This window comes from Chromobacterium sp. Beijing (assembly GCF_021496765.1).
Taxonomy (GTDB): Bacteria; Pseudomonadota; Gammaproteobacteria; order Burkholderiales; family Chromobacteriaceae; genus Chromobacterium.
In genome coordinates this window covers 3,556,955-4,014,182 of record NZ_CP053750.1, presented here as the reverse complement: position 1 = coordinate 4,014,182, position 457,228 = coordinate 3,556,955, and the positions used below count along the sequence as shown (strand labels likewise).

General features: G+C 63.8%; 398 protein-coding genes, 6 rRNA genes, 1 other RNA gene, 10 pseudogenes and 1 riboswitch (2 of these 416 cut by a window edge). Of the genes and pseudogenes, 237 read left to right on the top strand and 178 right to left on the bottom strand.

Annotated features, from left to right (window positions below; translation table 11 throughout):
* Together HQN78_RS18555 and HQN78_RS18550 are read left to right on the top strand one after the other, a co-directional pair.
* On the top strand, positions 1-675 hold the final stretch of the coding sequence (locus HQN78_RS18555) for a YadA family autotransporter adhesin (protein WP_235085468.1). The gene continues 990 nt to the left of window position 1, outside the view; the window shows 675 of its 1,665 coding nt (coding positions 991-1,665); the start codon falls outside the window, past its left edge; its stop codon occupies positions 673-675.
* A 43-nt stretch (positions 676-718) separates the two neighbouring features.
* Complete coding sequence (locus tag HQN78_RS18550) at positions 719-1,147, top strand: outer membrane protein assembly factor BamE (protein WP_235085466.1); 429 nt, start codon at positions 719-721, stop codon at positions 1,145-1,147.
* 140 nt (positions 1,148-1,287) lie between these two features.
* On the opposite strand, the gene katG is transcribed toward HQN78_RS18550, so the two are convergent.
* From katG to HQN78_RS18525, 5 genes are all read right to left on the bottom strand, one after another.
* Entirely contained in the window at positions 1,288-3,498 is a 2,211-nt protein-coding gene (gene katG, locus HQN78_RS18545; protein WP_227105989.1) for a catalase/peroxidase HPI, read from the bottom strand.
* A gap of 405 nt (positions 3,499-3,903) precedes the next feature.
* Positions 3,904-4,452, bottom strand: coding sequence for a methylated-DNA--[protein]-cysteine S-methyltransferase (locus HQN78_RS18540; protein ID WP_227105991.1), 549 nt, complete (start codon positions 4,450-4,452; stop codon positions 3,904-3,906).
* A 12-nt stretch (positions 4,453-4,464) separates the two neighbouring features.
* Complete coding sequence (locus tag HQN78_RS18535; protein ID WP_107801404.1) at positions 4,465-4,698, bottom strand: helix-turn-helix transcriptional regulator; 234 nt, start codon at positions 4,696-4,698, stop codon at positions 4,465-4,467.
* Between the two features lie 9 nt (positions 4,699-4,707).
* Positions 4,708-5,268 carry a DUF2975 domain-containing protein gene (locus HQN78_RS18530; RefSeq protein ID WP_048415378.1) on the bottom strand — a complete coding sequence of 187 codons (561 nt, stop codon included), beginning with the start codon at positions 5,266-5,268 and terminating at the stop codon, positions 4,708-4,710.
* 609 nt (positions 5,269-5,877) lie between these two features.
* Positions 5,878-6,303, bottom strand: coding sequence for an Lrp/AsnC family transcriptional regulator (locus HQN78_RS18525; RefSeq protein ID WP_107801405.1), 426 nt, complete (start codon positions 6,301-6,303; stop codon positions 5,878-5,880).
* 149 nt (positions 6,304-6,452) lie between these two features.
* Here HQN78_RS18525 and HQN78_RS18520 point away from each other — a divergent pair, with 149 nt between their 5' ends.
* Positions 6,453-8,054: an NAD(P)/FAD-dependent oxidoreductase gene (locus HQN78_RS18520; RefSeq protein WP_235085464.1), complete on the top strand. Its 1,602-nt coding sequence runs from the start codon at positions 6,453-6,455 to the stop codon at positions 8,052-8,054.
* 61 nt (positions 8,055-8,115) lie between these two features.
* On the opposite strand, the gene HQN78_RS18515 is transcribed toward HQN78_RS18520, so the two are convergent.
* Positions 8,116-10,155 carry a TonB-dependent receptor gene (locus HQN78_RS18515; RefSeq protein ID WP_235085461.1) on the bottom strand — a complete coding sequence of 680 codons (2,040 nt, stop codon included), beginning with the start codon at positions 10,153-10,155 and terminating at the stop codon, positions 8,116-8,118.
* A gap of 240 nt (positions 10,156-10,395) precedes the next feature.
* Between HQN78_RS18515 and fes the strand changes: the two genes are divergently transcribed.
* Positions 10,396-11,733 carry an enterochelin esterase gene (gene fes / locus HQN78_RS18510; protein ID WP_235085458.1) on the top strand — a complete coding sequence of 446 codons (1,338 nt, stop codon included), beginning with the start codon at positions 10,396-10,398 and terminating at the stop codon, positions 11,731-11,733.
* Positions 11,734-11,762: 29 nt separating this feature from the next.
* Here the strand turns inward: fes and HQN78_RS18505 are convergent, their stop codons facing one another.
* From HQN78_RS18505 to fepD, 3 genes and pseudogenes are all read right to left on the bottom strand, one after another.
* A complete protein-coding gene (locus HQN78_RS18505; RefSeq protein WP_227106000.1) occupies positions 11,763-12,593 on the bottom strand; it encodes an ABC transporter ATP-binding protein in 831 nt (276 codons plus the stop codon).
* Positions 12,590-13,488: pseudogene (fepG, locus tag HQN78_RS25915) on the bottom strand (iron-enterobactin ABC transporter permease). Before fepG ends, HQN78_RS18505 begins: the two are co-directional and overlap by 4 nt.
* A gap of 140 nt (positions 13,489-13,628) precedes the next feature.
* Positions 13,629-14,666, bottom strand: coding sequence for a Fe(3+)-siderophore ABC transporter permease (gene fepD / locus HQN78_RS18495; protein WP_107802099.1), 1,038 nt, complete (start codon positions 14,664-14,666; stop codon positions 13,629-13,631).
* 164 nt (positions 14,667-14,830) lie between these two features.
* On the opposite strand from fepD, the gene entS reads away from it, so the two are divergent.
* Together entS and HQN78_RS18485 are read left to right on the top strand one after the other, a co-directional pair.
* A complete protein-coding gene (entS, locus tag HQN78_RS18490; RefSeq protein WP_235085456.1) occupies positions 14,831-16,111 on the top strand; it encodes an enterobactin transporter EntS in 1,281 nt (426 codons plus the stop codon).
* Between the two features lie 1,178 nt (positions 16,112-17,289).
* A complete protein-coding gene (locus HQN78_RS18485) occupies positions 17,290-17,739 on the top strand; it encodes a hypothetical protein (protein ID WP_107801411.1) in 450 nt (149 codons plus the stop codon).
* 345 nt (positions 17,740-18,084) lie between these two features.
* Here the strand turns inward: HQN78_RS18485 and HQN78_RS25910 are convergent, their stop codons facing one another.
* The 6 genes from HQN78_RS25910 to HQN78_RS18455 form a co-directional block, all read right to left on the bottom strand.
* Positions 18,085-18,810 (bottom strand): methyl-accepting chemotaxis protein, encoded by a 726-nt coding sequence (locus HQN78_RS25910; RefSeq protein WP_370646614.1) that lies wholly within the window; start codon positions 18,808-18,810, stop codon positions 18,085-18,087.
* A gap of 704 nt (positions 18,811-19,514) precedes the next feature.
* A complete protein-coding gene (locus HQN78_RS18475) occupies positions 19,515-20,072 on the bottom strand; it encodes a PAS domain-containing protein (protein WP_107801413.1) in 558 nt (185 codons plus the stop codon).
* A 249-nt stretch (positions 20,073-20,321) separates the two neighbouring features.
* The gene (locus tag HQN78_RS18470) at positions 20,322-22,163 is read right to left on the bottom strand and encodes a DUF3857 domain-containing transglutaminase family protein (RefSeq protein WP_235085453.1); all 1,842 of its coding nucleotides are present in this window, start codon (positions 22,161-22,163) and stop codon (positions 20,322-20,324) included.
* 245 nt (positions 22,164-22,408) lie between these two features.
* Positions 22,409-22,819, bottom strand: coding sequence for a biopolymer transporter ExbD (locus tag HQN78_RS18465; protein ID WP_048415369.1), 411 nt, complete (start codon positions 22,817-22,819; stop codon positions 22,409-22,411).
* A complete protein-coding gene (locus HQN78_RS18460) occupies positions 22,806-23,483 on the bottom strand; it encodes a MotA/TolQ/ExbB proton channel family protein (protein ID WP_107801417.1) in 678 nt (225 codons plus the stop codon). Before HQN78_RS18460 ends, HQN78_RS18465 begins: the two co-directional genes overlap by 14 nt.
* Positions 23,480-24,187, bottom strand: coding sequence for an energy transducer TonB (locus HQN78_RS18455; RefSeq protein WP_107801418.1), 708 nt, complete (start codon positions 24,185-24,187; stop codon positions 23,480-23,482). Before HQN78_RS18455 ends, HQN78_RS18460 begins: the two co-directional genes overlap by 4 nt.
* Before the next feature lie 225 nt (positions 24,188-24,412).
* Here HQN78_RS18455 and hslV point away from each other — a divergent pair, with 225 nt between their 5' ends.
* The gene (gene hslV, locus HQN78_RS18450) at positions 24,413-24,988 is read left to right on the top strand and encodes an ATP-dependent protease subunit HslV (protein ID WP_107801419.1); all 576 of its coding nucleotides are present in this window, start codon (positions 24,413-24,415) and stop codon (positions 24,986-24,988) included.
* 56 nt (positions 24,989-25,044) lie between these two features.
* A complete protein-coding gene (gene hslU / locus HQN78_RS18445; RefSeq protein ID WP_107801420.1) occupies positions 25,045-26,388 on the top strand; it encodes an ATP-dependent protease ATPase subunit HslU in 1,344 nt (447 codons plus the stop codon).
* 60 nt (positions 26,389-26,448) lie between these two features.
* Here the strand turns inward: hslU and HQN78_RS18440 are convergent, their stop codons facing one another.
* Positions 26,449-27,771 carry an MFS transporter gene (locus HQN78_RS18440; RefSeq protein WP_107801421.1) on the bottom strand — a complete coding sequence of 441 codons (1,323 nt, stop codon included), beginning with the start codon at positions 27,769-27,771 and terminating at the stop codon, positions 26,449-26,451.
* A 487-nt stretch (positions 27,772-28,258) separates the two neighbouring features.
* On the opposite strand from HQN78_RS18440, the gene HQN78_RS18435 reads away from it, so the two are divergent.
* The 3 genes from HQN78_RS18435 (at position 28,259) to rrf (HQN78_RS18425) (ending at position 33,222) form a co-directional block, all read left to right on the top strand.
* Positions 28,259-29,794 (top strand): 16S ribosomal RNA (locus HQN78_RS18435).
* A 304-nt stretch (positions 29,795-30,098) separates the two neighbouring features.
* Positions 30,099-32,986, top strand: a 23S ribosomal RNA gene (locus HQN78_RS18430).
* 121 nt (positions 32,987-33,107) lie between these two features.
* A 5S ribosomal RNA gene (gene rrf / locus HQN78_RS18425) occupies positions 33,108-33,222 on the top strand.
* The 16S, 23S and 5S rRNA genes sit together here, the layout of an rRNA operon.
* A gap of 106 nt (positions 33,223-33,328) precedes the next feature.
* Here the strand turns inward: rrf (HQN78_RS18425) and HQN78_RS18420 are convergent.
* Both HQN78_RS18420 and HQN78_RS18415 read right to left on the bottom strand, forming a co-directional pair.
* Entirely contained in the window at positions 33,329-33,697 is a 369-nt protein-coding gene (locus HQN78_RS18420) for a type 1 fimbrial protein (RefSeq protein ID WP_146176776.1), read from the bottom strand.
* A gap of 257 nt (positions 33,698-33,954) precedes the next feature.
* Positions 33,955-34,302 (bottom strand): Mor transcription activator family protein, encoded by a 348-nt coding sequence (locus HQN78_RS18415; RefSeq protein WP_107801535.1) that lies wholly within the window; start codon positions 34,300-34,302, stop codon positions 33,955-33,957.
* Between the two features lie 231 nt (positions 34,303-34,533).
* Between HQN78_RS18415 and HQN78_RS18410 the strand changes: the two genes are divergently transcribed.
* The 11 genes from HQN78_RS18410 to HQN78_RS18365 all read left to right on the top strand — a co-directional run bounded on the left by HQN78_RS18410 (position 34,534) and on the right by HQN78_RS18365 (position 43,509).
* On the top strand, positions 34,534-34,995 hold the full coding sequence (locus HQN78_RS18410; RefSeq protein ID WP_158274406.1) for a Gp37 family protein: 462 nt from the start codon (positions 34,534-34,536) through the stop codon (positions 34,993-34,995).
* The gene (locus HQN78_RS18405; RefSeq protein ID WP_107801533.1) at positions 34,992-35,189 is read left to right on the top strand and encodes a hypothetical protein; all 198 of its coding nucleotides are present in this window, start codon (positions 34,992-34,994) and stop codon (positions 35,187-35,189) included. Before HQN78_RS18410 ends, HQN78_RS18405 begins: the two co-directional genes overlap by 4 nt.
* Positions 35,190-35,191: 2 nt before the next feature.
* Positions 35,192-36,628: a phage tail sheath subtilisin-like domain-containing protein gene (locus tag HQN78_RS18400; protein ID WP_235085450.1), complete on the top strand. Its 1,437-nt coding sequence runs from the start codon at positions 35,192-35,194 to the stop codon at positions 36,626-36,628.
* Between the two features lie 2 nt (positions 36,629-36,630).
* Positions 36,631-37,155, top strand: coding sequence for a phage major tail tube protein (locus HQN78_RS18395; protein ID WP_043592621.1), 525 nt, complete (start codon positions 36,631-36,633; stop codon positions 37,153-37,155).
* 199 nt (positions 37,156-37,354) lie between these two features.
* The gene (locus HQN78_RS18390; RefSeq protein ID WP_107801531.1) at positions 37,355-37,609 is read left to right on the top strand and encodes a phage tail assembly protein; all 255 of its coding nucleotides are present in this window, start codon (positions 37,355-37,357) and stop codon (positions 37,607-37,609) included.
* Positions 37,610-37,634: 25 nt separating this feature from the next.
* Positions 37,635-37,763: a GpE family phage tail protein gene (locus HQN78_RS25595; RefSeq protein ID WP_191186169.1), complete on the top strand. Its 129-nt coding sequence runs from the start codon at positions 37,635-37,637 to the stop codon at positions 37,761-37,763.
* 124 nt (positions 37,764-37,887) lie between these two features.
* A complete protein-coding gene (locus tag HQN78_RS18385; RefSeq protein WP_235085448.1) occupies positions 37,888-40,605 on the top strand; it encodes a hypothetical protein in 2,718 nt (905 codons plus the stop codon).
* 61 nt (positions 40,606-40,666) lie between these two features.
* On the top strand, positions 40,667-41,578 hold the full coding sequence (locus tag HQN78_RS18380; RefSeq protein WP_235085445.1) for a phage tail protein: 912 nt from the start codon (positions 40,667-40,669) through the stop codon (positions 41,576-41,578).
* Positions 41,579-41,582: 4 nt separating this feature from the next.
* On the top strand, positions 41,583-41,798 hold the full coding sequence (locus tag HQN78_RS18375; protein WP_107801528.1) for a tail protein X: 216 nt from the start codon (positions 41,583-41,585) through the stop codon (positions 41,796-41,798).
* Positions 41,795-42,859 carry a phage late control D family protein gene (locus HQN78_RS18370; protein ID WP_235085443.1) on the top strand — a complete coding sequence of 355 codons (1,065 nt, stop codon included), beginning with the start codon at positions 41,795-41,797 and terminating at the stop codon, positions 42,857-42,859. Before HQN78_RS18375 ends, HQN78_RS18370 begins: the two co-directional genes overlap by 4 nt.
* Positions 42,856-43,509 (top strand): phage baseplate assembly protein V, encoded by a 654-nt coding sequence (locus tag HQN78_RS18365; protein ID WP_227106023.1) that lies wholly within the window; start codon positions 42,856-42,858, stop codon positions 43,507-43,509. Before HQN78_RS18370 ends, HQN78_RS18365 begins: the two co-directional genes overlap by 4 nt.
* Positions 43,510-43,600: 91 nt before the next feature.
* Here HQN78_RS18365 and HQN78_RS18360 read toward each other — a convergent pair whose 3' ends face one another.
* The gene (locus tag HQN78_RS18360) at positions 43,601-43,939 is read right to left on the bottom strand and encodes a hypothetical protein (protein ID WP_107801526.1); all 339 of its coding nucleotides are present in this window, start codon (positions 43,937-43,939) and stop codon (positions 43,601-43,603) included.
* A gap of 433 nt (positions 43,940-44,372) precedes the next feature.
* On the opposite strand from HQN78_RS18360, the gene HQN78_RS18355 reads away from it, so the two are divergent.
* The 10 genes from HQN78_RS18355 (at position 44,373) to HQN78_RS18310 (ending at position 56,484) form a co-directional block, all read left to right on the top strand.
* On the top strand, positions 44,373-45,398 hold the full coding sequence (locus HQN78_RS18355) for a hypothetical protein (protein ID WP_107801525.1): 1,026 nt from the start codon (positions 44,373-44,375) through the stop codon (positions 45,396-45,398).
* A 10-nt stretch (positions 45,399-45,408) separates the two neighbouring features.
* On the top strand, positions 45,409-47,397 hold the full coding sequence (locus tag HQN78_RS18350; RefSeq protein ID WP_235085440.1) for a hypothetical protein: 1,989 nt from the start codon (positions 45,409-45,411) through the stop codon (positions 47,395-47,397).
* Between the two features lie 13 nt (positions 47,398-47,410).
* A complete protein-coding gene (locus HQN78_RS18345) occupies positions 47,411-48,472 on the top strand; it encodes a ferritin-like protein (protein ID WP_227106029.1) in 1,062 nt (353 codons plus the stop codon).
* Positions 48,473-48,612: 140 nt separating this feature from the next.
* The gene (locus tag HQN78_RS18340) at positions 48,613-49,845 is read left to right on the top strand and encodes a 3-dehydroquinate synthase (protein ID WP_199225977.1); all 1,233 of its coding nucleotides are present in this window, start codon (positions 48,613-48,615) and stop codon (positions 49,843-49,845) included.
* Positions 49,832-51,067 (top strand): metabolite traffic protein EboE, encoded by a 1,236-nt coding sequence (gene eboE, locus HQN78_RS18335; protein ID WP_158274405.1) that lies wholly within the window; start codon positions 49,832-49,834, stop codon positions 51,065-51,067. Before HQN78_RS18340 ends, eboE begins: the two co-directional genes overlap by 14 nt.
* The gene (locus tag HQN78_RS18330; protein ID WP_227106030.1) at positions 51,064-52,005 is read left to right on the top strand and encodes a UbiA family prenyltransferase; all 942 of its coding nucleotides are present in this window, start codon (positions 51,064-51,066) and stop codon (positions 52,003-52,005) included. Before eboE ends, HQN78_RS18330 begins: the two co-directional genes overlap by 4 nt.
* Positions 52,006-52,021: 16 nt before the next feature.
* Positions 52,022-52,720: an EboA domain-containing protein gene (locus tag HQN78_RS18325; RefSeq protein ID WP_107801522.1), complete on the top strand. Its 699-nt coding sequence runs from the start codon at positions 52,022-52,024 to the stop codon at positions 52,718-52,720.
* Positions 52,707-53,597: a TatD family hydrolase gene (locus HQN78_RS18320; protein ID WP_199225975.1), complete on the top strand. Its 891-nt coding sequence runs from the start codon at positions 52,707-52,709 to the stop codon at positions 53,595-53,597. The genes HQN78_RS18325 and HQN78_RS18320 overlap by 14 nt, the downstream gene beginning before the upstream one ends.
* A gap of 4 nt (positions 53,598-53,601) precedes the next feature.
* On the top strand, positions 53,602-55,017 hold the full coding sequence (locus HQN78_RS18315) for an alkaline phosphatase family protein (RefSeq protein ID WP_107801520.1): 1,416 nt from the start codon (positions 53,602-53,604) through the stop codon (positions 55,015-55,017).
* Between the two features lie 1,017 nt (positions 55,018-56,034).
* Positions 56,035-56,484: a hypothetical protein gene (locus HQN78_RS18310; RefSeq protein WP_235085437.1), complete on the top strand. Its 450-nt coding sequence runs from the start codon at positions 56,035-56,037 to the stop codon at positions 56,482-56,484.
* Between the two features lie 662 nt (positions 56,485-57,146).
* Here the strand turns inward: HQN78_RS18310 and HQN78_RS18305 are convergent.
* The 3 genes from HQN78_RS18305 to HQN78_RS18295 form a co-directional block, all read right to left on the bottom strand.
* A complete protein-coding gene (locus HQN78_RS18305) occupies positions 57,147-58,679 on the bottom strand; it encodes a catalase (protein WP_235085435.1) in 1,533 nt (510 codons plus the stop codon).
* A 125-nt stretch (positions 58,680-58,804) separates the two neighbouring features.
* On the bottom strand, positions 58,805-59,383 hold the full coding sequence (locus tag HQN78_RS18300) for a TMEM175 family protein (protein ID WP_081556483.1): 579 nt from the start codon (positions 59,381-59,383) through the stop codon (positions 58,805-58,807).
* 145 nt (positions 59,384-59,528) lie between these two features.
* Entirely contained in the window at positions 59,529-60,521 is a 993-nt protein-coding gene (locus HQN78_RS18295) for a sensor histidine kinase (protein ID WP_107801516.1), read from the bottom strand.
* Positions 60,522-60,680: 159 nt separating this feature from the next.
* Here HQN78_RS18295 and argH point away from each other — a divergent pair, with 159 nt between their 5' ends.
* The 3 genes from argH (at position 60,681) to HQN78_RS18280 (ending at position 65,158) form a co-directional block, all read left to right on the top strand.
* Positions 60,681-62,066 carry an argininosuccinate lyase gene (argH, locus tag HQN78_RS18290; RefSeq protein WP_235085432.1) on the top strand — a complete coding sequence of 462 codons (1,386 nt, stop codon included), beginning with the start codon at positions 60,681-60,683 and terminating at the stop codon, positions 62,064-62,066.
* A 599-nt stretch (positions 62,067-62,665) separates the two neighbouring features.
* Positions 62,666-64,270: an EAL domain-containing protein gene (locus HQN78_RS18285; protein WP_235085430.1), complete on the top strand. Its 1,605-nt coding sequence runs from the start codon at positions 62,666-62,668 to the stop codon at positions 64,268-64,270.
* A 120-nt stretch (positions 64,271-64,390) separates the two neighbouring features.
* Positions 64,391-65,158 carry a DeoR/GlpR family DNA-binding transcription regulator gene (locus HQN78_RS18280; RefSeq protein ID WP_019103455.1) on the top strand — a complete coding sequence of 256 codons (768 nt, stop codon included), beginning with the start codon at positions 64,391-64,393 and terminating at the stop codon, positions 65,156-65,158.
* A gap of 171 nt (positions 65,159-65,329) precedes the next feature.
* On the opposite strand, the gene HQN78_RS18275 is transcribed toward HQN78_RS18280, so the two are convergent.
* A complete protein-coding gene (locus HQN78_RS18275; RefSeq protein ID WP_235085427.1) occupies positions 65,330-66,130 on the bottom strand; it encodes a diguanylate cyclase in 801 nt (266 codons plus the stop codon).
* Positions 66,085-66,918 carry a hypothetical protein gene (locus tag HQN78_RS18270; protein ID WP_235085424.1) on the bottom strand — a complete coding sequence of 278 codons (834 nt, stop codon included), beginning with the start codon at positions 66,916-66,918 and terminating at the stop codon, positions 66,085-66,087. Before HQN78_RS18270 ends, HQN78_RS18275 begins: the two co-directional genes overlap by 46 nt.
* 113 nt (positions 66,919-67,031) lie before the next feature.
* Here HQN78_RS18270 and HQN78_RS18265 point away from each other — a divergent pair, with 113 nt between their 5' ends.
* Positions 67,032-68,951: a ribonuclease catalytic domain-containing protein gene (locus HQN78_RS18265; RefSeq protein ID WP_235085421.1), complete on the top strand. Its 1,920-nt coding sequence runs from the start codon at positions 67,032-67,034 to the stop codon at positions 68,949-68,951.
* Positions 68,952-69,132: 181 nt separating this feature from the next.
* On the opposite strand, the gene HQN78_RS18260 is transcribed toward HQN78_RS18265, so the two are convergent.
* The 3 genes from HQN78_RS18260 to edd all read right to left on the bottom strand — a co-directional run bounded on the left by HQN78_RS18260 (position 69,133) and on the right by edd (position 72,618).
* Complete coding sequence (locus HQN78_RS18260; protein WP_107801512.1) at positions 69,133-69,954, bottom strand: HDOD domain-containing protein; 822 nt, start codon at positions 69,952-69,954, stop codon at positions 69,133-69,135.
* 184 nt (positions 69,955-70,138) lie between these two features.
* Positions 70,139-70,765 (bottom strand): bifunctional 4-hydroxy-2-oxoglutarate aldolase/2-dehydro-3-deoxy-phosphogluconate aldolase, encoded by a 627-nt coding sequence (locus HQN78_RS18255; protein ID WP_048408066.1) that lies wholly within the window; start codon positions 70,763-70,765, stop codon positions 70,139-70,141.
* 2 nt (positions 70,766-70,767) lie between these two features.
* Complete coding sequence (gene edd / locus HQN78_RS18250; RefSeq protein ID WP_235085418.1) at positions 70,768-72,618, bottom strand: phosphogluconate dehydratase; 1,851 nt, start codon at positions 72,616-72,618, stop codon at positions 70,768-70,770.
* A 254-nt stretch (positions 72,619-72,872) separates the two neighbouring features.
* Here edd and zwf point away from each other — a divergent pair, with 254 nt between their 5' ends.
* The 5 genes from zwf to pgi all read left to right on the top strand — a co-directional run bounded on the left by zwf (position 72,873) and on the right by pgi (position 78,740).
* A complete protein-coding gene (gene zwf / locus HQN78_RS18245; protein ID WP_107801510.1) occupies positions 72,873-74,351 on the top strand; it encodes a glucose-6-phosphate dehydrogenase in 1,479 nt (492 codons plus the stop codon).
* Between the two features lie 185 nt (positions 74,352-74,536).
* Positions 74,537-75,214, top strand: a complete 678-nt coding sequence (gene pgl / locus HQN78_RS18240) for a 6-phosphogluconolactonase (RefSeq protein ID WP_107801509.1) — start codon at positions 74,537-74,539, stop codon at positions 75,212-75,214.
* Entirely contained in the window at positions 75,195-76,220 is a 1,026-nt protein-coding gene (locus tag HQN78_RS18235; protein WP_235085416.1) for a glucokinase, read from the top strand. The genes pgl and HQN78_RS18235 overlap by 20 nt, the downstream gene beginning before the upstream one ends.
* Positions 76,221-76,224: 4 nt before the next feature.
* On the top strand, positions 76,225-77,076 hold the full coding sequence (gene hexR / locus HQN78_RS18230) for a transcriptional regulator HexR (RefSeq protein ID WP_048415130.1): 852 nt from the start codon (positions 76,225-76,227) through the stop codon (positions 77,074-77,076).
* 5 nt (positions 77,077-77,081) lie between these two features.
* On the top strand, positions 77,082-78,740 hold the full coding sequence (gene pgi, locus HQN78_RS18225) for a glucose-6-phosphate isomerase (protein WP_107801507.1): 1,659 nt from the start codon (positions 77,082-77,084) through the stop codon (positions 78,738-78,740).
* Positions 78,741-78,934: 194 nt separating this feature from the next.
* Here the strand turns inward: pgi and HQN78_RS18220 are convergent, their stop codons facing one another.
* The 6 genes from HQN78_RS18220 to HQN78_RS18195 all read right to left on the bottom strand — a co-directional run bounded on the left by HQN78_RS18220 (position 78,935) and on the right by HQN78_RS18195 (position 84,530).
* Positions 78,935-79,612 carry an META and DUF4377 domain-containing protein gene (locus tag HQN78_RS18220; RefSeq protein ID WP_227106041.1) on the bottom strand — a complete coding sequence of 226 codons (678 nt, stop codon included), beginning with the start codon at positions 79,610-79,612 and terminating at the stop codon, positions 78,935-78,937.
* Positions 79,613-79,677: 65 nt separating this feature from the next.
* Complete coding sequence (locus HQN78_RS18215; protein ID WP_235085413.1) at positions 79,678-80,352, bottom strand: META and DUF4377 domain-containing protein; 675 nt, start codon at positions 80,350-80,352, stop codon at positions 79,678-79,680.
* A gap of 174 nt (positions 80,353-80,526) precedes the next feature.
* A complete protein-coding gene (locus HQN78_RS18210) occupies positions 80,527-81,903 on the bottom strand; it encodes an NAD(P)(+) transhydrogenase (Re/Si-specific) subunit beta (protein ID WP_107801504.1) in 1,377 nt (458 codons plus the stop codon).
* A 9-nt stretch (positions 81,904-81,912) separates the two neighbouring features.
* A complete protein-coding gene (locus HQN78_RS18205) occupies positions 81,913-82,209 on the bottom strand; it encodes a proton-translocating transhydrogenase family protein (protein ID WP_019101645.1) in 297 nt (98 codons plus the stop codon).
* Between the two features lie 10 nt (positions 82,210-82,219).
* A complete protein-coding gene (locus HQN78_RS18200) occupies positions 82,220-83,341 on the bottom strand; it encodes a Re/Si-specific NAD(P)(+) transhydrogenase subunit alpha (RefSeq protein WP_107801503.1) in 1,122 nt (373 codons plus the stop codon).
* Positions 83,342-83,804: 463 nt separating this feature from the next.
* Positions 83,805-84,530, bottom strand: a complete 726-nt coding sequence (locus tag HQN78_RS18195) for an ABC transporter substrate-binding protein (RefSeq protein WP_227106043.1) — start codon at positions 84,528-84,530, stop codon at positions 83,805-83,807.
* A 327-nt stretch (positions 84,531-84,857) separates the two neighbouring features.
* Between HQN78_RS18195 and HQN78_RS18190 the strand changes: the two genes are divergently transcribed.
* Complete coding sequence (locus tag HQN78_RS18190) at positions 84,858-85,793, top strand: GlxA family transcriptional regulator (protein WP_235085411.1); 936 nt, start codon at positions 84,858-84,860, stop codon at positions 85,791-85,793.
* 8 nt (positions 85,794-85,801) lie between these two features.
* Here the strand turns inward: HQN78_RS18190 and HQN78_RS18185 are convergent, their stop codons facing one another.
* From HQN78_RS18185 to HQN78_RS18155, 7 genes are all read right to left on the bottom strand, one after another.
* The gene (locus HQN78_RS18185; protein ID WP_235085409.1) at positions 85,802-86,272 is read right to left on the bottom strand and encodes a thioesterase family protein; all 471 of its coding nucleotides are present in this window, start codon (positions 86,270-86,272) and stop codon (positions 85,802-85,804) included.
* Positions 86,265-87,227 carry an L-carnitine dehydrogenase gene (locus HQN78_RS18180; protein ID WP_107801499.1) on the bottom strand — a complete coding sequence of 321 codons (963 nt, stop codon included), beginning with the start codon at positions 87,225-87,227 and terminating at the stop codon, positions 86,265-86,267. Before HQN78_RS18180 ends, HQN78_RS18185 begins: the two co-directional genes overlap by 8 nt.
* 1 nt (position 87,228) lies before the next feature.
* Positions 87,229-88,131 carry a 3-keto-5-aminohexanoate cleavage protein gene (locus tag HQN78_RS18175; RefSeq protein WP_107801498.1) on the bottom strand — a complete coding sequence of 301 codons (903 nt, stop codon included), beginning with the start codon at positions 88,129-88,131 and terminating at the stop codon, positions 87,229-87,231.
* Positions 88,128-89,084, bottom strand: a complete 957-nt coding sequence (gene choX / locus HQN78_RS18170; RefSeq protein WP_235085405.1) for a choline ABC transporter substrate-binding protein — start codon at positions 89,082-89,084, stop codon at positions 88,128-88,130. Before choX ends, HQN78_RS18175 begins: the two co-directional genes overlap by 4 nt.
* A 328-nt stretch (positions 89,085-89,412) precedes the next feature.
* Positions 89,413-91,119 (bottom strand): M60 family metallopeptidase, encoded by a 1,707-nt coding sequence (locus HQN78_RS18165; RefSeq protein ID WP_235085403.1) that lies wholly within the window; start codon positions 91,117-91,119, stop codon positions 89,413-89,415.
* On the bottom strand, positions 91,023-91,385 hold the full coding sequence (locus HQN78_RS18160) for a hypothetical protein (protein WP_235085400.1): 363 nt from the start codon (positions 91,383-91,385) through the stop codon (positions 91,023-91,025). Before HQN78_RS18160 ends, HQN78_RS18165 begins: the two co-directional genes overlap by 97 nt.
* Positions 91,386-91,777: 392 nt before the next feature.
* Positions 91,778-92,263, bottom strand: coding sequence for a hypothetical protein (locus HQN78_RS18155; RefSeq protein WP_235085398.1), 486 nt, complete (start codon positions 92,261-92,263; stop codon positions 91,778-91,780).
* A 567-nt stretch (positions 92,264-92,830) separates the two neighbouring features.
* Between HQN78_RS18155 and HQN78_RS18150 the strand changes: the two genes are divergently transcribed.
* The 8 genes from HQN78_RS18150 (at position 92,831) to HQN78_RS18115 (ending at position 102,020) form a co-directional block, all read left to right on the top strand.
* Entirely contained in the window at positions 92,831-94,021 is a 1,191-nt protein-coding gene (locus HQN78_RS18150; RefSeq protein ID WP_235085396.1) for an MFS transporter, read from the top strand.
* A gap of 29 nt (positions 94,022-94,050) precedes the next feature.
* The gene (locus HQN78_RS18145; RefSeq protein ID WP_227106058.1) at positions 94,051-95,175 is read left to right on the top strand and encodes an acyl-protein synthase; all 1,125 of its coding nucleotides are present in this window, start codon (positions 94,051-94,053) and stop codon (positions 95,173-95,175) included.
* Position 95,176: 1 nt separating this feature from the next.
* A complete protein-coding gene (locus HQN78_RS18140; protein WP_235085394.1) occupies positions 95,177-97,600 on the top strand; it encodes an acyl-CoA reductase in 2,424 nt (807 codons plus the stop codon).
* Positions 97,597-98,871: a phenylacetate--CoA ligase family protein gene (locus tag HQN78_RS18135; protein ID WP_235085391.1), complete on the top strand. Its 1,275-nt coding sequence runs from the start codon at positions 97,597-97,599 to the stop codon at positions 98,869-98,871. Before HQN78_RS18140 ends, HQN78_RS18135 begins: the two co-directional genes overlap by 4 nt.
* On the top strand, positions 98,868-99,779 hold the full coding sequence (locus HQN78_RS18130; RefSeq protein WP_235085389.1) for a GNAT family N-acetyltransferase: 912 nt from the start codon (positions 98,868-98,870) through the stop codon (positions 99,777-99,779). The genes HQN78_RS18135 and HQN78_RS18130 overlap by 4 nt, the downstream gene beginning before the upstream one ends.
* 387 nt (positions 99,780-100,166) lie before the next feature.
* Entirely contained in the window at positions 100,167-100,457 is a 291-nt protein-coding gene (locus tag HQN78_RS18125) for a hypothetical protein (RefSeq protein WP_235085387.1), read from the top strand.
* Positions 100,458-100,481: 24 nt separating this feature from the next.
* Positions 100,482-100,856: a hypothetical protein gene (locus tag HQN78_RS18120; protein ID WP_235085385.1), complete on the top strand. Its 375-nt coding sequence runs from the start codon at positions 100,482-100,484 to the stop codon at positions 100,854-100,856.
* Positions 100,857-101,096: 240 nt separating this feature from the next.
* Positions 101,097-102,020, top strand: a complete 924-nt coding sequence (locus tag HQN78_RS18115) for a LysR family transcriptional regulator (RefSeq protein ID WP_235085382.1) — start codon at positions 101,097-101,099, stop codon at positions 102,018-102,020.
* A gap of 22 nt (positions 102,021-102,042) precedes the next feature.
* Here the strand turns inward: HQN78_RS18115 and mnmE are convergent, their stop codons facing one another.
* The 5 genes from mnmE to rpmH all read right to left on the bottom strand — a co-directional run bounded on the left by mnmE (position 102,043) and on the right by rpmH (position 105,882).
* A complete protein-coding gene (gene mnmE / locus HQN78_RS18110) occupies positions 102,043-103,395 on the bottom strand; it encodes a tRNA uridine-5-carboxymethylaminomethyl(34) synthesis GTPase MnmE (RefSeq protein WP_235085379.1) in 1,353 nt (450 codons plus the stop codon).
* A gap of 123 nt (positions 103,396-103,518) precedes the next feature.
* Positions 103,519-105,171: a membrane protein insertase YidC gene (gene yidC / locus HQN78_RS18105; protein ID WP_227106074.1), complete on the bottom strand. Its 1,653-nt coding sequence runs from the start codon at positions 105,169-105,171 to the stop codon at positions 103,519-103,521.
* A 21-nt stretch (positions 105,172-105,192) separates the two neighbouring features.
* A complete protein-coding gene (yidD, locus tag HQN78_RS18100; protein ID WP_107801093.1) occupies positions 105,193-105,402 on the bottom strand; it encodes a membrane protein insertion efficiency factor YidD in 210 nt (69 codons plus the stop codon).
* Positions 105,378-105,743: a ribonuclease P protein component gene (rnpA, locus tag HQN78_RS18095; protein ID WP_039753648.1), complete on the bottom strand. Its 366-nt coding sequence runs from the start codon at positions 105,741-105,743 to the stop codon at positions 105,378-105,380. The genes yidD and rnpA overlap by 25 nt, the downstream gene beginning before the upstream one ends.
* Positions 105,744-105,747: 4 nt before the next feature.
* Positions 105,748-105,882, bottom strand: a complete 135-nt coding sequence (gene rpmH, locus HQN78_RS18090; protein WP_048408088.1) for a 50S ribosomal protein L34 — start codon at positions 105,880-105,882, stop codon at positions 105,748-105,750.
* A gap of 457 nt (positions 105,883-106,339) precedes the next feature.
* On the opposite strand from rpmH, the gene dnaA reads away from it, so the two are divergent.
* From dnaA to gyrB, 3 genes are all read left to right on the top strand, one after another.
* A complete protein-coding gene (gene dnaA, locus HQN78_RS18085) occupies positions 106,340-107,734 on the top strand; it encodes a chromosomal replication initiator protein DnaA (protein WP_107801092.1) in 1,395 nt (464 codons plus the stop codon).
* A gap of 54 nt (positions 107,735-107,788) precedes the next feature.
* The gene (gene dnaN / locus HQN78_RS18080) at positions 107,789-108,898 is read left to right on the top strand and encodes a DNA polymerase III subunit beta (protein WP_235085377.1); all 1,110 of its coding nucleotides are present in this window, start codon (positions 107,789-107,791) and stop codon (positions 108,896-108,898) included.
* Between the two features lie 148 nt (positions 108,899-109,046).
* The gene (gyrB, locus tag HQN78_RS18075) at positions 109,047-111,437 is read left to right on the top strand and encodes a DNA topoisomerase (ATP-hydrolyzing) subunit B (RefSeq protein ID WP_227106076.1); all 2,391 of its coding nucleotides are present in this window, start codon (positions 109,047-109,049) and stop codon (positions 111,435-111,437) included.
* 204 nt (positions 111,438-111,641) lie between these two features.
* Here the strand turns inward: gyrB and HQN78_RS18070 are convergent, their stop codons facing one another.
* Positions 111,642-112,415, bottom strand: a complete 774-nt coding sequence (locus HQN78_RS18070) for a hypothetical protein (RefSeq protein ID WP_227106078.1) — start codon at positions 112,413-112,415, stop codon at positions 111,642-111,644.
* Positions 112,416-112,824: 409 nt separating this feature from the next.
* Between HQN78_RS18070 and HQN78_RS18065 the strand changes: the two genes are divergently transcribed.
* Together HQN78_RS18065 and HQN78_RS18060 are read left to right on the top strand one after the other, a co-directional pair.
* On the top strand, positions 112,825-113,838 hold the full coding sequence (locus HQN78_RS18065) for an ImmA/IrrE family metallo-endopeptidase (protein WP_227106081.1): 1,014 nt from the start codon (positions 112,825-112,827) through the stop codon (positions 113,836-113,838).
* On the top strand, positions 113,819-114,475 hold the full coding sequence (locus HQN78_RS18060; protein WP_227106083.1) for a hypothetical protein: 657 nt from the start codon (positions 113,819-113,821) through the stop codon (positions 114,473-114,475). Before HQN78_RS18065 ends, HQN78_RS18060 begins: the two co-directional genes overlap by 20 nt.
* Here the strand turns inward: HQN78_RS18060 and HQN78_RS18055 are convergent.
* Together HQN78_RS18055 and HQN78_RS18050 are read right to left on the bottom strand one after the other, a co-directional pair.
* Positions 114,472-115,047 (bottom strand): hypothetical protein, encoded by a 576-nt coding sequence (locus tag HQN78_RS18055; RefSeq protein ID WP_227106085.1) that lies wholly within the window; start codon positions 115,045-115,047, stop codon positions 114,472-114,474. The two genes, HQN78_RS18060 and HQN78_RS18055, sit on opposite strands and share 4 nt — an antisense overlap.
* Positions 115,047-115,889, bottom strand: coding sequence for a bis-aminopropyl spermidine synthase family protein (locus HQN78_RS18050; RefSeq protein WP_235085375.1), 843 nt, complete (start codon positions 115,887-115,889; stop codon positions 115,047-115,049). Before HQN78_RS18050 ends, HQN78_RS18055 begins: the two co-directional genes overlap by 1 nt.
* A gap of 354 nt (positions 115,890-116,243) precedes the next feature.
* On the opposite strand from HQN78_RS18050, the gene HQN78_RS18045 reads away from it, so the two are divergent.
* Complete coding sequence (locus HQN78_RS18045; RefSeq protein WP_227106089.1) at positions 116,244-117,176, top strand: three-Cys-motif partner protein TcmP; 933 nt, start codon at positions 116,244-116,246, stop codon at positions 117,174-117,176.
* A 45-nt stretch (positions 117,177-117,221) separates the two neighbouring features.
* Here the strand turns inward: HQN78_RS18045 and HQN78_RS18040 are convergent, their stop codons facing one another.
* The 3 genes from HQN78_RS18040 to HQN78_RS18030 are packed head-to-tail and all read right to left on the bottom strand — an operon-like array spanning position 117,222 to position 119,484.
* Entirely contained in the window at positions 117,222-118,493 is a 1,272-nt protein-coding gene (locus HQN78_RS18040) for a three-Cys-motif partner protein TcmP (RefSeq protein WP_227106091.1), read from the bottom strand.
* A gap of 20 nt (positions 118,494-118,513) precedes the next feature.
* Entirely contained in the window at positions 118,514-119,260 is a 747-nt protein-coding gene (locus tag HQN78_RS18035; protein WP_227106093.1) for a DUF5131 family protein, read from the bottom strand.
* The gene (locus tag HQN78_RS18030; RefSeq protein WP_227106095.1) at positions 119,257-119,484 is read right to left on the bottom strand and encodes a hypothetical protein; all 228 of its coding nucleotides are present in this window, start codon (positions 119,482-119,484) and stop codon (positions 119,257-119,259) included. Before HQN78_RS18030 ends, HQN78_RS18035 begins: the two co-directional genes overlap by 4 nt.
* A 355-nt stretch (positions 119,485-119,839) precedes the next feature.
* Between HQN78_RS18030 and HQN78_RS18025 the strand changes: the two genes are divergently transcribed.
* On the top strand, positions 119,840-120,028 hold the full coding sequence (locus HQN78_RS18025) for a hypothetical protein (protein ID WP_227106097.1): 189 nt from the start codon (positions 119,840-119,842) through the stop codon (positions 120,026-120,028).
* 67 nt (positions 120,029-120,095) lie between these two features.
* Here HQN78_RS18025 and HQN78_RS25590 read toward each other — a convergent pair whose 3' ends face one another.
* Positions 120,096-120,224, bottom strand: a complete 129-nt coding sequence (locus HQN78_RS25590; protein WP_255701169.1) for a hypothetical protein — start codon at positions 120,222-120,224, stop codon at positions 120,096-120,098.
* A 128-nt stretch (positions 120,225-120,352) separates the two neighbouring features.
* Between HQN78_RS25590 and HQN78_RS18020 the strand changes: the two genes are divergently transcribed.
* A complete protein-coding gene (locus tag HQN78_RS18020) occupies positions 120,353-120,646 on the top strand; it encodes a transposase (RefSeq protein WP_227106099.1) in 294 nt (97 codons plus the stop codon).
* 84 nt (positions 120,647-120,730) lie between these two features.
* A pseudogene (locus tag HQN78_RS18015) lies at positions 120,731-121,510 on the top strand (IS3 family transposase).
* Positions 121,511-123,276: 1,766 nt separating this feature from the next.
* Here the strand turns inward: HQN78_RS18015 and HQN78_RS18010 are convergent.
* From HQN78_RS18010 to HQN78_RS17930, 17 genes are all read right to left on the bottom strand, one after another.
* Positions 123,277-126,117: a hypothetical protein gene (locus HQN78_RS18010; RefSeq protein WP_235085372.1), complete on the bottom strand. Its 2,841-nt coding sequence runs from the start codon at positions 126,115-126,117 to the stop codon at positions 123,277-123,279.
* A gap of 248 nt (positions 126,118-126,365) precedes the next feature.
* Positions 126,366-129,086: a hypothetical protein gene (locus HQN78_RS18005; RefSeq protein WP_235085370.1), complete on the bottom strand. Its 2,721-nt coding sequence runs from the start codon at positions 129,084-129,086 to the stop codon at positions 126,366-126,368.
* Positions 129,087-129,111: 25 nt separating this feature from the next.
* Positions 129,112-129,531, bottom strand: a complete 420-nt coding sequence (locus HQN78_RS18000) for a hypothetical protein (protein WP_235085368.1) — start codon at positions 129,529-129,531, stop codon at positions 129,112-129,114.
* Entirely contained in the window at positions 129,528-129,947 is a 420-nt protein-coding gene (locus HQN78_RS17995; protein WP_227106111.1) for a GPW/gp25 family protein, read from the bottom strand. Before HQN78_RS17995 ends, HQN78_RS18000 begins: the two co-directional genes overlap by 4 nt.
* Positions 129,948-130,071: 124 nt before the next feature.
* Positions 130,072-131,712 carry a phage baseplate assembly protein V gene (locus tag HQN78_RS17990; protein ID WP_235085366.1) on the bottom strand — a complete coding sequence of 547 codons (1,641 nt, stop codon included), beginning with the start codon at positions 131,710-131,712 and terminating at the stop codon, positions 130,072-130,074.
* Positions 131,709-132,437: a hypothetical protein gene (locus HQN78_RS17985; protein WP_227106115.1), complete on the bottom strand. Its 729-nt coding sequence runs from the start codon at positions 132,435-132,437 to the stop codon at positions 131,709-131,711. The genes HQN78_RS17990 and HQN78_RS17985 overlap by 4 nt, the downstream gene beginning before the upstream one ends.
* On the bottom strand, positions 132,434-132,607 hold the full coding sequence (locus HQN78_RS17980) for a DUF5908 family protein (RefSeq protein ID WP_227106117.1): 174 nt from the start codon (positions 132,605-132,607) through the stop codon (positions 132,434-132,436). Before HQN78_RS17980 ends, HQN78_RS17985 begins: the two co-directional genes overlap by 4 nt.
* Positions 132,604-133,074: a phage tail protein gene (locus tag HQN78_RS17975; protein ID WP_227106118.1), complete on the bottom strand. Its 471-nt coding sequence runs from the start codon at positions 133,072-133,074 to the stop codon at positions 132,604-132,606. The genes HQN78_RS17980 and HQN78_RS17975 overlap by 4 nt, the downstream gene beginning before the upstream one ends.
* Positions 133,071-133,523, bottom strand: coding sequence for a phage tail sheath C-terminal domain-containing protein (locus tag HQN78_RS17970; RefSeq protein ID WP_235085364.1), 453 nt, complete (start codon positions 133,521-133,523; stop codon positions 133,071-133,073). Before HQN78_RS17970 ends, HQN78_RS17975 begins: the two co-directional genes overlap by 4 nt.
* An 8-nt stretch (positions 133,524-133,531) precedes the next feature.
* Complete coding sequence (locus HQN78_RS17965; RefSeq protein WP_235085361.1) at positions 133,532-134,281, bottom strand: hypothetical protein; 750 nt, start codon at positions 134,279-134,281, stop codon at positions 133,532-133,534.
* Positions 134,282-134,303: 22 nt separating this feature from the next.
* Positions 134,304-135,431: a phage tail sheath C-terminal domain-containing protein gene (locus HQN78_RS17960; RefSeq protein ID WP_235085359.1), complete on the bottom strand. Its 1,128-nt coding sequence runs from the start codon at positions 135,429-135,431 to the stop codon at positions 134,304-134,306.
* 35 nt (positions 135,432-135,466) lie between these two features.
* Complete coding sequence (locus HQN78_RS17955; protein WP_227106124.1) at positions 135,467-135,916, bottom strand: phage tail protein; 450 nt, start codon at positions 135,914-135,916, stop codon at positions 135,467-135,469.
* A gap of 45 nt (positions 135,917-135,961) precedes the next feature.
* Entirely contained in the window at positions 135,962-137,014 is a 1,053-nt protein-coding gene (locus tag HQN78_RS17950; RefSeq protein WP_227106126.1) for a phage tail sheath C-terminal domain-containing protein, read from the bottom strand.
* Between the two features lie 35 nt (positions 137,015-137,049).
* Entirely contained in the window at positions 137,050-137,499 is a 450-nt protein-coding gene (locus tag HQN78_RS17945) for a phage tail protein (protein WP_227106127.1), read from the bottom strand.
* Between the two features lie 45 nt (positions 137,500-137,544).
* On the bottom strand, positions 137,545-138,891 hold the full coding sequence (locus tag HQN78_RS17940) for a phage tail sheath C-terminal domain-containing protein (RefSeq protein WP_235085357.1): 1,347 nt from the start codon (positions 138,889-138,891) through the stop codon (positions 137,545-137,547).
* A 34-nt stretch (positions 138,892-138,925) separates the two neighbouring features.
* The gene (locus tag HQN78_RS17935; RefSeq protein WP_227106129.1) at positions 138,926-139,057 is read right to left on the bottom strand and encodes a phage tail protein; all 132 of its coding nucleotides are present in this window, start codon (positions 139,055-139,057) and stop codon (positions 138,926-138,928) included.
* Complete coding sequence (locus HQN78_RS17930; RefSeq protein WP_227106130.1) at positions 139,054-139,377, bottom strand: phage tail protein; 324 nt, start codon at positions 139,375-139,377, stop codon at positions 139,054-139,056. Before HQN78_RS17930 ends, HQN78_RS17935 begins: the two co-directional genes overlap by 4 nt.
* A gap of 308 nt (positions 139,378-139,685) precedes the next feature.
* On the opposite strand from HQN78_RS17930, the gene HQN78_RS17925 reads away from it, so the two are divergent.
* The 6 genes from HQN78_RS17925 (at position 139,686) to HQN78_RS17900 (ending at position 148,103) form a co-directional block, all read left to right on the top strand.
* The gene (locus tag HQN78_RS17925) at positions 139,686-141,749 is read left to right on the top strand and encodes an ATP-binding protein (protein ID WP_235085354.1); all 2,064 of its coding nucleotides are present in this window, start codon (positions 139,686-139,688) and stop codon (positions 141,747-141,749) included.
* Positions 141,750-141,761: 12 nt separating this feature from the next.
* On the top strand, positions 141,762-142,355 hold the full coding sequence (locus tag HQN78_RS17920; RefSeq protein ID WP_227106132.1) for a Pvc16 family protein: 594 nt from the start codon (positions 141,762-141,764) through the stop codon (positions 142,353-142,355).
* Between the two features lie 156 nt (positions 142,356-142,511).
* Positions 142,512-144,572 carry a hypothetical protein gene (locus HQN78_RS17915; protein ID WP_235085352.1) on the top strand — a complete coding sequence of 687 codons (2,061 nt, stop codon included), beginning with the start codon at positions 142,512-142,514 and terminating at the stop codon, positions 144,570-144,572.
* Between the two features lie 38 nt (positions 144,573-144,610).
* The gene (locus HQN78_RS17910; protein WP_235085350.1) at positions 144,611-145,138 is read left to right on the top strand and encodes a hypothetical protein; all 528 of its coding nucleotides are present in this window, start codon (positions 144,611-144,613) and stop codon (positions 145,136-145,138) included.
* Positions 145,114-146,850 carry a hypothetical protein gene (locus HQN78_RS17905; protein ID WP_235085348.1) on the top strand — a complete coding sequence of 579 codons (1,737 nt, stop codon included), beginning with the start codon at positions 145,114-145,116 and terminating at the stop codon, positions 146,848-146,850. The genes HQN78_RS17910 and HQN78_RS17905 overlap by 25 nt, the downstream gene beginning before the upstream one ends.
* Positions 146,799-148,103 (top strand): putative adhesin, encoded by a 1,305-nt coding sequence (locus HQN78_RS17900; protein WP_235085345.1) that lies wholly within the window; start codon positions 146,799-146,801, stop codon positions 148,101-148,103. Before HQN78_RS17905 ends, HQN78_RS17900 begins: the two co-directional genes overlap by 52 nt.
* Positions 148,104-148,318: 215 nt before the next feature.
* Here HQN78_RS17900 and HQN78_RS25905 read toward each other — a convergent pair whose 3' ends face one another.
* Both HQN78_RS25905 and HQN78_RS17895 read right to left on the bottom strand, forming a co-directional pair.
* Complete coding sequence (locus HQN78_RS25905) at positions 148,319-148,891, bottom strand: contractile injection system tape measure protein (protein WP_370646566.1); 573 nt, start codon at positions 148,889-148,891, stop codon at positions 148,319-148,321.
* Positions 148,804-150,213: a contractile injection system tape measure protein gene (locus tag HQN78_RS17895; protein WP_235085343.1), complete on the bottom strand. Its 1,410-nt coding sequence runs from the start codon at positions 150,211-150,213 to the stop codon at positions 148,804-148,806. The genes HQN78_RS25905 and HQN78_RS17895 overlap by 88 nt, the downstream gene beginning before the upstream one ends.
* 125 nt (positions 150,214-150,338) lie before the next feature.
* Between HQN78_RS17895 and HQN78_RS17890 the strand changes: the two genes are divergently transcribed.
* Positions 150,339-150,533: a hypothetical protein gene (locus HQN78_RS17890; RefSeq protein ID WP_235085341.1), complete on the top strand. Its 195-nt coding sequence runs from the start codon at positions 150,339-150,341 to the stop codon at positions 150,531-150,533.
* A 26-nt stretch (positions 150,534-150,559) separates the two neighbouring features.
* On the opposite strand, the gene HQN78_RS17885 is transcribed toward HQN78_RS17890, so the two are convergent.
* Positions 150,560-151,698, bottom strand: a protein-coding gene (locus tag HQN78_RS17885; RefSeq protein WP_227106136.1) for an IS3 family transposase whose coding sequence is annotated in 2 segments (ribosomal slippage) — positions 150,560-151,452 and positions 151,452-151,698 — 1,140 coding nt in all. Because the reading frame shifts where the segments join, the coding sequence is not laid out codon by codon here.
* 281 nt (positions 151,699-151,979) lie between these two features.
* Here HQN78_RS17885 and HQN78_RS17880 point away from each other — a divergent pair.
* Both HQN78_RS17880 and HQN78_RS17875 read left to right on the top strand, forming a co-directional pair.
* Positions 151,980-152,273, top strand: a complete 294-nt coding sequence (locus HQN78_RS17880; RefSeq protein WP_227106099.1) for a transposase — start codon at positions 151,980-151,982, stop codon at positions 152,271-152,273.
* An 84-nt stretch (positions 152,274-152,357) separates the two neighbouring features.
* Positions 152,358-153,137 (top strand): annotated as a pseudogene (locus tag HQN78_RS17875) (IS3 family transposase).
* Between the two features lie 593 nt (positions 153,138-153,730).
* Here the strand turns inward: HQN78_RS17875 and HQN78_RS17870 are convergent.
* Positions 153,731-154,339, bottom strand: coding sequence for a hypothetical protein (locus tag HQN78_RS17870; RefSeq protein ID WP_235085338.1), 609 nt, complete (start codon positions 154,337-154,339; stop codon positions 153,731-153,733).
* Between the two features lie 730 nt (positions 154,340-155,069).
* On the opposite strand from HQN78_RS17870, the gene HQN78_RS17865 reads away from it, so the two are divergent.
* From HQN78_RS17865 to HQN78_RS17790, 16 genes are all read left to right on the top strand, one after another.
* Complete coding sequence (locus HQN78_RS17865) at positions 155,070-155,633, top strand: TnsA endonuclease N-terminal domain-containing protein (protein WP_227106142.1); 564 nt, start codon at positions 155,070-155,072, stop codon at positions 155,631-155,633.
* Positions 155,614-157,578, top strand: a complete 1,965-nt coding sequence (locus HQN78_RS17860) for a hypothetical protein (protein ID WP_235085336.1) — start codon at positions 155,614-155,616, stop codon at positions 157,576-157,578. The genes HQN78_RS17865 and HQN78_RS17860 overlap by 20 nt, the downstream gene beginning before the upstream one ends.
* Positions 157,578-158,624, top strand: coding sequence for a TniB family NTP-binding protein (locus HQN78_RS17855; RefSeq protein ID WP_235085333.1), 1,047 nt, complete (start codon positions 157,578-157,580; stop codon positions 158,622-158,624). The genes HQN78_RS17860 and HQN78_RS17855 overlap by 1 nt, the downstream gene beginning before the upstream one ends.
* Positions 158,617-160,581 (top strand): helix-turn-helix domain-containing protein, encoded by a 1,965-nt coding sequence (locus HQN78_RS17850; protein ID WP_235085331.1) that lies wholly within the window; start codon positions 158,617-158,619, stop codon positions 160,579-160,581. The genes HQN78_RS17855 and HQN78_RS17850 overlap by 8 nt, the downstream gene beginning before the upstream one ends.
* A gap of 297 nt (positions 160,582-160,878) precedes the next feature.
* Complete coding sequence (locus tag HQN78_RS17845) at positions 160,879-163,671, top strand: DEAD/DEAH box helicase family protein (protein ID WP_235085329.1); 2,793 nt, start codon at positions 160,879-160,881, stop codon at positions 163,669-163,671.
* Positions 163,672-163,686: 15 nt separating this feature from the next.
* On the top strand, positions 163,687-165,351 hold the full coding sequence (locus tag HQN78_RS17840; protein WP_235085326.1) for a class I SAM-dependent DNA methyltransferase: 1,665 nt from the start codon (positions 163,687-163,689) through the stop codon (positions 165,349-165,351).
* Positions 165,348-166,940, top strand: coding sequence for a restriction endonuclease subunit S (locus HQN78_RS17835; protein WP_235085323.1), 1,593 nt, complete (start codon positions 165,348-165,350; stop codon positions 166,938-166,940). Before HQN78_RS17840 ends, HQN78_RS17835 begins: the two co-directional genes overlap by 4 nt.
* Positions 166,937-168,811, top strand: a complete 1,875-nt coding sequence (locus tag HQN78_RS17830; protein ID WP_235085320.1) for a restriction system-associated AAA family ATPase — start codon at positions 166,937-166,939, stop codon at positions 168,809-168,811. The genes HQN78_RS17835 and HQN78_RS17830 overlap by 4 nt, the downstream gene beginning before the upstream one ends.
* Positions 168,811-169,899: an HNH endonuclease gene (locus HQN78_RS17825; RefSeq protein ID WP_235085318.1), complete on the top strand. Its 1,089-nt coding sequence runs from the start codon at positions 168,811-168,813 to the stop codon at positions 169,897-169,899. Before HQN78_RS17830 ends, HQN78_RS17825 begins: the two co-directional genes overlap by 1 nt.
* Positions 169,896-170,804 carry a DUF5655 domain-containing protein gene (locus tag HQN78_RS17820; RefSeq protein ID WP_235085315.1) on the top strand — a complete coding sequence of 303 codons (909 nt, stop codon included), beginning with the start codon at positions 169,896-169,898 and terminating at the stop codon, positions 170,802-170,804. Before HQN78_RS17825 ends, HQN78_RS17820 begins: the two co-directional genes overlap by 4 nt.
* A gap of 368 nt (positions 170,805-171,172) precedes the next feature.
* Positions 171,173-174,019 carry a type VI secretion system Vgr family protein gene (locus HQN78_RS17815; protein WP_235085313.1) on the top strand — a complete coding sequence of 949 codons (2,847 nt, stop codon included), beginning with the start codon at positions 171,173-171,175 and terminating at the stop codon, positions 174,017-174,019.
* Complete coding sequence (locus HQN78_RS17810; protein WP_235085310.1) at positions 174,019-174,417, top strand: hypothetical protein; 399 nt, start codon at positions 174,019-174,021, stop codon at positions 174,415-174,417. The genes HQN78_RS17815 and HQN78_RS17810 overlap by 1 nt, the downstream gene beginning before the upstream one ends.
* The gene (locus tag HQN78_RS17805) at positions 174,414-175,103 is read left to right on the top strand and encodes a hypothetical protein (protein ID WP_235085308.1); all 690 of its coding nucleotides are present in this window, start codon (positions 174,414-174,416) and stop codon (positions 175,101-175,103) included. Before HQN78_RS17810 ends, HQN78_RS17805 begins: the two co-directional genes overlap by 4 nt.
* 119 nt (positions 175,104-175,222) lie before the next feature.
* On the top strand, positions 175,223-176,416 hold the full coding sequence (locus HQN78_RS17800; RefSeq protein WP_235085306.1) for a type VI immunity family protein: 1,194 nt from the start codon (positions 175,223-175,225) through the stop codon (positions 176,414-176,416).
* A 59-nt stretch (positions 176,417-176,475) separates the two neighbouring features.
* A complete protein-coding gene (locus HQN78_RS17795; RefSeq protein ID WP_235085305.1) occupies positions 176,476-177,501 on the top strand; it encodes a type VI immunity family protein in 1,026 nt (341 codons plus the stop codon).
* Positions 177,502-177,631: 130 nt separating this feature from the next.
* Positions 177,632-178,108, top strand: coding sequence for a hypothetical protein (locus tag HQN78_RS17790; protein WP_235085302.1), 477 nt, complete (start codon positions 177,632-177,634; stop codon positions 178,106-178,108).
* Positions 178,109-178,169: 61 nt separating this feature from the next.
* Here HQN78_RS17790 and HQN78_RS17785 read toward each other — a convergent pair whose 3' ends face one another.
* The 3 genes from HQN78_RS17785 to HQN78_RS17775 all read right to left on the bottom strand — a co-directional run bounded on the left by HQN78_RS17785 (position 178,170) and on the right by HQN78_RS17775 (position 180,984).
* Complete coding sequence (locus HQN78_RS17785; RefSeq protein WP_235085300.1) at positions 178,170-178,496, bottom strand: hypothetical protein; 327 nt, start codon at positions 178,494-178,496, stop codon at positions 178,170-178,172.
* A 578-nt stretch (positions 178,497-179,074) separates the two neighbouring features.
* Positions 179,075-180,238 (bottom strand): histidine decarboxylase, encoded by a 1,164-nt coding sequence (locus HQN78_RS17780; RefSeq protein WP_235085298.1) that lies wholly within the window; start codon positions 180,236-180,238, stop codon positions 179,075-179,077.
* A 449-nt stretch (positions 180,239-180,687) separates the two neighbouring features.
* The gene (locus HQN78_RS17775; RefSeq protein WP_235085295.1) at positions 180,688-180,984 is read right to left on the bottom strand and encodes a phosphopantetheine-binding protein; all 297 of its coding nucleotides are present in this window, start codon (positions 180,982-180,984) and stop codon (positions 180,688-180,690) included.
* A gap of 124 nt (positions 180,985-181,108) precedes the next feature.
* Between HQN78_RS17775 and HQN78_RS17770 the strand changes: the two genes are divergently transcribed.
* Positions 181,109-185,491, top strand: coding sequence for an amino acid adenylation domain-containing protein (locus HQN78_RS17770; RefSeq protein WP_235085293.1), 4,383 nt, complete (start codon positions 181,109-181,111; stop codon positions 185,489-185,491).
* Positions 185,492-185,954: 463 nt separating this feature from the next.
* The gene (gene basC / locus HQN78_RS17765; RefSeq protein WP_235085290.1) at positions 185,955-187,271 is read left to right on the top strand and encodes a putative histamine N-monooxygenase; all 1,317 of its coding nucleotides are present in this window, start codon (positions 185,955-185,957) and stop codon (positions 187,269-187,271) included.
* A gap of 623 nt (positions 187,272-187,894) precedes the next feature.
* On the opposite strand, the gene HQN78_RS17760 is transcribed toward basC, so the two are convergent.
* Positions 187,895-190,051 (bottom strand): condensation domain-containing protein, encoded by a 2,157-nt coding sequence (locus tag HQN78_RS17760; RefSeq protein ID WP_235085288.1) that lies wholly within the window; start codon positions 190,049-190,051, stop codon positions 187,895-187,897.
* A 504-nt stretch (positions 190,052-190,555) separates the two neighbouring features.
* Between HQN78_RS17760 and HQN78_RS17755 the strand changes: the two genes are divergently transcribed.
* The 8 genes from HQN78_RS17755 (at position 190,556) to HQN78_RS17720 (ending at position 201,177) form a co-directional block, all read left to right on the top strand.
* Positions 190,556-191,125: a sigma factor-like helix-turn-helix DNA-binding protein gene (locus tag HQN78_RS17755; RefSeq protein WP_235085286.1), complete on the top strand. Its 570-nt coding sequence runs from the start codon at positions 190,556-190,558 to the stop codon at positions 191,123-191,125.
* Complete coding sequence (locus HQN78_RS17750) at positions 191,122-192,921, top strand: ABC transporter ATP-binding protein (RefSeq protein WP_235085284.1); 1,800 nt, start codon at positions 191,122-191,124, stop codon at positions 192,919-192,921. The genes HQN78_RS17755 and HQN78_RS17750 overlap by 4 nt, the downstream gene beginning before the upstream one ends.
* A complete protein-coding gene (locus HQN78_RS17745) occupies positions 192,915-194,684 on the top strand; it encodes an ABC transporter ATP-binding protein (RefSeq protein WP_235085282.1) in 1,770 nt (589 codons plus the stop codon). Before HQN78_RS17750 ends, HQN78_RS17745 begins: the two co-directional genes overlap by 7 nt.
* Positions 194,681-195,625, top strand: a complete 945-nt coding sequence (locus HQN78_RS17740) for an ABC transporter permease (RefSeq protein WP_304502822.1) — start codon at positions 194,681-194,683, stop codon at positions 195,623-195,625. Before HQN78_RS17745 ends, HQN78_RS17740 begins: the two co-directional genes overlap by 4 nt.
* On the top strand, positions 195,622-196,572 hold the full coding sequence (locus tag HQN78_RS17735; protein ID WP_107801073.1) for an iron chelate uptake ABC transporter family permease subunit: 951 nt from the start codon (positions 195,622-195,624) through the stop codon (positions 196,570-196,572). The genes HQN78_RS17740 and HQN78_RS17735 overlap by 4 nt, the downstream gene beginning before the upstream one ends.
* Entirely contained in the window at positions 196,569-197,351 is a 783-nt protein-coding gene (locus tag HQN78_RS17730; protein WP_227106188.1) for an ABC transporter ATP-binding protein, read from the top strand. Before HQN78_RS17735 ends, HQN78_RS17730 begins: the two co-directional genes overlap by 4 nt.
* Positions 197,348-198,340: a siderophore ABC transporter substrate-binding protein gene (locus HQN78_RS17725; RefSeq protein WP_235085279.1), complete on the top strand. Its 993-nt coding sequence runs from the start codon at positions 197,348-197,350 to the stop codon at positions 198,338-198,340. Before HQN78_RS17730 ends, HQN78_RS17725 begins: the two co-directional genes overlap by 4 nt.
* 602 nt (positions 198,341-198,942) lie before the next feature.
* The gene (locus tag HQN78_RS17720) at positions 198,943-201,177 is read left to right on the top strand and encodes a TonB-dependent siderophore receptor (RefSeq protein WP_107801070.1); all 2,235 of its coding nucleotides are present in this window, start codon (positions 198,943-198,945) and stop codon (positions 201,175-201,177) included.
* An 89-nt stretch (positions 201,178-201,266) separates the two neighbouring features.
* Here the strand turns inward: HQN78_RS17720 and HQN78_RS17715 are convergent, their stop codons facing one another.
* Positions 201,267-201,581: a hypothetical protein gene (locus HQN78_RS17715; protein WP_235085277.1), complete on the bottom strand. Its 315-nt coding sequence runs from the start codon at positions 201,579-201,581 to the stop codon at positions 201,267-201,269.
* 225 nt (positions 201,582-201,806) lie between these two features.
* Positions 201,807-202,505 (bottom strand): NUDIX domain-containing protein, encoded by a 699-nt coding sequence (locus tag HQN78_RS17710; RefSeq protein WP_235085275.1) that lies wholly within the window; start codon positions 202,503-202,505, stop codon positions 201,807-201,809.
* Positions 202,506-202,639: 134 nt separating this feature from the next.
* Between HQN78_RS17710 and prs the strand changes: the two genes are divergently transcribed.
* A complete protein-coding gene (gene prs / locus HQN78_RS17705) occupies positions 202,640-203,452 on the top strand; it encodes a ribose-phosphate diphosphokinase (protein WP_235085273.1) in 813 nt (270 codons plus the stop codon).
* A 28-nt stretch (positions 203,453-203,480) separates the two neighbouring features.
* Positions 203,481-205,199, top strand: a complete 1,719-nt coding sequence (locus HQN78_RS17700) for a nicotinate phosphoribosyltransferase (protein ID WP_235085270.1) — start codon at positions 203,481-203,483, stop codon at positions 205,197-205,199.
* 210 nt (positions 205,200-205,409) lie between these two features.
* On the opposite strand, the gene HQN78_RS17695 is transcribed toward HQN78_RS17700, so the two are convergent.
* From HQN78_RS17695 to HQN78_RS25585, 6 genes and pseudogenes are all read right to left on the bottom strand, one after another.
* On the bottom strand, positions 205,410-206,402 hold the full coding sequence (locus tag HQN78_RS17695; RefSeq protein WP_235085267.1) for a fimbrial protein: 993 nt from the start codon (positions 206,400-206,402) through the stop codon (positions 205,410-205,412).
* A 33-nt stretch (positions 206,403-206,435) separates the two neighbouring features.
* Positions 206,436-206,702, bottom strand: a complete 267-nt coding sequence (locus HQN78_RS17690; RefSeq protein ID WP_255701252.1) for a FimD/PapC C-terminal domain-containing protein — start codon at positions 206,700-206,702, stop codon at positions 206,436-206,438.
* Positions 206,703-206,756: 54 nt separating this feature from the next.
* Positions 206,757-208,849: pseudogene (locus HQN78_RS17685) on the bottom strand (fimbria/pilus outer membrane usher protein); the annotation flags it as partial.
* 23 nt (positions 208,850-208,872) lie between these two features.
* On the bottom strand, positions 208,873-209,604 hold the full coding sequence (locus tag HQN78_RS17680; RefSeq protein ID WP_235085264.1) for a molecular chaperone: 732 nt from the start codon (positions 209,602-209,604) through the stop codon (positions 208,873-208,875).
* Between the two features lie 63 nt (positions 209,605-209,667).
* Complete coding sequence (locus HQN78_RS17675; RefSeq protein WP_235089858.1) at positions 209,668-210,072, bottom strand: fimbrial protein; 405 nt, start codon at positions 210,070-210,072, stop codon at positions 209,668-209,670.
* A 35-nt stretch (positions 210,073-210,107) separates the two neighbouring features.
* The gene (locus tag HQN78_RS25585) at positions 210,108-210,242 is read right to left on the bottom strand and encodes a hypothetical protein (RefSeq protein ID WP_255701255.1); all 135 of its coding nucleotides are present in this window, start codon (positions 210,240-210,242) and stop codon (positions 210,108-210,110) included.
* A 424-nt stretch (positions 210,243-210,666) separates the two neighbouring features.
* Here HQN78_RS25585 and HQN78_RS17670 point away from each other — a divergent pair, with 424 nt between their 5' ends.
* The 7 genes from HQN78_RS17670 to HQN78_RS17640 all read left to right on the top strand — a co-directional run bounded on the left by HQN78_RS17670 (position 210,667) and on the right by HQN78_RS17640 (position 218,593).
* A complete protein-coding gene (locus HQN78_RS17670) occupies positions 210,667-213,603 on the top strand; it encodes a type VI secretion system Vgr family protein (protein WP_235085262.1) in 2,937 nt (978 codons plus the stop codon).
* 3 nt (positions 213,604-213,606) lie between these two features.
* Positions 213,607-215,223 (top strand): phosphatidylserine/phosphatidylglycerophosphate/cardiolipin synthase family protein, encoded by a 1,617-nt coding sequence (locus tag HQN78_RS17665; RefSeq protein WP_235085260.1) that lies wholly within the window; start codon positions 213,607-213,609, stop codon positions 215,221-215,223.
* Entirely contained in the window at positions 215,223-215,546 is a 324-nt protein-coding gene (locus HQN78_RS17660; RefSeq protein WP_235085257.1) for a hypothetical protein, read from the top strand. The genes HQN78_RS17665 and HQN78_RS17660 overlap by 1 nt, the downstream gene beginning before the upstream one ends.
* A complete protein-coding gene (locus tag HQN78_RS17655; RefSeq protein ID WP_235085253.1) occupies positions 215,539-216,261 on the top strand; it encodes a tetratricopeptide repeat protein in 723 nt (240 codons plus the stop codon). Before HQN78_RS17660 ends, HQN78_RS17655 begins: the two co-directional genes overlap by 8 nt.
* Positions 216,231-216,602: a DUF6396 domain-containing protein gene (locus HQN78_RS17650; protein ID WP_370646613.1), complete on the top strand. Its 372-nt coding sequence runs from the start codon at positions 216,231-216,233 to the stop codon at positions 216,600-216,602. The genes HQN78_RS17655 and HQN78_RS17650 overlap by 31 nt, the downstream gene beginning before the upstream one ends.
* On the top strand, positions 216,595-217,650 hold the full coding sequence (locus HQN78_RS17645) for a DUF6396 domain-containing protein (RefSeq protein WP_235085251.1): 1,056 nt from the start codon (positions 216,595-216,597) through the stop codon (positions 217,648-217,650). The genes HQN78_RS17650 and HQN78_RS17645 overlap by 8 nt, the downstream gene beginning before the upstream one ends.
* 148 nt (positions 217,651-217,798) lie before the next feature.
* The gene (locus HQN78_RS17640; RefSeq protein WP_235085249.1) at positions 217,799-218,593 is read left to right on the top strand and encodes an N-acetylmuramoyl-L-alanine amidase; all 795 of its coding nucleotides are present in this window, start codon (positions 217,799-217,801) and stop codon (positions 218,591-218,593) included.
* A 77-nt stretch (positions 218,594-218,670) separates the two neighbouring features.
* On the opposite strand, the gene HQN78_RS17635 is transcribed toward HQN78_RS17640, so the two are convergent.
* Positions 218,671-219,426: a glycoside hydrolase family 16 protein gene (locus HQN78_RS17635; protein WP_235085246.1), complete on the bottom strand. Its 756-nt coding sequence runs from the start codon at positions 219,424-219,426 to the stop codon at positions 218,671-218,673.
* Between the two features lie 231 nt (positions 219,427-219,657).
* Positions 219,658-219,852 carry a hypothetical protein gene (locus HQN78_RS17630; RefSeq protein WP_235085244.1) on the bottom strand — a complete coding sequence of 65 codons (195 nt, stop codon included), beginning with the start codon at positions 219,850-219,852 and terminating at the stop codon, positions 219,658-219,660.
* 109 nt (positions 219,853-219,961) lie between these two features.
* On the opposite strand from HQN78_RS17630, the gene HQN78_RS17625 reads away from it, so the two are divergent.
* The 15 genes from HQN78_RS17625 to HQN78_RS17555 all read left to right on the top strand — a co-directional run bounded on the left by HQN78_RS17625 (position 219,962) and on the right by HQN78_RS17555 (position 234,713).
* Entirely contained in the window at positions 219,962-220,402 is a 441-nt protein-coding gene (locus HQN78_RS17625) for a MauE/DoxX family redox-associated membrane protein (RefSeq protein ID WP_227106219.1), read from the top strand.
* A 64-nt stretch (positions 220,403-220,466) separates the two neighbouring features.
* Positions 220,467-220,898: a carboxymuconolactone decarboxylase family protein gene (locus HQN78_RS17620; RefSeq protein WP_019104277.1), complete on the top strand. Its 432-nt coding sequence runs from the start codon at positions 220,467-220,469 to the stop codon at positions 220,896-220,898.
* Between the two features lie 111 nt (positions 220,899-221,009).
* Complete coding sequence (locus tag HQN78_RS17615; protein WP_107801429.1) at positions 221,010-222,752, top strand: class I adenylate-forming enzyme family protein; 1,743 nt, start codon at positions 221,010-221,012, stop codon at positions 222,750-222,752.
* A 3-nt stretch (positions 222,753-222,755) separates the two neighbouring features.
* A complete protein-coding gene (gene paaA / locus HQN78_RS17610; RefSeq protein WP_235085241.1) occupies positions 222,756-223,718 on the top strand; it encodes a 1,2-phenylacetyl-CoA epoxidase subunit PaaA in 963 nt (320 codons plus the stop codon).
* The gene (paaB, locus tag HQN78_RS17605; RefSeq protein ID WP_019104274.1) at positions 223,711-223,992 is read left to right on the top strand and encodes a 1,2-phenylacetyl-CoA epoxidase subunit PaaB; all 282 of its coding nucleotides are present in this window, start codon (positions 223,711-223,713) and stop codon (positions 223,990-223,992) included. The genes paaA and paaB overlap by 8 nt, the downstream gene beginning before the upstream one ends.
* Positions 223,989-224,759: a 1,2-phenylacetyl-CoA epoxidase subunit PaaC gene (paaC, locus tag HQN78_RS17600; RefSeq protein ID WP_235085239.1), complete on the top strand. Its 771-nt coding sequence runs from the start codon at positions 223,989-223,991 to the stop codon at positions 224,757-224,759. The genes paaB and paaC overlap by 4 nt, the downstream gene beginning before the upstream one ends.
* Positions 224,756-225,277 (top strand): 1,2-phenylacetyl-CoA epoxidase subunit PaaD, encoded by a 522-nt coding sequence (paaD, locus tag HQN78_RS17595; RefSeq protein WP_235085237.1) that lies wholly within the window; start codon positions 224,756-224,758, stop codon positions 225,275-225,277. The genes paaC and paaD overlap by 4 nt, the downstream gene beginning before the upstream one ends.
* 10 nt (positions 225,278-225,287) lie before the next feature.
* A complete protein-coding gene (locus HQN78_RS17590) occupies positions 225,288-226,355 on the top strand; it encodes a 2Fe-2S iron-sulfur cluster-binding protein (RefSeq protein ID WP_107801433.1) in 1,068 nt (355 codons plus the stop codon).
* Between the two features lie 22 nt (positions 226,356-226,377).
* Positions 226,378-227,559, top strand: a complete 1,182-nt coding sequence (locus HQN78_RS17585; protein WP_235085234.1) for an MFS transporter — start codon at positions 226,378-226,380, stop codon at positions 227,557-227,559.
* Between the two features lie 76 nt (positions 227,560-227,635).
* The gene (locus tag HQN78_RS17580; protein ID WP_235085232.1) at positions 227,636-228,862 is read left to right on the top strand and encodes an iron-containing redox enzyme family protein; all 1,227 of its coding nucleotides are present in this window, start codon (positions 227,636-227,638) and stop codon (positions 228,860-228,862) included.
* Positions 228,863-228,975: 113 nt separating this feature from the next.
* Positions 228,976-231,741, top strand: coding sequence for a 3-deoxy-7-phosphoheptulonate synthase (locus tag HQN78_RS17575; RefSeq protein ID WP_235085229.1), 2,766 nt, complete (start codon positions 228,976-228,978; stop codon positions 231,739-231,741).
* Complete coding sequence (locus tag HQN78_RS17570; protein ID WP_235085227.1) at positions 231,735-233,249, top strand: anthranilate synthase component I family protein; 1,515 nt, start codon at positions 231,735-231,737, stop codon at positions 233,247-233,249. The genes HQN78_RS17575 and HQN78_RS17570 overlap by 7 nt, the downstream gene beginning before the upstream one ends.
* Positions 233,240-233,848 carry an aminodeoxychorismate/anthranilate synthase component II gene (locus HQN78_RS17565; protein ID WP_227106229.1) on the top strand — a complete coding sequence of 203 codons (609 nt, stop codon included), beginning with the start codon at positions 233,240-233,242 and terminating at the stop codon, positions 233,846-233,848. The genes HQN78_RS17570 and HQN78_RS17565 overlap by 10 nt, the downstream gene beginning before the upstream one ends.
* 47 nt (positions 233,849-233,895) lie before the next feature.
* Complete coding sequence (locus HQN78_RS17560) at positions 233,896-234,324, top strand: thioesterase family protein (RefSeq protein ID WP_235085225.1); 429 nt, start codon at positions 233,896-233,898, stop codon at positions 234,322-234,324.
* Positions 234,321-234,713 (top strand): RidA family protein, encoded by a 393-nt coding sequence (locus HQN78_RS17555; protein ID WP_081549478.1) that lies wholly within the window; start codon positions 234,321-234,323, stop codon positions 234,711-234,713. Before HQN78_RS17560 ends, HQN78_RS17555 begins: the two co-directional genes overlap by 4 nt.
* Before the next feature lie 97 nt (positions 234,714-234,810).
* Here the strand turns inward: HQN78_RS17555 and HQN78_RS17550 are convergent, their stop codons facing one another.
* Positions 234,811-236,268, bottom strand: a complete 1,458-nt coding sequence (locus HQN78_RS17550) for a PLP-dependent aminotransferase family protein (RefSeq protein WP_199225968.1) — start codon at positions 236,266-236,268, stop codon at positions 234,811-234,813.
* Between the two features lie 263 nt (positions 236,269-236,531).
* Between HQN78_RS17550 and HQN78_RS17545 the strand changes: the two genes are divergently transcribed.
* Together HQN78_RS17545 and HQN78_RS17540 are read left to right on the top strand one after the other, a co-directional pair.
* The gene (locus HQN78_RS17545; protein WP_235085223.1) at positions 236,532-236,783 is read left to right on the top strand and encodes a hypothetical protein; all 252 of its coding nucleotides are present in this window, start codon (positions 236,532-236,534) and stop codon (positions 236,781-236,783) included.
* Positions 236,777-237,160, top strand: a complete 384-nt coding sequence (locus HQN78_RS17540; RefSeq protein ID WP_235085220.1) for a DedA family protein — start codon at positions 236,777-236,779, stop codon at positions 237,158-237,160. Before HQN78_RS17545 ends, HQN78_RS17540 begins: the two co-directional genes overlap by 7 nt.
* Before the next feature lie 9 nt (positions 237,161-237,169).
* Here HQN78_RS17540 and HQN78_RS17535 read toward each other — a convergent pair whose 3' ends face one another.
* From HQN78_RS17535 to dsbD, 5 genes are all read right to left on the bottom strand, one after another.
* Positions 237,170-237,367 carry a hypothetical protein gene (locus HQN78_RS17535; RefSeq protein WP_235085217.1) on the bottom strand — a complete coding sequence of 66 codons (198 nt, stop codon included), beginning with the start codon at positions 237,365-237,367 and terminating at the stop codon, positions 237,170-237,172.
* A gap of 21 nt (positions 237,368-237,388) precedes the next feature.
* On the bottom strand, positions 237,389-240,433 hold the full coding sequence (locus HQN78_RS17530) for a hypothetical protein (protein ID WP_235085215.1): 3,045 nt from the start codon (positions 240,431-240,433) through the stop codon (positions 237,389-237,391).
* A 601-nt stretch (positions 240,434-241,034) separates the two neighbouring features.
* Complete coding sequence (gene dsbG / locus HQN78_RS17525) at positions 241,035-241,784, bottom strand: thiol:disulfide interchange protein DsbG (RefSeq protein ID WP_107801439.1); 750 nt, start codon at positions 241,782-241,784, stop codon at positions 241,035-241,037.
* Between the two features lie 2 nt (positions 241,785-241,786).
* Positions 241,787-242,608, bottom strand: a complete 822-nt coding sequence (locus tag HQN78_RS17520; RefSeq protein WP_235085212.1) for a TlpA disulfide reductase family protein — start codon at positions 242,606-242,608, stop codon at positions 241,787-241,789.
* 83 nt (positions 242,609-242,691) lie between these two features.
* A complete protein-coding gene (gene dsbD, locus HQN78_RS17515) occupies positions 242,692-244,461 on the bottom strand; it encodes a protein-disulfide reductase DsbD (protein WP_235085210.1) in 1,770 nt (589 codons plus the stop codon).
* Between the two features lie 109 nt (positions 244,462-244,570).
* Here dsbD and HQN78_RS17510 point away from each other — a divergent pair, with 109 nt between their 5' ends.
* Both HQN78_RS17510 and HQN78_RS17505 read left to right on the top strand, forming a co-directional pair.
* Positions 244,571-245,236 (top strand): response regulator, encoded by a 666-nt coding sequence (locus tag HQN78_RS17510; protein WP_235085207.1) that lies wholly within the window; start codon positions 244,571-244,573, stop codon positions 245,234-245,236.
* The gene (locus tag HQN78_RS17505) at positions 245,233-246,540 is read left to right on the top strand and encodes an ATP-binding protein (RefSeq protein ID WP_107801443.1); all 1,308 of its coding nucleotides are present in this window, start codon (positions 245,233-245,235) and stop codon (positions 246,538-246,540) included. Before HQN78_RS17510 ends, HQN78_RS17505 begins: the two co-directional genes overlap by 4 nt.
* Positions 246,541-246,658: 118 nt before the next feature.
* On the opposite strand, the gene HQN78_RS17500 is transcribed toward HQN78_RS17505, so the two are convergent.
* The 4 genes from HQN78_RS17500 to HQN78_RS17485 all read right to left on the bottom strand — a co-directional run bounded on the left by HQN78_RS17500 (position 246,659) and on the right by HQN78_RS17485 (position 251,543).
* Positions 246,659-247,756, bottom strand: coding sequence for a ferritin-like protein (locus HQN78_RS17500; RefSeq protein WP_227106244.1), 1,098 nt, complete (start codon positions 247,754-247,756; stop codon positions 246,659-246,661).
* A gap of 49 nt (positions 247,757-247,805) precedes the next feature.
* Complete coding sequence (locus tag HQN78_RS17495) at positions 247,806-249,569, bottom strand: hypothetical protein (RefSeq protein ID WP_235085205.1); 1,764 nt, start codon at positions 249,567-249,569, stop codon at positions 247,806-247,808.
* A complete protein-coding gene (locus HQN78_RS17490; protein WP_235085203.1) occupies positions 249,545-249,760 on the bottom strand; it encodes a hypothetical protein in 216 nt (71 codons plus the stop codon). The genes HQN78_RS17495 and HQN78_RS17490 overlap by 25 nt, the downstream gene beginning before the upstream one ends.
* A gap of 178 nt (positions 249,761-249,938) precedes the next feature.
* Positions 249,939-251,543 carry an FAD-binding protein gene (locus tag HQN78_RS17485; protein WP_235085201.1) on the bottom strand — a complete coding sequence of 535 codons (1,605 nt, stop codon included), beginning with the start codon at positions 251,541-251,543 and terminating at the stop codon, positions 249,939-249,941.
* Positions 251,544-251,775: 232 nt separating this feature from the next.
* Between HQN78_RS17485 and HQN78_RS17480 the strand changes: the two genes are divergently transcribed.
* The 8 genes from HQN78_RS17480 (at position 251,776) to HQN78_RS17445 (ending at position 260,919) form a co-directional block, all read left to right on the top strand.
* Entirely contained in the window at positions 251,776-254,385 is a 2,610-nt protein-coding gene (locus HQN78_RS17480) for a glycoside hydrolase family 15 protein (RefSeq protein WP_235085199.1), read from the top strand.
* Between the two features lie 247 nt (positions 254,386-254,632).
* Positions 254,633-255,643: a taurine ABC transporter substrate-binding protein gene (gene tauA, locus HQN78_RS17475; RefSeq protein WP_235085196.1), complete on the top strand. Its 1,011-nt coding sequence runs from the start codon at positions 254,633-254,635 to the stop codon at positions 255,641-255,643.
* A gap of 16 nt (positions 255,644-255,659) precedes the next feature.
* A complete protein-coding gene (locus tag HQN78_RS17470; protein ID WP_107802110.1) occupies positions 255,660-256,454 on the top strand; it encodes a taurine ABC transporter ATP-binding protein in 795 nt (264 codons plus the stop codon).
* Positions 256,441-257,313 (top strand): taurine ABC transporter permease TauC, encoded by an 873-nt coding sequence (tauC, locus tag HQN78_RS17465; protein ID WP_227106254.1) that lies wholly within the window; start codon positions 256,441-256,443, stop codon positions 257,311-257,313. The genes HQN78_RS17470 and tauC overlap by 14 nt, the downstream gene beginning before the upstream one ends.
* Before the next feature lie 55 nt (positions 257,314-257,368).
* Positions 257,369-258,199, top strand: a complete 831-nt coding sequence (tauD, locus tag HQN78_RS17460) for a taurine dioxygenase (protein ID WP_107801454.1) — start codon at positions 257,369-257,371, stop codon at positions 258,197-258,199.
* A 188-nt stretch (positions 258,200-258,387) separates the two neighbouring features.
* Positions 258,388-259,215 carry a S1/P1 nuclease gene (locus HQN78_RS17455; protein ID WP_235085194.1) on the top strand — a complete coding sequence of 276 codons (828 nt, stop codon included), beginning with the start codon at positions 258,388-258,390 and terminating at the stop codon, positions 259,213-259,215.
* Between the two features lie 49 nt (positions 259,216-259,264).
* The gene (locus HQN78_RS17450; protein WP_107801458.1) at positions 259,265-260,362 is read left to right on the top strand and encodes an AAA family ATPase; all 1,098 of its coding nucleotides are present in this window, start codon (positions 259,265-259,267) and stop codon (positions 260,360-260,362) included.
* 119 nt (positions 260,363-260,481) lie between these two features.
* Positions 260,482-260,919: a DUF2846 domain-containing protein gene (locus HQN78_RS17445; protein WP_200123092.1), complete on the top strand. Its 438-nt coding sequence runs from the start codon at positions 260,482-260,484 to the stop codon at positions 260,917-260,919.
* A gap of 90 nt (positions 260,920-261,009) precedes the next feature.
* On the opposite strand, the gene HQN78_RS17440 is transcribed toward HQN78_RS17445, so the two are convergent.
* The 3 genes from HQN78_RS17440 to HQN78_RS17430 all read right to left on the bottom strand — a co-directional run bounded on the left by HQN78_RS17440 (position 261,010) and on the right by HQN78_RS17430 (position 263,582).
* Entirely contained in the window at positions 261,010-261,444 is a 435-nt protein-coding gene (locus HQN78_RS17440) for a lysozyme (RefSeq protein ID WP_227106263.1), read from the bottom strand.
* A 306-nt stretch (positions 261,445-261,750) separates the two neighbouring features.
* Entirely contained in the window at positions 261,751-262,572 is an 822-nt protein-coding gene (locus HQN78_RS17435; RefSeq protein WP_107801461.1) for an SAM-dependent methyltransferase, read from the bottom strand.
* Between the two features lie 83 nt (positions 262,573-262,655).
* Positions 262,656-263,582 (bottom strand): alpha/beta hydrolase, encoded by a 927-nt coding sequence (locus tag HQN78_RS17430; RefSeq protein WP_235085191.1) that lies wholly within the window; start codon positions 263,580-263,582, stop codon positions 262,656-262,658.
* Between the two features lie 436 nt (positions 263,583-264,018).
* Between HQN78_RS17430 and HQN78_RS17425 the strand changes: the two genes are divergently transcribed.
* Positions 264,019-264,390 (top strand): hypothetical protein, encoded by a 372-nt coding sequence (locus HQN78_RS17425; protein WP_235085189.1) that lies wholly within the window; start codon positions 264,019-264,021, stop codon positions 264,388-264,390.
* Between the two features lie 292 nt (positions 264,391-264,682).
* Here HQN78_RS17425 and HQN78_RS17420 read toward each other — a convergent pair whose 3' ends face one another.
* From HQN78_RS17420 to HQN78_RS17335, 18 genes are all read right to left on the bottom strand, one after another.
* Entirely contained in the window at positions 264,683-264,916 is a 234-nt protein-coding gene (locus HQN78_RS17420) for a GNAT family N-acetyltransferase (protein ID WP_235085187.1), read from the bottom strand.
* Positions 264,916-265,263: a GNAT family N-acetyltransferase gene (locus HQN78_RS17415; protein WP_235085184.1), complete on the bottom strand. Its 348-nt coding sequence runs from the start codon at positions 265,261-265,263 to the stop codon at positions 264,916-264,918. The genes HQN78_RS17420 and HQN78_RS17415 overlap by 1 nt, the downstream gene beginning before the upstream one ends.
* Positions 265,264-265,272: 9 nt before the next feature.
* Positions 265,273-265,818, bottom strand: coding sequence for a cysteine hydrolase family protein (locus HQN78_RS17410; RefSeq protein WP_107801465.1), 546 nt, complete (start codon positions 265,816-265,818; stop codon positions 265,273-265,275).
* Positions 265,819-266,050: 232 nt separating this feature from the next.
* Complete coding sequence (locus HQN78_RS17405) at positions 266,051-266,929, bottom strand: phosphoribosylaminoimidazolesuccinocarboxamide synthase (protein WP_235085181.1); 879 nt, start codon at positions 266,927-266,929, stop codon at positions 266,051-266,053.
* Positions 266,926-267,612: a DNA alkylation repair protein gene (locus tag HQN78_RS17400; RefSeq protein ID WP_107801467.1), complete on the bottom strand. Its 687-nt coding sequence runs from the start codon at positions 267,610-267,612 to the stop codon at positions 266,926-266,928. Before HQN78_RS17400 ends, HQN78_RS17405 begins: the two co-directional genes overlap by 4 nt.
* Positions 267,609-268,028 carry a VOC family protein gene (locus HQN78_RS17395; protein ID WP_235085178.1) on the bottom strand — a complete coding sequence of 140 codons (420 nt, stop codon included), beginning with the start codon at positions 268,026-268,028 and terminating at the stop codon, positions 267,609-267,611. Before HQN78_RS17395 ends, HQN78_RS17400 begins: the two co-directional genes overlap by 4 nt.
* 39 nt (positions 268,029-268,067) lie before the next feature.
* Entirely contained in the window at positions 268,068-269,198 is a 1,131-nt protein-coding gene (locus HQN78_RS17390) for a 5-(carboxyamino)imidazole ribonucleotide synthase (RefSeq protein ID WP_227106279.1), read from the bottom strand.
* Positions 269,198-269,686, bottom strand: coding sequence for a 5-(carboxyamino)imidazole ribonucleotide mutase (gene purE, locus HQN78_RS17385; protein ID WP_191186231.1), 489 nt, complete (start codon positions 269,684-269,686; stop codon positions 269,198-269,200). The genes HQN78_RS17390 and purE overlap by 1 nt, the downstream gene beginning before the upstream one ends.
* Before the next feature lie 102 nt (positions 269,687-269,788).
* Positions 269,789-270,625 carry a CPBP family intramembrane glutamic endopeptidase gene (locus HQN78_RS17380; protein ID WP_146176772.1) on the bottom strand — a complete coding sequence of 279 codons (837 nt, stop codon included), beginning with the start codon at positions 270,623-270,625 and terminating at the stop codon, positions 269,789-269,791.
* A 320-nt stretch (positions 270,626-270,945) separates the two neighbouring features.
* Positions 270,946-272,424 (bottom strand): S8 family peptidase, encoded by a 1,479-nt coding sequence (locus HQN78_RS17375; protein WP_235085175.1) that lies wholly within the window; start codon positions 272,422-272,424, stop codon positions 270,946-270,948.
* Positions 272,425-272,451: 27 nt separating this feature from the next.
* Positions 272,452-274,119: a hypothetical protein gene (locus HQN78_RS17370; protein WP_146176773.1), complete on the bottom strand. Its 1,668-nt coding sequence runs from the start codon at positions 274,117-274,119 to the stop codon at positions 272,452-272,454.
* Between the two features lie 333 nt (positions 274,120-274,452).
* Positions 274,453-275,199 (bottom strand): tol-pal system protein YbgF, encoded by a 747-nt coding sequence (ybgF, locus tag HQN78_RS17365; RefSeq protein ID WP_107801474.1) that lies wholly within the window; start codon positions 275,197-275,199, stop codon positions 274,453-274,455.
* Between the two features lie 161 nt (positions 275,200-275,360).
* A complete protein-coding gene (gene pal / locus HQN78_RS17360; RefSeq protein WP_107801475.1) occupies positions 275,361-275,888 on the bottom strand; it encodes a peptidoglycan-associated lipoprotein Pal in 528 nt (175 codons plus the stop codon).
* Between the two features lie 14 nt (positions 275,889-275,902).
* Positions 275,903-277,192, bottom strand: coding sequence for a Tol-Pal system beta propeller repeat protein TolB (tolB, locus tag HQN78_RS17355; protein ID WP_235085173.1), 1,290 nt, complete (start codon positions 277,190-277,192; stop codon positions 275,903-275,905).
* 74 nt (positions 277,193-277,266) lie between these two features.
* Positions 277,267-278,136, bottom strand: coding sequence for an energy transducer TonB (locus HQN78_RS17350; protein WP_227106287.1), 870 nt, complete (start codon positions 278,134-278,136; stop codon positions 277,267-277,269).
* Positions 278,133-278,543: a biopolymer transporter ExbD gene (locus HQN78_RS17345; RefSeq protein ID WP_227106289.1), complete on the bottom strand. Its 411-nt coding sequence runs from the start codon at positions 278,541-278,543 to the stop codon at positions 278,133-278,135. The genes HQN78_RS17350 and HQN78_RS17345 overlap by 4 nt, the downstream gene beginning before the upstream one ends.
* 265 nt (positions 278,544-278,808) lie before the next feature.
* Positions 278,809-279,477: a class I SAM-dependent methyltransferase gene (locus HQN78_RS17340; protein ID WP_235085171.1), complete on the bottom strand. Its 669-nt coding sequence runs from the start codon at positions 279,475-279,477 to the stop codon at positions 278,809-278,811.
* Between the two features lie 63 nt (positions 279,478-279,540).
* Positions 279,541-279,720 (bottom strand): DUF3460 family protein, encoded by a 180-nt coding sequence (locus tag HQN78_RS17335; RefSeq protein WP_235085168.1) that lies wholly within the window; start codon positions 279,718-279,720, stop codon positions 279,541-279,543.
* Positions 279,721-279,954: 234 nt separating this feature from the next.
* Here HQN78_RS17335 and HQN78_RS17330 point away from each other — a divergent pair, with 234 nt between their 5' ends.
* Genes HQN78_RS17330 through HQN78_RS17275 form a run of 12 tightly spaced genes read left to right on the top strand, consistent with a single transcriptional unit; the run spans position 279,955 to position 295,192 of the window.
* On the top strand, positions 279,955-281,388 hold the full coding sequence (locus HQN78_RS17330; protein ID WP_235085166.1) for an undecaprenyl-phosphate glucose phosphotransferase: 1,434 nt from the start codon (positions 279,955-279,957) through the stop codon (positions 281,386-281,388).
* Positions 281,389-281,395: 7 nt separating this feature from the next.
* Positions 281,396-282,859 carry a mannose-1-phosphate guanylyltransferase/mannose-6-phosphate isomerase gene (locus HQN78_RS17325; RefSeq protein ID WP_235085163.1) on the top strand — a complete coding sequence of 488 codons (1,464 nt, stop codon included), beginning with the start codon at positions 281,396-281,398 and terminating at the stop codon, positions 282,857-282,859.
* Complete coding sequence (locus HQN78_RS17320; RefSeq protein WP_235085160.1) at positions 282,856-283,770, top strand: glycosyltransferase family 2 protein; 915 nt, start codon at positions 282,856-282,858, stop codon at positions 283,768-283,770. The genes HQN78_RS17325 and HQN78_RS17320 overlap by 4 nt, the downstream gene beginning before the upstream one ends.
* 5 nt (positions 283,771-283,775) lie before the next feature.
* Positions 283,776-284,582 (top strand): polysaccharide biosynthesis/export family protein, encoded by an 807-nt coding sequence (locus tag HQN78_RS17315; protein WP_107801483.1) that lies wholly within the window; start codon positions 283,776-283,778, stop codon positions 284,580-284,582.
* A 27-nt stretch (positions 284,583-284,609) separates the two neighbouring features.
* The gene (locus tag HQN78_RS17310) at positions 284,610-286,604 is read left to right on the top strand and encodes a hypothetical protein (RefSeq protein WP_235085158.1); all 1,995 of its coding nucleotides are present in this window, start codon (positions 284,610-284,612) and stop codon (positions 286,602-286,604) included.
* Positions 286,601-287,785, top strand: coding sequence for a glycosyltransferase (locus HQN78_RS17305; RefSeq protein ID WP_227106302.1), 1,185 nt, complete (start codon positions 286,601-286,603; stop codon positions 287,783-287,785). The genes HQN78_RS17310 and HQN78_RS17305 overlap by 4 nt, the downstream gene beginning before the upstream one ends.
* Positions 287,778-289,106, top strand: coding sequence for a cellulase family glycosylhydrolase (locus HQN78_RS17300; RefSeq protein WP_235085155.1), 1,329 nt, complete (start codon positions 287,778-287,780; stop codon positions 289,104-289,106). Before HQN78_RS17305 ends, HQN78_RS17300 begins: the two co-directional genes overlap by 8 nt.
* The gene (locus HQN78_RS17295; protein WP_235085153.1) at positions 289,103-290,344 is read left to right on the top strand and encodes a glycosyltransferase family 4 protein; all 1,242 of its coding nucleotides are present in this window, start codon (positions 289,103-289,105) and stop codon (positions 290,342-290,344) included. The genes HQN78_RS17300 and HQN78_RS17295 overlap by 4 nt, the downstream gene beginning before the upstream one ends.
* Entirely contained in the window at positions 290,328-291,431 is a 1,104-nt protein-coding gene (locus HQN78_RS17290) for a glycosyltransferase family 1 protein (RefSeq protein ID WP_227106306.1), read from the top strand. The genes HQN78_RS17295 and HQN78_RS17290 overlap by 17 nt, the downstream gene beginning before the upstream one ends.
* Entirely contained in the window at positions 291,428-292,855 is a 1,428-nt protein-coding gene (locus HQN78_RS17285; RefSeq protein WP_235085151.1) for an O-antigen ligase, read from the top strand. Before HQN78_RS17290 ends, HQN78_RS17285 begins: the two co-directional genes overlap by 4 nt.
* Positions 292,852-293,712 (top strand): acyltransferase, encoded by an 861-nt coding sequence (locus HQN78_RS17280; protein ID WP_199225973.1) that lies wholly within the window; start codon positions 292,852-292,854, stop codon positions 293,710-293,712. The genes HQN78_RS17285 and HQN78_RS17280 overlap by 4 nt, the downstream gene beginning before the upstream one ends.
* Positions 293,713-293,725: 13 nt before the next feature.
* Positions 293,726-295,192 carry a lipid II flippase MurJ gene (locus HQN78_RS17275; RefSeq protein ID WP_235085149.1) on the top strand — a complete coding sequence of 489 codons (1,467 nt, stop codon included), beginning with the start codon at positions 293,726-293,728 and terminating at the stop codon, positions 295,190-295,192.
* On the opposite strand, the gene HQN78_RS17270 is transcribed toward HQN78_RS17275, so the two are convergent.
* Both HQN78_RS17270 and HQN78_RS17265 read right to left on the bottom strand, forming a co-directional pair.
* The gene (locus tag HQN78_RS17270) at positions 295,116-295,502 is read right to left on the bottom strand and encodes a VOC family protein (protein WP_235085147.1); all 387 of its coding nucleotides are present in this window, start codon (positions 295,500-295,502) and stop codon (positions 295,116-295,118) included. The genes HQN78_RS17275 and HQN78_RS17270 overlap by 77 nt on opposite strands.
* Positions 295,503-295,523: 21 nt before the next feature.
* Entirely contained in the window at positions 295,524-296,078 is a 555-nt protein-coding gene (locus HQN78_RS17265; RefSeq protein ID WP_235085145.1) for a cysteine hydrolase family protein, read from the bottom strand.
* A gap of 1,146 nt (positions 296,079-297,224) precedes the next feature.
* Between HQN78_RS17265 and HQN78_RS17260 the strand changes: the two genes are divergently transcribed.
* A complete protein-coding gene (locus HQN78_RS17260) occupies positions 297,225-297,674 on the top strand; it encodes a hypothetical protein (protein ID WP_235085143.1) in 450 nt (149 codons plus the stop codon).
* Between the two features lie 510 nt (positions 297,675-298,184).
* On the opposite strand, the gene HQN78_RS17255 is transcribed toward HQN78_RS17260, so the two are convergent.
* Positions 298,185-298,904 carry a helix-turn-helix transcriptional regulator gene (locus HQN78_RS17255; RefSeq protein ID WP_235085140.1) on the bottom strand — a complete coding sequence of 240 codons (720 nt, stop codon included), beginning with the start codon at positions 298,902-298,904 and terminating at the stop codon, positions 298,185-298,187.
* Between the two features lie 80 nt (positions 298,905-298,984).
* Between HQN78_RS17255 and HQN78_RS17250 the strand changes: the two genes are divergently transcribed.
* The 3 genes from HQN78_RS17250 to HQN78_RS17240 are packed head-to-tail and all read left to right on the top strand — an operon-like array spanning position 298,985 to position 301,064.
* A complete protein-coding gene (locus tag HQN78_RS17250; RefSeq protein ID WP_235085138.1) occupies positions 298,985-299,611 on the top strand; it encodes a DUF6058 family natural product biosynthesis protein in 627 nt (208 codons plus the stop codon).
* The gene (locus tag HQN78_RS17245) at positions 299,608-300,714 is read left to right on the top strand and encodes a hypothetical protein (protein ID WP_235085136.1); all 1,107 of its coding nucleotides are present in this window, start codon (positions 299,608-299,610) and stop codon (positions 300,712-300,714) included. The genes HQN78_RS17250 and HQN78_RS17245 overlap by 4 nt, the downstream gene beginning before the upstream one ends.
* On the top strand, positions 300,711-301,064 hold the full coding sequence (locus tag HQN78_RS17240; RefSeq protein ID WP_235085134.1) for an antibiotic biosynthesis monooxygenase: 354 nt from the start codon (positions 300,711-300,713) through the stop codon (positions 301,062-301,064). Before HQN78_RS17245 ends, HQN78_RS17240 begins: the two co-directional genes overlap by 4 nt.
* On the opposite strand, the gene HQN78_RS17235 is transcribed toward HQN78_RS17240, so the two are convergent.
* On the bottom strand, positions 301,036-301,818 hold the full coding sequence (locus tag HQN78_RS17235; RefSeq protein WP_107801167.1) for a class I SAM-dependent methyltransferase: 783 nt from the start codon (positions 301,816-301,818) through the stop codon (positions 301,036-301,038). The genes HQN78_RS17240 and HQN78_RS17235 overlap by 29 nt on opposite strands.
* Positions 301,819-302,327: 509 nt before the next feature.
* Between HQN78_RS17235 and HQN78_RS17230 the strand changes: the two genes are divergently transcribed.
* The 6 genes from HQN78_RS17230 (at position 302,328) to HQN78_RS17205 (ending at position 315,172) form a co-directional block, all read left to right on the top strand.
* Positions 302,328-308,645 (top strand): DUF4347 domain-containing protein, encoded by a 6,318-nt coding sequence (locus tag HQN78_RS17230; RefSeq protein WP_235085132.1) that lies wholly within the window; start codon positions 302,328-302,330, stop codon positions 308,643-308,645.
* A gap of 158 nt (positions 308,646-308,803) precedes the next feature.
* Positions 308,804-310,222, top strand: coding sequence for a TolC family protein (locus tag HQN78_RS17225; RefSeq protein ID WP_235085130.1), 1,419 nt, complete (start codon positions 308,804-308,806; stop codon positions 310,220-310,222).
* On the top strand, positions 310,219-310,986 hold the full coding sequence (locus tag HQN78_RS17220) for an efflux RND transporter periplasmic adaptor subunit (protein ID WP_227106332.1): 768 nt from the start codon (positions 310,219-310,221) through the stop codon (positions 310,984-310,986). Before HQN78_RS17225 ends, HQN78_RS17220 begins: the two co-directional genes overlap by 4 nt.
* Before the next feature lie 7 nt (positions 310,987-310,993).
* Positions 310,994-312,325 carry an efflux RND transporter periplasmic adaptor subunit gene (locus HQN78_RS17215; RefSeq protein ID WP_107801164.1) on the top strand — a complete coding sequence of 444 codons (1,332 nt, stop codon included), beginning with the start codon at positions 310,994-310,996 and terminating at the stop codon, positions 312,323-312,325.
* A 2-nt stretch (positions 312,326-312,327) separates the two neighbouring features.
* Complete coding sequence (locus tag HQN78_RS17210) at positions 312,328-314,436, top strand: HlyD family efflux transporter periplasmic adaptor subunit (protein ID WP_235085127.1); 2,109 nt, start codon at positions 312,328-312,330, stop codon at positions 314,434-314,436.
* A 199-nt stretch (positions 314,437-314,635) separates the two neighbouring features.
* On the top strand, positions 314,636-315,172 hold the full coding sequence (locus HQN78_RS17205; RefSeq protein ID WP_107801162.1) for a GNAT family N-acetyltransferase: 537 nt from the start codon (positions 314,636-314,638) through the stop codon (positions 315,170-315,172).
* An 84-nt stretch (positions 315,173-315,256) separates the two neighbouring features.
* On the opposite strand, the gene HQN78_RS17200 is transcribed toward HQN78_RS17205, so the two are convergent.
* Complete coding sequence (locus HQN78_RS17200) at positions 315,257-315,589, bottom strand: hypothetical protein (protein ID WP_107801161.1); 333 nt, start codon at positions 315,587-315,589, stop codon at positions 315,257-315,259.
* A gap of 80 nt (positions 315,590-315,669) precedes the next feature.
* Complete coding sequence (locus HQN78_RS17195) at positions 315,670-316,257, bottom strand: phage tail protein (RefSeq protein ID WP_048415544.1); 588 nt, start codon at positions 316,255-316,257, stop codon at positions 315,670-315,672.
* 320 nt (positions 316,258-316,577) lie between these two features.
* On the opposite strand from HQN78_RS17195, the gene HQN78_RS17190 reads away from it, so the two are divergent.
* Complete coding sequence (locus HQN78_RS17190; protein ID WP_235085125.1) at positions 316,578-318,212, top strand: ComEC/Rec2 family competence protein; 1,635 nt, start codon at positions 316,578-316,580, stop codon at positions 318,210-318,212.
* The gene (locus tag HQN78_RS17185; protein WP_235089853.1) at positions 318,098-318,847 is read left to right on the top strand and encodes a ComEC/Rec2 family competence protein; all 750 of its coding nucleotides are present in this window, start codon (positions 318,098-318,100) and stop codon (positions 318,845-318,847) included. The genes HQN78_RS17190 and HQN78_RS17185 overlap by 115 nt, the downstream gene beginning before the upstream one ends.
* Before the next feature lie 68 nt (positions 318,848-318,915).
* Here HQN78_RS17185 and HQN78_RS17180 read toward each other — a convergent pair whose 3' ends face one another.
* The 5 genes and pseudogenes from HQN78_RS17180 to HQN78_RS17160 all read right to left on the bottom strand — a co-directional run bounded on the left by HQN78_RS17180 (position 318,916) and on the right by HQN78_RS17160 (position 323,806).
* Positions 318,916-319,809 carry a response regulator gene (locus HQN78_RS17180; protein ID WP_235085123.1) on the bottom strand — a complete coding sequence of 298 codons (894 nt, stop codon included), beginning with the start codon at positions 319,807-319,809 and terminating at the stop codon, positions 318,916-318,918.
* Positions 319,784-321,892: a PAS domain-containing sensor histidine kinase gene (locus HQN78_RS17175; RefSeq protein ID WP_235085119.1), complete on the bottom strand. Its 2,109-nt coding sequence runs from the start codon at positions 321,890-321,892 to the stop codon at positions 319,784-319,786. The genes HQN78_RS17180 and HQN78_RS17175 overlap by 26 nt, the downstream gene beginning before the upstream one ends.
* Before the next feature lie 17 nt (positions 321,893-321,909).
* Complete coding sequence (locus HQN78_RS17170) at positions 321,910-322,371, bottom strand: CHASE domain-containing protein (RefSeq protein WP_235085117.1); 462 nt, start codon at positions 322,369-322,371, stop codon at positions 321,910-321,912.
* Between the two features lie 45 nt (positions 322,372-322,416).
* Positions 322,417-323,198, bottom strand: a pseudogene (locus HQN78_RS17165) (ParA family protein).
* A 125-nt stretch (positions 323,199-323,323) separates the two neighbouring features.
* Positions 323,324-323,806 carry a surface-adhesin E family protein gene (locus HQN78_RS17160; RefSeq protein WP_235085113.1) on the bottom strand — a complete coding sequence of 161 codons (483 nt, stop codon included), beginning with the start codon at positions 323,804-323,806 and terminating at the stop codon, positions 323,324-323,326.
* A 382-nt stretch (positions 323,807-324,188) separates the two neighbouring features.
* Here HQN78_RS17160 and recQ point away from each other — a divergent pair, with 382 nt between their 5' ends.
* The 19 genes from recQ to speB all read left to right on the top strand — a co-directional run bounded on the left by recQ (position 324,189) and on the right by speB (position 345,145).
* Positions 324,189-325,994, top strand: coding sequence for a DNA helicase RecQ (gene recQ / locus HQN78_RS17155; RefSeq protein ID WP_227106342.1), 1,806 nt, complete (start codon positions 324,189-324,191; stop codon positions 325,992-325,994).
* Positions 325,995-326,078: 84 nt separating this feature from the next.
* Positions 326,079-327,296, top strand: coding sequence for a bifunctional glutamate N-acetyltransferase/amino-acid acetyltransferase ArgJ (gene argJ, locus HQN78_RS17150; protein WP_235085110.1), 1,218 nt, complete (start codon positions 326,079-326,081; stop codon positions 327,294-327,296).
* A 434-nt stretch (positions 327,297-327,730) separates the two neighbouring features.
* Positions 327,731-329,266 (top strand): 16S ribosomal RNA (locus HQN78_RS17145).
* A 304-nt stretch (positions 329,267-329,570) separates the two neighbouring features.
* Positions 329,571-332,459: ribosomal RNA gene (locus tag HQN78_RS17140) — 23S ribosomal RNA — on the top strand.
* Between the two features lie 121 nt (positions 332,460-332,580).
* Positions 332,581-332,695 (top strand): 5S ribosomal RNA (gene rrf / locus HQN78_RS17135).
* A gap of 194 nt (positions 332,696-332,889) precedes the next feature.
* Positions 332,890-333,411: a GspH/FimT family pseudopilin gene (locus tag HQN78_RS17130; protein WP_255701165.1), complete on the top strand. Its 522-nt coding sequence runs from the start codon at positions 332,890-332,892 to the stop codon at positions 333,409-333,411.
* Position 333,412: 1 nt separating this feature from the next.
* Positions 333,413-333,979 carry a type IV pilus modification protein PilV gene (gene pilV / locus HQN78_RS17125; protein ID WP_370646565.1) on the top strand — a complete coding sequence of 189 codons (567 nt, stop codon included), beginning with the start codon at positions 333,413-333,415 and terminating at the stop codon, positions 333,977-333,979.
* Complete coding sequence (locus HQN78_RS17120; RefSeq protein ID WP_235085106.1) at positions 333,976-334,737, top strand: PilW family protein; 762 nt, start codon at positions 333,976-333,978, stop codon at positions 334,735-334,737. Before pilV ends, HQN78_RS17120 begins: the two co-directional genes overlap by 4 nt.
* Entirely contained in the window at positions 334,643-335,092 is a 450-nt protein-coding gene (locus HQN78_RS17115) for a PilX N-terminal domain-containing pilus assembly protein (RefSeq protein ID WP_255701163.1), read from the top strand. The genes HQN78_RS17120 and HQN78_RS17115 overlap by 95 nt, the downstream gene beginning before the upstream one ends.
* 58 nt (positions 335,093-335,150) lie before the next feature.
* A complete protein-coding gene (locus tag HQN78_RS17110) occupies positions 335,151-335,681 on the top strand; it encodes a hypothetical protein (RefSeq protein WP_235085101.1) in 531 nt (176 codons plus the stop codon).
* Positions 335,672-336,490: a hypothetical protein gene (locus HQN78_RS17105; protein WP_235085097.1), complete on the top strand. Its 819-nt coding sequence runs from the start codon at positions 335,672-335,674 to the stop codon at positions 336,488-336,490. The genes HQN78_RS17110 and HQN78_RS17105 overlap by 10 nt, the downstream gene beginning before the upstream one ends.
* 5 nt (positions 336,491-336,495) lie before the next feature.
* Positions 336,496-339,522: a pilus assembly protein gene (locus HQN78_RS17100; protein ID WP_235085094.1), complete on the top strand. Its 3,027-nt coding sequence runs from the start codon at positions 336,496-336,498 to the stop codon at positions 339,520-339,522.
* A gap of 9 nt (positions 339,523-339,531) precedes the next feature.
* A complete protein-coding gene (locus HQN78_RS17090) occupies positions 339,532-339,981 on the top strand; it encodes a type IV pilin protein (protein ID WP_304502821.1) in 450 nt (149 codons plus the stop codon).
* Positions 339,982-340,118: 137 nt separating this feature from the next.
* Positions 340,119-340,619, top strand: a complete 501-nt coding sequence (rfaE2, locus tag HQN78_RS17085) for a D-glycero-beta-D-manno-heptose 1-phosphate adenylyltransferase (protein WP_235085091.1) — start codon at positions 340,119-340,121, stop codon at positions 340,617-340,619.
* Entirely contained in the window at positions 340,616-341,581 is a 966-nt protein-coding gene (locus HQN78_RS17080; protein WP_227106353.1) for a biotin--[acetyl-CoA-carboxylase] ligase, read from the top strand. The genes rfaE2 and HQN78_RS17080 overlap by 4 nt, the downstream gene beginning before the upstream one ends.
* Entirely contained in the window at positions 341,578-342,294 is a 717-nt protein-coding gene (locus HQN78_RS17075; RefSeq protein ID WP_235085089.1) for a type III pantothenate kinase, read from the top strand. Before HQN78_RS17080 ends, HQN78_RS17075 begins: the two co-directional genes overlap by 4 nt.
* Complete coding sequence (locus tag HQN78_RS17070; RefSeq protein ID WP_235085086.1) at positions 342,291-343,106, top strand: SPOR domain-containing protein; 816 nt, start codon at positions 342,291-342,293, stop codon at positions 343,104-343,106. Before HQN78_RS17075 ends, HQN78_RS17070 begins: the two co-directional genes overlap by 4 nt.
* Positions 343,107-343,250: 144 nt before the next feature.
* Positions 343,251-344,030 (top strand): YoaK family protein, encoded by a 780-nt coding sequence (locus HQN78_RS17065; RefSeq protein ID WP_107801143.1) that lies wholly within the window; start codon positions 343,251-343,253, stop codon positions 344,028-344,030.
* A 149-nt stretch (positions 344,031-344,179) separates the two neighbouring features.
* A complete protein-coding gene (speB, locus tag HQN78_RS17060; RefSeq protein WP_227106359.1) occupies positions 344,180-345,145 on the top strand; it encodes an agmatinase in 966 nt (321 codons plus the stop codon).
* Between the two features lie 31 nt (positions 345,146-345,176).
* Here the strand turns inward: speB and HQN78_RS17055 are convergent, their stop codons facing one another.
* The 4 genes from HQN78_RS17055 to cobT form a co-directional block, all read right to left on the bottom strand.
* Positions 345,177-345,641, bottom strand: a complete 465-nt coding sequence (locus HQN78_RS17055; protein WP_227106360.1) for a GNAT family N-acetyltransferase — start codon at positions 345,639-345,641, stop codon at positions 345,177-345,179.
* Positions 345,642-345,730: 89 nt separating this feature from the next.
* The gene (cobS, locus tag HQN78_RS17050) at positions 345,731-346,459 is read right to left on the bottom strand and encodes an adenosylcobinamide-GDP ribazoletransferase (RefSeq protein ID WP_107801140.1); all 729 of its coding nucleotides are present in this window, start codon (positions 346,457-346,459) and stop codon (positions 345,731-345,733) included.
* Positions 346,447-347,049 (bottom strand): histidine phosphatase family protein, encoded by a 603-nt coding sequence (locus HQN78_RS17045; RefSeq protein WP_107801139.1) that lies wholly within the window; start codon positions 347,047-347,049, stop codon positions 346,447-346,449. The genes cobS and HQN78_RS17045 overlap by 13 nt, the downstream gene beginning before the upstream one ends.
* Positions 347,046-348,089, bottom strand: a complete 1,044-nt coding sequence (gene cobT / locus HQN78_RS17040; protein WP_235085084.1) for a nicotinate-nucleotide--dimethylbenzimidazole phosphoribosyltransferase — start codon at positions 348,087-348,089, stop codon at positions 347,046-347,048. The genes HQN78_RS17045 and cobT overlap by 4 nt, the downstream gene beginning before the upstream one ends.
* A 149-nt stretch (positions 348,090-348,238) precedes the next feature.
* A riboswitch (cobalamin riboswitch) is annotated at positions 348,239-348,484 on the top strand.
* A 180-nt stretch (positions 348,485-348,664) separates the two neighbouring features.
* Between cobT and HQN78_RS17035 the strand changes: the two genes are divergently transcribed.
* From HQN78_RS17035 to HQN78_RS17000, 8 genes are all read left to right on the top strand, one after another.
* Positions 348,665-350,506 carry a TonB-dependent receptor domain-containing protein gene (locus HQN78_RS17035; RefSeq protein WP_235085082.1) on the top strand — a complete coding sequence of 614 codons (1,842 nt, stop codon included), beginning with the start codon at positions 348,665-348,667 and terminating at the stop codon, positions 350,504-350,506.
* Between the two features lie 18 nt (positions 350,507-350,524).
* Positions 350,525-351,058, top strand: a complete 534-nt coding sequence (gene cobU / locus HQN78_RS17030; RefSeq protein ID WP_235085079.1) for a bifunctional adenosylcobinamide kinase/adenosylcobinamide-phosphate guanylyltransferase — start codon at positions 350,525-350,527, stop codon at positions 351,056-351,058.
* Positions 351,055-351,927 carry a cobalamin-binding protein gene (locus HQN78_RS17025; protein WP_227106366.1) on the top strand — a complete coding sequence of 291 codons (873 nt, stop codon included), beginning with the start codon at positions 351,055-351,057 and terminating at the stop codon, positions 351,925-351,927. The genes cobU and HQN78_RS17025 overlap by 4 nt, the downstream gene beginning before the upstream one ends.
* 21 nt (positions 351,928-351,948) lie before the next feature.
* Positions 351,949-352,158: a hypothetical protein gene (locus tag HQN78_RS17020; protein WP_048409989.1), complete on the top strand. Its 210-nt coding sequence runs from the start codon at positions 351,949-351,951 to the stop codon at positions 352,156-352,158.
* The gene (locus HQN78_RS17015; protein ID WP_019101793.1) at positions 352,155-352,466 is read left to right on the top strand and encodes a cell division protein ZapA; all 312 of its coding nucleotides are present in this window, start codon (positions 352,155-352,157) and stop codon (positions 352,464-352,466) included. Before HQN78_RS17020 ends, HQN78_RS17015 begins: the two co-directional genes overlap by 4 nt.
* A 31-nt stretch (positions 352,467-352,497) precedes the next feature.
* A non-coding RNA gene (gene ssrS / locus HQN78_RS17010) (6S RNA) lies at positions 352,498-352,681 on the top strand.
* 10 nt (positions 352,682-352,691) lie between these two features.
* Positions 352,692-353,318, top strand: coding sequence for a 5-formyltetrahydrofolate cyclo-ligase (locus HQN78_RS17005; RefSeq protein ID WP_235085077.1), 627 nt, complete (start codon positions 352,692-352,694; stop codon positions 353,316-353,318).
* Entirely contained in the window at positions 353,309-353,641 is a 333-nt protein-coding gene (locus HQN78_RS17000; protein WP_107801133.1) for a DUF1294 domain-containing protein, read from the top strand. The genes HQN78_RS17005 and HQN78_RS17000 overlap by 10 nt, the downstream gene beginning before the upstream one ends.
* Here HQN78_RS17000 and HQN78_RS16995 read toward each other — a convergent pair.
* Positions 353,638-353,829: a hypothetical protein gene (locus HQN78_RS16995; RefSeq protein WP_235085075.1), complete on the bottom strand. Its 192-nt coding sequence runs from the start codon at positions 353,827-353,829 to the stop codon at positions 353,638-353,640. The genes HQN78_RS17000 and HQN78_RS16995 overlap by 4 nt on opposite strands.
* A gap of 126 nt (positions 353,830-353,955) precedes the next feature.
* Here HQN78_RS16995 and HQN78_RS16990 point away from each other — a divergent pair, with 126 nt between their 5' ends.
* The 8 genes from HQN78_RS16990 to HQN78_RS16955 all read left to right on the top strand — a co-directional run bounded on the left by HQN78_RS16990 (position 353,956) and on the right by HQN78_RS16955 (position 361,813).
* On the top strand, positions 353,956-354,420 hold the full coding sequence (locus HQN78_RS16990) for an EVE domain-containing protein (RefSeq protein ID WP_235085073.1): 465 nt from the start codon (positions 353,956-353,958) through the stop codon (positions 354,418-354,420).
* Positions 354,414-355,223: a sulfite exporter TauE/SafE family protein gene (locus HQN78_RS16985; protein WP_107801130.1), complete on the top strand. Its 810-nt coding sequence runs from the start codon at positions 354,414-354,416 to the stop codon at positions 355,221-355,223. The genes HQN78_RS16990 and HQN78_RS16985 overlap by 7 nt, the downstream gene beginning before the upstream one ends.
* A 169-nt stretch (positions 355,224-355,392) precedes the next feature.
* On the top strand, positions 355,393-356,346 hold the full coding sequence (pip, locus tag HQN78_RS16980) for a prolyl aminopeptidase (RefSeq protein ID WP_235085071.1): 954 nt from the start codon (positions 355,393-355,395) through the stop codon (positions 356,344-356,346).
* Between the two features lie 207 nt (positions 356,347-356,553).
* Positions 356,554-356,943, top strand: a complete 390-nt coding sequence (locus HQN78_RS16975) for a hypothetical protein (RefSeq protein WP_107801128.1) — start codon at positions 356,554-356,556, stop codon at positions 356,941-356,943.
* A 177-nt stretch (positions 356,944-357,120) separates the two neighbouring features.
* Entirely contained in the window at positions 357,121-359,739 is a 2,619-nt protein-coding gene (gene leuS / locus HQN78_RS16970; protein ID WP_235085069.1) for a leucine--tRNA ligase, read from the top strand.
* An 82-nt stretch (positions 359,740-359,821) separates the two neighbouring features.
* Positions 359,822-360,382 carry an LPS assembly lipoprotein LptE gene (lptE, locus tag HQN78_RS16965; protein WP_107801126.1) on the top strand — a complete coding sequence of 187 codons (561 nt, stop codon included), beginning with the start codon at positions 359,822-359,824 and terminating at the stop codon, positions 360,380-360,382.
* Positions 360,363-361,367, top strand: coding sequence for a DNA polymerase III subunit delta (gene holA, locus HQN78_RS16960; RefSeq protein ID WP_235085067.1), 1,005 nt, complete (start codon positions 360,363-360,365; stop codon positions 361,365-361,367). Before lptE ends, holA begins: the two co-directional genes overlap by 20 nt.
* Positions 361,368-361,423: 56 nt before the next feature.
* Positions 361,424-361,813, top strand: a complete 390-nt coding sequence (locus tag HQN78_RS16955; protein ID WP_107801124.1) for a YidB family protein — start codon at positions 361,424-361,426, stop codon at positions 361,811-361,813.
* A 258-nt stretch (positions 361,814-362,071) separates the two neighbouring features.
* On the opposite strand, the gene HQN78_RS16950 is transcribed toward HQN78_RS16955, so the two are convergent.
* On the bottom strand, positions 362,072-362,584 hold the full coding sequence (locus HQN78_RS16950; RefSeq protein WP_107801123.1) for a YcnI family protein: 513 nt from the start codon (positions 362,582-362,584) through the stop codon (positions 362,072-362,074).
* Positions 362,585-362,791: 207 nt separating this feature from the next.
* Between HQN78_RS16950 and HQN78_RS16945 the strand changes: the two genes are divergently transcribed.
* The 3 genes from HQN78_RS16945 to HQN78_RS16935 all read left to right on the top strand — a co-directional run bounded on the left by HQN78_RS16945 (position 362,792) and on the right by HQN78_RS16935 (position 366,050).
* Entirely contained in the window at positions 362,792-364,798 is a 2,007-nt protein-coding gene (locus tag HQN78_RS16945) for a prolyl oligopeptidase family serine peptidase (RefSeq protein ID WP_235085064.1), read from the top strand.
* Positions 364,779-365,240, top strand: coding sequence for a YiiD C-terminal domain-containing protein (locus tag HQN78_RS16940; RefSeq protein WP_107801122.1), 462 nt, complete (start codon positions 364,779-364,781; stop codon positions 365,238-365,240). Before HQN78_RS16945 ends, HQN78_RS16940 begins: the two co-directional genes overlap by 20 nt.
* 183 nt (positions 365,241-365,423) lie before the next feature.
* Positions 365,424-366,050, top strand: a complete 627-nt coding sequence (locus tag HQN78_RS16935) for a hypothetical protein (protein ID WP_107801121.1) — start codon at positions 365,424-365,426, stop codon at positions 366,048-366,050.
* An 867-nt stretch (positions 366,051-366,917) separates the two neighbouring features.
* Here the strand turns inward: HQN78_RS16935 and HQN78_RS16930 are convergent.
* From HQN78_RS16930 to uraH, 3 genes are all read right to left on the bottom strand, one after another.
* Positions 366,918-367,367, bottom strand: a complete 450-nt coding sequence (locus HQN78_RS16930; RefSeq protein ID WP_235085062.1) for a hypothetical protein — start codon at positions 367,365-367,367, stop codon at positions 366,918-366,920.
* A gap of 399 nt (positions 367,368-367,766) precedes the next feature.
* The gene (locus tag HQN78_RS16925) at positions 367,767-369,023 is read right to left on the bottom strand and encodes a urate hydroxylase PuuD (protein ID WP_235085060.1); all 1,257 of its coding nucleotides are present in this window, start codon (positions 369,021-369,023) and stop codon (positions 367,767-367,769) included.
* A 32-nt stretch (positions 369,024-369,055) separates the two neighbouring features.
* Complete coding sequence (gene uraH / locus HQN78_RS16920; RefSeq protein ID WP_107797751.1) at positions 369,056-369,409, bottom strand: hydroxyisourate hydrolase; 354 nt, start codon at positions 369,407-369,409, stop codon at positions 369,056-369,058.
* Positions 369,410-369,586: 177 nt separating this feature from the next.
* Between uraH and HQN78_RS16915 the strand changes: the two genes are divergently transcribed.
* The 7 genes from HQN78_RS16915 (at position 369,587) to HQN78_RS16885 (ending at position 375,528) form a co-directional block, all read left to right on the top strand.
* Positions 369,587-370,327 (top strand): GntR family transcriptional regulator, encoded by a 741-nt coding sequence (locus tag HQN78_RS16915; protein ID WP_235085058.1) that lies wholly within the window; start codon positions 369,587-369,589, stop codon positions 370,325-370,327.
* Positions 370,328-370,344: 17 nt separating this feature from the next.
* Complete coding sequence (gene puuE / locus HQN78_RS16910; protein WP_235085056.1) at positions 370,345-371,283, top strand: allantoinase PuuE; 939 nt, start codon at positions 370,345-370,347, stop codon at positions 371,281-371,283.
* Positions 371,274-371,786 (top strand): 2-oxo-4-hydroxy-4-carboxy-5-ureidoimidazoline decarboxylase, encoded by a 513-nt coding sequence (gene uraD / locus HQN78_RS16905; RefSeq protein ID WP_235085052.1) that lies wholly within the window; start codon positions 371,274-371,276, stop codon positions 371,784-371,786. The genes puuE and uraD overlap by 10 nt, the downstream gene beginning before the upstream one ends.
* A gap of 24 nt (positions 371,787-371,810) precedes the next feature.
* Entirely contained in the window at positions 371,811-372,428 is a 618-nt protein-coding gene (locus HQN78_RS16900; RefSeq protein WP_235085050.1) for a LysE family translocator, read from the top strand.
* A 47-nt stretch (positions 372,429-372,475) separates the two neighbouring features.
* Positions 372,476-373,516, top strand: coding sequence for an allantoicase (alc, locus tag HQN78_RS16895; protein ID WP_235085047.1), 1,041 nt, complete (start codon positions 372,476-372,478; stop codon positions 373,514-373,516).
* A 42-nt stretch (positions 373,517-373,558) separates the two neighbouring features.
* Complete coding sequence (locus tag HQN78_RS16890; RefSeq protein ID WP_107797757.1) at positions 373,559-374,062, top strand: ureidoglycolate lyase; 504 nt, start codon at positions 373,559-373,561, stop codon at positions 374,060-374,062.
* Between the two features lie 110 nt (positions 374,063-374,172).
* Complete coding sequence (locus HQN78_RS16885; protein ID WP_107797758.1) at positions 374,173-375,528, top strand: nucleobase:cation symporter-2 family protein; 1,356 nt, start codon at positions 374,173-374,175, stop codon at positions 375,526-375,528.
* A gap of 27 nt (positions 375,529-375,555) precedes the next feature.
* Here the strand turns inward: HQN78_RS16885 and HQN78_RS16880 are convergent, their stop codons facing one another.
* From HQN78_RS16880 to HQN78_RS16790, 20 genes are all read right to left on the bottom strand, one after another.
* Entirely contained in the window at positions 375,556-376,539 is a 984-nt protein-coding gene (locus HQN78_RS16880; RefSeq protein WP_370646564.1) for a diguanylate cyclase domain-containing protein, read from the bottom strand.
* The gene (locus tag HQN78_RS25900; RefSeq protein WP_370646563.1) at positions 376,485-377,012 is read right to left on the bottom strand and encodes a hypothetical protein; all 528 of its coding nucleotides are present in this window, start codon (positions 377,010-377,012) and stop codon (positions 376,485-376,487) included. The genes HQN78_RS16880 and HQN78_RS25900 overlap by 55 nt, the downstream gene beginning before the upstream one ends.
* Positions 377,013-377,291: 279 nt before the next feature.
* Entirely contained in the window at positions 377,292-378,992 is a 1,701-nt protein-coding gene (locus tag HQN78_RS16875) for a hydrogenase maturation protein (protein WP_235085042.1), read from the bottom strand.
* Between the two features lie 227 nt (positions 378,993-379,219).
* Entirely contained in the window at positions 379,220-379,960 is a 741-nt protein-coding gene (locus HQN78_RS16870) for a LytTR family DNA-binding domain-containing protein (protein WP_227106391.1), read from the bottom strand.
* Complete coding sequence (locus HQN78_RS16865) at positions 379,948-381,663, bottom strand: tetratricopeptide repeat-containing response regulator (protein WP_235085040.1); 1,716 nt, start codon at positions 381,661-381,663, stop codon at positions 379,948-379,950. Before HQN78_RS16865 ends, HQN78_RS16870 begins: the two co-directional genes overlap by 13 nt.
* An 85-nt stretch (positions 381,664-381,748) precedes the next feature.
* Entirely contained in the window at positions 381,749-383,905 is a 2,157-nt protein-coding gene (locus HQN78_RS16860; protein ID WP_235085037.1) for a UvrD-helicase domain-containing protein, read from the bottom strand.
* Positions 383,906-384,026: 121 nt separating this feature from the next.
* Positions 384,027-386,117 (bottom strand): acyltransferase family protein, encoded by a 2,091-nt coding sequence (locus tag HQN78_RS16855; RefSeq protein ID WP_235085035.1) that lies wholly within the window; start codon positions 386,115-386,117, stop codon positions 384,027-384,029.
* A gap of 70 nt (positions 386,118-386,187) precedes the next feature.
* Positions 386,188-386,658: a DUF2269 domain-containing protein gene (locus tag HQN78_RS16850; RefSeq protein WP_107797765.1), complete on the bottom strand. Its 471-nt coding sequence runs from the start codon at positions 386,656-386,658 to the stop codon at positions 386,188-386,190.
* Positions 386,655-387,023, bottom strand: a complete 369-nt coding sequence (locus HQN78_RS16845) for a DoxX-like family protein (RefSeq protein ID WP_235085032.1) — start codon at positions 387,021-387,023, stop codon at positions 386,655-386,657. The genes HQN78_RS16850 and HQN78_RS16845 overlap by 4 nt, the downstream gene beginning before the upstream one ends.
* Positions 387,020-387,859, bottom strand: coding sequence for an NAD-dependent epimerase/dehydratase family protein (locus HQN78_RS16840; RefSeq protein WP_235085029.1), 840 nt, complete (start codon positions 387,857-387,859; stop codon positions 387,020-387,022). The genes HQN78_RS16845 and HQN78_RS16840 overlap by 4 nt, the downstream gene beginning before the upstream one ends.
* Complete coding sequence (locus HQN78_RS16835) at positions 387,856-388,173, bottom strand: DUF1980 domain-containing protein (protein WP_235085027.1); 318 nt, start codon at positions 388,171-388,173, stop codon at positions 387,856-387,858. Before HQN78_RS16835 ends, HQN78_RS16840 begins: the two co-directional genes overlap by 4 nt.
* Positions 388,174-388,341: 168 nt before the next feature.
* Positions 388,342-388,869 carry a GbsR/MarR family transcriptional regulator gene (locus tag HQN78_RS16830; protein WP_107797769.1) on the bottom strand — a complete coding sequence of 176 codons (528 nt, stop codon included), beginning with the start codon at positions 388,867-388,869 and terminating at the stop codon, positions 388,342-388,344.
* Between the two features lie 118 nt (positions 388,870-388,987).
* Positions 388,988-389,218, bottom strand: coding sequence for a DUF2061 domain-containing protein (locus HQN78_RS16825; RefSeq protein ID WP_019102374.1), 231 nt, complete (start codon positions 389,216-389,218; stop codon positions 388,988-388,990).
* A gap of 277 nt (positions 389,219-389,495) precedes the next feature.
* The gene (locus tag HQN78_RS16820) at positions 389,496-390,338 is read right to left on the bottom strand and encodes an isopenicillin N synthase family oxygenase (protein WP_107797770.1); all 843 of its coding nucleotides are present in this window, start codon (positions 390,336-390,338) and stop codon (positions 389,496-389,498) included.
* 134 nt (positions 390,339-390,472) lie between these two features.
* On the bottom strand, positions 390,473-391,276 hold the full coding sequence (locus tag HQN78_RS16815) for a DUF3658 domain-containing protein (protein WP_235085024.1): 804 nt from the start codon (positions 391,274-391,276) through the stop codon (positions 390,473-390,475).
* Positions 391,273-392,052: a serine O-acetyltransferase gene (gene cysE / locus HQN78_RS16810; RefSeq protein WP_107797772.1), complete on the bottom strand. Its 780-nt coding sequence runs from the start codon at positions 392,050-392,052 to the stop codon at positions 391,273-391,275. Before cysE ends, HQN78_RS16815 begins: the two co-directional genes overlap by 4 nt.
* Before the next feature lie 34 nt (positions 392,053-392,086).
* Positions 392,087-392,797 (bottom strand): TIGR02117 family protein, encoded by a 711-nt coding sequence (locus tag HQN78_RS16805; RefSeq protein WP_235085022.1) that lies wholly within the window; start codon positions 392,795-392,797, stop codon positions 392,087-392,089.
* Between the two features lie 7 nt (positions 392,798-392,804).
* Positions 392,805-394,301 (bottom strand): ribonuclease G, encoded by a 1,497-nt coding sequence (gene rng / locus HQN78_RS16800; RefSeq protein ID WP_235089848.1) that lies wholly within the window; start codon positions 394,299-394,301, stop codon positions 392,805-392,807.
* A gap of 17 nt (positions 394,302-394,318) precedes the next feature.
* On the bottom strand, positions 394,319-394,915 hold the full coding sequence (locus tag HQN78_RS16795) for a nucleoside triphosphate pyrophosphatase (RefSeq protein WP_107797774.1): 597 nt from the start codon (positions 394,913-394,915) through the stop codon (positions 394,319-394,321).
* A 73-nt stretch (positions 394,916-394,988) separates the two neighbouring features.
* Entirely contained in the window at positions 394,989-395,144 is a 156-nt protein-coding gene (locus HQN78_RS16790; protein WP_158274200.1) for a hypothetical protein, read from the bottom strand.
* A 19-nt stretch (positions 395,145-395,163) separates the two neighbouring features.
* Between HQN78_RS16790 and HQN78_RS16785 the strand changes: the two genes are divergently transcribed.
* From HQN78_RS16785 to HQN78_RS16760, 6 genes are all read left to right on the top strand, one after another.
* Positions 395,164-396,342, top strand: a complete 1,179-nt coding sequence (locus HQN78_RS16785) for a Bcr/CflA family efflux MFS transporter (RefSeq protein WP_235085020.1) — start codon at positions 395,164-395,166, stop codon at positions 396,340-396,342.
* A gap of 176 nt (positions 396,343-396,518) precedes the next feature.
* Positions 396,519-397,316: a 16S rRNA (adenine(1518)-N(6)/adenine(1519)-N(6))-dimethyltransferase RsmA gene (rsmA, locus tag HQN78_RS16780; RefSeq protein WP_235085016.1), complete on the top strand. Its 798-nt coding sequence runs from the start codon at positions 396,519-396,521 to the stop codon at positions 397,314-397,316.
* 126 nt (positions 397,317-397,442) lie between these two features.
* The gene (locus HQN78_RS16775) at positions 397,443-398,348 is read left to right on the top strand and encodes a glutamate/aspartate ABC transporter substrate-binding protein (protein WP_019102383.1); all 906 of its coding nucleotides are present in this window, start codon (positions 397,443-397,445) and stop codon (positions 398,346-398,348) included.
* Positions 398,349-398,510: 162 nt separating this feature from the next.
* Positions 398,511-399,251: an amino acid ABC transporter permease gene (locus tag HQN78_RS16770; protein ID WP_235085013.1), complete on the top strand. Its 741-nt coding sequence runs from the start codon at positions 398,511-398,513 to the stop codon at positions 399,249-399,251.
* Positions 399,248-399,922: an amino acid ABC transporter permease gene (locus HQN78_RS16765; RefSeq protein ID WP_107797779.1), complete on the top strand. Its 675-nt coding sequence runs from the start codon at positions 399,248-399,250 to the stop codon at positions 399,920-399,922. Before HQN78_RS16770 ends, HQN78_RS16765 begins: the two co-directional genes overlap by 4 nt.
* 5 nt (positions 399,923-399,927) lie before the next feature.
* Complete coding sequence (locus HQN78_RS16760) at positions 399,928-400,662, top strand: amino acid ABC transporter ATP-binding protein (protein WP_235089846.1); 735 nt, start codon at positions 399,928-399,930, stop codon at positions 400,660-400,662.
* 204 nt (positions 400,663-400,866) lie between these two features.
* Here the strand turns inward: HQN78_RS16760 and HQN78_RS16755 are convergent, their stop codons facing one another.
* The 6 genes from HQN78_RS16755 to HQN78_RS16730 form a co-directional block, all read right to left on the bottom strand.
* Complete coding sequence (locus HQN78_RS16755) at positions 400,867-401,208, bottom strand: hypothetical protein (protein ID WP_199225780.1); 342 nt, start codon at positions 401,206-401,208, stop codon at positions 400,867-400,869.
* Between the two features lie 75 nt (positions 401,209-401,283).
* Entirely contained in the window at positions 401,284-401,643 is a 360-nt protein-coding gene (locus tag HQN78_RS16750) for a GIY-YIG nuclease family protein (protein WP_227106440.1), read from the bottom strand.
* Positions 401,630-403,210, bottom strand: coding sequence for a TerC family protein (locus tag HQN78_RS16745; RefSeq protein WP_227106442.1), 1,581 nt, complete (start codon positions 403,208-403,210; stop codon positions 401,630-401,632). The genes HQN78_RS16750 and HQN78_RS16745 overlap by 14 nt, the downstream gene beginning before the upstream one ends.
* Before the next feature lie 136 nt (positions 403,211-403,346).
* Positions 403,347-404,492: a c-type cytochrome biogenesis protein CcsB gene (gene ccsB, locus HQN78_RS16740; RefSeq protein ID WP_107801571.1), complete on the bottom strand. Its 1,146-nt coding sequence runs from the start codon at positions 404,490-404,492 to the stop codon at positions 403,347-403,349.
* Entirely contained in the window at positions 404,492-406,510 is a 2,019-nt protein-coding gene (locus tag HQN78_RS16735; protein ID WP_235085009.1) for a cytochrome c biogenesis protein ResB, read from the bottom strand. Before HQN78_RS16735 ends, ccsB begins: the two co-directional genes overlap by 1 nt.
* A 167-nt stretch (positions 406,511-406,677) precedes the next feature.
* Positions 406,678-407,295: a cytochrome c gene (locus HQN78_RS16730; RefSeq protein ID WP_107797784.1), complete on the bottom strand. Its 618-nt coding sequence runs from the start codon at positions 407,293-407,295 to the stop codon at positions 406,678-406,680.
* Positions 407,296-407,386: 91 nt separating this feature from the next.
* Between HQN78_RS16730 and yihA the strand changes: the two genes are divergently transcribed.
* Positions 407,387-408,019: a ribosome biogenesis GTP-binding protein YihA/YsxC gene (gene yihA / locus HQN78_RS16725; RefSeq protein WP_107797785.1), complete on the top strand. Its 633-nt coding sequence runs from the start codon at positions 407,387-407,389 to the stop codon at positions 408,017-408,019.
* A 179-nt stretch (positions 408,020-408,198) separates the two neighbouring features.
* Here the strand turns inward: yihA and HQN78_RS16720 are convergent, their stop codons facing one another.
* From HQN78_RS16720 to HQN78_RS16710, 3 genes are all read right to left on the bottom strand, one after another.
* Positions 408,199-409,071 (bottom strand): septal ring lytic transglycosylase RlpA family protein, encoded by an 873-nt coding sequence (locus HQN78_RS16720; RefSeq protein ID WP_107797786.1) that lies wholly within the window; start codon positions 409,069-409,071, stop codon positions 408,199-408,201.
* 132 nt (positions 409,072-409,203) lie between these two features.
* On the bottom strand, positions 409,204-409,668 hold the full coding sequence (locus tag HQN78_RS16715) for a tRNA (cytidine(34)-2'-O)-methyltransferase (protein WP_081555202.1): 465 nt from the start codon (positions 409,666-409,668) through the stop codon (positions 409,204-409,206).
* Positions 409,669-409,708: 40 nt separating this feature from the next.
* Positions 409,709-410,419, bottom strand: coding sequence for a ComF family protein (locus tag HQN78_RS16710; RefSeq protein WP_235085006.1), 711 nt, complete (start codon positions 410,417-410,419; stop codon positions 409,709-409,711).
* Positions 410,420-410,563: 144 nt separating this feature from the next.
* Here HQN78_RS16710 and bioB point away from each other — a divergent pair.
* The 10 genes and pseudogenes from bioB to HQN78_RS16660 all read left to right on the top strand — a co-directional run bounded on the left by bioB (position 410,564) and on the right by HQN78_RS16660 (position 421,234).
* A pseudogene (bioB, locus tag HQN78_RS16705) lies at positions 410,564-411,545 on the top strand (biotin synthase BioB).
* Positions 411,546-411,661: 116 nt separating this feature from the next.
* On the top strand, positions 411,662-412,816 hold the full coding sequence (gene bioF / locus HQN78_RS16700; protein WP_235085004.1) for an 8-amino-7-oxononanoate synthase: 1,155 nt from the start codon (positions 411,662-411,664) through the stop codon (positions 412,814-412,816).
* A gap of 72 nt (positions 412,817-412,888) precedes the next feature.
* Positions 412,889-415,738, top strand: coding sequence for an EAL domain-containing protein (locus tag HQN78_RS16695; RefSeq protein WP_107797789.1), 2,850 nt, complete (start codon positions 412,889-412,891; stop codon positions 415,736-415,738).
* Positions 415,728-416,357, top strand: coding sequence for a class I SAM-dependent methyltransferase (locus tag HQN78_RS16690; RefSeq protein WP_235085002.1), 630 nt, complete (start codon positions 415,728-415,730; stop codon positions 416,355-416,357). Before HQN78_RS16695 ends, HQN78_RS16690 begins: the two co-directional genes overlap by 11 nt.
* Before the next feature lie 24 nt (positions 416,358-416,381).
* Positions 416,382-417,146 carry a pimeloyl-ACP methyl ester esterase BioH gene (gene bioH / locus HQN78_RS16685; protein WP_107797791.1) on the top strand — a complete coding sequence of 255 codons (765 nt, stop codon included), beginning with the start codon at positions 416,382-416,384 and terminating at the stop codon, positions 417,144-417,146.
* A complete protein-coding gene (gene bioC / locus HQN78_RS16680; RefSeq protein WP_107797792.1) occupies positions 417,143-418,045 on the top strand; it encodes a malonyl-ACP O-methyltransferase BioC in 903 nt (300 codons plus the stop codon). The genes bioH and bioC overlap by 4 nt, the downstream gene beginning before the upstream one ends.
* A 4-nt stretch (positions 418,046-418,049) precedes the next feature.
* Positions 418,050-418,595 (top strand): GNAT family N-acetyltransferase, encoded by a 546-nt coding sequence (locus tag HQN78_RS16675; protein WP_235085000.1) that lies wholly within the window; start codon positions 418,050-418,052, stop codon positions 418,593-418,595.
* A 15-nt stretch (positions 418,596-418,610) separates the two neighbouring features.
* Complete coding sequence (locus HQN78_RS16670; protein ID WP_235084998.1) at positions 418,611-419,510, top strand: patatin-like phospholipase family protein; 900 nt, start codon at positions 418,611-418,613, stop codon at positions 419,508-419,510.
* A gap of 90 nt (positions 419,511-419,600) precedes the next feature.
* Positions 419,601-420,254: a glutathione S-transferase family protein gene (locus HQN78_RS16665; protein WP_107797795.1), complete on the top strand. Its 654-nt coding sequence runs from the start codon at positions 419,601-419,603 to the stop codon at positions 420,252-420,254.
* 122 nt (positions 420,255-420,376) lie between these two features.
* The gene (locus HQN78_RS16660; RefSeq protein ID WP_235084995.1) at positions 420,377-421,234 is read left to right on the top strand and encodes a sterol desaturase family protein; all 858 of its coding nucleotides are present in this window, start codon (positions 420,377-420,379) and stop codon (positions 421,232-421,234) included.
* Positions 421,235-421,353: 119 nt separating this feature from the next.
* On the opposite strand, the gene HQN78_RS16655 is transcribed toward HQN78_RS16660, so the two are convergent.
* On the bottom strand, positions 421,354-422,082 hold the full coding sequence (locus HQN78_RS16655; protein WP_227106455.1) for a glycine zipper 2TM domain-containing protein: 729 nt from the start codon (positions 422,080-422,082) through the stop codon (positions 421,354-421,356).
* Between the two features lie 513 nt (positions 422,083-422,595).
* On the opposite strand from HQN78_RS16655, the gene HQN78_RS16650 reads away from it, so the two are divergent.
* From HQN78_RS16650 to map, 4 genes are all read left to right on the top strand, one after another.
* Positions 422,596-423,978 (top strand): amino acid permease, encoded by a 1,383-nt coding sequence (locus HQN78_RS16650; protein ID WP_235084993.1) that lies wholly within the window; start codon positions 422,596-422,598, stop codon positions 423,976-423,978.
* Between the two features lie 494 nt (positions 423,979-424,472).
* Positions 424,473-425,849 (top strand): amino acid permease, encoded by a 1,377-nt coding sequence (locus HQN78_RS16645; RefSeq protein ID WP_227106458.1) that lies wholly within the window; start codon positions 424,473-424,475, stop codon positions 425,847-425,849.
* Positions 425,850-426,065: 216 nt separating this feature from the next.
* The gene (locus tag HQN78_RS16640) at positions 426,066-427,379 is read left to right on the top strand and encodes a sodium-dependent transporter (protein ID WP_235084991.1); all 1,314 of its coding nucleotides are present in this window, start codon (positions 426,066-426,068) and stop codon (positions 427,377-427,379) included.
* 37 nt (positions 427,380-427,416) lie between these two features.
* Complete coding sequence (gene map, locus HQN78_RS16635; RefSeq protein ID WP_107797799.1) at positions 427,417-428,208, top strand: type I methionyl aminopeptidase; 792 nt, start codon at positions 427,417-427,419, stop codon at positions 428,206-428,208.
* 162 nt (positions 428,209-428,370) lie between these two features.
* On the opposite strand, the gene HQN78_RS16630 is transcribed toward map, so the two are convergent.
* The 4 genes from HQN78_RS16630 to HQN78_RS16615 all read right to left on the bottom strand — a co-directional run bounded on the left by HQN78_RS16630 (position 428,371) and on the right by HQN78_RS16615 (position 431,131).
* The gene (locus tag HQN78_RS16630; RefSeq protein WP_235084989.1) at positions 428,371-428,682 is read right to left on the bottom strand and encodes an AzlD domain-containing protein; all 312 of its coding nucleotides are present in this window, start codon (positions 428,680-428,682) and stop codon (positions 428,371-428,373) included.
* Entirely contained in the window at positions 428,679-429,383 is a 705-nt protein-coding gene (locus tag HQN78_RS16625) for an AzlC family ABC transporter permease (protein ID WP_235084987.1), read from the bottom strand. Before HQN78_RS16625 ends, HQN78_RS16630 begins: the two co-directional genes overlap by 4 nt.
* A gap of 248 nt (positions 429,384-429,631) precedes the next feature.
* Complete coding sequence (locus HQN78_RS16620; RefSeq protein WP_107797802.1) at positions 429,632-430,465, bottom strand: AraC family transcriptional regulator; 834 nt, start codon at positions 430,463-430,465, stop codon at positions 429,632-429,634.
* 21 nt (positions 430,466-430,486) lie between these two features.
* On the bottom strand, positions 430,487-431,131 hold the full coding sequence (locus HQN78_RS16615; RefSeq protein WP_048408368.1) for a MarC family NAAT transporter: 645 nt from the start codon (positions 431,129-431,131) through the stop codon (positions 430,487-430,489).
* Between the two features lie 188 nt (positions 431,132-431,319).
* Between HQN78_RS16615 and HQN78_RS16610 the strand changes: the two genes are divergently transcribed.
* From HQN78_RS16610 to dinB, 3 genes and pseudogenes are all read left to right on the top strand, one after another.
* Entirely contained in the window at positions 431,320-431,793 is a 474-nt protein-coding gene (locus HQN78_RS16610) for a copper chaperone PCu(A)C (RefSeq protein WP_107797803.1), read from the top strand.
* Positions 431,794-432,067: 274 nt separating this feature from the next.
* Positions 432,068-432,418, top strand: a complete 351-nt coding sequence (locus HQN78_RS16605) for a SelT/SelW/SelH family protein (RefSeq protein ID WP_235084984.1) — start codon at positions 432,068-432,070, stop codon at positions 432,416-432,418.
* A gap of 13 nt (positions 432,419-432,431) precedes the next feature.
* A pseudogene (gene dinB / locus HQN78_RS16600) lies at positions 432,432-433,469 on the top strand (DNA polymerase IV); the annotation flags it as partial.
* A gap of 141 nt (positions 433,470-433,610) precedes the next feature.
* Here the strand turns inward: dinB and HQN78_RS16595 are convergent.
* The 6 genes from HQN78_RS16595 to HQN78_RS16570 form a co-directional block, all read right to left on the bottom strand.
* Positions 433,611-436,346: a pitrilysin family protein gene (locus tag HQN78_RS16595; protein ID WP_235084982.1), complete on the bottom strand. Its 2,736-nt coding sequence runs from the start codon at positions 436,344-436,346 to the stop codon at positions 433,611-433,613.
* 318 nt (positions 436,347-436,664) lie between these two features.
* On the bottom strand, positions 436,665-437,759 hold the full coding sequence (gene rodA / locus HQN78_RS16590; RefSeq protein WP_107797806.1) for a rod shape-determining protein RodA: 1,095 nt from the start codon (positions 437,757-437,759) through the stop codon (positions 436,665-436,667).
* Positions 437,740-439,680 (bottom strand): penicillin-binding protein 2, encoded by a 1,941-nt coding sequence (gene mrdA / locus HQN78_RS16585; RefSeq protein WP_107797807.1) that lies wholly within the window; start codon positions 439,678-439,680, stop codon positions 437,740-437,742. Before mrdA ends, rodA begins: the two co-directional genes overlap by 20 nt.
* Positions 439,681-439,695: 15 nt before the next feature.
* On the bottom strand, positions 439,696-440,199 hold the full coding sequence (gene mreD, locus HQN78_RS16580; RefSeq protein ID WP_107797808.1) for a rod shape-determining protein MreD: 504 nt from the start codon (positions 440,197-440,199) through the stop codon (positions 439,696-439,698).
* Positions 440,200-440,205: 6 nt separating this feature from the next.
* Complete coding sequence (mreC, locus tag HQN78_RS16575; protein WP_107797809.1) at positions 440,206-441,111, bottom strand: rod shape-determining protein MreC; 906 nt, start codon at positions 441,109-441,111, stop codon at positions 440,206-440,208.
* A 139-nt stretch (positions 441,112-441,250) separates the two neighbouring features.
* Positions 441,251-442,294 carry a rod shape-determining protein gene (locus HQN78_RS16570; RefSeq protein ID WP_043592385.1) on the bottom strand — a complete coding sequence of 348 codons (1,044 nt, stop codon included), beginning with the start codon at positions 442,292-442,294 and terminating at the stop codon, positions 441,251-441,253.
* A 365-nt stretch (positions 442,295-442,659) separates the two neighbouring features.
* Here HQN78_RS16570 and gatC point away from each other — a divergent pair, with 365 nt between their 5' ends.
* The 13 genes and pseudogenes from gatC to murG all read left to right on the top strand — a co-directional run.
* Positions 442,660-442,947, top strand: a complete 288-nt coding sequence (gene gatC, locus HQN78_RS16565; protein WP_043592439.1) for an Asp-tRNA(Asn)/Glu-tRNA(Gln) amidotransferase subunit GatC — start codon at positions 442,660-442,662, stop codon at positions 442,945-442,947.
* A 112-nt stretch (positions 442,948-443,059) separates the two neighbouring features.
* A complete protein-coding gene (gene gatA / locus HQN78_RS16560) occupies positions 443,060-444,511 on the top strand; it encodes an Asp-tRNA(Asn)/Glu-tRNA(Gln) amidotransferase subunit GatA (RefSeq protein WP_235084979.1) in 1,452 nt (483 codons plus the stop codon).
* Positions 444,512-444,654: 143 nt separating this feature from the next.
* Positions 444,655-446,081, top strand: a pseudogene (gatB, locus tag HQN78_RS16555) (Asp-tRNA(Asn)/Glu-tRNA(Gln) amidotransferase subunit GatB).
* 375 nt (positions 446,082-446,456) lie between these two features.
* Positions 446,457-446,903: a division/cell wall cluster transcriptional repressor MraZ gene (gene mraZ / locus HQN78_RS16550; protein ID WP_107797812.1), complete on the top strand. Its 447-nt coding sequence runs from the start codon at positions 446,457-446,459 to the stop codon at positions 446,901-446,903.
* Positions 446,900-447,861: pseudogene (gene rsmH, locus HQN78_RS16545) on the top strand (16S rRNA (cytosine(1402)-N(4))-methyltransferase RsmH). The gene mraZ and the pseudogene rsmH overlap by 4 nt, the downstream one beginning before the upstream one ends.
* Positions 447,858-448,130, top strand: a complete 273-nt coding sequence (gene ftsL / locus HQN78_RS16540; RefSeq protein ID WP_107797814.1) for a cell division protein FtsL — start codon at positions 447,858-447,860, stop codon at positions 448,128-448,130. The pseudogene rsmH and the gene ftsL overlap by 4 nt, the downstream one beginning before the upstream one ends.
* On the top strand, positions 448,130-449,878 hold the full coding sequence (locus HQN78_RS16535; RefSeq protein WP_107797815.1) for a penicillin-binding protein 2: 1,749 nt from the start codon (positions 448,130-448,132) through the stop codon (positions 449,876-449,878). Before ftsL ends, HQN78_RS16535 begins: the two co-directional genes overlap by 1 nt.
* Before the next feature lie 7 nt (positions 449,879-449,885).
* Positions 449,886-451,367 (top strand): UDP-N-acetylmuramoyl-L-alanyl-D-glutamate--2,6-diaminopimelate ligase, encoded by a 1,482-nt coding sequence (locus HQN78_RS16530; RefSeq protein WP_235084974.1) that lies wholly within the window; start codon positions 449,886-449,888, stop codon positions 451,365-451,367.
* Complete coding sequence (gene murF / locus HQN78_RS16525) at positions 451,364-452,725, top strand: UDP-N-acetylmuramoyl-tripeptide--D-alanyl-D-alanine ligase (protein ID WP_235084972.1); 1,362 nt, start codon at positions 451,364-451,366, stop codon at positions 452,723-452,725. The genes HQN78_RS16530 and murF overlap by 4 nt, the downstream gene beginning before the upstream one ends.
* Position 452,726: 1 nt before the next feature.
* Positions 452,727-453,811 (top strand): annotated as a pseudogene (mraY, locus tag HQN78_RS16520) (phospho-N-acetylmuramoyl-pentapeptide-transferase).
* A gap of 8 nt (positions 453,812-453,819) precedes the next feature.
* Positions 453,820-455,199 carry a UDP-N-acetylmuramoyl-L-alanine--D-glutamate ligase gene (gene murD, locus HQN78_RS16515; protein ID WP_227106469.1) on the top strand — a complete coding sequence of 460 codons (1,380 nt, stop codon included), beginning with the start codon at positions 453,820-453,822 and terminating at the stop codon, positions 455,197-455,199.
* Entirely contained in the window at positions 455,196-456,353 is a 1,158-nt protein-coding gene (ftsW, locus tag HQN78_RS16510) for a putative lipid II flippase FtsW (RefSeq protein ID WP_019102074.1), read from the top strand. Before murD ends, ftsW begins: the two co-directional genes overlap by 4 nt.
* A gap of 130 nt (positions 456,354-456,483) precedes the next feature.
* On the top strand, positions 456,484-457,228 hold the 5' portion of the coding sequence (murG, locus tag HQN78_RS16505) for an undecaprenyldiphospho-muramoylpentapeptide beta-N-acetylglucosaminyltransferase (protein ID WP_235084969.1). It continues 338 nt past the right edge of the window; 745 of the gene's 1,083 nt are visible here — the first part of the coding sequence; its start codon is at positions 456,484-456,486; its stop codon lies beyond the right edge, outside the window.

The window sequence follows — 457,228 nt, the reverse complement described above, 5'->3', positions numbered from 1 at the left end:
AGCACCGACGCGGTGAACGGCAGCCAGCTGAACGCGACCAACCAGGCGGTGCAGCGGGTGAGCGCCAAGGTGGACAACGCCGGCACCGGAACCGCGGCGGCCTTGGGCGGCGGCGCGTCTTACAACGCTCAGACCGGCGCGGTGAACGGTCCGAACTACACCGTTTACGGCAATACCGTGAACAATGTCGGCGATGCGATCGACCGGCTGCAGAAAAGCGGGCCGGTGCAGTATTCCGATCCCAGCGGCCGGACGACGACCACAAGCGCCGGCAACGACGTCACCCTGGTGGGCGGGGACGGCGGCAGGCCGGTGACCATCCACAATGTGGCGGCGGGCGCGCAGGGCACGGACGCGGTGAACGTGGACCAGCTGAATGCGGCCAACTTCAACAATCAGCAGCAATTCAAGCAGCTCAGGTCCGATCTGTCCGATACGCGCCGCGACGCGCTGGGCGCGGCGGCCGGCGCGATGGCGATGGCCGGCCTGCCGCAGGCATTCCTGCCCGGCAAGAGCATGTTGGCCGTGGCCACGGCCACCACCGGCGGCGAGTCCGCCATCGCGGTGGGCTTGTCCTCGCTGTCCGACAACGGCCGCTGGGTGGTGAAGTTCTCCGGCTCCACCAATACCCGCGGTCAGGGCGGCGCCAGCCTGGGCGCGGGCTTTCAGTGGTAAGCGGCAGGCAAGATCAATCAGCTGATAGTGAATGAGAGAGATGATGAAACAAGCGATATTCGGCGGCGCTTTCCGCTGCCTGCTGCTGGCGGCCGCCGGCGCGGCTTTGATGGGTTGCGGCAGCAGCCGCCTGAGCAAGATCACCGACGACGGCCATCTGGCCGAACAGGCCAGCCCGGTCTGGCCCGGCATTGAAGACAACCGCTGGCAGCCGGAAGGCAGCGTGCCCAATCCGGACAATCTGGCCAAGGTGCAGCCGGGCCTGAGCAAGGAACAGGTTTACGGCCTGATCGGCCGCCCGCATTTCGCCGAAGGGATGATCGATGTGCGGGAGTGGGATTATGTGCTGAATCTGAGCCCCAAGGACGGCGGGCAAGCCCGGGCTTGTCAGTACAAGCTGCTGTTCGACAAGCGGATGAAGCTGGCTTCGGTGATCTGGCGGCAGGAAGCCTGCGCCAAGATCGCATCCTAAAGTCGGATCCGACGCCGGAACCACGAAACGAAGCGCCTTGACCGGCGTTTCGTTTTTTTTTGCGCACAGTCCTTGCTGAGCGCGGCGCAAAAAAACGCGCGGCCCAGAGGCCGCGCGTTGCTTGCAGGGACGAACCGCGCTTATTTCAGATCGAAGCGGTCCAGATTCATCACCTTGTTCCAGGCGGCGACGAAGTCGCGGACAAACTTCTGCTGCGCATCGTTTTGAGCGTAGACCTCGGCCAGCGCCCGCAGCTGCGAGTTGGAGCCGAACACCAGGTCCACCCGGCTGCCGGTCCACTTGAGCGCGCCGGTTTTGCGGTCGCGGCCTTCGTACAGCTCATTGGCGCTGGAAGCCGGCTGCCAGGCCACGTTCATATCGAGCAGGTTGACGAAGAAGTCGTTGCTCAATACGCCCGGACGAGCGGTGAACACGCCGTGCGGCGCTTGATCCGCATTGGCGCCCAGCACGCGCAGGCCGCCCACCAGCACGGTCATTTCCGGCGCGCTCAGCGTCAGCAACTGGGCTTTGTCCACCAGCAGCGCCTCCGCGGGCAAGGAATAAGCCTGTTTCTGATAATTGCGGAAACCGTCCGCCTGCGGCTCCAGCACGCTGAAGGATTCCACGTCGGTCTGTTCCTGGCTGGCGTCGGTCCGGCCCGGCGCAAACGGCACGCTGACCTTGTGGCCGCCGGCCTGGGCGGCCGCTTCCACCGCCGCGCCGCCGGCCAGTACGATCAGGTCGGCCAGCGACACTTGCTTGCCGCCGCTCTGCGCGGCGTTGAAGTCCTGGCGGATGGCTTCCAGCGCTTTCAGCACGCGGGCCAATTGCGCCGGCTGGTTCACCGCCCAGTCTTTTTGCGGGGCCAGGCGGATGCGGGCGCCGTTGGCGCCGCCGCGCTTGTCCGATCCGCGGAAGCTGGAGGCGGAGGCCCAGGCGGTGGCCACCAGTTCGCTGACCGACAGGCCGGAGGCCAACACCTTGGCCTTGAGCGCGGCGATGTCCGCGTCGTTGATCAGCGGTTGACAGGCCGCCGGCAGCGGGTCTTGCCAGATCAGGTCTTCGGCCGGCACTTCCGGCCCCAGGTAGCGGGCCTTGGGCCCCATATCGCGGTGGGTCAGCTTGAACCAGGCGCGGGCGAAGGCGTCGGCGAAGGCGGCCGGGTTTTGATGGAAGCGGCGGGCGATGGGCTCGTAGATCGGGTCGAAGCGCAGCGACAGATCGGCGGTGGTCATCATCGGCGGGTGTTTCTTCGCCGGGTTGTGAGCGTCCGGGATCAGGTGTTCCGGTTTGACGTTCTTGGCCACCCACTGATGGGCGCCGGCCGGGCTCTTGGTCAGTTCCCAGTCGTAGCCGAACAAGGTGTCGAAATAGCCGTTGTCCCACTGCGTCGGATTGGGTTTCCACGCGCCCTCGATGCCGCTGGTGGTGGTGTATTCGCCCTTGCCGTCGCCCAAGCGGTTGATCCAGCCCAGGCCTTGCGCTTCCAGCGGCGCGGCTTCCGGTTCCGGGCCCACCAAGGCCGGATCGCCGGCGCCGTGGGCTTTGCCGAAGGTATGGCCGCCGGCCACCAGGGCCACGGTTTCTTCATCGTTCATCGCCATGCGGGCGAAGGTTTCGCGCACGTCGCGGCCGGAAGCCAGCGGATCCGGATTGCCGTCCGGGCCTTCCGGGTTCACGTAGATCAAGCCCATCTGCACTGCGGCCAGCGGGTTGTCCAGCTGGCGGTCGCCGGAGTAGCGGCTGTTGGCCTCGGCGCTGGTAGCCAGCCATTTGGTTTCCGCGCCCCAGTAAACGTCTTCTTCCGGCTGCCAGATGTCCTGACGGCCGCCGCCGAAACCAAAGGTTTTGAAGCCCATGGATTCCAGCGCCACGTTGCCGGCCAGGATCATCAGGTCGGCCCAGGAAATCTGCTTGCCGTATTTTTGCTTGATCGGCCACAGCAGACGGCGCGCCTTGTCCAGGTTGCCGTTGTCCGGCCAGCTGTTGAGCGGAGCGAAGCGCTGATTGCCGGTGCCGGCGCCGCCGCGGCCGTCGGCGGTGCGGTAGGTGCCGGCGTCGTGCCAGGCCATGCGGATGAACAGGCCGCCGTAATGGCCCCAGTCGGCCGGCCACCAGTCCTGAGAGGTGGTCATCAGCGCCTTGAGGTCGTTTTTCAGCGTGGGGTAGTCCAGCTGTTGGAAGGCGGCGGGGTAGTCGAAGTCCGGGTCCAGCGGATTGGAGGCCGGGGCGTGCTGGTGCAGGATGTTGAGGTTGAGCTGGTTGGGCCACCAGTCGCGGTTGGATTGGGCGTTGACCACGGCCGGATTGCCGGTGGCGTGATGGAACGGGCACTTGGACGCGCTGCTCATGACAGACTCCTTAGGTCAAGGTGTTCAATGACTTGCTGGGATCAGCTTAGTGAAGCTTGCCGCGGGAAGCCATTGAGCAATTTCAATCAGCTCTATGGCTTCCGTCAATCAATCATGCTTTGGCGATAGTTAGTTCATTGGGCGCGCCGCATAGTTCCTGGGCTTGGGAATTAAGACGAGGCTTCAACGCCCTTGTCTACAATCCCGCGGAAGTACAGCGGACCCTGAGCAGGCTAGAGCCTGTTCCAAAGTCCCGCGAGCAAGGGCGAGACAAGGCGAAAACAGCTGAGGAAGCGGAATGTACGCGTGGTACATGAGCATTTCGAAGGTGTTTTCAACGTCGAATCGCAGAAGCGCAGCAGACTTTGAACAGGTTCTAAGGGTGTGAAAGGCGTGGGCGGATGGCTAGAGGACGCGCTCGCGCTCGTGCGCCAGGAGCCAGGCCTTGCGCTCCAGCCCCCCGCCGTAGCCGGTGAGCGCGCCGTCTTTGCCCAGCACGCGGTGGCAGGGGACGATGATGGAGAGGCGGTTGGCGCCGTTGGCGGCGGCCACGGCGCGGACGGATTGCGGGCGGCCCAGCCTTGCGGCCTGTTCCTGATAGCTGCGGGTGCGGCCGTAGGGCACGCTCAGCAGCAATCGCCAGACCGCCTGCTGGAAGGCGGTGCCGGGCAGGTGTAGCGCCACGTCGAAGTCGCGGCGCGAGCCGGCGAAGTACTCGCCGATCTCGCGTTCGGCCTGGCGCAATAGCGGGCTGTCGCCGTCGGCGATCTCAGCGGACAGCAGGCGGCGCAGCGCCGCCAGCTCCGCGTCCACGATGGGCCGGTCGGTGAACTCCAGCAGGCACAGGCCATCCTGGCTGGCGCAGGCGATCATGGCGCCGAGCGGGGTGTCGAAGCGGCGCAAGAGCAGCGGCCCGGCCTGGCGGGCGGCATGGACGTGAATCGCTTGGGGCATGGTTAAGCCGGCTTACTCGCCGTTGCCGGCCGCGTCCGGCTCGGCCGGCACCAGCTGCAGCAAGTCGCCCGGCTGGCAGTCCAGATACAGACAGATCGCCTCCAGGGTGGAGAGCCGGAAGCCCTTGACCTTGCCTTGCTTCAGCAGCGACAGGTTTTGCTCGGTGATGCCGATGGCCTGGGCCAGGTCCTTGGATTTGACCTTGCGCTGGACGAGCAGCATGTCCAGATGGATTTTGATGGGCATGTGTCGCTTTCAGATGAATTGCTTATTTTCGCACGCCAGCGCAATGCCTTCTCGCTGAATGCGCGCAATGATCATGACCACCGCGGCAATGAACAGGCTTTCCAGGTTTTCGGTGTGGAAGCTGACGGCGATCAGCCGCTGTCCCTCCGGCCGCATCATGGTCAGCCAGGCGCTGATCATCGGTTGGGAGACGAGGTCCGCCAGCACCCAGAGCGCCACGCTGGAGCCCACCTTGGATAATAAGGACGCGGAGCGTTCCGTAAAGTATTCCCTGCGCGCATAGAGCTTGAACAAGCGGTGCAAGGCATACAGGCCTTGGGCCAGGATCAGCAGCGGGATGCAAGACAGGACCGCGCCGCCGGCGCGTTGCCACAGCGGCAAGCTAGGGAGATCGAACTCGCTTGAGCCGTAAAACCCTCTGACGGTGTCAACCGTGACGGTCAAGCCGGCGTCGATGATGGACTTGGGAAAGAGCCAGAACAGGATGTCCAGCAGCAGCATGGCGCCAATGCCCAAGACGGTGATGTAGGCCATGGCGGCGCAATAGCGGCTCAATCGCGTGGAGTTCATGAGGGTTCCTTGTGACGGGTTGGAAAGACAATGAGGTCGGGATTATGAAAGTATCGCAAAACAATTATTTTTTATTGTAAAACGATCATTTTTTGCTGTGCAAGTTTGATTTGCATGCTGTTGCGGCAAGCACACGGCTCGGGCCCGCCGCCGTGCGGCGCGCGGTGAGCCCTCAAGCCTGGCTGGGCGCGGCTTTTGGATTGTTTGGAGGCGTGTTGCGTAGAATATACATATGGAACGACAAATTATTATCGTTTAACAATAATTAGTTTGTGTAATACAGTCATCGTCTTTTGCGCGGAGGCGGACCGCCCTCGCGCGCTGTCTCAAACCCTGCCCGGCGCGTTTAGCGCCGGAGCAAAGAAAGAGCCTGGACGATGAGCGATGCAAATCAAGCGAGCGGCGCGCCGGAGCCCCCGCCTGGGCGGGCGGCCGCATGGCCGGCGCCGGCCCGTGTTTAAGACCTTGGGCCGCGGCCGGCGCGCGCGCCTGCTGTGCGTCTTGCTGGTGTGGGGGCTGGCGGCCTGCAGAGGAGAGGGCGCCGGCTTGAGAGCGGCGATGTCGCGGCCGTTTCAGGCCTTGACCGCGCTGGCGCGCGGGCCGGCGGGTTCAGCGGTCTATCCGCGTGGTCATCAGGATGGCGGTGCTGGTGCGCTCCACGCCGTCCAGCGCGCCGATGCGGTCGATCAGCCCGTCCAGCTCGGCCACGCCGGCGGCCTCCACGCCGGCGATGAAGTCGTGGACGCCGCTGACCGAGTGCAGGGTGCGGACCTGGGGCAGCCGGCGCAAGGCGCTTTCAATCGACGGGCTCAGCCGCGGCTCGGCGGCGATCATCACCAGCGCGCGCACTTGGGCGGCGTCGTGAGCGGCGCTGGTGCGCACGCTGTAGCCCAGGATCACGCCGCCGCGCTCCAGTCTTTCGATGCGGCTTTGCACCGTGGTGCGGGACAGGCCCAGCCGGCGCGCCAGTTCCGTGGTGGGCGCGCGGGCGTTTTCGCGCAGCAGCGCGAGCAATTGCTGATCGGTGGCGTCCATGGCGGCTCCGTGCGGGGTGGGCGATTTGGCGCTATGCCGGACTTTTCGTCAATCCGATCAATAATATCCGACAGTTCGTCGCTATGCGCGCTGCAATTTGCCGAACTTGATTCGAGAATGAGGCTTCCCCTGAGACGAGGAGCGAAGCGATGCGGGATGCGATCATTGTGGGCGGCGGCCACAACGGCCTGGTGTGCGCCCATTACCTGGCGCGGGCAGGGCTGAAGGTGACGGTGCTGGAACGGCGCGGCGTGGTGGGCGGCGCGGCGGTGACCGAGGAATTCCATCCCGGCTTCCGCAACTCGGTGGCCGCCTACACGGTGTCGCTGCTCAATCCCAAGGTGAGCCGCGACATGGAGCTGGCGCGTCACGGCCTGAAGGTGGTGGAGCGGCCCTTGTCCAACTTCCTGCCGCTGGACGACGGGGGCTATCTGAAAGTGGGGCCGGGCCGCACCGCGGCCGAAGTGGCGCGTTTTTCGCGCCGCGACGCCGAGCGGTTGGACGATTACGCGCGGCATCTGGACGCCGCCGCCGAGCTGCTGCGCGAGCTGGTGCTGCAAACGCCGCCCAATGCGGTGGCGGGCGGCTGGCTGAACGCCTTGCCGGAGCTGCTCAAGGCCGGCCGGCTGGGGCGGCGGCTGGGCAAGCTGGAACTGGCGCAGCAACGCGAATTGCTGGACCTGTTCACCAAGTCCGCCGGCGATTATCTGGACGGCTGGTTCGACAGCGATCCGATCAAGGCGGTTTACGGCTTCGACAGCGTGGTGGGCAACTACGCCAGCCCGTACGCGCCGGGTTCGGCCTATGTCCTGCTGCACCATGTGTTCGGCGAGGTCAACGGCCGCAAAGGCGCGTGGGGCCACGCGCTGGGCGGCATGGGCGCCATCACCCAGGCCATGGCCCGCTCGGCGCGCGAGCGCGGCGCGGAGATCCGCATCGACAGCGCGGTGCGCGAAGTGCTGCTGGACAAGGGCCGGGCGGTGGGCGTGGTGACGGACCGCGGCGAGCGGCTGGACGCGCGCGTGGTGGTGTCCAATCTCAATCCGCGGCTGCTCTACACCCAGTTGCTGGACCCGGCGGCGCTGCCGGCGGATTTCCTGCGCCGGATGCAGAGCTGGCGCTGCGGCTCCGGCACCTTCCGCATGAACGTGGCCCTGTCCGAGCTGCCGGATTTCAGCTGTCTGCCGGGCAAGGCGCAGGCGGAGCACCACGGCAGCGGCATCATCATCGCGCCCAGCCTGGCCTATATGGAGCGCGCTTATCACGACGCGCGCGAACGCGGCTGGTCCGGCCGGCCCATCGTGGAAGTGCTGATCCCGTCCACGCTGGACCCGTCCTTGGCGCCGCCGGGCCAACACGTGGCCAGCCTGTTTTGCCAGCACGTGGCGCCGCAATTGCCGGACGGCGCCAGCTGGGACGATCACCGCGAAGAAGTGGCGGACCTGATGATAGACACCGTCGCCCGCTACGCGCCCAATTTCAAGGGCGCGGTGCTGGGGCGGCAGATCATGAGCCCGCTGGATCTGGAGCGCACCTTCGGCCTGGTGGGCGGCGACATTTTCCACGGCGCGCTGGGCCTGGATCAGCTGTTCTCGGCGCGGCCCATGCTGGGCCACGCCGATTACCGCGGCCCCATTCCCGGCCTGTACACCTGCGGCGCCGGCGCTCACCCCGGCGGCGGCGTCACCGGCGCGCCCGGCCACAACGCGGCGCGCGAGGTGCTGCGCGATCTGGGGCGCCGCATGGCCTGAGCGCCAGGCAAAAAAAAGCCCGCGGCGCGAGCCGACGGGCCAAAGGGCTATCAAGAGGGAATCAGTAGAAGCGGTAATCCAGGGTGAGGCCGACGGTGCGCGGCGCGCCGACCACGCCCAGATTGTTGCCGCGCGCCGGCAGCTGCGCGTACAGCACGCCCTGGTTGCCCAGATTGTTGATGTAGCCGCGCACCGTCCAGGCGGCGCTTTCGTAGCCGGCGTTGAGGTTGGCCACGGTGTAGTCGCCGGCGGTGCGGCTGCGTTCATTGTTGATGTCGGAGTAGTAAGCCCCCACGCGGTTCAGGCTGCCGCCGACGAACAGGCCGTGATCCAGCCGCTGTTTGAAGCCCAGGTTCACCGTCAGATGGGGCGCGTAGTTGAATTGATTGCCCTGGATGCCGGGGTTGGCGGCGTCGCTCTGAGTCACCTTGGTGTTCAGCAGACCCAGGCCGGCGCTCAGCGTCAGCCGCGGCGTGGCCCGCGCCTTGGTTTCCAGCTCCAGGCCGTAGCTTTCGCCCTTGGGAATATTGGTGAAGCGCGAGCCCAGGATGGCCTGGTAGCCGGTGTACTGGTTGAAGAAGGCGTTGACGTTGAGGCTGAGACGCTGCTCCAGGAAGCTGGAGCGGCTGCTGGCCTCGTAGGCGGTGACTTCTTCCTTGTTGTAGGTGTAGTACTCGTTGTTGTTGTCCAGGCCGGAGCCGCCGGCGTTGTAGCCTTTGCGCACCGAGAAGCCCAGCGTGGTGTCCGGGCTGTATTTGTAGCTGAGGCCGGCCTTGGGCAGGAACAGCGTTTCGCCGATATCGAAGTCGGCGCGGGCCTGCTTGGGCATGCCCGGCTGCAGCGTGGTGTTGCGGCGCTGCGTCTCCCGCTCCACGCGGCTGCCCAGATTGAGGCTCCAGCGTTCGTTCAGCGCCAGCGTGGCCTCGCCGTAGACGGCCTGGGTTTTCAGCTTGTCCTTGGCCGCCACGCGCGGCGCCGCGTTCATGTCCTGATCCCTATCGTAGTAATACGCGCCCACCACGCCGCTGAGCGCGCCGTTTTGCGGCGCATAGCTCAGCCGCGCCTCGGCGGTATTGCTCTTCTCATCCAGCCGCATGCGGAAATCGCTGCTGTCCACGAAGGCGCTGACGTTGTCGGCGTGGCCCAGCAGCAACTGGGCGCTCCAGGCGTCGTTGAACTGGTATTGCAGATCGGTGCTGACGGTGTTGTTGAAGGAATCCTGATAACGCGCTTCGGTGGACAGGCGGTGGTATTGGTAATCGAAGTAATTGCCGTCCACATAGTTCAGGTATTCGCCCTTGTTCTTGCGGTGCGACACCGTCAGCTTGGCGCTGAAGCCGGGCAGGGCGCCGGGCTTCCACAGCAGTTTGCCGCGCGCGCTGCTGTGCTTGAGGTCGGACGGGTCCCACGGCGTGTTGCCGCCCGGATAATTGACGTAGCTGTGGCCGTTCAGGCCTTCGGCGGCGATGCGGAAGGCCAGCTCCTCGGTGATCGGCCCGGACACCATGCCGGCCAGCGTGGCCTTACCGTTCTTGTTTTCGTAGCCGGCGCGCAGCGCGCCCTCCCAATCGAAGCTGGGGTCCTTGGTGTTGATCACCACGGCGCCGGCCAGCGTATTGCGGCCCTGAGTGGTGGACTGCGGGCCGCGCAGCACTTCTATCTGTTCCACGTCCCAGGGGCTGGCGTCCACGTAACGCTGGCCGTTCCAGCTTTCCGGCATGCCGTCCACCGTGGTGCTGACCCGCGGGCGGGAGCCGGAAACCAGGGTGTTGTAGCCGGTGCCGGGGCCGGTGCCTTCCACGCCGCGGATATTGACGATGCCGGCGCCGTTGCTGCTGGCGTTGGGCGTGGCGGCCACGCTGTCGTACACCGATTTGTCGCCGCCGTGATCCATGTCGCGGATCACCGTCACCGCGGTGCTGGTGTCCTTCAGCGAGCGTTTGAGCTTTTCACCGGTGACGGTGACCGTGGGCAGCGCGGTTTGCTGGTCCTGAGCGTCGGGCGCCGCCAGCGCCGCGTGCGAGAGCGTCAGGCCGCCGATGCCGGCCAGCGCCAGCTGGGTGGACAGGGCAAGGGGAAGGCGTTTCAGATTGTGTTCCATCGTGCTGCGATTCCTGTTTTTTTTGTGCGTGACTCGAGATCGGCGCGCTTCTGAAGTTCGGCGGCGTCGTCTGGCTGGCGAGGAATCGTTGGCTACTGCGGCGAGGGGAACGAGGAGCGCGGACGGCCCTTGCGGGTCGTTGCGATCACCATGGTCAAATGATAGTATTTCTCATTCGCATTATGCAAATAAGGTGCGAACATTCTTGCTCAAGCACCGCGGAAAACGCCAGGAAACAAGATGCAGACAATGGAAGAAACGGCGTGGAATCAACACGCTGCGCGCAGTGCGGCTTGCTTGCAACACCCCGAGGCGGGCCAGCCGGCCTGGTGGGAGCGTCTGGCCACCGTGGGCGCGCCGCTCACCGAACGCCTGCCGGACGGCAGCGTATGCGTGACCTTCCTCTGGCGGGACCCCAACGGACCCGCCGCCCGTTCTCCGCTGGCCCGCGTCTACGTGGACGTCAATTCCGTTACCGATCACCATCGCGCCCAGCCGCAGTCGCTGGCGCGGCTGGGCGACACCGACGTCTGGTGGTGGCAGACCGAGCTGCCGGCCAACTGGCGCGGCAGCTACGCCTATATTCCGGTCACCGCCGAGCAGGCCCCGCCGGCGCCGGACGCCGACGCGCGCGCCAGCCGGCTGCGCCACCGCCAATGGTGGCTGGACATCATGAGCCGGGCGGCGGCGGACCCGCTCAACCCCCGCGCCGGCTATGTCAGCAGCTGGGGCGCGCCCTTGTCCGCGCTGCACCTGGACGCGGCGCCGGACCAGCATGCCTGGCAAGCCTGGGATCTGCGCCGCCAGGGCGCGGACCCGGCGCGGCTGAGCGTGATCCAGTGGGACAGCGCGCGGCTGGGCAAGACGCGCAGAGTCTGGCTGTACCAAACCGGCGCGCTGCCGGCCAAGGAGCGCGGCGAGCGGCCGCTGGCCATTTTGCTGGACGGCCAGCACTGGGCCGAGCGCATGCCGGTGTTCGCCGCGCTGGACGCGGACACCCGGCGCGGCCGGCTGCCGCCGGCGGTTTATCTCTTGGTGGACGTCATCGACAACCGACATCGGGAGCAGGACCTGCCCTGCAACGCCGATTTCTGGCTGGCGCTGCAACAGGAACTGCTGCCGCAGGCGGAGCGCGTCGCGCCGTTCAGCGCGCGGTCGGAACGCACGGCGGTGGCGGGGCAGAGCTACGGCGGCCTGGCGGCGATGTTCGCCGGCCTGCGCTGGCCGGAGCGCTTCGGCTGCGTGCTCAGCCAGTCCGGCTCCTTCTGGTGGCCTTACGTGGAACTGCACGAACGCGCCCGCGCCGTCAGCGAACGACGGCTGCCCGGCAGCCGCGGCCGGCTGACGGAACAACTGGAGGCCGGCGAACTGCCGCCGGGACGGCTGCGGGTATATCAGGAAGTGGGCAGCCGCGAAGAAGTGATGCTGGACGTCAACGCCAGCCAGCGCGCGGCGCTGGAGCGTGCCGGCCATTGCGTGCGCTACCAGGCGTTCGAAGGCGGCCACGACTGGCTGTGCTGGCGCGGCGGCCTGTTGGACGGACTGGCCTGGCTGTGGCGGGAGTCGGCGGAAGGTTGAGCCGGCGGGAGGGGGCTGAACTCCGGTTCTCAAGCCCCGCGCGGAATCACCATCGGCGTATGGCTGACCGGATCGTCGATGATCAGGCAGCGCAGGCCGAACACCTGTTCGATCAAATCCGCGGTGACGATGTCGCGCGGCGCGCCCTCGGCCACGATGCGGCCGTCGCGCATCGCGATCAGATGGCTGGCGTAGCGACAGGCGTGGTTGATGTCGTGCAGCACCGCCACCAGCGTGCGGCCGCCGTCGCGGTTCAAGCGGCGGAACAACTCCAACAGCTCGATCTGATGCGCGATGTCCAGATAGGTGGTCGGCTCGTCCAGCAGCAGTAGCGGCGTTTGCTGCGCCAGCGCCATTGCCACCCACACCCGCTGGCGCTGGCCGCCGGACAATTCGTCCACCAGCCGGTCCGCCAGCGCGTCGGTGCCGGTGGCCGCCAGCGCCAGGCTCACCGCCTCCTCGTCCTCCCGGCTCCATTGCCGCAACAGGCTCTGATGCGGGTAGCGCCCGCGCGCCACCAGGTCCGCCACGGCGATGCCGTCCGGCGCCACCGCGCTTTGCGGCAGCAAGCCCAGCTGCCGCGCCACCGTCTTGGCCGGGAAACTGTGGATGTCGCGGCCGTCCAGGCACACCTGGCCGGACAGCGGCTTCAACAGCCGGCTCAGGCTGCGCAGCAAGGTGGATTTGCCGCAGCCGTTGGGGCCGATGATCACGCTGAAGGAGCCGTCGGGGATCCGCACGTCCAACTGCTCGCAAATGGTGCGCTGGCGGTAGCCCAGCCGCAGGCGCTCGCCGCGCAGCCGCGGCAGGTCCGCGCCGGCCGCCGGCGCGGCGTCCAGTTTCAAATTCAGGGAAGTCACGGTTTTCGGGCTCCGGTTTGACGCAGCAACAGCCACAGCAGATACAGGCCGCCAATGCAGATGGTGACGACGCCCACCGGCAGCTGACGGGGATAGAAGAACTGCTGGGCGCCGTAATCCGCGGCCAGCAGCAAGAGCGCGCCGGTCCAGGCCGCGGTCAGCGGGCTGGTGGCCTGGGTGCGGCGCAGGCGCAGCGCGATTTGCGGCGCGGCCAGCGCGATGAAGGAAATCGGCCCGGCCGCGGCGGTGGCGGAAGCGATCAGCGCCACCCCCAGGCCCATCAGCCACAGCCGGGTGCGCTCCGCCGACACGCCCAGCGCGCTGGCGCAGTCGTCGCCCATCTCCAGCAGGCGCATGCGCCGCTGCAGCGTTAGCGCCGCCGCCATCGCCAGCAGGCAGCACAGCGCGGAGGGCAGGCCCTTGTTCCAGGTCATGCCGTTGAGCGTGCCCGCCCCCAGGTGGCCGCGCTCATCGCCGCCTCCAGGCTGGCGTTGATCAGCAGCCAGTGATTGAGCGCGCTCAGCATGGCGCTGACGGCGATGCCGACGATGATCAGGCGGAAGCCGTGCGCGCCTTGCCGCCAGGCCAGCAGATACACCAGGCCGGCGGACAGCAGGCCGCCGGCCAGCGCGCCGCCGGCGATCTGGAAATGGCCGCCGTTGAACAGGGTGATCACCACCAGCGCGCCGGTATAGGCGCCGGTGTTGAAGCCCACCACGTCCGGGCTGCCCAGCGGGTTGCGGATCAAGGACTGGAAAATCGCGCCGCTCATGCCCAGCGCCGCGCCCACCACCAAGGCCATCAACACCCGCGGCAGCCGCCATTGCTGCACCACCGCCACCTCCAGCCGGCCGCCCTGGCCTTGCAAGGCCTGCCACACCTGTTCCAGGCTCATGGGCAAGGCGCCGGCGCGCAAGCTCATCGCCGCCAGCGCCGCGCAGGCGGCGGCCAACAGCAAACAGGTCCACAGCCCGCCCAGCGCCAGCCGGCCGTTGCAGCGGCCGTCCGGGCTGCCCCAGCTCAACACCGCCGGCTTCACGAGCGGCCTCCGGGCGCGGCGTGGCGGCGCGCCAGCCAGATCAAGGCCGGCGCGCCGATGAAGGCGGTGACGATGGAGACCCGCAGCTCGCCCGGCGTCAGCAGGCGGCCGACGATGTCCGAGCTCAACAGCAGAATGGGGGCCAGCAGCAAGGTGAAGGGCAGGGTCCAGCGCAGATCGGCGCCGCCCAGCCAGCGGGCCAGATGGGGAATCATCAGGCCGATGAAGGCGATGGGGCCGGCCACGGCGGTGCTGGCGCCGCACAGCAGGGTGATGGCCAGCACCGCGCCGGCCTGGATCAGCAGCGGCCGGCCGCCCAGGCTCACCGCCAGATCGCTGCCCATGCCCAAAGTGTTCAAGGGCCGCGCCAGCAGCAGCGCTAGCAGGCCGCCGGCGGCGATGACCGGAGCCACCAGCGCCACCGGGGTCATGCTGCGCACGTCCAGCGTGCCGGCGTTCCAGTAGCGCAGCTGATTGAAGGCCAGCGGGTCCAGCAGGGTGATGGCGGTGGACAAGCCCATCAGTACCGCGCTGACGGCCACGCCGGCCAGCACGAAGCGCAGCGGGTCCATGCGGCGCCCGCGCGCGCCCACCGCGTACACCAGCAAGGTGGCGCCCAGCGCTCCGGCGGCGGCGCAGCCCAGATAGCCCAGCTGGCTGTCCACGCCCCAGGCCGCCACGCCCAGCACCATGGCGAAGCTGGCGCCGGCGTTGACGCCCAGCACGCCGGGGTCCGCCAGCGGATTGCGCGACAGCGCCTGGATCAGCGCGCCGGACAGGCCCAGCGCCGCGCCGGCCAGCAGGCCCAGCAGGGTGCGGGGCAAGCGGCCTTGCAGCACGATCACGCTGTCCGGGTCGCCGCCGCCGTGCAGCAGGCTGCGCCATACGACGGAGGCCGGAATCGATTTGGCGCCCAGCATCAGGCTTAACAGGGCAATGGCCGCCAGCGCGGCCAGGCAGCACAGCAACAGGGTCAGGCGGCGGCTTGGCGGCGCCGTGGGCGCGAGCAGGGCCGAGGCGGGACGGATTGACATGATCAAATGCAAATGATTCCTAATACAGACTGCTGATGTTACCATGCGGCATCCATAACGGAACACCATCTTGCCGGGCGCGCGCGGGAAGCAAACCACGCCGTCCGCCGGGCGCGCCGGCGCATGCCAAGCGGCCTCCACCCCTGTCGAGATAAAACTTTGTCATGAAAAAGTCGCCTATCTTCGTTGATTTCAGCCTGCTCAGGCTCAACCCGCATTTCCGCTCTATCTTCATCGCCCGCATGATCTCGGTGTTCGCCTTCGGCATCCTGATGGTGGCGGTGCCGGTGCAAATCCATCAGCTCACCGGCTCCACGCTGCAAGTGGGCGCGGCGATGGCGCTGGACGGCGTCGGCATGTTCGCCGGCCTGATGTGCGGCGGCGTGCTGGCGGACCGCATGGACCGCCGCCGGCTGATTCTGCTGGGCCGCTCGCTGTGCGGTCTGGGCTTTCTGGCGCTGGCGCTCAACGGCTTCATGACCAACCCCTCGGTGCTGGCGCTCTACGTGGTGTCGGCCTGGGACGGTTTTTTCAGCGGCATCGGCATCACCTCGCTGATGGCGTCCATCCCGGTGCTGGTCGGCCGTGAAAACCTGCCGGCCGCCGGCGCGCTGAGCATGCTGACCATGCGCATCGGCGGCGTGCTGTCGCCCTTGCTGGGCGGCCTGATCATCGCCGCCGTCGGGGTGAACTGGAACTATCTGCTGGCCGGCGTCGGCACGCTGGCCACCCTGATCCCGCTGACGCGTTTGCCGTCCTTGAAGCCGCAGGGCGGGGAGCCGGCGCACCCGCTGCGTTCCTTGCTGGAGGGTTTCCAGTTCCTGTGGCAGAACAAGGTGGTGGGCGCGGTGGTGGCGGTGGGCACGCTGCAAACCTTGCTCAGCGCGGTGCGGGTGTTGTATCCCTCGCTGGCGGAGGACGGTTACGGCGGCGGCGCTTTCGAGGTGGGCCTGATGTATTCGGCGGTGCCCTTGGGCGCGATGATAGGCGCGTTCACCAGCGGTTGGGTGGGCGGTTTGAGCCGCCCCGGCGCGGTGATGTTGAGCTGCGTGCTGGCTTCGTCGCTGAGCATCGCCTCCTTGGGTCTGGTCCATCATCTGGCTTACGGCCTGCTGGCCTTGGCTTTGCTGGGTTATTTCGGTTCCATCGCGTCCTTGTTGCAGTTCACCTTGGTGCAGGGCAATACGCCGGATCATTTGCTGGGCCGGGTGAACAGCCTGTGGAACGCGCAGGATGTGGTGGGCGATGGTCTGGGCGCTTTGGGGCTGGGCGCGTTGGCGCGGGCCTTGGCGCCGTTGACGGCGGTGGGCTGGTTCGGCGCGGCGGCCGCGGCGGCCAGCCTGGCGATGTGCGGGGCTTTTGGGTCTTTGCGGCGTTTGGCCGGCGGCGCGGTCGCCGAGGCGGAGGCGGCCGGGGAGCCGGCGCGGCAGGGCGCGGGGTCCTAGCGCCAAGGGTTTGTTAGAACGGATGTTGTCGCAGGGCGGAAACCTCGGTTGGGGTTTTCGCCTTTTTTCATCCTCTGATGATTTTGATTGCCGGGGCTGCCCGGCGAGCAGGGAGAGGATATTTTCTTGGCCAAATATTACAAATATTAAAGGCCACCTTGTCACCCGACAGCAGGCTTGAAGGAGCCTGGGGCGCGTCAGATACATGGTTTCTTTTGGGGAATAATGCTTATCCACAGGTAAGGGCAATGTAGCCTAGTTACCCACAGAGCGAGCTAGGCAGCAAATCAACACTCCCTGGTTTAGAGAATTGGCCCCCTCGTGTAGCGCCCAGGTGTCCCCTCGGGGCGCGCCGGAGAAAAAGAGGTCTGCAAGGTTTAGGCAGGCACGAAGCAGGATTGGCGTACCGGAACAAACTAACCGGCGAGTGCAGGCACTCTCCCACAACGCACCTACCAATCAGGTACTGCCTGGAGGGATGACGAATATACGCGCAGAGGCCTATATCCGAGTTTGTTAATGAGACCCCAATTCCGTGTGCCGTATGTGGGCGATAACGTGGGGATTGTTGTCGAGGGGGCGGTTGGGGGTCAAGGTGGGGTGGTTGCTGTGATTGAGCGTAGTTTACTTGTTGAGTGATCTAGTTTTGAATCCGCTTCGCGGATATTGATTTAGGTGCCGCTTTCCGCGCTGACCGAGCGAGGCAAGCGCAGCGTCGCGAGGGAATAAGACGGGGAGGGGACGGGCCGCCGCCCCCTTTCATCCCCCCTCGTCCCCCAGGACGCGAAACCCCGAAGAAAAAGGGGCCTGCAAGGCGCAGCTGAACTCTCTACGTGCAAATCTTTGATTCGCTCAGTGATAATTTGCTAGCGTCAAATTGCTCAAGCAAAGCAACCACCCTACCTTGACCCCAAGCGTCCCCTCGGCAACAATCCCCCGTTGCCGCCCACATGCGGCACACGGGATTGGCGTCCCGTTCGTGTGTACCACCAGCCTACGCAGCATACTGCGCGGGCTGTTTCACCATGGCTGTGCCGTTTGGCAGGCGCATGGTGGGAGAGTGCCATGCACTCACCGGTCTGGTACACACCCGGTACGCCAATCCTGCCACGCGCCTGCCTAATACCTCCGCTTCTCTCGGCAGGTGGTTTATCTTGTGTCACAGCAGGAGAAACACCATGCAACAGCCTCAAAACTTTCCCCCGCGCCGCCGCTACAAACTGAACGCCCTGGAACAACAGAGCGCACTGCTCCCCTTCGTCCGCTTCTGCCCCGGCCGCACCTACCCGCATTACTGGCAAATGCCTACGCCCAGCAAGGATCTCCTCGCCGACCACGCCTACGGCCGCGAATGCGCGGCTCACCTGTTGCAATGGCTGAAGGACAATCGGGAATACGTCGGTAAAGGCCTGCTCAGCCGCGTGGCGCGCGACATCGATTTTGACGACCGCGCCGGACGCGGCCAGTGGATGGGCTTTTTCAACTATCTGGAAATCATGATGCTGCTGGGCGCCGACCGGGTCCGGGTTTACCGCCATGTAGACAGCCAACACCAGATCTACCTGGCGCTGGGACAGCGTTTCAGCCTGGAAGCGCGCTTCCGCCGCATCCGCTTGCGAAACCGCTAAACGTCTTGCGGTGGGTATCGCTGCGCTCCACCCACCCTACGGTGAATGGTCTTGTAGGGTGGGTGGAGCCGTAGGCGATACCCACCAAACCCCGCCATTGAGACCCAAGCATCGATTCCATCGCGTTTCCGCGTGGGTATCGCTGCGCCCCACCCACCCTATGATGGATGGTCTTGTAGGGTGGGTGGAGCCGCTAGACGATACCCACCGACATCGTTTGCCGCCGAGCCGGCGCACGCAAAAAAAGCGGGGCAGCCCAAAGCGGCCCCGCTTGATTCCTGCTTGCTTGAATGTCAGCCGAGGCTCCAATGCCTCTTGCCGATGTGGCAGGCACTGTCGCGCGGCTTACTGGCCGTGCTTCTCCTCGCCCAGCTTGTCCAGATAGCGCAGGATGCGGCCGCTGTCCTGCTCCAGCTTCTGCATCCGCTCGACGATCTCCTGCTCGTCCAGCGGGCCTTCCTGGCCAAACACCGCCAGCGCGGCGCCGATGTGCTGGCTGGCCTGCTGCTCGGTGGCCGCCAGCTCGCTCCAGGAGCGGGTCTGGCCAAAAGACTGCTGGCCTTGCAGTTGCAGCCAGCCTTGCAGCTCGCTGCCCTGCTCCAGCGGCTTGGCCTCCTCTATCGAGTGATAGGCGGTCTGCTTGAAGATCACGTGGCCCACCTTTTGCAGGCTGAGCTGGGATTTGTCGTGCACGCGGTTCACCTGCGCCATTACCTGCTGCGACTGCTCCACCTGGCTGCTGAAGCGCTGGCGGAAGGTTTCCACCGAGTCCTTGACCTGGCTGGCCACATTGCCGGCGGCGCTGGCCTGGGTCTGCATATTGCCGATGCGCAGCGACAGGTTTTCCAGCACGTCCTGCACATTGTTGGCGGTGCTCTTGCTGCGTTCGGCCAGCTTGCGCACTTCGTCGGCCACCACGGCGAAGCCGCGGCCGGTTTCGCCGGCGCGGGCGGCTTCAATGGCGGCGTTCAGCGCCAGCAGATTGGTTTGGTCGGCGATGGCGGAGATGTCGGCCAGCGAGGTTTCTATGCCCTGCCATTCCTGGGCCAGCGCGGTGCTGGCGGTGTCCATGCTGCTGACGCTGTCGGCGATGGTGTCCAGGTGGCCGGACAGGTGTTGGGCGGTTTCCAGGCTGACGCGCGCGCCGTCCGCGGTGTCCTGGGTGATGGCGGCCACGTCGGCCATGGCCTGGCTGATGTCTTCCAGATCGCTCTGATTGCTGGCCAGATCTTTGCGCAGATGCGGGTTGTTGAGCGCGGCCAGCTGCGAGGACAGGCGGTTGCGGCGGATGTAGCCGTCGTTGTCGGCCATGGTCTGGATGGCGTGGTTGACGCTGCCCAGCGAGCTGGCCAGGATGCCCGGCAGGCCCTGGCTCAGCGGGCGGCGGCTGTAGTCGCCGGCGCTGATGGCCTTGAAGCAGGTGTTGATTTCCTTGAAATAGGTTTCGATCAGGTCGAGGAAATCGTTGAGCTGCCAGGCGAGCTTGCCCACTTCGCCCAGGTTGCGGGTGCCGGTGGCGCGGTGGTGCAGTTCGCCGGAGCTGGCGTAGCCCAGTTGTTCGTGCAGGGTGTTGAGCAGGCCGAAGATGCGGCCGCTGTGGCGCCACAGCAGCAGGGACAGGGCGATGGAGACGGCCAGCAGCAGCGCGTCCACGATGTGGCCGACGATTTCCGGGAACAGGAAGCCGTCCAGCAGCGAGAAGGCGACCAGCAGGTTGAAGCTGATGATGCACCAGCCCAGCTGGGTGCGCAGGAAGGGCGGTTTTTTGTCGTGGTTCATGCGGCGACTCCCGGCGCTTGCAGCACCTGGGCGTTGAGGGACAGGATGAAGTCCTGATAGCTGACGCCTTTTTCCGCCAGCACTTGCAGCAGCCAGGCCACGGAGGCGTCAGGCGCGGTGGCCTTGTTGTGGCTGGCTTCGATCTGGCGCATCTGGGCGTAGACGGGTTCTATGGCCTTGATGGCTTCCTGGCTGGGCGGCCGGCGCACGGAGTAATAGCCTTGCAGTTGGCCGCGCAGATCGTAGTCCGGGGTGACGTTGGCCAGCACCCAGTAGTAGTCGCCGTTTTTGCTGTGGTTTTTCACCACGGCGAAGAATTCCTGGCCCTGTTGCAGGGTTTTCCACATCAGCCGGTAGGCGCCGCGCGGCATGTCGGGATGGCGGATCAGATTATGCGGTTTGCCCAGCAGTTCGTGCTCGGCGTAGCCGGCGATGCGCATGAACACGCGGTTGGCGTAGGTGATGTGGCCGGTGGGGTCGGTCTTGGTGATGATCAGTTCATGAGGAGCGAGCCGGATTTCCTTGCTGGCCGGGCCGGCGGCGGGGTGCGTCATGGTCTGTTTCTCTCTTATTTGTCGATTGCATAACCTCTAAATGTTCATTTTCGGCCACTGGCCCAGTAGGGGCAAGCGTTTATTTATTTGTACTGCCCATGCTTGACAGGGTGCTGCTTAAATTACTTCTTAATAATCCAGTTCTTACAAAAACAAAAGGATGCCTTCGGCATCCTTTGCGGCGCGGGTGGGCAGGGCGTCAGAGCCGGTTCAATATCTTGGGGCGCGCCGCTGGCATGGAAGCGGTTTTCAGAGTTTGACGATCTGGCGGATCTGGGACACGCAGGCGCGGGCATCGTCTATCAGCTTGGCGAATTCCGGGCTGTTGATCTCGGCGTGGCTGAGCCAGCGCACCTTATTGCTGATCCGGTACTGGACGCGGATGCCGGCCGGGGTTTGCTGCTGCTTGGCGTTGACCTCGTACCAGGGAGAGCTGACCTTGCACTCGAAGGCCGGCTGGATGGCCTTGGCGCCCTTGAGCAGCACGTCGGACTGCATGGCGCTGGCGTCGCCCAGGTAGACGTCGGCCAGGTTGCCGTTGCGCTTGTAGCTGTCGAAGCTGTCCCACACGCCCTTGAAGTGGGAGTCGTAGAGAAACAGGCCGGAGATCTTCTCCAGCATGCGCGGGTCGCGCACGCTCATGCGCAACGGGTAGACGGACGGCACCATGAAGGAGGTCATGTCGCGCTGGACCTTGCAGCCTTCCGGCTGATTGCTCAGCCGGTTGCACAGGCTTTGGTCGGTGGCGCTGACGCCCTGGTAGCGGTCTTGCAGAATGGTGTCGATCAGCGTGGAGTTGCCCAGTTCGATATCGGCGCGGACGTCGGCGCTGCCGTCGGCTTGCAGCGCGTTTTCGCGCTTGATGTTCAGATCGGTGCGCGCCGGCTCCATCGGCACCTGGGTCTGGCTGACCACGCCGTCCTTGCCGATGATGAAGGCCCAGCGGTCTTGCAGGTCAGACATGATGCGGCCGGGCTGGAAAAAGGGGTTGGTCGGGTCCAGCCACCAAGTCTGGCCGGCGATGTCGGCGCGGACGATCATGTGGTTGGGCGCGCCGATGCCGGGCAGTAGCAGCGGCGGGGCGAACTTGCCGCGGTAGATCAGCGCCGGCTCGGCGGCGACGCCGGAGCGGCGCAGCATGGCGGTCAGCAGGGTGGAGAGGTCTTTGCAGTCGCCGTAGCCGTGCTTTTCGATTTCCGCCAGCGTGAACGGCACCAGGCCGCGTTCCGCCAGACGGGTGTCGTTGAGGTAGCGGTAGTTGCGGTTGATGTGCTGCATGAAGGCAGCCGCCTGCTCCGCGGCCGGCTTGCCCTGGTTGGCGGCCACCACGGCGGCGGCGGCCGGCGGCAGCGGCGCGGCCAGGATTTCGTTGTAGCGGCGGGCGTGAGCGCCGAAGTGGTCTTGCGGCTGGTCCGAGGTGGCGATCACCAGCTGAGGCCATTCGCGCAGCGCGCTGTTGTTCCACTCGTTGATGTAGTTGAGGTAGCGCGGCCGGCGCAGCGAGACCTTGATGCGTTTGCGGTCCGCGCTGGCGTCCACCGCGTAATCGTCCAGCATCATGCCGCGCCAGATCAGCGGGCGCGTGGACTGGATGTCGAAGTTGAAGCTGTCTTCGCGCGCTTTTTGCGGGCCCAGGTCCAGTTGGTAGCGCAGCTGGCGCACCAAGGGCTGCGCCACGCTGTGGGTCTTGATGCGGTAGGACACGGTGCTGCCCACCGACAATTCCGGGAAGGCCATCCAGGTTTGCATGTCGCGGCTGACGCCGGCGTCCGGATTGGGCGCGGCGCGGGTTTCGATCTGGGATTTGCCCAGTTTGATCACTTTGCCGTTGGGCTGGATCACTTCGGCCTGCTCCACCCGCAGGCGGTCTTCGGCCGGGTAGGTGAAGTCGATGCGGGACAGCTGTTCGCGGCCGGAGGGGTGCAGGATGGTGAATTGCTTGCTGGTGACGCAGTCCAGGCTGTTGTCTTTATTGTGCTGGCAGCTGACGGCGGTTTTGACCGCCAGCGGCGCTTCGCTGACCGGTTGCAGCGCGGCGGCGCTGAAGCTGCTGTAGAGGCCGGCGGCCAGCCCGAGAGTGAGTGTACGCATAGTGGAATCGAAAAGTGTGATGTTGCGGTGATGATTATACGGCGCGAGGGCGGAGAAAACGCGCATCCGGCGTCCGCGCCGCCGGATGGGGTCAAGCGTTCCATATTCGCATATTAGCGCTTGCGAATGTGTGTGCTTTTTGTGTGAACGGCGTCATAGCGCCGCAGAGTCGATAAGGGGGTAGGGCTCGTCGGCAGGCAATGCTGGGCTGACAGACGAGCGGCCGGCCTGCTCGCAGGCGGTCTTTACGGCGCTTCGGTGGCGAAGCCGATCTTGCTGATGCCGCCTTGTTGGGCGCTGGCCAGGGTTTTGGCCACGGTTTCGTAACGCACGCTCTTGTCGGCGAACAAGTGCAGCTCCACTTGCGGGTTGTCGCGGGCGGCGGCGGCGAAACGGGCGTCCAGCTCGCCTTCCGGCACTTTGACGTCGTTCCAGAACACCGCGCCGGCGGCATCTATGGCCAGGCGGATTTCCTTGGGCTGGCTCTGCTGCGCGGCGGCGCTGGCCTGCGGCAGATCCAGCTTGACGGTATTGGTCAGCAGCGGGGTGGTGATGATGAACACCACCAGCAGCACCAACATCACATCCACCAGCGGGGTGGTGTTGATGTCGGCCATCGGGGCGGAGCCGCCCTTGTCGAAACTACCGAAGGCCATCGATCTCTCCGGACTGAGTCAGCAGCTGGGCGTGCAGATCGTGGGCGAAGTAGTCCATGTCCTGAGCCATGATGCGCTGCATGCGGGTCAGGGCGTTGTAGGCCAGCACCGCGGGGATGGCGGCGGCCAGGCCGGCGGCGGTGGCCACCAGGGCCTCGCCGATGGGGCCGGCCACCGCGGCGATGGTGACCTGGCCGGCCGCGCCGATGTTCACCAGCGCGTGGTAAATGCCCCATACCGTGCCGAACAAGCCGATGAAGGGCGCGGTGGAGCCCACCGAGGCCAGCACGGTCATGCCGGTTTCCTGCTTGCCGTTTTCCTGGGCCAGGCCCTTGCGGATGGCGCGGGTCAGGAATTCGTCCAGATCGCAGCTCTGGCCCAGCGGGCGCTCAGCCTGGCTGCGGTAGTGGCGCAGCGCGGCCAGGCCCTGGCGGGTGAGGTTGGCGAAGGGCGCGCGGGAATCCTGCAGCTGGGTTTCCGCCTGTTTCCAGTTGGGGGCGTCCCACAGCGCGGCCTCGGCCTGCTTGTTGGCGCGGCGGATATGCCAGGTGCTGACGCCGCGAACCAGGATCAGGTACCAGGTCAGCACCGACATCAGGACCAGGATCATGAACACCGCGACCAGCACGGCGTCCCCTTGTTGGAATACAGTCATTAGATTCATGATTTGGCAGACTTCAAAGAAAATTCAACGGGAACGATAAAGGTGTAGGCGATGGCTTCATTGCCGCGTTTGGCCGGGGTGAAGGTCCATTTCTTCACCGCCGCCAGGGCGGCGCGGTCCAAGCGCGGGAAGCCGCTGGTGTTGGCCAGCGCCACGTCCAGCGGCTGGCCTTGGGCGGATACGTGCACCCGCAGCTGCACGGTGCCGGTTTCGCCTTCCTCGATGGACAGCGCCGGGTAGGCCGGCTTGGGATTGTTCAGATAGCCGCCCCGGTACATCGGCTCGGTGATCGAGGGCTTGGCGTCGGCGGACTGGCCGCGCGAGCTGCCGCCCTCGGCGGAGCTGGTGGCCGCGCTGGGCTTGCTTTCCGCCGCGGGGGCGGCGGTGGGCACGCTGATGGCCTTGGCGCTAGGCGCGGCCGGCGTGGGCGTGGCCATTACCTTGGGTTTGACCGGAGTCGGCTTCGGCGTCGGGGTGGGCTTGACCTGCGGCGTCGGCTTTTTCTCGGGCTTGGGCTGCTGCTTGGGCGCAGCCGGCGCGGCGGCCTTGCTGGGTGCGGCCAGGCTGATCATTTCCATGCTGGCGACGCGCGGCAGCGTGATCGGCGCCTGCATCGCCACTGCGCCGCCCATCAGCACGAAGACCAGGGCATGCAGGCCCACGGTGCTGGAGAGCGCCGAGTATTGAAGAATTCGCTGGTTCATGACGGTGATGATAATACAAACTATTCTCATTATCCAAGCTGGAAAACGCGTATATTCTCACGTCATTGATATGGGTAAATAAATGACGGGAAAAGGATTTTGCCAAGCGTCGCGTCCGCCGGCGCGCCGGAGCGGCCCGGCGCTTGCAATCCATGGTTTTGCCTGCATATTTTGCAGCATTGGCCACGGCGGAGTGCCGGTGGCGACATTATTGGAATACAAAACATGCAACAGTTCGACGGAACCACCATCGTGTCCATTCGCCGCGGCAATCGCGTGGCGCTGGGCGGGGATGGCCAGGTCACCCTGGGCAACATCGTGATCAAGGCCTCGGCGCGCAAGGTGCGCAAGCTGCATGGCGGCAAGGTGCTGGCGGGCTTTGCCGGCGGCACCGCCGACGCCTTCACCCTGATCGAGCGTTTTGAAGCCAAGCTGCAAAAACATCAGGGCAATCTGCTGGTGTCGGCGGTGGAACTGGCCAAGGACTGGCGCACCGACCGCATGCTGCGCCGGCTGGAGGCGATGCTGATCGTCGCCGACAAGAACAGCACCCTGATCATCACCGGCAACGGCGACGTGCTGGAACCGGAGCAAGGCATCGCCGCCATCGGCTCCGGCGGCGCCTACGCCCAGTCCGCGGCGCGCGCGCTGTTTGAAAACACCGATCTGGCGCCGGAAGTGGTGGTGAAGAAGTCGCTGGAGATCGCCGGCGACATCTGCATCTACACCAACCACAACCATGTGATCGAGCTGTTGGACGACGCCGAAGAGCCGGAAGGCAAAGAGCCGGCAGCCAACTGAGCCGCCCGATTCAAGAATCAAATCGCCGGGAGCGCCGCTTCCGGCTGGAGAATGTCATGACGCAAATGACCCCGCAGGAAATCGTCCACGAGCTGGACCAACACATCATCGGCCAGAACGCCGCCAAGCGCGCGGTGGCGGTGGCCTTGCGCAACCGCTGGCGCCGCCAGCAGGTGGCCGAGCCGCTGCGCAGCGAAATCACCCCCAAGAACATCCTGATGATAGGCCCCACCGGCGTGGGCAAGACCGAGATCGCCCGCCGCCTGGCCAAGCTGTCCGGCGCGCCCTTCATCAAGATAGAAGCCACCAAGTTCACCGAGGTGGGCTATGTCGGTCGCGATGTGGACACCATCATCCGCGACCTGGTGGAAGTGGCGATCAAGGACACTCGCGACGCCGCCATCAAGCGCAACCGCCCGCGCGCGGAAGACGCGGCGGAAGACCGCATCCTGGACGTGCTGCTGCCGCGTCCGCGTCAGCAGGCCGGTTTCTTCGGCGGCGAGCCGGAAGCGGAGGCCAAGCCGGAAGACGGCGCCACCCGCCAGAAATTCCGCAAGATGCTGCGCGAAGGCGCGCTGGACGATAAAGAGATCGAAATCGAAATCGCCGCGCCGGCGGCGCAGATGAATGTGATGGCCCCGCCGGGGATGGAGGATTTCGCCAGCCAGCTGCAAGGCATGTTCCAGGGCATGGGCTCCGGCAAGAAACAGACGGCCAAGATGAAGGTGACGGAGGCGCGCAAGCAGTTGATCGACGAGGAAGCCGCCAAGCTGGTCAACGACGAGGAACTGCGCGCCGAAGCGCTGAAGAACGTCGAGCAGAACGGCATCGTGTTCCTGGACGAGATCGACAAGGTCACCAGCCGCAGCGAAGGCCAGGGCGGCGCCGACGTCTCGCGCGCCGGCGTGCAGCGCGACCTGCTGCCGCTGGTGGAAGGCACCACCGTGTCCACCAAGTACGGCATGGTCAAGACCGACCACATCCTGTTCATCGCCTCCGGCGCCTTCCAGCTGTCCAAGCCGTCGGACCTGATCCCGGAACTGCAAGGCCGTCTGCCCATCCGCGTTGAACTCTCCTCGCTGACCGTGGACGACTTCAAGGCCATCCTCACCAGCACCAACGCCTGCCTGACCCGTCAGTACCAGGCGTTGATGGCCACCGAGGGCGTGGAACTGGAGTTTGCCGAATCCGGCATCCAGCGCCTGGCCGAGATCGCCTGGCGGGTCAACGAGAAAACCGAGAACATCGGCGCGCGCCGTCTCTACACCGTGATGGAAAAGCTGCTGGAAGAAGTGGCATTCGACGCCAAGGCCGGCCGCTGCGAGATCGACGCCGCCTATGTCGACAGCAAGCTGGAGCAGGTGGCCGAGCGCGAAGATCTGGCGCGTTACGTGCTCTGATCCACTCCTTATATATAGAAACGCGAACGGCGGCCGATGGCCGCCGTTTTTGCATCCGTCTCAGCGCGTCTCACAGGCCGGCTTGGCGGCGGCTGGCATGGCCGCCAAATCGCGGAACGCCTCCGGGTGATGCCGCCAATACCAATCCTTCACCTCCTCGTGGTCCAGCTCCAGGAAAGCCTTCAAGCCCGGCAACAGCAGCATGGGCAGCACGGTGGCCAAATGCAGCAACGCGAAGATCAGATAAACCCGGTCCAGCGGCAGCACATGCAGCAGCGCTCCGGCCAGCGCCGGCCCCAGCATCGAGCCTATCTTCACCAGCATCACATTGATGGCGGAAAAGCGCGCGCGGTAATTCTCCGGCACCGCCAGCGTGCGGTGGGTCTGGCCGATCAGCTGGTTCAGCGCGAACATCAGCCCCATCACCGCGAAACAGGCCAGGATCAGCCAAGGGTTGTCGCTGAGCGCCACCACCAGCATCAATACACCGCAGACCAGCATGCCGAGGGTGCGCGCCTGGTAACGGCTGAAGCGGCGCAGCAGCACATGGGTGAACCATAGCGAACCCAGCAGCATGCCGGCGCTGATCGCCGCCTCGCAACCGCCCAGCCAGGCGGCGGACAAACCCAGCGCATGCAGCTTGACCGGCAGCAAGGTGGTCACCAGCGGCATGAAGGCCACCAGGGTGATGAATACCGCCAAGGTCCAATAGCGTTCCAGCGGAATGCGCCAGCGCGCGTACAAGCCGCTGCGGATATCTTCCAGCCAGGGGCTGCGGACGGCGCCTGCCGCGCGCGGCGGCACGCGCACATATAAGGAGGCCGCGGCGGCCACCACCAGCAAGAAGGCATAGGCCAGCAGAGTCAGGGTGGGTGAGGTCGCCGCCATCAGGCCGCCGCCCAAGACCGGGCCGATCAGATTGCCGGCCGACTGCGAGCTTTTCTGCAAGGACAGCGCATCGCCCAGTCTGGCCGCCGGCACCATCTCGGCGGCGATGCTCAGCATGGACGGCAGCACGATGGACCAGGCCAGCATGGCCAGCGACTCCACCGCAATCACCCAGCCGATGCGATACCAGCCCATGGCCGCCATCAGCGCCAACAGCAGGGCGCTCAACATCGCCAACAGCATGCCGCCGCCTATCAGCCGGTTCTTGGGCAGGCGGTCGCCCAAGGGCGCGGTCAGCGGCAGCGACAGCAACATCACCAGCGCGGTGATCGAGCCGAACCACGCCATATCGCGCGCGCCGCCGGATTGCACCACCCACCAGCTGATGGCGACGTAACCGGCGCCCATCGCCAGCCCGCTCAGCACGTCGCTCAGCATCAAGGCGTAAAACGGCGCGGGCAGGCCCTCCAATCGTTGACGCAAGGTTTGCTGCATGAGGAGGGCTCCTGGGCGGTGGGGATGCGCTTAGCTTAACAATTAATGACTAAGGCATAAAGTCTGCGTCGAATAATTTGCCGGAAAGCGGGTTTTTCGGAAAAACCGGGCAAAATCTGCCCGCTTTCGCAGCTTATCTGCCGACGACAACAAGCTGGGAAGCCTTGTTTTCCGGCTTGCCCAAAAGTTCTTGTAAAATTCTTTATGGATGATATTCATTTAAATCATTGACTTAGGTGTTGATATCTTAAAAACCCTCTCTTTTTTCAAAATAGGTGTTGACGGAGCGAGGGCTGTAACGTATATTTCACCTCCTCAGCAGACAACGCAGCGACGGAAACGAAACGCAGCGACCTGCACTGATCTTTAACAGAACGAATAACCGATAGGTGTAAGTGCTCGGTCGATGACCAAACACTTGCACTGCAAGACGAGAAATGTCTCGATGTTTCTTTGATCTTGCGTGCCAGAAAATTTGCTTGGAATTGAACTGAAGAGTTTGATCCTGGCTCAGATTGAACGCTGGCGGCATGCTTTACACATGCAAGTCGAACGGTAACAGGGTGCTTGCACCGCTGACGAGTGGCGAACGGGTGAGTAATGCATCGGAATGTACCGTGTAATGGGGGATAGCTCGGCGAAAGCCGGATTAATACCGCATACGCCCTGAGGGGGAAAGTGGGGGACCGTAAGGCCTCACGTTATACGAGCAGCCGATGTCTGATTAGCTAGTTGGTGAGGTAAAGGCTCACCAAGGCGTCGATCAGTAGCGGGTCTGAGAGGATGATCCGCCACACTGGGACTGAGACACGGCCCAGACTCCTACGGGAGGCAGCAGTGGGGAATTTTGGACAATGGGCGCAAGCCTGATCCAGCCATGCCGCGTGTCTGAAGAAGGCCTTCGGGTTGTAAAGGACTTTTGTCCGGGAGCAAATCCTAGTGGTTAATAACCGCTGGGTCTGAGAGTACCGGAAGAATAAGCACCGGCTAACTACGTGCCAGCAGCCGCGGTAATACGTAGGGTGCAAGCGTTAATCGGAATTACTGGGCGTAAAGCGTGCGCAGGCGGTTGTGCAAGTCTGATGTGAAAGCCCCGGGCTTAACCTGGGAACGGCATTGGAGACTGCACGACTAGAGTGCGTCAGAGGGGGGTAGAATTCCGCGTGTAGCAGTGAAATGCGTAGAGATGCGGAGGAATACCGATGGCGAAGGCAGCCCCCTGGGATGACACTGACGCTCATGCACGAAAGCGTGGGGAGCAAACAGGATTAGATACCCTGGTAGTCCACGCCCTAAACGATGTCAACTAGCTGTTGGGGGTTTGAATCCTTGGTAGCGTAGCTAACGCGAGAAGTTGACCGCCTGGGGAGTACGGCCGCAAGGTTAAAACTCAAAGGAATTGACGGGGACCCGCACAAGCGGTGGATGATGTGGATTAATTCGATGCAACGCGAAAAACCTTACCTGGTCTTGACATGTAACGAACGCCGCAGAGATGTGGTGGTGCCCGAAAGGGAGCGTTAACACAGGTGCTGCATGGCTGTCGTCAGCTCGTGTCGTGAGATGTTGGGTTAAGTCCCGCAACGAGCGCAACCCTTGCCATTAGTTGCCATCATTAAGTTGGGCACTCTAATGGGACTGCCGGTGACAAACCGGAGGAAGGTGGGGATGACGTCAAGTCCTCATGGCCCTTATGACCAGGGCTTCACACGTCATACAATGGTCGGTACAGAGGGTCGCGAAGCCGCGAGGTGGAGCCAATCTCATAAAACCGATCGTAGTCCGGATCGCACTCTGCAACTCGAGTGCGTGAAGTCGGAATCGCTAGTAATCGCAGATCAGCATGCTGCGGTGAATACGTTCCCGGGTCTTGTACACACCGCCCGTCACACCATGGGAGTGAGTTTCACCAGAAGTGGGTAGGCTAACCGTAAGGAGGCCGCTTACCACGGTGGGATTCATGACTGGGGTGAAGTCGTAACAAGGTAGCCGTAGGGGAACCTGCGGCTGGATCACCTCCTTTCTAGAGAAGGTTGTTGATCGAGTACTTACAGCCTATCGGTTATTCGCGAGTTTGAGTCTCGCGATCAGAGTGCTTGGATGAGTACTGTGATCGCGTTGTTTGAACGCACTGATCTTTAACAAACTGAAGAAGCCGAATATATAAAGACGGCGAGAAGGAAGCGTAGAGTTAACTCTTTACGCGGACGGATCGTCATCTTGGGTATTTGATTGTATCTAGGCTACGTCGCCATATCAAAAGGGGCGGTGTAGTCGTCGCACAAACACACTTGTTGTTTTGGTGATCTAGGTTACTGAAATGATAGGGTCAAGCGACTAAGTGCATCTGGTGGATGCCTTGGCGATCATAGGCGAAGAAGGACGTGTAAGCCTGCGAAAAGCGCGGGGGAGCTGGCAATAGAGCTTTGATCCCGCGATGTCCGAATGGGGAAACCCCTCCGCAAGGAGATCCCAGACTGAATCCATAGGTCTGAGGAGGCGAACGCAGCGAACTGAAACATCTAAGTAGCTGCAGGAAAAGAAATCAACCGAGATTCCGTTAGTAGTGGCGAGCGAACGCGGAAGAGCCTGTACGTGTTATGGATTGTGTTAGTGGAAGGTTCATGGAAAGGACCGCCATAGTGGGTGATAGCCCCGTACACGAAAACGCATTCCAAGGACTAGGCGTACGATAAGTAGGGCGGGACACGAGAAATCCTGTCTGAAGATGGGGGACCATCCTCCAAGGCTAAATACTCATGATCGACCGATAGTGAACCAGTACCGTGAGGGAAAGGCGAAAAGAACCCCGGGAGGGGAGTGAAATAGAACCTGAAACCGGATGCATACAAACAGTGGGAGCGGACTTGTTCCGTGACTGCGTACCTTTTGTATAATGGGTCAGCGACTTACGTTCAGTAGCGAGCTTAACCGAATAGGGGAGGCGTAGGGAAACCGAGTCCGAATAGGGCGATTTAGTTGCTGGGCGTAGACCCGAAACCGAGTGATCTATCCATGGCCAGGATGAAGGTGCGGTAACACGCACTGGAGGTCCGAACCCACTAGTGTTGCAAAACTAGGGGATGAGCTGTGGATAGGGGTGAAAGGCTAAACAAACTCGGAGATAGCTGGTTCTCCCCGAAAACTATTTAGGTAGTGCCTCATGTATCACTTCCGGGGGTAAAGCACTGTTATGGCTAGGGGGTCATTGCGATTTACCAAACCATGGCAAACTCTGAATACCGGAAAGTGCGAGCATGGGAGACAGACGGTGGGTGCTAACGTCCATCGTCAAGAGGGAAACAACCCAGACCGCCAGCTAAGGTCCCAAATGATCAGTTAAGTGGTAAACGAGGTGGGAAGGCATAGACAGCCAGGATGTTGGCTTAGAAGCAGCCATCATTTAAAGAAAGCGTAATAGCTCACTGGTCGAGTCGTCCTGCGCGGAAGATGTAACGGGGCTCAAACTGATAACCGAAGCTGCGGATTTGCACGTAAGTGCAGATGGTAGGGGAGCGTTCTGTAGGTCTGTGAAGGTGTCTCGTAAGGGATGCTGGAGATATCAGAAGTGCGAATGCTGACATGAGTAGCGATAAAGCGGGTGAAAAGCCCGCTCGCCGAAAGCCCAAGGTTTCCTACGCAACGTTCATCGGCGTAGGGTGAGTCGGCCCCTAAGGCGAGGCTGAAAAGCGTAGTCGATGGGAAACGGGTTAAAATTCCCGTACTTTTATGCAGTGCGATGTGGGGACGGAGAAGGTTAGGTCATCAGACTGTTGGAATAGTCTGTTTAAGCCGGTAGGCTGGGGAGGTAGGCAAATCCGCCTTCCCTTAAGGCCGAGACGTGATGACGAGGGTCTACGGACCTGAAGTGACTGATACCACGCTTCCAGGAAAAGCCACTAAGCTTCAGCTGCATAAGAACCGTACCGCAAACCGACACAGGTGGGCAGGATGAGAATTCTAAGGCGCTTGAGAGAACTCAGGAGAAGGAACTCGGCAAATTGATACCGTAACTTCGGGAGAAGGTATGCCTCTTAGAGTGAATCCCCTGCGGGAGGAGCTTTGAGAGGTCGCAGAGAATCGGTGGCTGCGACTGTTTAACAAAAACACAGCACTGTGCCAACACGAAAGTGGACGTATACGGTGTGACGCCTGCCCGGTGCTGGAAGGTTAAGTGATGGGGTGCAAGCTCTTGATCGAAGCCCCAGTAAACGGCGGCCGTAACTATAACGGTCCTAAGGTAGCGAAATTCCTTGTCGGGTAAGTTCCGACCCGCACGAATGGCGTAACGATGGCCACACTGTCTCCTCCTGAGACTCAGCGAAGTTGAAGTGTTTGTGAAGATGCAATCTCCCCGCTGCTAGACGGAAAGACCCCGTGAACCTTTACTGTAGCTTTGCATTGGACTTTGAACAGACTTGTGTAGGATAGGTGGGAGGCTATGAAGTGGGAACGCTAGTTCTCATGGAGCCGTCCTTGAAATACCACCCTGGTGTGTTTGAGGTTCTAACCTTGGTCCGTGATCCGGATTGGGGACAGTGCATGGTAGGCAGTTTGACTGGGGCGGTCTCCTCCCAAAGTGTAACGGAGGAGTTCGAAGGTTACCTAGGTACGGTCGGAAATCGTGCTGATAGTGCAATGGCAAAAGGTAGCTTAACTGCGAGACCGACAAGTCGAGCAGGTGCGAAAGCAGGACATAGTGATCCGGTGGTTCTGAATGGAAGGGCCATCGCTCAACGGATAAAAGGTACTCCGGGGATAACAGGCTGATACCGCCCAAGAGTTCACATCGACGGCGGTGTTTGGCACCTCGATGTCGGCTCATCACATCCTGGGGCTGTAGCCGGTCCCAAGGGTATGGCTGTTCGCCATTTAAAGTGGTACGTGAGCTGGGTTCAAAACGTCGTGAGACAGTTTGGTCCCTATCTGCAGTGGGCGTTGGAAGTTTGACGGGGGCTGCTCCTAGTACGAGAGGACCGGAGTGGACGCACCTCTGGTGTACCGGTTGTGACGCCAGTCGCATTGCCGGGTAGCTAAGTGCGGAAGAGATAACCGCTGAAAGCATCTAAGCGGGAAACTCGCCTGAAGATGAGACTTCCCTGAGGGCTTGACCCTCCTGAAGAGTCGTTCGAGACCAGGACGTTGATAGGTCGGGTGTGGAAGCGCTGTGAGGCGTTAAGCTAACCGATACTAATTGCTCGTGAGGCTTGATCCTATCATTTGAGTGGCTTGGGAAACCGAGTGACGAGATAGTGTTGTGCGACACAATTGAATACCGAATATATGCGGGGTGGTGTAGACCATCCCAGGCTTCTTCAAGTTTGTACCAGTTTATGTCTGGTGGCCATAGCGAGGTGGTCCCACGCCTTCCCATCCCGAACAGGACCGTGAAACGCCTTAGCGCCGATGATAGTGTGGCATTCGCCATGTGAAAGTAGGACACCGCCAGACGCCCCATTGCAAAGCCCAGCTCACACGAGCTGGGCTTTATGCATTGCGCTGCCGGACGGAACTAGAAGCAAGCCTCCCCAAAGGGAGGCTTTGTTGCGTCCGGCCGTCAGTAATAGCTGACCACCAGTTGGCCGCGCTGCTTGTCTTTGGGCGTGAGGATATTGAAGCTGCGCAGCTTGTCGCTGCGATCCAGGTCGTAGCCTTTGGCGGCGACCTGGCTGCTGGCTAGGGCGTCGGCGTTGGCGCGCACCGGCAGGTTCTCGCCGTTGGCCGCGAGGGCCTGGATATGGACCGGCGCCTTGCATTTGCCGACTTCCAGCCGGCTGGGGCCGTTGACGCGGCTGGGCGCGTCGAGCGCCAACGGGCATTGGGCTTCGACGATGCGGCCGCTGAAGGTGATGACCCCGCCGTCGGCGTGAGCAAAAGACGACAGCAACAGGAAAGCCATGGCGGCGAGAGGCGCTGGATGTGTCATGTGGATACCCCGTTTGATCTAGTGACGTTGCGCTCAGCAGTCTGTGGCCGCTGTGGTGGTGTGGCCTTCTAGGTATAGGCGGTATCCGGATTGATTCCAGGAAAAAATTAATATATTAAAACTATATTTAATAGAAAATTACTATAAATGTTTTAAATCAAGCCTTTATTGGATTGAGTTTGTTTAAAGTCTGAGTCAGAAAAGCCGCTCTCCGGTTTTGGAGGAGCGGCTTTTTTCATGGGCGCGGCGGGGCGTGCTCAGCCGGTCTGCCCGGCGCGTTGCTCCAGCTCCCTTTGGCGTTCCGTCTTGATGATTTTGTAGATCCATTGCAGCGATACGCCGTAGCGACGCGCCAGTTCGGCGTGGTTGCCGCCGGTGAATTCGCCGTAGATCTGCTGGTCGCGCAGAGAGGACTGATAGGACAAGCCGATGGGGAAGTAGATGTTCTGTCCGCCCCAGTGTTTGGCCATGCGTTCGGCGATTTCCTGCCCCAGTTGCTCCGCTTGTTGTTGTTCGGTGTTGGCGAGCTGTTTCAGCGTCATGGCTACGTGCTGGGCCAGGTCGACGAGCAGTTCCGGTCCTTTGCTGCGAAAGCGTGCTTGCATGGCGTTGTCCTTTGGCGGCGGTATCGATGACGGCCATTATCGCCGTCTTCGCGCGCGCGGCCCGGATGACGGCTGTCAGCGCCGGCGCGGTCCGGCTTTCTGTAAAGAGGGTTAAAAGACCGCAATGGGGACGATGGCGCATCCTTGCCCTCGTTCGATGGCCAGGCGTCGTCGGCAACCGTCCTTGCGAGTGATCTCGCCTTTCTTCCCACGATGTCCAGGAGCCCGCCCGTGGCCAGCACTTCCCAAATCGTTGACGCGCTGTTGGCGCGTTTGCGCGGCGTTTTGCCGTCATTGAGCGTCGAGCATTGCGCCGCGCCGGCCGATTACCGGCTTGAACATCCGCAAGGCGCGCTCTTGTTGAGCTATCGAGGCAGCCAATTCGCCTTGCCGCGCGATGTGGCCGGCGTCTGCCAGCTGCGTACGCTGCAGTTGGAGCTGACGCTGCTGCTGCGGCGCGCCGGCGCGCAAGTCAACGATACGGAAGCGCTGGACGCGGCGCGGCGCGCCTGCCTGGGATTCTCCGCGCCGGATTGCCGACCCGCCTGTCTGTCGAGCGAAACCTTTTTGGGCTTCAGCGACGGCATCGCCCGTTACGCCATTTCGCTGGCCGCCGACACCTTGCAGGTGGCGGAGGCGGCCCCGGGGCATGAGCCTGTGTTAACCGCAGTCACTAAGGAGGAGCAAGCATGAAGTATTTGTATTCCGGGCCGATCAGCGGCGTCACTTTGGCCGACGGCCAGGAAATCATGTTGTTTCCCGGCGCCGAGGTGGAGATGCCGGAACAGCACGATTACACCCGCGTGCTGTTGGCCTTGCAGCATCTGAGCCCGTTGCCGCAAGCGGCGGCGGCATCGACGTCCCCTAGCGCTGAACAAGGAGCTTGAGCATGGCAGCCAATTATCTGCATGGCGTGGAAACCATTGAAGTGGAACGCGGCGCGCGCCCGGTGCGCACCGTCAAATCGGCGGTGATCGGCCTGATCGGCACCGCGCCGCTGGCGCCGGAAGCGGCCAATACCCCGGTGTTGTGCCTGTCGGAAAAAGACGGGGCGGCTTTTGGCCCGCAGCTGGCCGGCTTCACCATTCCGCAAGCGCTGAACGCGATCTACGATCACGGCGCCGGCACCGTGGTGGTGATCAATGTGCTGGACCCGGCGCTGCACAAGAGCTCGATCGCCGGCGAGGCCGTGACGCTGGACGCGGCCACCGGCCAGGGCAAGACCGCCAAGGCGGCGCTCTTGAACGTGACGGTGAAGAGCGCCGACGGCGCCACCGCCTACGTGGCCGGCACCGACTACCTGCTGGACGCGGTCAACGGCAAGATCACCCGGCTGAAGGACGGCGCCATCGCCGCCGGCGCCGGCCTGAAAGTCAGCTATGACTACGCCGACCCGGCCAAGGTCACCGCCGCCGATATCATCGGCGCGGTCAACGCCGCCGGCAACCGCACCGGCCTGAAGGCGCTGCAAGACACCTATAACCGTTTCGGCTTCTTCGCCAAGCTGTTGATCGCGCCGGGCTTCTGCACTCAGAACTCGGTGGCCAGCGCGATGGCGGCCATGGCCGACAAGCTGGACGCCATCGCCTATGTCGACGCGCCCATCGGCACCAGCTTCGCCCAGGCGCAAGCGGGCCGCGGCCCGGCCGGCGGCATCAACTTCAACACCTCCAGCGACCGCGTGCGCCTGTGCTATCCGCACGTCAAGGTGTTCGACCCGGCCACCAACGATACCCGTCTGGAGCCGCTGTCGGCCCGCGCCGCCGGCCTGCGCGCCAAGGTGGACAACGACAAGGGCTTCTGGTGGTCCAGTTCCAACCAGGAGCTGGCCGGCGTCATCGGCGTGGAGCGCCAGCTGACCGCGATGATTGACGATCCGCAGTCCGAGGTGAACCTGCTGAACGAGCAGGGCATCACCACGGTGTTCTCCAGCTTTGGTTCGGGTTTCCGCCTTTGGGGCAACCGCACCGCCGCCTGGCCCACCGTCAGCCATATGCGCAACTTCGAGAACGTGCGCCGCACCGGCGACGTGATCAATGAGTCGATCCGCTATTTCAGCCAGCAGTTCATCGACATGCCGCTGAACCAGGCCACCATCGACGCGCTGGTGGAATCGGTGAACGGCTACGGCCGCAAGCTGATCGGCGACGGCGCGCTGCTGGGCTTCAAGGCCTGGTTCGACGTGGCGCGCAATCCGGAGACCGAGCTGGCCGCCGGCCATCTGCTGATCAGCTACAAGTACACGGTGCCGCCGCCGCTGGAACGTCTGACCTTTGAGACCGAGATCACCTCGGAATACCTGTTGAGCCTGAAGGGAGGCAATTGATCATGGCAGGCAAGATTGAAATCAACCGCATCACCAACGCCAACATCTACATCAACGGCAACTCGCTGTTGGGCCGCGCCGAGGAGATCAAGCTGCCGGACGTGTCCGCCATCATGCAGGAGCACAAGGCGCTGGGCATGGTAGGCAAGATCGAGCTGCCGGCCGGCTTCGACAAGCTGGAAGGCGAGATCAAGTGGAACTCCTTGTACAAGGACGTGGCCAAGATCATCGCCAACCCGTTCCAGGCGGTGCAATTGCAGGCCCGCTCCAGCATCGAGACCTACGGCGCGCAGGGCCGCTTGCAGCAGGTCAGCCTGGTGACCTTCCTGACCGTGATGTTCAAGAAGAACCCGCTGGGCACCTACAAGCAGCATGAGAACGCCGATTTCAGCTCTTCCTTCTCCGCCACCTACATCAAGCAGGTCGTGGACGGCGAGGACGTGCTGGAGCTGGACTACCTGGCCAACATCTTCCGGGTGGGCGGCAACGACATGCTGGAACTGTACCGTCGCAATATCGGCGGTTGATGAAGGGCCGGCCGCTGGCCGGCTTGTTTCTCTCTTTCCGCGCGGACGAGGCTGGACCCGGCTTGGCCGGGTCCGCCGGAGCCGCGGGGAGGCGACCGGCGGCTTCAAGCCTTTCCCTAAAGGGCTTTAACAGACCCGACGGGCCGTAAACCGGACAATGAAGCTCATCAACCACGCAGCCCGCGACCAAGGAGCTCACATGAAGATCAAACTCAAATACCCGTTCACCAACGCCGCCGGCGAACGTCTGGACAGCCTGGACATCAGCCGTCTGAAGCGCGCGGATCTCAAAGCCGCCAGCCATCACAGCCAGGACGACGCGGACCAGGAGGATTTCCTGTTCGCGCGCATGACCGGCCTGACGCTGGAAGACATCGACCAGCTCGACATCGCCGACAGCCGCGCGCTGGCGGACTGCTTTCGCGACATGGTGGGCGTCTCCGACGACGCTTAAGGACTTCGACGAAGCGCTGCTGACCGTGCTGGGCCTGCCGCCGTCGGAAATCGACGCGCTGGCGATGGACGACTACTGGTTTTGGTGCGAGGTGGCGGAGCGAGAGATCCAGCGCCGTCACGAGCGCGAACAGCAGTGGCTGGATCGAGACTGATTTTTCCTGCGCCGCGCGTCCGCGCGGCCCGGGGCCGGCCCGTCCGTCAGGACGCCCGCCGGCCCCACCCTGAGCCGCCGGAGCTGGTTTGGCGGCCTTCCCCTCATACTCACAGGCTAACACCATGGTAAGCGAGTTTTTCATCGGTCTTAAGGTGGGAGCGACGCTGTCCGGGGTCTTCGACAACGCCTTCCGTTCCGCCCGCGCCTCCTTGGACGAACTGGGCAAGACCAGCTTGCGCCTGCGCGACCGCCAGCGCGAGCTGAGCGACAGCGTGGAGCGTTCCCGCAAGGCCTTCGCCGCGCTGGATCTGCCGCAGCTGGAACGGGATCACCGCAAGCTGGAGTTGACGCTGGAACGTTTGCGCCGGCGTCACGACGCCTGGCTGGACAGCGTCAAGCGCGGCCAGGGCGTCAAGCTCGCCCTGCCCGGCGTGTCCCAGGTCAGCGAGATGGTGGCCAAGTGCCGCGTCGAGCTGCAGGCCTCGGTGAAGGTCAAGGCGGTGGTCGAAGTGGAACAGCGGGTGCTGGAAAGCCAGGAGCGGCAAAAAGACGCCACCTGCAATCCGCGCCCGCCGACCGTGCCCAAGCGCCCGACTCCGCGCGGCGACGGCGGCGACAAGTCCAAGGACGCGCCGCCCGATCTCGAATCCACCCTTCAGCGTCTGCGCACGCCCGGCATCCAGCGATGGATAGGCGTGGCCGACGCTGTTCAGCTGTCCTCGCGCTGGCTGTCCGACGCCGCCGGCAAAACCCACGAAGTCTTGTCCAAAGGCCTGGGCAATAAGGCCTTGCGCTATGTGCACGGCAAGCTCAATCCCTTGCTGGGCGGCAAGCTGCCTAGCGTGGACGCCATGTTGGGCGCGCTGGAAAGCACCCGCGACGCCGGCGACATCGTCGCCAAGGGCGCGGCCAGAGTGGGCCAGGCGCTGCGCCGCTACGCCGACACCCCGGGCAGCGTGCTGGCCAAGATCGCCGCCGCCAGTGAGACGCTGCTGAAAGAAGACGGCGCCAAGGCGGCCCAGCCGGGCAAGGCGGGAGGCGCGGCGGCCAAAGGCAAGGCCGGCGGCGGCAAGATCCGTTCCGCCATTCGTCTATTGCAAGGCCTGCCGGCGCCGGACGCCACGCCCCTGATCGAATTCAACGACAAGGTGGGCAGCATCAGCCGCGATGTGGCCAAGGCGGCCGGCACCGTGCACAAGACCTTGTCGCAAGGCATGGGCAACAAGGCGCTGCGCTATGTGCACGGCAAGCTCAACCCGCTGCTGGGCGGCAAGCTGCCCAGCGTGGAAAGCCTGCTCGGCTCGGTGAAAGCGCTGGAGGACGGCGCGACCAAGGCCGGCGAGATCAGCGACAAGGTGGGCAAATCGCTGCGCCGTTACCAGGACACCAAGGGCGGCTTGCTGAGCAAGCTCTGGGCCGCCGGCAGCGAATGGTTCAAGGAAGACAAACCGGGCGCCACTCAGAGCGAGACGGACAAACCCGGAAGCAGCCAGAGCCAGACGGACAAGCCCGGCGGCTGCATGGAGGCCAAGCCCGAGAACTGCTGCTGTTGCTGCCAGCCGGCCACGCGCGACATCGCCAAGCCCGGCGACGGCATGGACCCGGATCGGGACCAGCGCAAGAAGGAAGAGCGGCGCGAGCGCGGCCGCAAAGAGCGGCGACCCAGGCCCAAGCCGCGTCCCAAGCCCGGCCCGAAACGGAGGCCAAGCCCGCAGCCGAGACCGAGCCCCAGACGGAGCCCGCGTCCGCGGCGCCTGCCCAAGGGCCGCGGCCTGCCAGGCGGCATCGGCGAAGCCTTCCGTCGCGGCGCGGCGCTGGCCAAGGCCGGAATCAAAGGCTTGGGCAATGCGCTGAAGCAGGTGCCCGGCATGCTGCGTAGCGGTGCGCAGAAAACCGGGGACTGGCTCAAGAGCCTGCCGGGCAAGGCCAAGGCCGGCGCGCAGAGCGCGGCCAGGGCGGCGGGTTCGGTGGCCAGCCGCGTCGGAGCGGGGCTGAAGCGCCTGCCCGGGCTGGCACGCGGCGGCATCGGCGGCGCGGCCAAGCTGGCCAAGGCGGCGGCCCAGCGCGCGGCACCCTTGTTGAAGGCCGGCGCCGGCGTGGCCAAGGCCGGGTTCGGCATCGGCAAGGAAGTGTTCAAGCGCACCGGCGGCCTGCTCAAGGCCGGCGTCGCCGGTTCGGTGATCACGGCGTTGGAGGCCGGCCAGGAGGCGTGGAACGTCAGCAAGTCCAATCGCAGCCAGACCGAGAAGAACAAGGAGTACTGGAAGATAGGCGGCAAGGCCGGCGGCTCCATCGGCGGCGCGGCGATGGGCGCGGCCATAGGCAGCATGATTCTGCCCGGCGTCGGCACCTTGGTGGGCGGCGTCATCGGCCACTTCGCCGGCAAGTACGCCGGGGAATGGGCCGGCGGCAAGGTGGGCCAGGCCATCCACGGCGCGCCCATGCCCGGCAAGGCCAAGCAGCCGCCCGCCGCGCCGCCTGCCGCCACCCAGCCGCCGTCGCGGCCGCCCAAGGTGGACTTCGGCGCGTCGGCGGGCAAGCGCGGCGGGGTCGGCGCGGAAGTGACGGCCAGCGTCTCGGTGTCCGCCCAGGCGGAAGTGCGCGCCCGGCAGCTGCAACGCCTGCAACAAGGCGGCGCGGCGGCCAAGTCGCCGGGCAAGAGCGCCGGCGGCGGCATGAACGTCACCTTCGCGCCGCACATCACCGTCACCGCCAGCGCGGCGGCCACGGTCAAGCAGCAGGTGCAGCAGGCGGTGCAGCTGTCCTACGCCGAGTTCGAACGCCTGATGCGGCGCTACGAGGCGGACAGACAACGGCGCAGTTACAGCGCTCGCGCTTGAGTCGCGGAGCCTGGCGCGCTCGCGCGCCGGGTTCTCTTTCCACCCATTCGGAGGGCAACCCATGTACGCGGTACTGGGCAATATCGAGTTTGATCTGATCAGTTATTTCGACGGCCTGGAACAGCGCAGCGGCAGCGACTTCGCCGAACACGGCCGCATCGGCGGCAAGCCGGTGCTGCAATTCGTCGGCGACAAGCTGGACGAAATCCGCATCGACCTGGTGCTGCACGCCGCCTACTGCCAGCCGGACGAGGAGCTGCAAAAGCTGCAGGCGGCGCGCCTGCAGCACCAGGCCTTGGCGTTTGTGCTGGGCAACGGCGACTACAAAGGCCGCTTCGTCATCGCCGAACTGCAAAGCACAGGCCGCCAGACCGACCGCAGCGGCAGCCTGCTGGCGGTGGAGGCCCAGCTCAGCCTGCGCGAGTACGGCGGCGACGCGCCGCCCAAGCCCAAGCCGGCGCTGGCCAAGGCCGCCGCCAGCCTGCCCGCGGGCAGGCTCAAGCTGCCGGCCGGGCTGGAGCGCTTCAAGGCCGACATCGCAGGTCTGGCCAAGACCGTGGCCCAGGTCAAAAGCGTGGTGGGCAAGGTCAAGACCGTGATCAACACCGCGCGCGAGCTGCGCCAGCTGGCCGGCCGAGACCCGGCCGCGGCGCTGGAAAAGCTGCCCGGCCTGCTCAAGGAGGTGCAGGCGCTGGCTCCCGGACTGCAAGTCAGCGGCGAGCAGATGGCCAAGTTCGAGCAATACAGCAAGCTGGCCGGCGACGCGGTGCGCGTCGGCCAGAGCCTGCAGCAGGCCAAGCTCAATATGACGGCGATGGGCCGGCTGCTGGCCGGCACCCAGGCCGGCCAGGTGCTGGACAAGCTGGCCGCCTGCGAAGAAATCAACGGCCGCTCCGAGGTGGCCTTGCGCGAACTGGCCGAGCCGCTGGCCGGCCTGGCCGCCAAGGCCGCGGTGCGGCGCATCCTGAGGTGACCCCATGTTCCTGAATCATGTGACTCAAGAAAACGAACGCTGGGACCAGATCGCCTGGCGTTATTACGGCGACGTCGGCCAGATGGCGCAGCTGATCGCCAACAACGCCCACATTCCCATAGGCGAAACCCTGCCCGCCGGCCTGATCCTGGCCGTTCCGGTGCTGGAGGCCGCGGACAGCGAGGCGCTGGAGCAGCTGCCGCCGTGGAGGCGCTCATGAGCGACAGCCGCGCGCAAGAGGTGCCGACGCCGGCCTTCGAACTCAGCTACAACGGCAAATCCATTACCGCCGACATCGCTCGCCACGCGCTCAGCGTCAGCTATACCGATCACCTGAGCGGCGAATCCGACGAGCTGGACGTGGAATTGGAAGACGTGGACGGCCGCTGGCTGGACGGCTGGTATCCGGACAAGGGCGCCACGCTGGCGCTCAAACTGGGCTATCGCGGCGCGGCGCTGGTGGCGGCGGGCAGCTTCGACATCGACGAAGTGGAATACCGCTCACCGCCGTCCACCGTGCGCATCCGCGCGCTGGCCACCGGCGTGCAGCACCCGCTGCGCACCAAGAACGGCCGCGCCTATGAGCAGATCACGCTGCAAGCGCTGGCCCAGCGCATCGCCAAGCGCCACCGGATGAAGCTGCAGGGCAAGATCGAGACGGTGAACATAGACCGGCTGACCCAGTACCACGAAACCGATCTGCAATTCCTGCAACGGGTGGCGGACCAGCACGGCTATGTCTGCAAGGTGATGGACAACAACCGCAAGCTGGTGTTTTGGAAGCGCAGCGACCTGATGCGGAGCGCCAGCGTGCGCCGCTACACCCCGGCCCAGCTGATGGGCTGGCAGGCCCAGGACCAGCTCAGCAAGGTGCCGGCCCAGGTGGACGTCAGCTATCACGACCCGGCCAAGCGCGCGCTGCGCACCGCCAGCGTGCGCGCCGACGCCAAGGCGCCGGGCGGCAAGGCCAGCAGCGCGGACACCGTCAAGCTCACCCGCAAGGCCGCCGGCAAGCGCCAGGCCGAACAGATGGCGGCGGCGGAGCTGGAGCGCCGCCAACTGGACCGCACCCGCATGTCCATCACCGTGGACGGCTCGCCGCAGCTGGCCGCCGGCAGCAATATCGATCTGGACGGCTTCGGCAAATTGTCCGGCCGCTACCAGATCCAGCGCGCCAGCCACCGCATCAGCCGCCAGGACGGCTATGTGTGCGAGCTGGAATTGAAACGGGTGAGCGCCGGCGCCGCCCAAAACCCGCAAAAAGAGAGGAGCAAGCCATGATGGACGTACCCCTGCCGGAAGCGCTGGCCACCCTCAAGTTCGGCAGCGTCTCCGCCGTGGACGCCAATACCCAGCGCGTCCGCGTGCGGCTGCCGGAGTTGGGGCGTCTGCGCACCGCCTGGCTGCCGGTGCTCAGCCGCAAGAGCGGCCGCGACAAGGACTACTGGCTGCCGGACATCGGCGAGCAGGTGGCGGTGCTGCTGGACGCGCGCGGCGAGGACGGCGTGGTGTTGGGCGCCATTTTCTCCGCCGCCGACGCGGTGCCGGTGGCCAGCGTCGATAAATGGCATCGCCGCTTCGCCGACGGCGCGACGCTGGAATACGACCGCGCCGCGCATCAGCTCACCGTCAGCGGCGGGGTGCAAAAAGTGGTGGTGGAAGCCGGGGCGGAAATCGTCCTCAAGGCGGGGGCCAAGGTCAGCATAGACGCGCCGGCCACCGAGATCAGCGGCACCCTGCTGGTCAAGGGTCTGCTCACCTATCAGGGCGGCCTGAACGGTTCCGGCGGCAGCGGCGCCAGCTTCTCCGGCAACATCAGCCAGAGCGGCGGCAGCTTCAACAACGCCGGCGGCGACGTGGTGGCCAGCGGCAAGAGCCTGGCCGGCCATGTGCATCCGGCGCCGGGCGGCATGACGGGCGGGCCGGTGTAGGCGCGGCGCTTTAGCTGGGCCGCGGCGGCGTCAACAAGCCAGCCCCGACGGATCTCTCCGTCGGGGCTGGCTTGCGTGTTGAATCAATCCCTTAGAGCAAGCGGTTCAACTCGCTGGCCGCATTCAGCTGCATCGCATGCAGCGGTTCCAGCATGAAGGCGAGGTGCTGGTCTTGCGTTCCGCCGTCTGCGCTCTGCCACAGCAGTTGCAAGGCCGCGCCCAGGCTGCTGTTGGCGGCGTCCAGTTCCAGCAGGTGGCGGCTGGCGATCTGGCGTATGGATTGGCGGCAGCGGCTCAACTCGTCTATCACCGCGTCCAGCACGCCCAATTCCGTATGTTGCTGACGCAGCGCCTGCAATTGGGCGATGGCCTGCCCCAGCTGACGCGTGGCTTGGCCTTCGGCGGCGGAGGGGAGGGAGGAGAGGGCCATGATGAGGTTTCCAATTGATGTCGGCGCAGCCTGTCCGGGACCGATCGGAAGCGGGCAAGTCCATGGCGGGGCGGCTGCCGGCCTGCGCGGGCCGCGTTCCCGGCGTCGGGAAAGCCGGCGCGTCGTGGATTGTCGTCCAGCGCCGAGCTTGGGGTCAAGGCCGGGAAGAGGACTGTCGCGCCCGCGTCGTTTTAGTCCGCATTTCACATTTTCCTTTGCGACTGATCCGCCGCCGGCTATAACCACACTTACAAGTCATGATAAAAGCATGTGTTTTTCTGTGTGTTAATACTAAGTGACTATACGTAGTGCGCTGCATCAGGGAGGGCGGGTCAGCCGCCCGTGAAGCGGCGCCGTCCGTAGCGCGTCGGGCAGGAAGCGGCGGCCAAGGGGGCGGATGGCACCGGGGGTTCCAATACAAGGAGCACGATCGATGTCATTGCAACAGTCTGTCACCGCCAGCGCGCGCTGGGGGTGGCTGCTTCTGGCCTGCGTCGCCGCCGGCGCCCAGGCCGCCGACATGCCGGAGGCCTCCGCGGCCGCCGCGCTCAAGGCCTTGAAAAGCACGCCGGCTGGGCGTCACAGCTATTACACCGGCGGCGTGCACAACACCGTAGGCTGTCTGTTGCCGGGCAGTTGCGTCTATCCGCGCAAGCCCGGCGAACCCAGCGATCCGCTGTTCCCCGAGTGGTGGGTCAGCGATTGGACCATGTATCGCATCTTCAATCAGGCGGCGATCCAGCAATACCCGCCGCCGTACGCCTCGCCGCCGGCCGGCATGAGCGAGGGCCAGGACTACGAAAAGTCCTACGGCGCCAGCTACTACGACGCCAGCTATGTGCCGGCGGACGGCGACGGCCGCGGCGCGATGATGGAACACTATGAAAAACGCTGCCTGCCCATCTTCCCCGGCAGCAACCAGTACAGCTGTTCCTTCGTGTCCTTGGGCAACAAGGCTTATTTCCTGCGCTACGCGGACCGGCCCAAGGGCACGCCGCAGTGCTGCCAGTTCTCCTTGGACAATCACCCGCCGCGCCGCGACTTCATCAAGCATCTGCCGTACAACGCCGAGCAGAGCACGCACCTGAACGGCAGCGTCCAGGCGTACTCGCGGATAGTGCAGCCGGGCAGCATCCTGTTCGGCTACGCCTTCTACAAGCAAGCGACCCGTGACGGCGGCAAGGGCGCGCCGTACCGGCACCCGCAGTCCTTCTTCTTCTCAGGCGATCCCGGCTCTCCGCCGGACGCGCCCATGGTCAGCCAGAACTACAGCAACTTCCGCGCGCAGAAGCCGGACCCGAAACGGACCTGGCTCAAAGTGGCCGAGATGTGCCCGGCCAAACCGGAATGGTGCTGCCTGTTCGCCACCGATTGCCCGGACAAGGGCAAGACCGACGCGCCGGCGGCCGACAAGGCCAACGCTCAACCCGACCCGAGTTGGGCCACTTTGCAGCCGTAAAGGAACCGCCATGAGTTATCTCGACTCTCCCCGCATTCACTTTTCCGGCTACTTCCAGTCGGACGTGTCCACCGTCAACAACAATGTCTGTTATTACGACTCCGACGCCTTCAAGGAGGAATACCAGCAGTTGTCCACGACCGGCGGCGACGGCGGTTGGAACCCGCAGGGCACCGCCATCTTCCGCTTCGTCAGTTGCAGCGTCACCGGCGCCAGCCTCAACGGCAAGCCGGTCACCAGCAGCGCGCAGGACCCCATCATCGGCATGGCGATGGAAAACGCCGATTGCCGCGCGCCGGGCAAAATGGCGGACCTGGACCCGCAGCAGCAAATGGTGTCCCAGATCTGGGCGCTGCAAGTGCGGCTGACCGACAATGTCGAGCGCGCGCTGTTCATCGGCGACATGCTGCCGGTGGGCTTCATGAATCTGTGGCAGCGCCAGCAGCAGGGCATCCGCTCGGACCAACTGCTGGCCGCCAACTACCAGTCCATCCTGGAAAACGTGCAATGGCACGGGCACAGCCACTCGCCGGTGTTGGAGGCGCTGCGCAAGGCCAGCCAGCACGGCCTGCTGGCCATCGAGTTCAATCTGTTCGGCTACGGCCGCGACCCGTCCATTCCCCGCTATACCCAGGGCCATATCGTCGGCACCATCGGTCCTTACCACGACCGCGAACCCCGGCACTTCGTCATGGGCCGGCAAATGACCGCGCAGCTGGACCCCAACCCCAATGAGTATCCGATGGTGCCCTCCGGCGGCGTCTACAGCTTCCAGTGCCAGAACCACCCGGAGCGCCAGACGCTGACCGCGGACTTCGGCAACGCCCTGCCCATCGTCGACGCCAGCGGCGCCTTCGTCGACATGGGCACCTTGACGCTTGGGGTGTTGAAACAGCCGGCGCATGCGCCGATCAGCGGCAATCTGCCCAAGGACCAGGTCATCGTGCTGGGCCAGGTGGCCTACGACCCGCCGCAGCCGGGCGCGGCGGCCAGCGACGAGCCGTCCGAGTGGTATCGCCAGACCGCGGCGATCCAGGACTTCGATTACTCGGCCATCCCCGGCGCCAGGCAGGCGCTGGAAGCTTGCCCGGTGCTGCTGCTGGCGCCGTCCGGCGGCGTGTTCCAGGTGCTGGTGCAGGAGTCCATCGACGGTCTCTATGTGCGTTCCGACGAACACGTGCTGCGGCTGAACGCCGGCCAGCAGCTGCCGGTCAGCTTCTTCGCCAGCCGCTACGGCAAGCCGCTGTCCGCGCAAGTGAACGTGGAACTGCTGCCCAACGGCGCCACCCTGATGGGCGGCGGCCAACCGTTGCCGCCGTCGCCGCCGCACAACAAACCGGTGCTGCCGCCCAGGATCAGCGTGCCGGCGGACGCGGTGCACTATCCGGCCTGTTTCCACACCAACGACAACGGCCACGGCCGCGCGGAGATAGGCGCGATCCCGGCCGGACCGGGCAATCCGCGCGGCTATATCGACGGCCAGTTGTACGGCATCGGCTACCAGCTGCAGCATCAGCCGCAGGGCTATGTCAGCAATTACTGGAACTTTGTCAGCGTACTGGCCTTCAACCGCGTGCCGGTGCCGGAACACCCCACCTGGTACGACGATATCCGGCCCATCTTCGTCCAGTACGGCAACCTCTATCCCATCATGAGCAAATACGTGGTGGACCTGGGCGATTACGACTCCGTGGTGCGCCATGTGGACATCCTCAAACTGGCGTTCGCCCTGCCGATGAGCGACCCCAATCACATGCCGGTGACGCGCGACCTGTCCGAAGACAAACGCGCCATCATCCTCAAGTGGCTGAAGCAGACCGACGCTCAGGGCAAACCGCTCAAGGGCGCGCCGCCGGCCAAGGCCGCCGTCCTGCCCGCGCCGCAAGCGGTGGACACCGACGCGGTGGCGGTGAGCCTCGACGCCTTGCAAGTTGCCGGCAAGACCGCGGTGGTGATGCAACGCCAGGCGCAGCGCAAAGCCGCGCCGTCCAAGGATTGAGGGAGAACAGGCCATGATTCGCTTGCAACGCAGCATCATCCACGGCATCCGCGCCGCCAAGACCGCGGCCGAACTGCACTACTACCTGCAAAACGCGGTGGAACTGGAGCACGCCACCATCCCGCCCTATCTGACCGCGATGTTTTCGCTGAAGCCGGGCTACAACGAGGAAATCCGCCAGCTGATCCACAGCATCGTGATGCAGGAAATGCTGCACATGTGCATCGCAGGCAATATTCTGATCTCCATCGGCGGCCACCCGCAGATCAACAAGCCGCCGTTCATCCCCAAGTATCCGGGGCCCTTGCCGATGTCCATCGGCGGCGATGACTTCATCGTGGGCATCGAGCCCTTTTCCAAGGAGCTGGTGTTCAACACCTTCATGGTGATCGAGGAGCCGGAAGACCCGGTGCCGGTGGAAACGCCCAAGCTCGCCGCCGAGGACGAGCCGGACTACGCCACCATCGGCGAGTTCTACGACGCGATCAAAAAGAAGATCAAGGAACTGGGCGACGGCATCTTCATTCCGGCCACCGTGCCCAAGCAGGTGCTGGGCTGGTTCTCGCCGGAGCGGCTGTTCCCCATCAAGGACATCGCCAGCGCCCTGCACGCCATCAACATCATCATCGTTGAAGGCGAGGGCACCAGCACCAATCCGAACCAATCGCCGGGCAACCCGGCGCACTACTACAAGTTCGGCGAAATCTACTACGGCCGCCGCATCGTCAGCACCCCGGACGGCGGCTACGCCTACGCCGGCGCGGAAGTGCCCTACGACCCGGCCGGGGTCTACCCCATGGTGTCCAATCCGCAGGATTACGACTACCAGGACAACACCCAGGCCAAGGTGAGGGTGGAAGCCTACGCCTACAGCTACAGCAGCCTGCTCAACGCCCTGCACCAGGCTTTCAACGGCGAGCCCAAGCGCATCGACACCGCCATCGGCCTGATGTACGACCTCAAAGTGCAGGCGGTCAGCCTGATGGAGACCCCGGTGGCGCCGGGCAGCGCGCAGACGGCCGGGCCCAGCTATCGCTACGTCAACACGCAAGGAGGCATGGACACCAGCGATTAAACGCGTCGGCGGAGGAGTAGCGCCCAAGCGGTCCGGTTAGCGCCGGACCGCGTTTGCCGTCTCTTCCGCCTCGTCGGCGCGCCGCGCGAGGATGTCGCGGCGCGCGGCGGATCATGAACCGGTTTTCTAGGAGCACAGCCATGCCACTGTCAGCCAGCAAGCCAGGCCTCAGCGACGCCGCGGGCGGCCGCAGCGCCGGGGCCATGACCATGCAGCGTTTCAGCGTGCCGTTCGAATACCCGGTGTATTTCGGGCGCGGCCTGCTGAGCGACCCCGGCAACCCGCTGTTGCGGCAAGCCATCTGCCGGCGGGAGCCGGAACGGCGGCACCGCTTCGTGGCGCTCATCGACCAAGAAGTGGCCGCCGCCCACCCGCAGCTGCCGGCCGCTTTCGAACGCTACGCCCGGCGTCACCGCGCCGCGCTGGAACTGGCCGCGCCGCCGCGTCTGGCCCAGGGCGGCGAGGCGTGCAAGAACGAGCCGGAGCAGCTGCTCGCGCTGCAAAGCTGGCTGCAGCAATGCCATGTGGACCGCCACAGCTGCCTGGTCATCGTCGGCGGCGGCGCGCTGCTGGACATGGCCGGTTTCGCCGCGGCCACCACACACCGCGGCGTGCGCGTGGTGCGCATGCCCACCACCGTGCTGGCGCAGAACGACTCCGGAGTCGGCGTCAAAACCGCGGTCAACGCCTTCGGCGCCAAGAACTTCCTCGGCGCCTTCGCCCCGCCGTTCGCCGTGCTCAACGATTACGACTTCATCGCCAGTCTGCCGCGCCGCGACCGCATCGCCGGCATCGCCGAGGCGGTGAAAGTGGCGGCGATACGCGACCGCGCCTTCTTCGACTGGCTGGACGCCAACGCCGAAGCGCTGGCCGCCGGCGACGACGAGGCGATGCAATGGATGATACGGCGCTGCGCCGAACTGCACCTGAACCACATCGGCCAGGGCGGCGACCCCTTCGAGTTCGGCAGCGCCCGGCCGCTGGATTTCGGCCACTGGGCCGCGCACAAGCTGGAAGCGCTGAGCGGCTACGCGCTGCGCCACGGCGAGGCGGTGGCGATAGGCCTGGCGCTGGACTGCCGCTACGCGGTGCTGACCGGCCTGTTGCGCGAAGCCGCCCAGCTCAGCCTGCACCGGCTGCTGCTGCGGCTGGGCTTTGCGCTGTGGCACCCGGCGCTGGACTGGCGCGACGGCGAGCGCCGCCAGGTGCTGGCCGGGCTGGATGAGTTCCGCGAACACCTTGGCGGCGATCTGACCATCACCCTGCTGCAGCGTCTGGGGCAGGGGGTGGAAGTGCACGCCATCGACGCGGATCGGATGAACGCGGCCATAGACTGGCTGCGCGACAGGAGCGATGACCATGTTGCTGCTTGACCCCCAACAACGGCCGGACAGCGTGTCGGCCCCCCATTTGCCCGCGGTCCACATGAGCTACTGCAGCAATATCCATCCCGGCGAAAGCTGGCAGGAATTGCGCGCTCAACTGGGCTTCCACCTGCCGCGCATCAAGGCGCGGGTGGCGCCGGACCGGCCGTTCGGCCTTGGCCTGCGGCTGTCCGCGCTGGCGGCGCGGCAACTGGAAGAGCCGCCGGCGCAGGCGGAATTCCGCGATTTTCTGGCCGAGCACCAATGCTATGTGTTCACCCTCAACGGCTTCCCCTTCGGCGCCTTCCACCGCCAGGCGGTGAAGGACGGCGTCTATCTGCCGGACTGGCGCGACCCGCAGCGGCTGATCTACAGCAACCGGCTGGCCCAACTGCTGGCGGATCTGCTGCCGGCGGAACTGGAATACGGCAGCGTCAGCACCGTGCCCGGCGGCTACCGCCAGCACCTGAGCGGCGACGGCAGCGGCGCGCTGTGGATCGCCACCCATCTGCTGGAGCACGCCGCCTTCCTGCACCGGCTGCGGCAGGACAGCGGCCGCCGCATCGTGCTGGCGCTGGAACCGGAACCGGACTGCCTGCTGGCCACCAGCGAAGACGCGGTCGCCTTCTTCGAACTGCACCTCCTGAGCCGGGCCGCGCTCAACCAGGTGGCCAAATGGTGCGGCGTCAAACGCGAGGAGGCCGAAGCCATCGTGCGCCGCCACCTGGGCGTATGCCTGGACGCCTGCCACGCCGCGGTGGAGTACGAACAGCCGGAAGACGCGGTGGCGCGGCTGGACCAGGCCGGCATTGCCATCGCCAAGCTGCAGCTCAGCGCCGGCCTGCGCGTGACCCGGCCGGACCGGATGGCGGCCGAGGCGCTGCGCGCCTTCGCCGAAGACACCTATCTGCACCAAGTGGTGGCGCGGCGCGGCAGCGAGCTGTGGCGTTATCCGGACCTGCCGGCGGCGCTGGCGGCGCTGCCGCGGCAGCCGGCCGACGAATGGCGCATCCACTTCCACGTGCCCATCTGCCACGCCGCGCTGGGGCCGTTCGCCAGCACCCAGGATTTCCTGTCGCGGCTGCTGGCGCTGCAACGCCAGCGCCCGCTGAGCGGACATCTGGAAGTGGAAACCTATAGCTGGGGCGTGTTGCCGCCGGCCCACCGCCAGGGCGACCTGGGCGAGGCGATCTGCCGGGAACTGCAATGGGCGGAGGGCCAGCTGCGATGAGCGGACAGCCCGCGCTGCCCATACCCAAGACCAGCGCCCGGCGGCGGCTGTCGCGGCGGCATGCGCGCCAGACCCGCCGGCGCGTGGCCGGGGTCTGGTCGCTGGCGCTGCGGCTGGGCCGGGTGTCCAACCTGCCCACGGTGTGGAGCAACGTCCTCGTCGGCGCCGCGCTGTCCGGCCACGTCGCGGCCGGCGGCCCGCTCGCCTTGCTGCTGTTGTCGCTGTCGCTGATCTATGTGGCCGGCATGTATCTGAACGACGTCTGCGACCGCCACATCGACGCGCGCGAACGGCCGGAACGGCCGATACCCGCCGGGCTGGCGTCGGCCCGGCTGGTGCTGCTGGCCGGCTCGGCGCAGTTGGCCGTCGGCGTCGCCCTGCTGGCGGCGCTGGGCCTGTCCGCCTTGCTGGCCGGCCTGTGCCTGGCCGCCACCGTGGTGCTTTACGACCTCTGGCACAAGGGCAACCCCTTGAGCCCGCTGCTGATGGGCCTGTGCCGGATGCAGGTCTATCTGATCAGCGGCCTGGCGCTCGGCGCCGGCGCGCTGTCCGGCCCGCTGCTGCTGGCGGCGCTGGCGCTGCTGGCTTACCTGATCGCGCTGACTTACGTGGCCAAGCAGGAAGGCCGCGCCGGCCTGGGCCGCTTGGCGCCGCTGCTGGGCCTGGCCGCGCCGCCGCTCTACCTGCTCAGCCAACCGTTCCAGCCCTGGGCGTTGCCCTTCCTGCTGCTCAGCCTGGGCTGGAGCGCGCATTGCCTGCGGCTGGCCCGGCCCGGACCCGGCCGCGACATGCCGCGCGCCGTCGGCGGCCTGATTGCCGGCATCGCCCTGGCGGACGCCTTGTTCATCGCCGCCGCGGGCCTGCCGCAGTGGGCGGCGCTGGCGGTCCTGGCCGCCTGGCTGACCCGGAGCTGGCAACGCCGGGTGCCGGGCACTTGAACGGAGAATCTGCGCGATGGAAACGCAAACCATGCTGGCGGACCAACTGCACGCCAGCCTGCTGGACGCGGCGGACCGCCACAACGCCGCCCAGGCGCTGGTGTGGCTGGAGTCCTGTCGCCGTCTGACCGCCGCCGTGCCGGAGCCCGCCGCCGCGCGCCGGCTGTTCAGCGTGGCCAACCGGCAACTGGCGGCGCTGACCCTGTTGCCCAAGGGCGCGATCAAGGCCTTGCAGGCCCAGCATGTGCTGGCCGCCGAAGCCTGGTCGCCCGGCGACGCCGGCCGTGCGCTGCTGCTGCTGCGCGCCCTGGCCGCCGGCGCCGGCGCGGCGCTGGCCTTCGATCTGTATCGCGGCGGCGACAGCCTGGAACAGCAGGCGGTGGTCAAGGCGCTGATCCTGCTGCCCAGGCCGGAAGACTGGCTGGCGCTGGCCACCGACGCCAGCCGCAGCCACGTGGCCGGCGTGTTCCAGGCGCTGGCCTGCGACAACGCCTACCCGGCGCAACAGTTTCCCGATCTCAATTTCAACCAGCTGGTGCTCAAGGCGCTGTTCACCGGCGCGCCGGCGCGGCATATCGCCGGCCTGGAGCGGCGCTGGAGCCCGGAGCTGGAACAGATGGTGGCCGCTTACGCCAGCGAGCGCCGCGCCGCCGGCCGCAGCGTGTCCGACGACGTCGTTTTCCTACTGCAAGGACTGCATCATGAAAATGTTTGATCCGCACATCCACATGACCTCCCGCACCACCGACGATTACCAGGCGATGAGCCGGGCCGGCATCAGCGTGGTGGTGGAGCCGGCGTTCTGGATGGGCCAGCCGCGGCGGCACGTCGGCAGCTTCGACGATTATTTCCTGTCGCTGCTGGGCTGGGAGCGCTTCCGCGCCGCGCAATTCGGCATCCGCCACTTCTGCACCCTGGGCCTCAACCCCAAGGAAACCAACAACCCGGACGTGGCCGACGGCGTGATGGCGCTGCTGGAGCGTTATCTGGACAAGGACGGCGTGGTGGCGGTGGGGGAAATCGGCTTCGACGACGAAACCGAGGCCGAGGAGCGCTACTTCGCCCGCCAGCTGGAACTGGCGATACAGTTCGACCTGCCGGCGCTGGTCCACACCCCGCACCGCGACAAAAAGGCCGGCACCCTGCGCAGCCTGGCCCTGGTGCGCGACAGCGGCATCGCGCCGGAACGGGTGCTGATAGACCACAACACCGAAGAAACCCTGCCGCTGGTGCTGGACTCCGGCTGCTGGGCCGGCCACTCCATCTATCCCAACACCAAGATGGACGAACCGAGGATGGTGGCGCTGGTGCGCCAGTACGGCAGCGAACGCATCATCATCAACAGCGCGGCCGACTGGGGCGTCAGCGACCCGCTGAAAGTGCCCAAGACCGTGGAGGCGATGCGCGCCGCCGGCATCGCCGAGCGCGACATCGAAACCATAGTCTGGCGCAATCCGCTGGACTTCTTCGCCCAGAGCGGCCGTCTGGACATCGAAGAAGCCAACAGCCCGCTGGCGGTGGACCAGCGCCGGCTGTACCAGGGCAACTCCGTGCTGCGCGGCCAAAATCCGCAGGTGGACATCGTGGACTGACATCATGCAACGCACCCTCGTTCTCAACGTGGTGGGCCTGACGCCGCAGCTGCTGCGGCACGCGCCGCACCTGAGCCGGCTGGCGGAGCGCGGCGCGCAGCGCCCGATCACCGCGGTGACGCCGGCGCTGACCTGCCCGGCGCAGGCCACTTATCTGACCGGTCAGCTGCCGCAGGCGCACGGTTGCGTCGCCAACGGCTGGTATTCGCGCGAACTGGCGGAGCCTTTGTTCTGGAAGCAGAACAACGCCTTGATCCAGGGCGAGAAACTCTGGCACGAGGCCCGGCGCCTGCACGCCGGCTTCAGCTGCGCGCAGTTGTTCTGGTGGTACAACATGTACGCCGACGTGGACTGGAGCGTGACCCCGCGGCCCATCTACAAGGCAGACGGCCGCAAGCTCCCGGACTTTTACTGCAACCCGCCGGAACTGCACGCGGAACTGCGCCAGAAGCTGGGCGATTTCCCGTTATTCCACTTTTGGGGGCCGGCGGCGGACATCCGCTCCAGCCGCTGGATCGCGGACTGCGCCTTGCATCTCTACCGCTCGCGCCAGCCCACGCTGACCCTGGTTTACTTGCCGCATCTGGATTACTGCCTGCAAAGGCTGGGGCCGGACCATACGGAGGTGGCGGCGGAGGTGGCGGCGGTGGACCAGTTGTGCGGCGAACTGATCGAGCAGGCGGAGCGCGACGGCAGCCGCGTCATCGCGCTGTCCGAGTACGGGGTCACGCCGGTCAGCAACGATATCGCGATCAACCGCATCTTGCGCATGGCCGGCTGGCTCAAGGTGCGGGAGGAGCAGGGCGAGGACAAGCTGGATTGCGGCGCGTCGGCGGCCTTTGCGCTGGCGGACCATCAGATCGCACATGTCTATGTGCGCCAGCCGGAGCTGGTGCCGGAGGTGAAGGCCTTGTTGCTGGAGCTGGACGGGGTGGAGATGGTGTTGGATCAGGCCGGCAAGCGTTTGCTGGGGCTGGATCATCCGCGCTCCGGCGAGCTGGTGGCGGTGAGCCGGCCGGATCGCTGGTTCAGTTATTACTATTGGCTGGACGACGCGCACGCGCCGGACTTCGCCCGCACGGTGGATATTCACCGCAAGCCGGGTTACGACCCGGTGGAGTTGTTCCTGGACCCGACCTTGAACTGGCCGAAATTGAGCATTGGCTGGACTTTGCTCAAGCGCAAGCTGGGCATGCGCAGTTTGTTGGAGGTGATTCCGCTGGACCCGTCCTTGGTGCGGGGTTCGCATGGCCGTCCCACCTTGAACCCGGAGCACGGGCCGTTGATGATCAGTTCCTTGCCGGACAGTTTGCCGCCGGGGTCGGTGCCGGCGACGGCGGTGCGGGACATCATCATGGATCATATGTTTGGGGAGGTGGAGACGCGGCTGGCGTATGGGGCGCATGGGGTGATGGAGTAGGGGTTTTGGTTTATTCCGGTGCGACGCTTATTGACTGGTTCTCCTTTGATTAGGGTTGTGATGGGTGATGGTTTTTCTGTTGAATCCGCTGCGCGGATAATGTTTTGGGTGCCGCTTTCCGCGCGGCGAACGGGGAGGGGCGGGCCGCCGCCCCTTCCAGCCCCCCTCGTCCCCCAGGACGCGAAACCCCGAAGAAAAAGGGGCCTGCAAGGCGCGGCTGAACTCGCGATTTGCTAGCGTCAAATCGCTCAAACAAAGCAGCCGCTTAAAACCTTGCAGACCCCTTTTTCTCCGGCGCGCCCCGAGGGGACACCTGGGCGCTACATGAGGTGGTCTTTTTTTGAAAAGAAAGAGTGATTTAGCTTTGCTGGCTAGTTCTGTGGATAACTATCCAGTTTGACCCTGCCTGTGGGTATCTAAGACAAATCAAGAAGAAAGCACGTTTCCGACGCACCCCAGATCCCTTCAAGCCTGCCGTCGGGTGGCGGGCCCGAGGTTTTAAGCGGCTGCTTGTTCGAGCAGCGCGACGTTAGCGCGCTGCGAGTTCAGCCGCGCCTCGGGCCTGACGGGTCCCGGCGGGAAGCCGTAGGCCAGGCTTGCAGGGTGGCCTTTAGGAGTGGAGAGGATATTTGGCCAAGCAAATATCCTCTCCCTGCTCGCCGGGCAGCCCCGGCAATGAAAATCATCATCCGCGCAGCGGATACAAAACCCACACACCGAGCCACACCAACCACCCCACCTTGACCCCAAGCGCCCCCTCGGCAACAATCCCCCCGTTGCCGCCAAAACAAGCGGCACACGGGATTGGCGTCCCGTTTCCGAAGTCGACAAGCCAACGCAGCATGCTGCGTTGGCTGCTTTATCCATGGCAAGGCCGTTTTGGCAGGCGCATGGTGGGAGAGCGCTATGCGCTCGCCGGCAAGACTTCGGACCGGTACGCCAATCCTGCCACGCGCCTGCCTCACCTCAGCCTCACCCGGCAGGTGGTTTATCTTGTGTCACAGCAGGAGAAACACCATGCAACATTCTCAAAACTTCCCCCGTCGTCGTCGCTACAAACTGCACTCGCTGGAACAACAGGAAGCCTTGCTTCCCTTTGTTCGCTTCTGCCCCGGCCGCACCTATCGGCATTACTGGCAAATGCCCACGCCCCGTAAGGATTACCCCGCCGACAGCGCCTATGGCCGCGAATGCGCGGCCCACCTGCTGCAATGGATGAAGGACAACCGCGAATATGTCGGCAAGGGCCTGCTCAGCCGCGTGGCGCGCGACATCGATTTTGACGACCGCGCCGGACGCGGTCAGTGGATGGGTTTCTTCAACTATCTGGAAATCATGATGCTGCTGGGCGCCGACCGGGTCCGGGTTTACCGCCATGTAGACAGCCAACACCAGATCTACCTGGCGCTGGGACAGCGCTTCAGCCTGGAGGCGCGCTTCCGCCGCATCCGGCTGCGAAACCGCTAAGCGCCTTGCGGTGGGTATCGCTGCGCTCCACCCACCCTACGGCGGATGGTCTTGTAGGGTGGGTGGAGCCGCAGGCGATACCCACCAAACCCCGCCGCCAAGACCCAAGCATCGGTTCCATCGCGTTTCCGTGTGGGTATCGCTACGCTCCACCCACCCTACGGCGAATGGTCTTGTAGGGTGGGTGGAGCCGTAGGCGATACCCACCAAACCCCGCCACCAAGGTTCAAGCATCGATCCCATCGCGTTTCCGCGTGGGTATCGCTGCGCTCCACCCACCCTACGGTGAACGGTCTTGTAGGGTGGGTGGAGCCGCAGGCGATACCCACCAAACCCCGCCGCCAAGACCCAAGCATCGATCCCATCGCGTTTCCGCATGGGTATCGCTGTGCTCCACCCACCCTACGGTGAACGGTCTTGTAGGGTGGGTGGAGCCGCAGGCAATACCCACCAAAGCCCGCCGCCAAGACTCAAGCATCGGTTCCATCGCGTTTCCGCGTGGGTATCGCTGCGCTCCACCCACCCTACGGCGGACGGTCTTGTAGGGTGGGTGGAGCCGTAGGCGATACCCACCAAACCCCGCCGACACTGCTGTCACGGCGCGGCGCGCACGCAAAAACGGGGCGGCCATGGGCCGCCCCGCTTCACTCAAGCGGCTACGCTTATTCCTGCAACAGCGTCGCCCTGCGCTCAATCCCCTTCACCTCCACCTTCAAGGCCTTGGCCAGGCGCTCGCCGTATTGGCGGTCCGCCTTGTAGAAGTGCGACAGCATGATGTCGCGGGTTTCGACATTGCGCACCTTGGCCAGATCCCCGGACAGATTGCGGATCAGGTCCGCCTGGTCCTGCGCGCTCAGCGAGCGGTAGAACTCGCCGGCCTGCTGGAAGTTCAGCGTCTTGGCGATGGCCTCCTGCTGGGTGTTGCCCTGCAAGGGCAGGCGGCTGTGCTTGAACTGCGGGTCCTGCGGCTTGGGAGCCAGCCGGCTGGGCTCGTAATTGATGCTGCCCTGGCGGCCGGAGGCGTTTTGTGCACCGTCCTGATTATTGTTTACCACCTCGACCCGCGGGCGGTTCACCGGCAGCGCCTGGAAATTGGTGCCGACGCGGTGCATCTGAGTGTCCAGATAGGAGAACAGCCGGCCTTGCAGCAAACGGTCTTCCGAGGCCTCGATGCCCGGCACCAGATTGGCCGGCGACATCGCCACCTGCTCGGTGGCTTCGAAGAAGTTGGCCGGCACCTGGTTCAGCGTCATGGTGCCCACCTTGCGCTCCGCCACGCCGGTCCACACCTTGGTGGGGTCCAGCGGGTTGAAGGCGAAACGGTTCATGTCCTCAGGCTGGATCAATTGCACGTACAAATCCCAGGACGGGTAGCGCTTCCGCTCAATGCTTTGCAACAGGTCCGCGGTGGCGTGGCCGACCGATTGGCCCTGCACCTTGGGCAGTTCGTCCGGGCGCAGATTGCGTTCGCCCTGATGCGATTTCCAGGTGAACTTGGCGTATTGGTAGCGGCCGTCCGCGGCCACCAGCTTCAGCGCGTGCACGCTGCTGCCGTTCATTTCGCGGTAATTGGCCGGGGTGCCGTAGTTGGAGTACACCCGGGTCAGCATATGGGTGGATTCCGGCAAATGGGAGAAGAAGTCGAAGACGCGGTTGGGGTCTTGCTCATTGCTGACCGGGTCCGGCTTCAGCGAATGCACCATGTCCGGGAATTTGATCGCGTCGCGGATGAAGAACACCGGCAGGTTGTTGCCCACCAGGTCCCAGTTGCCCTGCGCGGTATAGAACTTGGTGGCGAAGCCGCGCGGGTCGCGGTCGGTTTCCGGCGCGCCGCGGCTGCCGATCACGGTGGAGAAGCGCACGAACACCGGCGTTTTTTCGCCTTTGCGGAATACCAGGGCGCGGCTGACGTCCTGCAAGCCTTCGCTGGCGACGAAGACGCCGCCGGCGCCCACGCCGCGCGCGTGGACCACACGTTCCGGGATGCGCTCGCGGTCGAAGCGCTGCAGTTTTTGCAGCAGTTGAATGTCTTGCAGCAGGGTGGGGCCGTTGGGGCCGGCGGTCTGGCTGTTCTGGTTGTCGCCCACCGGCGCGCCGTTGTCCTGGGTCAGGTTGGCGGCTTGGCTCAGAGCGGCGCTACAAGCCAGCGCCAGGGTGAAAAGCTTGCGGTTCACGGAAAAGGTCAGAACTGACATTGGCACTCCCATAAATTATTAGAACATTTACTAAGGGAGCGGCCATTATCGGAAGTGACGATAGTTTTGTTAAATCTTAAATTACAATTTGTTTGATAGTGTTTATTAATGGAACGAAGACGGCCTCATTTCTCCGCCAGCAGTCGTTCTATGCGGCGGTCCGGCACCAGCCAGATCAGGGCCATCAGCACATACATCGCCGCGGACAGCCATTCCCAGTAAAAGGCGGCGGCGATGCCGATCAGATAGCACAGCGGGGAGATCTTGCCCTTGATGTCCTTGCCCAAGGCCTCGGACAGCCGGGTGCGGTTGCCGGGCAGGCACAGCAGCGATTGCTGCATCAGCCACCAGGCCAGCGCGCACATCAGCAACACCACGCCGTACAGGGCCAGCGGCAGCGGCGCGAAATGGTTTTCCCCCATCCAGCCGGTGACGAAGGGAATCAGCGACAGCCAGAACAGCAGGTGCAGATTGGCCCACAGCACGCGGCCGTCCACGCGCTGGATGGCGTGGTAGAAGTGGTGGTGGTTGTTCCAGTACAGGCCTACGTAGATGAAGCTGAGCACATAGCTGAGAAAGACCGGCCAACGGTCTTGCAGCGCCGTCCAGCTGGTGTCGTGCGGCACTTTCAGTTCCAGCACCATGATGGTGATGATGATGGCGAGCACGCCGTCGCTGAAGGCTTCCAGCCGGTTCTTTCCCATGATGTCCCTATCAGCTGTTTCAAGTGGATGACGGGGTCAGTATAGACGGCTTTCAGAGCGTGTTTACGATCGGGCGAGCAAGGGCGGGACAAGGCGTACTCACCGCGCAACGCTCCGCGACGCGCAGCAGATCGTCAACAGGTTCTTAGCCCGGCCGCTGGGCCGGCGCCGGGCGATAAGGCAGGCGGATGCGGGTGATGAAGCGTTCGCCGTCCAGCCGGGCGCTGAGCGAGGCCTCGGCGTCGAAATACAGCTCCAGCCGCTCGGCCAGATTGTCCAGCGCCATGTGGTGGCCGGGCGCGGCCGCCGCCGGCTCCGGATTGACCGGATTGCTCAGCGTCAGCTCCAGCTGTTGTTCTAGCTGGCGCGCCTGGATGCGGATTTCGCCGCCGTCGGCCAGCCGTTCTATGCCGTGGAACACCGCGTTTTCCGCCAGCGGCTGCAGGATCAGCGGCGGCAGCGCCGCGTCCAGCGGCGCTTGCACGTCCCAGCTCACTTGCAGGCGCGCGCCCAGCCGTTCGGCCTCGATCGCCAGATACATCGCCGCCAGTTCGATTTCGCGGCCCAGCGTGGATTGCCGCGCTGGATCGCCCAGCTGGGCGCGGAACAGATCGGCCAGGTTTTCCAGCACCATTTCCGCCTTGTCCGGCTGCTTGCCGATCAGCGCGATGGCGGCGTTGAGGCTGTTGAACAGGAAATGCGGGCGGATGCGCGCCTGCAGCGCGATCAGCCGCGCCTCCGACAGCGCCGGGGACAAGGCGCGCGCGCGCAGATTGAGGTAATGCTGCATCAGCCCGCCCACCGCGCCGGCCAGCAGCACCTGACCCCAGGGCATGGGCGCCAGCGGGTTGAGCAGACGGCCGCAGAAGGCGAAGGACAGCAGGCAGATGGCGGCGGCGCTCAGCGTCACGCGCCGGCCGCGGTAGAGGCGGCGGCCCAGCAAGGCCAGCAGGCCCAGGCTCAGCAAGGCGCCGGGCACCAGCAGGCTGGACAGGCGCAGCAGCCGCCAGGGCAGCGGCTCGCCGCCGTCGTCCAGCAACAGGCCGCCCAGCAGGAACAGGCCGAGCAGCAGCAAGGCGCGCAGCAGCACGCCCAGGTTGCGGTAGTCGGGCAGGTCGGACGGGGGCGGTAGCGGCATGAGGGCGCGGCCGGAAATAGGATAGCCGCATCATAGCAAGGAAAACCCGCACTGGCCGAAGGCGCTCGCCGCTGGCATAGTAGGGGATTCCCGGCGGCGCCGCGCGCCCCCGGAGTTTCGCCAAGTTTTTCGTCCGCAGCCATCGTAGAAAGCATCGCCATGCAAGATCAACACGCCTGGTCCGGCCGTTTCTCGGAGCCGGTATCCGAACTCGTCAAGAAATACACCGCTTCGGTGGATTTCGACCGACGACTGGCCGAATTCGACATCGAGGGCTCGCTGGCCCACGCCGCCATGTTGCAGCGCGCCGGCGTTCTGTCCGCCGAAGACCTGGCAGCGATCCGACGAGGCATGGGCGAAGTGCTGGACGATATCCGCGCCGGCCGCTTCGAGTGGAGCGTGGATCTGGAAGACGTGCACATGAACGTGGAGCGCCGGCTGACCGACAAGATCGGCGACGCCGGCAAGCGCCTGCACACCGGCCGCAGCCGCAACGACCAGGTGGCCACCGACATCCGCCTGTGGCTGCGCGCGCAGATCGACGCCATCGTCGGCCTGATCGGCGAGTTGCAGCACAGCCTGCTGGACCTGGCGGAACAGCACGCCGAAACCGTGCTGCCCGGCTTCACCCATTTGCAGGTGGCGCAGCCGGTGACCTTCGGCCACCACATGCTGGCCTATGTGGAAATGCTGGCGCGCGACGCCGAACGCATGAGCGACTGTCGCAAGCGCGTCAACCGCCTGCCCTTGGGCGCGGCGGCGCTGGCCGGCACCACCTTCCCGATCGACCGTCATTACACCGCTCAGCTGCTGGGTTTCGACGATGTCTGCCACAACTCGCTGGACGCGGTGTCCGACCGCGACTTCGCGATTGAATTCACCGCCGCCGCCAGCCTGGTGATGGTGCATCTGTCGCGGTTGTCCGAGGAGCTGATCCTGTGGATGAGCCCGCGCGTCGGCTTCATCGACATCGCCGACCGCTTCTGCACCGGCAGTTCCATCATGCCGCAGAAGAAGAACCCGGACGTGCCGGAGCTGGTGCGCGGCAAGTCCGGCCGCGTGGTCGGCCATCTGATTGCGCTGGTGACGCTGATGAAGGCGCAGCCGCTGGCTTACAACAAGGACAACCAGGAGGACAAGGAGCCGCTGTTCGACACCGCGGATACCTTGATCGACACCCTGCGCATCTACGCCGACATGATGCGCGGCGTCACCGTCAAGCCGGAGGCGATGCGCGCGGCGGTGCTGCAAGGCTTCGCCACCGCCACCGATCTGGCCGACTACCTGGTGAAGAAGGGTGTGCCCTTCCGCGACAGCCACGAGGTGGTGGCGCTGACGGTGCGCCACGCCGAGCAGCAGGGCATGGACATCGCCGACCTGTCGCTGGCCAAGCTGCGCGAGTTCTCGCCCTTGATCGACGAGGACGTGTTCGCGGTGCTGAGCCCGGAAGGCAGTCTGGCGCAGCGCGACCACGTGGGCGGCACCGCGCCGCGCCAGGTGCGCTTGCAGATCGAGCGCCATCGTCAACGCCTGCAGCCGCGCTGAGCGCCGCTTCGTCTCGCTCTTGCCCGCAAGCCTTTGAATAGGCCTTTGATGGCCGTCAGGCCGCGCCCCGCCATCCCGGCGGCGCGCGGCCTGTTCTTGTTTGGGGGCCTGCCGATTGCGGCAATTTATATCAAACAACAGTCAATCAAAGACATTTTATTAAATAAATCTTTCTAATTAGCTTTTCTGTCTCCGGCTAAACCGTTATCTTTAGCGCCAGACTTGCGGGAGCTTCGAAAAATCGCGACGGCGGCCGACACGCCGCGCGGCTGGTTTTCCAAATTTCTCCAAGAACGTGTTTACGATCCAGCGAGCCAGAGCGAGACCAGGCGTTGCGGCTGAGAAAGCGGAATGCACACGTGGTGCATGAGTGTTTCGAAGCGCAGCTCACCGTGTCGCGTCTCACGGCGCGCGGCAGATCGTAAACAGGTTCCAAGGGACGGCGCGGCAACACCCGCCTATCCCTCATCCTGGCAGTCCCCGTCTATCCATGCTGTTCTCGCCAGCGCCAGCCGTGCCGCGGATTGGCGCGCGCCGCCATGGCCGGACGCGGGGCCGCTTCTTGTCATTACAGTCACTCAGTCACGCCGGGGAACAATGTGTTTTGTCGCCATCGCTTCCGTCACCTGATCAGCCGAGGCAATCAATTCCGCGGCAGCCTCAACGCCGCGGAATGGGCCTTGGTCTTGCTGGTGGCCATGTTGCCGGCGGTGATAGGCCTGCCCCTGACCTGGAACCGCTACCAGCTGGACGTGCAGGCGCAGCTGCAAAGCGCGGCGGGGCGCGCGGTCAATTCGGTGGACCGGGTGTTCAGCCAGGTGGACCGCTCATTGCGGGAGGCCGCGCCGTTGGCCGGCCAGCCCTGCCCGCAGGCGCGCGGCAAGCTGGTGTCGCTGGCGGCCTTCGATCCCTATATCCGCTCGCTGGGGCTGATGGACGGCCGCCGCCTGTACTGCACCTCGGTGCTGGGCGCGCAGTACTCGGATCTGCCCTTCACCCCGTCGGCGCCGCAGCAACTGATCTACCGTCTGGACTCTGGCCCCTTGTACCCCAAGCGGCCCTTCCTGATGCGCACCTTGCTGGGGGAGCGGGGGCAGGCCGTCGTCGCCAGCGTGGAACTGGCCTATTTCAGCCCTCTGCTGCCCTGGCAGGCCGACGACGGCCACAGCGGTTCGCTGCTGGTGCTGAATCACAAGGAGGCGGTGCAGTCCACATTGCCGGGCGCCGCCGAGGTGCCGGCCAGCGCGGTGCTGCGGGTGATCGCGGCCTCGGAGCGCTTTCCGCTGGCGGTGCACAGCTGGGTGGACGCCGACTACCTGTGGCGCGGCGCGTCGGCGCGTCTGCTGCGCGCCCTGCTCTTGTTGTTGCCGGTGGGCGTGGTCGGCGCGGTCCTGCTGCTGGGTTATCTGCGCAAGCGCGGCTCGGTCAGCGGGGAAATCCTGCTGGCCTTGCGCAATCAGGAGTTCCTGCCTTACTACCAGCCGGTGTTCGACGCCTGCGGCCGCCGCTGCATGGGGGTGGAGGTGCTGCTGCGCTGGCAGCATCCGCGTCAGGGGCTGACGCCGCCGGATCTGTTCATCCCGGTGGCGGAGGCCTCCGGCATGATCATCCAGATCACCCGCTATCTGATGCGGCGGGTGGCCGCCGACATGGCGTCGCTGCCCTTGCCCGATCGCTTTTTCGTGGCGCTGAATCTGTCGCCCAGCCATCTGCAGCACGCGCAACTGGTGGAGGACTGTCAGGCGTTTTTGCGACACTTCCCGAAGACGCCGCCGCGGCTGGTGCTGGAAGTGACCGAGCGCGAGCCCATCCGGGTGACGCCGCAAAGCCAGCAGGTGATGGCCGCGCTGCGGCGGATGCGGGTGCAGATCGCCATCGACGACTTTGGCACCGGCCACAGCAGCCTGGCCGAGCTCAACCGCATTCACGCCGATCATCTGAAGATAGACCGGGTGTTCGTGGCGGCGATAGGCAGCGACTCCATCGCCAACCGCATCCTGGAGATGATCATCGATCTGGCCAAGCAGCTGCGTATCTCCATGGTGGCCGAGGGTGTGGAAACCGAACAGCAGCGCGCCTATCTGCAGCAAAGCGGCGTGCATTATCTGCAAGGCTATCTGCTGGCGCGTCCGATGCCGCTGGAACAGCTGCGCGATTTTTTGTGGGGGCGTCCGCCGCTGGCGGAGGGCCAGCCGGTCTCCTGAGCAAAAAATACGCAATAAACGAACACTATTGGCCGATATCAAGCCGGAATAGTGGTTCTGTTTGCCGCTGACCCGCAAAATATGTTACTAAAGTGACGTGATTTTCGATTCCGAATAGTTATGAGCCGCTCACCCCGTCACGACAAGATTCTGCAGCTGGTCCGCGAAAACGGCTTCATGCCGATCGAAGAGTTGGCCAGACTGCTCGATGTCACCCCGCAAACCATTCGCCGCGATATCAACCAGCTGTGCGAGGCCAATCTGTTGCGCCGCTACCACGGCGGCGCCGCCCTGGGCAGCAGCGTGGAGAATGAGGACTATTTCGCGCGCAAAGGAAAATTCCAGAGCGAAAAAGCGCATATCGCGGACATGATCGCCAGCAGCATTCCCGATCACGCCTCGCTGTTCATGAGCATAGGCACCACCATAGAGGCGGTGGCCCAGGCGCTGACCAGCACGCACAAGGGTTTGCGGGTGATCACCAACAACATCCATGTGGCCTCCATCATGTCCACCAATCCGGATTTCACGGTGATGATCACCTCCGGCACGGTGCGCGCGTCCGACGGCGGCATCACCGGCGTGGCCACGCTGGACTTCATCAACCAGTTCAAGGTGGACTACGCCATCATCGGCGTGTCCGGCATCGAGCCGGACGGCTCGCTGCTGGACTTCGATTACCGCGAAGTGCGGGTGGCGCAGGCGATGATGTCCAACGCCCGTCACCGCTACCTGGCGGCGGACCACAGCAAGTTCGGCCGCAACGCCCTGGTGCGCATGGGACACATCAGCGAGTTCCACACCGTGTTCACCGACGCGCTGCCGCCGGAGCCGGTGACCAAGCTGCTGGAAGAGCAGGGCGTGCGCCTGGTGCTGACCGAGGCCTGAGACGCTTTCAAAGCCTGCCGCGCTTCGGCGATACGGCGTTAACAGGCTTTGAGCACGTGGATCGTTAACAGGCGTCCTGGATGCGGCGCTGAGCGCCGCGCCCGAAAAAAAGCCCGGAACCTCTCGGTGGTCCGGGCTTTTTCGCGTCCGGGCGGGGCCCGGCGGCGGGGCTCAGTCCTGCATGATCTCCACCCGGTTGCGGCCGTTGGCCTTGGCCCGGTACAGCATTTCGTCGGCCTGACGCACCAGCTCGGTGCTGCTGGCGGCGGTGTCCAGCGAGCTGATGCCCACGCTGAAGGTCTGGCGGAAGTCGCCGTCCGGCGCGCGCTGCTCTATCTGGCTGAAGTCCTGGCGCAGCTGGTCCATCAGCTCGCGCGCCTGCGTCTGATGGGTGCCCGGCAGCACGATGGCGAACTCCTCGCCGCCGTAGCGGCCCACCAGATCGCTGCTGCGCAGCCGTTCCTTGAGGAAGCGCGCCAGATTGATCAGCAGCTCGTCGCCGGCCGGATGGCCGTGGCTGTCGTTGATGGTCTTGAAGAAGTCCAGGTCCAGCATCGCCAGCGACAGCGGTCGCTGATCGCGGCGCGCGCGCTGGATGCCGTACTCCAGCTGGCCGTGCAGATGGGAGTGGTTGAGCAGGCCGGTGAGGCTGTCGTTGATGATGTAGGAACGCAGCTTGCGGTAGCGGCGCGCGCGGTTGATCACGGTGACGATCAACTCCTCCGGCGCCACCGGCTTGGTCAGGAAGCCGTCTATGCCCAGGGTCAGCGCGTCCAGCTGCACCGCCTGGCGCTTTTCCACCGACAGGAACACCACCGGGATGCCGTCCAGCAGTCGCTGCTGGCGGATCACCTTGGCCAGCTCCATGCCGCTGCACTGCGGCATGTACATGTCCATCAGGATCAGGTCGGGGCGGAACTGCTCTATCATGTCCAGTACCCGTTCCGGCTGGGTCTCCTCGCGGGTTTCCACCCCTGGGCGTTGAGCACGCTGGAGTAGAGCCCGGCCAGCGATTCCATGTCCTCCACGATCAGCACGCGCAAGGGCTCGCGCTTCTCGCCCAGATCGCTGAAGCTCAGCTGGTCAATCAGCTGATGCGCTTGCAGCGGCCAGTCCAGCAGGCTGCCGGCGCCGGCGCGCACCGCCGCCAGCCGCGCCTGGAAATCGTGCAGCGGCGAGGTCAGGATCAGCGGACAGATGCTGCTGATGGTGGGGGCCAGCAAAAGGATGGGATCGTTGGCGGCGAACTCGGTGAAAGCCACCACCGCTTCCGGCGCCTTGTCCTGCAGCGCCTGGGCCAGTTTGGCCGCCTGCTGGATCACCTTGGCGTGGATGCCGTAGCAGGACAGCTGCTGGATCAGCGGCGTGGCGTCCACGTCTTGCGGCAGCCATAGATAGAGGGTGACCAGGCCGCCGCCCAGCAGGGCGTCGTAGTCGATCTCCGGCAGGCCGTCCTTGCGCTCCATCATGCCCAGCTGGCTGACCAGGCCCAGGTGGTGGCGCAGGCGGTTGTAGCGCTCGTTTTCCGACGGCGCGGTCTGCGGTTGCTGGATCCAGCCTTGCAGCAGCCGCGACAGGGTCTGGATTTCCCCGGTGATTTCGTTGAGGTCCTGCTCGCGCACCATGTCCTCCAGCCGCAGGATCAGCGACAGCAGGTGGGCGGCCAGCGGCCGCTCCCAGCGGGTGACGAGCAGGTGGCCGATGCGATCGATTTCCTGTGCCAGATGCACACGTTGTTTGAAAGCCTGATGTTGCGACATGATCAAGTATTCCCCGGTGGACCCGGTCGTCCAATATTCAAGTTCTGAAGCCGCGCCTGAGGCGCGCTGTTATAATCCGCCGTTGGATTGCAACGGCCTGGCAAAAATTTTTAATGAACGTTTTTTACGAAGAGAGCGGCGGCTTTAAGGTCGGCAGCATCGTTTCGCGCAATGACGCTAGTCTGCAAGTGGATACCCAGCATGGCAAGCGCGCCAAGATCAAGGCGGCGAATGTTTTTCTGGAGTTTAGCTCCGCATTGGGCGATTTTCTGCCCATGGTAGAGCAACTTGCCGCGGATATTGACCTGGATTTCCTGTGGGAATGCTGCCCGGACGACGAGTTCGGCTATGAGGCGCTGGCGGCCGATTATTGGGGCCGCGCGCCGTCGGCGGCCGAGGCCGCCGCCATCGTGTCGCGGCTGTACGGCGCGCCGATGTATTTCTACAAAAAAGGCAAGGGCCGCTACAAGAAGGCGCCGGAAGACGCGCTGAAGGCGGCGTTGGCCGGGCTGGAGCGCAAGAAGCGCGAGCAGGAGCAGATCGACCAGTGGGTGGCGGAGCTGAAAGCCGGCCAGCTGCCGGAGGCGATCCGCGGCCAGCTGATGACCTTGTTGTGGAAACCCGACAAGAACACGCTGGAGTTCAAGGCCTTCGACCAGGCCTCGCGCGAACTGAGCCTGCCGCCGCTGCGGCTGGCGGACAAGGTGGGCGGCATCTCTTCGGTGCCGGACTACCTGATGGCCGGCTTCATGCTGGAGTTCTTCCCCAAGGGCCGCGGCTTCGGCAAGTACGAACTGCCCACGCTGCCGGAAGAGCTGCCGCTGTCGCCGGTGCGCGCCTTCTCCATCGACGACGCCAACACCACCGAGATCGACGATGCCTTGTCGGTGCAGGACCTGCCCAACGGCAATAAGCGCGTCGGCATCCACATCGCCGCGCCGTCGCTGGGCATAGAGATAGGCTCGCCGCTGGAAAAGCTGCTGCTGTCCCGGCTGTCCACCGTGTATTTCCCCGGCGACAAGATCACCATGCTGCCGGACGATCTGGTGGAGATGTTCACCCTCAAGGAAGGGCACGACTGCCCGGCGCTCAGCCTCTACGTGGAGGTGACGCCTGAGTTCGAGCCGGTGGCCTACGAGAACCGCATCGAGAAGGTGCATATCGCCGCCAACCTGCGCCACGCCGCGCTGGAGCAGTTCTTCAACGAAGAGACGCTGGCTTGCGATCCGGGCGTGGACTATCCGTTCAAGCAGGAACTGATCTGGTTCTGGCAGTTCGCCGAGGCGCTGGAGAAGCGCCGCGGCAAATACGACCCGACCCGGCCGGTGCAGATGGATTACAACTTCGACGTGGTCGACGGCAAGGTGCTGATCACCTTGCGCAAGCGCGGCGCGCCGATGGACAAGCTGGTGTCCGAGCTGATGATTCTGGCCAACAGCGAGTGGGGCCGGATGCTGGCCGAGGCCGACATCCCCGGCATGTACCGCGCGCAAAGCATGGGCAAGGTGAGGATGACCACGCGGCCCGAGCCGCACACCGGCTTGGGCGTGGCCCAATACGCGTGGGCCACGTCGCCGCTGCGCCGCGCCACCGACTTCATCAACCAGCGCCAGCTGATGTCCATGATCCGCGGCGAGAAGCCGCAGTTCGAGCAGGGCGACGCGATGCTGTTCGCCATCCTGCGCGATTTCGACACCACCTACTCCGCCTACCTGGGCTTCCAGGACCGGATGGAACATTTCTGGTGCCTGCGCTGGTTCAGCCAGGAGGGGGTGTCCGATCCCACCGCCGCCTTCATCAAGGAAGACCTGGTGCGCATCGACGGCCTGCCGATGCGGGTGCGCATCCCGGGCCTGCCGGAGCTGGCGCGCGGCGACCGCATCCAGCTGTCGGTGATCCGCATCGACGAGCTGATGCAGGAGATCGAGCTGCGCTGCGTCGGGGTGCTCGGCCATGTCGACGCCGCCGAGGACGAGGCGTCGGAAGCCGAGACGGAGACGGAGACGGGCGAGGCGGACGGCCAGGCCGGTTGAGTCCGCAATGCGAAACGTGCGAAAAGGCGGCTTGGGCCGCCTTTTTTGCGTCCGGCTGGACGGTGCTCAGCGTGGCTGACACAACTCAGTTTTACGGCTGAGGCAAGGCGCGCCGACGCAGACAGTACATTGAGTACGGCAAGTCGGCGCAACGCAGCATCAGGGGTTGAGTTAGCCGTTCTTAGAACATCTCATCCAGCGCGGTGCAGGCCTCGCGCAACTCCGGCAGCGCCGCGGCCAGGTCCTCGCGCTTCAAGCCGGCGCGCTCCATCACGCTGACCGGCAGGGTGGCCAGCATGTCCTCCTCGCTCATATCGTGATTGAAGCCGGAGGTCATGAAGGACGCCAGGCCGATCAGCAGCGCGAACGGCGACACTTCCTCGTTCAGCAGATCGTGCTGGTTGAAGATGGCTTCCTGGATTTCGTCCGGAAAATTCCAACGCCGCGCCAGCTCGGCGCCCACCTCGGTCAGATCCATGCCCAGCAGCATGCGCTCGGTGGCCACCCGGTCGGCGCCGCCGGCGACGATGCGGTCTATCTGCAAAGCCTGTTCCGGCACCGCCACATAGAGCACCAGTTCGCCGATATTGGACAGCAGGCCGCAGGTATAGCCCAGCTGCGGGTCCAGCCGGGCCAGCTTGGCCAGCCGTTTGGCGGCGTTGGCCATCGCGAAGCTGCGCTGCCAGAACGCCTTCATGTCGAAGCCCTGGATGCCCAGCGTGGCGCCGGTGACGCCGGAGGCGATCACCAGCACCCTGAGGTTGTCGAAGCCGAGCAGGATGATGGCGTCGTCCAGAGAGCCCACGCGCCGGCTGCCGCCGAAGCGCGCGGTATTGGCCAGCCGCAGCACGCGCGCGGTCAGCACCTGGTCATGTCCCACCTTGTCGGTAATTTCATCGATGTTCACGTCGGTGCGGTGAAAACTGGCCACCAGCTCCTGGACCACTTTGGGCACCATGGGCAGTTTGCCCGACGCTTTTTCAAATATTTCCGCCACTTGCATAGGGGTCTCCAATAGGTGAGCCGTCGCCGGCGCGGGCGTGGGCCGGCAGGCGATGAAGTCCTGCTTCTTGAGCTTAGGCAATTGGCGGGGGAAAGGAAGGACAAAACCGGACAGGGGCGGGCCGGCGGCGGGCGGCCCGCCAAAAAAAACAGGGCCGGGAGGCCCTGTAAAGAAGCAACGTCGTTTAATTCCTGTGCAGCTGGCTCGCTTCCAAGGCCAACTGGGTGATGCGGTCCCAATCGCGGTTGGCGATGGCGTCGTCCGGAGTCAGCCAGCTGCCGCCCACGGCCAGCACATTGGGCAGCGCCAGGTATTCCGGCGCTTTCTTGATGTCGATGCCGCCGGTGGGGCAGAAGCGCAGATCGGAGAACGGGCTGGCCAGCGATTTGAGCAGCTTGACGCCGCCCACGGCCTCGGCGGGGAACAGCTTCTGGATGGTGAAGCCCTCGTCCTGGGCGCGCATCGCCTCGGACGGGGTGGCGATGCCGGGAATCAGCGTCAGATTGGCGGCGCGGGCGGCGGCGCCCAGCTCCGGGGTGAAGCCGGGGCTGACGCCGAATTGCGCGCCGGCGTCGATGGCGGCTTCCACGTGGGCGCGGGTGCGCAGCGTGCCGGCGCCGACGATGGCGCCCGGCACTTCGTCGCGCATGCGGCGCATCGCCGCCAGCGCGGCCTTGGTGCGCAGCGTCACTTCCAGCACGCGCACGCCGCCGGCCACCAGCGCCTGGGCCAGCTCGACGGCCACGGCCGCGTCGTTGACGATGATCACCGGAACAACCGGGCCTTGGCGCAGCAGGGTCAATGCGTCCATATTCATTTTCTCCAAGAAGCGGGGTGGAAGTCGGGATGGCGGAAGCTGGTGGCGCCGGCTTCGGCGTGGTCGGCCACCGAACGGAACACCGCGAACAAGTCCCGTCCCATGCCAAAATCATTATGCGTCAGGTCGGCCTGAGCCGGTTCGCGCGCGGCCCATTCGGCCTCGTCCACCAGCACGGTCAACTCGCCGCTATTGGCGTCCAGCCGCACCGGGTCGCCGTCGCGCACCTTGCTGATCGGTCCGCCGGACAGGGCTTCCGGCGAGACGTGGATGGCGGCCGGCACCTTGCCGGAGGCGCCGGACATGCGGCCGTCGGTGACCAGGGCCACCTTGAAGCCGCGCTCCTGCAAAATGCTCAGGGCGGGGGTCAGCTTGTGCAGTTCCGGCATGCCGTTGGCGCGCGGGCCCTGGAAGCGGATCACCGCGATGAAGTCTTTTTCCAGCTCGCCGCGCTTGAACGCCGCCAGCATGTCGTTCTGGTCGTGGAAGATCACCGCCGGCGCTTCCACCACCCGGTGTTCCGGCTTGACCGCGGACACCTTGATCACCGCGCGGCCCAGCTTGCCGGACAGCAGCTTGAGGCCGCCGTCGGCGGAGAAGGGGTCGGCGGCGGTGCGCAGCACGCTGTCGTCGCCGCTGTCGGCGGGCGCGTCCCGCCATTTGAGTTCGCCCTGATCCAGCCACGGTTCCTGCGCGTAGCGAGACAGGCCGCGGCCGGCCACGGTGCCCACATCCTCGTGCAGCAGGCCGGCGGACAGCAGTTCGCGGATCACGAAGCCCATGCCGCCGGCGGCGTGGAAGTGGTTCACGTCGGCCTTGCCGTTGGGGTAGGCGCGGACCAAGAGCGGCACCACGGCGGAGAGCTCGTCGAAATCGTCCCAGTTCACATCGATGCCGGCGGCGCGGGCGATGGCGACGATGTGCATGGTGTGGTTGGTGGAGCCGCCGGTGGCCAGCAGGCCGACGATGGCGTTGACGATGGACTTCTCGTCTATCATCTCGCCCACCGGGGTGAAGGCCTTGCCCTGGGCGGCGATCTTGGCCGCCTGATGGGCGGCGGCGCGGGTCAGCGCCTCGCGCAGCGGGGTGCCCGGGTTGACGAAGGCGGCACCGGGCAGGTGCAGGCCCATGATCTCCATCAGCATCTGATTGGAGTTGGCGGTGCCGTAGAAGGTACAGGTGCCGGGGCCGTGGTAGGACTGGCATTCGGATTCCAGCAGCGCGTCGCGGCCCACCTTGCCTTCGGCGTACAACTGGCGCACCTTGGCTTTTTCATCGTTGGCGATGCCGGTGGTCATCGGACCGGCGGGAACGAACACCGCCGGCAGGTGGCCGAAGGACAGCGCGCCTATCAGCAGGCCGGGCACGATCTTGTCGCACACGCCCAGATACAGCGCGGCGTCGAACATCTGGTGGGACAGCGCCACCGCGGTGCTCATCGCGATGATGTCGCGGGAGAACAGGGACAGCTCCATGCCCGGCTGGCCCTGGGTCACGCCGTCGCACATCGCCGGCACGCCGCCGGCGAACTGGGCGGTGGCGCCGGCCGCCAGCGCCGCCTCCTTCAGCTGCGCCGGATAGGTTTCCAGCGGCTGGTGGGCGGACAGCATGTCGTTATAGGAAGAGACGATGGCCAGATTGGGGCGGTGCTCTTCCTTTAGATGTATCTTGATGCCGTCGGGCATGGCGGCGAAGGCGTGAGCCAAATTGGTACACGACAATTGCGAGCGCTCCACCCTTCCCTGATGGGCTGCTGCGCGCAAGCGGTCCAGGTAGGCGGCGCGCGTTGCCCGGCTCCGGTTGACGATGCGCTCGGTAACGGCGGACAGGGTGGAATGCAAGGCCATGATGACGTTCCGTGTTGAAGTGGGTTGATAGTAGTTTTACTACACTCAAAATGCAAGACGCGCTCCAGCGCCGTCCCGCCATGATACGCCCGGCGGCGCGAGGCAACACCCGCCAGTGCTGCGATTGGGAGAATTGTTTGCTTTGGGGCAAAAGGTGTTGCAAAAGCGGCCTGCGTCAGTGAGATGACATGGACAAGGTAAAAGCTGGTGGTAATATAACTACATCTACAAACGTCTCGAGATGGAAGATCAGGATGGATACCCGTACTACGCCAACCCCGGCCTTCGATATGGTCTTGTTCGGCGGCGCCGGCGATCTGGTGATGCGCAAGCTGCTGCCCTCCTTGTATCAGGCGCACGCCGCCGGCCTGCTCAATCAGCAGGGCCGCATCCTGGCGCTGGGCCGCAAGGACTTGAGCCGCGACGACTACCTGGCCTTTGTCGAGAAGAACTCGCGCCAGCATGTCAAAGCCCATTTCGACGCCGCCGCCTGGGACAGCTTCTGTGCGCGGATCGAATACCTGAAAGTGGACGCCTCGCAGCCGCGGGATTTCCCGGCGCTGGCGGACAAGCTCAAGGGCGACGACGACCGCGTGGTGGTCTGTTATCTGGCCACCGCGCCCAATCTGTTCGCCGGCATCTGCGAGAACCTGGCGGCGGTGGGCCTCAATAGCGGCAATGTGCGCGTGGTGCTGGAAAAGCCGCTGGGCACCGACCTGGATTCCTCCAACGAGATCAACGACGACGTGGCGCGCTTCTTCAAGGAAGAGCAGCTGTACCGGATCGACCACTACCTGGGCAAGGAATCGGTGCAGAACCTGATGGCGATCCGCTTCGCCAACGCGCTGTTCGAGCCGCTGTGGCGGCGCGAATGGATACACGACGTGCAGATCACCATCTCCGAAGATCTGGGCGTGGGCAGCCGCGGCGATTTCTACGACGGCACCGGCGCGCTGCGCGACATGGTGCAGAACCACCTGTTGCAACTGCTGTGCATCGTGGCGATGGAGCCGCCGGCCAATATGGAAGCCGACGCGGTGCGCGACGAAAAGCTCAAGGTGTTGAAGGCGCTGCGCCCGTTCAGCGAACAGGACGTGGCGGCCAAGACCGTGCGCGGCCAGTACAAGGCCGGCGCCGTCGGCGGCCAGCCGGTGGTCGGCTATCTGAACGAGCAAGGCATCCCCGCCGACAGCCAGACCGAAACCTTCGTCGCGCTCAAGGCCGAGATCGACAACTGGCGCTGGGCCGGCGTGCCCTTCTTCCTGCGCACCGGCAAGCGGATGCAGGAGCGGGTCGCCGAGATCGTCATCAACTTCCGCGACGTGCCGCACCAGCTGTTCAACGGCCCGATGAGCGGCAGCCACACCGCCAACCGGCTGGTGATCCGCCTGCAGCCGGAAGAAAGCATCCGCCTGTACTTCCTGGCCAAGGAGCCGGGCGACAATATGCGCCTGCAGCCGGCCTACCTCGACCTGGACTTCTATAAAGCCTTCAAAGTGCGCCGCGCCGACGCCTACGAACGCCTGCTGCTGGACGTGATCCGCGGCAAGCTGGCGCTGTTCATGCGCCGCGACGAGCTGATCGAGGCCTGGCGCTGGGTGGAGCCCATCATGGACAGCTGGAGCCGCAGCAGCAATCTGCCGCCCAAGCAGTACACCGCCGGCACCTGGGGCCCGGCGGCGTCCAGCGCTTTGCTATCGCGCGATGGGATAGGCTGGCACGAGGAATGCTGATCCATCTGCTGCGCGTCTCGATCTCGAATGCTGCGGTGCTCGCCGTACTACCGTACGGCTGCGCGTCTCGCTTCGACCTTGGGCCGCTCGCGACGATGGCTGTCCCATGCTGACCGTTTGCCGCGCGTCTCGGTCTCGGGGCTGCGGTGCTTGACCTTAACTTTTTTACCCGCGGAGCGCCGCTGATGAACTGCGTAGAATTTTCCGATAGCGAGCAACAGTCCACCGCGCTGGCCAATAGCGTGGCCTCGCGGCTGTCCGCCGCCATCGCCAGTCAGGGCGCCGCCGTGCTGGCGGTGTCCGGCGGCAAATCGCCGATTCCCTTCTTCCACATGCTCAGCACCATGGCGATAGACTGGTCCAAGGTGACCGTCACCCTGGTGGACGAGCGTTTTGTGCCGGACAGCCATCCGGACAGCAACGCCGCGCTGGTGCGCGTCCACTTGCTGCGCGACCGCGCCGTGGAGGCGCGCTTCCTGCCCCTGGTCGGGGACGCCGCGGACATCGACGCCGACGTGGCGCGCGCCAACGCCGCTTTCGTTCCGCCCACCGTCGCCATCCTGGGCATGGGCGAGGACGGCCACACCGCTTCGCTGTTCCCCGGCGCCGACGAACTGGCGGCCGGCCTGGACCCGGCGTCCGCCGCCGCCTTTCTGGCGGTGACGCCCAAGACCGCGCCGCACCGCCGGGTGTCGATGAGTTACGCCGCGCTCTTGCGTGCCGGCTGCCTGATCCTGTCCATCCAGGGCGACAAGAAGCGCCAGGTGCTGGACGCCGCCGCCCAGGGCGTCAGCGACGCGTTGCCCATCAGCCATTTCCTGGCCCAGAACAAGGTGGAGCTGGATGTCTACTGGTCTGCCTGAGCAATGGCCGCGGCTGCTGGCCGACATCGGCGGCAGCAACGCCCGCTTCGCGCTGGAGACCGCGCCCGGCGTGATCGAGGACATCGAGGTGCTGCCCTGCGCCGGCCATCCCACGCTGCTGGACGCGGTGCGCGCCTATCTGGACCTGGCCGGCGCGCGTGCGGTCGCCCACGCGGCTTTCGGCATCGCCAACCCGGTGCTGGGCGACTGGGTGCAGATGACCAATCACCATTGGGCCTTCTCCATCGAGGCCACGCGCCAGGCGCTGGGTCTGACCACGCTGTTGGTGATTAACGATTTCACCGCGCTGGCGCTGGCCCTGCCGCATCTGCCGGCGAGCGAACTGCTGCAAATCGGCGGCGGCGAGGCGGAAGCCGGCGCGCCGCTGGCGCTGATCGGCCCCGGCACCGGCCTGGGCGTGTCGGCGCTGATTCCCTATCCGGGCGGCCATGTGCCCTTGTCCGGCGAGGGCGGCCACGTCGGCTTCGCCCCCTTCGACGAGCGAGAGGCCGACATCTGGCTTTACGCGATGCGGCGCTTCGGCCACGTGTCCGCCGAGCGTCTGTTGTCCGGCTCAGGCATCCCCTTGATTTATCAGGCCTTGTGCGAGCGGGCCGGCGAAACGGCCGCGGCGCTGGACCCGGCCGAGGTCACCGCGCGCGGTCTGTCCGGCGCCTGCCCGCGTTGCCGCGAAACCCTGGAAGTGTTCTGCGGCATGCTGGGCGGCGCGGCGGCGAATCTGGCCCTGAATCTCGGCGCCCGTGGCGGCGTGTATCTAGGTGGTGGTATCGTGCCGCGTCTACGCGGTTTTTTTGAACAATCACCATTCCGCCGCCGCTTCGAGGATAAGGGACGGATGTCCGGCTATCTGGCCGCGATTCCGGTCTATCTGATCGTCAGCTCCTACCCGGCTTTGCCGGGCGTGGCCGCCCATCTGGCGGCCGAACTGGCGAGCGCCCGCGCCCGACTCCGGGCGCATCCTGACGACGGCGCGGCAGGAGAGTAAATACATGCTTGAACGTATCAGGAGCCAATTGGAGATCCTGTCCTCGGCCGAGCGCAAAGTGGCCGAGCTGGTGCTGGAACAGCCTTACACCGTGATCCAGGCGGCGGTGGCCGACATCGCCAAGAACGCCGGCGTCAGCCAGCCCACCGTGATCCGCTTTTGCCGCACCGTGGGCTGTTCCGGCCTGCCGGACTTCAAACTGAAGCTGGCCGGCAGCCTGGTCACCGGCGTGCCCTATGTGCATTCCAGCGTGCGCCCGGAAGATCCGACTTCGGAAATCGTCGCCAAGGTGTTCGACAACACCGTGTCCGCGCTGCTCAAGTGCCGCAACGACGTCAATCCGCAATCGATAGAATCCGCGGTCCGCTTGTTGACCGACGCGCGCCGCATCGAATTCTACGGCCTGGGCAACTCCGGCATCATCGCCGCGGACGCCCAGCACAAATTCTTCCGCTTCGGCATTCCCACCGTCGCCTATTCCGACACCCACATCCAGATGATGGCGGCCTCGGTGCTGGGCCCGGGCGACGTGCTGGTGGCGATCTCCAGCTCCGGTCGCACGCTGGAGTTGCTGGAGGCCGTGGACGTGGCGCTGTCCGCCGGCGCCAGCGTGGTGGCGCTGACCACCAGCGGTTCGCCGCTGGCGCGCCGCTCCACCGTGGCCTTGATCGCAGACACGCTGGAAGACAATGAAACCTACAGCCCGATGATTTCGCGCATCGTGCACCTGGTGCAGATCGACATCCTGGCGGTGAGCGTGGCGCTCAAGCGCGGGCCGGGCCTGATCAGCCAGCTGGAAAAAACCAAGCACAGCCTGAAGAACCGAAGGCTGGACAACAAAACCGAAGAGGATTGACCATCATGAGCGAACTGACCGAACTACCGGCCTGGCAGGCACTATGGGACCATTTTGCCGAGGCCAAGCACCAGCACATGCGCGATTTGTTCGTCTCCGATCCGGAGCGGGCGGAGCGCTATGCGCTGGAGGTGGGCGGCCTGTTCCTCGATTACTCCAAAAACCGCATTACCGACGACACCCTGAAGGGCCTGATGCAGCTGGCGCGCGAAGCCGGGCTGCCGGCCAAGATCAAGGCCATGTTCAAGGGCGAGAAGCTCAATAGCACCGAAAACCGCGCGGTGCTGCACGTGGCCTTGCGCAACCGCACCAATTCGCCCATCCACGTGGACGGCGAAGACGTGATGCCCAAGGTCAATTCGGTGCTGGAGCGCATGGGCAAGTTCGCCCACGCGGTGCGCTCCGGCGAATGGCTGGGCTATACCAATCAGCCCATCACCGACATCGTCAACATCGGCATCGGCGGCTCGGACCTGGGCCCGCTGATGGTCTGTAGCGCGCTCAAACCCTTCGGCCACCCGCGGCTGAACATGCACTTCGTCTCCAATGTGGACGGCGCCCAGCTCAAGGAAACGCTGAAAAAGGTCCATTCCGAGACCACGCTGTTTGTGGTGGAGTCCAAGACCTTCACCACCCAGGAGACGCTGACCAACGCGCTGACCGCGCGCGACTGGTTCTTGCAGCGCTCGCGCGATGAAAGCGCGGTGGCCAAGCACTTCGTCGCGGTGTCCACCAACCAGAAGGCGGTGGCGGACTTCGGCATCGACCCGTCGAATATGTTCGAATTCTGGGACTGGGTGGGCGGCCGCTACAGCCTGTGGTCGGCCATCGGCCTGCCCATCATGCTCTACCTGGGCGAGGAGAACTTCACCGAACTCCTCAACGGCGCCCACATCATGGACCAGCATTTCAGAAACGCGCCGTTCGAGCAGAACATGCCGGTGCTGCTGGCCATGATCGGCGTCTGGTACATCAACTACTACGGCGGCGGCAGCCATGTGATCGCGCCCTACGATCAATACCTGCACCGTCTGCCGGCCTTCATCCAGCAGCTGGACATGGAGTCCAACGGCAAGCAGGTGATGCTGGACGGCCAGCCGGTGAATTTCGAAACCGCGCCCATCATCTGGGGCGAGACCGGCATCAACGGCCAGCACGCCTTCTTCCAGCTTTTGCACCAGGGCACCCATATCTCGCCGATCGACTTGATCGCCTCGGTGCAGAACTGCTCCAGCCTGCCCGGCCACCATGAAATCCTGCTGGCCAACGTCTTCGCCCAGGCCGAGGCCTTCATGCGCGGCAAGACCGCGGACGAGGTGCGCGCGGAGCTGGCGGAGCAGGGCCTCAAGGGCGAGGCGCTGGAAGCGCTGGTGCCGCACAAGGTGTTCGGCGGCAACCGCCCCACCAACACCCTGCTGATGAGCCGCTTGAACCCGCGCAATCTGGGCTCGCTGATCGCGCTGTACGAGCACAAGATCTTCGTTCAGGGCGTGATCTGGCACATCAACAGCTTCGACCAGTGGGGCGTGGAATTGGGCAAGCAATTGGCCAAGACCATACACGCGGAACTGACCGGCAAGCTCAAGCACGCCGAGCACGACAGCTCCACCCGCCGTTTGATCGAGCTGTACCGCCAGGTCAACGCCGACGACTGCAAGTGCTGAGCCGGACGGCGGACCAATGAAAACGCGAGGCCGAGGCCTCGCGTTTTGTTTGGATCACGCCATCGTTGTGCACGGTCTGCCGCGCGGCGGCGATACGGCGTTGAAAACAGCCTCGAAATGCTCATGCGCCCTGTGTGCGCTCCGCTTTCTCCGCCGCAACGCCCGGTCTTGCTCGCGAGCTCGTGAATGGGCTGTTATTTCTTAACGACTTCCTGCTCCACCACCATGTCCAGCACCCAGCGGAGGGACGAAGCGTCGGCCGGCGGGTTCGCCACCTTGAATTCCTTCAGGCGCAGACGGTAGGCGATGCCCGGCTCCGGCTTGAAGCCCTCGATCTCGCCGTAGTGCAGCTGCCACGGCTGATCCTTGCTTTCGCGGATCTGCAGGCATTGCATCGGCGCCACGCCGGTGCAGGGCTTGCGCTCGGCGGCGACGTAGACGAAGCGGGTGACGCCGCCTTCCAGCGAGGGCTGGCGGTCAAAGCTCAGCGTCTTGTCGCCGGCCTGCAGGGTCAGCTTGTCGCCGGCCAGCTTGACCGCGGGCTTGGCGCCCAGGAAGGCGGCCAGCGCGCGGTCGCGCTCCATCGCCTCCGGCGGACACATCATCAAGGTGCTGGCCAACTGCTTGCTGACCAGCTTGCCGCCTTCCAGCGACACCGGGCCGAACATGCCGTTGCAGCCGGCGCGGGCGGACACGCCGCCGTCCTTGAAGCTGAGAGTGATCGGGTGTTCGGCGGCGTCCTGCTTCCATTGGCCGGCCAGCGCCTCCAGTTTGATATCCGCTTGGGCGTCCATTTTGGCTCCGGTTTGCGGGGTGGCGCAGGCGCTCAGGGCGGCTGCGGTCAGTGCGGCGAGCAAAAGCGATTTTTTCATTATCGATGTTCCGTGGTTAATGGCAGGGACGGGCTGCACTTGGAGCGCCCGCCGTTCTCAAGAGTTCAGCGCAGTTTGCTGACTTCCTCGCTGTAGACGATGCGTTCCAATGTCCAGCGCGAGCCGGCGTCGGCCTGCGCCGCCGGTTTCAGCTTGATGTAGTAGCTGACGCCGGGCTTGGGGTGGAAGCCGGCGATTTCGCCTTGCAGCGGCCGCCAGCTCTGTTCCGTGCGTTCGCGCACCTGCAGGCAGTCGCGCGAGGCTTCGCCGTTGTGGCAGGCCTGGCGTTCGGGCGCCACGTACAGGTATTGCAGCTTGGCCGGCTGCGTCGCCGGATCGACGTCCGGGGTCAGGCGCACGAAGCGGTATTCGGCGCGCTCCGATTTCAGCACCAGTTTCTGCGCGCGGCCGTCCGGCAAGACGCGGAAGGGGCTGGAGAGAAAGGCGACGAAGTGCTGCTCCATCTCCATCAGCGGCGGCCGGCAGGCCATGCGGGTGGTGGCCACCTGCGGCTTGCCCTGGGCGTCCAGGGTGCGGACGAAGCGGTTGCAGCCGGCGAAGCCGGTCATCTTGCCCGGGTGGAAAGCCAGGGTGGGCGCCGTTTGGCCCACCGGCGCGGGTTCCACCATCCGCCATTCGGTTCCCTGCAGATTGGGCATGGCCAGCGCCGGCAGCGGCAAGGCCAGCGCGCCCAGCCACAGCGCCGCCAGGCGCCGGGCGGAGAAGCCAGTATTTTGCATTGCCATACTCCATGTATAAACAAAAACTAATATTTGTTTACAATACACCGGGCGAGCGCCGCTTGTGAAGCGCGGCGGGGCGGAAAAGCGGGGATAGAAATAGATGGAAACAAAAAACCGCCCAAGCTTAAAACATTGGGCGGTTTTGAAATGCCGGAGGCATGGGGCGGCGCCTTACAGCTGCTCCACTCCCCTGAGCAGCTCCTCCACCACCTTCTTGGCGTCGCCGAACACCATCATGGTCTTGTCCATATAGAACAGCTCATTGTCCAGACCGGCGTAGCCGGCGTTCATCGAGCGCTTGACCACGATCACGCTGCGCGATTTGTGCGCGTCCAGGATGGGCATGCCGTAGATCGGGCTGGTCTTGTCCTTCTGCGCGGCCGGGTTGACCACGTCGTTGGCGCCTATCACCAGCACCACGTCGGTGTTGGAGAAGTCGGAGTTGATCTCCTCCATCTCCTGCACCTGTTCGTAGGGCACTTCGGCTTCGGCCAGCAGCACATTCATATGGCCCGGCATCCGGCCCGCCACCGGGTGGATGGCGTAGCGCACGTTGACGCCTTTCTGATGCAGGATTTCGGCGAACTCCTGCAAGGCGTGCTGGGCGCGGGACACCGCCAGGCCGTAGCCGGGCACGATGATCACGCTGTCGGCGTTGGCCATCAGGAAGGCCGCGTCCTCGGCGGAGCCGGATTTGTGGTTCTTGGGCCCGCCGTCGCCGGCGCCGCCGCCCGTGCCCGCCTCGGCGCCGAAGCCGCCCAGCAGCACCGCGACGATGGAGCGGTTCATCGCCTTGCACATGATGTAGGACAGAATCGCGCCGGAGGCGCCGACGCAAGCGCCGGCGATGATCAGCACCGGATTGTTCAGCGTGAAGCCGATGCCGGCGGCCGCCCAGCCGGAGTAGGAGTTGAGCATGGACACCACCACCGGCATGTCGGCGCCGCCGATCGGAATGATCAGCGTCACGCCCAAGGCCAGCGCGATGGCGAGCATGGTCAGGAAGGCGGCCTGGCTGTCGCTGAGGAAATAGACCACGCCGAAGCCCACCATGGCGACGGCCAGCAGCAGATTAAGCAGGTGTTGGCCTTTGAAGTTCACGGCCTTGGAGCCGAAGCGGCCGGACAGCTTGCCGTAGGCGATCACCGAGGCGGTGAAGGTGATCGCGCCGATGAAGGCGCCGATGAACAGCTCCACCTTTTGCACCTGGGTGTGCTCCACGCCGCTGTGGAAGATGGCCGCCACCGCGATCAGCACCGCGGACAGGCCCACCAGCGAGTGCATCGCCGCCACCAGTTCCGGCATGCCGGTCATCTGCACGGTCTTGGCCTTCCACGCGCCGATGGCGCCGCCGGCGACGATGGCGGAGGCGATCAGCGCCAACACCGGCTTGTCCATGATCAGCAGCGTGGTGGCCACGGCGATGAGCATGCCTATCATGCCGTAGAGGTTGCCGCGCAAGGCGGAGGCGGGGCTGGACAGGCCCTTGAGCGCCAGGATGAACAGCACCGCGGCTACGAGATAAAGAATTGCGGACAGGTTTTCCATCGTGGTCCCTTATTTCTTCTTTTTCTTGAACATGTCCAGCATCCTCTGGGTGACCAGGAAGCCACCGAAGATATTGATGCTGGCGAGGAAGATGCCGATGGTGCCCAACACCGAGGTGAGGGTGATTTCGGAACCGTTGATGTCCACCACCTGCAGCATGGCGCCGACGATGATGATGCCGGAAATGGCGTTGGTCACCGCCATCAGCGGGGTGTGCAGCGCCGGGGTGACGTTCCAGACCACGTGGTAGCCGACGAAGACGGCCAGCACGAAGACGGTGAGGCTGGTGATGAAAGGATCGACCATCTTGTTCTCCTTAATCGGCGGCGGGGAAGCGGACCTGGCCGGCGTGGGTCACCAGCGTGGCGGACAGGATCTCGTCTTCCAGATTGAGGTTCAGGCCTTCCGGCGTCAGCAGCAGGCCGAGGAAGGTCAGCAAGTTCTTGGCGTACAGGCTGGAGGCGTCCGCCGCCAGCAGGCCGGGCAGATTGGTCTGGCCGACGACGGTGACGCCGTTGTCCAGGCGCACGGTCTCGCCGGGGCGGGTCAGCGCGCAGTTGCCGCCGGTTTCCGCCGCCAGGTCCACGATCACCGAACCGGGCTTCATCTCCGCCACCACATCGGCCGACAGCAGCTTGGGCGCCGGCTTGCCGGGGATCAGCGCGGTGGTGATCACGATGTCCGCCGCCTTGGCGTGCTTGGCCACCAGTTCGCCCTGGCGCTGGCGGTAGCTCTCGGACATTTCCTTGGCGTAGACGCCGCTATTGGCCATTTTTTCTTCCTCGCTCATCGGCACCTCGATGAACTTGGCGCCCAGCGACTCCACCTGCTCCTTGGTGGCCGGCCGCACATCGAAGGCCTCCACCACCGCGCCCAGGCGCTTGCCGGTGGCGATGGCCTGCAGGCCGGCCACGCCCACGCCCAGGATCAGCAGCCGCGCCGGCTTCACCGTGCCGGCCGCGGTCATCAGCATGGGCATGAAGCGCGGATAGTGCTGGGTGGCCAGCAGCACCGCGCGGTAGCCGGCGATATTGTTCTGGCTGGAGAGCACGTCCATGCTCTGCGCGCGGGTGCTGCGCGGCAAGAGCTCCAGCGCGAAGGCGGAGACGCGCTTGGCGGCCAGCGCCGGCAGGCTGTGGTTGTGATAGGGGTTGAGCTGGCCGATCAGCGCCGCGCCGTCCTTCAGCGCGGCGATGCCGTCCTCGTCCAGCGGGCGCACCGTCAGCACGATGTCGGCCTGGGCCAGCGCCGCGGCGCGGTCCGCCGCGATGGCGGCTCCGGCTTCCTGATAGGCCGCGTCCGGCTGCGCGGCCGCGAGGCCGGCGCCGCTTTCCACCGTGACGGCGTGGCCGCCGGCGACAAGCTTCTTCACCGTGTCCGGCGTAGCGGCCACGCGGTGTTCACCGGCCAGCCTCTCGGCTGGGATAGCGATATGCATGGTCTTCCTTTCCTGCGATTAGATAACAAAGTTTCCAGATAGCGAACGCCCGTGCGGCGCAAAATCGAACGAGCGTTTGAATTCAATTAAAGGCATGCGGGATTTTTCCGCGCAACACTTATATTGCCGACCGTATACCGTCGGACAATTTCGACAGTGAAAGGGCCGGATGCTAGCAAAACCCTACAGCAGCGATGTGACGTGAATCAGACAGAGGCCAGTCAGCGGCTGTTGGAGCGGGAATGCGGAAGAAAGACGGCGAAGCGGCCGTTGGCGGGCAGGCGGAACAAGGCGCGGAGGCGGGTGCGGCCGGTCGACGCGCATATGCTGCCGGCAAGGCTTATGCAGGACACTAGCGTTGATGGCGCGGCTTGTAAAGCTGCGACAAGCGCCAGTTGCCAGCCGGCGCGCGCGGCCGCGGCGGCGGGCGCCGGCTGTTGCGCGCGCGCGACGGCGGGGCCGGTTAGGAGGCCGGCCGCTGGGCTTCCGCCAGCAGCCGCGCCACGGTGCCGTCCTGCAGCATGGAGCGCATCGCCAGCGAGATGCGGCGCTTGTACGGGGAGCGCGGGGACAGGCCGATGCGGCGCGGCTCCGGCGAATACAGCAGCAGCGGCGCGCGTCTCACGTGCTGGCGGAATTCGGCTTCGGCGGCCAGCTCGGCGGTTTGGCGCTCGTCGGCGATCAAGGCGTCGATGCGGCCGGCCTTGAGCTTGCGGAAGTTGGAGTCCAGCGACGGGGCCGGCTCGCGCCGCAGGCGCAGATCGCCGTCGAACTCGTCCTGATAGCGGACGCCTTCCACCACGCCGATCAAAAAGGGATAGAGCTGGCGATAGCTGCGCAGCGGCCGCGGGTCGTCGGCGCGCTGGTACAGGGCCAGCCGGCTGCCGCTGGCGAAGGCGGGCTCGATGAAGTCGATGAATTCGCGGCGGGAGGCGGTGTTCTTCACGCCGATCACCACATCGGCCTTGCCCTGGCGCAGGTATTGCAGGCAGCGCGCCAGCGGGCAGGGCAGGAAGACCAGCCGCAGCTTGGCGCGCCTGGCCACCTCCCGCATCAGCTCGGTGTACGGACCTTGCGGCACGCCATGGGCGTCCATGGTCTTCCAGGGCGGGAACAGATTGTAGGCGAAGACCAGTGTCGGCTCCGCCGCCGCGCACTGCATGCCTGCCAGCAGGCAGACCAGAGCCAAAAGAGACTTGAGTTTCACAATGATGAACAGGTGCGAACGGGCGTCGGCGGCCCCGCGCTGCCGACTGCGGCCAGTGGGTCATTATCGGACGGCCTGGCGCGGCGCGGGCGGAAAAATTCACCGTTCCGAAAAAAACCATGGAAACAATATGGTATTGGAAATGTCCGCATCGGCAACCTGTCCCATTGGCTGGCGCGGCGCGGACCGGCGTGGATCGCCGCGCGTCGGCTTGCTGTTTTCAGTGGATGAACGGTAGGCTGTTGATTGTAAACATGTTTAACGAAGGCGCGCCATGGGTTTCATCATTGCCGCGGACAAGGGCTGAGCATGCGGGATTTCAGCTTTGTGCTGCTGCCCGAGTTTTCCATGCTGGGTTTGCTGGCGGCCACCGAGCCCTTGCGCGTGGCCAACCGCTTTCACGGCGACGCCTATCGCTGGCGGCTGCTGAGCGCCGATGGCCGGCCGGTGGTCGCCAGCAACGGCATGTCCTTGGCGGCGCATGGCGCCTGGGGCGAGTCGGAGGCGGCCGACGCGGTGCTGGTGGTGGCCGGCTTTCATCCGCTGCGCCACGGCGGTGCCGGCCTGCTGGCCTGGCTGCGCGCTCAGGACGCCGCCGGCCGGGTGCTGGGCGGCATCGACACCGGCTGTTTCGTCCTGGCCGAGGCCGGACTGTTCCGGCAGCAGCGGCTGACCCTGCACTGGGAGGCGCTGCCGGCGTTCCGCGAGCGCTATCCCTTGCTCAACGCCACGCAGGAGCTTTACGAACTGGGGCCGCGGCGCATCAGTTCCGCCGGCGGCACCGCCTCCATCGACATGATGCTGGCTCTGATGGCGCGCAGCCATGGCCATGATCTGGCGGTGCAGGTTTCGGAGCAATTCGTGCTGGGGCGCATCCGCGCCCAGAGCGATCATCAAAGGCTGGAACTGGGCGCGCGTTACGGCGTGCACAGCCGCAAGCTGATCCAGGCCCTGGCCCTGATGGAAAAACATATGGACGCGCCGCTGGACAGCGCGGCCCTGGCGGCCGGGGCGGGGGTGACGGCGCGTCAGCTGCAACGCTTGTTCCGCGCCCAGTTGGGCGCGGCGCCCAATGTCTTTTACCTGGGCCTGCGCCTGGAACACGGCCGGCGCTTGCTGCGCCAGAGCGGGCTCAACGTCACCCAGGTCAGCGCGGCGTGCGGCTTCGAGTCCGCCAGCTACTTCGCGCGCGCCTATCGCCGCCGCTTCGGCTGCGCGCCGGGGACGGAGCGGCGCGAGGCGTGAGCCGCTTCTCAGCGCATCTCGATGCGGCGGCCGCAATCCTCGGGCCAGGGCAGGCCGGCTTGCCGCCGCGACAGCGCGTCCAGGCTGTGCCGCACCGGCGCGGAGAACGGCGCGCTCCGGCCCAGCCCGGGGTCCACATTGAGCAGCATCAGCTCGCAGCCGGCCGCGGCGTCGGCCTCCTCGTCGCGATGCAGGCTCAGATAGAGCCGCAGCCGCTTGGCGTCGTGCTCCAGCAGCCGCCCCTCCACCCTCAGCTCGGCTTGTTGGCGGATTTCGCGCAGATAGCGCAGATGCAGCTCCGCCGTGTACAGGGTGTGGCCGCCGCGCTCGCGCGCCGCGGCGTCCATGCCGATGCGCTCCATCAGCGCGTCCACCGCGTGGCTGAACACCAGCAGGTAATAGGCGTCGCGGACATGGCCGTTGTAGTCCAGCCATTCCGGCCGCGTTTGCGCGCGGAGCAGGACGAGGCGCTTATTCATGCGCGGCCAGCCCATGCTTGCGCTTGGCGGCCGCCACCGCTTCCATGATTCCAATCAGGCAGTCGTCGCGATAGCGTTCCAGATCGGCGATGGAGCGTTGACCCAGCTGGCGCGCGCAACCGTCCACCACCCGGTCTATCAGCGCCTCGCTCAAGTCCGGGGCCGGCAGCCGGGTCCAGGGCAGTTGCAGCGCCGGGCCGAACTGGCTCAGAAAGTGGCGCATGCCGGCTTCGCCGCCGGCCAGGGCGTAAGTCTGGAAGGTGCCCATGAAGGCCCAGCGCAGGCCGGCGCCGAAGCGGATGGCGTCGTCGATTTCGCCGGTGGTGGCCACGCCGTCGTTGACCAGGTGCAGCGCTTCCCGCCACAGGGCCTCCAGCAGCCGGTCGGCGATGAAGCCGGGCACCTCGTGACGCACGCGCAGCGGCCGCATGCCCAGCGCCGTATAGACGCGCTCGGCGGCGTCCAGCGCCTGCGGCGCGGTGTCGCGCCCGCCCAGCACCTCGACCAGCGGCAGCAGATAGACCGGATTGAAGGGATGGCCCACCACGCAGCGCGCCGGACGGCGGACATCCTGGTAAAACTCGGAAGGCAGCAGGCCGGAGGTGGAGGAGGCGATGATGACCGTCTCCGGCGCGGCCGCGTCGGCGCGGCGATGCAGCTCCCGTTTCAGCGCCAGCGTTTCCGGCGCGCTTTCCTGGATGAAGTCGGCGGCGGCGGCGCAGTCTTCCAGCCGGGAGACGAAGCGCAGCCGCTCGGGCGCGGCGCCGGCGGCCAGGCCGCGGCGCTCCAGCGCCGGCCAGGCGCGCTCCACTTGGGCGCGCAGACGCGCTTCAGCCTGCGGCGCGGGGTCCCAGGCCAGCACGTCGCGGCCGGCCGCCAGCGCGCGGCAGGCCCAGCCGCCGCCGATGACGCCGGCGCCCAGCAGGCCCAGGGTGGCGATGTCGGTACGGTGCATCTCAATCTCCTTTTACGCCGCGCGGCGGCAGGCCCAGGCGGATCCGGCCTTCCGCCGGCGTCAGCACCCGCGCGCCCATCAGGTCCAGCAATCGCCGCGCCTGTTCCACCAGCGCGCCGTTGCTGGCGTACACCCCTTTGGCCAGATACAGATTGTCTTCCAGCCCCACCCGGACATGGCCGCCCAGCAAGGCCGCTTGCGCCACCATGGGCATTTGCAGCCGGCCGATGCCGAAGGCCGCCCACTGCGCGCCCGGCGGCAGGCTGTCCACCATGGCCTTCATCGTGGTGGTGTCGGCCGGCGCGCCCCAGGGGATGCCCAGGCAGAGCTGGAACAGCGGCGGCGCGTCCAACAGCCCCTCGCTCAATAATTGTTTGGCGAAGCGCAGGTGGCCGGTGTCGAACACTTCCAGCTCCGGCTTGACGCCCAGTTGCTGAATGCGCCGCGCGCCGTCGCGCAGCTGCCCGGGCGTGGCCACGTAGAGGAAGTCGCCGTCGCCGAAGTTGAGCGTGCCGCAGTCCAGGGTGCAGATTTCCGGGCGCAGTTCCTCCACGTGCAGCAGGCGCTCCAGGCCGCCGACCAGGTCCGTGCCCGGCCCCAGCGGCAGCGGCCGCTCGCCGGGGCCGATCTCCACGTCGCCGCCCATTCCGGCGGTCAGGTTCAGAATCATGTCCACGCCGGACGCGCGGATGCGGTCCACCAGCTCCCGATACAGCGCCGGCTCGCGGCTGCCCTTGCCGGTGAGCGGGTCGCGCACATGGCAGTGCACCACGGTGGCGCCGGCGCGGGCCGCCTCCACCGCGGCGGCGGCGATCTGCTTGGGCGTGACCGGTATCGCCGGGTGCTTGCCCACGGTGTCGCCGGCGCCGGTGACGGCGCAGCTCAGCACGATGTCCCGGTTCATGGCCCGTTCCCTTCGCCTTGGCACAGATAGGCCTGGACCGCGGGCAGGCCGGCTTTGCCGTCAAAGGAGGAGACGCCGTCCAGCCAGCGTTCCAGCGGCTGAGGGTTGGCTTGCAGCCATTGGCGCGCGGCGCGCGCGGGCGGGACCCGCTTGAGGATGGCGTTCATCACCTGGTTTTCCATGTCCAGGCTGAAGCGCAGCTGACTGATCAGCTTCCCGGCGTTGGGACAGCGCTGCATGAAGCCGTTGGCCACCACGGTATAGACCTTGGAGCCGCCGTATTCGGCGCCGAAGACCTGGTCGCCGCCGGCCAGATAGCTTAGCCGCATCAGGTAGTTCATCGGATGCGGTTCCCAGGCGAGGAACACCACCATGCGTTGTTGCCGGATGGCGCGGGATACCGCGGCCAGCATGCCGCTTTCGCTGGACTCCACCAGGGTGAAGCCTTTCAGGCCGAAATCGTTGTTGGCGATCATCCGCTTGATGATGGCGTTGCCCTGGCTGCCGGATTCTATGCCGTAGATCTTGCCGTCCAGCTGTTTGCGAAAGAGCGCGATGTCGGCGAAGGTGCGCAGGCCCTGTTCCGCAAGCTGGCTGGGCACCGCCAGCGTGTATTTGGCGCCGCTCAGATTGGGCTCGGGCAGCACTTGCAGCGCCTTGGCCTGTAGAAAGGGCGTGATGGCCGGCGTTTGCGACGGCACCCAGTAGCCCAGATACACGTCGATCTGCTGGTTCTTGAGCCCGGTGAAGGCGATGGGCTCCGAAGCGAGCTGGGTGCTGGGCTGGTAGCCCAAGCCTTGCAGCACGGCGGAGGCCAGGCCGGTGGTGGCCGCGATATCGGTCCAGCCGATGTCGGCGAAGCGTATCTTGCGACAGCTTTCCGGCTCCGCGGCCCAGGCCTGGGCGGCCAGCGCGCCGCACAGCAGCGCCAGCCAGTGGGTGGTGAGTTTCATGTCGGCTTCTCCCGCAAGCGGTTCCGTCGCCGACGGGCAGCGCCGGGCCGCTGGGTTGGAAGGCATGGCCGTGGCCATGTCGACGCCGCGGACTCGGAGGGAGCCGGAGCGCAAGGACCAATCTAGGCGGGCGGCGCCGAATAGTAGCGCACGGGAGCGACCAATGCCGTCACCCGGGCGACCGGGCCGGCCTCGACGAGGGAGGCCGGCGCCGGTTGCGGAACCCGGGTTTACGGGGTCAGGTACTGGCTGCCGTCATAGGAGCCGACGAAGGTCCAATTGCTGTTGCTGACGCCGGTGGTGGGAAAGTAGCCGTAGTTCGCGTTCTTCAGCACGAAGTAGTCGCGCGTGGAGCGATAGGGTTGTCGTAGACATAGACGTCCCCCACCGTGCCGGTTCGGCTGTCGCTCCAGCTGTTCAGGCGGCTCTTGCGCTGCGCGGTCAATATCGCCAGATCGTAGGACTGGGTGGCGGACAGCGGGGCGCCGTTATAGCTGTCCAGGAACTGCCAGCCGGCGTTGCTGCCGCCTTCGGTCGGGAAATAGCCGTAGCTGGCGGTTTTCAGCTGGAAGTAGTCGCGGGTGTTGCGGTAGGGGTTGTCGTAGACGTAGACGTCGCCCGGCGTGCCCGCGCGGCTCTCGCTCCATTTTTGCAGCGCACCCTTGTTGTAGGCGGCCAGAATCATCGCGTCGTAGCCTTGCGCGCCGGGGCGGCGCAGCTGGATGGCGCTGCCCAGCGTCATCTGGGTGACGCCGTCGCTGACGGTGACGCGTATCGGCGCGTACGCGCCTTGCAGCGCCTGAGGGGGCGCGGTCAGCGTCGCCGTCGCGCCATTGCCGGGCGATCCGCCGAAACCGGTCGGCACCTGCCATTGGTAACGCAGGGTCTTGCCGCCGGCGTTGACGACCCGCGCCTCCACGTTGAACGTGCCGCCGGCGTTGACAGCGGCCGGCAGCGACACGCGTCCGGCCAGGCCCTGCTGTTCCAGCGGATAGCGATAGAGCAGGTTTTCGTCGCGGTTCAGCCAGATCGGCTGCGACAGGACGGGCAGGCTGTTCACGGTTTGCCGGGTGCTCAAGTTGGCCTTCAAGCCCCATTTGTCGAAGAACGGGGTCAGATTCTGACCTGCGACGCGGCTGGTTTCGATGATGAAGCGCTGGCGCTTGTCCTCGTCGCTGGCGGGCAGCTCGGCGAAGGGCATGCTGCGGTAGCGCTGTCCCAGCCGGCTGTAGAAGTCCTTGCCGAAAGCCAGGTCCAGCTGCCAGAACATCGCCGCGCGCACGAACAAGTCCGTTTGCGCCTCGTAAGACGGTTGAGCCTGGTTCAGGTGCTGGCGCACCAGGTCCCATTTGCCGCCGGTTTCCAGCCGCGAACGCTGGCCCAAGGCGCGCTGCACATAGAGCGAGGTCAGGTTCACCGTCACCTCGGTCTGGTCGTTCCAAGTCATCGCCGGCATCTGGTAGTGATGACCCAGCTCATGCCAGGGGCCCCAGCCGTCCTGCTGCAGCAATTTGGAGTTGGCCACCGAGCCGGCGCCGCCGACATTGGTGCCCAGCCAGTAATTGCTGGCCGACATATAGCCGCCGCTGCTGTCCGGCTTGGTGACGAACTGGTATTGGAACGGCGTCGCCGCGTGCGGGTAGGGGTTGCCGGCGGCCAGGCCGTATTGTTCCTCGGCCAGGGTGACGATGCGGTCCCACAGCGTCATGGCGGCGGCTGGATCGTCCACTTGCTGACGCAGGATGGGCAGCGGCATGGTCACGATCATGCGCTTGCCCACCAGCTCCGCGTAGGGCTCGGCCGACAGGCGGTTCAGCATGGCGTTCCAGTCCGCGCTGCTGTGCTGACCCAGCACGAAACGCGGTATTTCGCGGCCGCCGCTTTGCAGCGTGGCCACGATCTTGCCGCTGCCGGGCTGGCTGCGCGGCGCGAAATAGATCACGCCGTCGTTCTGCGCGGTGATCTGATTGAGGCCGGGGCGCAGCTGGACCACCTGATTGGACGGCATGGCGCTGTTGGCGTTGGCGATAGGCACCAGCCACAGCTCCGGGGCAGATTGGGCGGCGTGCCCTGATAGGCGATATTGACGCTCAGCGCTTCGCCCTTGCGGGCCCAATAGCCGGTGGACTGGGTGGGATGGGTGAGGAAGCCGCGGCGGTGCGCCAGCAGCCATTCCCCCGGATCGCCGCGCTGTTCCAGCGTCAGCTGGCGCGGCGCGTCGGCGAAGGCGGACAGAGAGGGCAGGCTGGCGGCCATCGCGGCGCCAAGCCACAGACAGGAACTGAGCTTAAATGCGTGCATATTTCTCTTATTCCATCAGGCCATGCCGGACTGCTGCGGGCGCAGGGCACGGCCTGTCCAGTTGCGGGTTGCGCCCTGGCTCCCGCCGGCATGAAGGGCGGGAGCCTACCCACTGGAGTCCGCTTCTTATTCCAAAGTTCTTATTTTATTCAGGTAAATATTTACTTGGGACTAACTGGATTTATTCAGCGCATTGACATTTTTAGTCGAGAATTCGGCTAAAAGCGGCTCATAAAAACCGCTTTCGCGGCTGAGGCCAATCGGCGCAACGCGGCATCAGCGCTTGGCTAGCGGCTTAAGAGCCGCTAACAAAACTCAGTTTTACGGCTGAGGCAAGTCGGCGCAACGCAGCATCAGGAGTTTTGTTAGCGGGTCTAAGCGCTACGCCGCGCTCAACGCACCACCAGCGCCTTCACCCGCCAGGCCAGCTTGGCGTCGATGTCGGCGGTTTGCAGTTCGCGGAAGTCGTTGAGCGGATACATCATCCACTGGCTGAAGCCCATCTCCTCCAGCGGCCGGCCATTGATGCGCAGCGCCAGGATGGGCTGATAGCGGCTTTGGTCGCCGGGCGGAATCACCACCTTGTACTGGTCTTCTGTGACCACTTCCACCGGCCGCCCGGTCGCGCCCACGGCGCGCAGAATGGCGGAGAGCGTGGGGCCGGTAAAGGCCGATTTCGGCGTCCAGGTGGTCTTGGTCTGGATGGTGCGCTGCTGCAGGCGCTCCAGATCGGCCTTGCTGAAGTGGTATTCGCCGGCGCGGGTCTGATTGGACACCTTGATCTGGCCGGTGACCACCAGCGCCGGCGGCGCGCCGGCCAGCGCTAGCGCGGCGCAGAACATGGACAGGAAGGCGGCAAGGGGCAGGACGGATCTCATGGGGATGGGCTCCTGAAGGCATGGGGGATGTCAGTGGAGATGACATTTTAACCATGGGAATCCATTGTCATGCTTGTTGCAAAGCAATGAAAACGAGCTCTTTGCGGGCTGGCCGTCTACATGAAGCGACGCGGTTTAAATTCTGATTTGGAAAATCATCATTCAATCCATTGGTGGTTTTGATTGGAATCGTCCCTCCAAATATTAATTGACTTGCCATTTGCATATTATTTTATGTTATGGTTTATTTGTATAAATATCCGTCGCCAAACTTGGATATTAATATATTTACTCTAGGATAACTGTCCAATAGGGCAGTCAATTCAATTCGCAAGCCTGTCTATAATCTCGCCCCTTCTGAGTACGCCGATGTCATTCTTCGGCGCTGCTTGATCACCGAAACAAATGCCGCGCAGTTCACTTTTCCGCGTCGTTTTTTATTGTCGGTTTTAAATGGTCCGTGTTTTTTATAGGGCCGCCATTAAATTACCTAGATATTTTATGAGTCAAAACTCAATTCAATCCCTGCTGCCTATTTCCCGGGGCCGGGCGTTAGGCTTTTGCCTATTGCTGGCCGCTTTTGAACTGCTGACGTATATCGGCAGCGATATGGTGATGCCGGCCATGTTGCAAGTCGTCGCGGACTTGAACGCCGACGCCCGCCACGTGCCCACCGCGCTCAACGCCTATCTGCTGGGCGGGGTGGCCCTGCAATGGCTGATTGGCCCATTGTCAGACCGTTACGGCCGCAAACCGCTGCTGGTGGCCGGCGCCGTCGGCTTCGCCCTGGCCTGTCTCGCCGCCGTCGGCAGCCGCGACATCGAGCTGTTCAATCTGCTGCGCTTCATCCAGGGCCTGTCGCTGGGCTTCGTGATGGTGGTCAGCTATCCGGCGCTGCAAGAAGCGTTTCCGGAAAAAGACGCGGTGCGCCTGATGGCCTTGCTGGCCAATATCGCGCTGCTGTCGCCGCTGGTCGGCCCGCTGCTGGGCAGCTTGTTGCTGGGCCTGCTGCCCTGGCGCGGCCTGTTCGCGCTGATCGGCGCGCTGGCGGCGCTGGTGGCCGTCGGCCTGTGGCGCTGGATGCCGGAAACCCTGGGCGCGGAGCGTCGCGACGGCAGCCGGCTGGCGGCAAGCCCGCTGCGCCTGGGCCGCAGCGCGCGCCAGTACGCGGCGCTGCTGCGCAACGCCCCCTTCATGCAGGGCAGCGTGGCGCTGGGCCTGCTGTCCATTCCGCTGGTGGGCTGGATCGGCCTGTCGCCCTTGCTGCTGATGCGCGGCCTGGGCCTGTCCGGCATTGAATACGGCCTGTGGCAGCTGCCGGTGTTCGGCGGCCTGATCGCCGGCAATCTGACCTTGAACCGGCTGGCGGCGCGCCTGGAGCTGGAGCGGGTGCTGCGGCTGGCGTTGCTGCCCTTGTTCGGCGGCCTGGCGGCGATGTTGGCGCTGACCTGGTCCAGCGGCGCGCTGCCGGCGCTGGCGGCGGGCCTGACGCTGTACGCCTTCGGCCTGGGCCTGGGCCACGCCACCCTGTACCGCTTCACCCTCTACGCCAGCGACAGCGGCAAGGGCGCGGTGGCGGCGATGCTGGGCATGATCTCCACCGCCTTGCTCGGCCTGGGTTGCAGCGCGCTGGCCTGGCTGGGCGCAGGCGCCGGCCTGCAAGCCTTCGCCGGCTGGGCCGCGCTGGGCGCCGGCCTGGCGGCCTGGCCGCTGTGGCGCTTGCTCAAGCAGCGCGCTTACGCGCTGCAAGCGGCTTGAATCCCCTTCCTCATTCCCGGAGCTCCACCATGCTGAACCATGTCGACGCGCTGTGCGCGCTGGAACATCCTTATCGCGCCGATGCCGACGGCGACCGCCTGTTCGACGCCGCCATGCGCGAGCTGAGCCATTACCACTGCGAACACACGCCCGGCTACCGCCATTGGCTGCAGGCCAACGGCCTGGACGCCGCCGCGCTGGACGGTCTGGACGATTGGTCGCGGCTGCCGCCGCTGTTCGCCAACTACTTCAAACGCCAATTGGTGGTGAGCGCCGCCGGCCAGGACGCGCTGGAGCTGACCTCCTCCGGCACCACCGGCCAGAAAAGCCGCATGCGTTACGACGCGCGCAGCCTGGGCGCGGCGCAAAGCATGGTGGACCGCATCTTCCGGCATTACGGCTGGGACACGCCGCAACAGCCGTGCAACTACCTGCTGCTCAGCTACGAGCCGGCCGGCGCCATCACCTTGGGCACCGCCTACACCGACCAATTCCTGTGCAAATACGCGCCGGTGAACCAGGCCTGTTACGCCTTGCGCCACAACGGCCACGGCAATGAGTTCGATCCCTTCGGCGTGATCCGCGCCTTGCAGGACTTCGCCGAACAAGGCCTGCCGGTGCGCATGCTGGGCTTCCCCGCCTTCCTGTGGTTCGCGCTGGAACGGATGCGGGAACTGGGCCTGCCACCGCTGCAACTGCACCCGGAATCGCTGGTGTTCCTGGGCGGCGGCTGGAAAACCCACGCCGACCGCGCCATCCCCAAGGCCGAGCTGTACCGGCGGCTGGGCGAGCAACTGGGCATTCCGGATGCGCGCTGCCGCGACGGCTACGGCGCGGTGGAGCACCCGGTGCCTTACGTGGAGTGCGAACGCCACCGCTTCCACCTGCCCAGCTACGCCCGCGCCGTGATCCGCGACACCGCCAGCCTGCGGCCGCAGCCTTACGGCGCCGCCGGCTTCCTCAACCTGCTGTCGCCCTACATCACCTCCAGCCCGGCCCACAGCATCGTGATGGGCGATCTGGCCGTGCTGCATCCGGCCGAGAGCTGCGGCTGCGGCCTGGCCACCGACTGGTTCGAACTGCTGGGCCGCGCCGGCACCAGCAAGAGCCGCAGCTGCGCGGTGGCCGCCTCCGAATTGATCAAGGAATCCTGATATGTATCTATTGAACGGAACACTGAACGCTGCCGCGGACGCCGCCGCCGCGCTGGCGCAATTGCAAGCCGGCCTGCCGGCCGCGCTGGCCCGGCCGCCGGCCTTGGACGCGGTGCTGGATTGCGCCGAGCGCTTCGCCGCCGCGCTGCCGGCACGGGCGGAGGCTCTGGGCCTGGATGCCGCCGCCGTCGACGCGCTGCAAGGCTTTTGCCGACGCGAGGCGCTGGAAGCCAAGGTCGGCCGCGAGCTGGGCGAACAGGCCTTCTCGCTGCGCCGCTTCGACTACCGTCAGCCGCGCTTCGAAAGCTGGCGGCCGCTGGGCCTGGTGGCCCACATCACCCCGGCCAACGCGCCGCTGCTGCCCTTCATGGCGGTACTGGAAAGCCTGCTGGCCGGCAACGTCAACTGGCTGCGCCCCAGCGGCAGCGACCAAGGCCGCAGCGCGCGGCTGCTGGCCGATTTTCTGAGCCACGACGCCGCCGGCGATCTGGCCGCCCACGTGGCGGTGCTGCCGCTGGCCACCGACCAACTGGCCGGCCTGCTGGCCCGCGCCGACGCGGTGTCCGCCTGGGGCGGCGACGCCGCGCTGGAAGCGATCCGCCGCCAAGTGCCGGCCGGCTGCCGCTGGATACCCTGGGGCCACCGCATCAGCTTCGCCTACCTGGACCCGGCCGCGGCGACGGAGGCCGATTACGACGCGCTGGCCGACGACGTCTGCCGTTTCGACCAGCAAGCCTGCTCCAGCCCGCAATGCCTGCTGGTGGACAGCGAGGACGAAGCCGTCTTGCGCGGCGCGGCCCAGGCCATGGCCGCCGCGCTGGCGCGGCGTGCGCCGGCCTGGCCGGCCTTGCAGCCGGACGTGCAGGAAGCCGCGGAAATCTCCAGCCAGCTGGCCATGCTGCGGCTGGACCAGTCTTTCGCCGGCGTGGCCGGCGCGGTGGAGCAGGGCGAGGGCTGGCGCGTGGCCTGGGCGCAGCGCCAGGAACTGGCGGCCTCGCCGCTGTTCCGCACCCTGCAACTGCGGCCGGCGCCGCGCGCGCGGCTGGTGGAGCTGCTGCTGCCCTGGCGCACCCATTTGCAAAGCTGCGGGCTGATCGCCGCGCCGGAACAGCTGCCGGCGCTCAGCCGCCTGCTGCTGGACGCCGGCGTCGGCCGGCTGTGCCCGGCGGGAGCGATGCACGACGGCTACGCCGGCGAGCCGCACGACGGCGTGTACGCGCTGAGCCGGCTGACGCGGCGGGTGTCGGTCAGCCTGCGCGACGGCCAACTGCCGGGCCATGCGACGCTGGACGCCTTGCCGCCGCCGCCGGCCGGCCTGGACGCGCTGCCGGTGATGGACAAAACGGCCTTCCAGCAAGCTGAAATGGGGCCGGCCGCCCAGCTGTTCTTCCGCAGCGGCGGCAGCAGCGGCGAACCCAAACTGGCCGGCTTCAGCTACCGCGACTACCACCGCCAGATGCAGGCGGCGGCGGACGGCCTGCTCGCCGCCGGCCTGGACCCGGCGCATGACCGGGTGATGAATCTGCTCTACGGCGGCAACCTCTACGGCGGCATGCTCAGCTTCTTCACCATTCTGGACAAGCTGGGCGTGCCGCAATACCCGATGGGCGGCCCGGTGGACGACGACTTCAGCCAGATCGCCCACTTCATCGTGTCCCAAGGCGTCAACACCCTGGTGGGGATGCCGGGCACCTTGCAGCGCCTGTTCGAATGCGAGGAAACCGCGCTGCGCGCCTACGGCGGCGTGCGCAAGCTGTTCTGCGGCGGCGAACACATCAGCGACGGCCAGCGCCAGTTCCTGGCCGGCTTTGGCGTGGAGCTGATCCGCTCCGCGATGTACGGATCGGTGGACGCCGGCCCGCTGGGCCACGCCTGCGGCCACGGCCGCGACGGCGAATTCCATCTATTGGCCGATATCCAGTGGCTGGAAATCCTGGAGCAGGACAGCGACCGTCCGGCCGCGCCCGGCGCCGTCGGCCGCCTGGCCTTCACCTCGCTGGCGCGGGAAGGCCAGAACGTGCGGCGTTACGACCTGGGCGATCTGGGCCGCTGGCTGCCCGGCCGCTGCGGCTGCGGTCTGCCGTCGCCGCGCTTCCAGCTCACCGGCCGCCACGGCGCGCTGCTGCGCGCCGGCACCATCTTCGTCAACCCGGAAGCGCTGTCCGCGCCGCTGGGCCTGGCTGTGCAATGGCTGGTGGACCACGCCGCCAGCGGCGGCGACCGCATCCGGGTGCTGGCCGACGGCGACGCCGCGCAGGTGCGCGCCCGCCTGCTGCAACACCCGATGCTGAACGAGGTGGTCAGCGGCGGCCTGCTGCAACTGGACGTCATCTCCACCCCGGCCGGCCAGTTCCAGCGCCATCCGCAAAGCGGCAAGACCCCGCTGGTGTTGGACCTGCGCCGCAACACGGAGCCGGCGCGATGAAGGCCGCCACGGAGGCCGGGCTGCGCCGGCTGGTGGAACACGCCCGCGCTCACTCGCCGTTTTTCACCGCGCTGTACCGCGAGCTGCCGGCGGACTGGACGCTGAGCGATCTGCCGCTGATCGAGCCGGCGGACTACTGGCGCCAATGCCAGCCGCTGGAAAACTGGCCGGTGCTGAGCGGCCCGCTGGCGGACGGCCATGTGTTCAAGACCGGCGGCTCCACCAGCGAGGGCAAGCTGTCGGTGTTCCGCCGCGACGAATGGCAGGCCTTCGTGCGCGCCTTCGGCCAGGGCCTGGGCCGGCAACTGCTGCCCGGCGACCGCGTCGCCAACCTGTTCTTCGCCGGCGATCTCTACACCAGCCTGCTGTTCATCCACGGCGCGCTGTCGCACTCGCCGGCGCCGGTGGTGGAGTTTCCCTTCACCTGCAATGTCGAGGACGCGGCGCTGGCCGACGCCATCGCCGCGCTGGACATCAATGTGCTGGCCGGCGTGCCGGTGCAACTGGTGCGCTTCGCCAGCTGGCTGCAACAGGTCGGCCGCGCGCTGCCCGGCGTGCGCTGCCTGCTTTACGGCGGCGAAAGCCTGTTCGCCGAGCAACTGGCCCTGCTGGGCCGAGCGTTTCCCAATGCCCGCATCGGCTCCATCGGCTGCGCCAGCGTGGACGCCGGCCTGATCGGCGCCGCCGGGCCGGATTGCGCCCAGGGCGAACACCGCGTGTTCGACGCCGACACCATCGTCGAAATCATCGACGAGGCCAGCGGCCTGCCGATCACGGAGCCGGACCGCAAAGGCCTGCTGGTGGTCAGCAATCTGCAACGGCGGCTGATGCCGGTGATCCGCTATCCCACCGGCGATCTGGCCTGCTGGCGCGAGCCGGCCGGGCGGCCGGAACGCAAGTTCGCGCTGCAAGGGCGCGCCAGCCGCGGCCACCGCGTGCGCGTCTGCACGCTGTCCTTGTTCCCGGACGAGCTGGACCCGCTGCTGCGGGGGCAGGACGGCGTGCTGGCCTGGCAGCTGCTGGTGGGCCGCCGCGACGGCGTCGACACCCTCAGCCTGCGGGTGGCCAGCGAATACGCGCCGGCCCCGGCGGCGGAGCCGCTGCGCGAACGGCTGCTGGCCGCGCAACCGGCCTTGGCCGAACTCTGCCGCCAGGGCCTGCTGCGGCTGGACGTCGCTTATTGCGCGCCGGAGGCCATGCTCACCCATCCGCGTTCCGGCAAGCTGATGCGCGTGGTGGACCAGCGCGCTTACGACGAGGTGGCGGCATGAGCATCGTCATCCGCGATTTCCAGGCGGACGACGCCGCCGGCGTTAGCGCCTTGTTCCGCGCCATCTACGGCGAACACTACGTCTATCCCGACGTGTATCTGCCGTCTATGATCCGCCGCCACAACGCCGCCGGCCGCTGGCATTCCGCCGTCGCCGTGAGCGGCGGCCGCGTGCTGGGCCACGCCGCGCTGTGGCGCGACCCGCATTGTCCGGGCAGCGCCGAGCTGGCGCTCAACGTGGTGCATCCGGACGCGCGCGGCCAGGGCCTGGCCACCGCGCTGGGCCGCCATCTGCGCGCCCAAGGTATTGCCCTGGGCCTGAGCATGCTCACCATCAAGCAAGTGTCGTCCCACGGCCAGAGCCAGCGCCTGGCCAAGACCCTGGGCTTCCACACCACCGGCCTGCTGCTGGACTACGTGGCCTCGCCGTTTGGCCAGCCGCAGCCGGAAAGCATCGTGCTGGGCTGCCTGCCGCTGCAAAGCCGGCCGATCCCGGCGCTGAACTGGCCGGCGGCGTGGCGGGAATGGCTGACGCCGCTGACCCGCGCCTTCGGCAGCGCGCCGCCGCCGGCGCAGGCTCCGGCCGGAGGACTCAGCATCGCCAGCCACGGCCGGCGGCTGGACGTGGGGCTGGAGGACGTCAGCGGCGGCCGGCTGCGGGAAGTGGCGGCGCTGCCGGCCGGGCGGCTGGTCTACGTCAGGCTGGCGCTGGGGCCGGACGCCCCGCGCGCGGCGGACGCCTTGCAACAGGCCGGCTTCGTCTGCGGCGGCCTGGTGCCCGGCCCGGACGGCAGCTGGCAGGCGCTGCTGCTGCGCGGACACGGCCGGCAGGAACTGGCGCTGAGCTGCCCCTTGGCCAATCGTCTGCATCAGTTGAGCCGGCAGGTGGCGGCGGCCGTTGCCGCCTGAGGCCCGTGCCTCCCCTGCGCCTTGACGGCCTCTGCCAGCCTGTTTAGGCTTGGTCCCGCGCTGCGCTCAATCACGCCGCGTCGGGCTGGCAAGCCTATAAATTACTAGACCGCAGACAAGTCGTGTCCGCCTTTGGCACTGCTACGTCTGCTGCCACGCCGTACCCATTCGGGACGGGCCGTGGCAGGGAGTCCTCTGGACTGCCGGTCGTTGGTCTAGTAAGCCGGTCTTGCCACCTTGTCATGTGCCTGTCCCAGCCTCGCCTGGGCAGGTTTCCAAAGCTGACATGGAGACCGTGATGACCTTTTCCACCTTTCCCCCCGCAATGCCCCCTCCCGCCTGTCCCCATCGCGCAGGAGAACGCCCGAGCCCGCCGCCGCGCCGGTGATGGAGCAACTGCGTTTCTGCGCTCAGCGCTTGCCCGCCGCCGCCGGCAATGTGCTGCTGCTGGGCGATCTGGGCCGCCAATTGAACGATTGCTATATCGAGCTGGACTCCGCCCTGCTGAGCGGGGTGATGGATATGCGCGCCGCCCACACCGGGCTGTTGGCGCTGCTGACCTTGCTGGAACGCCGCGACGAGCCCTTGCTGTTCAGCAGCGAGGAGGCGCTGGCCTTGCTGGAACCGATACAGCAGCGTTTGCAACGCGGTCTGGAACACGTCAACGACGTGCTGTGACGCTTGGACAGGGAGGGCATGGCTATGATGAAGCTGCTGATCCAACACAATGAGGCGCTCAAAGGCGCGGCGCGTTTAATCGTTGATTACGAGATGCGCCTGGGAGTGATTGCGCTGAAGGACAGCAACCCGCTCCATCCGGACAACACCGCGGCCGTTCAGCGGCAGATCAAGCGGGCGCTGGCGGACTTTTATTATTGGAGCCGATGGCAGGGCAAGCACGAGCCGGCCCGCGCCGCCTTATTGGCGATGTGGGCGTCCGGGAAATGGAGCAGCCGCGATCTCTGCGCGCGGCAATGTTATCTCTTGGCGGGCTTCCGCAACGTAACTACCGCCCGTCTGGCGCTGGTGGGCGCGCCGATACCGGACCCTGACGCCGTCCAAAGGGCGGGGCCTTAGAAGCGGTTCAACCATCCCGCTGAAGCGCAGCGGACTTTGAACAGGCTCTGAGGCCTGCGCTGGGTGACGATCTGGGGGATTCGATGGCGGCCAAAGCCCGGCGTCAGCGGCTTGCGCTTGAGTTTTATCGGCAAAGCCGGGATGGCCGTTCCATGATGAAGGGCGTGAACTTCAAACGCGCAAGCGTTGAAAGTTATTGGTGTAAAATGAATTAATAAAGCCAATCAATTCCACTTCGTCATGAATATCTCCCTTCGCCACCTGCGCGCCTTTTCGGCCGTTGCCGAAGCCGAAAGCTTCACCGCCGCGGCCCGCCAGCTGTTTCTGACGCAATCCACGCTGACCAAGACCATACGCGAGCTGGAGCAGGAGATCGGGCTGACGCTGTTTGAGCGCACCACCCGCAAAGTGGCGCTCACCACGCAGGGCAACGCCTTCCTGCCGGTGGCCCGCCGGCTGCTGAACGACTTTGAACTGCTGCTGTCCGATCTGCGCGAAAAATCCGCCGGCAGCAGCGGCAGCGTCTACGTGGCCAGCGGCATGGCTTTTGCGTCCAGCGTGCTGCCGGAGGTGCTCAAACGGCTGAGAAGAGATTACCCGTGCATCCATGTGCGTCTGCTGGACGACACCAGCGGCGGCGTGGTGCGCCGCATCGAATCGGGCGAGGTGGACATCGGCATCGGCTCCTATGTGGGCGCGGCCGGGGACAAGCTGGACAAGCGCCAGCTGCTGTCCGCCCGGCTGGGGCTGATGTTTCCGCCGGGCTTCGAGCCGCCGGCTGGGCCGCTCAACTGCCAATCCCTGCGGCAATGGCCCTTGCTGCAGGACGAAAGCGACACCAGCATCATGTCCGCGCTGGAGCGCAGCCATCCCGAGCTCTGGCAGCAGGTAGCCAGCAAGATCACCGTTACCAATCTGGACATGCAGTTCTGCCTGATCCGCGCCGGGGTGGGCGCTTGCGTGCTGTCCGCGCTGGCGGCCTCCCATCCGTCGGCGCGGGATCTGCCTTACCGCTTGTTTGAGTCGGCCGAGCTACAGCGGGACGTCCACGTGTTCACCCGGCGCGGCGTGCCGCTGTCGCCGGCCGCCTTCACCTTTTTGCAGGTGCTGGACGAGGTGTTGCCGACGATAGCCTTCCACTCCGGGGTGACGCTGGCGGCCTAACGGCGGCGCGGTAGGGTAGGGCTTACTTGCCGATGCAGAAGCGGCTGAAGATCACGCCCAGCAGATCGTCGGCGCTGAATTCGCCGGTGATCTCGGACAGCGCGTTTTGCGCCATGCGCAATTCCTCGGCGAAGATTTCCACTTGCTCCCAGTCCGCGTGCGCCAGTTCCAGGTGTTCGGCGGCGCGGCGGATGGCGTCCAGGTGGCGCTGGCGCGCCAGGAACACGCCTTCGCCGCCGCCGCTGTAGCCTATCATCTCCAGCAGCTTGGCCTTGAGCAGCTCCACGCCGGCGTGGGTGCGCGCGGACAGGCGCACCAGCGGGTGGCCGTCTTCATCGGCCAGGCCCGGCGCTTCGCCGGACAGGTCCACCTTGTTGAACACGTGCACACGCGGCAGCGCCGCCGGCAGCCGTTGCAGAATGGCCTGCACCTCGCCGGTGAGGCCGTCGCGGCTGTCCGCCAGCACCAGGGCCAGGTCCGCGCGCTCCACCGCCTGCCAGGTGCGTTCTATGCCTATCTTCTCCACCACGTCGTCGGTGTCGCGCAGGCCGGCGGTGTCGATGATGTGCACCGGCACGCCGTCGATGACGATCTCCTCGCGCACGGTGTCGCGGGTGGTGCCGGCGATGTCGGTCACGATGGCGATGTCGTCGCCGGCCAGCGCGTTCATCAGGCTGGATTTGCCGACATTGGGCTGGCCCACCAGCACCACGTGCATGCCCTCGCGCAGGATGGCGCCCTGCTTGGCGGTGGCCTGCACCTGCACCAGCCGGCCGCGCAGCCGTTCAAGCTTGCCCAGCGCGTCCGCCTGTTTGAGGAAGTCGATCTCCTCCTCCGGGAAGTCCAGCGTCGCCTCCACCAGCATGCGCAGGGTGATCAGCTCGTCCACCAGCACGTGGATTTCCTTGGAGAAGGCGCCCTTCAGCGATTTGAGCGCGCTCTTGGCCGCGGTTTCGCTGCTGGCGTCGATCAAGTCCGCCACGCTTTCCGCCTGGGCCAGGTCCAGCTTGTCGTTGAGGAAGGCGCGCTTGGTGAATTCGCCCGGCTCCGCCAGCCGCGCGCCCAGCTCCACGCAGCGCGCCAGCAGCATTTTCAGCACCACCGGCCCGCCGTGGCCTTGCAGTTCGATCACGTCCTCGCCGGTGAAGCTGTTGGGGCCGGGGAAGTAGAGCAGCAGGCCGTTGTCCAGTGGCTGGCCGTGGGCGTCGACGAAGTCGGTGTACAGCGCATAGCGCGGCTTGGGCGTTTTGCCGCCGCTGACGGCGGTGGCGAAGGGCAGCAAATCCTTGCCGGACACGCGGATCACGCCAACGCCGCCGCGGCCGGGAGCGGTGGCGATGGCGCAGATGGTGGCGGGGGTGTAGCTAAGGCTCATGGGCATTCCTTGGAATCTGGGCCGCGGCCCCGCGCGGCGGGGCGTCGTGGCGAGTACGCTTCAATTATCCAGCAAAAAACCCGGCCATGCGGCCGGGTTTGGGGTTCAGAGCGCGCCGGGCAATCAGGATTGCAGCGCGGCCTTGCTTTTCTTCTCTATGCTCTTGTTGATCTGCCACTGCTGGGCCATCGACAAGATGTTGTTGACCACGTAGTACAGCACCAGGCCGGACGGGAAGAAGAAGAACATCACCGAGAAGGCCACCGGCATGATCTTCATCATCTTGGCCTGCATCGGGTCCGCCGGCGGCGGGTTCAGGAAGGTCTGCAGGAACATGGTGGCCGCCATGATCACCGGCAGCACATAGAACGGGTCCGGGCGGGCCAAGTCGGTGTACCACAGGATCCACGGCGCCTGGCGCAGCTCAACCGAAGCCAGCAGCGCCCAGTACAGGCCGATGAACACCGGGATCTGGATCAGCATGGGCAGGCAGCCGCCCAGCGGATTCACCTTCTCGGACTTGTACATCTCCATCACCGCCTGCTGGAACTTCATGCGGTCGTCGCCGTACTGCTCCTTCATGCGCTCAAGACGCGGCGCCAGCGCCTTCATCTTGGCCATGGAGCGGTAGGACGCGGCGGTCAGCGGGTAGAAGATGGCCTTGACGGTCAGGGTCAGCAGCACAATGGCCCAGCCCCAGTTCTGCACCAGCAGGTGCAGCTTGGTCAGCAGCCAGAACAGCGGGGAGGCGAAGATGTGGAAGATGCCGAAGTCCTTGGCGTATTCCATGCCGTCCGCCAGCTTGCTGATCACATCGTACTCTTCCGGGCCGGCGAACAGCGGCACGGACACGCTCAGGCTCTGGCCCGGGGCGATGGTGGCGTAATCCACCAGCGCGGCGGCGGAGTTCAGGCCGTTGCTCTGCTTCAGCTCAAAGCGGCAGGACTTGTCGTCCTTGCACACGCTGGCGCCGTCCAGCGGCTTCAGAATCCACGCGGACATGAAGTAGTGCTGGATCATCGCCACCCAGCCGTCACTGCCGGTCTTGGCGTAATCGCCCTTGCCCTTGGCCAGATCGTCGAAGCTCACCTTCTGGAATTTGTTTTCCGAGGTGTACACCGCCGGGCCGGTGAAGGTGTGGGCCAGGCGGCCTTCGCCTTCCGGCGTTTGGCTGTCGCGCAGCAGGCGGTAGTAAGCGGTGGCGGCCAGCGGGGCGGCGCCGCCGTTGGCGATGTCGTAACGCACGCCGATCTTGTAGCTGCCCTTGGTGAAGGTGTAGATCTTGCTTACCTTCACGCCATTGGCTTCCGGCGCGGTCAGCTTCACTTCCAGCTTGTCGCCGGAGAGCTCGTAGCTGGTTTTTTCCGCGGTGAACACGGTTTTGTGGGTGGGCAGCGCCGGGTTGCTGGCGGCCACCAGGCCGGTTTGCGCCACATAGACGCGGCCGTTCCGGTCCGTCAGCAGATCAAGCGGCTTTTTGCTGTCCACGGCGGAATCGTGCTTCAACAGCGTCAGCTGGCGCAGATCGCCGCCCACGGTGTCGATTTCCGCTTTCAGCACATCGGTGTTCACCGTGATGCGCTGGCCGGAAGTCAGCTTGTTGGAATCCACCGGCTGGGCGTTGTGGGACGCGCTGTTGGCGGCCTGCTGCTGCGTGGCGGCCTGTTTTTGCGCGGCCACCTGCTGCGGCGTCGGCTTGGGCGCGAAAAACTCCTGCCAACCTAGCAGGATGCCCAGGGACAGCATGATGAAGATTATGAGGCGCTTGGAATCCATCTCTCGATACCGGATTTAAGTTCAGGGAACTGGGTCGTAGCCGCTGCCGCCCCAGGGGTGGCAACGTCCGATGCGTCTGGCGGCCAGCCAGCCGCCCTTGAGTGCGCCGTGCTTTTTCATGGCCTCGATCGCGTAGCTGGAACAGGTGGGCTGGAAGCGGCAACGCGGTGCCAGCCACGGGCTGATAGCCAGCTGGTAAAAACGGATCAGGAGGATGAAGAGGCGCGACATCGTGCCAGTTTAGCAAACAGAGAAGACAAAGCCGTGATCACTTCAGTTCGCTCGGCGCGCGTAAAAGGCACCTTGGCGCGGACCACGAAGTCCATGTCCGGCAGCGTTTGCCGGTTCAGGCGGAACCACTCGCGCACCGTGCGCTTGATGTAATTGCGGCGCACGGCCCGCTTGTGGACCTTGCGGCCCACCACCAGGCCCAGCCGCGCGTGCCCCAATTCATTGGGCCGGGCCGATACCTGGAACGTGGCGTTGCTGCGCGACATCCGCAAACTAAAAACGGATGAGAACTCATCCGTTTTTAATAGCCGGTGCGCACGGCGAAAGCGGTAAGCCGACAAAGGCTTATACGGCCAGACGCTTGCGGCCTTTGGAACGACGGGCTGCGATCACTGCGCGGCCGCCGCGGGTCTTCATGCGGACCAGAAAGCCGTGGGTGCGTTTACGACGGGTATTGGAGGGCTGGTAAGTACGCTTCATGATTGGAATTCCTGTTTCGAAACGGAAATAAACGCGTGATTTGACAGGATAAACGCCGGTTTGTCAATGAGGAATTTTCTAAGCACCTGTGGATAACTTTGAGAAAAACCGTTAGAATGCCAAGGCTTACCGTTCCGAGTCCGCTGCGCAATTATTGAACGCGCGCCGGGGCGGAACGCCAACCCAGAGAAGCACTGCCAAAATTCAGCCCCACCCACTGGAGCAACGCGCGCCCGCGCAAGCGCGGCGCGTGCCGGATCCAGGAATTTTGCCAGCGGTTCTCGGGGGCCGCCCCGTCCATGCCTGGCCCGCCTTGCGGCCCGGCGATGCGCGGAACGCGGCCCTTGAATCATGCCGAACACACGTCGTCCGCCCCAAGCGCGGGGCGCGGCGGCTTCTCCCGCCGCTTGGCCTTAAAGCCGACAGCGGGTTTTTCGCTTTTACTTGCGTATATGTAATGACCGAACTGGATCAATTTTGGCCTGGCTGCCTGGCCCGCCTGGAGGCCGAACTGTCTTCGCAACAGTTCAATACCTGGATCAAGCCGCTATCGGCCGAAACCACGGAAGAGGGCATCGCGCTGTTTGCGCCCAACCGCTTCATCATGCAGTTCATCAAGGACCGCTTCCTGGCGCGCATTGAAGAACTGGCGGTGGAGCTGGTGGGCGAATGCCTGGTGGAACTGCGCCTGGGCGCGCCCGCCGGCCGTCCGGCCGCCGCGCCCGCGGTGATGCCGGCCAAAGCCAAGCCCGCGCCCAGCGTGCCGACGCCCAGCGCGCCGTCCCAGGCCAAGCAGGCCGCGGTCAAAGCCATTGGCGGCAGCCACGAAAGCACCCGGCTCAACCCCTCGTTCACCTTCGACACCCTGGTGACCGGTAAGGGCAACCAGCTGGCGCGCGCCGCGGCCATGCAGATTGCGGAAAACCCGGGCGACCAAGCCTACAACCCGCTATTTGTTTACGGCGGCGTGGGCCTGGGTAAGACCCACTTGATCCAGGCCATCGGCAACCACGTGTTCCAAAAGAACCCGCAAGCCAAGATCCGCTACATCCACGCCGAACGCTATGTGGCCGACATCATGCGCGCCTACCAGCACAAGGCCTTTGACGAATTCAAGCGCTACTACCACTCGCTGGACCTGCTGCTGATCGACGATATTCAGTTCTTCGCCGGCAAGAACCGCACCCAGGAAGAATTCTTCTACGCCTTCAACGCGCTGATCGAGGGCGGCAAGCAGGTGATCATGACCTGCGACAGCTACCCCAAGCAGATAGAAGGCATGGAAGAGCGGCTGATCTCCCGCTTCTCCTGGGGCCTGACCGTGGAAATCCAGCCGCCGGAGCTGGAAATGCGCGTGGCCATTCTGATGAAAAAGGCCGAGGCCGACAGCATCAAGCTGGACCACAACGTGGCCTTCTTCATTGCCCAGAACGTGCGCTCCAACGTGCGCGAACTGGAAGGCGCGCTCAAACGCGTGGTGGCTTACGCCCGCTTCACCAATCAGAACATCTCGCTGGAACTGGTCAAGGAAGCGCTCAAGGACATCCTGGCCGCCGGCAACCGCCAAGTGACCGTGGACGCCATCCAGAAAACCGTGGCCGAGTACTACAAGATCAAGCTGTCCGACATGCACAGCAAAAAGCGCAGCCGCGACATCGCCCGGCCGCGCCAGGTGGCGATGGCGCTGGCCAAGGAACTGACCCAGCTGTCCCTGCCCAATATCGGCGACGCCTTTGGCGGCCGCGACCACACCACCGTGCTGCACGCGTGCAAGACCATTGCCGAAATGCGCGGCAACGACGCCGATATCGCTCACGATTACGACACGCTGCTGGCCATGCTGCGTAACTAAGACCATGAAGCCTAACTTGAACCGACTCACAAACACCCAACGGGAGCCCGCCCCATGCTGATCCTGCAAGCCGAACGCGATGCCCTGCTCAAGCCACTGCTGGCAGTCACCGGCATTGTCGAGCGTCGTCACACCCTGCCCATCCTGTCCAATGTGCTGATAGAGAAAAAGGGCGGACAAGTGGGCTTCCTGGCCACGGACCTGGAAATCCAGATCACCACCGCCAGCAGCGACGAATTGCCGGGCGAAGACTTCCGCCTGACCACCTCCGCCAAAAAGCTGCAGGACATCCTGCGCGCCATCCCGGGCAACGCCACCGTGACCCTGGAACAACTGGACGGAGGCCGCCTGACCCTGAAAGCCGGCAAGAGCCGCTTCAACCTGCAAACCCTGCCGGCCGACGACTTCCCGCTCTTGTCCGTGGGCAGCGCCAGCGACTCCAGCTTCAGCCTGAGCCAGCGTGAACTCAAGCGCCTGATCTCCCAGGTGCAATACGCGATGGCAGTGCAGGACATCCGCTACTACCTGAACGGCCTGTTGATGCAGACCGACGGCAACCAGGTGCGCCTGGTGGCCACCGACGGCCACCGCCTGGCCTTTGCCAGCGCGGACGTGGAAGCCAACCTGCCCAAGTCCGAAGTGATCCTGCCGCGCAAGACCATCATCGAGCTGTACAAGCTGCTGCAGGACATCGACGACCCGATCAATATCGAAGTGCTGGCCAACCAGGTGCGTTTCAGCTTTGGCTCCACCGTTATCATCAGCAAAGTGGTGGACGGCAAGTTCCCGGACTACAACCGCGTCATCCCGCTGGACAACGACAAGATCTTTTTGATTGAACGCCTGGAATTCCTGCACGCCTTGCAGCGCGCCGCCATTCTGGCCAACGAGAAATTCCGCGGCGTGCGCCTGGTGCTCAAGGCCGGCTCCATGTCCATTCTCTGCACCAACAGCGAGCAGGAAGAAGCGGAAGAAGAACTGGAAATCGCCTACCAGGGCGGCGAGCTGGAAATCGGCTTCAACATCAACTACCTGATGGACGTGCTGACCAACCTGCCGGCGGACACCCTGCAACTGGCCTTTGGCGATTCCAACCGCAGCACCCTGGTGACCATACCGGACGTCAGCAACTTCAAATACATCGTCATGCCCATGCGGATTTGACGCCGGCCGCCACCCGGCAGCCCGCCGGCGGCGGAGGCCCCGCCCCGCCCCGGCAAACGGATTTTCAGATTGACCGGCAGAGGCCGGCCGCGCGGCGCCAGGAGTCACTCCCGGCCCGCCCGGCTCCTCTCCATACAGAAAGCAGCAGATGAGCGAACAGGAATACGGCGCGGATAGCATCAAAGTCCTCAAAGGATTGGATGCGGTACGCAAACGCCCCGGCATGTATATTGGCGACACCTCGGACGGCACCGGCTTGCACCACATGGTGTTTGAAGTGCTGGACAACGCCATTGACGAAGCGCTGGCCGGCCATGCCGACACCATCAAGGTCATCATCAACCCCGACAACTCCATCACCGTGGAAGACAACGGCCGGGGCATCCCCACCGACATCCACCCGGAAGAAGGGCGATCGGCGGCGGAAGTGATCATGACCATCCTGCACGCCGGTGGCAAATTCGACAGCAACAGCTACAAGATCTCCGGCGGCCTGCACGGCGTGGGCGTCTCCGTTGTGAATGCGCTGTCCGACTGGCTGCGTCTGAAAATCTGGCGCGACGGCAAAGTCCATGAAATGGAATTCCGCCGCGGCGACGCCGTGGCCCCGCTCACCGTCACCGGCCACACCAATCACCGCGGCACGGAAGTGACCTTCCGCGCCAGCGAAGAAACCTTCGGCCTGGTGGAGTTTCACTTCGACATCCTGGCCAAGCGCATCCGCGAACTGTCCTTCCTGAACCAGGGCGTGGGCATCAACCTGATAGACAAGCGCAGCGGCAAGGAAGAAAGCTTCGCCTTCTCCGGCGGCGTGGCGGGCTTCGTGGAATACATGAACCGCAACAAGAACGTGCTGCACCCCAAGGTGTTTTACGGCCTGGGCGAAAAAGACGGCATGACCGTGGAAGTGGCGATGCAGTGGAACGACTCCTACCAGGAAAGCGTCCAGTGCTTCACCAACAACATTCCCCAGCGCGACGGCGGCACCCATATGACCGCGCTGCGCCAGGTGATGACCCGCACGCTGAACCAGTACATTGAAGAGAGCGAAGTGGCCAAAAAGGCCAAGGTGGACACCACCGGCGACGACATGCGCGAAGGCCTGACCTGCGTGCTGTCCGTCAAACTGCCGGACCCCAAGTTCTCCAGCCAGACCAAGGACAAACTGGTCTCCAGCGAAATTGGCCCGGTGGTCAATGAAGTGATCAGCGAAGCGCTGAAAACCTATCTGCTGGAACACCCCAACGACGCCAAGATCATCTGCGGCAAGATCGTGGAAGCCGCCCGCGCCCGCGAAGCCGCGCGCAAGGCCCGCGAAATTACCCGCCGCAAAGGCATCATGGACGGCCTGGGCCTGCCCGGCAAACTGGCGGACTGCCAGGAAAAAGACCCCACCCAGTGCGAACTGTACCTGGTGGAGGGCGACTCCGCCGGCGGCTCCGCCAAACAAGGCCGCGACCGCAAATTCCAGGCCATCCTGCCGCTGAAGGGCAAGATCCTGAACGTGGAACGCGCCCGCTTCGACAAAATGCTGCAAAGCCAGGAAGTGGCCACCCTGATCACCGCCATGGGCTGCGGCATTGGCAAGGACGAATACAACCCGGACAAGCTGCGCTACCACCGCATCATCATCATGACCGATGCCGACGTGGACGGCGCGCACATCCGCACCCTGCTGCTCACCTTCTTCTATCGCCAAATGAGCGAACTGGTGGAGCGCGGCCACATCTACATCGCCCAGCCGCCGCTGTACAAGGCCAAAGTGGGCAAGCAAGAGCGCTACCTCAAGGACGACTCCGAGCTCAACCAGTTTCTGCTGCAACTGGCGCTGGAAAAGGCCGAACTGATCCCGGCGGAAGGCGCCGCCGCGCTGTCCGGCGACACCCTGGGCGAAATTGCCCGCCAGTTCCTGCTGACCCGCTCCGTGATTGATCGCGAAAGCCGCGTGATTGATCCGCTGGTGCTGGAAGCCATGCTCAAGACCGGCCCGCTGTCCCTCAGCAGCCAGCAAGAAGCGGACGCCGCGCTGGCCAAACTGAGCGCGCTGCTGCCGGCGGAAGCCATCGAACTGGAACTGCTGCGCGATGAAAAGAACGACGGCCACCTGATCAAGATCATCCGAAAACTGCACGGCAACGTGATGGTGACGGTGATGGACCAGGACTTCCTGGAATCCGGCGACTACGCGGAAATGAAGAAAACCGGCGACATGCTCAGCGGCCTGCTGCGCGAAGGCGCCCACGTCAAACGCGGCGAAACCGTGAAACCGGTGGCGGAGTTTGGCGAAGCGCTGGACTGGCTGCTGGCGGAAGTGAAGAAGGGCATGAACATCCAGCGCTATAAAGGCCTGGGCGAGATGAACCCGGAACAGCTGTGGGAAACCACCATGGACCCCACCGTGCGCCGCCTGCTGAAGGTGCGCATTGAAGACGTGATGAGCGCGGACGACGTGTTCACCACCCTGATGGGCGACGAAGTGGAACCGCGCCGGAACTTCATCGAGGGCAATGCCTTGATTGCGCGGAATATTGATGTGTGAGGTTGTAGGATCCCACGAGTATCTAGATTTTTCCCACTTTTCTAGATTTTTGGGATTTCACACGCAGCCTAGGCGGTGAGAAGGATGGCCTCCAAGATTGGAGGCCATTTTTCTTTCCTTGATACTTATAAGGCTCCAGCCCCGAGGTCGCAAGCGTCATGCTTACCCACTTTTCTGACCACTTTGTCGCCTCTCCTGGACAGACTAGGCAAATAGATCCGTTCCAGGCACTGGTATAACGAGCTCCTCAGCCATTTTGCGTACCTCCGAGGCTAAAGAGAGCCACTCCATCGCAGATGTCGCGGCACACGCCTGATGGTATAGCTTGGCAATCGCCCCCTCCAAACAAACTGGACTAACCAACTTCAAGAAACCTTGCTGGTGCAACGCTGCTCGGAAAGCGACTTTGTAAGGTGCATCATCGGGTGCAACAGCATCCAAACCGTAACGCACCACAGAGGTTACTTGCGATGAGCCGATACGGTTACTACTAGCTAGGTTACGTGCACTTGCTGCATAAATGTAATGCTCCAGCACATCATCCTCAATACTGCTTTCACTATGGCAAAGGAGCGCATAGTGCGCCTTCTTGTGCTCCCCACCCCGGCTGGTGATCAGGAGGTGCCCTGGAAGGGAGGCAATACGGCCATCGCTCTCGATGTAGTAGAGCCATAAGAAGGTTTGAGAAGGTGAGGCATCAATCTGTTTTGGAGGGCTCTTCATCGGCGTGAATAGCACGTCGACTCTGCCACTGGGGCTCATTTGCCGAGCCAAGTCAACACTTGTACCAAGGGAGTTACCGATGCCCCATGCAAACACTCCATTGCCCGCTAGGCGCTCCAGCTCTTTACGCCGAATGATGGCATCGAGTGTTTGCCCAGCTTCAGCCCCCATCTTTGTCCAGCAGAAGATATCAGGAACGGAATCTCCGGCACTATGGCTGGTTGTAGCAGGTGGCCTGGCATGGTTGTAAAACATTGAAGTCTCAAATGTGCAATTTTTTGTTATTATACAGTAATATGCACAAATCGCAAATCAAGTGGGAAGTTGCCAGAGCTAAATTAAATGCGGCGCTTGCTCAGTACACAGGCTCCCCTACTGCTCTATCGAGAGCTAGTGGAGTGAATTTCTATGCTGTGCGCCGGCTTCTGGGACAGGGAGTAAAAAGCCAGGGAACAAACGCCCTTCGTTTGTGTGCATTTTTTGGAATAGAAGTTGAAGAAAGTGCACAGATTAGCGACCTGCATAAGCTTATAGACGAGGTGTGGGATGGCAGCCCCTCACATGCAGCGCTACTAGCAAAATTGATAGAGAGCACAAGGTCATATATCGTAGAAGAGCGAAAGAGCCAAAGCTAGGACTAGCTCATCATACTTGTGGAGACATTTTGGCGAGTAAATCACAAGAGTTCAGACAGCGCCTTGCAAAGTCTACCGGGTTGACTGATTCCGCGATTAATGCCGCTTGGCCAGAATGGTGGAGCGACGCAGCAGATGCTTCGCCTTCGGCGCAAGCAGAGCTACGCTTTTCTTTGGCTAGAAATCTAGGCCTCGATCCGTTAACTGTGCTCGATGAACAGTCTCCTCAATTTATTTGGGACGACTCAGCGAAATATAAGAATTTCAGGGGTAATGACCAGCACGATAAACCTGCGATCACAGCTTTTGGCAAATCGGTTGCCAGAATGCTTGTCAAGTCAGTCAAACAGGTAGAAATTCTAGATGGCGTTACAGCCTCAAAACTACGTCATCTAATTCTTAAAAATAACCCGCACGTGGGGTTGTTGGAACTACTAGCAACAATGTGGGGCATTGGTGTACCAGTGATTCATCTGCGCGTGTATCCACTGGCGGCAAAAAAAATGAGCGCAATGGTAGCTCGCCTCAAGGATCGCTACGCCATTTTACTAGCCAAAGACTCACTGTACCCTGCTTCGATTGCGTTTTACTTGGCACATGAGATCGGCCATATTGCCTGTGGCCACGTTGAGACAGGGTCTGCACTCCTCGACATGGAAGAGGATGATAACTCACAGGAGAAGGACGATGAAGAGATTGAGGCGGATCGTTACGCTCTGGAGCTGCTCACTGGTAATCCTGATTTTGAGATAGCGAAACAAGGGCAAGGCCACAATGCACGCGAGCTTGCCAATAAGGCATTGACCTTAGGCTCCCACAACCGTATTGAGCCTGGGACGCTTGCGCTATGCTACGGTTATGCCACTGGAGAATGGGCAATTGTACAGAATGCGATGAAGCATATTTACACTGACCCCATACCCGCTTGGAAGGTCGTCAACCGCATAGCATCCCACCAGATGGATTGGCAAAATCTAAGCGATGAGAGCGTGCATTTTGTGAAAGCCGTTATGGGGGGCGCGAATGGCTTGGGCATTGATTGATACAGATGTTTTACTCAAAATTACGTCATACAAACTATTGAAACTTCTACTTGAAACTGAACCCTTCGGGAGTAAAGATTTTGGAATGATTGCTGCAGCACAATTCGTCGTGGCCAGCAAATTCAAGAAGAAACTGGAAGGTCATCAGTTAGAAGAAGTAAAAATACACTTCCTAGAAGCTATAACCTCTATTGCTGCTATTGAGCCCAATCCTGAAGAACTGGAGCTAGCCGCTCAACTTGAAAGTGCCGCTATTGCATTCGGCGTAGATTTGGACTTGGGTGAGAGTCAACTTTGCGCCTTGATGCTTGCCCGCGAAATCGAGTTGATGATGACAGGTGACAAACGTGCCATCAAAGCGATAGCAGCCCTGCGGGAGCACGAAGCATGTGAACATATTCATGGAAAGGTTGCCTCCCTTGAGCAGTTGGTGTTATGGATGATTGAAAAGTCTGGCTTAGAGTCAGTACAACCTTCCATATGCGCCCTGCCAAAAACTATCGATATAAGCCTAACGATGGCTCTGGGCTGCTACTCTGGTGGTAGTCCGCTCGAGTCATGCCAAGATGGTCTCGTTAGCTACATCCACAGTAGCCAAGCAGATGCGCCAGGAGTCTTAGTTGCCTATCCAATCTAGTTTTTGAGGAAGACAGCGTAGGGTTCACACAGTTCGGCCACTAAATCGATCTGTACAGATTTTTCGTCGGGAGCTCGCGGAATATCGGCACCTTCGCATAACTCAAGGCATGCCTTGTCAACTCGACCTCTGATATATTGCACACCCAGCATTCCCTTGCTATTTCCGATGGCGACTGCGGACTTTGCCAAGGGGAGCTCCAGATTTGTACGCCGAAGATCCTTGATCGCCAACGCATATCTGGAACCCAGGACATTGATAGCGTTAGGTACCTTTTGCCATCTGACGCCATCGGTCGAATAGAGTTCGGCCCGAACTGGGTCGGCAAAGTGCTTCGATAGTATCTCATTCATGCACAGAACTACCTTCTCTCCGCGTGCCGCATGGCCTTCAACAAAAGGCTGTACCATCGTAGTTGGATGACAAGTATTGCCTCCGTAGCCCCAAAAAGCAAAACCGGCATCTTTAATTTCCTTGGTCTTACGTTCAATTATGTCCTCAAGAGTCTCTTGAGCATGAACACCTACTTTCATGAATAGAATTCCCCGATTGGGCTGGATGATATCGGCCATTACTTTCCTTCCTCAACGAATGTTTCATAGCAATATTCATCATCGTGCGCCTTGCCATAATCAACGCGCTTTTTCTCGCGTACATACCTAATTTTGATCGGATGATCTCTACCATAGAAGTGCTCAAGGCGGGCCTGATCGGAAATCGGCTCCGAATTCTGAGGTGGAAGTATGCCCGGCAAAGATTTGATCATCAGATTGCACGAGCGTAGATCGGGGTTATCATCTAGGTGATAATGATGCACCTTGGAAGCCATGCGCTGAACGTAAAACCCAGCACTCAATACAAACTTCTGGACTGCGGCCAGAACCTGCTGTGGCCATTCAAGCTCATGATCGTCAGCGATCACAATCATGCCTTCCCCCTTGTTTCCAACTGCTTCCATCCCTCGCTGGGAAAAAACGTTGACACTGTCACCACCGTTGCTAGCCCCCCATGGGGGATTAGTATAGAAACAGTCGAATTCTCCAATGTTTGGGAAGGCTTCCAGCACATTGTAGAGGGTTGAATCAAGCATCTCGATGCCCTCGCGGTCCGCAAAGCGTTTGATGGCACCACAGATACGTTCGTCGAAATCGAATACTTGAATCTTGGCAGGTCCGTAGTTCAGTATCTCACGGCTCATCAGGTAAGCAACGCTCACACTGATTGCATCCCCGTCCCCGATAAAAGCTAACCTCTTTCCGTCGGCCCACTTAGCGACCATCTCACTTTGGAGAACCATATCCCCAGTTTTCATATAGATTTGGTCCATTTCCCTTAGTGGGCGGGGGCGGTTCTGAACCACATCCGAAATCGCATTAATTGCGGCCCGAAGATCAATTTCCTTTCGCTCTGCCATACTTAACCCCAATGAAATTGGTCAACTATATTTCAGTTAGAACTAATTGGTTTGGATAGAATAGCTTGCAACTCAACGTACAATAGATACTATAGCAATATGTCATGTGGTTTTGACAATCATTTGCTCCAACCCATGAGTACCATGTGAACCGACTCAGTAACATGAATTTGTCATTGGCTTTGAGCGGTTATAGAACGGCGCAAGAGGAAACTTACATGGATGAATAGAACAAGGTCACTATCAAGACGCCACTCGCTTTTCTGCTATCCCCCCCGAGACCATCGCCTTCCACCTTGTCATGCATAGTGATTATGAGTTACCATGACAATGGTATGGTACGGACCTTTGGCAATGAGCGATCTGCACTACCACGGCTTTGGCGGTAACTGGACGGTGATCAAGCTGGAAATGCTGCAGCGCTACCTGGAGGCGTTTAACACCGCCCTGCAGGACAAGCCACTGCCTCGCTCGCCATTTAGGCGGGTGTTCATAGACGCCTTCGCCGGCACCGGCGAGTGCGCGATCAATCTTGATGGAAAAACCGTTCGGATCAGTGGCTCTGCCGAGCGAGCTCTCGAGGTCCAACCTGGCTTTGACGATTATTACTTCATCGATATCAAAGCCAAGCATGTCAAAGCACTCAACAAGCTGGCGCAGGCCTATCCTGGTAAACGAGTCGAGGTGTTGGCCGGGGACGGCAATGCTCGAGTCAGTGAGTTACTCCGGAAGATCAGTTGGAAGGATAGTCGCGCCGTCATGTTTCTGGATCCCTATGGAATGGCGGTGCGCTGGGAGACCTTGCAACAGATCGCGGCCACCAGTGCCATTGACCTCTGGTATCTATTCCCACTCAACGCCGTGTGTCGGCAGGCAGCGAATCAGTTCGACAAGGTCGATGCCAGCAAGTCAGAAGCACTGACACGCTTGTTCGGCACGACTGATTGGATGAAGGACTTTTACCGGGATACCGATCAAACTGACTTATTCGCGGCAGAAGAGACTGCAACAAAACGGCAACGGGTGCTCAGCCAAGACGAGATTCTGGCGTACATGCAACGACAGTTACATACCATCTTTCCGGTTGTGCTGGACCCAATCAAGCTACCAGATCAAGGGTCTCCCATATTTGCCTTGTTTTTTGCATCAGCCAACTCCAGCCCGAGTGCCGTTAAGCTCACCAAACGTATTGCCGGCCATCTGTTGAACATGCAGTTGACCGGGAAGCTAAAAACAAAGTCACTGCGTACTGGGCCAGTGATTGCCTCGGAAGGTTTATTTGGCTAGTTTCTGGCACAAATTTGGCTTTGTCATCTGTGCGAAGATTTGCCTTTAGATCAGCCGTATCTGAGGGGAAAACTCAATCACATCATCCAGGTGATAATGTTTGGAATGTTGCCGCTTCCTGCCATCGGCACTGGTGATGATCACGTCGTTTGAGTGGTGTAGCAGCTTGGCCGCCTCGAGGAAATGTTGAGTTGAACCAGGTGACTGGCTAGCACAGGCATATACGAGTTGACCAAGCGGGATCGGTTGTCGCAATTCGGCCAACTGATGGCCAAAATGCTCGCGTAATCCGTCCACACATGCGTCCCTGGACGTTTTACCAAAGTCAAATGTGTCTTGCCCTGTGTATTCCTGATCCTGATTGGCATCGTAGCCCTGGATGAACACCCCAGGCTCCAGTTCATGACCAAACTCAGTTGCGTGCTGCCAATGCAGATCTTTCATCACCTCATGGGCCTTGTAGTGCTTGGAGAGGTGAATCAGCCAGTAGTCCCACTTGTTGAGGCCATGTGGCTTCACAAAAAATAGAGTCGCATAGTGGGCACCGGTTTCCTGTCGTATGCCATGCGCGATATAGCGCTGTAGTGTGCGACGCCAAGTCTGCTGATCTTCAGCCTTAATCAACTTGATATCTTTCCAGGGAATGTGCTTATCCAGACCGATATGTTCAATCGGCTTCCGATTGGCGGCCCGATCCGACAGGAAGGTGATCATCGCACCAACATTAAAAGTCAGGATCACCTCTGCGTTCTTTAGAGAGTGCAAGACTTGCTTGATATAGGGGAGCGGCAAATCGTAGTAGTTGTACTGGTCGAGCACGAAAATGGCTCGCTCCCCCATCTTGCGGCGTTGGATCGTATCAATCAGCCGTGGCAACTCTTTGAGAAAGTCACCACATTGCACCCGCACGCGCTGAGTGTCATAGGAAGAGATGGTTCCCTCTTCTGTGCGACCGTTCAGCCAATAGCGCAGGTACTCGACCGTATCGGGGCAGATGTCGATGAATTCATAGTCGGCATTGACCTCACGAGGAATAGTCCGATCAAGATTGAGAAGGGCACGTGCCTCTTGCACAGCCCTCATCATCAGCAAAGGGGAGCCGTCGACTGGCAGGCCTCCCTCGTCCAGATAGCAACCACCGCCAGAGAAGCCATCCACCAAGGTTAGTTGTAGCTTGGGGATGCTGGCGCGTTTCATCAGTGTCATGATGTAGTCGCGCACATAGGACTGAATAATTTTGTGTTTGACCGCGCTGTGTTGTTGCAACGCTGGAGGCCGGGACCCCAGCTTCCACAAATACTTGTTATTGGCTGTCATCCCGTCCTGGCTTCTCTATCTTAGATTCGTTGTTCTGTATCCGGCATCTGGTCCCAAGTGCGGCCATGCAGTTCACGACCGTTGTACTTCTTCGCACGTTTCACACCATCGGCACCCCAGCCACCCCACTGCTTGAAGAAGAATGCGACGCCTGCATCTTCACATTGGCCGCGAATCGAGTCGACCCAGTCGATTTTCATCGGCCGTGCTTTGGGTCCGGACTCCCCACCCACGATGACCCAGTGAATGTGGGTTAAGTCCAACATGCCGACATCCTCAAGCAGCGGCTCAACTGAAAGGAAACGAATCGCCGCATCGACGCGGCGCAGGTGATCAATGCGCGGCACACCGTACTTGCGATCCTCGACCGACACACCGAGCCAGGCATTGGGCGGAGCCGTTCTACCCGCAAAAAATGCCTCCAAGCGATCTGCCCGTTTGGTCAGGATCTGGAAGGTGTGCCAGTGTGCGCGCTCGATAACATCGAAAACCTTCGCCACATAGTCGAACGGTACGTCCTCATGAAACAGATCCGACATGGAATTCACGAAGTAGGTGGTCGGCGTTTTACGCTTCAGTGGGTCATCCAAACGTTGTGGCAACAGTGTCAATTCGAAACCGTTCTCGTAACCGGGTGTCTTCATCGCTTGTAATCGACCGGCCATACCCTCTGCGTAGCAGTGCTTGCACCCAGGGGAAATCTTGGTGCACCCCACTGTCGGGTTCCAAGTTCGCTCAGTCCACTCTATTTTGCTTGCCGTTGTCATAATTGCACCTCATTATCGCGATTTTGTAACTCTTTCTGCAACTTGGCAATTGCCAACTCCAGTATTTCTGCCTGGCCTAGCCCCAAGGTTTTTCTGAGTTCCGCTAGGTTCTGCATAGCTTCTCCCGGAAGCCATGTCTGTAGACATGAAAAACCTTCTTTGCGCCGGCGCTTGCGATATCCGTCCTGGGCTGTGGCCAGTTGCTGCTTTCGCGTTGTTGTCATGTGCCGCACTCATTGATTACACTGTAATCATACGCATTTTTATGCAAATTAAAATTTAAATTGCTGATATTTATGGTGTTTTTACGTGTCAGGCGGGAAATACAACAGGTAAAATGAATCGATGGCCCTCCTTCGGAGCAGGTCGCTCTTCAGGACTCACGATGCTGAGTTCTCATGCGGCTGGCTTGCAAGTAGACAAACAACCACTATCTGCGAAGATGGGCTGCCCGTTGGAATTACTGAGGACAACACCCTCGGTGCCACGCGGATCAAACAGACATCTCTACTTGATGTTCTGAAGGCTCTCGGTCTAACCAAGACCAAAGTCGTACCCCTGCCAGCAAGGATACAAACCATGCAAAAGCCCAAACCAACAGCTCCCGTGGAGACCTCCTCCTCCGAGGCCTATGACGCTTATGTACGCCAAGCAGTCCAAGCGGCCATAGATGACCCTGCTCCTGGTGTCCCACATGAGGAGGCTGAAATTTATTTCGCCAAAAAGCGCGCAGAGCTACGAAGACGCTTGGCTGAAGGAAAAAGATGAGTCGTAATCGCTCAGAGATGATTCTGGAGCAAGTGGGCTCGATATCTTTTATCTGGCAGCAATAAACTCACCAAAAACCACTTTCAGCTTCAATATCAGCTTCAAGATCCCGCCACAAATCATCGAATGGAAACTTTCCGATGGTTTGGTTTGTTAAATGGGTCCAGCCCCACAACCACTGCAGAAGCTTAAGCATGCCATCCTGCTGCTGCCCTCGTGTTGGAGGACCGACTCGCCAGTCTGGCACAATGGGGATGCCGAATGGTCTGTCCCGGGCTCAGTGGACACTAACTTAAGGTGGATAATCTCCACCAAGGAGTGTTCATGACCCAAACCCGTAGAAGCTTTCCCGAATCTTTCAAACGCGAAGCCGTCGAGCAAGTGCTGGCCGGCAGCTCGCTACGTCACGTGGCCCAGGCGCTCGACATCACTGAGGCATTACTGGGCAAATGGAAGCGCCAGTATCTAACGGCCGGCGAACAGGCCTTCCCTGGCAACGGTAAACAGCTCGGAGAAGCCGCTGAACTCAAACGGCTACGCGACGAACTCGCACGCGTCACCATGGAGCGCGACGTGTTAAAAAAGGCGCTCGCCATCTTCTCGCACCCCACGAAGTAAGGTTTCAGGTCATTGAAGCGCTAGCCGAACGGTATCCGGTGGCGCTGATGTGCCGGCTGTTGCGTGTCTCTCGCAGTGGCTACTATGCATGGCGGCAGCGTCCGCGCTTCAGCGCGAGAGATGGCCAATCGTCGCTTGTTACGGGAAATCCGTTTGGTGTTTGCCGAGGTGAGCGGCATTTATGGGCATCGGCGGATTCATGCCGAACTGCTCGCACAGGGGATGAACTGCGGACGGCATCGGATCGCTCGTCTGATGCGGGAAAGTGGCTTGCAGGTGCGCTCACGTAAACGCTGGCGGCCTGTTCTTGGTAGCAAACATGTGCTGCCGGTGGCACCGAACCGACTGGAGCGCCAGTTTGCGGCCCCCGGGATGAATCAACGCTGGGTGTCGGATATGACCTACATTCGGACCGAGCAAGGATGGCTATACCTGGCCATCGTGCTGGATTTGCACTCGCGTGCAGTGGTGGGTTGGGCGATGCATCACCGTATGCAGTAAGAGCTGGTCCATGCTGCCTTAACGATGGCCGTAGCTCGACGTCAGCCGAAAGGGGAAGTACTGCTGCATTCCGATCGGGGTAGTCAGTATTGCGCGTACGACTATCAGGTCCTGCTCAAACGGCACGGCATTTTGCCGAGCCATTCCCGTGCAGGAAACTGCTGGGACAATGCGGCAATGGAGAGCTTCTTTCGTTCACTGAAAGCGGAGCGGGTTTACCTGACTCGTTATCGGAGCTACGACGAAGCCCGGTGGGATATATTTGACTACATTCGGTTCTACAACCACCAGCGCCGCCACTCAACGCTAGGCTATCTGAGCCCGATAGAATTTGAGCAGCGCCAGGCGCTGCTCAGAGCTTAACCAACCGTCCACCGAGCTCGGGACAGACCAGTGCCGCTGTCAGCTGCGCCGCGTTGCGGCGCAGGTCAATACCGTTTTTCCGGTTTGACACTGCGCCAGTATTCGGATATGGAATTATCGTTTGCGTCAGGCGCGGCGTCTGCTTTTGGGGCTCAGCTTCGCCCCGGACTCATCTCTGCGGAGGCTTTACGGCGGCGCGATGCGGATTGCCCGGCTTTATGAGTAAAGGGCGTCGAATGAACGTATTGGAGCATATCTTCGAAAATGGAGGCATTGCATTCGCGTCTCCTCGCCTAAATTTGCTCGCGCATGCGGCTATACCGCGTTCCAGACCGGCTTCCAACCCCAATAGCTGGCGTTGGGGTTCGCTAGGACATGGCAAATCAATTTGCCTATGAAGTCAATCCAATCGCTCTCATGGCCTGTCACTGACATCACACGTGAAAACCAATTTCCGGTGCTGTCCCCGTGGATAATAATCGTCGGACCAAACGTCCCCGATTGCGGGGCGAGCTGGGATATTGGGGCCCCTACGAACTGCATCCAATACACGCTGTTGTTATTACCATAGAACGCCGTCGCCCCGTGTCCCCAGGCCACATGTGACGCTCCCATTCCTCGGGCTAAGGCCACCCTCGCATCCAGCTCTATCCCCTCAGGCCCAAGCTTCAGCTCTGAGGTAGGGGGAACCTTCACCGCCAAGCCTCCCCAGTTCAATGCGAGCCCCGAGGCTGTGCCATCTAGTTGGACAGTTAGTCCGGCTGAGCTTACTGCTAATCCCTTGGAGGGGATTGTGCTAATGCCGACCCCGTTCGTACTCACTGCTAGGCCTGCCGCTGTGTTCGCTTTAATCGCCAGGCCTCCCGAGTTCAATGCGAGTCCCGAGGCCGTGCCATCTAGTTGGACAGTTAGTCCGGCTGAGCTTACCGCTAATCCCTTGGAGGCGGCTGTGTTAATGCCGACCCCGCTCGTGCTCACTGCTAGGCCTGCCGCTGTGTTCGCTTTAATCGCCAGACCTCCCGAGTTTAATGCGAGCCCCGAGGCCGTGCCATCTAGTTGGACAGTTAGTCCGGCTGAGCTTACCGCTAATCCCTTGGAGACGGCTGTGTTAATGCCGACCCCGTTCGTGCTCATTGCTAGGCCTGCCGCTGTGTTCGCTTTAATCGCCAGGCCTCCCGAGTTCAATGCGAGTCCCGAGGCCGTGCCATCTAGTTGGACAGTTAGTCCGGCTGAGCTTACCGCTAATCCCTTGGAGGCGGCTGTGTTAATGCCGACCCCGCTCGTGCTCACTGCTAGGCCTGCCGCTGTGTTCGCTTTAATCGCCAGACCTCCCGAGTTTAATGCGAGCCCCGAGGCCGTGCCATCTAGTTGGACAGTTAGTCCGGCTGAGCTTACCGCTAATCCCTTGGAGACGGCTGTGTTAATGCCGACCCCGCTCGTGCTCACTGATAGGCCTGCCGCTGTATCCGTCTTCGCCGACAACAGCCCACTGATGGTATCCAGCTGTAAGCCCGCACCGGGCCCGGTCTGGCCCTTCCCCTGTCCCAACGCTCGGCAGCCCGCGTCCGCCATATCGATCAGATTTGCAAAATCGCCCTCCAGCGGAATCGACCGTGCCGCGAATTTGGCCTTGAGCTCATTTGAGCTCACATTGATCCTGGGTGTTATCGAGTCTGCGGTGCCTTCCAAGGGGCCTTGGTTTTGATTTTTCTTTTTCATATTCTTTCTCCGGTCTGTGAGTTGGCGGTGATAAATATGTAGCTGGACTAGTGTTGAATCGGCCCTGGCGCGGCGGCCTCTCCAACTGAGTCTAGTATGATTGAGGTGCTAGATGGCTCGGCGGGAACATAAAATAATGCATTGTCATGAATGACTTCTGCGTTCCACTCTCCTGGCGCGGCTCCCGCGAATACCTCTTTGAATTGGGCGTCGGTGGCGATGCGCATGTTGCCAATACCCTCAAGGCCGGAAGGCAGGGTACCCAGGGCGAGGTAGTCCAATAGATGGAACGATGACACTCCTAAGAGTCCGTCGTTTGTTATCCACTTGGCGTAGGTATGCGCAAAGTTGTTGAAATAGCGGCTTTCCAACCAATGCATTTCGGCGCCGACATGACATGGCAGCTCTTCGTGTACAATCTGCTCAACCCAGGCTGCGGTGACTTGAGGCTCTGTGACATGGCTCTGCGGGCCCAGTAGCAAGTCTTCGTTGAATATTGCGCTTACGATGAAAGAAAAACGGTCTGGCAGGGCGGACTCGCGATCTCGATCGAAATACCAACGGTAACGATTCTGATGCTGGTCTTCCGGCAAGGTGTTTGCGTCTGCCTCAATGAGTAACTGCCGGCGTAGCGTATCGATGCCACGCACGATCGCAACGCAATCACCATCGGCTAAGGGGGCATGTTGTAAGTTGCCCTCCGGTGAAAAATGGCGATAGAGCACGAGTTTGTCGTCTACCGCCAAGCTGGACGGAAAGTTGTCCGCCGTGATGATTTTCTGCCCTGGCTGAGGGGACAGCTGGGGTGATTGCACGTTAGCGGGTGGATAGATCAGGGGAAAGGTGGTGTCTTGCATCCAGAGGCGGCTGGTGCGCCATTGCACTGCGCTTGGGGCGGCTAGGAGTTCCTTTAGGAAGGAGCGTAGCGCTGGGTTGATCTCTAGGGCGATGGTCTTGGTGCCGCTATCCACTTTCAATACCACGCAGGCGTTTAGGATGATTGGCGTTGGGTTGGAGTCGGAAGTGTATTGCAGTTCCAGCAATTGTCCTTGGAAGACGCTGTTCACAGGAGTGACCGAGGTGAGGACCAAGGACTCGTCTTCTGTCTGGAGATGGGTGATTTTTTGCCACGAGAGATTTGCCGTTCCTGGCGGCGGGGTCAAGAGTGCAGCGTGCTCCATCAAGTAGAAAGGCAAGTGAGTCCAATCCGGCGGCTCATTAAATACGCCTTCGTCAAAACCCAAGCGCGCGGCAATGCGGCGCTGTATGCCGGACATGGCGTTGGCGGAGAACTGACCGGCCTGGTAATTCAACTGGCTGTTCAGACGAATCAGCGAGCATTGTGATGATAAGTAGTCCGGCGCGTTGAGCAAGGTGCGGTCGGCGCGCTGCTGGCCAAAATAGCCCAGCAGGTAGTTGAGCAGCGCTAATTTCTGCTCTTCGTTTTGGCTTTGCATGGTGGTTTTAGCCAACAGTGCCGGCTGATATGCCTGATGCACGGCATAGGCCACGGTGTCATTGACGAAGGGCCATTGATTGCCCCAGACCGTGGTGTCGAGCTGTTGGTTAAACGATAGCAACCTCGGTAGCAGACGCAGTTGGTCGCAACCGTTAGCCAGCCATTGTTCGAATGGCAAGAGATACTGGTGAAGATGCCGTGTGGTGTGCAACGCCAAGTCGTCTTGCAGTTGATAACATGGCGGGATTTTTGCGCTGGCTGGGTAGTAACGCTCTGGGGTGCGGTGGCGGCCGTACTCAAGGGATACCCAGGCTTCGTTGAGCACGGGGGTGGAGGGGAGGGCTTGCTTGATTTCCTCTTCACTTATGGTCACCTTCTGACCGCGCTTCATCAGTTTCACTCGCTGCCCTGCCGCCAAGACCTGAAGCGGCGTGCGGCCCCAAAGCTGCGGGTACTTTTGGGCGGGGATACTGACTTCCCAAGTCCCGTTGTCAAATCGCAAGGCCTGCAGGCTTTTGACGCCGGTCAGCATCTGGAGCGGCGAAGCCAGGGGGTTAAGGTTCAGGGTGTGCGCCGTATTATGATCCTCTACGGGCGGCAGCGTGCTAATCCAGCCATGCGCCAGATTGGGGCCTTGGTAAATTTCATCATTGGTCCAGCCCGCGGCGCGTAGCTCCGCGGCCGTCGCGCGCTGTGCCTGCGGGCTGATGTAGCTCTCCACGCATAGATACAGCTGGGCCATCAGGATGGCGTAGTTCTGGAAATCGTCTTCCAACTCCAGCGTGATTTCCACATTGACGGGTTGTGCCGCTAGCCAGACGATTCCGCGCACGCCTTCGCACACATTATGGTGGTTCTGTAAAAATTCCTGCAGGATAGGCTCGGCTATTGCTTGGGGCACGTCACGGTTCAACTCTACCTGCAAGCGGTAAAAGCCTTGTACGGTGAACTTCTGTTTGCCCTCGTCTTCGTCGCTGGTGAAATGATACTCGCGCAGTTTTGGATCGTAGTAATACGTGTATCTTTGATCGATGGTTTCCGGAAGCAGCAGGGCATTGCGGAATAAAAAGCGCGTGACGCCGTTGACCTTGCCCACGAGATCTAATAGCGCTCGGCGGTAGTCCTCCTCGGTGATGGGCGATACGGTTAGCACCTCATTTGGGCTGAACGAATGGGGAAACAAGCCATCCCCGTTTTGGAGGTCAGGCGCGGGTGTCAGTATGTCGCGCAACGGCAGGATGTGGCGGTAGGCCAGGTCGGACATGCCATAGCTCAGTGCCTGCAGCAGGGTGACGCCGGGATCGTGTTCGTCAGTGTCGGTCCACACCTGGCCGGACTGTTGCTTCAGGGTGTCTTGTGCCTGCTGCCACAGGGTGTCGAAGTGGATGGCCTGGAGGACGACGGGGTCGACCACAGTGCGTTGGGTCATGGGCGGCTTTCTTCAAAAGGTTGCCGGGTGTGGGGCGTGCGTTAGAAATCGTTGATCTTGCGGATCTGGTTGTTATACCTGTCGGCAATGATCGGATTGTCGTGGGTGTTGCTGACTTTTGCCTTGGCCACCAGACTGTTGCCGTAACTTTGGCAGGAGCAGGTTATTGTGGTCAAAGGTCCTAAAGTGGTGTCGATATTACATGTGTGATGGTTCATGTTTTCCCCAATCAAATACGTCCCATCTAATTAAAATCTGGCTGGGTTTGCCAACTGAATTTTAAGTGTTTCATGTCCTGGCTCTAGAATCAACACGACACCCCGTGCAGCCGTGATAGACTCGGTTTCTCCATTCAAAAACAGTGTGTGCACAGTTTCTACCAATGGCTGCCTCTGTATAAAAGATAATATTTCGTAGTAGTCCAGCATATTGTCTGAGATGACTGTATAGTTTTTATTCCCAGCCCAAGGGATATATTGGTGCACTAACGCCTCATCCACTTGGCGATTGCCGAAAGCCGGGCTAATACCTTCGACAAAGGTAACTGCATATGTCACTAGGACGCCGATGTAGACAGGATTGAGAATATCGATTTCCGCCCAAGGCGAGGTCAGGCGCTGCATAGCCTGGCGCATGCGATCCAGCCGGGCCGGGTTGAATGCCGGACGCTTGGGGTCGTCGTTGTCGCGCCAGTCCGGCGCCGGGATAACGGTGAGCAATTGCTTGCCAGGTGTGCCGGGACCCTCCGGCAAAATGACGGAGCCCACTTCTGGAAACAGATCCCGCAGCAGCATTTGCAGATCGTGTTGGCGCAGCGCGCGGCCGCGGTGGGACAGCCGCTGGGCGATGCGGCGGTTGAAGTCGTCTAGGGCTTCCAGCGGGCGGCCGTGTTGCGAAGGCCAGGGCTGGGTGACGCCGGCCAGGCCGAGCACCGCATTCATGGTTTTCGACACGCGGCCGGCCAGCAGAGGCTGGGCGAAATGATCAGCCGCCATGGTATCCGGGTCGGCCAGGGTGGCGGTCATGGCATTGGCCAGCAGGCCTTGCAGCTGCGGGTAGTCAGAGGTGGTTGCGCCTAGATCCGACTTCTGGGGCTGAGTGGGGGTCATTACGCCGCGCAGCCAGTAACGGCCGGCCGGCATATGGGCGGACTGGTCGCCGGCGTCGTTGGGCAAGGTGGCGGACCATAGGCCGGAGGCGAACAGGCCGTCGGTGCCGTCCAGCACGTCGGCGTTGAGCGCAATCCATTGGTTGTTTTGGTTCAGGTATTGCCAGTCCACATCCAGCGCTTGCGGGCTGCACAGTTTCCAGTACAAGGACAGCTGCTGGCCGGGCAGTATGTCGCTGAGGCCCAGATAGAGTTGCGGCTGTGCGGGTTCGTCTTCCTCTGCGCCGGCTGCTTGGTGGCCGAATGGGGTGAGCCGGTATTGTGCGTTAACTTCGATAAGCTGGGTGCTAGTGTAGGCAATGTCCAGTCCGGCCCATTGCGGGGTGTAGGGGGGGGTCAAGCCGGTTGCCCCTGCATTGACGAGTTGCCAGTATTGCTGATGTAAGAAGGTGGTCGGCTCCAGGGTCAGCCGCAGGCGACTGGCCCAGTCATCGGGGTCGGCGCTGTCGACGACGTCGCAGAGCAGTTGGGTGAAGGTGAATGTGAGCGGCCGGCCAGCGGGCGCGGTGGCGGCATTGGCATTGCTCGCGAATAAGGGCTGCCCGGCGTCGAGCGTCTTCCAACCGTTTGCGCTCAGCGCGGCCGCCGTCACTTTGAATGTGTCGTCGTTGACAGGCGCATTGGTATAGCCGGCATACCACTGCGCAAAGCTCTGCCCTTCCGGCAAGCCTTGCCATTCCGGCGTCAGCGTGACTTGGATGGCTTGGGATTTTCGGCACCAGTCCGGCGCCATCAGCCGTACCGCCGAGCCTTGTGGCACCTCGGCGCCGAAAGGCAGGCAGGGTTGATCCGGCTGCGCGACGCCGTCTTGCGTGCGAAAGGCGACATCGGCGGGGAGGGTGACAGTGACCTCAATCTGATTGACGACCGGTACTGTCAGGCCGTCATTGCGGCTGAGTTTGAGTAGCGGCGTGGTGTCGATGAATCCATCCAAACCCTGCGGCGGGCTGAGGGCGGGTTGATCGGCGGCCACGGTGAATGCCACGGTTGTGGCGCTACTGCTCACGGTGACGGGCGGCAGCGCCAGCCAGCCTTGCTTCGTGCTGACTGCGGCTTGCAATGTACAGTTGGGGGCGCTGGCAAAGGTGATGCTGAGTGTGCGCTGGCCGCTAGATAAGGCAAGGATATCAGCGGCGATCACGCGGCCATTCGCTGCTGGGTAGTCTTGCGGCTGTGGCGAGAACAGGCGTACGCCGTCGGTGGGAAATGGCGGTTCTTCGCCGGATTGCACGACATGGCACCAGGTGCCGTTTTTCGACGGGCGCGTCCAGTACACGTCGCTCAGTCGTCCGGAGTTGATTTGCAACGGTGCGTCCAACAGGTAGCGCAAGGCTTGTCCTAGGCTGTCCTGCCCCCCGTTGAGCGCGACGCCGGCGAGCAGCAGTTGCTCGTTTGCGCCCGGCATGAGGTTGAAGGAGGCGACGACTTGATCCGCCTGGGCGCCTCTTGGCGCCAAGCCCAGCAGGTCGCGGTAATACAATTGGCGATGTCGTGCCGGCAGGCTGTTAAGCAGGGTTTTAGCGGTTTCCAGTTGCCGCAGAAAGGCGAGCAGAAACGCCTGATGCGGCGGCAGTTCGCCGTCGCTCAGATCTGGTGCGCGGTAGCGCTCGGCAAGGTGGGTGATGTCCGTGTCGCCGCCGGGGAAGAAGATGCGGCCCCAGTTATTGTCGCCATCCCCTTGGGCAGTTTCATCAAAGGGAATCAGGGCCGTGTAGTCTTTGATGTCGCGCAGTGTTTCCTCAATGCCGCGCGGGTCCAGCGCGAAGGCCTCTACATGGGGAATAGGGTTCTGGCTAGACATGGTGTTGTGCTTCCGTTTTAGGGTTTTAGCTGCCCCGCACCACCGACTGGGTGGGCATGAATTGGCCTTTGCCCAGACTGGGCGTGGTCACGTCTGGTACCGGCGGCGTGCCGGGCTGTTGCGCCGGGGTGGTGGGCCGGAATTGGGCGATGAATTGTTGGCCCTTGAGCACCCAGGATGCGCCGCTTTTTACGTGTGTCGCCTGTTGGTTGGCGGTGAGGCTGATGGTGATGACGCCGTTGCCGGGAATGGTGTGAGTGGCCGTGGTGTAGATGGCGTTGACCTGCACCTGTTTCTCATCCCCGGCCACGCAGACTTTGCGTCCCTGTATCGTGGGATGGCCGCTGCCGCGGAGTTGCGCTGGGCCGCAAGGGGTGACGATGCGGTTGCCGAACATGGGTTCAAACACTAGGGCGGTGCCATCGACAATGACGATGTCCATCATAGGAGGAGCCCTCCTTCTGAGGCGACGATTTTTAATTCGCCGCGGACCCGCCCACTATCGTCTGTACCGCGAATGCGGTAATGGAGCGTAATGTCCAGTTGGGTAGGTTGGAGTTTGTTTTGCTTGATGATGATGTCGAGCGGCTCCACCCGCTGTTCGTGACGTTGTATGTTGTCTCGGATGGTACGGCGAATGTCAGCCAGCAGGTCCTCGCTGATATTTTCAAATATATAGGCATTCAGGTCGCAGCCATAGTCAGGGCGCATAATGCGTTCACCTGGCAGAGTGCTGAACAGAATTTGCAGGCTTTGACGAATGTCAAGCTGGTCTTCGACCATGTTGGGGCCATTTGCCAGAGTAAAGCTTGGAGGAAAGGCCCAGCCTCGACCAAGACGTCCCGTGGTATTGGTAGTCATAATGGTACTCTCGTTTGTGAGTGCATGAACGTTCTCGGTTTTCCCTGTTCTCTGAAATGGGCAGCTTGCTGTGCCGCTTGTGCTCTCGCCGCGCTCTGCAGCTGGATCGCGTTCTCCAACGGCTTCATGCTCCCACGTCCACCTTGTTGCCTTTTACTTTGACTTGCTGACCGCGGGCTTCCAGAGCGGTGTCGGCTTGCAGTGTCAAGTTCTTGCCTTTGATTTGTACGTCTTGCTGGCTCTGTGCCGCGAAGCCGGTTTTTGCTCCAAGCATCAGGTGTTCTTTATCCGCAGCTTGCAACTGAACCGTTTGCGCTTCTCCATCGAACAACAACTGTTGTTGTTTATCGCCTTGCTTTAGAATCAGTCCACGCTGTTGAAGGTGCTTCACGGGGTCGATGGGCGAGGGTTGCTTTGGGTTGTGCATGGCGCCCAGTATCACTGGGAATCGGGGGTCGGCCTCAAAAAAACCCAGCACGACTTCATCGCCGGGTTCGGGGTAAAAGCATGCGCCGCTATCCTTGCTGGCAAAGGGCTTGGCAAAACGTGCCCATAGCTTTGCATTGCCAAATATTGGCACTTCGACTTGCAAACGGTCCAGATTGTCGGGGTCTGATTGGTAGTGGGAGACTACGCCGATTTGCAGGCCCGGCGTGGCAGGAACCAATGACACGTTGATTGTGTCTTGTCCCAGCGTCACATCGGTGCGCCAGCGTCCAGGCGTCATGTGATGTTCAATGCCACTGATGACTCCCTGACCATCAAGTGTCTTGCCAAAGCCTTTAAGCTCCAATGTTTCACCTAATTGGTAGGCGGAGCTGCCGATTACGGTAAAAGTGCCGCGTACACTGGCGGCCTGCATGGACAGTAAGCGGCTATTGGCCCAAGCGTCCAGCTCCTCATCTTGCAGGTTTCTCGCAGCATGGAATGTTTGGCTCTTAGGCCCCAGCTGGACTAGCATTTTGGGATCAAGCGCATTACTGCCTAGCTGCTTGGGTTGAGATTGACGTGTTTCCGCTTTTTGGTTTTTAGTGTTCCAGGTAATGGTGTGGACTTCGCTTGTCAATTCACGACTGCTGAAAATCCAATCCGCTATTTCTATTAGGGGTGTGTGGCTAGATTCACCTGTCAATACTTTGGCATCTTGCGCCAACATGTGTTTGGCCGAGGAGAGTGCAGGTGGTGCGATGGAAACGCCACCACTGACATCGGGCCACAGCCAGACGCCATTGGCATGCAGTCGCGCTTTGATGAATTGCCAGTCAGAGCATTCATATTGGACCAATTGTGGATGTCGTATGGACATCATTCCACGGGAAGGACCAAGGTCGACTTTATAAAGGCGCAACAACTGTCGCAGTGCTTCCTCATCTGTCATGTTGGAGAAAACCTGACTACCATGGCTAGACAGGGCTCCCTGCAAAAGGTGGCAAAGGCGCAGAGTCAGTTCGTTGCCGTCCAGCGTCCAGTGGTTATGTTGTTCGGCTACGATGCCGGTAAACAAAACTGTACTCTTATTGTTGTCCTTAAGTTCTATTCTCACCGTTGTGCCAGGCAGGCAGCGTTGGGCATCCGCCGAAAATTTTTCGACTTCCTTTCTATCTCCACCCGGCTGTTTCAACACCAAAGTGGCATTCGGGATTTGGTTGGCTGCAAGCCGGGTATTCAGCCGAATGGGCAGCAGCGTGGTGAGCGATTGTGGGGGCATGCCAAACTGGATGCTGATCTCTGGTGGGAGCGATTGCTCAATGCGCGGTGTCATCATGCGGTTCCCTCTTCGTTTGCCATTTCAGTTGGGGGTACCAAGGTATCTCCTGGTCTGGCAGCGTCCAGACTGTCAAGATCGTTAGCGATGGCCACGTCCAGATAACTGTAAGCTTCCGCCATGCCGGCAATGGTGGCCAGCGTGGCTGCCGCCATCGGCAACCAGTATTGGTCAGGCAACGAAAGGCTGGCTTGCTTTTTGATTCGGTCGAAAATCTCTTTTGTTTGTGAAAAAGGACTGCTGACCGCGTTCAGGGTTAGCGTGGCTGTGGCGCGCTGTGGCTCGGCTTTGCGATCAAAACGGGTATAGCGAATCTCCAATGAGGCGGCGCGACCTAGGAAAAAATCCTGTCCGTGCCAGTGCATCTTGCCCCATTCTATTTTGAGATAGGGTGTCTCCCGAGAGCCGGATCGCGTTTCGCAACATAAGGCCTGAATCGCAGTTAATTGCATTTCCACTGATTGTTGGCTACCTGGCAAACTGGAGTCGAACAGCAACTCCAGCGTTAAAGCGCCTGGCCGTGCTTGTTTGAAGTGGTTGATGCTGATGGAGCCGTTGAGATAGTTGTCGGCGTCGTATTCAATGCCATAGCTCAAATTCAGCGATTCGGGGTTGTACATCACCTGCATCTCGCCTAATGGCGAACCATTAGGTTTGCCATCCTTGAGCTCTTGATAAGCTTGGATTTTTAGTTTGGATAGACCCAATTCCAGCAAGCCTTTCATGCCCAGTCCTCCTGTTTTTCGCGAAGACGTGCTAGTACTTGTTCAGTTATCAGTTCGATCAGGGCGCTTTGCTCGGCCTGATGATCCATCCATTGAGGCTTGGACGCCACTCCCACGGGTATGGTGTCATCCACCCGAACTTGAATAATCAGCTCATGAATTTCGATCATGCTTTGGCTCCTAGCCACTGGATGTCGCGGTAAACCAGTTCAATATGGTTGATTAGCGGGGTGTTGCTGTTAGCATCCAGATCGCCGGTTTGCCATTTCACTGGCAGGGCATCGGTGACAGTCCAGGTGCAGACGGGGAGCGATTGATGGTTTAGCAGCATGATCACCGCATCGACATAGGCGGTGTCAAAGCCACTCAAAACGTAGTCAAATGCCAAGGACAGCGGAGTGGGTACGACCACGCCCCGTTCCAACGTAAGCGGCGGGTGGCTGACGCGTTCTGGCAGGTAGTGATCCGTTGCATTGATGCCGCCCTGATACTGTGCGCTCACACCTAGTTCTCCTTTGCCTAGGCCAGAGACACGTTGAAAGCGAATATCCAAAGGGCTGGGCACGTTCTTGAAGAAAAAAGTGGCCAGGAAACGGTGGGAAACTTCCGGTTCGAACAGTTTTTCCAGCGTGCTCATATTAGTTCCTTGCTCATTTGTGTTTCCATCATCATGAACCGTAGGCTCAAATTGATGTACTCAGCAGGGTATAACGCTGACAACTCCACGCGGACGATTAATTGGCCTGCTAGCAGATCGTCCGTTGTCATACTTTCTGCCAGGCCCACGTATAGTCGAAAGGCCTCGTCCTCGCTGGTGCCGAACAAGGCACCCTTCAGCCATAAGGAGCGCAGCCAGGAGCGGAACAGGCTTTTTATTTTGAGCCAAGTGATTTCGTTATTTGGCTCGAATATGCAAAAGTGAGCCATGGTGTAAAGCCGAGATTCGACATAACCGAGTAGCCGCCGCACCTGCACGTAGCGGAATGCTGAGTTAGGGTTTGTGGTCAGGGTTTGGCAACCCCAAACCCGCACGCCACGGCCAGGGAAGGAGCGAATCCAGTTGAATGGCATGGCCGGATTGCGCATTGAGGCACTCAGGGTGGGGGGGACTGTGGTTTTACCACCTGTAACAAGGCATTGTTCGCAGGTGCCTTCCAGACGCCACGTGTGCGATCAGTATGCTGTATCTGGGCTGCGATGATGCCGGATGGCGGCACCAGAGCTCGCGTTTGGTCTGATAGCAGGTAAGTGCATTCAAGATGTGGCCAGTAGGTCGCGCCGTACGCCGCATTATCCAGTTCCGTGCTGTTCAACACCAGTGCCGCCTTGGTCGAACTATCTGGCAAGTCCAATATGGCGAAACAGCCTAGGCGAGCGCGACAGATGTTCAACATTGCTTGCCATACCTGCAGCCACGGACCGGCTGGAAATATATCTCCGACTAATTCTACGATATCCGGCACGCACAGCAGAGTGGGCGCTTCATGGTCTGCTAAGGCGGAGCTCTCGAGCGCGGCGATCAGTTGCTGCGCGACGCTGTCGGCATCTGTTTCAAGTTGAGTGATCTGGGCTGCGGGTAGCACGTAGCATTCTCCGCCGTTATTGTCAAAATACAAACGTAAAGACTGGTAAAGCGCCGACGACTCTTGTTCTGCCCGCTGTGCAATATTGGCCGACGGGAAAAAGGTGGATTGAAACTCCTCCCAAGATGACACCGAGACCATTTGCAAGGGTTCACCCGTTTGGGTGTAGCCGATGAATACAGGCACGGCGCTGGCATCCTGCTGTGCCGCCAGTGTCACCACTTCGTTTGAAATGTTCACGCCTGGCATGGTTTGAGACATCGTACATTCCTTATGTGTCGAACTATAGGATTCCGGGACTGTTGGGCTGGCTAGGTTTGTGTATGGTAGGGTGGCACCAAGCAATTGTGGCCTCGTGCCTTTCAGGTGGATGTCCCCCTTGAATAAATTGCAGAATGATGAATTCCGTCGGGTGCACCGCGGCCATGCCGACTTTTATGATCAACTTGCCGTTGTCGATGTCATCTGGCGTCATGGTCTCTTCGCCTACCTTAACGTAATAAGCCTCTTCTGCGGTCTGGCCTCGCAAAGCACCCTGGCGCCACAACGCGCGTAGATAGTTGTCAATGGCACCATGGGCTTTGACCCAGCTAGCTTGGTTGTTGGGCTCGGATGCCATGGAGCGCATGATATTTTTGATGTCTTTTTCGGCGCTGTTGAACAACCGGCGTACGGGAATGTAGCGCCACTCAGTGTCGGTATTGCTTGTGAGGGTGCGGGCACCCCAGATCAACGTACCGTTGTTCTGAAACTCTCGGATCATGTTCAGCGCTTTTCCCGCGTTGTATTCGCCCTGGGTGGCATCGCTGACTTTGAATTGAGGCCTGAGTCCACCATTGAGCGCGACATTGGCCGGTGCTTTCCATGCGCCGCGTTCACGGTCCACCCTGCAGTAGGCTCCGGCGACTGCGCCGCTGGGGGGGATGGAAGCCTCAGTCCAGTCGGCATCCAGCCATGGGGAGTAGGCTGCTGCATGTTCGCTAACAGGATAGGAGCTCATGTCGGTTGCTGGGCTCTGCAAAACTTTGGGGCCGTCGAGAATTGCGAACAAGCTTTTACCATCCACGCACAGCGTGGTGGCTGCCGTCTTGATATCCTCTCCGGCGGCGACCAGCAGTGTGACATCGTCCAGCTTGGGTACCTCTTGCTCTAGCTGACCGGTGGGGATGACATAACAGTAGCCGCCGCCATTTTCGAAATAGGTTTTTACGGATAAATGGAGGTTTTTGGTAGGGTCGAATGCTGACACTATGTTCATGAACTCCAGCCACGAGGCTATTCTGGTAGGCACGGAGATCATTGCGTCGCTAGAGGCAATCGCAGGTACGGCGGTGGAACTGTTGGCGATGGACAGGGATTGGCTGGGTAGCTCTTCGATATATACGCCGGGATAGCTGGTGACAGTGGTCATGGCGGGCCCCTCTCAGTATCTGTAGAGAGTTGGGGTTAGTGGAACTGAATGGTGACGGCGTCGGCCATGAGTGCCAGCTCTTCAATGGCTACTTCGTTGCTGCTGGCGTCTAGGCTGGGGGCGGTCAGCTTGGTGGGAAAGGCATTGGCGACGTTCCAGGTAATCAACAGTTCGTTGCCAGCTTCGTTGGTGAGGCTGATGAGGATATCTTTTTTCTCCACTTGGTTGAGAGAGATGGAGTGAATCCAGTCGTAAAGTTGACTTTTCCCCTTGATCACGCCGCGTCGGAGGGAGATGTTGACGGGTGCGATCTGGCCGGGCATGTAGAATAAGCCACCCAGGCCATCCTTGTAGGTGATGGTTTCGTGGGAGATTTCCATGCCGGATGCGGCGGTGAATGCCATTTCTTCGTTGCCCACAGTGACCCGGTAACGGTATGTGGGAATGGGGTAGGTATTTGCGATTTGCTCGGTGCTGGTTGCCATTGCTCTTGCCTTTCCTATTGAGGACGTCGCCGTCGTCGCGTCGGCTTAGCCTTGGTTCACATCCTGGGTGAATTGCAGAATGATGAATTCCGCCGGGCGCACTGCGGCCATGCCGATTTTGACGATTAGTTTGCCCTGAGCTATGTCGTCATCGGTCATGGTGATGTCCTTGCCCACCAGTACGAAGTAGGCTTCCTTCTCACTCTTGCCGGGCAAGGCGCCCTGGCGCCACAGCGAGCGCAGGTAGTTATCGATGGCGCAGCGGACTCGCTCCCAGGTGGCATGGTTGTTGGGTTCGAACACCATGGACCGCATAGTGGTTTTGATGTCTTTTTCGGCGCTGTTGAACAATCGGCGTACGGGAATGTAGCGCCACTCAGTGTCGGTATTGCTTGTGAGGGTGCGGGCACCCCAGATCAACGTACCGTTGTTCTGAAACTCTCGGATCATGTTCAGCGCTTTTCCCGCGTTGTATTCGCCCTGGGTGGCATCGCTGACTTTGAATTGAGGCCTGAGTCCACCATTGAGCGCGACATTGGCCGGTGCTTTCCATGCGCCGCGTTCACGGTCCACCCTGCAGTAGGCTCCGGCGACTGCGCCGCTGGGGGGGATGGAAGCCTCAGTCCAGTCGGCATCCAGCCATGGGGAGTAGGCTGCTGCATGTTCGCTAACAGGATAGGAGCTCATGTCGGTTGCTGGGCTCTGCAAAACTTTGGGGCCGTCGAGAATTGCGAACAAGCTTTTACCATCCACGCACAGCGTGGTGGCTGCCGTCTTGATATCCTCTCCGGCGGCGACCAGCAGTGTGACATCGTCCAGCTTGGGTACCTCTTGCTCTAGCTGACCGGTGGGGATGACATAACAGTAGCCGCCGCCATTTTCGAAATAGGTTTTTACGGATAAATGGAGGTTTTTGGTAGGGTCGAATGCTGACACTATGTTCATGAACTCCAGCCACGAGGCTATTCTGGTAGGCACGGAGATCATTGCGTCGCTAGAGGCAATCGCAGGTACGGCGGTGGAACTGTTGGCGATGGACAGGGATTGGCTGGGCAGCTCTTCGATATATACACCGGGATAGCTGGTGACAGTGGTCATGGCGGTTCACTTTCAGTATCTGTAGAGAGTCGGGGTTAGTGGAACTGAATGGTGACGGCGTCGGCCATGAGTGCCAGCTCTTCAATGGCTACTTCGTTGCTGCTGGCGTCTAGGCTGGGGGCGGTCAGCCTGGTGGGAAAGGCATTGGCGACGTTCCAGGTAATCAACAGTTCGTTGCCAGCTTCGTTGGTGAGGCTGATGAGGATATCTTTTTTCTCCACTTGGTTGAGAGAGATGGAGTGAATCCAGTCGTAAAGTTGACTTTTCCCTTTGATCACGCCGCGTCGGAGGGAGATGTTGACGGGTGCGATCTGGCCTGGCATGTAGAATAAGCCACCCAGGCCATCCTTGTAGGTGATGGTTTCGTGGGAGATTTCCATGCCGGATGCGGCGGTGAATGCCATTTCTTCGTTGCCCACAGTGACCCGGTAACGGTATGTGGGAATGGGGTAGGTATTTGCGATTTGCTCGGTGCTGGTTGCCATTGCTCTTGCCTTTCCTATTGAGGACGTCGCCGTCGTCGCGTCGGCTTAGCCTTGGTTCACATCCTGGGTGAATTGCAGAATGATGAATTCCGCCGGGCGCACTGCGGCCATGCCGATTTTGACGATTAGTTTGCCCTGAGCTATGTCGTCATCGGTCATGGTGATGTCCTTGCCCACCAGTACGAAGTAGGCTTCCTTCTCACTCTTGCCGGGCAAGGCGCCCTGGCGCCACAGCGAGCGCAGGTAGTTATCGATGGCGCAGCGGACTCGCTCCCAGGTGGCATGGTTGTTGGGTTCGAACACCATGGACCGCATAGTGGTTTTGATGTCTTTTTCGGCGCTGTTGAACAATCGGCGTACGGGAATGTAGCGCCACTCAGTGTCGGTATTGTTTGTGAGGGTGCGGGCACCCCAGATCAACGTGCCACGGCCTGTGAATTCGCGGATGAAATTCAGCCCTTCTGGGTTGAATTGGCCGTTTAAATCATCACTGGTTTTGAACAGAGGAACTAGGCCGCCGTTTAGCGCCACATTGGCTGGTGCCTTCCATACACCGCGCTCTCGGTCGTTTCGGCAATATGCCCCCGCCACGGCACCGCTGGGCGGGATATCGCACAAGGTGGTTTGAAACGTGGCCCAATCGGCCCGCAGATAGGGGTAGTAGCATGCGGTAAAGGCAGTCCTGCTATCCAGGGTGGTATTAGGCGTCAGTTCTTTTTGTGGACCGTCCAAAATGGCGAACAGGCTGTTGCCGGGGATGCACAGCAAATTTACAGCCGTTTCAAAAATGGTTTTGTCTTGAGCCAGGTAGTTCCCGCCAGGACCGATAGGGGAATTGGCATTTGCTGCTGGCCATGGCATCCCCACGCCAGCTTCTACCAGTAAGGTCACGTCTTCCAGTCTTTGAACACGCGAGGTAAAGTCCCCGTCTTCCAACTCAACCATAACGGCCCCTTCCACGCTATCGCTGAGTGTGCTCCTTATTGGAACCAGATAACAATAACCACCCCCATTGAGAAAATAGCTTTTCACAGATTGGTGAAGTGGATTACTGGGGTCGTACAGGGTAGCCTCTGTCGGCTTGTCGATGGTTTTAACCGCCTTATTTTGTTTTGTCTTTTGGAGGGAGGCCGCCACCTTGGGCTGATAAGCTAACGCTTTGGTAAAGTCCAACCAGGAGTTGATACGGGTGGTCTTGGGGAAGAGCAGGCGAGGTACCCCATTCGCGATATTGGCCGCGGCGTTGGGGTTTTCTTCCGCATTATGGTTATCTTTGTCATGCGCACGTGCCACGGGAAAAACCGGCACGGCGGTGGGGCTGTTGGCGATGGACAGGGATTGGCTGGGCAGCTCTTCGATATATACACCGGGATAGCTGGTGACAGTGGTCATGGCGGTTCACTTTCAGTATCTGTAGAGAGTGGGGTTAGTGGAACTGAATGGTGACGGCGTCGGCCATGAGTGCCAGCTCTTCAATGGCTACTTCGTTGCTGCTGGCGTCTAGGCTGGGGGCGGTCAGCTTGGTGGGAAAGGCATTGGCGACGTTCCAGGTAATCAACAGTTCGTTGCCAGCTTCGTTGGTGAGGCTGATGAGGATATCTTTATTTCTCCACTTGGTTGAGAGAGGTGGAGTGAATTCAGTCGTCGAGTTAACTTTTCCCCTTGATCACGCCTCGTCAGGAGGGAAATGTTAACGGGTGCGATCTGATCTGGCATGTAGAATAATCCGCTCAAGCCATCCTTGTAAGTGATGGTTTCGTGGGAGATTTCCATACCGGATACGGCGGTGAAGGCCATCTCGTCGTTACCTATGCTGATATGGTAACGGTGTGTGGGAGTGGGGTAGGCGGTTGCGATCTGCTCGGTGCTGGTTGCCATTGCTTTTAACCTTTACCTAGTTGAGAGGGATCGATACTTTATGGAAGTAAAAATAACGCATGTCAAACAGTGGTTGGATGCGGGTTTCATAATAATTATGCATACCTAATTCGCTGCACTATAGATTATAGTTTTACAAAGGCAAGTTCAGATTTTCATGTTGGATGCTCCTGACCCGCTCCCTTCCCCGTAAGTTCCTATTTTATTTTTGTAATTCCTGAACTAATAATAAACGTGGTCAATGCCATTGAGTTGGGGCGTATGCCATAGGTTCATGACCTTTCTCGTTCTCTATGAGTATTCTCCTAATGAGCAACCTCCTACCCGAATTCTATGCCTTGGATCGTCACGTCGAGCATAACTATGTTTGCCTGATGGCACAGCTGCAGCGCATCGACACGCAGCTGCAAACCCGCATACGGCAGTTACAGCAAGAATCCGATTCAGCACAGGATGAGTGGGCTTGCAATCTAAAAGACACGCCTCCTGAAGAACTGCAATCCAGACTGGCACCCCCGCCGCCAGCGTTGTTGGATGAAGAGGTAGCCCATGGCCGTTTAGGGCAGTTGGTGCAACGTTTTGGCCTGACTTCACTGGAGCGGGATGTATTGCTATTGGCATTGTTGCCACATGTGAATATGAGTTACCTAGATTGGTTTGCTCAAGCGCAGGGTAATAGCAATATGAACCATCCTACTGTACAACTCGTCTTGGATGTCCTCTGCCCGTCACGTTTGGAGCAAGTCCAACATATGGCATCGCTATTGCCGGATGGTGCGTTGGTACGGCAAGGGTTGCTACAGCTATCACATGGCAGTAACAATTCATCGCAAGTTAATTCCAATACCATGATTAGGGCCGATAAGCGAATTTATCATTATCTGATTGGCCATGACTATTTACCGATCCTTTTAAGGCAAAGTTGCCGCTGGGTCACGGCATCACATCATCTTGCGACTACGATGGCTTCTAGTTTGGCACAGCTGAAAAAGAACCTTGTTCCTGGCGCATGTTTGGTGTTGAAGGGCTTGCCTGATAGTGGGCGTGCTGTGTTGGTGGCTGCTGCGGCGCAAGTGTTGGGTATGCCAGTGTTGGAGTGGGACCTGGCTAAGTTGATGGGGAACGATAGAGTCCCTCCATCCTTGGTGACCGCGATTTTTTGTGAGGTGCAGTTGTACGCGGGTTGCCTGATTTTAAAACACTTACCAGAGCAGGCGGAGAAACGGCCAGAATTAAGCGTTTTGCTAAGCCTACAGGCAGATAATTATGCGCAACCTGTGATCATATTACAGGGTCTGTCATCACCGATGTATTGGCTGGGTGATATACCGCATAGGGTGCTCCAGTTGCCGGCTCGTGATCTATATCAGGACAGAGCATTACTGGCCCAATGCTTGGCGGATATTCCTTTGGACGATGATGTGGATTTGACCTCATTGGCTCAGCGCTTTCCTGCGGTAGTCTCCAAGATAGAACCTATTTTGCAAGAGGCCGAGCTGTATCGTAGGCAGCGCTATCCGGTCGGTGCCCTTAGTCAGGCTGATTTGCACCAAGCCTTTCGTTGGCGTAGTCAGCAAAACTTCGGTGATTTGGCGCTGCGGATCGAACCCAAGAGGAGTTTTGATGATTTGATTGTGTCGGCGGCATTGCAGCAGCATTTGGCTGAGTTACGCGCGGCTATTTTGCATCGTGAACACGTGTTGGCTTTGGGGTTTGGCGACAAGCGGCACTATGGTGTGGGCATCAGTGCACTGTTTTATGGTGCATCTGGCACGGGTAAAACCATGGCAGCTGAAGTTCTGGCTGATGCGCTGAGGGTGGATTTGATCAAAGTAGACCTCTCGACAGCAGTCAACAAATACATCGGCGAAACAGAAAAAAATCTGGCTCGTATTTTTGATATGGCAGCTCTCGACAGCGGTGTGCTGTTTTTTGATGAGGCTGACGCATTATTTGGTAAACGTAGTGAAGTCAAGGAGGCCAAGGATAGGCATGCCAATATCGAAGTGGCTTACTTATTGCAGCGCATGGAAGCACACACTGGCTTGGTAATCTTGTCCACCAATAATCGTTCGCATCTGGATCAAGCCTTTAGCCGCCGCTTCACTTTTATCCTTAAGTTTGACTATCCGGACCATGCTACTCGTGTTCGCTTATGGCAGGCCATTTGGCCTGCACAGGCTTCGTTGGACGACAATATTAATGTTGAGCAACTTGCCTCAATGGCGGAGCTTACCGGTGCGAATATCAGTAACATCGCGCTGGCCGCAGCTTGGCTGGCTGTGAGTGAAGGTGCGCCACGAATTGGCATGTCACATATTCAGCATGCGCTCAAGCGTGAGCTTGCGAAAACTGGCCAACTTGCCCGTTAATCAGGAAAAAAAATGAATACCACTCTATCTTGGCCCATGTATTCCAGTGATGAAACCTTGTTGGAGTTAAATAAGTGCGTGGAAGCTGCGATACAAGCCTACTTGCCAGATGGGGTCGAGGTCTGTTTTGATATTCCTGACCCGGAGACGCCGCCGGCAACTCCGACAGTGAGTGTGTTTATGTATGCCATTCAGGAAGATCTGGAGCTGCGTACAGGCATCGCTCGCCAGTTCATGGGCATGGCGATGTCGCCAGGCTATATTAATATTAAGTGCGAATATTTGGTGACTTATTGGGAGCAGTCCATTGGCGATAAATGCGAAGGCCCACAGGCTAGGGCTGCCAGCACAGCGATGACAGCCTTGAATTGGGTGCTAAATGCTTTGATCAATAATCGCGAGTTAAATGGCATGCCTGGTGCCTACATTCGTGTGATTACGCCGAATAAACTAAACGAATTAAGCAATTTTTGGCAAGCATTGGGCAATAAGCCAAGGCTATGTTTAAATTTCTCGGCAACGGTCGCGGTGACTTTGAGGGATGCTCAAGAGACCTATGCTCCTATCCAAAGCAATGAGTTGATGGTGGCCCCGAAGGAGCAATGAATCGTCCCAGCCTCTTTAGATGCTCTTGAGCCATTGTTGGGCTGAGCCCGCTCCTATAGAAATTCCTTCTTTATGGGCAGTTCAGTAGATGCTATCTGATATTTCTTGTATTTGTTTTATTCACAGCTTCTTCGCCTATTGCTGGAGATAATTCTTATGCCTGGTCATGACCACCTTCAAGAAACTACCCAACAAGAAACTACCCAAGAAGATGAGATAGAGAATGGCGATGAGGATTGGTATCAGGGTGAGGTGAGTGGTACGCCCTCGTGGCGGCAGGTAGAGACGTTCTTCTCGTTTATCGCCCAAGAGCATTTGAAAGAGGCCCAAGAATTTAGAGAAAAGGGCCATAATAGCCAGATACCGGAAGTTGACCCTGATTTATTACCAGAGTTAGAAGACGTCGTAGCAACTATCAAATCCCGTATATATATTTATGCCAAAAGGGAAGATCAGCTGTGGCTGCTGACGCAAATTGAACAACTCGAAAGGTTTATCTCAGTGCTTTCGGGAGGGACGCTTCAGGATTGGGTGACCAACAGCATGTGTATCCACTCGCGAGAAGGCAGGGCTGACAAACTGGAGGGCAGGGCTACGGCCCAGTCACAGGTGAGACGGCTAGAGTTAACACTGCAAGCGTTGCTTCGCACTGCCAAGGCGTTGGGTGCGGTTGTCGACTATAGCACAGCAGAAAACTTAAAGAGGGCGGTGGAAGAAGAACTGTCTACAGAGGCTACCAACGCGATAGCTTCAAACGATGAACAGGCAGTGGCGCAGGCTTTAGAGAGGATGAAGGCGGATATCGATGGCAACTCCCCCTGGTCAGAGCTAGTGAGCGGCAGAGTGGCATCTAAGGAGGCAGACAAAGCGGTATTCTTCGAGACACTGATAACGGCTACCCGTCGTGCGGCAGCAAAAGCAAACAAGAATGCTCGTGAGCTGTCGGGTAGCGCGCAGACCTTTTTTAGTAAGGTAGCTGCGTATCTTCAGTCTTTCTCTGACGTGCTATCGAAGTTGAATGGGAAGGTGTCAAAATCAAGTAAGGAGGGAGTGTTAGATTCATCCGCTGTTCCGAAAACGAAACAGGTAGGGGAGGGAAAGAGTGAAAAAGGCACCCTTAGGAAATGGGTTGGGAAGAAATTTGAAGAGGGAACGTCGCGCGCAGCCATCATAAAGACTATGGCTTTAAGGCAGCTTGACCGGGGAGAACGGCGAAGCAAGACACCCGAAGCTGTCATGGTTGATAGCATCATAAGAAGTATTTTGTGGCAATGTCAGCAGCCGGCAATAAAAATTCAGTCAGCCAGCGAGGCGATTTTATTGAAAGCTAAAGAGCTAAAAAAAATAGCGGGAATATTGGATGTGCATGGCACTAATCATGAGGCGATAGCGAGTGATCATCAGAATGACGCAGACCTTGATGCTCAGGTAATAGGGTGGGTGCAAGCATACAACGAGCAAGAGAGGCCTGAAAATAAAACATCAGCGAAACTAGTCGTACTTGGCCAGTTGTTTGATAGTGATATTGCTAGTGCGCGTAAGATAGTGAGGCGGTTTAGTCGCAATCAAAATAGTGTGGGCGATGCTGCACAAAATATTAAAGATGAAATTAACCACCAATTTTCTAATGCTATAAAGAAAATGATTAATGAGCAGTTTGATGCCTCAGGCCATTCTGAGTATATAGGGTTGGAGATGAGTAAATTTCTGCCTGAAATTACCGATGGGCTTGCACAGTCTGTGGTGGAGTTAAATAATGTCATTATATCAGCTGAACGGCAGCCGCCAGATTTTTCCGATATCAAATGTTGGGCTAAGCGGGCGTCGTTGTCTTCGACGAAAGTAAAAGAAAAGATATCAACCCAGTCCGCCTCACTGACTGGTAAGCCATTAGATGACAACTCACGGGGTGCCCGGCTTGCCAAGTACTGGGCAAGTCTTGCCCAAGAAAGGGGGAGCAAAAGTTGGCCAATGCCCGACGCGGGAATAATGTTGGCAGGACTGAGAGAGCATGGCTTGCTTAAGGGTACCGTCTCATCGGGAGATCCTAAGGGGTATTTATTGGCTACTCGACTCGCGGGAGAGGTTGAGAACGCGCATAATGATGAATTGAAGCTGCCGATGAGTGCTGATGAGTATGCCGCATTGGAAAAGAGTCTGGTTGAGTTTATTGTGCGCTGGGGCAAAGAAGGACAACGCGAGGCACGACACGCCTAGTTGTGGAGTTAGGTTTTGAACAAGCGATAGATACGGCCATGTTCAGTCTGTCTAACGTTATTAGAATGCCTTATAAAGTTCTGAAAGCATCAATAATGATTCCCTACAAAGTCAACAAGGCAAGTAATTATATCCTGCCTGGGCAGGATAAGCCATATAAAGCCATTCGTAACCTGCTGGTGAAAAAATTAAGTCAGCTGGGTTTGAAGTTGATTACTACCCCTGTGCCTGGGGTGATGAAATATGCCGTGGGTGGAGGCTTGATGGTGGGGGCGACGGCATATAACAGGTATGTAATATCGAGCGAAAATACGGTCGATGCCATATATGATAGATTGGTGAAGGGTGCAAAGAGTAGAGTAATAAAAATGGACTCAAAGACGAGTATGTTTTTTGATGTGCCACTAGACGCGATGTTTATGGTGCCTTACAAGGGCATAAGGAAGTATGGCCAAAGTATTAAAAGTAATAGTGAGGAACATGTTACACCCAATGCGTTGGTGAAGAGAGTTTACAGACGGAGTCCGCGCAGGGAGGAGGGGTGGCAGGGAGTAATGGAAAAATAGAAGATCTAAATGATAAATACGGCGTGAGAGAAAAAAATTCGCGTACGGCAACATTTAGTAGAGATATAAAAATGAAAGCAGCGAGGCTTGGTTTGAATATGGCCACAGCAAGTTTTGTAATTGTGCGAACTACTGAAGGAAATGATAGCGAACCACCAGTGGAAAAACGATATACTGTTAAAGGGTCACAGCTTATTGCTTATTATGATCCTCTGGATGAGGTTGAATATCCTAGCGAATTTTTGCCATTGAAAGATGATATCAATAAATTTTTATTTGAGAATTCACTAAAAATGGAAAGGGAAGTAAAGGATGTGGCAGATGCGGAAAAAGCTTTTACTGCGCAGCAAGAATTGTATAAAGTTGGCTATCCGAATCAGGTGAATGTTTCTAACAGAATTGATGAAGTGATTCAGAAGGATATTGATCAAGCAATGGGAGGGAAGTCAGTTAGTGAACATGGAGTAAAGCCAGACAAAAAAATTGAAGTCCGCATAACTGTGCATCTTGGCACTGGTCAAACTGTAACGACCACTAAACATTACACTATTCGTCAACTTGCTGTTGGGTTGCATTTGCGTGAGAACCCAAATTGTGCATTCGTTTTCATTTGGCCTGATGATAGAATAGCTACTCTTTTTGATAGGCCACAAGGGGCGCTGACGGCTTATCCTTATGTTGTGACTAAAAAAATAGAATCTGAGCTTGAGAGGGATAAAGAAAAACTTAATGATGATAAATCAATAGGTGCGCGTGAGAAAATTATCTCTCAGAATGTGGCGCAGGCTTTGTCAAAGGTTGCGGAGAAAGAAGGGCCTGGTTCAGAGGCATATGTTGCGGTAGATCGATTTCTTAAAGGTGAGGTTAAAGCATTATCTGTAAAATTTAAAGATTATACTCTAGATGGTGTGTTTGCCATTCCATTGAATGACCCTGAAAAAATAATATTGATAAAATCGAATCCAAGCGAGGGGGCGCAGTATCTTATTGTAGATAAGAGTCAGCTTGTTCATCCCGAAAAAGCGAAAGAAGTATTTGATTTTTTAAAGCCAACCTTCCCGAAAAAAGCGCTGCTGCATCATTGGAAAAATGAAAGTGATCTGTCCGCTTTCCAAAAGAAAGAGAGACTGGTTGGCGAGACAATGCCGCGGATAGGTCCTGCTCCAGGGCCGACCATGCGTTGGACGGTAGAGAAAACATGGGTTGAGCCCTATCAGTTTGAGCCAATTGTATCGGACGGTAAGTCCCTGAGTGTATTGGCCGGTCATTTGGAGAAAACTCAGCGCAGTACACATTATTCCAATGTGGATGCGTATGTCTATTCGAGTGGAGAGTACTATGTTCAGGCAGGGGCGAAAATTGGACAAATTGTATTGCAAGGCGTTAATTCTTTATCAATGGGTATTCCCTCGGCAGGAATGAGAGCGCTTGCTGGGCTGGGGGCTAGCGGTGCCTCGGTATTTTTGGATGTGATGGACGCAGTTCAGGAAGATGATCCTAATGCAAAGGATGAGAAGCTTAAATGGGCTGCGACAGGGGCAATGCTGTCTTTGCCAGGGGATATTTCTGATGCTAATACGCTGCTAAAAAATGTAAATAAGGCAAATGGTAAATTAAATAGAGTAGCGAATGTGTTAGGCAGTGATGCTCGCGGTAAAAAATGGGGGGGCGAAGGGCTGGTGATAACAGTTCTTCTAACAACAGTCCTATAGAGAATGGCATTATATTCAAATCTTCTGCTTCTACGAGTAGGAAAAATATTGGTATTGAAAGAATTAATGATGATATTAGTCTCATCTCTGCAGAAGGTTCGCAAGCAAAGACACTTTACCTTGATGCGCACGGTGCTTATGAACCTAACGCAACAATTCCATTTTATTACTTTGATCGTAACGGGTTTCATAAAGTTCCTCCGTCGGGAACAGTTCCAGTCCCTCAAGGGAAGACTGTTTCTTTTAAAGTACCGCATGGATATAAAATGGGAGCGGGGCGTCCTGATCAAGACTTATTGAATGCTCGAAATTATAAGCCTTTTACTTCGGTTGATGCTGAGCGCTACACGCTACACCCTATTAGAAATCCAAGTAACACTGATGCGAGCCAGCAGGTAGCTCACATGGTATCGAACAACCCTGAGAAAGCATCTAAGGGGACAGCAAAGCCCGGAGAATTACGAAACTACGATTATACCCATTTTAAAAAAAATGGAACTAGTGAGCAGGAGCATCAGGGCATTCTTGTTAACGGCGTTGATAGACTCCATTATTTAGATAGTAAAACGCCGGGGTCGGCAGGGGATGTTATAACGATCAATCCTGGATCTACTGTACCGTTAGGAAGGCTTTTAGATCAATTATCTACAAATCCAAGACTTCAACAGTATGATAAAATTGTTATTTTGGCATGCCGATCCCCATATGGCAGGCGATCGCCAACTTATTCTACGGTTGAAGGTCCGCTTTTTGCTCGTCCCCCATCATCTCCTAACGGTTATTCTGGAAATCATACTAGCGATTCAAAATCAATTGATCCTAGCGGTGGTCAAGGCGGTGAGTCTATGGATCCGGTATATTTGGTCTTTAGAAGGAGTCCGGAGACTAAACGCTTCGATTCGTATGTTGAAGTTCCCGTAGAGGTTGAAAAGGAGGGGGAGGGGTCGAATCAGAACCAGAAAATGGAAGAAACAAAGCAGGCAATAGAAAACAATAATGACTCTTCAGTGATGGTGGCCGGTGGTGATTATTTGACTAATGGGAACCAATCTTATTATGATGTTTATGGATTGTTCTTGGAAAAATTCCCCCACCGCACAAGTGATAATATTAGACAATTTTATCAATTCAATAAAGGTAATATACCAAAGAACGTAACCGATGCTGAAAACCAAAAACTTGAGGTGGGGACAAAGTTCACCATCCCTAATGTACGCCCCTGCCACAAGGTGATTGATGGCAGGTGCCGGTAATGATCTGCTCCCCTTAGGCCTTACCAATCATAAGTTGAGAGAAGTCCGTCACTGAAGGAGAATGACGGACATGAAGAAGAGCAGATTCACTCCTTCCGCAAAAACGTAGCGGCGAAAAGTAGAGATTTCTGGCAAATTCAAGCCCACCATCCATTCGTTTGACATTTATGGAAATGCTACTCAGGGGGGCGTGCACACGTTCTTAAATACCTTTATCATAGCCACTCTACTTGTAGTGGGGTCTTCAGCCAGGGCAGAGGGATTGAGGTGATCGGCCAAGGTAGATCCCGCAACAGCAGATCACATGGCTCCGGGACAACCCGCAGATGCCATATGTCATCCTCTTGCCATAACTCGCCAGACCGCAGTAAAAACCAAGCGCGAACATCTTGTGGACTGCAGCGATGCAGGCTGGGAGTTTGCCGCAGCAAGCTGGCGAGCATATCGTCCAGAGTCGCAGCAACGTCGGCGGGCAGGATTTCCTGAGGATAAAGCAAGTAGTCAATTGGCCAGTCACACAGCCATTTAGTGAAGAGTGTGCGTACATCAAGGCCTCCTTCGTCCTGCCACAGCCAGCAATCCAGCCAGCAGACGGCTTTTCTCCGTGCGTCTGGACCGACAAACCGCTTGCCTTCCAGCACCCCCCATTGCTGAAACCTACTCGGCAGCAAGGGCCAAAGCAGGATCAAACCAATATTTTCTACTGGTAGAGACGTTTTGCTTGATACCGTTGATGGTCGGGGGAGAGGACAGACAACTGGCTGGTTTCGTTCAGCGCCTGGCGCCACTCGGGCGAGCGCGCCGCCAGCGCTTGCCGGGCCGGCTCGTTTAACACCGCCCTGAGACGCGCTACGGCGGGAGCATGGTTGGCTAGCCGTTCCAGCTCCATCCGACTGTCGTCGCCCGCCTCCGCCCAGCAACGGCATAGCCAGTGTTCGGGATTTTGAGCCAAGGCTGCACTCAAGTGCGGCGCCAGCGCAGCGCCAGCAAGGTAAGCGGCCAGGTCTGTCAGCATCGCGGCAGACAACCGGCTGGTTTCGTTCAGCGCCTGGCGCCACTCGGGCGAGCGCGCCGCCAGCGCTTGCCGGGCCAGCTCGTTTAGCACCGTCCTGAGACGCGCTACGGCGGGAGCATGGTTGGCTAGCCGTTCCAGCTCCATCCGACTGTCGTCGCTCGCCTCCGCCCAGCAACTGCATAGCCAGTGTTCGGGATTTTGAGCCAAGGCTGCACTCAAGTGCGGCGCCAGCGCAGCGCCAGCAAGGTAAGCGGCCAGGTCTGTCAGCATCGCGGCAGACAACCGGCTGGTTTCGTTCAGCGCCTGGCGCCACTCGGGCGAGCGCGCCGCCAGCGCTTGCCGGGCCGGCTCGTTTAACACCGCCCTGAGACGCGCTACGGCGGGAGCATGGTTGGCTAGCCGTTCCAGCTCCATCCGACTGTCGTCGCTCGCCTCCGCCCAGCAACTGCATAGCCAGTGTTCGGGATTTTGAGCCAAGGCTGCACTCAAGTGCGGCGCCAGCGCAGCGCCAGCAAGGTAAGCGGCCAGGTCTGTCAGCATCGCGGCAGACAACCGGCTGGTTTCGTTCAGCGCCTGGCGCCACTCGGGCGAGCGCGCCGCCAGCGCTTGCCGGGCCGGCTCGTTTAACACCGCCCTGAGACGCGCTACGGCGGGAGCATGGTTGGCTAGCCGTTCCAGCTCCATCCGACTGTCGTCGCCCGCCTCCGCCCAGCAACGGCATAGCCAGTGTTCGGGATTTTGAGCCAAGGCTGCACTCAAGTGCGGCGCCAGCGCAGCGCCAGCAAGGTAAGCGGCCAGGTCTGTCAGCATCGCGGCAGACAACCGACTGTCGTCTGTTTGCATGGTCTCACACGCATGAGCATCCAGTTCTCGGCGTAAGGCAGCCAGCACTCGGTGCAACAACTCCGTCTCCCATTTCCCTGCGGTTAGCGTGCCGATGTCCAGCGTTACGACGGACAACCGTAAGCTTAGAGGTACAGGGTAACTGGACAACAGCGCATCCAAGTCGTGCATCAGCTGATAGCGCACCAAGCGGCTAACGCGGGGCGGTAAGGCGTGGATCAAGACCGACGAGGCGCTGAGTACGAGGCGCATACGTTTGATACGGGAAGGGGGGGGAGCGACACGCTGCTTCCTTGTTTTCGTGTTCACAAGTGATTCAACCCGCCTGGCGGTAAAGACCTGCCAGAGAACTGCCTTGGATAAAGCTAGGCTGTTCCATGATGTTTGGCAATCGTTTCCTGAGCGTTGCGGGAGGAGGTCACTGCCGCCGCGATTTCGTTGTTCTTGTCGCCATCGCACCAATTGATCTGCCACAACACCAGGTGATCGAGATGGCGGAAGGCAGACAGCCATTGCAGGGCCGGTGTTTGCGCAGCCTGGTCGAGGCTGCCGCGCAAGGTCTTGCGGTCTGACCTGCCCCCCGGATTAGGGCCAAGGCTTACTTAGTAAAGTCGATTAAAAATTCCTGCTTTTGCTCCAGCTCCGCTTGCTCCCCCGTGCGGAAGCCCGCCGCAAATGCGGCAGGCGTTTGATAGTTCAGCGAGCTGTGTGGTCGTGCTTCGTTGTAATCCTTCCGCCACACGGCAAGCTCGGCCCGAACATGCGAGAGACTCATGAACCAGTGCTCATTCAGGCATTCATCGCGTAAGCGCCCGTTGAAACTTTCGATATACGCATTCTGTGTGGGTTTGCCCGGCGGGGTCAGCTTCAGCGTGATTCCTCTGACACTGGCCCATTGATCCAGCGCGTTGCCGGTGAATTCCGGTCCCTGGTCGGTGCGGATTGCCGCTGGATAGCCCCGAAATCGAGCGGCCTGTTCCAACACCCGCACGACGTAATGTCCGGAGATTCCGTAATCAGCAACCAGGTCGATACATTCCTTGCTGAAATCATCCACGATGGTGAGCACTTTGATGCGACGCCCGTTGGCTAGCACATCGGAGACAAAGTCCATCGACCATACCGCATTCGGTTTCCCAGGGCGCTCCAGCGGCTCTCGCTCAACGGCTACACCATGGCGCCGCCTCCTGTGTTTCACCATCAAACCGGCTTCACGATATAGCCTGTAGACCCGCTTGTGGTTAACTCTGACACCATCTCGGCGCAGGAGAATGTGCAGGCGGCGATACCCAAAGCGGCGTCTCTCGTGGGCCAACTCAATCAGCCGGTCCTTCAAGAGCGTAATGTGGTCCGACGTCTTTGCCTGATAGGCATGGACGCTGCGTGACACCCCCACCAGCCGGCAGGCCCGTCGCTCCGAGATAGAGGTCATCTCGCGCATTCGCTGCACCGCCTCACGCTTCTGCTGCGGGGTTAACGCTTTACGCCGAGGGCCACTTTGAGTGCTTCGGCATCAAAAATCGCCTCGGCCAGTAAGCGCTTCAGTCTGGCGTTCTCAGTCTCGAGCTCCTTCAACCGCTTGGTGTCAGAGACATCGATGCCACCGAACTTGGCTCGCCAGTTGTAGAACGAGGCATCACTAAAGCCATGCTGGCGGCACAATTCCTTCACCGGAACGCCAGCCTCGGCCTGCTTCAAAAATCCAATGATTTGCTCTTCCGTGAAACCCTTCTTCAAGTTCGTTCCCCCTGTGTAAAACGAACTTTACTAAGTTTCGGGTGGCCCTGTTTAGGGGGCAGGTCAGAGTGCTCGAAGCCAGCCTAAGTACCCAATTTTGAGGCAATATATAGAATATTTAGCGATGTATGCGTGGTTTATCAAGAAAGGATAAACTTATGTAAACTTGCTACAAAACACTTTGCCTCGCGCAGAATGTTTGCACGATGACAGCCAATTTGGTCTGTCCCGGGCTCAGTGGACACTAACTTAAGGTGGATAATCTCCACCAAGGAGTGTTCATGACCCAAACCCGTAGAAGCTTTCCCGAATCTTTCAAACGCGAAGCCGTCGAGCAAGTGCTGGCCGGCAGCTCGCTACGTCACGTGGCCCAGGCGCTCGACATCACTGAGGCATTACTGGGCAAATGGAAGCGCCAGTATCTAACGGCCGGCGAACAGGCCTTCCCTGGCAACGGTAAACAGCTCGGAGAAGCCGCTGAACTCAAACGGCTACGCGACGAACTCGCACGCGTCACCATGGAGCGCGACGTGTTAAAAAAGGCGCTCGCCATCTTCTCGCACCCCACGAAGTAAGGTTTCAGGTCATTGAAGCGCTAGCCGAACGGTATCCGGTGGCGCTGATGTGCCGGCTGTTGCGTGTCTCTCGCAGTGGCTACTATGCATGGCGGCAGCGTCCGCGCTTCAGCGCGAGAGATGGCCAATCGTCGCTTGTTACGGGAAATCCGTTTGGTGTTTGCCGAGGTGAGCGGCATTTATGGGCATCGGCGGATTCATGCCGAACTGCTCGCACAGGGGATGAACTGCGGACGGCATCGGATCGCTCGTCTGATGCGGGAAAGTGGCTTGCAGGTGCGCTCACGTAAACGCTGGCGGCCTGTTCTTGGTAGCAAACATGTGCTGCCGGTGGCACCGAACCGACTGGAGCGCCAGTTTGCGGCCCCCGGGATGAATCAACGCTGGGTGTCGGATATGACCTACATTCGGACCGAGCAAGGATGGCTATACCTGGCCATCGTGCTGGATTTGCACTCGCGTGCAGTGGTGGGTTGGGCGATGCATCACCGTATGCAGTAAGAGCTGGTCCATGCTGCCTTAACGATGGCCGTAGCTCGACGTCAGCCGAAAGGGGAAGTACTGCTGCATTCCGATCGGGGTAGTCAGTATTGCGCGTACGACTATCAGGTCCTGCTCAAACGGCACGGCATTTTGCCGAGCCATTCCCGTGCAGGAAACTGCTGGGACAATGCGGCAATGGAGAGCTTCTTTCGTTCACTGAAAGCGGAGCGGGTTTACCTGACTCGTTATCGGAGCTACGACGAAGCCCGGTGGGATATATTTGACTACATTCGGTTCTACAACCACCAGCGCCGCCACTCAACGCTAGGCTATCTGAGCCCGATAGAATTTGAGCAGCGCCAGGCGCTGCTCAGAGCTTAACCAACCGTCCACCGAGCTCGGGACAGACCAGACATCGCAGGCTTACTCCCTGTATGCTTTAAATGCTCCCAGCCACTACCAATCAGAACTTAGCTCCCTACGCAAGTTAGTGAACTGTTTTATCACAAACAATAGGATATGCCACAGCTAATAATATTAATGAAAAGGCATAGAGGAGGCCTTGTGCAAGCAATGCTGAATCAAGCCTATTTCTTAGCCATTCCCATATGAATGCAAACATCCTTGAATTAATTGCAATGCAAGTGCTTTGAACATAGCGTTTGCACCCCTATGAGTTTAATCAGACCCGGCCTTCAATAACTGTTCCCGCTCTAACTCTTCTAAATGCTTCCCCAGACGATTCATCTCAACCACACTGTTAACGTAGAATATCGGACGTTCAACAACAGCAAAAGGGCAGTCATCATAGGGTGGCTTCAACTCCAGCCCATAAATATAATCATAAGTATGTGAAAAAACCAAATACCCCTCACCTATCTCCTGTAATGTATGCGCAATCGGATAAAGCCAGTCCTGGCACATATATTCGACGATTATATCGGAATAGCATTCCTTGATCTGAATGGCGACCTCTAAAGCACAAGCCAAGTAGGCCTCACGAAACAGAGCCCTAGCAGGACCAGGTGATCCAATGTCGGCGGGCTACTTTTCATTATATCCTGCAGCATTTGCCCATACGCTTTGCGGATGTAATCGCTGGGCATTGGAAAAATCGGCATCGACTTCTCATAGCTCTGATGGAAAACACTTCGGAATGCTTTTTCTCCGTAATAATCCGCTCGTGTAAACCCCAATCGACTCATTGCAGCCTGCGCAATATCGTGATAAACGACAATTTCTAAGTCGTTTCGCGTCAATAGCTGCCAATAAGGCGAGTAGAAAAGCTCCGCCGTACCAGAAAAAGTTGCCTCTTCCTCTACCAGTTGAATCAGATCGAAATCTCGTTTGGGGTGGTTGCCATTAGAAGGAAGCGTGCCATGCAAGCGTATCGTTTCGAAAATCCTACTACGCATCTGGGGGTCTTTCGGCCGACGCCCCAGTTTCTCCAGAAATAATAGGTCAAGCTGGTAGTCACTAAGCGAGGTTCTCGACTTAACCGCGTAGTACCACAGTTTGGCGCGCAACCTATCTACCGGCGACTGGCGGGGGCGCCCTGTCCGCTTTGCATCACTTGGTATCATGAAACTCCCCTTTTCATGGCCGCTTTCACGTTACCACAGAGTTTGGTATCACTCCTTTATACCTAGTCCAATCTGATTCCACCTGACCATGACTACCTCTGCCTCCCTAGACGAATTGCAGCGCAACTTGCTGGATGCCTATGGGCCCTTGATGGGCGATGCAGTGCTATGGCAAGCCTTGGGCTTCAAGACCTGGGCAGGTTTTGACAGGGCAATACGTCAAGGAAAACTAGAGGTCCGTATCTTCACTTTGCCAGGAAGAAGGGGGAGATATGCGCTGACGTGCGATGTTGCAGCTTGGCTCTGGGACGTGCGTTCGACAGCCCCGAGCCCGCACGAAGCATGCTGAGAAAGAGCCGCCATTAGACAAATGCCCTGCTGGGCACCGGAACCTCATCATGAAGGAGGGTCAGAAATGTAAAAGGGTAACCTGACGGCTACCCCTTTGATGCAAAAGACGAGTCTTTTGACTTCAGCAATCAAAGTATCGTCTCGCGCATCTTAGCGGTCAAGCCATTCCCCCCCTGTATTCGGCCAAAAACGTTCAGTTTCGAACTGAACGGCGGATTTTCACGTTCCTTTTTTGGCCAACTTTCCAACAGATGCGTGGCTGCGCAGGGAGAGGTCTTGCCGGCGCAGCCGGGAGAAGACGATGCAAGGAGTGCGACGAGTCGTTACCCGTAGGGGGCGGCACATCCGAGGTTATTTCCCCTCCAAGAAAATGAAACGGATGGTGCCATGGGAATCGCTGCAGGAACGCGATGCCCTGCTATTGCTGGAGCTATCACCAGGTGTCGTTGCTTTTAAAGCGCAACCTGAGAAGTTGCCGTATTGGGACGGGACCGCCATGCGCGTCCACGTCCCAGATCTGAGGGTACGTCTGTACGACGAGCACGTACTGTTCGTCGAGCTCAAGCCAGCATCCGAACTGGCCCGCCCCCAGGTCAAAGCGAAATACCACCAGATTGCCGAACAGCTGTTAGCACAAGGTCTGGATTATCGGCTTTTGACCGATAAGGAAATCCTGCAGGAGCCGCAGTTCAGTAATCTGAAACAGCTGCTGTACCACTACAACCATCCCGCGAGCCCCCTACCAACCCGCAGCCAGCTGGCTGTGGCCTTCTCTCAGACCGAATCCATCCCCTTGGCGCAATGCCTGGAGCGGTTCGGTTCAGACGTCACCGACACCCTGATCGCGCAAGCTCGACTCTACGTCGACCTGACTCAGCCCCTCGCGCCGGCCTCCCTCGTTCAACTACCTGTAGGAGAGCACCATGCAACGATTTACTTTTAAACGCGGCCTGGGCTTCCTTCAGGGACAGACTCGCTGGCAGCTGGACCGCCGGCTGGCCAGCGGCAAGCTGCAACTGCTCTCAGATGAAGGCGAGGTTTTGACGCTGACCAACTCAGACATTCTGCAACGCTGGCAGTCCCAGGAGTGGATCATCGACGAGGAGTCATTGGCCAACCTCGGTGAGGCGATCTATCTCGTCACGCCGCGCGACCTGTCGACCTATCCACTCAAACTTCAGGCCATTGCCAGGCGCCGCCTGCATTATCTGCAGGGCATCGACCCCGACCACACACCTTACAACAGGTCGGCTTGGGAGGCGTGCATCAGTCAACTAGCCGGCGAGATCGATGACAAGTACCCGCCTTGCGCGTCGACCGTATCGGAGTGGTGGCGGCGTTACCGGACTACCCGCTCGATTCTGAAACTGATTCCCTGGGGTCGGCCAGAATCCAACCACCAGACCAAACCGGGCTATCAGCTGTTCGAACAGGTCATCGCCGAGGTCTATCTCACCGACAACAAGCTGCCGAAGCTGGCGGTCTACCAGCGGATGAAGGCACGTACCGAGGCCATCAATCAATCGCTGTATGCGCAGGAGCAGATGAAATGCCCCGGCCGTACCACGGTATATCGCTGGCTGGAGGATTTGCAGCAGGACTTGGTCGATCTAGCCCGCGAGGGCGCCGAGGCCGTGCGCATGAAATACCGCGTCGCGATCGGCCGTGTGAAGACCCAGGCCATCCTGGAACGGATCGAGATCGACCATACCCCGCTGGATATCATCATCATCGACCTCGTGACAGGGCTAGCATTGGGCAGGCCGTGGATTACCGTGGCGATCGACCAATACTCCCGGATGATCGTCGGTTTCTATATCAGCATCGGCGCGCCTTCCGCCAACTCGCTGCTGCAGTGCCTGCGGCGGGCCATCCTGCCCAAGGAGGAGCTGCTTAGTCAGTGGACCGATATCAAGCACCCGTGGCCGGCCTACGGCATCCCGCAGTTGGTCGCCGTCGACAATGGCCCGGACCTGCACAGCACCGGCTTTGAACAGGCCTGCCTGGAGATGAGCATCGTGATGCTGTTTTGCGGATCCAAGGTGTCATGGCAAAAAGGCGCGATTGAACGGTTTATCCGGACGATGAGCGTGGACCTTATCCACACCCTGCCAGGCACCACGTTTTCTAATCCGCAGGAGCGCGGCGACTACCCGGCAGAAAAACAGGCCTGCCTGGACATGGCCACGCTGACGCATTTACTGGTGCGCTGGATTGTCGATGTCTACAACGTCACGCCTCACAGCGGCATCAAAGGCCGGCCATTGGATCGTTGGCAAGAGTCCGCCAATCGGGCCCCGATTGCGCTGCCCACCGACCCGCAACAGTTGGAGTTGATCGCCGGCATTCCGGCAAGCCGGACGTTGTTCCACTACGGCATTGAGTTCGAGGGCCTGCATTACAACGACCACCACGTGCAACTGATCCGCCGGCGCTTCGGCAAAAACATCCCTGTGGAGATCAAAACCTACGAGGATGATGTCGGCCACATTCATGTGCTGGATCCGGACAGTAAGACGTATCTGCGCGTTCCGGCGCGGGACATGGAATACGCCGAGGGTCTACCTCGGGAAATGCACCGCACCATCCGCACCCATGCCCGCAAACGCTTCGGCGAGCTATGCAACACCCCTGAATTGCTGGAGGCGAAACGCGAGATCCAGGAACTAGCGCAGGCGGCGCTGCAGCACAAGAAGATGGGCTATCGAAAGTCCGGCGCGCGCCAGTTCAACCTCAACAGCGAAGCGGTGCTGGAAAAGCAGGATCCGCTGGTCGCCGCCAGAAAACCCGTCAAAACCCGCAAAGCTCCTTTGCCGGAGTCATTGCCTGACGGATTGCAGGATGATCTGCCGGAGCTGTCGGTGTCAGCCAAGAAGGGAGGCGCGTGATGGATCCTCTCGACTTGATGCGGCAGTTCGCCCCGAACGCCGGCTACGCGTCCGACAAGGTGCTGGGCTACAAGCTGCAGTTGGAACCCATCTACCACCAACGCTTTCGCCACGCGCTGTTCCAGATCGCCGAACTGCATCACCGTCGCCGCGCGCATGGCGTGGGCGGCGGCGTGCTGTTGATCGGCCCCTCCGGCGCCGGCAAAAGCACCGTGCTTCGGGCGTATGAGGCCCAGTCACCACGCAGTTTTGAGACGCAGCGCACTCGGATTCCGGTCCTGATTGTGCGAGTGCCGTCGTCGCCGACGGTACGCAGTCTCGCCGGCGCCATCCTGGAGGCCATGGGGGACCGGAAGTCGCACCGCGGCACTGCTCCCGAGAAAACCACCCGGCTGGTCGACTTCTTCTCGCAATGCGGTGTGGAGTTGCTGCTGATCGATGAGTTCCAGCATCTGTTCTATACCCCCAGCGCGACGGCATTTCGGGATGTCACCGATTGGCTGAAGAACCTGCTGGAAAGTACCGGCGTAGGCATGGTGGCGTGCGGGCTGTCGGCAGCCGAGCTGGTGATCCGCAGTAACGAGCAGTTGTCGCGCCGCTTCTCGCAGTGCATCCCCATGGATCCGTTCCAGCTCGACGATGAGGCGGATTTCTTGGAATACCGGGGACTGCTCAAGGGCATCGCCCTCTGCCTGCCGCTGGGCTGCGAGATTCCCTTGCATGAGGCCAACCTGGCGCGGCGCATCCACACCGCCAGCTTCGGGCTGCTCGACTACACCCTCAAGCTGCTGGAGGGCGCGGTTTGCGCCGCCAACCTGGCCGGCCTCAACACGCTATCGCTGGATGTGCTGGCCGCCAGCTTTCGCGAGCGGATCTGGAAAGACGTGCCCGACACGCTGAATCCCTTCCATCCCGAGTCCTTGCTACGCCCCCTCACTCGCCCCGGCGAGATGTTCTACCCACATACCCGTAAGGACCCAGTCGGCTCGCCGGTAGCCATCAAGCTGGGCCTGCATCAGAGCAAAGGAGGCGTGATCCATGCATGACAGCACCATCCCCAGGCAAGATGCCCCCAGCTTGCTAATCCGGCCTCAGCCAACCCGAACCGAGGGGCCTATCGGCTACCTGTTCCGGTTGGCCGAGGCTAACTTCATGAGTCTGCGGGACCTGGAACAGCTCGGCATCGCCTTCTCCCCGGAGGCCTTGCGACAGCAACAGCTGCTGCCCCCTGACCCGCTTTATCCAGAGCTGCTCAACTATGTTCGCCACGTGGCTGAGTTGGCGCGATATCAGCCCAGCATCTGGAACCGACGCTTCGCCCGGCACTGCCCGTACTGCCTGGCGGAGGAGGCTAGGTGGCGGATCGGCTGGGAGCTGCTGTATTTCGACACCTGCCCCAAGCACGGCACCTGGCTGGTGGACCATTGCTCCAGTTGCGGCGAGTCGCTTACCTGGCACCGGGACAGCCTGCTCCGCTGCAACTGCGGCGCCGATCTGCGTCGGGAGGTCCCGGAAGAAGCGCCTGCGGCCGCCATCCTGCTGGCGGAAACGCTGGAGCAGATGCTGTTGCAGCAAGCGGTTCCACAAACGCATGGCTATCCCTTCCAAGGGCTCACCCTGGAGCAGGTACAGCGCCTAATCCGCTACCTGGGTACTTATCTGAATCCCGTCGCCACGCTCAAACCACTCAAAATCATGAATGCGGGCTTACTGGAAGTCTCCTGGCCCATCACCTCATTGGCGGCGGAGATGCTGGTTTTCTGGCCCGACAAATTCCACGCAGCCCTCGACGCCCTGCAAACGTCCAGCGGAGATTCGCAGATCAGCCTGAACACCGTGTTTCAGGAGGCTTATCGTTACCTTTACGACGGAGGACTGCGCGATGGCGTTTACCACCCGGTTCGCGAAGCTTTCGAGCAATGGGTGACGCAGCGCTGGAAAGGCGGCGTGGCCAGACGGAATCGCCGGTTCACCATCGAGGTCCTGGAGAACATCCAGTGGATTCCTGGCAAGGCGGCGGCCGACCGACTCGGTATCTCCATGGCGCGGCTGCGCTACCTGATCCGTTCCGGGCAACTGGAAGGGCAAGAAACCATCAGCAGCAAAGGCCGCCGCTTCCTGATGGTGCGCAAAGACCGGCTGATCCAGGTGGAGGAACAACTTGCGGGGGAAATCACCATGACCAAGGCCATGGAGGTGCTGGGTCTGGGCAAGGTGCGGATGCGACGGATCCTGAAGCTGCTGTTCCCCTCCGCCCGCCGAGTCAACGGCCAGCCTTTGCTGCCATGGTGCATTTCCAGCTCGGAGGTCTATCAGTTGGCCGAGTTCGGCGAGGCGCTGCCGCGGGTCTATTCTCTCGATGAAGACGAAACTTCGCTGGCCGACGTGCTGCACTATTGGCAGTGGAATGCCGACGAAGTCGTGTCGTTGGTTGAGGAGATCCAGGCAGGCAAGCTGGCCGTCTGCGCCACCCTCATCGGCAAGACCGGGATCACGCGCTGGGTGTTCAAGCGCAAGGCCTTGCAGCTGTGGCGAGCCAGCCTTCCCACGGATCGGGCCAACTGGGTCACCATTCCGGAGTTGGCCGAAGTGCTGGGGGTGAAGCAGCAGGTGGCGTACTGGCTGACGCAGAACGATTACATCCGCTCGCACAAGCTGGGCAACCAGAAGCACCAAGGCTCCAGAGTGCGCAAAGCAGATGTCGACCGCTTCCTGCGGCAGTACATCTTCGGTACCGAGATCGCAGACCTGACCGGCCGCTCGCCCAGGAAAGTGATGAACATGCTCAAGCACTTAGCCATCTACCCGCTGCGCGGCACCAGCATCGAAGCTTGCCGCCAACTGGTATATACTCGCACCGATACGCTTACCCGATTTATCGAGAGATATCAGGTGGGGATCCGATCAAGTGGCGGGACACGGTGCAGCGGCGGCGAAAGGCCTGGGAGAGGATCTTCCAGGAAGATGGGACGCCCGTACCGCCTCCGTCCCACTTTCGTCTAGAACCCCGTTGATCTGTCGTGGGGCTCATCTAGAGGAAGATGGGATCCTACAGAGGTGTAGGGTGATGCCTGTTCGCACAGAAAGTGAAAACGGTCGTGGATTAGTGCAAAACCCAGCGCGTAGTTAGTGCAATGACGGAGCTCCCTCGTAAAGGGAGCTCTTCTTTATTACACGAGGATCTTAACGATCCGCCATGTTTATTCCGTGGTAGCGCCAATCATACATGCTTAAAGCATTTACAATGTCCAAGCGATGAGCATCATATTGAAGGCGTAAAGGCTAACCGGGTAAATTGGGATGAATGAAGCAGAAACGCGTGCTCAACTAATTGATAAGGCGCTCGGTCTTGCAGGCTGGGATGTTAAAGACCCCACTCAGGTTGTCGAAGAATTCGACATCCTCACAGCCCTGTCAGAAGGTGTAGCAGAACCACGCACACCCTACGAAGGGCACCAATTTAGTGATTACGTTCTGCTTGGTAAAGATCGCAAGCCCTTAGCAGTGGTTGAAGCCAAAAGAAGCAGTCGCGATGCCGCCGTCGGTCGCGAACAAGCTAAGCAGTACTGTTACAACATCCAGAAGCAACCAGGCAACGAGTTGCCATTCTGCTTCTATACCAACGGCCACGAACTCTATTTCTGGGATTTGGAAAACGCGCCGCCGCGCAAGGTTGTTGGCTTTCCCTCCCGCGATGATCTGGAGCGCTTTGCCTACATCCGCCGCAATCGCAAGCCGCTGACTCAAGAGTTCATCAATACCTCGATTGCTGGCAGAGACTACCAGATCCGGGCCATTCGCTCGGTGCTCGAAGGCATCGAACAGGAAAAGCGCGATTTCCTGCTGGTGATGGCTACCGGTACCGGCAAGACCCGCATCTGCATCGCCATGGTTGATGCCTTGATGCGTGCAGGCCATGCAGAAAAGGTCTTGTTCTTGGTAGACCGCATTGCACTACGCGAGCAGGCACTGGCAGCCTTCAAGGAACACATGCCTAATGAGCCACGCTGGCCCAATGTGGGTGAAAAGCTCATTGCTACAGACCGACGTATCTATGTCGCTACTTACCCGACGATGCTCAACATCATCAGGGATGAGATGCAGTACCTGTCTCCGCACTTTTTCGATTTCATCGTCGTTGATGAGAGCCATCGCTCTATCTACAACACCTTCGGCGAAGTGCTCAACTACTTCAAGGCCATCACGCTGGGACTGACAGCAACACCGACCGACATAATCGATCACAACACATTTCAGCTTTTCCATTGTGAAGATGGCCTGCCGACCTTTGCCTATACCTACGAAGAGGCTGTAAACAACGTACCTCCCTACCTCTGCAACTTCCAGGTCATGAAGATTCAGACCAAGTTCCAGATGGAAGGCATTAGCAAGCGTACCATTTCATTGGACGACCAGAAGACGCTGATCCTGCAGGGCAAAGACGTTGAAGAATTCAACTTCGAAGGTTCGCAGCTCGAAAGACAGGTGATCAACAAGGGCACCAACACCCTGATCGTGCGCGAATTCATGGAGGAGGCCATCAAGGACGCTAACGGCGTACTGCCCGGCAAAACCATCTTCTTTTGCGCCACCAAGGCCCACGCCCGGCGTATGGAAGAAATCTTCGACAAGCTCTACCCGCAATACCACGGCGAGCTCGCCAAGGTGTTGGTATCGGAAGACTCCCGCGTTTACGGCAAAGGCGGCCTGCTCGATCAGTTCACCAACAACGACATGCCTCGAATCGCCATCAGTGTAGACATGCTCGACACCGGCATCGACGTGCGAGAGATCGTCAACCTCGTATTCGCCAAGCCGGTCTACTCGTACACCAAGTTCTGGCAGATGGTAGGTCGCGGTACGCGCTTGTTGGAAACCAGCAAGCCCAAGCCTTGGTGCCTGGAAAAAGATGTTTTCCTGATTCTCGACTGCTGGGACAACTTCGAGTACTTCAAGCTAAACCCCAAGGGCAAGGAGCTAAAAGCTCAACTACCGCTGCCTGTGCGGCTTGTTGGCTTGCGGCTAGACAAGATCGAGAAAGCAAATGACAGTGACCATGCCGATATAGCAGCGCGTGAAGTGGCCAAGCTCCGCCTACATATTGCGGCACTACCCAAAGAGTCGGTCGTAGTCAGGGAAGCCGCCGCTGCACTGGGGCGACTGGACGACGACAACTTCTGGATCAGCCTCAACCACGAGCGGATAGAATTCCTGCGCGCTGAAATCAAGCCTCTGTTCCGCTCTGTCTCCGAGGCCGACTTCAAGTCCATGCGTTTTGAGCGCGACCTTCTCGAATATTCGCTTGCAGTGCTGAACGAAGACAAGGAACAGGCGGAAACTCTCAAGGAAGGCATAGTCGAACAGCTCAGCGAGCTGTCGCTATCTGTCAGTTTCGTGAAACAGGAAGAAACCCTGGTTCGCGCTGCGCAAACCGGCCACTACTGGGCCAAGGCAAATGAGGATGCCTTCGACGAACTGGTCGCCAAACTCGGGCCGCTGATGAAATTCCGCGAACGAAGCACTAGCCAACAGCAGACCCACCTGGATCTGGCCGATGAACTACACAAGAAAGAATGGGTAGAATTCGGTCCGCAGCACGAAGCAGTCAGCATCACTCGCTATCGAGAAATGGTTGAGGCTTTGATTGCCGAACTGACTGAGTACAATCCAGTGCTACAGAAGATCAAAAACGGTGAAATGATCCGAACCGAAGAGGCTAGTGAACTGGCTGAGCTACTACATGAAGAGCACCCGCACATCACCGAAGACTTGTTGCGCCAAGTCTACAAAAACCGCAAGGCGCGCTTCATCCAGTTTATCCGCCATATCTTGGGCATTGAAGTGCTGAAGAGCTTCCCGGATGAAGTCCGCGCCGCTTTTGACCAATTCATCCATGCCCACACTACGCTTAGCAGCCGGCAGATGGAATTTCTCAACTTGCTGAAGGGCTTCATCATTGAGCGTGAAAAGGTCGAAAAGAAAGACTTGATTAACACTCCCTTCACGGTTATCCACCCACAGGGCATCCGAGGCGTGTTCAGCCCGGCTGAAATCAACGAAATCCTGCAGTTGACCGAACGGTTGGCCGCCTAAAAATCAAAGCATCCCATGCTACAGCACAACTCCGACCTCAAAAGTAAGATCGACCAGCTCTGGAATAAATTCTGGAGCGGTGGCATTAGCAACCCGCTCACCGCCATCGAGCAGATCACCTACCTGCTGTTTATGAAACGGCTGGATGAGTTGGATCTTAAGAAGCAATCCGATGCCGAATGGTGCGGGGAGAAATATACCTCTAAGTTTGCAGGACTCTGGATACCTCCCGAATATCGCAGTCAACCGGATAGCCACAGATATGCGATTAATAAGACCAGTCTGCGCTGGAGCGAATTCAAGCGCATGCAGGCCGAAGAGATGCTGCAGCATGTGCAGGGCAAGGTGTTCCCTTTTCTCAAGGACCTGAACGGCGCCGAATCCAACTTCACCCACCACATGAAGAACGCGGTCTTCATCATCCCCAAGCCCGCCCTGCTGGTGGAAGCGGTGAAGACTATCGACGACATCTTCGAGGTAATGGAGCGCGACTCGAAAGAAAAAGGCCAGGCCTTCCAGGACATCCAGGGCGATGTCTACGAGTTCCTGCTGTCCGAGATCGCCACCGCCGGTAAGAACGGCCAGTTCCGCACCCCGCGCCACATCATCAAGCTGATGGCCGATCTGGCGCAGCCGCAACTGGGCCACAAAATCGCCGACCCGGCCTGTGGTTCCGGCGGCTTCTTGCTTGGCGCTTACCAGTACATCGTGACACAACTCGCCATCAAAGCAGGCAGCAAAGACTTGCCCCTTGATGAAGATGGCTTCGTGCGCACATCGGTTGCTGCTACGCTCACCGACAAGGCCCAAGCCATTCTTTCTAGCTCTCTGTGGGGTTACGACATCGACCAGACCATGGTGCGCCTCGGCCTCATGAACCTGATGATGCACGGTATCGACGAGCCGCACATCGACTACAAAGACACCCTCAGCAAGAGCTACACCGAGGAAGCCGAGTACGACATTGTGCTGGCCAACCCGCCCTTCACCGGCAGCATCGACAAGAGCGACATCAACGAGCACCTGCAACTGGCTACCACCAAGACCGAGCTGCTGTTTGTCGAGAATATCTACCGCCTGCTCAAGAAGGGCGGCACCGCCTGCGTGATCGTGCCGCAGGGCGTGCTGTTTGGCTCCGGCGGGGCCTTCAAGACGCTGCGCCAGATGCTGGTGGAGCGTTGCGACCTCAAGGCTGTGATCACCCTGCCCAGCGGCGTGTTCAAACCCTATGCCGGGGTCAGCACCGCCATTCTGCTGTTCACCAAGGTCTGGGGGCCGAAAGACAAGGTGAGCAAAGCCGCCACCGAACACGTCTGGTTTTACGAAATGGCAGCCGACGGCTATTCACTAGACGACAAGCGCAGCAAGCAGGAAGGCTACGGCGACCTGCAAGAAATCATTACCAGATATCACACCCGCGATGCCGCCACTGATACCGACCGCACCGCTAGGTGCTTCATGGTGCCGCGCAGCGAGGTTGCCGACGAGAAGAACAACTACGACCTCTCGCTCTCACGCTACAAGCAGGATGTCTTCGAGGAGGTGCGCTACGACGCGCCGGGAGTGATTTTGGATCGTCTGATCCAGGCCGAGGTGGGGGATGTAGACGAAGCGGATCTCGCCAATGTGCGAAGCGGCATCGTGCGCGAGCTGCTGGCGTTGAAGGGGGTGGTGGGATGAGCTGGCCCCTTAAACCTCTCGGCGAGATCTTGGAACTGTCAGGCCGCAACCGTGCTGGCGATCAGGATTTGCCAGTCCTTTCGATCACCATGAAGCATGGCTTGGTCGATCAGGCAGACAAGTTCAAGAAGCGCGTTGCCAGTTCAGACACCTCGAACTATCGCGTTGCATACAAGAACGAATTGGTTGTCGGCTTCCCGATTGATGAGGGTGTCCTCGGTTTTCAGACGAAATATCCAGCAGGAATCGTTAGTCCGGCGTATGACATTTGGAGGCTGAAAAACGGATCAGATTCCCACATCCCCTACCTTGAGCGATATTTGCGGTCGGCGCAGGCAAGGGGCTTATACGCCTCGCGCATGCAAGGTGCCGTTGCACGGCGGCGCAGCCTGACGAAGATGGATTTTCTCAACCTAGAAATTCCGTTCCCGCCCCTAGACGACCAAATCCGCATTGCCCATCTGCTCGGCAAAGTTGAAGGACTGATCGCTCAGCGCAAACAACACCTGCAACAGCTCGACGACCTGCTCAAGAGCGTGTTTCTAGAGATGTTCGGTGACCCGGTGCGGAATGAGAGGGAGTGGGAAAAACCTGAGCTGAAAGCCTTCGGCAAGATTTCGACTGGCAATACGCCGCCGAGAAATGAAGCTGAAAACTACAATGGTCAATTCATCGAATGGATCAAGACGGACAACATCACGGGTGATGCCGTTTTCGTTACGCCTGCCGCCGAGCACCTTTCGGAGCTTGGAGCAAAAAAGGCCAGAACAGTTACTGCGGGCGCCTTGCTCGTTGCCTGTATCGCAGGCAGCGTCGAATCGATCGGGCGTGCAGCGCTGACGAACAGGACGGTGTCCTTCAATCAGCAGATCAATGCAATCCAGCCTGGCGAGGATGTCAACTCTCTGTATTTGTATGGTTTGCTCAAGCTGTCTCGGGCTTACATACAGAGCCATGCCACGAAGGGGATGAAGAAGATTCTGACAAAGGGGGATTTTGAGAAGATCACGATGATCAAGCCACCCTTTGAAATCCAGAATCAATTCGCTGCCATCGTAGAAAAGATCGAAGCCCTCAAGTCCCGCCTCCAGCAAAGCCTCACCGATCTCGAAGCTCTATACGGTTCCCTGAGCCAGCACGCATTCAAGGGCGAGTTGGATTTATCGCGGGTGGACTTACCTGCCGCGCCCATCGAAGGAAAAAGTCTGATGGCCGCCGCCATGCCTGCGCCCATCACCACGCCGGTGATCGAACTACCCGATACCGATTTACTGCTGCCAGCACTGGAAAACAGCACGCAGCTTCCTCCGCTGCTGCACTTCTGGCTGGAGGCTTATTGTTCGCGGTTGGGCAGTGCCGCTTTCTCCCTCGAACGCTTTATCACCGCCGCGCAAACCCGGCTGGGCGAACTGCACCCGGACAATGATTTCGAACTGGGCGCGAGCGACTACGAACAGATCAAAACTTGGGTGTTCGAGGCACTGAGCACCGGCCGTCTTGCTCAGGCGATAAACGTCAGCCACTACGACGAGGAAACTGGCGCACCAGTCTTCGGAAACATGATTGAGCTAAAGGCCAGTCAGACATGAAACTACTGCGCCTCAAGATCACCGACCCGGACGGTTTCCGCAGCCTGCCCTGCGGGTTTGAGCACCACTTCCGCACCGAGTTGAGCTTGCAGGACGAGCTGGCGCAAGCGAACGACTTTGCGCCCTTCGTTTGCGCTGGGCCCAATGGCAGCGGTAAATCCAACCTGCTCGAAGCGCTGGCGGCTATCTTCTTTCAGTTGGAAGTGCTGCGCGTGCGCCGCAGTTTTCTGCCCGAAGCCTTGCAGGACGAGGCGCCAGATGTTTCGCCCGTCGCCTATGAACTCGAATACTTGATCAAGCTGTCAGAGGAATACAGAACCTCCGGTAGTCCGAGGTTCGCCCACGTAGTCGTGATCAAGGAAGCGGGAGGGTCACCCTGGCTACGTTGGGAGAACAACGACGCATTTCCTTCCGAGGGCTTTGTTTCTAGTCGTCTGACCGATGAAGAGCGCGACCTTCTGTTGCCGCAATACGTGCAGGGTTATTCCTCGGGCGAGAACGAGATCCTCAGCCTGCCGTTCTTCAAGATGCGTTTCGTGCAGTTCGACGAGTACTGGAATGCACTGACCCGGCAACTGAGCTACCCCGGCCACCCGGAGACACGGCTGGCCTATCTGGACAGTGGATTCAGTCAAGCCATTCTGCTGTGCAACCTGCTGTTTCAGGACGAGGCCACACTGAAGCCTTTCCGCGAGGATGTGGGTATCGACGCATTGCGGGAGTTCCGCATCATCCTGCGTCGCCGAATTCCCATCGACGCAGTGCAACTGGAAGCCTTCGATCCCGCTGATGAAGATCAGAAGCGCGAACGACGAAATCGAATACAAGCGGAAGCTCGAACACGCGGACTCTCAGAGTCTGAGATTAGCCAATCGGTTGATGATTGGGTTCGCCGCGAGATCATCAAAGGCAATCCCGCGCTCTCGGAAACTGATGAGCCGGGAAGTACGCGCTATCGCCTGAACTTGCTGCAGTTGCTGGAGGGTGACGAGAGGTCCTCGCTGGTGGTGAGCGCCCTCAAGCGTTGTGCCACGCTCAATTACGTCGACGACGCCACCGATACGCTGGTGCTTGACTACTGGGTCAATGAGACGACCCGGCAGGCATTCCGCGAGAACTTCGATGGCTCGGCGCTGGCGCTGTTCCAGGCGTTTCAGGTGCTGTTGACGCTCAACCTGTATGCCGTCAGCGAGGTTCTGAAGGCCGATCTCTACACCTCGACCAGCCACTACGTCAGCGAGACGGTACCAACCCTGGCATCCGACCAGCGCATCATGCGCTTCAAGTTCGTGCGCTTCACCAAGCAGGGCGTGGCGCAACCGATAATGCTCAAGGAGTTGTCGGACGGCGAGCATCAATTGCTGCACAGCCTCGGACTTTGCCTGCTCTTTCGTGACACCAACAGCCTGTTCCTGCTCGACGAGCCAGAAACGCACTTCAACCCGGACTGGCGCGCCAATTTCATCAGCCGCTTGCGCCAGTGCCTGCTGGGAAATGGTGAATGCGCGCAGGAAATGCTGATCACCACCCACACGCCATTTCTGATCTCCGATAGCAAGCCGGAGAAGGTGTTGGTGTTTGCCAAGGACAAATCCAGTGGCAAGGTCAGCATCAGCCACCCGCCGTACAACACGCTGGGCGCGTCGATCAACAAGATCACCATGAACACCTTCGGCAAGCGCGAAACCGTTGGCGGCCATGCGCAGTCCTTGTTGGACGCCTTGCGGGCCCGCTTTGAACAGGGCACCGAAGATAAGGAAGCCCTGATCACGGAGATTTACCAGCAGCTTGGTGACTCGGTGGAGAAAGTGCTGTTGATCAAGGCCATTCTTGACGGCGCTCAGTCAGGCAATGGGGAGGAGCACGGCTGATGTTGTTCTCGTATACCTATGTGCCGCACCAGATGGAGAAAATGCAACGGTTCGTCAACTTCATTTTCTATCAAGTGTGGTGCCGAGCGCCGAAGGCAGGGTCATTTGACTTGAGCCTGTTTGATGCCAATCGGTCACTTAAAGAGGTGATGACATCTTTTGCGTATGATCATACCCAAGCAGGGGATCGCTTTTCGAGTCAAGTTCAGGCCATATACCAAAGTTTTTCTAAACTGTCTCGATCAGAAATCGCACAATTCAAACGGTGGTATAGCGGTAATAACGACCTGGAAAAGGTGTGCGCCAATGATCCGGCAACACACCTCGCCCGTTATACCGATATAGCCGCTAATCACGAAGACCTTGCCGCTCAACTCGGTATCTTCTTCAAGGGACTGTATTCGCAATCCCTTCTGGATCTCGCTGCGCTGCGCACCAAGATCGGTGATATCGACGATCACTATCAAAGATTCGTACAGACCAATAAGGCTGGGAAATGCCCGTTTTGTGGTGTCAACGATCTCCTAGGCGAATACCACAACAAGCGCGAAGCCTACGACCACTACTTGCCTAAGGTGTTGTACCCGTTTAACTCTATCAACTTCCGAAACCTTGTCCCGGCTTGTCACCACTGCAACAGCAGCTACAAGACCAGCAAGGATCCCGCCTACACCCCCAAAGACCCCGCTAGAGCAGTTCAACGTCGTGCCGTTTTCTACCCTTACAAACCAGCAGCGCAGTCCATCGAGCTACAAATCACTTTGCAGCACTCGGACATCGCTAGGCTGACCTCGGCCGATATCACCCTGCAATTTGGCCCCGCCGTTGTTGCTGAAGAGATCGACACATGGAAGGACGTGTACGGCATCGAAGAGCGCTACAAGGCCAAACTCTGTGGAGAAAATGACGGTAAGTACTGGCTAACGCAAATTCTAGATGAATGGGAAAACAAGGAACGCACACCTGAGGACTATATGCGTACACTACGCAGACAGGCAAAGACAAGGCCTTTTGCAGAATGTAACTTCCTCAAAATGCCATTCTTGGAAGCATGTGGGCAAGCAGGTTGCTTCGTAAAAAGATCATGAGTGACATTAAACTATTCCACCTGACCAATAGCCAAGCTACCGAACTACCCGGCACTGCTTCAGACCTCGAAAAGCCGCTACAAACGCTGATCGAACGCAACCTGGAGACGCTGCTTGGCATCCGCTTTGGGGCGTCGGAGTACACCACCGGTAAAACCCACGGCGGGCGCATCGATACGCTGGGGCTGGACGAAAACCACTGCCCGGTCATCATCGAATATAAACGCTCGCAGTCGGAAAACGTCATTAACCAAGGGCTGTTCTATCTGGATTGGCTGATGGACCATCGGGCCGAGTTCAAGCTACTGGTGTTGGAGCGTTTTGGTAAAGCCGCTGCTGATGCCATTGATTGGAGCGGGCCGCGCCTGATCTGTATTGCGGCCAATTTCACCAAGTATGACGCCCACGCCGTGCAGCAGATCAACCGACAGATTGAGCTAGTGCGCTACCGGCTGTTTGGCGATGACTTGTTGCTACTGGAGGCGGCTAATACGCCGAGTACTCAGCCCAGTAGCCGAGCTACTGCGCCATCCCCGCAAAGCAGCAAGCCTCGAAACGGGGACAAAAGTGTGGCAGAAATCTATGCCGAGCTTAGCCCAGGCATGCTTGAGTTATTGGCGACGGTAGAAGCACATATTTTTTCGCTAGGTGATGATGTACAGCGAAAAGAGCTGAAACTGTACTATGCCTACCGTCGCCTGAAGAATTTTGCCACGCTGGTACTACAGAAAGGCCGCCTCCTGCTGTACCTGCACTTACCGCCCAACAGCGAGACCCTTCCCGTCAATGCCCGTGATGTCTCGCAGGTTGGTCATTGGGGTACGGGGGATATCGAACTGAGTATCAGCAATCAAGCAGAGTTTGACCTAGCCAAATCGCTGATAATCAAGGCCTACGAACGCTGATATGTCATTGGCTATCCATGTTGTGGTCACCGCAAGATCTTTGGAGTGGACGGAGAGGGCTTTGGCTAGCCTCTCTCAAAACCATGAGGGTCCACCTAAATTCTGAATAAGGAAACACTGTAGCCTCCGCTGTGGCGTTTCCACATTCATATTTCCCCTCCCATAGCCAAGCGTGCCACCCCGCCACGTCCCGCCCCCAGCCCTCCAAGCTACCTAGATGTGTCCCCAACACCTACACCTGTCCTTTAGTCCAAGAGAACGCACTTCCAGACCACTCCGGCTTGTGACTGTCGTCCTAACTTCATAAAATTTCAGGCTTATTTTCAATGTCATACCGCCGCTTGGCGGTGTTTTCGTTTGGAATGCCGATGGACCTGAATGCACTGTTGGCCAGCTTTGCTTCCGCCTTTGGCCAAGACAACCGGATGTTGACCTTGCAGCTTGGAGAGGGGCAGTTTGCCGCCGAACAGCTGCTGCCGCTCAGCCTGGAGGGCGAGGAGGGGGTTTCCCAGCCTTATCACTATACGCTGACCTGCTTGTCGCCAGACGGCAATATCCCGCTGAAGACCTTGCTGGGCCAGCCAGCGCGCATAGGCATTCAGGGCGTGGAGGGTGGGGAGGCGATCCGTTGCGGCGTGGTCAGCCAGGCCAGTTTGGCGGGGTCGGACGGCGGCTTTGCCCGCTATCAACTGGTCATGGACGCGCCGTTCGCCTTGCTGCGCCATCGCAGGACTTCCCGTGTATTCCAAGACCTGTCCGTGCCGGACATCGTCAAACAAATCCTCAGTGAACATCAGCAAGCCAACCCCATCTTCGCCCGCGTGCAAACGTTGGCCTTGCAGCTCAAGCCGGCCACGCCGCGCAGCTATGCGCTGCAATACCGCGAGAGCGATTACGATTTCATCGTCCGCCTGTTGCATGAAGAGGGTTACGCCTGGCGTTTCCGCCACTTGGAGGCGGACGGGCCGCGGGTGGAGCTTGCCATCTTTGACGATGCCCACGCCTTGCCGGCCTCCCCGCTGCAGCGGGTGCGCTTCCACCGCAGAGACGCCACCGAGGAAGAGGACGGCCTGACGGGCTGGGAAGCCGCGCGCCAGATTGTGCCCGGCGCCAGCGCGCTGGCCAGTTACGATTACAAGCCGGTGCTCACCCAGCAAGGCGGGGAAGCCAGCCGGGTGGAGCAGGGCCAGTTTGGTCAGGCCTTGCAAAGCAGCCTGGGCCATTACGATGCGCCGGGCCTGTATTACGCCGGGGACGAGGAGCAGCTGGGCCGCTATGCCGTGCTGCGGCAACAGGCCAACGATTTGCAGGCCAAGACCTTCAGCGGCAGCGGCGCGGTGCGCGGCTTGCTGCCGGGTGAGTGGTTCCGTCTGGACGACCACCCCGCGCATGAGGACGACGCGGAGGAGAAACGCCAGTTTGTTGTCACCGGCCAGCGCTTTCAGGCGCGCAACAATTTGCCGCGGGATCTGGCGCAGCACTTGGGCGCGGAGGCGGATGCCGCGCCGTTCAGCGCCGCCATCCAGGCCCAGCGCCGCGGTATTCCGCTGACGCCGGCTTATGCCGGAACCGCTCACGCCAAACCCACCAGCCTGGGCGTGCAAACCGCCACCGTGGTGGGGCCGGCCAGCGGGGATGCCGGGGCGGAGAGCTCAGGAGAAGTGCATACCGACGAGCACGGTCGCATCAAGATTCAATTCCATTGGCAGCGCCCGGAAGAGCATCCCGGCATCGGCGCGGGCATGGACGACAAGTCCTCCTGCTGGGTGCGGGTGGCGATGCCGTCCGCCGGCGCCGGCTGGGGCCATCAGTTTCTGCCGCGCATCGGCCAGGAAGTGCTGGTGGACTTTATCGAAGGCGATATTGATCGCCCGGTGGTCAGGGCCGTGGTCTACAACGGCAGCCATCCCGCGCCGGACTTCAGCGGCGCCGGCAGCCTGCCGGCCAATAAGACGCTGTCCGGCATCAAGTCAAAAGAGCATCAGGGCGGTGGCTATAACGAGCTGCTGTTCGACGACACCCCCGGCGAAGTACGCGCCAAGCTGTCCAGCGAGGCGGGCAAGACCCAGCTCAACCAAGGCTTCCTCACCCACCCGCGCAGCAACGGCCAGGCCCAGCCGCGCGGCGACGGTTTTGAGCTGCGGACGGACCAGCACGGCGCCATCCGTGCCGCCCACGGTCTGCTGCTGTCCACGGAGGCGCAAGGCGGAGGCGCGGACAAGCAGCTGGTGCGGGAACAGGCCAACAGCCAGCTACAAGCGGCGGTGGCCTTGAGTCAGGCGCTGGCCGAAACCGCCGCCACGCAGCAGGCCGACACCATGGAAACCGGGCCGGACGGCATTGGCGACGACAACGCCAGCAGCGGCAAACGGGAACAAGGCCATGTGCTGCACCAGTTGCAGGCGCTGGAGGCCTGGGAGGCCGGTAGCAATACCGATCCAGACAGCAAAACCGCGAAAGAACAGGCTGGCCAGCAAGCCTTGCTGGTGCTGTCCGCGCCGGCCGGCATTGCCAGTCTGTCAGGGCAAAGCCAGACCCTGGCCGCGGAAACCCATCTCAATCTGGTGGCGCAGCGCGACGCCAATCAGAGCAGCGGCCGGCGCTGGATTCATAACGTCGGCAAGCACATCAGCCTGTTCGTGGCCGGCGTGGCGGATCAGGTGGCGATGAAGTGGATAGCCGCCAAGGGCAAGATTCAGTTGCAGGCGCAAAGCGACAGCATTGAGCTGACGGCGGACAAGGACGTCACCATCACCTCCTGCAAGGAACGCATCACCATTGCGGCCAAGGACGAGATTCTGCTGACCAGCGGCGGCGGTTATATCCGCCTCAAAGGCGGGGATATCGAAGTGCACTGCCCGGGCACGGTCAGCATCAAGGGCAGCAGTCATGTATTGAGCGGGCCGGCCAGCGTCTCCATGCCCATGCCGGCCATGCCAAAAGGCTACCAACGCAGCTATATCCTGCAGGATGAAAAGACGGGTGAGCCGCTGGTGGACAAGGCTTACCGGCTCAAGCTGCCGAATGGCCGTGTGATTCCTGGTTACACCGACTGGGAGGGCAGAACCAGCACTGCCTTCACTCCAAGTTCCCAGCCGGTCAAGCTTGAGGCGCCCAAGCCTCCCGTCGAGCAGGAGTACACCTTGTATGGCTACGGCACCGGTCAGGCAGAACGCGGGCTGCAATTGAAAGACGACAATGGAGAGAATGCTTGATGGCCAACTATCAACCCGCCGGCGGCACGATGACCATCGTGGAAGAGCGCCCCGAGTATGCAATGCTGCCTCACCCGGGCAATAAGCCCTATCTGACCGAGAAGGCCGACGTGGCGATTCTGTCGCCCAAGTCCGTAGGGGCGACCAGTAAAAAGACCGGCCGCACCTACCAGCTCAATATGCGGCAAATCACCATGTCGATCCTGATTCGTCTGGATGAAAACAGCCACGATTACAAGTGGTTTTATAAGGCGGAAGTCAACTTCGATATGACCCGCAATCCCCCAACGCCCTTTTTGAGTCCAAGTCGCCGAGAAGACGGACCAAACCGGCGACACACTATTACCCCTTCCCCAAAGGTTTGTCGAAGGGCTATTTACGACGGCCGGACCTGGTGATTGTGAAGGACAAGGAAACTCGTTGGCCGGGGCGCGCAGCCCCCGATCATGACGGCGCACCGCATGGGGACAATTTGGCTCGGGTGGCGGAGGTGAAATTTCCTGGGGATACGCTTACTCGAGACCAGCTTGATGCCTACATCAGCATCGCAGGTGAGCGTAGTCGCTTCACAGTGTTGGATGTGATCGATAAAAGGAAGAAAAAAGTCCCCGAGCCCAAAAAGGTGCCGGTCTTCAGCCCGCAACCGCAGGCCAAGCCCAAATCGCAAACCCAACGAGTACCCGCGCCGATCTACAGCCCGGTTCCGGTAAAGACTCCAGGTTACCTCCAGGATTGGGGCACGCAGTTGCAGCGTGGAGTTGCCGAAGTATGGTCGGATGCGAAGAAAGGCATGCAGGGCTTGGCTGAAGATACCCAAGCCTGGCTGGAAAAAGAGGCTGCTTGGCTGTTAGAGTCAGGTCGCTGGGTCCGGGATAAGTCCAAAAAAACTTGGACTTGGGTCAATGCGCAGGGGAAAGCGCTGGTCCGCTGGACCGAGGAGCAGTTGAAAGCCGCGTGGGCCAAAATTGAGCGTTATTGCGACATTGCCTGGAATGAGATTAGCCAGATTCAGTGGGGCAGATTCTGCTTAATGTCGGCAAGGTTGTGGTGGGCATCGTGTTGGTGGTGGCGGCCGTTGCCTTGATGGTGATGGCATTGCCTGCCGAGTTGGTCGCGGCCTTTATTGCCTGCGTCGCCATACTGGGAGGCGCCACGGTTTCAAGCAACGATACACCACTGATGGCATGAGTTAGGAATGGCGAAATGGAACAAGTAGAAATGCCGCGGCAATTACAGCGGCTACAACAATACCAAGATGAGCTTGTTTGGACCCTGGGCACGGATGATGCCATTGTGGTGCGACCAGGTCTGATTGCCACTTTTTTCTTTGAGGGCGGCAGCTCGATTGCGGTACGTGAAAAAATAGTGGAGTGTTTTGATTATTTCCATGGCCAGTTTGGTCCCCATCTAAAAGGAAAACAAATTGGTTCCGGCAACTATACCAAGATGTCCAAAAATGGTTATGCCGCCAATAGGAATGCCGCTCTTGCCAATGTTGACCCGCATAATGCGTTGGAGTGGACGTTAAGCTCAGAGTCCACTCAGGAGAGGGCTCCCGCCTATGCCATGCAGTGTCTGACACGACGAGAACTACACGAAACGTGGGGGCATAAATCCTATTTGAAGTTCACTCTGCCGCATACCTTATTGTTTGAGAAAAACGGCACCTCTATTTATCAGAATTTAGTTCAGTTTGTTTGTAATGCTCTCTCCCCCGTTCATGGCTATGGCGGCCTATCGCCAGTCCTACCTTATGACTTTGACCGCTACTTGCCCAATGAGTACGAACTGGCGCAGCGTTTCATTGGGCTGGATGTGGACAGCATGTCGTTTTCTGCCGGTGCGCACGAGTTGCAAAACCATATCAAAGGCGCCAACTGGCTCACCATTTTGGGGAGTCAGTTCATTCAGAAATTGGGAGGAGAAACATCACTCCGCGCTCAGCTAGCAAGCTGGCCGAATATCGTTCTGAGCACCTACCCTGGTGGCTTGATTATCCAAGCCGGAGAGTACCCTGACCTTGGCGCACCGGAAGACGGCGCCCCCATTTCCTATGTGGCAGTGAATCATGTAGTGAAACCAATTCGCACCACGGAACCAGGCTCCCTGCATTACCACCTGCCTCAACAGAATGGGTTCGACAAGTCTGAAACCGTGAGCTGGTATGCGCGCTTTGACGGTATCCCGTTGCCGGAGGGGCAACCGCTACCGGCACAAGCAGTACATGGGGGGCGATGCGAGGCCGGTAAGCCTTGCCCTGAGAGTGGGCATTGGTGGACGCCCGCTGTGGAGAATTCTCGGCAATATTTCACCCAAGGTGAGCTTATGCCTGATTTCTCGAGCTCAACGTATGGCAGCACGATCTGGTATCGAGAACCGGTCTCCGGCGCCAGATGAGCCATTGAAGAGGAACGCTTAAGCATCCGCAGGCATGCAGATGGGGTAGGGATGGAGCAATGGAGCAAGTAGAAACTCCACGACAATTACAGCGACTACAGCAATACCAAGATGAGCTGGTTTGGACCCTGGGCACGGATGATGCCATTGTGGTGCGCCCAGGGCTGATTGCCACTTTTTTCTTTGAGAAGGGCTGCACAGTTGAGGTCAGGGCAAAGCTCATCGAGTGCTTCGACAGCTTCTACTCCCTCTTTGGTGCGAAGCTAAAAGGGCAGAAATACATGGATGCCAAAACCAGGAAAATGGGCGCATCCGATTATCAGAAGTCCAAAGACAAGATCTTGGCCATCACTGACCCGCACGAGCGGATTGAGTGGTTTGTCAGTAGCGAAGCCGTGCCGGACTTGGCTCCGGAATACTCGGTTTCCTGCTTGACGCAGCAAAGCATTCACGAAGGCTGGGGCGATAAGTCATTTTTCAAAATCGTGCTGCCCGCGGCCACTGTGTTCGATGAAGCAAGCCTTGGTCAGTACCAACAGCTGCTAGCCTTCATCTGTGACGCCTTACAACCGGTTCATGGTTATGGTGGCCTGTCTCCCATCCTGCCATATGACTATCATCGGTACTTGCCCAATGAGTATGAGCTTGCACAACGGTTTATCGGCTTGAATATCGACACCCGCTCCTTCAGCGCCGGAGGCTTCGAGTTGAAGAGTCATATCAAGGGCGCAGACTGGTACACGATTCTGGGAAATGAGTTCGTAGAGCAGTTGGATGGCGAAGAAGTGATTCGCGCTAAGCTAGCGCCCTGGCACGATATTTCCATACGCCGATATACAAGCGGACTGATGATTCAGGCGGGCCCATACCCTGACTTGGGCGCGCCTAATGCCCGCCCTCCGGAGCCCTATGTGGTGGTCAGTCACTTGGTGAGATCGATACGCACCACGGAACCAGGCTCCCTGCATTACCACCTGCCTCAACAGAATGGGTTCGACAAGTCCGAAACCGTGAGCTGGTATGCGCGTTTTGACGATGCGACGCCGGTGCTCAGCCCACCCTCTCCCGCGCCGGCCGGTGCTTGAGCGGCGAGGCCGGGCTTCCCTAGATCAAGTTATGGCAGCACACTGTCTGGTATCGGCAGTGCGAGTAGCGGTGATCATTAGGCTTAGCTTGTAGGCGCAGTATTAATACGAAAAATGCGAAAGACAGTAAATGAATGCACGAGTGGATTTGAATAATCAGGATGTCACCTGGGAGACAAAAGAGCTTGTTGCGGACCCGGCTCGCTTGCTGGCGAGAATGCGGAGCGCGGGTTTGCCCTTGCAGGATGGCGTTGCCGGGGAGGTGGAGGGCGAGTCCGACGGCAGCAAGATTACGGCCTTGGTGGCGGTCAGCGCGGACCGTTTGGCGGCGATTGTCGCGTCGCCAAGCGGCTTGGCATACCGGCTGGAGCCGGAGATTATTGAGCAGGAGTGGTGGTCGTTTGCCGCTCGGTATTACTACATCGTGACGGGCAATCTGGCGGATCGGCAATTGCTGGCCGAGCATGCCGGCGTTGAGCTCAGCGCCGTCAAAGGTAAAACGATTTCCAGGAAGAAGCTGGCCGAGCCTTCCGGACTGACTCTGGACCAGTTGTTGGATCAGGCATGCCCGGAACTGGCGCAGCGGCAAGAATCGTTATTTGATTGATGGTTTTGGCTGTAACAGCATAGTCGGCAACGCCGCAGCGCCCGCTGCGGCGTTTTCACATCTACATCACTTCGGATATCTGCGTGAAGCCGGTCAGCAGTTCCTGGCGGATAGGTTCCAGCAGGGCGGCGATCTGTTCGCAATGAATTTGCCTGTCTTCTGGGCAGGCCAACAGCAGTGTCATGATTGCGTGCAGGCTTTGGTTGGCGGAGTGGATATGGACAATGCCCCGGATCAGGCCTTCATCGGCGAGGAGGTAGTACTTCTCCAGGTTTTGGGCGAGTGCGTAGAGGGTGTCTTGGTCGGCAGTGGCGAGACGCAGCAGTTTGATCTGCTCGTGCATGTTCTGCAGCAAGGACTGTTCCCGTTTGACGGCCGGGGCGTTCATATCCGTCCCTCCATGATGACCGGGGTGATACGGCGGTGGGGCTGACGGTAGATATTCAATATATTCACTATGGCCTCCACAAACATTTGCTTAAGGAAGCCTGCGCGGCACGCACGGAAGGCGTGGGCAGGCACATGACAAAGTGGGAGGACCGGCATATTAGCGGCAGCCCCGGAGGGCTCAATGCCATGCGCCCGCCCGGTTGTGGCTAACGCATGGACACGGCGAACCACGGCCAAGCGGTTCGTCCGAATATGCAAGTTGGGCCTCCCAGCCCATGGCTGCGTTATTTGGCGCAGCGCATGGGCAGAGTAAGGGGGCAAGGCCCAGCGTCAAGGCGGCGGCGGGCCGGGGTGGGGATTACAGCAGAAAGCCGCCCTTTACGGGCGGCTTTTGGCGTTGCAGCGCCGCGGCGCGGCGGTCATACGCCGGTTCTAAGAAGGCGTTTACGATCTTGCGAGCTAGAGCGAGACAGGGCGTTGCGGCTAAGAAAGCGGAATGTAGCTCCGGTACATGAGCATTTCGGAGCGGTGCCACCGTGTCACGTCTCACGACGCGCAGCAGATCGTCAATAGGTTCTAAGCCGCGTTCATGGCGGCGCCGGCCGGGGCCGTCACGGCGCCCAGGTCCTGGATGATGTCGTCAATCAGGCGGTCCAGCCGCTGGCTGTCGTGGTGGTGGGGCGTGGTGATCAGGTGGGCCGCGCCGCCGGATCTGGCCAGGCCGTGTTTGTTGCATACCGGTTCAGACGGGCTGGGGAAGACCACGGTGATGGAGTTCTTGCAGCGCCAGGCCTGGATGCCGGCGGACTGGAAACGGTCTATCGCGTATTGGGCCATGTCCAGGCAGTGGCGCACTTTGCGGCGCCATTCCGCCAGCGGCCGGCTCTTGATGGCCGCCCACAACATCATGGGGGTGTGACCGTTGCGGGAGCCGCTGATGGTTTGGTCGTTGGCGGAGATGTAGTCGATTTCCACGGAGATGCGCGACACATTGCTGCGTTTGGCCAGCACGATGCCGCACGGCATGGGCGAGCCTATCATCTTGTGGCCGGACACGCTGATGGAGTCGATGCCGTCGGCGAAGGAGTAAGGCTGCGGGCTGTCGACAAAGGGCAGGATCATGCCGCTGAGCGCGGCGTCCGCGTGCAGGTAGTAGTCCCGCCGCGGGATGCCGGCCTCAGCCAGCTTGTGCTGGATGACGCCGATGTCGTCCACGGCGCCTTTCATGGTGGTGCCGACGTTGACGAAGACGATGGGATGGCGCTCCTGGTCTTGCTGGATTTTGGCCACCAGGTCGTCGTAGTCGATTTCGCCGCTGGGCAGGGAATCCACCGCGCGGGATTTGATGCGCAGCAGCTTGATGATCTTGGCCACGGAGTAGTGGCTGTCCTTGGAGTAGTACAGGGTGGCGTCCGGGAACAGTTCGCGGGCGAGGTAGCAGCCGAACATATTGCCTTCGGTACCGCCGTTGGTCACGTAGCCCCAGCTTTGGTCAAAGGGGATGTGGAACAGTTCGGCGAAGAAGTGCATGACTTCGCGTTCGAAGTCGAAGGAATTCAGCAGGTAGTTGCTGCTTTCGTTCCAGTCGCCGCAGTTGTTGATGGAGAAGCGCAGGAAGCGGTGCAAGGGGGCGTAGTCGAAGTCGGCTGACTCTGGATAAGCGAGATTGAAATATTGGTGTTGCAAGCAGTACTGCCAAAAAGATTCGATACGGTTTTGGTCAAGTTGGGACAGCGACATGGGTGACTCCGTGGTTTCTCAGAACCTGTTCACGATCCGCTGCGCGGCGACGGGATAGTTTAGACAGGGCGTTGAGAACGCTTTCGAAATGCTCACGCACTCTGCGCGCATTCCGCTTTCTCGGCTGTTCTCGCCTTGTCTTGGCTTGTCTTGCAAGCAAGATCGTGAATGGGTTCTTGGTGGGTGGGTATTGCTGGTGTTCTTCCTTGTTGGCTGGGCGTGGGTTGGCGCCCGGTTTTGTCTGTTTTAGGGTTTTGTTAGTGGTTTTTAGTGCGTGTTTACGCTCTGGCGAGCAAGCGCGAGACAAGGCGAGAACAGCTGAGGAAGCGGCATGCACTCGTGGCGCATGAGCATTTCGAAGCCGTACTCACCGTGGGGCGTCTCACGACGCGCGGCAGGTCGTAAACAGGTTCTAAGGGCCGGTTCTGCGCGCCGGCCTCGGCCATGCTTCAAGCGTCCGCTTGCCGCGCGTCCAGCAGCGCTTCCCAGCCCGCCAGGGTGGGGGTGCGGCTCAGTTCTTCCGTGCGCACGGGGATGCCGCGGGCGTTGAGCTCCGCGGCCAGCGTCATCAGGCGCAGGGAATCCAGGCCGTAATACATCAGGTTTTCCGTGGGGTTCAGTTCCCCGTCTTCCGCCAGCAGCTGCCGCAGCCGGCCATGCAGCCATTGGCGCGGGTTGGCGGCTTTTGCTTGAGGCGCGCCGCCGGCTTGCGGCGGGGTGGTGCTGATTGCTTTTTCATTCGTCATGACGATTTCACCTGGATCATTGCATCACGCTAAAAATGTAAATTATAATCATTCGCATTTAGAGATGCCATATGGAGATGGAAGAAATGCAAGAAATCCATTTGTCAATTTTCATGGGTGCGCAATGAGAGAGCTGACTTCAATGCAGGCGGCCTGCTGGATGGGCCGGGGCGATCATTCCGATCTGGGTGGCGTCTCTGCGCATTTGTATGCGGAGTTCGACGGCCAGGCCATTGAGCTGCCGCGTTTGGTGGCCGCGCTGGCCCGGCTGGGCCGCGAGCACGCCATGCTGCGCGCCTGCGTAACGGCGGACGGCATGCAGGCGCTGGCGGCGGCGGACAAAGCGCCCCATCTGGAGGTGGAGGATTTCACCGCCTTGGAGGGCGAGGCGCTGGCGCAGCGCCTGGAAGCCAAGCGCCAGCAGTGGACTCATCAGCGGCTTGACCTGGCAACCGGTCAAGCCGTTCGTTTTTCCATCAGCCTGTTTGGCGCGGGCGATAGCCGGCTGCATGTGGACGCGGACATGATCGCCGTGGACCCGTCCAGCTTCCGCGTGCTGATGGAGGATTTGGCGCTGTTTTACGAATCCCCGGACGCGGAGACGCCGCCCACGCCGTCCTTCTTTGAGTGGTGCGACCGGGCGCGGGACGAGCCCTGGTTCAAGGCGGCCCGGGAGCGGGACCGCGATTGGTGGCGCGCGCAGTTGGCCGATATCGCGCCGGCGCCGTCCTTGCCGCGCCGGGAGGGGCCGGCGGGCGCGGCGTCCAGCCAGCGCTTGTGCGCCTGGCTGGCGCCGGAGCAGCGCCAGGCTTTGCGGCGGTTGGCCAAGGCGCAACGGCTGACGCTGTCCGGCCTGATGCTGGGCGTGTTCGCCCAGGCTTTAGGCGCGGCCACCGGGGACAGGCGCTTCCGGCTGAATGTGCCGGTGTTCTGGCGGCCGCCGCTGTTGGAGGGTGCGGAGCGCATCATCGGGGAGTTCGCCAATCTGGTGTTGCTGGATGTGGATTTGGACGCGGCGCCGACTTTGGGCGCGCTGTGCCGAAACCTGGCCGCGCAGTTGCTGGAGCGCGCCGGCCATTGCGCTTATCCGGGCGTCAATCTGATGCGGGATCTGTCCCGTCATCACCGCTCGCCGCAGATCGCGCCGGTGGTGTTCACCGCGGCGCTGGATATGCCGGGCGGGGAGTTGTTCTCGGAGCGGGTGCGGCGCGCCTTCGGCGCGATGAACTGGGTGATTTCGCAGGGGCCGCAGGTGGCCTTGGACGCGCAGATCGTCAGCGCGGACGGCGGGGTGTTGATCAATTGGGACATCCGCCTGGACGCCTTGCCGCAAGACTGGATCACGCAGCTGTTCAACGATTTCGTGGCCCTGGCCACCGCCGTGGCGGCGGACCCGGCCGCGCTGGAGCGCCCGCTGGCGCAGCCGGAGGCGGAAACGCCGCTGTCGGTGTTGCAGCAGGCTTACCTGTTGGGCCGCACCGCGCAGCTGCCGCTGGGCGGGGTGGCGATGCAGGAGTTCCGCGAATACCACGGGACGATGGACCCGGCGCTGCTGCGCGCCCGGCTGGGCGAGATGGCGCGGCGTCACGATTGCCTGCGCACGGTGATAGACGTTGCGCGCTTGCGGCAGCGGGTCCGCGCGCAGCCGCGGGTGAATCTGCGGGAGGTGGATTTGCGCGCCTTGTCGCCGGCGGCGGCCCTGGAGCGGGTGGCGGCGGCGCGCGAGGATTACGCCCACGCGCTGTTTGATCTGGAGCACGCGCCTTGGGAGCTGACGCTGTTCCTGCTGCCGGACGACAGCTTGACGGTGTTTGCGCGTTTTGATGCCTTGATTGTTGACGGCCGTTCCATCGCCGCGCTGATGCTGGAGCTGTTCCAGGGCGTGGCGGAGCCGAGCAGACCGGCCGCCGCCGCGGCGGCCGAGGCGTCCGCTGAAGCCCGCAAGGCGGACGCGCTGTATTGGAAAAACAAGCTGGCCGATTGCGGCGGCGCGCCGCGGCTGCCTTGGCGCAAGCCCTTGGATCAATTGGGCGTGGCGCGCTATGAGCGGCAAAGCCTGACGGTGAGCGCGGAGCGTTTCGAGCGACTGGGCAAGCTGGGCAACGGCCAACGCTTTTTCAAGAACACCACGGTGATGGCGCTGGTGTTGGAGGTGTTGTCGCACTGGCTGGACGAGGGCGGCTTGTGCGTGGCGGTGCCGGTGGCGCCGCTGCCGTCCGGCGGTTTCTCCAACCGTTCCAGCTTCATCGCGGTCACGTGGCAGGCGGGGCTGGACAGCCTGGCGGAGCGCGGCCGCCGCTTGCAGGCGGACGTGATGGAGGGCTTGCAGCACCTGGCCTTCTCCGGCGTGGACCTGGCGCGGATGTTGTTTGAAAGCCATGGCCCCGGCCCGGCGTTGCCGGTGGTGGTGACCAATGGCTTGTCGTGGCCAACAGCGGCGGACGGCGCCATGCGCCAGATCGGCGGGCTGACCCAGACGCCGCAGGTGGCGATGGATCTGCGCTTTTCCGCGCGGGCGGACGGCGCGCTGGTGTTTGACATCGATTACGCCCGTGACGCGCTGGAACCGGCGCTGGTGGGCGCGGTGCTGAGCGCGCTGGAGCGGGCCATCGAGCAGGTGACGGACAGCGGCGTGTTCGAGGCGCCGGCCGGCCGGATGCTGGATTACGGCCATTACCGGCTGAACAGAGTGGAAGCCGAGGCGCGGCGCGAGAATTTCCTCGGCCGCATCGCCGCCCATATCTTCGACCCGGACAACGCCCGGGTGGCGCTGATCAGCGGTCAGCGGCGGATACGCTACGGCGAGCTGGGCGAGGCGGTGTCCCGGGCGATGGCGGCGCTGAAGGCGCGCGGCGTCAGCGCCGGCCAGGTGGTGGCGGTGTGCCTGCCCCGCAGCCCGGAACACACCATCGTCACCCTGGCTTGCGCCTTCAGCGGCGTGATCTGGGTGCCGATAGACGCGGCGTCCCCGGAGGAGCGGCTGCGTTATTTGCTGGACAACTGCCGGCCGGACTTGGTGGTGGCGGCCCAGCCGCTGCCGACGGAGCATGCGCGGGCCACGCCGGAGCAACTGCTGGCCGAGCCCGCGCCGCTGGCCGCGCGCGGCGGCTGGCAGGCGCTGTCGCTGGGCGAGACGCCGGCGTATTACCTGTACACCTCGGGCACCACCGGCAAGCCCAAGTGCGTGGTGTTGTGCAACCGGGCCACGGCCAATGTCATTGGCTCCACGCTGGAGCATTGGCAGGTGAGCCAGCGCGACGTGTGCCTGTCGGTGACGCCGCTGCATCACGATATGTCGGTGTTCGACGTGCTGGGCAGCCTGACTGCCGGCGCCACCCTGGTGTTGCCGGAGGCGGGCGAGGAGAAGGACGCGGTGCGCTGGAACCAGCTGGTGGACGAGCACGGCGTCACGCTGTGGTGCACGGTGCCGGCCATGCTGGAAATGTTGCTGTCTTGCCGGCGGGACGGCGGGTTGCGAAGCCTGCGGCTGGTGGCCCAGGGCGGGGATTACATCAAGCCGTCCATCGTCGCGGATTTGCGCGCTGTTCTGCCGGCGGCGCGGCTGCTGTCCTTGGGCGGGCCGACGGAAACCACGATCTGGAGCATCTGGCACGACATCGTCGCGGAGGACAGCGCCAAGGTGCCCTATGGCCGGCCGCTGCCCGGCAACCGCTATTGGCTGCTGAACGAACGCGGCGAGCATTGCCCGGCCGGCGTGGCCGGACGCATTCACACCGCCGGCGTCAATCTGGCGCTGGGCTATCTGGAAAACGGCGAGCTGACCCAGCACGACTTCGTCACGGTGCGCGACGAGGCCGGCCAGCAGGCGCGCGCCTTCCGCACCAGCGACTGCGGCCGTTACCGGCCGGACGGGGTGATGATGTTCGACAGCCGGGTCAACGGCTACATCAAGGTGCGCGGGGTGCGGGTATCGCTGCCGGACATCGAGATGGAGCTGATCAAGCATCCGGCGCTGGCCCATGTGCTGGTGGTGGATGTGGGCGATGAACGGCAGGGGGAGTTGGGCATCGGCGCGCTCTACGTGGCCAAGCCCGGCGCAGAGGCGAGCGCGGCGGATCTGCGCGAGCATGCGCGCCGCGTCCTGCCGCAATCCCATGTGCCCACGCGTTTCTTACAGGTGGCGCAACTGCCTTTGTCGCAAAACGGCAAGCCGGACCGCCGCGGCGCGCGCGCCTTGTTGCAGGCGCCGGCCCATGCCCCGGCCCCGGAGCGCGTGGCGGCGCCCGCCGTTGTCGAGGCGCCGGCCGCGGCGACGCGGCACCGGCGTCCGGTGCTGGATATTTATCTGGGCGTGCTGGGGCGTTCCTATCAGGAGCTGGCCGACGAGCTGCTGGATTTCAGCAGCATGGGCTTGCTGCCCCAGCATCTGAAAGCCATTGCGGCGCGCCTGCGGGAAACCTTCGCCGTCGAGCTGTCGCCCGGCCAGCTGCTGCGTTGCCGCAATGTGGCGGATGTGGAGCGTTTGCTGGTGGCTGGCCAGTCTTAAGGGCTTGTTCACGATTTTTTAAGGGCAGGCAATGCCAAGGCATTGAATCCGCTGCGCGGATGATGGTTTGCATTGCCGGGGCTGCCCGGCGGGCAGGAAGGGGAATTTGCTCGGCCAAATTCCCCTTCACCCCAAAGGCCGCCCTGCAAGCCTGGCCTGCGGCTTCCCGCCGGATCCCGTCAGGCCCGAGGCGCGGCTGAACTCGCACCGCGCTAACGTCGCGGTGCTCGAACAAGCAGCCGCTTAAAACCTCGGGCCTGCCACCCGACGGCAGGCTTGAAGGGAGTTGGGGCGCGTCGGGCACGTGGTTTTCTTCGCGCCGAGCAAGCTGAGTCCCGTTGGACTTGGTAGTGCAAAAGATCGTGGACAAGTTCTAAACACTTTTACCCCGGGGCGGCGATCCCGCCCTGGGGACAATCGATAGAACCTTTGATAGAACCTTGGGAGTTTTTCGCATATGGAAATGGCGAACGTAGATGTTGCCGGCGTCGGCATCGGGCCGTTCAATCTGGGCTTGGCGGCTTTGTTGTCGCGTCACTCGGATATCAAAGGGGTGTTTCTGGAGCGCAAGCCGGCGTTTCGCTGGCATGAGGGTTTGCTGTTGCCGGGCACCACGCTGCAAGTGCCGTTCCTGGCCGATCTGGTCACGCTGGCGGACCCCACGCATCCGCTCAGCTATCTGAACTATCTGCACCAGCATGACCGCCTTTACCAGTTCTACTACTACGACAACACTCTGGTGCCGCGCATCGAATACGACGACTACTGCCGCTGGGCCGCGCAGCAGCTGCCGGCCTGCCGCTTTGGCGAGGAGGTGCGGGACGTGGCTTACGACGCGGACGCGGGGCGTTTCGTGGTGGACAGCGAGTCCGCGTCGGGCGGGATGCGCCGCTACGCCGGCCGCGATCTGGTGGTGGGCGTGGGCACTTCGCCGTGGCTGCCGGCGTGGGCGCGCGCCAGCCGTCACCCGCGGGTGATTCATTCCGCCCAGTTCATCCCCAATCAACAAGCGCTGTCGCAATGCCGGCGCGTCACTGTGATCGGCTCCGGCCAGAGCGCGGCGGAGTGCGTGCTGGCGCTGTTCCGCGAGCTGAGCCCGGAGCAGGTGGCGGCCGGGGCGTCCATACAGTGGATCACGCGCGCGCCGGGCTTCCACCCGATGGAGTTTTCCAAGCTGGGGCAGGAGTGTTTCACCCCGGCTTATATGCAGTACTTCCACAGCATCCCGCGCGAGAAGCGCCGCGAGGTGGTGGCCGGCCAGGGCCTGCTGTACAAGGGCATCAGCTTCTCCACCATCGGCGATATTTTCGATCTGCTCTACGAGCGTTCGATAGGCGGCCGCGATCCGGGCCTGAAGCTGTATTCCAATTGCGATGTGGAGGCGTTGGAGGAGCAGGGCGCGGACGGCGCGCTGCGCATGACTTGCCATCACCGGCAGCTGGGCCAGCGTTGCCAGCTGGAGACGGACGCCATCGTCGCGGCCACCGGTTACGCTCACGCCTGGCCGCAGTGGTTTGAGCGCTTGAAGGAGACGGTGCTGGAGGTGGACGCGCAGGGCGATTGCATCGTGGAGGAGGATTTCACCGCCCGCCGCCGCGATCAGGGGCCGGGCCGGGTGTTTGTGCAGAACGCGGAGATTTTCCAGCACGGGGTGGGCTCGCCTGACCTGGGCATAGGCCCGATCCGCAACGCGGCCATCATCAATCAGTTATTGGGTCAGCCGCGTTATCGCCTGCCGCAGCGTTCGGCGTTCCAGCATTATGGGCTGCCGCAGGGCTAGGTTCTAAACCGGCCGGTGGGTATCGCCTGCGGCTCCACCCACCCTACGAAGGTTGCTCGTCGCGGTAGGGTGGGTGGAGCGCAGCGATACCCACGCGGATCGGGGCCTGGGGAGCGTCGGGTGCGGGGTTGCCTGTGTGCTAGCGGAATTTCAAAACATTGAACAAAGATTGTGAACAGGCTGAGCTGTTGGTGGGTATCGCCTGCGGCTCCACCCACCCGACGATGGTTGCTCGTCGCGGTAGGGTGGGTGGAGCGCAGCGATACCCACGCGGATCGGGGCCGGGGCGCGTCGGGTACGCGGTTGCCTGAGCGCTAGAGTCGTTTCAAAACACGGAACAAAGATTGCGAATAGGCTGAGCTGTTGGTGGGTATCGCCTGCGGCTCCACCCACCCTACGGTGGTTGCTTGTCGCTGTAGGGTGGGTGGAGCGCAGCGATACCCACGCGGACTGGGCCTAGGGCGCGGCGGGTGCGGGGTTTCCTGGGGCCAAGCTAAGGTGAAATAGATTGCGAATAGGCTCTGAAGCCGAATGGAATTGACGCCCCCGCCCTCGTTTGAGGGCGGGGGCGTCAAGGTTTTGCGCGTCGTATCACCGACGCGCAGCGGACCGTAAACGACGGCTTAGCCCAGCAGCTCTTCCAGCCTCCGCTCGCTGGCGTCGCCCGTGCTCAACAGCGCGAACAAGCGGTGCAGCGTGGCGCAGATGGCTTCTAGCTGGGCGGCGGAGTAGCGTTCCGCGCGGTAGGTGATGACCAGGCGCAGCGAGCCGTCGTGCGCGTCTTCCATGATCTCGAACTGCAGGCCGAACATGGATTCGCTCTTGTCCGGGTCGATCTGGCGGTAGCGGATCTCGCCGCCGTCCGGGGCCGGCAGCGCGCCGTTGAGCGCGTTGTTGGCGTGGACCTGAACGTAGACGTCGAACAGCAGGCCGTCCGCCGGCGTCATGCCCAGCGCGTTTTGCACCAGTTCCAGCGGAATGTCGGCGTAGGCCATGGAGTCGTTGATGGTCAGGGTCACGTCCTTGAGCAGGCTGCCCAGCGATTGCCCGCGGTCGAAGCGCACCCGGTGCGCCACCATGGTGGTGAAGTAGCCGACGGTGTCGAAATACGCCGCGTCGGTGCGGCCGGAGGACGAGGTGCCGATCACGATTTCCGGCAGATCGCCCAGCTGATGCAGGGCCAGCGCGATGGCGGTGTAGACCACGCTGAACAGCGAGGAGTCATGACGCTTGGCGAAGGCGGTGATCGCTTCCTGCGTGCCCGGCTCGGGCTTGAACTCCAGCCATTTGGCCTTGAAGCCGGCGGCCTGGGCGGGCGCGGCGGTCGGCGCGGCCGGGTCCGGCAGGCGCAGGCCCGGCGTGGCACCGCGCAGCATGGCGGTCCAGTAGTCCATGTGGCGCGGGTTGACGCCCTGGCTCTGCTGCTCCAGTGCGAAGGCGTGGAAGGAGGGCGCCGGGGCGGCCCATTGCGGCGCCTTGCCGGCGGCGCGGGCGCGGTAGGCCAGCGCCAGCTCGTCCATCATCACATTGAGCGACCATTCGTCGATCGCCATGTGATGCACCAGGAAGGACAGGGTCTGGCGGCCGGTGGCCGGGTGGCGCAAGAAGCGTATCCGCAGCGGCAGTTCCCGGCTCAGGTCGAAGCGGTGGGCGGCTTCGTCCGCCAGCGTCAGCCCCTCGCTCTCCGCGCTGCTCCAGAACCACTTGTAGCCGCCGGTTTCCGTCAGCGGCACGATGCGCTGGAGCGCGGCGCCGTCTTCTTGATGGAAGGTGGCGCGCAGGCTGGCGTGGCGTTCCAGCAAGTCCGTGAAGGCCAGGCGGAACAGGTTTTCGTCCACCGGATCGAGGAAGTCCAGCGCGAAGGGCAGGTTGAAGATGGTGCCGAAGTCGTAGGCGGCGTAGGCGCGCCACAGCGAGGCTTGCGCCAGCGCCAGCGGCGCTTGCCGCACTTCGGCGGACGGCGCGGCCTGACGGCGTTGTTCGCTGACGGTGGCGCGCGCGGCCAGCGCGGCGGCGGTGGGCGCTTCAAAGAAGTCGTTGAAGCGGATCTGGATGCCGTGCTTGCTTTGTAGGGTGCCGATGATGCGGGTGGCCAGCAGGGAATGGCCGCCGAAATCGAAGAAGTTGTCGTCCGGCTTCATGCCGGGCTCGGCCAGCACCGCGCGCAGTTCGCTCAGGATGACGGCGGCGATCGCGTCCTGGCCGTCGGCGGCGGGCTGGGCGGCCGCCGGCGGGCGGTAGCCGGTTTCGCCGGCCTGCAAGGGCAGCGGCGTCAGCGCCAGCGGGCGGCGGGCGGCGTCCAGTTGCCGATAGCCCTGGGCCAGCGCGTCCGCCAGGGCCTTGAAGGGCTGGGCCGGCTCCAGGATGGGGTGCAGGCTCAGCGCCAGCACGGCGCTGTGTTCGGTGTGGACGATCAGGGCCTGGAACGGCGGCTGCGTCTCCGCGTCCCAGGGCGCCGCGCGCAGCGCGAGCAGGCGCTCGGCCAGCTGGGCTTCGCTCATGCGCGGGAAGGCGATGCAAGGGTGCCAGCCGGCCACATGGGATTTGCGCAGATCGCCGTCGTCGCTGAACTGGTAACGGGCGTTCAGCTCCGGCCGGGCCTGGATCAGCTGTTGCAGCGCCAGGGTCAGCAGGGCGAGGTCCGTTTGCTCGTCCAGCCGCCAGGCGTCGACAAGGCGGTTCAGGCGTTCCGGGTGTTGCTGCTGCAATAGCCAGCATTGTTCTTCGTGAAGGCTCAGGGGCAGGCGCTGCGACGGGATGTCGGGGTGGGGGTGCGACAAGAGTGGTCTCCTTCTGAAATTCAACAGCCAATAATCGTTGCGGGCGGCGACGGGAGGCCTTTGACGGTCGCCAGTCAACAGGACGCGTCGTCGGGGGATGACGGCCCTGGGAATGCGTGCGGCGGGTTCTTGCGATGAGATGTCTACGGCATGGCAGGCGCGGGATTCCGGCCGTTTTTCTTAGAACCTGTTCAAAGTCTGCTGCGCTTCGGCGATACGGCGTTGAAAACAACTTCGAAATGCTCATGTACCGCTTGACCATTCCGCTTTCTCAGCCGTTTTCGCCTTGTCTCGCTCTTGTTCGCGAGACTTTGAACAGATTCTTACGGGTCCATCAGGCTAAGAGGGCGCTTATGCGTCATGCCCGGCGGCCGTAAACTGGCTTTTCGGCATAATCCATGCAAAGGACATTGGTTGATTACGTCTTGTATGACGTATTGACAATGTCGGTGATAATAATAAAAATGATTATCATTTGCAAATACAAGTGAAAAGGAGAGGGGCGTGGACAATGGCCCGATCACTTTTCAGTCGCAATTGCGGAGCTTGTACCTGGATCACCACGGCTGGCTGTGCGGCTTGTTGCAGCGCAAGTTGGGCAATCCGAACGATGCGACGGAGCTGGCTCACGACATTTACCTGCACCTCATCCAGAAAGGCCGGCTTCCGCCGGCGGACGAATCGCGCTGCCATTTGGCGCAAATCGCCAAAGGCAAGGTGATTGATCTGCTGCGCCGCCGCCGGCTGGAGGCCCGTTATCTGGAAAGCCAGGCCTTGCAGCCGGAGCCGCGCGCGCAGTCGGAAGAGGCGCGCGCGATGGTGAAGGAGGAGATCAAGGGCGTGGACCTGGCGCTGATGGGCAAATCGTTCAAGGTGCGCCAGGCCCTGCTCTTGTCCCGGCTCAACGGCATGAGCTACGGCGATATCGCCGCGGAGCTGCAGGTGTCGGTGTCGTCGGTGGAGAAATACGTCGCGCTCGGCCTGCAGGCTTGCCGCCGCAGCGTGGAGGCCGGCCTGGGGCAGGGCGCGTGCAAGCCGCATTCATTAATTCGTGTCGTAGAGGAGTTGTCATGAGTGTTGAGGAAGAGGTTTTGGGAGAGGCGGCCGCGGCCGGGCCTATCGCCCGCGTGTTGGCGCCGATACGCGGCCGGCTGATCGCCGCCGGCTTGCTGGCGGGTTTGGGGTCCATGCTGAGCCTGGCGCCGCTGGCCGGCGTCGCCCATATCGCGCAGCTGGCGCTGGGCCAGGGCGCGGCCGCCTTGGGCGGCGATGTCTTGTGGCGGGTGGTGGGCCTGAGCCTGCTTTGTCTGTTCGCCGGCATGACGCTGATTCTGGCCGGCGACGTGGTGGCCCATCTGGCGGACAACCGCATCACCGGCCTGCTGCGTCTGGCCATCACCCGCCGGCTGGCCAAGGTGCCGCTGGGCTGGTTCACCAGCCGCGCCTCGGGCGAGGTCAAGCAGGCGATGCACGACGATATCGGCACCCTGCACAGCCTGACCGCCCATTTCTACACCACGCTGGGGCGCAGCGCGGGCGCGGTGCTGGCGTCCATTGCGTATCTGTTTGCGATGGACTGGCGCATGGCCATCGCCTCGCTGCTGCCGTTTCCGCTGTTCTTCCTGTTCTTCGCGCGGGCGCACAAGGCCAGCGCGGCCAATATGGAGAGCTTTGGCGCCGGCATGGCGCGCATCAACAACGCAGTGGTGGAGTTCGTCAACGGCATTCCGGTGGTCAAGGCCTTCGGCGCGCAGCACAAGGCGCACGGCAGCTACCGCGCGGCGATAGACGCCTTCGCCAGCGCCTTCACCGATTTCACCCGGCCGCTGGTCAGCGCGATGGCCAACGCCAACGCCATCATCGCGCCGGTGTCGGTGCTGGGCGTGGTGCTGGCTTTCGGCGCGCTGATGGTGGGCCTGGGCTGGATCGCTCCGGTGGACGTGCTGCCCTTCGCCCTGGTGGCGCCGGGCCTGAGTTCGCCGCTGTTGATGCTGAGCTACATCACTCATGATTTGAACCACGCCACCGGCGCGGCCCAGCGCGTGCACGCGCTGTTGCAGACGCCGGTGCTGGAAATCGCCGCCGGCGCGGCGCGGCCGGCCGACGCCGAAATCCGCGTGGAAGGGCTGAGCTACGGCTATGCCGAGCAGGAGCCGGTGCTGTCCGGCATCGATTTCACGCTGGCCCCGGGCACGGTGACGGCCATCGTCGGCCCCTCCGGCGCCGGCAAGTCCACGCTGGCGCGGCTGCTGCTGCGCTTCTTCGATCCCAGCGCCGGGCGCATCACCCTGGGCGGCGTGGATCTGCGGCAGCTGGACAGCGCGGAGCTGTATCGGCGCATCGGTTTTGTGTTGCAGGACGTGAGGCTGATCCACGCCAGCGTGCGCGACAACATCGCGCTGGGCCGGCCTTCCGCCAGCCAGGCGGAAATCGAGGAAGCCGCGCGCATGGCCAATATCCATGATCGTATTCTCGAGCTGCCGCGCGGCTATGACGCGGTGATCGGCGAGGACGTGCAGTTCTCCGGCGGCGAGGCTCAGCGGCTGAGCATCGCCCGCGCGGTGTTGCTGGACCCGCCTGTGCTGGTGCTGGACGAGGCGACGGCGGCGGCCGACGCGGAAAACGAGGTCAAGCTGCAGCAGGCGCTGTCCGCCTTCGCCCGCGGCCGCACCCTGGTGGTGATTGCGCACCGGCTGGACACGGTGATGCAGGCGGACCAGATCCTGGTGGTGGACAAGGGCCGGCTGATCGAGCGCGGCCGCCACCATGAGTTGCTGGAACAGGGCGGCTGCTACGCGCGGCTGTGGGCGCAGGGTCATTACGGCAAGGCCGGAGAAGCAGAACAGGAAGGATTGGTGCCGCAATGTTGAAGACTTTTATTCGGCTGCTGGGGGAGGACGCGGCCAAATTGCGCCGTTACGCGTGGCTGGCGCTGACCTACAGCCTGCTGTGCGGCGTGACCATCGTGATGCTGGCGCCGGTGCTCAGCCATCTGCTGGCCGGCGAGGCGCGCGCGGCCGGCGCGTGGCTGGCGGCGCAGGCGCTGGGCGTGGCGCTGTGCTGGGGCTTGCGGCGCAAGGTGGAGAAAGCCGGCATCGCCGTCGGCATCGCCGTGCTGCAAGGCGGACGCCACCGTTTGGCCGAGCATGTCGGCGGCCTGCCGGTGGGCTGGTTCAGCGCCGGCAACACCGCCCGGCTCAATCACATCGCCACCCAGGGCATGATGGAAATGGCCCAACTGCCGGCCCATGTGTTCACCCCGCTGTTTGTCGGCGTGGTGACGCCGGTGGTGGTGCTGGGCGCATTGTTCGCCGTCAATCCGCTGATGGGCTGGGTGGGGCTGGCCAGCCTGCCTTGCCTGCTGCTGGTGTTTGGGCTGACCGCGCGGTTGAGCCAGCGCGCGGACCAGGCCTATCAGCAGCACGCCGGCCAGAGCAGCCAGCGCATGGTGGAGTTCGCGCAGGCGCAATCGGTGCTGCGCGCCTTCAACGGCGAAAGCGGCGGCACGCGTTTCCTGGAGCAGGCCATCGCCCAGCAGCAGCGCTCCGGCCGGCGCTTGATCCGGCTGTCGGCCTTGTCCTCGGTGCTCAACGTCTGGGCGGTGCAGGCCAGTTTCGCCGCGCTGCTGCTGGTGGCCGCGCTGTGGCTGAGCGACCATGCCGGCCTGGGCCTGACCCCGGCCACGGTGATTCCGGCGCTGGTGGCGCTGATGCTGATGAGCCGCTTCATCGACCCGCTGCTGGACGTGGCCGGCTATAGCGAGGTGCTGCGCGGCGCGCGCGGCCAGCTGCAGGCGGTGGCCAAGCTGTTCGAGGTGGAACCCATGGCCGAGCCGGTCCGTTCCGGCGAACCGGCGGACGCCTCGGTGGAGTTGCACCGGGTGGGCTTCCGCTACGGGCCGGAACAGGTGCAAGTGCTGAGCGAGCTCAGCCTGCGGATTGAGCCGGGCAGCATGACGGCGCTGGTGGGCGCGTCCGGTTCCGGCAAAACCACGGTGTTGCGCCTGATCGCCCGCTTCTTCGACGTGGACCAGGGCGAGGTGAAAGTGGGCGGCGTGGATGTCCGCGATCTGTCCAGCGAACGGCTGGCCGGCCAGATCAGCCAGATCTTCCAGGACGCTTATCTGTTCCAGGGCAGCATCGGCGACAACATCCGCATCGGCAAGCCGGACGCCAGCGACGCCGAAGTGCTGGCGGCGGCCAGGCTGGCCGGGGTGGAGGAAATCATCGAACGCCTGCCGCAGGGCCTGGACACGCCGGTGGGCGAGGGCGGCGCGCGCTTGTCCGGCGGCGAACGCCAGCGCATTTCCATTGCGCGGGCGCTGATCAAGGACGCGCCCATCCTGCTGGTGGACGAGGCCACGGCGGCGCTGGACACCGAGAACCAGGCCGCCATCGCCGAGGCGCTGGCCCGGCTGCGCGGCAAGCGCACCCTGATCGTCATCGCCCACCAGCTGTCCACGGTGGAGATGGCGGACCAGATCGTGGTGCTGGAGGACGGCAAGGTGCGCGAGCAAGGCAGCCATGCCGAGCTGAGCGCGCGCGCCGGCCTTTACGCCCACTTCCTGGAGCAGCGCAGAAGCGCAAAAGGCTGGCGCATCACCGCGGCGCCGGCCGCAGAGGCCCTGTCTTGAAACGACTCGCCTTGCCGCTGCTGCTCTTGGCCTGCAGCGGCTTGTCTTTGATGGTGGGGGCCAAACAGATGGCCTGGACCGGGCCGCTGGCCCTGTCCGACGACAGCTGGCTGACCCTCACCGCCAGCCGGCTGCCGCGCCTGGCGGCGCTGCTGCTGGTGGGGGTGGGGCTGTCGGTGTGCGGGGTCATCCTGCAGCAGATCGTGCGCAACCGCTTTGTGGAGCCGGCCACCTCCGGCGGGCTGGACGCGGCCAAGCTGGGCATCCTGGTGGGGCTGAGCCTGGTGCCGGAGGCCGGCAACCTGGGGCGGATGTTGTTCGCGCTGGCTTTCTGTTTTGTCTCCAGCCTGGTCTTCATCGCCATCATCCGCCGCATCCAGTTCAAGAACACCGTGCTGGTGCCGGTGATAGGGCTGATGTACGGCAGCGTGCTCAGCGCCGTGGCCGAATTCTACGCCTACCGCCACAACATCCTGCAAAGCATGCAGGGCTGGCTGCTGGGCGATTTTTCCAAGATCGTTGAAGGCAATTACGAGATCGTCTACCTGATCCTGCCCATCGTCGCGCTGGCGTATTGCTACGCCCACCGCTTCACCGTGCTGGGCATGGGCGAGGAGATGGCGGCCAGCCTGGGCCTGAGCTATGCGGCCACCGCGGCGCTGGGCCTGGTGCTGGTGGCGGTGACGGTGGCCGCCACCGTCATCACCGTGGGCGCCATTCCCTTTGTCGGCCTGGTCATTCCCAATCTGGTGGCGCTGCGCTGGGGCGAGAACCTGCAGCGCACGCTGCCCATCGTCGCCGCCTGCGGCGCCTTGTTGATGTTGGTCTGCGACATCATCGGCCGCCTGCTGATCTACCCGTTTGAAGTGCCCATCGGCCTGACCGCGGGCAGCGTGGGCGGCGTCTTGTTCCTGATGATGATTCTATGGAAGCACAAATGAGGGACGCCCTGATCCGCCGCGGCGTCTGGGCGCTGGCGGCGGCGCTGGCGCTGGCGTTCCTGCTGCTGGGCTCCGGCCTGGATTTCGATTACGTGATTCCCAACCGCCTGATCCGCCTGGCGGCGATGGGGGTGGCCGGCGTCTGCATCGCCGTGTCCGCGCTGACCTTCCAGACGCTGACCGGCAACCGCATCCTGACCCCGGCCATCATGGGCTACGAGGCGATCTACCTATTGCTGCAGGCGCTGCTGGTATTGCTGCTGGGCGCGCAAAGCCTGGCGCTGCTGGGCCGCCACGGCAACGCGCTGCTGTCCATCGCGGTGATGCTGGCCTATTCCTGGGCCTTGCACCGCGCGCTGTTCCGCAAGGAGCGCAACGATCTCTATCTGCTGCTGCTGAGCGGCCTGGTGCTGACCATGGTGCTGGGCACTTTCACCCAGTTCATCCAGCTCAAGACCAGCCCCGGCGAGTTCGCCATCCTGCAGGGCTTCAGCTACGCCTCCTTCAACCGGGTCCAGCCCGGGGCCTTGCTGTTCGCCGCGCTGCTGACCGCGGCCGCGGCCTGGCTGGTGCGCCGGCGGCTGGCGGTGCTGGACGTGCTGCTGCTGGGGCGCGAGCAGGCCATTTCCCTGGGCGTGGACTACCCCGGCAATGTGCGCATGCAACTGGCGCTGATCGCGGTGCTGGCGGCGGTGTCCACCAGCCTGGTGGGGCCCACCGCCTTCATGGGCGTCTTCGTCGCCAACATCACTTACGCGCTGGCGCGCACCTTCCGGCACCGGGTCACGCTGCCGCTGGCCTGCGCCGTCGCCATCGCCATCTTTATTGCTGCCCAACTCCTGGTGGAGCAGCTGTTCAATTACAAAACCACCGTCAGCATTCTGGTCAACCTGGTGTGCGGCGCCTATTTCCTGGCGCTGATGGTGCGCAGCAGAGGACATGCATGATCACGCTTGAGCGCGTCTACAAAGCCTACGGCGACAAACAGGTGCTGCGCGACGTCAATCTCAGTTTTCCCTCCCGGCAAGTCACCTCGCTGATCGGCCCCAACGGCGCCGGCAAGAGCACGCTGCTGATGTCCGTCGCCCGGCTGTTGAAGCCCAGCGCCGGCCGCATTCTGATGGACGGCGAGGAGATAGAGCGGATTCCGCTGCGCAGCTACGCCAAGCGCGTGGCCACCTTGCGCCAGCACCCCAATATCGGCCTGCGCCTGACGGTGGAGGAACTGGTGGGTTTCGGCCGCTTCCCTTACAGCCAGGGCCTGCTGAGCCGGGACGACCGCCGCGCGGTGGACGAGGCGCTGGCCTTCCTGGGCCTGCAGCCGCTGCGCGCCCGCTATCTGGACGAGCTCAGCGGCGGTCAGCGGCAGATGGCTTTTCTGGCGATGAGCATCGCCCAGCAGTCCGACTACCTGCTGCTGGACGAGCCGCTCAACAACCTGGACATGAAGCACGCGGTGCGCATCATGCAGGCCATACGCCGGCTGAGCGAGGAACAAGGCCGCACCGTGATCCTAGTGGTGCACGACATCAACTTCGCCGCCAATTACTCGGACCACATCGTCGCGATGAAGGCGGGCGCGGTGCATGGCTGCGGCCCGGTGGCCGAGGTGGTCACCCAGGCGCGGCTGCGCGATCTCTACGGCCTGGCCGTGGACATCCTGCCCAGCGAGCGCGGCTTCGTCTGCAATTACTTCAATCCCTCACCCACTGGAGAAACCGTATGAGCATTCATAAGACGCCGCGCGCGCGCGCGGCCCTGCTGGCGCTGGCCGTGGCCGGCGGCTTGCTGGGCTGCGACGCCCGACAGGCCGCGCCGGAAGCGGCCGCCGCCGCGCCGGCGGCCCAGGCCGCCTACGCCCCTGTCACCGTCAAGCATGAGCTGGGCACCACCCAGATCAAGAAGCGGCCGGAGCGGGTGGTGGCCTTCGACATGAGCGAGCTGGACGCGCTGGACCAGTTGGGCGCGCCGGTGGCGGGCATCTCCAAGGACTATGTGGCCGGCTTCCTGAAGAAGTACGAGCAGGACCCCAAGGTGATGGACGTGGGCACCACCATCCAGCCCAATCTGGAACGGCTGCACGCGCTCAAGCCGGACCTGATCCTGATCTCGCCGCTGCAGGCGCAAAGCTATCCGGAGCTGAGCCGCATCGCGCCGACGCTGCATTACGACATCGACCTCAACAACCGCCCCGGCCATACCCTGGACACGGCCAAGGAGCATTTGCTGACCCTGGGCCGGATTTTGGGCAAGGAGGCGCTGGCGCGCGAGAAAGCCGGCGAGATCGACGCCAAGATCAAGCAGGTGCGCGAGGTGACCGCCGGCCGCCCGGAAAAGGCGCTGATCGTGCTGCACAACAACGGCGCTTTCACCTCCTACGGCGTGCGCTCGCGCTACGGCTACATCTTCGACACCCTGGGCGTGAAGCCGGCCAGCAATGAGACCAATAGCGGCCTGCACGGCCAGCCCATTTCCAATGAGTTCATCCAGCAGGCGGACCCGGACATCTTGTACGTGATAGACCGCACCGCGGTGATGGAGCGGCGGCCGGCCCTGAATCTGAAAACCCTGGACAACCCGCTGCTGCGGCAGACCAAGGCCTGGCGCAATGGCAAGGTGATCTTCGTCGACGCCGAAACCTGGTATCTGTGCACCGCCAGCCTGAGCTGCCTGAACCGGATTGGGGATGAGGTGATCAAGGGCTATCGCAGCTGAAGGCCGGTTTACGATCTTTGCTGCCGTGTTTTGAAATCCAGCGCGGTACACGGAAAACCGCGCAGCCGATGTGTCCCGGCCCTTCAAGAGATTTCCGCGTGGGTATCGCTGCGCTCCTCCCACCCTACTGATGACGAGCAAGCCTGTGTAGGGTGGGAGGAGCCGTAGGCGATACCCACCAGCGGCCTCTATGTTCACCAAGGTAGCTCTTGAAACCAGCTTTCATGATCTGCTGCGCGTCGTGAGGCGCGCGTTCAAAATGCTCCTACCCCTTGCACATTCCGCTTTCTCAGAACGTGTTTACGATCTCGCGAGCTAAGGCGAGACAAGGCGAAAACGACCGAAAAAGCGGAATGTACGAGTGGTACATGAGCATTTTGAGGGCGTTTTCAACGCCGTATCGCCGACGCGCAGCAGATTGTAAACAGGTTCTCAGCGGTTTTTGCTCTTGCTCGCGAGACGTTGACAAGCGCTAAGCCGGGCGCGAGTTGACTTGACGATGTGCTATCAAAAATGATTTTCATTTCTATTTGAGGGTTTCGCACTTTGCTTCGGAATACATAGTGAAGTGAAACAATCTCCTCACGTAGAAAGGAATCTGGATGTTGAGTCAGAAACGGTCGGCCTCCCCCATATCAACTACACGCCGACTCGCGCCGCAATCCGCCTTCCCCCTGAATACGCTGCGCGCCGCCACCCATCTGGCCCTGATGGTGGGCTTTGGCGGCGCCGGCCTGAGCTTGGCGCCGGCGGCGCTGGCGGCGGACAATGCGCCGGCCCAGGCCAGCAACGGCGCGCCGGAACGGCTGGCGCCGGTGGTGGTGCAAGGCCGCCGCGTCTACGCCGGCGGCCAGCTGGCCACCGATAGCCGGGTGGGCGTGCTGGGCAATCTGGACGTGATGGACACGCCGTTCAGCACCATCAGCTACACCGAGGACTATGTGGCCAACCAGCAGGCGCGCGAGATAGGCGCGCTGATCGGCGCCGCCGATCCCTCGGTTCACGTGGCCAGCAAGGGCACCATCCTCGAGAAATTCAATATCCGCGGCTTCCCCACCTCGGCCAACGACATCACCTTCAACGGCCTGATCGGCATGGCGCCCAATCTGCGCGGCTCCACCGAGATGGCGGCGCGGGTGGAAGTGCTGAAGGGGCCGTCCACCCTGCTCAACGGCATGCCGCCGGAAGGCAGCCTGGGCGGCAGCGTCAACATCGTGCCCAAGCGCGCGGGCAACACGCCGCTGACCTCGGTCACCGCGACTTATGAATCCGACAATATGCCCGGCGTGCACGTGGATGCGGGCCGGCGCTTTGGCGACAGGCAGCAGTGGGGCGTGCGCTTCAACGGCGTTTACCGCAACGGCGACACCGCGGTGGACAAGCAGAAACAGGGCATGAATCTGGCCTCGCTGGGCCTGGACTGGCGCGGTGAGCGCGCCCGCGTCTCGCTGGACCTTTACCGGCAGCGCGAAAAGATGGACGGCATCAATTACTTCGGCATCTTCTCCATCGCCCCGGGCGTGACCCAAGTGCCCACGCCCAAGAAAGGCGATTACCAGTTTGCGCCGGATTGGGCCACCAATACCAACACCACCCAGGTGGCCTTGCTGCGCGGCGAATACGAGCTGAGCGAGGCGCTGACCCTGTACGGCGCCTATGGGCATCGCAAGGCGGACTTCGACGCCACCATCACGCGCGACCGCTTGCTCAATAACGCCGGCGACCTCAGCGTGAGCGCGTTCCGCCTGATGAACGAGGGCACGCAGAAATCCGGCGAGGCTGGCGTGCGCGGTCATTTCGACACCGGCAAGATTCAGCATAAGTGGTCGCTGGCGGCCACGCGCTTCACCTCGGAGCGCAGCTACCGGGATGGAATGGGCCCCACCTTCAACACCAATTACTATGCGCCGTCCTTCGGGTCCATGCCGGCGTTCCGGTATATGGGCAGGAGCGTTCAGGACAAGCTGGGCAGTATCGCCCTGGCGGATACGCTGTCCTTCATGGACGGTAAGGTGCAGTGGACGGTGGGCACGCGGCGTCAGAACGTGCAGAGCAGCAACTACGACGCCGCCGGCGCGCAAACCTCCAACTACGACCAAAGCCGCTGGTCCCCGGCCACCGCCTTGCTGGTCAAGCTTTCGGACCAGCTCTCGGTTTACGGCAACTACATCCAGGGCCTGAACCAGGGCGGCGTGGCGCCGGACACGGCCAAGAACGCCGGCGAAAGCCTGCAGCCGTATCAGACCGAGCAGTACGAACTGGGCGCCAAGCTGGATTGGGGCGGCCTCACCCATAGCCTGAGCCTGTTCCAGATCGCCCGGCCCAGCGCTTACACCAGCCCGGACAGCAATGTGTTCGGCGTGTACGGCGAACAGCGCAACCGCGGCCTGGAGTGGAGCTTCTGGGGCGAGGCCAGCCGCGGCCTGCGTCTGATGGGCGGCGCGTCCTACACCAGGGCCGAGCTGACCAAGGCGCTGGACCCGGCGCACCTGGGCAAGCAGGCCTCCGGCGTGCCCAAGGTGATGGCCAAGCTGGGCGTGGAATACGATATCGCCGCCCTGCCGGGCCTGACCGCCACCGGCAACGCCCAGTACGTGGGCGAGCGCTTCGTCCGCGACAACAACCAGCTGTCCTTGCCGTCCTACACCACGTTTGACCTGGGCGCCCGTTACACCACCAAGCTGGCCGCCAAGGAAATCACCTTGCGCGCCTCGGTGCAAAACGTCGCCAACCGCGCTTACTGGGTGGGTTCGTGGAGCGGCGGCGACGGCAGCGGCTTGTCCGGCGGCCTGGGCGCGCCGCGCACCTTCCTGCTGTCCGGCACCGTGTCGTTCTGAGCATCCGCTTCGCGGACTCTGAGCTTTGCCCTGCCGGCCATGCGGGGCGTTTGACCGACGCCGCGGCTTCCGCCGCGGCGTTGTCGCGTTTACATCACCTTGCAAATCAGCTTATGGGCGGCTTGCAACTCCTGCCGCACCGGCTCCAGCAGCGCCGCGATCTGCTCGCCGTTCAGCGTCTTGGTGTCCGGGCAGCTCAGCAGCAAGGACATCAGCGCTTGCAGGCTTTGGGTGGCGGAGTGAAAACGCAGCACGCTGCGGGTCAGGCCCTCGTCCACCTCCAGATAGCGGCGGTCCAGCTTGCGGCACAAGGCCTCCAGTTCCGGCCGGCCCTGGGCGTTGGCGCGCAGCTCTTGCAACAGGTCTTGCAGTTGCAACAGGACCGGGGTGGCTTGGGCGTTCATGGCCGCTCCTCCCCAACAGTGACAAAACGAGGATGCCGCCGGTGCAAATTAAATATATTCATTATGAGCTCCACAAAGATCTGCTCTAAGAAACGCCTGCGCGGCGCGGAGGACGCGGGCAGGCTCATGGCCGCGCTGTCGGGCGCGGCGCATGGCAGCCTGAGTGGGGAAGGCGGGAGCGTCAAGACGACAGCCGGGCCGGCCTTGGAACAGACTCTTTAGGCCTTACCAGCGCGCGCGCTTGAACAGGCTGAGCCGGTTGATGCGGAACAGCCGCGCCGGACGCTGCTTGCCGCCGAGGAATTCTTCGGTGGCTTCCAGAATGGCGGCCTCGTCCGCGTATTCGCCGGGCTTGGCGTCCGCCACTTTGATGCCCAAGCGGGAGCGGAAAGTGCCGCGGGACACGGTCTCGCCAAAAATCTGCTCGTAAGTGCGTTGCAGCTGGGTGAGGGTGAACCGTTCGGGCAGCAGCCAGCAGGGCAGGGTGGAGTAGCTGGCCTTGTTGCGCACCCGCTGCACCGCTTCCCGCACTTGCTCCGCGTGGTCGAAGGCCAGCTCCGGCAGCTGGTCCACATCGTAAAAGTGGAATACGCCGTCCCCGGCGTCCTGCAGTTGCTGCAGCGGGATCAGCGCCACGTGGGAGATGGCCACCGACCAGCCTCGCGGGTCGCGCCGCGGACCGGCGAAGGTGCGCAACTGTTCCAGATAGCGCGGCTCCAGCCCTGTCTTGTCGCGCAGCACGCGCATGGCGGTGGCTTCGCAGCTGTCGTCCTTATCCACATGCACATAGCCGCCGGGCAGCGCCAGCTGGTGTTGGCAGGGGGCGTGGCTGCGGCGGTGCAGCGCCACTTGCAGGCCGGCGGCGCCCAGAGTGAGCAGGACAATGTCCACGCTGACGGCGGGCGCGGGGCGCGAGGGTCTCATAGGAGGTCTCCGGTTTGGCTTTTCCAATATTTTCCGCCATATAGTTGCAAAACTCAACTAAGTGAATTTATACTGTGCGCATGTTAGTTGAAATTATCAACTAAGTAAGTCAACGCAGCGCAGGAGTCAGCATCATGTTCAAGATTTTCGCGGATTCGCAGCAAGGTGGCAGTCAGCCGCTGGCCTTTCAGAGCACGGTGTTTCCCGGTGGGGAAGTGCAGGTGTCGGTGGAAGTGGACGCGCCGGCGCAGGCCTTGCGCCTGCACGCCCATCTGCCGGACGCGCAAGCGGTGATGAGTTTGCTGATGCTGAGCGACGCGCTGCGTCGCGCTTACCCGGGCCGCCCGCTGGCCTTGCATCTGCCCTATGTGCCGTATGCACGCCAGGACCGGGTGGCCAACCCGGGCGAGGCGCTGAGCGCCAAGGTGTTCTGCCAGCTGATCAATGCCCAAGGCTACAGCCGGGTGGTGATCCAGGACCCGCACAGCGATGTGGTGACCGCACTGTTGGACCGGGTGGAAGTGGAAGACCCGCTGCCGGCGCTGCGCCGGGTGCTGGAGCGAGTGGGCCCGGCGGCGCTGGTGGCGCCGGACGCCGGCGCGCGCAAGCGGGTGCTGAAGCTGGCGCGGGAGCTGGGCTGCGAGGCGGTGCTGGCGGACAAGGAGAGGGACACCCAAAGCGGCCGCATCAGCGGCACCCAGGTGGCCGGCCCTTTGCCGGCGCTGCCCTTGCTGGTGGTGGACGATATCTGCGACGGCGGCCGCACCTTCACCGAGTTGGCCAAGGCGCTGCGCGCTCGCCAGCGGGAACAAGGTCTGGACGCGCCGCTGTACCTGTATGTGACCCACGGCATTTTCAGCCATGGCCTGGAACCGCTGCTGGAGCATTACCAGCAGGTATTCAGCCGCAACGACTGGACGGCGGATGTCCGCTGCCAGCTGGTTTGACTCACTTAATTTAGATAGGGAATCCATCATGAACGCCCCCATCCACCCCCTGGCCCGTGAACTGAACCAACTGCAGCCGTTCAACCTGGCGGACTTCTACAAAACCGGCCATCCCTCCATGTATCCGGCTGCCACCACCAAGCTGGTGGCCAATTTCACCCCGCGTTCGGCCAAGTACGCGCCGGTGCTGCCGGAGCTGTTCGACAATAAGGTGGTGTGGTTCGGCCTGCAGGGTTTCATCCAGCAATACCTGATCGATTTGTTCGACCAAGAATTCTTCCGCCAGCCGCGGGACAAGGCGGTGCGCAAATACCAGCGCCGCATGGATACGGCGCTGGGCGCCGGCGCGGTGCCGGCAGGCCGGCTGGAAGCGCTGCACGCGCTGGGTCATCTGCCGTTGGAAATCCGCTCCCTGCCGGAAGGCGCGCGGGTGGACATCAAGGTGCCGCCGGTGATCTTCAGCAACACGCATCCGGATTTCCCCTGGGTGGCCACCTATTTTGAAACCCTGTTCAGCTGCGAATCCTGGAAGCCGTCCACCGTGGCCACCATCGCGTTTGAATTCCGCAAGCTGCTGGATTACTTCGCCCGCCTCACTGGCAGCGCGCCGGAGTTCGTCAATTGGCAGGGCCATGATTTTTCCATGCGCGGCATGAGCGGGGTGCACGACGCCATGCGCTGCGGCGCCGGCCACCTGCTGTCCTTCACCGGCACCGACACCATTCCGGCGCTGGACTATCTGGAGGACTTCTACGACGCGGACGCGGAGCGGGAACTGGTGGGCGGCTCCATTCCGGCGTCGGAGCACAGCGTGATGGCGCTGCGCATCCTGCTGACGCTGCAGCGGCTGCGCCGCGACCCGGCCCACGCCGGGCTGGAGGAGGCGGCGCTGCGCCGGCTGGCGGAGCGTGAGGTGGTGCGAGAATTCGTCAGCCAGGACTATCCGCGGGGCATGGTGTCCATCGTCAGCGATACCTTTGATTTCTGGAACGTGCTCACGGTGATTGCCCGCGAATTGAAGGACGACATCCTGGCGCGAGGTCCGGACGCGCTGGGCAACGCCAAGGTGGTGTTTCGCCCGGACTCAGGCGATCCGGTGAAAATCCTCACCGGCTACCGCGACGAGGAACTGGTTCGCGTCGACGGCCTGCCGGCGCGGGACGCGAACGGCGCGTACACGGCGCTGGCCGACGGCCAGCGGGTGACGGAGGCGGAGCGCAAGGGCGCGGTGGAGTGCTTGTGGGAGATTTACGGCGGCACGGTCAGCGACGCCGGCTACCGGCTGCTGGACAGCCATGTGGGCCTGATCTACGGCGACTCCATCACCCTGCCGCGCGCCCGCGCCATCCTGCGCCGGCTGGCGGCCAAGGGCTTCGCCTCCGGCAATGTGGTGTTCGGCATCGGCAGCTTTGTCTACGGCATGAATTCGCGGGACACCTTCGGCTATGCGTTGAAGGCGATTTACGCGGAAGTGGATGGCGAGGCGGTGGATATCTACAAGGACCCGGCCACGGACGACGGCACCAAGAAATCCGCCAAGGGCCTGCTGCGGGTGGAGCGCGAGGGCGATCATTACGTGCTGCACCAGCAGCAGACGGCGGAGCAGGCGGAGGGTGGCGAATTGCGGCCGGTGTTCCGCGACGGCCGCTTGCTGGCGCGGCAATCGCTGGCGGAAATCCGGCAGCGGCTGATGGCTTCCTGGCAATGCCCGGAACCGGGCAGCATCCGCTGGGGCGCGGAGGACTGAGGCGCAGTAGGTTGTGAACGGACTCTAAGAACGTGTTTACGATCTCGCGAGCTAAGGCGAGACAAGGCGTTGCGGCTGAGAAAGCGGAATGTACGCGTGGTACATGAGCATTTCGAAGCGGTTTTCAACGCCGTATCGCCGACGCGTAGCAGATCGTAAACAGGTTCTAAGGCCGGGCGTCATGCCTGGCCTTATTGCATTGTCGGGGACTCAATCAAAGCTCAGCTCCACGGTGGCGGCGGCATTGACCAGGCCGGGCCGGATGGCGGGGCCGCTGGCGGCGTAGCGCACCACCATGGGCAGCGCATGCTGTTGCCTGGCCGCCAGGCTGGTGAACTCGGTGCCCAGTGTATAGGCGCCGGTTTCGCCCTGGCGCTGCAGCTCCAGCCCAATGCCCTGGGCGCTGCCAGGCCCGCCGGCGATGCTCAGCAGCGTGCCGGCGGCGCCGGGCGCGTTGGCGTCGCTCAATTTGGCGCTGACGCTGGTGCCGGGCGCGCAGTCCAGATCGATGTTGAACGGCTTATCGCCGGTGCGGCCGGCGCCGGCGAAGTCTCGGGTGCTGGCGTCGGGCAGGCGGACGGTTTGGCCGGCGTTTTTGAACGAGCAGCCTATCACCCTGATGGCGGGCTGATTGAAGGAGTAGGTGTAGAGCGGCTGTCCGTGATCGCCGCCTTTCTTGTTCTTGTAGTTGACGGCATGGCTTTCCGGATTGAGCCGACCGGAGGTCACCGGGCCGGTTGTGACCAGTTCGATCGTGTCGGTAATGGTGACGGTATCGTTCAAGGGCATGCCGCGTAGATTGGTGCGGCCATTGTTCAGGCTTGTGGTGCTGAAGGTCTGAGATTTTCCGGAGTGGGTATTGCTGTTTATCCAGCGAATGCCGATGCCGGAAGTTTGGGTTTTTCTGACGCCGCTAAGCGATGAGCTGCCGTTGTCGGTGTTGCCATAGGACAAAAAGGCGTACCAGTTGTGTTGGCCGTTGGCGCTGCGCTTGTCGCATTTGACCGTGGTTGTCAGCACCTGCTTGGCGATCAGGTGCCCGGCGGGCGCCAGGTATGGAATTACCAAGGGATCGGGAAGCGCTGGAGTGATGGTTGATGAAACCACTTTGCAATCGGCATGGCTTGGGCGGCTGCAGCTTCCCAGCGTCAATAGCAAGACGAGGCAGGCCAGCAGCGGGCGGCGGGTAGGCGGCGTGTGCATTTGGGTATCCTTTTCTTTGATTAAGCGTGGTGCTTAGTGGCAGGGCAGTTCTAGCCGCAGGTAATGACGCCCTGGCTTGGCGGGCGGCAGCTTATAGCGGGCGCTGCAGCCGCCGCCGCTCCATTTCACGGCCAGCAGGCCTTTCGGTTGTTTAAGCAAGAGCAACGTCCGGCCTTGCGGGTCCACGATGCCCAAGGGTTGGCCGGCGTCGTCCTCCACGCTGGCGCCAAACGGCGCCGCGCTGCCGTCGCGGCGGCGCAGGCTGAATTGAACGCGTCGGCCGCTGCGCGCCTTGAACACGGCCTTCACCACCGCGCCGCGGCGCGGCACCACTTGCTTGACGCCGTCCTCCAGTTCCAGCGCCGCGCCCAGTTTGAGGCTGTCCAGGCTCAGGCTGTTGGCGCGATAAGGCTGGGCGTCGGCGCGCACGCTGTAGCCGTTGTCGTTCAGGCCGGCGGCACCGTCCACTTGCAGGAGGGCGAAGGTGTCGCCGACGGTGCGGCTGAGGTTGAGGCCGCCGCCGTGGACGACGATGGCGCCGTTGGCGCCCAGGTTGGCGGATTGATGGCCGCGGGCGGCGCTGTAGGCAGCGCTCAGCTGCGCGACATCGCCCTGATGGACGCCGCTGGCGTTCAGGCTGGTGTCGCCCTGGCTGTCGCGGCCCACCGAGACGGTGTAGCTGTCGGCCTCGCCCAACTGGCCGCTGAGGCTGGTGTGCAGGGCGTCGCGGCCAAGCTGGGCGCTGAGCTGCGGGGCGTGCCGCCCGCTGTCCAGCGGCAGGCTGAAGCCCAGCGTGATCTGGCTGTCGCCTTGGCCGCGGCCGTCGCGGCTCCGGCTGAGGCTGAGGTGGTAATGGAATTGTTTCCAACGGTGGCTGTAAGCCAGGTTGAGGCTGTGGCTGGCGCCGGGCCGGCCCCAATCATTCTGTCGGCTGAGGCTGAGATAAAGGCTGCCGCGGCGGCCTTCCCGGCCCAGCGTCTGTTGGGCGCTGAGGTCCATCCGGGCGCGCGCGCGGTGTTGGTTGGCGCGCTGGGCCAGGTCCGCCGCATGATCGTTGAAGCTGCGATAGCCGGCGGTGGAGTAGCGGTAAGCGGCCAGGGTGAGCTGGGTCTGGGTGCGGGGCAGGGCCTTGTGGTACAGCAGGCGCAGGCTTTGCCCCTGGCTGCGGCGGCCTTGGGCGCGGCTGAGGGATTGGCTCAGGTCCAGCGACAGCGCGCCCAGCGGGGTGTTGGCGCCCAGGCCCAGCTTGACGGCCTGGAAGCGCGGCGAGAGCTGGAAGCCGGCGGCCACCGTGCCGTCGTCGCTGAGGCCGTAAACCAGCGCGCCGGCGGCCAGCGCGGGACGGGCCGCTTCGCCGCCCTGGTATTGGCCCAGCGCGGCGTGGTATTTCCAGCGGCCTTGGGCTTGCATCAGCGGCAGGCTGGAGAAGGCTTGATGGCTGACGCGGCGGCTGCCGTCGGCTTCGGTCACCGTGATTTCCAGTTCGCCGTTGGAGCCGGAGGGGCGATGTCGCTGAACTCGAAGGGGCCGGGCGGCACGTCGGCGCGGTGCAGCACATAGCCGTTCTGACGCACTTCCACCGTGGCCTGGCTCCGCGCCTGGCCGCGGATCACCGGACGGTAGCCGCGCTCGCTGTCCGGCAACATGGCGTCGTCCTGGCTCAGTTGCGCGCCGCGGATGCGCGAGCTGTCGAACAGCATGGCGTCGGTGTATTGCTCGCCCAGCGCCAGCTGGCTGCGCAGCGCGGTGATGTCGCGCTGCAGCAGGGTGCGGTTACTGCGTATTTCTGTCGCTTGGCCGGTATTCCCGTTGAGGGTGGCGTCGTTGCGCAAGCGCCAGTCGCCCAGATTGAGCCCGTTTTGCAGGCCGAGATACCACTGGCGGCTGGCGCGGCCGTGCTGGCCCCGGCGGTATTGGCCGCTGAATTGGTAATTGGCGTAAGCGGCGTTGACGCCGGCGTCCCACAGCGAGGGGTCGACATAGCCGTCCGCGCGGCGCAGCAGATGGGCTTGCGGCACGGAAAGCTCAAGTTGCAGCCGGGTGGAGTCGTAGCGCGCTTGCGCGTGCTCCAGGCGTTGGGGCAGGTCCACGCAGGCCTCGTCGCCGGGGCCGGACGGCGGCAGTTTGACGCCCAGCTTGCGCAGCAGCGCGGCGTCCAGGCAGGGACGCACTTTGCCGTCCCGTTCCTGGCGGAACAGGATGTCGCGGCGGTCGGCCAGCTGGCGGTTGAGCAGGATGTCCACGCGATAGCGGCCGGGCAGGATGTCGTTGCCGGCGCTCAGCACCGCTTTGAGGTCCGCCGCCTGTCCGTCCAGCTTCAGAAAACGGGTGTTGAAGACGGGCGCGTCCGCCGCCAGCGCCTGCGCGCAGGCGATCAGCCCGCAGGCGCAGGCCAGCGGGATCGCGGCGCTGCGGCGGGCAGGGGACGTCAGCGGCTTGCTTCTCATCGCCTTGCGGTCCGGCGGCCGGCTCAGGGCTCCAGCCGGCGCGGCTGGGCGGGCGCGGCGCCTTGCAGCCGGACTTCAAAAGCCTGGCTGGCGCCAAAGTCGTTGATGATCTGGTAGCGCAAGCGCGCGTCGTTTGCGGCATCGGCGGGCAGCGGCCATTGCCCGCCGGCGCCGGGCGCCAGCATCCGGGCGCGGCTGATCTCCTTGGATTTTCCGCCGGACAGCAGGCTCAGGCCGGTCACGGTCACGTGGTAGCGGCTGGGGTTGTCCGCTTGCAGCCAGCTGTTGCCGCGCTCGCGCCGCAGCCGCCAACGCAGGCGTTCCGGCGCTTGCAGCGCGTCGCCGTCCAGGCCCGGCGGGCGGTAGAACACCTTGACGCGCTGGCGCACCGCCAGTTGCAGCACATTGCCTTGCCCGGCGGCTTGCGGGATTTCCTGCACATTGAGCCAGAAGGCGGTTTCCCGTTGATCGGCCGCGCCGGCGCCGGCGTAGAGGATGCGCAGCAATTGCTCCTGCCCGGCCGGCAGCCGCGTCAGCGGCGGGGTGATGGCGAAGGGCAGTTCGGCCTTGTCGCCGTCCAGCGCTTCCAGCCAGGATTGCACCAGGATGTCCGCGCCGTGGTTGCGCACGGTGACGGCGGCTTCCGGATGCGCGCCGTCGAAAATGACGCGGGTGCCGTTGAGGCTGATGCCGGCGTCGGCGTGGGACATGGCCAGCCAGGCCGCCAAGCCGGCGGCTTGCAGCAGGGTTTTCATGATGGGGCCCTGAAAATAGACAACGGCGGGAAGCCCGCCGCTGTGGGTGGAGGAGGCGAGGGCTTAGTCGTAGCTCAGTTCGAAGGGGAGGTCGGCGGTGACAGTGCCTGCGCTCATGCTGGCGCGCAAAGCGCTGGTGGTGACATAGACGGCGTCAAGATCAATGGTTTCCGAGGCATTGAGAGCCGCTTTGGTTCGAAAGACTCCTGTGCTCAGGTCCAGCGGAGTGCCGCCTTTATAGACGGCGATGCCCACGCCTTTAGCCCCACTGCTTGCGGTATTGGCTAAGGCTGTAGTGTTGCTCGCAAGCCTCGATCCAGGGAGTGCCGTGAATTTGGCTTCGACATTGCTCGCGCCGCTGCATTGAATCTTGATCTGAAAAGCCTGTTTCTCCAGTGGCGCTTTACCCAGATCGACGATTTTGTCCATGGTGATAGGGGACATGCTGACTGCGAGAACGGGCGCGATGGCCGTGCCGCTTCTGGTTGCGCCGGTACCGTTATCTATTGTGCAGGTGGGGCGGTGACGCTGCCGGTGAAATGGATGCTGCCCTTTTGGGTGACGGCGGCCTGAGACGCCAGCGGAAGCGCGGCGGCAAAGACGGCCGCCAGGGCCAGCAGGCTGTGTTTTTGTTTCATGGTGGTCTCCAGTGGTTGCGGCGCGCAGGTGCTTGGCCTGGGCCTTGAGTGGAGACGGCATGATAAAAACACATTCAATTCAGGTCTTTAGCCTGACTTTGAGCGCTTCTTACCTTTTCTTACCAAGCCATAACTTTTCTTGTTTGGACTTTTTGATATCGGCAAACAAGGTTTAAGCCGCTCATGGGGATTGATAAGAGTTTAAACCTGTCCTTTTGGACAGGTTTGTGAAAATGGCAATTTTATAGGATTGTCCGCTAAGTGCCGGTTATCTAAAATGTTTTGACTCAAATTTTGTCATCTCCACCCTCATTACGCCTCAAGGCCCCCATCCGCAGACCAGGTCGAAGCCCGTCGCCATGGGGGCTTTGCATAAGGCTGGTTTGGGGGTGTTTTGATTTTGGATAGTTCGAAGGACCGCCCCATGGACCTCAGCAGCCTGCTCGCCAGCTTCGCCTCCGCCTTCAACCAGGACCAGCGCCTGCTCACCCTCAGCCTGGGCGACGGCAGCGTGGCGGCCGAGCAATTGCTGCCGCTGAGTTTGGCCGGCGAAGAAGGCGTGTCCCGGTCTTACGCCTACCAGCTGACCTGTCTGTCTCCGGACGGCAAGATCGAACTCAAGAGCCTGCTCGGTCTGCCGGCCCGGCTCGGCATCCTCGACGCCGCCGGCGCGGAGAGCCTGCGCTGCGGCGTGGTGTCCAAGGCCGAGTGCCTGGGCTCGGATGGCGGCTTCAGCCGTTATCAGCTGACCATTGAGCCGCCGTTCGCGCTGCTGCGTCACCGCGTCAGCTCGCGGGTGTTCCAGGATCAGTCGGTGCCGGACATCGTCACGCAGATCCTGAGCGAGCATCAGCAGGCCAATCCAGTGTTCGCCCGCGTGCAGGCCCAGGACTTCAAGACCGGCCCGGCGTCGCCGCGCAGCTACTGTCTGCAATACCGCGAGAGCGATTACGACTTCATCGTGCGCCTGCTGCATGAAGAGGGTTACGCCTGGCGTTTCGACCATCTGGACGGTGACACACCACAAGTGCGCTTGGTCGCCTTCGACGACCCTTACAGCCTGCCGCCGGCCGGCGTCGAGCGGGTGCGCTTCCACCGCAGCGACGCCACCGAGGCCGAGGATGGCCTGACCGAGTGGAACGCCCAGCGCCAGATCGTGCCCGGCGCGGTGGCTTTGGCCAGCTTCGACTACCAGCCGGTGCAGACCCAGCACAGCGGCGACGACAGCCGCATCGACCAGGGCCAGAACGGCAAGGCGCTGCAATCCTCCTTGCACGACTACGACCCGCAATCGCTGTACTACGCCGGCGACGCCGACCAGCTCAGCCACTACGCCCAGCTGCGCCAGCAAGCGCATGACCTGAACGCCAAGCAGTTCAGCGGCGGCGGTTCGGTGCGCGGCCTGGCCGCCGGCCAGTGGTTCCGCCTGGACGACCATCCGGCCCACGACGGCGACAGCAGCGAGCAACGCGAATTCGTCGTCACCCGCCAAGCCTTAAGCGCGCGCAACAACCTGCCGGCCGACCTCAAAGCGCTGGCAAAAGCCGAGGACGCCCAACCCTTCCGCGCCGACTTCGACGCCCAACGCCGCGGCGTGCCGCTGACCCCGGCCTACGCCCACACCGAACTGGCCAAGCCCAAGTCCCGCGGCGTGCAAACCGCGACCGTGGTCGGCCCGCAAGGCGAAGAAGTCCACACCGACCAGCACGGCCGCATCAAGGTGCAATTCCACTGGCAGCGGCCGGAAGAACACCCGAGCATAGGCGCTGGGATGGACGACAAATCCTCCTGCTGGCTGCGCGTGGTGATGCCCAGCGCCGGCGCCGGCTGGGGCCATCAATTCATCCCGCGCATCGGCCAGGAAGTCTTGGTCGACTTCATCGAAGGCGATATCGACCGCCCGGTGATTACCGGCGTGCTCTACAACGGCAGCCACCCGACGCCGGACTTCAGCGGCGCGGGCGCCTTGCCGGCCAACAAGACCCTGTCCGGCATCAAGTCCAAAGAACACCAGGGCGGCCAGTACAACGAACTCTTGTTCGACGACACCCCGGGCGAAGTCCGCGCCAAGCTATCGAGCGAGCCGGGCAAAACCCAACTCAACCAAGGCTTCCTCACCCAGCCGCGCAGCAATGGCAAGGCCGAACCGCGCGGCGACGGCTTTGAACTACGCACCGACAATCACGGCGCCATCCGCGCCGGCCACGGCCTGCTGCTGAGCACCGAAGCGCAGAACGGCGCGTCCGGCAAACAGCTGGCGCGCGAACAAGCGCAAAGCCAGCTGGACGCGGCCTTGGCCCTGAGCCAAAGCCTGGGCGACACCGCCAGCGGCCAGCAGGCCGATACCATGGAAACCGGGCCGGACAAGGTCAATCCGGACAATAGCAAGGCGGGAAAAGGGGATAAGGGGCATCTGCAGCACCAGGCCGCGGCCTTGAAAGCTTGGGAAGCCGGTTCCAACACCGACAAGGACGGAAAGACCGCCAAGGAACAGACGGGCCGCCAGCCCTTGCTCATCCTGTCCGCGCCGGCCGGCATCGCCAGCCTGAGCCAGCAAAGCCAGACCGTGGCGGCGGGAACCAATCTGGACCTGGTGGCGCAGCGCGACACCAATCAAACCTCGGGCCGTCGCTGGCTCCATAACGTGGGCCAGCACATCAGCCTGTTCGTTACCGGCCTGCAAGACAAGATTTCGCTGAAGCTGATTGCGGCCAAGGGCAAGGTGCAGATGTTGGCGCAGAGCGACAGCGTCGAGGTCACCGCGGACAAGGACGTGACGGTGACTTCCTGCAAGGAAAGAATCACGGTGGCGGCCAAGCAGGAAATCCTGCTCAACGTCAGCGGCGGCGCTTACATCCGCATCGCCGGCGGCAATATCGAGCTGCATTGCCCCGGCAAGGTGTCGGTGAAGGGCGCCAGCCATCAGATGAGCGGGCCGGCGCAAATGACGGTCACGCATCCGGATTATCCGCAGAGCATTCCCAGGATGCCGTTGTCGCTGCGCCTGGATCAATCGCCGCAAGGCGGCAACAGCAGCTGGACCGGCATGCCCTATACCCTGCATGCCGACGGCGGCGAGGTGGAGCGCGGCATCATTGACGAAAGCGGCCACCTGGCGGTCAAACATGCGGTCACCACGCAAAAATACACGGTGGAGCTGGCCAACGGCGTCAAGTTCGATATCCCGGTGGCCAATGAACTGAGCAAACCGGACAAGGGCGCGCTGGCCAACGCCGGCTTCCATAAAGTCGTGGCCGGCGGCGCGCCGCCGGACGGCCGCGTGGAGCCGGATGAGCATGCGCGCGCGCGCTACCACCGTTTGCTGAATGGCGAGGCCGACGCTTCGCCCGCAGGAGAGTAATAAATGAGCGCGAACACGATAGTCTCCCCGATCTGCGTCAAAGAGCCGCTACGGGCCAATTTGACCCTGCCCTGGTTTTTGCAGACCAGCGAATACGCGCCCCATGAGGGCAGCTTCCAGCCCCTGGTCAACGGCGAGGCGGCGTTTGCCTCGGTGCATTACGTCATCGCCAAGGCCAAGAAAAACGTCAGCATCATCTGCTGGGGCTTTCAGCCGTCCATGTACTTTGTCCGCAAGGGCGCGGACATGGTGAAGTACGCGGACATCGCGGAAGCCGTGCCGGCGCAGATAGGCAAGCTGCTGGAGCATAAGGCCAAGCAGGGCGTGCAGGTGCGGGTGCTGTGTTTTGCCTCCAAGCCGGCCGGCATGTACGTCAACAGCACCGGCGCCACGGTGGATGAGTCGCAAACCCCGGGCCGCTGGAGTGTGGGGATTAAGGACAAGCCGGGCTATGAAACCCCGGAGCAGTATAAATACGATTCGCAGTGGTATTCCTGGTATGACGAGGACCAGCCGGCGGCCGGCGCCTCGGACAAGATTGTGCGGGACAGATTTCACAAGGATATCCCCAGTAAATACCTGCATTTCCGCAGCCGCGGCTTTGGCCCTTATACCCGTACTCATATTGCAACGCAGGATTACGACGATAAGGGTTTGAAGAAAAGAACCAAGACCGCCTTGGCGATAGGCCCCAGCCATCACCAGAAAATGGTGCTGGTGGATTACGACGACGCGCAAGCCCATGTCGGTTTCGTCATGGGTCACAATATGTTGGACGAGTACTGGGACACCAATGCCCACAGCGCCAAGCCCAAAGCGCCCAATCTGGGCCGCAACGGCACGGTGGGGCCGCGCGAGGATTTTTCCAGCCTGATCACCGGCCCGGCGGTGGGCGATCTGTTCCACAATTTCCGCCGCGCCTGGCGCGACGAAACCAAGGAAGACCTGCCGTTGCCCGGCTGCGGTTTCGGCGGTTATGCGCCGCGGGTGGATGGGCAGGCCAATAAGGCCGCCATGGTGCAACTGCTGCGCACCCAGCCGGAATACAAGAAACAGGACATCAAGAAGCTGTATCTGAAGGCGGTCAACAACGTCACCTCCTACATCTTCATCGAAAACCAGTATTTCCGCTGGCCGCCGCTGGCGGAAAAGATCAAGGATGTGGCCAAGGCGCAGAAGCAGGCCGGCCGCCCTTACCCTATCTATCTGTTCGTGATCACCAATACCAGCGACGCCGGCGTGGGCGCCGGCACGGTCAACACCTACCGGATGCTGGACAGCCTGGGGCGCGCCGATACGATTCCCGGTGTGGCGCGCCAGGAAAAGGCGGATGATGTGGAGGCCAGGCTGGGTCAGGCCAAGCAGGCGGAACGAGAGGCCAAAGTGGTGAGCGCCTTGAACGTCATGGCGCCGGCAAAGCTCAAAAACAAGATCAAGGAAGCGGAGGCAGACGCCACGGCTTATCGCGAGCGTATGGAAAAGGAGTACGAGGCAGCCCAAAAGCCGGACGCCCCCATTGCCGCGGTAGAGCAGCCCGGGCTCAAAACCCATATTTGCTCCATCGTGGCGCCGGACTCCCCTGGGGGGCATGGGCTGAAACCTATATCCACGCCAAGCTGATGATTATCAACGACGCTTTTCTGACGCTGGGTTCGGCCAATATCAACACCCGCAGCATGCAGGTGGACAGCGAGTTGAACATCGCTTTGGATCGGCCGGAAATCTCCAAGCCGCTGCGCCAGGAGTTGTGGGGGAGGCATACCAATAGTTGGTCTGGAGCGAATCCAGATCGGATGGATAAAGAAGCTGAGGCAAAAGGGGTTTATGACCAATGGCGGGTGATACTTGATGCGAACAACTCCGCATTTAAAAACTCTTACCCTCCTATCGCAGCTTTAAGAGAGTTCCGACGTATTGATCCGGCCCGGAGTAATAGTGATTAAGCCCACATTTCTGACCCTGATTCTGACCCTGAGCCTGGCCGCCTGCGGCGGCGCCAAGGAGCGTTCCGTGCCTGATTTGAAAGAAGTCGAAGCCAAGCTGGCCTTCAACTGCGCGTATGAGAAAGACCATCTGCCGGCTCTGACCCCGGAAGCGGAGCAGTTATACCGCTACGCCCGCTGGTTGCAGAAGAATCAAATCGAGAAGGAAGACCCGCTGCGCTTCCCGGAGATGGAGCGTTATTACCGCATCGCCACGGCTCACGGCCATTACAAGGCCAATCTGGACTTGCGCGACATGATAGGGCGGGGCACGGCGCGCAGCGACGACCCGGTCAAGGAAACGCTGGACCTGACCCAGGAACTGATAGACCGCGGCATTCCCGGCGGCTACTACGATATGGGGCGTTATCTGAAGGCCGGCTACGGCGTGAAGCAGGACGAGGAGCTGGCCAACCGCTACTACCGCAAGGCGGCGGACCTGGGCAGCCCGGAGGCGCAGTATCTGGTGGGAGACAAGCTGACGGGTTTGACGAATGCGCAACCAGGCCCCTTTGCTGTTGGCAATCAGATGATTAGATGCGCTGGAGAGCAAGGGCATGCCAAAGCAGCGAAAGAGTATGCTGTTCAAATGATGAGTGAAGGGAAACTTGCAGAAGCTATCAAGTATTTTCAAATTGCTACTAGATTGGGGATGAAGGTGCGGCAGCATTTCTAGCAAATGGGTTTGCTACTCCATCTATTGATAGTAACGACATAGCCAATCGGTATAGATATTTGGGGCTGCCAAAAGACGAAGAACGGATTCGTCGCTATAAATTGATCGGCGGAGTTCTCAGCGACTACTCCTATGCCCACCCCAAGGTGCCGGAATTGGACGAGATCGTGCCGTTGCCACCGGCCCCGCTGCCGGCTTGGGACGGCAAGCTCAAGTGGCTGGAGGCGTTCAAGGCCAATGTGCCGCCGGAAAAACCGTCGGAAGTCTTGATGAGCCAACTGGCCGCGGCCAAGGGCCTGGACCCTAAGACCGGGCGGCCGCTGAACGGCAAGCATGGTTAAAACGCTGTACGCCTTGTCGCTGTTGGGGGCTCTGGCCGCCTGCGGCGCCAAGGAGCGTTCCGTGCCTGATTTGAAAGAAGTCGAAGCCAAGCTGGCCTTCAACTGCGCGTATGAGAAAGACCATTTGCCGGCCTTGGCCCCGGAAGCGGAGCAGCTATACCGCTACGCCCGCTGGTTGCAGAAGAACCAGACCGAGAAGGAAGACCCGCTGCGTTTCCCGGAGATGGAGCGTTATTACCGCATCGCCACGGCTCACGGCCATTACAAGGCCAATCTGGACTTGCGCGACATGATAGGGCGGGGCACGGCGCGCAGCGACGACCCGGTCAAGGAAACGCTGGACCTGACCCAGGAGCTGATAGACCGCGGCATTCCCGGCGGCTACTACGATATGGGGCGTTATCTGAAGGCCGGCTACGGCGTGAAGCAGGACGAGGAACTGGCCAACCGCTACTACCGCAAGGCGGCGGACTTGGGCAGCCCGGAAGCGCAGTACTTGGTGGGAGATAAACTGACCAACTTGACGGTTGCACAGGCAGCTGCGTACTCCGTTGGTTTGAAAATGAAAAAGTGTGCAGGTGAACAAGGGCATGGAAAGGCCGCGAAAGAGTACGCTGCATCAATGATGGGTGAGAATAATCCCGAAGCGGTTAGGTTTTTCCAGCTAGCAATTAAGGCTGGAGATGCGACAGCTGCTGCTTTCCTTGTTAATGGCTTCACTACATCAGCTATCGATGCCAATGATAAGACAAGTCAGTACAAGTACTTGGCTTTATCAAAGGATGATGAGAGGGTTCGTCGTTACGAGTTAATTGGAGGAGTTCTCAGCGACTACTCCTACGCCCACCCCAAGGTGCCGGAATTGGACGAGATCGTGCCGCTGCCGCCGGCCCCGCTGCCGGCCTGGGACGGCAAGCTCAAGTGGCTGGAGGCGTTCAAGGCCAATGTGCCGCCGGAAAAACCGTCGGAAGCCTTGATGAAGCAGCTGGCCGCGGCCAAAAGTCTGAATGCCAAGACTGGGCGGCCGCCGGGCGGGGGGCGCGATTGACGCCGGTTTTGCAGCGGGTCGCGGCCCGTTCGCGCTGAACTGACGCCCGTCACCCCCACCGAACCCTTGAGTTCGGGAGGAATCAGACTCTATGTGCCGGCTGTCTGGCCGGCCGCATCCCTTCCCATTCCCCTCCTGGAGATTCTTCATGACGCCCATCCTGTTCAATACCTATCGCTCGGTCCAAGGCTTCAACAAACGCGTCCGCTTCCTGATCCTGCATTACACCGCGCTGGACTTCGCCGGCTCCATCAAGGCGCTGACCGGCTCCGGCCAGGTGAGCGCGCATTATCTGGCACCGGACCCCAGCGATCCCAGCTATCAGCAGGCTGGCTTCAAGCAGATGAATCTGTTCAATCTGGTGGATGAGAACGACCGCGCCTGGCATGCCGGCGCCAGTGCCTGGGACGGCCGCAGCAATCTGAACGATTCGTCCATCGGCGTGGAAATCGTCAATCTGGCGCGGGAGGACAAGGGCGGCATGGTGTTTCCGCCTTTTCACCCGCAGCAGGTGGAGGCGGTGACGGAATTGGCGCGGAACATTCTGGCGCGCTATCCGGACATCAGCCCGGTGAACGTGCTGGGCCATTCAGACATCGCCGTGGGCCGCAAGAGCGATCCGGGGCCGATGTTCCCGTGGCGGGAACTGCACCTGGCCGGGGTGGGCGCGTGGCCGGAGGCGGAGACGCAGAGCAAATACGCGCGGCAGTTCCAGCAGCAGGGCTTGCCCGGCCGGGAGAAGATGCTGGAGGCGTTCAAGCATTACGGCTACGAGGCGGCGGCGGCGGGCGGCGACGCCGGTTTCGGCGCCCTGGTGCGCGCCTTCCAGATGCATTTCCGCGCCGGCGATTACCGCGGGGTGATGGACGTGGAGACCGCGGCCATCCTGTTCGCCTTGTTGGAGCGTTATTGGCCTAAGCGGCTGGCCCTGATCAAGCTTTGACGAATCTTGTATTCAGTGAGAAACCCGGCCGCCAGGCCGGGTTTTGTCGTTGTCGCCGCGAAAATGCCGCTGCGTGCTTATTTGGCGGCGGCCGGGATGAAGGAGAACTCCTTAATCACGATCTCCACTTCCTTGCCGTCCTTGGGCGGCCGTCCCTGGAACAGCCACAGATTGATGTGGGGCGGCAGCGGCTGCTGCGGCACCAGGCGCGTGGGGTCCGCCGGGGCGAAGTTCCAGCGCGCCATTTCATACAGGTCGCCGTCCTGGTGGCCGTGCAGCGATTGGTAGAGCACCCGGCTGGCGTTCCAGTTGAAGCGGTGGGTGCTGTAGTCGCCGTTGAGGTGCGGTTCGAAGGCGTAGGAAGTGGGCTTGGGGCCGGGCACGGCCGGGTAGACGGTGTAGTTGCCCATCGGGTTTTGGCGGTTGCCCCAGCGGGCGAATTCGATGTCGATTTCATTGCTGGCGTCCGGGCCCACGTCCGGCGTCGGGTAGTTGAACAGGCCCAGCACGATATTGTCGTCGAACAGGTCCGGCCGGCCTATCAGCTTGAACTGGTAGCGGCCAAAGCCCAGCCGCTGCGGCAGGTAGACCTCGGCGCTGCTCCACTTGCCGCCGCGTTGGGCGATCTTCAGGTGGAGCCGGCCCTGGGCGTCCACCCAGGCGTTGTTCTCGTCCCAGTCGTTGGGGCCCGGGCCGCTTTGGCTTTGGTTGCGGACTTCCCAGACGTAGCCGGAGAAATTCAGGGTTTTGGCCTGGGCGGCGCCGGCCAGGGTCAGGCCGGCGGCGATGAGGGGGAGCAGGAAGCGGCGCATGGTGTGTGCCTTTAGATCCACGAACAAAACCCCTGATCCCGCGTCCGCCTTTTGGTCGTACGACGGGTGCTGTAGCTTCGCAGAAACTTCGTTTTCTGCGTCGGCGCGTCTTGGCTCAGCTTCTCCGCGAGGTGTTGTCGGCGGCTCTTCGTTGTGGATAAGCCTGTCATTTAAGCGCGGCGGGGGCGGCGGGTAAAGGGTGTTTTTGCCGAGCCAGGCTGTCCGTCCGGACAGGCGGCGGCGCGGACGGGGTCATGCCCGCCGGGCGGCGACGGGGTCATGTCCCCGCGGCGCGGGCGTCGGCGCGGCGCCGTCCCGCGCGATCTTGTCTCTATTAAATCTACTTTTCTTTTCAATGGTTTGCGCGGTTTGTCGCTTGGCGATCCGCGCGCCGTCTTTCCAGTTTCCAAATTCCGTCATGCGCTTTGTCATGGTCGGAAAATTCATTCTTGTCCCTTATGCGTATCGAGTATGTCTATTACAGTGCAATCCATATTGCATAACTTGACGGCGCGCCGTCGCGGGTTGGCATCCATATCGATTGGGAGGTTTAGGCATGCAAAAGGAAAGCGCCTGGAAGGCGGTGTTGCTGTTGGCCCGGTTCGCGTTGGCGGCGGCGTTCTTGTCGGCGGTGGCGGATCGCTTCGGCTTCTGGGGCCATATGGGCGAACTGGGGGTGTCCTGGGGAACGATGGAAAACTTCTATCGCCATGTGGCCAAGCTGTGCCCGTGGGCGCCGGCCGGTCTGATTCCAGTGCTGGCCTGGGCGGTGAACGCGCTGGAGGCGGTGTTGGGCGTGACCCTGTTGCTGGGCGTGCAGTTGCGCGCCTCCGCCTGGATCAGCGCGGCGCTGCTGCTGGTGTTCGCCCTGAGCATGGCCGCGTTCCAGAGCCTGAAGTTGTCGCTGAATTTCAGCGTGCTCACCTGCGCCGCCTGCGCCGCGCTGGTGTACCTGGCCAGTTCGCTGGAAGCGGCGCCGGGCGCGCGCCGCGTCTGAAGTTTCCGGGCGCGGCCGGGCCGCGCCCGCTTCCTGTCCTTATCCAAATTTAGGAGTGTTGATCATGAGTAGCTTACGTCTTGCTTATTACGAATTGTCCCCGGAACTGCTGCAGGGTTTCCGCCTGGTGAAGCAGGGCCTGGAAAAGAGCGTGCTGGGCCTGCCGCTGATCGAGCTGATCTATCTGCGCGTGTCCCAGATCAACGGTTGTTCCTTCTGCCTGAACATGCACACCAAGGCCCTGCGCGAGCGCGAGGAAAGCGACCGCCGTCTGGCGGAACTGGCCGGCTGGCGCGTCAGCGCCCAGTTCAGCGAGCGCGAGAAGGCCGCGCTGGAATGGGCGGAGGCGCTGACTTATGTGGTGGACAGCCACGCCGACGACGCCGCCTATCTGCCGCTGAAAGCGCATTTCAGCGACCAGGAGATTTCCGATCTGACCTTCGCCATCGCGCTGATGAACGGCATGAACCGGCTCGCCGTCGGCATGCGTCAGTAAGCGCCTGACCAGGGGTCCGCTCGCGAGAGCGCGAGCGGGCTCGCAGACAGTCCCCCCACCCGCCTGGCCGCAAGCGGCGGGCTAAACCAACGCCAGCAGACACACACCGACATGGACCACCTGATTAAAAAGCAAGCCTGGGACGCGCTGTTCAACGATCCGGAACTGGGCGCCGGCAATTTCCTGTTCAAGGCCCACGCCGCCTACGGCGGCAGCCGGGAAGACTATCTGTTCCTGGAAAAGCCTTTTATCGGCCCGCGCGGCAACGCCTATCAGTCCTTTTCCCTGGACAGCCTGTTCCATCTGGTGAGCGATCTGGCGGCCTGGTACCGCCAGCAGGGCATCCAGGCGGGGCGGCATGTCTGCTTGTTCCTGGGCGACGGCATTCCGTCCTTCCTGCATTTCCTGGCGCTGGGCAGCCTGGGCTGCGTGCCGGTGCTGATCAACGGCCATCTGCGCGCCGACATCGCGGCGCTGTACGCGCAGCGCAACCGCTTCGACGTGTTCGTCTACGACAAGGAAACCGACGCGCGCTGGGATCTGGCCGGCGCGCTGCGCGGCCTCACCGCGCTGGACGCGGGCTTCAACGCCGGCGCGGCGGTGGCGCTGGCGCCGCTGCCGGCCTCCGGCTGGCCGGCGGCGGTGAAGGACGAGGACATCGTGATGGTGTGCCACAGCTCCGGCACCACCGGCATTCCCAAGGCGGTCTTGTTTGGCCACGCGCAGTTCTTCAACGGCAAGCGCGAGCGCCTGCGCGGCTTTGTCGAGCAAGACGAGGACAAGCTGGCCACCGCGATGCCGCCCACCCACGCGGCCGGCGTCAGCTATCTGATGACGGCCACCATGCTGCAATTGCCGGCGCTGGCGCTGGCGACGCAAACCGGCCAAGTGGCGGCCAATCTGATCGCCAGTTTCCAGCCCACCATCGTCACCGCGTTTTCCCAGACTTACGCCTCCTTCGCGGAACTGAACCTGCCGGACGGCTATTTCGACTCGGTGCGCCGTTATTACAACACCGGCGACACCGCGCACGAGGCGCATATCCGCCAACTGCTGCGCCTGGCGCCGCGGGGCCGCTTCACCGATATGTTTGGCGCGTCCGAGCTGGGCATGTCGCAGTTCTTCAAGGTGTCCACGCCGGAACAGGTGGCCAGCAAGCGCACCGTGGGCGCGGCGGCGTCCTACGCGCGCTGCGACGTGCTCACCCCGCAGGGCGAGTTGTTGCCTGACGGCCAGCCGGGCTATATCGGCGTGCGTTCCCCCACGGTAACGCCGGGCTATTACGGCCAGCCGCATCTGACCGCGCTGACCACGCTGAACGGCTACTGGCTGACCGGCGACATCGGCCTGCGCCTGGACAACGGCGAGTTCGTGCACCTGGACCGCATCGTGGACGCGGTGCCGACGCCGCTGGGCGAGCCGGCCTACACCTTGCTGCTGGAAGAGCATTTGCTGAGTCATGCGGATCTGTTCGACGTCAGCGTGATCGGCGTTTCGCGCGGGCCGACGCGCGAAGAGGCGGTGCTGGTGCTGGCGCGCGGCAAGGCCGGCGCGGCGCTGGACGCGGACGAGGTGCTGCGCCAGGCGCTGGACTGCTTCCCGTTCAAGGGCCGCGGCGCGCTGCCGGACTACACCGTGTGCGTGGGCGTGCTCGGCGACGATTACGCGCTGCCGGTGGGCTCCACCGGCAAGGTGCTCAAGCGCGTGGCGCGCGAGCAGTTCTGGAGCTGGCAGCGCGATTACGACGACGGCCTGCGCGAGGTGTTCAGCGCGCTGCGCTGGAACCAGTCCCTGGACCGCCAGCCGGAGGCGGCGGCGGAGCCGCAAAGCCTGCTGGATTACCTGAGGGGCTGACCGATGGCGACGACGGAGCACCTGGAAGCGCTGGAGCAGGCGTTTCAACAGCGGATAGACGGCGGCGAAAAGATAGAGCCGCAGGACTGGATGCCGGAGGCCTACCGCCGCACCTTGCAGCGGCAGATGGCGCAGCACGCCCATTCCGAATACGTGGGCATGTTGCCGGAGGGCGCCTGGATCACCCGCGCGCCCAGCCTCAGCCGCAAATGCATCCTACTGGCCAAGGTGCAGGACGAGGCCGGCCACGCCCAGTATCTGTACAGCGCGCTGGAGAGCCTGGGCCTGAGCCGGGAGCAGGCTTACGGGCAGCTGCTGGCCGGCGAGGCCAAGTATCTGAATATTTTCAATTATCCGGCCTTGAGCTGGGCGGACGTCGGCATGATCGGCTGGTTGACCGACGGCGCCGCTATCGTCAACCAAGTGCCCTTGTCGCGCTGTTCCTACGGCCCGTACGCCCGCGCCATGGTGCGCATCTGCCAGGAGGAGAGCTTCCACCACCGCCAGGGTTTCGATCTGGTGCGGCGGCTGGCGGAGGGCACGCCGGCGCAGCGTCGGATGGCGCAGGACGCGCTCAACCGCTGGTGGTGGCCGACGGTGATGGTGTTCGGCCCGCCGGACGAGGATTCGGTGCACTCGCAGCGCTCGATGCGCTGGGGCGTCAAGCTGTATTCCAACGACACCCTGCGCCAGAAGTTCGTCGATCAGACCGTGCCGCAAGTGCTGCACCTGGGCCTGACAGTGCCGGACCGGGATCTGCGTTTCAACCCGGACACCGGGCATTACGAGATCGGCCGCATCGACTGGGACGAATTCAACCGGGTGATCCGGGGCCAGGGCCTGTGCAACCGCGAGCGTCTCGCCAGCCGTCGCCGGTCCTGGGACGAGGGCGCCTGGGTGCGAGAAGCCGCCGCCTGCCACGCCGCCAAGCTGGCGGCGGGGCCGCAAGGAGAACGAGATGCATGAGTGGAAGCTGTGGGAAGTGTTCGCGCGCAGCCAGAACGGCGTGGCGCACCGCCACGTGGGCAGCGTGCAGGCCAGCGACGCGGCGATGGCGCTGCAGCACGCGCGCGATGTGTTCACCCGCCGCGGCGAGTTCGTCAGCCTGTGGCTGGTGGCCGCCGAAGACCTGGTGAGCAGCGGCGAGGTGGAGCGCGCGCCGTGGTTCGAGACCGCGGCGGACAAGGGTTTCCGCCACGCCACCTATTACGAGGTGCCAGAGGGAGTGCAACACCTGTGACCCTGCATCCGGAATTGAAAAACCTGCGCGCGGAATACCTGCTGCGCCTGGGCGACAACGCGCTGATCCTGTCGCAGCGCTTGTGCGAATGGTGCGGCCACGCGCCCACGCTGGAAGAAGACCTGGCGCTGAGCAATGTGGCGCTGGACCTGCTGGGCCAGGCGCGGCTGTGGCTGGACGCCGCCGGTCGCGGGCTGACGCCGGCGCAGAGCGAGGACGATCTGGCCTATGGCCGCGACGCCCAGGCCTTCCGCAACGTGTTGCTGGTGGAGCTGACCCGCGGCAATTTCGCCGACACCCAGATGCGCCAGTTCCTGTTCGACAGCTGGCATTGCCTGCTGCTGCGCGAGCTGTCGGATTCGGCGGACGCGGAAGTGGCCGCCATCGCCGCCAAGGCGCTGAAAGAGGCCACTTACCACCTGCGCCGCAGCAGCGGCTGGGTGGTGAGGCTGGGCGACGGCAGCCGGCAAAGCCGCGAATTCTGCCGGTTGGCGCTGGAACGCTGCTGGCATTACGTGGGCGAATTGTTCGAGATGGACGAACTGGAGCAGGCGATGCTGGCCCAGGGCGTGGGCTGCGACCTGGCCGCGCTGTATCCGGAATGGCTGTCCTACGTCAACGAAGTGCTGGCCGCGGCCACGCTGGAGCCGCCGCGCGCGGCGCCGGCGGTCAGCGGCGGCAAGCGCGGTGCTCACGGCGAAGCGCTGGTGGCCCTGCTGATGGAGATGCAGTTCCTGACCCGCGCCCATCCGGGAGCCGGCTGGTGAGCCGGGTGCACGGCCTGGAGGTGCAAAGCGGCACCGAACGCGTATGGGAGTGGCTGGCCGGCATTCCGGACCCGGAGATGCCCTATGTCTCCATCGTGGACCTGGGCATCGTGCGCGACGTGCGCTGGGAGGACGACGCGCTGCGCGTGGTGGTGACGCCCACCTATAGCGGCTGCCCGGCCAAGGCGCAGATAGACAGCAATATCCGCCAGACCCTGCAAGACCGGGGCGTGGAGGCGGTGCGGCTGGAAACGCGGCTGCACCCGGCCTGGAGCACGGACTGGCTCAGCGAAAGCGGCCGGTCCAAGCTGCGCGCCGCCGGCATCGCCCCGCCCTTGCCGGCGGAGCCGGGCTGGCAGCGGCTGAGCTTCGTCGCCGTCTCCGCGCCGCGGGTGCCCTGTCCGCGCTGCGGTTCCGACGCCACCCGCCCGCAGGGCGAATTCGGCGGCACCGCCTGCAAATCGCTGTACCAGTGCGAGGCCTGCCGCAATCCGTTCGAGCACTTCAAGAGTTTATGAGGAAGCCGCCATGCCGCAGTTTTACCCTTTGCAGCTGACCGAGATCCAGCGCGACACGCCGGACAGTCTGCTGTTGACGCTGGAGCCGTCGGAAGAACACCGCGACCGCTTCCGCCACGAGCCGGGCCAGCATCTGACCCTGCGCGCCTGGCTGGACGGCGAGGAAGTGCGCCGCAGTTATTCGCTGTGCAACGCGCCGGACGCGCCCAAGCTGCAGCTGGCGATCAAGCGGGTGGCCGGCGGCCGCTTCTCGCAATGGGCGCACGCCAGCCTGGGGCCGGGCGCGATGCTGGAGGCCTTGCCGCCGTCCGGCCGCTTCGGCCTGCCGGCGGCGCCGGAAACGGCCCGCCATTACGCCGGCTTCGCCGCCGGCAGCGGCATCACCCCGGTCTTGTCCATCTTGCAGGCCACCTTGCTGCGCGAGCCGCTCAGCCGCTTCACCCTGGTCTATTGCAACCGCAACCTGGCCTCGCTGCAGTTCCGCGAAACGCTGGCGACGCTGAAGGACCGCTACCCGGCGCGTCTGTCCCTGATCTATCTGTTCAGCGCGGAAGAGCAGGACATCGAGCTGTTCAACGGCCGGCTGGACCGCGAGCGCTGCCTGGCGCTGCTGCGCGGCTGCCTGCCGGCGGCCTCCATCGACCACGCCTACGTCTGCGGCCCGGCCGGCATGATGGCGGCGGTGAGCCAGGCGCTGAGCGAGAGCGGCCTGCCGCCGGAACGCGTCCGCAGCGAACACTACGCCGCGGCCCCGGCCGCCGGTCCGGCCCGCGCCGAGCGCGCGTTGGCGGACAGCCCGGAGCGGGTGCGGGTGACGGTGAGGATGGACGGCATGCAGCGCCAGGTGGAACTGGGCGCGCCGGTGGACAACCTGCTGGACGCCTTGCTGCAAGCCGGCGTCACGCCGCGCTACTCCTGCAAGGCCGGCGTTTGCGCCACCTGCCGCTGCCAGGTGCTGGCCGGCGAAGTGGACATGGAGGCGCCGCACGCATTGGCGCCCGAGGAGGTGGCCGCCGGCTATGTGCTCAGCTGCCGCAGCCGCCCGCTGACTTCAACACTGGCGCTGTCATTCGACTGATCCGCGCCTAAGGACACACATCATGACCTCTCAAAACGCCCTGTCCCGCTGGGCGCTGACCCTCTATTGCCTGGCCACCGGGTTTTCCGTGGCGGCGGTGGTCTACCACCAATCGATGACGCAGCTGATCGCCGTCTCCTTCGGCCTGTCCGCGGACTCGCTGTGGGGGCTGTCGGTGGCCACCCAGTTCGGCTACGGCGCCGGCCTGATCCTGGGCTTGCCGCTGGGCGACATGATCGCGCCGCGCCGGCTGATCCCCGCCACCATGCTGGCGCTGGGCGCGGTGCTGCTGCTGGTGGGCATCGCCCCGTCGCCGTGGCTGATGGTGCTGCTGTGCGGCCTGGCCGGCCTGCTGTCCATCGCAGGCCAGCTGTTGCTGGCCTACAGCGCCAAGGCGCTGGCGGCGGAGCAGCGCGGGCGGGTGGTGGGCAGCCTGCTCACTTCCTTGTTCGCCGGCCTGCTGCTGGCGCGGGTGCTGGCCGGCTGGGGCGGCGAGCACATCGGTTGGCGCGGCATCTATCTGACGGTGGGCGCCCTGACCTTCGTCATCGGCCTGGCGCTGCGCGGCTGCATCGGCGAGGTGCCGCTGGCCGGCCAGCTGCGCTACGGCCGCATGCTGAGCCAGCAGGGCGCGCTGTGGCTGAAGCTGCCGGAGCTGCGCCGGCTGGCGCTGGTGGCCGCCTGCTTCTTCGCCGCCTCCAACGGCATCTGGGCCAATTTGTCCTCGCTGACCCACGCCACCCTGAACTGGAACGCCGGTCAGACCGGCCTGCTGGCCTTCACTTCCATCGCCGCGCTGCGCGCGCCGTGGCTAGCGCAATGGCTGCAGCGCCGGCTGGACTGGCACGGCGTGATCGCGCTGCTGGGCGTCGGCATCGCCGCCACCTCGCTGGCCGGCGTCTGGCTGGGCAGCCAGGTGCTGATGATCGTGATCTTCCTGATGGTGACCGATCTGGGCGTGCGCTCGGTGCAGACCATCGCCCAGGGCCGGGTGCTGGGCATAGACCCCGCCGCCGCCTCGCGGCTGAACAGCCTGTTCATGACGGTTTTCTTCTTCGGCGCCGCGCTCGGTTCCTGGTTGGGCGGCGTCGCCATCCACCGGCTGGGCTGGGCCGGCATGTATCTGTTCCCGGCCGGCTGCGCCGCCGCCGGGCTGCTGTTCCTGAGCTGGCGCAACCCGGCGCTGCGCTTTGCCCGGGCCTGATTTCGCAACACCGCAACACCTGGACGCCGCGGCGCTTTCCGCGCCGCGAACCGCACACTTCGATTGGGAGATGGACATGGAAGCATTGTTGGAAAAAAGCGGCAGCAAGACCCCGTTGATCGCAGGCATGAGCCTGATCTGGGCCGATTGGCTGAAAGAGGAAGACCTGCAGGGCCTGGTGGAACACCCGCTGCTGCAAGCGCTGGAACGCAATGAGGCCAGCCTGGCCACCGTGCGCACCCTGCTGGTTCAGCACAGCCATTACTCGCGCCACTTCACCCGCTATCTGTGCGCGCTGATGGGCCAGCTGAGCGACCCGGCCGACGTGATGGCGCTGATGGAAAACATGCGCGAGGAAATGGGCGTGGACGGCGGCAGCGCCATCACCCACGCGGAAATGTTCCAGCGCACCTTGCGCGTGGTGGGCGCGGCGCCGGCCTCGCACGCGCCGCTGCCGCAGACCCTGGCGATGGTGGACACCATGATGGGCCACTGCCAGTCCTCGGACGCGCTGGCCGGCCTGGCCGCGATGTGCCTGGGCGCGGAAGCCATCGTGCCGCTGATCTACCGCCCCATCCTGCAAGCGCTGCAACACCACGGCTTCGGCGAGGACGCCACCGAGTTCTTCAGCCTGCACATCGAGGAAGACGAAGACCATGCGCTGACCATGCTGGCCATCATGCAGCGCCTGACCCTGGACCAGGACGCGCGCCGCGAGCAGGCCATCGCCGTGGGCCGCGAGCTGATCGCCCGCCGCGTGGCGATGTTCGACGCCATCTGGGCGCATTGCCAGGCGCAGCCGGCCGCCGCGCCCGCCGCGCCCGCCGCGGCCCCGGCCCCGGCCCCGGCCCCGGCCGGCCATTTCTCCTCCGCCGATTTCTGGCGCGTGCCCAGCCAGTTGCAGGCCCAGTTGCCGGCGCGGCTGAGCCACGAGCAGGTGATGGCGGCCAGCCAGGGCGGCGACCAGGCCTTCTCCTCCGAGCGCAAGCACAAGGTGCACATCGTCGATCTGCCCAGCCGCACCATCAGCCTGACCATAGGCCGGCTGGAAGAGGGCGAGTCCACCCGCCTGCACCGCCACAACTACGAGACGGTGATCTACGTCACCCAGGGCCAGGGCTATTCCCGCATCGGCGACCGCCAGGTGCCGTGGCGCGCCGGCGACGCCATCTACGTGCCGGTCTGGGCCGAGCACCAGCACGTCAACACCGGCGCGGAGGAGTGCGTCTACCTGGCCTGCGAGAACGCGCCCCTGTTGCAGAACCTGGGCGGCATCGCACTGCGCGAGGAACTGAGCGCCTGAAGCCCGGCCGCGTCTCCCGCCCCCCGGGCGGCGCGGCCCGCCAGCCTTGCCCGGCGCAAGCGGCTCTTGCCGGGCGGGCTTTTCCCAATCAGCACCCGATAAACGAGATCACGATGCTGACACTATCCAAAGCCTGGAGCCCAAGTAGCTGGCAGGCGAAACCGCACACACAAATGCCCGATTACGACGACGGCGCCGCGCTGCATGCCGTGCTGTCGCGTCTGAGCGCCTATCCCAATCTGGTGCCTTCCGCCGAAATCCGCCGGCTGCGCGCCGCGCTGGCCGGCGTGGCGCGGGGAGAGGGCTTCGTCATCCAGGCCGGAGACTGCGCCGAGCGCTTCGCCGGCCTGCGGCCGGACGTGCTGGGCGGCCACTACCGCCTGCTGGAACGCATGGCCGCGGACCTGGGCCAGGCGCTGCAGCGCCCGGTGCTGCGCATCGGCCGCATCGCCGGCCAGTACGCCAAGCCGCGCAGCCAGCCGCAGGAAGCGCTGGGCGGATTGAGCCTGCCCAGCTATCGCGGCGACATCATCAACGGCGTGGAATTCGCCGCCGCCGCGCGCGCCCACGACCCGCAGCGGCTGGAATCCGCCTATTTCCACGCCGCCGCCAGCCTCAACTATCTGCGCGGCCTGGACCGCGAGGCCGCGCCGCGCGACAGCGGCTACTACGTCAGCCACGAAGCGCTGCTGCTGCCTTATGAACAGGCCCAGCTGCAGCAGGACGAGCGCGGCGACTGGTATTGCGGCTCCGGCCATTTCCTGTGGGTGGGCGAACGCACCCGCCAGCTGGACGGCGCGCATCTGGAATTCCTGCGCGGCGTGAACAATCCCGTCGGCGTCAAAGTGGGCCCCGGCATGGAGCGCGAGGAACTGCTGCGCCTGATCGACGCGCTGAACCCGGACAACGAGGCCGGCCGGCTGACCCTGATCACCCGCTTCGGCGCGGCGCAGATCCAGCGCCTGCCGGCGCTGCTGGACGCGGTGCGCGCCGAAGGCCGCCAAGTGCTGTGGCTGTGCGACCCGATGCACGGCAACGGCGTGCAAGCGGCCAACGGCGTGAAGACCCGGCGCTATGAAGACATCCTGGCCGAGGTGGAGGCCTTCCTCGCCGCCCACCGCGAATGCGGCAGCCACGCCGGCGGCGTGCACCTGGAATTGAGCGCCCTGGACGTGACCGAATGCCTGGGCGGACCGGAGGCGCTGGCCGAGGAAGACCTGGGCCGCGCCTACCACAGCAGCTGCGACCCGCGGCTCAATCCGCGCCAGGCGCTGGCGCTGACAGACCGCTTGATCGCCGCGCTGACCCAGCCCTCCGGCGCGGCGGCGCGGCCGGCGCAAGACGTCGCCGCGCCGGAACCGCTGATCAATCTGGCCGAGCGCCTGGCCGCCAGCCGGCCGGACAGCGACCGGCTCTGCTTCGTCGGCCCCGGCTTCAGCCTCAGCTACCGCCAGCTCAACCGCGCGCTGCGCCGTCAGGCCGCCTGGCTGCAAACCGAAGGCGTGGCCGCCGGCGAGCGCGTGCTGATCGCGCTGGACGACGGCCCGGAGCTGGCGGTGGCCTTTTACGCCGCGCTGGCGGTGGGCGCGCTGCCGGTGGTGGCCAATCCGCGGCTGGACGCCGCCTCGCTCCACCATCTGCTGGCCGACGCCGCTCCGGCGCTGTGCCTGGGCCAGTCCTCGCAGATCGCGGTGTGGCCGGCCGCGGCCAAGCTGCGGCTGCTGGACGCCGGCGCTCATCTGGAATGGCTGGCCGGCGACAGCCCCGACGACGATTGGGACGATTTCGCGCGCCAGCCGGAAGACGCGCCGGCGCTGATCCAATACACCTCCGGCAGCACCGGCCAGGCCAAGGGCGTGGTGCACAGCGCCCGTTCCATGCTGGCGGTGTGCTCGCACTTCGCCGCCGGCCAGCTGCGGCTGGGCGCGGACGACGTGTTGTACTCGGTGCCCAAATCCTTCTTTGGCTATGGCATGGGCAACAGCCTGTTCTTCCCGCTGTATCTGGGCGCTTGCGGCGTGCTGGACGGCGCCTGGCCGTCGGCCGAACGCGTGGCCGGCGTGCTGCGCCAGTTCCGCCCCACCGTATTGTTCGCCGTGCCCACCCTGTACCGGCTGCTGCTGGAACACGGCCTGGAGCCGTCCGACGTGGCGATCCGGCTGGCCTTCTCCGCCGGCGCCCCGCTGTCCGCGCCTTTGGCGCGGCGCTGGCGTCAGCGTTTCGGCTTCGATCTGCACGACGGCATCGGCGCCACCGAAATGTGCCATGTGTTCGCCACCAGCTATCCGGACGCGCTGCGTTCCGGCAGCGTCGGCCGCATGTTGCCGGGCTGGGAGGCGCGCATCGTCGACGCCGACGGCCGGGACGCGCCGGCCGGCGAATGCGGGGTGCTGCTGGTCAAGGCGCCCAGCCGCGCGCTGGGCTACTGGCGGCGTCCGCAGGAAGAGCAAGAGCGCTTCCAGGACGGCTGGTATCGCACCGGCGATCTGTTCAGCCGCGACGAGCACGGCTATCTGAGCTTCCACGGCCGCGAGGACGACCGCTTCAAGGTGTTCGGCCGCTGGGTGGTGCCGGTGGAAATCGAAAACCTGCTGGCCGCGTTGCTGCCGGAACTGGGTGACGCCTACGTGGTGGCCGCGCCGGACCGCGACGGCGAAGCCCGCCCGGCGCTGATCCTGCGCGCCGGCGACGACAGCGAGGCGCTGGTGCGCCTGGTGCACGCCACGCTGGAAGCTCATCTGGAAAGCTATAAGCGCCCGGCGCTGGTGCTGGCGCTGGAGGAGATTCCGCTGAACAAGAACGGCAAGCCGGACCGGCGCGCGATGGCGCAGCTGGCCGCCCGAGAGCAGGCGGAGCGCAAGGAGGAAAAAGTATGCTGAGCGAAGAGGCGTTTCTGCGTTACGGCGACCACGGCTTCAGCCTGGCGCCGCTGTGGCGGACCCTGCCGCTGCCGGCGGGCGCGGACCCGCTGGCGCTGTACCAGGCGCTGGCCAACCAGGGTCAGGACTATCTGTTTGAAACCGGTCACTGGCGGGACGGCGCGTTTCAGCGCGCCTATTCGGTGATCGGCCTGCCCTGCCGCGAGCGGGTGGAGCTGGACGAGGGCCGGCTGCGCCACTGGCGCGACGGCCAGCTGCTGCGCGAACTGGAGTGCGCGGACCCGCTGGCGGAGCTGGCCAAGCTGCAACAAGGCTGGCGCGCGCCGCACTTCAGCGCCTTGCCGCCGTTTTCCGGCGGCCTGTTCGGCTATTTCGGCTTCGAAACCACTCGCCTGATCGAGCCGCGGCTGCGCCGCCAGCCGCGCAAGCCCTCCGGGCTGGCGCTGCCGGACGCCTTGCAATGGCTGAGCCTGGACTTGCTGGTGTTGGACCACCAGCAGGCCAGCGTCTACTGCATCGTCCACGAATCTACCGAGGCGGCCGGCTACGCCCGCGGCCAACAGCGCTTGCTGCGCTTGTGCGAGCAAACCCGCGCGCTGCTGGCGGAGCCGTCCGCGCCGCCGCCGGCTTTCGCCGCGGACGCGACGGCGGATCCCGCCTTGGATTACGCCTTTGCGCGCGAGGACTTCCAGCAGGCGGTGGGCCGGATCAAGGACTACATCGCCGCCGGCGACGTGATGCAGGTGGTGTTGTCCCAGCGCATGAGCCAGCCCTTCGCCGCCGACGCGCCCACCTTGTACCGGGCCTTGTCCGGCCTGGGCGAAACCCCCTATCGCTATCTGCTCAATCTGGGCGACGCCCAGATCGTCGGCGCCTCGCCGGAAATGCTGTTCCGCCAGCAAGACGAGCGGATCACCAGCCGGCCGATGGCCGGCACCCGCCGCCGCGGCGCGGACGCGGCGGAAGACCAGGATTTGCGCCGCGAACTGCTGGCCGATCCCAAGGAAATCGCCGAACACATGATGCTGGTGGACCTGGCGCGCAACGATCTGGGCCGGCTGGCCGAGCTGGGCAGCGTGCAAGTGGACGAACTGCTGACCGTGGAGCCCTTCTCCCACGTCATGCACATCGTTTCCACCGTGTCCGGCAAGCTGCCGCAACAGGCGCAGGCGCTGGACGTGCTCAAGAGCACCTTCCCGGCCGGCACCCTCAGCGGCGCGTCCAAGGTGCGGGCGCTGGAAGTGATCGCCGAGCTGGAGCCGCATTCGCGCGGCGTGTACGGCGGCTCCATCGGCTATATCGGCTGGCGCGGCAACGCCGATCAGGCCATCACCATACGCACCGGCGTGCTGCAAGACGGCCGGCTGCACGTGCAGGCCGGCGCCGGCGTGGTGCAGGACTCGCTGGCCGAGCGCGAATGGCAGGAAACCCTGGAAAAAAGCCGGTTGATGCTGCTGGCGGCCAAGCTGGCCGCGGCGGCGCGGCAAGAGGAGGCGATATGCATTTGATGATCGATAACTACGATTCCTTCACCTACAACGTGGTGCAGTACCTGGGCATGCTGGGCGCCGACATCATGGTGAGGCGCAACGACGAGATCAGCCTGGAGGAGATGGAAGCGCTGCGGCCGCGCTCGCTGATCGTCTCGCCCGGACCCTGTTCGCCCGCCGAGGCCGGGGTGTCGCTGGCGGCGATCCGCCGCTTCGCCGGCCGCCTGCCCATCCTTGGCATCTGCCTGGGCCACCAGTGCATCGCCGCCGCCTTCGGCGCGCAAGTGCGCCGCGCCGACGAAGTGCTGCACGGCAAAGTGTCGCGCATCCATCACGACGGCGAGGGCCTGTTCGAAGGCCTGGCCGACGGCCTCAAGGTGGCGCGCTACCACTCGCTGGTGGCGGACGCGCTGCCGGAAGAGCTGGTCGCCACCGCCTGGGCGCTGCGCGCCGACGGCGGCCGGGGCGAGATCATGGCGCTGCGCCACCGCAGCCTGCCCATTCACGGCCTGCAATTCCATCCGGAATCGGTGCTGACCGAACAAGGGCTCAGCATGCTGGGCAATTATCTGCGGCTGGCGGAGCGCGCCGCGCAAGCGGAAACCGAAGCCGTCTGACCCACACAAGGGGCGGCGAGGGCCGCCCACGCCAAGAAAGCGACAAGATGCAAGACCCCCATTTTTCCAAGGCCTACCCGATCCGCTTCTCCCACTGCGATCCGGCCGGCATCGTTTACTTCCCGCAATACCTGGTGCTGAGCAACTGGCTGGTGGAAGACTGGTTCACCGAAGGGCTGGACATCAGCTTCGCCGACTTCATCGGCCCGCGCCGGCTGGGCCTGCCCATCGTCAAGCTGGACTGCGAATTCCTGCGCCCGTCCCGCCAGGGCGACCAACTGACGCTGCAGCTGCGCGTGGCGCGGCTGGGCGGCAGCTCGCTGACCCTGGACATCGAAGGCCACGCCAACGGCGAACTGCGGCTGCGCTGCCGCCAGGTGCTGGTGCACATCTCGCTGGACAGCGGCGCCGCCATCGACGCCCCGGCCGACGTGCGCGCCGCCTTGAGCGGCTTGCTGGAGGAGGCGGCGGCATGATGCAAATCCTGCAACCGCCGGAATGGGCGCGCCCGCGCGGCTACGCCAACGGCATCGCCGCGCGCGGCACCCTGGTGTTCACCTCCGGCCAACTGGGCTGGGACGCGGAAGAAAAGCTGGTGGGGCCGGGCTACGCCGAGCAGGCGATCCAGATCCTGAAGAACATCGTGGCGGTCCTGGCCGAGGCCGGCGCGCGGCCGGAGCACCTGGTGCGGCTGACCTGGTATGTGTCCGACCGCGACGCTTATTTCGCCGAGGCCCGCGAAGTGGGCCGCGCCTACCGGGAGCTGATCGGCCATTTCCCGGTGATGAGCGCGTTCCAGGTGGCGTCCTTGATGGTGCCGGGCGCCAAGGTGCAGATCGAGGCGACGGCGGTGATTCCGGATTGAGGCTTGCTGGGCCGGACGGGGCCCTTGGGCGACGCCCGCCAAGCCCCGCCGTTTTCAACGCCGTATCGACGACGCGCGGCGGATCGTAAACAGGTTCTCAGCCGCCCGACGGCAAGGACCGGCCTTCCAGGCACAGGCGCAGATTCCGCGCCTGTTGCGCGGCCTGCTCCGGCGTGGCCACGTTGGCGAAGCCGAACAACAGCCCCTTGCCGCAATCCGCCTCCAGCGCCCGCGCCGACAGAGCGGCGATGCCGAAGCGCTCGCGCTTGGCGCGTTGCGCCAAGGCGATGTCGTCCTCCGAGCGATCCAGCCGCGCCAGCAAATGCAGGCCGCAGGCCGGCACGTCGAAACTCATCCGCTCGCCGAACGCCTGCCGCAGACTGGCGATCACCAGCTCGCGGCGCTGCGCGTAGGCGGAGCGCATCTTGCGCAGATGGCGGATGAAGTGGCCCTCCTGCATGAAATCCACCACCACCCCCTGATTCAACAGCGGGCAGCCGTCGTGCCAGGTGTGGCAGGCGGCGTTGAAGCGCGTCAGCAGGGGCTTGGGCACCACCAGATAGGCCAGGCGCAGCGCCGGGCTCAGCACCTTGCTGAAGCTGCCGACGTAGAGCACGTTGTCGTTGGCCCCCAGGCTGGCCAGCGCCGGCTGCGGCCGGCCGTCGTAGCGGTATTCGCTGTCGTAATCGTCTTCGATGATGAAGGCGTTGTTGTGCTCGGCCCAGGCCAGCAGCTCCAGACGCCGCACCAGGGACAGCGACACCCCCAGCGGGCTTTGATGCGCCGGGGTCACCAGCGCGAAACGGGCGTGCGGCGCCCTCTCCTTGGCGACGGCCACCTGCATGCCGTCCCGGTCCACCGGCACCGGCACCAGCTCCGCGCCCATTTCCGCCATCAGGTGGCGGCTGGGCGGGAAGCAGGGGTCTTCAATCCACACCTGGTCCAGCGGCCGCAACAAGGTGCGGCCGATCAAATTCAGCGCGCCGCGGTAGCCGGCGGTGATGAAGACCTGTTGCGGCGAGCAGTCCAGCCCGCGCGACAGGTGCAGATAGGCGGCGATGGCCTCGCGCAGCGGCCCGTAGCCGGCCGGCTGGGGGTAGGACAGAAAACGGTTTTGCAGCCGCAGCTGGCGGGTGTTCAGGCTGGCCCACAGCTTGCGCGGGAACAGGTCCAGCGCCGGCAAGCCCAGCTGATAGGGCAGGGGCTGCCAGTCGGAGGCGGAATCGAACAAGGACAGGCTGGCCGGGCGCGGCGCCGGCGCGTCCGCCGGGCGGGGCTGCTGCATGCGCACTTCCGCCAGCCGCGGCGACACCACGGTGCCGGCCTGGCCGCGCGCCTCCAGATAACCTTCGCCTATCAATAATTCGTAAGCCAATTCCACGGTATTGCGCGACACTTGCAGCTCGCCGGCCAGCGCGCGTATGGACGGCACCCGTTGTCCCGGCGTCAGGCTGCCCTGGCTGATGGCCTGGATGAAGCGTTGATACACTTGGCGGTACAGCGGCAGCGCGTCGTCCTGACTGGATAGCTCCGGGGCGGCAAGGCCGGCGCTCACGTCGGCGCTCCCGCGCGCGGACAGGGGGATAAGAAGGGGGCTTGCGGCAACTGAGGCATGGCGGCTTCCTGAAAGCGGTTTAGTTTGAAAGTCGATAGCCGTTGCAGAATCAATTCTGACATTTGCTGTCATCATTAAAAACAAAACAATATGCCTATGTCAAATTAAGATTCCGCGGCCGCGCCCTCAGACCGGGGAAACATCCGCCCGGCGCGGCGGTCAAGCATTAGACGCGACGAATTCATTGAGGCAAGGAGAGCAGTGTGTTGACCATGGGGTTTCTGAGCTGGTTGTTCGGCGATGAGAATCTGATGTCCCTGCTGGCGCAGAACTGGGCGCTGGGGGTGTGGATCGTGGCCGCCATCGTGTTTTGCGAAACCGGCCTGGTGGTCTTGCCCTTCCTGCCCGGCGACGGGCTCTTGTTCGCCACCGGCGCCTTGCTGGGCGCGCAGGGGGTGTCGCCGTGGTGGCCGATGGGGCTGATCACGCTGGCGGCCATCCTGGGGATTTGCTGAATTACAGCATCGGCCGTTCCGCCCTGGGGCAGACGCTGATCCGGCGCGGCTGGGTCAAGCCCCAGCATCTGGCCAAGACCCAGGCTTTTTTCGACCGCTACGGCGCGCCCACCATCACCATCGGCCGTTTCGTGCCCATCGTGCGCACGGTGGCGCCGTTTCTGGCCGGCTTGTCCGGCATGTGTCCGCGCCGCTTCGCCTGCTACAACGTGTTGGGCGCGGTGATCTGGTGCGGCGGGCTGGTGTCCATGGGCTACTGGCTGGGAGCGATTCCGTGGGTGCAGGACAATATGCTGTGGCTGGTGCTGGGCATGGTCGCGCTGCTCTTGCTGCCGCCCTTGTGGCAGTGGCGGCGCAGCCGCCGTCAGGCAGGCTGACAGCCGGTTTCAACGTCCATTTCTATCCATTTCGCCGGCGCGCGGCAAGCTGTGAACAGCCTCCGAGAATGTCAGCGCCGCGCCAGGGACCGCGCGCCGGGTTGCCGCTGATGAGACGGTTCGCAAGAGCTGCGCCATGATCGCGGCGCAGCCGGCCTTGACGTCGATCGGCGCGGACTTAAGGCCCGCGCCGCCGGCGATGTTCATGGAATGATCTTGAGGCTTGCGTCAGAGAATGCGGGGTTTGCCATCGGCCGTTAGCGCTTCCGCCTGGCGGACTCGGGTCGCGCTGGCTGGGCTGGCTTTGGGCACTCTTGGCGCATTTTCCAGAGCATTGTTCACGCGGATTTCTTCATGCTCGTCTTTCAGCATGCCCAGGCGGGCGTGTAGCAAGTTGGTGTCCGCCGGTTCCATCTTGCGATTGAAGTCGCGCACCCATATTTCTTCCGCCCTGGCGCGAGCCGCCGCTTCCACCTGTTGTCTGGCGGCGGCTTCCGCCTGTTGGCGCGCGGCTTGCTCCGCCTGCTGGCGAGCCGCGCTGGCGGCCTGCTCGCGCGCGGCTCGTTCCGCTTGCTCCCGCGCAGCTTGCTCGGCCTGTTCTTGAGCGGCCTGCTCCGCCTGTTGTTTGGCGACGCGTTCCGCCTCTTGTCGGGCCGAAGTTTCGGCCTGCTTGCGCGCCAGCTCTTCCGCCACGGTCTTGGCCTGCTGTTTGACTTGCTGCTGCGCGGTTTCCGCCACCTGCCGCTCGGCTTCGCTGCCTGCGGCGGATTGAGCCTGCCTCAAGGATGGGATGTCGGCTGCGCTGGCGCCGGCTTCAGGGGCCGCTTGCGCGTGATTGGCGAAACTTTGTCCAATCTGGCTCATCTTTTCACGGAAAAAGCTGTCGCTCATCACATGGTCTACCAGTCGCCGGCTGGCCAGCTCAATGGCTTTGTGCTTGTTTACCTGGCCGCTGAAGTCCTTGGCTTCGTCCACCGCCTTGGCCACGATGCGTTGCGCGGCGTCGGATTGCAGACAGCGTTCCAGCGCGGCTTTCTCCGCGGCGGGGTGCTCCAGGTAGACGCCGCTGGCCAGTAGTTGCTTGGCTAATTGCTCCCTACCGGCGCGTGTCAGAGCGCTGAGCGCGGAATCCAGTTCGCGGCGGTGTTGTCCGCTGATGCGAGAGGCCTCGTTATGCACCGCATCCAGTGCTTTGGCGTTGGCTTTCAATTCTTGCTTCAGTGTTTTTTGGCCTGCTTTGTCCTGTTGGGACTGGAGCTGCGTCAACTGAGCTTGCTTGGCCTCCGTGTTGGCGTTATAGCCCTGTGCCAGTTGCCGAGCGTGCCCAAGAGCGATGTTCTGTTTGTCTTGGCTACTTGCGCGCAATTGCCCCGCTTGGCGTTCGAAGTCTGCGTGCAGGGCGGCGGCCAGTTCCAGGTGGATGGGTTTCAATTGATCGCGCATATAGCGAGGCACTTCAAGTCCGTAATGGCTGGCCACTTGCTGCAGCTGCGCCGACCGTTGTTGCTGCTGCTGTTGGAAGGCTTCGCGTTGAGCTTCGGCGGCGGCTTGTCGGCTTGCAAGCGCGAGGCCGCGTTCCTTGATGTTTTCCAATCGATCATTGATGGCGCTCAGGGTGAGCGCTTGGGCGGCCGGCATCTGACCGGCGCGCTCGCGCAGCATCTTGTCCAACTGTTTCTGGATCTTTGCGGTCAGCTTGGCCATGGTGGCGGGGCTGGCCTGGCTGTCTATGGTGTTGAGCAAGGATTTGAGCGCATCCAGCAGCTCCGGGTGAGCCTTTCCGTGCTCCAGCACGGACTGGTAGTAGCCAGTCAGCTTGCCCAGAGTGAGTTTGCCATTGTCGGGAGAGCGCAGCAGCTTGGCGGTTTTCTCGGCCACGGTTTGCCCATGGTCTTGGGCCAAGGCTTGCAGCAGTTGCAGATAGGCTTCGTTGAGTTCGACTCCAAGTTGACGGTCCCAAGCCTGGTTGTAATTCAGGCTGCGAAGCAATTGCTGATTCAATTCGAATTGGCCAAAGCTGTTTTTCCGGCTAATGGCCTCCAGTTGCCGTAATGGCGACTGGGTTTCCGCGTTGGCGATGATCTGTTGCAGTTTCTGGGCGCCGGAGGTTAAGGGGCGGGCCAGTTGCTGGGCGCGCGCTTGCTCGGTATCGCTTTGCTTGGGCGCGTCGGGCTCGAAGCTCATATCGTCCGGCATCAGGCGGTTGGCGCTCAGCACGTCCCGCAGCATGGACTGAAAGCGTTCGTTAATGGCGGGGTCTGCCAGCAACTCGGCGGTTTCCGGGGTGTCCAGCGATTCGAGCATGTGGAAAAAGCTTTTCCATTGCACAACCTTGTCTTGGAAAACGGTAGGTGTATCGAAGCCCCAGTCGCCTTTGCTGTCCTTGCTGAGATTGAGCAGATGATCCGCGCCGAATGCAACCGCTCCATGCTCGGGGTCAAATCCAAGTTGTTGGTGAAAGCGGGCGATGTCGACGAAGACCCCTTCTTTGGCGTCATTGTGTTGTGCTTGCGCAGAGGAGTAGCCAATCGTTTCCAAAGAGCCTGGCTTGGCGTGGGCGAGCAGACTTTGAATAAGTTCGGATTTCCCTTCCTTGGATTTCTTGATGGTTTTTTCAAGGAGCTCGCCGGTTTTTTTGTCGCGAATTTGCAAGGTTTCCACCTGCTCGCGCCTGGCGGTGGTTTTGACTTCGAACTGGTTGAACTCTTTGGTGTCGACATTCATCAGGTGTTGTCCGCTCACCTGTTTTTTCTCAGCGGCGCTTTGCTTGGCGCGCAGCGGCTCGGATTCCGTCTTGCCCAGCTGTTGTTCCAAAAACTGCTTGTCGACCAGAAAGCTGCGAATCAGCGGGCTTTCCGCCCCCGCCATTTTGTACTTCATCAAATAGCCCAAGGCGCGGTGGGGCGTGCCGAAGCCTATCCATAACGCTTTGCCGCTGGCGTTCAGGCTGCCGTCTGGATTTTGGCCGACATCCTTGAAGTTGTCCCCGGTGGATTTGGCGTATACCGCCATATAGGCCCGGACATAGCCCGGATTGGCGGAGTCGTCCAGATTGGCGTAGGCGATGGAGGTATGTCCCACTGCGCTGTTCTTGGCATCCGCGGCTTTGAGCAGCTCGATTTCTTTTTGAGTATCCGCTCGCCAGCGTTGGCTGGCTGAGCCCCCCGCCTGATTGTTGCGTGCCAGCAGTTGCTCCAGCGCTTTGGCTTTCTCTCCGGGGAGTTGGCCGGCGTTTTCATTCATATTCATCATGTAGGCCAGGCCTAGCGACATTTCTGCTTGCTGTATGCCCGTCAGTTTTTCCGCCACGCGGGATGAGTATTGCCGCCATTGGGGTTCGCTCAGTGTTTTGGCGCTCTCCGGCACCGTTTGTCGCAGCACGGGTTGAATAGTTTGTGCCGAGATGCCTCGCAGCCGGCTGGCCAGGGGGCCGCTGGCCACCTGGAGCGGTGTCTGTTGAGAGGCCGTTGCCGTGTTCAGGGAGAAAGAGGTTCGGTTGGCGTGAATGGGGCTGGGCATGGCTTGATCCTTAAATTGGCATGCGGGAGGCAAGACTGAATTGAGGGCAGCGGATTGGCTGAGTGGCAGGCCGGGCGAGGGTGTTGCTATAAGAGCCTGTTTACGGTCTCGCGAGAAAGGGCGAGACAAGGCGAAAACGGCTGAAAAAGCGGAGTGTACATACGGTACATGAGCATTTTGAAGACGTTTTCAACGCCGTATCGCCGATGCGTAGCAGATCGTAAACAGGTTCTAAGCAAGGTGGGGTGTTCGGCTTGGACGGGGCTAGCGCTGTTTGTTGGCGTAAAGATACCCGCCGGCGTTGCCGGCGGGCTTGCAAGTTTTGTTCAATTCAGCGGTGGTGAGAGCGAGGGGTTCAGCGCGGTCCGAGCAGCTGTTGCAGCGCGGCCGCCGCGGGCGCGCCCTGGATTTTTTGCAGCCGGCCCTGGGCGTCGCGGTAGAAGGAGGCAGGGGTGGCGAACACGCCGAAGCGCTCCATCAGCCGCTGGTTGACCGCCAGTTTGGCGCCGACGGCGGCCGGCGGCTTGGCCAGCGGCCGCACCGAATCGCCGGCTTCGTGGCGCGCCAGCGCGGCGGCCGGGTCCGGCGCGGCCAGGAGGGCGGCGGCCTTGGCCGGGCTGTCCTCGGCCAGCAGGCCCACCAGGATGTGGCGGATCTGGACCTTGCCGGCCTGGACCCAGGGCCGGGCGTCCCGCCAGAGCTGCCGGCAATACGGGCAGTTGGGATCGGTGAAGGTGTAGACCACGCGCGGGGCCCCGTCCTTGCCGTCGGCGATCCAGTGGCTGCTTTCCAACTGCCGCCACAGCGCGGCGCCGAACTGCCGGTCCAGCAGCTCGGGCTTCCATTTGTCGCCGCGGGCGTCGGTGACGTTGCCGACGATGGCCTGTCGGCCGTCCGGGGTCAGGTAGACGGCCTGCGGCCGGCCTAGGTAGAGCGCGGCGTAGCCGGTCAGGCCGGACGGGCCGGGAAAGCTGCTCAGGACTTCATAGCCCTGGGCTTCCAGCGCCTGAATGGGCGCCGGCCAGGCTTGAGGCGGCGCGGCGTGGGCGCTCAGGCTCAGCCAGAGCGCCAGCGGCGCCAGGCCTCGGATCAGCGGTGCGTTCATGTTTATTCCTTGGAAGCGGGCGCGCCGCCCAGCAATTGCAGCTTGCTGGCCAGAGTGGCTTCGGACAGTTCGCCCAGATGTATGGTTTGCAATTGGCCGCGGGCGTCGAAAAACAGCGTGGTGGGCAGCGCCGCCGAGCCGTACTCCCGGCCCAGGGCGCCGGCCGGGTCCAGCAGCACATGCCGGAGCCGAAGCGGCTGCTTGTGGAAGAACTCGCGCACCGCGACTTCGTCCTCGCCCTGATTGGCGAAGACGAAGCGCACGTCGGTCCTTTGCCGCTGGGCGTCTTGCAGCAGCGGCATTTCCCGCAGGCAGGGCGGGCACCAGCTGGCCCAGAGATTGAGCACCATGGGCTTGCCGCCGGCCAGCGTCGGCAGCGAGGCCGGGGTGCCGTCCAGTTGCGGCAGCACGCGGGCGGACAGCGAGGCCTTGGTTCGCCCTTCTTGCAGCGCCGCGCCGCCGGCCCAGACCAGCGCGCCGCTCAGGATGGCGACGGCCAGCGGCCGGCGCAGCTCCGGCCGACGCCAGCCGCGCCACGCGGCCAGGGCGAGCGCGGCGGCGACGCCGGCCCAGGGCAGGAAGCCGCCGTCGCGCAGATCCAGCACCGCCAGCGGCCGCTGCGAGTACAGCGAAAACCAGTACAGGACGAAGCCGACGCGCGCGGCGACGAAGCCCCACAGCAGCATGTCGTTGAGGTGGGCCGCCACGCTGACGCGGCGGCCGCGGCCGGCGAGCAGGCCGGCGCCGTGGGCGGTGAGCCAGGCGGCGGCGATGATGGCCAGGCTGACCGGAATGGCCAGCGGGCCAAGGTTGAAAGCAAGCATGGTTCAGTCCTGTGCCGCGCGGAGCGGGGTGGCGGTGGCTATTTTTTTAAACGTTTGAATAGACTGGGTCCTTTCCAAAAGATTCAGCGGGCCCGCCGCGCCTGGCTCAGGCGTTCGAGAAAGGCGTCCGGGCCCAGCGCGCCGACGATGCGCTGGGCGCGGCGCTCCTGGCCGTCCGGGCCGATCAGCAACAGCGTGGGTGGTCCTATCACCTGGCGCGAGGCCAGCAGCGCGGCGCTGTCCGGGCCGGATTCGGTCACGTCGGGCCGCAGCAGCGTCATGCCGGCCAGCGCTTGTCGCACGAGGGGATCGCCAAACACCTTGTGCTCGATTTCCTTGCAGGCCACGCACCAGTCGGCGTAGTAGTCCACCAGCGCCCAGCGGCCTTGGCGCGCGGCCTCGTCCAGGCCCTGTTGCAGCGCGCGGACATCGCGCACGGTGACGAAGCCGAGTTGTTCCATGTCGGTGGCGGGCGCGGCCGCGGAGGAGACGAAGGCGAGCGGCCGCAGCGGATCGCTTTGCCCGGCGGCCGCGCCGATCAGCATCGCCGCCGCCCACAGGCCCAGCAGCGCCGCCGCGCCGCGCAGCGTCCATTGGCCGGGGCTGGCGCGCCAGGGCCGGCTCAGCGTCAGCAGGCCGACGGCGACGGCGAACAGCCACGCGCCCCACAAGGCCAGGCTGGCGGCCGGGGGCAGCACGCGGTCGAGGAACCAGATGGCCATGCCCAGCAGCAGGAAGCCGAACACCGCTTTGACCCGGTTCATCCACAGGCCGGGACGCGGCAGCAGTTTGGCCCCCAGCGCGCCCACCAGCAAGAGCGGCACGCCCATGCCCAGGCCCATGGCCAGCAAGGCCAGGCCGCCTTTGAGCACGTCGCCGCTGTCGCTGATGTAGAGCAGGGCGCCGGCCAGCGGCGCGGTCATGCAGGGGCCCACCAGCAAGGCGGACAGCACGCCCATCGCCGCCGCGCCGCCCAGGGTGCCGCCGCGCTGGCGCTGGCTGGCCATGGCCAGCCGGTCGCGCAGCACCGCCGGCAATTGCAGCTCGTAAACGCCGAACATGGCCAGCGCCAGCAGGATGAACAGCGCGGCGAACAGGCCCAGCGCCCACGGCGTTTGCAGCGCGGCCTGAAGATTGGCGCCCATGCTGGCGGCCAGCGCGCCCAGCGCCGCGTAGGTCAGCGCCATCGGCAGCACAAAGGCCAGCGCCAGGACCAGGCCGCGTCGCGGCGTGGCGCCGCTGCCGACGATCAGGCTGCTGAGAATGGGCACCATGGGCAGCACGCAGGGGGTGAAGGTCATCAGCAGGCCCAGGCCGAAGAAGGCCAGCAAGACCCAGCCGACGCCGGATTGCGCCAGCCGCGCCGCCAGCGCCTGGTCTTCGCCCAGGGCCGGCGCGGCGGGGGCCGTGCCGGCAAGCCCCGCCGTGGCGGTTTTAACGGCCTGGCCGCCGCCGGACAGCTCGACGACGCGATGCTGCGGCGGATAGCACAGCCCGGCTTCGGCGCAGCCCTGCCAGCTCAGCGCGAGGCGGCGCGCCTGGCCGGCCCGCACCAGCAGTTCCAGCCGCTGGTAATACACCTCGGATTCGCCAAAGAATTCATCATGGATGGTCTTGCCGGCCGGCATCGCCGGCGGCGGGACGCTGCCGGCGGGTTCGGCCGCGATCTTGATATTTTTGCGATACAAATAATAGCCGTCGCGGATGTCCCAGCGCAGGCGGACCTGGCCGTCGCCCAGCTCGCTGACGCTGAGGCGGAAGGCTTGTTCCGGCGGCAGAAAGCCGGTTTGCGCCTGGACGGTGGGCATCCAGAGGAAAAGCAGCAGCAACAGGCTGCGGAAAATAAGCGGCATTGCGGTCTCCATGGCGATGAATGCCCACAGCCTGGGCGCCGGGGATTAAGCCGCCGTTAACAATGGGATAATCCGTTGCCGGCAAGCTGGCGGCGACAAGGAGGCGGGAATGCGGGTGTTATTGGTGGAAGACAATGAGTTGATCGCGCTGGGCATCGTCGCCGGGCTGCGCGCCCACGGCCTGACGGTGGACGCGGTGGGCAGCGTGGCCCAGGCCGAGGCGGCGCTGGCGACGCTGGACGCCGATTTGATGATTCTGGACCTGGGGCTGCCGGACGAGGACGGCATGCGCTTGCTGGCGCGCTTGCGCGCGCGCGGCGCGGCGTTGCCGGTGCTGGTGTTGACCGCGCGCGACGCGGTGGAAGACCGGGTGGCCGGCCTGCGCGCCGGCGCGGACGATTATCTGCTCAAGCCCTTTGATCTGGACGAACTGGTGGCGAGGCTGCACGCCTTGCGCCGCCGCGCCGCCGGGCGTTGCGTGGACGTGATCGAGGACGGCCCGCTGCGGCTGGACCCGATGCGCGGCGAAGTCTGGCTGCACGGCCGGCCGGTGGCGCTGGCGCGCCGCGAACTGGCGCTGTTGGCGGCCTTGATGCAGGCGCGGGAGCGGATTCTCAGCGCCGAGCAGTTAAAGGACCGGCTCTACGATTACAGCGAGGAAATCGAAAGCAACGCCCTGAACGTGCACATCCACCATTTGCGGCGCAAGCTGGGGCCGGCGGTGGTGGAGACGGTGCGCGGCCTGGGCTACCGCTACGGCAGGGCCGGCGAATGAGCTTGCGTCTGCGACTGCTGTTATGGATAGGGGTGTCGCTGTGCCTGCTGTGGGGCGGCGTGGCGGCCTGGACGCTGCATGATCTGGACCGGCAGATGCGGCTGACGCTGGACCGGCGGCTGGCGATGTCGGCGCAGATGGTGGCCGGCCTGATGGAGCAATTGCCGGCGCCGCCGCCGCGCGCCGTGCCGCGTTTCGAGGGCATAGGCGCCGGCATCGCGTGCCAGATTGTTTCCGTGCGCGGCGAGGTGCTGGCGCGCACGCCGGGCGCGCCGGATACCCGCGCGGACCCGGCGCCGGGCTATGCCGAGCAAACCCTGCGCGGCGAGCGCTGGCGCAGCTATACGGTGGTGGCCAACGGCTTGCGGGTGACCACGGCGGACCGGCTGACCGAACGCGAGGCGATGTTGACGGATATCCGCTGGGCCGCCGCCGTGCCCTTCATCGCGGCCCTGGCCGGCAGTCTGGTGGCCTTGTGGCTGGGCGTGAGCCGGGGGCTGAGGCCGCTGGAGCGGCTGCGCCGCGCCTTGGCGCGCCGCGCGCCGGAAGCGCTGGAGCCGGTGGCCACTCAGGGTTTGCCGCGCGACGTGCTGCCGCTGGCGGACAGCCTGAATCAGCTCTTGCGGCGCGTTGGCGAAGCGCTGCAACGCGAGCGGCGTCTGACCAGCGACGCCGCCCATGAGCTGCGCACCCCGCTGACGGCGATCAAGACGCATCTGCAAGTGGCGCGCATCACCCAGGGGCCGGACGCGGCGCAGGCGCTGGCCCACGCGGCCGAGGGGGCGGAACGCTTGCAGAACACCCTGGGGCAGTTGCTGATGCTGGCGCGGCTGGAAGGGGCTTTCGACTGGGAGGAAGGCCCTCCGGCCTGCGCCGACGAGGTGGCGCGGCTGGCGATGCGCGACGCGGAGCCCGCGCCGCCGCGGCGCATTGTCTGCGCTCCGCTGCCGGAGGCCGCGCTGGCCTTGCCCCAGGCGCTGGCGGCCACCGCGCTGCGCAATCTGCTGGACAACGCCTTGCGGTATTCGCCACCGGACGCGCCGGTGCGTTTGGAGGCCGCACTGTGCGAGGAGGGTTTGCGCTTTGAAATCCGCGATCAGGGGCCGGGGCTGACGGCGGACCAGCGCGAACAGGCCGCGCAGCGCTTTTGGCGCGGGCGGCATGCCGGCGCCGGCAGCGGCCTGGGCCTGTCCATCGTCACCGCGATCGCCGGGCGCTTTGGCGGCCGCCTGGAACTGCTGGCCGGGGAGGAGGGCGGGCTATGCGCCGCCCTGACGCTGCCGGTGCTCAGAAGCTCTTCATAGTCTGCCGCGCTTCGCCGGACGCGGCGCGGCGAGCGCCCCTTCAAATGCGCATGCGCCCCTTGCGCATCCCGCTGTCTCAGCGGTTCCCGCCCTGGCGCGCTAGACATTGAACAGGCGCTCAGGACGACGAATGCCGGAGCATGAACGGCGGCGCGGCCACCACGTCCGGCACGCTGCTGTTGACCGGGTTCCGCATCACTTTTTGCGCCACCAGCTTCAGCTCGTACATGATGCCGATGGCGGCGTCCAACTCCCGCGGCTGGCCGTTGAAGGTGCGGTCCAGCGCGGCCAGCAGGTTCTGGTAGGCCTGGTAGAACTGGGCGCCGCTGACGGCCGCGCCGCTGCCCGCCGGATAGTCTGACAGCGCGGCGTTGGGCAGCAGATTGAACACCCCGGTTTCGTCCAGCGGCACCGGCTCACCGGTGTAGGACCAGCCGGAGGGGCTGGAGTCGTCGCGCACCAGGCGCTTGCCGTAGTAGATCTCGCCAAACTTGAAATAATGGGCGTAGCCGCCGCCGGCTTCTTCCTTGGGGTTGATCCAGTCGTCCTCCACCTGCACGCCTTCGCCCTGGCGCACAATGGTGTCTATCACCGCGCGGGCGCTGGCCATGTCGTAGACCTTGCCGTCCGGACAGCCCGGCACCTCCTGCGGGAACCACTGGCTGACGTCCACCTGCTCGTCCAGCCGCGGCTGGGCGAAGCAGTCGTGACCGTGGTTTTCCAAATATTGCAGCCGCTCCAGGATGGCCTGGTAAAAGCGGCCGATGGAGTCGAAGCCGGGCTGGTTGTCGACCGAGGCCTGGGTCTCTCCGGGCAGGACGGCCTGGGTGTCCGGGCGTTCAATCTCCATGAACACTTCCTGAGCCTGCTGCCGGCTCAGCGCCTTGAGGGTGACGATCAGGCCGGTGTCCACGCACATCGGCAGCGGCCCCGGGTAGCTGAGCGCCCGGCCGTCTTCGATGACGCGCGGGTTGCCGCCGATGGCGATCAGGGTGTTGGCGGCCAGGGTCATGTGCAGCATTTCCTCCACCACCACGGATTGCACCAGCGCGCGCGCTTCCTGATTCTGGCCGGGCTTGATGGAGAACAGCGCGGTCAGATAAGTGGGAATGGTGGACAGCTCCAGCCGCACCGCGCCGGCCAGCATGGTCCGCACATCGTTGATGTGCTCGGCCTGAAGCAGTTCGGCCATCAGTTCTTGACGTATCTTCAGCATGGCTTGGTTTCCTGGCTTGGTTTCCTTGAAAGAGGGGCGGTCTGGGCGCTCAGGCGTCGTTGCCCTTGCGGCTCTTGCTCGTGCTCAGAGAGCCGCGGGTGGCGGCGATGTCGGCCTCGCTGGGAGCCGCGCTCTGGCGCAGCGGGCAGCGCTTGCCGTACATCAGCTGGCGGTCGAAGGTTTTGCCGGTGCGGTCTATCACGTTCTGGAAATAGTTGATCAGCATGCGCCGCTTGCTGGCGGACAGGTCGCGCGTCACCGGCATCTGGTCCGGGTCTTCGATGGGCTTGTCGAACACGAAGCGCATGATGAAGGCGCTGGCGTCGGCCACCGCTTGCTTGGAAAAGTCGAACAGGCCCTGGCTCATCACCGGGTAGAGGTTGGCGTATTGCTGCAGGATGGGCTGCACGTCCTCCCAGCGCGGGTTGTCCAGGTCGATGTCCTGGCCCGGCTGCGGGAAGCTGCTGAAAACCACGACGGCGAAATTGTCGAAGGGCTGTTGCAGCGCCGGATCGGAGCCGGCCAGATTGTAGTTGATGGTGAACAGCTGGCCGTCCATGTATTCGCGCGGGGTGCCGAAGCTTTCCGGCCCGTGCAGGGTGACGGCGACTCGGCCGGCCTGATCGGTGACCGGTTCCGCCGGGCTGAAGCGGACGGCGGCGTTGGGCACGTTGTTGACCGGCAACAGCGCGCGCGGGGTGGTGCCCTGAGTCTTGTCGGTGGGGGTGTCGCCGTAGTCCAGCATGGGCGCGCCGGCCCAGAAGGCCAGCGCCGCGCCGGCCAGCGGCTGGCCGTAGCGCGCCGCGTAGAGATGGGTGTGCAGGTGGTTCTTGTCCGGGTGGTTGGGGTCCAGGCGGATGGCGAAGTCCTCGGCGCGGACCTCGTTGCCCAGCAGCACTTCGCGCACGCAGACCACGGCGCGTCCCTCCGCGCCCACCGGCTGGACGATGGCCAGCGGCAAGGGCTGATTGGCCAGCCGCAGCTGCGCCTCGTTCAGCGGCACGGACTGGATGCCGGCCTGCTGGTCTTGCAGCGTCTGCGAGGTGTCCACGCCGGCGATGGCGGTGTAGTCGCCCGGCCCTATCTCCGCGTCCTGCGCCGTCCATTCATTGTGCAGGATCGCGTATTGCAGCGATGGCAGCGCCGTCACCTGATAACGGCTGTCCAGCGGCAGCGCGTTGCTCAGGTCCACTTGCAGGCTGGCGGTATCCTGATCCAGCCAGGAGGAGAAACAGCCGATGCCGTTCTGGCTGGCAAGATCGCTGCCCTGTTGCGTGGTGGGCATGAAGCGGCGGCCCAGGATGAAGGAGCGCGGCTGGCCGAGATAGGCCGGGCCGATGGCGCCGAGCACGGTGCCGTAGCCGAAGCCGGGGTCGCTGTAGGTGGTGCTGTAGCCGTAGGTGGTCAGCCGGATGGATAGCCGGTTCTGCTCGCTCAACTCGATCAGGCGGGCCAGCAGCGGGCTGTCGAAGCCGTCCAGATGCCACTGGATATTGGTGAGCACGGACTGAAAGACGGCGGAGGCGGCGCTGTCGCCCTGGCTGGCGGCGCGGGAGAACCACAGGTCGCGGAAAGGGTTGCTCTGGTAGTCGGCGGTCATCAGCGGCGTGCCGTCCGGCTTGAGCAAGGACACCGCCAGGCCGTAGATGCTGGAGGCCAGCTGCCAGTCCGGGTCCAGGTCCACCATTTTGCCGGACGGCTTGCCGATGGCGTTGCCCACGCTGCAGGACAGCAGCGGGTCTTGCGCCGGATCGGTGATCAGAATGCCGCTGGGGCCGCGCAAGCTGCTCACCTGGCAGTTGGCGAAGCGCATGATGGCGGTGCCGGTGGGGTGCCACCAGCCGTTGTAGGTTTTGGTGCGCCCGTTGTCCCCGCCTGCTGATATTCCTGAAAGCGCGGTTCGAAAGTGGCGTTGTCGTAATGGCGCGGATCGTTGTTGACGGTGGAGACGTCGGACTGGAACTGGCCGGAAAAGGCCAAGCGGGGGAACTGCAGATAGCTCATATGGGCTCCTTGCCGGCAGGAAAATCCGCTGACGGCTTTTGTAGGCGATTTAATTCCATGGGCATAGCGCGGGTATAGGCGGCGCTGGCCATAAGGGCAATGTTCTTTAGGCCAGGAGGGGGCCGGAGGGAAAGGACAGGAGGCCGGCGCGTGTCCCGCGCCGGCCGGAGCCGGGCGCTTATTCCGCGCCCAGCGACATCGCGTGATTGAAGACATTGCCCGGGTCGTATTTGCGCTTGATCGCCGTCAGCTCCGGATACAGCACGCCGTAATACAGCTCGCCCCAGCTATAGCCGGGCGTGCCCGGCTGAGCGCCGTTCAGCATGTCCACGTCCGGGTAGTTGATGTAGCAGCCTTCGTAGGGCGAATCCGGCAAGGCCGCCGAGGCCGGGTAGGGCGTGCCGTTGAAGCCGTCGGCGGCGTAGACGGCGTCGAAGAACTCGCGCATCCAGCGCACATGCTTGGCGTCGTTGGCCGGGTCGGTCCAGTAGCTCTGGTATTGCAGCTTCATCACCGAGGCGCGCTGCGGCACAGCGGTCTGGTTGTCGGCCGGATCGAAGCCGTTGTTGCCGGCGCCGCGGCGGTTGATCGCGCCGCCGTAGGAGTCCACTTGCAGCAGCGATTGGGAGAAGTCCAGATCGTGGGGATGGGTGTTCAGATGCCGGTGGATCGCCTTGCACTCGGTCTGGCTGAAGTTCTGTTTCATATAGGCGGATTTGTACTTGCCGCGCTGATTGTTGCCGGAGCCGTTCAGCGTCTGGGTGGCGTACAGCCAGTCCATCGCCTGCGCGTGTTCCGGCAAGGGCGCGCTGTTTCTGGGCGGCGAGCGGTGCGGGATGTGGGGCAGATGGCCGCCGCCGGGCAGATAGGTGTTCAGCAATTGCGGCGAGGCCACTTGCGCGATGCGTTGGTAAAAATCATTGAACGGCGCGGTGTCGTTCAGCTTGCCGTCCCGGTCCGTGTACTGCACCACCAGCCCCAGATTTTTGGCGCTGACATGGGTGAGCTTGAGCAGGCTGAACAGGCCGTAGCCTTCGGGCTGGCGGTCCGCTTCCAGCCAATACTCGCCATAGGTCTGCAGCAAGGCGGTGAAGCGGCCCAGGTCCTGGAAATCGTTCCAGTCGAATTGTAAGAGCTGTACGCCCACCTGTTGCGGCGCCGGCGGCAGATCGTCGAAGTAATAGCTGGTGATCAGGCCGACGTTGCCGCCGCCGGCGCCCTTGCACAGCTTGAGCAGGTCGGCGAATTCATTGTCGGCGCGGGCGTGGACCTTGCGCGCCTTGCCGCCGTCCGCCAGCAGAATGTCCACCGCGCTCAGCCAATCCACGGTCAGGCCTTGCAGCCGCGACAGCAGGCCGTAGCCGCCGCCGCTGATATGGCCGCCGGCGCCCACCGAGTAGCAAGAGCCGCCGGGCACGGTCTTGCCGGTGAGCTTGTACAGGCCGACATAGCCGTCCCAGTTCTGATTGCCGGCCAAGAGCTGAAAGCCGTAACGGCGGCCATCCGCCGTCACGTCGCGGCGCAGGCCGGAGAGCTGGCCGATGTCTATGATCAGGCCGCCGGGGTTGTTGCTGACGAAGCCCTCGTAGCAATGGCCGCCGCTGCGGATGGTGGGTTTGAGACGGTGGTCCAACGCGTATTGCAAGGCGGCGGCGGCTTCGTTCTCGTCGCTGCAGACGACGATGCCGCCGGCGGCCTGGCCGGCCTCCGGCCAGCGCAGATTGAAGCCTTTTTTCAGCGTTTCGTAACGGGGGTCGTCCGGGGTGATGGCATTCAGGCCCATGCGCTCTTCTCCTTGTGCGGCCGCGACGGCGGCTATGCGTTTTGAATGACATTGTTTTATAGACGAGCGGTGAGAGGGCGAGGCTGGCAAATGCTGAGCTTGGCGGCATTGCCTGTTTTAACGTTTCATTTCCCGGTGACTATGCTTGAATCCGTGGGATTTTGTTCTGGCATGAAATGACATTTGGATGTTGTTTTGCTACGCTCCCTGCCAAAATCAGGAGCGAGCGGACATGATCAAGCAATGGATGGGCCTGGCCCTGCTGTTGGGCGGTTTGGGTGGCGCGGCGCAGGCCGGCGAGGCGTTTGGCGCGCCGGGACTGACGGCGGTGCGCGGCCCGGCGGCCAAGTCTTTCGTGGGCGTGGCGACGGAGGGGCCGTCGCGGGTGTATTTCACCGGCTATCGCGGTGTGGTGTCCGAGGTGTTCTACCCGGCGGTGGACACCCAGGCGGCGGTGGATCTGCAATTCCTGGTGGGCGACGCCGGCGGCGGCTTCGTCGACGAGGAAAAGCGGCAGGACTACCGCGTGCAGCGGCTGCATCCGCGCAGCATGAGCTGGCAGGCGCAGACCGGCAACCCGGCCCATCACTGGCGCATCAGCAAGCGCATCTTCACTGATCCGGCGCGCGACGCGCTGATCCAGCGCGTCACCTTCAGCGCGCTGGACGGCCGCCGCGTCGGTGATTTCCGGCTTTATCTGCTGTTCAAACCCTATCTGGACAACGCCGGCGCCGGCAATAGCGCCGCCACCCTGGCGCGCGCCGGCGGCGGCGCGGCCTTGGCGGCCAGCCGCAATCAGCGCGCCTCGGCGCTGCTGAGCAGCTTGCCGTGGAAGACGCAGAATGGCCGCCGCATGCTGTCCAACGGTTTTGTCGGCCTCAGCGACGGCTGGACCGATCTGCTGGGCGGCGGCGCCGACAAGCGCATGGACTGGACTTTCGATTCCGCCGGCAACGGCAATGTGGCACAGATGGGCTGGCTGGAACTGGGCGACCCGCGCGCGGCCAGCGTGTCCTTCGACGTGGTGCTGGGCTTCGGCGCCAGCCAGGGGCAGGCGCTGGACGCGGCCGAGGCGGCGCTGGGCGGTGACCTGGGCGCGGCGCAGCGGCGCTACGACGCCGGCTGGCAGGCTTACGCCGCCGGCCTGTCCGATCAGGGCGGCAGCGCCGACGACGGCTACTACCTGGCGGCGATGACGCTGAAAACCATGCAGGACAAGGCCAGCGGCGCGATGGTGGCCGGTCTGGGCACGCCGTGGGGCGCCAGCCAGGGCGACGCCAACGCCGGCGGCTATCACCTGGTGTGGCCGCGCGATCTGTTCAAGTTCGCCAACGCCCTGCTCACCGCCGGCGACCGCGCCACCGCCGCGCGGGTGACGGATTATCTGTTCAACACCTTGCAGCAGCGCCGCGACTGCGGCGCGGCGGAATATGACGCCGCCGGCTGCCCGGACGGCTTCAGCCGCAACGGCCGCTTTCCGCAAAACGCCTGGGTCAGCGGCGCGCAGTATTGGCAGGGCACCCAGATGGACGAGCAGGCCATGCCCATCCTGCTGGCCTGGCGCCAGGGGCCGGCGGTGTATTCGCCGCTGTGGCCGCGCATCAAGCTGGCCGCTGACTACATCCTGAACGCCGGGCCGTGGACCTACCAGGAGCGCTGGGAGGAAAACAGCGGCTATTCGCCGTCCACGCTGGCGGCGCAGATCGCCGGCCTGGCCGCCGCCGCCGACATCGCCCGCGCCAACGGCGACGACGCCAGCGCCGCGCGCTATCTGTCCGCCGCCGATTACTGGCAGCAGAACGTGGACGCCTGGACCTTCACCCGCAGCGGCGGCTTTGGCGACGGCCGTTATTATCTGCGCCTCAATCCGTCCGCGCGCGCCGGCGGGGCCGGTCGCGCCGGCCAGGCGCCGATGCTGGGCCCGGACACGCCGCAGGCGCTGGAAGTGAAGAACGGCGGCGGCAGCCGCGACGCGCGCCGGGTGGTGGACGGCGGCTTCCTGGAACTGGTGCGCATGGGGGTGAAGCGCGCCGACGATCCGGCGGTGCTCGCCACGCTGGGCATTTACGACGCGGTGCTGGGTCAGCGGCTGGAGCTGCCCGGCGTGCCGGCTTTGCCGGTCAACGCCTGGTTCCGCTACAACTTCGACGGCTACGGCGAACGCAACGACGGCGGCGATTTCGCCGGCAGCGGGGTGGGTCGGTTGTGGCCCATCTTCACCGCGGAGCGCGGCGTCTACGAGATTGCGCGCCAAGGCGGCGGCGCGGCCGGCCAGCCCTATCTGGCCGCCTTGAAGCAACTGGCCACGCCGGAGGGCATGCTGCCGGAGCAGGTGTGGCCGCACAGCGCGGTGCTGCCGGACGGCTGGGCGGTGGAGACGCCGGCCGGCAACCGCGCCGGCACGCCCACCCGCTCGATCGCGCCGCTGAGTTGGGCGATGGGCGAGTACATCAGCCTGCTGGCCTCCATCCGCGCCGGACGCGTCGTCGATCTGCCGGAAGCCGCCTGCGCGCGTTACTACGCCTGCCGGGTGGAACCCAAGGCCGGAGAGGCGACGGTGGAGATCCAGGCCGCCGCCGATACCAGCTGGGGGCAGCAGCTGTATGTGACCGGCGCGGCGCGCGCCTTGGGCAATTGGAACACCGATCTGGGCCTGCCGGCGGACGCGGCGGCCTACCCGCTGTGGAAGACCCGGGTCAATCTGCCGGCCGGCCAGCGCATCGAGTACAAGTACTACCGCAAGAACGCCGACGGCAGCGTGAGCTGGGAGCAGCGCGCCGGCAACCGGGTGTTGCAGGCGCCGGCCGGCGGGCTGACGCTGAGTGATCAGGTGAACTGGTAAGAACCTGTTTACGATCTGCTGCGCGTCGGCGATACGGCGTTGAAAACGAACTCAAAATGCTCATGTACCACGTGTACATTCCGCTTTTTCGCTCGTTTTCGCCTTGTCTCGCTCTTGCTCGCGAGACTTTGAACAGGCTCCAATACGATATTGATTTATTTGGAATATTGAAAGCAAATTTAATTACTTTTTGATATTAAACATGGCTTTTATAGTGTGCTGAGTCCCCCTTGTTCAGGAACTCGCCATGCCCATGTTCATCTCCCGCCGTTCCCTGCTGGCGCTCAGCCTCGCCAGCCTGTCCTTCCTCGCCTTGGCGGCACACGCCGCCGAGGCGCCCATCGTCATCGGTTATCAGACCGGGGTCGATCCCTCCAAAGTGGCCCAGGCCGACGGCTTGTATGAAAAAGCCATCGGCCGGCCGCTGCAATGGCGCAAGTTCGAGAGCGGCGCGGAAGTGCTGGCCGCGCTGGCCTCCGGCGATGTGCATATCGCCGATCTGGGCTCCAGCCCGCTCAGTGCCGCCGCCACCCGCCAGCTGCCGATCCAGACCTTTCTGATCGTCGCCGAGATCGGCAACTCCGAAGCGCTGGTGGCGCGCAAGGGCAGCGGCATCAAGACCCCGCGGGACCTGATCGGCAAAAAAGTGGCGGTGCCCTATGTCTCCACCACCCATTACAGCCTGCTGGCCGCGCTCAAGCACTGGAAGCTGGACCCGGCCAAGCTGTCCATCGTCAATCTGCGCCCGTCCGAGATCAGCGCCGCCTGGCAGCGCGGCGACATCGACGCCGCCTATGTCTGGGACCCGGCCTTGAGCCAGGCGCTGAAAACCGGCTCGGTGCTGGTCAATTCCGAACAAGTGGGGCAGTGGGGCGCGCCCACTTTCGAAGCCTGGGTGGCGCGCAAGGATTTCGCCGCCGCCCAGCCGCAGGCGCTGGCCGCCTTCGCCAAGGTGACCTTGCAGGCCTTCGCCGATTACCGCGCCAAGCCGGCGGCCTGGAGCGCCGGCTCGCCGCAGGTGGCCAAGATCGCGCGGCTGACCGGGGCCGATCCGGCGCAGATTCCCGGCCTGCTGGCCGGCAGCCGCTTTCCGCTGGCGCAGGAGCAGCTGTCGCCGCGCTTGCTGGGCGGCGGCACCGCCAAGGCGCTGCGCGACACTGCCTTGTTCCTGAAGGAACAGAAGAAGGTGGAAGCGGTGCTGCCGGATTATCAAGCCTATGTCGAGCCGCGCTTCGTGCGGCTGGCGCAGCCGCGCTGAGCGCGAGGAGGCCGCGATGGCGAGCTTGATCGTGGAAAACGCCGGCGTCAGCTACGCCGGGCCGTCCGGCCCGGTGCAGGCGCTGGACCGGGTGTCGCTGGAGCTGCGTTCCGGCGAGATCGTGGTGGCCCTGGGGCCGTCCGGCTGCGGCAAGTCCACCTTGCTGGGGCTGATGGCCGGCTTCCAGACGCCCAGCCAGGGCCGGGTGCTGGCCAATGGCCGGCCGGTGCGCGGGCCGGGCGCGGATCGCGGCGTGGTGTTCCAGGACGACGCGCTGATGCCCTGGCTCAACGCCGAGGACAATGTCGCCTTCGGCCTGCGCCTGCGCGGGGTGCCGCGCGAACGGCGGCGAAGCGAGGCGCGCCGCATGCTGGGCTGGGTGGGGCTGGAAGCCTTCGCCGGCCACGCGCTTAGCCAGATGTCCGGCGGCATGCGTCAGCGCCTGGGCCTGGCGCGCGCGCTGGCGGCCGATCCCGACTTCCTGCTGCTGGACGAGCCCTTGGGCGCGCTGGACGCGCTGACCCGGGAAAAGATGCAGTCGCTGATCCTCAGCCTGTGGCAGCGCAGCGGCAAGGGCATCTTCCTGATCACCCACAGCATCGAGGAAGCGCTGTTCCTCGGCACCGAGCTCTTGGTGCTGACGCCGCGCCCCGGCCGCATCGCGCTGCGGCAGAAACTGGGCTTCGCCCACCGCTACGCCGCCGGCGAATCGGCGCGCTCGATCAAGGCCGATCCCGCCTTCATCGCCATGCGCGAGCATTTGCTGGACTGGATTTTCCGCGCCGAGGAGGCCGACCATGCCGCCGCTTGAACTGACTGAATTGGGCCCGGCCGCGCAGGCCGAGCTGAGCGCGCCGCCGCCGGCCCATGCCCCCGCACCGCTCTCCGGCCGCTTCGCCGCCTGGCGTCGGCGCTGGCCCAGCGCGCTGTCCGTGGGCGGCCTGCTGCTGCTGTGGTGGGCGGCCAGCGCCGGCGGCCTGGTGTCGCCGCTATTCCTGCCCGGCCCGGCCCAGGTGGCGGCGCGGCTGGCGGACCTGGCGGTCAACGGCTTCATGGACGCCAGCCTGTGGCGTCACGCCGCCGCCAGCCTGGGCCGGGTGGGCCTGGCGCTATTGCTGGCCGCGGCCACCGCGGTGCCGCTGGGCATGCTGATGGGCCTGAGCCGGCGCGCGCATGCGGCGCTGGACCCGCTGATCGAGTTCTACCGGCCGGTGCCGCCCCTGGCCTATCTGCCCTTGATCGTGATCTGGTTCGGCATTGGCGAGGCCAGCAAGGTGCTGCTGATCTATCTCGCCATCTTCGCGCCGCTGGCCATCGCCACCGCCGCCGGCGTGCGCCGCGCGGACCCGGCGCGGCTGCAGGCGGCGCGCTCGCTGGGCGCCAGCCGCGGCCAGCTGCTGCGGCTGGTGGTGCTGCCCAGCGCGCTGCCGGAGATTCTGACCGGGCTGCGCATCGGCCTGGGCGTGGGCTGGTCCACCCTGGTGGCGGCGGAGCTGGTGGCCGCCACCCGCGGCCTGGGTTTCATGGTGCAGTCCGCCGCCCAGTTCCTGGTCACCGACGCGGTGATCGCCGGCATCCTGATCATCGCCTGGATCGCGCTGGCGCTGGAATTGGGGCTGCGTTGGGCGGAGCGGCGCTTCGCCGGCTGGGCCGCGCCGGAACGTTTTTGAGCGAGTTTTCGATTTTTTGGATTTGGTTTCCGCCGCGCGGATAAGGAGCACATTCATGAGCCTGCAACTGCAAGCCATCAGCCCGGCCCTGGGGGCCATTGTTTCCGGCGTCGATCTGAGCGCGCCGCTGTCCGGCGCCGAGCGCGACGCGATCGAGGCGGCGCTGCTGCGCCACCAGGTATTGTTCTTCGAGAACCAGCCGTTGACGCCGCGCCAGCAGCGCGATTTCGCCGCCCGCTTCGGCGATCTGCACCTGCATCCGGTCTACCCGACGGTGGCGGAGCAGCCGGAAATCATCGTGCTGGACACCCATGTCGACAATCTGCCGGACAACGACAACTGGCATACCGACGTCACCTTCATCGCCGCCCCGCCGCTGGGCGCGGTGCTGGCGGCGCGGCAGCTGCCGGACGTGGGCGGGGACACGCTGTGGAGCAGCAACAGCGCCGCTTACGACGCGCTGTCGCCGGCCTTGCGCGCGCTGCTGGACGGCCTCAGCGCCGAGCACAGCTTTATTCATTCCTTCCCGGAAAGCCGCTTCAAGGACACGCCGCAATACGCGCGCTGGCAACAGGCCAGCCGCGACCATCCGCCGGTGGTGCACCCGGTGGTGCGCACCCATCCGGTCACCGGCCGCAAGGGCCTGTTCGTCAACGAGGGCTTCACCACCCGCATCCTGGAACTGGCGCCGCGCGAGAGCGATGCCCTGCTGGCCCTGCTGTTCGCCCACGCCGCGCGGCCGGAATTCACCGTGCGCTGGCGCTGGAAGGAAAACGATCTGGCGTTCTGGGACAACCGCGTGACCCAGCATTACGCGGTGGCGGATTACCTGCCGCAGCGGCGGGTGATGCACCGCGCCACCATCCTGGGCGACCGGCCGCGTTGAGCGCGGCGGAATGAGCAGGAAAAGGAAACCCGGCATTGCCGGGTTTTTTTACGGGGTCGTACAGCGTATATCTTCAAATGAAATGATATTGGCATCTTAATTTAACGGTTTTCGGGTAATATCCGTTCGCCATAAAAAGGCGGGCGGCGCGCCCGTCTCGGCATATCACAATCACAAGAGAAACCGTCATGAAGAAATTTACGCTCGCTCTGCTGTTGTCCGCCGCTTTCGCGCTGCCCAGCACCCAAGCGCTGGCCTGGGGCCAGGAAGGCCACCGCGTCACCGGCTACGTCGCTCAGCAATTGTTGAGCCCCCAGGCCAAGGCCGCGGTCAATCAATTGATCCCCAACGCGGACTTCGCCCAGCTGGCCTTGTACATGGACCAGCACAAGCAGGAATTGAAACAGCAGCTGCCGGGCTCGGATCAATGGCATTACAACGACGAACCGGTGTGCGACGGCGTGGAAGAGGACGATTGTCCCAGCGGCAACTGCGCGTCCAATCAGATCGGGCGCTACAGCAAGGTGCTGGCCGACAAAACCGCGAGCAAGTCCGCCCGCGCCCAGGCGCTGACCTTCCTGCTCCACATGATCGGCGACATCCACCAGCCGCTGCACGCGGCCGACAACCACGACCGCGGCGGCAACGACGTCAAGACGCGGCTGGCCGGCAGCAACAAGACCGGCAATCTGCATTCGGTGTGGGACACCGCCCTGGTGCAGCAGGCCTTGAGCGGCGCCAACGAGCAGAGCTGGGCGACGCAGAACCTCAAGTACTACGCGCGCAACATCGCCGGCTGGCAGAGCGGGCAGGTCAATGACTGGATCAAGGAATCCAATCAGTACGCGCGCAGCGAGGTCTACGGCCCGCTGTCCAACTTCAGCTGCGGCCAAGCGCCCAGCGACATGGCCTACCTGGACCGCACCTACCAGACCGCCGGCGCTCAGTTGGTCAAACAGCAGCTGGTCAAGGCCGGCGCGCGCATCGCCATGGTGATCAACCAGGCGCTGCAGTAAAACGGCGCGTCCGCGCTAGAATGGCGGCTCCGTCGTCACCGGAGCCGCCATGTCCATTCACGAGCTCAGCCTCAAGGGTTTCCGTTCCATCCGTCAGCTGCGGCTGGAGCTGGAGCCGCTCAACGTCGTCGTCGGGCCCAACGGCTGCGGCAAATCCAATCTCTACAAAGCGGTACGCCTGCTGCACGAGGCCGCCTGCGGCCGCCTGTCCGCGGCGCTGGCGGAAGAGGGCGGCATTCAAAAGGCGATGTGGGCCGGCGGCCTGCGCCGCGGCGACCGCAAGGGCGAGCCCAAGCGCATGGCGCTGGCGGCGCGGCTGGCCGATTACGACTACGAATTGCAACTGGGCTACCCCGAGCCCAGCCGCAGCCTGTTCTCGCTGGACCCATTGGTGAAGGAGGAGACGTTGTGGCTGGCCGGCCAGGGGCGCCGCCCCTCGGCCCAGGTGCTGGAGCGGCGCAATCAGAGCGCCTTTCTCACCAGCGTGGACGGGGTCAGGACCACCTATCCCTTGGGCCTGCAGGCCGAGGAGTCGGTGTTCGGCCAATTGGCTGAGCCGCATCTTTATCCCGAGGTGTCGCAAGTGCGGGAGACGCTGCGGCGCTGGCGTTTCTACCATGAGTTCGCGGTGTGGCCCGGCTCGCCGCCGCGCGCGCCGCAAGTGGGCATCCGCTCGCCGGTGCTGGCGCACGACGGCGGCAACCTGGCGGCCGCTTTCCAGACCATTGTGGAGATCGGCGACGTCGAACTGCTGCACAGCGTGCTGGCCGACGCGTTTCCGGACAGCCGCTTCCAGACGGAGGCGCTGCATGGCCGTTTCCAGATGCTGATGCAGCGCGACGGCATTCTGCGGCCGCTGGAGGCGGCCGAATTGTCCGACGGCACCTTGCGTTTCCTGTGCCTGGCGGTGGCCTTGCTCAGCCCGCGTCCGCCGGCCTTCATGGCCTTGAACGAGCCGGAAAACAGCCTGCACCCGGACTTGTTGCCGGCCTTGGCGCGGCTGATCGCCGAGGCCGGCCGCCACAGCCAGCTGTGGGTGACCAGCCATTCGCCGCGCTTGGCGGAGCTGATCGCGCGCCACCGGCCGCTGCGCCGTTTCATGCTGGCGCAGCGCGACGGCGAGACGGTGTTGGCGGACGAGGATTGAGCCGGGGCCGCGAGGCCGGTTCGGCATTTTCGGAAAGTGAAAATGGATGGATGCGAGGCGGAATATTTGCATGTAGAATCCCCGCCGCCATACCATTTAAATATAAGAAAGAACTTTCCGTGAAAAAACTATTTGCCGCTGCTTCTCTGTTGGCCCTGCTGTCCGGCTGCGCCTCCACCACGCTGGCCACGCCCGAGGCGGACGCTCAAGCCAAGCAGTTCAACGCCCAGCCGGCCAAGGCCCGCGTCTACATCTATCGCAACGAGGCGATGGGCGCCGCCGTGAAAATGAATGTTCTGGCCGACAACAAGGCCTTGGGCGACACCGTGGCCAAAACCTACATCATGGCCGATCTGGAGCCGGGTTCGCACACGCTGGTGGGCAAGGCCGAGAACGATTCCAGCCTGACCCTGGACATGGTGGCGGGCAAGATTTACTACGTTTGGCAGGAAGTGAAGATGGGCGTGCTGTACGCTCGCAACAAGCTGCAGAGCGTTGACGAGGCCGAAGGTCAAAAAGGGGTGAAAGAGTCCCAACTGGTGCAGTCGCCGCAATAAGACACGGCGGCGGCGCGGCGGAGCCCGCCGCGTTCCAAAAAAGAGCCCAAGCAAACGCTTGGGCTTTTTTTCATGGCTCAGACCACGTGCTCAGACCGGTTGCAGAAACAGCGCCTGCTCCGCCGCGCGGCGGCGGGTGAGGCCGGGCAGCACTTTGCCGCCGGCCTTGTTCCAGCGCGGAAACTGGGCGGCGGCGCCGGCGTAGTCGCGCTGATTGAGCAGGCGCAGCAGGGTGGAGTTCTGCAGCGAACCCAGGCCCAGGTTGTAGCTGAAGCTGAGCAGCGCGTCGAACTGGTTCTGGTTCAGCGGCACCGAGACCAGTCGGGAGACGCCGGTTTCGAAGCGGTTCAAATCGCGCGCCAGCAGCGCGTCGGCCTGGGCCTGGCTGATGACCAGACCCGGCGTCACGTCCGGACCGGTGTGGCCGTAGCCTATGGTCCAGACGCCCACCGCGTCCTGGTAGGCCTTGAGGCGCAGGCCTTCGAATTGCTGGATCAGTTTGACGCCGTTGGCGCTGATATTCATGTCGGGCTCCTGGGAAGGGCCCCGGCGGACGCGGAGAAACGCTCGGAAGAATCTGAGGCGGGAGGAGAAGCGGGCGGGGGCGGGACCGGCCGCGCGGGGCGGTCCGGGTGCGTCGTTCCCATTATGCTCAGGGCCCGGAAACGGGCCGAGGCGACGGGTGTCAGTGGCGGGAAGGGGCCGACTGCGGCTCCCCCACCCTAGGAGCGATTGCTCGTTATAGGCAGGGTGGGTGGAGCGTAGCGATACCCACGCGGAAATCCCATCGGGGGATGGCTTCGCGGAGCGCAGCGGACTTTGAAGCGGCTTTCAGTACACAAAGCGCTCGCGCAGGTCTTCCAGGTTCAGTTCTTTCAGAATCGCTTCCTGGCGTTCGCGCGCGCTGTTTTTGCGCTGGCCGGTGTACTTGGCGATGATCAGCTCGTTCTTCATCGAGTGCTCCCAGCCCACCAGCTCGGTGACGGTGAGCTGATAGCCGCGCGCTTCCAGTTGCAGGCAGCGCAGCACATTGGTCAGATGGCTGCCGAACTCGCGGGTGTGGATGGGGTGGCGCCACATCTCGGACAGCGGAGTCAGGCCGAAGCTCTGGTTTTTCTTCTGACGCAGCACGCCGGCCACTTCCGCCTGGCAGCAAGGCACCAGCACGATGTAGCGCGCGTTCTTGGCCAGCGCGAAGCGGATGGCGTCGTCGGTGGCGGTGTTGCAGGCGTGCAGCGCGGTGATGATGTCCACCTGCTCCGGCAATTGCTCCGAGGTGATCGACTGTTCCACGCTCAGGTTCAAAAAGCCCATGCGTTCGAAGCCTAGGCGGGCGGCCAGCTCTTGCGAGCGGCTGACCAGTTCCGGCCGGGTTTCGATGCCGTAGACGCTGCCGGCGGCCTTGTCCTTCAGGAACAGGTCGTAAAGGATGAAGCCCAGATAGGATTTGCCGGCGCCGTGGTCGGCCAGGCTCATCTCGCCTTTTTCCGCCAGCACGTCGGCCATCAGCGGCTCGATGAACTGGTACAGGTGGTAAACCTGTTTCAGCTTGCGGCGGGTGTCCTGGTTGATCTTGCCGTCGCGGGTCAGGATGTGCAGCTCTTTGAGCAGTTCCAGCGATTGCTGCGGTTTGATCTCGGGAATCAGGCTCATGGCGGCCTCCTGCGAAAAACGAATCGCCGGATTTTAGTCCAATTCGCGCCGGCGCGCTTGGGCGCTGGTTTCAATGCGCCTGTCTAACTGGCCGGCTGCGCGCTGATCCGCTCCAGCCAGCGCAGCATGTCCTGCTCCACTTCCACGCGGTTGGTTTCGTTCAGCATTTCGTGGCGGCCGCCGGGGTAGACCGTGGTCTGCACGTCCAGCAGGCCGGCTTCGCGGTAGCGGATTTCCAGCTGGCCCAGGCCCAGCTTGCCCAGGCTGACCGGGTCGCGGCTGCCGGCCAGCAGCCAGACCGGACAGCGGCGCGGCAGGCTGTCGCCGCTCGCCTCGCCGCGTTCCATGGCGATGATGCCGCCGAACAAATCTATCCACAGGCCGGGGCAGGGGTCGAAGCCGCATAGCGGGTCCGCTAGGTATTTGTCCACTTCCGCCGGGTCGCGGCTCAGCCAGTCCATGCCGGTGCGGGCGGGCAGAAAGCCCAGGTTGAAGCTGCCGAAGACCAGCCGCGCCAGCAGCCGGCTGGGGCGTTCCGGGCTGCCGAAGCGGGCCACCAGCCGAGCCAGGCCGCGCAGCAGCCAGGCCAGCGGCCGCTGGCGGTAGCCGGTGGCGGACAGGACCAGGCCGGACAGCGCCGCGCCGTGGCGCAGGAAATAGGCGCGGGCGATGAAGGAGCCCATGCTGTGGCCGAACAGCGCCACCCGCAGGCCGGGATGGCGTTCCGCGGCGTGGCGGCGCAGGGTGTCCACGTCGGCCACCACCTTGTCCCAGCCGCCGTCGGCAGAGAAATGGCCGCGCAGCCGCGGCGCGGCGCCGTGGCCGCGATGGTCGTGGGCGTAGACGGCGTAGCCGGCGGCGCTCAGGGTCTGGGCGAAGCGGTGGTAGCGCACCGCGTATTCGCTCATGCCGTGGGAGATCAGCACCACGGCGCGCGGCGCGCCGTCCGGCAGCCAGCAGGCGGCGTGCAGGATTTCCCCGTCGTCGGCGTTCAGATGGAAGGTTTGCATGGTGTTGAGCCCTTTTATGGCCTGTTTTGACTGCGCCGCGGCATCAGGGTTGCGGCGAAGCGGCGGCTTCACAGCAGAACATGGCGCAAGGATGCTGGCAAGCGCTATCCAAATGTCCTGGCCTGTTCGCCGCCATGGGGTGGGGGCCGTTTTGCTAGGCCTTCCCGGACGCGCCGCGCTTGACCAGACCAAGCTGGGTGGGCACCATGAGCCGCGTGCCGTTTCATACAGCGCGGCATCAGGAATGGAAGCCTGAATTGAGTAGGAGGGATTCACCATCCCAATGCCACGCTATAGCTGCGCCCATCAGGGCAGGTTATGGCAGGGAGGCCTTTGGCCTGCTGGCTCCTACTCGCCTGTCTTCCAACCCTGCCATATGCCTGCCCATCTTGATTGGAAGCGGGGTGGCAGGCGCTCTGTTCAGTAGGAGCCCGTCATGCCGATATTGTCAGTTCTATCCCTGCTTTCCAAACCGCCTCCGCCCAAGGAGGCCGCTCAATCTCCAGCCGCTCTCCCAGCGGCCAGCCGTCTGATCAAGACCGTCAAACATCTGCAAGGTCTGCGTTCGGAAAATACTGCGCTTGCCGCCATCGATCCCGTTCTGATTCATTTAGCCCGTTGCTGCGAGCATTACGACGATATCGCCGAAGAGCTGCGTCAATGCAATGAGGCCTTGGGCGCGGTGCTGTTGATGCTGCGTCACACCGAAAACGCGCAAGTGCGCGGCAAGGCGCTGTGGGCCTTGCTGGAGCCTTTGCAGCAGCGTTTGCAGGGGGCGATGGAGAGGCTGGAGACGGTGACGTCTTAGAACCTGTTTACGATCCGTTGCGTGTCGCGAGCAAGGCCTTGTTTCGCTTTGGTTGGCGTGATCCTCAACTGCGGGTGCCGGTGGGTATCGCCTGCGGCTCCACCCACCCTACGTGCGGTCGTTGGCCAGGGGTAGGGTGGGTGGAGCGCAGCGATACCCACGCGGCGGTCTTGGAGAGCTTCGGATAGGCGGTGTCCTGTGCGCCAAGCCAGGGCCAAAACACTGAACAGGTCGTGCACAGGCTTTTGTGGCTACTCGTCCTACTGATGCGCAGCGGATGGTGGACAGGCGCTCAGGCCAGCATGTGTTCCGGGTCGAAGTCCGGATTCAGCCGCGAGCTCAGCACGTGGTCGCGCCAGGCGCCGTTCAGATAGAGGTAGTTCTTGGCGTGGCCTTCGATCTCGAAGCCCAGGCGTTTGAGCAGGCCGGCGCTGCGCAGATTGTGCGGCTGGTAGTTGGCCTGGACCCGGTGCAGCTTGAGGGTGTCGAAGGCGCAGCGTATCACCGCTTCCAGCGCTTCGCGCATCAGGCCCTGGCCTTGGCAGTGCTGGTCCAGCCATAGCCCAGGTGACAGGATTGGAAGGCGCCGCGGCTGATATTGCTGAGGCCGACGCTGCCGATCACCCGTTCCGGCTCGGCGTGCAGGGCCAGCAGGAAGCGGCCGCCGCGGCCTTCTTCCCAGTCGCGCGCGCGCTGGCGCAGCTGCATGGTCCAGTACAGCTCGGTGAAGAACATGTCGCCGGGCTTGGGGTCCCAGGGTTCGAAGTGCTGGCGGTTGCGGACGTGGAAATCCAGCATCGCGCGCGCCTGCGCCGGCTGAGCCGGCAACAGCAGCAGGCGCGGCGTGTTGAGGGTGGGCTGGGCGATGGGCATGCGGGGCGGTCAGGCGCTGGCGGGGAAGGCGATCTCGGCCGCCGCGCGCAGCAGGATGGGCACGCCGAAGCTGCCCAGCTTGGGCAGGGTGGCGTTTTCATGGGCGCGGATTTGGGCGGCGCTGGCGTGGTCCTTGTCGTGGGTGGTGTGCGCGTCGCTGGCCAGGATGATGGCGTAGCCGTGGGCCGCCGCGCTGCGGGTGGTGGTGTCGATGCAGAATTCGCTGGCGTAGCCGGCGATGACCAGTTGGCCGACGCCCCATTGTTGCAGTTGCTGATGCAGGCCGGTGCGCAGGAAGGAGTCCGGCGTGGTCTTGCGCAGGTAGTGGTCGTCCGGCTGGGCGTCCAGGCCGCGGGCCAGCTGCCATTCCGCCGAGCCGTGGATCAGCGGCGCGCTGGCGCGTTCGTGTTGAACCCAGACCACCGGCGTTCCGGCCGCGCGCGCGGCGGCGGCCAGTTGATTGAGGCGGGCGATGACGGCGTCGGCGTGGTCGGCGCGGGGTTCGTGGTCGAACATGCCGCTTTGCACGTCGATGATCAGCAGGGCGGTTTTCATCGGGGTTTCCTGTCGCGGGATTGAGTCGCCAATGTCATATGAAACGCGGCAAAAAGCAAGCCCCGCCGGGGCGGGGCTTGGGTGGAAACTTGGAATCTGTTTACGATCTCGCGAGCTAAGGCGAGACAAGGCGAAAATGGCTGAAGAAGCGGAGTGTACATACGGTACATGAGCATTTCGAAACGGTTTTCAACGCCGTATCGCCGACGCGCAGCAGATCGTAAGCAGGTTCTCAGGCGGTCAGCCTGTCCAGCGCTTCCTTATACTTGGCCGCGGTCTTCTCGCGCACTTCCAGCGGCACCGTCGGTGCCGGCGCCTGCTTGTTCCAGCCGGAGGCTTCCAGCCAGTCGCGGACGAACTGCTTGTCGAAGGACGGCGGGTTGCCGCCCGGCGCGTAGCTGTCCGCCGGCCAGAAGCGGCTGGAGTCCGGGGTCAGCGCCTCGTCCATCAGCGTCAGCACGCCGTTTTCGTCCAGGCCGAACTCGAACTTGGTGTCGCAGATGATGATGCCGCGGCTGGCGGCGAATTCGGCGGCGGCGCGGTAGAGCTTGATCGCGGTGTCGCGCACCTGGGCGGCCAGTTCGGCGCCGACGATTTCTTCGCAGCGCTGGTAGCTGATGTTTTCGTCGTGGTCGCCCACCGCCGCCTTGGTGGACGGGGTGAAGATGGGTTCGGGCAGCTTGTCGGCCTCGCGCAGGCCGGCCGGCAGCGCCAGGCCGCAGACGGTGCCGCTCTGGCGGTATTCCTTCCAGCCGGAGCCGGCCAGGTAGCCGCGCACCACGGCTTCGATCGGCACTGGTTTCAGGCGCTTGGCCACCACGGCGCGGCCGGTCACTTGCGGCAGGTCGGCGGCGGAAACCACGTCTTCCGGCGCGTCGCCGGTCAGGTGGCAGGGCACCAGCTCTTTGAGCTTGTCGAACCAGAAGTTGGAGATGGCGGTGAGGATCTGGCCCTTGCCGGGAATGGGATCGTCCAGGATCACGTCGAAGGCGGACAGCCGGTCGGTGGCGATCATCAGCATGCGCTGGTCGTCGATCTCGTACAGGTCGCGGACCTTGCCGGAGTAGATTTTCTTCAAGCTGGTCAGTTGGGTGGTGTTGAGTCCGGTCATCGGAAATCCTCGGTGGAGCGGGCAATGTGTTTCAAGGCTTCGCGCCGGCTGAGCCCGGATAGCGGCGTGGCCGCGACAAAGGCGCGCACGGCGCGGGCGTCGGTGTAAGCGTATTCGCGCAAGGCCCAGCCTATGGCCTTGCGAATGAAGAATTCGGCGTCGCCGGCATTGGCGGCGCAGTAGCGGAACAGGCGTTCGGCGTCGGTGTCGGTTTTCCAGCGCAGCTGGTGCAGGATGGCGACGCGGCGCAGCCAGAAGTCGGCGTCGCCGCTGAGCGCGTCCATATCGTGTTGCAGATCGCGGTGTTGGCGCGCGAGCGTGCCGACCACCCAGGCGGCCAAGCCGTCCACGCAGTCCCACCAGGGCTTGGCGGCGGCCAGGGTCAGCAGCCGCGGCAGGCTGGCGGCCGGCAGTGCCTCGGCGCGCGCGGTCAGCAGGTCCACCGCCGCGTATTGGAATTCGCGTTCCGGCTGCCGCCACAGTTGTTCGGCCAGCTCCAGGCAGTATTCCGCGGTTTGGGTCTTCAGCGCGCGGATCCAGGGCGTGGACACCTTGCGGCGCGCCGGCGTGGGCACGCCGAGAAAGTCGAACTGCCCGCGCATATAGGCGCGCATCGGCGCGGCCTGTTCCGGGACGGCGGCGGCGCTCAGTCCGGCGCGCAGCGCGGCGATGTCGGCGTTCATGCCGGCGCCTCGTCGAAGAAGCGCATGCCGGCGTAAGGCCGGGCGCGGCAGGCGGCCAGCCGCGAGGCGAGGCTGCCGACGTGCAGCTCGAGCTGATGGCCGTCCGGGTCCAGGAAGTAGAGCGAGTCGCCTTCGCTGCGGTTGTCCCGCCATTGACGGACGCCGGCGGCGGCCAGGCGTTCGCGCCAGGCCGGGAAGTCGGCGGTGTCCACGCCGAAGGCGTAATGGGTGTAGCCGGGGGCTGGCGCGGCGGCCGGGTCCAAGGACAGGCACAGCCACAGGCCGCCCAGGCTCAGGTAGCCGCCGCCGTCCCAGCGCGCATGGGGCTGGCAACCCAGGGTGAGGGCGTAGAAGTCCCAGGCGCGCTCCAGATCGCGCACCGCCAGGGTCAGGTGATTGAGTCCGTTCAGCTTCATGGCGAAAAAATGGCGAAGCCGGAAAGCTTCGCCATCTGCTTACAAGGTATCCTTCAAGGCCCGGGCCTGATCCAAGGCTTCGTCGGCCGTGGCCGCCATCACATTGAAGTGGCCCATCTTGCGGCCGGGGCGCGCGCTTTTCTTGCCGTACAGATGCAGTTGGGCGTTGGGCGCTTCCGCCAGCACGTCCCAATTGGGCTGGGCGCCGTTGTCCTTCCACACATCGCCCAGCAGATTGACCATCACCACCGGGCTGAGCAGCTCGGTGCGGCCCGGCAGCAGGCCGCACATTGCGCGCACCTGTTGCTGGAACTGGTCGGTCAGGCAGGCGGTGAGCGTGTAATGGCCGGAGTTGTGCGGCCGCGGCGCGATTTCGTTGACCACCAGGCTGTCGTCGGCCAGCACGAAGAATTCCACCGCCAGCACGCCAACGTAGTCCAGCGCCTCGGCCAGCCGCATCGCCATGGCTTGCGCTTCGGCCGCCAGCGCCGGCTTGATGCGCGCCGGCACGATGGATTCGTCCAAGATGCCGTCGGCGTGGATGTTCTCGGCCACCGGGAACACCGCGCTCTGGGTGGCGCTGACCCGGGTGACGATGGCGGACACTTCCAGCTGCAGGTCCAGCATTTTTTCCAGCACGCAGGCCTGTCCGCCCAGGTTGGCGTAGGCGGCGCGCGCCTCGGCCGCGGTGCTCACCCGCACCTGGCCTTTGCCGTCGTAGCCCAGACGCGCGGTTTTCAGGATGCCGGGCAGATAGGGCGAGAGTTCGACCTGGATGTCTTCCACGCTCTGGATGGCCAGATAGGGCGCGGTGGGCAGGCCGGCCTTGGCGATCCAGGCTTTTTCCGCGATGCGGTCCTGGGCGATGGCGACGCAGTCGCCGGACGGGGACACGCGGGTGGTCTTGGCCAGCAGGCGCATCGCGTCGGCGTTGACGTTCTCGAATTCGGTGGTGACGGCGGCGCAGCTCTTGGCCAGGTCTTCCAGCGCGGCCGGATCGTTGAACGGCGCGCACAGGTGGCGGTCGGCGAAGTCCGCCGCCGGCGCGGCTTCATCCGGATCCAGCACGGTGACGCGGTAGCCCATGGTCTTGGCGGCCACGGCGAACATGCGGCCCAACTGGCCGCCGCCCAGGATGCCCAGCATCGCCGGGGGCAGGATGGCGGCCATTATTCGATCTCCGGCAGGGTCATCGCCAGCACGGTTTCTTCTTGCTTGCGGCGGAAGGCGATCAGTTGTTCCGCCAGTTCCGGGCGGGTGGCGGCCAGCATGGCCACGGCGAACAGGGCGGCGTTGGCGGCGCCGGCCTCGCCGATGGCGAAGGTGGCCACCGGGATGCCCTTGGGCATTTGCACGATGGAGAGCAGGGAATCCTCGCCGCGCAGGTATTTGGACGGCACCGGCACGCCCAGCACCGGCACATGGGTCTTGGCGGCCAGCATGCCCGGCAGGTGGGCGGCGCCGCCGGCGCCGGCGATGATGGCCTTCAGGCCGCGCTCGGCAGCGGTTTCTGCGTATTGGAACAGCAGGTCGGGAGTACGGTGGGCGGAGACGACGCGGGTTTCACAGGCGATGCCGAAGTCTTTGAGCACGCGGGCGGCGTTCTGCATGACTTCCCAATCGCTGTTGCTACCCATCACGATGCCGACTTCAATCATGGCGGAGAAGCTCGCTGGTTGAGGCTAAAGCCGGGATTTTACCCGATTGGGGCCTGCTGCCGTTATGGTTTTTTATTTTGACATCAAGGTACTTAGGGCATATCACATCAGCCGCGGATAAGTGAACAGAATCAGGTGCACAGCGTTGAAGGCGACATGGGCCAGCACCGCCCACAAGACCTGGCGGGTGGCGGCGTAGACCAGGCCGTAACCCAGGCCGGCCAGGGTGGCGAGACCCACCCAGACCCAGCCGCCGGCGACGTGGACCAGGCCGAAAGCCACCGCGGCGGCCATCAGGGCGGGAAAGGGTTCGGTGCGCAACTCCAGCCAGCGTTGCAGGCCGGCGCGGAAGAAGGCTTCCTCCGCCAGCGAAACCAGGAAGAAGTTGGCGAACAGCCAGGGCAGCAGCCAATGCGGCCATTTCGGCGCCCAGGCGATGACGCCGGCCACGCTGGCCAGGCCCAGCACGACCAGCAGCAGCAGCGCGCCGACGCCGGCCGCCGCCGGGCCCCAGCGCCGTTCCACTTGCGGGCTGGCGGCCAGCACCATCAAGAGCAGCCAGCCGGCGGCGCCCTTGTCGTAACTCCAGTACAGCCGGTAGGGCGCGCTGTTCGGCGTGCTCAGGCCCTGCCACAGCAAGGGGTTGTCGAAGCCGGGCAAGGCGTGCAGCGCCAGCGCCAGCAGCAGCGCGATCCAGACCAGCCACAGCTCCGGCCGCCGGTAGTGGCGCGCGGCCAGGCTGACGGCGAGGGCGGCGAGGAGGGCCGCGGCGCCCAAGGGCTGCACCAGGCCGCAGGCGACGGCGACGCCGGCGCTGCTGAGCGCGGCCAGGCGGGAGGGCCAGCGCAGGCGCAGGCTTTCGGCCAGCAAGGCCAGGGCCAATAGGAGGAAGGCGGCAAGGGATAGGGAATCCGGCAGGGGCGGGGTGGGCAGAGGCATGGCGGGCTCGCGGCGGGATGGGTTTGGATACTGAATGATACCTAAGAACCTGTTTACGATCTGCTGCGCATCGTGGCGCGTGACACGGTGAGTATGGCATTCAAAATGCTCATGTACCGTGTGTGCATTCCGCTTTCCCCACCGCAACGCCATGTCATGTCTTGGTTCGCGAGATCGTAAGCGCGCCCTGAAAGCGTTGAGAAAAAAGCCGCCGCCGTCTGGTTTTGGGCCAGAGCCGCGGCGGCAGGCTCCCGGTGTGCAGGGAAAGGAAGCCGCAAGCGAACCGGCGGCCGGCGCCGGGGCGCCGACCGCCGGCCGGCTTAGTTGGCTTTGGCCGCGCGCACCGCGGCGGCAGCGTCGGTGATGCCGGCGGAGCAACCTTCGCAATCCGCCGCCGGTTGGCGGGCGGTCTTGATCAGGATGTTGCGCACCGCTTTCCAGTTGAGGCTGGGGTTGGAGGACAGCATCAGCGCCACCAGGCCGGCCACGTGGGGCGTGGCCATGGAGGTGCCCTGGAAGGCGGCGTAGCTGTCCGCGCCCGGCACGGTGGCGCCGCTGTTCAGCGTGGAATAGATGCCGGGGTCGCCGCTGTTGAGATCGCCGCCCGGCGCGGTGACGGTGGTGATCGCGCCGTAGTTGGAGTAGGAGGCGATGCCGCCGGACTTGCCGTTGGAAGCCACGGTGATCACGCCGGGGCAGCTGGCCGGGTTGGTGTTGCGCACGTTCTTCATCGCGTTGCCGGCGGCCACCACCACCACGCCGTTGCGGGCGTTGACCTGCTGGATGGCGTCGCGATAGGTGCGGCTGCACGGCTGGGCGCCGCCCAGCGACATGCTCAGCACCCGCGCCACATTGGCGTTGACCGGCGCGCCGGGCACGGTGGCGCCCACCGCCCACAGCATGGCGTCGGCGATGTCCGAGCTGGCGCCGCCGCATTGGCCCAGCACGCGCAGCGGCAGCAGCTTGGATTTGGGCGCCACGCCGGTCAGGCCGTTGGCGTCGCCGGCGGCCGCGGCGATGGTGCCGGCCACGTGAGTGCCGTGCCAGCTGCTGTTGCCGGCGCGGCACAGGCTGCCGTCGCTGTAATCGCCCTGATCCAGGCCGTTGTTGGTGCGCGCGTTTTGCACCGGTTGGCCGTTGCTGTCCAGCAGCGGGCTGCCGTCGGCATTGGTCTGCGCCACCGCCGGCAGGCGCGCGCGCTTGGGATCGGAGATGAAGTTGTAGCCCGGTTCCAGCAGATTGGGCTTGAGGTCGGCGTGCGGACGGTAGCCGGTGTCCAGCACCGCCACGGTGACGCCGGCGCCCAGCGACAGGTCCCAGGCGGCGGGCAGGTTCATCGCGCCCGGCTCACCGGCGCTGGCCTGCATATCCCATTGCTTGGCCGCGTAGAGCGGGCTGCTGGGCAGGTAGTTGGGGCTCATGACGAAGTCCGGCTCGGCGTATTCCACCGCCGGGTCTTGCTGGATCTTGCGCGCCAGGGTCTGGGCCTCGGCCACGCTCATCGCCTTGCCGCTTTGATAGACGTAGGCGCCGGTGCCCATCTGGTGATGGAATTGCAGCGGGCTGCCGCTCAGTTGCTGCACGCGTTGGGTGCGGGCGGCGAAATCCGCCGGGCGGCTGGACGGGGCGCGGCCGCCGTTGGCGATGCGAGCCTGGGTCAGTTGCAGCTGGGAGACGCTGTGGTATTTGACGATGATGCCGGTGATGCCGGCGGCGGAGGGCGCCGCGGCGGCGATGTCGGCGCCGGCGCCGGCCAGCAGCGCGGCGGTCAGCAGGGACAGCGAGGTTTTGCGGTTCATGTGTTATTGCTCCAATGCGGCGACGGCTTAGTTCTTGACGTAGGGGATGGCGGCGAGGCCGGCCGGGGCATTGCCGCCGGCGGACGGGCTGCCCCAGGCGACGAACTTGCCGTCCTTGGCCACGGCGAGGAAGCCGCCGAGCGGAGTGCTGTAAATGGCGCGGATATTGACCAGGCGCGAGCGGACGGCGGAGCTGTCGCCGCCGTGGGTGGGCGCGCCCCAGGTGACCACGCTGCCGTCGGCCTTCAAGGCGGCGAAGGCGTAGTCGTTGGCGAACACGGCCACCACATCGCGCAGGCGGTGCCGCACCGCGCTGCTGTCGCCGCCGCGCAGTTCGTCGCCCCAGGTCACGACGCTGCCGTCCTGACGCAGCGCGGCGAAGGCCAGCTCGGTGGAGGCGATGGCGCGCACGCGGTTGAGCTGGTGTTGCACGCCGCTGGCGTCGTTGCGGGCGCTGTCGCCCCAGGTGACCACGCTGCCGTCCTTGCGCAAGGCGGCGAAGGCGGTCTTGCTGGCGTAGAGCTTGGCCACGCCGGCCAGGTTGCCGGCCACCGGGCCGGTGTCGGCGCCGCGGTCGAAGTAGGCGCTGCCTATGGTGGCCACCGAGCCGTCCTGCTTCAGCGCGGCGAAGACGTTGAGGTTGGTCTGCACGGCGCTGACGCCGGCGGGCATGGGCTCGCTGCCGTCGTAGTAGTCGCTGGTCTGGCCGTCCCAGTTCAGGCCCCACACCACCACGCTGCCGTCTTTTTTCAGCGCGGCGAAGTTGTAATCGGTGGCGGCGATGCTGGCCACATTGTTGAGTTTGGCGGCCAGCGGCGAAGCATCGCCGCCGGAATTGGGATCGCCGAAGGCGAGCACGCTGCCGTCCTTCTTCAGCACCGCCACCGCGCCCAGGTTATGGCTGACGCTGGCGACGTCCTTCAGCGCGGCCAGTCGGGCGGCGTCGAAGTAGGAGGAGATGGATTTGGAGCCGCCGCTGCCGTCGAAGGTGGTTTCGATATTGCCCCAGCTGGTGGCGCTGCCGTCGCCGTTGAGCGCGACGAAGCCGCGTTTGGTGGGCCACAGCTTGGCGATCTTGCCCAGCGGCGCCACCGGGGAGGTGGCGTCGGCGCTGCCTACGCCCACCGGGCCGGCGAAACTGGCGCCGGAGCCGGCGCGGCCCCAGCCGACGACGGTGCCGTCGGCCTGCAGCGCGGCCATCGCGCGCTCATTGCCGGCCACCGCCACCACGTCCTTGGGTTGGGCGGGCAGGGCGGAGGTGTCGCCGCCCAGGCGGCGGCTGCCCCAGACCGCCAGCGTGCGGTCCGCCTTGAGCACGGCGAACACCGACGGCGCGCTGAACACGTTTTGCGGCACCAGGGTCTGGCTGGCGCTGGTCAGCGCGCAGCTGACGGTGGCGGTCAGCGGCTGGTCCGGCGCGCTGTCTTCGGCGCTGAAGCCGCGGGCGCCGTTGCTCCATTGCACGCGCGGCTGGCCCAGGCACAGGCCGCTGGGCACCGCGGTCAGCACGCCGCCGCGGTTGCCGAAGATGTCCACCGCCAGGCGGCCGCTGCCGCCATGATGGCTGGAGCCGTCGCCGGGCTGGCTGCCGCTGCCGTCGTCTTCGCAGCCGGACAGGCCGCCGATCAGCGCTACGCCCACGGCGATAGCGCCAAGCCGGAACCATTGGGTTCCGCTTGCTTGTGTGGTTCTCATCACGGGTAACTCCTTTGTAGATCTTGTCGTTTGTATTTTTATCCTGGGTTTAAACCCAGAACGAATATATTGTCATGCGATAAGCATGTTTGGTAGAGAAAACGCATGGATAAGGCAAGCGGGAGCGGAGGCGGCGGAAGGAGAGGGAGGCGGAGCGCTGCGCCATTTTGGTGCGGCGAGCGGATAACCATTGGTTATAATTATTTGTGTTTTAATTTTTTATTGAAAAATCAGCTATTTGCCGGCGACGGAAACGACGCGGAAGACAAAGCCAGCCGCGGCGGGCTGGCTTCAAAATGGGGCATGAGGGCCGGAGGGGAGCCGGCCGGGGTGTTACATTTTTGCCAGTTGTTGGCGCGCTTTTTGGGCGGAGTCCGTCTTGGGATACAGTTTGATCAGGCGTTTGTAAGTGGCTTTGGCCTGGTCCATCTGGCCTAGGTCGCGCTGGCAATTGCCGATATTGCGCAGGGCTTCCGGCGCGAAGTGGTTGTCCGGAAACTGCTCGACGAAGCGGCGATGGATGTCGATGGCGGCGTCGTATTGGCGCAGCGCGGTGTGGGACACGCCCAGCCAGTAAGTGGCTTCCGCCACTTGCGGCGCTTGCGGGTTTTGTTCGATGAAGCCGCGCAGCGCGTCGGCGGCTTTGGCGAAGTCGCGAGCGCGCAGCAGGTTCAGCGCCTTGTCGTAATCCGGGCTGGTGGCGGCGCCGCCGTCCGCGGAGCCGGAGGCCGCGTCGCCGTGCGTGGCGGGCATGGGCTTGGCGCCGCTGTTCTCCAGGTGGCCCAATCGGCCGTCCAGATCGTTGTACAGGTCGTTCTGGCGCTTCTGCGTGGTTTGCAGATTGTAGTTCAGCACTTCCACGTCGCCGCGCAGCTTGGCCACTTCGGCCTTCATCGCTTCCAGCTGGCTGACCATTTCCAACAGCTTTTCATTGGAAAGCTTGCTTTCCACTTCATTGAGCCGGGTGGACGCCTGGCGGTTGACTTGGTCCAGCTGGCGGCGGGTTTCTTCCAGATCGCCGGTGGTGGCGCAGCCGGTGAGAACCAGCAAGAGCGCGCTGCAGAGGGTGAGCCGTTTCATGGTTGTCCCGGGATGTCCCGCCGTCCGGCCCGGAGGGGACGACGCTTGTAAGGTGGGTGGCAATGAATACAGCCGGATATCTTAACGGCAAGCGCGTGAAAACGCATCCGCCCGATGTCCGGCTGTAAAAGCCGGCCCTGAATCGGGCCGGCGGTTTGGGCTTAGTGGCCTTGGTACACGATGTCGGCGCGACGGTTCTCGGCGAAGTCCGCGTCGGTGTTGCCGGTGGCGCGCGGTTTTTCCTTGCCGAAGCTGACCGCTTCCAGCTGGCTTTCCTTGGCGCCCAGCACTTCCATCGCCTTTTTCACGCTTTCGGCGCGACGCTGACCCAGGGCCAGGTTGTATTCGCGGCTGCCGCGGGCGTCGGTATTGCCCTGGATGATGACTTTTTTGTCAGCGTTCTGCTTCAGGTAGGCGGAGTGGGTTTCCACTACCGGCTTGCCGCTGGCGTCAACGGAGGAGGAGTCGAAGCCGAAGTAGACGCTGCGCTTGGCCAGCGGGCTGTTGGGATCGTTCAAGGGATCCACGGACACCTGATTCTGGTTGCCGCTGCCGGTGTCCACCGGCGCGGTGGTCTGCGGCGTGGTGGGCTGCTGGGTGCCGGCGGTGGTGTCAGCCGGTTTGGTGCTGGCGCAGGCGGCCAGCAGGGTAACGGTGGCGGTGCCGAGGACGAGTTGTTTCCAGTTCATATCAATAGCTCCAATTAAGGACGATTAAATGGGCCCCAAGCCGGGTCCTGTACATCGCCGTTGATCACGGCCAATTTCACTTTGCTGCTGCCATCCGTGGTGGCGGCGTACAACACGCTCTTGCCGCCGGCGTCGCTGGCGTACAGCACCATGCGGCCGTTGGGGGCGAAGCTTGGGCGTTCGTTGTAGCCGCTGTCCGACAGCGCGCGGCTGTCGTTGGTGGCCAGGTCTTGCGCCATCACGCGGAAGTTGCCTCCCTCGCGACGGATGTAACTCAGGGTCTTGCCGTCCGGCGACACCTTGGGCGACACGTTGTAGCGTCCTTCCCAGGTGACGCGCTGGGCGTTGCCGCCATCGGCGGACACGCGGTAGATCTGCGGGCCGCCGGCGCGGTCGGAGACAAAGTACAAGCTGCCGCCGTCCGGACTCCATGTGGGCTCGGTGTCGATGCCGCCGTTGTACATCAGCCTGCGCGCGCCGCCGCCGTTGGCGTTGATCACGTAAATCTGCGAATTGCCGCTGGTGGTCAGCACCACCGCCAGCTTGCCGCCGTCCGGGCTCCAGGCCGGCGCGGAATTGCTGCCCTTGAAGTTGGCGGCGGCGAAACGCTGGCCGGTGGCCAGGCTCTGCACCCAGACCACCGGCTTCTTGCTTTCAAACGACACATAGGCGATGCGTCCGCCGTCCGGGCTCCAACTGGGGGAGATGATGGGCTCCCTGGAGCGCAGAATGGTCTGGGCGCGTCCGCCGTCCACGTCCGCCACTTGCAAGAGATAGCTGCCGCCGGTCTTCAGCACGTAAACGATGCGGGTGTTGAAGAAGCCTTTCTGGCCGGTGATCGCCTCGTAGATCATGTCGGCGATCGCGTGCGCCACCTGGCGGGTGCGGTCCGGGGTGACGGTGAATTCGCCGCCAGTCAGCTGCTTCTTCTGCGCGACGTCCATCAGCCGGAAACTGATTTTCAACTGTCCGCCGCTCGCCGCCTCCACTTTGCCGATGGCGACGGACTGCGCGCCGGCGGCCTGCCACAGCGGGTAGCGGATGTCGGCGGGCTCAAACGGCGTATTGGCCACGCCGGCGGCGTCCACCATGCGGAAGGCGCCGGAAATCGTCAGATCGTTCTTGATCACCGGGCTCAGGCCGCCCTGGGCGTTGGCTTCGTCCTTGAACGGCGCGACGGCGATGGCGTGGCGATTGGCCCCGCCGCCGACGATCTCGATGGTCATTTCCGCTTGCGCGCCGCCTGCGGCCATCAGGCCCAGCGTGACGAGCAGCATATTCAACAGAGTTTTGAAGCTGGACATTAGTTCCCTCGAATCAGTCTATCGGCATGAGGCGACGCCGCAGCCGGTCCATCATGGCTTGTGTTTGGTCCGCCTTATGACTTGGGCCGGAACTCCATCTTGAACTGCCGGTAGCCATCGTTGAAATTGGCGCCGGGCGGCAGCGCCGGAAAGGTTTTCGCTTCCCAGATCGCCCTTTGCACCGCGTCGTCGTAAGCCTTGCTGCCGCTGCTTTGCAGCAGCTGCACCCGGTTCACTTCCAGCGAGGGCAGCAGGCTGACCTGCAACACCACTTTGGGGTTGCCGCTCAGTTCCGGCGGCACTTGCACCAGCGGGGTGACTTTGGCCTTGACCCGGCTGATCCAGCCGGCCTTGGCCGTCGACGAGCCGTTGGCCGCGCCGCCGGCCACGCCGTTGGGCGAACCGGCCTGATCGCTGCGCGCATTGGCCTTGCCGCTGGTGCGCGGGCTGTCCAGGCTGGCCAACAGGTCGTCGGCTTCCGGGTTGTAGGTTTTGGACGGTTTGGGCTTGGCCTGCGGTTTGGCGGCCGGCGCCGGCGGCGCTTTGGCCTCCGGTTTTTTCTCGGCGGGCTTGTCCGCTTTTTTCGCTTCGGGCTTCTTCGCCGGTTCCGGCTTGGGCTCCGGTTTAGGCTCGGGCTTGGGTTCCGGCTTGAGCTTGGGCGGTTCCGGCGGTTTCTTGTCGCGGCCCAGGTTGACGTCGGCCGGCGGCTCGGCCACGACGGGGCGCGGCGGTTCCGCCACCGGCGCGGGCTTGGGTTCGGCCACCGCGGCCGGCGCGGGCGGCGGCGGCGCGGTGGTCCACAGCTCCAGCGCCACCGGCGCCTGTTCCTGCAGGGTTTGGGAATGGAAGCCGCCCCACAGCAGCAGGCCGACCACGGCGACGTGCAGCAGTACCGAAACGATCAGCGACCAAGGACGCGGCGAGGTGGACACTGCGGCCATCATCCCTGCTTCTGCTGCTTGACCGTCAGCGCCACGCGCTTGACGCCGGCCTGGTGGAGTTTGTCGGCGATCTGCACCACTTCGGCGTACTTGAGGTTGGCGTCGGCGGAGATGGCCACCGGGCGTTCGGCCGCGCCCAAGGCCTGGATTTGCACCGCAAGATCGGCGACGGAGGCGACGTCGGTCTTGCGGTCGTTGTCTATCAGTTGGATCTTGCCCTGGGCGTCCACGGTCACTTCCAGCGGACGGGTGTCGATGCTAGCGGCCTGGGACACGCTGGGCACTTCGATCACGCCGGGCGTGAACATCGGCGCGGTCACCATGAAGATGACCAGCAGCACCAGCATCACGTCGATGTAAGGCACGACGTTCATCTGATTCATCTGGCGGCGGGGACGGCGATTGAGCATGGAGCGTCTGTTAGCGTTGGCAAGCGGTCATGATACACCGGGCTCCGGCCGGGTGTCCGGGGTAAGCGGGTCAGACCGCGGCGGATCATGAAAAGTTCATGGCCGCGCCGGCCTGGGGGCGCTTAGAACGTGTTTACGATCTAGCGAGCTAAGGCGAGACAAGGCGAAAACAAGCGAAAAAGCGGAATGTACTCGTGGTACATGAGCATTTTGAGCTTGGTTTCAACGCCGTATCGCCGACGCGCAGCAGATCGTAAACAGGTTCTTAGGCCAGCCGCGTGCACAAGGTCAGCCCATCCCCCACCGGCAGCACGCACATGCGGATGCGAGGGTCGTGCTTCAGGCCAGCGTTGAATTCATGCATCAGATGCACGCCGGGCGGGTCTTCCGGCTTGGGCTCCACCACGCGGCCGGACAGGAAGATATTGTCGATGGCGATCACGCCGCCGGGGCGCACCAGCTGCAGGCAGGCTTCGTAGTAGTCGCGGTAGGCAGGCTTGTCCGCGTCGATGAAGGCCAGGTCGTACTGGCCGGCCTGGCCGGCGTCCAGCTGTTGGCGCAAGGTGGCGAGCGCCGGTTGCAACACCAGTTCGATGCGCTCGGCGACGCCGGCGCGGGCCCAGTAGTCGCGGGCGACGGAGGTGAAGGTTTCGCTGACGTCGCAGGCCAGCGTGCGGCCGTCTTCCGGCATCGCCAGCGTCACCGCCAGCGCGCTGTAACCGGTGAATACGCCGATCTCCAGATAGCGGCGCGCGCCTATCAGCTGCGCCAGCCAGGCCATGAACTGGCCCTGTTCCGGCGCGATCTGCATTTTGGCCATGCGGTGGGTGGCGGTGAATTCGCGCAGATCGCGCATCACCGGGTGTTCGCTGAGGCTGATGTTCAGCAGGTAATCGTGCAAGGCGCCGTCTAGCGCCACGGTGCGGCTGGTCATGGGGTGTGCAGTGCAATCGGAAACGCCCGCGGCGCGGGCGTCGGGTCAGGCGGGGAGCCGGGCTTATTCCGGCTGGTAGACATAGGGCTGCTGCGGCACGCGGGATTCTTTCCAGCGTTCCTGGTCGTCGGCGTTCACTTGACGATCCCACAGGGTCAGGCGCAGTTCGCGGCGCTGGCTGTCCACTTCCGGATGTTCTTCCAGGAAGCCGTTGATGAATTGGGTGAAATCGGACTGATACATCGCATCGTTCCTTCTGGGGTGATGTCGTGATTTTAATCGATAAATCGCCGCGCAGTCAGCTTGAGCGCCCGCTTTACATTCTTTTTGACAACAGATTTCAAACTGTAACGCAAATCTGGTTGCGTCGGGGAAGCTTTGCTGCGATATTGCGTAAAAGATTTAAAGACATTTAAGCAAAATTTTAAACTGAAAAGGCGTTTTTGTTTAAGCAAATTAAACTTAACGGTTTATGTGATGCGAATTCGCAATGTGGACAGCTTGGTGCAGTTCTACCCCGAGACCTTGACCTATCTGCGGCTGCTGGCTCGGCTGACGCATTTGGCGATGGTGTTGGCGCCCGGCTGCGTTTTGCTGCTGCTTGAGCCGGTTTCGGCGGAGGCCCGCGGGCAGGCCGTGCAGGTCTTGCTGCTTGCCGGCGTCCTGGCCTTGCTGTCTTTTCAGGCTTTTGGCGTCTACGGCGGCGGCATGTTTCTGCGTCAGCTGCGTTTGCGGCCCTTGGCCGCGGCGTGCGCGCTGCTGTTTGCGGTCTTGTGGCTGGCGCGCGGGCTGTCGCCGGCGCTGGCGGCCTTGCCGGACCGGCTATGGCCGGTCTGGTTCGCGACGACGCTGACGCTCTTGCTGTCGCAGCGCTTGCTGGTGCATGTCTGGTGCCGCCGGCTGGTGCGCCGCGGCGTGGGCCTGCAACGCACGGTGATTCTGGGCTGTACCGCCAGCGGCCACCTGCTGGCCGGCTTCCTGCGGGAGAACGCGGACATCCGCGCTTGCGTGATTGGTTTTGTCGACGACCGCTCCGACCGTTTGCAGCACGCGATGGCCGGCCTGCCCTATTTGGGCGGCATGCAGCGGCTGGAAGCGATGGTGCGCGAGGGCGAGGTGCAGCAAATCCTGGTGGCGCTGCCCTGGGCGGCGGTCAAGCGGATGGGGGATTTGGTCAGCCTGCTGCGGCGCTTGCCGGTGACGGTGCTGCTGGCGCCGGACATGGCGGGCTTGCGGCACGCCCATCATCGGGTGAGCGCGGTGGCCGGGCTGCCCATGTTCAATATTTCCGAGCGGCCGCTCAAGGGCTGGTCGCCCTTGCTCAAGCGCTGCGAGGACGTGTTGCTGGCCGCTTGCGCGCTGACGCTGGCCGCGCCGCTGATGTTGTTGATCTCCGCGGCGATCAAGCTGGATTCGCCGGGGCCGGTGTTGTTCCGGCAGCGGCGCTACGGCTACAACAACCGCCTGATCGAGGTCTACAAATTCCGCTCCATGTACGTGGAGCAGGCCGACGCGGACGCCGAGGCGCAAACCACGCGCAGCGATCCGCGCGTGACCCGCGTCGGCCGTTTCATCCGCAAGACCAGCCTGGACGAGTTGCCGCAATTGCTCAATGTGCTGGGCGGCAGCATGTCCATGGTGGGGCCGCGTCCGCACGCCACCGCCACCAAGGCCGCCGGCGTCTTGTTCGAGGACGCGGTGGCGGAATATTCCGCCCGCCACCGGGTCAAGCCGGGCATTACCGGCTGGGCCCAGGTCAACGGCTACCGCGGCGAGACCGACACGCTGACCAAGATAGAGCGCCGGGTGGCGCACGATCTCGAATACATCGAGAACTGGTCGCTGTGGTTCGACGCCTACATCCTGATCCGCACCCTGCCGGCCGTGCTCTCGGCCGACGAAGCCTATTGAGGCCGCCATGCAAAGCCCAAGACCAGAACTGATTCCCTGCATCGTGTCCGGCGGCGCCGGCACCCGTTTGTGGCCGGTGTCCCGGCAAGCGTTTCCCAAGCCCTTCATCCGGCTGGCCGACGATCAGAGCCTGTTGCAGAAAGCCTTTCTGCGCGCCGCGCGCCTGCCGGGGGTGAAACGGGTGATGATCATCACCAATCAGCAGGCGCAGCTGCGCACCCTGGACGAATGCCGGGCGGTCAACGTCGGCGGACTGGCGCTGGAGCTGCTGCTGGAGCCGGAAGGGCGCAACACCGCGCCGGCGCTGGCGGCGGCGGCCGCGGACCTGCTGGAGCGCGAGCCGGAGGCCAATCCGCTACTGCTGGCGTTGCCGGCGGATCATCTGATTGCCGACGAAGCCGCCTTCGCCGCCGCGGTGGAGAAGGCCGCGCGGCTGGCCGTCGCCGGCCGCATCGTCGTTTTCGGCCTGACGCCCAGCCGCGCGGAAACCGGCTTCGGCTATATCGAGGCCGGCGCGGCGATCGGCGCCGACGGCCAGGAGGTGGCGCGTTTCGTGGAAAAGCCGGACCGCGCCGCCGCCGAGAGCTATCTGGCCGGCGGCCGTCATCTGTGGAACAGCGGCATGTTCTGTTTTTCCGCCGCCGCGCTGTGCGCAGAGCTGGCCGAACACGCGCCCCAGGTGCTGGCGGCGGTGCGGGACTGCCTGGCGCACAGCCCGGCGTCTCCGCACGCGGACCACAGGCTGCGCGCGCTGGAGCATGAGCGCTTCGGCCGCTGCCCGGACATTTCCATCGACTATGCGGTGATGGAGCATACCCGCGCCGCGGCGGTGGTGCGCTGCGAGCTGGGCTGGAGCGATATCGGCAACTGGGACAGCCTGGCCGAGCAGTTCCCGGCCGACGCGGACGGCAACCGCGTCAGCGGCGACGCCTTGCTGCGGGACAGCCGGGATTGCTTCATCCAGAGCCGCGGTCGGCTGATCGCGATGCTGGGCGTGGACAATCTGGCGGTGGTGGACACCCCGGACGCCTTGTTGGTGGCCAAGCGCGAGCGCAGCCAGGACGTGCGGGAGCTGGCGCGGCGGCTGCAGGAGCAGAACCATCCGGCCTGGCGGCTGCACCTGAGCTCGCAGCGGCCCTGGGGCCATTACACCGTGCTGGCGGACAGCGAGCGCTACAAGATCAAGCGCATTGTGGTGAAGCCCGGCGCGGCGCTGTCCTTGCAGATGCATCATCACCGCAGCGAGCACTGGATCGTGGTCAGCGGCACGGCGATGGTGACCCACGGCCAAGAAGAGCGCTTGCTGCACACCAATGAATCCACCTTCATTCCCGCCGGCGAAACCCATAGATTGAGCAATCCCGGCCTGATCGACCTGGTGTTGATCGAGGTGCAGAGCGGCGAATATCTGGGCGAGGACGACATCGTGCGCTTCGCCGACGACTACGGCCGTTCGGAGGCCGCGCCGTGAGCCGAACCGCGCTGATCCTGCCGGTGCGCAACGCCGGCCGCCATCTGGACCGGCTGCTGCCGGCGCTGGCGGCGCAAAGCCTGCGCCCGGACGAATGGCTGGTGCTGGACAGCGAGTCCAGCGACGGCAGCCGGGCGCGCCTGCTGGCCGCCGGCGCCAGCGTGGTGCCGGTGCGCGCCGCGGACTTCAATCACGGCGGCACCCGCCGGCTGGCCAGCGAGCTGACCGACGCCAAAGTGCTGATCTATCTGACCCAGGACGCCATTCCCGCCGGCCCCGACGCCCTGCGCCGCTTGCGCGACGCGCTGCTGGCGGAGGACGACATCGGCGTCGCCTACGGCCGTCAACTGCCGCAGCCGGACGCCGGCTTGCTGGGCGCGCACGCGCGCCGCTTCAATTATCCGCCGTTCAGCCGCACCAAGCGGCTGGCCGACGCCGCCGAGCTGGGCATCAAGACCTGTTTCAGCTCGGACTCCTTCGCCGCTTATCGCCGCGAGGCGCTGCGCGGGGTGGGCGGTTTCCCCGTGGACGTGATCGGCTCCGAAGACGCTCACGTCGCCGGCCGCATGCTGCTGGCCGGCTGGTCGGTGCGCTACGAAGCCGCCGCCTGCGTCCACCATTCCCACGATTACGGGCTGTGGGAGGAAATGCGCCGTTATTTCGACATCGGCGTGTTTTACGGCCGCGAGCGCTGGATAGCCGAACGCTTCGGCCGCGCCGGCGCGGAAGGGCGGCGCTTTGTGCGTTCGGAACTGGAGACGGTGCGCCGCGCCGGCCAGCCTTGGCGGCAGTCCGAAGTGCTGCTGCGCTGCGCGCTCAAGCTGGCCGGCTACCGGCTGGGCCATGTCGAACGCTGGCTGCCGCGCGCGCTCAAGCGCCGCCTCAGCATGTTCCCCGCTTATTGGAAATGAACGCGATGACCACCGCCAAGCTCGCCGCCGTCTTGTTGTCCGCCCTTGTGGGCGGACTGACGGCCTGTTCCACCCCCAGCACCATCGCGCTGCCGGACGCCAAGACCGTGGAAGCGCGGCGGCTGGCGCTGCGCGACATCAGCCAATTGCCGCCGCCGACGACGCGGGTGATGAACGGCGACACCCTGCGCATCGTCCGCGACGCGCAATCCCCGGCGGAAAAAGACGAGATGGCGCTGTTCTTCGTGCGCCCGGACGGCAGCTTTTCCTATCCCAACGCCGGCCTGGTCCGCGGCGGCGGCCGCACGCCGGAGGAGATAGGGGCGGAGATCACCGAGCGGCTGTCCGCGCTGTACCGCCAGCCGCAAGTCACCGTCAACATCGCCATCGCGCCGGGCAACCGCGTCTTCGTCGGCGGCGCGGTGCGCAATCCGTCCGCCTTCGAGCTGAGCGCCGCCGCCAGCATCGAACAGGCGGTGATAGGCGCCGGCGGCGTGCTGCCGTCCGCCGACAGCGAGCACGTGGCGCTGCTGCGCATGGACGAGACCGGCCTGTATCAGATTTATTTCACCGATCTGGCGCGGATGCTGGACCCGGCCGCCGGACGGCGCGGGGTGATGCTGCAGCGCGGCGACATCGTGTTCGTGCCCAAGTCCGCCATCGGCAAGGCGGTGGAAGGCGTGGACATGTACGTCAACCAGCTGCTGCCCTTCTCCAAGGCGATAGGCATAGGACTGAATTACGACCTGGGCGGCAAGGGCAGCAACAACGTCAACATCCAGAACAACCCCACCATCAAGGCCGGCGGCTAGCCCCTGGTCCGCACCGGCGATAGCGATATGATAGAAATCCGCTCCTTCCGCGACCTGGCCCGCCTGTTCTTCATCTTCCAGCGCGAGTTCAAATGGGCCTTCGTCGCCACCGTGCTGGTGGCGGCGCTGGGCGCCTTCCTGCTGCCGGCCCGCTACGAATCCGAAGCGCGGCTGCTGGTCAAGCCCGGCCGCGACACCAGTACGTTGCCGATCGAATACGCCGACCGTCAGACGCTGGTGGCGCCCAGCACTCAGCGCGACCCCATCGTCGACGAGGAAAAGCTGCTGACCGGCCGCCCCATCATCCACCAAGTGGCCGACTACTACCTGAACGAGATGCGCTCGCCGCCGCCGCAAGGCTGGTGGAAAACCGTCAAGCACCGGCTAAAGCAGGCGGCCGGCGCTGTGCTGGACGGCGCGCGCGACGCGCTGGCCCTGATCGGGGTGGTGGAAACGCAGACGCCGCAGGAGCGGCTGGCCGCCAAGCTGGAAAAGCAATTCAGCGTCAGCCACCAAAGCGGCTCGGCGGTGATGGAAATCGCTTTCAGCTGGGACGATCCGGCGGTGGCGCGGCAAGTGCTGAACAAATGGCTGGCGCTGTACATCGACGAGCGCAGCCGCGCGCTGGGGCGCAAAAGCCTGTACGCGTTTTACGAAACCGAAAGCGGCAAGCTGGCCGAGCAGATCGCCGGCTACAAGGAGCGGATCGGCCAGCAATTGCGCCAGATCGACGGCATCAGCTCCAAGGAGCGTCTGGACAGCCTCACCGACCAGCTCAACAAGCTGGAGGCGGCGCGCCGCGCCGATCAGGCGGAGTGGACGGCGATGCAGGGCGGCATCGCCAACGCCCAGGCCAGCGGCGGCAAGCTGCCGCGCGAAATCGTCAAGGAGCGCGAACTGAGCCTGAACCCGGCGCGGCAAGACCTCAAGCTCAAGCTCAACGGCCTGGAGCTGGAACGGCTGGACAAGCTCAAGACCTATCTGCCGGACGCGCCGCCCATCCGCGAATTGGATGAAAACATCGCCGCGCTTAAAAACTTGATCGCCCGGGAAAAAGACACGGTGCAGCGCTCGGAAAACCGCGCGCCCAGCGATCTCGTCAATCTGCTGGAGCGCGGCAAGTTGGAGCGCGGCATGCGCGCCGGCGAACTGAAGGCCAAGGTGACGGCTTACGACAAGGCCATCGCCGAGCTGAAGGACGAGCGCGCGCGCATTCTCGGTGTGGAGCCGGAGCTGTCGCGGCTGGAACGCAATCTGGCGGTGGCGGAAAAGAACTACCTGCTCTACCGCGACAGCCTGGAAAAAGCGCGCATAGACCGCGAGCTGGACAATAGCCGCATCAGCAATATCGCGGTGATAGAGCAGGCCACTTTCAGCCCGGCGCGCGTGTTTCCCAAGAGCCTGGCCATCCTGCTGGCCGCGGCGCCGGCGGGCCTGGCGGTGGGCCTGTTCGCGCTTTACCTGTGCTATCTGCTGGACCAGCGCATCCACGACGGCGGCGGCGTAGAGCGCCGTTTCGGCGTGCCGCTGTGGAGCACGCTGATGGAGCTGGAGCCGGGGCGGACCCCGCCGCCGGCCTTCGAGGCCAGCGTCTATCGCCTGTACAGCCAGTTGCCGGCCGACAAGCTGGCGCGGGACGGCCTGGTCATCGGCCTGGCGTCGTCGCGGCGCGGCGAGGGCGTCAGCTTCGTCGCCGGCCATTTTTTGCGGGTGCTGGCCGAGCGCGGCGTGCCGGCGCGGCTGGCCGCCGGGGACGCGCGCGTCGCCGCCGGCGAGGTGGCGCTGATCGAAGCGCCGGCGCTGCTCGACAATCAGCAGGCCTTCGTGCAGCTGAAGCGCGCCGATCTGATCTTGCTGGTGGTGGAGGCGCGCGCCTCCACGGTGCCGGTGGTGGAAAACGCGCTGGCCATCCTGGGCGCCGCGTTCGGACAGGTAGACGGCATTGTGCTCAACCGCCGCCGTTTTGAAATCCCCGCCGCCGTGTTGAGAGGCGCGGCGCGTTGGAAAGGAGAAGGCCGATGAAGATCGCCCTGCTGGCTCCGCTGCCGTCGGAGCAAAACGGCATCGCCGACTACGCCGACGCCTGGCGTCGGGCTTTGGAAGACGAAGGCGTCAGCGTCGTCTCCCCGCTGGACGGGCAGCCGCTGGCGCTCAACGCGCTGGAACTGTCCTGGCAGATGCAGAACGTGGACTGGCGGCGTTTCGATCTGGTGCACGCGGAACTGGGCGGCGGCCGCTGCGGCGAATTCATGGCGCTGGAGTGGTTGGCGCGCCATCAGCCGGGCTTGAGGCTGACGGCCACCGTCCATGATCCGGAACGCCTGGTCTGGCGGCCGCCCGGCTTGCCGCGGCGGCTGCCGCGCCCGCTGGCCCAGGCCGCGGCCTTGCTGGCCGCCCCGCTGACGCTGGCGCGCGAGCGGCGGCTGGCGCGGCGCTTGACCCGGCTGGTGACGCTGACGGCCACCGGCGCGGAAGGCCTGGCCCGGCGGATGCGCTTGCCGGACGGCCGGGTGTTCCACATTGCGCACGGCAATCGCGAAATCGCCGCCGAACCGCTGCCGGCCTTGCCGCCGCAGGGGCCGTTGCGGCTGCTGTACTTCGGCTACATCTACCAGGGCAAGGGCATAGAGGATGTGCTGGACGCGCTGGCCCTGCTGCAGCAAGAACCGGACACCCGGGACCGGGTGCGGCTGACCCTGGCGGGCGGGGTGGCGCCGGACGTCGCCTTCGGCCGCTCCGGCTCTTATCTGGAATCCCTGCGCCAGCAAGCCATCCTGCTGGGGCTGCACCGGGACATGCTGGAATGGCGGCCGGACCTGCCGGCCACCGACATCCCCGGCCTGATCCAGGCCCATCACGCCATGGTGCTGCCGTATCGGGAATCGTGGAAGCTGGCCTTGCTGGGCCGGATGTGCGGCGCCAGCGGCGCGCTGTCCTGGGCCGTGGCCTGCGGCCGCGGCGTGGTCTGTTCCGACGCGCGCGCGCTGGCCGAGGAGGCCTCCTTTGGCAACGGCGAGGTCTACGCCCGCGGGGACAGCGCGGCGCTGGCCCGGACCCTGATCAGCCTGCTGCGTCAGCCCGAGCGCTTGCGTCTGCACAGCGAACAGGCGCGCAGCCTGGGGCGGGAACGCGCCTGGCCGCGCGTGGCGACGCAGTTTCTGCGCATGTTCCAGACCGCGTTGGGGGAGAGGGCGCATGGCTAGCGCGCGCGGCGCGGCGTGGCGGACGCTGGTCCTGGCGGCGGCGCTGACGTTGGCCGCGGCCGGCCCGCGCGCCGAAACCACCGAGTTGACCGCCGGCCGGCCGGTGGTGTGGCGCGACTTTCTCGGCGTCAACGCGCACTTCCTCTGGTTCACGCCGGAGCAATACCAGCGCCAGATGCAGCAGCTCAAATCGCTGGGCCTGAGCTGGGTGCGGGTGGACCTGCATTGGGACCGCCACGAACCCAAGGAAAACCAGTTCGTGTTCGCGCCGCTGGATCAGCTGGTGGACACGCTGAAGGCGCAGAAGCTCAAATCGGTGTTCTACCTGGTGGGATCGGCGCCCTTCGCCAGCAGCGTGCCGCCGCTGCTTGGTTCCAGCGACCAGTACCCGCCCAAGGACGACAAGGTGTTCGCCAAGCGCATGGCCATGTTGGCGCGGCGCTATCCGGCGGTGGACGCCTGGCAGGTGTGGAACGAACCCAATCTGCCCGGCTTCTGGCGGCCGCTGCCCAGCCCGGAAGGTTACGGCCGCTTGCTGCAGGCCAGCGCGGAAGCGCTGCGCGCCGCGGCGCCGGGCAAGCCGGTGGTGATGGCCGGCATGGCTTATTACAGCCAGATGCCGGTGCGCGGCGGCCTGATGCTGGAGGAACTGGGCAAGAAGGGCACGCTGAATCTGAAAACCATCGTCGCCTACCATCCCTACAGCCAGCAGCCTGAGGGCGATGACCCTAAAACGCGGGACTTCGTGCTGCGCGCTCAGCAGATCAACGCCCGGCTGCGCCAGGTCAAGGCGCCGGGCATCTGGGCCACCGAATGGGGCTGGTCCAGCTACGCCGGCCCCAAGGAAGAGCAGGACATCATCGGTCGCGACGGCCAGGCGGATTATTTACTGCGCCGGCTGGCGCTGATGAGCGCGCTGGACTACGACCGCGTCTTTCTGTTCGCGCTGTCCGATCTGGACCAGCGCGCCAGCGCGCGCGACCGCGGTTACGGCTTGCTGGATCTGAACGGCAAACCCAAGCCCGCCTACAAGGCGCTGGCGCGCTTTCTCGCCATCACCGGCCCGCGGCTGGAGCCGGCGCCGCCGCCGCGCCTGGACGCCGCGCCGGACGGTTTGTACAGCATCGCCTGGCGCAAGCCGGACGGCGCGCGGCTGTGGATGTTCTGGAGCGCGAACGGCGGCGCGGCGCGCTTGCCCGGCGTCGCCCGCGCCACGCTGCGCCAGCCCTTGAGCGGAAGCAGCGCGGCCTTGAGCGCCGCCGGCGACAGCCTGAGCGTGGCGGTGAAGCCGCAGCTGCAAATCCTGGAGTGGCGAGAATGAAGCCGGCCTCTCTTTCCCTTGGCGGCTGCCCGCCGCTGCGCATTCTATGGACCCTGCCGTATCTGCCCTGGCCCACCACCAGCGGCGGCAAGCTGCGCCAGTTCCAGCTGCTGCGCGCCTTGGCGGCGCGCGGCCACCGCATCACCTTGCTGGTGCAGAGCAAGGAACCGGCCAGCGAGGCCTGCCGCCGCCAGCTGGAAGGCATTGTGGAACGGCTGATCGTGCTGCCGCGCCGGCCGCTGAAGCACCCGCTGACGCTATTGGCGGCGGCCTTGGGGCCCTACCCGATGCTGGCCAGCGTCAACGGCCTGTCGCCTGATCTGAGCCGCACTTTCGACGGCCTGCTGCGCCAGCGTTGGGACGTGGTGCAGATCGAGCACAGCTACGGCTTGCAGCCCTTCCTGGAAGCGCTGGACCGCCGCCGTCAGCCCTTTTTGCTGACCGAGCACAATGTCGAGTCCGAACTGGGCGCGGCCACCTATCAGCATCTGCCGCGCTGGTGCGCGCCCTTCGTCTGGTGGGACCGCTGGCGTTACCGGCGTTGGGCGGCCCTGGCGCTGAACGCCGCCGAGCGCGTCGCCGCCGTCACTTGGGAGGACGCCGCGGCGATGGCCCAGCACAGCGGCCGGCTGGTGGACGTGGTGATCAACGGCGTGGACGCCGACGCCTTCGCCGAAGTCCGCCCGGATTACGCCAGCCAGCGTCTGCTCTTCGTCGGCAATTTCGAATACCCGCCCAATCGCGACGCCGCCGTCTGGCTGGCGGCGGAAGTGATGCCTAGGCTGTGGCGGCGCTTGCCGCGGGCGCGGCTGGCGATATGCGGCTACGCGATGCCGGAGGATTGGGCGCGGCGCTGGCCGGACGCGCGGCTGGAGTGGCTGGGCTTCGTGCCGGAACTGCCGACGCAGCAGCGCCGCGCCGCGGCCTTCATCGCCGGACTGCGCCAGGGCGGCGGCTCCAAGCTCAAGGTGTTGGAGGCGCTGGCCGCCGGCCTGCCGCTGCTGAGCACGCCGCAGGGCGCGTCCGGGCTGGACCTGCGTCCCGACAGCGAATACCTGCGCGGCGACGACGCCGAGCAATTGGCGGAGGCGGCGGCCGAGCTGCTGAGCCGGCCGGAGCGCGCGGCCAGCCTGGGCGCGGCCGGGCGCGAATTCGTGCGGCGGCGGCACGATTGGGCCATCGCCGCCGACCAGCTGGAAACCTTGTACCGGGAGCTGAGACATGCGCATCGGAATTGACTACCGCCCGGTGACCGCCGCGCCGCGCTCCGGCATCGCGCGGCAAGTGCTGGCGCTGGAGGCCGCGCTGGCGGCGCGGCCGAACGTGGAAGTGCTGCGTTTCACCGCCTGCCCGGCCGACCATCCCCACCGGAGGCTGGCGGAATGCCCGGCGCGGCCCAGCCCGGCCGACGGGCTGCATCGCCCGCGCGAGCGCTGGCATTTCGAATGCCGCTTTCTGCCGCAGGCCATCCGCGCCCGGCGGCTGGATCTTTACATCGCCACCGCCAACACCGGGCTGCCGCCCTGGCGCGCGCCCGGCGGCGTGCGCTACGCCATGCTGTTGCACGACGTGTTCCAGCTGACCCTGGACAACTACCACGTCAGCCTGCTGCGCGCGCTGGCCTATCGCGTGATCGATTGGGCCGGCACCGCGCGCTCCCTGCAACGCGCCGACGCGGTCTGGACGCCGTCGCAATTCACCGCCGACGCCGCCGCGCGGCTGTTCCCGCGCCAGCGCGCCAAGCTGGCGCTGCTGCCCAACGCGGTGCCGCAGCCGGCGAGGCCGGCCGCGGAGCCGCCGGCCGGCTTGCCGGCGCGTTATTGGCTGGCGGTGGGCGCGCGCGAGCCGCGCAAGAATATGCCCTGGTTCGTCGAGCAATGGCGGAAAGCGCGTCAGCGCCAGCCGGACCTGCCGGCGCTGGCGCTGGTGGCGCGGCCGGAGGACCTGCCGGCGGAGCTGCGGCGGCTGGACGGCCTGATCTGGCTCAGCGATCTGGACGACGCCATGCTGAGCGCGGTGTACGCGGGGGCGGAACGGCTATGGCAGCCGTCCTACGCCGAAGGCTTCGGCCTGCCGGTGATCGAGGCGCTGGCGCAAGGCACGCCGGTGGCGGTGGCCACCGGCTCCGCGCTGGACGAGGTCGCGCCGCCGCAAGCGGCGCGATTCGCCCCCAACGACGGCGGCGAGCTGCAAGCCTTGATGCACCGGCTGGCCGCGGCCGGGCCGGACGGCGACGTCGACGCCAACCGCGCCTGGGCGCGCCGCTACGATATGGACGCCTACCGCCGCCGCGTGGATCAACTGCTGGACAGGCTGCTGGCATGACGCCGCTGAATCGCGCGCTCGCCCTGAGCTGCGGGCTGTTGTTCGGCGGCCTGCTGGCCCTGCTCAGCCCGGCCGCCGCCGCGCTGGCGCTGGCCGCCGCCTGCGCCGGCGTCGCCGTGCTGCGCGCGCCCTTGCTGGGACTGGCGCTGTTCGGCCTCGCCGCCACCCTGGCGCCTTACGCCACGGTGCAACTGGGCGTGCGCGTCACCGTGTCCGAGGCCTTGCTGGGCCTGGCCTGGCTGGGGGCGCTGCCGCGGCTGGCCGTCGGCCTCCTGCAATGGCCGCGCGGCCGCGCCGAAGAGCTGCTGCTGTGGCTGATGGCCTTCAGCCTGCTGCCGTTTCTGGCGGGCCAGCTGATGGTGCAGGCCGACGGCAACGGCCCGGTCAACTGGGCGCGCTGGCTGCTCAATCTGTCCGCCTTGTTTCTGGCGCCGCTGCTGCTGCCGGACGAACGCAGCCGCGACCGCCTGATCGTGACGCTGCTGCTGGGCACGCTGGCCATGCTGCTGCTGTCCATCGGCTATTTCCTCAAGGACCGCGACGCCAACAGCTTCATCCCGGTGCTGGAAAAACTGCGCTACGCCCATCCGGAAGCGGTGCGCGACATCTTCTCCGCCAACTACACCCGCATGGCCTCGCCCTGGGTGCATCCCAATCTCACCGGCGGCGCGCTGGCGCTCTTCCTGCCGCTGGCCTTCTTCTACGGCCTGGCGCAGCGCGGCTGGCGGCGCTTGCTGGGCCTGACGGTGGCGCTGCTGGGCGCGGCCGGCCTACTGTTCAGCATCTCGCGCGGGGCCATCGTCAGCCTGGCGCTGGTCTTGCTGTGGCTGAGCTGGCGGCGCGCGCCGCACGCCGGCCGCATCATCGGCCTGGCCGCGGCGCTGGGCCTGGCCCTGGTCTTGTTCTATCCGCCCTTGCAGGAACGCCTGGCCACCACGTTTTCCGCCAGCAACGCCAGTACGGAAATCCGCATGGACGAATACCGCCGCTTCCCCGACGCGATGCGCGCCTATCCGCTGGGCCTGGGCTTCAAAGTGGATCCGCCGCCGCCGGACAGCGGCCTGCTCGGCATCTCCAACCTCTGGCTCAATTACGTTTACAAGCTGGGCGTGCCCGGCATGCTGCTCTTCGTCGCCGTCACCGTCGCCTGGTGGCGAGAGGCGCGGCCGCGCGGCCCGCTGTCCGCGCTGGATCCGGAGCGCGCGATCTGGCTCGGCACCCTGTCCGGCTTGCTGGCGGCGCTGCTCACCGGCCTGTTCGACCACTACTACAGCTTCACCATGGTGCTGATCGGCCTGTTCTGGCTGCTGATGGGCGTCAATCTGCAAGCGGCGCGCCGGCTGGCCGGCCGCGGCGATCCGCTATTGAGCGCCGTCGCGCCCTCCGGCCCGAAAACCGTTGATCCGAAAGCGAAACCGCGATGAAACCCACCGATCTTCCCGCCGCGCCGGCGCTGACGCTGCGCCACCGCATTTACCACAGCAGCGCGCTGCGCGAGCGGCTGGACGGCTACGCCGCGCGTCTGGGCGCGCCGGCGGCGGAACTGGCCGCCGCCTACGACTGGATGCTGGCCAACAACGTGGCCTTCGAGGAGGGCGACGCCGCCGAACCGCGCGTGTCCATCGTCTCCGTCGACATGGAAAGCCGCATCCCGCACCCCTTGGCTAGCCGCTTTTACGCGCTCTTGCGCGACGAAGTGCCCACCCAGCTGGTGCCGCGTTACGGCCTCAACTGGGCCACTTTCAAGGACCGCTGGCTGCGCGCCTGGGAGCAGGGCTACAACATCCTGATCAACAAGCTGCCGTCCCACCACCTGCGGCTGGCCTGGCTGCGCCTGGGCGGCGCGCGCATCGGCAAGGGCTCCAGCGTGTGGCGCAACACCGAGGTGCTGGGCGTCAACAATCTGGTGATAGGCGCGGACAGCTGCGTGGCCTGGCACTGCCTGCTGGACGCGCGCGCCGGGCTGATCATCGGCGATCATGTCGCCATCGCCTCCTACGCCAAGATCATCGCCGGCAGTCACGACCTGAGCGCGCCGGAATTCTGGTCGGTGTCCGCGCCGGTCTATATCGACGACTACGCCTGGATCGCCACCGGCGCGCTGATCGGCCACGGCGCGCGCATCGGCCGCGGCGCGGTGGTCACCGCCAACACCGTGGTGGGTAAGGAAGTGGCGCCGTACAAGATCGTCGGCGGCAGCGGGGCCAAGCCCATGGGCGAGCGGCCGCGCGATCTCAACTACAAGGTGGGCGGCAAAGGGCTGTTCACCCTGTTCCACTAATGACACTGAGTCCATGTTCGGTCCCGCCGCCTTATTGACCCTGGCCACGCTGGCCGGCCTGCTGGCCGGCTTCGCCCGCGAGTGGCTGCTGGTGGCGGCCTGGGGTGCCGGCGGCCGCAGCGACGCCTTTCTGGTGGCGATGTTCCTGCCGGAAGCCTTACGCACTCTGCTGGCCGGCGGCTTGCTGTCCGCCGCGCTGCTGCCCTTGTGGCAAGCGCAGACGCCGGAGCGGCGCTGCGCCTGGCTGGCCGGTCAACTGCGCCACTGGCTGGCCGCTGGCTTGGGTCTGGCGGCGCTGCTGAGCCTGGCCGCCCCGTGGCTGACGCGGGCGCTGGCCCCCGGCATCGGCGCCGCTCACGCGGAATCGGCCGCCGCCGCTTTGCGCTGGCTGGCCTGGCTGGCGCCCGGCCTGCTGGCCCAGGCGGTGCTGGCGGCGCCGTTGCAAGCGCAGGGCCGCTTCCTGCTGGCCGGACTGGGCTCGCTGCTGTTCAATCTGCCGGCGGCGCTCTATCTGTACTGGGCCGGGCCGGCCGCGGCGGCGGCGACGCTGGCGCAATGCTTTCTGGCCGGCAGCGGGTTGATGGCGGCGGCGCTGCTGCCCGGCAACTGGCGGCTGGGCTGGCGGCCCTGGCTGCGCGCCGGCCGCGGCGATGTCCGGCAGGTCTGGCGGCGGCTGTGGCCGCTGCTGGCCAGCGGGGCCGCCAGCCAGGGCCTGGGCTTGTTGGAGCGCCTGGCCGCCTCGCTGCTGGGCGAGGGGACGATTACCCTGCTGAATCTGGCGCGCAAGCTGATCAATCTGCCGCTGATCGCCTTGATGAGTTTGAACCAGGTCTTGTTGAGCAAGATGAGCGGCGCGCAGGACGCGGACCGGCTGCGGCTGCTGGACCGCGGCCTGGCCGCCTGCGGCCTGCTGACCCTGCCGGCGGCGGCCGGACTGATCGGCGCCGCGCCGGCGCTGGTGACGCTGCTGCTGCCGGCCGGCTTGGCCGCGAGCGAGCTGCCGCTGCTGCTGGCGCTGTACGCGCCGGGCATTGTGTTCGGCGCTTGGAACGCGCTGCTGGCGCGCTACTGCTACGCCGGCGGCGACACCCGCGGCCCGTTGGCGGTGGAACTGGCCGGCAGCGCGCTGAGCGCCGCGCTGTTGCTGACGCTGCCGCGCTGGCTGGGCCTGCCCGGCCTGGCGCTGGCCGCCCTGGCCGGGGTATGGCTGACCGGCGCGCTGCTCGCCGTCCGGCTGGGTCAGGGCTTGCCGTCAAGGCTGGCGCGCCAGGGCGCGGCGGCGTGCGCGCCGCTGATCGTCGCCGGGCTTGTCTTGTTCCCGCTGCGCGGCTCCGGGCCGTGGCCGCAACTGGCGCTGGCCGCCTTGGCCGGAGTCGTGCTGCTGTTGGGGCTGGGCTGGCGTTTTAGATCGGAGAGCATAGCTCCAGCAGTAGCCCATCCGGACAACGCAAATGGGATACCGTCTGACCCCAGGGCTTGAGCGAGGGCGCTTGCAGCTCAACGCCGCCGTGGCGCAAGGCCTGGGCGTGGGCGACGGCCACGTCGTCGGTCGTCAGCGCGATCTCCATGCCCAGCGGCAGCGGCGAGGCGTCCGCCGCCACATAGCCTTCCGGCAGATTGCTGCGGCCCAGCGGGTGGGCGGCGAAAGCCAGCGTGGTGGCGCCGGTGTCCAACTCGCCGTAATCGCCGGATTCGTGCAGGAAGCGGCGCTTCAGTCCGAAGGCGTTTTCAAAGAAGGCCAGCGAGGCGGCGACGTCGGAGACATAGAGAATGGTGTAGGCGAATTGCATGGTTGGGCTCCTGATCAGGTTTTATTGCAGCTGCCGCAGCATGTCGGCGCATTGAACGATATGGGCGTACTCGCCGTCCAGATTGGCCAGCGCCATCGCGTGCACCTCGTCGGCGCTGCGCGGGGTGCCGGCGTAGTCCGCCTTGTCGAAGGCGAAGCAGGCGTCGGCGGCCACCAGGGTGCGGAAGCCGAGATTGCCGGCGCTGCGGGCGGTGGCTTCCACCGAGTTATTGGTGCTGACGCCGACGATGAGCAGTTGTTCGATGCCGCGCACGCGCAGCCAGCGTTCCAGGCCGCTGTGGGCGAAGGCGTCCGGCACGTTCTTTTCCATCACGTGTTCGCTGGCCAGGGGGGCCAGCGCCGGCTGGAATTCGACGCCGGGCTGGCCGGGCCAGAACGGCGACTCGGGGGTGCGGGAGATGTGGCGCACGTGGACCAGCGGCGCGCCGGCCTGGCGCCAGGCGTTCAGCAGTTGGGCGATATTGGCTTCGGCCTGGGGGTTGTTGCGCGGACCGGCTTCGGGGCGGCTCATGCCTTGTTGCATGTCGATGATGATGAGGGCGGGGGCGGTGTGCATGGTGGGGATGCCGGGGTCATGGCGGGGATTTAGTGTAGCAGGGGAGGCGGGGGTGTTCGATAGATTGCTCTGTATTTGGAGAGGGTTGCTTTGTTGAATCTGCTTTCACGGAGAGATGTGTCCTCCTTTGATTGCGCTGTGATTTGTGAGGGCTTTTCTGTTGAGTCCGCTGCGCGGATGATGATTTAGGTGCCGCTTTCCGCGCGGCGAACGGGGAGGGGGCGGGCCGCCGCCCCCTTCCATCCCCCCTCGTCCCCCAGGACGCGAAACCCCGAAGAAAAAGGGGCCTGCAAGGCGCGGCTGAACTCGCGATTTGCTAGCGTCAAATCGCTCAAACAAAGCAGCCGCTTAAAACCTTGCAGACCCCTTTTTCTCCGGCGCGCCCCGAGGGGACACTTGGGCGCTACACAAGGTGGTCTTTTTTGAATAAGAGAGGTGGTTTAGCGAAGTGGGTCATTTCTGTGAATAACTTGACCCCATTGCTCTTGTCTGTGGATAAGCCCAGCTCCCTAAAAGAAAGCATGTATCCGACGCGCCCCTGGTCCCTTCAAGCCTGCCGCCGGGTGGCAGGCCCGAGGTTTTAAGCGGCTGCCCTGTTTGAGCGATTTGACGTTAGCAAATCGCGAGTTCAGCCGCGCCTCGGGCCTGACGGGACCCGGCGGGAAGCCGTAGGCCAGGCTTGCAGGGCGGCCTTTGGGGTGTCTACGTGCGAATCTTTGATTCGCTCAGTGATAGGGAATTTGGCCGAGTTGTTCCCCTTCCTGCCTGCCGGGCAGCCCCGGCAATGAAAACCATCATCCGCGCAGCGGATTCAAAACCAGATCACTCAACTAGTAAGCCACGCTCAAGCAAACCAACCACCCTACCTTGACCCCAACCGCCCCCTCGGCAACAATCCCCCCGTTGCCGCCAAAACAAGCGGCACACGGGATTGGCGTCCCGTCCGCTTAAACCAACTGGCCCTCGCTGGATACAGCGCGGGCTGCTTTACCATGGCCGCGCCATTTGGCAGGCGCATGGTGGGAGAGTGCCATGCACTCACCGGTTTGGTTTAAGCCCGGTACGCCAATCCTGCCACGCGCCTGCCCAATACCTCAGCCTTCCCCCGGCAGGTGGTTTATCTTGTGTCACAGCAGGAGAAACACCATGCATCACGCTCAAAACTTCCCCCGTCGTCGCCGCTACAAACTGCACTCGCTGGAACAGCAGGAAGCCCTGCTTCCCTTTGTTCGTTTCTGCCCCGGGCGCACCTATCGGCATTACTGGCAAATGCCCACGCCCAGCAAGGATCTCCTCGCCGACCACGCCTACGGCCGCGAATGCGCGGCTCACCTATTGCAATGGCTGAAGGACAATCGTGAATACGTCGGCAAAGGCCTGCTGAGCCGCGTGGCGCGCGACATCGATTTTGACGACCGCGACGGACGCGGCCAGTGGATGGGCTTCTTCAACTATCTGGAAATCATGATGCTGCTGGGCGCCGACCGGGTCCGGGTCTACCGCCATGTAGACAGCCAACACCAGATCTACCTGGCGCTGGGACAACGCTTCAGCCTGGAAGCGCGCTTCCGCCGCATCCGGCTGCGAAACCGCTAAGCGTCTTGCGGTGGGTATCGCTGCGCTCCACCCACCCTACGGCGGATGGTTTGGTCGGGGGTATTTGTAGGGTGGGTGGAGCCGATAGGCGATACCCGCCAAACCCCGCCGCCAAGACCCAAGCATTGATCCCATCGCGTTGCCGCGTGGGTATCGCTGCGCTCCACCCACCCTACGGTGAATGGTCTTGTAGGGTGGGTGGAGCCGCAGGCGATACCCACCAAACCCCGCCGCCAAGGTCCAAACATCGGTTCCATCGCATTTCCGCGTGGGTATCGCTGCGCTCCGCCCTACGGCGGATGGTTTGGTCGGAGGTATGTGTAGGGTGGGAGGAGCCGATAGGCGATACCCACCAAACCCTGCCGCCAAGGTCCAAGCATCGGTTCCATCGCGTTGCCGCGTGGGCATCGCTGCGCTCCGCCCTAGGGCGGATGGTTTGCTTGGGTGGGAGGATATCCTCCGCCGACACAGCCCAAGGACTCATCCGCCGCGCCCCTCGCGCAAACCGCTTTAATCCCCCCGCAACTGCTCGCTGCCCACTCCACATTCCTGTTTCAAGAAGGCGTAACCGGCCGGCGTGATCCGCAAGGCGCGGCTGTCGCTGCGGCGCTCGGTCAGGCCGCGCAGCAAGAAGGCTTGGCACAAGGCCGCGCCCAGGCTGCCGGCGATGTGGTCGCGGCGTTCGCTCCAGTCCAGGCAGGCGCGCGCCAAGGGCCGGCGCGGGCGGGCGATGCCGGCCAGTTGAATGTCCAGCTGCGCCGCCAGCCAGTCCGCGCCGGCCGGCGTCACCGCGAACTCGCGCTCCTCGCGCCGTTGCAGCAGTTGCTGCTGTTGCAGGAAGTCGGCGACGGCGATGCCCAGCCGGCCGGCGAGGTGGTCGTAGCAGCTGCGCGCCAGGCGGATGTCGGCATTGCCCTTGGGACGCACCGCGTTCCGGCTTTCGCCGGCGGCGACGGACAGCGCTTCCAGTGCGTGGGCGATGGCCGGGCTGGCCAGGCCGTAATAGCGGTGGCGGCCGCGCTGTTCCACCCGCACCGCCTGGCCGTGCAGCAACTTGGCCAGATGGTTGCTGGCCGCTTGCGGCGACAGGCCGGCGGCCTGGGCCAGATCGCTGGCCGGGTAGAGGCGGCCGTCTTGCAAGAGCAGCAGCATCAGCGCGCGGCCGGGGTCGGCCAGCAGGCTGGCCAGGCGGCTGATGTCGGGTATGCGGTCGTGCGGGGCTGCAAGCATGGTTCATCCTCGGCTGAAACTTTGGCGGATGCCGCCGGCTACGATAAACCCATCGTCAAGCTTGAACAAGGAGAGCGGGAGTGGAGGATTTACTGGGCTATCTGCATAGCCATTTTCTGAGCGAGCCGGCCTTGCTGGCGCGCAGCGGCTTGAGCCTGGACACCCTGCGCGGCTGGCAGCGGGCCGGCGCGGCGCCGTGGCCGTCCTACCGGCTGACGCTGAGCGGGGAGGCGGCGTCCTGCATGGGCGCGGCGGCGCTGAGCGCGGAGTCGGCCTGGTATCCGCAGGGCATGTTGTGCTGGCTGGGTCAGGCGCTGGCCTTGGACGGCGATCCGGAACGCCTGCGCGCCTGTTTCGGCCGGCAGTGGCGCGCCGGGCTGGCGGCGCTGGAATTGCCGTCAGCCGAGGCGGAGCCGGATTGGGAGGCGGCGTGGCGGGATTTCCTGGCCGGCGGCTACGGGGTGTGCACCCGCGCCGGCTTGCCGGGGGAGATTGCGCAGAAGGAGGCGCTGGTGTCCTGGATCGACGCGCTGACCGAGCGGCAAAGCCGGCCCGCTCTGGACCCGGCCCGACGCGAGCGCCTGGCCTGGGCGGTGACGGCGCTGGACGGGGTGGCGGCGCCGTTTGCGCCGCATGAGCGGGCGGCTAGTTCGCGCGTCCGCTGCGTGGAGCTGACGCGGCGGCTTTACCTGGTGGAGGGGGCATGAGCGCCTGGCCTTTGGACCCGCTGGCGGCGGTGACTCACGCCCATCCCTATCCCTATTACCGGGATCTGGCGCAGCGGCGGCCGCTGTATTTTGATGCCGGTCTGGGCTTGTGGGTGGCGGCCGGCCACGCGGCGGCGCAGGCGGTGTTGGCCGCGCCGGAGTGCCGGGTGCGGCCGCTGGATCAGGCGGCGCCGCCGCAGTTGGGCGATGGCGGCTTGGCGCGCACGTTCTGTCTGTGGGCGCGGATGAGCGAGGCGCCGCGCCATCCGGCGCTGAAGGTGGCCTTGAGCCGGGCCTTGGCGACGGCGGCGGGCGCGGAAGCAGGGCGCTTGGCGGAAAGCCTGGCGCGGGACTGGCTGATGCGCGAGCCTTTGAACGGCGAGGTGCTGGACCGGATGGCGCAGGGCTTGCCGGTGCTGACGCTGGCCGGTTTGTTGGGTCTGCCGGCGGCGGACGCGCCGGCCTTGGTCGCGGAGGTGGTGGCGCTGGCGCAAGCGTTGGCGGCGGATGCCGATGTAGAGGCGCTGGAGCGCGGAGAGCAGGCCTTGACGGCTTTGCAGGCGAGAGTGGCGGAGGCGCTGCCACAGGCCGGCGGCATGCTGGCTGAGCTGAAGAATGAATTGGCGCCGGATGAGGCGACGCTGACGGCGAATGTGATCGGCCTGCTGTTCCAGAGCCTGGACGCCGGCGCCGGCCTGTTCGCCGCCGCGGTCTGGCATCAGGCTCAGGGCCGGCCGCTGGCGGCGGGCGCGGCGGCGGAGTGGGATGGGCTGGCCTTGCGGGACCCGGTCTTGCACAACACCCGCCGTTTCGTCGCGCGGGATTGGTCCCATGGCGGCCAGACGGTGCCGGCCGGCGCTTCGGTATTGGTGGTGTTGGCCGCGGCGGCTTTGGGCCCGGCCGGGCCGGGCGAGGCCTTGATGTTCGGTGCCGGCCGGCATGCCTGCCCGGGCCGGGCGCTGGCGCTGGAGATTGCGCGCGGCGGCCTGGTGGCATTGGCGGCGGCGCAGCCGGATTGGCAAGACTTGACGGCGGCGGCGCGTTTTCGCCGGCTGCCCAACGCGCGGGTGCGCATTTATGGCGAGAAAGGGAGAGCGGAATGATTGCGGTGATTTTCGAGGTGGAGCTGGCCGAAGGCGGCCGGGATGGTTATCTGGGCTGGGCGGAGCGCCTGGGGCGGGAGCTGGCGGAGGCGGACGGTTTCCTGTCGATCGAGCGCTTCGTCAGTCTGAATCGGCCGGAGAAGATGTTGTCGCTGTCGTTCTGGCGCGACGAGGCGTCGGTGGCGGCCTGGCGGCGGCTGGAGCCGCACCGCGCGGCGCAGCGGCAGGGCCGGGAGGCCTTGTTCGCCGATTACCGGCTGCGGGTGGCGGCGGTGTTGCGGGATTATGGGATGAACGAGCGGGCGCAAGCGCCCGATGGCGTCAGCCCTGAATTGGATGCAAGGCCTTGATCACGTAAAGATCAAAACGGGTGGACTTGCCGTCCAGCACCGCGGACGGCTTCACGCCCTCGATGGCCGCGCCCAGCCGCGGCCGTTTCACCACCACGCGGTTCTTGGCAGCGGCGATGGCGGCTTGCAGCAGCGCGGCGCTGTCCTGATCGTCGCCTATCACCTGCTGGAAGGCCTGCATGTCCTTCTTGGCGGCGGCGCTTTTCTTGTCGGTGTCCGGGAACATCGGATCGACGAACACCACGTCCGGGCGTTCGGCCTCGCTTAGCGCGGCCAGCCAGGCGATGGAGCTGGCGTGCACCAGATGCATGCGCGCGGCGATGTCGGCGGTGTCCGGGTGGCCGGCGGCGCGTTCCAGCGCGTCGGCCAGCAGCGCGGCGGCCACCGGCGAGCGCTCCACCAGGGTGACGCGGCAGCCCAGGCCGGCCAGCACGAAGCTGTCGCGGCCCAGGCCGGCGGTGGCGTCCACCACATAGGGCAGTTCCTTGGCGCCTTTCAGGCCGATGGCCTTGGCCACCGGTTGGCCGCGGCCGCCGCCCTGTTCGCGCCGATGCTTGGCCGCGCCCTCGACGAATTCCGCATACACCGCGCCGTGCTTGCCGGTGGTCAGCAGTTCCAGCCTTTGTTCGCCCAATTCCAGCCAATAGCCCTGCTCCGGCCGTTGTTCCAGCAGCGGCAGAGCGAAGCGCTGGCTCAACAGGCGGGCGGCGTCCAGGCGGTCGGGACGGGCGCAGTACAGCGGGGTGGCGGGCATGGAGAAATCCTTGGATGGGCGGACGGCGGACGAACGATACGGGATGCGGCGGGCGAGGGCAAGCCGGGGGATTTTGAATATGTTGAACAAATATCATGTGTGCTACGTATTTGCACTTAGCTTACTTCGCGTGAGGAACAACTATTTTTTAAAGAGGGGGCTTCTTGGTCGCGCTTGACAGCTTTTGTCAGCTTGCCGGCTGCCCGGTTTGTTACGGTGTCGCTGTTGTTCTGATTCGAATTTATTTAATTGTCATTTATTTTTGCTTTGATACAGGTTCTAATCCGCTAAGCAGCTTTTGGGATGTAGTCGCAAGCGTGGTTCGATCTGGGTCTTGGCGCCTGTTCAATGCTTGTTGCGCTTGGTGAAGCGTCAGCGGGCGGATACGTCTTAAGAAAGGCCTATGTACCGTATGTACATTCCGCCTTCTCTGCCGTCTTCGCCTTGTCTCGCTCTTGCTCGCAAGATGTTGAACAGCCGCTTAAGCCGAAATAATCCGGGAGAGCGTGATGGGGTGGTGGAAATCAGCGGGGCAATCGCAAGGCAGTGACAAGAAGACACCGGCTCTCAAGCGCTCGCGCCTGCTGTTGCAGGCTCTGGAGCCCAGGTTGATGTTCGACGGCGCGGCGGCCGCCACGGCCGCCGCCGCCTCGGCGCATGCGGACGCGCCGCTTCCGGCGGAACGCCCGGCGCAGACGGAAGCGCCGCGATCGGCCGCGGTGGAGCGTCTGGCGGAGAAGCTCGCAGCGGCGCTGGCGCCGACCGCGCCGCCCAAGCAGGTGGTGTTCGTCGAATCCAATGTCGCCAATTACCAAAGCCTGCTGGCGCAAATGCCGGCCGGCATGGAGGTGGTGGTGCTCAACGCCGGCAAGGACGGCCTGAGCCAGATCGCCGAGTGGGCCAAAACCCACCATGGCTACGCCGCCATCCACATCATTTCCCACGGTCAGAGCGGGGATTTGATGCTGGGCAACATGGAACTGACCACGGCCAAGCTGGACAGCCGCCAGGCGGACCTGAAAACAATAGGCCAATCCTTGCGCGCCGACGGCGACATCCTGCTCTACGGCTGCGACATCGCCGCCGGCAGCAGCGGCGCGGCCTTCGTCAGCGCATTGTCCCGCTACACTCAGGCCGACGTGGCCGCGTCCACCGACGCCACCGGCGCGGCGCGCCTGGGCGGCGACTGGACGCTGGAGCGCAATAGCGGCCATATCGACGTGGATGCCTTGCATTTCAGCTACGACGCCCTGCTGGCGCGGCCGGTGACGGGCACCACTGATTTCACCACATCGGACGGCAACACCTATAACCCCTCAGGCAGTACCGTGAGCGCCGGCAACCTCCAGGGCTGGGATTTCACGTTGCAATTGGGCTCCACCAATAATGGCGGCCAGACGATTATTGTCGAAAAGGCCGGCTCGGTGACCACGGAAACGGTGGACGGCTATAGCGACGGCACCATTCCCATCTCCTATTTCAGCGTCAAGTCCAACGACAGCAGCCGCTTTACCTTGAACTCCATCGGCGTGGTGCTGAACGGCTACGACTCCGCCACTTCCGGCGGCAATCTGCAATTGGTCGGCTATATCAACGGCGTGGCGGTCAGCGGGGCGACGCTGACGCTGAACGTGGGCGACGCGCTGCAAGGCAGCGGCGGGCTGGTGACTTTCAACGTGTCCGGCAACAGCGCCTTCCAGGGCATCGATTCCTTCCGGGTGTTGGCGGCCAGCGGCCATAATGTGACGGGCATGATAGGCATAGGCGCCATCAACGCCATCAATTTCGGCTTTGCGCCGACGCTGACCGCCAGCGGCGGCTCCAGCGCCTACAGCAGCGGCACCGGCACCGCGGTGACGGTGGACAGCGGCATCACCCTGTCCGACTCCGACAGCAGCACCCAGGCCAGCGCCACGGTGTCCATCAGCGGCAACTTCCAGAGCGGCCAGGACGTGCTGGCCTTCACCAACAACGGCAGCACCATGGGCAATATCACCGCCAGCTACAATAGCGGCACCGGGGTGCTGACGCTGACGTCCAGCGGCGCCACGGCCACGCTGGCTCAATGGCAGGCGGCCTTGCGCGCGGTGACTTATTCCGACAGCTCGCTGTCGCCCAATACCGGCAACCGCACTATCAGCTTCGCCATCAACGACGGCGCGATCAACAGCAGCGCGGTGACCAAGACGGTGACGGTGGCGGCGGATTCCGCGCCGGTGATAGGCAACCTCAACGGCGACAACCCCACTTTCACCGAGAAAGGCGGGGCGGTGAAACTGGACGTGGGCACCGCGGTCACGGTGACGGACAGCGACACCCCCAACTTCAACAGCGGCAATCTGACCGTGCACATCTCCGCCAACGGCCAGAGCGGCCAGGATGTGCTGGGCGTCGACACTAGCGGCTCGGTGTCCTTGTCCAGCGGCACCAGCGTGGGCAGCGTGGTGACGGTGGGCGGCGTGAGCATAGGCGTGATCGCCAGCAACGGCGACGGGGTGGGCGGCCATGATCTGATCGTCACCTTCAACAGCAACGCCACCCCGTCGCGGGTGGCCACTCTGCTGGCGGCGCTGACTTACAACAACAGCAGCAACGATCCCAACACCGCCACCCGCACCATCAACGTCAGCGTCAACGACGGCCGCGGCGGCACCGGCTCCAGCAATGTGACGGTGGCGGTGGCCGCGGTGAACGACGCGCCCACCGGCAGCGCCACCGCCTCCAATCCCACCTTTACGATGGGCGGCTCCGCGGTGACGGTGTTCAGCGGCGCCAGCGTCAGCGCCGTCGAATCCAGCCAGAGCGTGATCCTGCTGACGCTGACCGTGTCCGGCCTGCAAGACGGCAGCAGCGAAATCCTGTCCATAGACGGCAGCAATGTGGCGCTGACCAACGGCAACTCGGTCACCACCAGCGGCAACGGCCTGAGCGTCACCGTCTCGGTGTCCGGCGGCACCGCCACGGTGTCCATCAGCAGCAGCGGCGTTTCCGGCAGCACCGCGGCCAGCGTGATCAACGGCATCACCTATCGCGACAGCAATGGCAGCCCCTCCATCGGCAACCGGGTGGTGACGCTGACCAGCGTCAAGGACAACGGCGGCACCAGCAACGGCGGCGTGGACACCACCACGCTGGCCGTGGCGTCCACCGTCAGCGTGGCGGTGGTGCCGGTGGTGACCACCAGCGGCGGCAGCGCGGCCTTCACCGCCGGCGACAACACCGCGTCCACCCCGGTGGCGGTGGATTCCGGCATCACGGTAAGCAATAACGCCGGCCCCACGCTGGCCAGCGCCACGGTGTCCATCAGCGGCAATTTCCAGAGCGGGCAGGACGTGCTGGCCTTCACCAACGACGGCAGCACCATGGGCAATATCACCGCCAGCTACAACGCCGGCACCGGGGTGCTGACGCTGAGCTCCAGCGGCGGCAGCGCCACCTTGGCGCAATGGCAGGCGGCCTTGCGCGCGGTCACTTACACCGATACGGCGGTGACGCCCAATTCCGCCACCCGCACCGTCAGCTTCCAGGTCAACGACGGCAGCGCCAGCAGCGGCGTGGCCACGCGCTCGGTGACGGTGACGGCCACGGATCAAACGCCTATCGCCACCGCCAGCGGCGGCAGCGCGGTCTTCACCGCCGGCGACAACACCGCGTCCACGCCGGTGGCGGTGGATCCCGGCCTCACGGTCAGCGATCTGGACAACAGCACCTTGGCCAGCGCCACGGTGTCGATCAGCGGCAACTTCCAGAGCGGCCAGGACGTGCTGGCCTTCACCAACAACGGCAGCACCATGGGCAATATCACCGCCAGCTACAACAGCGGCACCGGGGTGCTGACGCTGACGTCCAGCGGCGCCACGGCGACCTTGGCGCAATGGCAGGCGGCGCTGCGCGCGGTCACCTACACCGACACCGCGGTGACGCCTAATACCGCCACCCGCACCGTCAGCTTCCAGATCAACGACGGCAGCAAGAACAGCGGCGCGGTGACCCGCGGGGTGACTGTGGCGGCGACGGACCAAACCCCTATCGCCACCGCCAGCGGCGGCAGCGCGGCCTTCACTGCGGGGGACAACACCACGTCCACGCCGGTGGCGGTGGACTCCGGCATCACGGTCAGCGATCTGGACAACACCACGCTGGCCAGCGCCACGGTGTCCATCAGCGGTAACTTCCAGAGCGGCCAGGACGTGCTGGCCTTCAGCAACACCAATAGCGTCACCTTCGGCAACATCAGCGCCAGCTACAACGCCGGCACCGGGGTGCTGACGCTGACGTCCAGCGGCGCCACGGCCACGCTGGCGCAATGGCAGGCGGCCTTGCGCGCGGTCACCTACACCGACACCGCGGTGACGCCCAATACCGCCACCCGCACCATCAGTTTCAGCGTCAACGACGGCAGCAAGGACAGCGCGGCGACGACGCGTTCCGTCACCGTGGCGGCCACGGATCAAACGCCTGTCGCCACCACCACCGGCAGCGCCGGGGCCTATGTGGTGGGCGGCGCCGCCACGCCGGTGGACGGCGGCCTGACCGTGTCGGATTTGGACAACACCACCCTGGCCAGCGCCACGGTGGCGATTAGCGGCAACTTCCAAAGCGGCGAGGACGTGCTGGCCTTCACCAACAACGGCAGCACCATGGGCAATATCACGGCCAGTTACAACGCCGGCACCGGGGTGCTGACGCTGACGTCCAGCGGCGCCACGGCCACCTTGGCGCAATGGCAGGCGGCGCTGCGCGCGGTCACTTACATCGACACCGCCGGCTCGCCTAATACCGCCACCCGCACCGTCAGCTTCACCGTCAACGACGGGACCAAGAACAGCGCGGCGGTCACCCGCAACATAGCCTTGCAGCTGATGCCGCCCAGCGTCTCCGGCCTGACCAGCGGCACCGACACCGGCAGCAGTCATAGCGACGGCGTCACCAGCAACGCCACGCCCACGGTGACCGGCACCGGGATCGCCAACAGCCTTGTCATCATCTATGTGGACGGGGTGCCCATTGATAGCACGGTCGCGGACGGCAGCGGGGCCTGGAGTTACAGCTTTGTCTCCAGCCTGAGTTCCGGCGCGCACGCCATCACCGCCGTGGTCAGCAGCGGCGGCGTCAGCAGCGGCCAATCCAGCGCCTTCAACGTGGTGATAGACAATAGCGCGCCCGCGGCGCCGTCCGGCGTGGCTTTGAGCACGGGGACGGACACCGGCAGCAATCACGGCGACGGCATCACCGGCAACAACCGGCCCACGGTCACCGGCACGGCGGAAGCCAATAGCACGGTGACAGTGTACGTGGACGGCACGGCGGTGGGCACGGCGACGGCGGACGGCAGCGGCGCGTGGAGCTACAGCCTTGGCAGCGCCTTGGCGGACGGCAATCACAGCATCCGCACCACCTCCACTGATCTGGCCGGCAACGCCAGCGGCCAATCGACGGCCTACATCATCACGGTGGACACCGTGGCGCCGGACAGCCCGGCCAATACCGGTCTGAGCCTGGCCACCGACAGCGGCTCCAGCCACAGTGACGGCATCACCAACGTCAACCGCCCCAGCGTCACCGGTCTGGCCGAGGCGGGCAGCAAGGTGGCCGTGTTCATCGACGGCGTGCAGGTGGGCACCGCCACCGCCGACGGCGGCGGCGTCTGGCTGTTCAATCTGAGCCAGGCGCTGGCGGACGGCAGCCACAGCGTGCGCGCCACGGCCACCGACGCGGCCGGCAACATCAGCGCGCAGTCGGCCTCGTTCACCGTTGTCGTGGACACCACCGCGCCGGCGCCGCAGTCCTTCACCCGCTTGGACCCGGCCTCCGGCGTCGCCGGCAGCCTGCGTTACGACCTGGTGTTGAACAAACCCATCGTCGGCCTGAGCGCCGGCGATCTGAGCGTGATCACCAGCGGCAGCGCCAGCGCCGGCATCGGCAATATCGTCCGCATCAGCGACAGCCACTACGTGGTGCAATTGACCGGGGTCAGCGGCGTGGGCTCGGTGGCGCTGGCGCTCAAATCCGGCGCGGCGGCGGACCTGGCCGGCAATGTGACCCAGCAGCAAACGGTGGCGCCGGCTTACCAGTTGCGCAGCGCAAGGACAGAGACGCCCCCGCCGATCCAGCCTGTGCCGCCGGCGGACGCGCCGCTGCCGCCCAATGCGGCGCCGGTCATCAATATCGCGCCCATCACGCCCAATATCGTGCTGGCCGCGGTGAGCGGCGCGGGCAACGGCAACGGGCCGGGCGCCGCGCCGACGCCGCAGGGCCCGGCGGGGCCGCAGACGAGCAACCCCATCCAGCTTGCCTTCGGCCAGGACCGCTTCGCGCCGACGCCCAGCGAGCCGTTTGGCCGCGGCAACGCCGGCCTGCCCTTTGTTTCCAATCTGGGCGGCACCTCCGGCGCCCCGTTGCAAGTGATGCCGGATCTGGGCGTGCGGCCGCTGGTGGCCGGACAGGGTTTCAACTTCAGCCTGCCGCCCGGCACCGTGATCACCCGCAATCCGGACGCGGTGCTGAACATCCAGGTGCGGCAGAGCAATGGCCAGCCGCTGCCGGCCTGGCTGAAGTTCGATCCGCAGACCGGTCGTTTCAGCGGCACGCCGCCGGCGGGCTGGAACCGTTCCTTGTCTCTGGAAGTGACGGTCAGCGACCAGAACGGCCACCGCGGCGTCACCCATATGCAGTTGAAAACCGGCGCGGGCGAGCAGGCGGCCGCGGCGACGGAAAAAGCAGCGGCGGCCGGCAAGCCGGCCCTGCACGAGCAGTTCCGCCAGCACGGCAAGCCCGCCTTCGATCAACAGATCGCCGGATGGCTGCAGGCGGAGGACGCGGTTTGACCGCAAGGTCCTAGCCGGCGAGCCACTAAACCAACAAACCGCACAGGGGACGATATGAAGAAAGCAACACAGGGGGAGGGGCCGGCCGCGGCGTTTATTCAACGCTGGCCGCGCTGACGGCGCTGGCCTTGACCGGCTGCGCGGTCACGCCCGCGCCGATGAGCTTGAGCGACCGCCAGGCCATGCTGGCGGCGGACCGCCAGGCCATGTTCGGCAGCCAGGAGCCCTTGGCCGGGCCGGTGACCTTGCAAGAGGCGATGGCGCGCGCGCTGAAGTACAACCTGGATTACCGGGTCAAGCTGATGGAAGAGGCGATGGCGCAGCGCCAACTGGACTTGTCCAGCCTGGACATGCTGCCCAAGCTGGCGCTGGCGGCCGGCTACACCGCCCGCAACAAAGACAACGCGTCCTCGTCCCAGAACGTGGCCACCGGCGAACAATCGCTGGTGCCGTCAATCTCCTCGGAGAAGCGCAGCCATACCGCCGACCTTAATCTGAGCTGGAACGTGCTGGACTTCGGCGTCAGCTATTACACCGCCCAACAGCAGTCCGACCGCATGCTGATCCTGCAACAGCGCAAGCGCAAAGTGGCGCAGCAGCTGATGCAGCAAGTGCGCGAAGCCTGGTGGCAGGCGGTGGGCGCGCAGCAGCTGGAAGGCCGCATCGACGCGCTGCTGGCGGAAACCAACCGCGCGCTGGAAGACGCGCGGCAGGTGGAGAAGCAGAAACTGCGCGCGCCGCTGGAGGCGCTGAACTACCGTCGCCAACTGCTGGACGTGATCCGCCAGATGGGCATGATCCGCAACGCGCTGGCCCAGGCCAAGCCCAAGCTGGCCGCCATCATGAACGTGCCGCCCGGCACCGATTTCAAGGTGGCGGTGCCCGCAGGGCTGCCCACCCCGACGCTGGGCCTGAAGCTGGAGCAGATGGAAGAAATGGCCTTGCTGAACCGGCCGGAGCTGAACGAGGCGCGCTACAACGAACGCATCGGCGTCACCGAAACCCGCAAGGCCATCGCCAAGCTGCTGCCGGGTCTGGAATTCAGCATCGGACAGAACTACGACAGCAATAAATTCCTGGTCAACAACTCCTGGAGCGACGCCGGCCTGCGTATCAGCTGGAACCTGCTCAATCTGTTCAGCGCCGGGCCGATCACCAAGGCCGCCGACGCCCAGCTGCAAGTGGCCAAGACCCAGCGCATGGCGCTGAACATGGCGGTGCTGACCCAGGTGCACGTGGCCTACCTCGATCTCAAAGGCCGCTCGCGCCAGTTCGGGCTGGAACAAGAACTCAACGACGTGGAACAGCGCATCTACGTGCAGAACCGCAACGCCACCGACAGCGGCGTGCAAGGCCGCCTGCCGGCGATCCTGGCCGACGCCAACGCGGTGTTCTCCACGCTGCGGCTGTACCAGAGCTACGGCGATCTGCAAAACGCCTACGGCCAGATGGGTTCCAGCCTGGGGATGGACCCGTTGCCGGAAAGCACCGCCAGCTATGATCTGCCGGCTTTGGCCGCCGCCTTCAAGGGCGCGGAAACGCGTTGGCAGGGGCAGGTGGCGGGGAGCAAGCCATGAAGTTGACGGTTCTGAGGGCCGCGGCCTGCCTGCTGGCGGCCGCCTGCGCCCAGGCGGCCACGCCGCCGGCCAAGCCCAAGCCGCCGGCGGCGCCGGTGACCAACGCCAGCGACGGCCGCATCCGCGTGCAGCTGATGGCGCGCAACGCCGTCACCCTGTCCGGCGAAGTGGCGGCCAAGATCGCGGCCTTGCCGGTGCCTGAGGGCGCCAGCTTCAGCAAGGGTCAGGCGCTGGTGCAGTTCGACTGCGGCAGCTATCGCGCCCAGCTGCGCAAATCCCAGGCTTCGCTGGAGGCCGCCAGCCAGCTGCTCAAGGTCAACAACCAGCTGGCCAAGCTCAATTCCGCCGGCGCGCTGGACGTGGCCCAGGCCCAGGGCAAGGCCAAGGAAGCGGCCGCCGACGCCAGCTATATGCAGACCATAGTCGGCAAATGCGTGATCAGCGCGCCGTTCAACGGCCGCGTGGCGCGCCGCATCGCCGCCGTGCATCAATACGTCAGCCCCGGCAACCCGGTGCTGGACATCGTCGATTCCGGCTCACTGGAACTGCGCATGCTGGTGCCGTCCAAATGGCTGGCCAAACTCAAGCCCGGCAGCAAGTTCACCGTGGCGGTGGACGAACTGGGCGCCAGTTTCCCGGCCAGGATAGAACGCCTGGGCGCGCAGATCGATCCGGTCAGCCAGTCCATCCTCGCGGTGGGCGTCATCGAGGGCAACGGCGCCAGCCTGCTGCCGGGGATGAGCGGCTGGGCCAGCTTCAAGTAGGCCGTGCATGGGGCACGCCGATAGAAGCCGGGAACTGGCCGGCCTGCTGCAGCTGCTGCATCGCGGACGCGACGCGGTCAGCGCCGAGCAGCTGGGTTTCATCATCGTCAACGAAAGCCAGCAACTGCTGCCCTACCGCCAGTCGGCGGTCTGGCGCGAGGGCCTGCATCGCCATGTGACGGCGCTGTCCGGCCTGGCCGAGCTGGACCCCACCGCGCCCTATATGCAGTGGCTGTCCCGCCTGTTCCGCCATCTGGCGGAATCCGGCGGGCCGGAAGTCGGGCAGGACAGCCGCTTGCTTGAGGCCGGCGATCTGCCCGCAGCGCTGGCCGAGGACTGGTCGTCCTGGCTGCCGGCCCACGCGCTGTGGCTGCGCCTGGGCGAGCAGGGCGCCTGGCTGCTGGCGCGGGAACTGCCGTGGAGCGATTACGAGCGCAAGCTGGCGGAAGAGCTGGCCCACGGTTACGGCCACGCGCTGCTGCGCTTCGCGCCCCGGCGCAACTGGCGGGAACTGGCGGGGCAATGGCTGCGGCCCGGCCGCAAGCAGCGGCGGCTGCTCATCGCCGCGCTGTTGTTGGCCTGCATGCCGATACGCCTCAGCGTGCTGGCGCGCGGCGAAGTGGCGCCGCAAAATCCGGTGCTGCTGCGCGCGCCGCTCAGCGGGGTGATAGATCGCATCCAGGTGCAGCCCAATCAGCGCGTCAAGGCCGGCGATCCCTTGTTCGATCTGGACGCCACCTCGCTGGCCGGCCAGTTCGCCATGGCCGCGCGCGAGCGCGACGCAGCGCAGGAAAGCTTCCGCGCCAGCGCCCAGCTGGCGGTCACCGACGACAAGGGCAAGCTGGCGATGGCGCAGGACCGCGCCAAGCTGGAAGAGAAAAGCATCGCGGCCGAGTACACCGGACTGGAGCTGCAAAGGCTGCACGTCACCGCGCCCAGCGCCGGCGTGGTGGTGTTTTCCGACCGCAACGACTGGCAGGGGAAGGCGGTGACGGTGGGTGAGAAAGTGATGACGCTGGCCGACCCCGCCCACGTGGAACTGGCCGCCTGGCTGCCGGCGGCGGAAGCCATAGACGTGGCGCCCGGCGGCAAGATCACCCTTTATCCCAACGCTTCTCCCACCGAGTCCTACGACGCGGAAATCCTCCGCGTCGCCTACAAGGCGGAAGCGGTGGAGGGCGGCCTGCTCGCCTATCGGCTGCAAGCCCGCTTCGTCGGCGGCGACAAGCCGCGGCTGGGGCAGATGGGCACCGCCCGCGTCTACGGCGACTGGGTGCCGCTGATCTACTACGCGCTGCGCCGGCCGCTGACCGCCGCGCGGCAATGGCTGGGGTGGTGAACATGAGATCCCCCGCCTTGCCCGCGCTGCGTCAGGAACTGACGCTGCATCCCGGCCCGGCGCTGGCCGACGGCGCGCCCAGCTGGACCCTGCACGACCCCTGCGCCCACCGCTTCTATCAACTGGGCTGGGCCAGTTTCGAAATCCTGTCGCGCTGGCCGCTGGGCACCGCCGAAGCGGTGCTGCAAGCCGTCAACGCCGAAACCACGCTGCAGTTGGGCGCCGAGGATATCGAGGCCGTGCTGCTCTTCCTGTCCCGCCATCAACTGCTGCAGGCCGCCAGCGCCGAGCAGAACGGCTGGCTGTGGCAGCTGCGCGAGGCCAACCGGCCCAGCCGCGCGATGTGGCTGTTGAAAAACTATCTGTTTTTCCGGGTGCCGCTGCTGCGGCCGGAAGCCCTGCTCAATCGCCTGCTGCCGTGGACCGGCTGGCTGTTCCATCCGCGCTTCTGGCTGGCGATGGGCGCGGTGCTGCTGCTGGCGCTGGCGCTGGTGTCGCGGCGCTGGGACGAGTTCACCCACACCTTCTCCGCCTACGGCGGCGTCAGCGCCGCCATCGGCATCGGCCTGTCGCTGAGTCTGGCCAAAATCCTGCACGAGATGGGCCATGCACTGACCGCGCGCCATTTCGGTTGCCGGGTGCCGGCGATGGGGGTGGCCTTTCTGGTGATGATGCCGGTGCTCTACACCGACACCAACGACGCCTGGAAGCTGGATTCACGCCGCCAGCGGCTGCTGATCGGCGGCGCCGGCATGCTGGCGGAACTGGTGCTGGCCGCCTGGGCCACCTTGTTGTGGAGTTTTTTGCCGGACGGGCCGCTGCGCGCCGGGGTTTTTCTGCTGGCCACCACCACCTGGCTGGCGACGCTGGCGATCAATGCCAGCCCCTTCATGCGCTTTGACGGCTATTTCCTGCTGGCGGACTACCTGGGCCTGCCCAATCTGCACAATCGCGCCTTCGCGCTGGCGCGCTGGCGGCTGCGCAAAACGCTGCTGGGCCTGGACGATCCGGTGCCGGAACATTTCCCGGACGCGCGGCGGCGCGGGCTGATCCTGTTCGCCTGGGCCACCTGGCTGTATCGGCTGGTGCTGTTTCTTTCCATCGCCTTCCTGGTCTACCACTTGTTCTTCAAGGCCCTGGGCATTCTGTTGCTGGCGGTGGAGCTGGGCTGGTTCATCGCCCGCCCCGTGGTCGGCGAACTGATGGTGTGGTGGCAGCGCCGCGCGGATCTGCGCTGGGGCCGCGAAACCCGCCGCAGCGCCGCGGCGCTGCTGATCCTGAGCTTGGCGCTGATTCTGCCGTGGCAGCGCGAAGTGGCCAGCCCGGCGGTGTTGGGCGCTTTGCAGTCGCAGGGCTTGTACGCGCCGGCGACGGGCGAGGTGGCGGAAGTCCTGGTGCGCGACGGCCAGCTGGTCAAGGCGGGGCAGATCATGGCCAGGCTCAGCTCGCCGATGCTGGAGGCGCAGCTGGCGCTGGCGGACGCCCGCGAGCGCGACCTGGCCTGGCAGACCGCGCAGCAACCGTTCGATCTGGAGCTGCAACAGCGCGGACCGGCCTTGCGCAAGCAATGGCAGGTGGCGCAGGAACAGGTGGCCGCCTTGCGTCAGCAGATGGCCAGGCTCACGCTCGCCGCGCCGTTCGCCGGCCGCGTGGTGGACCTCAGCGACGCGCTGCGCGCCGGCACCGCGCTGGCCGAGGGCGAGCATCTGCTGGACGTGGTGGGGCCGGACGGGGTCAAGGGCGAAGCCTTTGTCGACGAGGCCGCGCTGAGCGGGCTCAAGCCCGGCCATGTCGCCCGCTTCGTCGCCGACGGCGGGGAGTTCTGGAGCGTGGAATGCCGGCTGGGCCAGATCGACCGGCTTAATCTGCCGCTGCTGGATCAGGCCTTGTTGGCCTCCACCTACGGCGGCCCCATTCCCACCGAACAGCGCGACCGCGGCCTGGTGCCCTTGGCCGCCACTTTCCGCGTGCGGCTGGAGCGTTGCGAGCGAGGCGCGGCGCCGCTGCGGGAGCTGGCCGGCGTGGCGCGCTTGCGGGGGGAGCGCTACAGCTTGCTGGAACGAGGGTGGCGTCAGTTGTTGGCGGTGTTCCGTCGAGAGGCCGGATTGTAGACGCTGTTCGCGATCCGCTGGGGGCCGATAGCAAGCGGTCTGGAGACGCCTGGAAAGCTCATGCCTTCGGCGGAGACTGAACAGGCCTTAAGACCGGGTTTCGCCTGATTCGCAAGACCTTGCGCGCGCATGCGCGTAGAACGAAACGGGCGCGCCGCCGGCGCGCCCCATAACAGGTTTTGGAAAGGAGCCGTTCGCCATGTCCTCATTCTTGAACACGTCCTCGCTGGCCGAAGGCCTGCATCTGCGCCCGGCGCGACACCACGACGAGGCCTTCATCGCCGGCCTCTACCGCAGCGCCCGCCCGGACCTGCAATTGATAGACGGCGAGGAGGAACTGATCCGCACCGTGCAGGAGCAGCAATACCAGGTGCTGCAACGCGGCGCAGGCGACAACTACCCGGACGCGATGCACTTCGTCATCGAGAAAACCGGGGCCAACGTCGGCGTGGTGATGGTGGACTTCGGCCATAACGAGGTGCGCATCATCTTTCTGGCCATGGTGCCGGAAGCGCGCGGCCTGGGTTACGGCAAGGAGGTGCTGATGGGCTTGCAGCAGGCGGCCTGGCAAGTGCGCGCGCCGCTGGCGGTGGTGGTGTGGCACAGCAATGTGCAGGCGCGCCGGCTTTATCACCAATTGGGATTCGTGCTGGAAGAGGCCGGCGACATGGCGGACAAGCTGGTGTGGCGGCCCGAGCGCCATTCGCCGCAGGGCGAGGCGCGGGCGGGTTTGTAATATTTCACCGGGCGCGCCGCCCGGCCGGAGTCTTCGTCCTTTTTATCCGTCCGCCGGCCGCCCACGGGCTGTCGGCGGGCCGGCTCAATTGAACGGCAGCTGGAAGTAGGCCAGCGCCGGATCGCGTCCGGCGGGAATCACCCGCCCTATCCACACCAGATCCAGCCGAATGGCATCGCTGTGCTCGGTGGCGGGCAGCTCCAGCTGGCCCACCGCGTCCGCCAGCTCGGTGGCGCCCTCGGCGGCCAATTCCACCACGAAGGGGGTGCGCCGCGCGGTCTGATGCGGCGATTGCGCCTGCGGCCGCAGCTTGACGGCCTGCACTTGCAGCGCGATATCGGGATGTTGCGGGTTGCGGAAGATGCAGTGCTTGCCGAGCAGATGCATGAAGTCTTCGGCTTGAACGGTGGCGAGCATGGCGATGTCCCCTGAAGGCAACGGCCGCCGCCCCTGCGGCGGAGAGGCGGCCGGAAGCGGCGGTAGGCCGCGTATTGTGATTATGGACGAACCGGATACAGACCGTTGATAGCGATACAGAAATTCAGCGCCAGGAAGGGGTTGAGCACGCTGACCGGAGCGTTGCCGCCGGTCAGGTCGGTATTGCCGGTGGCGGACAGGCCTTGCACCGACACGGGGTTGTTCAGCGCGGTGGACCAGATGGTGGCGAGGCCGGTGCCGGCGCCGGAAGCGCCCAGATAGGGGTTGCTGGAGCTGGGCGCGCTGGCCGGGGTGGCCGGCGTCGGCGTGCCGGCGGCGTGGAAGGTCACCGCCATGGAAGTGGCGGTATGGGAGTGCGCCGGCAGGTTGGCCACGCTGAGCGCCACGTTCTGGGTGCCGCCGAACTGTCCGGGGTTGTAGGCCGGCAGATTATAGGCGGGCTGCGCGGGGCCGGTGCCGATGGCCATGCGGCCGGTCAGGTTGGGCAGCTTGAAGTTTTGAGACGCGGTGCCGCCGTAGAGCGTGCCCAGCAGCGAGTACAAGGCTTCGTACTGCGATACCTGATAGGTCTGGCCCTGGCACAGCGCCCAGTCTTGCGGCGCGTAATTGAAGCCGTAGACCGTGATGGTGCCCATGTATGCGTCCATGTATTCCTCCTGCGAGTGAACCGTCTGGCGGCTGCCAGATGGAAAGTCATGTGAAAGAGAGGCAGGCTGCCGCGCTTGGGCGCCGCCTGGACCTGGCGAGGCGTCGCGGTGGCCGGGGGTTTCGAAAGCGCTTGTCCTAGGTGTAGTCCAGCGCTTCGTTAATGCAATACGCATTTGTACTTGTTATTTTTTCCCGTTTCATCTGCTATGGGTGCGTTCCGAGATCATAAAAAATTCGATCGGCATGGTCTATTCGCTGCGCTTTAGTGAATGTATTTAATAGATTGCGGTGCCGCGGCATCGCCGCCTAAGATGCCGGCATGCCTGTCTTGATCGCTGTGTTGTGCGGCATCGCTGCGTGCGCCGTCTTGCCGGCCTTGCCCGCCGCGACGGCTTGCCTGGGCCTGGCGGCGGGCGCGGCGGCGCTGGCCGCCTGTCTGCCGTCGCGCGCTCGGCCTTGGGCGGCTCTGGCGCCGGCTTTTCTGCTGGGGCTGGGCTACGCCGCCTGGCGCGCCGACAGCCGAATGGCGCAGCAATTGCCGGCCGATTGGCAGCAACGGCCCATCGTCTTCGTCGGCGAGGTGCGGGGCTTGCCGCAGCCCGGCGAGTACGGGACGCGCCTGACCATGGAGGTGGAGCGCACGCTGACGCCGGGCGTGGACTTGCCGCCAACGGTGAGGCTGACGGATTTTCGCCGGCGGGAGTGGCCGACGGGCAGCCGCTGGCGGGCCGAGGCCCGTTTCAAGCGCAGCCGCGGGCGGGCCAATCCCTTCGGTTTCGACGTCGAGCAATGGCAATGGTCGGAAGGCGTGCTGGCCAGCGGCTCGCTGGGCGCGGGCGAGCGTCGCTTGGAGGACGGCCGCGCGCCGCTGGCTTGGGTGGACCGCGCGCGCGCCGCCCTGGTGGCGCGCATCGAGCGGGTGCTGGGCGAGTCGCGCGAAGCGGCGCTGATCGCCGCATTGACGGTGGGCGCGCAGCAAGGCGTGGCGCGGGAGGATTGGCGGCTGTTCGCCGCCACCGGCCTGACGCATCTGATCTCGATATCCGGCCTGCACATCACCATGCTGGCGGGCCTGGCCGCGGCGGCGCTGGCCTGGCTGGCGCGCAGGCTGCCGGCCTTCGGTCTTCCGCCGCGTTTGCTGATCGCCGGCGGGGCTTTTTTGACGGCGGCGGCCTATGCCTTGCTCGCCGGTTTTTCGGTGCCGACCCAACGCACCTTGTTCATGCTGGGCGTGGGGCTGGCCGCCTTGTGCCTGCGGCGCGGCCTGTCGCCGTTCCGCATTTGGTGGCTGGCCCTGGCGGTGGTGTTGCTGATCGATCCTTTCTGCGTGCTGGCGCCCGGGGTCTGGCTGTCCTTCGGCCTGGTGGCGGCCTTGATGGCCAGCACCATCGCCAGACGCCGCGCGCCGGGCAAGTGGCGGGCCGCCTTGGCCGGGCAGTGGGCGGCGGGCGTGTGCACGCTGGCGCCGCTGGTCTGGTGGTTCGGCGGCATTCCGCTGGTGTCGCCGCTGGCCAACGCGCTGGGCATTCCCTATGTGTCGCTGCTGCTGACGCCGCTGGCCCTGGCCGCCGTCTTGCTGCCGCTGGAGTGGCCGCTGCATGGGGCGGCCTGGCTGGCGCGCGGCTTTTACTGGGGCGTGGAGAGGCTGGCGCAAGCGCCGGTCCTGCCCTTGGCCGGAACGCCCTTGCCGTTGTTCTTGCTGGCCTTGCTGGGCTCGGCGTGGCTGATCGCGCCGCGCGGCGTGCCCGGCCGGGGACTGGCGGCCTTGATGCTGCTGCCGATGTTGCTCTACCGGCCCCGCCGCCGGCTGAGGGCGCGTTCCGCGCCACCATGCTGGACGTGGGCCAGGGCCTGTCGGTGCTGGTGCAGACCCGGAGTCGCGCCCTGTTGTTCGACACCGGCCCAGGCGGGGCCGAGAGAGTGGTGTTGCCGCAGCTGCGCGGCCTGGGGGTGAGGAGGCTGGACGGCCTGATGCTGTCGCATCGCCACAGCGATCACGACGGCGCGGCGGCGGAGCTGGCCGCCGCCATGCCGCCGGGCCGGGTATGGGCGGGGCAGCCGGAATCCTTGTCCGAGTTGGGCTTGAGCGGCGAAGGCTGTCGTCCGGGACAGAGCTGGGCGTGGGACGGGGTGCGTTTTGACGTGCTGGGGCCGCCGGAAAGCGTTCCGGCCAAGGACGCCAATGCGCGCAGCTGCATCTTGCGGGTGGCGGGCGCGAGCCATGCGCTGCTCTTGAGCGGCGATGCGCCTGAGGCGGCGGAGCGGGCGCTGGCGGGCCGGCCGGATCTGCGCTTGCGCAGCACGGTGCTGGCCGCCGGCCATCATGGCAGCCGCACCGCCACCGGGGCGGCCTGGCTGGCGGCGGCGCGGCCGGAGGTGGTGTTGATCAGCGCCGGCTATCTGAACCGTTATCGCCACCCGCATCCGTCCGTGCTGAGGCGGGCGGAGGAGGCCGGCGCCGCGGAGCTGCGCACGGATCTGGACGGCGCCTTGACGCTGGAGTTCGGCGAAGGGGTGGAGTGGAGCTGTTGGCGCGACAGTCAGCGCCGTTACTGGCGCGAGCGCGGCGATTGCGGCGAGCCGCCGTGAGTCCGGACGGGCCGGCTCGGGCGCGAACGCCGCGGCGGCTCCGCCTCAGCGCGGCCTTGAACCGCGTCTTATTCTCCGCTGTTGACGTGGGCGACCACGATATTGCCCCGGCCCTGGTAGTGCAGGCCGTCGAAGGACAGCCTGCGCGCGATCAGGATGCCGCGCCCATGACTGGACATCAGCGAGGCGGGCTCGGCGTTTTGGTAATGCTCCCAGTCGAAGCCCGCGCCCATATCGCTGATGGTGAAGCGCATCTGTTCCGGTTCGCGGCTGAAGTCCACGCTGATCTGGCGCTGTCCCAGCACCGGGTCTTGCATGCGGCGGGCCAGCTCGGCCTCCCACTGGCCTTCGGCCATATAGTGGCTTTTCTCGTCGAAGCTGATGTCCAGATTGCCGTGCTCGATGGCGTTGACCAGCAGCTCGAACAGGCCGGTGGCCACCCGCTCCGGATGGGCGCAGGTTTTGGCCAGCAGGGCGGTGACGGTCTGGGCTTCCTTGTGGCTGCGGCAGCTGAAGGTGGCCTTGTTCAGGTGGCGCAGGGCGTCGACGTGAAGATTGGCCAGTTCGCGGAAGTGGGCGTAGCGGTCCCAGTGGCCTATCGCCGCCTCGACGATGGCCAGCAGCATGTCGCGGGAAAACGGCTTGGTCAGATAGTAGAAGGCGCCGGCCGCCAGCCCTTCCTGCACGCTGGAGGCCGCGCCCATGGCGGTTTGCATGATGACCGGCAAAAACTCCAGCCGCGGCTCGCTCTTGATGCGCTTGAGCACGTCGAAGCCGCTGATGCCGGGCATCATCTTGTCCAGCAGCACGGTGGAGAAGGTTTCGCCTTCTCGCTGCAGGATGTCCAGCGCGGTCTCTCCGTCCTCGGCCTGGACCACTTCGTGGCCGGCATCCTGCAGCAGCTCGGCCATCAGCTCCAGATTGAAGGGTTCGTCGTCAACGAGCAGTAGTTTGTGGGGCATGGTTGGGGTCCTCCGTGGCGCCGGCCTGTCCGGTGCGCGGAATGATGAAGGTGAACAGCGCGCCGCGTGTCGGCAAATTGCTGGCGAAGATGCGGCCATGGTGGGCGGAGATGATCTCGCGGCAAATGGCCAGCCCCAGGCCGGTGCCGCCTGCGCCGGTCTTGGTGCTGCTGCTCTGGATGAATTTGTCGAAAATGCTTTCCAGTTCGGACTCCGGCACGCCGGGGCCGGTGTCTTCCACGGTGACGAGGATGTTCTCGCCGTCGGCGTCCTGGCGCAGGCCGGCGTTGACGTAGATCTCGCCGCCGTGCGGGCTGAACTTGATGGCGTTGGACAGCAGGTTGCGCATCACTTGGCCGATGCGGAAGGGGTCGATGTCGGCGTGCAGTTGCTCCGACGAGCAGTTCAGATAGATGCGGATGTCGTTGAGCGCGGCCAGCGGCGTCATTTCGTCGCAGATGTCGTGCAGGCATTGGCACAGATTGTTGCGGCTTATGGTGTATTCCATGCGGCCCACTTCCATCTTGGCCAGGTCGAGCAAATCGTTGAGCAGGGTCAGCAGCCGGTTGCCACTGCTCTGGATGCGGCTGAAGTATTGCGCCATCTTGTCGTCGTGCTGCCCGCGCGAGCGGGCCTGGCCCATTTCGGTGAAGCCCAGGATGGCGTGCAGCGGCGTGCGCAGCTCGTGGGACATATTGGCCAGGAACTCTGTCTTGGCGCGGCTGTTTTCCTCGGCCAGCACCTTGGCGTGGCGCAGGGTTTCCTCCAGCGCGCGCTGGGCGGAAAAGTCCTGGTACAGCCAGATGGTGCCGAGCTTGGGCACCGAGGGGTTGATGGCCTTGCCGTACAGCCGGCACCAGAACAGCTTGCCGGTGCCGGTGCGCAGCCTTTGCTCGGTCTGCACCACCTTGCCGTCGTTGAGCAGGCTGTACAGCGCCTTGCCGGTGCGCTCCCATTGCTCAGGCGATTCAAAGAAGGGCAGGGTGCTGTGGCCGAGGACGACTTCCTCGCGCTGCTCGAACAGATCGAGAAAGGCGCGGTTCACCTGGAGCAGATTGCGGTCCACGATGTAGGCCATCGCCATCGGGCTGGCGTCCAGCAGCGCGGACAGCTGGCGGCTTTGCACTTCCACCTGCTCGGCCAGGCTGTTTTTCAGTTCGATCAGCGCCGCTTCCTGCTCCTTGCGGATGGAGATGTCGCGGCACACCACCACGTAGAACCAGTCGTCCGGCAAGGTGACCCGGCTGAGCGACAGCTCCACCGGCAGCATATGCTCGTCGCTGCGGCGCAAGCTGGCCTCGAACGGCCGGCCCTCGTGCTCCTGGGCGATGTGTTCGAAGCTGCGCGCCGGATTGCGGTCGTACAGCTCGTCCAGCAGCTTGCCTATCGGCAGTTGCCGCACCATGTCCGCCGATTGGCCGATCAGCCGCACCGCCGCCGGATTGATCTGCAAGACCAGGCCCTGGTGGTCGATCAGGATGATGGCGTCGGAACTGGCTTGCAGAATGGCGCGCTGGCGCGCCTCGCTCTGCGCCAGCGCCTGCTCGGACATCACTCTGTCGTTGATCTGCTCGCGCAGCGTGCGCGTGTTCATTTCCAATTGCTGCTGGCTGCGCTTGAGCTGATCCTGCATCCGGCGCCGGGATTGGGCCTGCTGTTGCTGGAACCAGAACATCGCCAGCAAAAAACCGGCCGTGGTGGCCAGGATCGCCCAGTGGGTCAGCCGCATGCCGGGATTGGCTACGCCTTGCGGATAGGCGCCGAACAAGATCTCGTTGCCGCCCAGATTGTGGCGAATGGTGTACAAAGGCGGCGTGGACGGCAGCGGCCGGGTGGGCTGGGAGTCCAGCAGCGGCGCGTCAGGTTGTTCCTGGGTCCAGGCGACGATGCGGACATGGCGCAGCGGGCTGGCGGTGCCGGGTTCGCGCTGGCTGTCCTGGATCAGCTTGTCCTTGCGCAGATTCAGCAGCAGCAGGGTGTTGTCGTCGTTCAGCCGCACGACGATGTCCAGACGGCTGCCGTTGCTGCCGGGCAGCGTGGTCGGCATCAGCACCGGCTGGGTGCTGTGGCGCGCCAGGTCCATCTTGCGGCGGGCGTTGCCTACGCCCCCAGGTCCAGACCTTGCGGCAAGGCGTTGCTGTCGTCCGGCAGGTAGCCGGACACCGGATAGTACAGCGGGCGGCGCGGGCTGGGCGCCAGATGGCGGTCCTGCAATACGCGTATGCTGTTGGCGATGCGGCTCTCGAACGCCTCGCGCTGTTCCGGGCGCACGTATTCGATGATGCCCAGACCGCCGAACGGCGTATCGTCGCGGATGGTGCTGCGCGCGAGCACGGCCAATGAACGCGGCTGAGGGCTGTTGGCCAGGCTCTGCGCCAGCACGGCGGAGTGATCCAGCATCGCCTGCATCCGCACCCGCAGCAACTCGGCGCTCAATTCGCCCCAGTAATGCTGGCGGTCGATGAGCTCGGCGCGTTCATCGTTGATCATCAGCCAGTATTCGGCGGACAGCAGGCCGACGCTCAGCAGGCCGCTGACCAGCAGCGAGCTCAGGCGATTCAAGGGGAGCCGCCTCCGCGCGAGCCGGCGGACGACGGGAGAGGGACGCTAGGCCGGCCGTCCATCCCGCGCCAGCTCCTGGTAAAGCGCTTCGAACTCGCGAGACAGTTTGTGGCGCGGGTCCAGGTACACCATGGGAAGCGCCGCATCGTGTGACTCCCGGATTTTCACGGATGAAGACAGCGGAGAGGACAACACCGGCAGGCCTTCTTGCTTGAGCTCCTCCACCAGGCGCACCGGCAAACTGGCCCGCGCCTGGAACTGGTTGACCACGATGCCTTCGATGAACAACTCGGGATTGTGGTCGGCGCGGATTTCCTCGGTATTCACTTTCAGGTTATAGAGGGCCTGGCGGGAAAAGGCATCGCAGTCGAAGGGAATCAGGCAGCGGTCAGCGGCGATCAGCGCCGAGCGGGTGAAGAAGTTCAAGGCCGGCGGAGTGTCGATCCAGATCTCGTCGAACCGGCCGCTCAAGCTGTCCAGCGCTTCCTTGAGTTTGAACATCTTGTAGCGAGCTTCCAGCTTGCCCATCAGCTCGGCAAGGTCCGGGTGCGAAGCCAGCAGACTGAGCCCGGTCAGCGGCGTGGCGCGGACAAAGTCCGCCGGCTCCTTGCTGAACATGGAAATGCTCAGCATCTGCTCGAACAGGCCGGCCAGCGACGGCGCGTCGTCCCGGGCGGCGGAACCCATCAGATAATGGCTGGCGTTGCCCTGCGGATCCAGGTCCACCAACAGCACCCGTTTGCCCTGTTTGGCGGCGACGGCGGCCAGATTGACGGTAATGGTGGACTTGCCCACCCCCCTTTTTGATTGAAGACCACTCGTCGAATCGCTTGCATGGGCGCTCCAGGCATGGGGCCGGTTGGGCGGCGGGGCCGCTACGCAAAAAACGCCCGCTCGCGTTTTGGCGCGCCGCGGGACGCGGCCGCGAGCGAGCGGGCTGGGCGAAACGGGCTCAGAACCCGGGTTCGCCCTTGCATACCAGCAGCATCTGTTGATAGCTGGCCGAATTCTGCACTACCGGCATAGGTTTTATCTGAGCGTCATTATAGGTGAAGCTGGCGATCTGGCGGCCGTTCTCATCGAACAGCACCATGTCCAGCAGGCGGAAAGTGCGCTGCGAACAGTCTATCTGCCAAGTATTGATCGACACCTTGTGACGCGGCGTGGACAGGAAGTTTTCCTTCTTCAGATTGAAGATGGTCTTGCGGTCGCGAAAGCTGGCCACCTGGCCCTGCTTGCGAACAGACAGCTTGTCCAGTTCGTTCAGGATGTTGCCGTTGGGGGAGACCCCCAGGTTTTGCCAATCGGCGTTGGCCGGACTGGCCCCGGACTGCGCGGGCTTGCCGACGGTCGATGGGCTGGGTGCTTTGCTGGGGGCGCTGGCGCAGCCGCTGATCACTGCGGCCGCCAGCAGGACGGGCCAAATATTACGCATTAATGCCTCCAAGAAATCGTCGGTCAGTGTCGCACAGCCGGGGGAAGGCTCCAAGCGTCGGCGCGCGGAACGGCTTGCGCGGCGGTGGCTAGAGATGGGTGGCAGGCTGCCTTCGACAGTGCGGCGCCGCAAAAAATCCGCAATGCCATATAAGTATTTTTTTGCGAAAAAACGCCAAAAATAAATGGGAAAAAAGGAACTTCGCGAGTGTCCCACAGGTCCATGGTAGTGCGAGAGCATTTTTCCTCTTCGTTTCACATTGTCTCCATCCAACTTTATGGCCGCTGCACTCCAGCGGCCCTTTTTTTGCCCGTGGCTCCCGGGACGGGACGCTGCCGGCCACTTGCCGTACAATAGGCCCCTTCTCGCAAGAAGACGGCTTATGCAGGACGCGCTCTCCCTACTCAATAATATCTTCGGCTATCCCGAATTCCGCGGGCAGCAAGGGGAGATTGTCGATCACGTCGCCCAGGGCGGCCACGCGCTGGTGTTGATGCCCACCGGCGGCGGCAAGAGCCTCTGCTTTCAGATCCCCGCGTTGATGCGGCCGGGCGTCGCCATCGTGGTGTCGCCGCTGATCGCGCTGATGCAGGACCAGGTCGCCACCCTGGTGGAGCAGGGCGTGGCCGCCGCCTGTCTCAATTCCGCCACCCCGCTGGACGAGGCGCGCGACATCGCGCGCCAGGCGCGCGCCGGCTCGCTGGATCTTTTGTACGTGGCTCCGGAGCGCCTGCTGACCCCGCGTTTCCAAGAATTCGTGTCGCAGCTGAACATCAGCCTGTTCGCCATCGACGAAGCGCATTGCGTCAGCCACTGGGGGCACGATTTCCGCCCGGAATACCAGCAATTGGGCTTTCTGGCCGAGCGCTTCCCACAAGTGCCGCGCATCGCCCTGACCGCCACCGCCGACGAACAGACCCGCGCCGACATCATCCATTACCTGAAGCTGCAGGACGCGCGCGTCTTCCTGTCCAGCTTCGACCGGCCCAATCTGTTCTACCAAGTGGTGGAAAAGCACAACGCCAAAAAGCAGCTGCTCGACTTCATCCGCAACGAATACCCGGGCAGCGCCGGCATCGTTTACTGCCTGTCGCGCAAGCGCGTGGAAGACACCGCTCAATGGCTGTGCGACAACGGCATCCACGCCTTGCCCTACCACGCCGGCCTCAGCCATCAGCAACGCGAGGCGAACCAGCGCGAATTCCTGCGTGACGAAGGCGTGGTCATGGTCGCCACCGTCGCCTTCGGCATGGGCATAGACAAGCCGGACGTGCGCTTCGTCGCTCATATCGACATGCCCAAGAGCCCGGAAAACTTTTATCAGGAATCCGGCCGCGCCGGCCGCGACGGCCTGCCCGCCGCCAGCTGGCTGTGCTACGGGCTCAACGACGTGGTGCAACTGCGGCAAATGATAGAAGGCGGGGAAATGGCCGAGCTGCAAAAGCAGGTGGAACTGGGCAAGCTCGAAGCCATGCTGGCCTTCTGCGAAGCCGCCTCCTGCCGCCGTCAGCACATCCTGGCGCATTTCAGCGAACAGAGCCGGCCTTGCGGCCATTGCGACAACTGTCTGCATCCGCCCATCACCTTCGACGCCACCGTGGCGGTGCAAAAGCTGCTGTCCTGCATCTACCGGGTGGAGCAGCGCTTCTCCGCCGGCCACGTGATCGACGTGCTGCTGGGCCGCGCCAATCAAAGCGTCGGTCATTACGGCCATGACAAGCTGTCCACCTTCGGCATCGGTCGCGACTACAACCAACGCGTTTGGCGCTCCATCATCCGCCAACTGGTGGCGCGCAAGCTGCTGCATGTCGACATCGCCCGCGGTCAGTCGCTGGTGTTGAGCGACGAATGCCGGGCCGTGCTCAAAGGCCAGGAAAAAGTCTATCTGCGGCCGCTGGCCGACGACAAGGCGACGCGCAGCAGCGCCAGTGCCGATCGCTGGCTGCGCACCGAGCGCGAAGAGCGGCTGTGGCAGGCGCTGCGCGGCTGGCGCCGGCAAATGGCGGACGAACACAATGTGCCGGCCTACGCGGTGTTCTCCGACCGCACCCTGCGCGACCTGGTGGAAAAGCATCCCAGCTCCCGCGCCGGCTTGGCCAAGGTGTATGGATTGGGCGAACTCAAGCTGGCGCGCTACGGCGAAGCGCTGCTTGAACTGCTGAGCGCGGCGGCGGCCGAGGCGGGTTGATCCGGCCGCCGTTTTTGTTTCCGGTCCGGCGGATCAAATCCGCTACAATCGATGCGAATAATATTGATTGATCTGGAGCGATAGATGGCAGTAAACCTCAAGCCCGTCAGCGGCGAACATCTCTTCCCCATTCCCGGCGTGGAACTGAGCGTTGCCGCCGCCGGCATCAAGAAAGCCGACCGCAACGACGTGCTGGTCATCCGTCTGGACAAAGGCAACACGGTTGCCGGCGTGTTCACCCAAAACCGCTTCTGCGCCGCGCCGGTGCAAATCTGCAAAAAGCATCTGGACGCCGGCGTGCAGATTCGCGCGCTGGTCGTCAACACCGGCAACGCCAACGCCGGCACCGGCGAACAAGGGCGCAGCGACGCGCTGCAAGTCTGCCGCACGCTGGCCGATGAGCTTGGCTGCCAGCCGGAACAGATCCTGCCCTTTTCCACCGGCGTCATCCTGGAGCCGCTGCCGGTGGACAAGATCGCCGCGGCGCTGCCGCATCGGCAAGGCGCGGACTGGGCCGACGCCGCCCGCGCCATCATGACCACGGACACCGCGCCTAAGGCGGTCAGCGCCCGCCTGACGCTGGACGGTCATCCGGTCAACATCACCGGCATCTCCAAGGGCGCCGGCATGATTCATCCCAATATGGCCACCATGCTGGGCTTCATCGCCACCGACGCCGCTGTGACGCGTCCGGTGCTGCGTCAGCTGGTGAAGGAAGTGGCCGATGTTTCCTTCAATTGCATCTCGGTGGACGGCGACACCTCCACCAACGACAGCTTTATTCTGATCTCCACCGGTCAAAGCGGCGCTTCGTTGATCGATTCGCCGCAGCTGGCGGCCTATCAGGCGCTGAAGGCGGAACTGATTCAAGTCGCCACGGCGCTGGCTCAGGCCATCGTCCGCGACGGCGAGGGCGCCACCAAGTTCATCACCGTCAAAGTTGAGGGCGGCCGCTCCTTCGAAGAGTGCAAGGACGTTGCTTACGCCATCGCGCGTTCCCCGCTGGTGAAAACCGCTTTCTTCGCTTCCGACCCAAACCTGGGGCGCCTGCTGTGCGCCATCGGCTACGCCGGGGTGCAGGACCTGGACGTCGATCGCCTGGAGCTGTATCTGGACGAGGTGCTGGTCGCGGTCAACGGCGGACGCAATCCTCTATATAAAGAAGAAGACGGCCAGCGCGTGATGGCCCAGCCGGAAATCCTGGTGCGGGTAAACCTGGGGCGCGGCGCGGCGGAAGCCACGGTTTGGACCTGCGACTTCTCTTATGACTATGTGAAGATCAATGCGGATTACCGCAGCTGAGCAAGGCGTTTTAGCCGTTTGGGCCGCTCCGTTTGCCGGAATGCCGGCCTCCTGCCCAGAAAAAGCCCCGTCAATCGGGGCTTTTTCGCATCCTGGGCGTTTCCTCCGCGAGGGCTTGTCGGAGCGTTGGAGAGAAATTGTTCCGGCCCGGAATGGCAGCTTCTTTACAAATCAAAAGCTTGCCGGCTCTGCTTGCGAAATCTCCGTCTTTTTTCAAAATAGGTGTTGACGGAGCGAGGGCTGTAACGTATATTTCACCTCCTCAGCAGACAACGCAGCGACGGAAACGAAACGCAGCGACCTGCACTGATCTTTAACAGAACGAATAACCGATAGGTGTAAGTGCTCGGTCGATGACCAAACACTTGCACTGCAAGACGAGAAATGTCTCGATGTTTCTTTGATCTTGCGTGCCAGAAAATTTGCTTGGAATTGAACTGAAGAGTTTGATCCTGGCTCAGATTGAACGCTGGCGGCATGCTTTACACATGCAAGTCGAACGGTAACAGGGTGCTTGCACCGCTGACGAGTGGCGAACGGGTGAGTAATGCATCGGAATGTACCGTGTAATGGGGGATAGCTCGGCGAAAGCCGGATTAATACCGCATACGCCCTGAGGGGGAAAGTGGGGGACCGTAAGGCCTCACGTTATACGAGCAGCCGATGTCTGATTAGCTAGTTGGTGAGGTAAAGGCTCACCAAGGCGTCGATCAGTAGCGGGTCTGAGAGGATGATCCGCCACACTGGGACTGAGACACGGCCCAGACTCCTACGGGAGGCAGCAGTGGGGAATTTTGGACAATGGGCGCAAGCCTGATCCAGCCATGCCGCGTGTCTGAAGAAGGCCTTCGGGTTGTAAAGGACTTTTGTCCGGGAGCAAATCCTAGTGGTTAATAACCGCTGGGTCTGAGAGTACCGGAAGAATAAGCACCGGCTAACTACGTGCCAGCAGCCGCGGTAATACGTAGGGTGCAAGCGTTAATCGGAATTACTGGGCGTAAAGCGTGCGCAGGCGGTTGTGCAAGTCTGATGTGAAAGCCCCGGGCTTAACCTGGGAACGGCATTGGAGACTGCACGACTAGAGTGCGTCAGAGGGGGGTAGAATTCCGCGTGTAGCAGTGAAATGCGTAGAGATGCGGAGGAATACCGATGGCGAAGGCAGCCCCCTGGGATGACACTGACGCTCATGCACGAAAGCGTGGGGAGCAAACAGGATTAGATACCCTGGTAGTCCACGCCCTAAACGATGTCAACTAGCTGTTGGGGGTTTGAATCCTTGGTAGCGTAGCTAACGCGAGAAGTTGACCGCCTGGGGAGTACGGCCGCAAGGTTAAAACTCAAAGGAATTGACGGGGACCCGCACAAGCGGTGGATGATGTGGATTAATTCGATGCAACGCGAAAAACCTTACCTGGTCTTGACATGTAACGAACGCCGCAGAGATGTGGTGGTGCCCGAAAGGGAGCGTTAACACAGGTGCTGCATGGCTGTCGTCAGCTCGTGTCGTGAGATGTTGGGTTAAGTCCCGCAACGAGCGCAACCCTTGCCATTAGTTGCCATCATTAAGTTGGGCACTCTAATGGGACTGCCGGTGACAAACCGGAGGAAGGTGGGGATGACGTCAAGTCCTCATGGCCCTTATGACCAGGGCTTCACACGTCATACAATGGTCGGTACAGAGGGTCGCGAAGCCGCGAGGTGGAGCCAATCTCATAAAACCGATCGTAGTCCGGATCGCACTCTGCAACTCGAGTGCGTGAAGTCGGAATCGCTAGTAATCGCAGATCAGCATGCTGCGGTGAATACGTTCCCGGGTCTTGTACACACCGCCCGTCACACCATGGGAGTGAGTTTCACCAGAAGTGGGTAGGCTAACCGTAAGGAGGCCGCTTACCACGGTGGGATTCATGACTGGGGTGAAGTCGTAACAAGGTAGCCGTAGGGGAACCTGCGGCTGGATCACCTCCTTTCTAGAGAAGGTTGTTGATCGAGTACTTACAGCCTATCGGTTATTCGCGAGTTTGAGTCTCGCGATCAGAGTGCTTGGATGAGTACTGTGATCGCGTTGTTTGAACGCACTGATCTTTAACAAACTGAAGAAGCCGAATATATAAAGACGGCGAGAAGGAAGCGTAGAGTTAACTCTTTACGCGGACGGATCGTCATCTTGGGTATTTGATTGTATCTAGGCTACGTCGCCATATCAAAAGGGGCGGTGTAGTCGTCGCACAAACACACTTGTTGTTTTGGTGATCTAGGTTACTGAAATGATAGGGTCAAGCGACTAAGTGCATCTGGTGGATGCCTTGGCGATCATAGGCGAAGAAGGACGTGTAAGCCTGCGAAAAGCGCGGGGGAGCTGGCAATAGAGCTTTGATCCCGCGATGTCCGAATGGGGAAACCCCTCCGCAAGGAGATCCCAGACTGAATCCATAGGTCTGAGGAGGCGAACGCAGCGAACTGAAACATCTAAGTAGCTGCAGGAAAAGAAATCAACCGAGATTCCGTTAGTAGTGGCGAGCGAACGCGGAAGAGCCTGTACGTGTTATGGATTGTGTTAGTGGAAGGTTCATGGAAAGGACCGCCATAGTGGGTGATAGCCCCGTACACGAAAACGCATTCCAAGGACTAGGCGTACGATAAGTAGGGCGGGACACGAGAAATCCTGTCTGAAGATGGGGGGACCATCCTCCAAGGCTAAATACTCATGATCGACCGATAGTGAACCAGTACCGTGAGGGAAAGGCGAAAAGAACCCCGGGAGGGGAGTGAAATAGAACCTGAAACCGGATGCATACAAACAGTGGGAGCGGACTTGTTCCGTGACTGCGTACCTTTTGTATAATGGGTCAGCGACTTACGTTCAGTAGCGAGCTTAACCGAATAGGGGAGGCGTAGGGAAACCGAGTCCGAATAGGGCGATTTAGTTGCTGGGCGTAGACCCGAAACCGAGTGATCTATCCATGGCCAGGATGAAGGTGCGGTAACACGCACTGGAGGTCCGAACCCACTAGTGTTGCAAAACTAGGGGATGAGCTGTGGATAGGGGTGAAAGGCTAAACAAACTCGGAGATAGCTGGTTCTCCCCGAAAACTATTTAGGTAGTGCCTCATGTATCACTTCCGGGGGTAAAGCACTGTTATGGCTAGGGGGTCATTGCGATTTACCAAACCATGGCAAACTCTGAATACCGGAAAGTGCGAGCATGGGAGACAGACGGTGGGTGCTAACGTCCATCGTCAAGAGGGAAACAACCCAGACCGCCAGCTAAGGTCCCAAATGATCAGTTAAGTGGTAAACGAGGTGGGAAGGCATAGACAGCCAGGATGTTGGCTTAGAAGCAGCCATCATTTAAAGAAAGCGTAATAGCTCACTGGTCGAGTCGTCCTGCGCGGAAGATGTAACGGGGCTCAAACTGATAACCGAAGCTGCGGATTTGCACGTAAGTGCAGATGGTAGGGGAGCGTTCTGTAGGTCTGTGAAGGTGTCTCGTAAGGGATGCTGGAGATATCAGAAGTGCGAATGCTGACATGAGTAGCGATAAAGCGGGTGAAAAGCCCGCTCGCCGAAAGCCCAAGGTTTCCTACGCAACGTTCATCGGCGTAGGGTGAGTCGGCCCCTAAGGCGAGGCTGAAAAGCGTAGTCGATGGGAAACGGGTTAAAATTCCCGTACTTTTATGCAGTGCGATGTGGGGACGGAGAAGGTTAGGTCATCAGACTGTTGGAATAGTCTGTTTAAGCCGGTAGGCTGGGGAGGTAGGCAAATCCGCCTTCCCTTAAGGCCGAGACGTGATGACGAGGGTCTACGGACCTGAAGTGACTGATACCACGCTTCCAGGAAAAGCCACTAAGCTTCAGCTGCATAAGAACCGTACCGCAAACCGACACAGGTGGGCAGGATGAGAATTCTAAGGCGCTTGAGAGAACTCAGGAGAAGGAACTCGGCAAATTGATACCGTAACTTCGGGAGAAGGTATGCCTCTTAGAGTGAATCCCCTGCGGGAGGAGCTTTGAGAGGTCGCAGAGAATCGGTGGCTGCGACTGTTTAACAAAAACACAGCACTGTGCCAACACGAAAGTGGACGTATACGGTGTGACGCCTGCCCGGTGCTGGAAGGTTAAGTGATGGGGTGCAAGCTCTTGATCGAAGCCCCAGTAAACGGCGGCCGTAACTATAACGGTCCTAAGGTAGCGAAATTCCTTGTCGGGTAAGTTCCGACCCGCACGAATGGCGTAACGATGGCCACACTGTCTCCTCCTGAGACTCAGCGAAGTTGAAGTGTTTGTGAAGATGCAATCTCCCCGCTGCTAGACGGAAAGACCCCGTGAACCTTTACTGTAGCTTTGCATTGGACTTTGAACAGACTTGTGTAGGATAGGTGGGAGGCTATGAAGTGGGAACGCTAGTTCTCATGGAGCCGTCCTTGAAATACCACCCTGGTGTGTTTGAGGTTCTAACCTTGGTCCGTGATCCGGATTGGGGACAGTGCATGGTAGGCAGTTTGACTGGGGCGGTCTCCTCCCAAAGTGTAACGGAGGAGTTCGAAGGTTACCTAGGTACGGTCGGAAATCGTGCTGATAGTGCAATGGCAAAAGGTAGCTTAACTGCGAGACCGACAAGTCGAGCAGGTGCGAAAGCAGGACATAGTGATCCGGTGGTTCTGAATGGAAGGGCCATCGCTCAACGGATAAAAGGTACTCCGGGGATAACAGGCTGATACCGCCCAAGAGTTCACATCGACGGCGGTGTTTGGCACCTCGATGTCGGCTCATCACATCCTGGGGCTGTAGCCGGTCCCAAGGGTATGGCTGTTCGCCATTTAAAGTGGTACGTGAGCTGGGTTCAAAACGTCGTGAGACAGTTTGGTCCCTATCTGCAGTGGGCGTTGGAAGTTTGACGGGGGCTGCTCCTAGTACGAGAGGACCGGAGTGGACGCACCTCTGGTGTACCGGTTGTGACGCCAGTCGCATTGCCGGGTAGCTAAGTGCGGAAGAGATAACCGCTGAAAGCATCTAAGCGGGAAACTCGCCTGAAGATGAGACTTCCCTGAGGGCTTGACCCTCCTGAAGAGTCGTTCGAGACCAGGACGTTGATAGGTCGGGTGTGGAAGCGCTGTGAGGCGTTAAGCTAACCGATACTAATTGCTCGTGAGGCTTGATCCTATCATTTGAGTGGCTTGGGAAACCGAGTGACGAGATAGTGTTGTGCGACACAATTGAATACCGAATATATGCGGGGTGGTGTAGACCATCCCAGGCTTCTTCAAGTTTGTACCAGTTTATGTCTGGTGGCCATAGCGAGGTGGTCCCACGCCTTCCCATCCCGAACAGGACCGTGAAACGCCTTAGCGCCGATGATAGTGTGGCATTCGCCATGTGAAAGTAGGACACCGCCAGACGCCCCATTGCAAAGCCCAGCTCAATCGAGCTGGGCTTTATGCATTGCATCGCCGTCTGGCTGACGATCCCTTTCCCGTTTCTGCTCCTTGTCTTTCCCTTCTGTCTTGATTTAGTTGCCGCTTGTCCAGCCAGGCTTGCCTGCGTTCGCTTCTCTATACAATCCTGAAAAAACAGCTTAAGCAATGGGAATGGAATGGGCCGGCGAACGACGTTGGGTGGTTTCACCATGGTTGAGCTATTGGTGACCATTGCGGTGGTGGGGATTGGCCTGGCATTGGCGGTGCCGGCGTTCAACCAATTCATTGACACCAATCGTTACCAGGCGTTGTCGCGCGCCTTGGTGGCGGACATGACCAATGCCCGCGCCGAAGCGATTCGCCGCGGCGTGCCGGTGGGTGTGTGCGCATCGACCGATGGCAGCAGTTGTTCCAATGCGGCCAGCAATTGGTCGGTGGGCTGGCTGGTTTTCGCCGATCTCGATGGCAGCGGCGCGCCTTCCAGTAGCGAAATCCTGTCGGTGCATAACCCTGGCGGTGCCGCTGTCGCTTCGAGCACGGTGGCCGGTTTTCGTTTTGCGCCCAGCGGCGAGGCGAGGGGAGCGACGGCCAGCGGCACGCGCCTGACCACCACGCTGCAGATTCAGTTTCGTAGCCAGACCACTACGGCCAGCAGTACGGTGCAGGTGGCGCCGTACGGCTTGATCAGCGGGAATTGATATGCGCGCACGGATAAGAGCGGAGGCTGGGTTCTCCTTGCTGGAGGTGCTGATCTCAGTGCTAGTGGTGGCCCTGGGCATGCTGGCCATGGCCGGCATGCAGCTGAAATCCATCCGCGATTCGCACGACGCTTATATGCGCAGCCTGGCTTCGGAATTGGCGGTGGAGGCGGCCGAGCGGGTGAGGGCGGCGACCGGCGATCAGGTTTACGCCCTGAATACTGCCAGCAATCAGATGGACTTGAATAGCGCGCTGGGGTGCTACGCCTCCGGGGTGGCGACGTCGGATTGTACCGCCAACAGTTCCGCCACGCAGACCATGGCGACGACAGACACTTCTTACTTTTCATCCACGGCCAATAGTTTGCTGGGTTCGGGCTCGGTGCAGGTTCTGCTGAAAAAGGCGGACGGCAGTTCCGCCGCTACCTTGAGCGCGTGTAGCTACAGCCTGGCAGGGGCGGGTACGGGTACGGCTTGTCAGGTTTCGGTCAGCGTCAGCTGGCAGGAAAAAGCGGCGAGCGGCACCACTCCCATGCAAACCCAGACCTTCGAGTACCGATTCCGATGAAAACCTTGGCGATGCGCAGCCGCCGTGAAGGCGGCATGACCTTGATCGAGCTGATGGTGGCGTTGACACTGGGCTTGATGGTGGTGCTGCTGGTCGGCCAGGTGTTCTATTCCAACAAGACCGTGTTTCGCAGCCAGGCGGCGCAGGCCGAGGTGCAGGAGAAAGGCCGTTTCGCCCTCCGCTGGATATCGGAGCAAGTGCGTCAGGCCGGCTATGTGGACACCACCAAGCTGGCCAATGGCTTGGCGGTCAATTTCCCCGCCAGCGGCACGACATTCACGAGCGCGGGCACGGTGTTGCTGGAGGCGAGCGGCACTTTGAACTACCGCTTTTACGGAAATAACGATAATCAGATCATAGATTGCCAGGGCAGTCCGGTGGCCAGCGCGTCGACGGCTTATAGTTTCGCAATTGCCCGTACCGCCAGCGATGTGATGACCTGCGCCTCGGCGGGCAGCACCAGCACGGTGTTGAGCGGGGTGAAGCAATTGGTGCTGACGTATGGGGTGGATAGCAGCACGACGCCGGATAATATTCCGGAGAGTTATGCGGCGGCGGCGGCGGTTGCAGACTGGACCAAAGTGCATGTGGTGAGGGTCTGCATCCTGGTGGAGTCGGACACGCAGTACACCGCGCCCAGCGGCTACTCCGTGACCGACTGCAATGGCAGCGCCTATCCGGCGGCCGGGGTGTCCAATAACGGCAAGCTGGCGCGAACCTTCCGGACCTCCATCTTCTTGCGGAACAATCTGTCATGACGGCCAAGGCGCAACAGCAGGGTTTTCATTACTGGTGGCTCTGATCTTCCTGACCGTGCTGGCGATGCTCGGTTTCGGGGCGGTGCGTTCGGCGCTGATGGAAGAAAAACTGGGCGGCAACAATCGCGAGCGGGCCATCGCCTTCATGGCGGCAGAAGTGGCGATGCGTCAGGCCGAGACTTATATCGCCACGGCCGACAATCTGCCGGCAAGCGGCACCACGGCGAGCGGCACTGTCGCCGTGTCCAATTCGGCCGCATCCGCCACCTATACCATCAGCTATGTCAGCACCAGCGGGGACGAGATTATTACCTGTTGCGGGCGACGGGCTACGGCGGCCGCAAGACCCTGTTGAACACAACTCAGACGCAATTGGAGTCCGTCGTCTGGGTGGAGCAGTAAGGAGACGGAAGATGGCGCGCATCTTGATGCAAGGTTGCTTGAGTCTGATCTTGGCCCTGACCCAGGGAAGCCTGGCCTGGGCGTTGACCATTCCGACCCAACCCTTATTGCAAAACACTTTGCAAGTGAACCCGATCAATCTGCTGGTGATGGGCAAGAGCCATAATCTGTTTGTCGCAGCTTACAACGACTATACGGATCTGGACGGTGTCGGGATGCCGGATATCGGCTACAAGCCCAAGTCCATCGACTATTACGGCTATTTCGACTCCTTCAAGTGTTACACCTATAGCTCGTCCAGCAGCGCTTTCATTCCCTATGCGACGACCAGCGACAAAACCTGCGACGGCTCGCACTGGAGCGGGGACTTCCTCAACTACGTCACCATGTCGCGCATCGACGTGCTGCGCAAATCGCTGTACGGCGGCAAGCGGGCCAGCGCTTCGCCCGCGACGCTGATCCGCTCCAACATCCCGCTGGACGCCCATGTCTGGGGCAAGTCTTTCGGCAGCGTCATTTCCACCAGCCCACGGTGTCCTTGACCTCCTACGTCGATACCACGCTAGGCGTGTCCAAGTATGAAAACGGCGCCGGCACTTCCACAAGCACCATCGCCAGCATGCTGTCGGCGGGCCGCAACATCGTCATGGTGAATATGGATAGCGGCACCTATCCTGGTACGCCGGTGCTGCGGATCGCGGCGATGGATCCCACCAAGAACGTGATGACGGACTGGGTCAGCACCGAGAGCAACGGCAAGCTGTCTCAGAACTTCACCGCCTTGACCATGCAAGTGCGGGTGTGCGTGGCGGGCTTGCTGGAGAGCAATTGCAATCAGTACGGCAGCAATTACCTGCCCACCGGTCTGCTGCACAAATACGGCATCAGCAGCAATATGGAGTTTGGCTTGCTGACCGGCTCGTATGACTCGCCGCAGTTGGGCGGGGTGCTGCGCGACGCCATCGGCAAGTTCGGCGACGAATTGAACAGCGACGGTACTTTTAAGGCTGGGGGTACGGCCGATACGATCGACCGCCTCAGGATCAATAAGCCCAGCTCCAGCTACGACACCTCCACCAGCGGCAGCGGCAACTGGGGCAACCCGGTGGCCACCATGTATTACGAGGGCCTGCGTTATCTGGCGGGCAAGAGCGGGCCCAAATTCATCACCGGCACCACCTCGATCGATACCAGTACTTTGGGCCTGCCCAAGATCACCAGCTGGACCAACCCCTATAACGGCAGGGCCTGGTGCACCAAGCCCTTTGTCACCGTGATCAGCGAGGCTTTGACCTCTTACGACAGTCAGATGCCGGGCTCGCCCTGGGCTTCTCCTACAGCAACGATTTGAGCGGGATGAACGTCAGCCAGTTGGGCAACACCTTGTGGGGCTACCAGTTTGGCAGCGGTAGTAAGAACGTGATGATAGGAGAGGTGTCCGGCGGCACCGCCGACGGTTTGCCGACCAGCAAGCCCGCCTCCAATTTCGATGTCCGCGGCTTGTCGCCGGAGGAGCCGACGCGGCAGGGCAGCTTTTACGCGGCGATGGCCGCTTATTATGCGCGCACCAATATCCTGGTGACGCCGACCAGTCCGCCCAGCGGCGCCACCTTGGCGCCGGTGCGCACTTTCGCGGTGGGGCTGTCTTCGCCCCTGCCCAAGATCACCGTGCCCTTGACCGGCGGTTCGGTGACGCTGGTGCCTTTCGGCAAGGTGGTGATTGGCGCAAGCAATACCTTGACCATTACCAACTTCTTCCTGACCAGCGCGGCCAGCGACGGCAGTTCCTATTCCTTTCAGGTGAACTTCGACGATAGCGAGTTCGGCAGCGACTACGACCTGGATGCTATCGCGACTTATCAGATCAGCAAGGTGGGCAGCAATCAGGTGCAGGTGACGGTCAACTCCACCTATGCGGCCAGCGGCTACGCAAACCATCTGGGTTTCATCATCTCCGGCGTGCAACCCTTGGCCGGGGCCTCCACCGAGAACAAGGCCGGCGCCTACCTGGTGGTGCGTGAGAACGAGTCAAGCAGCGCTACTCAGTGCATAGGCACCAGCAGCGGGCAGTCAGGCTATAACCCGCTGAATTACGGCCTCAGCAGCGGCTCTTGCCGTGTGCTGCCCTTGACCTTTACCGCCACCTTCACGCTGGATCCGACCAAGGGCTCGACTACGCTGTTCGAGAGCCCGTTGTGGTATATGGCCAAGTACGGCGGTTTCACCGACAACAAGACCAATCCCAGCAGCCCCAACTCCTTTGACCCGAACAATGTCTGGCAATGGGACGCGGACGGCGACGGCAACCCGGACAATTACTCGCTGGTCAGCAACCCGTCCAAACTGAACGCCCAGCTGGATCAGGCCTTCCAGAACATCAGCAATCAGAACGGGTCAGGTTCGGCCGGGGTGGGCAGCAAGTCCACGATCAGCGGCGATACTTATTACTATGAAGCCTCGGTCAACAGCGCGGACTGGTCCGGGGACTTGAGCGCCCGCAAGATTCTGGTCAGCGGCACCAGCTTGTCCCTGAGCAATCCCCTGTGGAACGCCAAGCTGAAGGTGAACAGCGACACCGGCCGCCAGATCATCACTTCCAGCGGCGGCATCGGCGGCGGGCAAGCCTTCCAGTGGGCCAGCCTGAACACCGTGCAGCAGCAGGCTCTGCGGGCGTCCTCGTCCGAGCTCAGCTCAGTGACGCAAAGCCGGCTGACTTATCTGCGCGGCAGCCCGGCGAACGAGGGCTACGGCAGCACGCAGTTCCGGCCGCGGCCTGCCACCAAGCTGGGAGACATCGTCAACTCCTCGCCGGCTTACATCCCGGCACCGGCGAACGGCTCCAGCGATCCGAACTACAGCAGCACCAGCTACCAGTCCTTCGTGACGAGCAAGGGTAGCCGTTCCTCCATGGTGTACGTGGGCGCCAACGACGGCATGCTGCATGGCTTTCAGGCTACCACCGGCGCAGAACTGCTGGCCTACATCCCCTCGCCGGTGTTCGGCAACCTGAACCTGCTGGCCAGCAACTCCTATACCCATAACTTCTATGTCGACTCGACCCCGGTTGCCGTCGACGCCCAGATCGGTAGCACCTGGGGCAGCTATCTGGCCGGCGGCCTGGGCGCGGGCGGTAAGGGCTTGTATCTGCTGGATATCACCAATCCGGACGCCTTCAGCGAAAGCAGCGCCGCCTCCATCGCCAAATGGGAGTTCAACGCCACCAACGATCTGGACATGGGCTATGTGTTCGGCGCGCCGCAGATCATCAAACTCAATGACAACAAGTGGTATGTGGTCAGCCACAATGGCTACAACAGCACCAACGGCGACGCCGCCCTGCTGATTCTGTCGCTGGATTCCAGCGTCAGCTGGGTCCTGAACAGCAATTACTACAAGCTGTCCACCTTGTCCGGCACCGCGGTGTCGCCTAACGGCCTCTCCACCATCGAGCCGGTGGATCTGGACGGCAACGGCACGATAGACGTGGTCTACGCCGGGGATCTGAAGGGCAATATGTGGAAGTTCGACCTCAGCTCCGGCACGCCGTCCAATTGGAAGGTGGCCTTGAACCGCGTGCCCTTGTTCAGCGCCAAAGACAGCAGCGGCGTGGCCCAGCCCATCGTGCTGGCGCCGGTGACCGCGCCCATGCCGGTCAGCAACGGCGTCACCTCGGCGAGCAATAGCAACCGGATTGTGATGTTCGGCACCGGCAAATACATAGAAAGCTGCGACAAGACCAGTAGCTGCACGCCGGAATCCAACAGCCACAGTGTGTACGGCATTTGGGACTGGGGCGCGCCGGTCTGCGATCGCCGCCTGTTGTTGCAACAAACCCTATCCACCAATGTAATCAGCGGCACCACTTACCGGCAGGCCACCAATACCTCGATCAGCTGGAAAGACTACACGCTGGCCAGCGCGACGGCGAACCAGAGCTGCTCGACGCAGTACGGCTCGATCAGTTCCACCGCCGGCAAGTTGGGCTGGTACGAGGATTTGAACATCAGCGGTGAGCGGGTGGTGGGGATGCTGAACTATTATTCGAAGACGCTGGAATATCAGACCTATATCCCTTCTTCGGATACCAGCGATATTTGCACGCCCAAGGACGCCGCCTATATTCTGCGGGTGCAGTACGACAACGGCGGCGCCGGGATCAAGCCCAAGCTGGCGGACACCGTGGCGCAGACGACGGACTCCTCCGGCAACTACAAGCCCATCATCGGCAAGCAGATGGGCGGCTCGTTGGGCACCACCGATTTTGTTCTGAGCGGCAAGGTCTACTCGCTGTCCAGCAGCACCACGGGCAGCACCTCGATCACGGGCTGGAACTTGGGGCGCAGCTGGAAGCGCGTCACCTGGCGCGAACTGACCAATAACTGAGGATGGGGAATGGGATATCGCAGCAAAGCGGCGAAGCGGGTCAATCGAGGCTTCACCTTGATAGAGCTGATTATCGTGGTGGCCATTGTCGGCATTTTGGTCAGTATCGCCTTGCCGTCGTACACCAACTACGTGCAACGCACCTATCGGGCCGAAGTGCAGACCGAGCTGCAAGCCATCGCCCAGGCGCAGGAAAAATACTTCACGCTGAATAATGCTTATGCGTCCTCGCTGACCGCGCTGAGCTACGCCTCCTCCAGCATCAGCAGCCAGGACAACCGCTACACCATCACCATGGGCGATCTGAGCGCCTCCGCCACATTGGCCAACGGCCAGGGCTATACCTTGCAGGCGGCCCCGGCCGGCGGGCAAGTGGGAGAGAGCTGCGGCACGCTGAGCCTCAATAGCCTGGGCAGCAAGAGCGCTGCCAGCGGCACCGTCAGCAATTGCTGGCGCTGAGGGCGAAACGAGACAGCCGCGGACCGGAGTCCGCGGCTTGGCTAGCGGCAGCGGTGGGGGGCTGTGGTATCCTTCGCAACTTGATGTCCATGGGGGCGTGGCCGCCCATGGACGATTGCCGAGTTTGAAGGAAGCCGATGTCCTACCCGACACCTTTGTTCGAAAATAAAATCTGCACTCAGGAACAGCTGGCGGACAAGCTGGCGGCCTTGCCGCGCCCCATCGTCTTCACCAATGGCTGCTTCGATATCCTGCACCGCGGGCATGTGACCTATCTCGCGCAGGCGCGCGCCTTGGGCGCCAGCCTGGTGCTGGGTTTGAACACCGACGCCTCGGTGCGCCGCCTGGGCAAGGGCGACGACCGGCCCATCAATCATCAGGACAACCGCGCGGCGGTATTGGCCGCCTTGGAAAGCGTCAGCCTGGTGATCTGTTTCGACGAAGACACCCCGGCGCAGCTGATAGAGCAGGTGCGTCCCGATGTGCTGGTCAAGGGCGGCGACTGGACGCCGGACAAGATCGTCGGCAGCGCCGAGACGCTGGCGCGCGGTGGCCAGGTGCACTCCATTCCCTTCCTGTTCGACACCTCCACCACCTCCACCTTGAATAAGATTCGGGCCAGCGAGGCCGGCCGGTGAGCGAACACGCTTTCGCGGTGCTGCGCCGTCTCGCCGACGGCCGTTTCCATTCCGGCGAAGACATCGCCGGCGAACTGGGCTGTTCCCGCACCCTGGTCTGGCAGGCGGTGCACGCCATCCAGCAAGACCTGGGCGTCACCGTATTCAGCGTGCGCGGGCAGGGCTATCGCTTGGAAGCGCCGTTTGAATGGCTGGACGTGTCGGCCATCCGCGACGGCCTGAGCGAGGCGGCGGCGGATACCTTCACGCTGGCGGTGGCGGAGCGCACCGACTCCACCAATTCCCAGCTGCTGGCGCGAGCCGCCAGCGGCGGCCTGCACGGCCTGGTATTGGCGACGGAGCTGCAAACCGCCGGCCGCGGGCGCTTGGGGCGGCGCTGGCAGGCGCGGCTGGGCTCGGGTCTGACGTTCTCCCTGCTGTGGCGCTTCGACCGCGGCCTGTCCCAATTGGCCGGCCTGTCCCTGGCGGTAGGGGTGGCCTTGGCGCGGACGCTGCGGCGGCTGGGCGCGCCGGTGGCCTTGAAGTGGCCGAACGATGTGTTGTTGAACGAGCGCAAGTTGGCCGGCATCCTGATAGAACTGTCCGGCGACGCGCTGGGTCCGACCGCGGTGGTGATCGGCATCGGCATGAATGTGGGCGAACCGGGCGAAGTGGATCAGCCGGTGGCCTGTTTGGCCGAGGCGGGCGTCAAGCTGGCGCGCAGCGCGTTGCTGGCGGAGCTGCTGAACGAACTGCACCGGGTGCTGAGCGATTTCGACCGTCATGGCTTCGTGCCCTTGCGGCAGGAGTGGATGAGCTTGTCCGCGCATCAGGACGCGCCGGTCTGCCTGAGTTTTTCCCATGGCGAGCCGGTGCAGGGCGTGGCGCGCGGCGTGGCCGAGAGCGGCGCCCTGCTGGTGGACACCGCCGACGGCGTGAAGACGTATCACGCCGGCGAGGTCAGTTTGAGGAAACTGGCATGAAGTTGTTGATCGACGCCGGTAATAGCCGGGTCAAATGGGCGGTGCATGATGGCCGTGACTGGCTGGTGCAGGGCGCGGTGGAGCATGGCGACATCGCCAGCCTGGCTGAAGTCTGGCGACAATGGCCGATCACGGCCGCCTGGGGCGCGTCGGTGGCGCGGGCGGAGGCGGCGCAAGCCTTGGAGGCGGCAACGCCCTGTCCCTTGCGATGGGTGCGGGCGGAGGCCGGTTTCGGCGATGTGCGCAACGCCTACCGCAACCCGGCCGAGCAGGGGGCCGACCGCTGGCTGGCGGTGCTGGCCGCGCGGCAACTGCATAGGGACGACTTGATCGTGGCCTGCGCCGGCACCGCGCTGACCGTGGAGGCCTTGACGGCCGAGGGTGATTATCTGGGCGGGCTGATCGTGCCGGGGCTGAAGCTGATGTTGAGCAGCCTGGCGCGCAACACCGCCAATCTGGACCGTTCCGCCGGCGTGGTGACGCCGTTCCCGCAAGGCACGGAAGACGCCTTGGCCAGCGGGGCGGTGTACGCGCTGACCGGCGCGGTGGAAACGCAGCGTCGGCAATTGCAGGCGCATACCGGACGCGCTCCGGTGCGGGTGCTGTTGACCGGCGGCGACGCGGCGCGCTTGGCGCCTTGGCTCGCCGGGCCGGTCGAGATCGTGGATAATCTGGTGTTATTGGGCTTATTAAGAGTGGCCGACGAAAAATGAAGTGGTTTCTAGCCTTGGTCGTGGTGCTGAATTTGCTGGTGGCGATGTATGGCTCGTTCAAACAGCGTCCGCCGGCGGACGTGCGGGCGCAGGAAGTGAGCCCGGAACTGGTCAAGCTGCTGCCGGCCAATTGGAAGCCGAACGCCTCCGCGCCGGCCGCGTCCGCCCCGGCGGCGGAGCCGCTGCGCGAATCTTCCGCGCCCAAAGCGGACAAGCTGGCCGCGGCCAAGCCTAAGGCCCAGGAAGCGTCCGCGCCGAAAACAGCGGCCGCCAAGGCGGAGGTTGCCAAAACGGAGACCGCCAAGCCGGAGCCCAAGGCCGAAACGGCCAAGCCGGCGGAAGCCGCCGCGGCCTGCCTGCAATGGGGGCCGCTGGACGACAAGCTGCTGGCCAGGGTCAAGGGCGGTGTGCCGCAGCTCAAGCTCAAGGCCGGCCAGCTGAGCGAGGCCAGCAAGGAAGAAACCGCCGGCGGCGGGCGCTTCTGGGTCTATTATCCGCCGCTGGCCACCCAAGCGGAGACGTCGACGCTGTCGTCGGAACTGAAGGGTAAGGGCTTTGACAACTACATCGTCAAGAACGACGACTTCAAAGGCCATCTGTCGCTGGGCCTGTTCGGCAAGGAAGACGCGGCCAAGGGTCTGGCCGCGCGGCTGAAGGCGGCCGGCTACGACAAGGCGCTGGTGCAGCAGAAGGGGCAGAAGGCGAGCAAGACCACGCTCAGCTTCAAGACGCTGGACGCGCAGCAGGCCGACAAGCTCAAGGGGCTGCAAAAGCGGCTGACGCCGGGAATCGGCCTGAAATCCTGCGGATGAGACGGATAGTCTTGATCTGACCGCTTGCCAGCGCCGGCGCGGCGATGCACTATCAAGCATCGCCCCAAGCGGGCGCAGGCGCAGGTCTTCATTTCTCCGATGACGGCGGCCTCTGGCCGCCGTTGTTCATTCTGTCAGCAGGATATGTCCAGACGAAGCAACATCACCCGGCTGTTGGACCGGGGCCGTTTCAATGACCGCACCTTGCGGCATTTGGGGTGGTCCATGGCCTTCATCGCCGGCGCGCTCAACGCCGGCGGCTTTCTCGCCGTGCACCGCTACACCTCGCACATGTCCGGCATCGTGTCCGGCATGGCCGACGAGTTCGCGCTGGGCGAGGTGACGCTGGGCCTGTCCTTGCTGGTGATGCTGCTGTGCTTCATCGCCGGCGCCATGCACAGTTCCTGGTTGATCCTGTGGGCGCGCCGGCAGCGTCTGCGCGGCGGTTACGGCGTGTCCATGATGGAAGAGGCCGGCCTGCTGCTGCTGTTTGGCCTGCTGGGGGCCGCGCTGTCCTTGCACAAGGGCTTTTTCACCCCGCTGACCGTGATGTTGCTCTGCTTCATCATGGGCATGCACAACACCATCGTCACCAAGCTGTCCGGCGGCCTGTTGCGCAGCACCCACATGACCGGCATCGCCACCGACATCGGCATCGAGCTGGCCAAGCTCAGCTACTACGGCCGGGAAAGCATGCCCAAGGTCAAGGACGTGCGCGCCAACCGCGTCAAGCTGCGCACCTATCTGCTGATCCTGCTGTCGTTTTTCGGCGGCGGCGTGGTGGGGGCGCTGGGCTTCAAGCATATGGGATACAGCTTCACCCTGCCGCTGGCGCTGCTCTTGTTTCTGCTGGGGCTGCGCCCGGTCTGGTACGACGTGAGACTGCGTTTTCGGCTGTGGCGCATCCAGCTGGAAAGCCATTGATTCGATTGGCTCTTGTGCGTCCGCGCGCATCGCGGCAAACTTCGGGGTTCCGCCCCAAGGGGGCGGCAGCCTCAAGCTGTCGGCTGTGCAAGATGGACGGTAATCGTCGGGACGCCTGAGCCCGGCGTACTCTCTCGCGGAGAGTATTCATGAGCGAAACCATTTACGGCGACGGCGCGATCCGCCGTCAGGGCCTGTACGGCTCTTCCATTGAAAACACCTATGCCGGCGTGCTGTCCTTCATGCGCCGCAACTATAGCCGAGATCTGACCGGCGCCGACGTGGTGGTGTCCGGCATTCCGCTGGACCTGTCCACCACCTTCCGCTCCGGCGCGCGGCTGGGTCCGCAGGCGATCCGCGCCGCCAGCGTGCAGCTGGCCGAGTTGAGCCCCTTCCCCTGGGGCTTCAACCCCTTCGACGATCTGGCCGTGATCGACTACGGCGATTGCTGGTTCGACGCGCATAATCCGCTGACCATCAAGCCCTCCATCATCGAGCACGCGCGCACCATCCTGGCCTCCGGCGCCAAGATGCTGACCTTCGGCGGCGACCATTTCATCACCTACCCGCTGCTGATCGCGCACGCGGAGAAATACGGCAAGCCGCTGGCGCTGCTGCATTTCGACGCGCACTGCGACACCTGGCCGGACGACGAGCCGGACAGCCTGAACCACGGCACCATGTTCTACAAGGCGGTGAAGGATGGCCTGATCGATCCGAAGAAGTCGGTGCAAGTGGGCATCCGCACCTGGAACGACGACTTCATGGGCATGAATGTGCTGGACGCGCCCTGGGTGCACGACAACGGCGTGGACGCCACCATCGCGCGCATCAAGGAAGTGATCGGCGACAGCCCGGTCTACCTGACCTTCGACATCGACTGTCTGGACCCGGCCTTCGCGCCGGGCACCGGCACCCCGGTGCCGGGCGGCCTCAGCAGCGCTCAGGCTTTGAAGATCGTCCGCAATCTGGGCGATCTGAACATCGTCGGCATGGACGTGGTGGAAGTAGCGCCCGCGTACGACAATAGCGAGGTGACCGCCCTTGCCGCCGCGCATCTGGCCTGTGACATGCTGTGCCTGATGCGCAATAAGAAGCTGGCCGGCACGCTTTAAATCGTTGACGCATGCAAGAACGCCGCTCTCATCAAGCGGCGTTTTTATTTGCGCGGAACCAGGACCAGGCGCGCGCCGGCTGCGCCGCCGGCTCGCGCCGCAGCTCCATATAGCGTTCGCCGTCGCGCAGTTCGGCAAAGCCCAGCCGGCGGTAGAACGGGCGCGCGTCGCGGGACACCAGCAGAAAGCGCCGCAGCTGCTGCAGCTCGGGGTGGGCCAGCGCCGCCTCCATCAAGGCGCGGCCGACGCCGAGGCGACGGGCCTCGGCCAGCACGAACACATCGGACAAATAGGCGAAGCTGGCGTAGTCGGTGACGATGCGGGCAAAGCCCAGTTGCCGTTGTCCGCGGTAGGCGCCGAACACCAGCGAGTGCGCTATGGCCTTGTCCAGCTGCTCCGGCGTCAGGCCTTGCGCCCAATGGGTTTGAGACAGGAAGCGCTGAATCATGTCGCGGTCCAGCCGGCCGCGCTCGCAGCTGATCTCCAGATGGGCCATGGCGGCTCCGTGCGATGACGACGCCGCCAGTATCCGCGCTCGGCATCACCGCGGGATGACGGGGAGATGGCGGTATCGTTGCAGCGTTGCTAGAGCGCCGGCCAGCGGACCGCCAAAAGCAGCAAGAGGCCGATTTCGCACAACTCAATGCCCGCGCCCAGGCAGTCCCCGGTCATGCCGCCCAGCTTGCGCAGCAGGAAGCGCCGCCAGGCCAGCGCCGCCAAAGGCGCCAGCAGCAATGCCGGGGCCAGCCAGGCCGACAGCGCCGCCAGCAGCGCCGCGTTGACCGCCAGGCTGGGGCCGTGCCGCCGCCAGGCGAAGCGCTCGCCGCTGCCGGGCGCGATCGCCGGCAGGCTGGCCGACCAGTACACTGCGAAACAGCGGCACCAGGCGGGGATCAGCAGCAGGCCCCAAGGCGGCGCCGGCTGTTTGGCCAGCAACATCAGCAAGATCAGCTTGGCGACGACGGCCAGGATCAGCGCCAGCGCGCCGAAGCTGCCGACGTGAGGATCTTTCAGCACCTCGAAGAAACGTTCGCGCGAACGGTGGGCGGCGCCCAGCGCGTCGGCGAGATCGCCCAAGCCGTCCAGATGCAGGCCGCCGGTGACCCAGGTCCACATCAAGAGCGCCAGCAGCGCCGCCAGCCAAGGATCGCTCAGGCGGCCCAGGGTCAGCGCCGCCAGCAATAGCGCGCCGATGATCAAGCCCACCGCGGCGAACCAGCGCGCGCTGTCGGCCAACCACTCGGGCTTGAACTCGCGCAGCTGCGGCGTGGGCAGGCGGGTCAGGAACTGCAGCGCCAGAATCAGTCCGCGCACGGTGCTTCCAGCCGCATCAAATAGGCCGGGTGCCCGTCCAGGATGGATAATTGGGCAAAGCCGCCGCGCTGCACCGTCATCAGCTTGGCCACCGCAAAATCGGCGCCCAGCAACTCCGCCAGCAAGGTGGTGATGACGCCGCCGTGGGTGACCAGCACGCGGTGGCTGCCGCTGGCCGTGGTCATCCACTCGGACAGGCCGGCCAGCACTCGGGTGCGGAAGCCATCGTAAGCTTCGCCGCCCGGCGGCGTCAGCTCCCCGGCCGCCAGTTTGGCGCGCCAGTCCGGATAGCGCTGCGCCAGCACCTGCACGTCCATGCCGTCCCAGTCGCCAAAGTCCATTTCCGCGAAGCGCGGGTCCACTTTCAGCGTCAGCGAGCCGTGCAGAGCGTGCTGGACCGCGAACTCGCGGCAACGCTGCAAGGGCGAGCTGGCCATCGCCGTCACCGGCGCCAGCGCGCAAATGCGCTGCCAGCTTTGCGCCATCTGAATGTGTCCGGTGGCGTTCAGCGGCAGATCGCAACTGCCGATCAAGCGGCCCTCATGATCGATTTCGCCGTGACGCAACAGGGTCAGGGTATAGGGGTTCATTCCGCTTTTCCGGTGATGCCCGCCTCGGCGAAGGTGGCCATCTCGTTGTGCAGGCGGATGGCCATTTGCAGCAAGGGCACGCACAAGGCGGCGCCGGATCCCTCGCCCAGATGCATGCCCAGGTCCAGCACCGGCTCCAGCTTCAGCGCGTGCAGCGCCAGCAGGTGGCCGGTTTCTTCCGAGCGGTGGCTGGCCAGCAGCCAATCTCCCGCGCGCGGCTCCAGCGCCAGCGCGCAGAGCGCGGCGGCGCTGGAAATGAAGCCGTCCACCAGCGCCGGCGCGCCTTGCGCGGCGCTTTCCAGATAGAAGCCGGCCATGGCGGCGATTTCCAGGCCGCCCAGCTCGGCCAGGATGTCCAGCGCGGACAAATCGCGCTCGGCGACGCGGGCCAGCGCGGTGCGCACCACTTGGCGCTTGGTGTCCAGGCCGGCCTCGTCCAGGCCGGTGCCGCGGCCGACGATGCGCTCCGGCGGCAAGTCCGCCAGCCGGCAGATCAGCGCGGCGGATGCGGTGGTGTTGCCTATGCCCATGTCGCCGGCGATCAGCAAATTGGCGCCGCCGTCCAGCGCGCGGCGCGCGGCCAGGCGGCCCACTTCCAGCGCGGCCTCCGCCTGTGCCGGCGTCATTGCGGCCTCCCTGGCCAGATTGCCGGTGCCGGCCCGCACTTTGGCGTGGACGATGGGCAGCGCGGAGACGTCGCTGAGCACGCCGGCGTCCACCACCTCCAGCCTGGCGTCCAGGCTTTGCGCCAACACGCAGATGGCCGCGCCGCCATTGGCGAAATTGCGCACCATTTCGCCGGTCACCACCGAGGGATAGGCGGATACGCCTTCCGCCGTCACGCCGTGATCGCCGGCGAATACCGTGATCGCCGGCCGCAGCGCGTCCGGGCAGACCTTGCCCTGCCAGGCGGCGAAGCGGCAGGCCAGCTCTTCCAGCCTGCCCAGGCTGCCCGCCGGCTTGGTGAGTGTGGCCTGGCGGGCGCGGGCGGCCTGGTAGGCGGCGAAATCGGGTGAGCGAAAGGTATCGATGAATGTCATGAGATGGCCAACTCCAGCCTGGATGAGAGAGTGATTCAGCGGCGACTTTAAGCGATAGCCCGCCACCGGGGCAACCCGCAGCCGGTGGACGATTTGATCCTAACTAAACATATTTCTTTTGGCGCCATCCCGTCGGGATGCTCTCCGGTATAATCCGGAACCTAGCAGGTGTCCGCGGCTCAAGCGCCGCGGATGAAACGGGAAGCCGGTGCAAGACCGGCGCTGCCCCCGCAACGGTAAGGCCTGGCGTGTGAAGCTGTTCAACCGAGTCGCGCTCGATGCGCGAGACGTTGAACCTCAACGCCCAGGCGATGCAAGGGCCACTGTCCATCGGATGGGAAGGCGCATCGCCGCAAGGCCGAGCCCGGAGACCGGCCTGCTGGCATGCGCGATCATGGAAACCACACTCGCGCCCGCCCAATGGCCGCCCGGAAGGCGGCCGCACTGGAGTATCGCGGGGAGGCGATCCGACAGACGGCCCGGCGTCCTGCCGCGGCGTCCCCCTTTTCATGCCTTCTTCGCACTCTTCCTAACCATGCCGCCGCGGCGGCCAGATTCGATGTGGAGTGTGTTTCATGTTCAAACCCCAACAATGCGCCTTGCTGGTTTCGCTGGCTTGTGCTGGCCAGGCCTATGCCGCCAATGTGCCCGAGTTCGCCGGTGATCCGGTGGTGGTGACTGCTACGCGCCAGCCGCAGGAAATTTCCAAGACCTTGTCCGATGTGAGTGTGATTACGCGTGAGCAGATTGAGCAATCAGCGGCAACCAGCTTACCTCAGTTGCTGTCGCGTCAAGGTGGCCTGGAAATTGTCAGTACGGGAACGCGTGGTGCACCGTCCAGTATTTTCATGCGTGGAGCCAACGCCAATCAGACGGTGGTGTTAGTGGACGGCGTGCGTATCGTCTCGGCTACAACAGGCACCAGCGCAGTGGAGAACATTCCTCTCGAACAGATCGAGAGAGTGGAGATTTTGAGAGGGTCTGGTTCCAGTCTATATGGCGCGGATGCGATTGGTGGTGTGATCCAGATTTTTACTCGTGAAGGCAAAGGTAGTCCCAAGTTGAATGCCAGCTTTGGTGTGGGCGACCATGGCCTGATGAAGGCCGGGGCAGGGATCAGCGGTAAAGTTGAGAATACGGCGTTCAGCCTGAATTTGAACCATGAAATGAACGAAGGTATTTCCGCGACGAATCGGGACAGTTCAAACTACAATCCGGATCGAGATCCGTATCGCAACCTTTCATATAGCGCTAACGTTACCCAAACACTGTTGCCGGGGCATGAACTGACAGTGCGTGCTTTTCAAACCTTTAGCAAACTTGATTTCGACCAATCGTCTGTGGGCGAAGATTTGCAGAAAAACAGGCAAAACGGCTTTACGATTCAATCAAAAAACGCGTTGACTGATCATTGGTCCAGCACTTTGCGTTTCAGTCATACCGTTGATCGTCAAGAGACGTGGGTTGCCAGTGATATGGTTAACCGTAGCAGCTTGATAGAAACTCGTCAGAATGAATGGTTCTGGCAGAATGATATCAAGACAGGCATAGGCACTTTCTTGGCTGGCGCGGTGCATACTCAGCAGAATGTTGACGGTCAATCTACTTATTTGCCGAATGGGTACTCGGTGACTCAACGCACCAATAATGCCGGATTTGTAGGCTACTCCGGGGAGTTCGGCCATAATTTGGTGCAGGCAAACCTACGCAATGATAGGGACTCCCAGTTTGGAGGTAAGACGACAGGACAGCTGGCCTATGGTTATCGCTTCAGCGATGAGTTGACTGCGCGTGCCAGCTATGGAACGGCATACAAGGCGCCAACCTTCAATGACTTGTATTGGCCCAACTATGGCAACCCGTCATTGCAGCCTGAAACCTCGCGTAATATCGAGCTGGGCTTGAAGTGGCTTGGTAAAGGCCGCCGCTTGGAACTGTCCTGGTTTGATAATCGAATTGAAAACCTGATTGTTTATCAGAAAGACCACTCCCTCAATCGTGATGCCCATATTAGGGGCGTCACTTTGTCCGGCGCTGCTACATATGGTGCGTGGGATCTTAGCGGTTCGGCTACCTACCAGGATCCGATTGATGAGAGCAGCCATTTACAGTTGCAACGTCGTGCGCGTGCCTTTGCTCAACTGAGTGCCGCCTATGACTGGGGTAAGGCGATCACAGGGGTTGAATGGCAGGCTAGCGCCAAGCGTCCGGATGTTGACTACCGGCCTTTTCCCAATGTTCCAGTCACGCTGGGCGGTTATTCATTGACCAATCTGTTCGCCAACTACCGTTTAGCCAAGGAATGGACGGCAATGATGCGTCTGACCAATGTCTTCGAGAAACGCTACACCACGGCTTATGGCTACAACACCAGTGGTTTAGGTGGTTATCTCGGCGTCACCTACCAGGCGCAGTAAAAGTGTAGAGGTGTAACCATGCCCCACCTGATCACCGGCGGCGCGCGCAGCGGCAAGAGCCGCTACGCCGAAACCCTGGCCTTGGCCCACCCGGGTCCGGTCTGCTATCTGGCGACGGCCGAGCTGCGCGGCGGCGACGCCGAGTTCGCCGCTCGCGTCGAACACCATCGTCGACGGCGTCCGGCGGCGTGGTCGCAAGCGGAGGCCGGCCGCGGCTTGGCCGCCGAGCTGCTGCGTCGCGACGCGGCGGGCGGCCTGCTTTTGGTCGACTGCCTGGGCATGTGGCTGATGCGCTTTTTCAACGAGGACGGCGGTTTCGACACCGCCGGTTTCGAACAGGAACGCGCCGCGCTGCTGGCGGCGCTGGAACAGGCCCGAGGCGAGGTGCTGCTGGTCAGCAATGAAATCGGCTGGGGCGTGGTGTCGGCCAATGCCCAGACCCGATACTTCGTCGACGAGCTGGGGCGGGTGAATCAAGCTGTGGCGGAGGTCTGCCAGCGGGTGACGCTGGTGGCCTGCGGCTTGCCGCTGGTGTTGAAAGGCGAGCTATGAGACGGTTGCCGGTTCTGGCCTTGCTGCTGGGCGCGCTGCCGGCTTTGGCGGCGGTCAGCGCCCAGGACGGCGGCGGCCAGACCATCACGCTGGCGCAGCCGGCGCAAAGGATTCTGACCCTGGTGCCGCACGCCACGGAAATGCTGTACGCGGTGGGCGCCGGCGACAAGCTGGTGGCCACGGTGGAACATAGCGACCATCCGGACGCCGCCAAGCGTTTGCCGCGGGTGGGCAGCTTCACCGGCTTCAGCCTGGAGGCGGTGATGCGGCAGCGGCCGGATCTGGTGGTGGCCTGGCGCGACGGCGGCGCGCCGCGCGAACTGGAGCGCTTGCGCGGCCTGGGCATTCCCGTCTATCTGAGCCACCCTTTGCAGCCGGACGACGTGGCCAAGGAAATGCTGGCCTTGGGGCGGCTGGCGGGCGTGGACGCCGCGGCCGGCAAGGCGGCCGCGAGTTATCGCCAGCGCCTGGCCGAGTTGCGCCGGCGTTACGGCGCGCGCGCGCCGGTGCGGGTGTTCTATCAAGTCAGCCAAACGCCCATTTTCACCGTCAGCGATCAAAGCTTCATGGGGCCGCTGATCAGCTTGTGCGGCGGCGTCAACGTGTTTGGCGATGTCCGGCAGCCGGCGCCGCAAGTGTCCGCCGCCACCGTGGTGGCCGCGCGTCCGCAGGCCATTCTGGCCGGCGACGAGGCCAGCCTGCGGATGTGGCGTCGTTGGCAAACGCTGCCGGCGGTGGCCAAAGACGCCTTGTTCGCCTTGCCGGGCGACGCCATGGTCGTGCCCGGGCCGCGGCTGGTGGACGGCGCGGCGGCCCTGTGTCTCGCGCTGGACACAGCGCGGCAGCGGCTGGGTTTGACGGCCAAGTGAGCGCCGGCTATCCTCGCCGCCATGGACAAGGAACTGGAATATCTCGAGTCGCGGGTGACGGCGTTGGTGGCGCGCATTCGCGAACTTGAAACACAAAACGGCCGTTTTGCCGAAGCGCTGTCCGAAGCGCTGCGCGACAATGCGGAGCTGAACTTCAGAGTGAACGAAACCCGCGCGCGGGTGGCGGCTCTGGTCGAGCGCCTGCCCAAGGCGTCGGAGGATGCGGAATGAGCGACGTGGCTCAGGTTGAAATCGAACTGCTGGGACGTTCCTTCACCATCGGCACCCCGGCGGAAGAAAAGGAAACGCTGCAAGAGGCGGTGCGTCTGCTGGCCGGCAAGATCGAAATGATCCAGCAGCACGGCAAGGTGATGGACGCCGACAAGATCGCCATCATGGCCGCCTTGAACATCGCCCACGATTTGTTGAAGACAAAAGTGGGAGAGGGCTTGGAGATGGCGGCGTTTCAGCGTAAAATACGCAGTATGAGCGAAGCAGCCGACCAGGCGCTCCGCGAAAGCCAGCAAGCGCTGTTTTAAACCGCAGCCCGCTGGCGAACACCAAGGTCAGTACCCCCTGCGGTGTTTGTGAAGGCACACAATTCCTTTGTACCAATGCGTTCGCTTCAGGCTGCCAGCGTGAGTCATGGGCGTGCCGCGTCCTCTTGAGGATGCGCCCGAAATGACTGGCAGGCGGCCCTCCCTGGAAACAGGGTACAAGCGAATTTTGCCCGAACGACACTCGCGGGGGCTCCCCCCTCTGCCATGACTGCATCCTCTCTTGTTTCCGATCCGTTTCCCGTCGACAAGCCCGCATTGCGCAGGAAAATTCGTCACGCGCGTCAGGCCCTGAGCGCTTCTTACCGTTTGCAGGCGATGCGGGCGATCGCGCGTCACGCCTCGCGGCTGCTCAAGCGCGGCAAGCGCGTGGGCGCTTATCTGGCCGCCGGCTCGGAGCTGGATCTGGAAATCCTGATGAGCGCAGCGCTGTGGCGCGGCGCGGAAGTCTATCTGCCGCAGATTCCGCGGCGCGGCCGCCGGCTGTGGTTCAGCCGTCTGGGCGCGGCTGACCGCTGGTATCTGCATCCGCGCTACCGGATCGCCGAATACGATGGCCCGGCGCTGCGCGCCGAACGGCTGGACGTGTTGTTCGTGCCGCTGCTGGCCATCGACGACGAGGGCTATCGCATGGGGCAGGGCGGCGGCTTCTACGACACCACGCTGGCCTTCCGCCAGCGCGCGCGCTTGTTCGGCAAGCCCTTGCTGGTGGGCGTGGCCTACGATTGCCAGCGCGTCGAGCGCGTGCCGCGCGAGCCCTGGGATGTCCGGCTGGATTATTTGCTGACCGAATCCGGTTTGCGCCGGCTGCCTTTGAGCCCCCTATGCCGATAGCCATCGTCTTCCTGGCCGTTTTGCCGGCCTTGGCCCTGCTGGGGCGGCTGGAATGGGCGGTGGCATGGCTGTATCTGAGCCTGAGCCTGCTTTGCTTCATTCTGTACTGGCGCGACAAGCGGGCGGCGGAGCGCGGCGGGCCGCGCACGCCGGAAGCCCGGCTGCTGTGGCTGGGTGTGCTATGCGGCTGGCCCGGCGGCCTGATGGCGCGCCGGCTGTTTCGCCACAAAACCGTCAAGCAGCCGTTCCGGCTGCTGTTCTGGTGTGGCGCGGCGCTGAATCTGGCCTTGCTGGGCGGCTGGCTGTATCTGCGCGCGGCTTAGCGCCAGGGGCGGCGGCCGTAGTCGCCGTAATAGCCGTAGACGGGCGTCACCACGACGGGCGCCGGGCGCACCACCACCGGCGCGGGTCTGACGACTACCGGCGCCGCCCGGGGCGGCACCACCACGCAGGCGCTCAAGGCGCCGCTCAGCAATAGACCCATCACCAGCTGTTTTTCATGCGTTTTCATGGTCTTCCCTTTCCATATCGCTTCAGAACCCCCTTTCGGGGCGGTGAAGACAGCCTAAGCCGCAATCTTTCCAGTAAGATTGAGCAAGCGTTAACCCTTTCCCTGACTGATTAACAGACATTGCCCATGCGATACTGGCTGATGAAGTCCGAACCGGACGATACCTCGATCGACGATCTCGCCGCCGAGCCCGAACGCTTGTTCGAGTGGATCGGCGTGCGCAATTACCAGGCGCGCAACTTCATGCGCGACGGCATGCAAGAGGGGGACCGGCTGCTGTTCTGGCACTCGTCCTGCCCGGAGCCGGGCGTGGCCGGCCTGGCGGAAATCGCCGCCTCCGCGCATCCGGACTCCAGCCAGTTCGACCCGGAAAGCCCTTACTACGACCCCAAGTCCTCTCCCGACGCGCCGCGCTGGCTGGCGGTGGACGTGCGTTTCCTGCGCAAGACCCGGCTGCTGTCCCCGGCCGAGCTGCGCCGACACCCGCCGCTGGCGGAGATGACGGTGCTCAAGCGCGGCAACCGGCTGTCCATCACCCCGCTGAGCGAGGACGAATGGCGCTATATCACTGAACAGCTGCTGGCATGCTGAGCGTGCCGCTGATTCTGGCGCTGCTGGCCTGCGGCGCGGTGGCCGGCTTTCTGGCCGGCCTGCTCGGCGTCGGCGGCGGCCTGGTCATCGTGCCCGTGGTGTTGGGGGTCTTGTCCGCCGCGCATCTGGGCGGCGACCATGCTCAGCATCTGGCGGTGGGCACCTCGCTGGCGGTAATGGTGTTCACCAGCCTGTCCAGCGTGCGCGCTCATCACAAAAAGGGCGCGGTGGACTGGCGCATTGTGCGGGCGATGGCGCCGGCGATGGTGGTCGGCACCTTGCTGGGCAGCCTGATCGCCGGCGCGATTTCCGGGCTGGCGTTGAAATGGTTCTTCGTCGGCTACGCCTACCTGGTCGCCGTGCAGATGTTCTTCAATCTCAAGCCGCAAGCCAGCCGCGGAATGCCGGGCCAGGCCGGGCAGTGGGGCGCCGGCGGCGCGATAGGCATGATCTCCAGCTGGGTGGGCATAGGCGGCGGTTCCATGAGCGTGCCTTATATGAGTTGGTGCAATGTGCCGGTGCACACCGCCATCGCCACCAGCGCGGCCTTGGGCTGGCCCATCGCCGTGTCCGGCGCCGTCGGCTATCTCTACAGCGGCTGGAGCGTTGCCGGCTTGCCGGCAGGCGCCTTGGGTTTTATCTATCTGCCGGCGATGCTGGCGCTGATGCTGATGACGGTGCTGATGGCGCCGCTGGGCGCGCGCGCCGCGCACAAGCTGCCGGTGGCCCGTTTGAAGCAGGTGTTCGCCGCCTTGATGGCGACGATGGCCAGTGAGATGTTGTATAGCCTGCTGCGCGGCTAATAATCCTGTTCATAGTCTGCTGTGCTTCGGCGATACGGCGTTAAAAACCAGCTCAAAATGCTCAGTACCCCTCGTACATTCCGCTTTTTCGCTAATTTTCGCCTTGTCTCGCTCTGGCTCGCGAGCCTTTGAACAGGCTCTAAGAAACCGAACTTTTGATGGAGAAGCCATGCTGTATCCGCCGATAGAACCGTTTGCCAGCGGCATGCTGCCGCTGGACGGCTTGCATTCCATGTACTGGGAGCAGTGCGGCCAGCCGCAGGGGTATCCGGTCCTCTATCTGCACGGCGGGCCCGGAGACGGCTGCGTGCCGGCCTGCCGCCAGTTGTTCGACCCCGGTTTTTACCGCGCGGTGCTGTTCGATCAGCGCGGCAGCGGCCGCTCCTCGCCGCGCGGCGAGCTGCGCGACAACAGCACCGCCCATCTGGTGGCGGACATTGAGCGGCTACGCGAGCAACTGGGCATAGAGCGCTGGCTGGTGTTCGGCGGCTCCTGGGGCAGCACGCTGGCGCTGGCTTACGCCCAGGCGCATCCGGAGCGGGTCAGCGGCCTGATTCTGCGCGGCATTTTCCTGGGCGAGCGCCGCGAGATCGACTGGTTTCTGCACGGCATGGGTCAGTTCTTTCCCGAGGAGTGGCAACGCTTCGTCGCGCCCATCCCGGAGGTGGAGCGCGGCGATTTGCTGGCCGCCTATTACCGGCGGCTGACCGATCCGGACCCGGCGGTGCACCTGCCGGCCTGCCGCGCCTGGGGCCGCTACGAGGGCGCTTGCGTCGCGCTGCGCCCCAATGCCGACGCCGCCGAGCGCGCCGGCAGCGAATACGTGGCCTTGTCGCTGGCGCGGCTGGAGGCCCATTACTTCGTCAACCGCGTGTTTTTGCCGGAAGGCGCGCTGCTGGACGGGCTGGCGCGCATCCGCCACATTCCCGCCGCCATCGTGCAAGGCCGTTACGACGTGGTCTGCCCGCCCTCCACCGCGCTGAGGCTGGCCCAGGCCTGGCCGCAGGCCCACTACGAACTGGTGGAAGCCGCCGGCCACTCTGTGTGGGAGCCGGGCATACTCGAGGCGCTGCTGCGGCAACTGGAGCGTTTCCGCGACGCCCATCTGGCCGGCCGGGTCTAAGAACGTGTTTACGATCTCGCGAGCGAAGGCGAGACAAGGCGAAAACGCTTGAAGAGGCGGAATGTGCAGGTGGCGCATGAGCATCCTGAAAGCGTTTTCAACGCCGTATCGCCGAAGCGCGGCAGACTTTGAATCGCTTCTAAGCCCGCGCAACTATTTGGCGCGTGGGCCGGTCGAATCTGGTTTTCGACAAGGAAAGACTGGCAATTGAAAACCATCGTTCTCTGCGCCGCGGCCTTACTGGCCGGAATGCCCGCCGCCGCCTCCGCCTATAGCGACGAGACGCGCTTCCCCTTTGCCGGCCAGCCCGGCGAACTGCCGCTGGAAGTGGTGCTGCGCTTCGCCAAGAACCGGCTGGGCGAAGACGGCCAGTTCGAATACCGCAGCCTGAAAGTGATCCAGACCAGCCCACCGGAAGCCTTCGACAAGGCCAGCATCGCGCTGCTGCGCGAAGGCCTGATGGACGACAGCGTCAAGGGCATGCGCCAGCGCTTCCAGCTCTCCCGCGAAGGCAATGTCTGGACCATACGCTCGGTGAAGGAGGATTTCTCCTGCTGGCGCGGCCGCAAAGGCTGGGGCGTCAAGCCCTGCCCTTGACGGCGACGGGTCAAGGAGCCGGCCAAGCATTTGTTTTTTTGGGGTCTTATCGCGGAAGCGAAGACGCCGTTATAATGGGGGCAACCTTTTTGCGGACGGGCTATCCGGAGCGGAGCGCATCACTGGCGCCTCCGGGCAGCCCGCCTTTTGTATTTCAGAGTCCAGATAAAGATCGCCATGCAAGAACAATACAGCCCGCGCGCGGTGGAAGCCGCCGCCCAGCAGAAATGGCAGAAGACTGCCGCTTTCAAAGCCGTGGAAGACGCGTCGCGTCCCAAATACTACGCGCTGTCGATGTTCCCCTATCCGTCCGGCAAGCTGCACATGGGCCATGTGCGCAACTACACCATCACCGACGTGCTGGCCCGCTTCAAGCGTCTGCAAGGCTTCAACGTGCTGCAGCCCATGGGTTGGGACGCCTTCGGCCTGCCGGCCGAGAACGCCGCGATGAAAAACGGCGGCGCGCCGGCGGCCTGGACCTATGCCAACATCGAATACATGAAGCAGCAGCTGGACAGCCTGGGCTTTGCGCTGGACTGGGAACGCGAGCTGGCCACCTGCAAGCCGGACTACTACCGCTGGGAACAGTGGCTGTTCACCCGTTTGTTTGAAAAAGGTGTGATCTACAAGAAAAACGGCGTGGTCAACTGGGACCCGGTGGATCAGACCGTGCTGGCCAACGAGCAAGTGGTGGACGGCCGCGGCTGGCGTTCCGGCGCGCTGGTGGAAAAGCGCGAAATCCCGATGTACTACTTCCGCATTACCGACTACGCCGAGCAGCTGCTGGCGGATCTGGACAAGCTGGACGGCTGGCCGGAACAGGTCAAGACCATGCAGCGCAACTGGATAGGCAAGAGCTTTGGCTCCGATGTGGCCTTCGCCTACGACGAAGCCAGCATCGGCCACGCCGGCCAACTCAAGGTCTACACCACCCGCCCCGACACCCTGATGGGCGCCACTTATGTGGCGGTGGCTGCTGAACACCCGCTGGCCAGCCAGGCCGCGGCCGGCAACGCCGAGCTGCAAGCCTTCATCGCCGAATGCAAGGCCGGCTCCGTGGCCGAGGCCGACGTGGCCAAGATGGAAAAGAAGGGCATGGACACCGGCCTGTTCGTCGTTCATCCGCTGACCGGCGCCAAGCTGCCGGTATGGGTGGCCAACTACGTGCTGTGGGGCTACGGCGAAGGCGCGGTGATGGCGGTGCCGGCGCATGACGAGCGCGATTTCGAGTTCGCCAACAAATACCGCTTGCCGATCCAGCAGGTCTACGCGCCGGCCAGCGGCGAAGACAACTTCGACGCCGCCGCCTGGCAGGACTGGTACGCCGCCAAGGACGACAGCATCCGCACCGTGGGCAGCGGCAAATACGACGGCCTGAACTTCGCCGCCGCCTTCGACGCCATCGTCGGCGATCTGGAAGCCAAGGCCTCCGGCCAGAAGAAAACCCAATACCGCCTGCGCGACTGGGGCATTTCCCGCCAGCGCTACTGGGGCTGCCCTATCCCCATCATCCACTGCCAGAGCTGCGGCGACGTGCCGGTGCCGGAAAAAGACCTGCCGGTGACGCTGCCGGAGAACGTGATTCCGGACGGCGCCGGCTCCCCGCTGGCCAAGATGCCGGAATTCTACGAAACCAGCTGCCCGAAATGCGGCGGCGCGGCCAAGCGCGAAACCGACACCATGGACACCTTCGTCGAGTCCAGCTGGTACTACGCGCGCTACGCCTCGCCCAAGTGCGACACCGCGATGGTGGACAAGAAGGCGGCCGACTACTGGCTGCAAGTGGACCAGTACGTGGGCGGCATCGAACACGCCATCCTGCACCTGCTGTACGCGCGCTTCTTCCACAAGCTGATGCGCGACGAGGGCCTGGTGTCCAGCGACGAGCCGTTCAAGAGCCTGCTGACCCAGGGCATGGTGGTGTGCGAAACCTTCTATCGCGAACTGCCCAACGGCGCCACCGACTGGATCGCGCCGCAGGACGTGGTGCTGGAGCGCGACGCCAAGGGCAAGATCGTGGCCGCCAAGCATCGCGTGGACGGCCTGCCGGTCGTGGTGGGCGGCATCGAGAAAATGTCCAAGTCCAAGAACAACGGCGTGGACCCGCAGGAATTCATTGAAAACTACGGCGCGGACACCGCCCGCCTGTTCATGATGTTCGCCGCGCCGCCGGAGCAGAGCCTGGAATGGTCGGACGCCGGCGTGGAAGGCGCATTCCGCTTCCTCAAGCGCTTGTGGAAGGCGGCGAACGAGCATGTCGCAACCGGCCTGGCGCCGGCTTACAGCGGCGGCGAACTGAGCGCCGGCCTGAAAGACCTGCGCTTCAAGCTGCACGCCACCATCCAGAAAGTGGCCGACGACTACGGCCGCCGCCAGCAATTCAACACCGCCATCGCCGCGGTGATGGAACTGCTGAACACCTACGACAAGACCGACACCTCCGGCGAGGCCGGCCGCGCCGTGGCTCAGGAAACGCTGGAAGCCGTGACCCTGTTGCTGTCCCCCATCGTGCCGCATATCTGCGACGCGTTGTGGAACGCCTTGCGTCCGGGCAGCGAATTGCTGCAACAAGCTTGGCCGAAAGTGGACGAGAGCGCGCTGATCAAGAGCGAGATCGAACTGATGGTGCAAGTGGGCGGCAAGCTGCGCGGCAGCGTCACCGTGGCCGCCGACGCGGCCAAGGACGCGATCGAGGCGGCGGCGCTGGCGCATGAAAACGTGCAGAAGTTCATGGAAGGCAAACCGGCCAAGAAAATCATCGTGGTGCCGGGCCGCCTGGTCAACATCGTGGTGTAAACCGGCGTGGCTTAGGCTCCGGGTCGCGGATCGCGCCCCGGGCCGGGCCAGGCAAGCATTGTTTCCCGATAAGGAATCGCGAATGAGACTTTCCCTGCAATGGCTGTGGCTGGCGCTGCTGGCCCTTACGCTGAGCGCCTGCGGCTTCCACCTGCGCGGCCTGGGCGGCCCGATGAAGCCGCTGCCGTTCGCCTCGATGTATTTCGACGGCGGCAACACCGCGGTGGCCGGCGACGTGCGCACCGTGCTGGCGCGCGACCCGCGTCTGCAAGTGCTGGGCAATCCCAAGCAGGCCGAGGCGGTGGTGACCATCCTCAGCGAAAATCAGTCCAAGGACATCCTGACCCTGAACGTGGGCGGCAAGATCAACGAGTACCAGCTGACTTACACCGCCGTGGTGCGCACCGTGCTGTTCGGCGTGCCGGTGGAGCCGGACATGACGGTGGTCGTGCGCCGCAGCATGAACTACTCCGACAGCGCCATCCTCGGCAAGGAGCAGGAAGAAGCGTTGATCTGGGCCGACGCCCGCCGCGACGCGGCCGAGCAGATCGTGCGCCGGCTGGCCTATCTGAAAAAGCCGGCCGCCGCGCCGCTGACCGGCCCGCAAAGCCTGAAGCCCGCCGATGCCCAGCCTAAGCCCTGACGCGCTGATCGCGGCGCTGGGCAAGGGCCTGGCGCCGCTTTACCTGATCCACGGCGAGGAAGCGCTGCTGGCGCTGGAAGCCGCCGACGCGCTGCGCCAGGCGGTGCGCGAGCAAGGCTATCAGGAGCGAGAAGTGCTGACGGTGGAGGCCGGTTTCGATTGGTCGCAATTGCGCGACGCGATGAGCAGCGTCTCGCTGTTCGCCGAGCGCAAGCTGCTGGAAATCCGCATTCCCAACGGCAAACCCGGCACCGAAGGCGCGGAAGCGCTGCAGCAGCTGGCGGCGCAGCCGCCGCAGGACACGGTGACCTTGATCACCCTGCCCAAGCTGGAGCGCGCGCAGCAGCAGTCCAAATGGTTCCAGGCGCTGGAAAAGCTGGCGGTGACGGCGGAGGCCCGCCTGGTGGGGCGCGCCGAGCTGCCCGGCTGGATCACGCGCCGGCTCAAGGCCCAGGGCCAGGTGCTGGGCGGTGAGGCGCTGGCCTTCTTCGTTGATCGCGTGGAGGGCAATCTGCTGGCCGCGCGCCAGGAAGTGGACAAGCTGGCCTTGCTGTATCCGGCCGGCGAACTGACGCTGGAGCAATTGCGCGCCGCGGTGGCCAATGTGGCCCGCTTCGACGTGTTCCATCTGTCCGAATCCTGGCTGGCCGGCGACGTGCCGCGGGTGCTGCGCATGCTGGACGGCCTGATGGCCGAAGGCGAGGCGCCGGTGCTGGTGTTGTGGTCGCTGACCGAAGACGTGCGCATGTTGCTGCGTCTGCGCCAGGGCCTGAAGGATGGGCGCAACGCGCGCGACATGGCGCGCGAACTGCGTTTGTGGGGCGACAAGCAGCGTCTGGCCGAACCGGCCTTGCGCCGCATCGGCCCGCGCAAGCTGATGACCGCGCTGGACGAATGCGCGCGCATAGACCGTCAGATCAAGGGCGTGGAAGTCGGCGACCCCTGGCAGACCATGCGCGGGCTGGCGGGCCTGCTGGCCGCTTGATCCGGCGGGACATTCACCAAGATTCGCGCCCCGTGCGCGGCAAACAGGAGAGCACCATGGCTTTATTCGATACCTTGAGCGGTTTGCTGTCCGGCGGCGCGGAAGGCGGCGCCGGCGAAGCCCTGCAAAGCTTGTTGCAACAACAAGGCGGCTTGTCCGGACTGCTGGAACAGTTCCAGCAAGGCGGTCTGGGCGAGCTGGTGTCGTCGTGGGTGGGGCAGGGCGGGAATCTGCCGGTGTCCGCCGAGCAGATCCAGCAAGTACTGGGCGGCGATCAACTCGCCGGCATCGCGGAAAAAGTGGGCCTGGACCAGGGGCAAGTGTCGCAATTGGTGGCCGAACATCTGCCCGGTCTGGTGGACAAGCTGACCCCCAACGGCCAGCTGCCGCAGGGCGATGATTTGCTGTCCCAGGGCGCGGATCTGCTCAAAGGCTTATTCCGCTGATCCCTCCCATCCATGCAACAACGCCGGCCGCGAGAGACTCGCCGCCGGCGTTTTTCATGCCTTTGGCCGGCCCGCTTGCAAGCGGGATCAGGCCGGCGCAAGGAGTCCGTTCCGAGAACGTGTTTACGATCTCGCGCGCTAAGGCGAGACAAGGCGAAAACAGCTGAGGAAGCGGAATGTACATAAGGCACATGAGCGTTTCCAAGGTGCACTCACCGAGCCACGTTCCACGACGCGCAGCAGATCGTAAATAGATTCTTAATGATGATGACCGGCCGCGCCGGCGGTCACCGTCAGCTCCGCCGCCGGGCTTTTCAAGTCATGGGCGTCCTGGCCGGGGGCCGGAATGTCCGCCCAATTGGTTTCGCCCTGTTCGCACAGCTGTTTCACCTTGAAGTAGAGCTTGCCCGGCTGGGCGGCGATCTTGGCCTGGAATACGAACTCATCGTAGAAATTGGACGGCAGCTTGCCGCCCTTCCAGGTGATGCGGCTCACATCCTCGCTCACCTTGCGGCCGTAATTGTCGAAAGGCTTGACCGCGCTCTTGCTCACCTCCACCTCCCAGCCGGCTTTCGGCATCGGCTGCGCCAGACGCACGCCCTCCGGCATTTCCACGCTGATGGCGGTGGTGGGGCTGCCGTTGCAGCCATGGCCGATTTTCAGCACGCCCTTGTAATAGCCGCCGCTGGCGGCGGTGGGCATTTCCAGGGTGACGTGGGCGAGGGCGGAGCCGGAAGCGGCCAGCAAGGCCAGCAGGGCGATCTTTTTCATCGTAGCTCTTTGCGGATCAGGGTTAGCGCGCGTGTCGGCCATTGGCGGCGACAAATGCGAATGAGGATTAGCCGCATCAGTTTAGCGCCTGCTCATCCCCCTAGCATGCGACAAAGTGTCGCAGAGTCGGCATGAGAATAATGCAAATTGCGATGGCTTTGTCATGGCCGCTATACTGGTCGCCCGCCCAATGGTTCAGGAGTCGTCATGATGGTCCGTGCCTTATCCACCGCAGCGTTGATGATGTTGTCCACTCATGACTGCGCCGCCGGCGGCTACAGCGGCCTTGGCGCCGCCAGCGTCAGCGCGGAGGAGGTGGCGCGCTACCGCGCCGCGCCCTTGCCGGCGGAGCTGAGCCGCAAAGTGCAGAATATGCTGGACCTGCGCGCGCCCGGCGCCGGCGTGCTGTCCCCGGACGGCAAGGCCTTGTATTTCAGCTGGCGCGTCACCGGCGTGCCGCAGGTCTGGAGGCTGGACGGTCCGCAACGCTTTCCGGTGCAGCTTACCGGCGGCGAAGACGCCACCCTGATCCAGGACGTCAGTCCGGACGGGCGCTGGCTGGTGCTCAGCCGCGACCGCAAGGGCGAGGAAAATCCCGGCCTCTATCTGCAAGCCGCCGCCGGCGGCGCGCTGCGCGAAGTCCAGCACAAGCCCGGCGTGCAGACCCAGTTCCAGTTTCTCAGCAAGGACGGCCAATGGCTGTACTACCGCAGCAACGACGAGCGGGCCGACAGCTACACCCTGTATCGCTATCGGCTGGCCGACGGCCGCCGCGAGCGTCTGTTCGGCGATCGCGGGGCCTGGAGCATCGCCGATCACCGCGACGACGGCCGTCTATTGCTGCAAAAGACGCTGAGCAACGCCAGCGCGGAATTCTATTTATGGACGCCGGACGGCAAAGCCTTGCAGCCGCTGCTGGGCCAGGGCGAGGCCGTCGACTATCGGATGGACTTCGGCCTGCGCGACGGCGAATACCTGGTGCGCAGCAATAAGTTCGGCGAATACCACCGTCTTTATCTGTGGAGCGCCGGCGTTTTCCAGGCGCTGACGCCGGAAGCGCGCGGCGACGTGGAAAACCTCAACATCGACCATGAGCGGGGCCGCGTCTACTACACGCTGAGCCAGGATGGTTACGGCAAGGCCTTGGCGCTGGATGGCCGCCGCGGCTATCGCGCGCTGAAGCTGCCGGCCTTCCCCGGCGCGGCCCAGGTCAACGTCGTCAACCTCAGCCGCGACGGCCGCTACGTCAACTTCAGCGTGGAAACCGACACCGCGCCGGCCAGCAGCCATGTTTGGGACAGCAAGCGCGGCAAACTCAGCCAGTGGCTGTTGCCGTCCGCGCCGGAACTGGATACCCGGGGCTTCGCCAAGGTCAGCCTGGAAAGCTACCCGGCGCGCGACGGCACGCCGATTCCGATGTTCGTGCGCCGGCCGACGCGCTGCGCGGCCACGCCCTGCCCGGTGGTGGTCCACTTTCACGGCGGGCCGGAGAGCCAGAGCCGGGCCGGCTTCTTGCCGCAGGCCCAGTTATTCGTCGACGCCGGCTTCATTTATGTGCAGCCCAATGTGCGCGGCTCCGTCGGCTACGGCAAGAGCTGGCTGGACAGCGACAACGGTCCGCGCCGGCTGCAAGTGCTGTCCGATATCGAAGACGCCGCGCGCTACATCCGCAGCCAGTGGGGCGCGGACGGCGTGGCGCCCAAGATCGGCGTGATGGGCGGCAGCTACGGCGGCTATTCCACGCTGGCGGCGATGACCATCTTCGCCGGCGCCTACGACGCCGGCGTGTCCAATGTCGGCATCGCCAACCTGGTCAGCTTCCTGCAAAACACCGCGCCCTACCGCCGCGCGCTGCGCGCCGCCGAATACGGCGACCTGGAGCGCGACCGCGCCGCGCTGGAGCAATTGTCGCCCATCAATCACATCGACAAGCTGCGCGATCCGCTGCTGATCATCCAGGGCGTCAGCGACCCGCGGGTGCCGGTGGGCGAGGCGCTGCAAATGTACCGCGCGATGGCCGGCAAGGGCGTGGACGGCGGCCTGATCCTGTTCCCGGACGAAGGCCACGGCGCGGCCAAACGGGAAAACCAGGTGCTGCAACTGGGCCATAGCCTGTGGTTTTTCCAGCGCCACCTCTTGGGGCAGAATGAGGGTGGCGGCGCCAAAGCCGGGCGTGCCGAATCGGGAGAGCAACATGAGTCCACAGGCGCTTGAAGACTACCTCCATCAACACATCCCGCTGTCCGCCGCGATGGCGGTCCGCGTGACCGAGGCCAGCGGCGAACGGGTGATCCTGAGCGCGCCGCTGGCGCCCAATATCAACCACCGCGCCACTGTGTTCGGCGGCAGCGCCTCGGCGGTGGCCATCCTCGCCGCCTGGTGCCTGGTGTTCATGCGCTTGCGCGAGCGCGGCCTGGCCGGCCGCGTCATCATTCACGGCAACGACATGCGCTACGACAAGCCCATCGTCGCCGACTTCCTCGCCCGCGCCGCCGCTCCGGACGCCGCCGACTGGGACAAGCTGGAGCGGGCTTTGCGGCGCGGACGCATGGGGCGCTTGCGGCTTGCCGTGGCGCTGGAGTGCGACGGCGAAGCGGTGGGCGGCCTGAACGGCGAGTTCGTGGTGCTGCCTGGAGAAGGGGATTCCCAGTACTGAAGCCCCCCCGGCGCAGCGCTATCGCTTATCAAACTTTAAATCCAATCTGAATAGCTTATTTTTTGTGCTAAAAAGAAATATCTTGTGCCGGGTTGGGTTGAGCGATAGCCAAAATAACCGCGCCCCGGCGTTGTCGGCCGCAGCCGCGCCGCAACGCCAGCGGACGCAGGCTGGGGGAGGCCGATGGCTTCAAAAGCGCAAAAAGAGCTGGAACTGGTGCTGCGTTTATTGCAGCGCAAGGGTTTGCACGCAGTGGACCGGCAGTCCTGGCCGCCGCCGCTGCCGGATGTGGGCGCCACCCTCAGCGACGGCCGGCGGATCGCTTTCGAAGTGACGGAAGTGCATGCGGACGAGCACTTGTTCGGCGGCGGCAAGGGCTGTCTGCGCGCCCGCGAAGTGCGCCAGGCGCAGCAGGGCGAGGATGCGGCGATCAGCGTGCCCAACGCGCCCATCGCCGCGATCAAATACCGTATCCAAGCCAAGTGCGTGAAGCGCTACGCGGCCAAGCCCGGCTATGAATTGAGCCTGCTGCTGGCAGCCAATATCCCGCAGTTCGGCGGCGTGGCCGCCACCACCCTGTTTCCCGCCTTTATCCAGGAAGCGGCGCTGACCGCCGCCACCCATCATCTGTTGGAGTCGTCCGCCTTCGAGCGCGTCTACCTGCATCTGATCCAGCCCGGCGTCTTGTACGAGTGGAGCAAGCAAGACGCCTGGGTGGAAATGGCCAAAACAACGGAGGAGGGCGTCCGTCCGCCTTTTTGGGCGGAACCCATGCTCGGCGGCGTCTGTTGGCAAGGCGGCGCGTCCTGAAGGTTAGGACGCGCGTTTTCATTCCGGCTCGTGTTTGCGGTAGCCGTCGTTCCACACACTCCTTAAGCGTGACGCGCAAGGCAAGGCGGCGAGGCTAATCCCCGGCGGGGTTTGGTGGGTATCGCCTGCGGCTCCACCCACCCTACAAATACCTCCGACCAAACCATCCGCCGTAGGGCGGAGCGCAGCGATACCCACGCGGAAACGCGATGGGACCGATGCTTGGACCTTGGCGGCGGGGTTTGGTGGGTATCGCCTGCGGCTCCACCCACCCTACAAATACCTCCGACCAAACCATCCGCCGTAGGGCGGAGCGCAGCGATACCCACGCGAAAACGCGATGGGACCGATGCTTGGGCCTTGGCGGCGGGCTTTGGTGGGTATCGCCTATCGGCTCCACCCACCCTACAAATACCTCCGACCAAACCATCCGCCGTAGGGAGGGAGGAGCGCAGCGGTACCCACGCGGAAACGCGATGGGATCGATGCTTGGATCTTGGCGGCGGGCTTTGGTGGGTATCGCCTATCGGCTCCACCCACCCTACAAATACCTCCGACCAAACCATCCGCCGTAGGGAGGGAGGAGCGCAGCGGTACCCACGCGGAAACGCGATGGGATCGATTTGGATCTTGGCGGCGGGCTTTGGTGGGTATCGCCTACGGCTCCACCCACCCTACAAATACCCCCGACCAAACCTCCTGCCGTAGGGTGGGCGGAGCACAGCGATACCCACGCGGAAACGCGGTGGGATCGATGCTTGGACCTTGGCGGCAGGGTTTGGTGGGTATCGCCTATCGGCTCCACCCACCCTACAAGACCATCCGCCGTAGGGTGGGTGGAGCGCAGCGATACCCACCGCAAGACGCTTAGCGGTTTCGCAGGCGGATGCGACGGAAGCGCGCTTCCAGGCTGAAGCGCTGTCCCAGCGCCAGGTAGATCTGGTGTTGGCTATCGACATGGCGGTAAACCCGGACCCGGTCGGCGCCCAGCAGCATCATGATTTCCAGATAGTTGAAAAAGCCCATCCACTGGCCGCGACCGGCGCGGTCGTCAAAATCGATGTCGCGCGCCACGCGGCTCAGCAGGCCTTTGCCGACGTATTCCCGGTTGTCCTTCAGCCATTGCAACAGGTGAGCCGCGCATTCGCGGCCATAGGCGTGGTCGGCGAGGAGATCCTTGCTGGGCGTGGGCATTTGCCAGTAATGCGGGTGGGTGCGGCCGGGGCAGAAGCGGACGAAGGGCAGCAGTGCGCTCTGTTGTTCCAGAGCGTTCAGTTTGTAGCGACGGCGCGGGGGAAAGTTTTGAGGCTGTTGCATGGTGTTTCTCCTGCTGTGACACAAGATAAACCACCTGCCGGGGAAGGCTGAGGTATTGGGCAGGCGCGTGGCAGGATTGGCGTACCGGACTGTCTCCAAACCGGCGAGTGCCATGGCACTCCCCCACCATGCGCCTGCCAAATGGCGCGGCCATGGTAAAGCAGCCTGCGCAGTTGCTGCGTAGGCCACAAAGATGGAGATGTACCGGGACGCCAATCCCGGGTGCCGCGTGTAGGCGGCAACGGGGGGATTGTTGCCGAGCGGCGGGCGGGGGTCAAGGCGAGGCGGCTTCTTCTTGATCGTTTCAAGATATCCACAGATGGGGCGGAATGGGAAAGTTATCCCCAGTCAACCCATATGGCTAAGCCGCTCGCCACTTTCAAACGGGTCGGCGTTGCGTTAGCGGCCGGGCGCCGGCCCCCATTTCGCCAGAGTCTCGCGCTCCTCCTGGGTCATCTGGGTCAAATTGGCCAGCGGCATGTATTTGGACGCCACCGCCTGCTTGATCCGGTGCGCGTTGATGAGAATCTCCTGCGCATCGTCAAACTTCAGGCCGGCCGGCGGCGCCACGAAACCGGCCTGACTGGGCGTGGCCGAGTGACAGGAGAGGCAGCGGTTTTGAATGATGGCGTGAATCTGCCGCAGACGGACATCGGCCGCCGTTTGCGCCGCCGCCGGTTCAGCGGCGTCCGCCGCGGCTTGCGGCGCCGCGGGCGCGGTATTGGGCGGGGGCGGCGCGGCCAATACCGCCACGCCGACCAGCAACAGGCCGCCCAGCGCCGGCAGCAGCGGCCGCTGGCGGCCGGAGTGGCGCAGCACGAAGTATTGGCGGATCAGCGCGCCGGACAGGATGAACAGCACCATGATCAGCCAGGCGTGGCGGCTGCCGAAGGTGAAGGCGTAGTGGTTGCTGATCATCAGGAACACCACCGGCAGCGTGAAATAGGTGTTGTGCACCGAGCGCTGCTTGCCGCGCAGTCCATCCAGCGGATTGGGTTTGTCGCCGGCCTGGATGGCGCGCACCATGCGGCGCTGACCGGGAATGATCCAGAACAGGACATTGGCCGACATGCAGGTGGCCATGACCGCGCCGGTGATCAGGAAGGCGGCGCGGCCCTGGAAGATGTGGCTGCTGGCGTAGGCCGCCAGCGCCATCAGCAGCGCCACGGCCAGGCTGAGCGCGCCGTCGCGGTTCATGTCCGGGCTGATGCGGCGGCAGAGCTGATCGTAGGCCAGCCAGCCGCCCAAGAGGAAGGCGACGGCGATTAAGGCGGCCGCGCCGCCGGACAAGGCCGCCGCCCAGGCCCAGGGGCTGGCGGGGTTGACCAGGTAGAAGGCGGGATTGAGCAGGTAGAGCAGGGAGAACAGGCCGAAGCCGGACAGCCAGGTGGCGTAGGATTTCCAGAATGACCAGTGCAGTTTGTCGTCCAGCGGGAAGGGCGGTTGGCCCAGGTATTTCTGGTTATGGTAAAAGCCGCCGCCGTGTACGGCGAACATCTCGCCGTGCAGGCCGCGCCGGGCATCGGCGGCAGCGGGCGGCGACAGGCTGTTGTCCAACATGACGAAGTAAATCGATTCGCCTATCCAGGCGATGGCGGCGATCACGTGCAACCAGCGCAGCAGCAGGTTGCCCAGCTCCAGCAGGTAGTTTTCCATGGCGAGGTTTCCGGGTGGGGACGGGAACAGCGTCAACTGCCGCGGTAGGTGGAATAGCTCCACGGCGTCAGGACCAGCGGCACATGGAAGTTTTCGTCCGCCTTGGCGACGCCGAAGCGCAGCAGCACCTGATCTAGAAAGCGCGGCTCCGGCAGCTTCACGCCTTGGGCGGCGAAATAATCGCCGGCATGGAACAGCAGTTCGTACACGCCGGCGCGCAGTTGCTCGCCTTCCAGCAGCGGCCGTTCGCAGCGGCCGTCGCTGTTGGTCGTCGCCTCGGCCAGCAACAGCCTTTGTTCTCCGTCCAGCCGGTACAACTGGCAGCGCACGCCCGCCGCCGGCTTGCCGTGCATGGTGTCCAGCACATGGGTGGTCAATTTGCCCACGGTTGTTTCTCCTTTGTTGTGCGGCCCGATCTGGCGGACCTGTTGTCGATCTTGTTGTTCGCGATGGCGATTTAAAATTGTCGACAATTTGTGTTGACGATAGTGTTTGCCAACGACAATAATTGTCAACAAAATTCTGAAGGCATAGAGCGGGATATGGAAATACCGGGAGAGGACATGTTGCATTCCGCTAACGGAACGCAGGCCGCGGCGCCCAGGGCGTCCACCTTGGTGGGCGACGGCGCGCCGGGCAATGACGCCGATCGCTTGTACTGGGAAATCTTCGACGCGGTGATAGACCAGCGCTTATTGCCGGGGGTCAAGCTGACCGAGGCGGTGCTGTGCGACGCCTTCCAGTGCTCGCGCAGCAGCGCCCGCAGCGCGCTGGCCCAGCTGGCGCACGACAAGATCGTCGACATCCTGCCCAACCGCGGCGCTTTCGTCGCCAAGCCGGACGAGAAGGAAACCCGCGATGTGTTCGAGGCGCGGCGCATGGTGGAGGCGGCGATTCTGGACAAGCTGCTGGCCTTGCCTGATCTGGCCGAGCGCCTGCCGCCGATGCGGCGCATGGTGGCCGACGAGCGCGCGGCTTTCGAGCGCGGCGACCGGGTCAGCTGGATCCGTCTGTCCAACGCCTTCCATGTGCAATTGGCGCGGCTGGCCGACAACGAGGTGTTGACCGAGTTGATGCACGGCCTGTGTTCGCGCACTTCGCTGATCATCGCCTTATACGATGTGCCCGGCCGCAGCGCTTGTTCCTTCGACGAGCATGAGGCGATTCTGGCGCGGCTGGAGGCGGGGGACCGCGCCGGCGCGGCGGCGGCGATGCACCATCATCTGGAGGATTGCGAGCGGCGGATGAAGGTGGAAACCCACACCCATTTGGACCCGTGGACGGTGTTCAACCTTAAGCGCTGACAGCGGGAAGGATGGCCATGCAGGCGGATTACCCACGCGATTTGATCGGCTACGGCCGCGATCTGCCGGAGGCCAATTGGCCGGGCGCGGCGCGCATCGCTGTGCAGTTCGTGCTCAATTACGAGGAAGGCGGCGAGAGTTGCGTGTTGCACGGCGACGCCGGCTCCGAGCAGTTCTTGTCGGAAATCATCGGCGCGGCGGCCTACCCGGCGCGGCATCTGTCGATGGAGTCGATTTACGAGTACGGTTCGCGCGCCGGGGTGTGGCGCATTCTGCGCGAGTTTGAGCGGCGCGGCCTGCCCTTGACGGTGTTCGGCGTCGGCATGGCTTTGGAGCGGCATCCGGAGCTGGCCGGCGCGCTGGCGGAGCTGGGCCACGAGATCGCCGGCCACGGCTATCGTTGGCTGCATTATCAGCAGGTGGACGAAGCGGTGGAGCGCGAGCACATGCGGCGCTGCGTGGAGGCGATCCGTCGTTTGACCGGCCAGCGTCCGTCCGGCTGGTACACCGGCCGCGACAGCCCCAATACGCGCCGGCTGGTGGCGGACGACGGCGGCTTTCTCTACGACTCCGATTACTACGGCGACGATTTGCCGTTCTGGACCCTGGTGCGGCGCAGCGACGGCGGCGAGCAGCCGCATCTGATCGTGCCTTACGCGCTGGACACCAACGATATGCGCTTCGCCACCGCGCAGGGCTTCAATACCGGCGAGCATTTTTTCAGCTATCTGAAAGACGCGTTCGACGTGCTTTACGCCGAGGGGGCGGACAAGCCGCGCATGTTGTCGGTGGGCCTGCATTGCCGCTTGATCGGCCGGCCCGGCCGCTTTGCCGGCCTGTGTCGTTTTCTCGATTATCTGGAGCGTCATCCGCGGGTATGGATCTGCCGGCGGCTGGACATCGCCCGGCATTGGCGGGAGACGCATCCTTTCACCGGAGAGCGGCCATGTCCTTGACGCTGGAACGCATCAACGCCCTGCCGACGGAGCAGTTCGTCACCGCGCTGGGCGGTGTTTTCGAACACTCGCCGTGGGTGGCGGCGCAGGCTGCCGGCCTGAGGCCGTTCGCCAGCGTGGCGGATCTGCACGGCTGCATGCGGCGGCAGGTGGAGGAGGCGGGCGTGGAGGCGCAATTGAAACTGATCCGCGCCCACCCGGAGCTGGCCGGCAAGGCCGCGCTGCGCGGGGAGTTGACCGCCGAGTCCGCCGCCGAGCAAGGCGGCGCCGGCCTGGATCAGTGTTCGCCGCAGGAACTGGAGTTGTTGCGGCGGCTGAACGCCGACTACCGGGCCCGTTTCGGTTTTCCCTTCATCCTGGCGGTGCGCGGCTATGGGCGCGCCGGCGTCATCGCCGAGTTCCAGCGGCGGCTGGCTGCCGAGCCGGAGGCGGAACGGCTGGCCTGTTTGCAGCAAATCTATCGGATCGCCGGCCTGCGCTTGGCCGAACTGATTTCTTCCTGATCCCGCGCCTAGACCGGAGCCGCCATGTCCAGCCAGATTCTCGTCATGTACTTGTTGTCCATCCTGGTGGTGATCGCCGTGCCCGGCCCCCTGTCGCTGTTCATGGTCGCCACCAGCGCCGAGCATGGCCTGTTGCGCGCCTGGCCGGCGTTTGCCGGCGGCGTGCTGGCGTCTTTGTCGCTGCTGCTTTTGTCCGCCTTGGGCGTGGGCGCGCTGATCCTGGCCTCTCCCGGTCTGTTCTCCGTCCTGCAGGCGCTGGGGGCCGGCTATCTGCTGTGGCTGGGTTTCAAGACCTGGCGCGGCGCCGGCCGGGCCGCGGCGGCTCAGGGCAGCCGAAAGGCGGCGCCGGCGCAATGGTTTTCCCATGCTTTTCTGCTGGGCATCAGCAATCCCAAGGACATCGCTTTTTTCGTGGCGCTGCTGCCGCAGTTCATCAACGCCCAAGCGCCGCTGGCGCCGCAACTGGGCTGGATGGCGGCCGGCTGGGTGGCGATCGATTTATCGTGCAAGACCGCGTACGGCCTGTTGGCGGAGCTGTTCTTCCAGCGTCTGGCGGTACTGCGGCTCGTCTTCCTCAAGGTTTCGGCCTTGTTTTTTCTCGCCTTGGGGCTGGCGCTGATTTGGAGCCGGCTGGCGGCATGAACGGCGTACGGCGCGCGCGCCGACGTCATTGATAAGGAGAAAGTTTGATGGCGCTTGTCAATCACCCGGCGGGAACGGCGCTGCACGCCCCGGCGGTCGAGGTGCCGGAGTTCGCCCGGCGTTACGCCAATCTGGCCGCGGCGGATTTCGGCGCGAGGGTCCTGGCCTGTTCCGATCAGTGGTTCGCCGCGGCGGAACGGATGCTGCAAGCGTCCGAGCCGGTGTTCATCGTCGGCGAGTTCGACGATCACGGCAAATGGATGGACGGCTGGGAAACCCGCCGCCGCCGCAACGGCGGCTACGACCACGCGGTGATCAAGCTGGGCCTGCCCGGGGTGATCAAGGGACTGGACATCGATACCAGCCACTTCAGCGGTAACTACCCGCCGGCGGCCTCGGTGGACGCCTGCCGTTCGGCCGGCGATCCGGATGAAGACAGCGAGTGGGTGGAAATCCTGCCGGCCACCTCCTTGGGCGCCAGCGCTCATCATTTCATCGCCATCGACGATGCGCGCGATTGGACCCATCTGCGTTTGAATATTTACCCGGACGGCGGCGTGGCGCGTTTCCGCGTCTACGGCCAGCCCGCCTGCGACTGGGCGCGGCAGGACCCGGCCGTGCTGCATGAGGTGTCGGCGCTGGAAAAGGGCGGCCGCATCGTCGCCTATAACGACGCCCATTTCGGCGTGCCCTTCCGGCTGATCATGCCGGGGCGCGGCGTGAACATGGGCGACGGCTGGGAAACCCGCCGCCGCCGAGAGCCGGGCAACGACTGGTGCATCGTCGAGCTGGGACATGCGGCGCTGGTGGACAGCATCGAAGTCGACACCGCGCATTTCAAGGGCAATTACCCGGACCGGGTCTCGGTGCAGGCGGCTTACGTCCGTCAAGGCACCGATCAATCCATCGTGACCCAAGCCATGTTTTGGGAGCACTTGTTGCCGGAGCAGAAAACCGAGATGGATCGGCAGCATTTTTACGATAAGACCATGCTGCGCGATCTGGGCGCGGTCACCCATGTGCGGCTGAACATCTTCCCGGACGGCGGGGTCAGCCGGCTGCGGATTTGGGGACGGCTGGCGGATTGAGCCGCTCGCCCTTGCCGATGGCGTTCTGTTGAGGAGCGAGGCATGAGGATTCTAAGCTTGGAACCGTTGACCAAACAGGCGTTCGCCCCGTTTGGCGATGTGATCGAAATCGACGGCAGCGATTGGTTTCCCATCAATCAGGGCAGCACTCGCCGCTATCACCGGCTGGGCCTGGTGGAGGCCGGCGGCGGCCAGCCCGGCATCAGCATGGCGCGCGGCGACGCGCATGGCCTGCCGTTGGAGATCCGCATGCTGGAACGGCATCCGCTGGGCAGCCAGGCCTTCATTCCCTGCAGCGGCGCCGCCTGCGTGGTGGTGGTGGCGCCGGCAGGCATGGGCGACCGCCCGGACGAAGACCGGATCCGCGCCTTCCTGGCGCGCGGGGATCAGGGCGTCAATTACCACCGCGGCACCTGGCACCACCCGCTGACCTGTCTGGAGCAGGTGGGCGATTTCATTCTGCTGGACCGCATCGGCGCCGGCGACAACTGCGACGAGGCCGTCTTGTCGCGCCCCTGCCTGATCAAACCGGGCGGCGCGGGCTGAGCCTGCGCCGCCTTCCCTTTTTGCTGTCAAGGAGTCGATTGTGTAATACCCGCAAGTCGCCAGGACCGCGTGTTTGAAAAAGCGGCCCGGCATCTACCAAGGAGACGAGCATGGATGGCAAGCAGACGGTGCACCCGGTGGATCAGCCCCTGCCGGCGGGCAAGCTGTTCACCCTGGGCCTGCAGCATGTGTTGGTGATGTACGCCGGCGCGGTGGCGGTGCCGCTGATCATCGGCGGTTCCCTGGGCTTGCCCAAGGAGCAGATCGCGTTCTTGATCAGCGCCGATTTATTCTGTTGCGGGCTGGTGACGCTATTGCAGTGCGTGGGCTTCCGCGGCCTGGGCATCCGGCTGCCGGTGATCATGGCGGTGACTTTCGCCGCCGTGGGCCCGATGGTGGCCATTGGCGGCAACCCGGCGCTGGGCCTGCCCGGCATCTTCGGCGCCACCATCGGCGCCGGGGTGCTCAGCCTGTTGCTGGTGCCGCTGATGGGGCGCTTGATCGGCCTGTTTCCGCCGCTGGTCACCGGGGTGGTGATCACCTCCATCGGCCTGTCCATCATCCGCGTCGGCATAGACTGGGCCGCCGGCGGCAGGGGCAACCCGGATTACGGCCATCCGCTTTATCTGGGGGTGTCAGTGGCGGTGCTGGTGTTCATCCTATTGATCACCCGCTATCTGAAAGGCTTTTTCTGCAATATCGCGGTGTTGCTGGGTTTGCTGTTCGGCTTTGTCCTGGCCTTGCTGCTGGGCAAGGTCAATTTGGGCGGCCTGGGCGAGGCGGCCTGGTTCGCGCCCATCGCGCCCTTCCGTTTCGGCATGCCGCGCTTTGAGCTGTGGTCCATCCTGACGCTGACCGTGGTGATGCTGATCATCTTCGTGGAGTCCATGGGCATGTTTCTGGCGCTGGGGGAGATCGTGGAACGTCCAGTGGACAGGGCGGCCTTGGTGCGCGGTCTGCGGGTGGACGCGCTGGGCACGGTGATCGGCGGTCTGTTCAATTCCTTCCCGCATACCTCGTTTTCCCAGAACGTCGGCCTGGTGGGCGTCACCGGGGTCAGCAGCCGCTGGGTGTGCGTGATGGCCGGCGGCATCCTGGTGGTGTTTGGCCTGGTGCCCAAGATGTCGCTGATCGTGGCCTCGATTCCGCCCTTTGTGCTGGGCGGGGCCGGCCTGGTGATGTTCGGCATGGTGCTGGCCACCGGCATCAAGATTCTGGGCAAGGTGGACTATCAGACGCAGCGGCATAATCTGCTGGTGGTGGCCATCAGCCTGGGCCTGGGCATGATTCCCACGGTATCGCCCGGTTTTTTCCGGCAGCTGCCGGAGGTGCTGGCGCCGCTGCTGCACAGCGGCATCCTGTTGGCCACGGTCAGCGCGGTGGCGCTGAATGTCTGGTTCAACGGCCTGGCGCGGCCGCGGGAGACGGCGTCGTCAGGCGTCGCGCTTGGGGAGGCCGCGCATTAGCGGGGGCGGGGTTGCGGCGGCCTGGGATCAAGCCGTCTCGGCGCCCGCCGCCGCGATCTCGCGCTTGTCGCCGTACATTTTGCGGTCCGCCACCGTCAGCAGTTCGTCGATCAACAGGCCGTCCTCCGGGTAATAGGCGATGCCGATGCTGACGCCCACCGTGATCAGGTTATCGTTGACCTCGTAGGGTTGATGAATCACCTGTTTCAGGCGATTGACGATTTTGTCCGCCTCGCGGTTGGATTCTATGTCTTCCATCAGCACCACGAACTCGTCGCCGCCCAGCCGCGCCACCGTGTCTTCGCCGCGCAATTCTTCCTTGATGCGGGCGGCGATCAGTTGCAGGATGCGGTCGCCGGTGATGTGGCCGTAGGTGTCGTTCACCGGTTTGAAGCGATCCAGATCCAGGAACAGCAAGGCCAGCCGCTTGCCGCTGCGGTCCACCCGAGAGATGGCGTGTTGCAGCCGGTCGTAGAACAGATTGCGGTTGGCCAGGCCGGTCAGACGGTCGTGATTGGCCAGGTAGAACAGTTGGTTTTCACGCTGGCGACGTCCGTGCGCCAGTTGCAGATAGTGGTGCGATACCAGCAGCAAGCCGGCCAGCAAGGCCAGCGACAGGAATAGCAGCATGCCCCATTCAAACGCGCCTATCTGCCGCCAGCCCAGTTGCTGGCTGATGGTGAGCAAGAGCGGCTGGCTGGCGCCGCCCAGCGGATGGCGGGCTTCCAGCCGGGGGAAGAGCAGGGTTTCCAGGGCGCTGGCGCGTGCCGCGTCGCGCAGCAGGGTGGGCGGGCCGGGCGGCGGGTCGTTGCGGTGGAACAGGCGCACTTCCACGCCCTCGCGCAGCGCCAGCGGGCTGGGCAGCAGGCTGTCGGCGCGTATCGCCATGGCGGCGAAGTGGGCCGGCGCCAGCGGGGCGGCCAGCGGTTTGCTCAGCATATCGTCCATGGCGCGGATCAGCAGATAGCCGGCCGGCAGGCCGGGCAACTTGATCTGACTGGAGATTTCCATCCGTCCGCTTTCCAGCGCGTTCTGAAGGGCTTGGCGCGCGGCTTGCAGCCGGCCCAGGTCCGCGGCCAGCAGGCCGGGCTGGGGCATGGGTTCGATGAAGGCGAGCGGGAACAGGCCGAAGCGGCCTTCCCAGCCGTCGCCGCTGGCGGGGGCAGGGGCAGCGCTTGGCCGTACAGCTGCTTCAAGCGTTGTCTGAACATCGGCAATTGGCCGGGACTGATGCGTTCGATATGCCCCAGCCACTGGATCTGTGGATAACGGCGCAGCAGTTGCCGGGCCAGCCTTTTCTCGGACGGCAGGCTCCAGCTGCGGTCCAGCGTGCTGAAGGTGGCGTAGCTGTCCAGCACGGTTTCATGGCTTTGCAGTTTTTGATTGAGCTGTTCGGACAGCAGCAGGGCGTCGCGGTTGAATTGCTGCTCCGCGCCCAGCAGCGCGTGACTGGCGACCGACAGGGCCACTAGCGCACTCAGCACCAGCCATATCGCGATGCATCCTGCATAAACCAGCCGTGTCCGCATGTAGCAACCGTAGGAAGGGGGAAAGAGGGGATGACAGATTTTATAAGAAGGAGCGGCTATTTTTTAGCTTTGACTGATGAAAAAGCGGGTTTTAAGTAGTTGTACGTAAAACAATACTGTGGTTTTTCGGGATGAGATTGAAATCAAACGGCCCGCCAGGGCGGGCCGTTTGGGCGTTGAAGAGACGGGGCTTTGCTCTTTGAAGGCTGTTTTAAAGCGCCGTCTCGGCGTTGCTCAGCGCGCCTGCGCCCAGTCGGCGATCAGGCGTTGCGGCGTGCCGCAGGCTTTGCGCTTGAGCACGAAGTTGCGGCATTTTTCCAGGAACTGGCCGCGGTTTTCCACCATGTCCTGGCGCATCTCCAGCAGCTCGGTCTGGCGGCAGCGCTCCATGCGCTCCAGATCCAGCTCGGCCTTGCGCGCGCGCTGCGGGCGGAAGCGGTCGTCGCTCAGCGCCAGTCCGGCGGCCTGCCGCAGCCAGACGCCGAAGTCGTGCGGGTCGTGCGGGCCGATGTCGTGGACCATGCCCAGACGCCAGGCTTCGCGCGCGCTCAGCGGCAGGCAGGCTTCGGTCAGTTGCCGGGCCTGTTCCTCGCCCACCGCGCGCGGCAGGCTGTAGGTCCAGTATTCCGAGCCGTACAGGCCCATGGTCTTGTAGTGCGGGTTGAGCACCACGCCGCCGCGGGCGAACACCAGATCGGCGGCCAGGGCCAGCATCACGCCGCCGGCGCCGGCGTTGCCGCTCAGGCCGGACACCACCAGCTGCCGCGCAGTCAGCATTTCCTGGCAGACGTCGTCTATGGCCTGGATATTGGCCCAGGCTTCCAGCCCCGGTTCCGGCGCGGCCTGGATCACGTTGAGGTGGACGCCGTTGCTGAAGCTGCCGCGGCCGCCGCGCACCAGCAGCACGCTGGTGTCCTGGGCCTTGGCCCAGCGCAGGGCCTCGCTCAGCCGCCGGCATTGCTCGGTGCTCATCGCGCCGTTGTAGAACTCGAAGGTCAGCTCGCCGACGCGGCCGTATTCGCGGTAGCGGATGGGCTGATAGCTTTCTTCGCAGTGAGGATGGGTGGCGAGGCTCCAGTCCAGCCGCGGCACGTCGTCCAGCAAGCCGGCCAGCACATGGCGCGCCGGGCGTTTGAAGGTTTCTTCGCCGGCCTCCGGCTTGCGGCGCAGCGCGCCCAGCCACAGGCTGTGCTCGCCGGCGCCCACCAGCACGGCGTCGTCGTGCACCGCCAGCAGTTGGCCAGGCTGGCCGGCGCGGTAGTCCAGATGGGCGTCGTAGACGTAGTAGTCGCCGCCGGCCAGTTGCGTCAGCACGCCGGGCTGACCGTCGGCGGCGTCGATGCGGCGCTTGATCTCGGCGGCGGGCTGTTGCCACAGGAAGGCGCGGTCGCTTTGCCGCATATTGGCTTGCAGCCGGCCGCGCACATGCGCTTGGCCGTAGTCCAACGGCGCGGGCTTGAAGCCGGTGCCGAACTTCTCCACCACGTCGCGGATGCAATACAGGGCGGCGTCGCTGACCGGGCCGTTGTAGAGCTCGGATTTGCGCACGTCCGGCGGCATGTCGAATTCGCAGCTGGACCAGATCGGGCCGGCGTCCATTTCCTCCACCGCCTGCAGCGCGGTGACGCCCCAGCGTTTTTCCCGCAGCGTGATGGCCCAGTCCAGCGCCGAGGCGCCGCGGTCGCCGATGATGCCGGGGTGGATGATGACCACCGGCCGGCTGGCGTCGCGCCACAGGGTTTCCGGCACCCGGTCCTTGAGGAAGGGGCAGATGACGAGATCGGCGCCGGATTGCTGGATGTTGGCGCTGACTTCCTGTTCATTGGTGAACAGCTGCACGCTGACTTGGTGGCCGGACTGGCGCAATTCCAGCCAGGCGCGCTGGGTGAGTCCGTTGAACGCCGACGACAACAAGATGATTTTCAATGGCCGCATGACCGCTCCTTGCCCAAAAATGAATGTATGGCCGGCGGCGGGACGCTGCCGCGCGAACCGTGCGCATGGGCGAGGATGATAGTTTTAGTTCTGATAATGACAAATGACTAAAGTCAAGCTTGATGCGATTGAAAATCAGAACGCAGCTTTCTGCCATCAATGATTACAGATGCTTTGGTTTTGTGATCTGTATATATGACGGCGACGCGCGGGAGGGAAGGGAGCGCCTAGTCCTGCTGGTGCAGGCATTGCTTGATGCCGGCCAGCTGCCGCCGGCTGACCGGCAGAGGCTGGCCGATATCGGCCAGGCGCACCTGCCATTGTTCCTCGCCGTCCGCGCTGGCGCGGAACAGCTCGCGCAGCGCGTGGCGCATCACCAAGCAATTGCGGTGGATGCGCACGGCGGCGTCGCCCAGCCGCTGTTCCAGCGCGATCAGGGTTTCGTCCAGCAGGTATTCCGCGTCCGGGGTCACCAGGGTGACGTATTTGAGTTCGGCCTTGAGGTAGCGGGCCTGGGAGAAGGGGATGGGCAGCAGGCGGTCGCGCTGGCGCACGGTGAAGCTGGCCTCCGGCTGCGGCGCATCGCCGCGCTGGCGGGCGGCGCGCTCCAGCGCCTGACGCAGGCGTTCGCGCCGCACCGGCTTGAGCAGGTAGTCTATGGCCTCCAGTTCGAAGGCGCTGACCGCGTACTGTTCATGGGCGGTGGTGAAGATCAGCTGCGGCGCCAGCGGCTGGCGTCGCAGTTGCTGAGCCAGTTCCAGGCCGGAAACGCCGGGCATGGAGATGTCGGCCAGCACGATGTCGGCCGGGTTTTGCGCCAGCCAGCTCATGGCCTGGCGGCTGTCGGTCAGGCAGTAAACATGTTGCAGGCCTTGCTCGCGCAGCAGTTGGCGCAGGCGCTCGCAGGCCAGCGGTTCGTCGTCCACCACCAGCGCGCGCCAATCTTGCCAGGGGCTTACAGCACCCATTGCGGCTTGCCCAGCTTTTCCACCAGCATGCGCCAGGCTTGCAGGATTTTCTGGAACTTGTTGTTGGTGGGGGCGAGGTCGCGCACCTTGCTCAGCATGTCGTGGGCGCGGCGCATATGGCTTTCGTGCCAGCCCTGGCGGTGGACGTAGGCCATGGTGGCGTTGATCAGGTTGAGCATGACCTGGATGTTTTGCGGCATTTCCTCGTGGGCTTTGACGAAGCGCTCGATGGCGGAGTCGAATTGCCCGGCCTGGGCTTCGCGCACCGCCTGGTTGTTGAGTTCCAGCACCGATTGCACATTGTCGGCGATCAGCTGGCGGCCGTCCTCGCCCAGGCCCACTTCTTCGAACATGTCGCCGAAGCGTGCCAGCAGTTCCTCGTCGTCGTGATGATTGCGCACCAGATCGCGCATCACGCTGTTGCCGGCGTCCTTGTGGCCCTGGGCGTAGCAGGCGCGGGCGAACTCCATCTGCGCGTCGCTGCTGAGTTTGGGCGCCAGCTGGCGGAATTTGGTCTCGGCGTCGCTAAACAACTGACGCGCCTTGTCGCGGTTGCCCTTTTTGTTTTGCAGCTGGCTGTCCACCACGCCGGCCATCCATTCGCCTTCTTCGTTGTAGCGGTAGTCGCGGCGCAGATTGGACAGGGTGCGGCCGACGTTGGCGGTGTCGCCGCGCGCCAGTTGCACCCGCGCCAGCGCGGCGTAGTGGGTGGGGCTGCGGTGCCAGGTGTATTTGGCGATGTCCAGCGTGGTCTGGCAGGCGCCTTCCGCCACTTCCAGCTGATTATTGAGCAGGGCCACTTCCGCCAGCTGCTGCTGGCGGCGGAACACCACCGGCGAGATGTCGGTGGCCTGTTTCAAGGTGGCCTGGGCTTCGTCCAGATTGTGGTTGCTGCGGTAGAGCTTGGCCAGCCAGTCGTAGGCTTCCATCACCCGGTCGTTGTCGGTGAGCACCTCTTCGAACAGCAGCCGCGCCTCGTCGTAGGCTTTCAGCCCGGTCAGCGATTTGGCCAGACCCATCTTGGCCCAGGGCACCGGCTTGATGCGCAGCACGTCCATGTACAGGGAACGCGCGCTGTCGAAGTCGCCTATCTTCAGCGCCAGCGAGCCCTTGAGCTTCATGAAGTCCAGCGTGAATTCGCCTCGCTCGCCGATCAGGCGCGTGCAGACTTCGATGGCGCTCAGGTATTCGTGGCGCATGATGGCCTCGTCCACCAGACGGAAGGCTTCGCGGCGGCGCATCGCCTTTTCCAGCCGCTCGCGCAGCACTTCGCCGGTGAAGGGTTTGAGCAGGTAGTCGTCCGGCCCCAGTTCCGCGGCGGAGATCACGCGCTGGGAGCGGCGCTCGCCGGTGACGATCATGAACACGCAGGACTGCTTGATCAGATTGCGTTCCTTGACCTCTTCGAACAGGTAGAGGCCGTCGTAGCCGTTGCCCAGATCGTAGTCGCACAGCACCACGTCGAACTCGTACTTGCCCATCTTGGCCAGCGCGTCGCCGGCCTTGCTGGCGTACTCCACCTTGTCGGCGCCGAAGGAGGAAAGGGTCATCGCCAGCGCGCGCTGCATTTCCGGCAGGCTGTCTATGATCAGGAACAGACGCTTGCTGTACGGATCGTCGTAGCTTTTCCGCGGCGCGGCGCCGGTCTTGCCGGCGGCGGCGACGCTCTGGAAGGTGGTTGAGTTGGTGTTGGCTGTGCTCATCTCGCTATCTTTGACGATTCTCCGCAAACTGTCATCAGTGCGACTTACAAAAATCGCTCAAGCGGCCGCCGCCGCGGCGAGAGGCTTAGCCGGCGCTCAGCTTGGCGTAGCGCAGATCCAGCCACTTCACGCCGTGCTCGGCGAAGTTGATTTGCAGGCGCACATCCTCGCCGCCGCCTTCGGCGTTGATCACCACGCCGCTGCCGAACTTGGCGTGTTCCACCGATTGGCCGATGCGGAAGCCCTGGCTGTTGTCGGCGGCCACGCGGCCCACCTTCGGAACCGCGCGCCAGGATGCATTTGTCGATGCATTTGTCTTGGCCGTCGCTTTCACTTTAGCAGATAGGTCGTGGGTGAGTTCCGCCGGGATTTCGTCGACGAAGCGCGAGCGGATGGGGTAGCGGCTCTGGCCGTGCAGCATGCGGCTTTGCGCGTTGGACAGATAGAGGCGCTGACGCGCGCGGGTGATGGCCACGTACATCAGCCGGCGTTCTTCTTGCAGGCCCTTGCCGTCGTTCATGCTGTTTTCATGCGGGAACAGGCCTTCTTCCAGGCCGGAGACGAAGACGGCGTCGAATTCCAGACCCTTGGCGGCGTGCACCGTCATCAGTTGCAGCGCGTCGCTGCCGGCTTCGGCCTGGTGTTCGCCGGCTTCCAGGCTGGCGGCGCTGAGGAATTCGGTCAGCGCTTGCGCCGGCTCGTCCGGCATGAAGCCGGCGGCGGCGTTGATCAATTCGTCCAGGTTGGCCAGCCGCTCTTCGCCTTCTTTCTTGTCTTGCTCGTACATCGCGCGCAGGCCGGAGTCGTCTATGGCCAGGCTGACGGCTTCGGCCAGCGGCAGCTCGCGGCCCCGTTCGCGCATGCGTTCCACCAGCAGCACGAACTCGCCCAGTTTGGCCGCGGTGCGGCCGCCGCCGGAGGCGCAGGCGGCCTGCCACAGGGTGACGCCCTGCTCGCGGCTGACCGCTTGCAGGCCTTCCACCGTGCGCGCGCCGATGCCGCGCGCCGGCACATTGATCACGCGCAGCAGCGCGTTGTCGTCTTCCGGGTTGGCGATCAGGCGCAGATAAGCCAGCGCGTGTTTGACTTCCTGGCGTTCGAAGAAGCGCAGGCCGCCGTAAATGCGGTAGGGAATCTGGGCGTTGACCAGCACGTGTTCCAGCAAGCGCGACTGGGCGTTGGAACGGTAGAGAATGGCCATGTCGGACAGATTGAAGCCGTCCCGCTTGAGGCTGCGCACCTCGTCGCTGATGAACTCGGCTTCCTCGCCGTCGGAGTAGGCTTCGAACAGGCGGATCTTTTCGCCCTCGCCGGCGTCGGTCCACAGATTCTTGCCCAGTCGGCCGTCGTTCTGCTCGATCAGCGCGTTGGCGGCATTGAGGATATTGCCCATCGAACGATAGTTCTGTTCCAACCGCACCGGTTCGCTGACCGAGAAGTCGTTGAGCAGGGAGCGCATATTGCCCACTTCCGCGCCGCGGAAGGCGTAGATGCTCTGGTCGTCGTCGCCGACGGCGAACAGGGAGCCGCCGTCGCCGGCCAAGAGCTTGAGCCAGGCGTACTGCAGGCGGTTGGTGTCCTGGAACTCGTCCACCAGGATGTGGCGGAAGCGGCTGCAATAATGTTGGCGCAGCGCCTGGTTGGCGCTCAGCAGTTCGTAGCTGCGCAACAGCAGTTCGGCGAAGTCCACCACGCCTTCGCGGCGGCATTGGGCGTCGTAGGCGGCGTACAGCTCCACCAGCTTGGCTTCGTAGGGATTGAGCGCCGGCGGCAGCTTGTCGGCGCGCAGGCCGGCTTCCTTGCTGCCGTTGATGAAGCTTTGCACCGCGCGCGGCGGGAATTTCTCGTCTGACAGTTCCAGGCTTTTCAGCAGGCGTTTGATCGCCGCCTGTTGGTCGGCGGAGTCCAGAATCTGGAAGGTCTGCGGCAGGCCGGCGTCGCGGTAGTGGGAGCGCAGGAAGCGGTTGCACAGGCCGTGGAAAGTGCCTATCCACATGGTGCGCACGTTGACCGGCACCATGGTCGCCAGCCGGGTCTGCATCTCGCGCGCGGCCTTGTTGGTGAAGGTTACCGCCAGAACGCCGCTGGGACTGGTTTGTCCGGTGGACAACAGCCAGGCGATGCGGGTGGTCAGCACCCGGGTCTTGCCGCTGCCCGCGCCGGCCAGCACCAGCGCGCTCTTGTCGGGCCAGGTGACGGCGCGCAGTTGTTCTGGATTGAGGCCGGCGAGGAGATCTGTCATGGCGAGGTGTCTATCTGGTTCAGGCAAAACGCCATTTTACACCAGGCGTCGGCATCGTCGGCATTGTGTGGGTAAAAGCGAAAATGGCAGCCGGGAGGCTGCCATTTCGAGGAGGGCGGGTTCAGCGTTCGGCGCTTCTCGCCCAGTCGAAGCTGGGGCGGAAACTATCCGTCAAGGTCAGCGCCATGCTGGCGGTGATATGGTCCTTGTCCTGGTAGCGCACTTTGCCGTCGCGGCTGGCGAAGCAGGTCTTGGCGTCGCAGAACTGATCCAGGGGGTCCCACAAGCGGATGTTGGGGTGACGGGCGGCGACGCGTTGCAGCAGCTGGACAATCTGCAGGCGATGGCGCTCAACGTCCGCGCGCGGCGCGTTGCAGGCCGCCGCGCCCAAGCGGGCCACGCATTCCGGCGGCGACTTGCTCATCTCCGCCTCCGGCAGCACCAGGACGATTTTCAGTCCCAGGCCGGCCATGTCTTGCGCGCTGCGGTCCAGCGATTGCTCCAGGACCTGAAGCGAGGAGGCGCGGTCCAGCGGAGCGACGCCGGCCTTCATGCCGCCGGATACGCTGGGGACGCCTTCGAGACCGGCGGCCACCAGACCGGTCATGGCCGGTCTGCCCGGCAGATCTTGGGCGGTATAGCTGTTCCAGCGCGCGTTGAGCAGCACGCCGGTGACGCCTTGGGCCGCCAGCTGCGGCAATTCCGCGCGCACGGCCCGCGCGAAGCTGGGGCACCAACTGCGTTTCTTGCCTTCGCCCACCGGCATGGCGTCGGCCAGCGGCGGGCAACCGTGGTAGACCCGGCGCAGGATGGCGATGCCGCGCTCCTTGGCCAGCGCGTCGTACAGCGGCATCAGATGGTCGGTGTGGGAGTCGCCCCAGGCCAGCAGTTTAAGCGGCGCGCTGGGCGCGCCGATCAGGCATTGGGCGCGCGGGGACAAGGGGACGCCGGCGGCCGGCATGCCGCAATCGCCGACAAAATGGAAAGCGTCGCGCTTGGCCTGCAGAATGCTTTGCTGTCCCGGCCAAGGAAAGTGCTTGGGCAAATACATGGCGACCGTGCCCAGCAGCCATAGGCCGAGGGTGATGCCGAGGCCGGTTCGCAGCGTGGATCGGGTATCGCGCAGCTTCCGCCATTGTCCCCGGCGCAGCGGTTGTTCCACATAGCGGTAACTCAGCCAGGCCAGCGCCAGTGCCAGGACGCCGCCCAAGAACAGGTCGCGTGTCAGATCGCGTTCGCCCAGGCCCCAATAGCGGCCCAGCGCCAGCAAGGGCCAGTGCCACAGATAAAAGCCGTAGGACAGAAGGCCGATGCTGGTCCAGGGACGGGAGCCGATGCAGCGGCTTATCGGATTGGACGGGTCCAGCATGCCGGCCAGAATGAACAGCACGCTGCCGATGACCGGCAGCAACACGATGACGCCGGGAAAGACCATGCGTTCATTCAGCAGCGCGATGGACGCCAGCAGCAGCGCCAGGCCCAGCGCGGCGATGGGCAAGGCCAGGCGCCGGCCTCCGCGCGGGGGCGGCAGCAAGGCCAGCAGGGCGCCGGCGGCGAATTCCCAGGCGCGGGCGGGCATCAGGTAAAAGGCTTGCGGCGTATCGCGATAGCTTAGCCATAAGCTCAAGCCCAGCGATCCGAGCAAGACCGTGCCCAGGGCCAGACGCATGCGCAGGTCGGTGACATGGCGATCCCCCTTGCTCAGGCGGAAGACGCCCCATAGCAGCAAGGGCCAGACCAGATAATATTGCTCCTCCACCGCCAGCGACCAAGTGTGCAGCAAGACTTTGAGGTCGGCGTCGGAGTCGAAATAATCAAAAGCGTGCTTGAGAAAGTGATGGTTGGCGGACAGCGTGGCGACCGCGCGGACTTCCCGTCCCAGCTTGATCTGGTCGTCCGGCAGCATCACGAAGTAGGCCAGCGCCAGGCTGACGGCCAGCACCAGCGCCAGCGCGGGCGCAAGCCTGCGGATGCGGCGAGCGTAGAAAGCCTTGAAGTCGATGCGGCCTTGCGCAAGCAATTCCTGCCGCAGCAGGCCGCTGATCAGGAAGCCGGAAATGACGAAGAATATATCTACGCCGACAAAGCCGCCGCCGAATCCGGGCAGGCCGATGTGGAAAGCGACCACGCTGAGCACGGCCAGCGCGCGCAGGCCGTCGATGTCCGGCCGATAAGCTTTGGCGTCGATACAGGAGTGGGGAGTGAGCGACATAGTGCGGAAGGCTCAAGCCATGATTCTGGCTTGAATAATAAAAAACCAAACATTCTATCCTTATTCCTACTCAAGCTCCCGGTTTTATCACCATTAGAAAGTATGTCGTAAGCATGGCCAGGAAGGCCGGATAGCCCAGGCATTCCCAATAGCGGGCGTAGCGCCAGTAGCGCACGGGCAGCGGCTGGCCGGCGGCGACGGCGGCGTGCGCCATCGCCGCCATGCGGGTTTGCAGCCGCAGCACCGGCAGCCAGCACAGGCCGGCGAACAGGAACAGGCCGATGGAGGCGAGCAGCCAGTCGCTGGAGAGCGGCCAGCCGGCCTGCCGCGCCAGCCACAGGCCGGACAGCGGTTGGAAGATCACCGCCGGCGTGGTGAACCACCAGTCGGCGCGCACCACCAGCCGCGCCACTTCGGCCTGGGCCGCGGTCTGGCGGCCGCGGTTGGCGAAGAACAGGTAGAAGGCGGAGCCGAAGCCGGTGCCCACCATCAGGGTGGCGGACAGGATGTGCAGGGTTTTGACCACGAGATAGGCGTTCATGCGGAAGTCTCCCGGCGGGCGCCCAGCCACAGCAGCATGGCCAGAATGGGCAGGTTTTTCACTAAGGGGGCGAACGGATGCAGCCAGTTCTCCGGCAGCCAGAGCGCCAGCGTCAGGCTGTAGCCGGCGACGACGGCGGCCTGGGCTCGCCACAAGGCGCGGCAGGGGCGTCCCAGCGTCAGCAGGCCGAAGACGAGGTCCAGGCCGCAGGCGGCGAGGAAGAGCGGCGCGGTCCAGTCGGCGGGCAAGGGCAGCCGCTGCAGCATGGCGACGGAGGCGTCCCAGGCGCTGAGCGGCGGCTGCAGGCCGCTCCACAGCCACAGCGCCGCCAGCGCGTATTCGATGTTGCGCGTGGAGGGCGTCATGGCGCTTCCCGGAATTGGCCGCTGGCCAGCGGCGCGCGTTGCAGCAGCGCGCCGAGGGTGGACGGGTCGCCGCAGCTGCCGTGGTTCAGCATCTCCAGGGTGTCGCGGCTGATCAGGCTGGACGGCCAGCGTTCGGCCAAAGCCGCCAGTGTCCGGCTGGCCTGGGGCGGCAGGTTGAGGATGTAGGCCGGGGCGTTCAGTCCTTGCAATCGACGCAGCTGGCGCAGGTAGTCGGCCAGGGTCAGCGCCTTGGCGCCGACGAACTCGACGACGCCTTCCGGCGCGTCGTCGGCCAAGGCCAGCCGCGCCAGCCCCTCCACCGCGTCGTCCAGCGCCAGCGGCTGGATGCGCTGATTGCCGCCGTCGGGCAGCAGCCACAGGGGCAGCCGCGCCAGTTGCAGCAATAGCCGGCTGCTGGCGCCTTGCGGGCCGTAGATCAGCGAGGGCCGCGCGATGCGGGCTTCCAGGCCGCTGGCCAGCAGGGCGGCGTCGCCGCGGCCCTTGCCGGCCAGGAACGGGGTGGCGGCCTGCGGGTCCGCGCCCAGCGCCGACAGTTGCACCCAGCGGCGCACATCGGCTTGATAGGCCATGCTGGCCAACTGCAGCGGTCCCAAGTGATGAACGGCTTCCAGCACGCCGGCTGGGCGGTCCAGCAACTGGCCGGCGGCGTTGACCACCGTGTCGACGCCTTCCAGCCATTGACGCCAGTCGGCGCGCGGCTGGCTCAGGTCCAGTTGCCGGCGCGAGGGCGCGCTGACTTGGTGCCCGTCCCGTTCCAGCCGCTGGCGCAGCGGCCGTCCGATGAAGCCGCCGCCGCCCAAGAGCAGTATCTTCATTGCGCGGTCTCCTGAGGCGCGGCGGGCAAGGGCTGGGCCTGCCGTGCGACGGGGCGCGGCGCCACCTGCCGCCAGACCAGGCGCAGCAGCACCAGCAACTGGGCCACCACGCCCAGCAGCGCCCACATCAGGATGGCGCGGATGTCCAGCCATAGAGAGGCGGAAGGGGCGTCCGGCGCGAACAGCAGCACGGCCAGCAGCGGTCCGGCCAGGATCAGGATCAAGAAGGCGCGCTGCCAGAACGGGCCGCCTGCGCCGTGCTCGCACAGGGCCTGGGTCACTTGCCGCAAGGGCCGGCCAGCAGCCACCAGCACAACAGGCTGCACAGCAGGGGGACGATGATCATGCTGGTGATGAATCCGCTCATGGTGTTCTCCTTTGTTTCTGAAATTTCTGTCAAAACAGAAATGCGATGGCAAAAAAAATGCGCGGGGTTCCCGGCGGCGCAAGGCCGCCCGGCGCCGCCCGCGTGCGCGGCGAACTTATTTATCCCGTCCCAGCAGTTTCTGAATGCTGGCGCCCATCTTCAGCACCCGGCTCAGCGTGGCGGTGGACAAGCGCAGCATTTCCCTAGTCCAGGAGGTGAGGGTGTCCATGAACTGCCAGGTGTTGCGGATGCGTTCCTGCGCCAGCGGGCTCTCCTGCTGGAAGTCCGGGCTGTCCATGCATTCCTTCAGCACCAGCAGGGTGGGCTCGATTTCACGGCGCTGCCGCTCCGCCACGATGATGCGGAACAGTTCCCAAACGTCGCCCGAAGTTTCAAAGTGGTCGCGGCGGTCGCCCAGCACGTGCACGATGCGGATCAGTTGCCAGTTCTGCAGTTCTTTCAGGCTGTTGCTGATGTTGGAGCGGGCCACGTTGAGGGTGTCGGCCAGTTCTTCGGCGTTCAGCGGGCGGCCGGTGATGAAGAGCAGCGCGTGTATTTGAGCGACGGTGCGGTTCACGCCCCAGCGGGTGCCCATTTCGCCCCAGTGCAGCACGAAGCGTTGGGATACGGGTGTCAGTTCCATGGTGCTTACGATAGTTGTTTCCGAAATTTCTGTCAATACAGAAATTCATTGGCATGGAGCGGGACGAAGCGCCGCGAGAGCAAGGCCGCGCCCGGACAGGGGCGCGGCGCCGTTGGCGTCAGTGCTGATGGAACAGGGCGTTGTGTCCGGCGGCGCCGGTTTCGGCGGCTTGGGCCTTGCGGCCGCGGATGCGGTCCCACACCTTCTCGTGGAAGTAATAGGCCACGGTGTTGACCAGCGGTTCCACCAGGGCCAGCAGGCTGGAGACGCCGATATTGCCGGTCAGCAGATAAGCCACGCTGAAGGCGACGGTGAAGTGGCAGATGGCGAAAGTAATGGTCTTGAGCATGGCAGGGCTCCACGTTGAGTATTTATTGAATGATAGTCATTATCATTTGAGTGGGCCAGTTGAATATTTTGTTCAGAGCGATAGCATTTTACTAATGAACTTTTGGATTTGATTGCGGATGGCCGCCAGCGGCGGTGGGAAGCCGCCGCTGCGAGGGGTTTGCCGTCAGTTCACGATCGCGCGAGCGCAGACGAGACAAGGCGTTGCGGCAAGGGGACGATGGATGAGGCTGCGAAGCCGCACCCACCGGGTTACGCCGCGCGACGCGCGGCGGTTCTTACATCTTGACGCCCAGTTCGCGCAGGCGCTCGTTCAGATAGCTGTCCGCGGTATAGCGTTCGGACAGCACCACTTCCGGACGCGGGTGCAGGAAGAGCGGCAGCGAGATGCGGCTCTTGGTCGCGCCTTCGCCGCTGGGGTTGACCACGCGGTGTTGGGTGGACGGATAGTAGCCGCCGGAAGCCTCTTGCAGCATGTCGCCGATATTGACCACCAGGGTGCCGAAATCACAGGGCACATCCAGCCATTCGCCTTGCTTGTCCTGCACTTGCAGGCCGGGCTCGTTGGCGGCGGGCAGGATGGTCAGCAGATTGATGTCGCCGTGGGCGGCGGCGCGCAGCGAGCCGGCCGGCTCCTGGCCGGTGAGCGGCGGATAGCGCAGCACGCGCAGCAGGGTTTTCTGGCTGTCGGCGATCATGTGGGACAGCGGCTCGGTGTAGCTGGCGGCGATATGGGCCGGTGTGTATTGCTGCACCCAGGACAGCAGCTCCTGCGCCAGCTGGTTGGCGACGGCGTAGTAGTGGTCGGCGTCGGCCTTGAGTTCCGGCGGTACGCGGCCCCAGGGGTAGATGTGGAAGTATTCCTTGATGTCTTTCAGGCTTGCGCCCTTGGCGGTTTCCGATACCTCCGGGGAGAACCAGCCGTCCTGACGTTCCATGGAAAAGGCGTAGTCGTATTTGGTCTGGCTGTTGAAGAAGGCCAGCCAGTCGGCGTAGATCTTTTCCACCAGGCTTTGCGGGATCGGATGGTTGACCAGCACGCCGAAGCCGGTTTCGTGCAGGGAGCGGGTGAATTGTTCCGCCGCGTCCGGCGCGTGGTAGTCGACAACTCTGACATTCATGGGGTGGGGTTCCTGAGGATTGCAGGACGCTGCCATTCAATGGCGGGGCAGGCGCCGAGGGCTGGGATTTTACCCGCGGCTCCCGGCATCACCAAGCGCGGGCCGCGGGGGTGTCGCGTCGCGGCAACGTCGGTTCAGCCGCCGGCGCGGATGAAGGGCGAGGAGCCGCCGCCGGCCATGGTTTCGGCGCGGAGCCGGCCCGCGCGCAGCAACTGCTGGACGCGCCAGAACAGGATGTCGGAGGACAGCAGCGCTTCCCGGATGTGGACGAGGGCGTCGCCGACCAGGCGGGACACCGCGCGCGGCTGCTCGCCGCTCAGTTCCAGCAGCAGCGCGTCGTAGCGGTCCAGCGGCGCTTCGACGACGTCATCGTCTTGCAGGCGGCGCAGGCCTTGGCCGCGTTCGCGCCAGCGGCGCCATTGCGAGGCCAGCGCCTGGCGTTCGCCGGCCGCCAGCGGGCGCTCCCGCCGCCGGCAATCCGCCAGCCGTTCCAGCGGCAGCATGGCCATGCTCCATTCCGCCATCTCGTCGCCGGCCTGCCAGACGGGCTCCGGCGCGGCGCAGACGGTCAACGGGCAGTCCGCCGGCAGTTGCTCGGCCAGCAGCGCCAGCGCCAGGCGGTCGCCGGCGTTGCGGCCTTGCCAGACGGTGAGCGGCCGCGGCCGCTCCAGCAGCCGCAGCAGCGCTTTGCGGCCGGCTTGATGCCGGCGCAGCCAATCGTCCTCGTATTCCGGCAGCCAGGGCTGGGCCTGCAGCAGTTGCTGATGCCAGGCCAGGCGCAGGCCTTGATCGATGGCGTCGGCGTCCAGCAGCGGCCCGGCGCTCAGGTCTTCGATGAAGGGCAGGACCTCGCCGTCCAGCAGGCCGTCGCGCCGCAGCGCGTTCAGCATGCCGGCGGCGGAGTCGCCGACGGCGAGGTGAACCCGCTCCGCGCTCATACGCGCTGGTCCATGTCCAGCGCCGGGGTGCCTTCGGCGCGGGCCACCACGCGGGCGGGGACGCCGACCACGGTGGTGTGGGCCGGCACGTCTTCCAGCACCACGCTGCCGGCGCCTATCTTGGCGCAGGCGCCCACTAGGATGTTGCCGAGAATGGAGGTGTTGGCGCCGATCAGCACGCCGTCGGCGATCTTGGGATGGCGGTCGCCGTGTTCCTTGCCGGTGCCGCCCAGGGTCACGCCCTGCAGCAGCGAGACGTTGTCGCCGATGACGGCGGTTTCGCCCACCACCACGCCGGTGCCGTGGTCCAGCATCACGCCCTGGCCGATGCGCGCGGCCGGGTGGATGTCGGCGCCGGTGACTTCGGAGATGCGGTTCTGCAGAAAGAGCGCCAGGGTTTTGCGCTCCTCCCGCCACAGCCAGTGGGTGATGCGCTGGCACTGGATGGCGTGGAAGCCCTTGAAGTAAAGCAGCGGGGTGGAGTAGTTGTCGCAGGCCGGGTCGCGGTCGAAACAGGCGCTGATGTCGGCGCGGGCGGCGGCGCTGATGGCCGGATCGGCGTCCAGCGCCTCGCGGAACAATTCCATCAGCGCGCGGGCGTCCATCACCGGGCTGGCGAGCTTGCTGGACAGGTGGAAGGCCAGCACGTCTTCCAGGGTGGTGTGGCGCAGCACGGTCATGTGCAGGAAACTGGCCAGCATGGGCTCGTCTTGCGCGGCTTGTTCGGCTTCCCGCCGGATGGCGGACCAGAGCGGGTCGCCGTTTGCTTCGTTCATTTTGCGAAACTCCCTTGCGCTGGGGCGGCGCGCCTCAGCGGTCTTTCAATTGCCAGAATAGTGCGCGGTCGAACGGGGACCACCAGGCGGTGCGCGCGCCGCTGACGGCCAGCGCGTCGCGCACCCACTGGTTGCAGGTGGTCAACGGGCTGTAGCGGCCGTTGGCCAGGTAAAACGCGTCCTGATCATGATAATGATAGCCCGGCATCCACAGGGCCTGGCCGGCCGCGTCGCGGGCGACGGCGGCCTGGATGAAGCTGGTCAGCCGCCGGTATTGTTCCGGCGCGAGCAGCAGGCGCCGGGTGGCGGCGCCTTCGCGCGGCGTCGGCAGGTATTCCACGTGCAGCACGGCGCCGTCCAGCCCGGACAGCGCGTAGAGCGCCTTGCCTGGGGTGAGGTCGGACCAGTTCCGCGTTTCCAGGTAAAAGCTGCGGCTGCCCCAGCCTATGCCCACATAGGGCAGTTTGTCCAGATTGGCCCCGGTCCGCGGATGGCGCGGGGAAAAGGTCTCGTCCCAGTCCATGCCCGGGGCGCGGCGGGGCAGCAGCAGGCCGGCGTGCACGCCGTTGCTGTCCAGGTAGACCGGTATGCCGGACTCGGCCGGCCGCCAGTCCCGGTTGACCGGCAACAGGCCCAGGGTCAGCGCGGCGAGCAGATAGAGGGCGATCAGAGCCAGCAGGCCCAGCGCCGCGCGGGACAACAGGCGCGGCAGCCGGGCCGCCGGACGGGGCGGGCGGGATGGCATGCGCGGCTTACAACAGGACGACGTCGAATTGTTCCTGGGTGTAAGTGGATTCCACCGACAGCGAGATCGGCTTGCCGATGAAGTCGATCAGCATCGCCAGGCTTTGCGATTCCTCGTCTATGAACATGTCGATCACCGATTGCGCGGCCAGGATGCGGTAGCCCTTGGCGTCGAACTGGCGCGCCTCGCGCACGATCTCGCGCTGGATCTCGTAGCACACGGTTTGTGCGGTCTTGATCTCGCCGCGGCCCTGGCAGGTGGGGCAGGGCTCGCACAGCACGTGGGCCAGGCTTTCGCGGGTGCGTTTGCGGGTGATTTCCACCAGGCCCAGGCTGGTGAAGCCGTTGAGGGTGACGCGGGTGCGGTCGCGCGCCATCGCCTTGGCCAGCTCCGCCAGCACCGCGGACTGGTGCTCGTCGTTGTCCATGTCGATGAAGTCGACGATGATGATGCCGCCCAGATTGCGCAGCCGCAGTTGCCGGGCGATGGTCTGGGTGGCCTCCAGATTGGTCTTGAAGATGGTTTCGTCGAAATTGCGGTTGCCGACGAAGCCGCCGGTGTTGACGTCTATCGTGGTCATCGCTTCGGTCTGGTCGATGATCAGATAGCCGCCGAACTTGAGGTTGACGCGGCGCGCCAGCGCCTTGTCGATCTCGGCTTCGATGCCGTGCAGCTCGAACAGCGGGCGTTCGCCGCTGTAGCGCTCGATCTTGTCCACGGCGATCTGCACGTATTGCTCGGCGAACTCCACCATGCGGCTGTAGTTCTCGGTGGAATCCACCACCACCTTGTCGGTGAAGTCGCTGACCATGTCGCGCAGCACGCGCACCGCCAGCGGCAGGTCCTCGTAGAGCAGGCTTTGCGCCGGCAGGTGCTGGGACTTGTGGCGGATGTCGGACCACAGCTTGGACAGGTAGTCGATGTCGGCGGCCAGCTCGTCGTCGCGCGCGGTCTCGGCGCTGGTGCGGATGATGTAGCCGCGCGGGCTATTGGCCGGCAACAGCTTTTCCAGCCTGGATTTCAGATTGTGGCGCTCGCTTTCGCTGTCTATCTTCTGCGAGACGCCGATGTGCTCTTCCTGCGGCAGGTGAACCAGGAAGCGGCCGGCCAGAGAGATCTGAGTGGACAGGCGCGCGCCCTTGGTGCCGATCGGGTCCTTGATCACCTGCACCAGCACGGTCTGGCCTTCGAACAGCATTTTTTCGATGCGTTGCGGCTCGGTCGGGTGCTGGCGTTGTTCCAGCACGTCGGCGATGTGCAGGAAGGCCGCGCGCTCCAGGCCGATTTCAATGAAGGCGCTCTGCATGCCGGGCAGCACGCGCTTGACCTGGCCCAGGTAGATGTTGCCGACGATGCCGCGGCTGGCGGCGCGCTCCACGTGCAGCTCCTGGACGACGGCGTCTTCCAACACCGCGACCCGGGTTTCCTGCGGGGTGATGTTGACCAGGATTTGTTCTTTGGGGCGCGGCAGATCGCGCGGCAGGGGTATCGATTGATGCAGCATGGTGGTTCCCCGCGCGCTCATGGAAACTGAAAGCCGAATTCGCTCAGCAGCGCCGCGGTTTCGAAGATAGGCAGGCCCATCACGCCGCTGTGGCTGCCGTGGATGCGCTCGACGAAGACGCCGGCCTTGCCCTGGATGCCGTAAGCGCCGGCCTTGTCGAAAGGCTCGCCGCTGTCCAGATAGCGCTCGATGTCCTGCTCGCTGAGCGGACGGAAGAACACCTCGGTCACCGAGGTCTTGAGTCTGACTTGTTCGCCTTCGCGCACCGCCACGCTGGTGATGGCCTGATGGCCGCGGCCGGAGAAGGCGCGCAGCATGCGGCGGGCGTCGTCGGCGTTTTCCGGCTTGCCGAAGATTTCGCCGTCCATCGCCACCGTGGTGTCGGCGGCCAGCAAGGGCCGGGACGGCAGTCCGCAAGACTCCACCACCTGCCAGCCGGCCTCGGCCTTGGACAGCGCCAGCCGTTCGGTATAGGCGACGGCGGACTCGCCGGGCCGCACCGATTCGTCGATGTCGGCGTGGATGCGCTCCAGGTGCATGCCCAACTGTTCCAGAATTTCGCGGCGGCGCGGGCTGCCGGAAGACAGGTAAATCCGGGTGTCATTTGCGGTCATGATAGTCTGCTCATTTGTTCTTTCGGTCGTCGTCTAGGTTACCAGACGCGTGATGCCGCAACCATCGAATCCATCAGACGCCGGGCGTTTTCAGGCCGGCAAGCTCCCATTCAAATGGCGTCAATTTCCTGTTTTTAAAGGCGTGGAAGCGGCGCGCGGACGGGTTTTTTTCCGGCGGCCTGCTGCGGCGGAGCGCGCTGCCCGGTATCATGGCGGCTTGCTTCCCCATCTCCTGTCGTCATACCCCGATGCCCAAGTCCAGCGTTTCCCCGTTTGCCCGCGCCGCCACTTTGGCGGCCATTCTGTTGATCCTGTTCAATCCCTTGGGCATCGATCTTTACCTGTCGGCGATGCCGGCGATGCAGCGGCATTTCCAGGCCGACGTCGCGATCAGCCTCAGCGTGTTCATCTTCAGCCTGGGGCTGGGGCAGTTGCTGTTCGGCCCGCTGGCGGACCGGATCGGCCGCAAGCCGGTGGCCCTGGGCGGCCTGCTGCTGTATGCGGCGGCGGCCTATCTGGCCAGCCGCAGCGACAGCCTGGGCGGTTTCCTGGGCCTGCGCGCGCTGCAAGGCCTGGGCGCCAGCGCCAGCTCGGTGTGCGCGTTCACCCTGGTGCGCGATTGCTTCTCCGGCAACGCGGCGGCCCAGCGCTACAGCCTGCTCAACGCCGCGCTGAACGTGGTGCCGGCGATGGCGCCCTTGCTGGGCGGCTGGCTGACCGCGCGCTGGGGCTGGCAGTCCTGCTTTCTGGCGCTGGCCGGCAGCGCGGTGCTGGCGGCGGCGTGGCTGGCCTGGAAAATGCCGGAAACCCGGCCCGCGGCTTCCAGCGCCGCCGGCCCGGCGATGGGCATGCGCCAGGTGCTGGCGACGCCGGCGCTGCGCCGTTACGGCGCTTGCTGCTGCGCGGCGCTGGCCTTGATCGTCAGCTATGTGACGCTGGCGCCGGCGGTGCTGATCGAGCGCGGCGGTGTGGGCAGCACCACCTTCGGCCTGCTGTTCGGCGGCAACGCTCTCTTGGTGATGGCGGCCAGCTTCCTGGGTCTGAAGCTGATCGGCCGCTTCGGCCAGAAGGCGATGTTGCGTTACGGCCTCAACATCATGTTGCTGGCCGGCGTATTGCTGCTGGCGCTGTCCGGCCAGCCGGGCGCTTGGCATTATATGTTGCCGATCGGCGTGCTGAGCGTGGGCTTCGCCTGGACGCTGGGGCCGGCCAGCGGCATGGCCATGGCGCCGTTTTCCCAGGGCGCCGGCCGCGCTGCCGCCTTGCTGGGCTGCGGTCAGATGCTGTTCGCCGCCGCCGTGTCGGCGGGGCTCGCGGCGCTGCCCTTGCCGGGCGAATGGGCGCTGGGCGCGACGGTCCTGCTGCTGGCCGGCCTGTGCCGCTGGCTGACCCGGCCCGCGGCGGCGATTCGGGAAAATCCTCACTGATTTTCAAGCGTTTGGCATGTATTGTGAGATTTGTGGCGCGGGTCCGGCTTTAGCTCTTGTCGGGCAGCCTACAATCGGCAGACAATTGGCCCAAATTTGAGAGTTGACTTCGACAATGAGGCGCGGCGGCAAATCACCCGGCGCTTCTCCGTTCTTTGCACTGATTAGCAGATTTCATGAACAAACATATTCCGCGCAAGCGTTTCGGCCAGAATTTCCTGCAAGACGCCAGCGTCATCGCCAACATCGTGCATGCGGTGAACCCGCAGCCGGACGACGTCGTCATCGAAATCGGTCCCGGCCTGGGCGCGATCACCAAGCCGCTGCTGGCGGCGCTCAAGCACTTGCACGTGGTGGAGATCGACCGCGACATCATCAGCCGCCTGCAAAAGGAGTTTCCGGCCGAGCGCCTGAGCATCCACGCCGGCGACGCGCTGGCCTTCGACTTCGCCTCCGTGGCGGAGGGCAAGCTGAAGATCGTCGGCAATCTGCCCTACAATATTTCCACGCCCTTGCTGTTCCATCTGGCCACTTACGGCCAGAAAGTCACCGACATGCATTTCATGTTGCAAAAAGAGGTGATTGAACGCATGGTGGCGGAGCCGTCCACCGCCGATTACGGCCGGCTGACGGTGATGTTGCAGTACCGTTTTGAAATGGAGAATATCCTGCACGTGCCGCCGGAAGCGTTCTGGCCGCCGCCGAAGGTGGATTCCGCCGTGGTGCGGATGATTCCGGCGCCGGGCCGCTGCGGCGTGGCCAGCGACGAGCTTCTGCTGGAGCAGGTGGTGACCACGGCGTTCTCGCAGCGGCGCAAGACGCTGAAGAACAATCTGAAGGGCCTGCTGGACGCGGAGAGTTTCGCCGCGCTGGAAATGGACCCCGGATTGCGGCCGGAGAATCTGCCGGTGGAGGATTACGTCCGCCTGGCCAATTATCTGAGCGCGAAAGGCCACAAGGCCAAACGTCAGTAACGGGGCTTTGGCAACGTAAAAAAATACGAGCGGGCGTTCAGCGCCCGCCGCACTACAAAGAGTCGTCCGTCCCCGTCCTTGTCGGCGGGGGCTGTCTATCACAGGAAGTGAAAAAGGAGAAACTTCATGCGTATTCGCTCCACCCTGATCTGTGCCGCCACTCTGGGCGCCTTCTGCGCCGCTCCGGCCATGGCAGCCGAACTGACCGGCACCCTGAAGAAGATCAAGGATTCCGGCGTGATCGTCCTGGGCAACCGCGACGCGTCCATTCCGTTTTCCTACTACGACAACAACCAGAAGCCGGTGGGCTACTCGGTGGACTTGGCCAATAAAGTGGTCGAGCAGGTGAAAAAAGAGCTGAAAATGCCCAACCTGCAGGTCAAGTACAATCTGGTGACCTCGCAGACCCGCATCCCGCTGGTGCAGAACGGCACCGTGGACCTGGAGTGCGGCTCCACCACCAATAACGTGGAGCGTCAGAAGCAAGTGGCGTTCTCGGTGGGCATCTTCGAGATCGGCACCCGTTTGCTGACCGCCAAGACCTCGGGCATCAAGGACTTTCCGGATCTGAAGGGCAAGAACGTGGTGACCACCGCCGGCACCACCTCCGAGCGCCTGATCAAGGCGATGAACGCCGACAAGAAGCTGGGCATGAACATCATCTCGGCCAAGGATCACGGCGAATCCTTCCTGATGCTGGAGTCCGGCCGCGCCGCGGCGTTCATGATGGACGACGCGCTGCTCTACGGCGAGATGGCCAAGGCCAAGAGCCCGGCCAACTGGGTGGTGACCGGCAAGGCCCAGTCCTACGAGATCTACGGCTGCATGATGCGCAAGGAAGACCCCGCCTTCAAGAAGGTGGTGGACGCCGCGCTGAGCAACACCTTCAAGTCCGGCGAGGTCAACAAGATCTACGCCAAGTGGTTCACCAGCCCGGTGCCGCCCAAGGGCCTGAACCTGAACTTCCCGATGTCCGATGAATTCAAGGAGCTGATCGCCAAGCCGACCGACAAGTCTGCCGAGCAGATGTAAGTCGCGGTTGGCGCGCCGCCGCCCCGTCCTCCCCGCTGTCTGGCGCGGAGCCCGGGGCGCGTGGCCGTACCCGCTTTCTTTGTGTGTGGCCGGGCGTTTGCGCCGGCCGCGGCCCGCCTGCGCATGAGCGCGCCCGGCGGGCTGGCGTTGTGGGAGTGAAGCATGAATTACCACTGGGACTGGATGGTGTTTTTCAAGTCCACCGGGGTGGGTAGCGAGATCTATCTGAACTGGTTCGTCACCGGCCTGGGCTGGACCATCGCCGTGGCGCTGGCCGGCTGGGCGATCGCCCTGGCCTTGGGCTCGGTGCTGGGCGTGATGCGCACGGTGCCGAATCGCTGGGTGGCCGGCATCGCCGCCGCCTATGTCGAGTTGTTCCGCAATGTGCCCTTGCTGGTGCAATTATTCGTCTGGTACTTCCTGATCCCGGACCTGCTGCCCGAGGGCGCGCAGATCTGGTTCAAGCAGGACCTGGCGCCGGCCACATCCGCCTTCTTGTCGGTGGTGGTGTGTCTGGGCCTGTTCACCGCGGCGCGGGTGTGCGAACAGGTGCGCACCGGCATCGAAGCCTTGCCGCTGGGGCAGCGCAACGCTTCGCTGGCCATGGGTTTCTCCCTGGCGCAAACCTATCGCCACGTGTTGCTGCCGCAGGCTTTCCGCATCATCATTCCGCCGCTGACCAGCGAGTTTCTGAATATTTTCAAGAACTCCTCGGTGGCCTCGCTGATCGGCCTGATGGAACTGCTGGCGCAGACCAAGCAGACCGCGGAGTTCTCCGCCAACATCTTCGAGGCCTTTACCTTGGCCACCATCATCTATTTTGTGCTCAATATGAGCCTGATGACGCTGATGGCCTGGATTGAACAGCGGGTGCGCATTCCCGGCATGATGGGGGGCAAATGATGGATTTCGATTTCAGCCAGATCGGCCCGGCCTTGCCGGGACTGTGGCAGGGCATGCAGCTGACGCTGAAGCTGCTGGTGATGGCGGTGGTGGGCGGCGTGGTGCTGGGCACTCTGCTGGCGCTGGCCAGGCTGTCCGACAACCGGGTGCTGGCGCCGTTGGCCAAGTTCTACGTCAATTACTTCCGTTCGATTCCGCTATTGCTGGTGATCTCCTGGTTCTACCTGGTGGTGCCGCTGTTGCTGAACTGGATCACCGGCAATTTCGAGCCGGTGGGGGCGTTCACTTCCTGCCTGGTGGCTTTCGTGATGTTCGAGGCGGCGTATTTCTCCGAGATCGTCCGCGCCGGCATCCAGGCCATTCCCAAGGGACAGGCCGGCGCCGCCTACGCGCTGGGCATGAATTACGGCCAGGTGATGCGTCTGGTGATTCTGCCGCAGGCCTTTCGCAAGATGACGCCGCTCTTGCTGCAACAGTCCATCATCCTGTTCCAGGATACTTCGCTGGTGTACGCTGTCGGCTTGATGGATTTTCTCAACACCGCCCGCTCCAAGGGCGACGTCGTCGGCTTGCCGCATGAGTTCCTGCTGTTTGCCGGCGCAGTCTATTTCGTGATCAGTTTCGGCGCTTCGCGGCTGGTGAAGCGTATGCAAAAGAGGTTGGCTGTATGAGCGCAATGATTTCCCTGAAGCAAGTCAGCAAATGGTATGGCCAGTTCCAGGTCCTGACCGATTGCACCACCCAGGTCGCCAAGGGCGAGGTGGTGGTGGTGTGCGGGCCGTCCGGCTCCGGCAAATCCACCCTGATCAAGTGCGTGAACGCGCTGGAGCCGTTCCAGAAGGGCGAGATCATCGTCGACGGCATTTCGGTGGGGGCGCCCAAGACCGATCTGCCCAAGCTGCGCAGCCGCGTGGGCATGGTGTTCCAGCACTTCGAACTGTTCCCGCATCTGTCCATTACCGAGAATCTGGCCATCGCCCAGGTCAAGGTGCTGGGCCGCGGCCAGGACGAGGCGCGCGACAAGGGCTTGAAATTGCTGGACCGGGTGGGGCTGAAGGCGCATGCCGACAAGTTTCCCAGCCAGCTGTCCGGCGGCCAGCAGCAGCGGGTGGCGATTGCGCGCGCGCTGGCGATGGATCCGATCGCGATGCTGTTCGACGAGCCCACCAGCGCGCTGGACCCGGAGATGATCAACGAGGTGCTGGACGTGATGACCGAACTGGCGCACGAGGGCATGACCATGATGTGCGTGACTCACGAGATGGGCTTTGCCCGCCGCGTGGCCAATCGCGTGATCTTCATGGACCAGGGCCATATCGTGGAGGATTGCGACAAGGACGAGTTCTTCGGCAATCTGGACGGCCGTTCCGAGCGCGCCCGTCACTTCCTGTCCAAGATATTGCAGCACTAAGAACCTATTCACGATCTCGCGAGCTAAGGCGAGACAAGGCGAAAACGAGAGAAAAAGCGGAATGTACAGGTGGTACATGAGCATTTTGAGCTCGGTTTCAACGCCGTATCGCCGATGCGCAGCAGGTCGTAAACAGGTTCTAAGCCAGGTTCTGGTCAAAGTAAAAGCCCGCCGTTTGGCGGGCTTTTCGTTTGGACGGAGCGATCAGTTGCCGTTCTTGATCTGTTGGCTGACCTGGTTCTCCTCCTGATTCAGCGTTTTTTGCTCCTGCTTGGTGATGTGGCCGTGATCGAGTTTGGCCATGTCCTGCTCCTGCTGGCGGATGTCGCGGTCTTCGCCGTGCAGCTTGCGCGCTTCGTCGCGGCTGATCTTGCCTTCCTTCAGTTCGCGGTGAATGCGGCGGTCCTGATGATGCAGGCGCTGATTGACTTCCTCGCGGCGCGGATGCTCCTTCTGCCATTCGGATTCGGCCCGGGCCTGGGCGGCGAGCAATAGGCTGGCGGCGAGCAGGCCGGTCAGCAGCAGGGGGCGAGCGTTCGTTTTCATCTTGATCTCCTGGGATGGCAATGATTGCCAGATGTCATCCTAGAAGGGGGCAGGGCAAGTGTTTGTTAAGGCTGTTTAATCTGTGTTGCCCGCGGCGGGCTTAGACATGAAAACTAAGAAATCTCCGTCCGCGGGCGCATGGCGGTTCAGAAAATCCAGTTTGGCGGCGCGGTCCAGCCGCTTGAACGCGTATTCGGCCTTCAGCGCCTCGGAGCGGCCTGCGCAGACCAGCACCAGGGCCAGCGCCTGCGGCGGGTTGAGCCGGGTGTAGCGCGCGCCCTTGCCGGCGGCGTGCTGGGCGTAGCGGCGCGCCACGTCGGTGGTGACGCCGGTGTAGAGCGCGCCGTCGCGGCAGCGCAGCACATATAAAAACCAGGGCCGGGGGGAAGCCCGGCCCTGCGTGTCCCGCGCGTCGGCGGATTTAGATGCTGGCATCCAGATTGGCCAGCGGGCTGATCAGCACCCGTTCGGTGCGGTTGCCCTTTTGCACGGTGACGCGCAGCTTCCATTCGCCGACGGTGATTTCATCGCCTTCGCGCGGAATGCGCTCCAGGCAGTCCATCAGCAGGCCGGCCACAGTGTGGAAGTCTTCGTCTTCGAAGTCGCCCAGCACGATGTGCTGCTCCAGCGTCACCAGTTCCAGGCTGCCTTCCACGTCGAAGCTGCCGTCGGCCTGCGGCACGATGGCCGGCAGTTCGTGACGCTCGTGTTCCTCCGGAAACTCGCCGGCGATCGCCTCCATCAAGTCCTTCTGGGTGACGATGCCTTCCAGGCTGCCGAACTCGTTGACCACGAAGGCCATGTCCGCCGAGTGCTGGCGGAAGCTCTCCAGCGCCTTGAGCACGGTGACGGTTTCCGGCAGCACCAGCGGCTGGCGCAGCGCGGCGTCGATATTCATTTCGCCGCCATCCAGCAACTGGGTCAGCAAGTCCTTGCGCGCGACGATGCCTTGAGGCTCGTCGATGCTGCCGTCCTTGATCACCACCAGCCGCGAGTAAGGACTGTCGCGCAGCACTTTGCGCTGCGCGTCCTGGCTCTGGCTCAGGTCCAGGCGGTGCACGTCGGCGCGCGGCGTGGCGATCACGCGGATCGGCCGCTCGGCCAGGGTCAGCACGCTGTGTATCATCGCGCGTTCGTTTTGGGCGAAAGCTTCCTGCGGCTCGGCGTCCTTGCTGTCCTCCACCTTGCCTTCGTCGGCGCTGGGGCTGGTCAGCTTGCTGCCCATCAGGCTGAGCACCGCGTTGGCGGTGCGTTCACGCAAGGACTGGTTGCGGTTCAGGTAGCGGATGCGATTGGCCTGCGACACCTGGTTGAAGGCTTCAATCAGCACCGAGAAGCCGATGGCCGCGTACAGATAGCCCTTGGGAATATGGAAGCCGAAGCCTTCCGCCACCAGGCTGAAGCCGATCATCAGCAGGAAGCCCAGACACAGCATCACCACGGTGGGGTGGGCGTTGACGAAGGCGGTCAGCGGTTTGCTGGCGGCGATCATCATCAGCATGGCGACGATGACGGCCAGCATCATCACCGGCAGGTGTTCGGCCATGCCGATGGCGGTGACTACCGAGTCGATGGAGAATACCGCGTCCAGCACCAGAATCTGGGCGACGACGGTGCCGAAGGCGGCGTAAGCCTTCTGGCCGTTGCTCTTCACTTCATCCACGCCTTCCAGGCGTTCGTGCAGTTCCGTGGTGGCTTTGAACAACAGGAATACACCGCCGCCCAGCATGATGAGATCGCGCCCGGAGAAGGGCTGGCTGAGCACGTGGAACAGCGGCGAGGTCAGCGTCACCAGCCAGGAGATGCTGGCCAGCAGCACGAGACGCATAATCAGGGCGAGCGACAGGCCGGTGATGCGGGCGCGGTCGCGTTGGTGCGGGGGGAGCTTTTCCGCCAGGATGGCGACGAAGATCAGGTTGTCAACGCCCAGCACCACCTCCAGGATGATCAGCGTGAGGAGGCCAAGCCAGGCGGAAGGGTCAGACAGCCACGAAACGTCCATGATGAAAACGAAGATTCCTTATAGATAAAAACGGGGTAAAAATAGCACAGTCGGGGCGCGATTAACAAAAATCCATTGCGCCCGGCCGCGGCGGCAAGAAAAAACCCCGCCGAGGCGGGGTGGCTCGGGAGGCGGTTTACAAGCCGCCGTAGGAATGCAGGCCGGCCAGGAACATATTGACGCCGAGGAAGGCGAAGCTGGTGACGAACAAGCCCACCACCGCCCACCATGCCAGCGGCGCGCCGCGCCAGCCCTTGACCAGGCGGATGTGCAGCCAGGCGGCGTAGTTCAGCCACACGATCAAGGCCCAGGTTTCCTTCGGGTCCCAGCTCCAGTAACCGCCCCAGGCGTCGGCGGCCCACATCGCGCCCAGAATGGTGGCGATGGTGAAGAACAGGAAGCCGACGGCGATGGCCTTGTACATCACCTCGTCCAGCACTTCGGCCGGCGGCAGCTTGTCCTTGAGCCAGCCCTTCAGCGCCAGCAGTTCGGCGATGCCGAGCATGGCGGCGATGGCGAAGGCGCCGTAGCCGACGAAGTTGGCCGGCACGTGTATCTTCATCCACCAGGATTGCAGCGCCGGGATCAGCGGCTGGATCTCATGGGCCTGGCGGTCGAAGGTGTACCACAGGATGAAGCCGACCGAGGCGCAGATCACCAGCAGCACGAAGGCGCCCATCTGGCGCGCCGCGTACTTGGCCTCGTAGTACAGATACATCAGCGCGGTGATCAGCGTGAACAGTACGAAGACTTCGTAGAGGTTGGAGACCGGGATGTGGCCGATGTCCGGGCTGATCAGATAGCTTTCGTACCAGCGGGTGAACAGGCCGGCGAGGCCCATGACCGACGCGGCCCAGGTCAGGCCGCTGCCCATGCGGTTCAGCGTGTCGGAGCGGGTCAGCAAGCCGGCCCAATACGAGAAGGCGGCCAGGAAGAACAGCGTGCACATCCACATGATGGAGGATTGGCTGGACAGCATGTATTTGAGCAGGAAGGCGGTCTGGCCGCGCGCCAGCTCGTGCTGATACACCTGGATCGCCAGCAGCGAGATACAGCCGGCCAGCGGGAAGAACCAGCGCCAGGCTTTCCAGAACCAGCCCAGGCCGATCAGTCCCAGCGCGGAGCCGGCCAGGATGGCCTGTTCGTAGCCGTCCATGTAATGGTTGTACAGCGCGTAGCTGTAGCCGGCGGCGGCCAGCACCAGCAGCGCGTAGAGCCAGTCGGCCGGGGTCAGCCGTTTCAGTAGCGGCTGCCGCGAGAAAGAAGCGTGGGCCAGTTCCATCATGCACCTCGTACCAGCTGTTTGATAAGTTGAGTATGGCGCGCAAAGTCGCCGTCCAGATCGCGATTATGCCGGTTTGACGTCATCGCGACCCGTACTTTGGAACCGTTGACGCGTACCCACAGGCGCAGCTCGCGCACATAGAACATCAGGATGATGCCGAAAACCAGCAGCACCGAGCCCAGATAGACCAAGGTCTTGCCGGGCGAGCGGGTCAATTGCAGTCCGGAGGCCTGCACCTGCTCGAAGCCTTCCAGCTGCAGGAAGACCGGCGCGCCGTAGTCGTGCAGCGAGCTGGCCGCCACCAGGCTGTCCAGCAAGAAGCGGTAATGCTCGCTGTCCAGCTTCATCGGCGGCAGGCCGGCTTTTTCGTCGGCCACCGACATCACGTCCACCACCGCGCCTTGCAGGATCTTGATATAGGTTTGCGCCACCGCCTGGCGCTTGTCCTGCGGCACGCGGTCGTCCAGGAATTTCTCCAGGCCGACGAAGCCGCTGTCGCCAAAGCGCGCCAGCACCCATTTGACGCTGTCGGTGAACTGCTGCTGCATCGCCGGGCTGATGGCGTCGCCTTTCAGCGCCTTGTGCGCGGCGCGGCGGGCGATCTCGTCGTAACGCGCCGGGTCCAGCAAGGCGGCGCGCAGGCGCATGAAGCGCTCCACGCTCATCTCCTCGTCCAAGGGGATGCGCACGTACTGGAACGGTTCGGCCACGGTCTTGCGCACGCCGGCCATCATATAGCTGGCGCCGTCCTGCTGGATGGGCGCCATATAATGCATGAACTCCACCGCCTGGCCCTGGGCGTCGCGCAGCTTGAAGCTGATCGACGGGCCCTGGTTTTTCAGCTGCTTGTCCTGTTTGACCTCGCGCGCGTCGTGCATGCGCTGCGACAGCGTGCGCTGGCCTTCCTGCGGCTTGCCGATGTTTTCGATATTGAAGACGCGCAGCTCGCCCACTTCCAGCGTGTAGTCCTTGCCGTTGGCTTTCAGCGGCTGGCTGGACATCGACACCGCCGGAATCTCGGTCGGACGCGCTTGCGGCGCGGCCAGATTCCAGGCCTTGAACTTGAGCGGGGACGCGCCGTCGCCGAAGCTGGACTGGTAGATGGCGATGCCGTCGACGATCAGCGGGTGGTTGACCTTGACCGTGGCCTCGGTGGTTTTGCCGCTGGCCTTGTCGGTGACCACGATGTCGCTGGCGAACAGCTTGGGCATGCCGTTGCTGTAGTAATCGACGTGGAACTTCTTCAGGGTGATGATGAAGGGCAGTTCCTGCACCAGATAGCCGTTGCCGGCGTTGAGGAAGGTGACGTCGGCGCTCTTGTTCTCCGCGATGGTGACGTTGCCGCGGAAGGACAGATTGTTCGAGCCCAGCCGGCTGGCCGCCGGAATCTGGTTTTGCGGCACGTCGCGGGTCTCCGGCACCACGCGGCCGGTGAGCTCGCCGATTTTCAGCGGCAGGTTGCCGTCCAGCAGGCCGCCGATGCAGATCACCACCAGCGCGATGTGGGCGAAGAAATAACCGAGCTTGCCGGCCGCGCCCTTCTTGGCCGCCAGCACCAGGCCGCCGTTGGCGCGAGGCTGCTCCTTGAGGCGGAAGCCTTGCGCCTGCAAATAGGCGCGCGCGGCGTCGGCGTCGAAGCCTTCGGCCTGGAAGCTGACGCTGTGCTTCATCGCCGCCAGGGAGTTGTCGGAGGCTTTTTCGCGGTAGGCGCGCATGTCCTTGATGAAGCCGGGACCGTTGCGCAGAATGCACAAGCTGGTGGACAGCACCAGGAAGGTGAGGATGGTGAGGAACCACGCCGAATGGTAGACGTCGTACAAGCCTAGCCATTCAAACGCTTGAAACCAGAATTGCCCGAACTCGAAAGCGTAGTTGGGATAGGGTTCGTTCTGTTTCAGAACCGTCCCGATCACCGAGGCGATGGCCAAGATGGTCAGCAGGCCGATGGCGAATCGCATCGAACTGAGCAACTCATACCAGGCGTGAGCCAGGCTGTTGCGGCTAGTTTTTTTCATAGTGGCGTAAAGTGCAAAAAGGAAAGCCCGTGGACGGGTCTTCCCTTTTGAGCCGGCGTGCCGGGCAAAGTTGCCGGCGCGCCCCGGAGCGCGGGCGGCGGAGCCCCCGCAGGGGCGGCCCCTGAGGGGCCGTCAGGCTCGGCCGGTGCGGCCGGGCTGCTCAACGCTTAGCGCAAGCCGGAAATGTATTCGGCCACCGCTTTCATTTCGGCGTCGCTCATGCGATTGGCGATGTCCTGCATCGGGCCGTTCTTGCGGTTCGCGCCGCCCTTGAATTCGTTCAGCTGCTTGACGATGTAGCCGGCGTGCTGGCTGCCCAGACGCGGATACTGGTCGGGCAGGCCCTTGCCGGCGGGACCGTGGCAGGACATACAGGCGGGAACCTGAGTGCCGGCGTTCCCGACGCGGTAAATCTTGGCGCCCAGCGGCATTTGCGCCTTGTCGGAGGCTTCGCGGTCCTTCGGCTTCTGCTCGCTGTAGTAGGCGGCGACATTGCGCATATCGTCCTCGGACAACATGGAGGCCATGCCCAGCATGGTCGGGTCCTTGCGCACGCCGGCCTTGAACGCCTTCAACTGGGTGTACAGATAGTGCGCGTTCTGACCCGCCAGCGTGGGGTTGGCCGCGGCTACGCTGTTGCCGTCAGTGCCGTGGCAAGCCGCGCAAACCGTTTCTACGATCTGTTTGGCCTTCACCGGGTCCGCCTTGACGGCTACCGGCGCAGCCGCCAACGCGTTTCCGGCCAGGGTTGCAGCCGCCATCGCCAACAGCATCATACGTTTCATGGTCGCTCCTTTAGGGGCTATCCCTAAATATCTGTAAAAGTGGCAATTTCAAACCTGCTATTCTATACCAACTGATTTCACCCTTACTACTATGTCGACTTTTCAAAACGCCCGATTTTATACCACCGTCAACCACATGAAGGACTTGCCGCCTACCCGAGCGGAGGTCGCTTTCGTGGGGCGCTCCAATGCCGGCAAGTCCAGCGCCATCAACACATTGGCCAATCACGGCCGCCTGGCGCGGGTGTCCAAGACGCCGGGCCGCACCCAGCACATCAATTTTTTTGAGCTGGGTAACGAATGTTTTCTAGTCGATTTGCCCGGTTATGGCTATGCCGAGGTGCCTGAAGCGGTTCGCGCGCACTGGGTGGAACTGCTAGGACGCTATCTGCAGTCGCGCCAGAGCCTGATCGGTCTGCTGTTGATCATGGACGCGCGCCATCCTTTGAAAGAGCTGGACCGCAAGATGCTGGAGTTCTTCCGGGTGAACCGGCGACCGGTGCATATCCTGTTGTCCAAAGCCGACAAACTGTCGCGCCAGGAGCAATCCAAGGTGCTGGCCCTGGTCAAGAGCGAGCTGAAAGACTATCCGGACGTCAGCGTGCAGATGTTCTCCAGCCTGAAGAAAAGCGGGGTAGAGGACGTGGAGCGGGTGGTGAACGGCTGGTTCGAGCAGTACATGGGACAGCCGGCCGCGGACGAGGCCGCGCCGCCGGAACTTTAGGAACAGGCCCGCACCTAAACAAGCAGGTGGCCAACACCTCCCGCTTGCCTCCCTGAGCGGGGCCTGGATTGATCAGGCTTACCCCGGCAGCAGCTTGCCGGGGTTTTTTATCGGCGGCGGAAACGAAAAAGGCGAAGGAGATTTCTCCTTCGCCTTTGTCATGAACCCGGCTTGATGGCTTACAAGCTGGTGACTACGGTCTCTACGTGCAGGTTCTCGGCGGCGTTGCGCACCGCGTCGCTGGAGCGGAAAGGCCCCAGGCGCACTTTGTAGACGCCTTCCTGATTCACGATGCCAAGTTTGGACTCGTACTTGTCGTCCATCTCGCCCAGCATTTTCTGCACCATCGCCTCGGCGTTGGACAGTTTGGAGAAGCTGCCCAGTTGCAGATACTTGGGCGTGTCTTCTACGCGTCGCGCGGTGTTGACGGGACGGGTGCTGGCGATGTTCTCGCCGCCGGCGTCCGGCCATACGCGTTCGATGGCGATCTTGGCGCTGCCTTGCTTGATGAAGCCCAGGCGGTAGGCCGCCGCGTAGGACAGGTCCATCAGGCGGCTCTTGTGGAAGGGGCCGCGGTCATTGACGCGCACCACCACGGATTTGCCGTTGTTCAGATTGGTGACCCGGGCGTAGCTCGGGATCGGCAGCGTAGGATGGGCGGCGGTCATGGCGAACATATCGTATTTCTCGCCGGAGGACGTCTTGCGGCCGTGGAACTGCTTGCCGTACCAGGAGGCGCGGCCCGTGGCTTGATAGGGCTTTTCGCGCGTGTCGGGACGGAAGCTCATCCCCAGCGCCGTGTAGGGCAGATTGGCCGACTTGATCAGCGGCTCTTCCTGCGGCACGGCGTCCGGCACCAGGTTCAGGTTGACCGGGATATGGTCCGCGGGACCATCGTTCTGGAAATAAGCTCCATTCTTGGCAACGGTTTTCTTGTTGCCGGTCGACGAGGACGCCGACTGGTTGGTGGCGCTGGCCGTCTTCACGGTGGAACAGGCCACGAGTACGAGACTGACGAACACAAGCCACAGCCATCGGAGTACTGATTGCATAGATCTCCCTTATGCTGTCGGAACCACTGCAAAACCTTGGCGCGCCGTTTCAACGTCGGCGCTTCGCGCTTGCTTGCAAGCGCCAAGTCCAGGCTTTCCAGAGTCCCTTGTTGGGCCGATCTGCGAACCGCTTCAGCTTCCCCCTGCGAAATCGAGCTGTCGCCAAGCCTCGAACACCGTCACCGCGACCGCGTTCGAAAGATTGAGACTTCTTGATTCTGGACGCATCGGCAAACGAATCCTCTGCTGGGGAGGCAATGACTCCAGCACTTCAGGCGGCAGACCGCGGGATTCGGGACCGAACAAAAAAACGTCCCCAGGTTGATAGGATATCCGGTCATGGCGCTCGGAGCCCTTGGTGGTGGCGGCGAAAATACGCCGTCCGCGCAAAGTCTCTTGACAAGCCGCCCAATCCTCATGAACCACTACGCGAGCGTACTCGTGGTAATCGAGTCCCGCGCGTCGCAGCTTGGCATCCTCCAAAGGGAAGCCCATGGGTTTGACCAGATGCAGTTCACAGCCGGTGTTGGCACATAAACGAATCACATTGCCCGTGTTGGGCGGTATTTCCGGCTGAAAAAGAATTACAGTGAACATCGTTGGCAGCCTGGATTGTTCCAAAGAATCAAAATCTTGGTCAAGTTTTAGGAGAAAAGGCCCTGGCGAGCACCCAGCCATCGACCCGTTTTGCCCCCTGTTTTTTCAAAATTTCGGCCAGCGCCGACAGGGTGGCGCCGCTGGTGGCGACGTCATCGACAATGGCGATGGAAAGCCCGTCACAGCGGCAATTTACGCCGAAAGCATGGCGGAGGTTTTTCCGGCGTTCGGCGCGCCCGAGCGAGGCCTGGGACGGAGTGTTGTATTTTCGCCAACAAACCTCGGCGCTCAAACGGCTCGCCATTGTAGCAGCGAATGCTTTTGCCAACTCATGACTTTGATTGAAACCGCGCTCGGCAAGTCGTTCTTTTGCCAGTGGAACGGGAATGACAAGGTGATAGTCTTGGCGGCGCGGACGGGCGAAATCGGCGAGCAGGCCGCTAAGCGCCGCGCCCATCTGCAGCTGTTTTCCGTATTTGAAGGCGTGGATCAGCGCGGCGAGCGGGTAGTCGAAGCAGTAGGGCGCGTACAGCGCGTCGAAGGCGGGCGGGCGGCGTTGGCATTGGCCGCACAGGCCGGAAACCGGCAGGGGTTCGGCGCAGCGCGCGCATTGCGCTGGCGGCAGCGCCGGCAGCCGGCGGCGGCAGTCGGCGCAGAAACCCCGGCTTGCCCGCCAATCCCCGCAGAGCCAGCAGGGTTGATTAAATATTGTGCACTTGTCAATTATGAGGCTTGTCATGTTTGACAGCATGGCGCCCTCCCCAGCAAGATGCGCTGATTCGCCCCACGCCCGGCCGGGCGTGGCACTCTGACGGTCCTGACGGCGCCAGCCGGAATTATCCTTGCCTGATCAAGGTCTTCCATCGCCGGACAGCGACCACAGCCAGGATAGACCATGCATTCTTCCGCTATCGAATTCAAGCCTTCCGCCACCCCGCACCCGGAGTCTCCCAGCTGGACTGTGGCGGAAATCGAAACCCTGCTGGCGCTGCCCTTCATGGAGCTGGTGTTTCGCGCGGCCGAGATTCATCGTCAGTTTTTCGACCCCGCCAAAGTGCAGCTGTCCACGCTGATTTCCATCAAGACCGGCGGCTGTCCGGAGGACTGTGGCTACTGTCCGCAATCGGCGCATCACGACACCCCGGTGCCCAATCAGCCGATGTTGACGGTTGATGAAGTTTTGAGCGCCGCGCGCGCGGCCAAGGCCAACGGCGCCAGCCGCTTTTGCATGGGCGCGGCCTGGCGCGGCCCAAGGACGCGGACTTGGAGAAAACTTTGGAAATGGTCAAGGAAGTCAAAGCCTTGGGCCTGGAAACCTGCGCCACTTTCGGTTTGCTGAAGGGAGGCCAGGCGGAAAAACTGAAGGCGGCGGGCCTGGATTATTACAATCACAATCTGGACACCTCGCCGGACAAATATTCCGATATCATTGCCACGCGCGACTACGAAGACCGCCTCGACACTTTGGGAAAAGTACGCAGCGCCGGTCTGTCGGTGTGCTGCGGTGGTATTGTTGGCATGAATGAAACCCGCAACGATCGCGCAGGTCTGATTGCACAGCTAGCGAATCTTGAGCCGCAACCGGAATCGGTGCCTATCAACAAGCTGGTCAAGGTGGAGGGCACGCCGCTGGAAGGCGCCGCGCCGCTGGACTGGACCGAGTTTGTGCGCACCATCGCGGTGGCCCGCATCGTGATGCCCAAAACCTATGTGCGATTGTCCGCCGGACGCCGTGAAATGGATGAGTCCACGCAGGCTTTGTGCTTCCTGGCCGGGGCCAATTCCATCTTCTACGGCGACAAGCTGTTGACCACCGGCAACCCGAGGTGGACGCCGACCGGCTCTTGCTGGAAAAGCTTGATCTGACGCCGCTTTGAGCGGTTTGGGCGGCGGATTCGCGGGCGATGTAAAAAATGTATATATAAGGAATAGCTTGGGCGGACGGCGAGGCCGGTTTCCGCCAAGCCCTTTACACGGGATATTTCGAGCCGATATGCGCTTTCAAGACCTGCCTGCCGCCCTGATGGATCTTTCCGCCACCCACCGCCGCCGCCAACGCGCGGTCGTCGACAGCCCGCAGGGGGTTGAAGTGGTGGTGGACGGACGTTCCTATGTTTCTTTCGCCAGCAACGATTACCTCGGGCTGGCCGATCACCCGGCCCTGGTGCGCGCCGCGCAGCAGGGTCTCGAGCGTTGGGGAGTGGGCGGCGGTTCATCGCATCTGCTGGCCGGCCACTTCAGCGTGCAGCAAGAAGCCGAGGAGGCGCTGGCGGAATTCGTCGGCCAGCCGGCGGCATTATTGTTCGGCTCCGGCTACGCGGCCAATCTGGCGATTGTCAGCAGCTTGCTGGATCGCGGCGACGCAGTGTTCGCCGACCGGCTGAACCACGCCTCGCTGAACGACGCCTGTAGGCTGAGCCGCGCCGAGTTCAAACGCTTCCATCACAACGATTTGACGCAGCTGGAGCGCTTGCTGGCCGAGTCCGACGCCAAAACCAAGCTGATCGCGGTGGAGTCGGTGTACAGCATGGACGGCGACGAAGCGCCGCTGCCCGCGCTCTTGGCGCTGGCCGAGCGTTACGAGGCCTGGCTGTACGTGGACGACGCCCATGGTTTCGGCGTGCTGGGCGAGGGCCGCGGCGCGCTGGCCGAGCACGGCCTGTCCAGCCCGCGCCTGATTTACATGGCGACCCTGGGCAAGGCCGCCGGCGTGGCCGGCGCCTTCATCGCCGGCGGCGCTGATCTGGTGGAATGGCTGATCAATGCGGCCCGCAGCTATATCTACACCACTTCCCAGCCGCCGGCGCTGGCCTGTGCGATCTTGGCCAGCCTGCGCCTGATCGCCGAGGCCGACGAGCGGCGCGCGCGCTTGCGCGAATCGATAGCAATCATCAAATCCGGACTATCCGAGTCCAAATACTCCGCAGGGGCTTCCCGAACGCCGATTCAGCCACTTATCATAGGCAGCGATGAACAGGCGTTGGCCTTGGCCGCCCGTCTGCGCGACCAGGGTTTGTGGGTGCCGGCGATCCGCCCGCCCACGGTGGCCGCAGGGACGGCGCGCTTGCGTCTGTCCTTGTCGGCCATGCACCAGCCGGAACACTTGCAGCGCCTGCTGTCCTGTATTCAGCACGCCGCGGCGTCCTGAGCCGACGCGCCCATGGGGAGGGGCGCGCCGGCATGGCCGGATTTTCCAGCTAACTCATACTACGATAATCACATGAAGAGCATGGCTGAATATCTGGCGACGCCAGAGCAGGCCGCCGCTATGGCGCTGTCTCTGCTGCAAGAGCAGGGAGGGGTGCGCGTTGCCGCGGTCTGGCGGCAGCTGGGGGCGGCTTGGCAGCTTTTGGCCGCGCTGGGCGACGCCGACGCCTTGCCCGGCGCGGAAGCGCTGGCGAGCGGGGACAGGCTGGACGCCGGCTGCGAGGCGATGCCTTTGCGCGCCGGCGAGCAAGTGCTGGGTTGGCTGGTGTGGCGCGGCGACGCCGGTCCGGCGTTGAATCCGTCCGCCGCCTTGCTGTGCGCCCATCTGCTGTGCGCGCGGCTGGGCGCGGAGCAGGTGGCCTCGCGCGAGGCCAACGAGGCCTTGTTCGATATTTCTCAGCTGGCCGAAGAGTGCGGCACCATCGATCAGGTATTGCCCGGCCTGCACCGGCAGATGATGCGGCTGATGGACGCCAGCAACTTCTACATCGCCCTGTACGACGATGAAGCCCAGGTCATCCACTTTCCCTTCTACATTGACCAGCGCGATCCCGCGCCGCCCGCCAGCGACGCCATTTTCCCGCTGAGCGGCCACGCCCAGTCCCTGACCGCCTGGTTGATACGCGGGGGCAAGCCGGTGGTGCTGAGCCGGGAGCGCCTGTTGGAAGTGTGTCAGCAGGAGGGCCTGAGCCGGCAAGGGCTGTTGCCGGCCAGCTGGATGGGCGCGCCGCTGGCCAATGCCGGCGGCCATGTCATCGGCGCGGTGGTGCTGCAGCTGTACGAGGATCAAACGCCGCTGACCTCGGCCGAGCAGCAGTTGTTTCTGTTCGCCGCCCGCCATGTCGGCTTCGTGCTGGAGCGGGTCTTGCACCGCAGCCAGCTGGAGCGTCAGGTCTGGCTGCGCACCAGCGAGCTGGAGGGCGCCAACGCGAGGCTGCGCGCCGAGGTGGCCGAGCGCAAGCGCGCCGAGCGTTTCCAGGGCGCCTTGTTCCGGATCGCGGAACTGTCCAATACCAGCTTGTCGCTGGAGGCCTTTCTCGGCGGCCTGCACCGCTTGCTGGCCGAGATGGTGCCGGCGCGCAATTGCCTGGTGGCCTTGTACGACCAGACCGAGGATTGCATCAGCTTCCCCTATTGCGCAGACGAATACGCGCCGCCGCTCAAGCCGCACCGGCCGGGCAAGGGCTTCGTCGAACAGGTGCTGCACAGCGGCCGGCCCTTGTTGATCGACCCCTATTCGCAACAGAACCGCCAGCCGGACGCCGACGAAGAACTGCCCCGGCCCAAGAGCTGGCTGGGCGTGCCCCTGTATTGCGGCACCGATCTTCTGGGCGTGCTGGCGGTGCAAAGCTATGAAGACGACGTGGTCTACAACTTCCGCGACCAAGAAGTGCTGGAGTTCGTCGCCAACCACATCGGCGCGGCGCTGACCCGGGTCAAGGCGCTGGAGAGCCTGCAAACCGCTTACGTGGAACTGGAGCAGCGGGTGCGCGAGCGCACCAGCGAGCTGGACGCGGTCAACGCCCAGCTGGAGTTCGACAGCCTGCACGATCCGCTGACCAAGCTGCCCAACCGCAGCTATTTTTCCAAGGCTTTGCGCCGGGCCTGGGAGGCGTACGCGAATGGCGGCGGCGAACGCTTCGCGGTGCTGTTCATCGATCTGGACCGCTTCAAGCTGGTCAACGACACCCTGGGCCATCTGGCCGGCGACCACCTCTTGTTCGAGGCCGGCGCGCGCATCCGCTCCTGCCTGCGTCATTACGATTTCCTGGCGCGGCTGGGCGGCGACGAATTCGCGGTGCTGATGTTCGGCATGGACGGCGGCGGCGACTGCGAGCGCATCGCCCAGCGCATCGTCAGCGAGTTCGAACGGCCGGTGATCCTGGCGGGGCGGGAGGTGTTCTCCACCGCCAGCGTCGGCGTGGTGCTGGCGGACCATGAGCATTACCACAAGGCCGACGATCTGCTGCGCGACGCCGACCACGCGATGTATTGCACCAAACAGCAAGGGCGGCAGGGCTATACCCTGTTCAACCACGAGTTGCGCATCAATCAGGCGGACCAGCTGGCGATGGAGAGCGAACTGCGGCGCGCGCTGGAGGAGGAGGGGCAGCTGCAGCCGTATTTCCAGCCCTTCATCGACGGCGACAGTGGCGAGCTGGTGGGCTTCGAGGCCTTGGCCCGCTGGCAGCACCCGCAGCGCGGCCTGATTTCGCCCGGCCTGTTTTTACCCATCGCCGAGGAAAGCGGGCTGATCACCCGGCTGGACCGCTATATGCTGAACGCGGCCTGCGCCCAATTGAGCGCGTGGCGCGTTCAGGGCCGGGTGGGGCCGGAGGTGGCCTTGCACATCAATCTGTCCTCGGCCCATTTCCACGATCCGGAACTGGCGGCCTGGATAGGAGAGCGCATCCGGCATTACCGGCTGCCGCCGGCGACGCTGCACCTGGAAATCACCGAGAGCGCGCTGATCGATCAGCCGGAAATCGCCGCCACCGTGATGCACGCGCTGCATGAACTGGGCGTGAGGCTGGCGCTGGACGACTTCGGCACCGGCTATTCGGCGCTGTCCTATCTGCACCGCTATCGTTTCGACGTGCTGAAGATAGACCAGTCCTTCGTCTTCGATCTCGACCGCACCCAGGAGTCGGCGGCCATTGTGCGCGCCATCCTGGCGCTGGCCAAGGCGCTGGATCTGGAGGTGGTGGCCGAGGGCGTGGAAACCGCCGCCCAGCTGGCCATGCTCAAAAAAATGGGCTGCGGCAAGCTGCAGGGTTTCTACTTCGCCGCCCCGGCGCCGGCGGAGGGCGTGGACTGGGAGCGGCTGGCCCGCTTCCGGCAGGAGTTCCAGAGTGAGCGCTAGCGGATGGCGGCGTTGGCCGCTGGCGTTCAACCGCTGGCGCTACAATCTGTACGCGCCGGTCTACGACCGGGTGGCGCAGGCCTTCGCCGCGCGCCGGCGCCGCTCCATCGCCCTGCTCAACCCGCAGCCGGAGGAGCGCATCCTGCTGGTGGCGGCCGGCACCGGCCTGGATCTGGATTTCATGGTGCGTTGCCGACATGTGGCCGCCATCGACATCTCGGACGGCATGCTGGAGCGGCTGAGCGCCCACGCCGCGGCGCTGGGCATGGCGGTGGACGCCAGGGTGATGGACGCGCAGGCGCTGGATTTTCCCGACGCCAGCTTCGACGCGGTGGTCTTGCATCTGGCGCTGGCGGTGGTGCCGGACCCGCAAGCCTGCATCCGCGAAGTGGAGCGCGTGCTCAAGCCCGGCGGCCGAGCGGCGGTGTTCGACAAATTCCTGCCCGACGGCCGGCGGCCGTCCTTATTGGGCAGCGCCGGCAATCTGCTGTCGCGGGCGATCGCCACCGATATCAACCGCCGGCTGGAAGATATCCTGGCGGCTTGTCGTTTGAGCAAGGTTCATGACGAAGATGCCGGACTAGGTGGTTTCTTTCGCATCGCGATCTTGCGAAAATGAAGGTTTCACCCCATCTGGTCGTCCATGAGTCTGTTTGTTGAAACGCTGGGCCAAGGCCCGGACGTGGTCCTGTTGCACGGCTGGGGCCTGCATGGCGGCGTGTTCAGCCGCGTGGCGGCGCGCTTGGCCGCCAGTCATTGCGTGCATCTGGTCGACCTTCCCGGTCACGGCGCTTCCGCTCCGCTGGCCTCCTTCGACGCCGACGCGGTGGCCGATCTGCTGGACCAGGCCTTTCCATTGCCGCTGCAATTGGTGGGCTGGTCGCTGGGCGGTTTGATCGCCCAGCACTGGGCCGCTCGCCATCCGGACAAGATCAAGAGCCTGGCCTTGGTGGCGACCAGCCCGCGCTTCGTGCGCGACGACAGCTGGCCGCACGCGCAGGAGCGCAAGTCCATCGAAGCGGTGGCCGCCAGCCTGGACGGCGCCTTCGAACAGACGCTGGAGCGTTTTCTCGCCTTGCAGATGATGGGCGCGCCGTCGGCGCGCGACACGCTGAAGGCCTTGCGCGCGGACTTGTTCGCCCACGGCAGGCCGCAAGGCCTGTTGCCGGCGCTGGAACTGCTGCTGACGGCGGACGCGCGCGCGCTGGCCGGACGCATTCACTGCCCGGCGGGCCTGTTCTACGGCGCTCGCGACGCCATCACCCCGATAGGCGCCGGCCGTTGGCTGGCCGACGCGCTGGGCGACGCCCGGCTTTATGAATTTCCGCAAGCGTCGCACGCGCCGTTTCTGTCGCACGAAGCCGAATTCGTCGCCGCGCTTGCCCAGCATTTGGAAGCCCATGCATGACTGAAGCGTTTTACACCGACAAGGCGCGAGTGCGCGCCTCGTTCGAAAAGGCCGCCGCCAGTTACGACTCCGCCGCGGTCTTGCAGCGCGAAGTCTCCGACCGGATGTCCGAGCGGCTGGACTACATCAAGTTTCAGCCGCAAGTGGTGCTGGACGCCGGCGCCGGCACCGGCTACGGCTCGGCCCAGCTGCGCGCCCGCTACCCGGACGCGCGCGTGGTGGAGCTGGATCTGGCGCAGGCGATGCTGCAAGCCTCGCGCGCCAAGCAGCAAAGCGGCGACGGCCTGTTGAAGAAACTGTTCCGCCCCAGCCTGCCGTGGCAGGTGGTGGCCGACGTCGAGCGCCTGCCGCTGGCCGACGCCAGCGTGGACATGATCTGGTCCAGCCTCACCATCCAGTGGGTCAATGTGCCGGACAGCGTGTTCGCCGAATTCCGCCGCGTGTTGAAGCCCGAAGGTATGCTGATGTTTTCCACCCTGGGCCCCGACACCCTGCATGAGCTGCGCGGCGCTTTCGCCGGCGTGGACCGCGCCACCCACGTCAACCAGTTCATCGACATGCATGATCTGGGCGACGCGCTGATGCGGGCCGGTTTCGCCGAGCCGGTGATGGACATGGAGAAAATCGTGCTGACCTACGGCCGCGCCCGCGAGGTGATGGCGGACCTGAAGGCCATAGGCGCGCACAACGCCACCAGCGGCCGCGGCCGCGGCCTGATGGGCAAGCACGCCTGGCAGCGGGTGGAGGCGGCCTACGAGAGCCTGCGCCGCGACGGCAAGCTGCCGGCCACCTACGAGGTGGTGTACGGCCACGCCTGGAAGGGCGGCGACAAGAAGCTGGCCAAATTCAGCGAGGACGGCCGCCAGGTGATCGAGTTCGTCAAGAAGCGGCCGGACTAAGGCGATGCCGACCATCCGCCTGGCCGCGCCCAAGGATGCCGGCTGCCTGGCCGCCTTGTCGATTCAAGTGTGGCTGAGCACCTACGTCACCGACGGCGTCCGCCGGGACATGGCCGACTATGTGCTGAGCGAATTCACGCCGGCCAATTTCGAGGCGCTGATCGCCAGCCCCTCGCATCATCTGCTGGCGATGGAGCAAGACGGCTTTCTGCTCGGCTACGCGCTGATGAAGCTGGACAGCTCATGCCAAGGCTGCGACTTCCCCACCGTGGAAGTGTGCAGGATCTACCTGGTGGAAAGCCGCACCGGAGAGGGCCTGGGCCGGCATTTGCTGGAAGCGGCGCGGCAATGGGCGCTCGCCCTTCCCGAACCCGCGCGTTTGTGGCTGACGGTGTGGCACCGCAACGATCGCGCGATCGCCTTCTACCGCCGGCTGGGCATGACCGTCCACGGCGAATGCCATTTCGAATTGGAGGGCGCGCGGCATCTGAATTATGTGATGCTGGACTGCGCGCCCGTTGGGGCGGTTCCAACCACCGCCGATGCCTGAAAGCCCGATGAAATCATGATGAGCAAACACACACTCCGCCCCTGGCTGTTGGCGGGCATGGCCGCGCTGTTGTCGGCTTGTTCCACCTTGTCCTCCCCTCCCGCGGCGCAGCCGCCCAAGCCGGCGCTTAAGCCCAAGATCGGCTTGGCGCTGGGCGGCGGCGCGGCCAAGGGCTTTGCCCACGTCGGCGTGATCAAGGTGCTGGAAGCCGCCGGCCTCACGCCCGATCTGGTGACCGGCACCAGCGCCGGCAGCGTGGTCGGCAGTCTGTACGCCTCCGGCCTCAGCGGCATGCAGCTGCAAAGCCGGGCGATTCAACTGGACGAATCCAATCTGACCGATTGGACCTTGTCGAGCAAGGGCGTGATCAAGGGCGAGAAACTGCAGAACTGGATCAACGCTCAGGTGGCCAACAAGACCATGGAGCAATTGCCGCGGCCGTTCGGCGCGGTGGCCACCGAACTGGACAGCGGCCGCAAGGTGGTGTTCCGCCTGGGCAACACCGGCCAGGCCGTGCGCTCCTCGGCCAGCATTCCCAACGTCTTCCTGCCGGTGAAGATAGGAAACAAGAGCTATGTGGACGGCGGCCTGGTCAGCCCGGTCCCGGTCAGCGCCGCGCGCGAGATGGGCGCGGACTTCGTCATCGCCGTCGATATCTCGGCGCGGCCGCGCAAGGGCGCCGCCACCGGCTTTTTGTCCATGCTGGATCAGAGCCTGAACATCATGAACGGGCCGGCGCTGGCGCAAGAACTGAAGCAGGCCGACGTGGTGATCCGCCCGCAAGTGCAGAATATCGGATCCGCTCAATTCGACGCGCGTCATCAGGCTATTCTGGAAGGAGAGCGCGCCGCGCAGGCGGCGCTGCCGCAGATCAGGCAATTGCTGCAGCAAAAAGCCGTTGCCATGAATAAGTAATGGCATAATGCTGCCGGGCTGGCCCTGCATTGCAGCATGGCCGGCCGCCTTCCATCAGCAACCGCAGGCCCGGCCTGCCTGGAGACCTGAATGATCAAGCTTTACGGCGCTGCGCTGTCCCCTTATTACAACAAGGTCAAAATCGCCTTGCTGGAAAAGGGCGTCAACTTCCAAGAAATCCTCACCGCCCCTTCGCAGCAGGAAGAACTGCTGGCGAAGAGCCCGATGGGCAAGATTCCTTTTGTCGAAGTGGGCGGCCACGCCATGGCGGAGTCATCGGTGATCCTGGAATGGCTGGAGGACGCCTATCCCACCGCCTCCTTGCTGCCGCCGACGCCGAACGGCCGCGCCCACGCGCGCCAGCTGAGCGCGATGCTGGATTTGTACGTGCTGATGCCGGCGCTGCCCTTATACCGCCATTGGCTGTTCGGCAGCCCGCTGGAAGCGGGCGCGATCGACGCCGCGCGTCAGCAGATCGCCCGCGGCGTGGCCGCCTGCGCCCAGTTGCTGGATTATGGCCCTTGGGCCTGTGGCGAGGATTTCAGCAGCGCCGACATCGGCGCCGCCTGCGTCCTGCCGGCGCTGGAGCAGATGAGCAAGGCCTTGCTGGGCGAAGACCTGACCGCCGGCTTCCCCGATCGCGACGCCTATCTGCAGCGCCTGTCCGCCCGCAAGAGCGTGAGCCGGACCTGGAGCGAGCGTGAGGCGTCCTTGACCGCGTTCCGCGCGCGTCAGCAGCAATAGGGTAAACCGCAGGACAGGACCGACCCGCTTGCCGGCATTCGGCGTTTGAGTAATTATAGAGCTCAAACTCCAATCAAGTGTTTGCCCCTGACGCAAACGCCTTGCCCAAGCGGGAGGCCGTGATGAAGTTCGATATTCAGCTGCTGTTGTTGGCGATGGCGCCGGTGTTCCTGGCCTTCGTCGCCGGCGAGTTGTGGCATTTGCGCCGGCAGGGCCGGCTCAGTCTGTACGATTGGCGCGATTCAGTGTGCAGCGCCTGTCTGGGCTTGCTGCACCAGGGGGCGGACAAGTTGGCCTGGGTGCTGGCGCTGCCCTTGTACGCGTGGATTTACCAAGAACACCGGCTGTTTCAATTTTCCGACTCCTGGCTCAGCTTCTTGCTGTTGTTCATCGGCCAGGATTTCCTCTATTACTGGTTCCATCGCGTCAGCCACCGCGTGCGTTGGCTGTGGGCGGCGCACAGCGTGCATCACAGTTCCACCCGGATGAACTTCACCACCGCCTTCCGCCAGAGCCTGATGTATCCGCTGGCCGGCATGTGGGCGTTCTGGCTGCCGCTGGCCTGGCTGGGCTTTCCGCCGGAGCAGGTGGTCGGCGTGGTGTTGCTGAACCTGGCCTTCCAGTTCTTCGTGCATACCCAGGCCTGCCCCAAGCTGGGTTGGCTGGAATACGTTCTTAACACCCCGTCCATCCATCGCGGCCACCATGCCAAGAATCCGCGCTACATCGATCACAACTACGCCGGCGTGCTGGTGGTCTGGGACCGCCTGTTCGGCACCTATGTGGAGGAAAGCGCCGACGATCCCTGCGACTACGGCACGGTCAAGCCGGTGAACAGCTTCAATCCGCTATGGGTCAGCGTGGTGGAATGGCGCGATATGTTGCGGGAAGCCTGGCGCGCGCCCAACTGGAAGGACCGCTGGACGGTCTTGTTCGGCCCGCCGGAAGAGGCGGAGGCGGCCGCGGCGCGCTGGCGCTGAGGGCATGAAAAAAGCGGACCGGGAGGTCCGCTTTTGCGTGGCATGGTCTTGCCAGCCTGCGTGGCTAGCAAGCATCAGCGTCAGCGCTGAGCCAGTCGGCGCAACGCTACAGCAGGATGCTAAACCAGCACCTTGCCGTTTTTGGCCGGCAAGGTCTTGCCCTTGGGCTTGCGGTCCATGCGCACGGTGCCGGTCTTGCCGTCCAGCGAGTACTTGACGTCGTAGCCGACCACCTTCTCGCTGCTTTCGTTCACTTCATTGCAAATGGTCTGGGTGCTGTTGACCTGATCGCGTTGCTGCATGCCTTCCTGCACCTTGTTGCCGGCCAGGCCTCCCGCCAGCGCGCCGATCACGGTGGCGGCCTTCTTGCCGTTGCCGCCGCCCACCTGATTGCCCAGCACGCCGCCGATCACGCCGCCTATCACCGAGCCGGCGATGCGGTTTTGATCCTGGACCGGCGCCTGATGGGTGACCTGCTCCTGATGGCAGACCTGCTTGGGTGCGTTGACGGTTTCCTTGATCGGCGTCACCGCCAGGATGCGGGCATGGGTGGCGTGGACCGGAGCGGCTGGCTTGGCCGGCGCGCTGGGTTCGGCGGTTTTCTCCGCCGGCTTGGCCGCTTGGGCGGCTGCGACGGGCGCGGCCGCGGCGACGACCGCCGGGGCGGAGGCCACGGCGGGCGGCAGCACCGCCACTGGGGCGGATGCGGCTGCCGGCGCGCTGGCGGTTTGCTGCGGCGCGGCCGCGGTCTGAGGATTGGATTTCACGGCTTGATAGCCGGCCACGCCCAGGCCGCCGAGTGCGATGCCGCCGCCCAGCACACTGGCGATCAACAAGGATTGTTTCATGGTTCGTCTCCAAAAGCGGGCCGTCTATGCGGCCGTAATCATGATGAGTGAGATGAAATTCAGACACTTCATGGTGGCAGACAGTTGCAAATCAAATGTTTTCCATTTGTTACTAAAAGTGGCGAATCGTTAGCGTTTGCGGCGGCGGCTCCAGTGTTGCAGCGGCGCTAGCAATTTGATTTAAATCAATATATCAGCGAGTGAACGCTTGCTTATATGCAAAATGGCATGCTTGGCCCAGCGATGGGGGGTGTGGCAGAAATTTGCAGTAGTCTGCAGGTAATTGAGCAATTAGAGCAAAGTTTTTGTTTAAATAATCGAATTTAATTTCATTGTATCCAATATATGACGCTATTAAGGCATAAAAATCCAATGTCTTCATTTGACGCGAGGCGAGCATGAGTGCTTAATGTCCAGCTTGTTGATGTTTGCAACAGAAACGAAGCGGCTTGCCTGAATTGTCATGCTGTTGGTATTAATGTTGCTGGAAAATGATGATTTTAGGGGGCAGCCTTGACTGATATCTCCACCGAAGCCGGTTTGAAGCGCGGTTTGAAAAACCGCCACATCCAATTGATCGCCTTGGGCGGCGCGGTCGGCACCGGCCTGTTCTTGGGCTCGGCCAGCGTGCTGAAGGCCGCCGGTCCGTCCATGATTCTGGGCTATGCCGTCGCCGGCCTGATCGCCTTCATGATCATGCGCCAGTTGGGCGAAATGGTGGCACAGGAGCCGGTGGCCGGCTCGTTCAGCCACTTCGCTTACCGTTACTGGGGCGATTTCGCCGGCTTCCTGTCCGGCTGGAACTACTGGGTGCTGTACATCCTGGTCAGCATGGCGGAACTCACCGCCGTCGGCGCCTATGTCCAGTACTGGTGGCCGCATGTCCCCGCCTGGGTGTCGGCGCTGGTGTTCTTCGTCTGTATCAACGGCATCAATCTGGCCAACGTCAAGGTTTACGGCGAGGCGGAGTTCTGGTTCGCGCTGATCAAGGTGGTGGCGGTGATTGCCATGATTCTGTTCGGCGGCTACCTGCTGCTGACCGGCACCGGCGGTCCGCAAGCCTCGTTCAGCAATCTGTGGAGCGATGGCGGCTTCTTCCCGCATGGTTTCAGCGGCCTGTTCATGATGATGGCGGTGATCATGTTCTCCTTCGGCGGCCTGGAACTGATTGGCCTGACCGCGGCCGAGGCGGATAACCCGCGCACCACCATTCCCAAGGCGGTGAACCAGGTGATCTACCGCATCCTGATCTTCTACATTGGTTCGCTGGTGGTGCTGCTGTCGTTGTACCCGTGGAGCAAGGTGGCGTCCGGCGGCAGCCCCTTCGTGATGATCTTCCAGCAAATCGGCTCCGGGCTGACCGCCAATCTGCTCAACTTCGTGGTGCTGACCGCGGCGCTGTCGGTGTACAACAGCAGCGTTTACGCCAATAGCCGCATGCTGTATGGCCTGGCCAGACAGGGCAACGCGCCCAAGGCCTTGATGCAGGTGGACCAGCGCGGCGTGCCGGTGCCGGCGATCCTGGTGTCGGCGTTGGCCACTTTCGCCTGCGTGATCCTCAACTATGTGCTGCCGGGCGAGGCCTTGGGCATTTTGATGTCGCTGGTGGTGGCCGCGCTGGTGACCAACTGGGCGATGATCAGCCTGACGCATTTGAAGTTCCGCCGCGCCAAGGTCGAAGCCGGCGAGCAACTGGTGTTCAAGTCCTTCTGGTTCCCGCTGACCAATTGGATCTGCCTGGCTTTCATGGCGATGATTCTGTTGATCTTGCTGCTGACCCCGGGCGCCGCGGTATCGGTCTATGTGTTGCCGATATGGCTGGGGCTGCTGTGGGTGGGCTATCGCGCCAAAGCCAAGGGCGCGCCGGCGGCGGAGCCCGTGCGCCAGACCTCCTGAGTGTTTTCACGACGCTCGCGCAGCGAGCGTATCGGCAGGGCCGCCTTATCCGGGCGGCCCTGCTTTTTGCCCCGCGCGGTCCGCCGCCTCGATTCGCATTTAATTAGACTTATTGTCTAATTTGCTTGGTGTTGATGATGGTCTTATGAATCATCACCAGATGTTTTGAAAAAGGTTTTTGACCTTTTGTCGTATTTTGTTTAGTCTGAACGTGGTTTGTTTGAAGTTGATGTATGTAATAAGGATGTCTTGCTTGCTTTTTGGACTTTTTGTCTGATTGACGGGTGGTGAGGGCCTTGCTGCATTGATGAAGCAATACCGTCCCATTCACAAGAGAGCCTGCTTACGATGGCGCGAGCTGGGGCGAGACAAGGTTTTGCGGCTGAGAAAGCGGAATGCGCCAATGGCGCACGAGCAATGCCAAGCCGGATTCAAAGCCGTATCGCCGCGCGCCGCTGATCGTAAACAGCTTTCCATCAGCAGGAGGCGCCAAGGTGAGCGTTACCCCCACTTCCACCGGTTTGAAGCGCGAGCTGAAAAACCGCCATATCCAATTGATCGCGCTGGGCGGCGCGATCGGCACCGGTCTGTTCCTGGGTTCGGCCAGCGTGTTGAAAGCGGCCGGACCGGCGATGATTCTCGGCTACGCCGTCGCCGGCTTCATCATTTTCCTGATCATGCGCCAATTGGGCGAGATGCTGGCCGAAGAGCCGGTGGCCGGCTCGCTCAGCCATTTCGCCGGCCGTTACTGGGGCAAGTTTCCGGCCTTCCTGTCCGGTTGGAATTACTGGGCGCTGTATGTGCTGGCCGGCATGGCCGAACTGACGGCCGCAGGCGAGTACGTGCGCTATTGGTGGCCGGATGTGCCCACCTGGGTCACCGCGCTGGTCTTCTTCACGGCGATCACCGGCGTCAATCTGAGCAGCGTCAAATACTATGGCGAGACGGAGTTCTGGTTCGCGCTGATCAAGGTGGGCGCGGTGATCGCGATGATCGTGTTCGGCGGCTATCTGCTCTTGTCCGGCAAGGGCGGCCCGCAGGCTTCGGTGAGCAATCTGTGGAGCGACGGCGGCTTCTTTCCGCATGGCGTAGGCGGCCTGTTCATGACGATGGCGGTGATCATGTTCTCCTTCGGCGGCTTGGAGCTGATCGGCATGGCGGCGGCGGAGACCCAGGACCCGCAGAAAACCATTCCCAGAGCGGTGAATCAGGTGATCTACCGCGTGCTGATTTTCTACATCGGCTCGCTGCTGGTGCTGCTGTCTCTGTATCCGTGGAGCAAGGTGGCCGCCGGCGGCAGCCCCTTCGTGATGATTTTCGAGCAGATCGGCGCCGGCTTCGCCGCTCACGGGCTTAATTTCGTGGTGTTGACCGCGGCCTTGTCGGTGTACAACGGCGGCGTCTATGCCACCAGCCGCATGCTGTTCAGTCTGGCTCAGCAGGGCAATGCGCCCAAGAGCATGGCCAGGCTGGACAAGCGCGGGGTGCCGGTCAACGCCACCTTGCTGTCGGCGTTGGCGACCTTCGCCGGCGTGGTGCTCAATTACCTGCTGCCCAGCGGCGCGCTGGCCTTGTTGATGTCGCTGGTGGTCACCGCCCTGGTGATCAATTGGGCGCTGATCAGCCTGACTCACCTGAAGTTCCGCCGCGCCCAGGGCGGCCGCAAGCTGGTGTTCGCCTCGCTGTGGCATCCGTTCTCCAATTGGCTGTGCCTGGCCTTCATGTTGATGATCCTGGGAGTGATGCTGTTCACGCCGGGGGTGGCGGTGTCGGTGTACGTTTTGCCGGCCTGGCTGCTGGTCCTGTGGCTGGGTTTCCGGCTGAAGCGGCCGGGGGCGGACGCGGCCGGTCTGGCCGTCGACAAGGCGTGAATCCGCATGCCGGGCTTGACGTACTGGGGCGTAAACCGGCATGCTTCCACGCTTATGAAGCAAACGATCCCATTCCAGACCAAAACGTGGTGGTGGCGCAGCTAATCGGCGCGCCAGGGATGTTCGCATCTGTTTTCCGGGCCGCCGTCATGGGCGGCCTTGTTGTATCCAGCGTTACCCCGTGCGGCGGCAAATTGTTCTGACTCAGGAGTTGTCATGTCTCGCACACAATGGGGTTCCCGCCTCGGTTTCATTCTGGCTTCGGCCGGCGCCACGGTCGGCCTGGGCTCCATCTGGAAGTTTCCCTACGTCACCGCGATGAACGGCGGCGGCGCGTTTCTGCTGATCTATCTATTGCTGACCTTCACGCTGGGCATCGCCTTGCTGCTGGCCGAGATCGCCATCGGTCGCGCGGCGGCCTGCGGCGCGGTGAGCGCCTTCGCGCGGCTGGGTTCGCGCCGCTGGAAGCTGGTGGGCTACGCCGGCGTGCTGTGCGGTTTCCTGGTGTTTTCCTTCTACAGCGTGGTGGGCGGCTGGACGCTGGGCTATCTGCTGCGCGCGGTGGACGGCCGGGTGATGAGCAACGACCCGGCGGCGCTGGCGCGCTTGTTCGGCGATTACGTGTCCGATCCCTTCGAATCCCTGCTGACTCACGCCCTGTTCACCGGCCTGACGCTGCTGGTGGTGATGTGCGGGGTGCAAAAGGGGATTGAGCGCGCCGGCAAGGTGTTGATGCCGCTGCTGTTCCTGCTGATGCTGGGCCTGATCGCCCGCTCGCTGACCTTGCCGGGCGCAGGGGCCGGCGTGGCGGCCTTGCTGACGCCGGATTTCACCAAGGTGACGCCGGGCATGCTGGTGGAAGCGCTGGGCCTGGCCTTCTTTTCCTTGTCGGTGGGCGCCGGTTGCATGATCGCCTACGGTTCCTATCTGGGCCGGGACGCGAAACTGGCGGGCGCCGCGCTGTGGGTGACCGGCCTGACCACGCTGACCTCGGTCTTGGCCGGCCTGATGATCTTTCCTGCGATCTACGCCTTTGGGCTGGACCCTCAGGCCGGACCGGGCCTGACCTATATGACCATGCCGGTGGTGTTCAACCACCTGCCTTTCGGCCAAGCCCTGGCGGCGGCCTTCTTTCTGCTGCTGCTGATGGCGGCGCTGACCTCCTCGGTATCCCTGCTGGAACTGGTGGCGGTGTTTCCCATCGACGAGTGGGGCGTAGGCCGGCGCAAGGCGACGCTGCTGATCTGCCTGCTGGTGTTTTGCGCCGGCATTCCGGCGGCACTGTCCTTCGGGCCCTTGGCGGACTGGAAGCTGTTCGGCCGCAATGTGTTCGAGCTGATGGACTACACCGCGTCCAACATCCTGCTGCCGCTGGGCGGTATCGGCACCGCCTGCTTCGCCGGCTGGGTGATCTGGCCGACCATGCGCGCCGAGCTGCAATTGCCCGCGGCGCTGAGCGCCGGCGTGCGCTTCATCTATTGCTGGGCGGCGCCCATTCTGATCAGCCTGGTGCTGGTATACAATATCTGATTCGCTTTGCCGTTGGCATGGGCAAGAAAGGGGGGCCATGATTAAAACCGAGTCCGACATCCAGGGCATGATCTTGGCCGGCGCCCTGACCGCGCAAGTGCTGCAGGCGGTGGAGGAGAAGATCCGGCCCGGGGTCAGCACGCTGGAGATCGACGCCTTTTGCGAGCGTTACATCGTCGAGCGATTGGGCGCGCGGCCGGGCAGCAAGGGGCAGTACGGCTTCCCGTTCAGCGTCAACACCTCGGTCAATCAGGTGGTGTGCCACGGCTGGCCGTCCGAGCGGCAGCGCCTGAAGCGCGGCGACATCGTCAACGTCGATGTCACGGTGCTGAAGGACGGCTATTACGGCGACAGCAGCAAGACCTTCGCCGTCGGCGAGATCAGCCCGTACGCCCAGCGCCTGGTGGACGTCACCCAGCGCTGCCTGTATCTGGCCATCGCCAAGGTCCGCCCGGGCGCGACGCTGGGCGACATCGGTCACGCGATCCAGCAGCACGCCGAGGCGCAGGGCTATAGCGTGGTGCGCGAGTATTGCGGCCACGGCATCGGCGCCGCCATGCACGAGGAGCCGCAAGTGCTGCATTACGGCCGGCCCGGCCAAGGGCTCAAGCTGGAGGCCGGCATGACCTTCACCATCGAGCCGATGATCAATCAGGGCGGCAAGGACGTGAAGGTGTTGCCGGACGGCTGGACGGTGGTGACGCGGGACCGCAGCCTGTCGGCTCAGTTCGAGCACACCCTCCTGGTCACCGCCGACGGCTGCCGCATCCTCACCTTGCGCGAAGAGGAAAAAGCGGGCCTGGCGGCGCTGGGTCTGCTGGCGGCTTAGACCCGCCAAGCAAACCCCTGATCCTGCTTGCGCCTCCTGGCCGCACTCTTTGTACGGCCTGCGCCGGCGCGCCTTGGCTCGGCTTCTCCGCGAGGCGTTGCGAGCGGCTCTTAAGCCCGTTCCGTCCATCTCGCCGAAGCGCAGCAGATCGTAAACAGATTCTTAGAGCCAGCGCATCAAGCCGTAGACGATAAAGCTGACCACAATGGCGAGCAGGGTCTTGCCGTTCTTCCACGCCACCGCGATGGCGACCAGGGTGCCGATCAGATAGGCGTTGCCCAGCGACAGATCAATGCGCCCGGCCGGGGCCAGCGCCATCGGCACCACCAGCGCCGACAGCACCGCCGCCGGCACATAGTGCAGCGCGCGGTTCAGCCAGTCCGGGAAGGCCAGCCGCTGGCCGAACACCAGAAAGCTGGCGCGGATCAGCAAAGTGGCCGCCAGCATGCCGAAAATCATCCACCAATGGTTCATGCCGCCTCCTTGCGCTTGCCTTCCAGCAAGAGGCCGGCGCCGACGCCCAGCAGCGCCGCCAGCATCAGGTCCAGCTTGTAGGGCAGGCCGCGCGCCAGCAGCGCGGTCAGGCCGGCCACCGCCGCGGCCGCCAGCGTGGGCCGTTTTTTCAATTGCGGCGCGACGATGGCGGCGAAAGTGGCCACCATGGCGAAGTCCAGGCCCAGCTGCGCCAGCCCCGGCACCGAGCGCCCCAGCAGCACGCCGGCCAGCGTCCACGCCTGCCAATTGCCGTACATCGCCAGCGAGGAGCCCAGCCAATACCACTGGCCGCCGGCCGCGGCCTGGGTGCGGAAACGGTGTTCGACCACGGCGAAGGTTTCGTCGGTGAGCCAGAACGCCAGCGGCCAGCGCCAGGCCAGCGGCCATTGCCGCGCATAGGGCAGCAGGGTGGCGCTGTACAGCGCGTGGCGCAGATTGACCACGAAAGTGGTCAGCCAGATCACCGGCAGCGCGGCGCCGGCGGCCACCAGGCTGACGGCGATGAATTGCGAGGAGCCGGCGAACACCAGCAAGGACATGGCTTGGGTGCTCAGCGGGCTGAGCCCGGCGGCGATGGCCAAGGTGCCGAAAATCACGCCGAAGGGCGCGGCGCCTATCAGCATGGGCAGGCTGTCGCGCGCGCCTTGCAAGGTCCAGGCGGCGGGGGTGGGGCGGGTCATCGGGGCGTATCCTTGCGGCAATGAGATGGATTCATCATGCCGCCGAAACCGGCCGCCGTCTTGAACGATTTTGCGGGGGATGGCCGCGTGGCTTTGAGCTGCTTCTCAGGGCCTGTTCAAAGTCTCGCGAGCAAGGGCGAGACAAGGCGAAAACGAGCGAAAAAGCGGAATGTACAGCTGGTACATGAGCATTTTGAGCTGGTTTTCAACGCCGTATCGCTGAAGCGCAGCAGACTTTGAACAGGTTCTCAGCGGCGCAGGCCCAGCGCGCGTTGATAGGCGGCCGGCGCCAGGCCCACGGTGTGGCGGAAGGCGCGGGTCAGATGGGCCTGGTCGGCGAAGCCCAGGCTGAGCGCCACCGCGCCGGGCGTTTGTCCCTGCGCCAGCAATTGGCGCGCGCGATTGACGCGCAGCTGATTGCGCCAAGCCACCGGCGGCAGGCCGAAGTGCTGGCGAAACTGGCGGCACAGCTGCCAGGGCGAGAGCTGGGCCGCTTCCGCCAGCGTCTGCAGCGACAGATTGTCGCTGACGGCGTCGGCCAGCATTTGCCGCGCAAGCTCCACCGCGCGCGGGGCGGCCGCCTGCGTCTGGCCGCGCACCTGCATATGGCGTTGCAGCACTGCGCCGAACATGCGCTGCAACGCAGATTCGCGCAGCAGCCGGTCCCGGCTGTCGCGCAACAGGCGATGCAGCTGGTCCATGCCGGCGGCCAGCGGCGCGTCCAGCACCACGGTGTCGCGAAAGTAAGGCCGGGCGTGGGCGTCGCCGCTGATGTCGGCGGCCAGCTTTTGGAGGAAGTCCGCGGACGGATAGAAGCCGCGATAGGCCCAGCCGCGCGCGTCGGCGGTTTCGCCGGTATGCACTTCGCCGGGATTGATCAGCACCAGCGCGCCGACGCCGGCGCGGTGGGTGCCGCCGCGGTGGCGGTAGGACTGCGCGCCCAGGGTCAGCGCGTTGACCACGTATTCTTCATGAAAATGCGGCGGAAACACCCTTTGGGCGTAGCTGGCGTCCAGGCATTCCAAGGCGCCGATGTCGTCGGCGCGGAAGAAATCGGAACGATCGGACGCCGGGCGGGACATGGCGGGGCGTCGCGGCCGGCCTTAGGAGCCGGCCATGAAGGTGCGGATGCCGGAACCGACGAACTGCACGCCGATGCAGATCAGCAAAAAGCCCATCAGCCGCGTCATCACTTCGCGGCCGCCGCGGCCCAGACGCTGGGCGATCAGCTGCGAGGATTTCAGCGTCAGCCACATGCCGAAGCAGGTGCCGCCGATGGCGGCGAAGGTCATTGCGAAGGCCAGCGCCTTGGCCGGCAGCGTGGTCAGTTCGGCGATCTCGGTGGAAATGCCGATGACCACGGCGATGGTGCCGGGGCCGCTGATGCCGGGCATGGCCAGCGGGAAGAAGGCGTAGTCCTCGCGTTCGCCGGTCTTGGGCGCGTTGCCCGGATCCTGAGACAGGAACAGCATGCGGTAGCCGAGCACGGCGACGACGAAGCCGCCGGAAATGCGCAGCGCGCCGTAGGAAATGCCGAAGGCGGACATGATCACGTTGCCGGCCAGCAGGCTGACCACCATGATGGCGGCTGCGAACACGCAGGCGCGGCGCGCCTGATTGTCGCGCGCAGAGTCGCTCATCTCGCGGGTCAGGGTGATGAACAGCGGAATCTTGGATAGCGGGTTGGTGATGGTGATCAGGCTGAGCAGCCCGCCGAACAGGAATTGGAGCGACAACGTCTTGAGCATGGCACTACGCTGATGAAGCGAACATTACATGGAATGGACGCAGTCTGCCTGAGGCCGCGGGCCGGTGACAAGGGAAATTCTGCGGCCGGCGGCGCGAAGCGCGCGCGGCATGACATTGGCTGTGGCATTATGCCGCACAGCTGCCTGCGGCGGCTGTGCTAGAGTGCGGAAAACCCGAGGAATCCATTATGCAAAAGACATTGAGCGCCCTGTTGGGCCTGTGCCTGCTGAGCGCCGGCGCGATGGCGCACGAATTCAAGCTGGGCGATATGAAGATCGGCCATCCATGGAGCCGGGCGATGCCGGAAAGCAGCCCCACCGGCGGCGTTTACCTGTCGCTGAGCAATCGCGGCAAGGCCGCGGACAAACTGTTGTCCGCCAGCACGCCGCGCGCGGACAAGGCCGAACTGCACACCCACATCAACGACAAGGGCGTGATGCGCATGCGCGAAGTGGCCGGCGGCGTGGCCGTGGCCGCAGGCCAGGAAGTCAAGTTCGCGCCCGGCAGCTATCACGTGATGCTGATGGGCCTGAAGCAGCCGCTGCGCGTGGGCGACCGTTTTCCGCTGACATTGCGATTCGAGAAAGCGGGCAGCGTGACCGTGGAAGTGGTGGTGGAAGACGGCGTGGCCGCCGCTGCGCCGGCCGAGCACGCGCATTGAACGGCAAGGCGCGATGCTACCGGTAACGTTGCGCCGAAGTTACATCGTGCAGTGCAGCAATCGGCGCGGGCTGGAGTAAATGCTTTACCCCGCGCCGGCGACTGGGCAGACTTGGCCTCGGGAATGTGTTGAGAACAAGACGTCATTGCCACTGCCGGCGCCCTGAACAAGGTCAAAACGCCAAGTCTGCACAAAGAGAGAAACGATGGAGGAGCGAGCGCTTGCGCCCGCACACAACAAAATCCAGGGACGCCGGCAGTTCCTTTCCCTTCCCATGATGTATGCTGTCAGCCATCTTCTTGCCGACCGCGTTTTCCCGCATGACACCCACTATCCCCCCGCCAAATCTCCGCGCCTGAGCATTGAATACTGCACCGGCTGCCGCTGGCTGCTGCGCGCCGCCTGGATGGCGCAGGAGCTGCTGACCACCTTCGAGAAGGAATTGGCGGAAGTGGCCTTGCAGCCCGGCAGCGGCGGCGTGTTCCGCGTCGAACTGGACGGCGAGCTGCTGTGGGACCGCAAGGTCGACGGCGGTTTCCCCGACATCAAGCTGCTGAAGCAGCGGGTGCGCGACCGGGTGGCGCCGCAGCGTTCGCTGGGCCATAGCGACGGCGCCGTTTCCTGATCCGGCCGTCGCCATGAGCGCGCCGCTGCGCAAAATCATCCACGTCGATTGCGATTGTTTCTACGCCGCCATCGAGATGCGCGACGATCCCGCCTTGCGGCCCTTGCCGCTGGCGGTGGGCGGGCGGCCGGAAAGCCGCGGCGTGATCGCCACCTGCAATTACATCGCGCGCCGCTACGGCGTGCGCTCGGCGATGTCGTCGGCGCGCGCGCTGCGCCTGTGCCCCGATCTGCTGATTCTGCCGCCCGATATGGCGCGCTACCGCGAAGCCAGCCAGAAGATCATGCGCATCTACGAGCGCTACACGCCCTTGATCGAGCCCTTGTCGCTGGACGAGGCCTATCTGGATGTGACGGGTCAGCCGCATGAGCAGGGCAGCGCCACGCGGATGGCGGAGGCGATACGCCGCCAGATCCGCGAGGAGGTGGGCATCACCGCCTCGGCCGGCATCGCGCCCAACAAATTCCTGGCCAAGGTGGCCAGCGACTGGAACAAGCCGGACGGGCAATTCCTGATCCGGCCTCAAGACGTGGCCGGCTTCGTCGCCGCGCTGCCGGTGGAGAAGATACACGGCGTGGGCCGGGTCACCGCGCAGCGGCTGAACGAGCTGGGCATTCGGCGCTGCGGCGATATGCTGGCCTGGGAGCTGGCCGATCTGCTGCGCCATTTCGGCCGTTTCGGCGAGCGCCTCCACGAGCTGGCGCGCGGCGTGGATCCGCGGCCGGTGTCCACCGACCGCAGCCGCAAATCGATCAGCGTCGAGGAGACCTACGCGGTGGACCTGCCCGACGTCGCCGCCTGTCTGTCCAAGCTGCCGGAGCTGATAGACCGCTTGAGCGCGCGCATCGCGCGCAGCGGCAATCCCGCGTTCAAGGGCTTGTCGGTCAAGCTCAAGTTCGACGATTTCAACCAGACCACGGTGGAACACGCCGGCGGACAACTGTCGTCGGCGCGTTTCGGGGAACTGCTGCGAGTGGGATTCGAGCGCGGGCGGCGGCCGGTGCGTCTGGTCGGCGTCGGCGTTAAGCTGGCGGACGAGCATGACCTGCCGCGTCAGTTGCGCCTGTTCGGCCGGGACGGCCGGCCCTTGCCGGACCTGCCGGCGGCGGACGCCGCCGCGGGCGAGGCGGAGCCGCCAGCGCGAGACGCCGACCCGCCCCGAACGGTTGAGGCGGGTCGGCGCAAGGCCGGATCAGGGGGTTTTGAAGTCGCCGGCGTAGACCTGGAACAACTGGGCCGGGTCTATATGCTTGCGCAGCGCGGCGTTGACTTGCTCCACCGTCAGCGCGGCGATGGCGGCGTCCACCTTGGCGTTGAAGTCCATGCCGCGGCCGATCTGCAACTGGCCGTCCAGAGCGCCGCTCAGCGCGCCGTCCTGGGCGCGGGCGATTTCCCTTTCCTGCTGCAGCGCTTTCTTGGCGTCGGCCAGCTCGGTGGCGTTGACGCCGTCGCGGATGAAGTGGGCCAATTCCTCGGTCACCCCCTGTTTCAGCTTGTCCAGATTCTGCGGCGCGTAAATGGCCACCAGGCTCAGGCTGGCCACCGGCTCGAAGCTGCCGGCCTTGAACTGGCTGCCGGCGTAGTAGCTGATGCCGTCCTTCTGACGCAGGCGGTCCAATAGCCGCGATTTGACGCCGCCGCCCAGAATCTTGTTGGCGACCAGCATCGCCGGGTAGTCCGCGTCGCTGTCACGCATCGCCAGCGGCGCGGTGGCCAGGTAGAAGGCGTTGGCCTTGTCCTTGGCCAGCAGTTGCCGCTGGCCCGGTTTGGCCGGCGGCAGCTGGCTGGGCGCGCGGCTGTACGCCACGGGGCTGTTCCAGCCGCCGAACAGCTTTTGCAGCTGGCTTTGCGCCGCCTTGGCGTCGAAGTCGCCGACCAGGGCGAAGCGGGCGTGGTTGGCGCCGTAGAACTGGCGGTGGAAGCGCTTCAGATCGTCCAGCTTGGCGGCTTTCAATTCGGCGGCGGCCTCGTCCAGCGTCGGACGGTAGCGCAGATCGCCCTTGCGATAGATATTGAGCGCCTGGCCCACGGCCTGGGTGGCCATGGCCTGCGGCTCGTTGCGCTGGGCGTCGATGGCGGTCAGTTCCTCCTTGCGCAGCAGTTCGAACTCCCGTTCCGGGAAGCTGGGCTGCTTGAGCAGGCCGGCGATCAGGTCCAGCAAGGCCGGCAGATGCGTGCGAGTGGTTTCAAAGTCCACGCTGACTTCTTGGCCGGAGCCGGAGATGCTGAGCTTGGCTTTCAATTGGTCCAGGCGATTGCTGATTTCGGCGCGGCTGAGTTTGCCGCTGCCGCGCTCCAGCATGTCGGCGGCGAGGCCGGGAACGGCGCCGCGGCCGAACAGGCTTTTCTCGTCGCCGAAGGCGAGGCTGAAGCTGCCGTTGACGGTTTCGCCGCGGGTCTTCTTGGCCAGCAAGGCCAGCTTGGCGCCGTTGGCGAGCGTGGTTTTCTCGGTGCGGGCGTCGATATTGGCCGGGCTGGGGTCGAAGGCTTCGCCCTGGCTGATCGCGGCGCGGCCCTTGTAGCCGTCCACCAGCTTGGCCACGTCCGGCGTGGCCGGGATCACGCTGCGTTCCGGTTTGGCGGTGGGCACGAACTGGCCGTAGGTGCGGTTGGACGGCTTGAAGTAGTTCTCGGCCGCCCGTTCCACGTCCTTGACGCTCAGCGCCTCGATGCGGTCGCGGGTCAGGAAGAACAATCGCCAGTCGCCCTTGGCGATGGCTTCGGACATTTCCACCGCCAACTGCTGCGGATCGTTCAAGGTCTTGTCGATCTCATTGAGCAGGCTGGCCTTGGCGCGCTTGAGTTCGGCCTCGGTCACCGGCTTGCTCTTGAAGCCTTCGATGGCGGCGAGCAGGGCCTGGCGCGCGTCGGCCAGCTTCTGTCCCTTGTTCAACTCCGCCCAGAAAATGATGTAGCCGGGTTCGGCCAGCGCAAAGGGCCAGGCCTCGACGCCTACGGCTTTCTTGCCGCCCACCAGCGCCTGGTACAGCCGGCCGTTGGGCGTGCTGGCCAGGATGTCGGCCAGCGCGAGGACGGCGGCCGCGTCCGGGTGGCTGCCGGCGGAGATCGGATAGAGCACCGCGGCCAGCTGGGTGTCGCCGACGCGCTCCACGATCAGTTCGCGCGCGCCGTCGCGCTGCGGTTCTTCGGTCCAGGTCGGCGTCAGCTGGCGCTGCGGCTTGGCGATCTTGCCGAAGGCCTGCTGGACGACGGCCAGCGTCGCCGCCGGGTCGAACTTGCCGCTGATCATCAGCACCGCGTTGTCCGGCTGGTAGTACTTGCGGTAGAAGGCCTGCAGATTGTCGATGCGGACCTTTTCCACGTCCGAGCGCGCGCCTATGGTGTTGTGGCCGTAGTTGTGCCAGTCGTAACTGACTGCGGTCATCTGCTTCCACAGCACGCGGCGGGGATTGTTCTCCCCCATCTCCATTTCATTGCGCACCACCGAGAACTCGGTGTCCAGATCACTCCTGGCGATCTTGCTGTTGACCATGCGGTCCGCTTCCATCTCCAGCGCCCAGCGCAGATTGGCGTCGCTGGCGGGGAAGGTTTCGTAGTAGTTGGTGCGATCCAGGAAGGTGGTGCCGTTGAACTGCATGCCGCGCTTGCCCAGCTCCTGCATCAGATTGCCGCTGCTGGGCGTGCCCTTGAACAGCATGTGCTCCAGCAAGTGGGCCATGCCGGTTTCGCCATAGCTTTCGTGGCGGCTGCCCACCAGATAGGTGATGTTGACGGTGGTGGTGGGCTTGGAGGCGTCCGGCGCCAGCAGGACGCGCAGGCCGTTGGGCAGCCGGTATTCGGTGACGCCTTCCACGCTGGTGTAGGCTTGCAGCTGGCTTTGGCTGGCGGCGGTGGGTTCGGCGGCGATGGCCGGCAGGGTGTGGCCCAGGGACAGGGCGAGCAGCAGGCTCAGGGTCTTGATGCGCATGCGGTGGCGTTTCCTCTGGCATGAATGCGGGATGGCGGCGCGCGGCGGCGCCGGAATGCTATAGGCTTGCGATTTTGCTTGCCTTCGTCAAGTCGGAAACCTTCCGGGCATGACGTAAGTCTGGGGCAAACAGGGGTAGGCCGCCGCGGCGGGGCATTGGTTCCCGCCATGGAACTTAGAGCCTGTTTACGATCTCGCGAGCAAGAGCGAGACAAGGCGGAAATGACCGAAGAAGCGGAATGTACATACGGTACATGAGCATTCTGAGGTCATTTCCAACGCCGTATCGCCGAAGCACAGCAGATCGTAAACAGGCTCTCAGCGTTTTAGATTGCTGATGCTCATCAGCATGCCCATGCCGACGAACAGGGTGACGGTGGCGGTGCCGCCGTAGGACATGAAGGGCAGCGGCACGCCCACTACCGGCAGGATGCCGGACACCATGCCCATATTGACGAAGGCGTAGACGAAGAAGGACAGGGTGATGGAGCCGGCCATCAGCCGGCCGTACAGCGTTTGCGCGCTGGCGGTGATCATCATCGCGCGGCTGAGCACCAGCAGGTAGAGCGTCAGCAGCAGCACATTGCCGGCCAGGCCGAATTCCTCTGAATACACGGCGAAGATGAAGTCGGTGGTGCGTTCCGGGATGTAATCGAGGTGGGTCTGGGTGCCGTTGAGCCAGCCCTTGCCCCAGGGGCCGCCGGAGCCGATGGCGATCATGGACTGGATGATGTGGTAGCCGTCGCCCAGCGGGTCGGTGGTCGGATCTATCATGGTCAGCACCCGGCGGCGCTGGTAGTCGTGCAGCAGGTTCCAGACGATGGGCAGGCTGGCCGCGCCCAGGCCGATGCCGGCGAAGATCACTTTCCACGGCAGGCCGGCGAAGAACAGCACGAAGAGGCCGGCGGCGGCGATCAGCAGGGTGGTGCCCAGGTCCGGCTGCTTCAGCACCAGCGCGCTGGGCACGGCCATCAGCAAGGCGGCCACCAGATAGTGCCACCAGCGCATCGACAGCTCGTATTTCTGGAAGAACCAGGCCAGCATCATCGGCAGCGCGATCTTCATGATCTCGGACGGCTGGATGCGGGTAATGCCCAGTTCCAGCCAGCGGGTGGAGCCGTTGACGGTGACGCCCTTGAAGTGGACGGCCAGCAGCAGGAGCACGCCCAGGCCGTAGATGGGCGGCGCGAAGTTCATGATGCTTTGCGGCCGCATGCGGGCGATGATCCACATGATGATCAGCGACAGGCTGGTGTAGATCAGCTTATTGTCTATCTTGTCGAAGGACTGATTGTTGGCCGAGTACAGCAGCACCATGCTGACTACGAAGATCATGCCCAGGAACAGCATCAGCCAGCCGTCCAGCGGCTCTTTGACCTGTTCCCAGACGCGTTTAATTAGAGAGGTCTGCATTGTCGTTGGCGGTGTCGGTGGGCATGGTCTTCAGCGTGCCTTCGATGTCTTTCGGCACTTTGCCCAGCAAGTAGTAATCGAACAGCGCGCGCACGATGGGCGCGGCGGCGGCGGCGCCGAAGCCGGCGTTCTCCACGATCACCGCCACGGCGATGCGAGGCTTGTCCACCGGGGCGAAGGCGATGAACCAACTGTGGTCGCGGTATTGCTCGGCCAGCGCGGAGGCGTTGTACTTGGCGCCCTGTTTGATCTGCACCACTTGGGCGGTGCCGGTTTTGCCCGCCATCGAGTACTGCAGGCCCACGCCCAGCCGCGCGCCGGTGCCGCGCGTCATCACGCCTTCCATGCCGCGCTTCACGTATTCGAAGTTTTCCGGTTTGAACGGGATCTGGCGGGTGGGCATCGGTTCAATGATGCGCGCCTTGCCGCTGCGGGTGTCCACCACTTGCTGGACCAGATGCGGTTTGAACACCTGGCCGTCGTTGGCCATGATGGCGGTGGCGTTGGCCATTTGCAGCGGGGTGTAGGCGTTGAAGCCCTGTCCGATGCCGATGCTGACCACGTCGGCCGGATACCAGCGGCGGAACTCTTCCTTGTAGCGGGAAAAGCGGCGGGCCTTCCACTCCTTGGACGGCAGCACGCCGATGGATTCGCCGTCCAGGTCGATGCCGCTCTTGCTGCCCAGGCCGAACTGCGCCAGCGCCGGGTGGATCTTGTCTATGCCCATGTCCCAGGCCAGCTTGTAGAAGAAAGTGTCGCTGGAGACTTCGATCGCGCGCTGCAGATTGATCATGCCGTTGCCGGCCTTCTTGCTGTCGCGGAACTGGTGGCTGGAGCCGGGCAGGGTGAAGTAGCCGGGCGCCGGGCGGATGTCGCGCATGCCGATGGCGTGGTTTTCCAATGCGGCCATCGCCATGAAGGGCTTGAAGGTGGAGCCGGGCGGGTAGGTGCCGCGCAGCGCGCGGTTGATCATCGGCTTCTGCCAGTCGCTGTTCAGATTGGTCCAGGTCTGGGTGTCGATGCCGTCGATGAAGAGATTGGGGTCGAAGCCCGGCTTGGACAGGAAGGCGAGCACGCCGCCGGTGGACGGTTCTATCGCCACCAGCGCGCCGCGGCGGCTGCCGAACAGTTTGTCCGCCATTTCCTGCAGCCGGATGTCCAGCGCCAGCTTCAAGGTGTTGCCGTTGACCGGCGGCGTGCGTCGCAGCGAGCGCACCGCGCGGCCGCCGGAGTCGGTTTCCACTTCCTCGAAGCCGACCTTGCCGTGCAGATCGTCCTCGTACACCGCCTCCAGGCCGGTCTTGCCTATGTAGTTGGAGCCCTTGTAATTGGCGGTTTTCTCTTCTTCTTCCAGCCTTTCCTTGTCGCGCTGGTTGATGCGGCCGATATAGCCGAGCACATGGCTGGTCATTTCCTTGAACGGATAGTCGCGGAACAGCCGCGCCTTGACCTCTACGCCGGGAAAGCGCCAGGACTGGGCGGCGACGCGCGCGGCCTCTTCCTCGCTGAGCTTGGTCTTCAGCGGGATGGATTCGAAGTTCTTGCTCTCGATCAGCAGGCGCTTGAACTGGCGCTCGTCGCGCGGGGTGATGTCCACCAGCTTGCGCAGTTCGGCCTCGGTGGCGGCCAGGTCCGCGATCTTGCTGGGCGTCAGCTCCAGCGTGTAGGCGGAGTAGTTTTGCGCCAGCACCACGCCGTTGCGGTCCAGGATCAGGCCGCGGTTGGGCAGGATGGGGACCAGCGAGATGCGGTTGTTCTGGGCCAGCGTGGAAAAGTGTTCGTGCTGCAGCACTTGCAGCCAGATGAAGCGCGTGAGCAGCACCAGGAACATCAGCACGATCAGCGCGTAAGCGACGATCAGGCGCAGCTGGAACTGGCTGTCTTCGGCCTGCGGGTTCTTGAAGCGGGTGGGTTGAGGCATGGACGGTCCGCGGCGCTAGACCGCGTTATGGCGGTAGGGCATCAGCATCAGCTTGGTCAGCAGCGGCCAGAGCAGGGCGCCGATCAAGGGCGGCAGGAAATAGCCCCAGCCGACGAAGGCGGAGCCGGTGAGCATGCGCACCACCACCATGATCAGCTGGTTGGTCAGCAGCAGGCCCAGCACCACCAGCGTCTGCTGGCCCAGGTTGAACATCACCACCTGGCGCTGGCGCGCCAAGGCCAGATAGGCGGTGATCGAATAGGCCAGCGCGTGCTGGCCGAACAATCCCGCGGTGGAGATGTCGGCCACCAGGCCCAGCAAGAAGGCGGTGCCGATATTGACCCGGCGCGGCTGGTTGATCACCCAGTACAGGATCAGCATGCCGATGAAATCCGGCAGCCAGCGCGTGCTGCCGTGCGGCAGCGGGATCAACTCGATCAGGACGGCGAAGATGAAGGTGAACAGGATGAAGCGGCGCTTCACCGGTTTGAGCAGTTCCTTGGGGCGCTCGAACGTCATCGGGGCTTACTCCTCGGCGGCGGCTTTCTTGCCGCCCCTGCTCTTTTTGACGATGGGGGCCGGTTCCGGCGGACGCGGCGGCGCCTGCTTGTCGCCCAGCACCAGCATGTAGCGGGTTTGCTGCACGCCGGCCAAGGGCGCGGTGGCGATGCGGGCGAAGGTGGCGCCCTGGTTGCGCTCCACCCGGGTTACGCGGGCCACGGGGATGCCGGCCGGATAAACGCCGTCCACGCCGGACGTGACGATGTGGTCGCCGTCCTTGATGTCCGCGCTTTGCGGCAGGTAGCGGATTTCCACGCCGCCGCCGTAGCCGTACAGGATGGCGCGTTGGCCGGTGCGGGCCACCATCACGGGCACCATCTGGTTCTTGTCTATGACCAGGGTCACTTCCGCGGTCAGCGGCTGCACCCGGGTGACCTGGCCCAAGAGGCCGCTGGCGTCCACCACCGGCTGGCCGGCTTTCAGATTGGCGTCGCTGCCCTTGTCGATGATGATTTTGTAGGAAAACGGATCGCGGCCGGTGTACAGGGTTTCCGCCATCTGCGCTTGCTGGTGGTAGCTGGACTTGATGCCGTTGAGCTTGCGCACTTCGTCCAGCTCGCGCTGCAGGGTTTGCAGCCGCGACAGCTGCGCCGACATTTCCAGCTGGCGCACGCGCAAGGCGGTGTTTTCCTGCTTCAGTTCGGTTTGGGAGCTGAGAAAATCGCTGACGTGGCGCATCGCCTGCGCCGGCATGTTCACCGCGCGCTGCACCGGGTACAGCGCCAGCGAGGTGGCTTCGCGCGCCTGTTCCATCAGGCCGAAATAGCTGTCGCCGACCAGGAGCGCCACCGAGGCGGCCACGGCCATGGCCAAGCGCGCGCCGGGCGGCGGCCCGGAGCGGAAAAAGCTGGGGGTGTTGGCAAAGTCCATCGGCTCAGACCTCGCCCCTTGACGCGGGGCGCTGTGCTTCAAAAACGGGCGCGCTTGTCGCGCGCCCGCCATCATCGCTTGCTTTACGAGCGGCCGCCGCCGCCGGAGCCGGGCTCAGGCGGTCGTCGGTCGTTCCGGTTTAGGGGACGTTGGTGAAAATGGTGCCAATCTTGTCCATCTTCTCCAGCGCCTTGCCGGAGCCGCGCACCACGCAGGTCAGCGGTTCTTCGGCCACGAACACCGGCAGGCCGGTTTCTTCGGCCAGCAGGCGGTCGATGTCTTTCAGCAGCGCGCCGCCGCCGGTCAGCACCATGCCCTTGTCGGCGATGTCGGCGCCCAGTTCCGGCGGGGTCTGTTCCAGCGCGATCTTCACCGCGGATACGATCTGGTTCAAGGGCTCGGTCAGCGCTTCCAGGATTTCGTTGGAGGACACGGTGAAGGCGCGCGGAATGCCTTCGGCCAGATTGCGGCCCTTGACTTCCATTTCACGCACTTCGGCGCCCGGGAAGGCGGAGCCTATGGTCTTCTTGATTTCCTCGGCGGTGGTTTCGCCGATCAGCATGCCGTAGTTGCGGCGGATGTAGTTGATGATGGCTTCGTCGAACTTGTCGCCGCCGACGCGGACGGAGTTGGAGTACACCACGCCGCCCAGCGAGATCACGCCGACTTCGGTGGTGCCGCCGCCGATGTCCACCACCATGGAGCCGGTGGGCTCCTCAACCGGCAGGCCGGCGCCGATGGCGGCCGCCATCGGCTCTTCGATCAGTTCCACGCGGCGCGCGCCGGCGGCCAGCGCCGAATCGCGGATCGCCTTGCGTTCCACCTGGGTGGAGCCGCAGGGCACGCAGATCACGATGCGCGGGCTGGCGGCGAAGAAGCGGTTGGGGTTCACCTTCTTGATGAACTGCTTGAGCATCTGTTCGGTGACGGTGAAGTCGGCGATCACGCCGTCCTTCATCGGGCGGATCGCCTGGATGCTGCCCGGGGTGCGGCCCAGCATGCGCTTGGCTTCCAGGCCCACGGCCAGGATGGATTTCTTGTTGGTGGGCGCGTCGCTGTGAATGGCGACGACCGAGGGCTCGTCCAGCACGATGCCTTTGGCGCGCATGTAGATGAGGGTGTTGGCTGTGCCAAGGTCAATGGCGAGGTCGTTGGAGAAGTATCCGGTCAGCGAACGAAACATTGGGCGATCCTGGTCAGTTTTCGTCATGTGGCGGACGCGCCGTCGCGTCCGCGCTTAATCTGTTGTTTGTTGTCTACTCGTACGACCCGAGTCTAACCGCCGCGTGGCAAAACGACGCTTGGCGCCCACTGGGCGACGCCGGCTAAGCGGCTTCGCCCGCTGGCCTTGCGCATCATTTTCCGACGCCGTGTCGGTTCGATAAGGCCTGCACGATCCGGCCCCGGCGCGGCGGCTTGCCGCCTGTCGGCCGCGCGGTGAAAGCGTTGCCGAAATTACGCCGTGGCGTGATGTCGATCTTGGGAGAATCAAGCGGGCTATGATACCCTATAACGCTTGAAATATTAAAGGTTTTGAACGAGGACACCATGTCGCTGACGCATCAGGATGTCGCACGAATTGCCAAGCTTGCCCGCATCAATGTCAATGAAGCGGAAATTGCCGCGACAAGCAAGCAACTCAATAATATTTTCGGCCTGATCGAACAGATGCAGGCGGTGAACACCGACGGCATCGAGCCGATGGCCCATCCGCAGGATGTCTCTTTGCGTTTGCGCGAAGATATCGTTACCGAAACCAATCAGCGCGAAGCTTTCCAGGCCGTGGCCCCGCAAGTGGAAAAGGGCTTGTTCCTGGTCCCCAAGGTCATCGAGTGATGCTCTGATTGCCTGCGCCGGTTTAGGTTCCCGCCCGCGCGGGAGGCCGGCGCCGGTCGCTGTCTGAAAGGACGGCGACGCCATTCCCGGATAGCTAAAGATTCCATTTGAAATGACACAGTCTACTTTAAAGCAACTGTCGCGGCAGCTGGCGGCCAAGGAAGTCTCCAGCCTTGAGCTGGCCACCCAATATCTGGACCGCATCGAGGCGCTGAACCCGGCGCTCAACGCGCTGGTCACCGTCGACCGCGCCAAGACCCTGGCCGAAGCCGCCGCCGCCGACGCGCGCATCGCCGCCGGCAACGCCCATGCGCTGACCGGCGTGCCCATCATCCACAAGGATTTGTTCTGCCAGCAGGGCTGGAAAACCAGCTGCGGCTCCAAAATGCTGGACAACTTCGTGTCGCCGTACAGCGCCCACGTGGTGGAGCAGTGTCAGGCCGCCGGCATGGTGACGCTGGGCCGCGCCAATATGGACGAGTTCGCGATGGGTTCGTCCAATGAGAACTCCTTCTACGGCGCCGTGAAAAATCCCTGGGATCAGAACGCGGTGCCGGGCGGCAGCTCCGGCGGCTCCGCCGCCGCCGTGGCCGCGCGGCTGACGCCGGTGGCCACCGCCACCGACACCGGCGGCTCCATTCGCCAGCCGGCCTCCCATTGCGGCGTCACCGGCATCAAGCCGACCTACGGCGTGGTGTCGCGCTACGGCATGGTGGCCTTTGCTTCCTCGCTGGATCAGGGCGGCCCGATCGCGCAGACCGCCGAGGACTGCGCGCTGATGCTGAACGTGATGGCCGGCTTCGATCAGCGCGACTCCACCTGCTTGGAGCGCGCCCGCGAAGATTACGCCCGCGACCTGAATCAGCCGTTGGCCGGCCTCAAGGTGGGCCTGCCGCGCGAATACTTCGCCGCCGGCCTGAGCGCCGACGTGGCGCGCGCGGTGGACGAGGCGGTGACGGTGCTGAAACAGCAGGGCGCGCAGGTGGTGGACATCAGCCTGCCCAATACCGAGTTGTCCATCCCGGCCTACTACGTGATTGCGCCGGCCGAGGCCTCCACCAATCTGTCGCGTTACGACGGCGTGCGCTACGGCCATCGCGCCGCCGAGTACAAGGATTTGGTGGACATGTACGAGAAGACCCGCGCCGAAGGCTTCGGCAGCGAGGTCAAGCGCCGCATCCTGGTGGGCAGCTATGTGCTGTCGCACGGCTATTACGACGCCTATTACCTGAAGGCCCAGAAAATCCGCCGCCTGATCGCCAACGATTTCAAAGCCGCTTTCGAGCAGTGCGACGTGATCCTGGGGCCGGTGGCGCCGACCGCGGCTTTCGACATCGGCGCGATGAACGACGATCCGGTGCAGATGTATCTGTCCGACATCTACACGTTGTCGGTGAACCTGGCCGGCTTGCCGGGCATGAGCGTGCCGGCCGGCTTTAGCGCGAATGGCCGCCCTATCGGCTTGCAGATCATCGGCAACTACTTCGGCGAAGCCAAGATGCTGAACGTCGCGCATCAGTTCCAACTTGCGACTGATTGGCATAGCCGCGCGCCGGTTTTGTAATTGAATGAATTAGCCGCGGAAGCGCAGGGAAGGACATGGACAAACCCCGGCTCCCAAGAGGTGGGTGAGCTAGGGGCAACCGTTTTTCTTCCGTGTTTTCCGTGTGCTTCCGTGGCAAAAAATAATAGAAGGATTTTCCAACCATGAAATGGGAAGTCGTCATCGGTATCGAGGTGCATGTGCAGCTCAATACCGTCTCCAAGATTTTCTCCGGCGCCAGCACCGCCTTCGGCGCCGAGCCGAACACCCAGGCCTCCGCGGTGGAGCTGGCCTTTCCCGGCGTGCTGCCGGTATTGAACAAGGCGGTGGTGGACAAGGCCATCCGCCTGGGACTGGCGCTGGACGCCAAGATCAACCAGAAGAATGTGTTCGCGCGCAAGAACTACTTCTATCCCGATCTCCCCAAGGGCTACCAGATCAGTCAGATGGATCTGCCCATCGTCGAGGGGGCAAGCTGAAAATCCTGGTGGGCGAGCAGGAGAAGGTCATCGGCGTGACCCGCGCCCATATGGAAGAGGACGCCGGCAAGAGCCTGCATGAAGACTTCCACGGCCTGTCCGGTATCGACCTCAACCGCGCCGGCACGCCCTTGCTGGAAGTGGTGTCCGAGCCGGACATGCGCTCGGTGGACGAGGCGCTGGCCTATGTGAAGGCGCTGTACGCGCTGGTGACCTGGCTGGGCATCTGCGACGGCAATATGCAGGAAGGCAGCTTCCGCATGGACGTCAACGTGTCGGTGCGCCCGGAAGGTCAGCAGGCCTTCGGCACCCGCCGCGAGATCAAGAACCTCAACTCCTTCCGTTTCCTGGAGCAGGCGGCCAAATACGAAATCCAGTGGCAGATCGACACCCTGGAAGACGGCGGCAAAGTACAGCAGGCCACCGTGCTGTTCGACCCGGATACCGGCGAGACCCGGATGATGCGCAGCAAGGAAGACGCGCACGATTACCGCTACTTCCCGGACCCGGACCTGTTGCCGGTGCGCATCTCCGACGAGCAGATCGCCCGCATCCGCGGCGAGATGCCGGAGCTGCCGGCGGCGATGCAAGTCCGTCTGGCCGAGGCCTACGGCGTGTCCGCCTACGACGCGGCGCTGCTGACGTCCAGCCTGGCTCTGGCCCAGTATTTCGAAGCCGCGGCCAAGGCCTCCGGCCAGGGCAAGCTGGCCGCCAACTGGATCAACGGCGAGATCGCCGCGCGGCTGAACCGCGACGGCAAGGAGATCGCGGATTGCCCGATCTCGGCCGAGCGCCTGGTTGGCCTGATCGCGCGCATCGCCGACGGCACGCTGTCCAGCAAGCTGGCCAAGCAGGTGTTCGACGCCTTGTGGGACAGCGAACTGTCCGCCGACGCCATCATCGAGCGCGACGGCCTGAAGCAAGTGTCCGACGTCGGCGCCATCGAGAAAATGGTGGAGGAAGCGATCGCCGCCAATCCCAAGGCGGTGGAAGAATTCCGCGCCGGCAAGGAAAAGGCGCTCAACGCCTTGGCCGGCCAGGTGATGAAAGCCTCCAAAGGCAAGGCGAATCCGGCTCAGGTGCAGGATATTCTGCGTCAAAAGCTGGCCTAATCCGGCGGAACTCCAGGGCGGCGGCGCCGATCGTGGCGCCGCCGCCCTGTTTTTGTGTTGCGGCGCGACAAGTGGTCTTGCTCTGGACTGTCCTTGGAAATATTCCCAGGCCCGGGGTGTGGTGTTTCGGAAATGGTTCGAGTGTTAACAGCTCACTTTGACTGATGTTTTTAAGCCTCTGATTTGACAAGGAATCCGCTTTTTGCCTGGTCCGCTAAGTCATTGTCTCAAAAGGTGAATTAGAACTTCTCGATGTTGACCGTGGGGAAGTTCTTTCTTATAGTGGCGGAAAGTGGGGCGAAGTGGGTGAAAGTGGGGCATTTGTCCCAGGGGGCGACGGCCCCTTAGGTTTATTCGGTCAGCGGGCTCGAAATCATGATTGGTGGCGTCAGCATCTTGTCTCTCGATAGCAAGGGGCGTTTGGCTATTCCGGCTAAACACCGCGAGACACTGCTGTCCGCTTTCGGGCACAAACTGATCGTCACCCTCGAGTCCCAAGACCACTTGCTGATCTACCCCGAACCCAACTGGCGTCCGGTCGAAGCCCGCCTGCTAGCCCTTCCCACCGGCAATCCCACTCTGAAACGTTATCAGCGCCTCGTGCTTGGCCACGCGGAAACGCTGGAAATGGACAGCGCCGGACGCATTCTGCTGCCCGCGCGCCTGCGCGATCTCACCGGACTCGACAAAGACGTCGCGCTGGTGGGCATGGGCAACCGCTTCGAGCTGTGGAATGCCGAGGAATGGGACAACCAGACCGCTGACGCCCTGGCCATCGATCAAACCGATCTGGCCCAACACCTTGGAGACTTTACGCTGTGAGCACCACCCCTTTCGTGCACCTGACGGTGCTCTTGACCGAAGCGGTCGACGCGCTCGCCATCCGGCCGGATGGCGTCTACGTCGATTGCACTTTCGGTCGAGGTGGCCACAGCCGCTTGATCCTGTCGCGACTGGGGCCGCAAGGCCGCCTGATCGCCTTCGACAAGGATCCCGAAGCCATCGCCGTGGCCACGCGGCTGGCGGAGGAAGACCCGCGCTTTCAGATCGTGCACAACGGTTTTGAAACGCTGGGCAGGAATTGGACCGCCTGGGCGTGCCCCAGGTGGACGGCGTGTTGATGGATCTGGGCGTGTCCTCGCCGCAGATCGACGACGGACGGCGCGGTTTCAGCTTCCGTTTCGACGCGCCCTTGGACATGCGTATGGATACCACCCGCGGCATCACCGCGGCCGAATGGTTGGCGACGGCAGACGAGGCCGATATCAGAGAGGTCATCAAGACTTATGGTGAAGAGCGGTTTGCTCGCAAGATCGCAGCAGCCATTGTTGCGCAAAGGGCTGACGCCCCCCTCCAGACCACGCGTGAGCTCGCCGTGCTCGTTGGGCAAAACGTCCGTACTCGGGAACCGGGTCAGGACCCCGCAACGCGTACCTTCCAAGCGATACGGATCTTTGTGAACCGCGAGCTGGACGAACTCAAGGCGGTGCTGCCGCAGGCGGCGCGCCGCCTGGCGGAAAACGGCCGCCTGGCGGTGATCAGCTTTCATTCGCTGGAAGACCGCATCGTCAAGCAATACCTGCGCGACGCCAGCAGCGAGGAAAAGCTGCCGGCGTGGGCGATGGTGCGCGCGTCCGATATGGCCCAGCCGCCGCTGTCCACCGTGGGCAAGCCGGTGCGCGCCGGCGATGAGGAGGTGCGCGCCAACGCGCGCTCCCGCAGCGCCATCATGCGCGTGGCCGAGCGCACCGCCGCGCCGTGGCGGGAGATCGACGCATGAACAAGCTCAACGCGATACTGCTGGTCATCGTGGTGCTGTCCGCCTGGTCGGTGGTCACCTCGACCCATGTGTCGCGCAAGCTCTACAGCGATTTGCAGAAGGAACGCAAATCCGCCCAGCAGCTGGAGATCGAGTTTGGCCAGCTGCAGCTGGAGCAGAGCACCTGGGGCGCGCACGCGGTGATTGAGAAAGCCGCGTCCAGCCGCCTCGACATGCATATCCCGGACCCGCGCCAGACCCAGGTGATCTCGCCTGGGAAGGGGATGTGATGCGCACTTACTCCCCCCGCCACCAGCAACGCATCCCGGACGCCAGCCCCGCGCTGCGCATGAAGCCGGGCCGCGTGCGCTTTGTGCTGCTGATGCTGGCGCTGCTATTCCTGGCCTTGATCGGCCGCGCGGTCTATCTGCAAGTGGTGCAGCAGGACTTCCTGCAAAACCAGGGCGAGGCGCGTTTCCGCCGCGCGCTGACGCTGGAGGCCAACCGCGGCGTGATCACGGACCGCAACGGCGAACCGCTGGCGATCAGTTCGCCGGTGCAGACCATCTGGGCCAGCCCGGCGGACATGGAGCCGGTGCCGCCGGCCAAGCTGCGCGAACTGGCGGCGATGCTGGATCTGTCGCCGGAGGAGCTGTCGGCCAAACTGTCCGACCGCAAGAAGGAATTCGTCTACGTCAAACGCCAGATCAGCCCGGAGCTGGCCGACAAGGTGATGGCGCTGGGCGTGCCCGGCATCGCCAAACAGCAGGAATTCCGTCGCTTCTACCCGGCCGGGGAAATCGTGTCCCACATCATCGGTTTCACCGGCGTGGACGGCAAGGGCCAGGAAGGCGTGGAGTTGGCGCGCGAGAAGATGCTGGCCGGCAAGGACGGCCGCCGCGTGGTGCTGAAGGACCGTCGCGGCCACATCATCGAAGACGTCGCCGCCATCGAGCCGCCGCGCGACGGCCAAAAACTGGCGCTGGCGGTGGATCACCGCATCCAATACTTGGCTTACCGCGAGCTCAAGGCCGCGGTGGAGCTGAACAAGGCCAAGGCCGGCAGCGTGGTGGTGGTGGACGCCCACACCGGCGAGTTGCTGGCGCTGGCCAATTACCCCTCGTTCAACCCCAACAACCGCAGCGGCGTGACGCCGGAAATGATGCGCAACCGCGGGGTGATCGATCTGTTCGAGCCGGGCTCGACGATGAAGCCGTTGTCCATCTCGCTGGCGTTGGAAAACGGCAAGGCCGGACTCAACACGGTGCTGGACACCCACACTTACATGATAGGCCCGGCCACCATCCGCGACGTGGCGCCGCGCCCCAGCCTGGACATTCTCGGCATCATCCAGAAATCGTCCAACGTCGGCACCAGCAAGCTGGCGCTGATGAGCTCGCCGGAGCAATCGTGGAAGCATTACGACGCGCTGGGCTTTGGCCGCGCGCCGGAAACCGGCTTCCCCGGCGAAGCCGGCGGCCGGCTGCGCGACTGGCACAACTGGCGGCCCATCGAGCAGGCGACGATGTCCTTCGGCTACGGCATCTCGGTCAGCCTGATTCAGATGGCGCGCGCCTACACCGTGTTCGCCAACGACGGCGTGATGCTGCCGATCTCGCTGTACAAGACCGCCACCCCGATGCCAGGCAAGCGGGTGCTGAGCGAAAAGACCGCGCACGAGATGCGCGATCTGCTGATCGCCAACAGCCAGCCGGGCGGCGGCGCCGTCGGCGGCCGCATCATCGGCTACAGCGTGGGCGGCAAGAGCGGCACCGCGCGCAAGCTGGAAGGCCGCGCCTATGTGGCCAACAAGCACCGCGCGCTGTTCATGGGCTTCGCGCCGGGCAAAGCGCCGCGCGTGATCGTGTCGGTGATGATAGACGAGCCCTCCGCGGGCAAATATTACGGCGGCGCGGTGGCTGCGCCGGTGTTCTCGCAGATCGCCGGCGGCGCGCTGCGGGTGCTGAACGTGCAGCCGGACGAGCCCTCCAACAACACTTTATTACCGGAATCCACCCCGGTGCCGGTGGATTTTTGATCAGATCATGAAAAGCCGTTTGACCCCCATGCCGGACTGGAATCCGGCCGACATCAAACAATTGGGACTGCCCGTCAAACGGGTAGAGACCGACAGCCGCCGCGTGCTGCCCGGCGACGTGTTCCTGGCGTGCCCCGGCCTGCATTCCGACGGCCGCGACTACATCCAGGCCGCGCTGGCGAAAGGCGCGGCCGCGGTGTTGTGGGACGACGCCGGCGGCTTCGCCTGGAACCCGCTGTGGCAGGCGCCCAATCTGCCGGTGCCGCATCTGCGCGACCGCATCGGCATGCTGGCGGCCGAGGTTTACGGCTATCCCAGCCGCGCGCTGCGCGTGATCGGCATCACCGGGACCAACGGCAAGACCTCGATTTCCCACTGGCTGGCGCAGGCTTTCTCGCTGCTGGGCCAGAAGGCGGCGCTGATCGGCACCGTCGGCAACGGCTTTTACGGCGAGCTGACCGAAACCACCCACACCACGCCGGACCCGGTGACCATCCAGCAAAAGCTGGCCGAATACCGCCGCCAGGGCGCGCACGTGGTGACCATGGAAGTGTCCAGCCATAGCCTGGATCAAAGCCGCGTCAACGGCGTGGACTTCGCCACCGCGGTGCTGACCAACCTGACTCGCGATCACCTGGACTACCACGGCTCGATGGAAGCCTACGGCGAATCCAAGAAGAAGCTGTTCTTCTGGGAAGGCCTGAAGCACGCGGTGATCAACGCCGACGATGAATTCGGCCGCCAGCTTGCCGCCGAAATCGACCCGTCTGAGACTCAGGTGGTGACTTACGGCCTGGAGCAGGGCGATGTGCGTCCGCTGGCGCTGGCCGCCACGCTGGACGGCCTGCAACTGACGGTGACCACGCCCTGGGGCGTCGCCGATGTGCGCACCGGCTTGGTGGGCCGCTTCAACGCCGCCAATCTGCTGGCCTGTCTGGCCACGCTGTGCGTCAACGGCGTCAGCCTGCGCGACGCCGCCGCGGTGATGGCGCGCATCCAGCCGGCGCGCGGCCGCATGCAGAGCGTGGGCGGCGCGCACGAGCCGCTGGTGGTGATCGACTACGCCCACACGCCGGACGCGCTGGAAAAAGCCTTGTCCACGCTGGCCGAGATCCGCCCGGAAGGCGGCCGCCTGTTCTGCGTGTTCGGCTGCGGCGGCGACCGCGATCCGGGCAAGCGCCCGATGATGGGCGCCATCGCCGAGAACATCGCCGACGTGGCGGTGCTGACCAGCGACAATCCGCGCACCGAAGACCCGCAAGCCATTCTGCGCGACGTGCTCGCCGGCATGGACGCCGCGCGCACCCACGTCGAGGCGGACCGCGAAGCCGCCATCCACTGGGCGGTGAGCCAGGCGCGCGCCGGCGACGTGGTGCTGGTGGCCGGCAAGGGGCATGAGGAATACCAGGACATCGCCGGCGTCAAGCGGCCGTTCTCCGACTTCCGCGTGGCGGAAGAAGCGCTGACCGCCTGGGGAGAGCGCGCATGATGACGCTGCTGCAGGCCGCCGAACTGGCCCGGGGCGCTTTGAGCGGCCCGGACGGCGACATCCTGCGCGTGGTGACCGACAGCCGCGAGGCCGGCCCCGGCGATCTGTTCGTCGCGCTGAAGGGCGAACGCTTCGACGCCCACGATTTCGTCGCCGAGGTGACGGCCAAGGGCGCGGCCGCGCTGGTGCGCGCGGATTTCGAGCTGTCCGGCGCCAGCCTGATCCGCGTGGACGACACCCTCCTGGCCCTGGGCCGGCTGGCCTCCGGCTGGGCGCAACGCCAGCCGGCGCTGTGCATCGGCGTCACCGGCTCCAACGGCAAGACCACGGTCAAGGAAATGCTGGCCGCCATTCTGCGCCAATATGCAGGGGCGGACGCGGTGCTGGCCACCGCCGGCAACTTCAACAACGACATCGGTCTGCCGCTGACCCTGCTGCGGCTGACGCCGGCGCATCGCTACGCGGTGCTGGAGATGGGCATGAACCATCACGGCGAGCTCCGCTATCTGACCGGCCTGGCCCGGCCGCGCATCGCGCTGGTCAATAACGCGATGCGCGCCCACTTCGGTTATTTCGGCTCCACCGAGGAAGTGGCGCGCGCCAAGGCGGAAATCTTCGAAGGCCTGGACACCGACGGTGTGGCGGTGCTGAACGCCGACGACGCCAATCTGGCCTTGTTCCGCCGCGCGGCGGACGGCCGCCGCCAGATTGCTTTCGGCCTGGGCGCCGAAGCCGACGTCCGCGCCGTCGACATCGAACTGAGCGCCTTGAGCAGCCGCTTCACGCTGCGTTGCGCCGACGGCGAACGGCGGATCGAATTGCCGGCGCCGGGCGAACACAATGTGCGCAACGCGCTGGCCGCGGCCAGCCTGGCCTTGGCCGCCGGCGTGCCGCTGGACGACATCGCCGCCGGCCTGGCCGCCTTCGGCGGCGCCAAGGGCCGTTTGCAGCTCAAGCAAAGCCCGCGCGGTCTGAGCGTGATCGACGACAGCTACAACGCCAACCCGGATTCGATGAAGGCCGGGATCGACGTGCTGGTCCGCCTGCCGGCGCCGCGCTGCTTCGTGATGGGCGACATCGGCGAACTGGGCGAAGCCGCCGACGCGCTGCACGCGGAAGTGGGCGAGTACGCGCGGACGCGCGACGTGGACCTGCTGCTGACCTTGGGCGAGGTTTCGCGCCACGCCGCCGCCGCCTGCGGCGCGCGCGGCAAACATTTTGATTCGATTGACGAGTTGTACGAGTTTCTCGACCGGCAGTTGCCGTCGGGTGCCTCCGTTCTGGTCAAGGGGTCGCGCTTTATGCGCATGGAACGGGTGGTGGAACACCTGATGCAACAATTTAGAGAGGAACAATAACGTGCTGCTCTGGCTGGCTGAACTGCTGGGCTCCCACATCCGGGCCTTCAACGTCTTCAACTACATCACGCTGCGCGCGGTGATGGCGGCGCTGACCGCGCTGGCGATCTCCCTGCTGCTGGGCCGTGGGTGATCCGCAAGCTGACTGAGCTCAAAGTGGGCCAGGCGGTGCGCAACGACGGCCCGCAAACCCATCTGGTCAAGGCCGGCACGCCGACCATGGGCGGTTCGCTGATCCTGCTGGCCATCGGCCTGACCACGCTGCTGTGGGCGGACTTGTCCAATAAATACGTGTGGCTGCTGCTGGCGGTGATGTTCGGCACCGGCGCGCTGGGCTTTTACGACGACTGGCGCAAGGTGGTGTACAAGGACCCGAAAGGCGTGTCCGCCAAGTTCAAGATGGCCTGGCAGTCCGCCATCGCCATCGGCGCCGGCGTGTTCCTGATCGCCACCGCCAAGCTGCCGGCGTCCACCGAGCTGATCGTGCCCTTCGTCAAGACCATCTCCTATCCGCTGGGCGCGATCGGTTTTTGCATCCTGACCTATTTCGTCATCGTCGGCACCTCCAACGCGGTGAACCTGACCGACGGCCTGGACGGCCTGGCGGCCCTGCCCACCGTGATGGTGGCGGCCGGCCTGTCCATCTTCGCCTATGTCGCCGGCCACGCGGTGTTTTCCAAATATCTGGGCCTGCCCTTCATTCCCGGCGCGCACGAGGTGGTGGTGTTCTGCGCGGCGATGTGCGGCGCTTGCCTGGGATTTTTATGGTTCAACGCCTATCCGGCCCAGGTTTTCATGGGCGATGTCGGCGCGCTGGCGCTGGGCGCGGCGCTGGGCACCGTGGCGGTGATCGTGCGTCAGGAAATCGTGCTCTTGATCATGGGCGGCCTGTTCGTGGTGGAGGCACTGTCGGTGATGATTCAGGTGGCTTCGTTCAAGCTCACCGGCAAGCGGGTGTTCCGCATGGCGCCGCTGCATCACCACTATGAGTTGAAGGGCTGGAAGGAAACGCAAGTGGTGGTGCGTTTCTGGATCATCACCATGATGCTGGTGTTGGCCGGCCTGTCCACCATCAAGCTGCGTTGAGGAAGACTATGGACTACGCGAATCGTCACGTCGTGGTGGTGGGCTTGGGAGGCTCGGGCCTGGCGGCCGCGCGCTACCTGGCCGCGCACGGCGCGCGCGTGAGCGTGGCCGACGCCAAGCCGTCGGCCGAGCGCGTGGCCGAGCTGCGCGCCTTCCTGCCGCAGGCGGAAGTGCGCGCCGGCGATTTCAGCGCCCAGACCTTCGCCGACGCCGACTTGCTGGTGCTGAGCCCGGGCGTGCCGCTGAAACACCCGGCCGTCGCCGCCTACCGCCAAGCCGGCGGCGAGGTGATCGGCGATATCGAAGTGCTGGCGCGCGCGATCCGCGGCGACGGCAGCAAGGTGATCGCCATTACCGGTTCCAACGGCAAGAGCACGGTCACCAGCCTGGCGGGCCATCTGTGCGCCGCCGCCGGCCTGGACGCGGTGGTGGCCGGCAATATCGGCCTGGCGGTGCTGGAAGCGCAGCTGGAACGCGAGCAAAGCGGCAAGCGCCCGGACGTGTGGGTGCTGGAGCTGTCCAGTTTTCAACTGGAATCCACATTTACGCTGGAGGCCGACGCCGCCACGGTGCTGAATATTTCCGAGGACCACCTGGACCGTTACGACGATCTGCTGGACTACGCCCACACCAAGACCCGGGTGTTCCACGGCGCCGGCGTCCAGGTGCTGAACCGCGACGACGCGCTGGTGCGCGCGATGGTTCGCCCCGGCCGCGCGGTCAAATGGTTCTCGCTGACAGAGGATGCCGGATACGCGTTGCGGCAGGATGACGGCCGCTACTGGCTGAGCCTGGACGGCGAGCGGGCCTTCGATTGCGCCGAGATGCGTTTGCAAGGCCTGCACAACGCCGCCAACGCGCTGGCCGCGCTGGCCTTGTGCGAAGCCGTGGGCGCGCCGCGCGCCGCGCTGCTGCAAGGACTGAAAACCTTCCATGGTTTGGAGCATCGCGTCGAGCTGGTAGACGAAATCGCCTCGGTTGCGTTTATCGATGATTCCAAGGGCACCAATGTCGGCGCCACCGAAGCGGCGCTGAACGGCATGACGCGTCCGGTGGTGTTGATCGCCGGCGGCGACGGCAAGGGCCAGGACTTCGCGCCGCTGGCGCCGGCCTGCCGCCGCATCGCCCGCGCCGTGCTGTTGATCGGCCGCGACGCCGGCAAGATCCGCGCCGCGCTGTCCGCCACCGGCTTGCCCTTGCACGACTGCGAGACGCTGGAAGAAGCCACCCGCCGCGCGGCGGAACTGGCGCAGCCGGGCGACGTGGTGTTGCTGTCGCCGGCCTGCGCCAGTCTGGACATGTTCCGCAACTACGCGCATCGCGCCCAGGTGTTCATCGACGCCGTGCGCGAGTGGAAAGCGCGGCAAGCGGAGGCGACGCGGCCATGATCGTGCACGGAGCCCGGCGTTACGCCGCCATCAAGCCGTTCGACGAGGCGCTGTCCTGGGCGCTGGCCCTGCTGTTGTCGATCAGCCTGGTGATGGTGTACTCGGCGTCCATCGCCTACGCCGAGGCCGACGCGGCCACGCACAACCGCTACTTCTACCTGATCCGTCACATGATCTTCATGACGATAGGGCTGAGCGCGGCCTATATCGCCTTCCAGATTCCAACGGCGTTCTGGCAGAAGTACTCCGGCAAGATTTTCCTGATCGGACTGGTCTTGCTGGTGCTGGTGCTGATTCCCGGCATCGGCAAGATGGTCAACGGCTCGCGGCGCTGGATCAATCTGATCGTGCTGAACCTGCAGCCGTCGGAGGTGATGAAGTTCGCCACCGTGCTGTACGCGGCGGATTACACCGTGCGCAAGAGCCATTTGCTGCACAGCTTGAAGGAAGGCTTCGCGCCGATGTTCGCCGCCATGGTGGTGGTGGCCTTCCTGCTGCTGCGCGAGCCGGACTTCGGCGCGCTGATGGTGGTGATGAGCATCGCGATGGGCGTGCTCTTCCTCGGCGGCATCAATATGCGCATCTTCAGCGGGCTGGCGGTGATGGCGGTGGGCGCCATCGTGGTGTTGATCATTTCCTCGCCGTACCGGCTGAAGCGGGTGCTGGGCTTCATGGACCCGTGGGACGACCCGTACGGCAAGGGCTACCAGCTGTCGCACTCCTTGATCGCCATCGGTCGCGGCGAGTGGTTCGGCGTCGGTCTGGGCGGCAGCATAGAGAAATTGTTTTACCTGCCGGAGGCGCACACCGACTTCATCATGGCGGTGATTTCGGAAGAGTTCGGCTTTGCCGGCATCTGCGTGGTGGTCGGTCTGTACGCCTGGATCGTGCGCCGCGCCTTCCACATCGGTGTGGAATCGAAAAAGCTGGAGCGTTACTACCAATCGCTGGTGGCGCAGGGCCTGGGCATCTGGCTCGGCATCCAGGTGTTTTTCAACATCGGGGTGAATATGGGCCTGCTGCCGACCAAGGGTTTGACCTTGCCGCTGATGTCTTTCGGCGGCTCGGCGATGTTGATGAATTTGATCGCGGTGGCGGTGCTGCTGCGAGTTGATTATGAAAACCGCCGCATCATGCGCGGCTACAAAGTGTAGCCGCGCATGAGCAGCGCTGTCAGGCGCCTTAGGGCGTAAGCCCGTAGGGTGGCGGTTTCTGCGAGCCCGAAGGGCGAAGCAAAAACCGGCGCATGATGCGCGGCAACGAGAGTTAACGGAACGGATAGAGATGGCGAATCGCACGGTCATGGTGATGGCGGCTGGCACGGGTGGACACATCGTCCCCGGCCTCGCCGTGGCCAAGGAATTGCAAAGCCGGGGCTGGAAGGTGGTGTGGCTGGGCACCCGGCGCGGCATGGAGAACAAGCTGGTGCCGCCGACCGGCATTCCGCTGGAGCGGCTGAATTTCCACGGCGTGCGCGGCAAGGGCCTGCTGGGCTCGCTCAAGGGCGCGTTGCAGCTGGCCGGCGCTTTCTTCAGCAGCGCGGCGCAGATTTTCCGTCACCGCCCGGACGTGGTGCTGGGCATGGGCGGTTACGTCTGCCTGCCCGGCGGCGTGATGGCGGGCCTGCTGTGGAAACCGCTGGTCCTGGTCAACGCCGACGCCGGCCTGTTGTTGAGCAATAAGGTCTTGCTGCCCTTCGCCAAGAAACTGGCTTGCGGTTTCGACGGCGACGCGGCGCGCAACGGCAAGGCGCTGGTCACCGGCAATCCGGTGCGCGGCGAGATCGAGGGCATCGCCGCGCCGGCGGAGCGCTTCGCCGGCCGCAGCGGCCCGCTGAAGGTCTTGGTGGTGGGCGGCAGCCTGGGCGCCAAGGTTTTGAATGAAACGCTGCCGCAGGCGATGGCCAAGCTGCCGGCCGACAAGCGGCCGCGACTGACGCATCAGACCGGCGAGGCGAATTTCGCCGCGGTCGAGGCCGCGTATCAGGCCGCGGGCCTGCGGGAGCAAGTGGAACTGCTGCCCTTCGTCG

Bases quoted from the DNA above. Each gene is read 5' to 3' on its own strand.
- HQN78_RS18550 (WP_235085466.1), top strand. From the start codon at position 719: ATGAAACAAGCGATATTCGGCGGCGCTTTCCGCTGCCTGCTGCTGGCG.
- katG (WP_227105989.1), bottom strand. From the start codon at position 3,498: ATGAGCAGCGCGTCCAAGTGCCCGTTCCATCACGCCACCGGCAATCCG.
- HQN78_RS18540 (WP_227105991.1), bottom strand. From the start codon at position 4,452: ATGCCCCAAGCGATTCACGTCCATGCCGCCCGCCAGGCCGGGCCGCTG.
- HQN78_RS18535 (WP_107801404.1), bottom strand. From the start codon at position 4,698: ATGCCCATCAAAATCCATCTGGACATGCTGCTCGTCCAGCGCAAGGTC.
- HQN78_RS18530 (WP_048415378.1), bottom strand. From the start codon at position 5,268: ATGAACTCCACGCGATTGAGCCGCTATTGCGCCGCCATGGCCTACATC.
- HQN78_RS18525 (WP_107801405.1), bottom strand. From the start codon at position 6,303: ATGGACGCCACCGATCAGCAATTGCTCGCGCTGCTGCGCGAAAACGCC.
- HQN78_RS18520 (WP_235085464.1), top strand. From the start codon at position 6,453: ATGCGGGATGCGATCATTGTGGGCGGCGGCCACAACGGCCTGGTGTGC.
- HQN78_RS18515 (WP_235085461.1), bottom strand. From the start codon at position 10,155: ATGGAACACAATCTGAAACGCCTTCCCCTTGCCCTGTCCACCCAGCTG.
- fes (WP_235085458.1), top strand. From the start codon at position 10,396: ATGCAGACAATGGAAGAAACGGCGTGGAATCAACACGCTGCGCGCAGT.
- fepD (WP_107802099.1), bottom strand. From the start codon at position 14,666: ATGTCAATCCGTCCCGCCTCGGCCCTGCTCGCGCCCACGGCGCCGCCA.
- entS (WP_235085456.1), top strand. From the start codon at position 14,831: ATGAAAAAGTCGCCTATCTTCGTTGATTTCAGCCTGCTCAGGCTCAAC.
- HQN78_RS18485 (WP_107801411.1), top strand. From the start codon at position 17,290: ATGCAACAGCCTCAAAACTTTCCCCCGCGCCGCCGCTACAAACTGAAC.
- HQN78_RS25910 (WP_370646614.1), bottom strand. From the start codon at position 18,810: ATGGACACCGCCAGCACCGCGCTGGCCCAGGAATGGCAGGGCATAGAA.
- HQN78_RS18475 (WP_107801413.1), bottom strand. From the start codon at position 20,072: ATGACGCACCCCGCCGCCGGCCCGGCCAGCAAGGAAATCCGGCTCGCT.
- HQN78_RS18470 (WP_235085453.1), bottom strand. From the start codon at position 22,163: ATGCGTACACTCACTCTCGGGCTGGCCGCCGGCCTCTACAGCAGCTTC.
- HQN78_RS18465 (WP_048415369.1), bottom strand. From the start codon at position 22,819: ATGGCCTTCGGTAGTTTCGACAAGGGCGGCTCCGCCCCGATGGCCGAC.
- HQN78_RS18460 (WP_107801417.1), bottom strand. From the start codon at position 23,483: ATGAATCTAATGACTGTATTCCAACAAGGGGACGCCGTGCTGGTCGCG.
- HQN78_RS18455 (WP_107801418.1), bottom strand. From the start codon at position 24,187: ATGAACCAGCGAATTCTTCAATACTCGGCGCTCTCCAGCACCGTGGGC.
- hslV (WP_107801419.1), top strand. From the start codon at position 24,413: ATGCAACAGTTCGACGGAACCACCATCGTGTCCATTCGCCGCGGCAAT.
- hslU (WP_107801420.1), top strand. From the start codon at position 25,045: ATGACGCAAATGACCCCGCAGGAAATCGTCCACGAGCTGGACCAACAC.
- HQN78_RS18440 (WP_107801421.1), bottom strand. From the start codon at position 27,771: ATGCAGCAAACCTTGCGTCAACGATTGGAGGGCCTGCCCGCGCCGTTT.
- HQN78_RS18420 (WP_146176776.1), bottom strand. From the start codon at position 33,697: ATGACACATCCAGCGCCTCTCGCCGCCATGGCTTTCCTGTTGCTGTCG.
- HQN78_RS18415 (WP_107801535.1), bottom strand. From the start codon at position 34,302: ATGCAAGCACGCTTTCGCAGCAAAGGACCGGAACTGCTCGTCGACCTG.
- HQN78_RS18405 (WP_107801533.1), top strand. From the start codon at position 34,992: ATGAAGTATTTGTATTCCGGGCCGATCAGCGGCGTCACTTTGGCCGAC.
- HQN78_RS18400 (WP_235085450.1), top strand. From the start codon at position 35,192: ATGGCAGCCAATTATCTGCATGGCGTGGAAACCATTGAAGTGGAACGC.
- HQN78_RS18395 (WP_043592621.1), top strand. From the start codon at position 36,631: ATGGCAGGCAAGATTGAAATCAACCGCATCACCAACGCCAACATCTAC.
- HQN78_RS18390 (WP_107801531.1), top strand. From the start codon at position 37,355: ATGAAGATCAAACTCAAATACCCGTTCACCAACGCCGCCGGCGAACGT.
- HQN78_RS18385 (WP_235085448.1), top strand. From the start codon at position 37,888: ATGGTAAGCGAGTTTTTCATCGGTCTTAAGGTGGGAGCGACGCTGTCC.
- HQN78_RS18380 (WP_235085445.1), top strand. From the start codon at position 40,667: ATGTACGCGGTACTGGGCAATATCGAGTTTGATCTGATCAGTTATTTC.
- HQN78_RS18375 (WP_107801528.1), top strand. From the start codon at position 41,583: ATGTTCCTGAATCATGTGACTCAAGAAAACGAACGCTGGGACCAGATC.
- HQN78_RS18370 (WP_235085443.1), top strand. From the start codon at position 41,795: ATGAGCGACAGCCGCGCGCAAGAGGTGCCGACGCCGGCCTTCGAACTC.
- HQN78_RS18365 (WP_227106023.1), top strand. From the start codon at position 42,856: ATGATGGACGTACCCCTGCCGGAAGCGCTGGCCACCCTCAAGTTCGGC.
- HQN78_RS18360 (WP_107801526.1), bottom strand. From the start codon at position 43,939: ATGGCCCTCTCCTCCCTCCCCTCCGCCGCCGAAGGCCAAGCCACGCGT.
- HQN78_RS18355 (WP_107801525.1), top strand. From the start codon at position 44,373: ATGTCATTGCAACAGTCTGTCACCGCCAGCGCGCGCTGGGGGTGGCTG.
- HQN78_RS18350 (WP_235085440.1), top strand. From the start codon at position 45,409: ATGAGTTATCTCGACTCTCCCCGCATTCACTTTTCCGGCTACTTCCAG.
- HQN78_RS18345 (WP_227106029.1), top strand. From the start codon at position 47,411: ATGATTCGCTTGCAACGCAGCATCATCCACGGCATCCGCGCCGCCAAG.
- HQN78_RS18340 (WP_199225977.1), top strand. From the start codon at position 48,613: ATGCCACTGTCAGCCAGCAAGCCAGGCCTCAGCGACGCCGCGGGCGGC.
- eboE (WP_158274405.1), top strand. From the start codon at position 49,832: ATGTTGCTGCTTGACCCCCAACAACGGCCGGACAGCGTGTCGGCCCCC.
- HQN78_RS18330 (WP_227106030.1), top strand. From the start codon at position 51,064: ATGAGCGGACAGCCCGCGCTGCCCATACCCAAGACCAGCGCCCGGCGG.
- HQN78_RS18325 (WP_107801522.1), top strand. From the start codon at position 52,022: ATGGAAACGCAAACCATGCTGGCGGACCAACTGCACGCCAGCCTGCTG.
- HQN78_RS18320 (WP_199225975.1), top strand. From the start codon at position 52,707: ATGAAAATGTTTGATCCGCACATCCACATGACCTCCCGCACCACCGAC.
- HQN78_RS18315 (WP_107801520.1), top strand. From the start codon at position 53,602: ATGCAACGCACCCTCGTTCTCAACGTGGTGGGCCTGACGCCGCAGCTG.
- HQN78_RS18310 (WP_235085437.1), top strand. From the start codon at position 56,035: ATGCAACATTCTCAAAACTTCCCCCGTCGTCGTCGCTACAAACTGCAC.
- HQN78_RS18305 (WP_235085435.1), bottom strand. From the start codon at position 58,679: ATGTCAGTTCTGACCTTTTCCGTGAACCGCAAGCTTTTCACCCTGGCG.
- HQN78_RS18300 (WP_081556483.1), bottom strand. From the start codon at position 59,383: ATGGGAAAGAACCGGCTGGAAGCCTTCAGCGACGGCGTGCTCGCCATC.
- HQN78_RS18295 (WP_107801516.1), bottom strand. From the start codon at position 60,521: ATGCCGCTACCGCCCCCGTCCGACCTGCCCGACTACCGCAACCTGGGC.
- argH (WP_235085432.1), top strand. From the start codon at position 60,681: ATGCAAGATCAACACGCCTGGTCCGGCCGTTTCTCGGAGCCGGTATCC.
- HQN78_RS18280 (WP_019103455.1), top strand. From the start codon at position 64,391: ATGAGCCGCTCACCCCGTCACGACAAGATTCTGCAGCTGGTCCGCGAA.
- HQN78_RS18270 (WP_235085424.1), bottom strand. From the start codon at position 66,918: ATGTCGCAACATCAGGCTTTCAAACAACGTGTGCATCTGGCACAGGAA.
- HQN78_RS18265 (WP_235085421.1), top strand. From the start codon at position 67,032: ATGAACGTTTTTTACGAAGAGAGCGGCGGCTTTAAGGTCGGCAGCATC.
- HQN78_RS18260 (WP_107801512.1), bottom strand. From the start codon at position 69,954: ATGCAAGTGGCGGAAATATTTGAAAAAGCGTCGGGCAAACTGCCCATG.
- HQN78_RS18255 (WP_048408066.1), bottom strand. From the start codon at position 70,765: ATGGACGCATTGACCCTGCTGCGCCAAGGCCCGGTTGTTCCGGTGATC.
- edd (WP_235085418.1), bottom strand. From the start codon at position 72,618: ATGGCCTTGCATTCCACCCTGTCCGCCGTTACCGAGCGCATCGTCAAC.
- zwf (WP_107801510.1), top strand. From the start codon at position 72,873: ATGGATACCCGTACTACGCCAACCCCGGCCTTCGATATGGTCTTGTTC.
- pgl (WP_107801509.1), top strand. From the start codon at position 74,537: ATGAACTGCGTAGAATTTTCCGATAGCGAGCAACAGTCCACCGCGCTG.
- HQN78_RS18235 (WP_235085416.1), top strand. From the start codon at position 75,195: ATGTCTACTGGTCTGCCTGAGCAATGGCCGCGGCTGCTGGCCGACATC.
- hexR (WP_048415130.1), top strand. From the start codon at position 76,225: ATGCTTGAACGTATCAGGAGCCAATTGGAGATCCTGTCCTCGGCCGAG.
- pgi (WP_107801507.1), top strand. From the start codon at position 77,082: ATGAGCGAACTGACCGAACTACCGGCCTGGCAGGCACTATGGGACCAT.
- HQN78_RS18220 (WP_227106041.1), bottom strand. From the start codon at position 79,612: ATGAAAAAATCGCTTTTGCTCGCCGCACTGACCGCAGCCGCCCTGAGC.
- HQN78_RS18215 (WP_235085413.1), bottom strand. From the start codon at position 80,352: ATGCAAAATACTGGCTTCTCCGCCCGGCGCCTGGCGGCGCTGTGGCTG.
- HQN78_RS18210 (WP_107801504.1), bottom strand. From the start codon at position 81,903: ATGGAAAACCTGTCCGCAATTCTTTATCTCGTAGCCGCGGTGCTGTTC.
- HQN78_RS18205 (WP_019101645.1), bottom strand. From the start codon at position 82,209: ATGGTCGATCCTTTCATCACCAGCCTCACCGTCTTCGTGCTGGCCGTC.
- HQN78_RS18200 (WP_107801503.1), bottom strand. From the start codon at position 83,341: ATGCATATCGCTATCCCAGCCGAGAGGCTGGCCGGTGAACACCGCGTG.
- HQN78_RS18190 (WP_235085411.1), top strand. From the start codon at position 84,858: ATGCGGGATTTCAGCTTTGTGCTGCTGCCCGAGTTTTCCATGCTGGGT.
- HQN78_RS18185 (WP_235085409.1), bottom strand. From the start codon at position 86,272: ATGAATAAGCGCCTCGTCCTGCTCCGCGCGCAAACGCGGCCGGAATGG.
- HQN78_RS18180 (WP_107801499.1), bottom strand. From the start codon at position 87,227: ATGCACCGTACCGACATCGCCACCCTGGGCCTGCTGGGCGCCGGCGTC.
- HQN78_RS18175 (WP_107801498.1), bottom strand. From the start codon at position 88,131: ATGAACCGGGACATCGTGCTGAGCTGCGCCGTCACCGGCGCCGGCGAC.
- choX (WP_235085405.1), bottom strand. From the start codon at position 89,084: ATGAAACTCACCACCCACTGGCTGGCGCTGCTGTGCGGCGCGCTGGCC.
- HQN78_RS18160 (WP_235085400.1), bottom strand. From the start codon at position 91,385: ATGCACGCATTTAAGCTCAGTTCCTGTCTGTGGCTTGGCGCCGCGATG.
- HQN78_RS18155 (WP_235085398.1), bottom strand. From the start codon at position 92,263: ATGAGATCCGTCCTGCCCCTTGCCGCCTTCCTGTCCATGTTCTGCGCC.
- HQN78_RS18145 (WP_227106058.1), top strand. From the start codon at position 94,051: ATGCTGAACCATGTCGACGCGCTGTGCGCGCTGGAACATCCTTATCGC.
- HQN78_RS18140 (WP_235085394.1), top strand. From the start codon at position 95,177: ATGTATCTATTGAACGGAACACTGAACGCTGCCGCGGACGCCGCCGCC.
- HQN78_RS18135 (WP_235085391.1), top strand. From the start codon at position 97,597: ATGAAGGCCGCCACGGAGGCCGGGCTGCGCCGGCTGGTGGAACACGCC.
- HQN78_RS18130 (WP_235085389.1), top strand. From the start codon at position 98,868: ATGAGCATCGTCATCCGCGATTTCCAGGCGGACGACGCCGCCGGCGTT.
- HQN78_RS18125 (WP_235085387.1), top strand. From the start codon at position 100,167: ATGGAGCAACTGCGTTTCTGCGCTCAGCGCTTGCCCGCCGCCGCCGGC.
- HQN78_RS18120 (WP_235085385.1), top strand. From the start codon at position 100,482: ATGATGAAGCTGCTGATCCAACACAATGAGGCGCTCAAAGGCGCGGCG.
- HQN78_RS18115 (WP_235085382.1), top strand. From the start codon at position 101,097: ATGAATATCTCCCTTCGCCACCTGCGCGCCTTTTCGGCCGTTGCCGAA.
- mnmE (WP_235085379.1), bottom strand. From the start codon at position 103,395: ATGAGCCTTAGCTACACCCCCGCCACCATCTGCGCCATCGCCACCGCT.
- yidC (WP_227106074.1), bottom strand. From the start codon at position 105,171: ATGGATTCCAAGCGCCTCATAATCTTCATCATGCTGTCCCTGGGCATC.
- yidD (WP_107801093.1), bottom strand. From the start codon at position 105,402: ATGTCGCGCCTCTTCATCCTCCTGATCCGTTTTTACCAGCTGGCTATC.
- rpmH (WP_048408088.1), bottom strand. From the start codon at position 105,882: ATGAAGCGTACTTACCAGCCCTCCAATACCCGTCGTAAACGCACCCAC.
- dnaA (WP_107801092.1), top strand. From the start codon at position 106,340: ATGACCGAACTGGATCAATTTTGGCCTGGCTGCCTGGCCCGCCTGGAG.
- dnaN (WP_235085377.1), top strand. From the start codon at position 107,789: ATGCTGATCCTGCAAGCCGAACGCGATGCCCTGCTCAAGCCACTGCTG.
- gyrB (WP_227106076.1), top strand. From the start codon at position 109,047: ATGAGCGAACAGGAATACGGCGCGGATAGCATCAAAGTCCTCAAAGGA.
- HQN78_RS18070 (WP_227106078.1), bottom strand. From the start codon at position 112,415: ATGTTTTACAACCATGCCAGGCCACCTGCTACAACCAGCCATAGTGCC.
- HQN78_RS18060 (WP_227106083.1), top strand. From the start codon at position 113,819: ATGGCTTGGGCATTGATTGATACAGATGTTTTACTCAAAATTACGTCA.
- HQN78_RS18055 (WP_227106085.1), bottom strand. From the start codon at position 115,047: ATGGCCGATATCATCCAGCCCAATCGGGGAATTCTATTCATGAAAGTA.
- HQN78_RS18050 (WP_235085375.1), bottom strand. From the start codon at position 115,889: ATGGCAGAGCGAAAGGAAATTGATCTTCGGGCCGCAATTAATGCGATT.
- HQN78_RS18045 (WP_227106089.1), top strand. From the start codon at position 116,244: ATGAGCGATCTGCACTACCACGGCTTTGGCGGTAACTGGACGGTGATC.
- HQN78_RS18040 (WP_227106091.1), bottom strand. From the start codon at position 118,493: ATGACAGCCAATAACAAGTATTTGTGGAAGCTGGGGTCCCGGCCTCCA.
- HQN78_RS18035 (WP_227106093.1), bottom strand. From the start codon at position 119,260: ATGACAACGGCAAGCAAAATAGAGTGGACTGAGCGAACTTGGAACCCG.
- HQN78_RS18030 (WP_227106095.1), bottom strand. From the start codon at position 119,484: ATGACAACAACGCGAAAGCAGCAACTGGCCACAGCCCAGGACGGATAT.
- HQN78_RS18025 (WP_227106097.1), top strand. From the start codon at position 119,840: ATGCAAAAGCCCAAACCAACAGCTCCCGTGGAGACCTCCTCCTCCGAG.
- HQN78_RS25590 (WP_255701169.1), bottom strand. From the start codon at position 120,224: ATGCTTAAGCTTCTGCAGTGGTTGTGGGGCTGGACCCATTTAACAAAC.
- HQN78_RS18020 (WP_227106099.1), top strand. From the start codon at position 120,353: ATGACCCAAACCCGTAGAAGCTTTCCCGAATCTTTCAAACGCGAAGCC.
- HQN78_RS18010 (WP_235085372.1), bottom strand. From the start codon at position 126,117: ATGACCCAACGCACTGTGGTCGACCCCGTCGTCCTCCAGGCCATCCAC.
- HQN78_RS18005 (WP_235085370.1), bottom strand. From the start codon at position 129,086: ATGTCTAGCCAGAACCCTATTCCCCATGTAGAGGCCTTCGCGCTGGAC.
- HQN78_RS18000 (WP_235085368.1), bottom strand. From the start codon at position 129,531: ATGATGGACATCGTCATTGTCGATGGCACCGCCCTAGTGTTTGAACCC.
- HQN78_RS17995 (WP_227106111.1), bottom strand. From the start codon at position 129,947: ATGACTACCAATACCACGGGACGTCTTGGTCGAGGCTGGGCCTTTCCT.
- HQN78_RS17990 (WP_235085366.1), bottom strand. From the start codon at position 131,712: ATGATGACACCGCGCATTGAGCAATCGCTCCCACCAGAGATCAGCATC.
- HQN78_RS17985 (WP_227106115.1), bottom strand. From the start codon at position 132,437: ATGAAAGGCTTGCTGGAATTGGGTCTATCCAAACTAAAAATCCAAGCT.
- HQN78_RS17980 (WP_227106117.1), bottom strand. From the start codon at position 132,607: ATGATCGAAATTCATGAGCTGATTATTCAAGTTCGGGTGGATGACACC.
- HQN78_RS17975 (WP_227106118.1), bottom strand. From the start codon at position 133,074: ATGAGCACGCTGGAAAAACTGTTCGAACCGGAAGTTTCCCACCGTTTC.
- HQN78_RS17970 (WP_235085364.1), bottom strand. From the start codon at position 133,523: ATGCGCAATCCGGCCATGCCATTCAACTGGATTCGCTCCTTCCCTGGC.
- HQN78_RS17965 (WP_235085361.1), bottom strand. From the start codon at position 134,281: ATGTCTCAAACCATGCCAGGCGTGAACATTTCAAACGAAGTGGTGACA.
- HQN78_RS17960 (WP_235085359.1), bottom strand. From the start codon at position 135,431: ATGACCACTGTCACCAGCTATCCCGGCGTATATATCGAAGAGCTACCC.
- HQN78_RS17955 (WP_227106124.1), bottom strand. From the start codon at position 135,916: ATGGCAACCAGCACCGAGCAAATCGCAAATACCTACCCCATTCCCACA.
- HQN78_RS17950 (WP_227106126.1), bottom strand. From the start codon at position 137,014: ATGACCACTGTCACCAGCTATCCCGGTGTATATATCGAAGAGCTGCCC.
- HQN78_RS17945 (WP_227106127.1), bottom strand. From the start codon at position 137,499: ATGGCAACCAGCACCGAGCAAATCGCAAATACCTACCCCATTCCCACA.
- HQN78_RS17940 (WP_235085357.1), bottom strand. From the start codon at position 138,891: ATGACCACTGTCACCAGCTATCCCGGTGTATATATCGAAGAGCTGCCC.
- HQN78_RS17930 (WP_227106130.1), bottom strand. From the start codon at position 139,377: ATGGCAACCAGCACCGAGCAGATCGCAACCGCCTACCCCACTCCCACA.
- HQN78_RS17925 (WP_235085354.1), top strand. From the start codon at position 139,686: ATGAGCAACCTCCTACCCGAATTCTATGCCTTGGATCGTCACGTCGAG.
- HQN78_RS17920 (WP_227106132.1), top strand. From the start codon at position 141,762: ATGAATACCACTCTATCTTGGCCCATGTATTCCAGTGATGAAACCTTG.
- HQN78_RS17915 (WP_235085352.1), top strand. From the start codon at position 142,512: ATGCCTGGTCATGACCACCTTCAAGAAACTACCCAACAAGAAACTACC.
- HQN78_RS17910 (WP_235085350.1), top strand. From the start codon at position 144,611: ATGTTCAGTCTGTCTAACGTTATTAGAATGCCTTATAAAGTTCTGAAA.
- HQN78_RS17900 (WP_235085345.1), top strand. From the start codon at position 146,799: ATGGGGGGGCGAAGGGCTGGTGATAACAGTTCTTCTAACAACAGTCCT.
- HQN78_RS17895 (WP_235085343.1), bottom strand. From the start codon at position 150,213: ATGCGCCTCGTACTCAGCGCCTCGTCGGTCTTGATCCACGCCTTACCG.
- HQN78_RS17890 (WP_235085341.1), top strand. From the start codon at position 150,339: ATGATGTTTGGCAATCGTTTCCTGAGCGTTGCGGGAGGAGGTCACTGC.
- HQN78_RS17880 (WP_227106099.1), top strand. From the start codon at position 151,980: ATGACCCAAACCCGTAGAAGCTTTCCCGAATCTTTCAAACGCGAAGCC.
- HQN78_RS17870 (WP_235085338.1), bottom strand. From the start codon at position 154,339: ATGATACCAAGTGATGCAAAGCGGACAGGGCGCCCCCGCCAGTCGCCG.
- HQN78_RS17865 (WP_227106142.1), top strand. From the start codon at position 155,070: ATGGTGCCATGGGAATCGCTGCAGGAACGCGATGCCCTGCTATTGCTG.
- HQN78_RS17860 (WP_235085336.1), top strand. From the start codon at position 155,614: ATGCAACGATTTACTTTTAAACGCGGCCTGGGCTTCCTTCAGGGACAG.
- HQN78_RS17855 (WP_235085333.1), top strand. From the start codon at position 157,578: ATGGATCCTCTCGACTTGATGCGGCAGTTCGCCCCGAACGCCGGCTAC.
- HQN78_RS17850 (WP_235085331.1), top strand. From the start codon at position 158,617: ATGCATGACAGCACCATCCCCAGGCAAGATGCCCCCAGCTTGCTAATC.
- HQN78_RS17845 (WP_235085329.1), top strand. From the start codon at position 160,879: ATGAATGAAGCAGAAACGCGTGCTCAACTAATTGATAAGGCGCTCGGT.
- HQN78_RS17840 (WP_235085326.1), top strand. From the start codon at position 163,687: ATGCTACAGCACAACTCCGACCTCAAAAGTAAGATCGACCAGCTCTGG.
- HQN78_RS17835 (WP_235085323.1), top strand. From the start codon at position 165,348: ATGAGCTGGCCCCTTAAACCTCTCGGCGAGATCTTGGAACTGTCAGGC.
- HQN78_RS17830 (WP_235085320.1), top strand. From the start codon at position 166,937: ATGAAACTACTGCGCCTCAAGATCACCGACCCGGACGGTTTCCGCAGC.
- HQN78_RS17825 (WP_235085318.1), top strand. From the start codon at position 168,811: ATGTTGTTCTCGTATACCTATGTGCCGCACCAGATGGAGAAAATGCAA.
- HQN78_RS17820 (WP_235085315.1), top strand. From the start codon at position 169,896: ATGAGTGACATTAAACTATTCCACCTGACCAATAGCCAAGCTACCGAA.
- HQN78_RS17815 (WP_235085313.1), top strand. From the start codon at position 171,173: ATGGACCTGAATGCACTGTTGGCCAGCTTTGCTTCCGCCTTTGGCCAA.
- HQN78_RS17810 (WP_235085310.1), top strand. From the start codon at position 174,019: ATGGCCAACTATCAACCCGCCGGCGGCACGATGACCATCGTGGAAGAG.
- HQN78_RS17800 (WP_235085306.1), top strand. From the start codon at position 175,223: ATGGAACAAGTAGAAATGCCGCGGCAATTACAGCGGCTACAACAATAC.
- HQN78_RS17795 (WP_235085305.1), top strand. From the start codon at position 176,476: ATGGAGCAAGTAGAAACTCCACGACAATTACAGCGACTACAGCAATAC.
- HQN78_RS17790 (WP_235085302.1), top strand. From the start codon at position 177,632: ATGAATGCACGAGTGGATTTGAATAATCAGGATGTCACCTGGGAGACA.
- HQN78_RS17785 (WP_235085300.1), bottom strand. From the start codon at position 178,496: ATGAACGCCCCGGCCGTCAAACGGGAACAGTCCTTGCTGCAGAACATG.
- HQN78_RS17780 (WP_235085298.1), bottom strand. From the start codon at position 180,238: ATGTCGCTGTCCCAACTTGACCAAAACCGTATCGAATCTTTTTGGCAG.
- HQN78_RS17775 (WP_235085295.1), bottom strand. From the start codon at position 180,984: ATGACGAATGAAAAAGCAATCAGCACCACCCCGCCGCAAGCCGGCGGC.
- HQN78_RS17770 (WP_235085293.1), top strand. From the start codon at position 181,109: ATGAGAGAGCTGACTTCAATGCAGGCGGCCTGCTGGATGGGCCGGGGC.
- basC (WP_235085290.1), top strand. From the start codon at position 185,955: ATGGCGAACGTAGATGTTGCCGGCGTCGGCATCGGGCCGTTCAATCTG.
- HQN78_RS17750 (WP_235085284.1), top strand. From the start codon at position 191,122: ATGAGTGTTGAGGAAGAGGTTTTGGGAGAGGCGGCCGCGGCCGGGCCT.
- HQN78_RS17745 (WP_235085282.1), top strand. From the start codon at position 192,915: ATGTTGAAGACTTTTATTCGGCTGCTGGGGGAGGACGCGGCCAAATTG.
- HQN78_RS17735 (WP_107801073.1), top strand. From the start codon at position 195,622: ATGAGGGACGCCCTGATCCGCCGCGGCGTCTGGGCGCTGGCGGCGGCG.
- HQN78_RS17730 (WP_227106188.1), top strand. From the start codon at position 196,569: ATGATCACGCTTGAGCGCGTCTACAAAGCCTACGGCGACAAACAGGTG.
- HQN78_RS17725 (WP_235085279.1), top strand. From the start codon at position 197,348: ATGAGCATTCATAAGACGCCGCGCGCGCGCGCGGCCCTGCTGGCGCTG.
- HQN78_RS17720 (WP_107801070.1), top strand. From the start codon at position 198,943: ATGTTGAGTCAGAAACGGTCGGCCTCCCCCATATCAACTACACGCCGA.
- HQN78_RS17715 (WP_235085277.1), bottom strand. From the start codon at position 201,581: ATGAACGCCCAAGCCACCCCGGTCCTGTTGCAACTGCAAGACCTGTTG.
- HQN78_RS17710 (WP_235085275.1), bottom strand. From the start codon at position 202,505: ATGAGACCCTCGCGCCCCGCGCCCGCCGTCAGCGTGGACATTGTCCTG.
- prs (WP_235085273.1), top strand. From the start codon at position 202,640: ATGTTCAAGATTTTCGCGGATTCGCAGCAAGGTGGCAGTCAGCCGCTG.
- HQN78_RS17700 (WP_235085270.1), top strand. From the start codon at position 203,481: ATGAACGCCCCCATCCACCCCCTGGCCCGTGAACTGAACCAACTGCAG.
- HQN78_RS17695 (WP_235085267.1), bottom strand. From the start codon at position 206,402: ATGCACACGCCGCCTACCCGCCGCCCGCTGCTGGCCTGCCTCGTCTTG.
- HQN78_RS17680 (WP_235085264.1), bottom strand. From the start codon at position 209,604: ATGAAAACCCTGCTGCAAGCCGCCGGCTTGGCGGCCTGGCTGGCCATG.
- HQN78_RS25585 (WP_255701255.1), bottom strand. From the start codon at position 210,242: ATGAAACAAAAACACAGCCTGCTGGCCCTGGCGGCCGTCTTTGCCGCC.
- HQN78_RS17670 (WP_235085262.1), top strand. From the start codon at position 210,667: ATGGACCTCAGCAGCCTGCTCGCCAGCTTCGCCTCCGCCTTCAACCAG.
- HQN78_RS17665 (WP_235085260.1), top strand. From the start codon at position 213,607: ATGAGCGCGAACACGATAGTCTCCCCGATCTGCGTCAAAGAGCCGCTA.
- HQN78_RS17660 (WP_235085257.1), top strand. From the start codon at position 215,223: ATGATTATCAACGACGCTTTTCTGACGCTGGGTTCGGCCAATATCAAC.
- HQN78_RS17645 (WP_235085251.1), top strand. From the start codon at position 216,595: ATGGTTAAAACGCTGTACGCCTTGTCGCTGTTGGGGGCTCTGGCCGCC.
- HQN78_RS17640 (WP_235085249.1), top strand. From the start codon at position 217,799: ATGACGCCCATCCTGTTCAATACCTATCGCTCGGTCCAAGGCTTCAAC.
- HQN78_RS17630 (WP_235085244.1), bottom strand. From the start codon at position 219,852: ATGAATTTTCCGACCATGACAAAGCGCATGACGGAATTTGGAAACTGG.
- HQN78_RS17625 (WP_227106219.1), top strand. From the start codon at position 219,962: ATGCAAAAGGAAAGCGCCTGGAAGGCGGTGTTGCTGTTGGCCCGGTTC.
- HQN78_RS17620 (WP_019104277.1), top strand. From the start codon at position 220,467: ATGAGTAGCTTACGTCTTGCTTATTACGAATTGTCCCCGGAACTGCTG.
- HQN78_RS17615 (WP_107801429.1), top strand. From the start codon at position 221,010: ATGGACCACCTGATTAAAAAGCAAGCCTGGGACGCGCTGTTCAACGAT.
- paaA (WP_235085241.1), top strand. From the start codon at position 222,756: ATGGCGACGACGGAGCACCTGGAAGCGCTGGAGCAGGCGTTTCAACAG.
- paaB (WP_019104274.1), top strand. From the start codon at position 223,711: ATGCATGAGTGGAAGCTGTGGGAAGTGTTCGCGCGCAGCCAGAACGGC.
- HQN78_RS17590 (WP_107801433.1), top strand. From the start codon at position 225,288: ATGCCGCAGTTTTACCCTTTGCAGCTGACCGAGATCCAGCGCGACACG.
- HQN78_RS17585 (WP_235085234.1), top strand. From the start codon at position 226,378: ATGACCTCTCAAAACGCCCTGTCCCGCTGGGCGCTGACCCTCTATTGC.
- HQN78_RS17580 (WP_235085232.1), top strand. From the start codon at position 227,636: ATGGAAGCATTGTTGGAAAAAAGCGGCAGCAAGACCCCGTTGATCGCA.
- HQN78_RS17575 (WP_235085229.1), top strand. From the start codon at position 228,976: ATGCTGACACTATCCAAAGCCTGGAGCCCAAGTAGCTGGCAGGCGAAA.
- HQN78_RS17570 (WP_235085227.1), top strand. From the start codon at position 231,735: ATGCTGAGCGAAGAGGCGTTTCTGCGTTACGGCGACCACGGCTTCAGC.
- HQN78_RS17565 (WP_227106229.1), top strand. From the start codon at position 233,240: ATGCATTTGATGATCGATAACTACGATTCCTTCACCTACAACGTGGTG.
- HQN78_RS17560 (WP_235085225.1), top strand. From the start codon at position 233,896: ATGCAAGACCCCCATTTTTCCAAGGCCTACCCGATCCGCTTCTCCCAC.
- HQN78_RS17555 (WP_081549478.1), top strand. From the start codon at position 234,321: ATGATGCAAATCCTGCAACCGCCGGAATGGGCGCGCCCGCGCGGCTAC.
- HQN78_RS17535 (WP_235085217.1), bottom strand. From the start codon at position 237,367: ATGAACATCGCCGGCGGCGCGGGCCTTAAGTCCGCGCCGATCGACGTC.
- HQN78_RS17530 (WP_235085215.1), bottom strand. From the start codon at position 240,433: ATGTCGCTAGGCCTGGCCTACATGATGAATATGAATGAAAACGCCGGC.
- dsbG (WP_107801439.1), bottom strand. From the start codon at position 241,784: ATGAACGCACCGCTGATCCGAGGCCTGGCGCCGCTGGCGCTCTGGCTG.
- HQN78_RS17520 (WP_235085212.1), bottom strand. From the start codon at position 242,608: ATGCTTGCTTTCAACCTTGGCCCGCTGGCCATTCCGGTCAGCCTGGCC.
- dsbD (WP_235085210.1), bottom strand. From the start codon at position 244,461: ATGCCGCTTATTTTCCGCAGCCTGTTGCTGCTGCTTTTCCTCTGGATG.
- HQN78_RS17510 (WP_235085207.1), top strand. From the start codon at position 244,571: ATGCGGGTGTTATTGGTGGAAGACAATGAGTTGATCGCGCTGGGCATC.
- HQN78_RS17505 (WP_107801443.1), top strand. From the start codon at position 245,233: ATGAGCTTGCGTCTGCGACTGCTGTTATGGATAGGGGTGTCGCTGTGC.
- HQN78_RS17500 (WP_227106244.1), bottom strand. From the start codon at position 247,756: ATGCTGAAGATACGTCAAGAACTGATGGCCGAACTGCTTCAGGCCGAG.
- HQN78_RS17495 (WP_235085205.1), bottom strand. From the start codon at position 249,569: ATGCGCTTCGCCAACTGCCAGGTGAGCAGCTTGCGCGGCCCCAGCGGC.
- HQN78_RS17490 (WP_235085203.1), bottom strand. From the start codon at position 249,760: ATGAGCTATCTGCAGTTCCCCCGCTTGGCCTTTTCCGGCCAGTTCCAG.
- HQN78_RS17485 (WP_235085201.1), bottom strand. From the start codon at position 251,543: ATGGGCCTGAATGCCATCACCCCGGACGACCCCCGTTACGAAACGCTG.
- HQN78_RS17480 (WP_235085199.1), top strand. From the start codon at position 251,776: ATGATCAAGCAATGGATGGGCCTGGCCCTGCTGTTGGGCGGTTTGGGT.
- tauA (WP_235085196.1), top strand. From the start codon at position 254,633: ATGCCCATGTTCATCTCCCGCCGTTCCCTGCTGGCGCTCAGCCTCGCC.
- HQN78_RS17470 (WP_107802110.1), top strand. From the start codon at position 255,660: ATGGCGAGCTTGATCGTGGAAAACGCCGGCGTCAGCTACGCCGGGCCG.
- tauC (WP_227106254.1), top strand. From the start codon at position 256,441: ATGCCGCCGCTTGAACTGACTGAATTGGGCCCGGCCGCGCAGGCCGAG.
- tauD (WP_107801454.1), top strand. From the start codon at position 257,369: ATGAGCCTGCAACTGCAAGCCATCAGCCCGGCCCTGGGGGCCATTGTT.
- HQN78_RS17455 (WP_235085194.1), top strand. From the start codon at position 258,388: ATGAAGAAATTTACGCTCGCTCTGCTGTTGTCCGCCGCTTTCGCGCTG.
- HQN78_RS17450 (WP_107801458.1), top strand. From the start codon at position 259,265: ATGTCCATTCACGAGCTCAGCCTCAAGGGTTTCCGTTCCATCCGTCAG.
- HQN78_RS17440 (WP_227106263.1), bottom strand. From the start codon at position 261,444: ATGAATATCAGCGCCAACGGCGTCAAACTGATCCAGCAATTCGAAGGC.
- HQN78_RS17435 (WP_107801461.1), bottom strand. From the start codon at position 262,572: ATGAGCCTGATTCCCGAGATCAAACCGCAGCAATCGCTGGAACTGCTC.
- HQN78_RS17430 (WP_235085191.1), bottom strand. From the start codon at position 263,582: ATGCAAACCTTCCATCTGAACGCCGACGACGGGGAAATCCTGCACGCC.
- HQN78_RS17425 (WP_235085189.1), top strand. From the start codon at position 264,019: ATGCCGATATTGTCAGTTCTATCCCTGCTTTCCAAACCGCCTCCGCCC.
- HQN78_RS17420 (WP_235085187.1), bottom strand. From the start codon at position 264,916: ATGCGCGAAGCGCTGGAAGCGGTGATACGCTGCGCCTTCGACACCCTC.
- HQN78_RS17415 (WP_235085184.1), bottom strand. From the start codon at position 265,263: ATGCCCATCGCCCAGCCCACCCTCAACACGCCGCGCCTGCTGCTGTTG.
- HQN78_RS17410 (WP_107801465.1), bottom strand. From the start codon at position 265,818: ATGAAAACCGCCCTGCTGATCATCGACGTGCAAAGCGGCATGTTCGAC.
- HQN78_RS17405 (WP_235085181.1), bottom strand. From the start codon at position 266,929: ATGACCGGACTCAACACCACCCAACTGACCAGCTTGAAGAAAATCTAC.
- HQN78_RS17400 (WP_107801467.1), bottom strand. From the start codon at position 267,612: ATGAACGCCGACATCGCCGCGCTGCGCGCCGGACTGAGCGCCGCCGCC.
- HQN78_RS17395 (WP_235085178.1), bottom strand. From the start codon at position 268,028: ATGAAGCTGAACGGACTCAATCACCTGACCCTGGCGGTGCGCGATCTG.
- HQN78_RS17390 (WP_227106279.1), bottom strand. From the start codon at position 269,198: ATGGCCGCCATCCTGCCCCCGGCGATGCTGGGCATCCTGGGCGGCGGC.
- purE (WP_191186231.1), bottom strand. From the start codon at position 269,686: ATGATTGAAGTCGGCATCGTGATGGGTAGCAACAGCGATTGGGAAGTC.
- HQN78_RS17380 (WP_146176772.1), bottom strand. From the start codon at position 270,625: ATGCCTCTGCCCACCCCGCCCCTGCCGGATTCCCTATCCCTTGCCGCC.
- HQN78_RS17375 (WP_235085175.1), bottom strand. From the start codon at position 272,424: ATGAACCGCAAAACCTCGCTGTCCCTGCTGACCGCCGCGCTGCTGGCC.
- HQN78_RS17370 (WP_146176773.1), bottom strand. From the start codon at position 274,119: ATGAGAACCACACAAGCAAGCGGAACCCAATGGTTCCGGCTTGGCGCT.
- ybgF (WP_107801474.1), bottom strand. From the start codon at position 275,199: ATGAAACGGCTCACCCTCTGCAGCGCGCTCTTGCTGGTTCTCACCGGC.
- pal (WP_107801475.1), bottom strand. From the start codon at position 275,888: ATGAACTGGAAACAACTCGTCCTCGGCACCGCCACCGTTACCCTGCTG.
- tolB (WP_235085173.1), bottom strand. From the start codon at position 277,192: ATGTCCAGCTTCAAAACTCTGTTGAATATGCTGCTCGTCACGCTGGGC.
- HQN78_RS17350 (WP_227106287.1), bottom strand. From the start codon at position 278,136: ATGATGGCCGCAGTGTCCACCTCGCCGCGTCCTTGGTCGCTGATCGTT.
- HQN78_RS17345 (WP_227106289.1), bottom strand. From the start codon at position 278,543: ATGCTCAATCGCCGTCCCCGCCGCCAGATGAATCAGATGAACGTCGTG.
- HQN78_RS17340 (WP_235085171.1), bottom strand. From the start codon at position 279,477: ATGACCAGCCGCACCGTGGCGCTAGACGGCGCCTTGCACGATTACCTG.
- HQN78_RS17335 (WP_235085168.1), bottom strand. From the start codon at position 279,720: ATGTATCAGTCCGATTTCACCCAATTCATCAACGGCTTCCTGGAAGAA.
- HQN78_RS17330 (WP_235085166.1), top strand. From the start codon at position 279,955: ATGCGAATTCGCAATGTGGACAGCTTGGTGCAGTTCTACCCCGAGACC.
- HQN78_RS17325 (WP_235085163.1), top strand. From the start codon at position 281,396: ATGCAAAGCCCAAGACCAGAACTGATTCCCTGCATCGTGTCCGGCGGC.
- HQN78_RS17315 (WP_107801483.1), top strand. From the start codon at position 283,776: ATGACCACCGCCAAGCTCGCCGCCGTCTTGTTGTCCGCCCTTGTGGGC.
- HQN78_RS17310 (WP_235085158.1), top strand. From the start codon at position 284,610: ATGATAGAAATCCGCTCCTTCCGCGACCTGGCCCGCCTGTTCTTCATC.
- HQN78_RS17305 (WP_227106302.1), top strand. From the start codon at position 286,601: ATGAAGATCGCCCTGCTGGCTCCGCTGCCGTCGGAGCAAAACGGCATC.
- HQN78_RS17300 (WP_235085155.1), top strand. From the start codon at position 287,778: ATGGCTAGCGCGCGCGGCGCGGCGTGGCGGACGCTGGTCCTGGCGGCG.
- HQN78_RS17295 (WP_235085153.1), top strand. From the start codon at position 289,103: ATGAAGCCGGCCTCTCTTTCCCTTGGCGGCTGCCCGCCGCTGCGCATT.
- HQN78_RS17290 (WP_227106306.1), top strand. From the start codon at position 290,328: ATGCGCATCGGAATTGACTACCGCCCGGTGACCGCCGCGCCGCGCTCC.
- HQN78_RS17285 (WP_235085151.1), top strand. From the start codon at position 291,428: ATGACGCCGCTGAATCGCGCGCTCGCCCTGAGCTGCGGGCTGTTGTTC.
- HQN78_RS17280 (WP_199225973.1), top strand. From the start codon at position 292,852: ATGAAACCCACCGATCTTCCCGCCGCGCCGGCGCTGACGCTGCGCCAC.
- HQN78_RS17275 (WP_235085149.1), top strand. From the start codon at position 293,726: ATGTTCGGTCCCGCCGCCTTATTGACCCTGGCCACGCTGGCCGGCCTG.
- HQN78_RS17270 (WP_235085147.1), bottom strand. From the start codon at position 295,502: ATGCAATTCGCCTACACCATTCTCTATGTCTCCGACGTCGCCGCCTCG.
- HQN78_RS17265 (WP_235085145.1), bottom strand. From the start codon at position 296,078: ATGCACACCGCCCCCGCCCTCATCATCATCGACATGCAACAAGGCATG.
- HQN78_RS17260 (WP_235085143.1), top strand. From the start codon at position 297,225: ATGCATCACGCTCAAAACTTCCCCCGTCGTCGCCGCTACAAACTGCAC.
- HQN78_RS17255 (WP_235085140.1), bottom strand. From the start codon at position 298,904: ATGCTTGCAGCCCCGCACGACCGCATACCCGACATCAGCCGCCTGGCC.
- HQN78_RS17245 (WP_235085136.1), top strand. From the start codon at position 299,608: ATGAGCGCCTGGCCTTTGGACCCGCTGGCGGCGGTGACTCACGCCCAT.
- HQN78_RS17240 (WP_235085134.1), top strand. From the start codon at position 300,711: ATGATTGCGGTGATTTTCGAGGTGGAGCTGGCCGAAGGCGGCCGGGAT.
- HQN78_RS17235 (WP_107801167.1), bottom strand. From the start codon at position 301,818: ATGCCCGCCACCCCGCTGTACTGCGCCCGTCCCGACCGCCTGGACGCC.
- HQN78_RS17230 (WP_235085132.1), top strand. From the start codon at position 302,328: ATGGGGTGGTGGAAATCAGCGGGGCAATCGCAAGGCAGTGACAAGAAG.
- HQN78_RS17225 (WP_235085130.1), top strand. From the start codon at position 308,804: ATGAGCTTGAGCGACCGCCAGGCCATGCTGGCGGCGGACCGCCAGGCC.
- HQN78_RS17220 (WP_227106332.1), top strand. From the start codon at position 310,219: ATGAAGTTGACGGTTCTGAGGGCCGCGGCCTGCCTGCTGGCGGCCGCC.
- HQN78_RS17215 (WP_107801164.1), top strand. From the start codon at position 310,994: ATGGGGCACGCCGATAGAAGCCGGGAACTGGCCGGCCTGCTGCAGCTG.
- HQN78_RS17210 (WP_235085127.1), top strand. From the start codon at position 312,328: ATGAGATCCCCCGCCTTGCCCGCGCTGCGTCAGGAACTGACGCTGCAT.
- HQN78_RS17205 (WP_107801162.1), top strand. From the start codon at position 314,636: ATGTCCTCATTCTTGAACACGTCCTCGCTGGCCGAAGGCCTGCATCTG.
- HQN78_RS17200 (WP_107801161.1), bottom strand. From the start codon at position 315,589: ATGCTCGCCACCGTTCAAGCCGAAGACTTCATGCATCTGCTCGGCAAG.
- HQN78_RS17195 (WP_048415544.1), bottom strand. From the start codon at position 316,257: ATGGACGCATACATGGGCACCATCACGGTCTACGGCTTCAATTACGCG.
- HQN78_RS17190 (WP_235085125.1), top strand. From the start codon at position 316,578: ATGCCTGTCTTGATCGCTGTGTTGTGCGGCATCGCTGCGTGCGCCGTC.
- HQN78_RS17180 (WP_235085123.1), bottom strand. From the start codon at position 319,809: ATGCCCCACAAACTACTGCTCGTTGACGACGAACCCTTCAATCTGGAG.
- HQN78_RS17175 (WP_235085119.1), bottom strand. From the start codon at position 321,892: ATGGACCTGGCGCGCCACAGCACCCAGCCGGTGCTGATGCCGACCACG.
- HQN78_RS17160 (WP_235085113.1), bottom strand. From the start codon at position 323,806: ATGCGTAATATTTGGCCCGTCCTGCTGGCGGCCGCAGTGATCAGCGGC.
- recQ (WP_227106342.1), top strand. From the start codon at position 324,189: ATGCAGGACGCGCTCTCCCTACTCAATAATATCTTCGGCTATCCCGAA.
- argJ (WP_235085110.1), top strand. From the start codon at position 326,079: ATGGCAGTAAACCTCAAGCCCGTCAGCGGCGAACATCTCTTCCCCATT.
- HQN78_RS17130 (WP_255701165.1), top strand. From the start codon at position 332,890: ATGGGCCGGCGAACGACGTTGGGTGGTTTCACCATGGTTGAGCTATTG.
- pilV (WP_370646565.1), top strand. From the start codon at position 333,413: ATGCGCGCACGGATAAGAGCGGAGGCTGGGTTCTCCTTGCTGGAGGTG.
- HQN78_RS17120 (WP_235085106.1), top strand. From the start codon at position 333,976: ATGAAAACCTTGGCGATGCGCAGCCGCCGTGAAGGCGGCATGACCTTG.
- HQN78_RS17115 (WP_255701163.1), top strand. From the start codon at position 334,643: ATGGCAGCGCCTATCCGGCGGCCGGGGTGTCCAATAACGGCAAGCTGG.
- HQN78_RS17110 (WP_235085101.1), top strand. From the start codon at position 335,151: ATGGCGCGCATCTTGATGCAAGGTTGCTTGAGTCTGATCTTGGCCCTG.
- HQN78_RS17100 (WP_235085094.1), top strand. From the start codon at position 336,496: ATGAACGTCAGCCAGTTGGGCAACACCTTGTGGGGCTACCAGTTTGGC.
- HQN78_RS17090 (WP_304502821.1), top strand. From the start codon at position 339,532: ATGGGATATCGCAGCAAAGCGGCGAAGCGGGTCAATCGAGGCTTCACC.
- rfaE2 (WP_235085091.1), top strand. From the start codon at position 340,119: ATGTCCTACCCGACACCTTTGTTCGAAAATAAAATCTGCACTCAGGAA.
- HQN78_RS17075 (WP_235085089.1), top strand. From the start codon at position 341,578: ATGAAGTTGTTGATCGACGCCGGTAATAGCCGGGTCAAATGGGCGGTG.
- HQN78_RS17070 (WP_235085086.1), top strand. From the start codon at position 342,291: ATGAAGTGGTTTCTAGCCTTGGTCGTGGTGCTGAATTTGCTGGTGGCG.
- HQN78_RS17065 (WP_107801143.1), top strand. From the start codon at position 343,251: ATGTCCAGACGAAGCAACATCACCCGGCTGTTGGACCGGGGCCGTTTC.
- speB (WP_227106359.1), top strand. From the start codon at position 344,180: ATGAGCGAAACCATTTACGGCGACGGCGCGATCCGCCGTCAGGGCCTG.
- HQN78_RS17055 (WP_227106360.1), bottom strand. From the start codon at position 345,641: ATGGCCCATCTGGAGATCAGCTGCGAGCGCGGCCGGCTGGACCGCGAC.
- HQN78_RS17045 (WP_107801139.1), bottom strand. From the start codon at position 347,049: ATGAACCCCTATACCCTGACCCTGTTGCGTCACGGCGAAATCGATCAT.
- cobT (WP_235085084.1), bottom strand. From the start codon at position 348,089: ATGACATTCATCGATACCTTTCGCTCACCCGATTTCGCCGCCTACCAG.
- HQN78_RS17035 (WP_235085082.1), top strand. From the start codon at position 348,665: ATGTTCAAACCCCAACAATGCGCCTTGCTGGTTTCGCTGGCTTGTGCT.
- cobU (WP_235085079.1), top strand. From the start codon at position 350,525: ATGCCCCACCTGATCACCGGCGGCGCGCGCAGCGGCAAGAGCCGCTAC.
- HQN78_RS17025 (WP_227106366.1), top strand. From the start codon at position 351,055: ATGAGACGGTTGCCGGTTCTGGCCTTGCTGCTGGGCGCGCTGCCGGCT.
- HQN78_RS17020 (WP_048409989.1), top strand. From the start codon at position 351,949: ATGGACAAGGAACTGGAATATCTCGAGTCGCGGGTGACGGCGTTGGTG.
- HQN78_RS17015 (WP_019101793.1), top strand. From the start codon at position 352,155: ATGAGCGACGTGGCTCAGGTTGAAATCGAACTGCTGGGACGTTCCTTC.
- HQN78_RS17005 (WP_235085077.1), top strand. From the start codon at position 352,692: ATGACTGCATCCTCTCTTGTTTCCGATCCGTTTCCCGTCGACAAGCCC.
- HQN78_RS17000 (WP_107801133.1), top strand. From the start codon at position 353,309: ATGCCGATAGCCATCGTCTTCCTGGCCGTTTTGCCGGCCTTGGCCCTG.
- HQN78_RS16995 (WP_235085075.1), bottom strand. From the start codon at position 353,829: ATGAAAACGCATGAAAAACAGCTGGTGATGGGTCTATTGCTGAGCGGC.
- HQN78_RS16990 (WP_235085073.1), top strand. From the start codon at position 353,956: ATGCGATACTGGCTGATGAAGTCCGAACCGGACGATACCTCGATCGAC.
- HQN78_RS16985 (WP_107801130.1), top strand. From the start codon at position 354,414: ATGCTGAGCGTGCCGCTGATTCTGGCGCTGCTGGCCTGCGGCGCGGTG.
- pip (WP_235085071.1), top strand. From the start codon at position 355,393: ATGCTGTATCCGCCGATAGAACCGTTTGCCAGCGGCATGCTGCCGCTG.
- leuS (WP_235085069.1), top strand. From the start codon at position 357,121: ATGCAAGAACAATACAGCCCGCGCGCGGTGGAAGCCGCCGCCCAGCAG.
- lptE (WP_107801126.1), top strand. From the start codon at position 359,822: ATGAGACTTTCCCTGCAATGGCTGTGGCTGGCGCTGCTGGCCCTTACG.
- holA (WP_235085067.1), top strand. From the start codon at position 360,363: ATGCCCAGCCTAAGCCCTGACGCGCTGATCGCGGCGCTGGGCAAGGGC.
- HQN78_RS16955 (WP_107801124.1), top strand. From the start codon at position 361,424: ATGGCTTTATTCGATACCTTGAGCGGTTTGCTGTCCGGCGGCGCGGAA.
- HQN78_RS16950 (WP_107801123.1), bottom strand. From the start codon at position 362,584: ATGAAAAAGATCGCCCTGCTGGCCTTGCTGGCCGCTTCCGGCTCCGCC.
- HQN78_RS16945 (WP_235085064.1), top strand. From the start codon at position 362,792: ATGATGGTCCGTGCCTTATCCACCGCAGCGTTGATGATGTTGTCCACT.
- HQN78_RS16940 (WP_107801122.1), top strand. From the start codon at position 364,779: ATGAGTCCACAGGCGCTTGAAGACTACCTCCATCAACACATCCCGCTG.
- HQN78_RS16935 (WP_107801121.1), top strand. From the start codon at position 365,424: ATGGCTTCAAAAGCGCAAAAAGAGCTGGAACTGGTGCTGCGTTTATTG.
- HQN78_RS16930 (WP_235085062.1), bottom strand. From the start codon at position 367,367: ATGCAACAGCCTCAAAACTTTCCCCCGCGCCGTCGCTACAAACTGAAC.
- HQN78_RS16925 (WP_235085060.1), bottom strand. From the start codon at position 369,023: ATGGAAAACTACCTGCTGGAGCTGGGCAACCTGCTGCTGCGCTGGTTG.
- HQN78_RS16915 (WP_235085058.1), top strand. From the start codon at position 369,587: ATGTTGCATTCCGCTAACGGAACGCAGGCCGCGGCGCCCAGGGCGTCC.
- puuE (WP_235085056.1), top strand. From the start codon at position 370,345: ATGCAGGCGGATTACCCACGCGATTTGATCGGCTACGGCCGCGATCTG.
- uraD (WP_235085052.1), top strand. From the start codon at position 371,274: ATGTCCTTGACGCTGGAACGCATCAACGCCCTGCCGACGGAGCAGTTC.
- HQN78_RS16900 (WP_235085050.1), top strand. From the start codon at position 371,811: ATGTCCAGCCAGATTCTCGTCATGTACTTGTTGTCCATCCTGGTGGTG.
- alc (WP_235085047.1), top strand. From the start codon at position 372,476: ATGGCGCTTGTCAATCACCCGGCGGGAACGGCGCTGCACGCCCCGGCG.
- HQN78_RS16890 (WP_107797757.1), top strand. From the start codon at position 373,559: ATGAGGATTCTAAGCTTGGAACCGTTGACCAAACAGGCGTTCGCCCCG.
- HQN78_RS16885 (WP_107797758.1), top strand. From the start codon at position 374,173: ATGGATGGCAAGCAGACGGTGCACCCGGTGGATCAGCCCCTGCCGGCG.
- HQN78_RS16880 (WP_370646564.1), bottom strand. From the start codon at position 376,539: ATGGAAATCTCCAGTCAGATCAAGTTGCCCGGCCTGCCGGCCGGCTAT.
- HQN78_RS16875 (WP_235085042.1), bottom strand. From the start codon at position 378,992: ATGCGGCCATTGAAAATCATCTTGTTGTCGTCGGCGTTCAACGGACTC.
- HQN78_RS16870 (WP_227106391.1), bottom strand. From the start codon at position 379,960: ATGGGTGCTGTAAGCCCCTGGCAAGATTGGCGCGCGCTGGTGGTGGAC.
- HQN78_RS16865 (WP_235085040.1), bottom strand. From the start codon at position 381,663: ATGAGCACAGCCAACACCAACTCAACCACCTTCCAGAGCGTCGCCGCC.
- HQN78_RS16860 (WP_235085037.1), bottom strand. From the start codon at position 383,905: ATGACAGATCTCCTCGCCGGCCTCAATCCAGAACAACTGCGCGCCGTC.
- HQN78_RS16855 (WP_235085035.1), bottom strand. From the start codon at position 386,117: ATGTCGCTCACTCCCCACTCCTGTATCGACGCCAAAGCTTATCGGCCG.
- HQN78_RS16850 (WP_107797765.1), bottom strand. From the start codon at position 386,658: ATGAACGCCTATCTCGTGGTCAAAACCCTGCACATCCTGTCCGCCACC.
- HQN78_RS16845 (WP_235085032.1), bottom strand. From the start codon at position 387,023: ATGACGCCCTCCACGCGCAACATCGAATACGCGCTGGCGGCGCTGTGG.
- HQN78_RS16840 (WP_235085029.1), bottom strand. From the start codon at position 387,859: ATGAAGATACTGCTCTTGGGCGGCGGCGGCTTCATCGGACGGCCGCTG.
- HQN78_RS16830 (WP_107797769.1), bottom strand. From the start codon at position 388,869: ATGGAACTGACACCCGTATCCCAACGCTTCGTGCTGCACTGGGGCGAA.
- HQN78_RS16825 (WP_019102374.1), bottom strand. From the start codon at position 389,218: ATGCTCAAGACCATTACTTTCGCCATCTGCCACTTCACCGTCGCCTTC.
- HQN78_RS16820 (WP_107797770.1), bottom strand. From the start codon at position 390,338: ATGAATGTCAGAGTTGTCGACTACCACGCGCCGGACGCGGCGGAACAA.
- HQN78_RS16815 (WP_235085024.1), bottom strand. From the start codon at position 391,276: ATGAGCGCGGAGCGGGTTCACCTCGCCGTCGGCGACTCCGCCGCCGGC.
- cysE (WP_107797772.1), bottom strand. From the start codon at position 392,052: ATGAACGAAGCAAACGGCGACCCGCTCTGGTCCGCCATCCGGCGGGAA.
- HQN78_RS16805 (WP_235085022.1), bottom strand. From the start codon at position 392,797: ATGCCATCCCGCCCGCCCCGTCCGGCGGCCCGGCTGCCGCGCCTGTTG.
- rng (WP_235089848.1), bottom strand. From the start codon at position 394,301: ATGCTGCATCAATCGATACCCCTGCCGCGCGATCTGCCGCGCCCCAAA.
- HQN78_RS16795 (WP_107797774.1), bottom strand. From the start codon at position 394,915: ATGACCGCAAATGACACCCGGATTTACCTGTCTTCCGGCAGCCCGCGC.
- HQN78_RS16790 (WP_158274200.1), bottom strand. From the start codon at position 395,144: ATGGGGAAGCAAGCCGCCATGATACCGGGCAGCGCGCTCCGCCGCAGC.
- HQN78_RS16785 (WP_235085020.1), top strand. From the start codon at position 395,164: ATGCCCAAGTCCAGCGTTTCCCCGTTTGCCCGCGCCGCCACTTTGGCG.
- rsmA (WP_235085016.1), top strand. From the start codon at position 396,519: ATGAACAAACATATTCCGCGCAAGCGTTTCGGCCAGAATTTCCTGCAA.
- HQN78_RS16775 (WP_019102383.1), top strand. From the start codon at position 397,443: ATGCGTATTCGCTCCACCCTGATCTGTGCCGCCACTCTGGGCGCCTTC.
- HQN78_RS16770 (WP_235085013.1), top strand. From the start codon at position 398,511: ATGAATTACCACTGGGACTGGATGGTGTTTTTCAAGTCCACCGGGGTG.
- HQN78_RS16765 (WP_107797779.1), top strand. From the start codon at position 399,248: ATGATGGATTTCGATTTCAGCCAGATCGGCCCGGCCTTGCCGGGACTG.
- HQN78_RS16760 (WP_235089846.1), top strand. From the start codon at position 399,928: ATGATTTCCCTGAAGCAAGTCAGCAAATGGTATGGCCAGTTCCAGGTC.
- HQN78_RS16755 (WP_199225780.1), bottom strand. From the start codon at position 401,208: ATGAAAACGAACGCTCGCCCCCTGCTGCTGACCGGCCTGCTCGCCGCC.
- HQN78_RS16750 (WP_227106440.1), bottom strand. From the start codon at position 401,643: ATGCCAGCATCTAAATCCGCCGACGCGCGGGACACGCAGGGCCGGGCT.
- HQN78_RS16745 (WP_227106442.1), bottom strand. From the start codon at position 403,210: ATGGACGTTTCGTGGCTGTCTGACCCTTCCGCCTGGCTTGGCCTCCTC.
- ccsB (WP_107801571.1), bottom strand. From the start codon at position 404,492: ATGGAACTGGCCCACGCTTCTTTCTCGCGGCAGCCGCTACTGAAACGG.
- HQN78_RS16735 (WP_235085009.1), bottom strand. From the start codon at position 406,510: ATGAAAAAAACTAGCCGCAACAGCCTGGCTCACGCCTGGTATGAGTTG.
- HQN78_RS16730 (WP_107797784.1), bottom strand. From the start codon at position 407,295: ATGAAACGTATGATGCTGTTGGCGATGGCGGCTGCAACCCTGGCCGGA.
- yihA (WP_107797785.1), top strand. From the start codon at position 407,387: ATGTCGACTTTTCAAAACGCCCGATTTTATACCACCGTCAACCACATG.
- HQN78_RS16720 (WP_107797786.1), bottom strand. From the start codon at position 409,071: ATGCAATCAGTACTCCGATGGCTGTGGCTTGTGTTCGTCAGTCTCGTA.
- HQN78_RS16715 (WP_081555202.1), bottom strand. From the start codon at position 409,668: ATGTTCACTGTAATTCTTTTTCAGCCGGAAATACCGCCCAACACGGGC.
- HQN78_RS16710 (WP_235085006.1), bottom strand. From the start codon at position 410,419: ATGCTGTCAAACATGACAAGCCTCATAATTGACAAGTGCACAATATTT.
- bioF (WP_235085004.1), top strand. From the start codon at position 411,662: ATGCGCTTTCAAGACCTGCCTGCCGCCCTGATGGATCTTTCCGCCACC.
- HQN78_RS16695 (WP_107797789.1), top strand. From the start codon at position 412,889: ATGAAGAGCATGGCTGAATATCTGGCGACGCCAGAGCAGGCCGCCGCT.
- bioH (WP_107797791.1), top strand. From the start codon at position 416,382: ATGAGTCTGTTTGTTGAAACGCTGGGCCAAGGCCCGGACGTGGTCCTG.
- bioC (WP_107797792.1), top strand. From the start codon at position 417,143: ATGACTGAAGCGTTTTACACCGACAAGGCGCGAGTGCGCGCCTCGTTC.
- HQN78_RS16675 (WP_235085000.1), top strand. From the start codon at position 418,050: ATGCCGACCATCCGCCTGGCCGCGCCCAAGGATGCCGGCTGCCTGGCC.
- HQN78_RS16670 (WP_235084998.1), top strand. From the start codon at position 418,611: ATGATGAGCAAACACACACTCCGCCCCTGGCTGTTGGCGGGCATGGCC.
- HQN78_RS16665 (WP_107797795.1), top strand. From the start codon at position 419,601: ATGATCAAGCTTTACGGCGCTGCGCTGTCCCCTTATTACAACAAGGTC.
- HQN78_RS16660 (WP_235084995.1), top strand. From the start codon at position 420,377: ATGAAGTTCGATATTCAGCTGCTGTTGTTGGCGATGGCGCCGGTGTTC.
- HQN78_RS16655 (WP_227106455.1), bottom strand. From the start codon at position 422,082: ATGAAACAATCCTTGTTGATCGCCAGTGTGCTGGGCGGCGGCATCGCA.
- HQN78_RS16640 (WP_235084991.1), top strand. From the start codon at position 426,066: ATGTCTCGCACACAATGGGGTTCCCGCCTCGGTTTCATTCTGGCTTCG.
- map (WP_107797799.1), top strand. From the start codon at position 427,417: ATGATTAAAACCGAGTCCGACATCCAGGGCATGATCTTGGCCGGCGCC.
- HQN78_RS16630 (WP_235084989.1), bottom strand. From the start codon at position 428,682: ATGAACCATTGGTGGATGATTTTCGGCATGCTGGCGGCCACTTTGCTG.
- HQN78_RS16625 (WP_235084987.1), bottom strand. From the start codon at position 429,383: ATGACCCGCCCCACCCCCGCCGCCTGGACCTTGCAAGGCGCGCGCGAC.
- HQN78_RS16620 (WP_107797802.1), bottom strand. From the start codon at position 430,465: ATGTCCCGCCCGGCGTCCGATCGTTCCGATTTCTTCCGCGCCGACGAC.
- HQN78_RS16615 (WP_048408368.1), bottom strand. From the start codon at position 431,131: ATGCTCAAGACGTTGTCGCTCCAATTCCTGTTCGGCGGGCTGCTCAGC.
- HQN78_RS16610 (WP_107797803.1), top strand. From the start codon at position 431,320: ATGCAAAAGACATTGAGCGCCCTGTTGGGCCTGTGCCTGCTGAGCGCC.
- HQN78_RS16605 (WP_235084984.1), top strand. From the start codon at position 432,068: ATGATGTATGCTGTCAGCCATCTTCTTGCCGACCGCGTTTTCCCGCAT.
- HQN78_RS16595 (WP_235084982.1), bottom strand. From the start codon at position 436,346: ATGCGCATCAAGACCCTGAGCCTGCTGCTCGCCCTGTCCCTGGGCCAC.
- rodA (WP_107797806.1), bottom strand. From the start codon at position 437,759: ATGCAGACCTCTCTAATTAAACGCGTCTGGGAACAGGTCAAAGAGCCG.
- mrdA (WP_107797807.1), bottom strand. From the start codon at position 439,680: ATGCCTCAACCCACCCGCTTCAAGAACCCGCAGGCCGAAGACAGCCAG.
- mreD (WP_107797808.1), bottom strand. From the start codon at position 440,199: ATGACGTTCGAGCGCCCCAAGGAACTGCTCAAACCGGTGAAGCGCCGC.
- mreC (WP_107797809.1), bottom strand. From the start codon at position 441,111: ATGGACTTTGCCAACACCCCCAGCTTTTTCCGCTCCGGGCCGCCGCCC.
- HQN78_RS16570 (WP_043592385.1), bottom strand. From the start codon at position 442,294: ATGTTTCGTTCGCTGACCGGATACTTCTCCAACGACCTCGCCATTGAC.
- gatC (WP_043592439.1), top strand. From the start codon at position 442,660: ATGTCGCTGACGCATCAGGATGTCGCACGAATTGCCAAGCTTGCCCGC.
- gatA (WP_235084979.1), top strand. From the start codon at position 443,060: ATGACACAGTCTACTTTAAAGCAACTGTCGCGGCAGCTGGCGGCCAAG.
- mraZ (WP_107797812.1), top strand. From the start codon at position 446,457: ATGATTGGTGGCGTCAGCATCTTGTCTCTCGATAGCAAGGGGCGTTTG.
- ftsL (WP_107797814.1), top strand. From the start codon at position 447,858: ATGAACAAGCTCAACGCGATACTGCTGGTCATCGTGGTGCTGTCCGCC.
- HQN78_RS16535 (WP_107797815.1), top strand. From the start codon at position 448,130: ATGCGCACTTACTCCCCCCGCCACCAGCAACGCATCCCGGACGCCAGC.
- HQN78_RS16530 (WP_235084974.1), top strand. From the start codon at position 449,886: ATGAAAAGCCGTTTGACCCCCATGCCGGACTGGAATCCGGCCGACATC.
- murF (WP_235084972.1), top strand. From the start codon at position 451,364: ATGATGACGCTGCTGCAGGCCGCCGAACTGGCCCGGGGCGCTTTGAGC.
- murD (WP_227106469.1), top strand. From the start codon at position 453,820: ATGGACTACGCGAATCGTCACGTCGTGGTGGTGGGCTTGGGAGGCTCG.
- ftsW (WP_019102074.1), top strand. From the start codon at position 455,196: ATGATCGTGCACGGAGCCCGGCGTTACGCCGCCATCAAGCCGTTCGAC.